The organism is Synechococcus sp. KORDI-49 (assembly GCF_000737575.1).
Lineage (GTDB): Bacteria > Cyanobacteriota > Cyanobacteriia > PCC-6307 > Cyanobiaceae > Parasynechococcus.
Genome location: NZ_CP006270.1, coordinates 1,551,800 through 2,003,603, shown reverse-complemented (window position 1 = coordinate 2,003,603; position 451,804 = coordinate 1,551,800). Strand labels below are relative to the sequence as shown.

Sequence of the window (451,804 nt, the reverse complement as noted above, 5' to 3'; positions counted from 1 at the left end):
GACAACGGCCGCAGCCGTAGCAACGCCCGGCCGCGATGCCCCCGGAGCTTGAGATCGCTTCCGCGGGGCAGACCCTCTGGCAGGGACGGCTGCAATCCTCCGGACAGCGCCGCGGATCGAACCAGGCCTTGCGGAAGTGGGCATCGGACCCATCGCTGAGGCTGACCATCAGCCAGGGACTGTTGGCCGACCGCCCCTGAAGCCAATCGAGACCCTGACGAGCCGCCCTGACCACCGCTGGATCAGCGGCGACATCAATGCAGTGCACCCCCGCGAGACCGTAGATCGCGCAGAGATCGGCGATGGCCGGCAGATCCTGATTGCTGGCTCCGCAGATGAGCTTGACCCAGCGGCCCTCGGCCAGGGCCCGCTCGGGACTCAGCTGCCGAGAAGCTCGCGCATCGGCTGCCATCGCAGACTCCTGGCTCCTCCCATCTCCACCACGATGCGCAGTCGCGGCTCGCGGCGGCAGAGATCACAGAGAGACAGCAGCTCCGAACGGGAGAGCACCTGGCCCTCCAGCAGCCAGAGAGCGACCTGTGCATCACCGTCAAGCAGATCACCCAGCTGAGGCACCACCTCCTGAACCTCGCCGACGGCGGCACCGCGGCCGACGCTGTGATGGCCGAGATGAGGAGGACGGATGCCGTGCTTCTGAGTCAGGAAAACCTCCGGATCCCCTAGACCCCGTGCCGAGGAGAGGCGGGTTCGGTAGCCGGCGCCGCGCAGACGACGGAGCAGGCGGGTTTCGGCACCACCCTCGAGAGGGGCGTGAACCGCAAGACATCCGCTGGCTTCGAGGTCACGGCGAAATCCCCGACCGGTGAGAAGCAGGGGCATGGCTGGTCGATGTCTGAGGGGGAGTCTGGCAGGAGGGGGAGAGTTCAGGGAAGGCAGAAGGGCAGTGATGTATGTTTTTTGTTTGTTCTGCATTTCTGTGCCCGTCCGCTAGCCGGGCCTCCAGGACGCGGAACGGATTCGGCGATAGCGCCGGATCTCCAGGCCAGTGCGGTCACCCACATTGCGTGAGGACCGCCGGGAAACTGCCCACCCGCTTTGGCGGATCGACAAGTCCCAGCCTCGCTGAAACCGATCGCTAGCTCCATTCGGATCCACGCATTCCCCGGAGTGCTGCGCGATCCGAACCACGACTGCGTCACGTTGATCAGCACGTCAAGCCCCGACCGGTTCGCCGGGCGGTGGCTGTTCCCGCTGGCGTTTTTTCCCTCCCATGTCCATCGGCATTCTCGGGAAGAAGCTGGGTATGTCCCAGTTCTTCGACGAGCAGGGCAGAGCGGTCCCCGTCACCTTGATCGAGGCCGGTCCCTGCCGCATCACACAACTCAAGAGCGATGACACCGACGGCTATGCCGCGGTGCAGATCGGCTTCGGCGAAACCCGCGAGAAGCTGATCAACAAGCCCTCCAAGGGTCATCTCAGCAAATCCGGCGACGACCTGCTTCGTCATCTGCGCGAATACCGCGTGGATGCCGTTGACGGCCTGGAGCTGGGTGGATCCATCACGGTCAGCGATTTCGAAGCTGGCCAGAAGGTGGATGTCAGCGGTGACACGATCGGTCGCGGTTTCTCCGGTTTTCAGAAGCGCCACGGTTTCAGCCGCGGCCCGATGACCCACGGTTCCAAGAACCATCGGGAACCGGGTTCCATCGGACCCGGAACCACGCCAGGACGCATCTATCCGGGCAAGAAGATGGCCGGTCGCTACGGCGGCAAGAAGATCACCACCCGCGGCCTCACCATCCTCAAGGTGGACAGCGACCGCAATCTGCTGGTGGTCAAGGGCTCCGTACCGGGCAAACCCGGCGCTCTGCTCAACATCCGACCCGCGGTGCGGGTGGGTGCCAAGCCCGCCAACGGAGGTAAGAAGTGATGGCTGATTGTGTCGTTCGCGACTGGCAGGGCAAGGAAGCCGGAAAGGCGACCCTGGACCTGAAGGTGGCCAAGGAGACCACCGCCGTCGATCTGATGCATCGGGCTGTGCTGCGACAGCAGGCCCATCTCCGCCAGGGCACCGCCAGCACCCTCACCCGCTCAGAGGTGCGTGGTGGTGGCCGTAAGCCTTACAAGCAGAAAGGAACAGGTCGGGCACGACAGGGCTCGATCCGCACCCCTCTGCGTCCTGGTGGCGGCATCATCTTCGGACCGAAGCCGCGCACCTACAACCTGGCGATGAACCGCAAGGAACGTCGCCTGGCCCTGCGGACCGCGCTGATGTCCCGCATCGAGGACATGACGGTGGTCAAGGACTTCGGAGCTTCTCTGGAGGCCCCCAAGACCAAAGAGATCATCGACGCCCTCTCCCGTCTCGGCATCGCAGCTGACGCCAAGGTGCTGATCGTGCTGACCACGCCGGCCGATGTGGTCCGACGCTCGGTGCGCAACCTCGAGAAGGTGAAGCTGATCGCCGCGGACCAGCTCAACGTCTTCGATCTGCTCCACGCCAACGCACTGGTGCTGGGTGAGGACGCTCTCGCAACCATCCAGGAGGTCTACGGCGATGACTGAGCGTTTCCAGGGCCGCCTGGCGGATGTCATCCGCCGGCCGCTGATCACCGAGAAGGCGACCCGTGCCCTCGAGTTCAACCAGTACACCTTCGAGGTGGACCACCGCGCCGCGAAGCCCGACATCAAGGCTGCCGTCGAGCAGCTCTTCGATGTGAAGGTCACCGGCATCAGCACCATGAACCCTCCCCGGCGGAGCCGTCGGATGGGTCGCTTCGCCGGGAAGCGTTCCCAGGTGAAGAAAGCCGTGGTGCGCCTGGCGGAGGGCAACTCGATCCAACTCTTCCCTGAGTCCTGAGGGGTCTGAAACGTCATGGCAATCCGTAACTTCCGCCCTTACACCCCCGGCACCCGCACCAGGGTGGTCACCGACTTCAGTGAGATCACCGGCCGCAAGCCGGAGCGGACCCTGGTGGTGTCCAAGCACCGTCGCAAGGGCCGCAACAACCGCGGTGTGATCACCTGCCGCCATCGCGGTGGCGGGCACAAGCGTCTCTACCGCGTTGTCGATTTCCGCCGCAACAAACACGGCGTGACCGCCAAGGTGGCTGCGATTCACTACGACCCGCACCGCAACGCCCGTCTGGCGCTGCTCTTCTACGCCGACGGCGAGAAGCGCTACATCCTTGCTCCAGCTGGAGTTCAGGTGGGCCAGACCGTGGTCTCCGGTCCTGATGTACCGATCGAGATCGGTAACGCCATGCCGCTTTCCGCGGTGCCGCTGGGCTCCAGCGTGCACTGTGTCGAGCTCTATGCCGGCCGCGGTGGTCAGATGGTCCGGACCGCAGGGGCCAGCGCTCAGGTGATGGCGAAGGAGGGCGATTACGTCGCCCTCAAGCTGCCCTCCACCGAGGTCCGCCTGATCCGCCGGGAGTGCTACGCCACGCTCGGCGAGGTGGGCAATTCCGAGGTCCGCAACACCAGCCTCGGCAAAGCCGGCCGACGTCGCTGGCTGGGGCGTCGCCCCCAGGTGCGAGGCAGTGTGATGAACCCCTGCGACCACCCTCACGGTGGTGGTGAGGGCCGGGCACCGATCGGCCGATCCGGCCCGGTGACCCCCTGGGGCAAACCCGCCCTCGGTCTCAAGACCCGCAAGCGGAACAAGCCCAGCAACCGATACGTGCTCCGGAAACGTCGCAAGACGTCCAAGCGGAGCCGTGGCGGACGCGATTCCTGATGCCAACCATCGTTTTGCCGCTTGCTTAAACCGCTATGGGACGTTCACTCAAAAAAGGCCCGTTCATCGCTGACAGCCTGCTTCGCAAGGTTGAAAAGCAGAACGACAACGACGACAAGTCCGTGATCAAAACCTGGTCACGGGCCTCCACGATCCTGCCGATGATGATCGGTCACACCATTGCCGTTCACAACGGCAAGACTCACGTGCCCGTCTTCATCACCGAGCAGATGGTGGGGCACAAGCTGGGGGAGTTCGCTCCCACCCGCACCTTCAAGGGCCACATCAAAGACAAAAAAGGAGGCCGCTGACGCCATGACCACGTCAACCCCCACGGCCCCCATCGCCCAGGCGCACGGCCGCTTCATCCGAGGCTCCGTGTCGAAGGTGCGCCGTGTACTCGATCAGATCCGGGGTCGCACCTATCGCGACGCCCTGATCATGCTCGAGTTCATGCCCTACCGCTCCACCGGACCCATCACCAAGGTGCTGAGGTCCGCTGTGGCGAATGCGGAGCACAACCTGGGTCTTGATCCGGCTTCGCTGGTGATCTCCAGCGCAAGTGCCGACATGGGCCCTTCCATGAAGCGCTACCGGCCCCGGGCCCAGGGTCGCGCCTACCAGATCAAGAAGCAGACCTGCCACATCAGCATCGCTGTGGCAGCTCAGACCGATTCCTGACCCCCGAGGACTCTGACCCAATGGGACACAAAATCAACCCAACCGGTCTGCGCCTGGGGATCACCCAGGAACACCGGTCCCGCTGGTACGCCCCCAGCAAGAGCTATCCGGCCCTCCTCCAGGAGGACGACCGGATTCGCAAGTTCATCCACAAGAAGTACGGCTCAGCCGGCATCAGTGATGTGCTGATCGCCCGCAAGGCCGACCAACTCGAGGTCGAGCTCAAAACCGCTCGCCCCGGCGTCCTCGTCGGTCGCCAGGGCAGCGGCATCGAGGACCTGCGCTCCGGCATCCAGAAGACGGTCGGGGATCAGAGCCGCCAGGTTCGGATCAACGTCGTCGAAGTGGAGCGCGTGGACGGCGATGCCTTCCTGCTGGCTGAGTACATCGCCCAGCAGCTGGAGAAGCGGGTCGCCTTCCGGCGCACCATCCGCATGGCTGTCCAGCGCGCTCAGCGCGCTGGCGTCCTCGGCCTGAAGATCCAGGTGTCCGGTCGCCTCAACGGCGCCGAGATCGCCCGGACCGAATGGACCCGCGAGGGTCGTGTCCCCCTGCACACGCTGCGGGCGGACATCGACTACGCCACCAAGGTTGCCAGCACCACCTACGGGGTGCTGGGAATCAAGGTGTGGGTGTTCAAAGGGGAAGTGCTGGGCGATGAAGCCCCGCAGATCCCGGTGGGTGCCACCCCCCGCCGCAGGGCCAGCCGTCGGCCCCAACAGTTCGAAGACCGCTCCAACGAGGGGTGAACAGGAGGCCTGAACCATGCTGAGTCCAAAACGCGTCAAATTCCGGAAAATGCAGCGAGGCCGCATGCGCGGCGTCGCTACCCGGGGCAACACCATCGCCTTCGGTGAATTCGCACTGCAGGCACAGGAATGCGGCTGGATCACCTCGCGCCAGATCGAGGCCAGCCGTCGCGCCATGACCCGCTACGTCAAGCGGGGCGGGAAGATCTGGATCCGGATCTTCCCGGACAAGTCGATCACGATGCGCGCTGCCGAGACCCGGATGGGTTCCGGTAAGGGCAACCCGGAATTCTGGGTGGCCGTGATCAAGCCAGGTCGGATCCTGTTCGAGATGGGTGGTGCCGAAATCACCCCCGAGATCGCACGGGCTGCCATGCGCCTGGCCCAGTACAAGCTGCCCGTGAAGACCAAGTTCATCTCTCTGGATGAACCGAAGGAGCAACCGGCTGCGGAAGCACCGGCTGCTGCTGAAGCCGTCACCGTGGAGTCCTGACCATGGCCCGTCCCAACGCCGCTGAGGTCCGCCAGCTGTCCGATGCGGACATCACTGAACAGATCGACGGTCTGCGCCGCGAACTGTTTCAGCTCCGCTTCCAGCAGGCCACCCGCCAGCTGGCCAACACGCACCGTTTCAAGGAGGTCCGCATCAAGCTGGCCCAGCTTCTGACGGTGCAATCGGAGCGTCAGCGCTCCGCCGCATCCTGATCCCCCCCTCTGTACCCATGGCAGTCAAGGAAAGGGTCGGCACCGTCGTCAGCGACAAGATGGAAAAAACGGTGGTGGTGGCGGTGGAAAGCCGCTTCCCACATCCCATCTATCAAAAGACGGTCAGCCGCACCACCCGTTACAAGGCGCACGACGAAGACAACACCTGTCGCGTCGGAGACCGCGTCCGCATCACCGAGACCCGTCCGATGAGCCGGCACAAGCGCTGGACCATCGCCGAGGTTCTCAGTCACAGCCCCAAGGCTGACAAGACGGACAAGGCTGCGACCCCTGAGGCCGAGGCCCCACCCGCTGAGGAGGTGACCCCGTGATCCAGCAGGAGACCTTCCTCACCGTCGCTGACAACAGCGGCGCCAAGCGCATCCAGTGCATCCGTGTGCTGGGAACCAACCGTCGCTACGCCCACGTCGGCGATGTCATCGTCGCCGCCGTCAAAGATGCGATGCCCAACATGGGTGTCAAGAAATCCGATGTGGTGAAGGCTGTGGTGGTGCGCACCAAGGCCACACTCCGCCGCGATACCGGCAATTCCATCCGGTTCGACGACAACGCTGCGGTGATCATCAACGATGACAAAAACCCGAAAGGCACCCGCGTCTTCGGACCGGTGGCCCGTGAACTGCGCGATCGCAGCTTCACCAAAATCGTGTCCCTCGCTCCGGAGGTGATCTGACCATGGCGACTGCAACCAGCAAGGCCAAGCCCACCGATCGCATCAAGATGCGCATCCGCAAAGGCGACACCGTTCAGGTGATCGCCGGCAAGGACAAGGGCAAAACCGGAGAGGTGCTGCGCACCCTGCCGAATGAGAACCGGGTGATCGTCGAAGGCATCAACCTGCGCACCCGACACGAGAAGCCCACCCAGGAGGGCGAGACCGGTCGCATCGTGACCGAGGAGGCATCTCTGCATGCCTCCAACGTGATGCTCTATTCCACCGACAAGAAGGTGGCCAGCCGCGTGGAGATCGTCGTCGAAAAGGACGGCAGCAAGAAACGACGGCTGAAGAAAACCGGTGAAGTCATCGACTGAACCCGACTTCTGACCACGACCAGAAGCACCCCACACCCCCCATGTCACTCAAAAAGCGCTACCGGGAGACCATTCAGCCCAAGCTGAAGAAGGATCTCTCCCTCACGAACATCCACGAAGTCCCCAAGGTGATCAAAGTCACCGTCAACCGGGGACTCGGCGAAGCCGCCCAGAACGCCAAGTCCCTTGAGGCCTCGGTGAATGAGCTGGCGCAGATCACCGGCCAGAAGGTCGTGGTCACACGGGCCAAGAAGGCCATCGCCGGCTTCAAGATCCGCCAGGGCATGCCGATCGGCTGTGCCGTCACCCTGCGTGGTGACCGGATGTATGCCTTTCTGGAGCGCCTGATCAACCTGGCTCTGCCCAGGATCCGTGACTTCCGGGGTGTGAGTCCCAAGAGCTTCGACGGCCGGGGGAACTACACCCTGGGCGTCCGTGAGCAGATCATCTTCCCTGAGATTTCCTTCGACAAGATCGATGCCATCAGGGGCATGGACATCACCATCGTGACCACTGCCCGTTCAGACGAAGAGGGCCGGGCCCTCCTCCGCGAGATGGGAATGCCGTTCCGCAGCAACTGAGCCCTCCCCGTCGACACCTATGGCCAACCACGACCCCATTTCCGACATGCTCACCCGCATTCGCAATGCGAGTGAGAAGCGTCACGAGACCACCAAGATCCCCGCTTCGCGGATGACCCGCAGCATCGCCAAGGTGCTGCAGCAGGAAGGCTTCATCTCCGAGATCAGCGAACAGGGTGAAGGGGTGCGCACCGAACTGGTGCTCGCCCTCAAGTACAGCGGTAAGCATCGTCTTCCCACGATCCGATCGATGCAGCGGGTGAGCAAGCCAGGCCTGCGCATCTACAAGAACACCCGCGGACTGCCCAAGGTCCTGGGCGGCCTCGGCGTCGCGATCATCTCCACCTCCAAAGGGGTGATGAGTGATCGCGATGCCCGACGCGAGGGCGTCGGTGGCGAAGTGCTCTGTTACGTCTACTGATCTGGAGCTGAACCATGTCACGCATCGGCAAAAACCCCGTTCCACTTCCCGACAAGGTGACCGTCTCCCTTGACGGTCTGACCGTGAAGGTCAAGGGCCCCAAAGGGGAACTGGAGCGCACGCTTCCAGAAGGCGTCAGCGTCAGCCAGGAGGAGAACACCATCGTGGTGACTCCCTCCACCACCAAGCGTTTCTCAAGGGAGCGCCACGGACTCTGCCGCACCCTCGTCGCCAACATGGTCGAAGGGGTCAGCAACGGTTATAGCAAGAGTCTGGAAATCGTCGGTGTGGGCTCCCGAGCCCAGGTCAAGGGCAAGACCCTTGTCGTCAGTGCCGGCTACAGCCACCCGGTCGAGATGGAGCCGCCCGACGGCATCACCTTCAAGGTTGAGAACAACACCAAGGTGATCGTCTCCGGCATCGACAAGGAGCTGGTAGGCAACGAAGCCGCCAAAGTCCGCGCCATTCGTCCCCCTGAGCCCTACAAGGGCAAGGGCATCAAATACGAGGGCGAGCGCATCCTGCGCAAAGCGGGCAAGTCCGGCAAGAAATAACCCTCTTCCTGACGTTCCTCCGCTTCCTTCCCCATGTCCACCACCTCCCGCAAACAGCAGACCCAGAAACGCCACAGGCGTCTGCGTCGTCATCTCAGTGGCACGGCCAATCGCCCTCGGCTGGCCGTGTTCCGCTCCAACAATCACATCTACGCCCAGGTCATCAACGACGAAGCGCAGAGCACCCTCTGCTCTGCGTCCACCGTTGACAAGGAGCTGCGTGCCGGCCTCAAGGCCAGTGGCGGCAGCTGTGACGCCTCTGTCGCCGTCGGCGAGCTCGTGGCCAAACGAGCCATCGCGCAGGGCATCCAGCAGGTGGTCTTCGACCGTGGCGGCAACCTGTACCACGGCCGGATCAAGGCCCTTGCCGACGCCGCCCGGGAAGCGGGCCTTCAGTTCTGATTCCTGCTCTACCCATGACCGATTCCTCCCCCCAATCCAATCCAAACGCCGTGCCCGGCGCAGCTGATGTTCCTGCAGCGGCTGAAGGCCAGCAGCAGGAACAGCGCCGTGGTGGCCGCGGTGAGCGTGGCGAACGCCGCGGTCGTCGCGGTGATCGCCGCAATCAGGAGCGCGACTCCGAATGGCAGGAGCGCGTGGTGCAGATCCGCCGTGTCTCCAAGACCGTGAAAGGCGGCAAGAAGATGAGCTTCCGGGCCATCGTCGTCGTCGGCAACGAGAAAGGCCAGGTCGGCGTCGGCGTCGGCAAGGCCGGTGATGTGATCGGCGCCGTCCGCAAGGGTGTCGCCGATGGCAAGAAGCATCTCGTGAAGGTGCCCCTCACCCGTCACAGTTCGATCCCGACCCTGTCCAACGGTCGCGACGGCGCCGCCAGTGTGCTGATCCGCCCCGCTGCCCCAGGTACCGGTGTGATCGCAGGCGGTTCGATCCGCACGGTGCTGGAACTTGCCGGCATCAAGAATGTCCTGGCCAAGCGCCTGGGCAGCAAGACCCCCCTCAACAACGCCCGGGCTGCCATGGTGGCCCTGTCGCTTCTCCGCACCCACAAGGAGACGGCCAAGGAACGGGGAATCTCCCTCGAGCAGATCTACTCCTGATTCGCGATGACTCTCCGACTCGACTCCCTCAAAGCCAACAAAGGCGCCCGACGCCGCAAACTGCGCAAGGGTCGCGGCATCGCCGCTGGTCAGGGCGCCAGCTGCGGTTTCGGCATGCGTGGCCAGAAATCCCGTTCCGGCCGTCCCACCCGCCCCGGCTTCGAGGGTGGTCAGATGCCTCTCTACCGCCGCGTCCCGAAGCTCAAGCACTTCCCGCTGGTGAACCCGAAGCAGTTCACCGTGCTGAATGTGTCGGCCCTCAACGACCTCAAGGACGGCAGCACCGTCAACCTTGATTCACTGGTCAAGGACGGGATCGTCACCAGCCCCAAGCATCCCCTGAAGCTGCTGGGTAACGGTGATCTCAAGGCCAAGAAGCTGACCGTGCAAGCCGCTGCCTTCACAGCCTCCGCCCGCACCAAGATCGAAGCCGCCGGCGGCACCTGCGAAACCCTCGCCTGATCTGGGGGATCCCCCCCTTCAGCCCTAGGGTCTGAGCCGTCCGACGGATCCTGATCCGCGGACGGCTTCGCTGCTTCAGCCCAACACACCTTTTCCGGACATGCTCGTCAGTCGGGGACGCAACCCCAACGCCGCCGAAGTGATCAGCCAGTTGGTCACCAACCCGGGGCTGCGCAACCGGGTGCTCACCACCCTCGGACTGCTGCTGCTCGTCAGGCTTGGGATCTACATCCCGATTCCGGGCATCGACCGGGACGCCTTCCGCAGTTTCATCGACCAGGGCGGCCAGCTGATCGGCTTCCTGGACATCTTCACGGGCGGGGGCATCTCGACTCTGGGCGTGTTCGCCCTCGGCATCCTGCCGTTCATCAACGCCTCGATCATCCTGCAACTGCTGACGGCAGCCTTGCCGCAGCTGGAAGACCTCCAGAAGAACGAAGGCGAGGCAGGACGACGCAAGATCGCCCAGATCACCCGCTACGTCGCTCTGGGCTGGGGCCTGATTCAAAGCGTGGTGTTCGCCATGATCCTCCGGCAGTACGCCCTGGAGGGACTGAGCGAGGTCGTCTTCGTCGTTCAGACAGCCCTGTGCCTTGTGACCGGCTCCATGGTGGTGATGTGGCTGAGCGAGGTGATCACCGAGCGCGGCATCGGTCAGGGAGCCTCACTGGTCATCTTCCTCAACATCGTGTCCACCCTGCCCACGGCTCTGGGGTCCACGATCGAGAAAGCCCAGACCGGCGACCGCGGCGATGTGCTCGGCATCATCGTGCTCGTGCTCGTTTTTCTGGCCACGATCGTGGGGATCATCTTCGTTCAGGAAGGAGCCCGGCGGATCCCCATCGTCAGCGCCAAGCGCCAGGTGGGTGGGGCCGGCGTTCTGCCCACCCGACAGAGTTATCTGCCCCTGAAGCTCAATGCCGGCGGCGTGATGCCGATAATTTTCGCTTCGGCGCTGATCTTCCTGCCCGTCACGGTCGCCAATCTCACCAGCAACGAATGGCTGATCCGTGCCGCCAGTGCCCTGAATCCAGGCGCTCCGAACCCCTGGCCCTATGCCCTGGCCTTCTTCGCGTTGATCCTGGGATTTTCCTATTTCTATGCCTCACTGACCGTGAACCCGGCCGACATCGCCTCGAATCTCAAGAAGGGTGGTGTCGCAATTCCAGGGGTGCGTCCCGGCAGTGCCACGGCCACCTATCTCTCCGGGGTTCAGAACCGGCTCACACTGCTGGGCGGTCTGTTCCTCGGTGCCGTGGCGATCATCCCCGCAGCCGTGGAACGCGCCACCAACGTGCAGACCTTCCAGGGCCTCGGTGCCACCTCACTGCTGATCCTGGTGGGCGTGGCGATCGACACGGCCAAGCAGGTGCAGACCTATGTGATCTCCCAGCGCTACGAGGGTCTGGTGCGCCAGTGATTCCTGCCGCTGCGCCAATCATTCCCGCCAACCACCAACGTCCACACCACGATCCACGATGAAAACCCGCCTCCTCTTTCTCGGTCCCCCCGGCGCCGGCAAGGGCACCCAGGCCGGCCGGCTCTGCGAGGCCCACGCCATGAAGCACCTCTCCACAGGCGACCTGCTGCGCGGAGAGGTGGCTGCCGGAACAGCCCTCGGCAAGGAAGCCGAAGCCGTCATGAATAGAGGCGAGCTGGTGAGTGATGGGCTTGTCCTGGCGATCGTGGAAAGTCAGATGAAGACGCTGCACGGCGGCGGCTGGCTGCTGGACGGTTTCCCCCGCACCGTTCCGCAGGCCGAAGCACTGGAACCGCTCCTGACTGATCTGCAGCAGCCGATCGAGGCCGTCGTGCTGCTGGAGCTTGACGACGCCGTGCTGATCGAGCGTCTGCTGGCCCGTGGCCGGGCCGACGACAATGAAGCGGTGATCCGCAACCGGCTGGAGGTTTACCGCGAGAAGACCGCTCCCCTGATCAGCTTCTACCGCGACAAGGGTCTACTGATTCAGGTCCCGGCTCAGGGGAGTGTCGAGGAGATCTCAGAGCGGATCGTTCAGGCCCTGAGTTGACCCGCATGGTAGGGTTGCCGTTTGGAAATTTGGAGAGCCACGCCTCATGAAGGTGCGCGCCTCAGTCAAGAAAATGTGCGACAAGTGCCGGGTGATCCGTCGCCACGGCCGCGTGATGGTGATCTGCACCAACCCGAAGCACAAGCAGCGTCAGGGCTGACCCTCCAGCTCCGTTCGCAGCAAGCACTGCTCGGCCAGGAGGCCAGCAGCGCAAGTCTCCACAGCCTCCGGATCGACGGAGGCTTTTGTCCCTCCCCCCCCCTCGATTGAAACTTCGTGGCACGGATCGCCGGCGTTGACATTCCCCGCGACAAGCGGATCGAAGTCGCCCTCACCTACATCTATGGAATCGGGCCCACCCGGGCACGGACCATCCTCAGCAAATCCGGAGTCAATCCGGACATCCGGGTCAAGGATCTCGAGGATGGCGATGTGCAGAAACTCAGGGGGGCCACCGAGGCCTACACGATCGAAGGCGATCTGCGCCGCCAGGAGGGCATGGCCCTGAAGCGCCTTCAGGACATCGGCTGCGTCCGCGGCCGTCGCCACCGCATGAGTCTGCCTGTGCGCGGCCAGCGCACCCGCACCAATGCGCGGACCCGCCGGGGCGCCCGCAAGACCGTGGCCGGCAAGAAGAAGTAATCCACCTCCCTCCCACATCGTTATCGGCCCATGGCCAAACCCGCCAAGAAATCCGGTCCCAAGAAGGCCAAGCGCAACGTCCCCAACGGCGTTGCCCACATCCAGAGCACCTTCAACAACACGATCGTCTCGATCACCGACACCGCCGGCGAGGTCATCTCGTGGTCATCGGCCGGGGCGAGCGGTTTCAAAGGTGCCCGCAAAGGCACACCCTTCGCTGCCCAGACCGCTGCCGAGGCTGCAGCCCGTCGGGCCCTCGAACAGGGAATGCGCCAGATCGAAGTTCTGGTGCGCGGCCCAGGATCCGGCCGTGAAACCGCGATCCGGGCCCTTCAGGTCGCCGGACTCGAGATCACGTTGATCCGGGATGTCACCCCTCTGCCCCACAACGGTTGCCGCCGGCCCAAGCGCCGCCGCGTCTGAACCGGCTTCGTTTCAGGTTCCCGTTCCCTACCCCGCCACAGACCGTGCTGCAGTACCAGATCGATCGCATCGAGCATCAGGTTGATGAGGACCGCGCCCAGACCGGCGTGTTTCTCATCGGCCCCCTCGAGCGCGGCCAGGCCACCACTCTTGGCAACGCCCTGCGCCGGGTGCTGATGGGAGGCCTGGAAGGCAGTGCGGTCACCGCCATCCGCATCGCAGGCGTCAATCACGAGTACGCCACCGTTCCGGGCGTTCGCGAGGACGTGCTCGACATCCTGCTGAACTGCAAGCAGCTGTCGATCAACAACCGATCGGGTGAGCTGGAGATCGGCCGTCTTGTGATCGCGGGCCCCGCCGATGTGAAAGCAGGCGATCTGCAGTTCTCCTCCCAGGTTCAGGTGGTGGATGTCAACCGTCCGATCGCGACGGTTGCCGATGGCCACAGCCTGGAGCTGGAGGTGCATGTGGAGCGAGGCGTCGGCTACCGCCCCGTCGACCGCCACAACGAGGACACCAGCGCCATTGATCTGCTCCAGATCGATGCCGTGTTCATGCCGGTGATCCGGGTGAACTTCAGCATTGATGAGACAGCCGTGGCCGAAGGCGGTTCCGCCCGCGAGCGTCTCAAGATCTCGATCGTCACCGATGGATCCATCACTCCCGACGACGCTCTGGCACAGGCAGCCAACCAGCTGATCGAGCTGTTCCAGCCCCTGGCCACGGTGACTCTGGTGGAGGAACCCGGTGTCGAACCGGAGCCCTCCGCAGAAGCCCAGATCCCTCTCGAAGAGCTGAACCTCTCCGTCCGGGCCTACAACTGCCTCAAGCGGGCCCAGGTCAATTCCGTTTCCGACCTGATGGGCTTCAGCTACGAGGATCTGCTGGAGATCAAGAACTTCGGTTCCAAGTCCGCCGATGAGGTGATCGAAGCGCTTGAGCGCATCGGCATCTCCATCCCCCAGAGCCGCACGACAGCCTGAAGCTGTCCGGCCTGATCGTTCCCACGACCTGACCACGCCTCCCCCAGAACCATGCGTCACCAATGCCGAGTTCCCCAGCTGGGACGCCCTGCTGACCAACGCAAGGCGATGCTGAGGGCCCTGACCACCCAGCTCATCCGAGAAGGTCGGGTCACCACCACCAAGGCCCGTGCCAAAGCGCTCCGCGATGAGGCGGAGCGCATGATCACCCTTGCCAAGGACGGCAGCCTTGCCTCCCGCCGGAGGGCCCTCGGCTTCATCTACGACAAGCAGCTCGTGCATGCGCTGTTTGAGAAGGCACCGGATCGCTACAGCGACCGTCGCGGCGGTTATACCCGCATCACCCGCACCGTGCGCCGCCGCGGCGACAACGCCGAGATGGCCATCATCGAGCTGGTCTGACGGAATCTTCGTCTGCAGTGACGGATCAGCCGATCCCCCACCGGATCGCTCTCAGCCTGCAGTACGACGGATCGGAATTCTGCGGCTGGCAGCGGCAACGGAACGGCCTCAGCGTCCAGGCCGTTCTGGAGAACGCGATCGAGCAGCTCGATCCGCACCGGCCCATTCACTGCTTCGCTGCGGGCCGCACCGATGCCGGAGTGCACGCCGCCGGCCAGGTGGTTCATTTCGACTGCATCGGACCCATTCCGGCACACAAATGGGCTCCTGCCCTCAACGGACGGCTGCCAGCCAGCATCCGGGTGCGGGAGTCGGTGGAGCGTCCTGCCGACTGGCACGCCTGCTACGACGCCATCTACCGGCGCTACCGGTACACGATTCACAACGGCCGTCGCCCCAATCTCTTCCTCAGCGCCTGGAGCTGGCACCGCTATCAGCTCCGCCTGGATGAGATCAGCATGCGGACAGCCCTCGAAGGCATGCTCGGGCGGCACGACTTCGGCGCCTTCATGAAAGCAGGCAGTCGCCGTGCCGATGCCATCACAACGGTGCAGGACGTTCTGGTGGAACGTCAGGGAGACATGGTCAGGGTGGAGATCCAGGCCAGTGGGTTCCTCTACGGCATGGTGCGGCTCCTGATGGCACAGCTGGTGGCCGTGGGAGAACATCGGCTGAGCCTCGAGCACTTCGAGCGTCGCTGGCGTGAACGCCGCCGCTGCGACGTGAAGGAAGCGGCACCGGGTCAGGGGCTCTGCCTGCTGCGGGCCGGCTATCAGGACGAGATCTTCAGCAGGGCTGGTTGGTATGATTCACAACCGTGGTTTTTTCTGGCGGACTGTGATCCCCCTCCGGATCCTCTTCCTCCGCCGAAGAACAGCGCTCCAGAATCTCTGACCACCCCATCGTCATGATTGGGGCTCCGTCGGAGCGTAAGCTCACTGTTTGAGCTTTTGTCGCGCCCGATTCCGGGCCGACTCTGCTGTCCAGCTCCGTTCCAGCAGCGGAGAACCTCCGAACCGGCATGCCGGCGTGATGAACAAGACCTCCCTTCCTCCGATTGATTCGATCGACCGCCAGTGGTACGTGGTGGACGCTGAGAATCAGACCCTCGGTCGCCTCGCCACCGAGGTTGCCGCCGTGCTTCGCGGCAAGAACAATCCCAGCTTCACGCCTCACCTGGACACCGGTGATTTCGTGATCGTTGTGAACGCCGAGAAAATTCAGGTGAGCGGCCGGAAGCCACAGCAAAAGCTGTACCGCCGCCACTCGGGACGTCCGGGCGGCATGAAGGTGGAAACCTTCCAGGCCCTGCAGGAACGCATCCCTGAGCGCATCGTCGAGAAAGCCATCAAAGGCATGCTTCCCCACAATGCTCTCGGCCGGCAGATGTTCCGCAAGCTGAAGGTCTACAAAGGCAGTGATCACCCGCACGCCGCCCAGCAGCCCCAGCCCCTCCAGCTCAACCCCTCCGCTTCCGCCAAATGAGCAGCAACACCGTCGTCTACTGGGGCACAGGCCGCCGCAAGACCTCTGTCGCCCGGGTGCGCCTGGTGCCCGGCAACGGCACGATCACCATCAACGGCCGTCCTGGTGACAATTACCTGAACTACAACCCCGCCTACATCTCCGCGGTGAAGGCCCCTCTTGAAACACTGGGGCTGGGCAGCGAGTACGACGTTCTGGTGAACGTCCGCGGCGGTGGTCTCACCGGCCAGGCCGGTGCCATCAAGCAGGGGGCCGCCCGTGCCCTTTGCGAACTCTCGGCCGACAACCGCAAGCCGCTGAAGACCGAAGGTCACCTGAGCCGCGACCCGCGCGCCAAGGAACGCCGCAAGTACGGTCTGAAGAAAGCCCGTAAGGCACCCCAGTTCTCCAAACGCTGATCACTCCAGCTCCTGCCAGCTCCCGACCCATGCCCAAGCCCGACATTCATCCCACCTGGTATCCCGATGCCAAGGTGATCTGCAACGGAGAGGTGGTGATGACCACCGGCTCCACCCAGCCGGAGATCCACGTTGATGTGTGGAGCGGCAATCACCCCTTCTTCACCGGCACCCAGAAGATTCTCGACACCGAAGGCCGGGTGGACCGTTTCATGCGCAAGTACGGCATGGGCAGCAAGAAGGCTGGGGGCGACAAGGCCCAGGCCGCCGAAGCCAAGGCGGAAGCCAGCACCTGAGGCTGAGCACGGGGCATGGACGCCTCGACCCTGATCACCAGGCTGGAAACAGCCACGGCCAGCTTTCAGAGCCTCGAGCGCCAGCTGGCCGACCCGGATGTCGCTGCTGATCCGAAGCGGCTCGAGACGATCGCGCGGGAGCGGTCCCGGCTCGAGCCACTCGTGCTCGATTTCGCGGCGTTGAAGCAGCTGGAGAAAGAGCAGGGCGATGCCCGTCAGCTGCTCAGGGACAGCCGTGGGGATGCGGCCATGGAGTCCCTGGCTCAGGAGGAGCTCGACGCCCTGGCCGAGCATCGCGGGACCCTGCTCGAGCGCCTGACACTGGCCCTGTTGCCCCGGGATCCTCGGGATGAGCGCAGCGTGATGCTGGAGATCCGCGCCGGCGCCGGTGGCGATGAAGCCTGTCTCTGGGCCGGGGATCTGGCCCGGATGTATGAGCGCTACGGCCAGAAGCTCGGCTGGGCCGTGCAGGCGGTGAGTTCAACAGAAGCCGATCTTGGGGGCTTCCGGGAGCTGATCCTCTCGGTGAAGGGGGACAGCGTTTACAGCCAGCTGAAATTTGAAGCCGGCGTTCATCGGGTGCAGCGGGTGCCCGCCACCGAATCCCAGGGCCGTGTGCACACCTCCACCGCCACGGTGGCGGTGATGCCGGAGGCAGATGCCGTCGAAGTGCAGCTCGACCCGAAGGATCTGGAGATCAGCACCGCCCGATCCGGTGGTGCCGGCGGACAGAACGTGAACAAGGTGGAGACCGCTGTGGACCTTCTGCACAAGCCCTCGGGCATTCGGGTCTTCTGCACCCAGGAACGCTCCCAGCTGCAGAACCGCGAACGCGCTCTGGACATCCTGCGCGCCAAATTGCTCGAACGGGAACTGGAGGCAGCGGCCGCGAAGGAGAGCAGCGACCGACGGGCCCAGGTGGGCAGCGGCGATCGAAGCGAGAAGATCCGCACGTACAACTACAAGGACAACCGCACCACCGATCACCGTCTGGGCCGTAATTTCTCCCTCGAGCCGGTGCTCGAAGGACAGCTGGAGGATCTGATCGGTGCCTGCATCGCCGAGGAGCAGCGTCAGAAGCTCGAAGCTCTCAGCGATCAGGACGACATCTGAGTGCCAGGACGCTCAAGCGCCGATCACGTACTTGGCCCACTCACTGTGATGTCCGGAGTGGATCTGCCGGCTGGCTTCGAAGCTGAGGCTGCTGAGCGGGCGCCGCGGAACCCGTGACAGGGGCATGTCCGCCTCCTTGGGCGTGCGGCTTCCCTTTCGAACATTGCAGCTGAGACAGGCGGTGGTGACGTTCTCCCAGGTGTCCCCGCCACCACGGCTGCGGGGCACAACATGGTCGATCGACAGCTGCTCGCCGCGGGCACCGCAGTACTGACAGGTATGACCGTCGCGGTGAAACACGTTCCGACGCGTCAACGGCAACTGTCGGAACGGCACTCGCACGTACTGACGGAGTCGGATCACGGTGGGCAGATGGGTGCCCTGACGGATCTGGCGGGTGACATCCTGCTCGAGGCTCTCGGCCTTGCCTTTGAGCATCATCACCATGGCCCGACGCCAGGTTGTGATGTTCAGCGGCTCGTAGGACGCGTTCAGAACGAGAACCTGGCCCATGCCAGCTCCCAGATTACTTGCCATGCTAACGATCCCACCAAGGCCCTTTCGGTAACCCTGAGCACGCAAACCATGCCGGAGCCGAGCCCCCGACAGCGCGCCTGGGTGGAGGTGTCACCCTCCGCCATCGAGGCCAATGCGAGGGCATTGCTCGCTCATCTGACCGGCGGGGCCTCGCTGATGGCGGTGGTGAAAGCGGACGGATACGGTCACGGGGCCGAAACCGTGGCGCGAGCTGCCCTGCGCGGCGGAGCGACAAGCCTCGGCGTCGCCACCCTGGAGGAGGGGATCACCCTGCGACGGGCGGGCATCGATGCCCCGGTGCTGCTGCTGGGCAATCTCATCGAGGCGGAAGATCTGCGCTGCTGCCTGCACTGGCAACTGATGCCGACACTGAGCAGCCTGCAGGAGGCGCGTCTCTGTGCAGCCTTGGCTGACGGCAGCGGCCGCCGCTTCCAGGTGCAGCTGAAACTGGACACGGGCATGACCCGTCTCGGCTGCGACTGGAGGGAGGGCCCCGCCATCGCCGAAGCCATCCAGAACCTGCCTGAGCTGGAGCTCTGCGGCCTCTACAGCCACCTGGCCTGCGCTGATGAGCGCGACGAGACCGTCACCTCCCTGCAGCAGAGCCGCTTTCAGAACGTTCTCGATCAGCTGCCGGATCACGGCCGCTTCCTCTGCCGCCACTTGGCCAATTCCGCCGGCACCATGCGGGATCCGGCCCTGCACCATGACCTTGTGCGGGTGGGTCTGGCCCTCTACGGCCATGCGCCCGCCGAGCATCTCGATCACCTGCTGCCCCTGCAGCCCGCCCTCAGCGTTCGGGCCCGCGTCACCCTGATCCGCCAGGTTCCTGCCGGCGTGGGTGTCAGCTACGGGCAACGGTTCGTGAGCGATCGCCCCTGCCGTCTGGCGGTGGTGAGCATCGGCTACGCCGACGGCGTGGTGCGATCCCTGAGCGGCAGGATCCACGCCCTGCACCGCGGCCGAGTGCTGCCGCAGGTGGGGGCGATCACGATGGACCAGCTGATGCTGGATGCCACATCGGTTCCGGATCTGGAACGCGGTTCCATCGTCACCCTGCTCGGTTGCGACGGACATGCCGAGATCAGTCCGCGCCACTGGAGTGAGCGCTGCGACTCGATTCCCTGGGAGATCCTCTGCGGCTTCAAGCAGCGGCTGCCGCGTCTGGAGGTGTGAAACCGAAGCAGGCGGTTGGCTTTGGGCAGCCTGTTGGTAGTCTGTTGTTGCCACTGGAGAGGTGGCTGAGTGGTTGAAAGCGGCTCCCTGCTAAGGAGTTACAGGAGGCAACTCCTGTCGAGGGTTCGAATCCCTCCCTCTCCGTTTCCGGCCCTGCGCCGACGATTCAGTTCTCCTCTGGAGAGCTGAATCCGTTCAGAGCCTTCGCCAGCTCAGGCAGCAGGCGCTCATCCCTGGCGCGATCGGGCCCGGTGCTGAACACCACCAGCATCGTCGGGGGCTGATCCGGAAGCTGCCACCAGGCTGCGTCATGGCGGGCCTGGCTCATCCAGCCGGCCTTGCTCCACAGCCGCGTGCCCAGGGGCAGGCCCTCGCCCAGGAAACCGTCCACCTGGTTCTCCGGGTCCGCGCGGCGCAGATCTGGGTCCAGAGAACGATCGAGCAGGTCTCGCAACCGCCGGCAGGCCGGCGGGGAGACCACTCCACCGGTCATGACCGCCTCCAGCATGCGGGCCGTGGCAGCGGTTGTCAGGGCATTGCGGTTGCTGTTGTCAGCACCGTAGAACTGCTTCTCACGGCCGTAGGGGCCATCTCCCCAGGTCTTCTGGCAGCAGTTCACCGGCTCGAGTTCGGGCCACGCGAGTTCGGCGAGCCAGTCATTCACCAGCCTGCGCTGACGCTGCCACTGCTGCCAGCGATCCCCTTGAAGTTCAGGACCGCTGGTCGTGCCGGTGAGAAGGTCCAGCACAAGACCGGTGGCGTCATTGCTGGAGTCGGCGATCATGTCGCGGAGGGCCCGTCGCAGCTCCTCGGCTTCGGGGATCAGATCCCGCTGCAGCCAGCGCTCCGCGGCGACCGCATAGAACAGTTTCACCACGCTGGCCGGATAGAGGGGCCGCTCCTCGCTCCAGCCAGCACCGACTCCGGCACCGGCCTGCGGTGAGTCGTCGTCGTACCGGATCCAGGTGATGGCCAGACTGTTCCGCAGCCCCGGCCGGCCATCCGCCGCCAGGTCGTCCAACACGCTCTCCAGCCTGGAGGTCATCGCGGTGTCGGGACGGTAGAACGCCATGGCAACGGCATCGGGCCATGGCGACCCTAAGCACCCTGCTGGCACCGGAGCTCGCGCTCACAGGAAGCTGCTGGAGGCTGCGGACCAACGCGAACGGCTACAAACGGGCCGTGGGCAAGGCCCTCGTGACCCAGGCCTCGAACGGGCGCAGCTTCCGGATCCTGGAGCGGCGTGGATCGCGTCTGTGGATTCAGTTGCTTGAGGACGGCTACCGCTGCTGGTTTGAACTGGAAGCCGTGCTTGGCCGAGCCGAACAGCGGAGCCCCTGGCGGCCGGCCCTGCTGCCGGAGGTTCAGATCGCCTCTCGACTACCAGCGGTGCTGGCCTGGACGGAACGGGCTGAACAGCAGGCCAACACGTATCTCTGGGGCGGCACAACGGAGCCGGATATGGACTGCTCCGGACTGATGCAGATGGCCTTTGCCAGCCAGGGCATCTGGATTCCGAGGGACGCTTACCAGCAGGAACGGCACTGCCAGCCGGTGGCGGTGGCGCCGGATGCGGTGGGCCTGCTGAGACCGGGAGATCTGATCTTCTTCGGATCCCCGCGGCGCTGCACCCATGTCGGCCTGCACCTCGGCGGTGGCCGCTATCGCCACAGCTCGGGACAGGACCATGGCCGCAACGGCATCGGCGTGGACAGCCTGTTCAGCGCCGACCGGCACCCGGTGGCCTGCCACTACCGCGCGCAACTGCGAGGGGCCGGGCGGGTCGTGCGCTGCCACGACGGCCGTCATCTGGCCTGAAGCGCGACCTCAGCGGTCCGGCTTGAACCGATCGGAGATCTGAGACAGGTACACCTCCGGGCCGCTCATGCCGTTCTGCCCGGGGATGGGCAGCTCCGGCAACTCGAGATTCGCCGGTCGCCCCTCCAGGGCAGCCTTCAGCGACTCGATCATCATGGCGTTGCCGGAATCCTTGATCGCCTCCAGGGCCTTCTGCAGACGCTGTTCACGGCTGTCTGAGCTGACAGCGCCCACCGCAGCCGGGGTCTGCCCGGAAGCGCGGACGGAATCCAGCTGGCGAACGAGGTTCTCCCAGAGCAGGGCCATGGTCGGATCAGAGGAGGTGATGCCTCCATAACCAAGCACGGGACAGCCTTCTGATCAGGCCCGATTAAGTTTCCCGCCATGAACACCGCGGCATCGATGGCCACCTCCATGGATCTTTCGGTGGTGGTGCCTCTGTACAACGAGGAGGAAAGCCTTCCGCATCTGGTGCAGCAGTTGCTGGACGCCCTGCGACCGAGCGGTGAACGCTTCGAGCTGGTGCTGGTGAACGATGGCTCCAGTGACGGCACAGCCACCGTGCTGCAACGCCTCAGCGCTGAGGTGCCGGAACTGGTCGCGGTGCTGCTGCGCAAGAACTACGGCCAGACCGCTGCCATGGCCGCCGGCTTCGATGCCGCTGTCGGCGAGGTGATCGTGAGCCTGGATGGAGACCTCCAGAACGATCCCGCCGACATCCCGATGCTGCTGGCAACGCTCAGGGAGGGCTACGACCTGGTGAGCGGCTGGCGTCATCAGCGCCAGGACGCCGCCATCCAGCGGAAACTACCCTCCCGGATCGCCAACCGCCTGATCGGGCGGGTCACCGGTGTTCGGCTGCACGACTACGGCTGCTCCCTCAAGGCCTACCGGAGGGAGGTGCTCGCCGACATGCGCCTCTACGGCGAACTGCACAGGTTTCTCCCCGCCCTGGCCTTCATCGAAGGCGCTCGGATCACGGAGGTGAAGGTGAACCACCGTTCCCGGCAGTTCGGCGCCAGCAAGTACGGGATCGATCGAACCTTCCGCGTGCTGATGGATCTGCTCACGGTGTGGTTCATGAAGCGGTTCCTCACCCGACCGATGTACGTGTTCGGCTTCGGGGGGCTGATGGCGATCGTCGGCAGCCTGATCGCCAGCACCTATCTGCTCGTTGTGAAGCTGATGGGGCAGGACATCGCCAACAGACCGCTGCTGACCCTGGCGGTGGTGCTCGGCCTGGCGGGGATCCAGCTGTTCTGCTTCGGGCTGCTGGGGGAGCTGCTGATCCGCACCTATCACGAAAGCCAGGGGCGGCCGATCTACCGCATCCGAGCGACGTTGCGGGGTGGCCGCGAAGCCTGAACCGCTCCGGGTTGCGACGCCCCCCGCAGCGGGGCAATGGCGGCGGCTGCCGCCGTCACCACCCGTGAATCGCTGTCGTGCAAGGCCCGGCGAAGCAGCGGCAGCACACTGCGATGCCCCCACAGCCCGGCGATGGTGACCGCCTCGAGGCGCTGTTCAGGGCCTTCCGTCATGGCCGCGCGCAGACAGATCAGCAGGAGCCGGCTCTCACGGGCATCCGTCGGCGGCTGCCAGAGCGGCGCATCCTGATCCGGAGCCTCCGAGGCATCGGCCTCCGGCTCGAGCACCAGAGACAGCTGGGCTCTGTTGAGACGAGCCACCTCTCCGGCGTCAGTGCTGCTCAGCATCGGTTTGACCGGCCGGCGCAGCAGCCACAGGGCACCGACAAGAACGACCGCCGACACGCTCGCGAGGAAGGTCTGCATCTGGATTGAACTTTTATGTCGCCGTCGAGGGCCTGAAGAGGCCGCCAGATCGGTGATCCCTACAGTAGCGGCGAAGCTTTTGGGCCTGACATGACTGGAGAGTTCGCTGCCGCCTGGCTGCCTGCGATTTTTGTGCCGATCACGGGAATCGTTTTCCCCGCCGTGTTCATTGTCCTCGTCGGTCGCGTCATCACCGCTGCCGAATGACCGCAGGCTGCGGATCTCCACCCACCATCAGCGCACCCACCCCATGACCGTCACCCCCGTCTCTGATCCCTGCGTCGGCAACCTGGCCACCCCGGTGAACAGCGGCTATTTCATCAAGGGCCTGATCAGCAACCTGCCCTTCTACCGCTCCGGCATCTCGCCCAACTTCCGCGGACTGGAAACCGGAGCCGCCTTCGGCTACCTGCTGTACGGCCCCTTCACCATCCTCGGCCCGCTGCGCAACACCGAGTATCAGCAGACCGCCGGCCTGCTGGCGACGATCGGTGCGGTGCACATCCTCACCCTGCTGTTCCTGCTCTACAACCAGCCCGGCAAACAGCCGAACATCCCCCCTGCAGACGCCACCGTCGAAAATCCCCCTTCCGATCTGTTCACCCGCACCGGCTGGGCTGATTTCACCAGCGGCTTCTGGCTGGGCGGCTGTGGCGGCGCCGTGTTCGCCTGGTATCTCTGCAGCACCGTGCACGTGCAGGATCTGTTCAAGATCGCTGCCGGCGTCTGGAGTGTGGGCTGATCAGCCCTAGCTCGTCTGAGCACGGTCTCCAGGACCGCTCCTGACCAATCGAAACGCTGACCCCCGGCTGTCCCTTCCCGGAACAGCCAGGGGTTTTTGACTGTCAGGATTCAGGCCAGTCCGAGTCGTCCCGGTGCGGTCGCTCTCCCAGCCGTTTCTGCGCCGACCGGTCTTCACGATTGTCTGCAGCCTGCTGATCCTGCTGGCGGGCCTGGTGGCCCTCACCGGACTCGGACTCGAGGATCTGCCGCAGTTGGCACCAACCCGGGTCAGCGTTGGAGCCACCTTTCCGGCCGCCTCGCCGGAGGTGGTGGAGCAAAGCGTCACCGCCGTGCTGGAACAACAGCTCAAAGGGTTGGAGGGGCTGGAGAGCATCAGCTCCAACAGCCGCCAGGGAGGCGCCAGCATCAGCCTGCGCTTCAGCGAAGGCGCTCCCGAGCTGAATGCCATCAAGGTGCAGAACGAGGTGAACCTCGCCACCCGCCGCCTGCCTCAGGCGGTGAGCCGTCAGGGCCTGAGGGTGCGCCGTTCCTCGGATGACCTGCTGATGATCCTCGGCTTCAGCCATCCACCCGAGCAGTACGTTCCCACCTTTCTGGCGGGCTGGCTGGATCAATCCCTGCGCGAGTCGCTGCTGACCACACCTGGGGTTGGTGATGTGCTGGTGTTCGGCAGCAGTGAGCTTTCCTTCCGCCTCTGGCTCGATCCGGATCGACTGGAACAGGCCAACCTCACCATCACCGACGTCAGCCGCGCCCTGGCCGAGCAGAACGTGCTGGCAGCCATCGGCAGCCTCGGCGCCTCACCGGCTCCGGATGGTCAGCTGATCAGCCTGCCTGTGGATGCGGAGGGACGGCTGCTCAGTCAGGAGGATTTCGAGAACCTGATCCTGCGCCGCCTCGACAACGGCGGCTTGCTGCGGCTCAAGGATGTGGGTCGCGTCGAGCTGGGACAACGCAGCTACGGCAACCAGGCGATGAATCTCGACGGGGAACGCTCCGTGGCCGTGGGCCTGTACCAGCGGGATGGCGCCAACGCCCTCGACGTGAGCCGGGCCGTCAAGGCCGAACTGAAGCGGCTGGAACCCAGCTTCCCTCCGGGCATCGAACTGTCGATGATCGTGGATGTGGCCGACAACGTCCAGGCCAATCTCGACCGCACCATCGCCACCCTGCGTGATGCCGTCGTGCTGGTGCTGGTGGTGCTGGTGCTGTTTCTGGGACGCTGGCGCCTGGCTCTGATCCCTGGTCTCGCTGTCCCGGTGGCCCTGGTGGGCAGCCTGGTGCTGGTGAAGCTGAGCGGGTCCAACCTCAACAGCCTGATCCTGTTCGGGATGGTGATGGCCACCGGCATCGTCGTCGATGACGCGATCGTGGTGAGCGAGGACATCGCCGGTCGGATCGAACGGGGGGATGAGCCCCGGGCCGCCGCAGAAGATGCCATGGCCGAACTGGCCGGAGCGGTTGTTGCCACCTCCCTGGTGCTGGCCGCCGTGTTCGTGCCGGTGCTGCTGATCCCCGGCTCCGTGGGGCGGCTGTATCAACCGATTGCCCTGGCGATCAGCGGCGCGATTCTGTTCTCCACCCTCAATGCCCTCTCGTTCACACCGATGGCCTGCGCCCGGGTGCTGGACTCAGGTGAGGGGCGGCTGCCGGGTCCGCTGCGTCAGCTGAGCAGACGGCTGCGTCAGGGCATGCGTGATCTGCAAGGGCGCTACTCGAACACACTGGAGCGCTGGCTGCGGCGCGCCCCGCTGGTGCTGGCACTGCTGCTGGCGGGACTGCTGCTCACCGGCGGCGGGCTGGCGGCGATGCCCACCGCCTTCATTCCCGACGAGGACCAGAGCCAGATCCGGGGTTACTTCAGCCTGCCGGAGGGGGCGAGCCTGGAGCGCACGGTGGCGGTGATGGACCGGATCCGCACCGTAGTGGCGGAAGAGCCTCTGGTGCGCACGGGCAACTTCTACGCCGGCCGATCCTTCGGCCAGAGCGGCGAGGACCGGGGCTCGTTCTATCTGCGGCTTCAGCCGCTGGAGGAGCGCTCCGGTCGCGATCAGAGCAGTGAGGCTGTGAAACGACGGCTGACCCGTGCCATCCGCAGCCAGGTCGGCGACGCCCGCGTGGTGGTCACAACCCCACCAACCGTGCGGGGCTTCAGCAGCGAATCCGGCCTGAAACTGGAACTGCTGGACCGCAGCGGTGGACAGCTCAGCCTGCAGGATTTCGAAGCCGTCGCTCAGCGCTTCATCAACACCGCCGAAGCCAGCAACCGCTTTGAACGGGTGAGCACCCGCTTTGACGCCAGCTCCCCCCGTTGGCGCCTCAGCCTCGATCGCGATCTACTGGCTGGGCTCGACCTTGATCTGAGCACCACACTGCGCGACATCGGCACGGCCATCGGGGGCCGCTACATCGACGACACCTACGACGGGGGCCGCATCCGCAGCATCTATGTGCAACTGGACGGAGAGAACCGAACAGGCCCCGAGGATCTCAGCGGCTTGATGGTGCGCAACCGCCGAGGGGAACTGGTCTCTCTGGACAACGTGGCCACCCTCACCCGGGCAGAGGGAGCCAATGGCATCCGCCACTACGGCCTGAACCGAGCCATCACGGTCACAGCCGTGCCGGCGCCTGGGGTGAGCAGCGGTCAGGCGATCCGGCAACTCCAGGCCGCCGGCGATGCGGTGGGGGGCAACAACATCGGACTGGCCTTCACTGGCCTGGCCCAGGAGGAGCAGAAGGCAGCCCGCTCGACCTGGGTGCTGTTCAGCCTGGGGGTGGCGGTGGTGTATCTGCTGCTGGCGGCTCTCTACGAGAGCTTTCTCGATCCGCTGATCATCCTGCTCACGGTGCCGATCGCCCTGATGGGAGCCTTGATCGGTCTGAAACTGCGGGGTCTGCCTCTGGACGTCTACGGCCAGATGGGTCTGCTGGTGCTGGTGAGCCTTGCCGCCAAGAACGGCATCCTGATCGTGGAGTTCGCCAACCAGCGACTGGCCTCGGGCATGGAGCTGCGGGAAGCGATCCTGGGGGCGGCCGTGAATCGGATGCGGCCGATTCTGCTCACGGCGGTCACCTCACTGGCTGGCTTTCTGCCTCTGCTGCTGGCTCAGGGCACGGGATCAGCCAGCCGCATCAGCATCGGCACCGTGGTGTTCAGCGGTCTGCTGGTGTCCTCCGCCCTCTCTCTGTTCGTGGTGCCGGCGGTCTACCTGATCCTGAAGCGATGGAACGGCCAAGGAGGATCCGTAGCATCGCCGCTGCCGGAGGCATAGCCCATGACCGATCCATCACGGCCCCGCCGGCTGATCATTCACGCCGGTACCCACAAGACCGCATCGACATACATCCAGGCTCGCCTTGATCTCAACCGTGATCGGTTGCTGTCGCAGGGGATCACCTACCGCTTTCCCAGCTCCGAGAGCACCACATTCAAATCGCTGACCAAGGCGATCAGCGACGGCGCCTGGTCGCTCTGGGACGCTTACCTGAGCAGCTGCAGCCACTCATCTGACGATGTGCTGATCAGTGCCGAACAGTTCTCTCCGCGGCTGTGCGACCCGAAGGTGATTGCCCGGCTGCGTCAGGTGGCGAGCAAACACGGCTACGTGCTGAACATCGTCATCTTCATCCGCTCGCAGCTCGACTACATCAACTCGCGCTACGCCTACTCCCTCAAGCGCTTCTATCACACCCAGACCTTCGAGACCTATCTCACGGAAGTGCTGGAGGGACGCCTGCCCTCCTGCGGCACCTTCAGCGGACCGCGGGCGAAACGCCAGGACGTGTTCGATTTCTGGAACTACTTCTCCGCTCTTCTGGAGGCACGCCGAGACGGCCTCGAGGTGACGTTCATTCCCTTCCGGCAGACGGATCGCGATCCGTTCGTGCAACTGCTTCAGGCCCTGCAGCTGGATCCAGGCCTGCCCTGGGCGATGAGCTCGGACGATTCCCGCAACCGCAGCCCGGGGACCCGCGGCACCTGGCTGGCCCGGGCTCTCGGACTGCGCCTGGCCGAACACGGCATCTCCCATCGGGTGATCAGGAATTCCTCCGCGATCATTCCGAGCGAAGAGCGGTTCCGCGGCTGGAAGGATCCCTCCTTCTGGGGCTACGACAGCGATCACAGCCGTCGTGTGACCCGCCATTTCAAAAGCAACAACAATCAGTTCGCGGAAGCGGCCTGGGGAAAGCCCTGGAAGCAGGTGTTCGTTCACGATGACAAGCTGCGCAAACGGCCCCAGAGCACCTTCAGCCCCTCCTCTCCTTCCGAGGCGGTTCGCATGAATCACATCGCTGACCACCTGCTGCTGAGGGTGGCCCGGCGGCTGGAACCCCGACCTTTGCACCTGCTGCGGGAACCCCTGGAACGACTCAGCTCTGCTTTGATATAGCACGATAAATACACTTTATCGTAAATAAATCGTGAACATATCGTGCCTCAGGAGCGTCTGAGGGTCAGGCAGCGGCTGCACTGCCAGGCACCATTCGCGTCGTAAACCCGCTCCATCCGTTCCAGGCGATCCGGTGCCGCAAGCCACCAGGCCTCGATCGCGAACCTCTCCCGGTGGTGGAGCGGATCCGGCACCCGGATCGCTCCACCATCCGGCAGCCAGCGCAGACCCTCCAGTTCCCTCTCCGTCAGATGCAGTCGGCATGGGCGGATCTCAGGCTCTGACAACCCAGCTGTGCTCAACAGTTCCGACTGCTGCCCCTGCCAGGAACCGAGCAGTGACTCCGCGGTCAGCAATGGCCGCTCATCAGCAGGGCTTCCGTCTCGATGCTCGCGGATGAGCACTGGATGCTCGAAGCGGCCGGTTCCATCCCAGAACAGCACCAGACGGTGCCGCCTGTCGCGGAACAGGAATCCGAACTCGGTATGGGCCCGGACCATCGGAGCAAGTTGCCATGAGCCGCGGCTGAAGCTTCCCGAGGGGAAGAAGACCAGCTGACGGTCAGGGCCATGAAAGCTCTGACGGATCGTCCGCACTGGCTCACCCTGATGGGGGTCGCTGTTCGGATCCGGATCATTGGGCCAGAAGAGCAGCGTCAGCTCCAGAGGCACACCTGCCGGAGCGGGTTCCAGCAACAGCAGCGACGGCTGCCGCTTGATCGGCTGCAGGTCGTCGGCAAGTGTGTCGAAGCTGCCACGCCAGTGTCCGCAGTTGAGCAGCAGTTGATCCCACTGACTGGTCAAGGAAACCGCAGAGAACTGCCGAGAGCCTATGCAGCGCTGTGATGCAGCGTGTCGCGTGGAGACTCCCCGAACAGTGCTCGGTAGTCACGCGAGAAATGATTGCGGCTGTAGAAGCCGAAGTAGGAGGCGACCGCATGAATCGTGCGGCAACCGAGCTGACGCTGGAGGTCGGGGTTGCTCAGCACGTGGTGCACCTGCTGAAGGCGAACGCGTTTCAACAGCAGCATCGGCCCGAAGCCGAACATCTCCCGGCAGCTCACCGTGAGAGTGGTCTTCGTGGTGAACAGCGCCCGGCAGACCTCCTGGAGCGTCATCGGGGTCTGTCTGTTTCTGAAGGAGAATTCAACGACCTCACGCACAAGATCGCTGCGGTGGGTCTGAGTGACGGGACGCAGACAACTGTCCGGCTCTGAAGCGAGAGCGTCGAACAGCTGAGCTTCCAGCAGGTCTGCCTGAAAGCATCCGTGAGCGTCGACGCCCTGCCATGCCGGCGGTTCCATCAGCTGCTTGAGCCCCTGATGGGACGCCTCACTCAGAACGGCTGTGTTGCTGCCATCAAGGTGATCCTGGAGGCGCCCGAAGGGATCGAGGGCAGCCATCTGCTCGATGCGCCGACGATCCAACAACACCGCACCGATCTGACTGCCCCCGGGCGATGTCCGCAGCAGGGTCTGATCAAGTCGGGTGTTGAATCCCCCCAGCGTCCTTGGAGACAGAGCTTCTCCGAAATGGCGATGCTCTGCGATGTTGTCCGTGTGCTCGATGGTGAAGGGGACCCAGTCCGGGTTTCGGGCTCCCTGAACGAGCAGAGCCTGATCCGCCTGGATCGAAACCAGGATCATGCCCTGCTGACGCTCGACCCGGATTCGCCCGTTCAGCGGTCCGGGAGAGATCTGAAGCCACTTGTAATCGCAACCCAGAAGTCTCCAGATCTCCGTGCACTGCTCTGCGCTGGTGAACTGCCTATCCAGGCAGAAATGCAGATCTTTTCCAGCGCTGACGGTCTGCATCGAGGATTCAAACGCACTGGAACAGTACTTATTTTTTGTCGCGCTTGTCCTCAAGATGACGATTGGAAGCCTCGCTCGTCAGTAAACAATGAAAAACCCTGTCCGGACAACGCCGGACAGGGCAAGAAACGAGGAACGACTCGTGATTCAGACCGTTGGACTGATATGGATCAACCGAACTTGCCTGATGTAGACGCGATCAGGAACGCCGCGTAGGTGAGGACATAGCCCACTGAGAAGTGAGCCAGGCCGACCACACGAGCCTGAACGATCGAGAGAGCCACAGGCTTGTCGCGCCAGCCCATCATGTTGGCGATGGGGCTGCGCTGGTGAGCCCAGACGATGGTTTCGATCAGTTCCTGCCAGTAACCCCGCCAGGAGATCAGGAACATGAAACCGGTGGCCCAGACCAGGTGACCGAACAGGAACATCCAGGCCCAGACGGCGAGGTTGTTACTGCCGAACGGGTTATAGCCGTTGATCAGCTGGGAGGAGTTGAGCCAGAGGTAGTCGCGGAACCAGCCCATCAGATAGGTGCTGGATTCGTTGAACTGAGCCACGTTGCCGGACCAGATGGCCAGGTGCTTCCAGTGCCAGTAGAAGGTGACCCAACCCACGGTGTTCAGCGCCCAGAAGACAGCCAGATAGAAGGCGTCCCAGGCCGAGATGTCGCAGGTACCGCCACGGCCGGGGCCGTCGCAGGGGAAGGAGTAACCGAAGTCCTTCTTGTCGGGCATCAGCTTGGAGCCGCGGGCGTCCAGCGCACCCTTCACAAGGATCAGGGTGGTGGTGTGCAGACCCAGAGCGATGGCGTGGTGCACGAGGAAGTCACCAGGGCCGATGGGCAGGAACACATCGGTGTTGCCATTGATCGCATCCAGCCAGTAGTGGTCACCCGGAATGTTCTGGGAGGCCAGGCTGGCGGAACTGGAGGCGTTGGACAGCAGCACGTCGAAGCCATAGATCGCCTTGCCGGAAGCGGCCTGGACGAACTGGGCGAAGACGGGCTCCACCAGGATCTGCTTCTCAGGCGTACCGAAGGCCACACAGACGTCGTTGTGGACGTACAGGCCCAGGGTGTGGAAACCGAGGAACAGGGAGACCCAGCTCAGGTGGCTGATGATCGCTTCCTTGTGCTCGAGCATCCGAGCCAGGACGTTGTCCTTGTTGGCTTCGGGGTCGTAGTCACGGATGAAGAAGATCGCACCGTGGGCGAAGGCACCGCACATCAGCGCGATGGCGATGTACTGGTGGTGGGTGTACAGGGCTGCCTGAGTCGTGTAGTCCTTCGCGATGAAGGCGTACGACGGCATCGAGTACATGTGCTGCGCCACCAGGCTGGTGATCACGCCGAGGGAGGCGAGAGCCAGACCGAGCTGGAAGTGCAGGCTGTTGTTGATGGTGTCGTAGAGACCTTTGTGGCCAGCACCGAGGTCACCAGGGGTGCCCTTGGGCGGGTTGTGGGTCTCGAGGATCTCCTTGATGGAGTGACCGATCCCGAAGTTGGTCCGGTACATGTGGCCGGCGATCACAAAGATGCAACCGATGGCCAGATGGTGGTGGGCGATGTCGGTGAGCCACAGAGCTTCGCTCTGGGGATGGAAACCGCCGAGGAAGGTCAGGATCGCCGTGCCTGCGCCATCGGCGCTGCCGAAGGCCTGGTTCAGAGAATCAGGGTTCTCGGCATACACACCCCAGTTGCCGGTGAAGAAGGGTCCAAGACCGGCGGGGTGAGGCAGAACGTTGAGGAAGTTGTCCCAACCGACGTGCTGTCCGCGGGCTTCGGGGATCGCCACGTGAACCAGGTGACCGGTCCAGGCGATGGAGCTGAAGCCGAACAGAACGGCGAGGTGGTGGTTCAGACGCGATTCAGCGTTCTTGAACCAGGCCAGGGAGGGACGGAACTTGGGCTGCAGATGCAGCCAACCGGCGAACAGGGCCCAGGCCGACAGGATCATCATGAAGATGGAACCCTGGTACAGCTCGGCGTTGCTGCGCATCCCGATCGTGTACCACCAGTGGTACAGACCGGAGAAGGCAATGTTCACCGGGGAGGACGCACCCGCCTGGGTGAAGGCGTCAATGGCGCCTTGACCGAAGTGGGGATCCCAGATTGCGTGAGCGATGGGGCGCACGTGCAGAGGGTCAGCGACCCACTGCTCGAAGTTGCCCTGCCAGGCGATGTGGAACAGGTTGCCCGAAACCCACAGGCCGATGATCGCGAGGTGACCGAAATGAGTCGAGAAGAGCTTCTGATAGAGGCGCTCCTCGGTCATTCCGTCATGGCTCTCGAAGTCGTGAGCCGTGGCGATCCCGTACCAGATACGACGGGTTGTCGGGTCCTGAGCCAGACCCTGGCTGAACGAAGGAAATTTCGTTGCCATTAGAGGGAAAGGTCAGTGAGGTCAGCCGACCACAAGAATGTGGGCGTGGAAGAAGGCCCACGTGGTCGCAATTCCGCCCAGGAGGTAGTGGGCGACACCCACGGCACGGCCCTGGATGATGGACAGCGCACGGGGCTGGATGGCGGGAGCCACCTTCAGCTTGTTGTGAGCCCAGACGATGGACTCGATCAGCTCCTGCCAGTAGCCGCGGCCGCTGAACAGGAACATCAGGCTGAAGGCCCAGATGAAGTGGGCGCCCAGGAACATGATTCCGTAGGCACTGGTGGCAGAGCCGTAGCTGTTGATCACCTGCACGGCCTGAGCCCACAGGTAGTCACGCAGCCAGCCATTGATGGTGATGGCGCTCTGGGCGAAGTTGCCGTTGGTGATGTGCTGGACGGAACCGTCTGCATTCACCGTTCCCCAGATGTCGCTCTGCATCTTCCAGCTGAAGTGGAAGATCACGATCGACAGGGAGTTGTACATCCAAAACAGGCCCAGGAACACGTGGTCCCAGGCGGACACCTGACAGGTACCACCGCGACCGGGGCCGTCGCAGGAGAAACGGAAGCCCAGGTTGGCCTTGTCTGGAATCAGGCGGGAGCTGCGGGCGTAGAGCACACCCTTCAGCAGGATCAGCACCGTCACGTGAATCGTGAAGGCGTGGATGTGGTGCACCATGAAGTCGGCAGTGCCGAGCGGCATGGGAGCCGCGGCGACCTTGCCGCCGACGGCCACAACAGAGCCGTTGAACACTTCGCTCACGCCGGCGAGGGCATTGGGCGCGGTGCTGCCGGCTGCTGCAGCGTGGGCGTTCTGAATCCACTGAGCGAAAATCGGCTGGATCGAGATCGCCGAATCACTGAACATGTCCTGGGGACGCCCCAGGGCACGCATGGTGTCGTTGTGGATGTAGAGGCCGAAGCTGTGAGCTCCGAGCCAGATGCACACCCAGTTCAGGTGGCTGATGATCGCGTCGCGCGCCTTGAGCACCCGGTCCAGAACGTTGTCGACGTGCTTGGCGGGGTCGTAGTCACGCACCATGGCGATGGCCGCGTGAGCGGCGCCACCGACGATCAGGAATCCACCGATCCACATGTGGTGGGTGAACAGACCGATCTGGGTCGGGTAGTCGACAGCCATGTACGCATAGGGAGGCATGGCGTACATGTGCTGAGCCACGATGATGCTCAGAGAACCAAGCATCGCCAGGTTCACACCCAGCTGGGCGTGCCAGGAGGTGGTCAGGAACTCATAGAGACCGTCGTGACCGTTGGGAGCGGGGAACAGCAGGGGATCTCCCTTCTGACCCTCGTGGATCTCCTTGATGGAATGACCGATGCCCCAGTTCGTCCGGTACATGTGACCGGCGACGATGAACAGGACGGCAATCGCCACATGGTGGTGGGCGATGTCGGTCATCCACAGACTGCCGGTGACAGGATTCAATCCACCTTTGAAGGTGAGGAAGTCGCTGTAGGCAGCCCAGTTACCGGAGAAGAAGGCTCCGATCCCTGCACCGATGCCGGGATAAAGCTGTGCCAGCAGGTCCTGATTGAAGAACTCGTGCGGCAGAGGGATGTCCGCCACGGTGGCGATGGTTTTGCCATCGAGCACCAGCGGTTGGCCGGCGTCGATGGCATCCATCAACTTGCTGACGGGAGCGGACACGTGAATGAGGTGACCAGCCCAGGACAGTGAACCGAGACCCAGCAGGCCTGCCAGGTGGTGGTTCAGCATCGACTCAACGTTCTGGAACCACTCCAGTTTCGGCGCTGCCTTGTGGTAGTGGAAAACACCAGCGTTGAGCATCAGGCCGGCCATCACCAGGGCACCGATGGCCAGAGCCATGAGTTGGGTTTCGCTGGTGATGCCCCATCCACGCCAGACGTGGAACAGGCCTGAGGTGATCTGGATGCCGTGGAAACCGGCACCAACATCACCGTTGAGGATTTCCTGGCCGAACACCGGCCACACCACCTGAGCGCTGGGCTTCACGTGGGTGGGGTCGGCAAGCCAGCCGGAGTAGTTGGAGAAACGGGCGCCATGGAAGAAGGCACCGCTTAACCAGATAAAGATGACGGCCAGATGGCCGAAGTGAGCGGAGAAGATCCGCCGAGAGACCTCTTGCAGGTCACTCGTGTGAGCGTCGAAGTCGTGAGCGTTGGCGTGAAGGTTCCAAACCCAGGAAGTGGTTTTGGGACCCTTCGCGAGAGCGCGGTCGAAATGTCCGGGCTTGCCGAACAGTTCAAAGGTTGCTGGATTGTCAACCTTCTCGACCTGGCTTTTCGCGTCACTCCCACGCTCTGGTGGGCTGATGGTCATCGAGTCGTTCCTCGAGGGACGGGTATCGAGGTGGAGGGCCACCCCTGCGACGGACCGGAATCCGTCGGGGCCCCGGGCACAGCTCCGCAGGGAAACCGTGACAGGGCGTCAGGCCGCTTGGGAGCCGAAACCCCTTTGCTGCACTGAAGCTGGGGCCCCAAAAAGGGGACCGCTGGCGGAAGCATAGGGGCTGATGACGACGTTTCCGGACAGTGAGTTACAAAGGTTCAATCCCGCCATGGACCAGTCAGGAACAGGGGTCTGCCAATCGCTCGCAATCATTGAAATCTGGAAGATTCAGACGCATTAACTACACAAAAAAGACCGATTACAGAACTTGGTTGACAAAAACTGGTGAAGACGCCATGAGGCTGTCCAGAATGGGTGAATCATCGTTACCGCCATGCCGAAGCCGGTCCTGAAGCCGTTGCTGGGGGTGCTGCTGTCCATGCTGCTGCTGGTGGCCGTGCCGGTTCAGGTGCAGGCTCGGGGGGGCTGGTTCAACCCTGGTGGCGGCGACGGCCAACCATCGGGGCTGAGTGGGCCTACCGGCGCGAGGCTGCAGGAAGTGGCCCCGCCGGGAGCTGTCGAGCAACTGCGCCGGCAGCTGGATCAACATCGACCGAAGCTGCGTCTTCGCAGCCCGGATGACAGCACGGTGACCCGGGCTGACCAGGTTGACCTGGTGCTGGAGATCGAAGACTGGCCGCTGCGCGATGCCGGCGATCTCGGACTCGGGCCGCATGTGGCCGTCCAGATCGATGGGCAGCCGCCCATGCGGATCAGCGAAGCCCCGGACGGCGAGGTGCGTCTGACTCTCGAGAGCCTGGCCCCCGGCAGCCATCGCTTGAGTGCATGGGCGGCCTACCCATGGGGTGAGGCGGTGACCTCACCGGGAGCGACGATCCAGAGCCGGCTGCATCTCTGGCAGCGGCTTGCCTCCACACAGCCGGATGCCGATGAACCGTGGCTGGTGCCGATCGGAGCTGCGACGGGGACCAGCGACCAACCAATTCTGGTGGACTGGCTGCTCTGGAACGCGCCGCTGCAGAACCTTCGGGATGGCGACCAACGCTGGCGCCTTCGTATCAGTCTCAACGGAGACAGCTTTCTCGTTGACCATCAGGAGGCTCTGTGGCTGAAAGGCAGCAACGGACGGGAAGGGGCGACGCTGCAGATGGAGCTGCTGGATGGCAGGGGCGAACCGATCAACCCTGTTTTCAACAATCGGTTGCTGAGACTTGCGCCCGCCACGGCCCCACGTCCGGCCTGGATGAAAGAGCATCTGAATGAGCGCGACCTTGCCCTGCTCAGCGGAGACCCCCTGCCTGTGAAGGAGGAACCGGAGCCCGAGCCCGAGCCGGAGCCGGAGCCGGAGCCCGAACCGGAGCCGGTCGCAGCACCGGAGCCTGTTGTGAGCGAGGAGCCTGATCCCGTTTCAGCTGAACAACCGCAGCCATCCGAGGAAGCCAGCGCCGTGCAACCCAGCACTCAGGAACCGATCACTGAGGAACCGATCACTGAGGAACCCATCGTCGAAGAGGGCATCGGTGAGAACGGCATGGTTGAAAGCGGTGAGCCGGCGCCCGGGGATGAAACCCTCACACCGAAGTCCAGCCTGGGAGGATCAGCCCGAGAGCTGCTCAACCCCGATGGCAGCCTGCGCCAGGCCTGAGCCGGTCCCATCGCCCCTGCTGAACTGACTGCCACGATCCCGTCCACGACATCCCGGCGACTGGCCATCGGCCTGTCCATTGCAGCGGAACCGATGCTGCAGCGCCTGATGCAGCGCCATCATGCCGATGAGACGCTGCAGGCCGGCAACGGCCTGCAGCCCGTTCTCCAGAAGCACTGGCATCACGACAGTGTTCTTTTGATGGTGGGCGCCGTGGGGGCGATCACCCGACTGATCTCTCCGTACCTACAGGGAAAAGAGAAGGATCCGGCTGTGCTGGTGCTCGATCCGAAGGGTCAGTGGGTGATCCCGCTGCTCGGGGGTCACAGCAGCGGTGCCGAGCAGCTGGCCAGGGAACTCGCCGCCGATCTCGGCGGACAGGCCGTTCTGACAGGAGCCTGTGCCAGCGACCGACGGCTGGCACTCGACAGCTTCGGCGAAGGCTGGGGATGGCGACGGGGCGGAAGTCCGGACGCCTGGCGAACCCTGATGCAGGCACATGCCCGCGGTCACGCTGTGCGTGTCCACCAGAGCCATGGTGCGACCGACTGGCAGCGGATCTCAGCGGGACAGGACCTGGTGGAAGGAAGCCCCGATTCAGCAGAGCTCAGCATCGGAGCGGAGCTGCAAGCCCCTTGCCGCTGGCATCCGGCCAGCCTCTGGCTGGGGGTGGGCTGCGAGCGCAACACCAGTCTGACCCTGGTGGAACGCGCCATCGATCAGGCCCTCGCGGAAGCCGGACTGGCCGTCGAGGCCGTCGCCGGTCTGGCCAGCGCTGATCGCAAGGCTGATGAAGCCGCCTTGTTGCAGGTGCGTGACAGCAGGGATTGGCCCTTTCGCACGTACAGCGCCGAAAGGCTGGATGCCATCGACGTGCCGACGCCTTCTGAGGTGGTGCGATCCGAGCTGGGCACAGCCTCCGTGGCGGAGGCCGCTGCCCTGCTCGCCGCTGGAGACGACGCCCGTCTGAGGCTGAAGAAACGGATCAGCAAGGCGCAAGCGAACGAGCATGGAGCGGTGACCGTGGCCATTGCGGAAGCAGCCGTGCCTTTCGCCCCGCAACGGGGGGAACTGCACCTGATCGGCAGCGGCCCTGGAGATCCCGCGTTGCTGAGCGGGGATGCCCGGAGGGCCCTGGCCCGCTGCTGCGTCTGGGTGGGCTACGGCCTCTACCTCGACCTGCTGGAACCGCTGCGACGCAGCGACCAGGTGCGCTGTGACGGTCAGCTCACCCGTGAGTGGGATCGCTGCGAGCAGGCTCTGGGCCTGGCGCGGCAGGGAGCGAAGGTGGCCCTCATCTCATCGGGTGACAGCGGTATTTACGGCATGGCCGGCCTGGCCCTTGAGCTCTGGCTGCAGCAACCCGCTGACGCCAGACCTTCCTTTGAGGTGCATCCCGGCATCTCGGCACTGCAGTTGGCTGCCGCCAAAGCAGGAGCTCCGTTGATGCACGACTTCTGCACCATCAGCCTCAGTGATCGACTGACGCCATGGCCGGTGATCGAGCAGAGGCTGCAGTCAGCTGCCGCCGGCGATTTTGTTGTGGCGCTGTACAACCCCCGTTCCAGGGATCGCAACTGGCAGCTGGAACGGGCCAGAACGCTTCTTCGCGAGCAACGCGCAGGCACGACCCCGGTGGTGCTGGCTCGTCAACTCGGCCGTGCGGAGGAGGTGGTGGAACTCACCAGCCTGGAGGCCCTTGAAATCGAGAGCGTGGACATGCTCACGTTGGTTCTGATCGGCAACAGCAGCAGCCGGGTCAGCGACGGCCGCATGGTGACACCGCGCGGCTATCCGGGAGCCAGTCTGAGCTGAATCAACCAGACCTCCGACACGTAGAAATCATCACAATCAGATGTAAAGACTGAAAAAGAGTCGCCGCTTATTGAGAGCAGCCTGAGAGGCGACGATCCCCATTAACAATGGCCGAATCCGGAGACAGAGTCCATCTGGAACGAATGCTCAATCTCACCGGAGTCAGAGATTGGTGCATGGACCGAATCTCCATTCATTCGCTGTCTGGCTCCCATGACGACGCCAGAGCCTTGACAGAGGAACACATGGAGATGCTCAGACAGATTGACTCGAGATCAACTCTGTGGATGCACATCGAGAAGACGACTTAATTGCACCCTCCTGGCCACAAGATTGCCAACGCACTCCCGCGTAAGCCGACATCGCAATCAACAGAATCACAGGAATGGCGCAGCGTGTTATGACCATTGACACAAAAGCCAAACCTTTGACTTAAATGGCACACCTCATAACTACATACCCTCAGATCGGCCGCACAATATATGAATCAATTGCAGGTATCAAATGTAAAGAGGCCAGCACTCAATGAGCACTCCAAGCCCTGCTGGGCCATCGGAGGCTCAATCACTGCATCTGCGGAACTCACAGCAACTCGTCCTGACACCTCCCCATGGGAATCGTTGGGTGTCGATCCAAGTCATCGACGGATTCATCCGCCTGAGTGCACACCATGGAGATCAAATCCCTGAGACAACTCTTGCCTTGATGTCGCCGATGGAGGGAGGCGGATTCCTGCATCCGAAGACTTGCAACCTCCAATTAGAAGCCTTGTCAGAGACAACATTGACCATTCAGTACGGGCAAGAGTTAATCAGTCAACAAGATGACTTCCTGACAGAATGGCTCATGGCACTGCACGTCGTACGTCATCCCGTCAAAGCAGAAGAACGACTCTTCAATCTCCTGAAGCTTCTGGTCTACAGACTCGGAAGGAGGACAAGAGAGGGCTGCACACTCAGTTTTTTACTGTCTCATTCAAGGCTTGCCGAAATCATTGGCACAACGCGTTCGACGGTAAGCCGCTCCATGGGAAAACTCAGGGAAAACGGATTCATCTCGATCGAAGAGTCGAAAGGATTACTCACCATCAAAGACTGAACTGACAACCCGATTCCAACCCAACAAGCACATCACTCGCGACCGCAACGGCATGATCCACCTTTCCACTTCGAACATTTTGATTTTTTACAACCCTTTTTCTTAAGGGATAAAAATACCGACAGGTTGCGAAGACCAGATTTCAAAGCCTCAGCTCCGTAGTCCTTTGTTTTTGAACTTTATCACCACGATGAGCCAGGCGTCCAAAGACTTCGGGCCATGTCAAGCCGTGAACTTTTAATGATGCTTGAACGTAGGATCAGGCAACATTCGAAGGCAATCCCCAAAGGCCAAATACTCATCAAATATCACGCCAGCAAGCGACATATGTTACACGCAAGCACTTCTTTTCTTGCATCCTCAAAGAGACCCTTTAAACAGAATTAGGCAGCCCATTCTGGGCATTTTCTGTGTGAGGAATTCCATGAAGCTTTTCCAGCAACTGCTGGTGGCTCCTGCTGCTCTGGGCCTTTTGGCTCCTGTGGCACATGCTACTGACTTGAACATCGCCGGCGTCTCGGACTATGCCGTCGAAGAGCAGGTCACCAGCGTCACCCAGTTTTCTGACGTCTACCCGACCGATTGGGCCTACCAGGCTCTGAGCAACCTGGTTGAGCAGTACGGCTGCGTCGCCGGCTACCCCAACGGCACCTTCCGTGGCAACCGTGCCATGACCCGCTACGAGGCTGCAGCGCTTCTGAACGCTTGCCTCGATCGCATCACTGAAATCACCGACGAGCTTCGTCGCCTGATCAAGGAGTTCGAGACCGAACTCGCCATCCTGCGCGGACGTGTCGACGGCCTTGAAGCCCGCGTCGGCGAACTGGAAGCCACCCAGTTCTCCACCACCACCAAGCTGCAAGGCAAGGCCAACTTTTTCGTCGGTGGCGTCACGTATGACGATCGCGATGAGTGCAACGACGAAGACACGACAGGTAAAAATGCCGGCGGCTGCAACAGCGATGCCTTCAATTTCTCTTACAGGCTCACTCTCAACCTGAATACGTCTTTCACTGGCAAAGACCGTCTGTACACCCGTTTACGCGCGGGCAACATGACAAACGTCTGGACAGAGACCGATTCCTATCTGGCTGACGCCAAAAGTGGTGACAACACCCTTAAGGTTGACAAACTCTGGTACTCCTTTCCAATTGGTTCTGAATTCAAGGCAACAGTGGGTGCCCTGGTTGAGAACTACTACATGATTGAGACTCCCACCCGATACAAGCCTGTTCTGAAGGCTTTCAAACTCGGTGGTTACGGAGCCGTTCTCGGTGCCAGCACAGGCCAGGGTTTTGGTCTCCAGTGGCGTCAAAATGTTGATCGGGGTGAGGCAGCTCTGAACATTGCCACCAACTACGTTGCTGACGGTGGTGACGGTGCAAAGAGTGATCCCAAAGAGGGCATGTTCGGTGAAAATACCGACGCCTACTGGCTGAGCCAAATTGGCTACGGCAACCGTAAGTGGCATGTTTCAGCGCTGTATGCCCTGAAGAATGCAGGTCAGCACTGCGCTGGAATCGATGATGACGGCGACTGCGACGACATCAAGACTGGTGCGAAGGCCGCCATGGGGTATTCCACTCCCCATGCGAAAAATCTTGGCCACCCAATGCATGCCATCGGTCTTCGTGGCTACTGGCAGCCTGAGGACTCTGGTTTCATCCCTACCATCAGTGCTGGTATCGACTTCGGCTTCGCTGAGGGTCAATACGATGGCAACGCTGAGGCCGTTAAAGGCTGGATGGTTGGCTTGAATTGGAATGACGCCTTCATGGATGGCAACAAGCTGGGGATCGGATTCGGATCCTATTCCAGCTATGCCACCGAAATCCAGGATGAAGGTTCAGGCAGTGAGCCTAGCTTCGCGATCGAAGGTTATTACGACTTCAAAGTCACCGATAACATTTCGATCAAACCAGCTGTGTTCTGGGTCGACAATGCATACGGCAAAGAGACTGCTGATGGATCCAATAAGTTTGGCGGTCTGGTTGAGACCACCTTTAAGTTCTAATTGACTCCATCAAACAAAATAGGGGGGAGAAAACATTCTGCCTCCCCCTATTTTGTTATCTCATAAAAAGCGGAGGCAACTCGTTGCCTCCGCTTTTTATTGATTCAAGTTTGAATCACCAACAATTCTCGCCTTCACCGATCGGTACACAGACATCCTCCTGCTCAGCTTGTTTCAACAAGGCAGCCGCGTCCGCATCCGGCTTGCTTTTTTCATCCACAGCCTGATCGGTGGACCACTCTTTTAAGCCACCTGCGGCTTGAGCATGCACTGCTTCGTGAACACCTGCAGAGACAAGAAGTGTTGTGGCTGCAAGGAACATTGAGACCGGAGAAACCTTAGCCATGAACTCGAAGAGCTTATCAATACCATTATCGAAAAGACAGGCGAAGTCAAGAACCGCATTGACTACATAGCCTTGTAACAAAAGCTACTTGATGCTTAGTTGGCCAACCTCCGAACTGCGTTGGCATAGGCTTGATAAATCAAATCAAGCTCGTCTGAACGACCATGACGAGCAAGCAATCCTCTTGCGCCACATTCAAGATTAAAAAGCAATGCACGATCTTCACTTGATTTCACATGACTCTCAATCCAACCCACACAAACAATGCGTCTTCCCCGATTGACGCCATCCACAGCATGCAGGCTGGAACTGGGATAAAGAATCACCTGTCCTGGAAGGAGGCGATGCTCACTCGAATCTTGTAAGCCTTGGATGCGAAGAGCCCCACCCTCATATTGGGAGGGGTCACTCAGGAAGAGCGTGAAGGAAAGATCGCGCCGGCCTTCCTTTGTGAAAGGATTATCTACATGCAAGCCATATCCATCACCTGGATCACAACGAGAAAACATCACACCATGAACCTTTTTAATCAAGGCATAAGTCTTGATCAATGGATTGGCACATAGCGCATCTTTAACACACTGAACCGCCTTCATTGCTGTCGGACAGACCGGGGAAAGCTGGCGATTGCGTTTTACCTCAGCGGCCTGACTGCCAGCCGTCAAACGGCCATCCAGCCAAAACTGCTCGTCATCCTCAAGAGACAATCGCAGCGAAGACGCTTCCTCAACACCAAAAAGCGAAGTGATGAGAGAATCCATGCCTGGGGAAGGAGAAAAGCAATCGTAAGACCAAAGCGTCACGCATCATTTGACACACCATGCATTGTCAAAATGCACAAACCTTGTGAGCGACCAGGCTAAGGTGAGAAATAATCATTGTTCTATGAAGAAAGCAGCAATAATATGCGGCCTTGGGCTCATTATTGGCCAACTGGTTTCAGCGTCACCAGCCGAAGCCAGAGAAGTTCGTATTTATTCAGGAAGGCATTACAATACGGATAGAAAAGCTTTCAAAGCCTTCAGCAAAGAAACAGGGATCAAAATTCGCTTGATTGAAGCAACTGGCATTTCATTGATTGAAAGATTGAAGCGCGAAGGTAAAAATTCCAAAGCTGATATAATTCTACTAGTAGATGCAGCGAGGATCAATAATGCAGCTCAGGCAGGCCTGTTAATTCCAATTCAATCTAAAAAACTGGATCAGTTTGTACCCAAAGAATATCGAGACCCCAAGGGTCGATGGTTTGGATTGACACGGCGTGTTCGAGCAATCATCGTCAATCCAGCGATTGTCAAAACAAGTTCGATCAAAACATATGCCGACCTTGCAAAGCCTGAGTTCAAGGGGAAGCTGTGCCTGAGAAAAAGAAAAAATGTCTACAATCAATCATTGGTCGCTGATCAAATAATCCTAAAAGGAACAGCCAACGCCTCGAATTGGATCAAAGGCATGGTTGCGAACATCAATCAACCCTTTTACAGCGGCGACTCGTCATTGATCAGGGCAGTCGGGCAAGGTAAATGTGGCATCGGAGTTGTTAATCATTATTATCTTGCAAGAATGCAAGCTGGTCAAAGTGGACACAAGGATCAGTCACTTGCGAGAGCAATCAAGCTCATCATGCCCAACCCAGCTCATGTGAATGTGAGCGCAGCCGGTCTTGCCACCTCCGCAAAAAACAAAACCGAAGCCATCCAACTCATTGAATATTTGGCTTCCCCAAAAGGAAGTGATGCCTTGGCTGGACCAACCTTCGAATATCCCTTGCGCGGCTTCGGAACCTCAGCAGAACTGAAAGCCTTTGGATCTGTCAACCCTGATAATGTGCCAATCAGTAAGCTAGGCAATACGCAAAAAAAAGCCATACAGCTCATGGCTGAGAACGGATGGCAGTAGAAATTCAAGCTTTATTTATTTAAAAACCCAAACACGTGAAGGGCAACTGAGAATGCCAATCATTAACATCTAAGCGGTGAAAATCGCACACCCTGTCGACTGAACAGCGCACGCAGACAGTTTTGTGTGCAAGATAAGTGTCGACTACATTGATGGGGAGTCATGGCGTTCTCAACAGCCGGTCCGGCCAAAACTCAATCTGTTGCAGTTGGACCTACGGGGAGGGCCATGGCCGAGTCCATGGATGCGGATCTTCTGAGTGGACTCCAGCAACACCTGAACATGGAAAGGCAGGCGCATACCGCCTACTTTGCAGCGTCAATCTGGTTCGCCGAAAGAGAATTACGCGGATTCTCTCGCTTTTTCCAAAAGGAATCAGCCAGCGAGCACTCACATGCGGGTCGCGTTGGCGACTATCTCATTGCCCGTGGACAAACAGTCGTGCTTCAGGCTCTTGAGGCACCGAATCAAACTTGGGAGGCTCCTGTGGATCTCATGGCCACATCATTCCTGATGGAATGTGACCTCACAGCTTCACTTCAACAGCTCTACGCGATGGCGGAGAGAGCCACTGACATCCGCACCACAGTTTTTCTTGATCCAATCATTGAGCAACAGCTGCAGTCTGAACACGAGTTTGCTCATCTTCTCGGGCGTGTTCGCTTCGCTGACAGCCAGGCTGCAGCGCTTTTAATTATTGACAATGAGTTATCTCAGGATCAGCATCAGCCCGCGTCTCTTCAATAAAGCGGAGACATCTGAGACTTGGATGAGTGGATCTTGATCCGCCCTAGGAGCTCGTTAAGTAGATTGAGTTGCCAGGAATCAGCGTGTCCATACCGAGCCAGAGCGCAACTGGCCGCATTCAGTTCTTGGCATCGTGCACGAAGAGAGCGGCATTCAGCGCAAAGCCGGCCTTGCAGGATGTGGTCATGGCAACGGGTCAGCGAGCGTTCGCATGCTGTCATTCGCCTCCATATCCATTCAGCCTCCTCACAAAGGCTCAAAAGAATGCTTTCCGACCGGTTCGTTGGGGCCATCAGAATGAGAGCGGTGCGCTTTCAATGAGTTCCGGTGAAAAGCTCATCGAAAGATTCCCACCACTGAAATCGACCAATTCAGACTGTCGCCACTTCGACATCAGGCGAGTTGTCGTCACCCTTGTTGCTCCGATCAATTCACCAAATCGGTCGTGGGTGAGGCGGAATGGCAGCTGGAAGGAATCACTGCACCTCAGACCAAGACGATTGACCAGCAAGGCCAGCAATGCATGTAGCCGTTGTTCGGCCTGACCGAGATGGCGGATGCGTAAGAGCTGCAACGTCCATTCGTTCACCGCATCAATTCCGATCTCGTTCTCACCAACGGCATCCCGGCGACAGCGCAGAGCCGTGAGGGCTTCGACGCAGGCTCCATCACTGCAAAGGCGATCCGTACGAAGCCGATCACCGGACTGCAGGAAGGCCAAGGTCATCCCCTCTGTTTCCTCGCAGGGGCAATAGACCCTGCAAACCCCTTCCATCACCTCAAGAACACTGGCCTGGCCTCGCGCTGTCGGATCGAGAAGCACGGTCTGCAGCCGCGGCATTGCCATCGGAGCTGCCGGGTCATCCGGCAGAAACCTGTACGCAGAAACCATCACAGCTAACGCGACTGAGAATTGATTGCAAGAGTACAGAGATCAAGTCGCGATTGCAAGTCATTCGCAATAAGGCTCGCGACAGGGCAACGTTCCCCCTCGACCTTGCTCAAGCGGAGGCCAGGACTGACAAGTCGGCCCAAAACTTCAGCGCACTGAAGGGGAGCTGCGGTGCAAAAAGCACCACGGCTTGACGCCGATGCACGCCGGATGGGTGCTGTGCGGCATCTGCAGGAGGGCAATACGAACAGCGACCCCGTTGATCACAGATCCAATTGCGAATTCGGTTGAGTAGGGTTGATGCTCACGTCGTCAGGACACCGCTTGCCTCATCTCCGCCGATGCCTGATGGTTCCGCTGACCCTCAGCCTGCTGGCACCGCTGGCGGCCGAAGCCAGCGAGCCACTGAACCGCCTCAACCGATGGATGGATCTGACCCCTGAGGACTGGGCCTATCGGGAGCTGGCGCAGCTGAACCAGCAGCACAGCTGCGTCTCCGGCCAAGCCGATGGCATGGCCCGGAGCCCAGCAGCCATGACACGCAACGAAGCAGCGGCTCTGCTGCAGGCTTGCTTGAACAAGGTGAGCGTGACGACGGATGCCATCAGGCGTCTGATCTGGGAATTCGAAGCGGAACTGGCCATCCTCAAGGGCCGCGCGGACGCCGTGGAGGCCCGTGTCGGGGAACTGGACGCGACGTCTTTCTCCACCACCACCAAGCTGAGCGGTCTGGCGACGTTCGTGCTGGGGGCCAACCGGTTCATGGGGTCCGCCGACGCCCTCGTGAATCAGAACAACCAACGCTTCGGAGCGACCAGCTTCAACAACGATCTGCAGCTCAGCCTGGAGACCAGCTTCACGGGGAAAGACCTGCTGACCACCGTTCTGCGTGCTGGAAACTTCGATGGCGACAGCAATGTGTTCGGTGGGGCGGGACCCAGCAGCCTCGCCACCCTGGAAACGGCGTTTCAGGAAGGCGCCACGCCGAACCTTCTGGCGATCGACAAGATCTTCTACGCCTTCCCCATCGGTGACGCCTTCACCATCACCGCCGGACCCCGGGTGGGGCAGGAAGACATGCTCGCTCTCTGGCCAAGCGTGTACCCCAGTGATGCCATCCTCGATGTGCTGACTCTCAATGGCGCTCCAGGGGCGTACAACAAAACACTGGGCGCCGGGGCAGGCATCAGCTGGAGCCCAGGAGACAACCTGAGCCTGTCGCTCAACTACGTGGCAGCGAACGGCAACAGCAGTTCCCCGCTCGCTGGCGGGATCGCCACAGCCCATGCCGACAGTGCCGCGACGCTGCAGGTCGGCTACGAGCAAGAGGCCTGGCGGCTGGCGGTGACCTACTCAGCCCTGATGGGCGGTGAGGAGCAGCTCGCACCGGGATTCACCCATGCCCTCGGCGTCGGTGGCTCCTGGCAGCCGGAGCAGAGTGGCTGGCTTCCCTCGATCAGCGGCGGCTGGGGCTACAACCGCCGTGACAGCGACAGTCAATCCTGGAGCCTCGGGCTGGAGTGGAGCGATGTGCTGATCGATGGACACAGCATCGGCATGGGGGTGGGACAACCGGTGATCGCCAGCACGATCGATGACGGCCTGGTGTGGGAATGGTGGACCTCCTGGCCGATCAGCGACTCCATCAGCGTCACTCCCGCGCTGTTTCTGCTGACGCGACCGCTGGGGGAGGCAACACCATCGCAGCGCACGGTTCAGCAACTCGGAGCCCTGGTGAAGACCAGTTTCCGGTTCTAAGAACGTCCCCGAGCCTGACCATCACCCCGAGCCAGAGCATCAGATCATTCGCGCGCGTGGAGTGAGACGACCAGGTTCGATCCGGCAGTTTTTTCAATCTTGATTGCTGGCAGTGGGCATCAGCTCGAGCAGGAAAAAGGAACGAATGACGACCACAATTTTCTGACAAAGCAGAAGAATTCAGCCTGTGCAGATGATCTGCACAGGCTGATCCAACGCTATTGGTAGTGACTGAAAACGCTTACGACAGCACATCTTGTGTTGATCGGGGATGACACCGCCATGTCCAACATTCATTCAATGAGCGTCAAAAAGACCGCCTTCGCAAACTGCCACAAACAGAAGCATGCTTTGTAGCACTTGCTGTTTAATGGGATTGCCTGGAGAGGTGTCCAGGTTCAGGGACTGCTCCCTTGGTGTGAAGGCCAGGGGAGTTTTTATTTTTGGCGGAAAATCTGCACTGGAATCACTTGCTCACGCATGTTGCTTTTACAGGTTCCGAGCAAAGCCATCGGATCAACAGTCGTTGGCTGGCATTGCATCGTTGATCAGGGCCTGGATCTGCCCAGCATGCGAATCCAGACGAAGAACAGGGCCCCGACAGGAACGATGATCACCAGCAGCTGGGCGATCACGAAACGCTGCACATCCGGAGCCATGTCAGTTCCGGCTGAGCGCTGCCACCGCACCGGCCGCCGCCAGAGCGATGATTCCGCCCATCCAGAGCCTGTTCTGGCGAGCCAGCAACCACTCAGCAGAGCTCGACCAATGCAATCGACCCGTCGCCACTAAAGCGGTCAGCCCCAGCAACAGAAGCGTCGGAATCAAAAGCGCCAGCAGAGCCTGCACCAGCATCTCCAGTCTTGTTCAGCAACTCAAAACGCCATCGGCGTTGAAAATCGGGATGACAGGATTCGAACCTGCGGCCCCTTCGTCCCGAACGAAGTGCGCTACCAAGCTGCGCTACATCCCGTTGGTTCCATCGTAGAAGACGACCCTCAGCCGGGCAGCAGATCCCTTGCCCCCATTAAGGTCAGAGATTGACCCTGATCAGCCGTGCTCAAGCCCGAGTGGTTGCGCGTCAAAGCCCCGCAGCGGGAAAGGATCGGCGCTGTCGCCGACCTGCTGCTCGACCTCAAGCTGAACACGGTCTGCCAGGAAGCCAGCTGCCCCAACATCGGTGAGTGCTTCGCTGGCGGCACCGCCACCTTTCTGATCATGGGGCCTGGCTGCACCCGAGCCTGCCCCTACTGCGACATCGATTTCGACAAGAGCGTCCGTGAGCTCGACCCCACAGAACCGGAACGGTTGGGGGAGGCGGTGGCCCGCCTTGGCCTCAAACACGTGGTGATCACCTCGGTGAACCGCGACGACCTGGCCGATGGCGGTGCCTCCCAGTTCGTGGCCTGCATCGAGCAGGTGAAGCAGCGCTCACCGCTCACCACGATCGAGCTGCTGATCCCCGATTTCTGCGGCAACTGGGACGCCCTGGCCACCGTGATGGCCGCCGCCCCCCATGTGCTGAACCACAACATCGAAACGGTGCCGCGCATGTACCGGCTGGCTCGCCCCCAGGGCATTTACGAGCGCTCACTGGAGCTGCTGCAACGGGTGCGCCAGGGCTGGCCAAGCGTATACAGCAAATCCGGCCTGATGGTGGGACTCGGTGAAACCGACGAGGAGGTGATCACGGTGCTGCGCGACCTGCGCGCCCACCGGGTGGACATCGTCACCATCGGCCAGTACCTCTCCCCCGGCCCCAAGCACCTGGCGGTGGACCGTTTCGTGACGCCCGAGCAGTTCGACCACTACCGCCACGTCGGCGAAGAGGAGCTGGGCTTCCTGCAGGTGGTGAGCACCCCCCTCACCCGCAGCAGCTATCACGCCGGTGAGGTGCAGCGGCTCATGGCCAGCCATCCCCGCTGACGGGAATCCACTGCTGCAACGTCCAGCTCACCAGGCCGGCCTGGATCATCGGGTCCTGCTGCACCCACGCCAGGGCTTCGGTGTAGGACGCCGCCTCAAAGATCAGCAGCCCGCCGCCACCGGGGCGGCGCTGTTCATCCACCAGAAAGCCGCTGCGGATCCGCCGGCCCTCTGCACCCTGCTGCTCCACCCAGGCCCGGTGGGCCTCCAGGTGCGGCCGCCGCTGGTCCAGGGACAGCTCGGCGGTCTGCGGCGTGAAGGTTTCGTGCTTGATGAACCAGGCCACAGGTCGCCGCGGCCGGATCAGGCCGCCACCGCCTGCTTCTGCGTCAGCCCCATCGCCGCCCGCTCGCTCGGTGGCACCAGCACTTTGAAACGGCCCTTCGCCGCGGCCCAGTCCGCCAGCAGCGCTGAGGCTGTGCTGCTGGCGGTGGCCGCCACATGCGCCTCCAGCAGGCCCTTGAGCATGGTCTCCTGCTCAGCCGTGGTGATGCTGCAGACCTCCACGATCTCAGGGTTCACCCGCGGCACCACCCGATCGCCCTCATCCAGCAGGAAGGTGACGCCGCCGGTCATGCCGGCCCCGACATTGCGGCCGGTGCTGCCCAGCACCACCACCACACCACCGGTCATGTACTCGCAGCAATGGTCGCCGGCACCTTCCACCACAGCGCGGGCACCGCTGTTGCGCACCCCGAAGCGCTCGCCGGCACGGCCGAGGGCGAACAGTTCACCGCCCGTGGCGCCATAGAGGCAGGTGTTGCCGAGGATCACCTGATCGCCGGGATCAGCGCAGCCATCGGACGGCACCAGGCTGATGCTGCCGCTGTTCATGCCCTTGCCCACGTAGTCGTTGGCTTCTCCTTCCAGGCGCACGTTCATGCCCTGCACCAGGAAGGCGCCGAAGCTCTGGCCGGCCGCACCGCGGAAGGTGAGATCCAACGCCCCCTTGAAGCCGCGGTTGCCGTGGCGCTGGGCGATCTCACCGGCCAGGCGGGCACCGACGCTGCGATCGGTGTTGATGATCGCGATCGTGCGGCTCAGGGAGCCGTGGCTCTCCAGCGCAGCCATCAGCTCGGCGTCGGCCAGCAGCTGATCCTCAAGAATCGGGCCATTGCCGTGGGCTTCGGCGCTGTGGCGCAGCCAGGCACGGTCTTCCGCCCCCTGGATCGGTGCCAGCAGGCTGGCAAGATCCACGCCCTTGGTTTTGGCCAGCTGCACCGCACGCGGCTGCAGCAGGTCGCTGCGGCCGATCAAGTCCTCGAGTTTGGCGACGCCGAGCAGGCTGAGCAGCTGACGAACCTCTTCTGCCACATACCAGAAGAAATTCACCACGTGCTCGGGCACGCCGGTGAAGCGCTTGCGCAGGGCTTCCTTCTGGGTGGCCACCCCCACAGGGCAGTTATTGGTGTGGCAGACGCGGGCCATGATGCAGCCCTCGGCGATCATCGCCACCGAACCGAAGCCGTATTCCTCCGCACCGAGCAGAGCGGCGATCACCACGTCCCAACCGGTCTTGAGGCCGCCATCGGCGCGCAGCAGCACCCGATCCCGCAGACCGTTCTCCAGCAGGCTGCGATGCACCTCGGTGAGCCCCAGTTCCCAGGGGCTGCCGGCGTGTTTGATCGAACTCAGCGGTGAGGCACCGGTGCCGCCGTCATGGCCGGAGATCTGAATCACATCGGCATTGGCCTTGGCCACACCTGCGGCGATGGTGCCGATGCCGATCTCGGCCACCAGCTTCACGCTCACCGGCGCCTTGGGATGCACCTGGTGCAGGTCATGGATCAGCTGCGCCAGATCCTCGATTGAATAGATGTCGTGATGCGGCGGCGGCGAGATCAGCGCCACGCCGGGTTTGCTGTTGCGCAGCCAGGCGATGTACTCATCCACCTTCGGGCCGGGCAGCTGTCCGCCCTCTCCGGGTTTGGCCCCCTGGGCCACCTTGATCTCCAGCTGTCTGCCGCTGCGCAGGTATTCGGCCGTGACGCCGAAGCGGCCGGAGGCCACCTGCTTGATCGCCGAGCAGGCGGTGTCGCCATTGCGCAGGCCGCCGATGCTCGGGAAGGCGGCTGAGCGCCCCTCGCCATCCACATCGTTGAGCACCTGGAAGCGGGCCGGATCCTCGCCACCTTCACCGCTGTTGCTCTTGCCACCGATGCGGTTCATCGCCACCGCCAGCACTTCGTGAGCCTCGCGCGACAGGGCCCCAAGACTCATGCCGCCGGTGCAGAAGCGGCTGCAGAGGCTTTCGGCACTTTCCACCTGGTCGAGGGGAAGCGGCGACGGCGCCAGCTTGAACTCCAGCAGATCCCGCAGAGCCGTGACCGGCCGGTTCTCCAGCAGGGTCTTGTAGGTGGAGAAATGGTCGTAACCCGGCCCGGTCTTCACCGCCGCATGCAGGGCCTTGGCCATGTCCGGACTGTTGAGGTGGTACTCACCGCCGGTGCGGTACTGCACGAAGCCCATGAACTCCAGCTTGCTGCGGTTCAGCTCCGGGAAGGCCTTGGCATGCAGCGACAGCGTCTCGTTGGCCAGTTCGGACAGGGTCATGCCAGCCACACGGCTGGTGGTACCGGTGAAGGCGGTGGCGATCACATCGGCGCCGAGGCCGATCGCCTCGAAGATCTGAGCGCCGTGATAACTGGCCAGCAACGAGATGCCGATCTTCGAAAGGATCTTGCGCAGGCCGTTCTCCAGCGACACCCGCACATTCGCCTGCACCTTGTCGGCATCCAGAGCCGGCAGCTTGCCCTGCTCGATCCGCTTCTGCGTTTTGGGATGAGCCAACCAGTGACGGGTGGTCTCCCAGGTGAGCCAGGGGCAGACAGCGCTGGCGCCGTAACCGATCAGGCAGGCCATGTGATGGGTGCTCCAGCACTGGGCGGTGTCCACCACCAGCGAGCAATGCAGCCGCAGCTTCTGACGCAGCAGATGGTGATGCACCGCACCCACCGCCAACAGCGCCGGCATCGCCACAACGGTGGCCGTCAGCGGAGCCGGAGCACCGGCACGGTCGACCCGGTCGGACAGCACCAGCACCTGAGCGCCGCCGCGCACTGCCTCCTCCGCTGCCTGGCAGAGCGCATCCAGGGCTGAGCTGAGGCCACCGGCACAGGCCTCAACAGCCACCTGAGTGGAGAGGGTCGTCACCGGCAGACCCTGCTGGCTGATCGCCGCCAGCTCGGCTTCATTCAGCACCGGAGTGTCCAGGTGAATCACCGCGGCGGCCTCCGCCTGGGGCTTCAGCGCCGGGCGACGTTCACCCAGATGCATCTCCAGGCTCATCACCAGCTTTTCCCGCAGGGGATCGATCGGTGGGTTGGTGACCTGGGCGAAGCGCTGTTTGAAGTAGTCGTACAGCAGGTGCGGCTTCTCGGAGAGCACCGCCAGTGGGATGTCATCCCCCATGCAGTACGTGGGCTCCTTGCCCAGACCGGCCATGTCCTCGATCACCAGATCGAAGTCTTCGGCGGTGAAACCCATGGCGGTCTGCAGCCGCAGCAGATCCAGCTCGCCGATCTGGCGCTCCTGCGTCCAGGGCTGGGCCGCAACGCTGCGACGGTGCTGCTGCAGCCAGTCCTCGTAAGGGAAGCGCCCGGCGGCGTCCTCCTTCACGGTCCAGTTGTCCAGCAGCTGCCCGGCCTCCAGATCCACCGCCACCATCTGGCCCGGACCGAGGCGCCCCTTCTGGACCACGGTCTTGCCGCTGAGATCCACAACGCCGGTTTCCGATCCCATGATCACGAACCCATCCGCGGTGGTGCACCAACGGGCCGGTCGCAGTCCATTGCGATCCAAGGTGGCGCCCACCCGCTTGCCGTCGGCGAACACCAGCAGGGCGGGGCCGTCCCAGGGCTCCTGGATGCCGGCATTGAATTCGTACATCGCCGTCACCTGCGGACGGCTGTCGAGATCGGGCTGGTTGCGGAAGGCCTCCGGCACCAGCGTGATCAGGCTGTCGGTGATCGAGCGGCCGCTGCGCACCATCAGCTCAAGCGTGGCGTCGAGATTGGCCGAGTCGCTGAAGCCCGGGTTGACCACCGGATTGAGGTCAGCCGCTGCATCTCCCCAGACCTCCGAAAGGCTGGCTTCTGAGGCCTTCGCCCAGTTGAGGTTGCCCAACAGGGTGTTGATCTCACCGTTGTGGCCCAGCAACCGCATCGGTTGAGCGAGGGGCCAGCGGGGCAGGGTGTTGGTGCTGAAGCGGCGGTGATACACCGCGAAGCTCACTTCAAAGCGGGGGTCCCGCAGATCGGCGTAGTACTGCGCCAGCACCTCGGAGCGCACCATGCCCTTGTACACAACGGTGCGGCTGCTCAAGGAGGCCACGTAGACATCCAGCGAGCCCTCGAAGCCCCAGGCCTCTCGGGCGCGGGCACCGATCCGGCGGCGCAGACGCAGCAGCAGCGCTTCAAAGGCATCGCCCTCGGCATCACCGGCCAGCAGCCATTGCTCGATCACGGGTGCGGTCTGCCGCGCCATCGGTCCCAGCACAGCGGGATCCACCGGCACCACCCGCCAACCGGCGGAGCTCAGCCCCAGAGCCGCAGCTTCGTCCTCGCAGAACTGATGCGCCAGGTCCCGCTTGCCGGGGTCCTGAGGCATGAACAGCATTCCAAGACCTTTCGCCGATGCCGCATCAGGCCAGACCGCCCTCAGATAGGTCCATGGGATTTCGCAGAGCACCCCAGCGCCATCGCCGGAATCCCCGTCACCACCACAGCCGCCACGGTGTTCCATGCAGCCGAGACCCCGCAGAGCCTGCTGCAGAACCCAGTGGCTGGTCTCACCCGACAGCTGCGCCAGGAATCCAACGCCGCAGGCATCCTTCTCTCCCGCGACCGACTCGGGCGCTGGACTGTCCCGATAGGGCCAGAACGCTGCGGGACAGGTGGATTCGGGCATGGGCGGAGATCGGACAAACGCTTGGGTCTGCAGCGATGTCCTCTGCAGAAACCATCTGTTCCAGTGATCCTAGGCAGGCGCCTTTCGCTTCCCACGCGCTTCCATGCTGCCCCTCGCCCAGCTGCCTGAACCTCTGCCGGAGGTGCGTTCTGCTGCCAGCCGCAGCGGCGACCGCATCGTGATCGCCGGCCAGCGCCTGACGGGAGGCTGGCAGTGGCAGGGGCAGCGCGATGACCTGCCCGAAGAACTCTGGCTGCCGCTGGATCTGCTGGAGGGTCAGCTGGGCTTCAGCCGTCTCGAGGACGGAAACCTGGAGTGGTACGGCGAGCAACGCCCTCTGGAGAGCATTCCGCAGCGGCCCCTCGGTGATGAAGTGGCGCTGGAGGTGGCGGACTGGCTGGCGGCGGTGGGGGTCCGGAGCAGCACCCGCGGCCGTCAGCTGCTGCTGGAGCTTCCGGCACCACTGCTGCAGCGCCTCAGACGTGGCAAGGGCAGCAACGCCGGCCGGGTGGTGTTCGACCTCGATGGACCGGTGTTCGTGCAACGGCTCGGCAGCGATCTGCTTCTGGATCTCCGCAGCAACCCTGGCCAGCAACGCCTGCTGCGGACCCTGGGGCTGCAACCGCGCCAGACCGCGAACGGACTGCGCCTGCAGGGCCAGGCAACCCGGCTGAGCACACTCACCCTGGCCGATCCCTGGCGCGTAGTGCTCGACGGCCTCGGGGGGCCGGCAGCCGAGGCCGTGAGGGCTCAGCAACAGACCCCCCTGCCCCTGAGCCATCCCGCTGTTGCGGGCCTGGTGCGCCGCGGGCTGGTGCTGGAGCGCCGCCAGGTGACCGTTGGGGTGAAGCCGCTGGAAGTGCTGCGCGCCGGAGGCGACCTGCCGAACCTCGGACTGAAGCTCAAACCCCTGACGATGGTGGGCAGCCAGCAGGGCCTGCGTTTCCTTCCTCAGCTGGCGCGCCCCGCCGGTGCGGTGATCGGGATCAACGGTGGGTTCTTCAACCGGATCCGCCAGCTCCCGCTCGGTGCCCTGCGGCGTGATGGTGTCTGGCTGTCCGGACCGATCCTCAATCGTGGCGTGATCGCCTGGGACCAGGACAGCGCGCTGCAGTTCGGACGGCTGCGGCTGGACCAGGACCTGGTGGTGAATGGAGGACGCCGCTGGGGTCTCGGCTATCTCAACAGCGGCTACGTGCAGAAGGGCCTCAGCCGCTACACCCGCGCCTGGGGACCGGTGTACCGGGCCCTCAGCGGAGAGGAGCAGGCGCTGCTGGTGCGCGACGGCATCGTCGAGACCGTTTATGCGTCCGCGGCACTGCGTCGGGGGGTTCCCCTGGCGGCACAGACGGATCTGGTGGTCGCCCGCGGTGGTGCTCCGCTGCCGGCTCAACCCGGGGACAGGGTCACGTTGCGGCTGCGGGCGAACAGCATGCTCGGGGAATCCAGCAACGTGCTCGGAGGCGGCCCCTTGCTGCTGCAGGAGGGCCGCGTGGTGCTCAACGGCCGCGGAGAAGGATTCAGTCCGGGGTTTCTCCGCCTGTCGGCGCCCCGCACCGTGGTCGGCAGCGGCGAGGGCGGCACGTGGCTGCTCACCCTGCGCGGGTCCACCGGCAGCGATCCGACCCTGCTGGAGACGACCCTGGCCATGCAGCAGCTGGGGCTGCGGGATGCCCTCAACCTGGATGGCGGCAGTTCGACCACCATGGACGTGGCCGGCCGCAGCCTGATGAACGGACGCGGCAGCTCGCCCCGGATCCACAACGGCCTGGGCCTGGTCCCCGGCTGAGGCCTGTCATTGTGGTGGCCGCATTTCCATCGCCGATGGCTGCCGCCAACCTGCGCCTGACCCCGACGGCAGCAGCGGAACTGGGGCGCCAGGCATCCGTGGCCGGCACTCCCGGCCAGATGCATCTGGATCTCACGCCCGGTGAGTGTGCCGAGCATGTGATCCGCATCCGTCCCGGCCATCTCGCCGGTGTGGCCATCGCCCGTGCCGATGGTGTCACCCTGCATGCTCCGCGCGAGCAGCTGAGCCTGCTGCAGGGCCTGATCCTCGACTACCGGGGCGACCTCAGCGGTGGAGGCTTTCTGATCCGCGGCGGCGACGCCATCCAACTCTGCGCCTGCGGCAGCGCATTCAGTCGTCAGGGATAGAAGGGGCCGGTCAACCGGTATCGTGTTGGATTGTCGAATCAGGTCGGAGCGTCCGACCGCTCGCCGACCCTCGATGCCAACCATCCAACAGCTGATCCGCACGGAGCGCCAGCGCCTCAAGGCCAAGACCAAGTCCCCGGCCCTGAAAGCCTGTCCCGAACGCCGGGGCGTGTGCACCCGGGTGTACACCTCCACGCCGAAGAAACCCAATTCGGCTCTGCGCAAGGTGGCCCGTGTACGGCTCACCTCCGGATTCGAGGTCACCGCTTACATCGGGGGCATCGGCCACAACCTTCAGGAGCACTCCGTTGTGCTGATCCGCGGCGGTCGTGTCAAGGATCTACCCGGTGTGAGATATCACATCATTCGCGGAACCCTGGACACCTCCGGCGTGAAAGACCGTCGTCAGTCACGCTCCAAGTACGGCGCCAAGACTCCGAAGGAGTGATCTCCGATCACCCCATCACCACCTCGTCACACCACACAAACGTCCTGAGCTTTCATGTCCCGCCGCAACGCCGCTGAAAAACGCCCGATCCTTCCGGACCCGCAGTTCAACAGCCGACTGGCCTCGATGATGGTGGCCCGGTTGATGCAGCACGGCAAGAAGTCCACGGCCCAGCGGATCCTCTCGGATGCTTTCGGCCTGATCAACGAGCGCACCGGTGGTGATCCCCTCGAACTGTTCGAGACCGCGGTCAAGAACGCCACGCCGCTGGTCGAGGTGCGGGCCCGCCGGGTGGGTGGTGCCACCTACCAAGTGCCGATGGAAGTCCGTCAGGAACGGGGCACCGCCATGGCCCTGCGCTGGCTGGTGAGCTTCTCCCGCTCCCGCAACGGCCGCAGCATGGCTCAGAAACTCGCCGGCGAACTGATGGACGCCGCCAACGAAGCCGGCAGCGCCGTTCGCAAGCGCGAAGAGACCCACAAGATGGCAGAAGCCAACAAGGCTTTCGCCCACTACCGCTACTGAGGCTGAGCAGCCAGCCCATCAACACACTTGTTCATGGGCTTCCCTGTAGAGTCACCCCGCCTTTTCACGCCTCACCCCCGGAGATTTTCCTGTGGCCCGCGCTTTTCCCCTGGAACGCGTCAGAAATATTGGTATTGCAGCACACATTGACGCTGGTAAGACCACCACGACTGAACGGATCCTGTTTTATTCAGGAGTGGTGCACAAAATCGGCGAAGTGCACGATGGCGCCGCCGTAACCGACTGGATGGCCCAGGAGCGTGAGCGTGGCATCACCATCACGGCAGCAGCCATCTCCACCAGTTGGCAGGACCACCGAATCAACATCATCGACACGCCTGGGCACGTCGACTTCACTATCGAGGTGGAGCGCTCCATGCGCGTTCTCGATGGTGTGATCGCTGTGTTCTGTGCGGTCGGCGGCGTTCAGCCCCAGTCCGAGACGGTCTGGAGGCAAGCGGATCGCTACTCCGTGCCCCGCATGGTGTTCGTCAACAAGATGGATCGCACCGGAGCGGACTTCCTGAAGGTTCACAGTCAGATCAAGGACCGCCTGAAAGCCAATGCTGCACCGATCCAACTGCCGATCGGTGCTGAAGGGGAGCTGAGCGGCATCATCGACCTGGTGGAGAACAAGGCCCACATCTATAAGGACGACCTGGGTCAGGACATCGAAGTCACCGATGTTCCCGACGACATGAAGGATCAGGTCGCCGAGTGGCGCAACATCCTCATGGAAACGGTTGCGGAAACCGATGAGACCCTGATCGAGAAGTTCCTGGAAACCGGCGAACTCAGCAATGAAGAACTGAAGAGTGGCATCCGTCAGGGCGTGCTGAAGCACGGTCTGGTGCCGGTGCTCTGCGGCTCCGCCTTCAAGAACAAGGGTGTTCAGCTGGTTCTCGACGCCGTGGTCGACTACCTGCCCGCGCCCATCGACGTTCCCCCCATCCAGGGTGTGCTGCCCGACGGCAGTGAGGCGGTGCGCCCCTCCGACGACAGCGCGCCCTTCAGTGCTCTGGCCTTCAAGGTCATGGCCGATCCCTACGGCAAGCTCACCTTCGTTCGGATGTATTCCGGCATCCTGTCCAAGGGCAGCTACGTGCTGAACTCCACGAAGGATTCCAAGGAACGCATCTCTCGCCTCGTGGTGCTGAAGGCCGACGACCGCGAGGAAGTTGACGAACTGCGCGCCGGTGACCTCGGCGCCGTGCTCGGCCTGAAGGCGACCACGACCGGCGACACCCTCTGTTCCGTCGAAGACCCGATCGTCCTCGAGACCCTGTTCGTCCCCGAACCGGTGATCTCCGTGGCCGTTGAGCCCAAGACCAAGGGCGACATGGAGAAGCTCTCCAAAGCCCTGGTTGCACTGGCTGAGGAAGACCCGACCTTCCGTGTCAACACGGATCAGGAAACCGGTCAGACCGTGATCGCCGGCATGGGTGAACTCCACCTGGAAATCCTGGTGGACCGCATGCTGCGCGAGTTCAAGGTGGAAGCCAACATCGGCGCTCCGCAGGTGTCCTACCGGGAGACCATCCGCGGTTCAGCCGGTGGCGAAGGCAAGTTCTCCCGCCAGACCGGTGGTAAGGGCCAATACGGCCATGTGGTGATCGAAATGGAGCCCGGAGAGCCGGAATCCGGTTTCGAATTCGTCAACAAGATTGTTGGTGGTGTTGTCCCCAAGGAATACATCAAGCCCTCTGAGATGGGCATGAAGGAGACCTGCGAATCCGGCGTTATCGCCGGTTACCCGCTGATCGACGTGAAAGTCACGATGGTCGACGGCTCCTATCACGACGTCGACTCCTCGGAGATGGCGTTCAAGATCGCCGGCTCCATGGCCTTCAAAGATGCCGTCAAGAAGTGCAATCCTGTACTTCTTGAACCGATGATGAAGGTCGAGGTCGAGGTTCCCGAGGATTTCCTCGGCTCGGTCATCGGCGACCTGTCCTCCCGTCGGGGTCAGGTTGAAGGTCAGGCGATTGACGATGGCACGTCAAAAGTCTCGGCCAAGGTGCCCCTGGCCGAGATGTTCGGCTACGCCACCGAACTCCGATCCATGACCCAGGGTCGGGGTATTTTCTCGATGGAATTCAGCCACTACGAGGATGTTCCTCGCAACGTGGCCGAGGCCATCATCTCCAAGAATCAGGGCAATTCCTGATCTCTAACCCCCCTTAATTCACCCCCTCGATTCTTCACAAAAAATGGCACGCGAGAAGTTTGAAAGGAACAAGCCTCACGTCAACATCGGCACCATTGGCCACGTTGACCACGGCAAAACAACCCTGACCGCTGCGATCACCAACGTGCTCGCCAAGAAAGGCCAGGCTCAGGTTCAGAATTACGCCGACATCGACGGTGCTCCCGAGGAGCGTGAGCGCGGTATCACCATCAACACCGCTCACGTCGAATACGAGACAGATAGCCGTCACTACGCCCACGTGGACTGCCCCGGTCACGCGGACTACGTGAAGAACATGATCACCGGTGCTGCCCAGATGGACGGCGCCATCCTGGTGTGCGCCGCCACCGACGGCCCCATGGCGCAGACCAAGGAGCACATCCTGCTGGCCAAGCAGGTGGGCGTTCCCGCTCTGGTGGTTGCACTGAACAAGTGCGACATGGTCGATGACGAAGAGATCATCGAGCTGGTCGAAATGGAGATCCGCGAGCTTCTCTCCAGCTACGACTTCCCCGGCGACGACATCCCTGTGGTTCAGGTCTCCGGCCTGAAGGCCATCGAGGGCGAGGCTGAGTGGGAAGCCAAGATCGAGGAACTGATGGAGGCTGTTGACTCCAACATTCCCGAGCCCGAGCGCGAGGTTGACAAGCCCTTCCTGATGGCTGTGGAGGATGTGTTCTCCATCACCGGTCGTGGAACCGTGGCGACCGGCCGTATCGAGCGCGGCATCGTCAAGGTCGGCGAAGAAGTCGAGATCGTCGGCATCCGCGATCCCCGCAAAACAACCGTCACCGGTGTGGAGATGTTCCGCAAGCTGCTCGACGAGGGCATGGCTGGCGACAACGTCGGCCTGCTGCTGCGCGGCATCCAGAAGGAAGACATCGAGCGCGGCATGGTGCTGGTGAAGCCTGGCTCCATCACCCCTCACACCAAGTTCGAAGGTCAGGTGTATGTGCTGAAGAAGGAAGAAGGTGGTCGCCACACTCCTTTCTTCGCTGGCTATCGCCCGCAGTTCTACATCCGGACAACGGACGTGACCGGCCAGATCACCGCGTTCACCGCGGAAGACGGCAGCAACGTGGAAATGGTGATGCCCGGTGACAACATCCAGATGACCGGTGAGCTGATCTGCCCCGTCGCCATGGAAACCGGCATGCGCTTCGCCATCCGTGAAGGCGGCCGCACCATCGGTGCTGGCGTGGTGTCCAAGATCATCGAGTGATCGTCATCAACCGATGACTGAGGCGGGGGATCCGCGGATCCCCCATCTTTTAAACTCCAGGAGTGCTAACGGCCATGGCTCCAGCACCTTCAGAACCTCGACAATTCACCCTCTCCTTCCCCTAGGGGACACCGTCTGCGCTTCCTATGTCCACTGCCATCGCTCAGCAGAAGATCCGCATCCGCCTGAAGGCGTTTGACCGCCGCATGCTGGATCTCTCCTGCGACAAAATCATTGAGACGGCCGACAACACCGCTGCGACAGCGATCGGCCCGATTCCTCTTCCCACGAAACGCAAGATCTACTGCGTGCTGCGTTCACCCCACGTGGACAAAGATTCCCGCGAGCACTTCGAGACCCGCACCCACCGTCGCATCATCGACATCTACAGCCCCTCCGCCAAGACGATCGATGCGCTGATGAAGCTTGATCTACCCAGTGGTGTGGACATCGAAGTGAAGCTCTGATCCCGACGGAGACAGACATCACTTCCTACGATTCACACACTGTTCTGGACGACGTTCGTGTCTGATTACGCCGTCAGGGAGCTGCCCCTGTTCCCCCTGCCGGACGTCGTTCTGTTCCCGCAGCAGCTGCTGCCGCTCCACATCTTCGAATCCCGGTACCGCATGCTGCTGCAGTCGGTGCTGGAGTCCGACAAGCGTTTCGGCGTGGTCCGCATCGATCCCGAAACCCGTGAGATGGCAGAGGTCGGCTGCTGCGCCGAAGTGCTCCAGCACCAGACCACCGACGACGGTCGCAGCTACATCGTCACGCTCGGCCAGCAGCGGTTCCGCGTTCTGAACATCACCCGCGAAACCCCGTTCCGCAGCGCAATGGTCACCTGGATGGAAGACGAGCAGGTGGAGGACCACAGCGGCCTCAACGATCTGAGCGACTCGGTCAACCACGCCCTCAACGACGTGATCACCCTCACCGGCAAGCTGCAGGGGCAGGAGGTGACCCTGCCCGACGATCTGCCCGATCTCCCCCGTGAGCTCTCCTTCTGGATCGGTGCCCATCTGGACCCCCATGCGGCCGGAGAACAGCAGGCCCTGCTGGAGCTCACCGACACCCACGAACGCCTCAAGCGTCAGTTTGAAATGCTCGATCACACCCGCCGGCAGCTGGCGGCACGGACCGTTCTGAAAGACACCCTGTCCGACAGCGACAGCGACACCGACAGCACAGACGCCTGATGCTGAGCCAATTTCTGCTGATTGCCGCCGCAGGTGGTGGTGCTGCCCTGCTGCTCTGGCTGCGCCGGGATCGCCGCTACGAATCATCAGACAGTGTCGCAGCGGCCTATGACGCCTGGACCGATGACCGACTGCTGGAACGGCTCTGGGGAGAGCATGTCCATCTGGGTCATTACGGAGATCCTCCGCAATCCAGCGATTTCCGCGCCGCCAAAGAAGCGTTCGTCCATGAGCTGGTGCGCTGGAGCGGCCTGGACCAACTCCCGCCGGGCTCCAAGCTGATCGATGTGGGCTGCGGCATCGGCGGCAGCGCCAGGATCCTGGCCCGTGATTACGGTTTTGACGTTCTTGGCATCAGCATCAGCCCTGCCCAGGTGCGACGGGCCACGGAGCTCACAGCCGAGGGGCTCAGCTGTCGCTTCGCTGTGATGGATGCTCTGGATCTGCAGTGTGCCGACCAGAGTTTCGATGCCGTCTGGAGTGTGGAGGCCGGTCCCCACATGCCGGACAAGCAGCGCTACGCCGATGAACTGCTCCGGGTGCTGCGTCCCGGTGGCACGCTCGCAGTGGCTGACTGGAATCGACGGGACCCCTCCGACGGCGCCATGAACCGCTCTGAACGCTGGGTGATGCGCCAGCTGCTTCACCAGTGGGCCCATCCTGAATTCGCCAGCATCAAGGGGTTCAGCGGCAACCTGGAAGCCAGCTGCCATCGACGCGGTGACGTCGTCACCGGGGACTGGACCGCCGCCACCCTCCCCTCCTGGATCGACTCCATCGCCGAAGGATTGCGCCGACCTGGAGCCGTGCTCGGTCTCGGCCCGGCAGCCGTGCTTCAGGGATTGCGTGAAACCCCCACCCTGCTGCTGATGCGATGGGCCTTCGCCACCGGACTCATGCAGTTCGGGGTGTTCCGTCTGCGTCGTTGATCTGCTCGCTGCTGGGATACGCCCCCAGATTCGCCAGGTGGTCGCAGAGCGGTGTCAGCTCGGCAACAAGGGCCTCCAGCACCACTTGGCTGTCGACGGGAAGCTCCACATCCACGAAGAACACGTATTCACCGAGTTCACGCTTGGACGGTCGGGACTCGATCCGGCTCATGTTCAGGTTCTGACGGGCCAGGCTGGCCAGCGCCTCCAGCAGAGCTCCGGGGGCATTGCGCCGCAGCGAGAAGGCCAGACTGGCCACATCACCGGAGCAGCGGCGCTCCCCCCGTTGCAGGAGCAGGAACCGGGTGCGATTGCCCGCGACGTCGTTGACCGGATGAGCCAGCTCCTTCAGGCCGTGCTCCTCTCCTGCCTTGCGGGAAGCGATCGCGGCCCGGAAACGACTGCCGCAGACCATGCGTGCAGCCTCTGCGGTTGAGGATGTCGGCAGGTGCAACGCCTGGGGCAGCTGGCGGGCCAGCCATCCGGAGCACTGCGCCAGCGCCTGCGGATGCGACAGCACTTCGGTGATGCTGTCCAGAGAACCGCTGCTGAGCAGCGAATGACGGATCGGCAGAACCAGCGCCCGTCGGATGCACAGGTCCCGGTGTGACCAGAGCGCATCGAGGGTGGCGGTGACCCCACCCTCCACCGAGTTCTCCACCGGCACCACCGCAGCATCGCAGCCGCCGGAGGCCAGCTGCTCCACCACCGCCCGCAGACCGACGCAGGGAACAAGCTCAGGCTGCGGCAGCTGTTCCAGGGCGATCAGCGACTGGGCTGCCTGCTCGCCGTAGGTCCCCGTCGGGCCAAGGAATGCGATGCGTGTCGGCATCGGGGCAAAAGGCTGGGACTCGATAGGATCATGCCGTGTCAGGTGATGTTCATGCCTCTGGCCTTCAAAGCCAGTCAGCAGCTTGATCTCCCTGTCAAGCGTCATGCCGAGCGGCTGCCGAATTACCTGCAGCAGGAGGAACGCCTGCTCGCGGCACTGCTGGATGCCCATCAGCTCACCAGGCTCAGCCCCGGTCGTTATCGCTACGTGGTCACGAGCCTTCAGGTGTTCCAGCTGCAGGTGAAACCGATCGTCTGCCTGCAGATCGAGGCTGATCCCTCCTGCCTGCAGATGCGCGCCGTTGACTGCGAACTGGAAGGGCTGGGTCTGGTGGATGACTTTCAGCTCAGCCTCGAAGCCATCCTCAAAGCGACACCCCGTGGCCTCTGCGGCGACGCCAGGCTGTCGGTGAGTGTCAGTCAGCCGCCGCTGCTCAGGCTGGTGCCCCGCCGTGCACTGGAGACGACCGGGGAATCGCTTCTCAAAGGCATCCTGGTGGGCATCAAGGCCCGGGTGGGCCAGCAGCTGATGGCTGATTTCCGCCGCTGGTGCCGGGAGACCGATGCGGGCAACTCAGCTCTTCAACAGGCGCGTCAGGAAACTGCGGCGATGCAGAGCGGTGGGCCCTGAGGCCAGCAGAGCCTCACGGTGCAGAGCCGTGCCGTACCCGACATGCTTCTCCAGGCCATACCCCCTGAAACGAACTGCCAACCGTCGGATCAAGGCATCCCTGGCTTCCTTGGCGATCACACTGGCGGCCGCGATCGCCGCTGATCGGCTGTCCCCTCGCACCACGGTGCGCTGAGGTCCGGTCCATAAGCGCAGAGGCAGGGTGCCATCCACCAGCACAAGCTCAGGGCGAGAGGGAAGCCGCTGCAGGGCCCGCAGCATGGCCAGCTCCGTGGCCCCACGGATGCCCATTCCATCGATCTCACGCGCCGAGGCCTGACCGAGAGCCCAGGCCAGGCTGCGCTCTTCAATCCTGGGAACAAGGGCGGCCCGGCGCCGCGGCGTGAGTTTCTTGCTGTCCGTCAGGCCAGCGGCCTGCAGGGTGTCAGCGGCCTCCCCATCGAGCACCACAGCGGCCGCAAAGACAGGGCCGAACAGACAGCCACGACCGACTTCATCGATGCCGGCGATCGCCGATCCCGAAGGAATCGGGTCATCGCCGGCATCGACCACTCAGCTGGATGCCGTCGCTGATGAGCGCCGCCGGCGGCGGCGGGGTTCCTCCAGCTCCTCCTCCGATTTCTCCTCTTCTGCAACCGCGATGGCAGCGATCTCCGGCTCAACGGAGGGCAACTCCGGCTCAGGCAGCACCTGCGGGGTGATCTCCAGGGGGGTGATCTCCACCATCAGCGGCGCCGTTTCCGGCTCGGCTTCAGACGAAACCCTGTCCGGGACGGACGACTCGTGTTCACTCACCGCCACCGGAGCCGACTGACCATTGCGGCCGGATCCGCGGCCTCCACGCCCGCGCCGTCGCCGGCGACCTGAGCTGGCGGCCAGCTGCTGACGCGCTTCCTCGAGCACCGCTTCAGGATCCTCTCCCGGGCTCACCACCCGCACCAGAACGTTGTCCGACTCCGGCGGAGACTCCAGCAGCAGAGCCGGATTGAGCCCCAGCCAGCCGTAAACCTCCTGCTGCTCCGCCGTCATCGGCACCGCCACCAGCTCGGGCTCGGGGCGACGGGTGGCCGCTGTGTTCTGCGTGTCCTCCTGGGAATCGTCAACACCGTTCTCATCGCTGACCACGGTCTCCGCGCCCGCAGCTGCGACCACTGGCGTCGTGTCCGGCCCACTGCGTCCACGGCCACCCCGGCGTCGACGGCCGTTGCCTCCCTCGGCTGGGGAAAGCACCTCAGCGCGGGCGGAGGCGGCGGACCGCACCAGACCGCTCGCGGTGGCCAGCGGCTGCAGCAGATCCTTGCCCGGCAGCACAGCGACATGACCGAGGCCGCCGCAGCTTGGGCAGGCACGACCGAAGAGTTCATAGATGTTCTGGCCCTGGCGCTTGCGGGTGAGCTCCACCAGTCCCAGTTCAGAGAGCTGAGCAATCTGCGGCCGAGCCGCGTCATCACGAACCGCCCCCGTGAAGTGCTCGAGCAGCTGCAGCTGATCGCGCCGCGAATCCATATCGATGAAATCGATGATGATCACGCCGCCGATGTTGCGCAGCTTCAGCTGACGGGCGATCTCAATGGCCGCCTCGCAGTTGGTCCACAGCACCGTTTCGCGGGCGTTCGCAGAACGGGTGAACGAGCCGGAGTTGACATCGATCACCGTCAGAGCCTCGGTGGGCTCGATGATCACGTATCCACCCGATGGCAAATCAACCCTTGGCTTCAGGGCATCCCGGATAGCGGCGTTGACTTTGTAGTGCTCCAGCAGCTCGTCTGGCTCGCTGTGAGCCTCCACCAGAACGGTGCTGCCATCAGCACCGAGAAATCCCGTCACCCTCTCGACCGCAGCGGGATCATCCACGACGACCCTGGCCAGATCCGGGCCCATGTGGTCCCGCAGGATCCGGTGGATGAAGTCCTCATCCCGGTTGAGCAGCACAGGAGGGCTGGCGGTCTCAGCGGCCTGCTGAATCGCCTCCCACTGGCGCAGCAAGGCCTCGAGATCGTCGATGAGCAGCTCGTCACTGATGCCCTCCGCCTCGGTCCTGATCAGGAGACCCGCTCCAGGCGGCTTGATCAGCACACCGAGTGCCCGCAGCCGGTTGCGCTCCGTCTCCGCGCTGATCCGCCTGGAGATGTTGACGCCCTGGCCGTGGGGTTGCAGCACCAGATACCGACCCGGCAGGGCAAGGTTGCCGGTGAGCCTGGGCCCCTTCGTTCCTGTCGGCTCCTTCATCACCTGAACGAGCACCTTCTGGCGCGGTTCCAGCAGTTCGGTGATGCCGGCAGCCCCCTTCTTCAGGCGCAGTGGCCCCAGATCGGTGACATGGATGAAGCCGTTTTTCTCACTCTCTCCGATGTTGACGAAAGCCGCATCAATTCCCGGGAGAACATTCTCAACAGTGCCGAGATAAACATCGCCTATCTGATAACGGCCTTGGGCAACAATCAGCTCATCGACGCGCTCATCGGACAGCACCGCTGCGATACGCAGCTGCTCCGCGATGACAATTTGCTGGGGCATAAACAAACGGAATAGGAGCCCTTGATGGACCTCGGAACCGATCAGTCGTCATCAGACGATCTGCATCGGGTGATGAAAGGAAAAACGCCGGATCGGCAGAAATAGTGCGGAGTCGGAACTCCTCTGTTTCCAGGCTCGCGGTTCCGGTCAGAGCATTCAGACCGCCGCTAGAGCATTGGGGTCTTGTGTCCTGAATGGATCAAAAAAGACCGGGAGCAACGAAATGCAGGGAATGCATTTGGTCGTCCTGGGAACAAACTAGCACTGCACCAGCTGCAGCTCATCCCGGCAGAGCGCTCGCAGCTCCAGCGCCACCCCCAGCTGCTCCGACAGCCAATGCTGGATCTGTGCCGGACGGAGACTGCGGCCCATCGGATCCACCTCCGCCTCGAGCCGCAGGCGAATGCGTTCACCGCCTGGCTCGCCGAGCGGCTTCAGACTCCTGAGTGCTGGCCGGCAGTCCCGCTGGCGCGGCCGGCCCTTCTTGTCGGTGTCATGCCAGATCAACTGCTCGGAAGCGATCAGAGCCGTGAGGGCCGATGACCAATCCGACGGGGCGTCGTGGTCATGAGGGAGGGCGGGCCTCAGGAGATCGAAACTCCACACCGCCGCCCGGATCTGCTGGGACAGGCTGGGACCACTGACCGGCACGTCGCTGACCTGCAGCAACCGGATCTCCTGGGGAATGAGAGGCTGCAAGGTCTGTTGGAAGGTCCCGGAGTCCAGAGGTTCGCTGAACTCCATATCCATCCATTCGCCATGGGCTTCCGCCCCGAGGGGAAGCGCCAGAGCCATCTGAAGGCGTGGCAGAGGATGAAAACCGCCGGTGAAGCTGATCGGAAGGCCGCTGCGGCGCAGGGCACGCTCCAGCATCCGCACCAGGTCCAGATGGCTGAGCAGGGCCATGGAACCGGTCTTGGCGAAACGGATACGGAGCCGGCAGACCCGTGCACTCGGTGGTGCCTTGGTGGGAACCTGCGTGGGCACCTGCGGTGGAGGAACGACCACGTTGTGGCCCAGATCCGGACCGCAGACGCCGCAGCTGCTGCAGCCCTCGAACGAGCAGTCGGGGACCACCGCCGCAGCCAGGGCTCGCTTGAGATCCTCCGCCAGCCATGCCTTGTCAATGCCGGTGTCGATGTGATCCCAGGGAAGCGGCTGCCGGCAGAAGCTGTCGAGGTCGTCCCGGTCCAGTGCCGCCACCGCGCTCCAGCCGCCCACTTCCATCTGGCGGTACCGGCCTTCCAGACCCGCCTCGGCGATCGCCCCGGTCCAGGCCGCGTAGGTGCGATCAAGCGATTCAAACCAGGCATCCATCCCGGCCCCAGCCCGCCAGGCAGCTTCAATCACAGGGGCCAGACGGCGATCGCTGCGGCCCACGAAGTCCTCCATGGCCGAGAGCCGCACGTCGGTGTAGTTCACCTTCAGCCCTCGCAGGCGCCGGAAGGCATCCCGCAACAGCTGCTGACGACGTTCGAACTCCGCCGTTGAGACGCTGTGCCACTGAAACGGGGTATGGGGCTTGGGCGTGAAGTTGCTGATGGTGATGTTGAGGTTCAGCCGACCCAGATCACGGCAGCGCTGCTGCAACATCACGCAGGTCTCGGCGATGCCGAGCACATCGGCGTCGGTCTCCCCCGGCAGACCGATCATGAAGTAGAGCTTCACCTTGCGGTAACCGTTCTCCATGGCGGTACGGATGCCGTTGAGCAGGTCGTCATCCGTCAGTCCCTTGTTGACGATGTCGCGCAGCCGCTGGGTGCCCGCTTCCGGGGCAAAGGTGAGGCCGGCCTGCCGCGTGCCTCCGAGGATGTGGGCGATGTCCTGATCAAAGCGATCCACCCGTTGGCTGGGCAGCTGCAGCGTCACGTTCTGATCCGCCAGACGGTTGCGCAGCTCCACGCCCACAGCCGGCAGGGCCAGGTAATCGCTGCAGCTCAGCGACAGCAGCGAGAAATCGCTGTAACCCGTCTGCTTCATTCCGGTCTCCACGGCCTCGATCACCGCCTCGGGCTCCACATCCCGGGCCGGTCGGGTGAGCATCCCGGGCTGGCAGAACCGGCAGCCGCGGGTGCAGCCGCGGCGGATCTCCACCGTGAGCCGGTCATGCACCGTCTCCACATGGGGCACCAGACCCATGGCGTAATGGGGCATCGGTGTGGCCACGCGGCGCAGAACGCGCGGTGGCAGTTCCGGATGCAGTGGTTCGAGGGTGACGCCATCGGCTCCGGGGGCATAGAGCGCCGGGACGTAGACCCCAGGCACCTGTGCCAGATCCCGCAGCAGCTCGGAACGTCGCGACCCAGCCGCCTTGGCCTGGGCCACCACCAGCCCGATCTCCGGCAGCAGCTCCTCACCATCACCGAGAGCGATGAAATCGAAGAAGGGGGCGTAGGGCTCCGGGTTACTGGTGGCCGTGGGACCGCCGGCAAAGATCAGTGGTGGCGCGGCCGGATCGCTGAGCGGCAGATCGCCGCGATCCTCCGCTCGGATCGGCAACCGGCAGAGATCCAGCATCTCGAGGATATTGGTGGCGCCGAGTTCGTAACTGAGGCTGAAACCGAGGATGTCGAAGGCCGGCAGTGGGCGTCGGCTCTCGACCGCGAACAACGCCTGCTGTCGCTCCCGCAGCCGACTCGCCAGATCCCCGGCAGGGAGATAGGCCCGATCACACAGCTGCCCGGGAACGGCATTGAGGATCGAATAGAGAATGATGTGACCGAGGTTGCTGGAGCCCACCTCGTAGATCTCGGGATACGTGAGAGCCCACCGGACGGAGGCGGACGACCAGTCCCGTGGTTCCACCCCCAGCTCGTGCCCCATGTACCGGGCCGGCTTGTTGATGCCGCTGTCCACCAGCGCATGGAAATCAACCGGGTGATCCAAGGCAGACACAACCACGGCGGATGTCCTCACTCCTGGATGCATCGTATGGAGCTGCTGGCAAGGCAAGATGCCCCGACAGAAGCTCCTCAGGTTCCGTGGTGCAGGTCAACGGCAATTACCTCAAGCTCAAGGCGGGCTACCTGTTTCCCGAGATCGGTCGTCGCGTGAAGGCCTTCAGTGCCGCCAATCCTGATGCCGCCCTGATCCGCCTCGGCATCGGCGATGTGACCGAGCCGTTGCCCCTGGCTTGTCGCGAAGCGATGAAGTCAGCCATCGATGCCATGGGAACCGCCGAAGGCTTCCACGGCTATGGCCCCGAACAGGGATACGGCTGGCTGCGGGAGGCGATTGCCAAGCACGATTTCCAGGCCCGCGGGTGCGAGATCAGTGCCGACGAGATCTTTGTCTCCGACGGCTCCAAATGCGACAGCAGCAACATCCTCGACATCCTGGGTGAGGGCAACCGCATCGCCGTGACCGATCCGGTCTACCCGGTGTATGTGGACACCAACGTGATGGCAGGTCGCACCGGTGATGCCGGGGATGAGGGCCGCTACGCCGGGCTCACCTACCTGCCGATCAGCGCCGATAACGGCTTCGCCGCTCAGATTCCCAGCGAACCGGTGGATCTGATCTATCTGTGCTTCCCCAACAATCCCACCGGAGCGGTGGCCACCCGGGAGCAGCTGAAGGCCTGGGTCGACTACGCCCGCAGCAACGGGGCCCTGATCCTGTTCGATGCGGCCTATGAGGCCTTCATCCAGGATCCGGCCCTGCCGCACTCCATCTTTGAGATCGAGGGTGCGCGCGACTGCGCCATCGAATTCCGCTCCTTCTCCAAGAACGCCGGCTTCACGGGAACCCGCTGTGCCTTCACCGTGGTGCCCAAAGGCCTGAAGGGCAAGGCCGCCAACGGTGAGGACGTGGAGCTCTGGGGCCTGTGGAACCGCCGACAGAGCACCAAGTTCAACGGCGTCAGCTACATCATCCAGCGAGGCGCCGAAGCCGTGTACTCCGACGCCGGTCAGGCAGAAGTGAAGGCGCTGGTGAGCTTCTACATGGAGAACGCAGCGATCATTCGGCATGAGCTCAGCAGCGCAGGGCTCACCATCTACGGCGGGGAGCATGCGCCCTACGTGTGGATCAAGACCCCGGAGGGCATGGACTCCTGGGGCTTCTTCGATCATCTGCTCAACAAGGCCAATGTGGTGGGCACCCCTGGCAGCGGCTTCGGAGCGGCGGGTGAGGGCTACTTCCGCCTGTCTGCCTTCAACAGCCGCGCCAACGTGGATGACGCCATGGCACGCATCAAGGCTCTTTGACAGCGCTGTGTTTCGGATTCCTTTAGGTTTGAATCAGCCGAGTTATCAGGCCATGGCGGTGGAGACCCCCAGCCGCAGCCCCGGCGGCGCTGCGGTGATGGAGAAAGCTCCCGAGCGGGTGCGCAAGCAATCCCCCCGCTACAAGGTGCTGCTTCACAACGATCCGGTGAACACCATGGAATACGTGGTCACCACCCTGCAGCAGGTGGTACCCCAGTTGAGCGAACAGGACGCCATGGCGGTGATGATGGAAGCCCACAACACAGGCGTCGGCCTTGTGATCGTCTGTGATCTGGAGCCGGCGGAGTTCTACTGCGAAACCCTCAAGGCCAAGGGACTCACCAGCACGATCGAACCGGAAAGCTGAGCCGCATCCCTCTGACGCTGCTGGATTCCCTGATTCAGCTCAAACCGAAAGGACTTCCCACCCTTCTGCTGATCCCCGTGCTCTACGGCCTGGGATGGATCGCCGTTCGGCCGTTGGAACCGTTCGGGCTCACGCCGGAACATCTGGCCCTGATCGGAACCCTGATCAGCTTCCTGCTGTTCGTGCTCCTGCTTCCCCGTTGGAGCCGTCTGCGCTGGGGCGCCCGCAATGGCTGGCGGGCTTTGGGCCTCAGCGGAGGTGGGCAGGGCGGACGACCGGCTCCGCCGGTCGCCTGGCTGCGCGGCACCGGTCTGGCCGGGGGCTTGCTGCTGCTGGTGGTGATCCCGGTGCTGGCGGGCAGCTGGGGACACTGGCTTGGGGAATGGTCGCTGGGGCGCTGTCTCAATGCCCTGCTGCTCGCGATCGGAGTGGGACTGGCGGAGGAGCTGATCTTCCGGGCCTGGCTCTGGGAGGAACTGAATCAGCTGCTTGGCTCGACCGGCGGTGTGCTGGCCCAGGCGGCATGCTTCAGCCTGGTACACACCCGCTTCAACCTCGGTGTCTGGCCGATGCTCGGACTGCTGAGCGGACTGTTTGTTCTCGGTCTGGTGCTGGCGGTGCAACGGCAGCTGGATGGGGGATCGCTGTGGGGATCCATCGGCCTGCACGGCGGACTTGTGGGGGGATGGTTCCTGCTGCAGAGCAGCCTGCTGCAGCTGTCACCGGATGCTCCTGCCTGGCTGGTCGGTCCTGGCGGCCTGAACCCGAATCCCCTCGGCGGTCTTGTGGCGGCAGCAAGCCTGACGGTGGTGCTGAACCGTCAGCTCACGGCTGTCGCCAAAGCAGCACGACCTGACACAGGAGCCCGCAGGGAGTCCTGAAGCGGTGCAACGCCGTAATCCCGTTCCAGCAGGCTCATCACGGTGCGGCCGAAATCGCCGGGATTGCGATCAAAGGCCTCCAGGCACACACGCCCGAAGGTGCTGCCCATCGGCTCCGGATTCCAGAGAAGCTTCCGAGCCGTCCAGGGCATCATGCTCATCGGGTTGTAGCCAGGCTTGATCAGACCCTGCTCGAAGCCGTACTGCTCCAGGTGGGTGTGGGGCTGCAGGCCGATGAAGAAGATGGCCGGCTCAACCCGGTCTGCCCCGAAGATCGCCTCAAGTTCACGGTGATACGCCACGGTCTGGCGGATGGTCTCGGGTCGTTCGTCGATCACGTTGAAGGAGTAATTCACCGAGACGTGATCCCGGAAACCGGCATCGGCCAGCATCCGGCAGCTCTCCAGAACGGTGCGCAGGTTGTAGCCCATGCGCATCTTGCGCACGAGCTCCTGAGAGCCCGAGGTGATGCCGATCTCGAAATAACTCATGCCGGTCTCCACCATCAGCTGTGCCAGCTCGGGATCCAGGTTGTCGGCACGGATGTAAGCGGCCCAGCGGATGCCTGTGAGCCCCTCGGCCTTGATCGCCCGCAGCAGTTCCTTGGCGTCCTCGATGTAGCGGCGTGCCGGGATGAACTGGGCATCGGTGAACCAGAAACCGCGAACACCCCTGTCGTAGAGCTGGCGCATTTCCTTCACCACCTCCTCCACGGGGTTGAGTCGCACCTGCTTTCCTTCCACAACGGTGTAAACGCAGTAACAGCAGTTGTGGGGGCATCCCCGCTTGGTCTGAACGCCGACGTAGAAATCACCGCCTTCGAGGTACCAGGTGAGCTGAGGCCAGATCGAGGCGATGTAGTCGTAATCGCAGGCCGTTTTCGGACGGCTCTCCGGCTGTTCATGGATCAGACCGGGGCGGGGTGGATCGCCCACCACAAAGCAGCGTTCCGCCTCAAGGGACTGACCCAGAAGCAGCTTTTCCAGAAGCGGCTCCCCTTCCCCAACGGACACGATCGTTCCTTTCGGCAGAGACCGTCCGAGCTGTTCGTAGAAGACGCTGACCGCACCTCCACCCAGAACCGCACGGGCTGACGGCTGATGGCGGCGGGCTCGCTTGAGACCCTGACTCACCAGGCTCTGGTTGCGGTGCAGTTCGCCGTAATGACTGGTCATCAGCCGCAGGCCACCGAGAGCACCGTGCAGACGCTTCAGCGGGTTGCGGGCATAGAAGACCTCAAATGAATTCTGCAGCGGATTGCCTCCGCGACCATCCAACAGGGCATAGATCTGAATGTCCCGCCAGGAGAACACCAGCAGCGATGGGCGGAACTGATCGATCGTCTGGAGCAGCACCCGCCGCACGTCCAGCACCGGAAGGGCAGCGAGATCGAGGATCCGCTGCGGCATCTCCGGGAAACACTTGTGGAGATGGTCCGCGAGGTAAATCGGCCCGATCGGGAAGATGGGATTGCAGGGCAGCCGCACAAGCAGCACCCGTTCCTGTTGTGGCGACAACGCTGATGCTGCAAGGCGTTCCGGGACGCTAACAAGCGCGTCCGCCGGCGGGGCTCAAGCTGACTTCACATCAACTTCATAAAGCCGGCGATACACACCGCAAACTTCCGTTACATTGGATGGAGGCAGGGCATCCCTGCCCTTCCTTAAACCGTCCCTTCGGGGGCACTTCTTTCCGTTCTCATGACCACCACCATCCAGCAGCGCTCCGGCGCTTCTAGTTGGCAGTCCTTCTGCGAGTGGGTCACCTCCACCAACAACCGTCTGTATGTCGGTTGGTTCGGTGTGCTGATGATCCCCACCCTGCTGGCTGCCACCATCTGTTTCGTCATCGCCTTCGTCGCCGCTCCCCCGGTCGACATCGATGGCATCCGCGAGCCTGTCGCTGGCTCCCTGATCTACGGCAACAACATCATCTCTGGTGCTGTTGTTCCCTCCTCCAACGCCATCGGCCTGCACTTCTATCCCATCTGGGAAGCTGCATCCCTCGATGAGTGGCTGTACAACGGCGGTCCTTTCCAGCTGGTTGTCTTCCACTTCCTGATCGGCATCTACGCCTACATGGGCCGCGAGTGGGAACTCTCCTACCGCCTGGGCATGCGCCCCTGGATCTGCATTGCCTACAGCGCACCTGTCGCTGCAGCCTCTGCTGTCTTCCTGGTCTACCCCTTCGGTCAGGGCTCCTTCTCTGACGCCATGCCCCTGGGCATCTCTGGCACCTTCAACTACATGCTGGTGTTCCAGGCTGAGCACAACATCCTGATGCACCCCTTCCACATGCTGGGCGTCGCAGGTGTGTTCGGTGGATCCCTGTTCTCCGCCATGCACGGCTCCCTGGTGACCTCCTCCCTGGTGCGTGAAACCACCGAGACCGAGTCCCAGAACTACGGCTACAAGTTCGGCCAAGAGGAAGAGACCTACAACATCGTGGCTGCCCACGGTTACTTCGGTCGCCTGATCTTCCAATACGCCTCCTTCAACAACAGCCGTAGCCTTCACTTCTTCCTGGCTGCCTGGCCTGTTGTCGGCATCTGGTTCACCGCCCTGGGCGTGTCAACCATGGCCTTCAACCTGAACGGCTTCAACTTCAACCAGTCCATCCTTGATGGTCAGGGCCGCGTCCTGAACACCTGGGCCGACGTGTTGAACCGTGCCGGCCTCGGCATGGAAGTGATGCACGAGCGCAACGCTCACAACTTCCCCCTCGACCTGGCTGCTGCTGAGTCCACTCCTGTGGCTCTGCAGGCACCTGCCATCGGTTGATCTGGAATCAACCTGTTCCTTCTGGAACAGACCAAACGATTCAGATCAACTGAATCGGAAAGCCCTCACCGCAAGGTGGGGGCTTTTTGTTGTGACAGCAACGGGTCCGCCTCGTGCGATTGTCTCTGCATCAAACAGGTTGGATGGACTATCGGACTGCCAGTCGCATCGCGGATCGCATGCGCCGGGGAATCTGGGAGAAAGACTGGAACTGTCTTCGCTACGTGGGCAACCGCTTCGAACGCGGCAGCTGCTACCGGGAAGCGTGGAAATCACTGGCTGCCTGCACGGAAGGGCAGACGGAGCTGACCCTGCCGATCTGGCAGGGGCCGCAGCACCCCTGCCGTCGACTGCTGATCCTGGAGCGCACACGAGATCTTGGAGACGAGCTGCGCATCATCCGGTTCGTCGCCCATGCCGCCCGCGACGTTCCCCAGGTCACCGCGCGCGTGGAGGCGCGGCTGATCCCTCTGCTGCAGAGAAGCTTCCCGAGCGTGGAGTTCGTGGACAGGAAGCAACCACTGGATCCAACGACCTTCAGCCACATGGCTGCTCAGGAGAGACTCGCCTACTGGTACGGCACCGATGACGAGGCGATCCGAACATCCTTTCTGCCGCTGGTCCCTCCGGACGCCGAAGAACCAGCACAGGGCATCGGCATTGCCTGGTACTCCAGAGCCATCGGCAAATCCCTCCCCTCCATCGACGACTGGGCCCACGTGCTCTCTGACTTGCCTGGCCGGATCCAGTCCCTGCAGTACCGCGAGCGGGACGCCATGTTTCATCAGCTCAGCGCCAAGGCGGGTCGTCCGATCAAAACGGCACGTCGGGTCAACCAGAAAAAACACCTGGATCAATTCGCCGCTCAGGTGGCTGGAGTCCGCGGTGTCCTGACCATCAGCAACACCACAGCCCACATGGCAGGCGCCCTCGGCATCCCCAGTGTGGTGGTGCTGGACAACGGCATCGTGACCACCTGGCCCTATGTCGCCACCACCACGCCCTTCTACCCCCACTGCCGATTGATCCGCCGGGAACAGGGGACCTGGCGGGAGGCGCTGCTGGCTGGCCGGGCACAGTTGCTCGCGATGATCGATTCAGAGATCCGATGAGGCTGCGGCGCTGGCTGGAGAGGCAGAACTGCCGCCGACGTCACGAGGCGTCACGACGGACGTTTCTTCAGGATGCGATGCATCTGCTGGAGTTCAACGGGATCGACGGTGATTACGTGGAATTCGGCTGCGACAGGGCACAGACCTTCCGACTGGCCCATCGCTTCAGCCGTGATCTAGAGACTCACCGCCACCTCTGGGCCATCGACAGCTTCAGCGGCATTCCGGCTCCACAGGGCTTTCGCGATCTGCACCCACGCTGGAGCGAAGGTGAACGCCAAACCAGCGAGGAACAGTTCAGGCGTCTCTGCCGCCGGGCCGGCATTCCTGCAGGCGCGCGCACGGTGGTGCGGGCGACGTGGGAACAGCTGCCCCATCTGGCACCGGAGAGGCTGCCGCACAACATCTCCTTCGCCTACATCAACTGCCCGCTGCACAGCAGCGTCAGCTCCGTTCTGCAGTGCCTTGCACCCCGCCTGAAACAGGGGATGCTGATTGCCTTTGAGAACCATTTCGCCTGGTCACGCTTTCATCGTTCAGGGGATCAGGCAGCGCTGGATCAGTTCTCGCAGATCAACGACGCATTCCAGTTCCACCCGTATCGGACCTTCGGTCTCACAGGAGCATCCTTTCTGGTTGCCGAACGCTTTGCATGACGCGCATGCCAAGCTTCAGCCCAATCTGAGCCATGCAGGTGCGGAAGACGCTGCTCCGCTGGGGCCCCTGGAATTACAGATTCTGGAGGGAGCTGACACGCTGGTGCTACGAGCAGGGGCTGAAGAACCCGCCGGTGGTGAACACGTCGGCTCACTTCCCCGCCAGCGGAGAACTGCAGAACGCGTACACCGACATCCGTCGTGAAACCCTGGAGGTGGCACTCTCCGGTCGCCTGCCGGCGAACCACGAAATCATGGAGCAGCAGCGGACGCTCTATGAATTCGACCGGAAGGTCTGGGGCATGCTGCCGCTGCGGGGTTACGGCTACGACTACCCCGCCAATCAGGCCCTGATCCCCACCCTGAGGAGTTTTCTGGCGCGCCATCGCGATGTTGTCTCCGCAGCGGTGAGCCTGTTCCCTCCCGGCAAGGTGCTCCGCCCCCACCGAGGACCGTTCAAGGGCGTATGGCGCTACCACCTGCCGCTCTATGTGCAGATACTCGCGGATGGGCGGACCTCCTGCGAACTGCTCATCGATGGAACGACATATCACCTCCATGAAGGTGAAGGTCTGCTGTGGGATGACACGTTCCTGCATTCGGCCGTGAACCGGTCGGATCAGCCACGGGTGGTGCTGCTGTTCGACGTGTTTCGCCACGACCAGCCGTTCTGGCTGGTCGGACTTGGATGGCTGTTCCTCTGGGGAGCCCAGCTCTGGCAGCACGTGCAGTGCATGCGCCAACGCGCGCTTCTGAAAAGTGACCCTGGTGAGGAAACCGCCGGTGCCGCCTGAGCTGAATGGCATCGGAAGACGACTGATCCAACGGTTCCGTCCGCCGAGGCCGGTCCAGCGGATCAGTTTCAACAATCTCTGCTGGCATGCGGAACAGGCCGCACTGGCGCGATCGGTCGGGGATCTGCGCAGCATGCGTGAAAGCGCCAACAAGATGGAGCGCTTCGGGTACTACAAGGAGGCCTGGCGCACGTTCCACCAGATCTCCGAACTGGAGAATCCAGGCTCCGGACAGCCGTGGCGGGGTCCGCGCCAGCGCGTCGAGGGATTGTTCGTGCAACGTCGGCTGAGGGATCTCGGCGATGAACTGCGCCAGGTGCACCTGGCTGCCCGGGCAGTTCAGGAGGTCCCGGTCGTGGTGGTTCTGACCGAAGAACGACTGGTTCCTCTGTTCGAGCGCAGTTTTCCTGCCGTGCGCTTCATCAGCGAGATCTCGGAGATCGACGCCGAGCTGCGCATGCCCGTCACCAGTTACGAGCAACTCGCCTACTTCTACGGTCGCGATGAGGAAAGCATCCGCAATGGCTTTCTGCCGCTCACGCCACCGCCATCGCTCCAGACCGAGCGCCGCGGCCTGGGCATCTCCTGGTATTCGAAGGCGATGTACAAGAACCTGCCGGATCTCGACGACTGGGCCGAGGTGCTGAGAACGGTGCAGGGACGGATTCAATCGCTGCAGTACCGCGAGCGGGCCGCCGGCCGCAGGATGCTCGCTGAACGGAGCGGCAGGCCGATCCGCACCTCACAACCTGTGAATCAGTTCCTGGACCTTGATGGCTATGCCGGTCAGATCGCCTCCGTGCGCCGGGTACTCACCATCAGCAACACCACAGCCCACCTGGCAGGAGCGCTGGGGATCCCCTGTGTCGTGGTGCTTGACGATGAAAGTGTCACCACCTGGCCGGATCATCAGGAGCGATCGCCCTTCTACCCCAACACACGCCTGATCCGGCGCCGGGGAAGGGACTGGCAGACGACCCTGCGGGAGGGATTGGAGCTGCTCCAGTCGATCGAGGTGAAACCCGGCACGATGCGGCCGCAGACCGAGCCGTGATGGAGAGAATCCGCTTCCTCGCTGCATCGCTGGCCCAGCGGCGACAGGACGATCGCGAGATCGCCGGGTTCTTCACGATCGCGTTCCGATTGCTCCACTTCAACAGGATCGAGGGAGACTTCGCCGAATTCGGCTGTGAACGGTTCCGCCAGGTGCCCCTGGCCTGGCGCGCCATCCGCTCCCAGCCGACGCAGCGCCAGATCTGGGCCATGGGCAGTTTCGAGCCCCTGCCGGCAGCCCGAACGGCCCAGGACCTGCACCCGCGCTGGCTGGCCGGGACCGCAACCATCTCGGAGGGGGGGTTCCGGCGACGCTGTCGTCTGGCTGGTCTCCCGACGCATGCCTGCCGCATCAGCCGCGTGGATCTCACCGCTCTCGATGCGACCGTCACCGAGCCATCGCGCATCGCGCTGGCCAGCATCAGCTGTCAGCAGTTCAGCGCCGTCCGAGCCGTGCTGCGCTGGCTGGAACCGAAGCTGTCCAACGGCATGATCCTGGCTTTCGAGCACTACTTCTGCTTCAGCCGCTTTGATCGTTCCGGGGCCCGGCATGGTCTGGAGGAGCTGCGGATGCTGAGGCCGGATCTGAATTTCATCCCTTACCGGACCTTCGCTCAGGCCGGTCAGTCCTTCGTGGTGGAAGACGCCTGAGGAGTCTTGCCCGTAGCCTTCGACGAACGGCATTGACCCATGGGAAGCAGCTTTGGCGATCTCTTCCGGATCAGCACCTTCGGGGAATCCCACGGTGGCGGCGTCGGCGTGATCGTGGAGGGCTGTCCGCCGAGGCTGAAGCTGGACGTGGCGATGATCCAGGCGGAACTGGACCGCCGTCGTCCCGGCCAGAGCCATATCACCACGCCACGCCGGGAAGCGGATCAGGTGGAAGTGCTGAGCGGCCTGATGGACGACACCACCCTCGGGACGCCGATCGCCATGGTCGTGCGCAACAAGGATCAGCGACCCGGCGATTACAAAGACATGGCGGTGGCATTCCGTCCATCCCATGCGGATGCCACCTACCAGGCGAAGTACGGCATCCAGGCGCGCAGCGGCGGCGGCCGCGCGTCCGCGCGCGAAACCATCGGCCGGGTGGCCGCGGGTGCGATCGCCAAACAGCTACTGCGCAAAGCGGCCGGCACGGAAGTGCTGGCCTGGGTGAAACGGATTCACACCATCGAGGCCGACATCGACCAGCAGAGCGTGTCGTTAGCGGACGTGGAAGCGAACATCGTGCGTTGTCCCGACCAGGCCACCGCCAAAGCCATGATCGAGCGCATCGAGGCGATCGGTCGGGAGGGCGACTCCTGCGGCGGTGTGATCGAATGCGTTGTGCGCCAGCCCGCCATGGGGCTTGGCATGCCCGTGTTCGACAAACTCGAGGCAGACCTGGCCAAGGCGGTGATGTCCTTGCCGGCAACGAAGGGCTTCGAGATCGGCTCGGGCTTCGGCGGCACCCTGCTGAAGGGCAGCGAGCACAACGATGCCTTTGTGCCGACTGAAGAGGGGCGGCTACAAACCGCCACCAACAACTCCGGCGGCATTCAGGGGGGCATCAGCAACGGTGAGCCGATCGTGCTGCGCGTTGCCTTCAAGCCAACGGCCACCATCCGCAAGGAACAGCAGACGGTGGATGCCGAAGGCAACGCCACGACGCTGGCCGGCAAGGGACGGCACGACCCATGCGTGTTGCCGCGGGCCGTGCCGATGGTGGAAGCGATGGTCTCCCTGGTTCTCGCTGATCACCTGCTGCGTCAGCAGGGGCAATGCAGCCTCTGGTGACGCCGGGGGCCGACCTCAGGCGGAGGTGACGGGAGCTTTGCCGTTGCTGCTGACAGCCTGAGACTCAGCGGCAGGCTGAGCGGAACTGCGGGTGCGGGTGCGACGGGACGGCTTCTGGGCAGCCGCTTTCTTCTTGATCGTCTTGCGCGGTCGGGACGCGGAGGAGCGGCTTCTGTGATTGAGAACCAGAGCCCATTCCTCATCCGTGAGAGTGGATGGCTTGCTTCCGTGGGCGTAGGCGAGCTTGGCGGCCTTCTCGATGTCCTTGATCAGGTTGGTCCAGGATGTGGCGAACCGCTTGTCGGACTGAGACTTTGCGCCGCTTTCCACCAGAGTCTCGACGACCCCGGAGGCAGAGACCTTCTTGCGACGACGGTTGAAGATCTCCTTCTGCAACTGAGCGATCAGGGCATCAGCCTTGTCGCTGAGCTTGATGGTGAGCTGCGACATAACGCAGAGAAACAGCTATCTCATCTGTAGCATCCTGGACGCATGTCAACCAGTGGGGTGGCATCTCCGCTCCATCGGCGAAGCCTGCAGCCAGCGCAGCAGATGCTCATCGACGCCATCCGGCCCGATGACCCGACGTCCAAGAGCGACGGCGTCATGGCCAGCCGACAACCATTGCTCAAGGTCGGAAACGGCCAGACCACCGGCGGCGATCACGGCCGGGCGCTCCCCGAGGGGAACCAGCAGCCGCGACCAGTAGCGGCATCCCAGGGTTGCCGCCGGAAAGAGCTTGACCAGCCGGCACCCGCAACGGATCGCCTGCATCACTTCCGTAGGGCTGAACACCCCCGGAACCAGAAGAATCCCCTGCCGACGCGCCTGATCCAGCAGGATTGGATCCCAGCAGGGTGACATAGCGTAACGGAGATCCAGATCCGCCAGCTCGGCAAGAGCCTCCCGCTGGACAACGGAGGCTGCGCCAACCAGCAGTTGCGGACAGGCTTCTCTCAGGCGTCTGATGAATGGGGACCAGAGAGGGTGGTCCCGCCAGGCCACCTCCACATGAACCAGCCCGCTGTCCTGAAGCAAACGAAGCTGATCGAGCAGTGAACCGGAGCCGGCCTGGCCGGCAAGATCCCGCTCATCCGGACGAACCACAACCAGCAGAGGCTGCTGTTGGAGGGAGGCAATCAAGGCATCCTGCCTTGATCGCCAAACGGATTCCGGTCGCTCAGACGTACTCGGCAACGCGGACGTCGCGGGTGATCAGAAGTTCCTGCAGCTCCTCGGCATCAACTGTTTCCTGCTCGACGAGCAGCTCAGCCAGCTCATCGAGAACTGGTCGGTTATCAACCAGCACCTTGGTGGCTCGCTTGTAGGCGACATCAACAAGATCCGACACCTCCTGATCGATGGTGGATGCCGTGTCCTCGGAGAAATCACGCTCAGCAGCGATATCGCGACCCAGGAACATGCCGCCCTGGGAGCGACCCAGGGCAACCGGCCCGAGTTTGTCGCTCATCCCGAATCTTGTGATCATCTGGCGAGCGGTGGATGCCACCTGCTGGAGGTCGTTCGATGCGCCCGTAGTGACTTCGTCTTCTCCGTAGACAATCTCCTCAGCGACACGGCCGCCGAGGGCGACAGCCATCTGGTTCTGCAGATAGGCGCGGGAGTAAAGACCAGACTCCATGCGTTCCTCACTGGGAGTGAAGAAGGTGAGGCCACCGGCATTGCCGCGGGGAATGATGGAAATCTTCTGAACCGGGTCGTAGTCGGGCATCAGGGCACCAACAATCGCGTGACCGGCTTCGTGATAAGCCACGAGCCACTTCTTGCGCTCGCTGATCACGGCATCCTTCTTCTCAGGACCAACCATGATGCGCTCGATCGCATCACTGATTTCATCGTTGCTCACTTCCGTGAGCTCACGGCGGGCTGCGAGAATCGCAGCCTCGTTCAGCAGGTTGGCGAGGTCAGCGCCGGTGTATCCGGGAGTGCGGCGGGCCACCTTGTCGAGGTCAACATCCTTGGCGAGGGTCTTGCCGCGGGCATGAACACCGAGGATCTGAAGACGGCCGGAGTAATCAGGACGGTCGACGGTCACCTGACGATCGAAGCGACCGGGACGCAGCAAGGCCGCATCAAGAACATCAGGACGGTTGGTGGCCGCGATGATAATGATTCCGGTATTGCCCTCAAAGCCATCCATCTCGGTGAGCAGCTGATTGAGTGTCTGCTCGCGCTCGTCATTTCCACCGCCGAGGCCAGCACCCCGCTGACGGCCGACCGCATCGATCTCGTCAATGAAGATGATGCAGGGGGCATTCTTCTTAGCCTGCTCGAACAGATCGCGAACGCGGCTCGCGCCGACGCCGACGAACATTTCGACGAACTCAGAACCCGAGATCGAAAAGAAAGGAACTCCGGCTTCACCAGCCACAGCCTTGGCCAGAAGCGTCTTGCCGGTGCCGGGAGGACCGACCAGCAGACACCCCTTGGGGATCTTGGCGCCAACGGCTGTGAACCGCTCGGGATTCTTGAGGAAGTCAACGACCTCCGTCAGTTCGAGCTTGGCGCCCTCGATGCCGGCCACATCGGTGAAGGTGACCTGCGTCGAAGGTTCCATCTGAACGCGGGCCTTGCTCTTGCCGAAATTCATGGCCGGGTTGCCACCACCACCGGATTGAGCCCGGCGGAACAGAAAGAACAATCCACCCAGCAGCAGCAGCGGGAAGATCAGGCTGCCGGCTGCCTGCTGCCAGGCACTCGGCTGGCTCGAGGGCTGGACAGCGATATCAACGTTGTGCTCGGTCAGCAGACCCAGCAGTTCCTTGTCAGGAGCCAGGTTCACCTCGGCTCTGCGGCCATCGTTCTCAACAACCTGCGCTGTGCCGCGATCGGGTGAAATCAGAACCCGACTGACCTGATTCTCCTGAACGGCCTCGACGAAATCGCTATAGCGCATGGTCCGCGCTTCCTGCTGGGTGTTGCCGCCACCGAGGAAGGCCGGGGCGATCACCACGATCGCCAAGACCAGCAGGGCCGTCAGACCGATGGTTCTCCAGCGCTTGTTCAAGGTTCGCCTGCTCAGTGAAGGAATGTTAACGGGTCTATGAGAGCTCAGGCCGACCGAAGCACCTCAACCACGCTCTTGAAGGCGAACCACTCAGGGATTTCCTCGCCGCCGCGCAGCATCTTGCGGAACTGGGTTCCGCTCAGCTTCTTCACATGCAGTCCCCGGGCCTCCGCGTGCTCAGCGGTGACGTATCCCTCTTCTTCGGTGTAGACGAGGTTCAGGGAGGGCACGGTCTCCATGGTGAGCTCTGGAGCGCACTCCTTGGCGAAGTTCTGGGCGTCGTAGGGGCCGTAGAAGTCGTCACCACTCAGGGAGGACTTACAGCCGGCCATGTCGCGGCCGATGATGAAGTGGGTGCAGCCGTAGTTGCGGCGGATGATCATGTGCTGCAGGGCCTCCCTCGGGCCGGCCATGTGCATGGCATAGGGCAGGTAGGCCCAGCGGATCCGGTCGTTGTTCACTTCGGCAGCCAGACGCTCGTAGGTCTGGAAGCGCACAGCACCGGGGATGTCGTCCTGCTGGGTGGGTCCGCAGGTGGGGTGCACCAGCACCACAGCGTTCTCGCTCACGTTCTGGGCATGCAGCGCCCGCGTGAACAGTTCGTAGTGCGCACGGTGGATCGGGTTGCGGCACTGGAAGGCCACCACGTCCTCACCATCGGGCAGGTCAGCCCGCACCTCGGCCGGGGTCTTGCACGGGAACACGCGCTGGGGAAGCTCCAGACCCTTGAGGCTGCCGCCCAGGTAGAAGCGCTTGCGCTCCATGCTGATCATGCGAACCGCAGGGTGCTCGATCGACGTGGTGCCGTAACAGCCCTTGGCCTCCACAACCTTGTTCGGCTCCCACTTGTCCTCCACATGGAGAACAGCAAGCTCCTGCCCTTTGTAGGTGAGCAGAACCTTGTCGCCGACCACCACGTCCTCGCGATCGGTGTCCATCACGATCGGCAGGCCGAACAGCTGACCTGCTGCCGTCCGGTGTCCGGCGACCACCGCGTCGTAATCCTCCTGATGCATGAAGCCGCGCAGGGGGGAGAACCCACCGACCGTGAGCAGCTCGACATCACAGGCATTGCGATCGGAGCATTCCAGGGTCTTGCCGGCCGATGCACGGATCGCAGCACGATCCGATTCCGGCACCATCAGATCCACCAACGAACCGCCGTAGGGAGCGATCACGCCGGATCGCTGGGCGGCTGCAGAAGCGCTGGCTGTCATGAGTGAGGGTCCGAATCGGCGAGATTCTCCCAGACGGCTGCGATGAACACAAAAAAAGGGCCCGAAGGCCCCTTCACAGTGAATGGACGGGTCGAAAGGCGATCAGGACTCTTCGAGACGGCCGTAAAGATCTCCGGTGATCTTGATGTCCACCACTTCACGGCCTCCCATATCGGAGTCCGAAGGCTGAATGGCACTGAAAACGCCGGCGAATTCGCCTGTCTCAGGATCAACCTTCGTGATCGAGAGGCTCATGGTGCCAACACCATCGATGTAGCGCTTGTTGTTGTCCTTCTCCAACTGCTCGTCATCACCTCCCAGGGCCACCAGACCCTGGGCGTACTGCACGCCTGTGGTGAGGGCCCGGCCCTTGGGATCGATGAAGTTGCTGGTGCGGTAGCTGGGGGTGCGGTAGTTGCCCTCGAAGTCCGTGCTGGTGGTCAGGGCCGCGCCGTCCGCGGTGGCCTTCAGGGACTTGCTGGAGAAGGTGAAGGGAAACTCCTCGCCGCCCGGCACCAGGACGGTGATCGGCTGGAAGTCGATGCCACCTTTCTCCTGGAATTCCAGTCCGGCTTCGGTCACGGTGAGATCGCCGAAGACCTCATCCAGGCTGGAGGTGTAGCGCGTGAGGATCTTGCCTTCAACGAACTCAGCCTGTTGGCGGATGTTCTTGGGCTCCTCCTTCGCATACACCTGAACGGGATGCATGCAGACATCGCGCAGTTCGTAGCTGCCACCCACGTTGAGTGGAATCGAACCACGGGCGGAATCACCGATCGTGGGGCAATCGTTGGCTTTGCCCGTGTTGTGGATGTCGTCGTAGGTGACGTTGGACGCGCCACGCTGGACAGCTTCACTGTCACCACTGCAGGCCGTGGTGAAGAAGGTGAGGCAGAGCGCCAGCACGACGGCCAGCAAAGGACGGATGCGCATGGGAGAAGCCGGTCGGCTGGAGAACGCTGAGGTTCGGCTGATCGACTGATCAGACCGAGATTGGCGGATCCTACAAGGCTGAAATCGACTGCCAGGCTGGCCTTTTGCAGCTCTCAACAACTTGTCGGACGCGCCTCGAGACGGGGCTTCAGTGCCAGCAGGCGATCCAGCAGGTCATGGGCGAGGGCGAGCTTCGAGCGAACCGGCAGGTGCTCAGCCGCTCCGCCTCCGAGCAACCAGCCACCGTTCCGTTCAACGGAGAATCCCTGGTCGGGCCTGTCGATCGGGTTGACGAACAGAAGATCGCACCCTTTGTTGATGCGCTTCTCCTCCCCACGACTGAGCAGCTCTTCATCAGATCCGGTGAGCGCCGCGAAGCCCAACAGCCTCTGCCCCGGTGGACGACGTAGCACCAGGCCACGCAGGAGATCCGGAACCTCCTGCCAACCCGCCTGCATCAGGCCGAGGAGCTCCTGTTTGGCGGGTTTCTCCGCGAGCCCACCATCGCGGCGACGCAGATCAGCGACCGCGGCCAGCATCGCCACCGCATCGGCAGCGGGCTGGTGGCGAACCAACTCCCGCTCAAGATCCTGGGACGAGGAAATCGGATGGGCGTTCAACCCCTCCAGCCAGGCAGCAGGAACCTGCAGCGGGCCATGGATGAGATCCACATCGGCGCCGCGCATCCGGGCTGCCTGAGCCAGCAGAACACCCATGCGACCGCTGCTGCGGTTGCTGAGCAGCCGGGCTGCATCAATGCGCTCCTCGGTGGCTCCAGCCGTCACGAGCAGACGCCGCCCCTGCCAGTCGCGACGCACGATCGCCCCCTGGCCTTCGCCGTTCAACAGTGAGGCGGCTGCGAGTTCGATCAGCTGCGGATCCGCCATGCGCCCGTCACCGATCCGATCGCAGGCCAGCAGACCGGCTGAGGGCTGCAGGGGCATCACATTCGGGAAGCCGTGCAACGTCTGCCAGTTCCCCTGAACCGCAGGATGCCTCCACATGGCCGTGTTCATCGCGGCAGCGGCCAGAACCGGGCACTCGCAGGCCAGCAGGAGGCTGGCCAGCAGGCCATCTGCGAGGCCCTGGGTCCAGCGAGCCAGCGTGGAGGCGCTGAGCGGTGCCACCAGCACCAGCTCCGCCCACTCCGCCAGCTCGATGTGCAGTGGCCTGCTGCAGCTCGGGCTCCACTCGTCTCCATCCTGATAACAGCGGTGACGACTGAGACTCGCCAAAGCAACCGGACTGACCAGTTCCGCAGCACTGGGCGTGACCAGACAGCGGACCTCGGCACCCGACTTCACCAGCGCGCTGACTAGCAGCGGAGTCTTGACGGCCGCGATGCTGCCGCTGGCGGCCACCAGCAGCCGACGACCCTGCAGCGGATCAGACGGCTGCTCAGTCCTCATCAAAAGGTTCCTGGTCAACCAGATGCACGTAGGGAGCCGTCAGATCAGGACGGTGGATGGCCAACGCCCGCAGCAGATGCCAATCGGACAGCCCATCGAACGGCGTGGAGTAGTCGTCCTCATCCAGACGTCGCGCAAGCTCCGCAACGGAGACCTCATCGAAGGAGGCAAGTCGTTCAGGCGTGATCGTTGCGCCGGCGGAAACGGACTGCATCGCTGCGATGGGAAGCTCATCGCCAAGTGTGGCCCAGAGTCCTGCGGCTAGCTTGACGTGGCGGGGAATTAGCTCAGTTGGTAGAGCGCTGCGATCGCACCGCAGAGGTCAGGGGTTCGAATCCCCTATTCTCCACTGCGGTTTTCCACACCTGCTGGAGAAGTCGGCGCCCCCTGGTGCTGACGGGGGTGTCGACACTCGTTCTGATCAGCGTTCTGGTGCGTCCTGTGGCACTGATCACCTATGCACTGTTGGCCTTTGCCGCGGGGATCAGTCAGGCGGATCAGAGCCGCCCTTGACACACAATGCGGTAAAAGGGAAGAGTGAAATTTCCTGTTGTCGATGTCGCAGTCGAAGCGTGAGCAGGTCGTCAGCCACCTGCGTTACATCCGTCAGGAGCTCCGTGAGATGCATCAGGGCGTCATGGAGGACGGTCTGCTTCCGGAAGCAGGCGAAGTCCGAGGGGTGATGGCCCAGATGGAGGCCCTTCTGGAGCTGCTCGAAGGCAAGTCATCCCGCAAGGCCAAGGCGGAGAGCAGCTGAGCCCTGACAGGCGGCTTGCCAAACCAATGCGGACAAGCTTTGCTGCGCCAGTCCCCATCACCCGGCTCGGGATCCTCCCGGGCTTTTTTATTGGAATCCCCTATCAGTAGCGGATGATGCCGGCACAAACCCTATCTGTGGTGTAGACAGAGTTCGGCAGGGTCCGCTGGTCGGGTGATGGGGATCACCGGAATCCATCCCTGCCTCTTTTCCAGCACTCCGAGACGATGATCTCCCGTCTCCAGTCCACTCGGCTCCAATCCAACCTCGGCCAGGCCAACCGTCGCCTGGAGCGTTGGGCGGGCAACCCCTGGCGGCGTCTGTCACTCCGGTTGATCGGCCTCCTGATCGGCTTCCTGTTGGGAACAGCCATCACCACGGTGTCCGGCGCGCTTGGTCAGATCGACCCGGTTGCGGCACTGCTGGTGGTGATCGGCACCGAATTCACCGTGCGTCTGCGACGACCGGCCCAGCCCGGAGAACGCTCTCCAGTGCTGTTCCAGATCCTGGACATGAGCCGGATCGGCCTGCTTTACGGCCTGTTCCTCGAGGCCTTCAAGCTGATCTGAACGAGGTGGTTCGCCGACACCGACAAAACAGGACACGCTTCATAGCCTTCGGATAAATCTGTTCGGAAGCCTCATGGCCGGCGATCATTTTTTCCTGGAGCTGGAGCCCCCAGAAGAACGCCTCCGTCATGCCCCCCATGTGGTGATCGTGGGCGGCGGCTTTGCCGGGGTGCACGCCTGCAAGGCTCTGGCCAAGGCCGATGTGCGCATCACCCTGATCGACAAGCGCAACTTCAACCTGTTCCAACCCCTGCTCTATCAGGTGTCCACCGGGCTCGTCTCCCGCGGTGACATCGCCACCCCACTGAGAGAACTGGTCGGCAAGCAGCGCAACGTTCAGGTGCTCCTCGGGGAGGTGACCAACGTCTACCCGGAAGGCAAGCAGATCGTCTTCAACGGCAAGGCCTACAGCTACGACCACCTTGTGCTGGCCACCGGTTCCGGCAGCACCTTCTTCGGTCACGACGAATGGCGCACCTTCGCGCCGCCGATGAAGATCCTCGAACACGCCGAGGAAATCCGTCGACGGCTTCTGATGGCCATGGAACAGGCGGAACAGACCCCGGATCCCGATGCGCGTCAGTTCCTGCAGACCGTGGTGATCGTCGGGGCCGGTCCCAGCGGCTGCGAAATGGCCGGTGCGGTCTCAGAGTTGATGAAGTGGGCTCTCAAGAACGCTTTCAAACAGCTCGATCCGAAGAAGACCCGGATCGTTCTGGTCGATCCCGGCGACCGGGTTCTGAGGGCCATGCCAGAGATGCTGTCGGAGGCAGCGCTGCGATCGCTCAAGAACGACGGCATCGAGTTCCTGCCCAAGGGCCGTGTGCAGACCATGCGCCCGGGCGAGCTGATCGTGGGCACCCCGAACGGTGATGTCCGCATCCAGGCCGCAACCGTGATCTGGACCGCGGGGGTGCGCGCATCCCACCTCGGCAAGAAACTCGCCGAAGCCACCGGCTGCGAAGTGGACCGGGGCGGACGGGTGATCGTTCAGCACGATTTCTCAATCCCGGACCATCCCGAGATCCGTGTCGCGGGTGACCTCAGCAGCTACAGCCACACCACCGACGGCAAGCCTCTGCCCGGCATGGCGTCTCCCGCCAAACAGGCCGGCACCTACATCGGCAGGGATATCGCCGCGATCGTCGCCGAAAGACCCAGACCGACCTTTCAGTACTTCGATTTCGGCAGCATGGCCGTGCTCGACCGAGCCAGTGCAGTCGCTGATCTTCGGGGCCTGCGCTTCGCCGACGGCATCGGCTGGATCCTCTGGGCGTTCGTGCACCTGGTGCTGATCCCCGAATGGGAGAACCGCATCTCCCTGTCGATCAAATGGATCTTCGCCCTGCTCACCCAGCAGCGCGCTTCCATCCTGCTCACCGGCATGCCCAGCCAGCACATGGCCCTCGATGCCGTGGACGCCCACTTCCCGATGCAGGCCGGTGAAGGGGTGTCGATCGCCGAGCCGGATGCCGCTCTCAAGGCGGCCATGGACTACTACTCCCACCAGATGACGGGGCATCCACAGACTCAGGAGCTGATGGACACCAGTGAAGGTTCTGATGCCGATTCGGCAGCGGCCATCAAGTAGAGGAGAGCCATGCGGATCGGCACGCCGTTCCGCACCTGTTCCTCAACCCGACACAGCGCCGGATCATCCAGCAGAGCGCCGGTCATCTCCACACCCCGGTTGACCGGCCCGGGATGCAGCACCGGCACGGTCTGTCCGCACTGGGACAACCTCTCGTGGCTGAGGCCGTAATCGCGGTGATAGCGCTCAAGGGTGGTGAGCAGCTGTTGGCCCATGCGCTCCTTCTGGAGGCGCAGCGTCATCACGGCATCCACCCCCTCGAGAGCCCGTTCCAGACGACGTTCCACCCGGATGCTGCCCCGCTGGGGAACAGGGTCCACGCTCTGACCCGGTGGCGGAGCCTTCACGAAATCCGCAAAGGCATCCGGCAACAGGCTGGCCGGGCCGCAGAGCACCACATCCGCGCCGCAGGCGGTGAGAGCCCAGAGGTTGGAGCGGGCCACCCTCGAATGGAGGATGTCTCCGACGATCAGGATTCGCTTGCCCTGCAGCGCTTCAGGCATGGGGTGCCTGGGATCGAAGTGGCGCGCCAGGGTGTAGAGGTCGAGCAGCCCCTGGCTTGGATGGCTGTGCAGACCATCACCACCGTTGAGCACAACGGTGCGTTCACCGGCCAGCTCGAGATCCCTGGCGAGCTGCCTCGGCACCCCGGTCGAGCGATGGCGCACCACAAGAACATCCGCCCCCATCGCCACATAGGTCCGCGCCGTGTCCAGCACGCTCTCTCCCTTGCTGAGGGAACTGCTGGAAGGCGAGAAGCTCTGCACATCCGCTGAAAGCCGCTTGGCGGCCAGCTCAAAGCTGCTGCGGGTCCGCGTGCTCGGTTCGAAGAACAAGGTGGCCACGAGGCGTCCCTGAAGGGCCGGCAGGCGACGCGCACCGGTGACCGGCAGCGATCGAAAGCGATGGGCCAGTTCCAGCACAGCCGCGTAGTCCTCCCGTGAGAACGCCGCCAGATCAAGGATGTGTCGATGGTGCCAACCGCTCATCGGCCGTACTCCTCATCGGGGAACCAGGCCAGGCCCCTCGCTGGTGTGCGATCTCCCTTGGCCCGGCGACTGACGCTTCGACTGGCCTGCAGATACCAGCGCAGCGGCAGCTGCTCGCCCTGAGAGATGCCGATGCGCGTTGTGGTCACAAGGGTCGGACTGGCGAGGGATGCCGGCCGCTGGGCCAGCCACACGTCATGTTGTCCGGTCACCGGCCGGCTGTCATGACCACGGTCGATGCCGAAGCGGCGGGCCAGCAGACCAGGCCCCGCGGCAACCCGTTCCGGCTCCCCGGGAACCGCCACGGCGCGGAGGAGCACCCCATTGGCCCAGTCCTGGCGGTCCGTGACCACATTCACGCAGTGATGAATGCCGTAGCTCACATACACATAGAAGCGTCCAGGCGCTCCGAACAGCGTTTCGTTCTGGGGTGAGCGTCGTCGATGGCCATGACAGGCGGGTTCGTCCTGCGAATACGCCTCCGTTTCGACAATCACCCCCCAGAGCAGCTCGCCATTGGGCAGACGTTTCACCAGACGGCAACCGATCAGCTCCGGCCCCACCTCTTGAGCAGGACGGGCAAAGAACGCAAGGGGAATCGCATGCATGCGGATGACAGGCCGACGACACAGAGTCAGGGTGGTGACGACCCCACCGGGACGCCGCCATGAGCAGCAGCCTCCAGGCCCGCCGTGACGGGGTGTTCCTGGTGCTGGCGGGGTTGTTCCTCGGAACGCTCGGCATGCTCAACATCCTGGGGCTGACGCGATTTCTGCAGTTCGGCAGCATCGGCAACTGGCCGATCGTTGTGGCCGTCGGCGCCCTGCCGTACCCGATCACCTTTCTCTGCACCGATCTGATCAGTGAGCTCTGGGGGGAGCAGAAAGCGAATCAGGTGGTGTGGGTGGGTCTGCTTCTCAATGGCTGGGTGCTGCTGATCCTGTGGCTGGGTGGACTGCTGCCGGCGATGCCGGGCACATCCGAGACGACCTTCCGCACCATCCAGGCCCTGAGCTTCGGATCCATCGGAGCCTCGATGGTGGCCTATCTCACCGCCCAGTTCGTGGATGTGCGGCTGTTTCACTTCTGGAAGCAACTCACAAACGGCCGAGCCCTCTGGTTGCGGAACAACGGCTCCACCCTGGTGAGCCAGCTGGTGGACACCAGCGCTGTGGTGTTGATCAGCCACTACGGAGCTCACGTGCTGCCGGTGCGTCCCGGAGAGCCTGTGTTGCCGCAGCTGGGCAGCTTCATCGCCAGCGGCTACCTGTTCAAACTGCTGGCTGCCTTGGCCGACACCCTGCCGTTCATCTGGTTGACGGGGTGGCTGCGGCGCTGGCTGGAGGTACCCGGCGACGGGCGTGAACTGACCGCGGACCAATGCTGAACGCTGCAGCGAAGCGCCGTTGCCGCCAAGCTGATGCCATTGCACCGATCGCCATGGACATCGCGCTTTCCGGCTTCAACCTGGGCACTGTGCTGTTGGGCAGTGTGGTTCTGTTCCCGCTCGCAACCCTGTTCTTCGGAACCCGTGGCGGCTACTACAACACCGACCAGTACGACGGCAACGGCACCGCCCACTGAGCATGACTGCAAGCCTGCCCGGCACCGCCCAGACCACCGAATCGATCCGTCTTGCCCTGCGCAGCTGGCCCGAGGTGGAGAGCTATCTGCAGACCTGCAAGGGGGTGATCATCCCGCTGGGGTCCACCGAACAACACGGCCCCACCGGTGCGATCGGCACCGATGCGCTCACGGCCGAAGCGATCGCCCTGGAGGTGGGCCGCCGCACGGGAGTGCTGGTGACACCGGCCCAGGCTTTCGGGATGGCTGAGCACCATCTCGGCTTCGCCGGAACGATGAGTCTCCAACCGGCCACGCTTCTCGCGGTGATGCAGGATCTGGTGCTCTCGCTGGCGCGGCACGGCTTCGAAAGGGTGTTCGTGATCAACGGCCATGGCGGCAACATCGCCACCACAAAGGCCGCTTTCGCTCAGGCCCACGGCACGGCCGCCAGCCGGGACCTGCCGGTGGCTCCGAAACTGCGCTGTCGTCTGTCCAACTGGTTCATGGCAGGACCGGTGATGCGACAGGCCCGCGAGCTCTACGGCAACAAGGAGGGACATCACGCCACCCCAAGCGAGATCGCCGTCACGCTCGCTGTGGAGCCCAGCCTGCAGAGCAAGCAGCGCGATCTCCCGGACCCGGCCCCCGCCGGACCGATCCACAGCCCGGAGGATTTCCGCCGCAGGCATCCGGACGGACGCATGGGGTCCCACCCCTTCCTGGCCACTCCAGACCATGGGGTCGCCCTGCTGGAGACAGCCGCTTCGGCATTGAGCGAGGATCTGCGCAGTTTCCTGAGCGAGGCATGAGCCGGATCTCCGCCGACGACGTGCGCAAGGTGGCCAAGCTGGCGCGCCTCGACCTTCCTGACGAGAAAGTCGCCACGTACACCACTCAGCTTGAATCAATCCTCGAGTACGTCAGTCAGCTCGAGAGCATCGACACCGAAGGCGTTCCCGAAACCACACGTGCGGTGGAGGTCACCAACGTGACGCGTGAAGACAGGGTCACACCAACTCCTGTGCGGGATGAGATTCTCAATCAGGCCCCCCAGCGCGAGGGAGATTTCTTCCGGGTTCCGAGAATTCTGGCTGAATGATCAGTGACCGAGCGGACGTCTCGGCTCCGTCTTGATCGCTATGGAGTCGACGAATTCCAACCATCGTCTCTGAATCGCACCTGTCGGCATGAATCTGGCAACCCGTCGCATTTTTCCGCGGCGAGACTTGTGACTGCGGACGCCGACAAGAATGTCGTAGAGAAAGTTGTAGCCATCGCGGCGGGTTTCGAAGATACCGAGACGCTGCGGTGACCCTTTGGAATCCAGAAGCGGTTTGGTGGCCTCGTAGGCGGGCTTGTATTCAAACCAGGGAATCGAAGGCCAGAGGTGATGAACGAGGTGATAGTTCTGGCCCATGATCAGCCAGTTCATCACGCGCCCTGGATAGATCCGGGCGTTGGTCCATCGGTTGCGGGAGGTGAATGGCCGGTGTGGAAGGTAGTCAAAGAAGAGTCCGAGGGTGACTCCGACCATGAGAGCCGGTGCGAACCAGCAGTTGAAGATGAACGGAAGGAAATCAAATCGTGCGGCAGCGATCACGATCACAGCGAAGACGCTGCGCTCGAATCCCCACTGCAGCAGTTCCCAGCGTTTCCAGAGACGACGCTGAAAGAAAAACCACTCGTGATAGAAAAATCTTGGAGCAATCAGCCAGAGGGGGCCGAAGGTGCTCACGATGTGATCCGGATCGTTCTTGGGATCATTGACGTGGGAATGGTGTTCCAGGTGGACCCTGGTGAACACCGGGAAGCTGAACCCGAGCAGAAGGGCCGAACCGTGGCCCATCGCCTGATTGACCCACCGGTTGGGATGCGCTGCGTTGTGGCAGGCGTCATGAATCACCGTCCCTTCGAGGTGCAGGGCGAGAAACCCTGTGCAGAGGAGAACGGGCAGAGGCAGTCCGCCGACGAACCATCCCCAGATGGTGAACATCGCCAGGAGATAACCACCCAGAAACAACGCCACGGTGGGATTCCACACGGATGGGGGATCAACGAACTCCCGCGGAACCGATCGATACCCCGACCGGACCTGACGGAACTGCTGTCGATGAGCCGGGCTCTGGTTCATCCGGAGATCTGGCACCAAAGCTGAAACGGTCCGCAACCAAGGTAGGGAAAGGAATGCCCACCGGGGGACTTGAACCCCCACGACCTGGGCCACTGGTACCTAAAACCAGCGCGTCTACCAATTCCGCCAGGTGGGCCTGACCCGACTCTAGAGAGCGATCCACAATGAAGGCATCGACCTGGCGTGACCGATGCTTGCGACCCTCAGTGGCGATGTCTGTCTGCTGTTCGGTCTTGCCCTGCTGCTGCTGCCACTCCTGGCGGTGGAACTGAGCCGACCCCGGGATGGGGTGTGGGGGGCTGTGATCCTGCTGCTGGGTCTGGTGCTGGTGACCAGCAGCGACCGGTTGCGCGGCGCCCCGATGCTGGCGGTGCTCTGCGGTGGCCTCCTGGTCAGCCGCCTCAGTGCGGAAGTGGGGCAAAGCCGCTGGCGGGCCCTGAGTGCTGAAGAGCAGGAGCGCCTGAGTTCCCCGGACCACTGGCTGGCAGGACTGCAACAACTGGGCGCCGCCTTCGGCAGCCTCGGCGAAGGGCTGGGAGGCCTGGCCAGGCAACTGAAACCCAGCGGCAAGTCCGGCGTGTCCGGGAAGCGATGGATCCGTGCCGATGGCGACCCGGCGACCCCTGAGCCGGATACCGAGCCCAGCTCAGCACCCGACGATGCCGAGGGCTGATAATCCCCACTGGAGCTGGAAATTCCCGTGAGCAAGGAGTCGCGCGACGCCGCCGAGGGACGTCCCTCCTACAAGGACACGCTCAACCTGCTGCAGACCGGGTTCGGCATGCGTGCCAATGCCATTCAGCGAGAACCGGAGCTGCAGGGGTTCTGGGCCGAACAGGGAATTGATCTGAGCCTCGGTCTGGAGAACAGCGGTGCGGTGTTCACCCTGCACGACGGACCTCCTTACGCCAATGGCGCCCTGCACATGGGCCATGCCTTGAACAAGGTGCTCAAGGACGTCATCAACAAGTATCAGGTTCTGCGCGGACGCCGGGTTCGCTTCGTGCCGGGCTGGGACTGCCACGGTCTGCCGATCGAGCTGAAGGTTCTGCAGTCGATGGATCAAGAGCAGCGCCAGGCCCTGACACCGATCAAGTTGCGCAAGAAAGCCGCGGCCTATGCCCGCAAGCAGGTCGAAGGCCAGATGAAGGGGTTCCAGCGCTGGGGAATCTGGGCCGACTGGGATCATCCCTACCTGACGCTGCAGAAGGAGTACGAGGCCGCCCAGATCCGGGTGTTCGGCGAGATGGTTCTCAAGGGCCACATCTACCGAGGGCTCAAGCCGGTGCACTGGAGTCCAAGTTCACGCACGGCCCTGGCCGAAGCCGAGCTGGAGTATCCCGACGGTCACACCAGCCCCAGCGTCTTCGTCGCTTTCCCGGCCGTGCAACTGCCGACTGCTCTGCGGGAGGCCATCAACGCCGAGGGCATCAGCCTGCCCGACGACGACACCAGCCTCGGGAACGCCCTTCAGGTCGCGATCTGGACCACCACCCCCTGGACCCTGCCGGCCAACCTGGCGGTCTCGGTGAACGAACGGCTCGATTACGCCCTCGCCGACGACGGCACCGGCCGGATGCTGCTGGTGGCTTCGGATCTGATCGAACCACTCACGGCCACCCTGGGACTGCCCCTCAGCCGCAAGCTGACGGTGAAGGGAGCCCTGCTGGCAGGACTGATGTATCGCCATCCCTTGCTGGACCGCACCAGTCCGGTGGTGATCGGGGGTGAGTACATCACCACGGAATCCGGAACGGGTCTGGTGCACACGGCTCCAGGCCATGGCGTCGACGACTTCCACACCGGCCAGAAGAACGGTCTCCCCGTGCTCTGTCCGGTGGATGAAGGCGGCACCCTCACCGCAGAGGCGGGCCCCTTTGCTGGGCTGAACGTTCTCAGGGACGCCAACCCGGCGATCATCGAAGCCCTGGATGCCGCTGGAGCGCTGCTGAAGCAGGAGGCCTACGGCCACCGCTATCCCTACGACTGGCGCACCAAGAAACCAACGATCTTCCGGGCCACGGAGCAGTGGTTCGCCTCAGTGGACGGCTTCCGCCAGCAGGCTCTGGACGCCATCGATGACGTGCAGTGGACCCCCGCATCGGGACGCAACCGCATCGAGGCGATGGTGAAGGAACGGGGCGACTGGTGCATCTCGCGCCAGCGCACCTGGGGCGTGCCGATCCCGGTCTTCTACCACCGCAGCAGCGGAGAGGTGCTGCTCAACGCCGACACCCTCTCTCACATCGAGAGCCTGATCGGCGAGCACGGCGCCGACGTCTGGTGGGAAAAAGACGAAGCCGATCTGCTGCCTCCGGCCTATGCCGACCAGGCCGACCAGTGGCGCAAAGGCACCGACACCATGGATGTCTGGTTCGATTCCGGCTCGAGCTGGGCCGCCGTCTCCAGCCAGAGAGACAACCTCAGCTATCCCGCCGACCTCTATCTCGAAGGCACCGACCAGCACCGCGGCTGGTTCCAGAGCTCCCTGCTCACCTCCGTGGCCGTCAACGGTCATGCCCCTTACAAGCGGGTGCTCACCCATGGCTTCGCTCTGGATGAAAAGGGGCGAAAGATGAGCAAATCGCTCGGCAATGTGGTCGACCCGATGGTGATCATCGAGGGCGGCAAGAACCAGAAACAGGAGCCTGCCTACGGCGCCGATGTGCTGCGGCTGTGGGTGAGCTCAGTCGACTACTCCGCCGATGTGCCCATCGGAGCCGGCATCCTGCGGCAGCTGGCCGACGTCTACCGCAAGGTGCGCAACACCAGCCGTTATCTGCTGGGCAACCTGCACGATTTCGATCCGGCAAGCGACGCCATCCCCGTGGCAGACCTGCCCCTGCTCGATCGCTGGATGCTGCAGCGCAGCGCCGAGGTGATGGATGAGATCACCGCAGCCTTCGAGAGCTTCGAATTCTTCCGGTTCTTCCAGCTGCTGCAGAACTTCTGCGTCACCGACCTCTCGAACTTCTACCTCGACATCGCCAAGGACAGGCTGTATGTCAGCGCCCCGGCCGACCGGCGCCGGCGCAGCTGTCAGACCGTGATGGCGTTGATCATCGAACGACTGGCCGGTCTGATCGCCCCGGTGCTCTGCCACATGGCGGAAGACATCTGGCAGAACCTGCCGTATCCGGTGGAGGAGAACTCGGTGTTTCTCCGGGGCTGGCCGGACGTTCCGCAGGAGTGGCGCGACCTGAGCGTGGTGGAGCCGGTCCAGCAGTTGAGGGAGCTGAGAACCGCAGTGAACAGGGTGCTGGAAGACTGCCGCAGCCGGCAGGAACTGGGCGCTTCCCTGGAAGCAGCCGTGCGCATCGAAGCCCGAAGCCCCGGACTCCAGTCGGCTCTCAGCTGGCTCGACAGGCAGGGAGATGTGCACGTGGATGGTCTGCGCGACTGGCTGCTGGTCTCCCAGCTGCAGCTGGGGGGTGAACCCTGGGCCGAGCTGCTGGCCAGTCAGGACGACCCGATCGCCCTGATCGAGGTGTCACGGGCGCGCGGCACCAAGTGTGAACGCTGCTGGCACTACGAAGGGGATGTCGGAAGGCATCCCGAGCATCCCCACCTCTGCGGCCGCTGCGTGGAGGTTCTGGAGCGGCGGACTCACCAGCTGGCCTGAGCCAGCAGATCCTCCGGAGATATCCCTCCGACGAGCAGCGTCTCGCTGGAGGGATTCAGGGGTCCTTGCAGCAGGTCCGCCCGATCAAGCCGTGTTCCTTCCGGCAACACGGAGGTGTCGGGGTCAAAGGCCGTGGGGTGGGTAGTGCTGCTGCTGAAGCCGCGAAAGATCAGCAGTTCAAGGGGCTCGTCCCCCACCGATCCCAGCAGACGCACGACACGGTCGGGGTGGTTTCGGCTGCGCTCCTCGATCGCACGAACCAGCATCTCAACCGTCATCGCTCAGAAGCCCCCCGCCACCCGCCCCTGGCGGGGCAGACGGACCAGCAGCCACTGCAGCAGACCGGCCAGGTACGCCACCAGCGCCACGTACCCGATGAAGGCAGCCACCGCCTCGGTCCACTGCCCCCCGAACACGAAGTCGAACACGGTCTCCACCACGCTGTGAACCCCCTTTGGAGCCTCTTGCCAGGCCAGACAATCAGCGCTTCCGCCCTGCTGCATGCACCCCAGTGCGGTCGTGGTCATCGCGACACTCACGATGGCAAATCCACTCAGGGCCCAGCGCCAGAGTCGCACCGTCAGAGGCAGAGGACGCCAGAGGGGAAGATCCTCCAGTTCTTCGTTGAGATCCACCCAGAACCAGACGGAGACGGCCATCAGCAGGGGAGCGATCACAGCCGTGAGGTATCCCAGGGGCCGCTGATCCGTCAGCAGCAGCATGCTGATCCCCATCAGGCTGGCCACTTTCCAGTACAGAGTCAGCAACCGCACAAGGGATGCTTCGCGCCGCAGAGCGGACCAGACCAGCAGCACCAGAGGCAACCCGAGCGCGAACGTGGCCGCAAGGCGGTAGGTGAGCCACACCAGCGTTCGATAGGACAGCTCGTTCACTGCGCGGAGTCGAAGTCGCGTCATTATCGATGGCCCTACCGACCATCAGGGTTGATAGGGTCCGGTCCATGGCGACGTTCTCACCCCTCGACTGGTTCCGGGCTGCCTCCGCCAAGCCCACCTGCCGAACAGCTCTGTCCAACAGAGCTTCGCTCGATGAGGCCGTTCAGGACGTCACTGACCAGCTCGGCCGTCGGGGTGATGCGGATCTGGCACTTGTCTTCGCGTCGGTCGGCTACGCCAGCGACCTGCCGCGACTTCTCCCGATGCTGCGCAGCCGTCTGAAGGCGCGTCTCTGGATTGGATGCGCCGGTGGGGGTGTGATCGGAACGACCGCGGGCGGAACCGCGTCGGAACTGGAACAGACCGCCGCTCTGAGCGTGACGCTGCTCGGCCTGCCAGGAGTCGAGCTGCAGGCCTCTGCACTGACGACCGACAATCTCCCTGATCTGGATGGTTCCGCCCAGTCGTGGCAGGAATGGACCGGAATCGAGCCAACGCGCTGCCGCAGCCAGATCGTGCTGATCGATCCCACCAGCACAAACATCAACGACCTGATCAGCGGACTGGATTACGCCTACCCCGCCGCCGGCAAGATCGGCGGCATCGCCTGCCCCCACAACGCTCCTCACGGATCACTGTTTCTCAACGATCAGGTGTTGACGGGAGCTGTGGTCTGTTCGATCGGTGGCGACTGGATGCTGGACACCGTGGTGGCCCAGGGATGCCGACCGATCGGGCCCGTGTTCGCGATCGAACAGGTTCAGCGCAACGTGCTGCTTGAACTCAGTCACGGTGAGCGGCGGGGAAGTCCGGTGGCCTGTCTTCAGGAGGTTCTGGCGGATCTCACCGATCAGGAGCGCGATCTCGTCCGTCACTCGCTGTTTCTGGGTATCGAGAGGCGTGATCTGCAGCTGATGGCCGATGGCACGCGCCGGGACGGAGGTGCCTTCCTGGTGCGCAACCTGATCGGTGTCGATCCCAGCAACGGAGCCGTGGCTGTGGCCGACAAGGTGAGACCGGGGCAAAACGTGCAGTTTCAGCTGCGGGAAGCGGAGGCCTCGAGACAGGATGCGCTGATGCTGCTGCGCGAGGCCGCCGGCCAGGATCGCGAGGGGACTCAGGCCCACTTCGGTCTGTTGATGGCCTGCCTGGGTCGAGGCAAGGGGTTGTTCGGGGAAGCCGATGGAGATGTGTCTCTGGCCAGAACGGTGATGCCCGGGCTGCCTGTGGCAGGTGCCTTCTGCAATGGAGAGATCGGCCCTGTGGCCGGAGCCACGCATCTGCATGGCTACACCGCCTGCTGGGGACTGCTGCGACAGATCCCCTCCCCGACTGACGACTGACCCTCTGAACCGTTGCGCCAGCACGTCAATCCCCTCAGCCGCTTTTTCCAGCTGCCGCTGCAGCTGCCTCCGCCGCAGGAGCTGTTCCGCAATCCGGACCTGCCGATCCATCTCGACATCGGCTGCGCGCGGGGTCGCTGCCTGCTGGGGTTAGCGGAGCTGAAGCCCGACTGGAATCATCTGGGTGTGGAGATCCGCCGCCCCCTTGTGGTCTCTGCCGATCGCGACGCGATGGCCAGCGAGCACGGCAACGTGCGCGTGCTGTTCTGCAATGCCAACATCAGCCTCGAGGCGTGGATGGCGGCGCTGCCGGACGATCGCCTCCAACGGGTATCCATCCAGTTTCCCGATCCCTGGTTCAAGCGACGCCACCGCAAGCGTCGTGTCCTGCAGCCCGCCTTGCTGCTCGCCATGGCGGCAGCCCTGCAACCCGGCCGAGAGCTGTTCCTGCAGAGCGACGTGCTGGCCGTGATCGAACCGATGGTGGCCCTGACAGAACTCTGCGGCTGTTTTGAGCGTCCGGAGCAGGACCAGCGCCCCTGGCGAAAGGACAACCCATTGCCGGTGCCTACGGAACGGGAGCGCTACGTGCTCGCGCAGGCGATGCCGGTGTATCGGGTGCTGTACCGACGCAACAAAGACCCCTTACCCGATCGCGATGTGCTGGAAAGCCGCTGGCAGGAGATTGATAATCCCGCGGAAGACGCCGGCATGGCCCCCTGAACGATGGCTGAACCGCTGTTGCTGCGCTGGCAGGGTCTGCTCCGTCCGGCAGACCTCGTTCTGCTGCGGCTGGAATGGCTGAGCGGCGGTGTGCTGGTGCTGCTGCTCACGGGCCTGCCCCTGTTCACGCGAGGGGGCCTGTCCATGGTGATCGCTGCCGTGGCGCTGCTCTGGCTGTTGTGGTCTCTCTGCAGCCCGCCGGAGGAGATCGGAGCCATCAGTGGCTGGCTGCTGCTGATTCTCGGGATCGCCGTTCTGACCACGGGGTTCTCACCCGTCCCCATGGCCGCGGCGAAGGGATTGCTGAAACTGCTCAGCTACCTGAGCGTCTATGCCCTGATCCGCAAACTGCTTGCATGCAATCCCTCCTGGTGGGATCGCCTGCTGGCGGGACTGCTCAGTGGTGGATTGCTGAGCAGTGTCTTGGCCTTGAGGCAGCTGTATGCCTCCACCGAGGAACTGGCCCGCTGGGCGGATCCGAACTCGATCAGCACTGGAACCATCCGGATCTACGGCCCACTCGGCAATCCGAACCTGCTGGCGGGGTATCTGCTGCCCCTGCTGCCCCTGGCAGCTGTCGCCCTGTTGCGCTGGAAGGGAATCGGCAGCCGACTGTTCGCCGGCACAACGCTGATTCTCGGGGTGGCCGCGACCGTCTGGACCTACAGCCGGGGCGGTTGGATCGGCATGCTCGCCGGGCTGGCGACGTTGATGCTTCTGCTGATCCTTCGCACCACACGCCACTGGCCACCCATCTGGCGCCGCCTCCTCCCCCTCGCCGTGCTGTTGCTGGCTGCAGCCCTGCTGACCGTGGCCGCCACCAAGCTCGAGCCGATCCGAACCAGGGTCGCCAGCCTTCTGGCCGGTCGCGGAGACAGCTCCAACAACTTCCGGATCAACGTCTGGCTGGCGGCGATCGACATGATCCAGGATCGACCCTGGCTGGGAATCGGTCCGGGGAATGCAGCCTTCAACAGCGTCTACCCGCTGTATCAGCAGCCGAAATTCAACGCCCTGAGCGCCTATTCGGTGCCGCTTGAGCTGCTGGTGGAGATGGGCCTGCCGGGATTGATCGCCGGACTCGGACTGCTCTGGAGCGCACTGCAACGCGGGCTCCGAGGTCTGACCCTGCCGCAACCGGCTGCCGGTGCCGCTCTGGCCAGCCTGGCCGCCATCACCGGACTGCTCACCCAGGGAATCACCGACACGATCTTCTTCCGTCCTGAGGTGCAGCTGATCGGATGGTTCTGCCTGGCCACCCTGGCCGCCCAACCGAGCGAAGCATGATGCTGTTTGCAGGATTCGACGCCGGACAGACCCGAACCCGCTGCCGGATCAGCCGCTGGACAGCTGACGGCTGGATGACCGTTTGCGAAGGCCAGGGTTCCGGCGTGTGTCACCTTGACGCCCCCGACGGTGCCGCCCGTTTCCGGGCGGCCGTGGGCAGCAGTCTCAAGGCCGCGCTTGGCCAGAGGGATGCGCTGGAGCTCGATGCCGCCGTGATCGGTGCCAGTGGGATCGAGCAGGGAACGGAGCTTCAGCACCGGGCCGGCGACCTAGTCGCACAGGAGCTGTTGATGCCACCAGACCATGTGCTGGCGACAGGTGATGAGCGCACGGCGTTGCACGGGGCCTTCCCGGACAGTCCGGGAATCGTGCTGATCAGTGGCACCGGCATGATCTGCATCGGACGCAATGCCAGGGGAGAGGAAGCTCGCAGCGGTGGCTGGGGTTGGCTGCTGGATGGTGCCGGGGCCGCCTTTGATCTCGGCCATCAGGGTCTGCAGCTCAGCCTTCGCATGGCGGACGGCCGTCTGCCGGACCACCCCTTGCGGCAGCGGCTCTGGAAAGCCATGCACTGCCACAGCAGTGCCCAGGTCAAAGCCATGGTGGTGAATCCGGATTTCGGGGCTGCCGGCTTTGCCGCTCTGGCTCCTCTGGTGGTGACAGCAGCCGAGGAAGGACTCGTGGAGGCATCCCACATCCTGCGACGCTCGGCTCATGCCCTCACCGAGTGCGTCATCACGGTTGGAGGCCGACTCGAGCTTGCCGCTCCCCAGCTCGCCGCCCGTGGGGGTGCAATCGAGCATCTGCAGGGCTATCGCCGGATGATCGAGGAAGTCCTGAGCCATCAACTTCCTCAGGCTCGATGGAGTGCTGCCTCCGGAGACGCCTGCGATGGAGCCCTGACCCTGGCCCGCGACCTCAGGCAGCGTTGAGATGCCGATCCGCGACGGCAGCCAGATGGGTCGTCCAGGATTCGACCATCCGCTGATCGGCAGCCTCCACCATCACCCTCAGCACCGGTTCCGTTCCACTGGCACGCACCAGCACTCGCCCCTCGTCTCCCATGGCCTCCTCCGCAGAGCGGACCGCATCACTCAAGGGAGGGCAACTGGCCCAGCCCTTGCGACGGCTGCGATCCGGAACCCGCACATTCACCAATTTCTGCGGGAAGGCCTGGAAGCTCCGATCCAGCCAGTCGCAAAGACTGATCCCCTGGGCGTGACAGAGCGTGGCCAACTGCAGGGCCGTCAGCACACCATCCCCGCAGAGCCCATGGGATGCCGAGAGGATATGGCCGGATTGCTCTCCGCCAAGGGCTGCACCACTGGCGACCATCGCAGCGTGCACGTGCTGATCACCCACGGGAGTGCGATCCAGCAGACCTCCGCGTTGCTGCCACGCCCGCTCGAAACCGAGGTTGGACATCACCGTCGCCACGAGACGCTGATCAGGGAGCGTCTGCTGCTGCTGAAGCACTGAGCCCCAGAGAAACAACACGTGATCACCGTCCACGACGCGGCCGCGGCCGTCCACCGCCAGCATCCGATCGGCATCTCCATCGAACGCAAAGCCCATCGCAGCACCCCGTTCGACCACTGCCTGCCGCAGAGGATCGAGTTGGGTTGATCCGCAGGCGACGTTGATGCGAGCTCCGTCGGGCTTGCCGTGCAGAACCGTCAGATCAGCTCCGAGGGCCTCGAACACGTCGGCCCCACAGGCCGTCGCAGAACCCCAGCAGAGATCAAGAACGATCGGCACACCATCGAGCCGTTTTGGACCCACCGAGGCCAGCAGAGCTTCGCTGTAGGAGCTGAGCAGATCGGAACGCTGATGCGCCGCACCGCAGCGGGACCCATCGGAGTCACCCACCTCTGCTTCACCGCGGAGACCGGCTTCGATGCGGGCCTGAAGATCACTCCCCAGCTTGGCGCCATCCGCACCGAAGGCCTTGATGCCGTTGTCCTCCGGGGGATTGTGACTGGCAGAAACCATCAGACCGCCGGCAGCGCCGACCTGACCGATCAGCAATGGCACGGCCGGCGTGGCACAGAGGCCCAGGCTCCACACCTCCCGACCAGCCGCTGTGAGACCGGCCGTCAGAGCCGAAGCCACCATCGAGCCACTGCTGCGCGAGTCCATCCCGATCAGCACAGGCCCTGGCTGGGACAGTGCTCGCCCGAACCAGTAGCCCACCTGCAGGCACAACGCCGGGGTGAGCACCGAGCCAGCCCGGCCTCGAATCCCATCCGTCCCGAACCCGGGAACCGAAGAACCCAGTGAGGGTCCAATGGGCGGGACAGCGGCTTGAGCCATGAGTCTCAATCGTGGCCTTCAGGCTACGGGCGTTGTTTCAGGGGACCGGTCGTCCGGGGACAGGTGCAGCTCCGCCCTCAACGCCAGCGATGCGGCCTCCAGATGAGCACGATCAACTCGATGCCCGCCCAGGCGAACATCAAGGCCAGCACCCATCCCGGCAGCATCTGAAGCGGCCAGAGCCAACGGAGGGCCCAGATCGTCGTGGCGATCAGCAGCACCAGCAGCGTGCGCCAGCGCTGTCGGCGTCCCGGTCGTGAGGAAGGCATCGCCAGTCGCAACCTGGGCCACACAATGGCATCAGATTCTGGGGTGATGTGGCGGCAGGGTCCCGGCTCGGAGCCGCACTGCTCATCGGGACGGCCGCGGCGAGTCTCCTGGCGGTGATGCTTGGTCAGCAGCAGCTGCGCCAGCACAGGCATCGGCTCGACCCAACGGCAACGGATGCGGAGCTGTGGCGCGTCTATCGACGATCGCTCGACCCGGAGCAACGCCGTGAGGCCGCTCTGCTGATGACAGGTCGCAGCGCTGGAGACCTCAACCGGCGCCGACGGCTGCTGCAGGGTCAAGGCTGGGGCACGGCCCCATTGGCAGCCGTGTCTCTGGCCCTGGCGGCGGAAACGGCAGAGCGACTGGGGGCTTCCCAGACGTCTTTGAAGCTGTGGCGGGATCAGATCAGACGCTTCCCGGAACAGGCCTCCTCAGCCTGGGGGCGAAGCCGTCTCGGGGAGGTCGAACCCCTCTTGCAGCAGGAGCTGCTGACAGTCCAACCGCGTCATCCCGCCGCGCTGGCAACGGCCCGGGCACTGGAAGCGGATCCGCTGCATGGCCACCGCGGTGCTCTGCATCTGGCCCGCTGGGGAGTGCAGTGGCCCGGCAGCGCAGCGCGGCTTCGCGCTGCCTGTGATGCCAACGGCACCGGTGCACCGGATCGGGAGCAACGTCAGCTGCTGGCCCGTGGTCTCGCGCAACTGGGAGACGGAACGGCAGGGCTCGCCTGCCTGCAGCAGCAGCCGCCGGCAGCGGGGACCGCTCTGGCCATCGGACGCGCGCTCTTGGCTGGAGGACGTGAACAGCGCTCGGAAGGGGAACAGCTGCTGCTGGATCTCACCCGGCGTTTTCCCATGGACTCCGCCAGTGATGAAGCCGCACGCCTGCTGAGCGAACCACTCCGGCCTGACCCCGACCTGCTGGATGCCCTGCCCGAAAGCCTGCAGAAGCGATCGGCTGCGGTTGCAGCCGCCCGTGTCCGGCTGGCTGCCGGCAGGGGGGGAGCCCAGGTGCTGACACGCTGGCCCGATGATCCGGCGAGCTGGCAGCTGCAATGGGATCTGGCACGAGAGGCCCTGCTCGAGGGCGCATGGAATGACGCCAGAAACTGGTTGACAGCTCTTCCGGACGGAGCGATGCCCGAGCCGCTGGAGGGACGTCGGCTGTTCTGGCATGGACTTGCTGAACAGCGGCTCGGCAATCCAGATGCCGCAAACGGCATCTGGCGCCGGCTCATCGATGGGCAGCGTTCCGGTTACTACCGGTGGCGGGCCAGGGTCCGTCTCGGGGAACAGACAGGCCTGGATCTTGGCGAGGGCTCCAACTCCACCTCGGTTTCGGATGTCTGGACTCCACTGAACAGTGCGGATCCCATGGTCAACAGGCTCTGGCGCCTCGGACTCGTCGATCAGGCCTGGGAGCAGTGGCGCAGCTCAACCGACACCGCCGAGCCGCTGTCCCGGCATGAGCAGCTGGTGGAGGGACGTCTGCGACTGGCGATCGGGAACACCTGGACTGGACTTGAGCGTCTGTGGCGCCTGAGCCTGCGGTGGCATTCCCCGAACTGCTCCCAACGACTGCTGCTGCAACGCCAGCAGCTGCCACGACCGTTCCAGAAGGACTTTCTGGCGGCTTCGGAGCAACACGATGTGGCTCACGATCTGCTGTTGGCCATCAGCAAGCAGGAATCACGCTTCTCCCCTGGAGTGAGCTCCGTCGCCGGGGCGCGGGGCGTGATGCAGCTGATGCCCGCCACGGCCGAGGAGCTCGCAGGCCGGAACCTGAGCGATGCCGACCTCGCCGATCCCAGCCTGAACATCCGCCTCGGCGCGCAGTACCTGCGTCAGCTGATGGAGCGATGGCAAGGCGATCCGATGCTGGTGGTCGCCAGCTACAACGCAGGTCCCGGCGCCGTCAGTGACTGGCAACCACAGACCCTGGCTGAAGACCCGGAGCTCTGGGTGGAACGGATTCCATACCCTGAGACCCGGTACTACACCAAAAAGGTTCTGGACAATCTGCTCGGGTACTTAGAGCGGGACCGCCGCTTCTGTGAGGAGCGTGCCGGCCGGATTGGGCAGGGCACAACCGAGCCCGATCCCCGAGAGCAGAACAGCCGTGAAGCCGATGATGGTGAGCAGGGGCGGCGGAACGATGCCGATCCTGATCAGATCCAGCCGCGCGAGCAGAACGGCTGAAGCCAGGATCATCACGTCGGTCAGACGGTGCAGCCGCATCACGTACAGCCCCAGCACGATCACCATCAGCAGCGTGACCACGAGGCTGATCACGCGGCTGGACGCCATCAGCATCGACACCTGACGCATCAGCAGATCAGGGATCGTGAAGACGACCACCACGGCGATGACCTGAATCAGCTGGATCAGCCAGAACACACTCACGCTGATCGACTGGTTCTGGGCGTAGATGCTCTGATTGACGGTCCAGTGGTTGCCCATCACCAGCGCCACAAGGAAGAGCCCCCCCAGCAGTGGAGCCCGGAAGGGCAGCGTGAACAGGCTCAGGATCGGCATGGCCAAACGCTAGCCACAGCCTTCGGAGAGCCCTGTCAGAGTGCACCTGAACGGAGTCCGTCATGTCTGCCAGCCCACCACCAGCCAGCCTGGGAGCGTTCCAGAAAGGCCTGCTGCTGGCGGTGGCCTTCGCGCTCGCGCTGGCCCTCCTTGTTCTGCGCGGTGGTCTCCAGAGCGAATCCCCGATGGAGCAGTTGGCACGGCGTTCTCTGGATCCTGATGTCGCGCTCAGCAATGGCCAGCCGACGCTGATCGAGTTCTATGCCGACTGGTGCCAGGCCTGCCGGGAGATGGCTCCGGCGATGCTGAGCCTGGAGCAATCCACGCGGGATCGCCTCGACGTGGTGCTGGTGAATGTCGACAATCCCCGTTGGCTCGATCTGGTGGACCGGTACGAGGTCAACGGCATCCCACAGCTGAACCTCTTCGCAGCGGACGGTCAGCCTCGTGGTCGTTCCATCGGCGTGCGGACACCCCAGGAACTCCAGGCGCTTGGTGACGCCCTGATCAACGACACCCCCGTTCCAGCACTTCAGGGAATCGGAAGCACGAGCACCCTTGAGGATCTGGCCAGCACCGACAGAACCGGACCCCGCAGCCACGGTTGACGGGCATGGCCGGGCCATCACCGTCATGATCACAGGACCGAGCTGCTGAACAGCACGCCATGGAGCGTTTCCGAGTCGATCTGATCGCCGCCACGCCGAATCCGCAGCAATGCATCTATGCCGCGATGCATCAGGACTACAGCGAGGGTTTTGTGGCCGCTAATCGGGACAGCTGGCCTGACGAACAACGGGCTGGCGAGATCTGCATCAAACGGCTGCTTGCCGGGGAACGGGGCCATTTCGGTCCGCTCGAACATGCTCAGATCGTTCTGAACGTGGGCTGGTTTCCGCATTCGGTGATGCAACAGGCCCGGACGCATCGGGTGGGCGTCAGTTTCGATGTGCAGTCGATGCGATACACCGGCGAGCGCATCTGCCGGGCTGCGGACGGCGAACTGCCCCTGGAGGAGGTCTTCTACCTGCGACCGGTCGGGGAGTACAGCGACCGACAGGGGAAGAAATACCTCTACAGCCAGGCGGAGCGTGAACTTGATCTCAACCACTGCCAGCAATCAGCCGAGCGTTACAGGGATCTGCTGCGTGCCGGATTTGCGGAGGAACATGCCCGCGGCATCCTTCCCTTCGACTACCGCCAGCATTTCATCGTGAGCTTCAGCCTGAGGGCTTTCCTTCACTTCATGGATCTGCGGGCGAAGCTTGATGCTCAGCTGGAGATCCGCAGACTCTGCGACTTGATGTGGCCGCATCTGGTGGACTGGGCTCCGCAGTTCGCCGAGTGGTACGAGAAGAGCCGGCTGCACAGAGCGCGCCTGGCTCCCTAGATGCGGGCCAGGGTGACACGCTCCGGCTGATGCTGATATTTACCCTGCCGATCGCTGTAGGTCGTGTCGCAGGGGTCCCCCTCAAAGAACAGCAGCTGACAGATGCCTTCATTGGCATAGATACGGCAGTCAGCACCGGAGCTGTTGCTGAACTCAAGCGTCAGATGCCCTTCCCAGCTCGCTTCAGCGGGGGTTGTGTTGACGATGATGCCCAGCCGCGCATAGGTGCTCTTGCCGAGACAGATCACCGTGATGTTGGCGGGCACCCGAAGCTTCTCCAGGGCGACACCGAGGCCGTAGGAATGCGCTGGAAGGATGAAGTAGCCACCGTCCTCGTCCTCATGCAGAGGCGTGGGCTCCAGATTGGCGGGATTGAACCGCTTGGGGTTCATCACCGTTCCGGGCACATGCCGGAAGATCATGAACTCCTGCGGGGAGAGGCGAAGGTCGTAGCCGTAGGAGGAACATCCGAAGCTCAGAACCGGTCGCAGACGTTGCTCCGGATCAAGATGGCGCACCAGACCTGCCTGGAAGGGCTCGAGCATCCCCTTCTGAGCCTGCTCGGTGATCCAGCGATCGTTCTTGAGCATCAGAAACCTCTGCGCAGTTCGGTGACCTGATCCGCCATGGCCATGACGCTGGAAGGAATCGCCGGCCCAGTGATGATCACATCCATGGAGCCTGGACGCTGCTGCAGGCTCGACAGAAGCTCATCTTCCTTCAGGTAGCCGAGCGCTGCCGCGAGACCGACTTCATCCAGCACCAGTTGATCAAGGTCGCCTTCAGCGAGATGGCGCCGGCAGGCCTGCCAGACGGCATCGACGGCATCGGAACCACCAGGCTGATCGGGCTCCGCAAGACACGCCGGAATATCCGGACGCAGCCAGGTGAGCCCGCCGCAGAGCAGCACACAGCCCTCCGGCCCCTGCTTCACCCCCCCCTTGAGGAACTGGGCGATCAGGACGCGGCTGCCGAGCCCTGCCGCCCGCATCGCCTGGCTGAGAACACTGGAAAAACTGCCCCGATAGGAGGCCGTATGCACCTGCAGCTGGCCCTCCGGAGCCACCAGATGCAGCGGCGCGGATGCGGGAAGCGGCGGAAGCGGACGCAGACCGGCCCTCTCCAGCGCATGGCGATCCCCGGTCAGGGCTCCAGAGGATCGATGGCTGGTGGTCAGGCTTGCGGTCATCGCGTCGGGTGTCACCAGGGATACACCCTGCAGACCTCGAATGTAGCGGCGCGATGCGACTCCACAAGGCCATTGACACTACGGATGGTGTGCTGTGAAATCAGGTTCATGGTGGATCCCTCCGAGACCCGAGCCGACGGGCGTCGTCCAGATGCCCTTCGGCCGTTTGAAGTGAGCTGGGATCCGATGGGGTTCGCTCTCAGTTCATTGATCGTGCGCACCGGACGCACGGCAGTTCTGTGCAGCGTCTGCCTCGAAGAGACGGTGCCGCGCTGGCGGAAGGGGAACGGACTGGGCTGGATCAGCGCTGAATACCGGCTCCTGCCCGGCTCCACACCTCAGAGGCAGTCGCGGGAATTGCTCAAGCTCTCCGGCCGCACCCAGGAGATTCAGCGATTGATCGGCCGCAGCCTGCGCGCCGCGGTGGACCTGGAAGCTCTCGGAGAACGCAGCCTGCTAATCGATTGTGATGTGATCCAGGCGGATGCCGGCACCCGAACCGCGTCGGTCACCGGGGCCTGGATGGCTCTGCAGCTGGCCTGTGACCGTCTGATCGCCCAGGGGATCCTGGAGCGCCAGCCGATCCGGAGCCAGGTGGCAGCGGTGTCCGTCGGACTCCTGGAGGGCAAGCCGCTGCTGGATCTGGATTACAGCGAAGACAGCCGAGCTGACGTTGATCTGAATGTGGTCGCCTCAGGCGACGGGAGTCTCCTGGAGATCCAGGGCACGGCCGAAGGAGCTCCGTTCAGCCGCGGGCAGCTGAACGTCCTGCTGGATCTGGCGCAGCCCGGGCTTGACGCCCTTCTGGCCGCCCAGAGCCATGCCCTGAGCAGCCGCAGCTGATTGCGTAATAACGGCTACACAGCTGAACAGGGTCGATCCTTAACTTTTAACCAGTCGAAACGGATTGTTGGGAACCAGCAGTGGGTTCAGCCGTTACGTCGCCGTTTCGGCCCATGCGCCCCAGGACCAGCCGGTCAGCTCATCCCGCTCGCTGCTTGATGTCATCAGAGATCTGGACGGCGCCAGCACGGAACTTGTCGAACGAAACAAGACCATCTTCTTTCCAGGTGATCCCGCCGAGAGGGTTTACCTGATCCGGCGCGGTGCCGTGCGGCTTTCCAGGGTCTATGAGTCGGGCGAAGAGATCACCGTCGCTCTGCTTCGTGAGAACAGCCTGTTCGGGGTGCTGTCGCTGCTCACAGGCCACCGTTCCGATCGCTTTTATCACGCTGTCGCCTTCACCCGGGTGGAGATGGTGACGGCACCGGCCGGCTCAGTCCGTGCCGCGATTGAGGCCGACACCGCAGTCGGGCTCAGGCTGCTTCAGGGTCTCTCCAGCAGGATTCTGCAGACCGAAACAATGATCGAGACCCTCACGCACCGGGACATGTCCTCCCGCCTGGTGAGTTTTCTGCTGGTGCTCTGTCGGGACTTCGGCGTGCCGGACCAACTGGGCATCACCATCGACCTCCGCCTCTCCCATCAGGCCATCGCCGAGGCGATCGGCTCCACGCGGGTCACGATCACCCGACTGCTGGGAGACTTGCGTCAATCCGGTCTCGTTCAGATTGACCGCAAGAAGATCACGGTTCTGGATCCGATTGCTCTGGCCAAGCGGTTCAGCTGAGAGTCAGCCCCACTGGGAGGTGACGCCGTGAGCGGATGGCTGCTGATCATCGCGCTGCTGGTGCTCGGCGGCGTGCTTTCAGCTCTGGGCGACAGGTTGGGCAGCCGTGTCGGCAAGGCACGCCTCAGCCTGTTCAACATGCGACCCCGACGGACGGCGGTGCTGATCACGGTGCTCACCGGCAGCCTGATCAGTGCGCTGTCCCTCGGTCTGATGCTGCTGGTCAGCCGTCAGTTGCGGGTTGGGCTGTTTGAGCTCGACGGACTGCAACAGAAACTTCAGGACAGCCGCCGCCAGCTGCAGCAGAACAGAGGTGCCCTGGAGTCAGCCGAGGAAGAACGTCGTCAGGCCATTGCCCAGACGCAACGCATCGATGCCGAGCTGTCGACGGCCAAGCAGCGGGCAGCGACACTTCGTGAGGAGTTGGAGCCTCTGCAGCAGCAGCGCGTCCGGCTGGAGGCCGAGCAGCAGCGCCTCAGCCGCGACATTCAGCAGCGGGACAGGGACATCAAGGCCCGGGACGCAGACATCCGCCGCACCGAGGAGGAACTCAAGCGGGTTCGGGCCAGCATCCAAGCCGGTGAGGCGGAACTCAAGGAGCTGGAGCGCAACCTGATCGCCCTGCGCCGCGGTTCCGTGGTTCTCAGCAGCGGAGAGGCTCTGGCCACAGCCACCATCCGACTGGAGAGTGCAGGACAGGCGAAGACGGTGATCGACCGTTTGCTGCAGGACGCGAATCTCACGGCCTACCAGCAGGTCCGACCCGGTGAGACCCCCGACCGACAGATCCTCCTGGTTCCCCGGAACGATGTGCAGCGTCTGCGGACGATCATCAGCAAGCCGGGCACATGGGTGGTTTCGATCCGCTCTGCCACCAACGTGCTGCGCGGAGAGACCATCGTCTATGCCTTTCCTGACGTCCGACCGAACCGGCGCATCAGTCGCAGCGGCGAAGTCCTGGCGTCGGCAACCCTCCCGGACCAGGATCGATCACCGGAGATGGTCCGCCGCCGCCTGAACCTTCTGCTCGCCTCTGCGTTCGCCGAGGTGCAGCGTCGTGGCTCCCTCGTGGAAGGACTCCAGTTCGACGGGACGGTCTTTGCTCAGCTCGGCCTGGCTCTGGTGGACCGCCCCGAAGGAGAGGGGGATCTGACCCTTGAGGTGATCGCCGAGAGCGACAGCGACAGTGGCGATCCGGTGCTGGTGGCGTTTCGGGTCAGCCCATGAGCCGACTGGCCGGTGTTGATCCCGGGAGAAGCAAATGCGGCCTCGTGCTCGTTGACACCGAATCCCTTCAGGTGCTCAGCGGGGCTGTCGTGATCTGCGAGCAGGTTCTGGACCGGTTGAGCGACTGGCAGGTCGCCGGAGGACTGGACGGGATCGTGCTGGGTGACGGCACCGGCAGTGCGGCATGGCTGCCGAAGCTGCGGTCCCTCGCTCCTGTTCAGCAGGTGAATGAATACGGCACCACCCTGCGGGCCCGCCGTCGCTACTGGGAGCTGTGGCCTCCCAGGGGGTGGCAACGGCTGATTCCCCGCGGCCTTCTGATCCCACCTGAGGAGCTTGATGCGATCGCCGCCCTTGTGATGGTGGAGGACAGCCTGGGAACACCATGCCGTTGGTCGGGTGCGAAACAGCGCCTCAGAAGCGGGCCCGAACGGTGAAGGTGTAATCACCGCCGGGTTCAAGTCGATAATCCGAGCGCACCAGGAATCGACGCAGAGCGTCCTGGATCAGAGCCCGCCCCAGGGAGGGCTCCACGGTCAGGTCACCGCAATCAAACGCCCAGCGGAACTGCCACTGAAAGCCCCCGGCCGCCACCTCCCCCTCAACGCACTGCTCGCTGAAGCACTGGCGCAACACCCGGAGGTGGGCCGTGGTGGCGGGGAGTGCTGTCATCCGCCGCTGGCAAGGCTCTGCGGCCGGTAGGCATTGATCCAGTTGCCGGCCCGTTCCATGCCCTGGCGCTGAATGCGTCCCAGACCATCAAGAACGGCATCCAGCACAGCATCCACACAAGGTTCCTCGACCTTGCTGAAAGCACCGAGCACATGCGACACGGTTCTGGCCCGTCGCTCATCGGGAGTGTCCGCAGGGGCACCGATTCCGATCCTCAGCCGAGGGAACTCCTGCCCGCCGAGATGCTGAATCGTGCTGCGCAGGCCGTTGTGACCGCCTGCACTGCCCTGAGCACGAAGTCGCAGGCGACCGAGAGGGAGGTCCATGTCATCCACCAGAACCAGCAGCTGATCCGCTGTCAGTCCGAACCAATCGAGCGCAGCTCTGATCGATCGACCGCTGTCGTTCATGTAGGTCTGAGGCATCAGCAGGCGCAAGCGCGCCTCGCCATGACCGACCTCGCTGGCCAGGCCGTGCAACTTGCTCTGCTGACGGAACTGAACACCCTCCCGGGAGGCCAACCGCTCCAGAACCATGAACCCGATGTTGTGGCGGGTCCCCGCATATTTCGGCCCTGGATTGCCCAGACCGACCACCAGCCTCAGATCTGCGGACATCGGCCGGATCAGACCTGGGGTGAATCGTTGTCCTGGGGCGAGTCTCCGGAGCCATCCTCGAGCTCGGGATCGGCCATGGCCTTGTTGATCTCCCGCTCGAACTCCTTGGAGGCGGACTGAAATCCTTTGAGCGTTTTCCCCAGCGTCTTGCCGAGTTCCGGAAGACGCTTGGGACCGAAGACAAGCAAGGCAACGGCGCCGATCACCGCCATCTCAGGGAGGCCGACGCCGAAGACATTCATGACAACCGATCAGCCGAGGCCGTTCCAGTTGACGTTGATGCCTTCCAGGATCAGGGACTTGTTGTACAGCTGAAGGATCACCAGCAGAAAGACGAGGAAGAGCACCATGAAGATCCCCATGACAGGGGTGGTTCCCCAGCCAGGCACGACCTTGCCGTACTCGGAGTTCAGAGGGCGGAGGAGGTCTCCCAGACGGGTGCGTTGAGCCATGGCGACGCTTGGTCTCGGGTGGTGAAAAGTGCCGATACTGTAGGGGCCGGCTCCGGCTTGGAGTCGATCCTGTCGAGAGATGTGATGGAAACGTCTTCCCCGGCCATGTCGGTGGCGATCGGTGTGCTGGCTGTGTTGCTGAGCCTCACCGGCTTTGGTGTCTATCAGGCGTTCGGTCCCCCATCCAAGGCGCTGGATGACCCGTTCGACGATCACGAGGATTGAACCAACCGCAGATCGGCAAGCTCCCCCGGCCGTAGCTCGATGACCTGAGCCGGTTCACCCCCCTGGCGGGACACGAGCCAGCCTTCCCTGGGTTCCCAACGGCAGCGCGATGGCCCTGGATTGAGACAGCGGAGGCCCAGGCCGTCATCCTCCGGCCGCAGCGCCACAGGAACAAGCTCCCCGGCGAGAGCTGGCAACCATCGCCGCGACGTCGGGTGTCCGGCGAGAGGACCACTCCAACCCGGCTCGCGGAAGGCGATCGCCGCCTGGGGCACGCAAGCGCTGCTCCATGAGCCGGTGACCGGCATCAGAGCCAGTCGCTGACGGTGCCAACCACGATCCGCCCCAGGGTCAGGCCAGGTCGGACCGCGCAGCAGGGAGACACCGATCCGTTCGGGCACCACATCCACCCCCTGGGGTCCATCCAGCAGGACGGCCAGTCCACCCCCAGGGGCGTTCACCTGGGTGGCAAGCCAGGAGATCAGCGGCACTTCCCATCGCGACTGCTCCCGCGACGTGCGTGCCATGGCCGGACGCTCCAGGACAGTGCCGGCGGAGTCCGCCGCATAGCGGACCGCTGCGGAGGCAAGGGGCAGCTCCAGACGAAGCAGTTCATGGCGCTGGCTCCAGTCGATGCTGCAGATCAGCTCGATCCAGGGGCAGTCGGCCTGCAGACGCATGTCCAGGCGCATGACACTCGATCCCAGCCGGTAACGCTGCACGACATGGACCACCAGGGGGCCGCGCTCCAGCAGCTGGCATGGCCCCAGCACCTCAACCGCCAGGGGATGGCGGCGGTACTCCGCTGCAAGATCCCAGGCGTCCCAGAACTCCCCGCGGTCCTGGAAGCGGGCCAGCTGCAGCGGACCTGCCAGCTGAGCCACCCCCTGACTGTCACGCAACTGGAGCAGCCCTCCCGGCCCGCAGTCCACCTCCAGCAATCCATTGCTGACCCTCCAGCGATCGCCATCCAGTCGCTGCAGCTTCACCGGAGCCCGGATTGGAGCGACCTCAACCGCTGATGCATCGCATCGGTTGAGAGCGACCGAACTGATCCCGCTCTGAAGGGGTAGCTGCACCCACACTCCGCCGCTGGGACACGCCTGTCGCGGCAGAACCATGTCAGCCGCCGACCACGCCCCGGCAGGCAGACGCAGCAGGGGCGACCAGCGCGCCAACGGCTGCAGACCGAACCAGAGCCAGGTCTCCCGACAGCGTGAAGGGCCGGCCGAGCCCCCGCATAGCTGCCGCAGCTGATGGTCACGCTGAGACACCGCCTTCCTCCGGGCTGAACGCCAGACCGCTTCGGCCTGGTCGAACACCTCCGGGATGGAGGTTCCTGGAAGGATGTCGTGAAACTGCTGAAACAACAGCGGTTTCCATTCCCCCATCTCACCTGCCGTCCCTGAACATCCCCCCAGGGCAGCGACGGCATCCACCTCACGCAGCAACCGCTCCAGCGTGCGGTTGTGTCGCTTCTGGTCCGGACGGCTCGTGGCACAGCCGCGGTGCAGCTCCAGATACAGCTCATCCCGCCAGACCGGAAGACGACCGGCGTGCGGCTCAAGGGAAGCCAGATGATCCCTCACCGTTCCAGCACTCCGTTTGGGCGCCTGGGGCATGGCGTCCCAGAGGCGCATCTGATCGAGCATCTCGTCGGTCGGTCCGCCGCCGTGATCTCCCACGCCCGGGATCCAAAGCGCCCGGTCCAACCCTGTCGCCAGCTGCCAATCCCGCTGTTCATTCAGCATGTCCAGCGGTTCACCCCGCCGGCCGATCGGCGGCAGCATCAGAGCGAACAGCTCAGCACCGCCACGGCTGCGCCAGCGGAATAGACGATGGGGGAAGGGCTGGTCAGCATTCCACGCCAGCTTGTGGGTGCAGAACCAACGCACGCCTGTGCGCTCCGCCACGGCTGGCAGACCGGCGGTGAACCCGAAGCTGTCCGGCAACCAGGCCAACTCATGGGTCCACTCCGGGAAGACGCGCCGGCTGTAGGCCTGCCCCAGGTGAAACTGCTGCCAGAGCGACGCACTGCTCACCAGCACGCAGTCCGTTTCAACCCAGGGACCGTTGATCGGTTCCCAGCGCCCGGCTCGGCTGGCGGCACGCACGCCGGCGAACAGCGCCGGCCGATGCCGCTCCAGCCATTCGTAGAGGGCCGGGGTCGAATGGGCGAAATGGAGCTCAGGCCAGCGCTGCAGCAGCTGCAGTGCGGACCGGAATGTTCGCTCCGCAGCCTGCCAGGTGTCGGCGACCGGCCAGAGCCAGGCCAGATCGAGGTGGGCGTGACCCAGCCAGTGCAGAGATCCCGGTGCCGGCTCAGCACGGGCCAGATGATTCTCCACTGCATCCAGGGCCTGCAGGGAAAGGGGATCCAGCTGTTGCCACTGCGCCGGCAGGTCTCCACCGGCCGCGAGATGCAGCTGCAATGCCTCAGGGAGCAAGACCCGATCTGGGTCCGACGCCTCGCAACACGGCTCGAGATTCAGACAGCTGCTGATCAGAGCGCCGTCATCGTGCAGAGGGCTGCTGAGCTCCAGAAGCAGCTGCAGCGGTTTCCCCTCACGACAGCGATCGGGAACGATCCAACGGCAAGCGGTGTCGAAGAGGTCTCCCTCATGCACGAGCTCCCCATCCACCCAGAGCCGCATCCGCTCAGCCCACCAGCTCAGGGCGAGACGTCCGCGACTCTCGGGAGACCGACTCCAGCTCTGCGGCCAGGACAGATTCTGCTCAAGACGGATCCAGCCACGTCCGCGCGGCCAGATCAAAAGTCCGCGCGCAGCCCAGTCAGGACGGTGCGCCCGGCCCCAGGCATCCCCGAGGTGGGGAGGGCGATCACCGGGGCCACTGCGCCGCCAGCAAGCCTGCAGATCGAGGCGTGAGCGACGTCGAAACGTTTCAATCCACTCCGATCGCCCGGCCCGCAGCGAGTCCGACCCCGAAGTGACCCTGTCTTGCCCCATAGGATGATGTCGCTCAAACAGACGCCGGTCGGTCTCCATGCTCGCCCTCAAGATCTCCGTTTACTCGGTCGTCTTCTTCTTCATCGGCATCTTCGTGTTCGGCTTCCTGGCGAGCGACCCGAGCCGCACGCCAAGCCGCAAAGACTTGGAAGACTGAATCCGGGAACCAATCAGGACCGCGCAAAACACTGGTCCGCTGGGTCAGGTTCTTTGATCGGCTCACTGTCAGGATCGCGAACCGCAGCTGGTCCGTCTTGGCGTCAAAGCGCCTGTCTTTCTGCCTCACTGGACTGCTGCTCGGCGGATCCATGGGATCGCTCCCTGTGCGCTCTGAGATCAGAGCTGCGGAGGAGATCCTTGAACCGCCGAAAACGCTGCAACTGACTGCAGATCGTCAGTTTCATGACAGTCGCCGCAACGTCAGCATCGCCGAGGGAAACGTCAGAGTCGTTCTGGGAAACGACGAGTTGCTGGCTGACCGGATCGAATTCGACGCCGGGTATCGGACTCTGTTCGCGCGGGGCTCCGTTCGCCTGAGACGCAAAGGGCAGTTTTTTCAGGCCTCGGCGTTCCGCTACAGCCTGATCCAGAACGAAGGCCAGCTCGATGATGTGTACGGCGTCATCGACCTGAGCGAATCCGACGGCGGATTCTTTCCGGCGTTGTCCTCTGAACAGCAAACTGAATCCACGGAGAGTCAGCCAAACGGTTCGGTGGTGCCGGAATCCCCGGCCATGGCCTGTCCTCCCCTGCTGCCTGCGGTACCGGACTGGCATCCCCAACCCTGGGCAGTGACCGCTTGGGGGGGGCAGATGATCGATTCCAATTTCGGGGACACGTTCCTGTTCAACGGTCGGATGCGACCGGAGTACCTGCTGGGTGTCGGTCTGCAGAAACGCATTCTCAGAGCCGGACCTCTGTCGCTGGAACTGGAGGCGGACCTGTTCAAACACATGGCCGGGCAGCAGCCTGGAGGCGAGTTCAATCAATCCACCCCATACGCGGATCTGCCGGCACAGAGCTTCGGGGAAGGGATCGTCGGCATCGGTGCCCGACTCTGGGTTCAGCCCTGGTTGAGCTTCGGCTTCATTGAAGGCCTCAGCTACAACACCGACTACAGCCTGTACGAGAAGACCTACCGGGAGAACTACACCCAACTGCTCAACTACCTCGGCTTCGAAGTGGAGGCGGCTGTCTCATCCGAGCTCTCCCTGGTGGGACGCATCCACCACCGATCCGGAGCCTTCGGGACCTACAGCGGCGTGGAGGAGGGAAGCAATGCTTATCTCCTTGGATTGCGATACCGCTGGGGAGAAGAGCAACCTGAGCTGCAGCCCGGTGAGATGCCCCCCCCCCTGGGGTGTGAGGATCCCGATCGCGACGACCGAGTCAGCCCCACAACCCTGTCTGAGCGTCTCGAATCGGTGGCCCTCGGCGATGGTGGCAGCACCCTGGAGCATGTGCCGCCGGCACAGCCCCGACCGATCAGCACGCTTTCCCCGGCGGAACAGCAGGCGTTACGCACCGAAGCGATCGCCTCCATCGACCAAAGGGTGGAGAAGGTGAGCTTCCGGGGGAATCTCGCCATCGAACGCCGCAGTGGTGTTCCGGTGAAACGGCTCAATTCCAGCGTCAAGGACGAAAACCGCTTCGGCGTGGTCAAGGTTCCGCAGCTGCAACGACTCGGAAGCACCCAGCTGATCAACGGCACCATCAGCCGCTGGCGGATCCAGGCCTCTCGGGTGCTGATCACCGCTGAAGGCTGGCAGGCGAGTCGGATGGGATTCAGCAATGACCCCTACACCCCCTCGCAGACCAGAATCGATGCTGAAGGGGTCATCGCAAGAGAACAACCCAATGGTGACCTTCTAATCTCCGCCCGACGCAACCGACTCATCGTCGAAGACAGGTTGCCGGTGCCTGTGAGTCGGCGGCAGGTGATCGCCAAGGAGGAGGAGGTGGAAAACCGCTGGGTGATCGAAGTCGACAACAAGGACAGGGATGGCCTGTTCGTCGGTCGCAATCTGAAACCGATCGAACTGGGATCGGACACCGAGGTCGCTCTGCAGCCTCAGTTCATGGTGCAGCGGGCCATCGATGGCAGCAGCAACGGAGAGTCGATCAACGCCGGAGATCTGTTCGGCCTCAGAGCCAGAGTAAGAGGCCGATACGGTCAGGACGAACTGGATGCTGAGGCTGATATCAGCAGCTTTCAGCCCGATCAGTTCCTCGATGGGAGCCGATTCTGGGGGACCTTCGGACGCCGTCTTGACCTTGGACGGCTCGGAACCGTCAAAGCCAATCTGTTCGGCGCCTACAGATACAGAACCTGGAACGGATCGCTCGGCGAAACCGACATCGATGCCGCGTACGGGCTCTACGGAGAGCAACGGGGGGAATGGGAGCAGGGTGAGAACCGCCACCGGTATCTGCTGCGGGCGGCACTTGGCGACTACTACGCAGAGCGATACGGCAGCGGCAGGATGCTGAGAACCGGCCGGGGCAGCGTGTTCGGTTCTCTGACCAGTGTGTTCCCGCTTCTGAAAGGTGAGACGGCGGCTCTGACCCCTGCGGCGGCTTACCGCTACTCGCCAGTGCCGGTCGTTCCGGGCCTCACGCTCAACACGAACCTGAACAGCTCTGTCGCTCTCTATGGCGATGGTCACCATCAGAAGACCCTGAGCTTCAGCGGTGGACCCACACTCACGCTTGGAACGTTCAGCCGACCGTTCCTTGATTTCACGCAACTGACGGTGATCGGAGGCGGCACCCTGCGCTACGGCGCCAGCCCCTTCGACTTCGACCGTGTCGTGGATTTCGGCACCCTCGGCTTCGGCCTCACCCAGCAGATCGTGGGACCTCTGCTGCTCAGCACCGGAATCAACATGAACGTCGATCCCGGCTCGCCTTACTACGGCGATGTGATCAACTCCAATATCGAGCTCCGCTGGCAGCGCCGCAGTTACGACGTTGGGGTGTACTTCAACCCCTACGAAGGCATCGGCGGTGTGCGCATTCGCCTGAATGACTTCGATTTCAACGGAACAGGAGTCCCGTTCGTTCCCTACAACCCGATCAACCCGGAAGACAAGCGCGACGCACTGCCGCTCTGATCAGTCTCCGCCGCCGTAGATCAGATGACTACCGGTGAGATCGGCGCCGGCATAACGGATGCCTTCGGAACGCACTCCAGGGGCATAGGCATTGATCACGACGGCGTCGCTCAGATCGGCCAGGCGCAGATCCACACCACTGAGTTCGGCATTGGTGAGGTTGGCCCTGCGCAGGTCAGCCCGGTTCAACCTGGCACCGCTGAGATCAGCCCCCTCCAGATTGGCGCCCACCAGAACAGCACCGCGCAGATCGGCATCCCGCAGATCAACACCGATCAGATGGGCACCGGAAAGATCACGGCCCCGCAGATCACACCCCCGGCAGGCACCTGTTTGGCGCAGTCGCTGCTCAGGAGTCCCGTACGGCGTGACGCTCAACGGCACCACCGGTGCAGCCTGCACGAACGGCGACAGCGGAAGCAGCAGAACCGCGGCGGTCAGAGTCCGCTGCAGGGCGGAGGAATGCATGGAATGACGACCTCTGTCTTCTTCATAGACCAAAGAGTCTGATTGCGCCGCCGGCGGTTGCTCCGATCAGGTGGCGAAACGATTCAGATAAGGCAGCCGTCCCATCAAGGCCTCCAGTTGTTCGCCGTGGTCCAGCAGCTGCGAGGTAGCGTCCCAGCGGCCGCTGCACAGCATGTCGCGCGGACCGGGATCGATGCTCACGGCACAGTCAGCGCTACCGCTCGCCATGCGCATCGTTGTCAGATTCAGTGACCAGACACCGCCGGGTTCGTTGAGCACCGCCTGTTGGAGGGAAGCGATCTCATCCGCCGAGGCCGTCGCACAGGGGATTCCAAGAGCCAGACAGTTGCCGTAGAAGATCTCAGCGAAACTGACGCCGACAACGGCTCTGATGCCCCAGCGCATCAGAGCCTGGGGCGCATGCTCGCGGCTGGAGCCACATCCGAAGTTGCCGTTGACCACCAGAATCGAGGCGCCCTGAAACTGCGGCTGATCGAAGGGATGCTGGCCGTTCAGTTCGCTTCGGTCATCAGCGAACACCTGATCCGCCAGGGCATCGAAGCTCACACATTTGAGAAAACGGGCGGGAATGATCCGATCCGTATCGATGTCTTCACCGGCAAGCACCATGGCGGTGCCTTCAATCATCTGGATCTGACCCGAAGGGAAAGGGCGCATCAGCTGGCGTGCGGCTTGAGGAGAGTGCGGACATCGGTCACCCGACCGTGGATGGCGGCAGCGGCGACCATGGCAGGACTCATCAGCAGGGTTCGTCCGCTTGCCGATCCCTGCCGACCTTTGAAGTTGCGGTTGCTGGAGCTGGCACTGATCTGGCGACCCTGCAGCCGATCGGGATTCATCGCCAGGCACATCGAGCAGCCCGGCTGCCGCCATTCGAATCCGGCGTCGATGAAGACGGCATCGAGGCCTTCCGCCTCCGCCGCCCGGGCCACCTGCTCGGAACCCGGCACCACAAAGGCGCGGATCCCGTCCGCAACCATCCGACCACGGGCAACCGCCGCCGCGGCCCGGAGATCACTGAGACGCCCGTTCGTGCAGCTGCCGATGAAGCAGACGTCCACCGGCAGTCCGGCAATGGCCGTGCCCGGCTTCAGATCCATGTAGCGGTAAGCCTCTTCCGCAATGGGGCGATCCCCCGCCGGCAGCTGCTCGGGGGCGGGAATGAGCTCCTGGATGCCGAGTCCCTGTCCTGGCGTGATCCCCCAGGTGACGGTTGGCGTGATGGAGGAGGCATCGAAAACCACCTCGTCATCCACCACGGCATCAGACCCACTGGCCAGCGAACGCCACCAGGTCACGGCCCGATCCCAGGCCTCTCCGGTCGGAGCATGGGACCGACCGCGCAGATAGTCGAACGTGACGTCATCAGGATTGACGTACCCACAGCGGGCACCACCCTCGATCGCCATGTTGCACAGGGTCATGCGCTCCTCCATGGAAAGAGCTGCCACCGCAGGCCCGGCGAATTCATAGGCAAAACCCACCCCACCTTTGACGCCGAGATGCCGGATCACATGCAGGATCAGATCCTTGGCGGACACCCCTTCCGTGAGTCGGCCCTCCACCTGAATCCGGCGCACCTTCAGCTTGTTCATGGCCAGGCTCTGACTGGCCAGCACGTCGCGCACCTGACTGGTTCCGATCCCGAAGGCGATCGCACCGAATGCTCCATGCGTGGAGGTGTGTGAATCCCCGCAGGCCACGGTCATGCCGGGCTGGGTGAGGCCGAGCTCAGGCGCGATCACATGGACGATCCCCTGCCGGCCACTGCCGATCCCGTTCAGTTCGATGCCGTACTCGGCGCAGTTCCGCTCCAGGGTGGTGAGCATCTCCTCCGCCAGGGGATCGGCGAACGGACGGGCCTGATCGGTGGTGGGAACGATGTGATCGACGGTGGCGACCGTTCGATCAGGGCAACGCACGGACAGGCCCTTGTCCCGCAAAGCAGCAAAAGCCTGGGGGCTGGTGACCTCATGGATCAGATGCAGACCCACGAACAGCTGGGTGGATCCTCCGGGAAGCTCCGCCACCCGGTGCAGATCCCACACCTTGTCGTAGAGGGTGCCGGAACTCAACAGCTCAGCCGCAGCAGCAGAAAACACTACCCCCGGACTATCCCCGGGAGAGCAGCCTCCGCCGGAGACCATCGAGCACCCGGATCACACTCAGTTGCTGCACCGCCAGACGACCGCGCCGATCTCCGAACCGCTCAGCCCAGGCCTGGCAGCCATCAGGGCCCGCCACAGCCAGATGCACCAGTCCCACAGGCTTGTCCGGCCCTCCACCACCCGGTCCGGCGATCCCGCTGATCGCCAGGGCCCAGTCACTGCCGAGGCGGTCCCGAGCTCCTTCCGCCATGGCCGTCACCACGGGATCGGAGACAGCGCCATGGCTCTGGATCAGATCCGGAGACACACCGAGCAACCGCTGTTTCATCGCGTTGCTGTAGGCGATGACGCCCCCGAGGAACACATCGGAACATCCGGGTACCGCCGTGATCGCCGCTCCGACGCCACCGCCTGTGCAGGACTCCGCAACCGCGAGCGTCTCCCCGCGCTCCCGCAGCTGTCTGAGCAGCACGGAAGCGAGACTCTCCTCCTCACGGCCGTAGCAGTGCTGACCGCAGCGAAGCAGAAGCTCCCGCTCCACCGGTTCGAGCAGAGCCTCGGCCTCTGCATGATCAGAGCCACAGGCCGTGAGGCGAAGTTTCACATCTCCAAGCGAGGCGTAAGGAGCCACCGTCGGATTGCTGCCGTTCAGCAGGTCGGCCACCTGCTCCGCAAGATTCGATTCGCCGATGCCGGAGAAGCGGAGCTGCCGGCTGACGAACACACCTTCAGCTCCGCCGTGACGCCGCAACCAAGGCTCGGCCGTGGCGCTCCACATCGCCCGCATCTCCGATGGCACACCCGGAAACGTGAGCACAGTGAAGCCAGGCCTTGGGGACCAGATCATTCCGGGTGCCGAACCGAGCGGATTGGGCAGGACCTCGGCTCCCCGAGGCAGGCAGGCCTGGGAGCGGTTGCTGGCCGCTACCGGCCGTCCACCGGTGGAGAGTTTTTCCTGGATCTCCCGCCAGAGTTCCGGCCGCTCCTCAAGGGCGGCGCCGAAGGCGGACGCCAGGGTGGCGGTGGTGAGGTCATCCGGTGTGGGACCGAGACCCCCGGTGGTGATCAGAACACTGCTGCGCTCAGCCGCCTCCCTTGCAGCAGCGGTGAGGCGCTCCACGTTGTCCCCGACAACGGTCTGGCGGTAGTGAGGCAAGCCGAGACCTGCCAGTTGCTCGGCGATCCAGCGGGCATTGCCGTTGAGGATGCTGCCCAGGAGCAGCTCGGTGCCGACGCACAGAATCTCGACGCCGCGCTCAGCCATGACGATCGCCGCATCGGGCGATGTCGGAGATCTCCTGGGGTGCGGAGGGGACCACATCACGCAGGGCCAGCTCCGTCTGGAGCTGGCGGCGACTGATCACCACCGTTCCCACCAGCAGGGCGGAAGCGATCGCCAGCCAGAGAAAACGCATCTCCGCATTGGCCACAACGAGAGCGAGAGCCGCGAGCCACTGGGTGAACACGTAGATCAGCAGAACGGTGCGTCGATGGCTGAAGCCGGCGCGAAGCAGGCGGTGATGCAGATGCCGACGATCGGGATGAAAGGGGGATCTCCCTTCACGAAGCCTGCCCATGATCACGGCGGACATGTCCGCCAGCGGCAGGGAAAGGATCAGCAATGGCAGCAGCAAACTCACGGTGGTGAGTCCCTTGGCCGGACCGACGATGCTGACCGCCGCCAGTGTGAATCCCAGGAAATAGGACCCCCCATCCCCCATGAAGATGCGGGCGGGATTGAAGTTGTGGCGCAGAAATCCCAGACAGCAGCCAGCGAGGGCGGCGGCAAGGAACCCAGCTGCCACCTGATGCAGGGAGAAGCTCACCGAAACCAGTCCGACCGCTGCGATCCCGGCGACTCCGGCAGCTAGACCGTCCAGTCCATCCAGCCAGTTGATCGCATTGGTGATCCCCACCAGCCAGATCACCGTCGCCAGAAGGCTGAGGCCATCGGAGAGCACGATCGCTGAGCCGGTGGAACTGAACCAGGGAAGGTCGATGGCTCCGATCCGGACACCCTCCGACCAGATGACGCAGGAGACAGCCACCTGTCCGGCAAGCCGCGGCCATGGAGACAGGGCGAACAGATCATCGGCCAGCCCGATCAGGAAGAAGCAGAGCGACCCGGCCAGCGTGCTCCAGATCAGTTGATCGCGGGCTGGAGCCAGGAGACCGAAACCGCCGAGCAACCAGACCGCGGCCAGAGCGAGTCCGAAGCCGAACACCATGGCGACCCCGCCCAGCCTCACCATCGGTGTGATGTGCTGCTTGCGCGGGTCGGGTTTGTCGGTGAACCCGAAGTGGAGACCCAGAGCGCGCACCAGGGGAACCAGCACGCTGGTGATGCCGGCTGCCAGCCCGAAGCTCATCAGTGCAACCGCAATCGGGCTCGCTGCGAGGTTCACGGAGACTCCTGGAAGGGGGCTGCCCTGAAGGTGGTCGTTGACCTTCCGATCCTAAGGAGGCTCTTCCCACTGATCCAGGGAACCCTGGACCAGTCAGGCAATCGCCGGCTCTCTTTGTTCCACATAGAGAGGGAACCGGCTGCAGAGCACCTCCACACGGCTGACACAGCGCTGCTGAATGGCGTCGTCTTCAGGATTGAGCAATCGATCAGCGATCACATCAGCCACTTCACGAAAGGCCTCCGCATCGAAACCTCTGGTCGTGAGAGCCGCTGTACCCAGACGCAGACCGCTGGTGACGAAGGGGGATTCCGGGTCGAACGGAACCGTGTTCTTGTTGGCGGTGATGTGCACATCACTCACCAGCAGATCGGCCACCTTGCCGGTCATGCCGATGCAGCGAAGGTCGAGCAGGACCACATGATTGTCCGTGCCGCCGCTCACCACATCGATGCCGCGCTCGATCAACCGTGCCGCCAGGGCAGCTGCATTGGCCACCACCTGCTGGATGTAGGCCCTGAAGGCCGGCTGCAACGCCTCTCCGAAAGCGACTGCCTTGGCGGCGATCACGTGTTCTAGGGGCCCACCCTGGCTGCCGGGGAAGACCGCCTTGTCGAACTTCTTGGCGAATTCAGCATCGCGACAGAGGATCAGTCCACCGCGGGGTCCCCGCAGGGTCTTGTGCGTGGTGGTTGTGACCACATCGCAATGAGGCACAGGGCTTGGATGCACTCCGGCAGCCACGAGACCGGCGATGTGAGCCATGTCCGCCAGCAGATAGGCCCCGACCTCATCAGCGATCGAACGGAACGCGGCGAAGTCGATCGTGCGCGGATAGGCGGAGTAACCGCAGACGATCAGCTTCGGCTTGTGCTCCCTGGCCAGCGCACGGATCGCGTCCATGTCCAGACGCTGAGTCTCTCGGTCGACGCCGTACTGAATGACCTTGAACCACTTGCCGCTGACGTTGACCGGAGACCCGTGGGTGAGGTGACCGCCGTGGGAGAGATCCAGGCCCATGATCGTGTCGCCGGGCTGGAGAAGAGCCAGGAAAACGGCGAAATTGGCCTGGGCTCCGCTATGGGGCTGAACATTCGCCCAGGCCGCCCCGAACAGCTGCTTGGCCCGCTCAATGGCCAGCTCCTCGATGGCATCGACGTGTTCACACCCCCCGTAGTAACGCTTGTTCGGCAGGCCCTCGGCGTACTTGTTGGTGAGCACCGAGCCCTGGGCCTCCATCACGGCACGGGAGGCGAAGTTCTCGCTGGCGATCAGCTCGAGGTGAGTTTCCTGTCGATTCTGTTCCCGGTCGATCAGTCCGGCGATCGCCGGATCGGCCTGGGCCAGATCCCTGTTGATCGAACGCTCGGATTGCTGACTCATGGAGCTGGGTTGTCGTGAACTGATCGTAAGGAAGGACTCTGAGTCCAGGGAACTGTGTTCGGCCAAAAAAAAACTGCCCCGGAAGGCAGTTCAACAGCGCGCCTGGAGAGATTCGAACTCCCGACCCTCTGATCCGTAGTCAGATGCTCTAATCCGCTGAGCTACAAGCGCTGGCGTGAATCCATGAGAGCCCATCGAGGGGGCCTCCGTCAACTGGAGCACAGTCGGGGCCAGGATCGCCTCTGAACTCCGACTCCGCCGCGATGCCGATCCGCTGGTACGGCCCCGCCGACCCTGACAATCCCACCTACCGCCATTTCGAGCGGGTGGTGAATCTCTGCCTGCATGCCGGTCTCTTCGCCGCTCTGAACAGCGGTCTCTGGTTCGTTCAGGAGATGCGCCATCCATGGGACTGGCTGCCGCTGTTTAGCGGCCTCTGGCTGACGGTTCTGATCGCCCATCTGCTGATCGTTGCCAGGCTGCGGCCGGATCCATCCACTGCCGATCCGGACGCATGAGGGCACCATGACCTCAGATCGTTCGAGATCCGATGTCGCTCTCAGCCGCCGATCTGCAAGATCTGCAGGCCACACTTGCTGATCGTCTGTACGTCCAGATCAGTGGATGGCATCTCCACCTGGGGGACGCCGAACTGGCCGGACCACTGGCGATCGAATGCAGCGCTCTGGTGGACCAGGGAGCAGCGGTGGCGGCTCGTCGAGCCGTGGAAGCCGTGAAAGTGCAGATCGCCGGTGGAGCCAGCCAGCTTCCGCTCGCCCGGTTGCTCCCTCCGGCACAACTTCGTGAACTTGAGGAGATTCTGGAGCCCTACTGCCGATAAGGTTGCAAACCTTGGAGCGTCCACGGCGTGCTGATCATTGAGGTGACCAATCCGCGCGAGGTGGTGCGCCAGCGGATCGGGCCCCTCGGGGAACGCCTGATCGGAACCGTTGTTGATGCAGAAGCCCAGGTGGAGAAGGCTCTGATCCAGGAGCTGGAAACCGCCTTCAGGGATTACGGCATCGAAGCCAGGATTGTCTCGGTCCAGGGTCCGCAGCTGGTGGGGCGTCAGCAGCTGGAGCTGCCGATTCAGGTCCGCGAGGATCGGGAGATCCGACTCAGCGAGCCCTGAACCGGCGGATCAGGCTCCGAACCAGTTCACGCACCTCCCGGACACCGAGAGTCGTTCCCACCAGCGCGAACAGTCCAAGTCCCAGCAGGCCTGGAACCATCACCTGCAGAAGCAGGCCCGACATCCCCACGGGCCAGCTCAGAGCGGCGGAGAGCCCCCAGGCCGGAAGTGCCGCCGCCAAGCCGGCCATCGACAGCTTCAGCGCGTCCAGACCCCAGCTCTGCAGCGGCAACCCCTGGAGACGCCGTTGCAACACCAGCAGCAGAGCCAAACAGGTGATTCCGTTGATGGCGACCGTCGCCAGCACCAGGCCTGGTGCCCCGAAATTCACGGGGGATTGGTCGCCCCACGGGGTCGGCCCTCCGACGAGCAGCCAGTCGAAGATCACGTTGAGACCGATGCCCGCCAGCGAAAAACGGAACGGCGTGGTGCCATCGCCGAGGGCATAGAACACCCGCACCAGAACATCCCGACCGAGATAGGCCGGCATTCCCAGGCCATAGGCCATCAGCAGCCCCGTGACCAGCTGAGCCGCGGAAGCATCGAAGGCTCCGCGCTCATAGACGAGCGCGACGATGGGAGCACCCAGGGCGATGAACAGACCACCCAGAGGAATCATCGAAGCGGTGGACAGCATCAGCCCCTGGCGGATCCGCTCGATCAACTGAGGGCGATCTTCAGGGGCGGTGAGACGCGCGAAGGTCGGCAACAGCGGCACCAGCAGAGCGTTTGAGATCAGGCCCAGCGGCGTCTGCACAAGAAGATTCGCGTAACCGAGACCCGCGGCCGCACCTGCGATCCCGGAGGCGAAGAACAGATCGGTGAACACATTGATCTGCAACATGCCCGATGAGAGGGTCGCCGGCCCCATCACCCTCCACACCTCGCGCACGCCGGGATGGCGCCAGTCCCAGACCAGCTGGAAGCGGGCGAGTCCCTGACGGATCAGAGCCGGCAGCTGGATCAGCCACTGCAGCAGCGCGCCGACCAGGGTTGCAGCCGCCAGCACCACACCCCCGGTCATGGCTGCGGCCGGCAGCGCGATGGCACTGCCCAGCTGCCACCAGAGCAGACCGACACCCAGGATCAGCGCCGCACTCGACATCAGGGGCGAGATCGCCGGGATCCAGAACTCATCCACTGCATTGAGCGACCCGAAACCCAGACCGATCAGGCCGGCCAGCAACGCCATCGGCGCCATCACCTGCAGCTGCACCGTCGCGATGGCATGCAGCTCCGGGCTCAACCCAGGCCCAACCAGGGTGATCAGCGGATCCGCCGCCAGCACGAGCAGAACGGTGACCAGCAGCAGCAGCGCACTGACGCTGGTGTTCAGAGCCGCAAGGATGTGGGCGCTTTCGTTGCGGGGGCGGCGACTGAGAACACTGACCATGGCGCTGTGAAACGGTCCGTTGATTCCCCCCAGCAGAATCAGCAGGAACCCCGGCAGCACATAGGCGTAGTTGTAGGCGTCGTAAGCCGCTCCAACCCCGAAGGCAGCGGCGATCACAAGCTGTCGAACCAGGCCGCCAACCTTGCTGAGCAGCGTGCCGAAGGTGACGACCAGTGCGATCCCCTTAAGTGAGCGCGCCATCCAGGCCCCAGCGATGGCTGCATTGTGCTGGGCCTGCAGGAGACCATGGGCATCACTCGGCTAGCGCCATGACCGGCCTTCCATCCCGCGGGGATGCCCTGCTCACTTTTGATGCCCTCGCAGAGGGCCAGCTGATCAGGCGTTACAAACGCTTTCTGGCCGATGTGGAACTCAGCGACGGGCAGGTGGTCACCGCCCACTGCGCCAACACGGGCCCGATGACCGGCGTGCTGATCCCAGGCCAACGGGTGCGGGTGCGGCATGCTCCCTCCCCGAAACGGAAGCTGGCCTGGACCTGGGAACAGGCGGAAGTGACCGGCGCCGATGGATCACCCTGCTGGGTCGGCATCAACACCGCCCTTCCCAACCGACTCATTCGAGCCACGATCGAGGCAGGTTGCCTTGCCGAAGAGCTCGGGACGATCGAGAGCATCCGAGCCGAAGTCGCCTATGGAAAAAATCGTCGCAGTCGCATCGACCTGCTGCTCACACCTGCGGCCGACAATCCGGATCAGCGGCCGATCTACGTCGAGGTGAAGAACACCACCTGGACCGATGGCACCCTGGCTCTCTTTCCGGACACGGTGACCGAACGGGGGCAGAAACACCTGGTGGAGCTGATGGACCTGCTGCCTGAAGCCCGCGCGGTGCTGGTGCCCTGTCTCAGTCGAGCCGATGTGACATCGTTCGCCCCGGGAGACGCGGCTGATCCTCGCTACGGCGACTTGTTCCGTCAGGCCCTTGACCGCGGGGTTGACGTCCTCCCCTGCTGTTTCCGTTTCGAATCGAACCAGATTCGGTGGGAAGGCTTGCGGCATCTCAAGCCAGTTTGAAATTTGGTATCAAGACAAACAATTAGGGGCCCGTCCCGTTGGCAGCGTGGGCACGTTCGCCTGGATACAACTCCAGGCGCGATCAGCAGCTCTGCACTTTCGTTCATGACAACTGCCTTCCAGGCGCCGCCAAAGCGGCGCCTCAAGACACTTCAGGAGGCCAGCCTTCTGGAGGGCCCGATGCTCCTCCTTCGCAGCATCCGAGGCTTCAGCTCCAACCGTTCACTGGTTTGGTTGGCCTGTGCGCCAATGGCCCTGATGGGCCTCGGCATCTTCACCTTCGCCGCCAAAGCCGAAGAACTGCCCGAACTCAACGCAGCCTTCCTGGCCAACAACCTCTGGCTTCTGGTCGCCACGATTCTGGTGATCTTCATGAATGCCGGCTTCGCCATGGTGGAAGCCGGCATGTGCCGCCAAAAGAACGCCGTCAATATCCTGTCCAAGAACCTGTTCGTGTTCGCCCTCGCGGTAACCGCTTACTGGTTCATCGGTTACTCCCTGATGTACGGGGACGGTGACAACGGCTGGCTCTACTTCGGAGGTCTGTTCTTCGACCCCACCGTTTCAGCCGAGACGATCACCGATGCCGGACTGGTTCCGACCGTTGATTTCCTGTTCCAGTCGGCCTTCGCCGGCACTGCCGCCACAATCGTTTCCGGCCTCGTGGCGGAGCGCATCAAATTCGGCGAGTTCGTGATCTTCGCCCTGGTCCTGACGGCCTTCATCTACCCGATTGCCGGTTCCTGGCAATGGAACGGCGGCTGGCTGAGCGAAATGGGCTTCATCGATTTCGCTGGATCCTCCATCGTTCACTCCGTCGGTGCCTGGGCCGGTCTCGTCGGCGCCATGCTTCTCGGACCCCGGATCGGCAAATATGTCGGCGGGAAGGTGCAGGCCATCCCCGGCCACAACATGTCCATCGCCACCCTCGGCGCCCTGATTCTCTGGATCGGCTGGTACGGCTTCAACCCCGGTTCCCAGCTCGCCATGGACCAGTGGGTTCCCTACGTGGCTGTGACCACCACCCTCGGCGCTGCCGGCGGTGCGATCGGTGCCACGGTGATTTCCACGATCACCTCCAAGAAGCCTGATCTCACCATGATCATCAACGGCATCCTGGCTGGCCTGGTGAGTGTGACGGCCGGTTGCGGCAACCTCACCCTGATGGGTTCCTGGGTCGCCGGTGCCGTTGGCGGCATCATTGTGGTCTTCTCGGTTGCCGCTCTCGACTCAGCGGGCATCGATGACCCGGTTGGAGCGTTCTCCGTCCACGGCGTCTGCGGCGTCTGGGGCACCCTGGTGATCGGCCTCTGGGGCTACGACATCCAAGGCGACGGCTCTGGGCTCGGCCTGCTTGTCGGTGGAGGGATCAATCAGCTTGGTATCCAGGCTGTTGGAACCGCCGCCTACGCCATCTGGACTCTGGTGACCTGCTTCATCGCCTGGAAAGTCATCGGCGGACTGTTCGGGGGCATTCGCGTCACCGAACAGGAAGAAACCGAGGGTCTGGACATCGGCGAACACGGCATGGAGGCCTACGCAGGCTTCTCCACCATCAACAACTGATTTTCCCTTCGGGATTCACTCCAAGCCCGGCCTTCAGCCGGGCTTTTTTTTTGCGTTCCAGACGCAGCAGGCCCCATAGAGTCGTTTCACACCAGCGCCCGCCATGGACACCCACGCCTTCAAGCGCTCACTGCACCACTCCGAGCGCTACAACCGGCGTGGCTTCGGTCGAGCCGAAGAGGTCGCCGAGAGTCTGGAACAGGCCTATCAGAGCGGCCTGATCGGAACGATCCGGGACAACGGCTACCGACTGACCCACGGGCGGCTCACCGTGCGTCTGGCCGAAGCCTTCGGTTTCTGCTGGGGCGTGGAGAGAGCCGTCGCCATGGCTTATGAGACGCGGCGTCACTACCCGAAGGAACGGTTGTGGATCACCAACGAGATCATCCACAACCCCTCCGTGAATGATCATCTGCGTGAGATGGATGTGCAGTTCATCCCCGTCGAGCAGGGAGTGAAGGATTTCTCCGGGGTGACCTCCGGTGACGTGGTGATCCTGCCGGCCTTCGGAGCGACGGTTCAGGAGATGCAACTGCTCAACGAGCGGGGCTGCCACATCGTCGACACCACGTGCCCCTGGGTCTCCAAGGTCTGGAACACGGTGGAAAAGCACAAGAAGCACACCTTCACCTCGGTTATTCACGGCAAGGTGAAGCACGAGGAAACCCTGGCCACGAGCTCTTTTGCCGGCACCTACCTCGTGGTGCTGGATCTGGAGGAAGCGCAGATTGTGTCCGACTACATCCTCGGCAAAGGCAATCGGAACGAGTTCATGGAGCGCTTCGCCAAGGCCTGCTCACCCGGTTTTGATCCAGACCAGGATCTCGACCGACTCGGCGTCGCCAACCAGACCACGATGCTGAAGAGCGAAACCGAAGAGATCGGACGACTGTTCGAGCGGACGATGCTCAGCAAATACGGTCCGACCCACCTGAACGACCACTTCCTGGCCTTCAACACCATCTGTGACGCCACCCAGGAGCGTCAGGACGCCATGTTCTCCCTGGTGGACGAACCCCTGGATCTGATGGTGGTGATCGGTGGCTTCAACTCGTCCAACACCACCCACCTGCAGGAAATCGCCGTCAGCAGGGGCATCCGCTCGTTCCACATCGACACACCCGATCGCCTCGACGCCGAGACCAACTCGATCGAACACAAACCCCTGTCGCTGGATCTGTGCCTGAACGGTGATTTCCTGCCGGCAGGCCCTGTCACCGTCGGCATCACCTCAGGAGCGTCGACACCCGATCGAGCCGTGGAAGAGGTGATCGAGAAACTGATGAAGCTCAGCGAGACCTGAGCTTCATAAACGCTTTACATTTAGCGTCGACCCATTTGCCGTCACCGGCATTTCGTTCTCAGTGCTGCTTTTGTCGCACTCCGACACAGACAATCTGCGTCAGTCGGCCGACCCCCAGGTCCGTTGCTACACCAGCAGCTTTTCCGACAGGATGGAGATGCTTGCTCCGACCGCCGTCGTGGCGGACTACCTGGACCGGCATGAGGTCTGGTTCGAGCGCTGCGCCGCACCGATCCAGGTGAAATCCCTCGACCAGCAGTCCTACGGACTGACTCTGGGACGCTTCGGCAATTTCGGCTTCGAGATCGAGCCCACCATCAGCCTCCGGCTGCTGCCCCAGGATCAGTTGATCTACCGGATCGAGACCACCGACCTGGCGTGGGGGGATCCGTCGCTCAGAAACCATTACGAAGTCGACTTCCAGGCGCGCATGGAGCTGAAACCCTGGGCGGAGGCCGAGGGCATGGATCCCGGTCTTGCCACCGCCGTGAGCTGGGATCTCGATCTCTCCGTCTGGATCCGGCTTCCGCAGGTCATCACCGTGCTTCCCGACGGACTGGTGCAATCGAGTGGCGATCATCTGCTGCGTCAGATCGTGCGGCAGGTCTCCCGTCGTCTGACCTGGAAAGTTCAGGAAGACTTTCACGCCCAGTACAGCCTGAAATGCCCGCCAAGACGGCGGGCAGCCTTCTGATCAGCGGTTGGACCAGATCTTGTTGACGATCTCCATTCCGCTGACGGCCTGCCAGAGAAACAGCGTCATCACGCCCATGTTCAATCCAACATGAGCCTTGCGGGCGATCAGGTTGCCTTGCTGCATCAGCGGCGAGAGCGACGCTGCGATCGCGATCATCCCCGTCATGGCCAGTCCGACAAGCAGATGGGGGCCTACGAACAGTTTTCCGTTGTTGAGGTAAGTCACCGCCATGCCGCCGAGGGTGCCCAGCGTCATCACCGCGAGGAGCAGGCTGCCCCAGCGGTAGTGCCGCTGGGCGAACTTGCGTGGAACCAGCTCCTTGCGCTGCTCGGGTGTGCCTGTTCTGGTCTTCTTGGCCTTGATACCCAGGTACAGCGCCCAGCCACCAGTTGCGAGCAGGGCCCATTCCGTGAGCGGATGCACGAAGTTCAGGCTGAAGGGAAGCGTGGCCAGCATCGAACGTCCTAGAGCAACAGAGCGAGGCTACGGGTCGACGGTCCCCGACCTGTGTCAGTGCAGAAAATGGCGGCGTCCCGTGAGCAGCATCGTCATCCCGAGCTCATCACAGGCCTGAATGGACTCCGCATCCCTGAGACTGCCGCCGGGATGAATCACGGCCGCGATGCCATGCTCCGCAGCGAGACGGACGGTGTCGTCAAACGGGAAGAATCCATCGCTGGCCAGTACTGAGCCGGCGGCCTTGTCCCCCGCGGCCTCCAGCGCGAGTCGGGCGGAACCCACCCGATTCATCTGACCGGCTCCGATCCCCAGGCTCTGGCCGTCCCTGGCCACGACGATGGCATTGGAGCGCACATGGCGCACGAGGCGCCATGCGAACTCCAGATCCCTTTTCTCCTGGATGGAGGGCGGTCGTTGCGTGGCCACGGTCCAGGTGTCCGGCTCACAGGGACGATCGTCCAGATCCTGAACCAACAGACCGCCAAGAATGCTGCGGACATGATCAGGGCCAGCAGCATCCACGGCCGCGGCAGACAGCTCCAGCAATCGAAGATTCGGTTTCGACGCCAGGATCTCCCGTGCGTCGGGACTGAAGCCAGGGGCCACGACACATTCCAGAAACAGACTGGTGAGCTCGCGCGCAGCCGCAGCCTCCACCAACCCGTTGATCGCGACGATCCCCCCGAACGCGCTGATGCGATCACCATCGAGGGCCCTTGTGAGTGCCAGCGGCACCGCGGCGGCCACCGCCACCCCACAGGGATTGGTGTGCTTCACAACCACGGCGGCGGGCTGCTGGGCCGGATGCTTGCCATCAGAGCCGTAACCGAACTCCCGAACCGTGGCCAGGGCCGCTTCCAGGTCCAGAAGGTTGTTGGTGCTCAGTTCCTTGCCCTGCAACTGGATGGCACCACCCCAGCCCTGCTTCGCATGGCTGTACCAGCAAGCCATCTGATGCGGATTTTCGCCGTAGCGAAGGGTCTGCCTCAAGGGAACAGCCTCGAGCCAGGGGCTCCCTTCATGGGACACCTGCCCTGACATCCAGCGGCTGATGGCGGTGTCGTAGGCGGCTGTGTGCTGAAAGGCTTCTAGAGCCAGCTGTCGGCGCAGATCCTGCGGCACACCGTGTCGACTTTCATCCATGGCAGCCAGCACCCGGTCGTACTGATCAGGGCTGGTGAGAACCGCCACATCGGCATGATTCTTGGCAGCAGCACGAACCATGGCCGGACCGCCGATGTCGATGTTCTCGATCGCCATCGCCCAGGTGACATCCGGCTTGGCGATCGTTTCCCGGAAGGGATAGAGATTCACCACCACCAGATCAATGGCAGGAATGTTCTGCTGCTGGAGATCGGCCTGATGGGCGGGATCATCCCGCCTGGCCAGGATGCCTCCGTGAACACGCGGATGCAGGGTCTTCACCCTCCCACCGAGAATCTCCGGTGCTCCGGTGTGCTCGGAAACCCGATTAACAGGCAGTCCTGCCTCCTCAATCACCTTGGCCGTGCCACCGCTGGACAGCAGCTCGTAGCCATGCCGGCGGTGCAGAGCTTCAGCAAGAGGCACCAGACCGGTCTTGTCGGAGACACTCAGCAGAGCGAAAGGAGCCATCAGGGCCAGGCTGCGCAGTCATGGGCCAACCTACGCAGCAGTGATCCGACGTCTCCATGCATCACCGCATCGTGCTGCTGCATGGCTGGGGAGCCGATGCCGATGATCTGCGTCCGGTTGGTGATGCTCTCGCAGACGAACATCCATCGCTGTTGGATGTGATCTGCCTCTCGGCACCGGAAGCCCGTCCCGAAGCATCAGGTCGTCAGTGGTACGACCTCTTCCCCCCGCGTTGGGACCGCGTGCCTGAGGCGGTGGCTCTCCTCCGCCGGCGTCTCCTCGATCTCGCCGACAGCGATCATCCCCTGGAGAAGACCGTCCTGATGGGATTTTCCCAGGGTGGTGCCATGAGCCTGGACAGCGGCTGCTCTCTGCCATTGGCAGGGGTGATCTCATGCAGTGGCTACCCGCATCCCGATTGGCAACCACCTCAACACCACCCTCCCGTTCTCCTGCTCCATGGCTCAGGGGATCCGGTGGTTCCCGTGACAGCCATGGAGTCGATCTGGGAACGGCTGCAGGGGGATCGCCGTCAGCGAGTCACATTCCAGGACGGTCACACGATTCCCCATGCCGCACTGCTGCCGATGCAGAACTTTCTCGGCAGCGTGCTCTGAAAACTCAGACGAAGGCGTACTCGTATTCCTCCATCTCCTCCCAGTCGTCCGCTGCCATGTCGAGACCTTCAAACAAGGTGTCTTCGCCGACGGAATCAACGATGGAGCGCAACGAAGGAAACAGGAAGTGGTTCTCTTCGGCGTACTGGGCGCTGAACAGCCCCTTTTCGCCCCAGAAGAAACGGTCGGTGGTGTGCTCGTTCCGGCGCACATTCAGGAGTGCGGGTGGAACAAGACCGGCCTCGGCGATGTAGCGGCGTGCCGCGGTCACCGGCTTGTACTCACCGGTTTCCAGATGATGGGTGGCCACATGCGCCAAAACCCGCTGTCCGGCGAGACGACGACGACTGATGCGCTTGCGCTTCTTGGACATGAACGGATTCCGGGGTGAGGGTTACTGGGGATGTGTGGACAAGACGGTTATGAACCGGAGACGCCTGAGCCTGTCCGGGCACTGCGCGTGATGGATCTCGACGCAGGAACGTCATGAGCCGCGTCATGCAACGGTGAAGGACTTGCCGTCACCATCGGAAGAACACCAACACCCCAGCAATGCCGGAGTCGGCACCCAGCAAAGAACGCTTCAGTCTCTGCTGTAGCTTTGGTCGCGATAGAAAAGCAACCTTTGCGAGTGTTGATGGACACACGCTCATGCTGAGCGGTGTCTCAGCCGATAAAAGGATCTTAAGACTTTTCCCAGATTTTTCAAGTCCCCTTAACCAACCGCCTGCGGTTCTGTCGTCATCCGCCCATCTGTACCCATGCAGCTGACGGATCGCTTTCTTGGTTTTGCCGATCAGCAGCTTGAGGGGATCTCAGGGGGTTCGGGGCTGCGCCGTCTCGGGCTGTATCTGAGTCAGCCCGCGGCGGATCAGAGCCCCTCCCTCGTCCTGATCCGCCAGTGGTCCATCGATGACCGGCAGCTGCCGCCCGCCGACAACGATCCTGAACTGCGCCTGCCTGCCCGCGGGCGTCGCTGGTACCCGCTGCAGGACGGTGATCTGATCCTCGGAGCACTGCGGGCTGATCTGGATCCCAGAGAGGATTGGACCTCGGATCTGGATGCCCGGCTTCGCCTCTGTGCCGGAGCGATCAGCCACGGCCTCTCCAGAGAACTGGAATGCCTTCAGCTGCGTGACCAGCTGACGCAGCAGAAGGATCAGCTCCGCACACTGATCCATCAGCTGCGGAATCCCCTGGCGGCGCTGCGCACCTATGCCCAGCTGCTGCTCCGCAGGCTTGAAGCGGACAGTCAGCACCGTTCCCTCGTGGAGGGGGTGTTGACGGAACAGAACCAACTCGGCCGTTACATCGATGCCCTTGCCGGCCTGGGAGGACCGACACTTCCGGCCACCGGTGATCCTTCCGCGCCACTCCTGCTGCCCCCCGGCCCAGCCGAATCCGACATCACCCTCAAGGAACGGCTGGTTCCGCTGATCGAACGGGCGAAAGCCATGGCCAATCTGCAGGGACGGCCCTGGTCTGGGCCTGAGCAATGGCCCGCGTGGTCCGAACAGACCACGGGCGGGGCTGCGGTGAGTGAGATCGTTGCCAACCTGCTGGAGAACGGATTCCGCTACAGCCCCCCGGGCTGTGCCATCGGCCTGGCCCTGATGGAGGACGGTCTCGCGGTCTGGGATGCCGGACCACCCATCGCGGAACATGAGCGCAGCCGAATCTTCGAGCGGGGCGTGCGCGGAGAGGCCGGACAGGAACGGCCAGGAACAGGCCTGGGCCTGTCCCTGGCCCGCCATCTGGCAGAGCGGAACGGCGGAAGCCTGCAGCTGTGCGTCAGGCCCGGCGACCAGCCTGTGGTCTCTCCAAGTTCTGATCTGCCGGCGCTTGGCAACCTGTTCAGGCTGACGTTGCCGCCGGTATCAGGGAGAGAACCAGAAGCGTGAAGCCCTCGGTCAGCACCAGCGAGGCCCCGTAAGAGTCACCCGTGTGACCGCCGAGCCGTCGTCCGAGTCGATCAGCACAGAGGACGGCGACGGGCAGACCCACCAGGGCCGACACAGGATCTGAGAGCCATGCCAGGAGAGGCAGCGCCAGCAGTGCCGGGACCGCATCCAGCCACGGGCGGCCATGCCGCCGATGGAAGGCCGCGGAACCCTCCGGCCGCAGATAGTCGAACCGCGCCATCGCCCAGAGCGGCGCCACCCGCGCCCAGAACCCCGTCAAAAGCAGCGCGATGGGAGCAAAGGATCCCAGTTGGATCAGCGCAGCCACCTCCAGAAGGAGCAGCATCACCAGCGCCAGAACACCGCTGGCACCGACACGACTGTCCTCCATCGCGATCAGACGACGCTCCACCCCTGCGGCCAGACCATCGGTGGTGTCCATCAACCCGTCGTGATGCAGCCCCCCGCTGAGCCAGATCCCAACAGCAAGCACCAGCGGAGCCAGCGCGATCGGCGACCAGCCCAGCTCTGTCAGCACCCACCAAAGAACCGCCTGCGAGCTGCCGATCAGAAGGCCGATCCAGGGTGCGAAGCGAGCGATGCGTCTGAACCGTGGCGGCGGCCATGGCCAGGCCGGCAGCACGGTGTAGAAAATCCAGGCTCCGGCGAGATCCGCGAGCCAACAGGGCGGGGTCCGCGCGATGGCCATGCCGGGTGGGTCAGCTCTCACCGTAGGTTCAGCGCAGGGGTGCCACGGACTTGTTCGGCTTCCAGATCACAGCGCATTGCCCGCGGACAGCTGCCCGCTGCGGCCGCTTCACAACGCCTCACGGGGTGGTTCAGACCCCTCGGTTCATGCCGGTGGGGACCCTGGCGACGGTGAAGGGCGTCAGCACCGGGCAGCTGCAGGAGACCGGCGCCCAGATGGTTCTCTCCAACACGTACCACCTGCATCTCCAGCCGGGGGAGGACATCATTGCCGAGGCGGGTGGTCTCCACCGCTTCATGGGCTGGAGCGGTCCAATGCTGACCGATTCAGGCGGCTTCCAGGTCTTCAGTCTCGGCGATCTGAACCGCATTGATGACCGTGGAGTGGTGTTCCGGAACCCGCGCGATGGACGGATCATCGACATGACACCCGAACGCGCCACATCGATCCAGATGGCGCTGGGTGCCGATGTAGCCATGGCCTTCGATCAGTGCCCTCCCTATCCGGCAACAGAAAATGATGTGGTGGATGCCTGCCGGCGCACCCACAGCTGGCTGGAACGCTGCGTCAACGCCCACACCCGTGAGGATCAGGCCCTGTTCGGCATCGTCCAGGGCGGTTGTTTCCCCCATCTGCGACGGGAGAGCGCCCGCGCGGTCTCGGCCTTCGAGCTGCCGGGCATCGCCGTCGGTGGGGTGAGTGTCGGAGAACCGGTGGAGGAGATGCACCGGATTGTGAGGGATGTCACCCCTCTCCTCCCCGTGGACCGCCCGCGCTACCTGATGGGAATCGGAACCCTGCGGGAGATGGCCTTGGCTGTGGCGCACGGCATCGACCTGTTCGACTGCGTGCTGCCCACCCGGCTGGGCCGTCATGGCACGGCCCTGGTGGGAGGCGAACGCTGGAATCTTCGCAACGCGCGCTTCCGCCATGACCACACTCCCCTCGATCCAAGCTGCCGCTGCATCGCCTGCACAGGCCACACGCGGGCCTATCTGCATCATCTGATCCGCAGCGACGAATTGCTCGGCCTGACCCTGTTGAGCATCCACAACATCACCCAGCTGATCCGCTTCACCAACGCCATGGCGGCAGCGATTCAGGACGGTTGTTTTTCAGAGGATTTCGCTCCCTGGGAGCCGGACTCCCCAGCTCACCACACGTGGTAGCGTCCAGCCCTCGCCCGAATCGACACCAGGGATGGCCGCTTACACCCTCGACCTGCTGGCACAGCTGCCCGAGGCCTACCAGGCCTTCTCTCCACTGATCGACATCCTGCCTCTGATTCCGGTCTTCTTCCTGCTGCTTGCCTTCGTCTGGCAAGCATCCGTCGGCTTCCGCTGAACACCCGGTTCAGGCCCGACCCTTCCGCAGCACATCCCAGACGAAGGCCGGCAGTGACAGCATGCGACGCCAGCGGCTCGGTTCCTGAAGCAGCCGGTAGAGCCACTCGATCTGCCATCTGCACATCCAGGCGGGAGCACGACGTTTGACGCCTGCCCAGACGTCAAAACTTCCCCCAACACCCATCCAGACACCACTAGCGCCCTGGCAGACCCGCTGGGACCAGGTTTCCTGGCGAGGCACGCCAAGGGCGATCAGCACAAGATCCGGCTTCAGGTCCCGCAGTTCAGCCTCCAGACCCGGCCAGGCCTCGGCAGGCTGGTAGCCGTCCACCGCCAAAGCCAGATTCAGGCCAGGAAGGCGCTGCGGCAGCTCCCGCCGCAGCACATCCATCACAGCAGGCGCTGATCCCACAAGGGCCACGCGCCATTGATGAGCCGCTGCGTAGCGAAGCAAGCTCCAGGCCAGCTCGATCCCGGCGCTCTTCACCACGTTCACCCCCTGCAGCGACAGGGCCCAGACCACTCCGGCACCGTCCGGAATCACAAGATTCGCCGTGGCGATGGCCTGGCCAAGCTCCGGGTTGGCCCGGGCCGCCATGGTCATCTCGGCATTGAGCGTCACGATGCGGCCGCCACCGGCGGCATGCAGTCCGACCGCTGCCGCACGCACATCGCGACAGGCATCAACGGGAACTCCGAGAACGCTGCAGCGGCGACGGTCGTCGGGGTTGGTGCTCACGGGATCGATCACCGAAGGGCGGCGTTGGAGAATTTAAGGATGGTGGTGGAGCGGCTCATGGTTGTGTCGGCAACGGAGACCGTCAGCGACCCAAGCCAGAGCGACCGGATCCTGGAGCGACTGGATCGATCGATCGAAAGGGTGGTGCTGCAGCGACAGGACCCGATCAGCGGACTGCTGCCTGCCAGCACCGCCCACACCGTCCACGGCGATTACGGCGATGCCTGGGTGCGGGACTGCGTCTATTCCATCCAGTGCGTGTGGGGGCTTGCCCTCGCCCACCGACGACGTCATGGCGCGCGCTGCAGTCGGGCCTGGGAGCTGGAACAGCGTGTGCTGGCCCTGATGCGGGGTCTGCTGCGATCGATGATGCGGCAGGCCGGAAAAGTGGAGCGGTTCAAGAGCAGCCTCGACCCCGGCGACGCCCTCCATGCCAAATACGACAGCCGCAGCGGTGAGCCCGTGGTGGCCGATCACGCCTGGGGTCATCTGCAACTGGATGCCACCTCGCTCTATCTGCTGCAGCTGGCCCAGCTCACCCGCGGCGGTCTCCCCGTCATCCAGAGCAGGGATGAAGCGGACTTCATTCAGAACCTGATTTACTACGTGGCGAGGGCCTACAGGACCCGCGACTACGGCATCTGGGAACGGGGCGACAAGGGAAACCATGGGCTGCCGGAACGCAACGCCAGTTCCATCGGAATGGCGAAAGCCGCCCTGGAGGGGCTCGAGGGGTTGGACCTCTTCGGCCACCACGGTGACGGCAGCCGTCAACTGCTGATTCCTCAGGGAGCCATCGTGCGGCTGAGACGGGCGCTCGAGAGCCTTCTCCCCCGGGAATCGGCCAGCAAGGAAGCCGACAGTGCCTGCCTCTCGGTGGTGGGCTACCCCGCATGGGCGGTAGAAGACCGCTCTCTGATCGAGCGAACGGTGCGACGGATCCGACGGGAACTCGGCGGCGCCTACGGCTACAAGCGGTTCCTTCGCGACGGGCACCAGACACCGGTGGAGGACGTTTCACGACTGCATTACGAGCCGGAGGAGTTGTCGGCCTTCGAGGGGATCGAATCGGAATGGCCGCTGTTCCTGGCCTTCGAACTGGTGACGGCCTGCTGTGAAGAACGGTGGGACGACGCCCGCCGCTGGCGAGCCCGACTCACCCCCTTGGCGGTGGAGCAGGACGGGGAGCAGCTGTTCCCGGAGTTGTACCGGGTACCCGACGACAAGGTGGACCAGGAACGCCAGGTCCCCGGCAGTCAGCCCCGCCAGGCGAACGCCAACCTGCCGCTGATCTGGACCCAGAGCCTGGTCTGGGTGGGAGACATGCTGCTCGCACGACTGATCACGCCGGAGGACCTGGATCCCTGCGAACGGCGTTCACCCACCACCCTTGGAGCCGAAGCGGTGCTGGTCGCCATGGCTGCCGAGACACCATCTGTGCTGGAGGCGCTGATGGCAGCAGGTCTGCCGGTGGACGGCGGCGGCGACGTGACGGTGCGGGCCTCCGCCGAGCTGAGTGACGATCTCTGTGTGCTGGGAAGCAACGCCAAGCTCGGGCTCAGTGGTCAGCCGGGACAGCGCATTGAAACCGAGGAAACTGCCCGGTTCTACCGCCGGCGGGGCATCGCCATGGCCCATACGGCTGCGGTGCTGGAGGACAGCAACAGCTATCTGGCCGATGACCCGTTGCAACTGGCGGACACCGTTGTGGATGAACTGCATCTGCTCCAGCGCCACTGGCGTGGGGAGGGGCTGCCTCTGCTTCTGATCCCGGTCGGAGCGGAGGCGCTGCAACGCCACCCGGAGGCCTTCCTGAAACTCGGTCATACCCTTCAGTCGGGTGAGATCGCCGGAATCCCGGTCCGGTTCGACCGGCTGAGCGAGCTGGCGCCTCACGGACAGTGGCAAGCGCTTCCGGAGCCCTCCGATACACCGACCAGGCAGCGGCGCGTCCGCGACCAGTCACCACCGCTGCTGCGCGACGCCACCGATCTCAGGGACCTGACGGCCGCCGAGGAGCAGGAACTGGATGAGACCTCGATCGAAGAACTGCAGATTCGGCTCTGGAACAGCGCTTCTCTGCACGAGCAGGCCGAAGTGCTCGAACTGCTGCAGCAGCGACAGGGCGGCGGTGGGATCCAGGGGACCAAGCAGGGGCAGCCCGTGGATATCGATGCACTGTTGGACGAGGTTTATCACCGGGGACTTCATTGCGGAGACTGGAGTGTCGTGCGTCGCTGCGCCGGCGCCATGGGGATGGTGCATCCCCAGCTGGAGGATGCCCTCACCGATCTGCTGGTCCGTCAGAAGCAGGTGGTCGTCGGTCGCAACTACACCGCCGACTCCCGATTGAGCACGCCGCAGGACAGCAGTGCGATCGCGGCTCTGATCGATCGCACCAGCGGCCGCGACGGTCGCGAACGGATGCTGGAACAGGAACTGCTGCTCGCCCTCGACAGCGTGGCCCGACGCGAGCCGGATCTCCTCAAGGGCAGCCTGACGCTCCAGCTCGGACAACTGCTGCTGCTGCTCACCTCGGAACTGGCCGCCGAGCAGCAGCTCAGTCAGGACGAGGCCTTCGAAGCACTCTGCAACGAGGCACCGCACGCGGTCCGCTGTCGTCTGCGTGCCGTCTTGACGGACGTGGATCACGCCCGCGCGGCACTGAAGCGGGGGGAACAGCTGCATGTGAGCGGCCGCGTGCAGTGGAAGGTGCCTGATCCGCTGGCGGAGCCTCCCAGCAGCGGGGACTGGTTGCAGCACCGCATCCGACTCGGGACGCTGCAACGGGTTCCCCGCGATTTCTACGCCGGCATCTGGTCCCTGCTGCAGCACTGCCGCGGCCTCGTGATCGGGGACAAGCTGGAGCGCCGCAACCGACTCAACAGCCGTCTGATCCTGGAAAAGACAGCTGGGGAACGCAACTTCGCCACCCAGGTGGAGCACCTGCTGAGCCGGATCACGGCTCCGGAGTACCGGCAGCTCTGCACCGAATGCCTGCTCTCCCTGATGGCCTTCGTGGAGGCCAACCCGGAGGTGCGATTCGATGACGATCTCGCCCTGGATGTGGTGATCGGCCATGCCGTGCGTGTCGGTTGGCAGCAGGGCCACCCTGAGCAGGACCCCAGCTCCTACGCACAGCACAAAGCCATGGCCTGGGGTCAGTTCTACGGCTCCTCCCCGGATGTGTGTCGCCGCTGGCAGATCGCAGCCCTGCGGGAACTGGCGGAACAGGAAGGGCTGGTGTGATCGGAGATCAGATCGGCTCAGTGAGCGGCACGCCCATGTCGGGATGCTCGACCGCCTGCTCGATCAGGTCCGCCAGTCGCAGCGCCCTGGACGCCTGCTGACCATCCACGGCCGGGGTCTCCCTGCCCCGGACGCACTGCAGGAAGTGTTCCAGTTCGGCGTAGAGCGGCTCGATCGACGTGGTGCTCACCTCCTCGATGAAGCCGTCATTTCGGTACAGGAGCTCGCCATGGTCCGCGGAATACCACTCATGGGCGCGGCGATGGATGTGAAGGGTGTGGTTGAGAAAATCCGTCTCCACGAGGCTCGAGCGGCAATGCGCACTGAGGCTGCGGATCTTGCGGTGACTCATCTTGCTGGCGGTGAGACTGGCCACGACGCCGTTGTCGAAACCGAGGGTGGCGTTGACGTAGTCGATCGGGCCTTCGGAGCTGCGACCTCCGGCCGCCGCGAGACGCACCACCGGCGCCTGGGCCAGCTCCAGCACGAGATCGATGTCATGAATCATCAGGTCCAGAACGACCGAGACGTCGTTGGCTCGATCGGCATGAGGACTGTGGCGGCGCCCTTCCAGGACCACCACCTCCTCATTTGCCACCACCTTCGTGAGTTCCCGGAACGCGGGGTTGAACCGCTCGATATGGCCAACCTGGAGCAACCGGCCGGCACGCGTGGCCGCCTCGATCAGCGCCGCAGCTTCATCCTGGCTGGCCGCGATCGGCTTCTCGATCAGAGCGTGAAGGCCGGCATCAAGGCAGGCCATGCCGACGGAATGATGCAGAAGGGTCGGAACCGCGATGCAGACCGCCTCCACCTCCGAAAGCATGGTCCGGTAATCCGCGAACCAACGACACCCGAACTGCTCGGTTGCCAGCTGTCCCCGCGCTGCATCCGGATCGGCCACACCCACCAGATCCGCATCCTTGAGCAGGCTCAGCACCCGGGCATGGTGCCAACCCATGTTGCCGATACCTATCACCCCGACCTTCACCGGAACCATGGGGTCGGGAGACATCAGCGAGCCCTGGACGCAGGGGGAGATTATCGGGGATTCACTTGTCATCCTGAGTCTGATCCGGCAGGACCAGACGGACCCGCTCGATCCGCGGCCCGGCCATGGCTGTGATTTCGAACTGAAGACCGTTGAAGCGCAGGGCTTCTCCGGGGGACGGGATGTGCTGCAGCCGCTCCAGCAGGAACCCCGCCAGCGTGTGATGGTCGTCTGCCTCGGGAAGCTCGAGGTTCAGCTGCCGGTTCAGCTCGAAAATCTCGAGATCCCCAGCCACCAGCCAGATCCCCGGTTGATCCTCAACCGGCTGCAACTCGGGCTCATGGGGATCGTGCTGCAGCTCGTCCCCCACGATCTCACCGGTGAGATCCGCGGCGGTCACCAGACCCTCGGTGCCACCGTGTTCATCCACCACAAGAATCAGAGGCTGCCCGCTGCGGATCATCGGCAGCAGTTCAGCGAGGGTGCTGGTCTCCGGCACGCGCACGGCTGGCTGCAGATAGGGCTCCAGGGGAGACTCGGCAACCAGTTCACCCCGGGAGATCGGTTCCGCCATCTGCCGTAGATCGAGAATTCCCCTGACGTCATCCAGCGACTGCCCGATCACCGGGAAACGGGCATGGCGCGTGTGGTGGACGGCTTCCATCATCTGAGCGAACCGCACGTCCACCGGCAGGGTCACCATCCCCGACCGCGGCACCATGACCTCACGGACCTGGGTATCGCGCAGCGCGAAGACCCCCTCGAGGATGTTGCGCTCGTCCGGGAAGAGACCCGTGACCCGGCCGGATTCGATCAGGGTTTCCAGCTCCCCGGCCGAGAGCACCGGCACCAGGGCATCCCACTGGGGCGCCAGTCCTGCCAACCGCAGCAGAAGTGCCGACAGCGATTCCAGGACATTGATCAGCGGGGACAGACAGCGCATCACCGTCTCCAGGACAGGAGCCAGCCGCAATGCCGCCGACTCGGGACGATTGAGCACCCAGGCCTTCGGCAAGAGACCGGCAACGAGCGTCGCGCTCAGAACGATTGTCAGAAACAGCCCCGTATCCAGCCAGACAGCGCCGGCAGTTCCGTCCGGCCAGAGCCGCATGCCGAGTCCACGACCAGCCCAGCCGAGCGCGACGATGGCGAGAGTCGCTCCCAACTGGGACACCATCAGAGCCCGTTTGAGGTGACGCTGCAGGCGCTGAACAGCTGCTGCGCCGCGCAGCCCTTCCTCCACCAGCACCTCAACGCGGCTGGGTCGCAACCGCAGCAGTGCGATTTCGGCAGCGGCAAAAAAAGCCGGCAGGACCATGAGCAGGACCAGCAGGAACAGCCGCATCAGAAGAAGTGGATGGGGGTCGCGAGGATCGAACTCGCCTTAGGCGAATTATGAGTTCGCTGCATTCACCAGATTGCTAGACCCCCGGGGTCCTGCCTGAGTGTTACCACAATGGAGCTGTCCCTGGGACGCTCCCGGACAGACCAGCATTGAATCCATTCGGCAGATCCATGGTCCTCCAGGGAATCGCAGGACTCTGCTGCTCCAGCAGAGCTGCCGTGGTGTTGTGAATCGCACTGCTGTCCCAAATGATCGTCTGATCGGGGAATCCCAGACCCATCCATCGGTTGCCATCCGTTCCACCCCGAGCGACACCGAACAGGTCAGTGATCTGATGCATCAGATCGACCCCCCTGGCATAGGGAGCGGTCCAGGTGAAGAAGCGTTGAGTGACCAGCTTTGAGGTGGACTGAACCGGCTCGCAGACCGTGACCTCCACCGGGGCCGTTCCCGGCTCGCCGACCTCCAGGGAGCTGCTGCAGAGGACAGGACCTGCCTGGACTGGAAGAGCAGCCACCTGCATCAGGAACAGCAGAAACGGAACCGACAGCAGCCGCTGCATCGCGGGACGTCATGCCTCTGAGCGCAAACTAAGGAACGTTGTTGCGTGCGGCTAGTCCCATGCCCAGTCCTCCGGCCCCTGCGGAAGACCCGACCAGGCTCCTTCTGAAGCGCCTTGCCATGGAGGCTTACCGACGGGGGACGTTCAAGCTGGCTTCAGGCCGCCAGAGCGAGCATTACGTCAACTGCAAGCCGGTGAGTCTCAGCGGTCGAGGCCTGGCTCTGATCAGCACAGCCATGCTGGCTCATGTGGAGGAGGACGCCGCCGCCGTCGCCGGTCTCACCCTTGGGGCTGACCCGCTCGTGAGCGGGGTGGCGATGGCGGCGGCCCTGTCCGACAGGCCTCTCGATGCTCTGATCGTGCGCAAACAGGCGAAAGGCCATGGAACTGCCGCCTGGCTGGAGGGTCCTCTGCCGGCGCCAGGATCGATCGTGACCGTTCTCGAAGACGTTGTGACCACAGGAGGTTCAGCCCTCAAAGCCGTGCAGCAGCTGCAGGACGCCGGCTTCCGCGTGCAGCGGGTCGTCACCATCGTGGATCGTGAGGAGGGAGGTGCAGCCGCAATGGAATCGGCCGGGCTGGAACTGATCAGCCTCTATCGACTTTCAGAGGTGGCCGGATGCGCCCTGGAGCTCGCGGCATGACCGCAACACTGCTCTGGCAGGACGACTTCCCGCTGCTGCGGCTGGAGGGGCCGGGAGCCCGTGACTTTCTCCAGGGTCAGACCAGTGCCGACCTCAAGGAGATTCCAGATGGTGTTCTGGTCCAGAGCTGCTGGCTGAGCGCCACAGGACGGCTGAGGGGGCTGCTGGAGATCCGGATGGATCCGACGGGCGCGGATGTTCTGGTGCTGGCTGGTGAGGCCGACGCCATCACCAATGGCTTCGATCAGGTGATCTTTCCGGCTGATCGCGTCCGCGTCAGCGCTGGCAGACGCCAACAGCGTCTTCAGACCCTTCCCGACGCTGACACCGTGGCCTGGCTGCTCCCGGGGCAGGGGCTTCCGAAGGACTGCTCGGACCTGCCACTGGCGGATGCTGATGCCCTCGAACAATGGCGACTCCTTCAGGGTTGGCCGTCGAGCCAAGAGCTGACAGGCGACACCAATCCCTTTGAACTTGGCCTGGCAAGGCGGATCAGCCTGTCAAAAGGTTGCTACCTCGGCCAGGAAACCATGGCCAAGCTGGCGTCGAGCGGTGGGGTGAAGCAGCAGCTGCGCTGCTGGAGCAGCACAGCTGCGATCAGTGCCGAAGCGAAACTCGGATGCAACGGTGACCGTGCTGGTGTCGTCACCTCCAGCCTGGAGGTGACGCCAGGTCAACGCTGGATCGGTCTTGCGCTGGTGCGCCGGCAATGGCTGCAGGAAGGGGAGCTTGAGGGACCGGAAGGTCAATGTCTGATCCTTCAGCGGCCTGGAGGGTTTCAGGACCCGCCGGTTTCTGCCGGTTCCTCCTGATCAGGAGCACCATCCCGCTTCAGCAACCATTCAGCGACAGCCCAGGTCGCCAGACAGTCATCGCGGTTGTACCGGAAGATCCGATCCAGGGCATGGGAATGTCCCCGGCGTCGTTCACCTTCCCCCTGCCACTGACGCCACCAGAGCAGCGCACGGGCCCCATCGGCGCCGGCCTGACCCCAGCGGAATCCCCGCCAGGCCGCAACGGATTTGAGTCCGTAGCTGTTCAGCGGCAAGCGCCAGTGGCTGCGCACCCTGGCGTGCACATCCACGAGCCGCTGCCGAAGGTCGGTGAGATCAGCATCCGCAAGTCCCTGGCGCTGGGCCATGCGTCGCAGGGCCAAAGACTCCGTTTCTCCGTAATGCAGCACGGGCCAGGAGGCGAATCGATCCAGCAAGCACGTCAACCGTCTCCAGCTGCGTTCCTCCGGATGGTCCTGAAGCATCAGGACAGGGTGGTATTTCGCGGCATGCGGCAGCCAGGCCCCGCTGGAATCCCTGGGCAGGCAAACGAAACCATGCAGGAAATCGTGACGGGCGTCGGGATCCGACTCGATGTCGTACAGCAGAACTCCGGGCGCTGTCTCAAGCTCCGGCACAGCCGGTGACCTCAGCAGACGTTCCACCCGGCCGTCCCGCTGGACCCGTGCCTGGGCCACCAATGTGCGCGCCACCACGCCGTGCTGATCGCCGAAGCGTTCCATCTGCGCCGCCAGCCGATCGGGTTCAGCCGCCGCCAGATCCTCGAGGCCGCGGATACCGATCTCCATCAGCATTTCGCGCCGACGGGCGCCGATGCCGCTCACCTCACTGAGATGCCCCTCGGAGGCGGCAACGGCGTTGCAACTGACTCGCCAGCTGCAGAGAGAACACTTGCGACGATCCGCCGCCAGCGCCGGAGGTTGGGAACGCTGCAGATCCTGGCCCAGCTTTCGCAGAGCCTCGCTGAGCTGGCGACGGAGACCTGAAGACAATCCGACCCGGTCCCGCTCCAGCCGCCGACCGGATCCCCCCAGCACCAGCAGGTCCTGGACAGGACTGTCCTGAACCTGCTCCAGAAGATGGCCCATCAGGGCCAGGGGCAGCTGATGTTCCCTGGTGAGACGACGACCCTGACGGGCAATGACCGGCTGGTAGGCGAAAGCCCCCCAGCGGCTCTGTCCCTTCACCCGTCGAAGCAGGGGTGGATGGGCCTCGAGCGGCTCCCCGGAAGGACCAGTGCCCTTCAAGCGCAGACCGACAACCGACTCGGCACCATCGCGACAGGACGCCTCTCCCCGTCCGGGAGGCTGCCGTAGAAGCGCCGCGAAACAACGCTGCTGATCATCGAGCTGAAGATTGCGATGCGCGGTCCACAACCGATCAGCCGCATCACCATGACGATCCAGCCACGCCTTGCGCCGACAGCGCAGCCAGCTGCGCAGCAAACGATCGGTGAGAGCGTTGTCGGCAGGCGGGGTGTCACCCATGAGGCGACCCTACGGCGCGCAACTGCTAGATCCTGTTCGCTGCCAGGTGTTCCATGTCCTCAGCCCCCCTGCCTCTGCACCCTGCTCCGATCCGATTCGGCACCGATGGCTGGCGTGGCGTTCTCGGGGTGGACATCACGGTGGAACGCCTGCTGCGTGTGGCGGCGGCAGCGGCTCAGGAACTCGCCCATCGCGCCCCGGCAGGCCTTGAGAGTCGCACCGTCGTGATCGGCTATGACCGGCGCTTTCTGGCACCTGAACTGGCCGAGGCGATCACAGCCGCCGTCCGCGGCAGCGAGCTGGAACCACTGCTCACCGAGACAGCTGTGCCCACACCCGCCTGCAGCTGGGCGGTCGTTGAGCGACGTGCCCTGGGCGCTCTGGTGATCACCGCCAGTCACAATCCCTCCGAATGGCTGGGGCTCAAGATCAAGGGGCCCTTCGGTGGTTCGGTGGAGGGTGACTTCACCGCCGCTGTGGAGAGACGACTGGCTGCCGCTGGGATCACAGCTCCGATTCAGGGAACGATCCACCGCTTCGACGGAAGGCGGGAGCATCTGGAGGGTCTGCGCCGCAAACTCGATCTGACGGCCCTGAGAGAGGGACTCAGGTCCATGAACCTGAAGGTGATCGTCGACCCGATGCATGGCTCGGCGGCGGGATGTGTCTCCGAGCTTCTGGACTGCTCCGGCGATGGTCTGGTGGAGGAGATCCGCAGTGAGCGCGACCCACTGTTCGGCGGTCATCCGCCGGAACCGCTGGCTCCTTACCTGAGCCAGCTGATCACTGCGGTGCAGGCTTCAACGGCAGCGGGGACGCCGGCGGTCGGACTCGTGTTCGACGGAGACGGAGATCGGATCGCCGCTGTGGATGAAACGGGCCGGTTCTGCAGCACCCAGCTGCTGATGCCGCTCCTGATTGATCATCTGGCTCGGGCCAGGCAACTGCCTGGAACCGTGGTGAAGACCGTGAGTGGCTCGGACCTGATGCGCCTGGTGGCCGAGGGGCTCGGGCGCGAGGTTCAGGAGCTGCCCGTGGGTTTCAAATACATCGCTGCGGAAATGCTGGCGGGTGAGGTCCTCATCGGCGGAGAGGAATCAGGCGGTGTCGGATTCGGAATGCACCTACCCGAGCGAGACGCCCTGTTCGCGGCGATGCTGGTGCTGGAAGCCCTGGTGGAGAGCGGGCAACCGCTTGGGGCACGTCTGAATGACCTGCAGCAGCGCCACGGCGGAGCCAGCCATTACGACCGGCTCGACCTGCGGCTGGCCGATATGGACGCCCGCCGGCGGCTGGAGACCCTGCTGGCGGATGCACCACCGGAGGAGGTCGCCGGCACCGCCGTGCAGAGCGTGATCAGCACGGACGGCATCAAGCTCCGACTGGGACCGAGCCACTGGCTCATGCTGCGCTTCTCGGGCACCGAGCCGTTGCTGCGTCTCTACTGCGAAGCCCCCGATGCCGAACGGGTCAACGCCGTGCTGAGCTGGGCCCGACGCTTCGCCGAAGCCGCATGAAACGTCTGATCATCGCCAGTGGAAACCAGGGCAAGATCCGCGAATTCCAGGGCCTGCTCGGCGCGCTTCCTCTGGACGTGCAACCCCAGCCCAGCGGTCTGGACATTGAGGAGACCGGCGCCAGTTTCGCCGCCAATGCCCGCATCAAGGCTCGGGCCGTGGCGGCCGCCTGTGGCGAATGGTCCCTGGCCGATGACTCGGGCCTGAGTGTCACGGCCCTGGACGGAGCCCCCGGTGTGCATTCGGCGCGCTATGCACCCACAGATCCCGAGCGGATCGCAAAACTGCTGGATGCTCTGGGTGAGGTTGAGGACCGTTCTGCCTGCTTTATCGCTGCCCTTTGCCTGGCCGCACCCGACGGGACGGTGCTGCTGGAGGTGGAGGGTCGCTGTGAGGGCTCGATCACCACTGAGCCCCGCGGCGACGGAGGCTTCGGCTACGACCCCGTCTTCGAGGTGTCGGGCACCGGCCTCACCTTCGCCGAGATGCCGCTCAGCGAAAAGAAGCATCACGGGCACCGGGGGCGGGCTTTCGCCCAGCTGGAACCAGGCCTCAGGGAGCTGCTTCAGGCCGCCTGAACACACCCAGGTGCTCTGTGTCACGGGGGGCTGAAAAACGAGTCCTGTACGGTGAACCCTGCCGCTGACGAGGTTCATGGCCATCGCCATGACCACGGGTTACAGCGCGCAGACCGAAGGCGCACTCCTCTGCATCGAAGCCGCCTCGGACTGGGCCTTGACTTGTGTTGACCAACTGGCTGTCTCTGACAGTCACGTGCTGATCGATTACGGAGCCGCCGACGGCGGCACTGCCGTCGGTCTCTGGAATCAAGTGCTGGATCGCCTGCATGGCAACCAGCCCGAGGCCCACCTGACCCTGATCGGCAACGATCTGCCGAGCAATGACAACGTCGCTCTGGCCGAGAACCTGGCCCTGCAGATCCCGCGCCCTGCGAAACCGACGGTGCTGGTGAGTGCCCGCAGCTTCTACGAACCCTCCGTGGGGCCGAACACGGTGAGCTTCGGCTTCTCCGCCACCGCGATGCACTGGCTGAGTGCATCACCTGGCCAGCTGGAGACGCATACCCATGTGCTCGCCTCAGGGGATGCAGAAGCACTGGAGCGCTTCACAACCCAGGCGATGAAGGACTGGACGTTCATCCTCGAACTGCGCAGCCGCGAACTGAAGGTCGGCGGGCGCCTGCTGACCGTGAACCTCTCCCGCGATGGGGAAGGCCGCTATCTGGGTCACAACGGTGGCGAAACCCGCAACGTGCATGACCAGCTGCATCAGATCTGGCGTGGCCTGGCTGATGAAGGCGTGATCTCCGAGGAGCAGTACCGCAGTGGAACGGTTCTGAATTTCTACAAGTCTCCAGAGGAGTTCATGGCTCCGCTGAAGGACACCACCTCAGCGCCCTATCGCAACGGCCTGCGGCTGGTGAACGAACGCACGGTGTATGTGAAGTGCCCGTACCGCCGCCGCTGGAACGAGAACGGAGACACCGCTGCTTTTGCAGCAGGACTGATGGCCACCATCCGCAGCTGGAGCCGGCACAGCTTCGCCAGCGTGGCAGGAGACAGCGTCGCTGATCAGGTTTACACGCAGCTGGAGCAACGCATCGCTGAAGCTCCGAGTGAGTGGAGCCTGGATTACGTCGAGCACCACCAGATCATGGAGAAGGTCGCCTGATGACAACCCAAACAAGACCCACACCGAGTGTCTCGGTGCTTGCCGAGCACGTCTCGGATCACCTCTCGGTGTTCGTGGTGGCGGAGGACACCGACGCCAAGCGACCTGCCAACGGTGGCCTTCGTCTTCTCAATTACCCCAGTGATGAAGCCTGCATCGCTGATGGCGAACGTCTTGCAGGGTTGATGACCCACAAGCACGATCTCTATGGCACCGGTTTCGCCGGCGGCAAGATCGTGGCCCGGGCCTCGGAGCCTGCAGCGGTCAAGGATGAACTGATCAACATCACCGCCGAGCTGCTGCAGTCGCTCGACGGAGCCATGATCACCGGCTGTGACCTCAACACCAGCCTTGAGGACATGGAGCGGCTGACCGAGCTCACACCGCACGTGCTGGCTGCGGTCGGCAGTCCGGTGGATGCCAGTGCTGCCACGGCTCACGGCACCCTGGGCGCCGTCGAAGCCGTGCTGGAGACGGACCTGAAAACTGCCAAGCCCGGGCGCGCCCTGGTGCACGGATGCGGCGCGGTGGGAGGCACCGTCGCCCGCGCCCTGGTGGACCACGGCTGGACGGTCTTCACCGTGGATCTCAGTCGTGAACGGGCTTCCATACCCGGCGCGACGCCGCTGCCGCAGGGATGCTCCTGGTGGGAGCTGAAGCTGGACCTGCTGCTGCCCTGCTCCATCTCCGGCCTGATCGATGCAGCCATGGCAGACGCCCTCCGCACGGAGGCCGTAGTTCCGGCTGCCAACGCCCCCTTCCAGAACCCGCAACTGGCCGATGAGCTGCGCCGCCGTGGCATCCGTGTGCTGCCGGATCCCCTGGTGAATGCGGGTGCCGTGATTGCCGATTCCATCGAGCGGTTCTCCCCGGAGGCCTGGAACAACGCCGGTGCGGAGGACGTGTATTCCTTCGTGCGCTGCGAGGTCCGGCAGCGGGCCGCCAACTACCTGAGTCGGCGCGATCAGGGGCTCTCGGTTGGGGCTGCTCTGGTGGACGTGGCTGAATCCAGCAGCGACCCCATCGGCCTCAGCTTCGGAGATGCCGCATGACCCAACCCTCCTCTCTGCCGTCCCAGGCCGCTGTCGTGATCATCGGCGGCGGAATGGCCGGGCTCAGCTGCGCCGCCTCCCTGGCCCGTCACGGCATCGGCGATGTGGTGCTGCTGGAGGCCAGGACCCTGGCCCATGCCAGGGCGAGCAGCTTCGGAGAAACCCGGATGTTCCGCGAGATGTACTCCGATCCGGTGCTCTGCAGGCTTGCTCAGGAGGCCAATCGCCTCTGGAGGGAGGAGGAAACCCATGCCGGAGAGCAACTGCGCGAAACGCACGGACTGCTCTTCTACGGCGAAAGCTGGGATGAGGAAACGATTGAGGGATCGATTCCCGGCGCCCGCCGCGTGATGGACGACCAGGGCATTCCCTATGAAGCCCTCCGTGCTGAAGAGATCAAGGCACGGTTTCCGCTGAACCCGAAACCGGACTTCACCGGACTGTTCGAGCCCACCGCCGGCGCGGTGCGCAGTGACAAGGTGATCGCCCACTGGACCCGCACCGCCCGCAACGCAGGTCAGCAGCTGATCGAACACTGCCCCGTGGCCGGCATCGATCCCGATGGCGCGGGCGTCACCCTCGAGAACGGCCATCACATCAGCGCAGGCCAGGTGGTGGTGACCAGCGGCATCTGGAGTCAGCTGCTTCTGGCTCCGCTGGGGCTGGCTCCGAAACTCGAGGTCTGGCCCATGCTCTGGGCCCATTACACCGTCGATCCGGCCCTGGCCGATCGCTATCCCCAGTGGTTCTGCTTCCAGCAGAAACGCGGGGACGACGGCGGTCTCTATTACGGCTTCCCCGTTCTCAGCCACACGGCTGATGGCCGCCCGCGGATCAAAGCCGGGATCGACTGGGCTCCCCAGGAGCTCCGCGTGGCCGAGCCCAATGCCATGGCCACGGAGCCGCCGCCAAGGCTTGTGGAACTGCTTGACACCTTTCTGTTCAACAACGTTGAAGGCGTGCAGGAGCGCGTGGAAACGGTGATGAGCCCCTACTCCATGACCAGTGATGTGAATTTCGTGCTGGATCGGCTCAGCCCGAATCTCAGCCTGTTCACGGGAGGCTCCGGTCAGGCCTTCAAGTTCGCCCCGTTGATCGGGGACTCCCTGGCACGACTGGCCAGTGGGAACCAACCCGCCGTTGATCTGTCCTGCTGGAGCCACCAGCGCACAGCTGTCCGTCTCTGAGCCCGTTTTCCATGTCTGATTCCGCCAAGACCCCACGCCACTGGATCCGGGAAAGCCCTCTCTGGGTCGGGGCCGGACCGCTGCTGATCTTTCTGCTGGTGGCTGCTGTCGATCTCACCCTGGCTGAAACCTTCACCAGCGAAGGCAAGGCCTTCGTGAGTTCCCTGCTGGGAGGTGTCTGGCTCTGGATGGTTGTGGTTCTGTTCCTGATCGCCATGGGCATGGCCATCAGCCCCCTCGGCAGCCTCAGGCTCGGAGGGCCCGAGGCAAAGCCCAGCCTGAAATTCTTTGACTGGTGTGCGGTGCTGATCTGCACCCTGCTGGCAGGGGGAGGAGTGTTCTGGTCCGCTGCCGAACCGCTCACCCATTTCCAGTCCCCGGCGCCCCATTTCCAAGGCATCGAAGGCAGCAGTGCGGCTGCGGTGGATCCGGCTCTTGCGGTCAGCTTTCTCCACTGGGGTTTTCTGGCCTGGGCTCTTGTCGCCACCACCGTGACGATCACCTTCTCGATCCTGGAGCGACGTGGTGAGCCACTCCGGCCGCGAACCCTGCTGGTGCCGTTGCTTCCCAAAGCCATGGTGGAGGGGCCGATCGGCGCACTTGCCGACGGACTCTCCGTGGTTGCTGCCATCGCAGGCACCGTCGGACCGCTGGGGTTCCTGTCGCTTCAGCTCAGCAATGCGGCGGGAAAACTGCCGTGGCTCAGTGACACGGCCGGCATGCAATCCCTGGTTGTTGTGCTGCTGACGGCGGTGTTCGCCACTTCAACGGTGAGTGGCATCCAGAAGGGCATCAAGTGGCTCTCTGAACTGAACGTATGGCTGACGCTGGCCATGGCGAGCGGACTGCTGCTGCTCGGCCCTGGCTGGTTTCTGATCCAGCACTTCGTGAGCGGATTTTCCACCTACCTGACGCATCTTCCCCAGATGGCTCTGAACCGGACCTCCGCCAACGAGGGCTGGGTCAATGGCTGGACCGTTTTCTATTGGGGCTGGTTTCTTGGATATGCACCCCTGATGGGCCTGTTCACTGCAGGAGTCAGCCGCGGACGAACCATCCGGGAGCTGGTGCTGGCCGTGGCGATCCTCTGTCCGTTGGTGACCAACATCTGGTTCACACTTCTCGGCGGCACCGGCATGGCCCTCGAGCTGGATAAAGCGGGGGCCATCAGCGGTCCCCTTGCCGCTGAGGGACACGCAGGAGCGCTGCTGGCGATCCTCCAGCAACTTCCCATCTCGGGAGTGTTCATCCTGGTGGGCCTGGTGCTGGTGGTGCTGTTCATGTGCACCAGTGCCGATTCGATGAGCTACGCCGCCGCGATGGTGGTGAGCGGTCGCCAGGAGCCCCCAGCCGCACTGCGCCTGTTCTGGGCTCTGATCATCGGCAGCCTGACGCTGGTGCTGCTGCGGATCGGATCGGGTGCCGATTCCATCGATGCCCTCCAGGCATTCATCGTGATTGCTGCCGTCCCGGTCACACCGCTCGTGCTCGGAACCCTGTGGAGCGCCCCCCGCCTGGCCTGGAAGGAGCTGTCGAGAATCAACACCCAATCTCTGTGATTAGGGATCAAAACAGGCAGTAATCCAGCTGCATGCGCACCGCGATCTCTGGATCCGGAGCTTCATCCGGCCTGAATGGCGCATCCTCTGAAACTGATTTCAGCATCGGCCGCGGAATGCCGCCGATGCTGGTTCTGTTGATGCGGATCAGCTTCACCCTGGCTGCACCGATGGCTTTGGCCGTTCTCTCAGCTTCTTGTTTGCCACGCCGCAGACCAGCCTGCATCAAGCTCTGCTTCAACGTCTCCGAATCGTCCTGATCAGGGATCGACTGCATCCCCACAAGGCGAACTCCGGGCAACCGTCCGACCGACTGAATCAGTGTGTTGTAGTTCCCCCTTTTCGTCTCACCGGACACGCGCACACGGCTGCTCTGACGGGATGTGGTGGGCGAAGAAACCGTGAGCGTCCCTGATACCAGGGGATTGAGCTGCAAGCGAAGCGTTGAGAGTCTCTGATTGAGCTGATCCATGGCCGCCTGCTCGCGATCTCCCTCACCATTGAGCAGGAGATGGAAACGGAAACGATCGATGGAGAGTGGGCCGGTCTCGTTGATCGACAGCTGCAGCACCGTGCCAGCGCAAGGAGGCTCCTGAGCCTGCACGGCAGCTGTTCTGGGGACAACAGCTGTTGCTGCCATGGCTGTACCCAGTGCAGCAAGCACGAGATTGATCGTTCGACGAACTGAACTGCGCAACTTGATCCAGCTGCTGCTTCCTTCGATATAGATCCGCTGCACACACTGAATGTGTCCAGTGGATGTGCAGAAGGGGCCTGGTTGTGTGCAGATCCGACTGAGCTGTCAGTGGGTCGGAGCCCAGCTGCCGTGCAGACCGTGGGGGACAGGCAGAGGCAGCTCCAGCAACGCCACCTCAGACAGATCGCGCGCATCAAGGATCACCAGATCCGATGCCTGGCGGGCTCCGTTCCAGACCAGGTCCAGCACCCAGCCGTCATCCTCCGCCTCAGCACCGGGGCGGCGCACCATCAGCGGCTCACTCACAAATCCGCGGGGTGCAGCACTCCACGTGTGGGTGGTGCCGGACTTCAAATCAAGCTTCTGAATCGCCTGAAGCGGATCGTTGCCGGTTTCCCGCTCCGCCACCGCCATCCAGGCGTACTGGGCACTCAGCCCCTGACGGTCTGGATTCACCATGGCGAACTCGCAGGTGCGCTCTGAGATCCGCTCGGTCTGCACGGTTTCACGGCTCAAATCAAGGCGGCAGCGGTGCAGGATCCCTTCAGGCACCGTGTCGAAATCCACCTCAGCGAAATCCTCATCAGGACCGATCGTGGGGAAGTCGTCGTACACGATGCTCTCCACGACCACGTGATCGCCGTCCTCAAAGGCGTTGAGGTGGTGGAAGACAAATCCATCGGGGGCCTCGAGGATGCGGGGCTTCTGGCCGGCGAAACGACCGGAATCCCGCGGGATCAGCCAGAAGCGCCCCTTGCCGCCCGGCTTGGACTGCAAACACTGGGCTGCTCCTTTCTCACCGGTGACGAAGGGCAGGGGGTTGAAAGCGATGGCGTTCTGCAGGAACACCGCCCAGTTGGCGGTGATGGCGAAATCATGCAGAAAAGCGAAGCCTGGAAAGCTGTCGGAGCGGTCGTGAAGCAGCGCACCGGCGTCCGGACCTTCGGTGGCGAACTCCATCAGCCGGATGGTGCTGCGGGGCCCTGTTTTGACCCCGAAGGTGACCATGCAGGGGCGGCCGTGGTGACCTGGATCAAACCGAGGATGGGCACTGAAGGCTTCACCCTTCTTGAGCACACCATCCAGACGCGAGAGTCCGCGGGTCTCCAGGCTCTCAGGATCAAGGGCATGGGGTTCAGCGGCCTCCCAGAGGGCCAGCAGCTGATCACCCAGGCGCACCACATTGGTGTTGGCGATGTTCTTCAACCGCAGGTCGAAGGCGTTGGCCAGCCGCCCGCCGGGCTTCTGGCTGCCGAACACACCGCGATACAGCACCTTGTCCGCCTTCTCCTCCGCCAGCCAGCCCTCCGTGCGCACGAAGCGGTTGGTCAGCTGCACGCGTCCGTTGTCGAAACGCATGGCGGCGATCATGCCGTCGCCATCGAAGGGGTGATGAACGCGATGTCCGTCACGCTCGAGGCGACCGGGACCATTGCGGTAAAACGTCCCGCGGAGTTCCACCGGCACCGTTCCACGAACGGGTGACAGCGCCACATCGGTGAGCTCCTGTTCCACATTGACGAAGGCACTGGCCCAGTCGCTGCGGTTGTAGGGGCGGGCAGGAGCGACGGTCACGGGCAGGCGATCGATACCACCCCATCCTCTCGTAACGGACTGTGAAGCGCGGCTTCGGTGATCAGTTGGCTCCCGCCTGCTCCAGCACGCCCTTGCTGCTGGGAATGGCACCGGCCCGACGTGGGTCGATTTCCGTGGCCATGCGCAACGCCCGGGCGAAGGCCTTGAAACAGGCTTCCACGATGTGGTGGGAATTCACGCCGTCCAACTGGCGGATGTGCAGGGTGAGGCCACTGTTGTTCACCACGGCGACGAAGAATTCCTTCACCAGCTCGGTGTCGTACGTGCCGATTTTCTGGGTGGGGATGCTGAGGCTGTAGCTCAGATGAGGGCGGCCTGAGCAGTCGAGAACCACCTGCACCAGGGCTTCATCCAAGGGCGCCACGAAGTGACCGAAGCGGTGAATGCCGCGACGGTCACCCAGGGCCTGAGCCAGGGCCTGGCCCACAGCGATGCCCACATCCTCATTGGTGTGGTGATCATCGATGTGGGTGTCCCCCACCGCCTTGATCTCCAGATTGATCAGTCCGTGGCTGCTGATCTGATGGAGCATGTGGTCGAGAAAAGGAACTCCGGTGCTGGCCTGGCACTGACCGGTGCCATCCAGATCCAGCCGCACCTTCACATCGGTCTCGCCGGTGACCCGATGGATCTCTCCCTGCCGTGCCATCACCGCTGCTCAGCTGCCCTCATGCTGCCTTACATACCGGTGACGCAATAGCCCGCATCGACGTAGATGGTCTGACCCGAGATGCCACTGGCCAGATCACTGAGCAGGAAAGCAGCGGTGCCGCCCACCTCCATCTGGGTGACCGTGCGGCGCAGGGGCGCCTTCTCCTCCACGTTGTGAATCATCTCGAGGATGCCGCCGATGGCGGAGCTGGCCAGCGTGCGGATCGGGCCGGCACTGATGGCGTTCACGCGCACCTGCTTCTCCGGACCCAGCTCCGCTGCCAGATATCGCACTGATGCCTCGAGGGCAGCCTTCGCCACACCCATCACGTTGTAGTTGGGGATGGCGCGCTCAGCCCCCAGGTAGGAGAGCGTGATCACCCCGGCTTTCTCGCTGAACAGCGGCTTGGCGTGGGCACAGAGTGGCGCCAGGGAGTAGGCACTGATGTCGAGCGAGCGGGCAAAGCCTTCGGCGGTGGTGGCGCTGTAATCGCCGATCAGTTCCTCCTTGCCGGCGAAGGCAAGACAGTGCACCAGACCATCCAGCACGCCCCATTTGTCCTTGATCTCCGCGAAGACACCGGCCATCTGCTCGGCGTCCTGCACATTGAGTGGCAGAAACAGGCTGGGCTCCAGCGGCGCTGTGAGCTCTCGCACCTTGGCTTCAAAGCGGCCCTTCTCATCCGGCAAATAGGTGATGCCCAGCTCAGCGCCGGCAGCCTTGAGTTGCTGAGCGATGCCCCACGCGATGGAGCGGTTGTTGGCGATGCCGGTGACAAGGATCTTCTTGCCGGTGAGATCAAGCAGCATCGGGACGGACCGGAACGGGTTCAGATCGCGCGATTCTCCCCCATCCCCCGCCAGGATCTCGGCTCGCTCGCTTCAGAAGGCCGGTGCCCAGCACCCCGTCACCTCCCAGCCCTGGCGATCTGCCCCGTCAGTTCGCCTCACGAGACGCGCTTGAGGCGCTGCTGATCGAGGAATTCCCCAGCGCAGAGGGACCGCTCAGCCCGATTCCTGGTGGCCGTCAGGCCGCAGAAGCCAGATTGGCGCGGGTGCAGCCGTCCCGCTACGCCAAAAGCCGCAACCATCTGAACGGCGCCGTCACCGGCCTCTCCCCATACATCCGCCATGGCGTGCTGACGCTGGCGGAGGTGAAGCAGGCGGTCTTCCATCGCATCCGGAAACGGGACGACGGCGGCAAGCTGATCAACGAGCTGGGCTGGCGCGACTTCTGGCAGCGGATGTGGCTCGATCTGGGCGACGGCATCCATGACGACCTGGAAGCGTTCAAGACAGGCCATGACGCCGCCAGCTACTCCCGGGAGCTTCCCGAAGACGTGCGCGAAGGCCGCACCGGACTGGCCTGCATGGATGGCTTCCGCGAGGAGCTCGTGACCACAGGATGGCTGCACAACCACGCGCGGATGTGGATGGCCGCCTGGCTGGTGCACTGGCGTCGGGTGCATTGGAAGGCCGGTGCCGACTGGTTCCTCGAGCACCTGCTGGATGGCGATCCCGCCAGCAACCACCTCAGTTGGCAATGGGTCGCCAGCAGCTTCAGCCACAAGCCCTACTTCTTCAACCGCGGAAACCTCGAGCGCTACAGCGATGGCCGCTACTGCGATGCATGCCCCAGCGCCGGCAACTGCCCATTCGAGGGCAGTTACGACCAGCTTGAGAGCCAGCTTTTTGCCCCGATGCCAGCCATTCGGGACGGCGGCAATGGCCCCACCCGGCGTGATGGTCGGGGTCGCAGCGGTGCCAGTGCCGCCCTGGCCCGCCCCAAGCGCTAGGTCCCGAACAACGTCATGACGATGCAACGACCGATTCTCTGGATTCACGAGGAGGCCCTGGGCCCTGCCAATCCCGCCCTGCGGGCGTGGCCGGACGCACCGGCTCTGTTCGTCTTCGACACCCATTGGATCGAAGCCAATCGGGTCAGCCGCAAGCGACTGGGTTTTCTCTACGAGGCGGCCCTGGAGCTACCCGTCACCCTGCGCAAGGGGGATGTGGCCTCTGAGGTGCTGGCCTTCGCAAGGCGACACGAGGCGGACGGCGTGGTGACCAGCTCCGCCGTGGATCCACGGTTGCAGCGGATCCTCCAGGCGATTGAAGCCGAGCTCCCCATCGCGGAACTGGCTCCCGATCCCTTTGTGGAGCTGCCCCGGCCACCACGACTCGGACGCTTCAGCCGCTACTGGCGCGAAGCGGAACCCGTCGTCTGGGCGGCCTACTGAAGCCCACGGGTGTCCCGCCGTTTCAGTTGGGGACGACATCCCCCAACAGTGCCTTCTGTCTCTGAAGCTCCTCGTAGGGGTCGGTGAGCAGATCCTCCTCCTCCAGTGCCGGCAACTGAACCGGGGTCACTTCCACCTCAGAGCGTGGGGGATCCAGCCACTGCCAACGGGCATCGGGAGCGCGCTGCTTGCAGAGGGCTTCCAGCTCCTGCTGCAGGGATGAAACGACGGCATCCCGCGTCATGGCCTCGAAGAATTCCTGGCGGGTCGCCAATCCTGAGCTGAAGGGTGCTGAACCACGACCGTTGAACAGCCGGGCCGGATCCGGAAGCCATCTGGGCCTGCAGATGGAGGGATCCCGGGTGTCGGTCTCCAGAAAGATGTGCAGGCCGAAACCATCCGGCTGATTCACGACAGCCAGACCGTCGTGAGGCTCGTTGCGCTGCAGCGCATAGATGGTCCATTCCTCCTGCTGATCCTTGGATCCGCAGGCCAGCAGAGACAGGCACAGTCCCAGGCTCCATGCCGTCTGACACCAGCTTCGTCCCGGCATGACCTCACCTGAATGCCAGTGGACGCCATCCTGATGGAGAGCACCTGTTCCTGCAGCGGAGCCATGGCCCTGACCCCCTCGACGATGCTGCCCCTGGGCACGGATCTGCCGGACTTCCAGCTGCCCACGACCAGCGGGGCGTCCCTCAATCGTTCAGCCCTGGATCAGAAGCCGGTGCTGATGATGGTGATCTGTGCCCACTGCCCCTTCGTCAAGCACATCGAACCGGAGTTGACCCGGCTGGACCGGGATTACCGGGATCGGATCCAGCTTCTGGCTGTGAGCAGCAACAGCTTGATCACTCACCCGCAGGACGGAGCCGACCAGCTCATGGAGCAGGCGGAACGTCACGGCTGGAGCTTCCCATACCTGATGGATCAGGACCAGACTCTGGCCCGCTCCCTGCGAGCCGCCTGCACACCGGAGTTCTATCTGTTTGCTGGCAGCCATGAGAGCAGCCCCCAGACGCTGCAGTACAGAGGCCAGCTCGACGGGAGCCGTCCCGGCAACGACCAGCCTCTCGATGGAAGCGACCTGCGGGCTGCTCTCAACGCAGTGCTCGCAGGCGAACCGGTGAACCCCGATCAGATTCCATCGGTAGGCTGCAATGTGAAATGGCATCCCGGCCTGGAGCCGGACTGGTTCGGCTGATCCAGGGCCTGAGAGGCGGCCTAAGGTGAGCGCCATGCACGTGCCTCCCTTCAGCCTCAGCCAGCAGATCACCGATCTCGGCACGGACCTCGAGAAGGCTGTTCTCGGTGTGCTGCGCAGCGGTCAGTACATCGGCGGGCCACAGGTCAGCACGTTTGAGCATGCTTTTGCCGACAACGTCGGCACGCGCCACGCCATCGGCTGCAACAGCGGAACCGATGCTTTGATCCTGGCCTTGCGGGCCATCGGGATCGGTCCTGGCGACGAGGTGATCACCTGCGCCTTCAGCTTCTTCGCCACGGCCGAAGCGATCAGTGCGGTCGGTGCGACACCGATCTTCGTGGATGTGGACCCGGAGACCTTCCTGATCGATCTGAATCAGATCGAGGCCGCCATCACCGGATCCACACGCGCGCTGATGCCGGTGCATCTGTTCGGTCGGCCGGTGGACATGACCCGTTTGATGGAGATCGCTTCCCGCCATGGCCTGCGGGTGATCGAAGATTGCGCCCAGGCCACCGGAGCGACCTGGCAGGACCAGGCGGTGGGCAGCTTCGGCGATGTGGGCTGCTTCAGCTTTTTCCCCACCAAAAATCTCGGCGGCGCAGGCGATGGAGGCGCCGTCACCACCGATGACGACACCCTCGCCCAGACCATGCGGGAACTGGCCGTGCATGGGATGCCCCGCCGCTACCTGCATACGGCCCTGGGATACAACAGCCGGCTGGACGCCATCCAGGCTGCTGTGCTCAACGTCAAGCTGCCCAAGCTCAGCGAGTGGATCGACCGCCGTCGGGAGATTGCCGCGCGCTACCGGGAGCTGCTGTCTGATCTGCCCGGTATCACGCTTCCGACAGACGAAGAGGGCCACAGCTGGAACCAGTTCGTTGTGCGTGTCAGCAGTTGCCCCACCGGTCAGCCGACCTGTCAGGCCCAGTGCAGCCCCTCAGCGATCAGCAGCAGTCACGGACTGCCGGAGAGCTGCTGCCGTGACTGGCTGAAGGAGCGGCTGCAGGACGAAGGCATCAACACGATCGTGTACTACCCCATCCCGATTCACCGCCAGCCCGCCTACAGCCATCTGGGTCTCGAGCCCGGATCGATGCCCGCGACCGAGAGAACCTGCTCCCAGGTGCTCAGCCTGCCGATCTTCCCGGAACTCAATGAACTGGAGCAGCAGCAGGTTGTGTCTGTTCTCGAGCAACTGATCAACCCCACCTGCGACGTGAATCAGCCGCGGATGGTGGCGTAAAGCGCCTTGAATTGCGCCTGCTGACGCTTGTGCTCCACAAGCGGCTCGGGATAACCGCGCCGTTCCAGCGCGCCGATCTCGCCGCTGATCAGATCCCTGCTGCTGACGTGACGCAGCTCCGGCAACCAACGACGGATGTAGTCGCCATCGGCATCGAACTTGCTGGCCTGAGTGGCCGGATTGAAGATGCGCAGCGGTTTGGGATCCATGCCACTGCTGGCGCTCCATTGCCAGCCGCCGTTGTTGGCAGCCAGATCGCCGTCCACCTCCAACTCCATGAAGGCGCGTTCGCCCCAGCGCCAGTCACAGATCAGATCCTTCACCAGGAATGACGCCACGATCATGCGGCAGCGGTTGTGCATCCAGCCGCTCTGGTTGAGCTGGCGCATCGCCGCGTCAATGATCGGCATCCCGGTTTGACCCTCCTTCCAGCGCTCGAACCAATCGGTGTTGTTCTCCCATGGAAAGCGCCGCCACTGCTCGCGGTAGGGACCATCCGCCAGCTCGGGGAAATGGAACAGCGCCTGCTGATAGAACTCTCGCCACCCCAGCTCCTGCTCCCACACCCCGATGGCATGCCGCTGTTCATCGCTGCGGGCCTGCTCACGGGCCTCCAGGGCGGCACACCAGGCCTGACGCGGGCTGAGGGTGCCCACACTCAACGCCGCACTCAGATATGACGTGCCCACAACGCCAGGGAAGTTGCGGTCGGGCTCGTAGCCGAACAGGGCCCCATCACAGAACGAACTGAGCTGCTGCAGAGCCGCTGATTCGCCGGGGCGGCAGGGGCAGATCTCACTGCCCTGAAACCCGTGGCTGCCCACCAGGACATCCAAGGGGGCGGTATCAGGAACCACCCCCTCCTCCAGATCGAGGAGATCGGAGGGAGCTTCAACACAGATGGGCGGCTTGGCCTGCACCTGGCCGCGCCAGTTGCGCAGAAACGGGCCATAAACGCGGTAGGGGTCTCCTGCACCGGTCTTCAGCAGCTCGGGGGCGATCAGCAGCTGATCCCAATCCACCACCACCATGCGGCCATCCGCCTGCAAGCGCTTGGCCACCTGCCGGTCCCGTTCCCGGGCATAGGGCTCCACATCGCGGTTCCACACCACCGACTCCGCCCCGATCTGTTCCGCCAGCTGCGGCAGCACCGCCACCGGATCCCCTTCGAGGATCAGCAAGCGGCTGCCGGCCTCCCGCCAGCGCTGCTGCAGTTCGATCAGGCTCTCGATCAGGAACCACAGCCGAGCCGGCGCCATCGGAGGCAGTTGCTCAGGCGGATCGATCACATTCGGATCGAGCACATACACACCGGTCAGCGCAGGGCTGATCTCCGCCGCCGCCGCAAGGCCGAGGTTGTCCGCCAGGCGCAGATCACGGCGATGCCAGAACAGAACGCGAGGCGTTGTCATCCCAGGCCCAGCAATTGTTTGGCTCGATACCAGGCGGTGACGCTCTTGCCATCCAGCCATTCATCGCCGGATCCCAGCCGGGCATCCAGATCCATCGGCGTCATCAGCACCACCTCCAGATCTTCATCGTCATCACCGGCTGGGGGATTCTCCAGAGGGGTGAGTTCCCGGGCAAGGAAGCAGTGGATCACCTCATCGGAGTAACCGGGGCAGGGCAGCATCGGACCCAGCGCATCCCAGCGGGCAGCGCTGTAGCCCGCCTCCTCCCCCAGCTCCCGCTGCATCGATTCCAGCGGATCCTCCCCTTCTTCCAGAGTTCCCGCAGGGAATTCCAGCAAGCGCGCCTGCACAGCGAAGCGGTACTGACGCAGCAGCACCACATGCCCATCCGGCGTGATCGGCACTGCCAGAGACGCGCCCGGGTGGCGGATCATCCCGAAGGTGGCTTCCACCCCCATCGGCAATCTGATCCGGTTGCGCTCGAAGCGGATCTTGCGGGCATCGACCGCTTCAACGGTGTCCAGCAGCTCGAAGGGCTCCGGGGCCGGCAGCGGCGCCATGGGATCAGGCCGATTGGCTCACCAGCATGGCGGGTGAGCGGCATCCATCGCCTGCAGCAGCGGCTCCATCACAAAAGCCCGCAGATGCAGCCGCGGATGGGGCAGCACCAACCGAGGATGCTCCAGGCGCAGTTCCCCCCAGAACAGCAAATCCAGATCCAGGGTGCGGGGGCCCCAGCGCTGCTCCTGCTCACGATCGCGGCCGAACTGCCGCTCCAGCTGGTGCAGGCGATCCAGCAGCAGCAGAGCTGCCGTTTCAGTCGGCTCAATCGCCATGCCGTCCACTAGCAGCACCGCATTGAAATAGTCCGGCTGCTCCACCGGCCCCACCGGGGCGGTCTCCAGCAACGCCGACCAGCGGCAGCGCGCGGGCTGCTCGGCCCAGTCCGTCAGTTCTGCCTCAAGCAGAGGCCGCACAGCCCTGAGGGTGTCGCGGGGCCAACCGACCGCACTCGGCTGGTTGGCTCCCAGGGCCACGGCCAGCGGGGCATCGTCCATTGAGGGCATCAGCGAGACTGGCGCGCACATGCGGGCTGAACGCATCCATGGTGGCAAGCGGTGTTGCGGTGACCGACGACCGGGCGACCCGAGCCTTCCCCCTGGCTGCGATCACAGGCCACGGCACCCTCAAGCTCGCCCTGCTGCTGGCGGCCGTTGATCCAGGCCTGGGCGGCGTGGTGATCGCCGGTGGGCGCGGCACCGGCAAATCCGTGCTCGCCAGAGGCCTCCACGCCCTGCTGCCCCCCATCGACATCCTCGACGTCGACAACGGCGTCGGCCGGAACCTGGATCCCCTCAATCCGGAGGAATGGGATGCGGCCACCCGCGAGACGATCAGCGGAGACGCGCCCTCCCGGGTGATCCCGGCACCCTTCGTGCAGATCCCCCTCGGCATTACCGAGGACCGGCTGGTGGGGGCGGTGGATGTGACCGCATCACTGGCCAGCGGCAGCGCCGTGTTCCAGCCGGGCCTGCTGGCGGATGCCCACCGCGGTGTGCTCTACGTCGATGAATTGAATCTGCTCGACGACGGCATCGTCAACCTGATGCTGGCGGCCGTGGGCAGCGGCGAGAACCGGGTGGAACGGGAGGGTCTGAGCCTCAGCCACCCCTGCCGGCCCCTGCTGATCGCCACCTACAACCCGGAGGAGGGCAACGTCCGCGATCACCTGCTGGATCGCTTTGCCATTGCCCTCTCCGCCAACCAGCTGGTGAGCACCGAACAGCGGGTGGAGATCACCAATGCGGTGATCAGCCATGGCCAGTGCAGCCGCTCATTCGCAGAGACCTGGCGTGAGGAGACCGACGCCCTGGCCACGCAGTTGCTGCTGGCCCGCCAGTGGCTGCCGGATGTGCAGATCAGCCGCGAGCAGATCGAGTACCTGGTCACCGAAGCGATCCGCGGCGGCGTGGAAGGTCATCGCTCCGAGCTCTATGCCGTGCGGGTGGCGAGGGCCCACGCCGCACTCTCCGGCCGGGACAGGGTGGAGGCCGACGATCTGCAGGTGGCCGTGGCTCTGGTGATTGCACCGCGGGCCTCCCAGATGCCACCCCCAGATCAGCAGATGGAGCCCCCTCCGCCACCCCAGGACCAGGGGGATCAGCAGAACGAACAGGACAGCCCACCGCCGCCACCGGAGGGATCCGGCGAGGAGGAGAACGATCCGCCGGAGGACACCAGCGAGGACGACAGCACCGACGACAACGAGGGGGACGGCGAGGAGGATCAGACGCCGCCGGCCGTACCCGAAGAGTTCATGCTCGATCCCGAAGCGATCGACGTGGACCCCGACCTGCTGCTGTTCAATGCCGCCAAGGCCAAGAGCGGCAACAGCGGCAGCCGCTCGGTGGTGCTCAGCGACAGCCGCGGCCGGTACGTGAAACCGATGCTGCCCCGCGGTCCCGTGCGCCGGATCGCCGTGGACGCCACGCTGCGGGCTGCCGCGCCGTACCAGAAAATCCGGCGGGAACGGGAACCGGGCCGCACCGTGATCGTGGAAGAGGGCGATCTGCGTGCCAAGTTGCTGCAGCGCAAGGCCGGTGCCCTGGTGGTGTTCCTGGTGGATGCCAGCGGCTCGATGGCCCTGAACCGGATGCAGAGCGCCAAGGGCGCCGTGATCCGCCTGCTCACCGAGGCCTATGAGAACCGCGACGAGGTGGCCCTGATTCCCTTCCGTGGTGACCAGGCTGAGGTGCTGCTGCCCCCCACACGGTCGATCACCGCCGCCCGCCGCCGGCTGGAATCGATGCCCTGCGGCGGCGGTTCACCCCTGGCCCATGGCCTCACCCAGGCCGCCCGTGTGGGCGCCAATGCCCTGGCAACGGGTGATCTCGGCCAGGTGGTGGTGGTCGCCATCACCGATGGTCGCGGCAACGTACCCCTGAGCACCTCCCTCGGACAGCCCGTTCTGGACGGTGACGAGAAACCTGACCTCAAGCAGGAGGTGCTGGATGTGGCGAGCCGTTACCGGATGCTCGGCATCAAGCTGCTGGTGATCGACACCGAGCGCAAGTTCATCGGCAGCGGCATGGGCAAGGACCTGGCCGAAGCCGCCGGGGGGCGATACGTGCAGCTGCCCAAAGCCAGTGATCAGGCGATCGCTGCCGTGGCACTGGATGCGATCAATGGGATCTGAGCTACCTGGAGGTCTCTGCCGGATAAAGCTCAGCGAACAGCTCACCGAGTCCGATGGTCACGCTGCGCAGGCCTTTCATGAACTCCTCATCTGAGGTGAGTTTCTCCACATCACCTCCGACGGAATCGATCTTGGCAGTGAGGTCAGCAGCATTGGCCGCCGTCTGCCGCAACTCGTTCAGGGTCTTGGGATTGTCCAGAGCAGCCACGATGTTGTTCACGTGAGCCGAAGCCTTGACGGCATTGCCGGTGGCCGCATTCAGGTTCTCGATCATCGGCTCGACCTTGGCGGCCTCGGCCCGCAGCTGCTTCACCAGCAGCTCGATCTCCGCAACCGCCTGATCGGCGTTGTTCAGGAACAGTGAGGCATCCTTCGACGTGGTTTCGAACTGCTGGGTGGACTGCGCCAGAGCAGGGATGAGATTGGCTTTCTGGGCCTCAGACAGCAGAGCCTGAATGGTCTCGGTCACGGTGCTGAGGCTGGGGGCTTCCTGCCCCTGGATCGTCGCTCCATTGCAGAGCTGCCTGCTGCCAACACAGTCAGCCGCACTGGCCCGCGGTGCCTCTTCCGGCAGTGGCTTGCCCTTGCTGACCAGGGCAATGAGAGCATCTCCCCCCAGCAGAGAGCCGGAAGCGACCGTGGCGGTGACCGGCTGAGCCAGTTTCAGATCCCCTTGGTTGATCTCCAGATCCGCAACGACCGCTTCTGGAGTCACACGGATCGTCTTCACGGAACCCACCAGAATGCCCCGGTAGGTGACCGGTGAACGCTCCGCCAGGCCACCGGCATCAGCGAAACGTGCTGTCACCATCCAGGTGCTGGCCCCGAGCCGTACCCCCCGCATCCACAGAGCTGTCGCACCGAACCCGACGATGCCCCCAAGCACGGTGAAGCCGACGATGGCATCGCGGATGCTGCGTCGCATGGCGGTCAGGACTCCATGGGCTGCATGGGTCCGCGAAGACTACCTGTCCTGAACTGCTCCACGTAGGGGTTGTCGGTGCTGCGGAACTCCTCCACGGAGCCCTGCCAGCGAAAACTGCCGCCGTACAACATCACAACCCGTTCCGCCGATCGCTCGATCGTGCTGCGCACGTGGCTGACCACCACCGAACAGCCTCTGGCCACCGTTGTGGTCTTCACGATCAGATCCTCGATGCGGGTGCAAGCCACCGGATCCAGTCCAGCGGTGGGCTCGTCATAGAGCAGCAACGGCATGGCCTGGTCTCCGCGTTCCGGATCATCGACGAGAGCCCGCGCGAAACTCACCCGTTTCTGCATGCCACCGCTCAGCTCGGATGGGTAGAGATGGGCCACGTCGTAGAGGCCCACCGCCTCGAGGCAGGATTCCACTCGCTGGCGGATCTCCCGGGCAGTCATGCGTCCCCGCTCCCGCAACAGAAAACCGACGTTCTGCTCCACGGTGAGCGAAGCCAGCAGGGCAGGGTTCTGAAACACCAGTCGCACATCCGGAGGTCGGGTCTGATCCAGCCGCAGATAGGTCTGCTGCTTTCCGAAGAGACACAGTTCGCCCTGCGTGGGCAGCTGAAGACCGGCCAACAGGCGCAGCACGGTCGACTTACCGGCGCCGGAAGGACCCACCACCGCCAGGCGCTCTCCAGGCTGCATCTGCAGATTCACCCGATCCAGCACTGGCCGCTGCCCCCACTGCATGGTGAGGTCGCGCATCTCAACGACGGGTTGGGCCCCGACCACAGGCATGAACGCACATGTGCTGCCATCTTTGCCCGACCGCCGAGTCTCCGTACAGTTCAGGGAATGCCGTGCTCGATCGCCCCTAAGCGCAAGTGACTACGCACAGCAAACGACGGGCCAGGGCGATACGGGCCCAGCGACGCAAGGATCTGGTGACCCGATCGCAGCGGGCGGTCCGCTGGCTCCAGCCGGGACTGGTGGTGAAGCGCTGGCTGCTCACCTCCGGACTCGGCCTGATGATGGCTCTGCTCGGAGCAGCCGTCTGGGCTGATCTCAAGCCGATCTACTGGATCATTGAGACCCTGAGCTGGATGTTGAGCACCATCACCACGGTGCTTCCGCGGGAGATCACGGGCCCGCTGGTGGTGATCGTCGGGATCGGGTTGGTGCTGTGGGGCCAGAGCCGCAGCTTCGGCTCCATCCAGCAGGCCCTGGCGCCTGACAAGGACACGGTTCTGGTGGATGCCCTGCGAGCCAAGAGCCGGCTGAACCGCGGCCCGAACATCGTCGCCATCGGAGGGGGCACCGGTCTCTCCACCCTGCTGAGCGGGCTCAAGCGCTACAGCAGTCACATCACCGCCATCGTCACCGTTGCTGATGACGGCGGCAGCAGCGGCGTGCTCCGTCGGGAACTCGGGGTGCTGCCCCCCGGAGACATCCGCAACTGTCTGGCGGCACTCTCCACCGAGGAGCCACTGCTGACAAGACTGTTCCAATACCGCTTCGCAGCTGGCAGCGGCCTCGAGGGCCACAGCTTCGGCAACCTGTTCCTCTCGGCTCTCACCGCCATCACCGGCAACCTGGAGACGGCCATCACGGCCTCCAGTCGCGTCCTGGCTGTTCAGGGCCAGGTGGTGCCTGCCACCAGTGCTGATGTGAGGCTCTGGGCGGAGTTGGAGAACGGAGAGCGGATCGAGGGGGAAAGCAACATCGGCAAGGCACCAAGCCCGATCGTTCGGCTCGGTTGTCTGCCGGAACGCCCGCCGGCTCTTCCCCGCGCTCTCGAAGCGATCGCCAACGCCGATCTGATCCTGCTGGGCCCCGGCAGCCTCTACACCTCGCTGCTTCCCAATCTGCTGGTTCCGGAGCTGATGTCGGCCATCCAGTCATCCCGCTCGCCAAGGCTCTACATCTGCAATCTGATGACCCAGCCCGGAGAAACCGACGGTTTGGATGTGGGTGGTCATCTCCGGGCGATCGAAGCCCAGCTGGCAAGCCTCGGCATCGACGACCGACTGTTCACGGCTGTGTTGGCTCAAGACAACGTGGAATCCTCTCCACTGGTCGAGCATTACCGAGCCCGCGGTGCGGAACCGGTCCGTTGCGATGCGGAGCGACTGCGGACGGAGGGCTATGACGTCACCCTGGCCCCCCTCCAGGGGGCACGACCGACCGCGACACTCAGGCACGACCCCCGCAATCTCGCGCTCGCGGTGATGCGTTTCTACCGCAGCCACCGCAAGGATCAGACCCCACGGGACCGTGATCAGTAGGCGTCCTGCATCTCGTAGAAATCGGGCTGGATGTAGTCCTTGCGCAGGGGCCAGCCTTTCCAGTCCTCAGGCATCAGCAAACGTTTGGGATGCGGATGCCCCTCGAACTGGATGCCGAACATGTCGAAGGTTTCCCGTTCCTGCCAATCAGCTCCTCGGAAGAGCCCATAGATCGAGGGCAGAGTCGGGGTTCCTTCACGCGAGAGGAACACTTTCAGGCGCACTTCCCGAAGCGTGGATTCCTCTCCGGCGGCCATGGCCTGCACCTGTTCCCGCATGGCCAACAGGTGATAGAAGCAGACAAGGTGTTGTCCAGGACCTTCGTCGTAGCCGCCGTGGCACTGGAGATAATCGAATCCGTGGCTCTTCAGAGCCGCCGCGATGATTGGGAGGACTGCCGCATCCACACCGATCTGCTCGATACCGGAATGATCCGGATCGAGATGGTCATGCTCGAAACCCTGCTGGGTCAACCAGGTGCTGACAGGTCCGGGTTGTGCTGCAGCCAGAGATGACGAGTCGTCTTTCGGCGGAGTCGTAGGGGTTTCACTCATGAGTCGACAGCGTCGGCAACGGGGGTGAGAACAGCAGCATCCGTGGCCAGCAGTAGGCCTTCAGGGGCAGCCGCGAGAGCGGCACGCTGGGAATCAGCACGCAGGTAGGACCCTGTGACCTGGGCTTCAACCCGCTTCATCCGGTGAGAAACCGTGAAATAGCGATGCGTCTGCTGATGCTTGCGACGTTCGGCCAGGGACTCATCACCGACCTTCTTGCGCAGCTTGATCACGGCGTCAAAAATCGCCTCCGGACGCGGGGGGCAACCCGGGAGGTACAGGTCGACTGGGATCAGCTTGTCGACACCCCGAACAGCGGTGGTGGAGTCAGCACTGAACATGCCGCCAGTGATCGTGCAGGCCCCCATGGCGATCACGTACTTGGGCTCCGGCATCTGTTCGTACAAGCGGACCAGAGCCGGGGCCATCTTCATGGTCACGGTGCCGGCCACGATCAGGAGATCAGCCTGGCGCGGTGAGCTGCGAGGCACCAGGCCGAAGCGATCGAAATCGAAACGGGAGCCGATCAGAGCAGCGAACTCGATGAAGCAGCAGGCAGTTCCATACAGGAGGGGCCAGAGGCTGCTGAGCCGTGCCCAGTTATGGAGATCATCCAGGCTGGTGAGAATGACGTTCTCGCTGAGATCGTTGGTGACGGCGGGAGCTCCGATCGGCCCGCAACTGGCTTCCCGGAGATCGCGGACAGCGGTGATCGAGGGGCTTTGGATGGACGGAGTGGTTTCAGACATCATTCAGCTCCATTCGAGTGCGCCTTTGCGCCAGGCGTAGGCCAGGGCCACCAACAGGATGGCGATGAAGATCAGCGCTTCGATGAACGCGAGCAGACCGAGTCGGTGAAAAGCAACGGCCCACGGATAAAGAAACACTGTCTCGACGTCGAAGATGACGAACACCAGTGCGAACATGTAATAGCGGATGTTGAACTGAATCCAGGCACCGCCGATCGGCTCCATGCCGGACTCGTACGTGAGTTGCCGTTCACCAGCCCGACTGCGCGGCGCCAGCAGTTTGTTGGTGATCAGGGCAAGTGCCGGAACCGCTGCAGAAATCAGCAGAAATCCGAGGAAGGCGTCATAGCCGGGCAGGGCGAACATGAACGTCCCCGTAGTCCGGTCCATTTTGGCATTCACTGCCAGCAGTTGACGCCGATAGAGTCACTCCGCATGACAGCACAGCGGTGAGCGACGATCCGGCGACTGACCAGCAACAGGCGATCGGACAGCCAGAGTCGATCGAACCTGCGGACGGTGCAGAAAAAGATCCCACCGAGACCGATCCCCGGACTCATCGCTTTGAGTGCCGGAGCTGCGGCTATGTGTACGACCCCGACGAAGGGGTCAAGAAAGTGGGCATCGAAGCAGGCACCGCCTTCGAGGACCTGGATCCGCTCAGCTTCCGTTGTCCGGTCTGCCGCAGCCGGATGCCGGCGTTCCGGGATATCGGCCCCCGCAGCAAGGCCAGTGGCTTCGAGGAGAACCTCAACTACGGCCTCGGTGTGAACCGACTGACCCCGGGGCAGAAGAATGTGCTGATCTTCGGCGGGCTGGCCCTGGCATTCGCCTTCTTCCTTTCGCTGTATTCCCTGCGCTGACCGGCATCACCATGAATCGCCTGCTCTCCTCCGCCGCCAATCTCCTTCTGGTGCTCGTGCTGGGCATCAGTCTCAGCGGCTGTGTCACGACCCGCCTGCCCGTTGCCACGTCCAGTCCCTGGCAGGCCCAGAACCTGGACACTGAATCGAACCCCCTCGATGTCGGCTTCACCGACCGCTCCCACGGTTTCCTGGTGGGCAGCAACCGGATGATCCAGGAAACGGACGACAACGGAGTCACCTGGAATGAGCGGAGCCTGGATCTGCCGGAGGAAGAGAACTTCCGCCTGATCAGCATCGATTTCAACGGCGACGAAGGTTGGATCGCGGGGCAGCCTGGCCTGTTGATGCACACGATCGACGGTGGCCAGAACTGGACCCGCCTGTTTCTGGACACGAAGCTCCCCGGGGAGCCCTACCTGATCACAGCGCTTGACAAGCACTCCGCCGAACTGGCCACCAACGTCGGGGCCGTCTACGAAACCCACGACAGCGGCGGCAGCTGGGAAGCGAAGGTCTCCGATGCGGCTGGATCCGTCCGTGATCTGCGTCGGCGCGAGGACGGCGGGTACGTCAGCGTCAGCAGCCTCGGCAACTTCTACGCCACCTGGGAACCGGGGGAGAGCGTCTGGCAGGTGCACCAGCGTGTCAGCAGCCAGAGACTGCAGAGCATTGGGTACCAGCCGGACGGGCAACTCTGGATGCTTGCCCGCGGCGCCCAGATCCGACTGAATGACGAGCCCGGCAATTTCGACAGTTGGAGCAAGCCGATCATCCCGATCACCAACGGCTACGGATACATGGACATGGGCTGGGATGCAGAGGGTGCCATCTGGGCCGGCGGCGGCAATGGAACCCTTCTGGTGAGCCGAGATGGGGGTGACAGCTGGGAAATCGATCCGGTTGGAGACCGGCAGCCCAGCAACTTCACCCGCATGGTTTTCGATGGCGATCGGGCCTTTGTGCTTGGCGAGCGGGGCAACCTGCTGCGCTGGGTGGGCAACGCTCTGTAACTGAGCCTGATCACCAGGCCCGCGATCCTTGGTCACCCCCTAGGATCTCCGGGCTGATACACCCCTAGCCATGGCTGCAGGCTCCACCGGGGAACGCCCGTTTTTCGAGATCATCACAAGCATCCGCTACTGGGTGATCCACGCCGTCACCCTGCCTTCGATTTTCCTTGCGGGATTCCTGTTCGTATCCACCGGTCTGGCGTACGACGCCTTTGGAACCCCCCGGCCGGACGCCTACTTCCAGGCGACCGAAAGCAAGGCCCCAGTCGTCAGCCAGCGCTATGAGGGCAAGTCGGAACTCGACGTCCGCCTGAAATAACCCCATGACACAGACACCCATCAACACCACGCCGCGCAACTATCCGATCTTCACGGTGCGTTGGCTGGCCCTCCATACCCTCGGCGTGCCCACCGTCTTCTTTCTCGGTGCCCTGGCCGCGATGCAGTTCATCCGCCGCTGATCCGATTCCATGGAACGCAATCCCAATCCCAACAACCTTCCGGTTGAACTCAACCGCACAAGCCTTTATCTCGGCCTGCTGCTGGTGTTCACCACCGGTGTGCTGTTCTCCAGCTACTTCTTCAACTGAGGTCTGACCCATGAGCAGCAAGAAGTCTCTGTATCCCGATGGCCGGATCCCTGATCGCCTTCCTGATGGCCGTCCGGCCGTGCCCTGGCGCTCCCGCTGGACCGAAGGTGTTCTCCCTCTCTGGCTTGTGGCAACGGCCGGCGGTATGGCCGTTCTGTTTGTGGTCGGTCTGTTCTTCTACGGCTCTTACACAGGGGTGGGTTCCGCCTGATCTCCAGAACCATTTCCGTGGTTCAACCGGTCCTCTGGACCGGTTTTTTCATGCCTGAATCTCAGACCTTGTAAAAATCGCGGTACCACCGGGCGAAACATTCCACTCCGGTTTCAATCGCCGTGCTGGGACGGAAGCCCACCCACTGTTCAAGAGCCTGAGTATCAGCGGCCGTGGCCACCACATCTCCCGGCTGCATCGGCTGAAAATCCTTGATCGCCTCCCGTCCCAGGGCCTCCTCCATCACCTCGATGAAGCGCAGCAGCTCCGTGGGCTGGCTGTTGCCGATGTTGAACACCCGGTGGGGCGCAGCCGCCGTCGCCGGGTCCGGCTGAAGCGGGTCAAAGTCGGGATTCGCGGAGGCCGGCTTGTGGCAGCAGCGCAGCACTCCCTCGACGATGTCGTCGATGTAAGTGAAGTCGCGCTGCATCCGACCGTGGTTGAACACCTTGATCGGCTCACCGGCCAGGATCGCCCGGGCAAACAACATCGGGGCCATGTCCGGTCGTCCCCACGGCCCATACACCGTGAAGAAACGCAGACCAGTCGCCGGCAGACCGTAGAGATGGCTGTAGGTGTGCGCCATCAGCTCATTGGCCTTCTTGCTGGCGGCGTAGAGGCTCACCGGATGGTTCACCGGCTGCCGCTCGTGAAAGGGCAGATTGCGGTTGCCGCCGTACACCGAACTGCTGGAGGCATACACCAGGTTCCCAACCGCGTGGTGCCGGCAGCCCTCCAGGATGTGGCCGAAACCCACCAGGTTGCTCTGGATGTAGGCCGCCGGGTTCTCCAGCGAATAACGGACCCCTGCCTGCGCCGCCAGATTCACCACCACCTGCGGCCGCTCCGCCGCGAACAGGGCCATCAGGGCCTCACCATCCTCCAGCGCCATCGGCTCAAACCGCCAGGCTCCGGCCGGTGCAATGACCTCGATCTGACGCAGACGGGCCTGTTTCAGGGCCGGGTCGTAGTAGCTGTTGAGGTTGTCGAGTCCGACCACCCGATCACCCTGGGCCAGCAGCCGCTGTGAGAGCGCAGCACCGATGAAGCCGGCAGCACCGGTGACCAGAACCGTGCGTGCCATCAGCCCTCGCCGTCCCCGACACGCCAGAAACTGAGACCCGCGGCGCGCACCTGATGCGGATCACTCACCGCGCGGGAATCGAACACCCAGGCCGGTCGGCGCATCCGAGCGGCCAGATCAGCCCAGTTGAGCTGGCGGTACTGACGCCACTCCGTGAGGATCAGCACCGCATCTGCACCGCTGACAGCCTCTTCCACGGAACCCGCCAGGGCCCAGCTGCCCGTCCCGCTGAGGGCGCCTGCCGCCGCTGCCGCCTCCTGCTTCAGATCCCGGGCGATCTGAACCGGGTCCACCTTGGGATCGTGAATCGCCAGCTGCGCTCCCTCCTCCAGCAGATCACCGCAGATGCGGATCGCCGGCGCCTCGCGGGTGTCGTTGGTGTCCGCCTTGAAGGCGAAACCGAGAATCGCCAACCGCTTGCCGGTCACCGTGCCGAACAGCTTCTGCACCACCAGCCGCGCGATCCGGTGCTGCTGCCAGGTGTTAAGAGCCACCACGCTCTCCCAGTAATCAGCCACCTCCGGCAGGCCGAAATGGCGGCAGAGATACACCAGGTTGAGGATGTCCTTCTGGAAGCAGCTGCCGCCGAACCCAGGGCCGGCGTTGAGGAACTTGGGCCCGATGCGACTGTCGGTGCCGATCGCCCGCGCCACTTCGCGCACATCAGCGCCACTGGCTTCACAGAAGGCCGCGATCGAATTGATCGAACTGATCCGCTGAGCCAGGAACGCATTGGCCGTGAGCTTGGAGAGTTCACTGCTCCACAGGTTGGTGCGCAGGATCTGGGCCTCCGGCACCCAGTGGCCGTACACCGACGCCAAGGCATCGATCGATGCCGCGTCTTCGCCTCCGATCAGCACCCGGTCCGGCGCCTCCAGATCCCGGATCGCCGTGCCTTCCGCCAGAAACTCGGGGTTGGAGAGCACCGAGAAGCTGCGCTGCTGATCGTCCTCCTGGGCGGCCTCAAGGATCGTCTTGATCGCCGCGGCCGTGCGCACCGGCAGCGTGCTCTTCTCCACCACGATCGTGTGTCCCGTCGCGGCCTGAGCGACGGTGCGGGCACAGGCTTCCACCCAGCGCAGGTCACTGGCCTGACCGGCTCCGAGCCCCTTGGTCTTGGTTGGGGTGTTCACCGAAATGAACACCATGTCCGCCGCCGCGACGGTGGCTTCCACCGCCGTTGAGAAGCTGAGGTTGCGGCCCCGGGCACGACCCACCACCGCATCCAGACCCGGCTCATAGACAGGAAGCTTGCTGAGATCGGCATCGTTCCAGGCATCGATGCGCGACTGGTTGATGTCCACCACCGTCACCTGGATCTCCGGGCAGCGGTCGGCGATCACAGCCATCGTCGGGCCGCCCACATAGCCCGCGCCGATGCAGCAGATGCGTTGAACCGTCACGCGCGCAGATCCACCTCAAGTTCGAGGACCTTACGGAAGGAGTCGATGGTCGGGCCCAGTCCCTGCTCCAGTGGCACAGTCGGCTGCCAACCCAGCTCCTGCCTTGCCAGATCGATCAGAGGGCGTCGCTGACGGGGGTCGTCCTGCGGCAACGGCTTTTCAATCAGCGGCAAATCAGGATCGATGCGATCCCGCACCAACTCCGCCAACTGACGAATGGTGAACTCCCCTGGATTTCCGAGATTCATCGGACCGGTGCCGTCACCGTTCATCAAGCGGATCAGCCCTTCAATCAGATCGCTGACATAACAGAACGAACGGGTCTGGGAACCATCGCCGAAGACGGTCAGGGGCTGACCTCTCAGCGCCTGCACGATGAAATTGCCAACCACCCGACCGTCATCGATCAACATGCGCGGGCCATAGGTGTTGAAGATGCGTGCCACCCGCACCTCCACGCCATTCATGCGCTGATAGTCGAAGCAGAGGGTCTCGGCGATGCGTTTGCCTTCGTCGTAACAGCTGCGGATCCCGATCGGATTGACGCAGCCCCGGTAACTCTCCGGCTGAGGATGCACCTCCGGGTCGCCGTACACCTCACTGGTGCTGGCCAGCAGCAGCCGAGCTCCCACCCGCCTGGCCAGGCCGAGCATGTTGTAGGTGCCCAGAAAACTGGTCTTGGCCGTTTTCACAGGATTCGTTTGGTAGTGAATCGGCGAAGCCGGACAGGCCAGATGCCAGATCCGATCCACCTCCAACTTGATGGGCTCCGTGACGTCGTGGCGGATGAGCTCGAAACGGGGATGGCGGATCCAGCGCTCGATGTTGCGCTTGCGGCCCGTGAAGTAGTTGTCGAGGCAGATCACCTCCTCACCCGCCTCCATCAACCGATCAATCAGATGGGAGCCCAGGAACCCGGCCCCGCCGGTAACGAGATGAATCCGCATCTCAGGGGGTGCGCAGCACGTCCACGATCGCGGCAATCTCCGCCACTGCCCAGCTGACCTCCTCCCCCTGTCCGAGCAACGGCTTCAGCCGCACCTCAGCACGGTCCGCCTCGTCATCGCCCAGCACCAGGGCCCAACGGGCACCGCAACGATCCGCCCGTTTGAACTGCTTGGCGAAGGCCGATCCCGACCCGTCCAGTTCGACGGTCAGGCCAGCAGCCCGCAGAGCGCGAGCCAGCGTCAGAGCCATGGTCTCCGCCTGGTCGCCGCGATTGACCACGTAGGCATCGGGTACGGACGAGCCCACCAACCGAGCCGCCGCCCCGTTCGGAGCCGCCATGGCGGCCGCCTCAAGCACCAGCAACAGCCTCTCCATGCCCAGAGCCCAGCCGACGGCTGGAGTGGCCGCTCCACCCAGTTGTGCGATCAGACCGTCATACCGACCGCCCCCACAGACGGTGGCCTGCGCCCCCAGCTGATCGCTGGTGATCTCAAAGGCGGTATGGCTGTAGTAATCCAGGCCCCGCACCAGCCGCGGATTGAGCCGATAGGGAATGCCCAGGGCGGTCAGCCCTTGCCGCACGGCTTCAAACCGCAAGCGGCTCTCGGGGCTGAGGGCATCAGCCAGGGTTGGTGCCTGCTCGAGCAGGGCCTGGGTGTCCTTGTTCTTGGAATCGAGAATTCGCAGCGGATTGCTGGTCAATCGCGCGCGGGAGTCCTCATCCAGCTGCTCCAGCCGCTGCTCGAGCCAATCCACCAGAGCCTTGCGATAGGCCTGACGATCGTCCGCCGAACCGAGGCTGTTGAGCTCCAGCTCCAACCCGCCGACGCCGAGGCTGGCCAGCAGATCCCAGGCCAACGCGATCACTTCCACATCACTGCGGGCACTCTCCGCCCCCAGCCACTCCACACCGATCTGGTGAAACTGACGCTGTCGTCCGGCCTGGGGCCGCTCGTAGCGGAACATCGGGCCGGCATACCAGAGCTTCTGGGCGCCCTGGCTCAACAGTCCGTGCTGCAGCGCCGCACGCACCACCGATGCGGTTCCCTCCGGCCGCAGCGTGCAGGACCGCTCACCGCGATCGGTGAAGCTGTACATCTCCTTGCCCACCACATCGGTGCCTTCGCCGATGCCGCGGCAGAACAGGTCGGTGGTTTCCAGCAGCGGCGTGCGGATCTCGCCGAATCCGGAACGGCGGAACTGCTCACGGGCAACGGCTTCCACCGCCTGCCAGCGCTCCAGAGCCTGCGGCAAGAGATCCACCATGCCTCTGAGGCTCTGCAGCTGCGACACGGCATCAGATCGGAACAGCGCCTCAGTTTGCCGTTTCAGCCGGCGATGCTGCCGCTGGCCACCAGATCCATCAGCGCCAGCTGCCGGGAGACACACACATCCCGGTCATACAGCTGTTCCACATGACGACGGGCGGCTTCTCCGAGAGCTCTGGCCCTCGGCCGGTTCTGCAGAAGTTCGGCCACGGCCTCCGCAAGATCCCCTGGAGAGAAGAAGTTCACGAGCAAACCACTGTGACCATCGCGAATCACCTCGCGAACCGGAGCCGTATCGGAGCCGACGACGGCACAACCGCAGGCCATCGCCTCCAGCAGGCTCCAGCTCATCACGAAGGGATAGGTGAGATACACATGACAGGCACTCAGCTGGAGCAGTGGGATAAATGAGCTGTAAGGGAGCGTGCCGGTAAAATGCACCCTCGACGGGTCGTATCGCCCCTCGATCTCCGCCAGGAAACGATCACGCCACTCGCCGTCCGGGCAGGCCGCTCCGTAGCTGACCCCGGTGGTCTCGCCGACAACGATGATCCGGGCATCCGGACAGCGCTTCTGAAGAGCAGGCAGAGCCCGGATGAAGGTATGACAGCCGCGGTAGGGCTCCAATCGTCGGTTCACGAAGGTGACGACGGGCTGGCCAGCCTCAAGCCGAGTGCCATCAGGCAGGGTCATGGGCGCAGGCGAAGGGTCCGGCACCGCGCGGGCCATGTCCACCCCGTCATGAATGACGCTGATCCGACTGCGCCAATGCTCCGGGAAGCTGCTCGCCTGAAAGTGTGTTGGCGAGATATTCCAGGTTGATTGCTCCAGCGTGACGTGCAGATAAGCATTTTTCATGATCAATTTTGCCTTCCTCTGCCAATCCCGTTCGGGCTCAAACTCGGAGTCAAAATTGGTGTCAAAACCATGCTCCTGATAAAAGAATTCCTGGTAACTGAGCATCGGAACCTCAGGCCATACGGTTCGCAGGAAAAGAGCTTCGCCCCAACCTGGGTGCACACAGATCAGGTCGGGAACAAATCCCTTTCCCTTCAAACGCCAAGCGGCCTCTGCAACGGCCTCAGCACGAATCACCTTCGATTCTGTTTCCACCACGAGCGGATGCGCGTCTTCAGCATTGCCGCGCTTCAGTGGATAACGAAAATAATGAACAGAATCGGGGACCTTACGACTGGTGTCCATCGACTGGATTCCGAGAGCGACAATCTGATGACCACCCTGTTGTGCCAGCCTCTGAACGATATGAATGTATTGACCAGGAAAGTTCTGATGAACAAAAAGAACTCTCATCTCATCCCATCAGAGGCGCTGAAGCGATTCCGCCTTGTCCTGGAATTCGCCGAGCAGCAGTTGCAGATAGGAAACCTTGCGCAGCTTGATGTTCGCCGTGAGGCTCATACCCACCTGCAGAGGCAGTGACGTGCCGCTCTTGAGTTTCAACTGCTGCTGCTGCAGTTCAACGGTGACTGGAAAGCTGAGTTGTTCACGCTGTTCCTGAGGGTCCGGAGGCAGAGCATCGGAACCGATCTTGGTGACCTTGCCATTCAGCACACCGAAATCGGTTGACGGATAGGAATCGATGCTGATGTCGGCATCCATGCAGATCGAGAGATCCTGCGGGCAACCCGGCTTGCCGTCCTGTCCCTGAGGAAGTTTGACGAAACCGATCTTGTTGCTCGGCACCTCAACTTTCGCCTCCAAGGAACCATAAGGAACGACTTTCATCACCGTCTGGGTGGACTGGGCTGTGAATCCGGTGGACGTGGGCTTGAGATCAAACACCACGCCATCCACCGGGGATTTGAGCTGCTGATACCGCAGGGTCACACGCGTTTCAGCAAGCTTCGCCTTCAGATCAGCCTCCTGGGACCGGGTCTGCTGGATCGCCTGCTGCAGTTGCGTGATGTTCTGATTCAGGATGGCTGATTGTCTGTCCCGATCGACGCGGGTCTGCATCAGGCGACCACGGGTCTCCTCAACGGTGTTTCTCTGCTGAAGCAGTTGCAGCTCCGGCGTGGCTCCCTGGCGGGCCAGTTCCTCCAGACGTCCGAGGATGTCCGAGGCCAGAACGAGATTTTTCTCGAGCATCGCCACCTCCTCTCGATTCATAGCGAGGTAATCGCGGAGCTCCTTGCGTTTCAGACTCAGTTCATCGTCCTTGAGTTGAAGGTTGTTCTGAAGCGCCTGCATCTGGGTCTGAAGAGATCGCTGCTGCTCTTCACTCGCTTCGGTGTCCAGTTTCATCAACACCTGCCCGGCTTTCACCTGCTCCCCCTCCTTCACCAGGATTTCGTCAGCAACGCCCCCGACAGGCATCTGAATGTCCTTCACCGAGCCGATCGGCTCCAACTTTCCTGTCGCGACGACGATCTCTTCGGTTCTCGCGAGAGCCAACCAGGCCACACCGAACACCGTGGTGCCGATCAGCGTCCATGTGACGGTGCGCATCCAGAAGCGCCCCTGCTGAAGCACGGACTCATCGAATCGCGTGATCGACACCGTTTCGCCGTTCACGTCCTGCACACCGTTGGTCGGCTGCGCCAGGCCGGTGGAATCATCGCGCTTAAAAGGGTTGAGTTTCATGGTCAGGCGTCCCCCTGCTGGCGGTATAGGGCGAAATAACGACCCCGGTGATTCATCAGTTCCTCATGGGTACCGAGTTCAACAACCGCGCCCTTATCCAGCATCACGATGATGTCCGCATTGCGGATGGTCGACAGGCGGTGGGTGATGAAGAACACGGTGCGGTCATTGAGATTCTCGAGAAGGTTGTCGCAGACCTTGCGTTCGGTTTCGTAGTCCAGTGCGCTGGTGGCTTCATCCATCACCAGCAGCTTCGGATTGCTCAGCAGCGTGCGGGCGATCGCCACGCGCTGTCTCTGTCCACCACTGAGAGATGCCCCGCGCTCACCGACGGAGGTGCTGTATCCGCTGGGTAGTTCCATGATGAAATCATGGGCATTGGCCAGACGCGCCGCACGCACGATCTCCTCACTGGAAGCCTCAGGATTGGTGAGAGCGATGTTCTCGCTCACGGTGCCGCTGAACAGCAGAGGATCCTGCGGAACGATGCCGATCTGGCGACGCAGGGAATACAGCTCGACCTTGTCGATGTCGTAACCATCGATGAGAATTCTGCCCTCCTCTGGGGAATAGAGACGAGGCAGAAGCTTCATCAGAGTGCTCTTGCCGCTGCCGCTCTGCCCGACGATGCCGACAAAGGTGCCGGGCTTGATCTCAAGGTTGACGTCCTTGAGAACTTCCGGCTGGCCGGGCCGGAATCGGAACGAGAGATTCTCGAAGCGCACCTGACCTTCCAGAGGCGGAAGCATCACTTTTGATTTATCCACCTCATCGGATTCCTCAGGAGTGTCGATGACATCGGCAAGGCGTTCAAAGCTCACCCGAAGCTCCTGGATCTGCTGCCAGATCGTGGACAGACGCAACAACGGCTGGGTCACGTAGCCGGAGATGATCCGGAAAGCGATCAGCTGACCGAGAGTCAGCTCTCCTTTCAGGACCATCGAGGCACCGACCCACAACACCATCAACTGGGAGATCTTCTGCAGCACCTGGCTGGTCTGGTTCAGAGCCGTGCCGGTGATCGTCTTCTCGAAGGTGCGCGCGATGTACTGGGAATAGAACTCCTGCCAACGCCAGCGGCTGACCATTTCAACGTTCTGGGCCTTGACCGTCTGAATGCCGGTGAGCACCTCGACCAGGTGGCTCTGAGTCTTGGCGTTCTCCTCGGCGGCGGCGCGGAACTGACGACGGAACAGCGGTGCTCCGAGAATCGTCATTCCGACCTGGATCGGCAGCACCGAGAGGGCGATCAGGGTGAGCAGCCAGCTGTAGACGATCATCACAAGGATGTAGATGACTGAAAACGCCGCATCGAGAATCGTCGTCAGGGCCTGACCTGTCAGGAAGTTCCTGATCTTCTCGAGCTCGGCGACCCGCGTGCCCAGTTCCCCGACGGGCCGCCGATCGAAGTAACCGAGGGGCAGACGCAGCAGGTGATCGATCACTTCCGCTCCCAGGCGCTGATCGATTCGGTTGGTGGTCTCGGCAAACAGGAAGGTCTTGAGGCTGCCGAGCACACCCTCCAGGATGGTCACCACCACAAGGGCGATACCGAGAACCTGCAGTGTGTCGAGACTTCGCTGCGTGATCACCTTGTCGATGATCACCTGAATCAACAGCGGGTTGGCCAGGGTGAAGAGCTGAACCACGAAGCTCGCAGCCAGCACCTGGGTGAGCACTCCGCGGTAGCGCTTCAGAGCGGGCCAGAACCAACCGGGGCCGAAGTTCTGCTCAGGCGTCGCATTGGAGCGCTCCATCAGCAGCAGCTCGATGCCCTCGGGAAAGCTCGTCTCCAGCTCCGAAGTCGTCAGGCTCACCATGCCGTGCTTCGGAGAGGCAAACTTCAGGCCGCGCTCGTTGCTGGCCACCACAAGGGCGAACCCCCCCTTCCAGGGAATCATCGACGGAACCTGAAGCCGGGTCCCCGCTGAAGCCGGAACCCGGGCGGCCATCACATGCAGACCGAGGCTGGCGGCCAGCTGTCCGCAGAGCTGAAGATTGGGGGTGAGGCCACGCCGCAGGTTGTCGCGCAGCACCTTCTCGATCGAATCGCGCCGGAACGGCAGCTTCATCAGCTGCGCCAGCATCTGGAAACAGGCCAAGGTCTCATCGATCGGACCGTCGGCGCGGATCAGTCGAAGGCTGTCGACCACATTCCGTTCCGGGCTGTAATGGCTCACGGGAGGCAGGGATCCCTCCTCCTCAGAGGCCGGAAGCAGCGTCAAGGTGGACGTCGATGCATCCTCCACCGCGCTGGCGGTGGTGGTGAGACTGGCGTCACCCCCGAGGGCATCCATCACCTCCTGAGGCAGAGCCACCAGGCGGGGGGCGAAACGATCGGTCGGAGGAAGATCCGAGTCGGCCTGAACGAGACGACCTGGGGAGGCTTCTCCCCAGGAGGAGGAGAGGAAAACCGTGGCGCCCTCATCCTGAGCGGCTCGGATCGCTTCAGCGGTCGGAGCGCAGTGGCGACAGGCCTTGTAGTGGGTCTGGAGCAACTGCAGCGTGGAAATCTCGGCATTGGCCGAGCCTGCGATCAGGGTTTCCAGAAGGAACTGCAGTTCCTGAGGCCACAGCTGGCCATCGCACCATCGGCGGAAACTCGACTCTGTCTTGTACAGATGCAGCCACGTCTCATCCGGGATCGCCGCAGCCACCACCTCCTGGGCAGCGACGACGTTCTCACAGGGGTGACCGCAGAGCAGACTTGCCGCTCCCAGGATGCTTCCCGGCCCGAACTTGCCCACCGTGGTCATGCGTCCCCGCTGCTCACCGACCAGGCGGGCCTGGCCCTGCAACAGCACCAGCACGCGGGCGGGAATCTCACCGTCCTCCACCAGCTGATGTCCGAGATCAAACTTGAGGCCACGCGTCTCCTGCTGAAGCCGGGCGGCACCCTCAGAGCTGAGATCCTTGAACGCCGGCAGCTGAAGCAGGGGGAAGGGGGGTGACTGGGTCATGACGTCTGCTCGCTGGCGTCCGAGCCATCTCCCTGAAGGCGACTCAAGCTAGACGCGGTCAGCTCGTTGATCCAGGCGTCAAACATCTCCTTGCACATGGCGTCGGAGACCTCGTCGGTGAAGGTCGAGGGCGAATAGCGCTCCAGCCTGACCACCAGCCACCAGTCCGAGACCTTGAACGGTTCCAGCAAGTCCCCTGGTTTCGCCACCCTCAGCTTCTCCACAAGAATCGGGTGGGCCTGGGTGAGCGGGACCGGTCCGACGATTCCGTTGGTGTTGCGTTCAGGCCCTTCGGCATGACGGCCCGCGAGATCAGCGAAGTTGGCTTCACCGGATTCGATCTGCAGATAAAGCTCCCTGGCAAGAAAACGGTTGCTGAGGCGGAGCAGGCTGTACACAACCTGGTCGAGCTCGTTCTTGCGTTCCAGGAATCGGGCCTCAGCCTTCGGTGCGAATTTCTCTCGGGCCATGGCACTGACGCGCAGGGTGCGCAGCAACTGGCCGCTGAGATCATCGTCACTCTTGCCGAGTTCCGTCAGGAGATCAGACCACTGCTCAAGGGAGGTGTATCCCCGGCGCTTCAGCAGGCCGAGCCTCGCTTCAGCCAGCTTCTCGTCCGAAACAACCGCTGCCGCTGTGGTCTCGTCGATCACCATCTTCTCGATGAGCGGACGCAAGAGGTTGTGGTGCTGGAGGAGCTGCTGCCCCTCTGGACTGATCACGCGGCTCAGGTCCTGAACCGTCGTTCCGGTTTCCACGTCAACTCCTGATCCCGTCGAAAGATAGAGGCGGATTCAGGACCTTTCAGCGCAATGGTCGGAGACCTTGCCCGATCGTTCGGTTTCCCGCGCAGAATCATCAAAACCCTTGGCTGATCCAGGCGGAATGGCGCGATTTCTGATCACGGGTGGGGCGGGATTCATCGGCAGTCACACCTGTCTTGTGCTGTTGAACGAGGGCCATTCCCTTCTGGTGCTGGACAACTTCAGCAACAGCAGCCCTGAACCGATGCAGCGCGTGCTTGAGCTGGCCGATCGCCACGACAACGAAGCGCTGACCCTGGTGGAGGGGGATGTGCGCTCCGCAGAGGATCTCGAGCGGGTGTTCGGTGCCGCCCCAGGCGCTGTGGATGGGGTAATTCATTTCGCCGGGCTCAAGGCGGTGGGGGAATCCGTGGCCGACCCTCTCCGTTACTGGGATGTGAACCTGAGCGGCAGCCGTTGCCTGGCGGAAGCGATGGAGCGGCACGGTTGCCGCACGCTCGTCTTCAGCAGCACCTCCACGGTGTACGGAGAACCGGAGGTGTTCCCGCTGCGCGAGGACACACCGACAGCGCCCGTGCATCCCTACGCGCAGACGAAGCTCGCCGTGGAAACGATGCTGCAGGCACTCTGCCGAGTGAGCCCCTGGCGCATTGCCAGCCTCCGTTACTTCAATCCGGTTGGTGCTCATCCCAGTGGGCACATCGGAGAAGATCCCCTGGGCGTCCCCAACAACCTGTTCCCGTTCATCACCCAGGTGGCCGCCGGACGACGGGAGTCTCTTCAGGTGTTCGGACAGGACTACCCGACACCGGACGGCACCGGGATCCGCGACTACCTCCACGTGATGGATCTGGCGGAGGCCCACAGCAGCACCCTCCGCCATCTGCTCGGACAGCCAGCCCCCACGCATCTCACCCTCAACATCGGAACAGGCCGCGGCCTTTCCGTGCTTGAGGTGGTCAACGGCTTTGAAGCAGCCACAGGCCTCACCATCCCGAGACGGATGGTGGAACGTCGCCCGGGCGATGTGCCCCGCCTCGAGGCCTGTCCTCGCAAGGCAGCACAGGTGCTGGGGTGGGAGGCCAGCCGGACGCTGGAGGACATGTGCCGCGACGGCTGGGCCTGGCAGCAGGCGAATCCGATGGGGTACAGAAGCGGCTCATGACGACCGCTGTCCCGGAGGATGCCCTGGTGCTGGCGGGCGGCGGCCACAGCCATGCCCTGGTGCTGCGCCGCTGGGCCATGCACCCGGAGCGGAGACCGAGGCGCCCCGTGATTCTGGTGAACCGGCACAGCACCGCGCTGTACTCGGGAATGGTGCCCGGGTTGATTGCCGGGATCTATCAGCGGCGGGACGCAGCGATCGATCTGAGGCGTCTCGCGGCTCGTGCCGGGGTCGCTCTGGTAATCGCGGAGATCACCGGCGTGGACAGCACCGGCAAGCGGCTTGAACTCTCGCAGCGACCGCCCCTGCGCTTCGGACTGCTCAGCCTCGATGTCGGTGCGGAGACCAGACCCTCAGGCGGAATGCCGATCAAACCGCTGGAGCCCGCTCTGGCTTTTCTCGAAGCGGAGGATCTGGAGAAGCCGGCCGGGGATGCAGCGCCGTTCTGCGTCGTCGGATCAGGGCTGGCGGCGGTTGAAGTGGTGTTGGCCCTGCGGCACCGCTGGCCGGAACGATCGCTGCGACTGCAGGCGTTTCCCAAGCGCCTGGAAGCGAGGGTGCTGCAGGTTCTGAAGCGTCATCGGATCGAGCTGCAGCCAGCTGATGCACCCTTGCCGGGACCGTCCCTCCACTGCACCGGAAGTCGTGCTCCCAGCTGGCTTCAGGCCACCGGTCTGCCGTTGGATCAGAACGGACGGCTGCTCACGGATCACCACCTGCAGGTGGAAGGGGAGACCCTGATCTTCGCGAGCGGAGACTGTGCTGTGATCCGATCCGATCCCCGGCCCGCATCAGGCGTCTGGGCTGTGCGGTCAGCAAGGCCCCTGGCGGCGAATCTCGAAGCCCGATGCCGGGGCGGAAGCACCCGACCCTGGCGACCGCAGCGTCAGGCCCTGCAGCTGCTCGGAATTCCAGGATCCGCTCCACAGGCCCTGGCCCTGAAAGGCCATTGGCGGCTGGGACCCTTTCGATGGCTCTGGTGGTGGAAGCAGCGGATCGATCGCCGGTTCATGGCGGGATTCCAGCAGCTGCAGACGATGGACTCCATCGATCCGGACGCGTCGATGGCCTGCCGAGGCTGTGCCGCCAAGCTGGCAGCCTCTCCCCTGACCGCAGCCCTTGCCGAGTCGGGGCTCCGCTCCGCTGCGCAGCAACCGGAGGATGCCGCTGAACTGCTGCCAGCGGGAACTGCAGGCTCAAGCTGGCTTCAGAGCGTCGATGGCTTTCCAGCTCTGCTCAGCGACCCGTGGCGAAACGCTCGATTGACCGCTCTGCATGCCTGTTCCGACCTCTGGGCTTCCGGAGCCATGGTGACCAGTGCCCAGGCGGTGATCACCGTTCCGGCCCTGTCGAGCCCGCTGCAATCCGAGCTGCTGCGCCAGACCCTGGCTGGCCTGCAATCGGCACTGGAACCTCAGGGAGCCGCGCTGATCGGCGGGCACACCCTGGAGGCCCGTCATCCGACCCCGGCACCGGCCTCGCTCGGGATGCAGGTGACCCTCTGCGTCAATGGTCAGGTCCGGCGGAAACACACCGGAACCGGCTGGAGCAAACGAGGCCTGCGGCATGGCGACCGACTGCTGCTCAGCCGTCCTCTCGGCACCGGCGTGCTGTTCGCTGCCGCGATGCAGGGGGCTGCCGACGCCGAGGATCTTGACCGTGCCGAGCGCATGATGGGCTCAAGCCAGCACCCCCTCCTGGAGGAACTGCTCCGCGAGGAAACGGAACAGGAGGAGCTGCATGCCTGCACCGACATCACCGGGTTCGGCCTGCTCGGACATCTCGGTGAAATGCTTGACGACGACTGTCGCCTGCAACTGGATGCCGTGAAGATCCCCAGCCTGAACGGCGCTCTGGAACTGCTGGAGGCCGGTCACTGCAGCAGCCTGGCCCCTGCGAACCGCAGTGCCTGGCGCTGGCTGGATGCACCAGCCGGGAAGGCTGGCCCAAGGATCCATCTGAACCTGGAGGGACTCCCGATCGGAGGTTCACGCCATCGGGCATTGCTGGAGCTGCTGGTGGATCCGCAGACCTGCGGGCCGCTGCTGATCGGCTGTTCAGAAACGCTGGCCATGCGGCTGGAATCCCTGCATTCCTGGCATCGGATCGGCTGTGTTCTGTAACTCAGGTCTCCCCGGCACTACAGAGGAGGACCCTGGCATTGGCGAGTTCGGCTGATCTGACCTCACAGCGATAGCCGGCCTGCCTCACACGCCGCTCGAGAGGGAGAAGCCGGCGGCGCATCACCGGCTCGGGCCCAGACGCAGCCAGCCAGATGACGGTGGGAGCAGGGAAGACGTTCAGACGGTCGTCAAGCTCGTCCTCATCTCCCCAGGGAACCTGGGAAACCCCTTCCATCCGATCGCTGAGGTTGAACAGTCGCGGGCGCGGTGAAAATCGCTCGGTCATCCCTGCTGTCAAGCGGCTGACGGCGCGGAAATTGCTCTGCTCGCGCACCCCGCCAGCCCGGATCTCGCGAAAGCTGTGGAACCACCAGCCCAGCAACAGCAGGGACACCATCACGGCCAGCAGCCGTCGACCGAGGCGGTTGAAGGACAGAGCCGCGGTCTCCACCGCCAGCCAGGTCACGACGGCGGGCACCAGGACCACGAAGTAACGGCTGAAGGCCAGTGGCTTGAGGAAAGACACCAGCACCACCGCCAGCACCATGAGTCCCGAGGGGATCAGGCCGCTCCGATCGAGCAGGCGCCAACGTGCCGACCGGTCCAGTTCCCCGCCATCCGTTTTCAGACCCCGACGACGCAGCAGCAGCACAACCGCCAGCATCACCAGCAGTCGCGGCAGAGGCCACCAACCCAGACCCCTGGCGAGGGTGTCTTCCAGCAACGCAAAGTCGGGAACACCGATCCAGCTGCCGGAGCGACTGCTGAACAGGTAGGTCGAGGCATAAACGATCCAGAGCGTTGTCGGAAGCAGTCCGATCAACGCCGCCCGAGCCAGCGGCCAGCGGCGCTGCCAACCGTCCCAGCCTGCCGCCGCAGCAAACAGGAAGGCTCCGTAGAAATGCGTCAGCGATGCCAGAGCGACACTCAACCCGTAGGTCCAGGCGGCACCACGGCCCTCCAGCCAGCGACGGCGACACCACCAGCTCAGCGCCACAAGGGCCACCAGCAGGGCGTAGCTCTTGCCCTCCACCGAAAACCGGATGGGGTAAGGACTGCAGATCATCAGCAGAGCCGCCACAGAGACCGCGGTTCGGGTGGCACCAAGGGAGGTCATGGCCGCGGACTGACGCACCACCAGCGCCGCTCCGGCCAGGTAAGCCAACCAGGACAGCAGCCGCAGAGTCAGCGGTGTCTGAGCCAGAACCTGTCCCCAGACCCAGAGCACGATGTAATAAAGGGGGGGGTGGGTGTCGTTGCGGAGCATCTCCAACAACCCCGTCAGGCTTGGTTGAAAACTCTTTCCGACGCTGTAGAGCTCATCGGACCACAGACCTGTGGCATCGATCAGCACCAGCGCCTTGATGGCGAAGAGTGAGCACACCAGCAGCGTGATCAGTCGTGGCATCAACGCCCCTCCTGATCAATCCGCTGCAGACGAAGCCGGCTGAGCTCGGCTCCGAGTCCGGGACCGGGGGACCAACCCGCATCGATCAGTTCCGCTGCCGTCAGTGGTGAGCGGACATGGCGCCAGCGCCCCCACCAGCGCAGCAGGAGCCTCCACTCCGCAGGGCGATGACAGACCGCCAGCACCACGGCCTCAGCGGACCAGCCGCTCCCTTCCAGCGCGCGGCACCACTGGGAGGGTGGTGCGCCTGGCGGAGGTGCGTGCTCCGGCAGCCAGGCCAGCAGATCCCGGCACTGTCCGAGCACCTTTGTTTGCTGTCCGGGAAGGTCGAGTCGCTTCGCCACTTCAAGCGGATCGGCTGCCCCCAGCAACAGCGCCGGCAGCAGCGGCACCCGAAGTCGGCAGGCCGCCATCAACCGCTGCCTCCATGGCAGATCATCCTGCAAGGCAGGGTCCACAAGGGCCATCGCACCCCAGCTCTGCAGAAGCGATAGGGCTTCCGCCCAGGGTTCCCGCTGGAGCAGACGATCCAGTTCCATGCGCAGCCTGGTGGAGAGCGCCGGGGGCGCCTTCTCCCTGGCATCCCCCGTCGACCAGCGCCAGGGCCAGCGCTCCATGGTTTGACGCAGCTGCTCAAGGGAGTCATCGGCCAGATGGAAATCCAGACGGGCGGCGTAGCGGGCGGCGCGGACAACCCGGGTGGGGTCATCGCTGATGCTGCCGGGATGCAGCAACTCCAGAGAACGCTTCTGCAGAGCCCGCTGACCCCCATGAGGGTCAATCAGTTCTCCGGAGATCAGATCGAACGCCATCGCATTGATGCTGAAATCGCGCCGCACCAGATCCGCCTGAAGGGTGCCGGGCTGAACGACGGGATTCTCCCCGGGGGCGGGATAGGACTCCCGGCGAGCCGTCGCCAGATCCAGGAGCACACCATCCAGACAGAGCTCGACGGTGCCGAAACTGCCGTGCTCCCGGCAGGCGGTGAGGCGCTCCGAGCCGCAGATTCGCTGCAGTGCAAGGGCGAGCTGGCGGGCATCCCCTTCCACCACGAGATCGAGATCCGGAACTCCGCGCCAGGCCACACCGTGGCGCCGATGCAGCAGTCCGTCGCGCACGACCCCTCCGACGAAGGCGAGATGAGCGCAGCCGAGCTCCCGGGAAGCAGCCCGGAGAGCATCCAGCAGAGCATTCGGCACACCCGGCAGGTCCATGGCGCGGCGTGCAGGACAATGCATCGATCATCCCGGATCCGGCACTTGTCCGCTCTGACCCGCTGCCTGCAGGAGGAAGCCACCGCCATCGCCTCAGCGGCGGAACGACTGAGCAGCGAGCAGGTGGAAGCGGCGCTGACCCTGTTGGAACGCTGTGCCGATCGCAAAGCCAAGCTCGTGATCACGGGCGTGGGCAAGAGCGGCATCGTGGCCCGCAAGATCGCCGCCACCTTTTCCTCGATCGGGCTGATGGCCCTGTTCCTCAACCCACTGGATGCCCTGCACGGGGATCTCGGAGTGGTGGCACCGGAGGACGTCTGTCTGCTGCTCTCCAACAGCGGCGAAACCGCTGAGCTGCTGGAGGTGCTGCCCCATCTGAAGCGACGCGGCACCGGCCGGATCGCCATCGTCGGACGGGCGGAATCCTCCCTCGCCCGCGGCAGCGATGTGGTTCTGGAAGCCGGCGTCGATCGGGAGGTCTGCCCCCTGAATCTGGCGCCCACCGCCAGCACGGCCGTGGCGATGGCGATCGGTGATGCGCTGGCGGCGGTCTGGATGGAACGACGCGGCATTTCACCGGCGGACTTCGCGCTGAATCACCCGGCCGGATCGCTGGGCAAACAACTCACTCTGACGGCGGCCGACCTGATGGTTCCGGCCTCGAAACTGCATGCCTTGAAGCCCGAGACGCCTCTGCCTGAGGTGATCGGTGGCCTCACCCGCGATGGCATCGGCTGCGGCTGGGTGGAGCGCTCGGATCAGAGCGGTGCCCTGGTGGGGATCATCACCGACGGTGATCTGCGCCGCGCACTGCAGGATCACAGCACAGAGGGCTGGAGCCGCCTGACGGCCGCTGATCTGATGACCGCGGATCCGATCACGGTGGAAGGGGACGTGCTGGTGGTTCATGCCCTGGAATGCATGGAGCGGAACCGCCGCAAACCGATCTCGGTTCTGCCTGTGGTGAATTCGGATCAGGAGATGCAGGGACTCCTGCGCCTTCACGATCTCGTGCAGGCGGGTCTGGCGTGAGCCCTTGGCGCTGGTGGTGGCTGCAACGCCGGCTGCGCGACGTGCAGCTGCTCGTGCTCGATGTGGATGGCGTCCTCACCGATGGAGGTCTCTGGTTCTCAGCCGACGGGCAGTTGATCAAACGCTTCGATGTGCGGGATGGTCTCGGCATCCGGCTTCTGCAGACAGCGGGATTGGAGATCGCCTTCCTCAGCGGTGGTCAGGGAGGGGCCACAGAGGTGCGTGCCCGTCAGCTGGGCATTCGCCACTGCCTGGTGGGGATCAAGGACAAACCGATGGCACTCAGTGCCCTGCAACGGCAGCTGGAGGTGAGCCAGGCTCAGACCGCCTTTCTCGGGGATGACCTCAACGATCTGGCGGTGCGTCCGGTGGTCGGGCTGCTGTTCGCCCCGGCCGATGCCTGCCGACCGGTGCGGCGCGGGGCTGATGCCGTGCTGCACCACCGTGGGGGGCACGGAGCCGTTCGCGAACTGGCGGAACGACTGCTCCAGGCCCGAGGTCGCTGGCAGATGCTCAGCCGCAAGGGCTGGCGGGATCGCAACGACTAGGCGGAAGCCGCCATCTGGCGGGCCTGCTCCAGTTGATCGGCGGTATCCACCGACAGGGAGGTGCCACTCACCTCGAAACTGGCGATCGTGTGCCCCGCCTCGATCAGGCGCAACTGTTCCAGACGTTCGAGATCCTCCAGTGGCGATGCGGGCAGCTGATCCCATGCCGCCAGCACATCCCCGCGGAAGCCGTACATCCCGACATGCCCCCAGTAGGTGGCATGTCGGTGCCAATCGGCAGGGTCCACATCGCGCACGTGCGGAATGGCCGAGCGGGAGAAATACAGCGCTCGGCCGTCATGGGCGAGCAGGGTCTTGACCACATTCGGGTTGTGAATCGTCTCCGGATGCAGCCGATACACCGGGGTCACAACGGCAGGCACGGGATTGAGACGACCGAACTCCGTAACCATCCCCTCGATCACCGCCGGATCGATGAAGGGCTGGTCGCCCTGCACGTTGATGATGGCCGTCTCATCCGCCACAGGGGCCTGATCCCCCCAGGCCAGGGCCATCAGCTGCTCGGCCACCGACGCGATCCGCTCGCTGCCGGAACTGCAGTGCTCCGAGGTCATCAAGGCAGGGAAGCCGAGTCCCTCCGCCAGATCACGCAGCTGATCGCTATCGGTGCACAGCACAACAGTTGCCACACCGGATGCCTCCCGACAGCGCTCCAGCACCCGCTGGATCATCGGCTTGCCGCCGATGTCCGCCATCACCTTGTTGGGCAGCCGGGATGACTGCAGACGGGCCGGAACGGCCACCAGGCTGCGTTGAATCGTCATTAGTCCCAGAGCTTCATGGCGTCATCGCGGGCGCTGAACCACTCCGCCGCCAGCGGCCCTCCCATCGTGCGCTGTTCGCGGAACCAGGGGCCCCCCAGAGTCCAGTGCAGCATCGGCGAGGCCTCCTGGGAATCGGGCGGAACCTGCACATCCACCAGGTGGTTCCAGCCTCCGGTGATTGCTCCGATCTCGTGGTCACCCTCCAGCCAGTGGAAGCGATGCAGTTCCAGACCGGTGGCGGAGTTGACGTAATCAACGGTGAGCTTGGTGCAGCGGTTGCAGTTCAGCAGCATCAGTGAACTCCAGTTCTTCTTGGGGTAGGCGCTCTGGACCTCACCGAGAAATTTCACGGTTTCCCCTGGAACATGCTCGTGCTGAACGCACATGGCGCCAAAGCTGTCATCCCGCTGATCCCAGAGCCCCTTGATGTCAGCCCGGCAGAGCATGTCGCAGTCCATGAACAGGGCCCAGCCCTGATACCCCATCAGATGGGGCACCAAGAAGCGGGTAAAGGAAAAGGCCGTGCTCTGCTTGGGATCCCGTTCTCTCCGGTACAGACCCTGGGCCTCCAGCTGCGGAGTCACCAGCGGCGTGATCGCCAGCGGCACACTGCTGTGCTGGTACAGGCTGTCGATCAGGACGTTGGTCGCCGCCCGTTCCCGCGGGTCGTAGCCGATGAACACAGGGATCGGCTGACTGGCGGAGGACACGGACCGTCGGAGGCTGGGCTGGAGGTTAATCGGTGCCTGAAACAGGTTCGATCGGAGCCAACCGCGGATCCAGGATCTTGGGTCCCATCCCAGCGAACTTCACGGCGATCGAGACCTTTTCACCACTGCCGAAGGTGTGGGTGACCTCACCGATTCCGAAGCTGGCATGGCTGACCCGGTCGCCCACACACCAGCTGCGGCCAGGGGCTGGACCGGCCTGACGGCGGCGCACCGCATTGGCTGGAGCGGAGGCCGGTGGATCCCGATCAACCCGGGTAAGCCGCTCCAACCGGCGTTCCCGCCGCAGCGCGGCACCTCCTGACTGGGGAATATCTCCCTGAATCAGCGCTTCCGGCAGCTCCGAGAGAAAAACCGACGGCACTGCGGCCTCCCGCATCCCACCCCAGAGCCGCCGTTCACTGGCGTGGGAAAGAAACAGCCGCTCCTTGGCCCGGGTGATGCCCACGTAACAGAGACGCCGCTCCTCTTCAAGAGAAGCGGGATCATCGAGCGATCGGTAACTGGGGAACAGCCCCTGTTCCAGCCCCACCAGGAAGACCACGGGAAATTCCAGGCCCTTGCTGCTGTGCAGGGTCATCAGGGTGACCCGATCCGCCGCGGTGTCCTTGCTGTCCGCATCACTGGAGAGAGCGGCGGTGGCCAGAAAACCCTCCAGGTCGCCCTCATCGTTCTCTTCCTGATACTGCAGCGCCGCATTCACCAGTTCCTGAAGGTTGCGGCGTCGTTCCTCCGCCTCATCGGTGGCTTCTGTGATCAATTCAGCGACGTACCCGCTCTTCTCCATCACCTGCTGAATCAGCTCGGACGGAGCAGCGTCCTGCACCCGCAGCCGCAGATCATTGAGCAGTTCGCAGAACTGCAGCAACCCCTTGGCTGAACGGCCACCCAGGGAGCGAACCGCTTCGGCATCGCTCACCACATCCCAAAGGGGAATCCCCAGCTGATTGGCAGCATCGGTGAGGCGTTGGATCGTGGTCTTGCCGATGCCGCGCTTCGGCACATTGATCACGCGCAGCAGGCTGACGGTGTCCGCCGGATTCACCAACAGTCGGAGATAGGCCAGAAGGTCCTTGATCTCTCGCCGGTCATAGAAACGCAGACCACCCACCACGATGTAAGGGATGCCCCAGCGCACCAGGGATTCCTCGATCGCACGCGACTGGGCATTGGTGCGATAAAGCACCGCCATGTCTCCCCAGCTGAGTTCGGGATTCGCAGCCTCCATCATCCGAATCCGGTGCACCACGGCCTCGGCTTCGGCGATCTCGTCGTCACAACGCGTGAGGGTGATCAATTCGCCCTCGCCCCGGGTGGGGCGCAACACCTTGTCGATGCGTTCGCTGTTATTAGAAATCAGGGCATTGGCCGCCTCCAGGATCGTGGCAGTGGAGCGGTAGTTCTCCTCCAGCTTCACCATCGTGTGCGTGGTGTCATCCGGAGCTTGATCGCCGAAATCGTCCTGGAAGCCCATCAGAATCGTGAAATCAGCAGCCCGGAAGCTGTAGATGCTCTGATCGGCATCTCCCACCACGAACACGGAGCGTCCGCTCCAGTCCTCCACGCTCTGCGGATCCCGCCCGTCGGTCACCAGCAGCTTGATCAGGTCGTACTGGGTGCGGTTGGTGTCCTGGTATTCATCCACCAGCACATGTCTGAAGCGGCGGTGCCAGTAGCTGCGCACCTGTTCGTTCTGCTGGAGCAGCTGCACCGGAAGCAACAGCAGATCATCAAAGTCAAGGGCGTTGTTGGCCGCCAGAGCCTTTCGATAACGCCGGTACACGTCCGCGGTGAGCTTGCCGCGCTGCCCTTCCGCATGGGCCTCCAGCTGATCGGGAAGCCAGCCCTGATTCTTGGCGTTACTGATGGCCCATCGGGTCTTCTTCGGCTCAAAACGCTTGGGATCCAGTTGCAGCTCCTGGGTGACGATCTCCTTCACCAGGCTCTGAGCATCAGCCTCGTCGTAGATCGAGAACTGACGGGTCCAGGTGAGCCCCTCACTGTCCTTGAACTTGTCGATGTCGAAGCGAAGCATCCGCGCGAAGAGCGCGTGAAAGGTGCCGATCCAGAGCTCCTTGGTGACCTCCCGGTAGATACGCGAGCGCAGCTGACGCTGCTCCACCGGCGGCAGCGTGCTCCATGGCTGACCGAACTGACTCTGAGCCAGCCGCTGAGCCAGCAACAGCTCCAACCGCTCCTTCATCTCCCGTGCCGCCTTGTTGGTGAAGGTGACCGCGAGAACCTGAGCTGGATCCACTCCGTGGGCACCGATCAGATGCGCGATGCGATGGGTCAGCGCACGGGTCTTGCCGCTTCCGGCTCCAGCCACAACCAGTAAGGGCCCTTCGTGGTGATCCACCGCCCGTCGCTGGGCGTCGTTGAGTCCTGCAAGAAAGCTCATTGGTACAACTCAAAAACGAAGACGGCCGAAGGACGAAGGCAGACATTGACTTGCTATCGCAACACCAAGAACACTCATGCATACAAAAGCCAGGGGAATCATAGGCTCGGAATATCTCGGGATGAAATGGCTCAAAAAAGCATAGAAAAGAAAGTATCCCGCCGGGATGATCGAGATGGCCAGCCAGATAAATTTCTTCTGGACGATCCCAAGAACAACAGCAACAAACATTGATGCATAAGCAAAGAAATTAAGACCTGTTCCCAGCCAGTATTTAACTTTCGCAAATGACCACAGACCACGCCAGGCCATCGGGACAGAGACGAGAATGTGTTGCAGAGGATTTTCACGAATTCGCTTCAAGGCAACAGCCTGCTTCTCGTCTCGCAGGAGGCCCATGGAGCCCGGCAAGGCGCGCTTGCCAATCTGATAAAACGAACGCACATCCTGATACCGATTTTCTTCAAGCGCAAGTCGATCACACGGAAGATTACGATTAAACCGGTCTAACGCATAGCCACACTCAAAATCATTTTCCGACAGTGACATTGAAGGCCCGAGAACATGATCACGAACAATGACAGGCGCGTAGGCATAAAATGAGTTTCTGTATTCCTCAGGAGTCATTGTATTAAACGAAGAGCGGATCAACAGCACGTCGCCGCCACCCTGAGCGATCACTGGCCGATTGAAATGCCGCGAATTTCTCACGACCCAAGGCAGCACCGCCAAAGCAAAGCCGAGCGAGATCAATGCAAAAGTTCGCAGGAAATATGGAGCCTTACAATGCAAATAAAAGGCCAAAACAGGAATTGCCACCAACGCAACATAGGCACCGCTTGCCTTGGTCAGCACCAGGAGCCCAAAGCCCAATCCAGAGGCCATGAGCCAACGCCCTTGCCCTTGCTGATGAGCGAGCACAAGCAACAGCGAGACCCACACGAGGCAGGCGGATGCGGGCAACTCCGTATTCAGATCATTGATTTCAAATTGAATAAAATAGCGATCTACAAAGAAAAACAAAACCAAAGATAAGCCGTCCGCAATGAATTCAGGCCGAATCAAACGGCGTAACAGGATCCACAAGCCCCCCAACAAGACAGCCACATAACTCACATTAACTCCTTTGGCAATGCGCAGAAAATCCTGATCCTGATGCGCTTGGGTGAAGTCCATCCCAGGCACAAACCAGGACGAAATCAAAAGATGAATTGCCAGCAGAACATTGGGGAATGGCTCTCTCCGGAAGCCATGCTCAGGAATGCCCTCAAAGACTCCTTCTCCATAAACCCCATGACCGACAAGGTTCAAGGCAGACTGAAGGTTCTGACCAGCATCGCTACCGATCTCATCACCATTGATGCCATGAGCACTGTGAAACAAAATCCACAGAAATCCGGCCAATGCCATCAAGGCGGAGATCCTGTTGAATGAAGTGAAGGCCATCCTGCGCAAAACAGGGCGAAGGGAAGAGACGACTTGCTTTGGCATTTGCACATCCATGCCTTCATCGCAACTATAGTGCTAAGGCTTTGGACAACGCAGAGTTGCAGCCTATAATTTGCCAAGAAAGATAACTTACGATGAAGAGCACTAGCATTGTTATCCCCTGCTTCAACGAATCGAGGGCGATCGAGTCAACAATACGAGATATTTTTAGCCATTTAAAGAAGCATGAAAACCAATGCACTGATGTCATTATCATCAATGACGGATCAAAGGATGGCTCAAAAGAGCTCTTGGATCAACTTGCTGCAGACCTTCAAAGCGAACCATTCCGCGTCGTCCACCACAGCCGCAATCTTGGCTATGGCGCTGCATTGAAAACTGGAATACGTCGCTCCAATGCAGACCTGATCTGTATCACCGATGCGGACGGAACTTATCCGAATCACAGGATCCCTGAACTAATCACCTCAGCCTTTCAACACGACATGGTGGTAGGTGCACGGACAGGGGAAGACGTTGACTATTCAACCATCAGAAGCATTCCAAAGCTGATTCTGGTGCCATGGGTCTCCTTCCTGTGCGGCAGCAATGTTCCAGACATGAATTCGGGTCTACGCGTGTTCCGCCGCGATCTTGCAATGAAATTCCTGAGCCTGCTACCTGATGGATTCAGCTTCACGACAACAATCACAATTTGCATGCTGCGAAACCGCCACGATGTACTCTTCGTGCCGATCAGCTACACCAAACGCATCGGCAAGAGCCATATCAAACCAATTCGAGACACCGCAAGATTCGTGCAGCTAATTGCACGAACAGGAATGTATTTTGCACCAATGAGACTGCTCACACCTGTGGCGGCATTCTTTGGCGTTCTTTTCGTGCTCAGCAGCGCTCACGACGTATTTATCCTGAACGACCTTACTGATAAAACAATTTTACTTGCCTTCATCACATTGAATGTGATGATGTTTGCTCTACTTGCCGACATGATCGACAAGCGAAGTGCCCATTAAGATCTGGTGATCCGCTGAGGAGCAGTAGGATTCCGCTGAGTAAGGGCAGGTCCATGGGAAAACCCTCCATTCAGCTTGGCGACATCACCTTCGCCAATGACCGCCCGTTTGTGCTACTTGGCGGCGTCAATGTATTGGAGGATCTGGACTTTTCCCTGCACTGCGCTGCCCATTACAAAGATGTTTGCAACCGCCTGAACATCCCGCTGGTGTTCAAGGCCTCTTATGACAAGGCGAATCGCTCATCCATTCATTCGTATCGCGGCCCAGGACTGGACGAGGGACTGAAGATTCTCAAGGCGGTGAAGGACACCCACGGCATTCCTGTGATCACCGATGTGCACACACCGGAACAAGCTCACTTAGCAGCAAATGTCGCTGACATCATTCAATTACCGGCCTTCCTGGCCCGCCAGACTGATCTGGTGCAGGCCATGGCCGAAACCGGTTCAATCATCAACATCAAAAAGCCGCAGTTTCTCAGCCCGGAACAGATGCGGAACATTGTTGAGAAGTTTCGGGAGTGCGGGAACAACCAGTTGCTGATCTGCGAACGCGGTACGAATTTCGGCTACGACAACCTCGTGGTGGACATGCTCGGATTCGGAGTGATGAAGCGCAGCTGCGATGACCTCCCTCTGATCTTCGATGTCACCCACGCCCTCCAGTGCCGTGATCCAGGTGGAGCCGCGTCGGGAGGTCGACGCTCCCAGGTCGTGGATCTTGCCAGAGCAGGCATGGCATTGGGCCTTGCAGGACTGTTTCTTGAGGCGCACCCTGATCCAGGCAAAGCCCGCTGCGATGGTCCGAGTGCCTTGCCACTGAACCTGCTCGAAGCATTTCTGGAGCAGGTGAAAGCCGTGGACGATGTGGTGAAATCCCTGCCCGACCTGCAGATCAATTGATCTGAGCACAATGTTTGGGTCAACGACCGTTCGCTGGCTTGGAGTTCTGTGGCTGGTGTTGATCGGCATTGGACTGTTTGCAATCCTCATCCTGATCCCTTCGGGCACATGGCTGCCTGAGGTGGCCAGTGAAAGCGGCAAACTCTTGCTGAAGCGCTACAACGCGATTTCACATCTTTTTTTCCTCCTGCTTCTCACTGCAACCTGCTTATTTCTGCTTCACAAGGCACAGTCTGAAACCGCCACACAATACCAAACAGAGAAGAATGCAGGAAGCATTAAAAGGATATTGCAATGGGTTAGAAGACACCCTCTCGCATCGGGTTTGTTTGCCTTCTATGCATCTCTGATGCTTCAGCAAGCAAGCTGGTTTTACAAGGAAATCATCAGCTGGTACAAAGATATTCACACTGATCACTTGCTGAACAACTTCGCATTGCGCTGGGAACTCGTCAAAGAAACAATGTTCCGCAATGATTTTCGCTTCTTTCCTCTATCGCACCAGGATCTACACATTCTGAGCTGGCTGACACCCTATGTAAGCATTTGGATGCTGGTGAACGCAGCCGAGCTTGTCACAATCTGCATTCTCAGCGCTAAAACAGCTGGTGAATTAAGCAACAGATCCAACAGGAAAGAGATTCTCCTGGTTTTCAGTATTCTATTTTTGTTTGACACCGCTACAGGGTTTACATTTTTCCAGTTTATTTATAGCGAAAGAATCGTTACTCTTCTGTTTGCAATCTACATCTACTTCTATAGTCACTACTGGAAATCCAAGCGGTCCCGAGATCAATATCTAACAATACTTCCGGCACTGGTCGGCATCTTTTTCAAAGATACAGGCTTCATTCTCTTCACCGTGCCACCAATGTTTGTGTTGCTTGCTGGGTGCAGCGGGGCTCTCGCGGGCAGGCCAAAGCTGTCTAGAAAAACACTGGAAGCCTGGATCAATGCATACAGGCTGGAGATATGTCTCATCAGTTTAATCTTTGTTCTGGCAATTTCGTTCCTGTTTCTAAGTTACATACCAAGCTTCTACCATGGCAATAATGCCTACGACTCCGCTCTTCGATTTTCTCGCTTCGAATCCGATTACAGATTTGGAATCCTGATGCTGACCATGGCGACACGAAGCATCTTGATCCATCTTCGAAAAGTACGATTTTCTCTGCTGGATGCTTTCAATATCGGCGCCTTAGCTTACGCCCTTGGATTGTTCGCCCTTGTGGGGTTTCGCTCCAGCAATTACATGGCACTGCCTGTTCAACTCATCGCGACACTGAACTTGACCATGCTATGGATCTGGGCAACAACACCACTGATTCACAAAGGCGACAATACAAAGCTGATTGGCATTGCAGGAGTCGTAGCAAGCAGTTGTCTGATTGGTATCGAGCATCTTGAAGGAAAAGGCTTTAATCACAGAATCAGCAAGATGAAAGTCGACCAGGAAAGCTGGGTACAAACCTATGATCGGTTGCGCACAATCACAACAAATGCTCGCCAGAATGGAGAAGAGATCAACATCATCTACTCCAAATCATGGTTCAGAAATCGCGGGCCTCTGGAGCGTTTGAATTTCGACCGTCTGATTTATTTTGACCTAGAGGATGATGTATACACTGTCATGGAAGGAGTCGGAAAAGGGTCTTTCTACTCCCCTGTCAAAGGGGACTTACTTGTGAATATTGACACTGGCAAACGCCTGGCAACACATCATATTGACATGACCGCCTACAGGGAAATTTATAATTACAATCCAAATGAGAACAATGGCAAAATCTTCAGGAGAATTCAATGAGAAAGTCAAACCAAACGCGAAAAGTCTTCCTGTTTGGCGTTGGCGCACAAAAGGCAGGCACCTCCTGGCTGCATGAGCAATTACATTGCCGTCAGGACGCAGATTTCGGCTTCTGCAAGGAGTATCACATTCTTGACGCAATAACATTGCCGCAATTTGAACATTTCAGACCCAGACATGCAGCTCCCTGGAAATGGAGAACCTGGCGCCGGCAACGTTTCCTGACGGACAGCTCTCGCTATTTCGACTACTTCAGCCGCTTACTGAAAAAGTCGTCCATTCAACTCACCGGTGACATCACCCCGTCGTACAGCTGCCTTTCGCCCGAAACGATGGCTTGGGTGCGTCAGGAATTTGACCAAAGAAACATCGCCACCCGGGTGGTCTTCCTGATGCGGGATCCAGTGGAGCGAATTCTGTCGCAACAACGGATGAAATTACGCAAACGCGGGGAACTTCAGCCGGACATCGAACGGAATCATTTGCTGCGCACCGCCCATAAACTCAGGCAGCAGTCCAGTCAGCGCAGCGATTATCTGCACACACTCAAGGCATTAAGCCAGGCATTTGCCCCCAAGGATCTATTCATTGAGCTCTACGAACGTCTGTTCACCGAACCCGTTTATGAGCAGCTCTGCCGTCATCTGATGGTTCCATACCAGCAACCGAACTGGAGCCATCGGGTGAACGAAAGTCGCTCCACCACTGATCTGCCGGACGACGTTCTTGCCAGCATCGGTGAAAGCCAGGCTGCGGTGTACCGCGGCGTTGCCGATCAACTGCCGGAGCTTGATCTGTGCCGGCACTGGCCAACGGCTAGCCGCTGGTGCCGCTAGGTGCCAACTACACACAGGACTGGAGAACGTCGTTGGAATACACCAGTTTCCGGTTCAGCCCAGCCACAGCCGGAATCAGCAGAGCCGTGCGAAGCAGCCAGTCGTTGGAGGCCATCCAGGCGGCGTCGTAACGGATCGCCCGCGAGCGAGCCGGATCAAACCGCATCCGATTGCCCGAAAGGATATGGCTTGTGCTGTTAGCTCCGGGCGACAGCATCTGATCGGAATAGGGCAGAGCCAACCAGTCGCACAACAGCTGCAGCGAACGCTCGGGTTGGAGCGCCAGTTCCTCATAGCCCAGACGAAACACAGGCCGGCCGCAGCGCTGCAGAGCCCGATCGAATTTGCGATTCACGTACCACCAACGCAACAAGGTGCGCAGCTCGGAGAACGGCTGCGCTGATGCGCGGGCTGGCTTCAACCGGGAGTGCAGCCAGGAGCGGACGTCACGCACCAGGTGAATCACCCGCACATCCAGTTGATCAGGCATCGCCTGGGGCAGCACCAGTTCATCCTGAAAGGAATCGACGATCACCCGGTGGGGCTCCCCAGTGGCGGACGGCATCGCGCTGGAGAACTGCATCAGCCGCTGCATCTTGTCCGGAAGTGACAGGTGGTCATGCGCCACCAGCCACTCCAAGGCCGGTCCCCAGATCGGGCAGTCCTTGGCAGTGGCCCCACAGGTGCAGAGTCGGTCCTGTCGTTGTGAACCACGCAGCATGGCGGGACCACGTTGTTCTTCACCAGGTTCCGGAGTCTTCAGAATCCGGGCAGCTTCCCCAAGACCCATCACCAGAGGGTGAGCACCAAGAGCAAGATCAAGGATCGTGGTACCGCTGTGGCCCAGGCCGCGGATCAGCAGCAGGGTTGGGGGACGACTCATGACAATGCCCGGGCCGCGGAACTCACCCGCAACAGCAGTTCGGTGACGTCCCGCAAATGATGCTCCACCGTGAAGTGCTGGAGGGCGCGCCTCTGGCCGGCCTCTCCAAGCTTTTGAGCCAGCATCGGTTCTGCGAGCAGGGTCAGCATCGCCTGGGCCATCGCGTCCACGTCTCCCTCCTCCACCAGCAGGCCCGTTCCCCCATCGAGAACCACATCAGGAATCCCGGCATGACGGGTGGCGATCACTGGCAGGCCGCTGAGCTGCGCTTCCATCACAGCCACGGGGCTTCCCTCACTGTCTCCATCCGGGGCCACGATCGAGTGCTGCACGAAGGCACGCACCTGACGCATCCGTTCCGCCACCTGCTCCTGAGAACAGACCCCGGCAAACACCACATTGTTCTGCAGCTGATGCTGAACAACAAACCGCCTCGCTTCTGCAAGCAGCGGGCCCTCTCCCACCATCCATAACTGCGGAAGCGGTGAGACATCGGTTCGCTGCAGACAGAGCTGAAAAGCCCGCAAGGTGAGCAGCGGACCCTTCTTGGCCACGAAGCGACCGACCGCCAGAAGCAGCGGAGGCGATTGACAAGGCTGACTGCCATGAAACAGCGCCGGATTGGCACCGGATGGGCTGATCTGAATCCGCTGCCGTTCAGCACCGAGCTCCTCCAGGCGAAGGGCCATCCGTTCCGATTTCACGATCACGCCACCGGCCAGACGCAGCAGCCGGCGGTAGCGCTCCTCCAACAGCCCGATGCGGTTCCGGGCCGACGCATCGGATCCACGGAAATGCACCACCAGCGGCACACCACTCCAGCGGCAGGCTTCCATCACGCGCACCGCTTCGAAGCCGAATTCCGCCAGCACCACATCCGGGGGATCAAGGCGAATCAACAGCCAGGCCACCCATGCAGCCGGCAATCCGGCGAGTCGCAGCAAACGTAGCCGCGTCAGCAGCTTGCTCAGCAGGATCGCGCTGCCGTACAGACACCGAAGGGGTTGAACGAGGGGGCGCTCGTCCCCGAACCAGGCCTGGATCCGAAACGGAAGTCCCGCCAGGTTGGCGCGGATGAAGGTTTCACTCGCCGCCTGGCGCGTTGGAGCGAACACCATCAGTGCACCCTGAAGAGCCGCCGGCATCACAGAGCTGGGAGGGCGAGCACGGAACGCCAGTGGGGCTCCACCACGCTCCAGTCCAGTGACCGGAGCTTCTCACGGGCGGCATCACCGAGCCGATCCCGCATCCCGCCATCGTCGATCAACTGCTGTAACGCCCTCGCGAACGCGAGGTGGTTTTCGGTGGGCACCACCAAGCCGTTCACGCCATCTCGCACCATCTCCAACGGCCCTGGCGATGCATCACTCACCACCGCGGGGAGTCCGGCCGCCATGGCTTCCAGCAGCGCATTCGGCATCCCCTCGAAACGGGAGGGCAAAGCAAAGATCGAGGCCCGCTGCATGAAGCGGAAAGGATCCGAGCGGAAACCTTCGAACACAACGGAATCACCGATCGCCAGATCCGCGGCCAGCCGGTGCAACCGTTCACGCTCCGGACCATCGCCCACAAGGGTCACGCGCCAACCCTCTCGGAGGGACGGGTCCAGCTCGGCAAAGGCTCTGAGCAGAAGATCCAGGCCTTTCTGCGGCACCAACCTGGCCACCGCAAGAATCTCCTGCTCAGCGCCATGGGCAGGCTCCGCATCCTCGTGAAGCACACCGGCGGGCAGGGGATTGGGCAGCAATTCCAGCCGCTGCCAATCCCCCATCTCCTGCAGAGCCTCCAGCACGCCCTCGGTGTTGGCCGTCACCACATCGGCTCGGCGGTAGTACACACAACGCAGCCAGCGCCAGAAACGATCCATCGATTGCCGTCGGGGATCATTGCGTTCCGACACCACCAGATGAATCGGCAGATCCCAAGCCGCGGCACAGCAAAGAATGTTGGTTTTGCTGAGCAGTGCCAACACCCGCCCCGGTTGCTGCTCAACCAGCAAGTCGCGCAGGCGTGCGTAACGAAGGCCGCCAACGCTTTCCATGCAGCAGGACAACAGCGCGTTGGCCAGTCCACCCCGGCCCGGTTGCAATCGATCATCAACCCAGGGCAAGGCGAGCTGGATGCCGCGCAGCAAAACGACAGTGACGAGCCGAACGATGAATCGCCGCACCTTGATCAGCTGGGCAACGGTGAAGCGCCGCCCGCGTGCCTGCCAGGAACGGTTCTCCACATCCCGCAGCCAGGGATGGAGGGATTTCGGATCTGGATCCATGTCCAGCATGGACACGTTGTCGGGCAGCCGGTGCTTGACCGGATGCTCCGGTCGCAGCGACAGCACCCGAACCTGGAACCCCTGTGCGGCGAAATGTTCTGCTGCGAGCAGGCCGACTTTCTGAGCGCCCCCTGCTCCGAGATGAGGCAGCACCACCCAGAGATCATCCATGGCTCAGTCCCTGAACGGCATCGAGAAACACAGCCCGAAGGTGTCGCTCGCTGAAGCGGTCACGAACGCACATCGCCTGCTCAGCAAACCGGGCGCGCTGCTCCTCACCCCGCAACAGGCTCTCCAACACCTCAATCCAGACGTCTGACGACGCATCAACCGGCAACAACCGCCCGTTCTTGTGATCCTCGATCAGATCGGCCGGACCGGTGGGGCAATCACTGGCAACGCAGGCGCAGCCTGCAGCCATGGCCTCCAGCAGCACATTGGGGAACCCCTCGAATCGCGATGGCAGGAGGAACAAGCTGGCTCTCGCGTACCAATCGGACATGTTGCCCACCGGGCCCGGCAGCAGCAGTCTGCTCTGCCGATCCGAGCCATCCCCAAGCAATTGCCGCAGCCAGGCCTGCTGATCAACGCCCTGATACGGGGTATCCCCCAACCCCAGCACCACCAGATGGAGCTCCGGGATGCGATCGGCCAACCCCCTGAAGACGGGCATCAACCGATCAAAACCCTTCTGATGAGCCTTGGTTCCCGCCGCCAACAGCACAGGGACCTCAGGCGGCAACAGGGCATCTGGGGACAGAGCCGGCTCATGGTTCGGAAGCGGCCAGACCACAGGATTGGGCATCAACTGCTGATGCTCAGCACCGCAATGGCGCCGCAACCAACAGCCGGTTGTGCGGGTTTGCACCAGATGCAGATCAGCCCAGGGATAGGCCAAGCGCCGCAACCATCGCCAGGGCAACGCCGGCGGGCGCGCCGGGGGGTAGTTGCGCTCTGACACCACACAACGAAGTCCCAGTCCACGACAGGCCAACAGCAGCTTCACAGCAGGCAGCACCGTCACCCCCACCGCCACATCAATCGACTCCTGGCGCAGCAGCGAGCGCAACGCCAGCAACCTTGCGGGAAAGGCCCACCAGCCAAGCCGTTCCAGAGCAGGCGAGAGACGAGGCTCCTGACGGCGGACCACACCCTCCGGCACCGGATAGGCATCCCGCTCCGGTCCATGGCGCGTGATCACCACCACCCGCCAACCGGCATCCCGGCACCAGACTGCCCAGCGCAGCAAGGTCCTCTCGGCTCCACCGAGCTTCAGGGAGTCGATGCTGAAGGCGATCGTTCCGGCCACCTGCTGGTTCACGCCGCGGCCTGTCCGCTGAGGGGAGTGAGAAAGCGCCAGGCCTTTTCAGCCCGATCCAGCCGCAGCACCGGGAAATACACCAGCAACACGGGCTCGACGAACAACGAGGCGGGTGGTTTCAGCGTCGCTTGGCCTCCGGGCCAGCGGCAACCTCGCAGACGCTCCAGCATCCAGTCGGCAAAAGAGCGATGGTCCTCCTGGGTTCGTTCCGCAATGGGGTCAAAGCGATCGGCATAACTCGCCGATCGCAAGCGCTCCACCTGCGCGACCACAGCATCCAGACGGCAGCTGTCTCCTGCATGCCAGGCCATCACCGCCGCAATCGCCAGACAACGCATGATGTTGCGGGTCATCCGAATCGCGGTGGTCCGATCAATTGCAAATGGGTCGTAGCGCCGGGCGCACTGCTCAAGCTGCAAGGCGGCTTGGTTGAGGGCGGGATGATCGTGCAACGCCATCAATCCGCGCAGCCTGGTGAGATGAGCCGAGATCAGCAGCTTGGCCCGGTTCACCCGATTCGGCCTCAGGCACTGATAAGTGTCGGAGTCATCGTCCAACGCAGCGATGATGTCATCCAGGGCGTTGCAGCAACGCCGCAGATGGGCTTGATCTTTCTGATCAATCGCCCTGTAGGTGCGCACCACCCGGCAGTAACCGGAAAAGTGGAGCGGCAGCACCGTGCTCGAAGCCAGAGCATCGAACATCGCCAGCTGATCCCCGCGATCACCAGGACGGGAACCGCGGCGGAACAGCAGTTGATGCAGCAGCTCAGCTTCACCGTCCAGCTGCCAGATCTGTTCAATCAGGTGGCGGCCCCTGTCGTGATCGCCTTGAGCCAAGGCTTGGCTGGCCCGAACGCTGAGCAAGGGAATGCTGAACGGCCACCTGCGGAGAAAAGCATCCAGCAGGGGGCTGCTGAGCCGTTGCCATCCCAATCGATCCATGGCCTGAACCGGCAGCAGACCCACCTGGGCAGCGACCCAATCAACCCGCAGCTGTCGCCGCACGCGGTGATACGGCATCGCCTGCGGCGGAGCCGGCTCCTGAGGCAAGAGGCCGTGTCGGCCGAGACAGTGCAGCATCGAGGCCGTGCGCCGCTCATAGGTGAACTGTTCCGCACGAGCCAAGCGTTGCTCCAAAGCCGGAACATCACCTTTCAGCACTGCGGCGATCGACTGTTGAAACGCCGTGGCATCTGGTGGACAGAGCGTGGCCACATCCCCCTGGTCCAAGAGCGACGGAATGGCCGTGGCCACCACAGGACAACCAGCGGCCAGGTATTCGAAGAATTTCATCGGATACATGTGGCGGGTGTAGTCGTTGAGCTGCAGCGGCAGCAGGGCGACATCGGCCAATGCCAGATACCCCGGCAGCTCGGAATAGGGCCTGGGGCCGAGCAGATGCACATGGGAATGGGAAGCCAGGGGCTCCACGTCGGTCGACGGATCCGTTTCACCGACTGGACCAATCAGCACATAGGTCCATTGCGGAGTCGAGGCGATCAGGGCCTCCAGCATCGCCAGATCGAGCTTGTAGGCATCGATGGCGCCGATGAAGATCAGGCAGGGCCCTTGGATCGCGGGGAGATCAGGGGGACGCAGCAGCTCTTGCGAACGGGCCCGTCCGAAATGCTGAGCATCGGCAACATTGCCGAACAGATGCGTCCCGGCATTGAGCGGTGCCAGCTCCTTCTGCAACTCAGGAGCTGTCGTGAACACAGCATTGACGGCACCGCACAGATCCTGTTCTGCGCGTTCAAGCGATTCAGAAGGCATGCCGGGCTGCGCCTGGATGCGATCGACGCAGTGATAGATCGTGGCCTGGAAACGCCCGAGCTTCAGATAAGAGCGCGTGTTCGGGTTGAAGGTCCACAACAGAGGAGTGCGCAGATCCAGACGCCAATCGGCCCAGAACAGCGCAAGACCGAAGCTCCAGCGGTTGAGTCGCCCCGCCATTCCAGTGGTCCGCCCTGGAAGCACCAGTGGCGACACCACCCAGATGCGCTGACGCACCTGCCGGAGAGGATTCAAGCTTCTCAGCAGTCGGCGCAGGATTCGCCTGGCATCAGCCCGACCAGCACGGGCACCGCGAACTCCAAGGGAGTCGATGTAGAGCACTCGATGACCGGCATCCGCCAGCGAAACGGCCAGGTGCTGTTTGTTCGTCCAGAGCGGATGATCCCAGTCCGCTGTGGACAGGAGGATGACATCAGCCATGGCCTTCAGGCGTCATCGAGCATCGCCATCTCACGGAAGCTGGTGGACGTCGCTTTCAACGTTTCGAAATCGCCGTAAGCCCGAATACCTCCGTCTGCGATTTCGTAGATCCGATCGCATTTCTTCACTGTGGACAGGCGATGGGCGATGACCACCATCGTGCAGCGCCGACCCACCAGCTCAAGCGCCTGCATCACGTCGTACTCGGTCTTGTTGTCCAGAGCGCTGGTGGCTTCATCGAGCACCAGCAACTTGGCATTGCGGTAAAACGCTCGGGCCAGAGACAACCGCTGACGCTGTCCACCGGAGAGCTTCATGCCGTTCTCCCCACACATGGTGAACAGCCCATAGGGCATGTCGGCAACAAAATCAGCAAACTGAGCAGCTTTCAAGGCGGCCCACACCTCGTCATCATCGATTTCGTCGGGACTTTCACAGAACGCCACATTTTCACGCACGCTGGCATCCAGCAGACGAATCTGCTGCGGCACAAAAGCACAATTGGACTGCCAGGCAGGCATTTCCTCATCTGACACCGGCAGACCATCGAGCAACAGTTCGCCCGACTCCGGTTTGTACAAACCCAGCAGCAGATGAGCCAGTGTTGTCTTGCCGCTTCCGGTCTTGCCGACCAGCGCAATGCGCGAACCCACAGGAATGGACAGATCCACATTGCGCAGCACCGGTTCACCCGAGAGCCCATAGGAAAAGGTGACGTCGCGCAGCTCGATCAGACGGCGAGGCATGACCCCCTCCGGAGATGGCACGGACGGATCAGCGAGCGAAAGGCGGGTTGGACGCATGCACAGCAGATCAAGGGCATCCTTCACTTCCGGCAGACCACCACGCAGTTTGTTGAGGCTGCGGAACATCGATTGCAGGGGACCTGAAATCCGGAGAAGCACAACCAGCACCGTTGCCAGTTCCGGCATGGCCGCACGCAACTGATCGCTGTCCCCACTCACCAGGGCCGGTGCAAGACCGACCAGGAACAGGATGGTGATGCCGGCTGGCTCGATCAGAAATTTGGGGACATTCGGCAGAAGATTGGCAAGCCGGTCATTGCGCTTGGCGATCGTTCCGTCGCGCATGAAACGGTCGACAAAAAACTGATGCGAGGAATACAACTGAATGTCACGCATCGATCGCAGCGACTCAGAGAAAGTGAGCCGAATCCGACGCGTATAACGCATTTTCTGGCGCAGGAACAGGCGCAGATAAGGCGTGATGATCAGGGAAGCAATCAGATAGGCAATCAACAGAAACACGAAGATTGTGAGTGCCTTGCCACCCAGGGCGATGGCAACACCAATCAACAAAGCCGAAACACTCAACACATTCCCGGAGATGGCGATCATCGGGGAAATCACCGTTGACGTGACTCTGGTGAGGATGCGATTGAATCGCTCCGAGAGAACAGCGGAGCGTTTCTGCGTGAAGAACTCGTAGTTCTGCATCAACAGATTGCCGTACACCTTATTGACCAGATCTGACCAGATATCTGCAGCAAGAAGCGCCTCCAGTAACGCCACCCCGAAGCGCACGGCAGAAGCGAACCAGAACGACGCAATCAGCAGCAGAACGATCCAACCCGCCTGATCCAGAAACCCACCTCCAAAGAAACGGATCCCAGGAATCTGATCCTCCAATTTCGCTCCAGCCAGGAGCCCGACCAGCCTGGCGAGCAGACCCACCAACAGGATGTCAATAACACCCTGGAATAACGATGCAGCGAGAACAATAAGAAGAGACTTCCGCCGTTCCGGTGACAACTCACGAAAAAGAGTGCTCAGTTCTTTCCAGGTCTGGCTCTGCAAAACGGGCATAGAACGAACTGATCTCTTCGCCGAAACGAATCTGCAGGAAATCTCTGACAACTTGATGAGTTAAGCCGTCAGCTCTGACGTTTCAGGACCGTTTCGGCCAGCCGGGTAACCGATCGACCACTCGCCTTGCGCGATGGAGCATCTGAGCCAAACGCAACCTCAACGTGGATGGGCTGCTGAGGGGTGCATCCAGCTGCCATTGGCCCTGGAGCTGATCGAGATCTGTCATCACCTGTCGCCAGCGCTCCAACAATCGCTGTTCACCACTGTTCTGAAGCAGAACCCCCAGCTCCGCCATCGGTGGGCGCCATCGCAGCGGTTCGGCGACGGCGGCCTGAATGCGTTGCAGATCATGGGCCAGGCTGCCGCAGCCGATCTGATGAGCTGATCGGCCCGGATCACAGTGGTCTGCAAGAGCGTGATTCAGGCTGGTGAACACGACACAGCCGCAGGCCATCGCCTCCAACGGCGGCAGGCCGAAGCCTTCCGTGACGCCCCGTCCCCGCCAGTACTCGGCGGAGTCGTAGAGGTACACCTTGGCGTTGTTGAACAAGCCCACCAGATCATCCACCCAGCCGCTCTGCACCTCCACCGAGAGCCCCCGTTGACGAAGAGCCGGCACCAGCCTCTGAAGAACGTAATCGCTGCTTTTTCGGGCCTGCACCAGCACATCGATGGGACGCTCCCGGCCACTGGCGTCGGCACGATCACCACGGTCGAGCCAGGCCTGCTCCAGGGCATTCGGAACCAGGAACAGTGGGTTCCGAGGCGCTCGGTCACCCCAGTACCCGAGGGTGTTCCGGCTCACGGCCAGAACGGCAATCCCAGGAGGCAGATCAAAGCCGTACCCACTGCTGTGGGCGTGGTAGGCCACCCGGTGACCTCTCAGGCAACGGATCAACCCTGGAACATCGAAACCCCAACTGACGATCCAGAGCACATGGTCTGAGGCGGATTCATCGCGGAGAAGGTCGTGCAGGAAGGGGACGTCCTCCCGACGCTCGCGGTACGTGACGATCTCCGTCTCACACAGTGAGGCCACCAGACGTGCCGTCTGCAGCTCAACGCTCAGTCCACCACAGCGGAAACGACCGCTGGTGCCGGGAACCAGAAAGCGAACAAGCCTGGTGGCCACGGCTGCTTCAGGCGGCTGCCGCCTCCGTGCTGCCGGTGCGCTGCCGACGGGTCAGGAAACCGAACAGCACCTTGCCGATCGCTGCAACCAGATTGCCCTCCAGCTCCTTGAACATGTTCATGTTCAGGTGGAAGGCGTGGTTGGCTTCCTCGACGATCCGATCCGCTGTGGACTGATCGATGGGCAGCTCGTCCATCGCGGCGCGGTAGGCGGTTTTGAACGCCTTCTCATCAGCGATGTCATCGAAGACGTAGAAACGCAGACCGTCATCACCATCCATGTTCATCGCCTTCTGGGCGATGTTCTTGAGGATCTGTCCACCGGAGAGATCACCCAGATAACGCGTGTAGTGGTGACCCACCAGCAGCTCAGGAGACTCCTTGGCGATGGCATGAATGCGATCGACGTAAACCGCTGCTGAAGGTGAAGCCTGAATCTGATCCCTCCAGTTGGCTCCGAAGTAATAGGTCAGGTCCTGCTCGAGGGCCTCACGGCGGTTGAGCTCCTTCATTCCGATCGGTGCCACCACAGGATGGTCTCCGAGCTTTCCGATTTCCTCCTCCATCGCTGTGTACACGAAATAGAGATCAGCCACGAGCTTGCGGTAGCTGGCCTTATCGACGACGCCTTTCAGAAAGCAACTCACGAAGCCGGTGTTCTCGGCCATGGTGTGCGACTTCTTCGTGCCTTCACGAAGCTGTGCAGCCAGTGCGACGGACATGATCAGCCTGTGGTTGAGCGATTCCTCGACCTTATTAGGAGATATCCAACCAGCGGCCGTCTGAGTTGCGAAGGGTTACGGGGCAGCCTCATCCGATGCGCCCGCTGAAAACAGAACGAACAGGTCCTGACAGATCTGGCGCAGGCATTGCACCTGATCCGGCTGGGGGAGATGGGACCCTGTGGGCTGCCAATCGCCGACGGTCGCCAGCCGCCAGCGCTCGCCGTCGTAGGTCATGCCGCGCATCAGCACACCCAGCAGGTGACCTGGCTGATCGGCTTCACGCCTGCTGAGACGAAGCTGCATCAGCAGGCTGCGGCATTGCAGCCGCGGGCTCCAGCCCGGGAAGTGAAAGGAGAGATCGATCGACTCGGGTTCGCTCCACTGACGTGTCTGGGCGTCATCCCTCCACGGACGCAGATTTTCCTTGGCGGCAGGAAAATGTCGCCGCACCAGCGTCACTGCGGAGGCGATGACCCGGGCCTGCTCCACGCTGCACACCGTTTCACCTGCGTTCACGACCGACGTCACACCTCGCCCAATCCTGCACGGATCCACCCTGGCCCGCCGTTACGGTGACAGCAATTCGCGTCGATCATGGAACGCCCTCTCCATCTCGGTCTGCTTGGGGCCATGCCGGAGGAAATCGGTTCTGATCTGGCTCATCTGAACAACCTGAGTCGCGAAACCTTCGGCGATCTGGTGATTCATCGCGGCGAATGGCAGGGGGATGGCGGCACGCCGGTGCTCTTGACGCTGGCCTGGAGCGGTTGGGGCAAGGTCTGCGCTGCTCGCACCGCCACCCGTGTGCTCGCCTCAGCTTCCCCGGAGGCGCCGATCGATCTGCTTCTGTTCACCGGGGTCGCCGGTGGTGCCGACCCAGCCCTGCAGCAATGGGATGTGGTGCTGGCCGATTCGGTTGTCCAGCACGATCTGGACGTGCGACCGATCCTGCCGAGATTCGTAGTGCCACCACTGAACCGGGCCGTGTTGGCACCCCAGGAGGCCTGGTTTCACTGGGCCCTCAACGCGCTTGAGCAGAGCCACTCCGCCGGTGCACTCCAGGGATTCGGCCGGCCCAAGCCGGGACTGATCGGAACCGGTGATCAGTTCATCGGGGATGCTGCTGTGATCGCAACCCTGCGCGACGCCCTGCCCGATCTGCAGGCCGTGGAAATGGAAGGTGCCGCGGTGGCGCAGGTGGCCGAACAGGAGAACGTTCCCTGGCTGGTTCTGCGTGTGATCTCGGATGGGGCGGATTCGGAGGCCGCACAGAGCTTCAATGACTTCGTTCAGGCCTACGACGCACGGGCCTGGACGTTGATTGAGACACTGCTCCGGCGACAGGCCTCAGCGCCCCGCCGATGAAATCCGCGGCGCTGCTCCGGCGCCTGGGGCGCTACGGAGCAGTGGGTGCTGTGGCGGCAGGTGTTCATCTCGTCGTGCTGATCAGCCTTGAGATGGTGATTCCCAGCTGGCTGGCCAACCCTCTCGCTTTTCTGGCCGCTTCTGTGGCGGGTTATCTCGGCCATGCTCTGGTGACCTTCCGGGAGGAGACCGGAGGTCGTCGCTTTGCCCGGCGCTGGCTGATCCTCCAATACGGCATCAATCTGAGCGTCTGCGCGCTGTTGCCACTGCTGCTGACGGACTGGGCCCATCCGGCATGGCGCACCCTGCTGCTGGTGTTCACCCCCACAGTGCTGAATGCCCTGATCTGGAGCCGGGCTGCTCGCTTCAGCCAGCGACAGCGTCACACCCCAGCCCTGCCTGACCTGATTCATGCAGACGACCTCGGTCTGGCCCCGGAGGTTGATGAAGCCATCCTGAGCCTTGCGACAAGCGGTCAGCTGCAAGGCGCCAGCCTGCTGGTGGACGGGGCATCGGCACAGGAGGCCGCCGCCGCCTGGCGGACGCTGCCCGACGCCGCGGGACTCTGCCTGCATCTCTGCCTGACGGAAGGCCCAGGCGTGGAAGGCTGTCCGGATCTACCGGCGAGCTTCGGCACGTTGCTGCTGGCCTCACTGCTGCCCGCGCGTCGCCAGCGATTCCTGCCGCAACTGGAGCGCGCCATCGAACACCAGGTCCACCGTTTCCGGACGCTCACCGAACAACGACGGATTCCGCTTGACGGCCATCAGCACATCCATCTGACGCCCATCGTTCTGGACTGCCTGCTGAGACAGTCCAAACAGCATCAGATCGACTGGATTCGCACAACACGGGAACCGCTGCCCACAGATCTGCCTCTGTCCTGCTGGTGGTCTGCGCTGCGCAGCGGAGGCCTGCTCAAGTGGCTGGTGCTGCAACTGCTCAGCGGCCTGGCCATTCCCCGGCTGAAGCGAGCCGGCATCAGCACCAACGGCGCATTCAGTGGTGTGCTGTTTACAGGACGCATGACGGGACGCCCTCTCGAGGCATGCCTCCAGGGACTGGCATGGAGTCCAACGCGCGAAGGAGACACACCCAATCTCCTGCTGAGCCATCCGGCAGTAGCCGGAAACGCTGCCGCCATGGAGCGCTACGGATTCCAGCTGTCCGCAGGCTTCTTCAGCAGCACGGACAGGCAGCGGGAGTGGCAGGCCCTCAGGACTCGTGCACCGCGCGGATGAAATAGTGCGGCCGCTTCTTCACATCGATGTAGATCCGGCCGATGTATTCGCCGAGCACACCGATGCCGATCAGCTGGATTCCACCGAGAAACAGAATGGCCACGATCAGTGAGGCATAGCCCGGCAGGTCCACCCCGAAGACAACGGTGCGCAGAACGATCAGCGCGGCGTAGAGGAAGCTGAGCAGAGAAATCAGCACACCGATCACCCCCCACACCTTGAGGGGCTTCACCGAGAAGGAAAAGATGCCATCAAGGGCGTAACGCCAGAGCCTGTAGGAGCTCCAGGAACTGCCCCCCCCCAGACGTGCCACGCGGCTGTAAGGGATCTCCACGCTGCGGTATCCCGTCCAGGGCATCAACCCCTTTGAGAAACGCGCGGCTTCACGCATCTGGGTCACCGCTTCCACCACCGGAGCACTCAGCAAACGGAAGTCACCGGCCCCCTCCTGCAGCTGAATCGAATCCACCAACCGATTGAACACCCGATAGAACCAGGAGGCTGTGGCCACTTTCACCAGAGACTCGGCGTCTTGGTCATCCCGCACAGCAGTGACCACCTCGGCCCCCTGCCTCCACGCTTCAACCATCACGGGAATCCTCTCCGGTGGATGCTGCAGGTCGGAATCGATCAAGACCACCGCACCGCAGCGTCCAGATGCATGGTCGAGGCCGGCCAGCATCGCCGCTTCCTTGCCGAAGTTGCGCGTCAGCTCCAGCAAGACCAGCGGAGCGCTGGGATGGGCCTCCTGCCACTGGCGGATCACAGTCACCGTGGCGTCTCCAGAGCCGTCATCGATCAGAACCAGTCGATCCACGACGTGGAGCTGAAGCACCTCCTCAATGAACCGACAGATGATGCTGTGCTCGTTGAAGCAAGCCGCTACGACCCAGAGCTGCTCGCGGACCATCCGAACCTGCTGGTGATGGCTGAACCGTAAGGCTGCACACTCAGTCATAGGCTCGCCTTGCTGACGCCCAATCGACCGCCATGGCCCAGTTCGAGAAGCTCACAGCCCCCAGCCAGGGCACGCCGATCCGCTTCGAGAACGGTCAGCCCGTGGTGGCCGACAACCCGATCATCCCCTTCATCCGCGGCGACGGCACCGGTGTTGACATCTGGCCCGCCACCCAGAAGGTGCTGGATGCCGCCGTGGCCAAGGCCTATGGCGGTGCGAAACGGATCGAATGGTTCAAGGTGTTCGCCGGCGACGAAGCCTGTGACCTCTACGGCACCTATCAGTATCTGCCGGAGGACACCCTCGAAGCGATCCGCAGCTACGGCGTGGCGATCAAGGGCCCCCTCACCACCCCGGTGGGTGGCGGCATCCGCTCCCTGAACGTTGCCCTGCGACAGATCTTTGATCTGTATTCCTGTGTCCGCCCCTGCCGCTATTACGAGGGCACCCCAAGTCCCCACAAGCGTCCGCAAGATCTGGACGTGATCGTTTACCGGGAGAACACCGAAGACATTTATATGGGTGTGGAATGGGAGGCCGATGACGCCGTCGGCCAGGAGCTGCGCAAGCATCTCAATGAAGTGGTGATTCCCGCCAACGGCAAGCTGGGCAAGCGCCAGATTCCGGAAGGCTCCGGCATCGGCATCAAACCGGTGAGCAAGCACGGCAGCCAGCGCCACATCCGCAAGGCGATCCAGCACGCTCTGCGCCTTGAGGGCAGCAAGCGCCACGTGACCCTGGTGCACAAGGGCAACATCATGAAATTCACGGAAGGCGCCTTCCGCGACTGGGGCTACGAGCTGGCCACCACCGAATTCCGCGACGTGTGCATCACCGAGCGGGAAAGCTGGATCCTCGGCAACCTCGAGAAGGATTCAGACCTGAGCGTGCAGGCCAACGCCCGCATGATCGAGCCGGGCTACGACAGCCTCACCCCAGAAAAGAAGGCCGACATCGATGCCGAAGTGCAGGCGGTGATCGACGCCATCGGCAGCAGCCACGGTGGTGGCAAGTGGAAAGAGATGGTGCTGGTCGATGACCGCATCGCCGACAGCATCTTCCAGCAGATCCAGACCCGGCCCCAGGAGTACTCGATCCTCGCCACCCTCAACCTGAACGGTGACTACATCTCCGATGCCGCGGCCGCCATGGTGGGTGGCCTGGGCATGGCCCCCGGCGCGAACATCGGTGAGAACGCTGCCATCTTCGAAGCCACCCACGGCACCGCTCCGAAACATGCCGGCCTGGATCGGATCAACCCGGGCTCGGTGATTCTCAGCGGCGTGATGATGCTGGAATTCCTTGGTTGGCAGGAGGCTGCCGAACTGGTGACCAAGGGCCTCAGTGCCGCCATTGCCGACAAGCAGGTCACCTATGACCTGGCCCGGCTGATGGAACCTCAGGTGGATCCGGTGAGCTGCAGCGGTTTCGCTGAGGCAATCATCACAAGGTTCTGACGGTCACTCATAGCGCTGCTCGGCGTGAAGACGATCCAGAAACCCTTTCTTCGCAAGCGTTTCAGTGATCAGCCGTTCAATCGTCGCCTCATCGTCGGCCATCTCGGTAAATCTGTTTTCACGGGGGAACTGAGCGAAGGAGAACCCTGGCTCACCCTCCAGACCGAAGAGTGAACACAGATCGCTGCTGGCGATCTGCTCGCGGAAACCAACAGCCTTCACCTCCGCGACAGCCTCCAGAGCACTTACAAACGACTGATGCATGGCAGCAGTCAGCGCCGATGTCCCAGGGTGAGCCTTTTCACATCGCGCCTGACGCGCCACGAAACGATCAGCTGAGAGGCAAGAATTCCCATGCTTCTTCCGCATTTCGCACATCCGAATGTAATTGGAACGCAGATAGGAGATCGGCTCCCTGAGCACCACAATCACCTGGGGCTTCTGGCCAGAAGCATCAAGAAAAGCACGACACAACTCATAAACAGGAAAGGTCGTTACAACGGACTTGGAGAAGTTACGTTTTTTGGCCCAAATGGAAAAATTGGTCTGTGCCAAACGCTCACTGGAGATCAACAGCCTTCGGCCATCACGCTGCGACTCTTCGATCATCTGACGGACAACACAGCTCAGGTATTGACGGAAGACAGACTGATCAGCACTGTCCTGCCTGCTGGCGGCAATAGCAACAGGAAAAAGGATTTTCCCCGCCAAATGATGACGCTCTGAAGAGCTTCGGAGTTGCAGGGGTTTCTGCAAGCAATGATCGACGAACTGCAGCCTGGAATCCCAACCGACCGGCAATGACGATATCGAAGATGTGAATGGCTTCTTGGCAAAGACGAGATGATTTCTCAGCTCAGGGAAGACATGACGCTGAAGAACTGTTGTCCCTGTACGTGAAACCCCGACATGAATCTTGACCCTGGAAGATGAAGACTCGGCCATCACATTGACTCTTGTCCTGATGACCTGATCCAAGGCCTGGGTGGGGCTGAGAGTAACCCAGAACAGAAAGTGCTCCGTCAGAATCGCAGCATGACTCAGTCCTCCAGGCCGGATCAGAGCGCCTCTGTCAACCTGCCGGGACTCCCCGCCGGTGCGGCCGACCCATGCGTCCACTGCGGGTTCTGCCTGCCCACCTGTGCCAGCTACCGGGTGCTGGCCAGTGAGATGGATTCCCCCCGTGGCCGCATTCATGCGCTGCGGGCGATCGAAGCCGGAGAGCTGGAGCTCGATGCCAGTGTTGCCAGTCATTTCGAGACGTGCCTCGGCTGCTTTGCCTGCGTCAGCGCCTGTCCGTCCGGCGTCCGCTACGACCAGCTGATCGAGCACACCCGTCCGAAGCTGATCAAGGCCGGCCATCGCAGCCCGTGGGAGGTGGCCTTCCGGCGACTGCTGCTGCAGGTGCTGCCGTACCCCAGCCGCCTGAGAGCCCTGCTGCAACCCCTGCGGATCTATGCGGGAACGCCGGTTCAAGCGCTTGCCCGCCGGACTGGACTCACCCGCCTGTTCGGTCCCCAGATCGAAGCCATGGAACGGCTGTTGCCCCCTCTGGCCGCCGACAGCTACAGCGACCATCTGCCGCAGCTGAATCCCGCCACTGGTGAACGGCGAGGACGGGTGGCGCTGCTGCTGGGCTGTGTGCAGCGCTGTTTTGATCCCGCCGTCAGCAGAGCCACCGTGGCGGTGCTTCAGGCCAATGGCTTCGAGGTGGTGCTACCTCCCGACCAGGGCTGCTGCGGAGCCGTCAGTCATCACCAGGGAGAACTGGAGCTGACCCGCCAGCTGGCCTCGGATCTGGTGCGCAGCTTCAACGCGATCGAAGGGGATGTCGATGCCGTGCTGGTGGCAGCCTCCGGCTGCGGCCACACGATGAAGGCCTATGAAGAGCTGCTGATGGGTGAGGCCCTCTTCCGTTCCCCCGTTCTGGATGTTCACGAATTCCTTGCGGCACGCGGTCTGAGCGAACCCTTCCGCCGACGCCTGCAACCCCTCGGGATCACGGTCGCCTTCCACGACGCCTGCCACATGATTCATGGCCAGGGGATCCAGGCTCAGCCGAGGGAGTTGCTGCACAACATTCCCGCCCTGCAACTCCGGGAAGCCACAGAAGCGGGCGTCTGCTGTGGCAGCGCCGGCATCTACAACCTGGTGCAACCCCAGGAGGCGGCGGAACTGGGGCGCATCAAGGCAGACGACCTCAGCAGCACCGGTGCGGATCTGGTGGCGAGCGCCAACATCGGCTGCACCCTGCAGCTGCGTCAGCATCTCGGCGCGCGGGCCAGCGTGCATCACCCCATGGAGCTGCTGGCGGCCTCAGCCGGCCTGCATCCGCTGCCAGGCCAGCAGCAGCGTGCCGGCATCACCGAGATTGCCCGGAAAGGTGAGGATCGGCAGCTGTTGCAACCGCCCCCCGCCTGAGGGGAGCACCAGTGACAGACCCGGCAGCAGCTGACCCTGCAGATGCAGGGATCGCAGCGCCAGCCCCTCACTGAGGAGAGTCTGCGTGGTTGTTCCCCCTTTGCTGATCAGGTAGCCGAGAGATGGCGCCATCGCCGATGCCAGTCGTGCCATCAGCCGGGCGAGTTCACGCGACAACCGCCGACCCTCCCGCTCACTGCCGCAGCGCAGTTCGCCACGACTGCTGAACAGCACCGGCGTGGCCCCTCTGACCAGCGCAAGCTGAAGCTGCTCCCGCCACACCTGTTCCAGATCCGCCAACAGCAGATCAGGGGTCGGACCCTCCAGCACCCTCGCAATGCGGGGCACGGGAAGCTCGATGGGCACGCAGGATTCTTCCGAGAGCAGCAACGCCAGCTGCTGATCGGCAAGGGGCACATGGGATCCGACCATCACCAGTCCCGGCAATCGGCAGCCTCGACCATCCCGGCGACGCAAGGCCGCCAGGCCTGGGCCATCCAGGGGCTGGCGGCCTGGATCCGCCAGGGCTTTCACCAGGCTGGCGGCAGAGCGAAACAGAAAACGTTTCTCCCGGCGCAGACTGCGCACCGCTGCCGCGAAGGCGGTCAGCTGGGGAAGACGCTCAGCATCCACCACCACCGCCGCATTTCCCACCAGCTGCCGCAACCGCTCGATCAGATTGGGCAACCCGCTGCCGCAGGCGGCATCCAAGTCCCGCCCGCTGATCCGCACCACATCGGCAGCGTGAATGGAACCATGGCTTCTCTCCTCCAGCCAGCCGGGCAGATCGCTGGTGCCGTATCCGAACAACCGGTCGCAGGCGAAGGGCGTGGTGTGAACGGGCACACCCCGAAGCAGGTGGACTCCGTTGACCGTGGTGCGCCCACCCTCCAGAAAAGCCGGCACGTGGAAGGTGGCATCAAAGGGTCCGAAGCACTCCGCGAGAACGGCAGGCTCCAGCACCCCATGGCCGCGGAGGGTGGAGTCACCTCGGCTCACCAGCAGCACATCGCTGCGTTGGAGGCCCTCGGCGCTGAGGGCAGCATCGAGATTGGCAGCGATCTCGCGGTTGCGTTCCCCTGCAGCCTCCTCGGTCTGCGCCCGGGTGTCCGCCAGCAGAAACAGCAGTGGGGACGGGTGACGCAGCCCCTCCCGCAGGTCCTCCACGTCCCAGTGCAGCAGCAGAGGGCAGCTGTGAACCGTCTGCGAGCCGGTTGGGTCGTCGTCGATCACAACAACCTTCATGGCACCATCGTGCCGTGCCTCCTTCCCCTGCCACCCGCAAGGAGCTGATCGCCCTGGTGCGCCAGTGGCACGATGCGGCCTCCCCCTGGATTCCTAGCGGTCTCGGCACACGCCTGGACTGGGGACCGCCCCTGGATGCCCGTCATCCGGTGCTGAGCTGCCGAGGACTGAACCGGGTGATCGACCACGCCGTGGACGATCTCACCATCACGGTGCAAGCCGGGTGCCCTCTGGCCGACCTGCAGGCTGTGCTGGCGGAGCGCGGCCAGTGGCTGCCTCTGGACCACCCGCGCGGAGAAGCTCAAGGCAGCATCGGCGGTCTGGTGGCCCGCGGGCTGGCAGGGGGCCTGAGGCAGCGTCATCTCGGCGTCCGCGATCAGATCATCGGCATCACGTTGCTGCGCAGCGACGGTGTGGAGGCCCGTGCCGGAGGGCGCGTGGTCAAGAACGTGGCGGGATACGACCTGATGAAACTGCTCTGCGGCAGCTGGGGCAGCCTGGCCCTGATCACCGAACTCACCCTGCGGGTGCAGCCGATCCGGCCAGCCCACGCCACTCTTCTTCTGCACGGCGACCTCAGCTCCCAGAACAGCTTCCGCGCCGAACTGCTGCGATCAACCCTCACCCCAGAACGCTGCGACTGGCAGAGCCGTGGCGATGGCCACTGGCAACTGCGGCTGCTGCTCAGCAGCGTGTCGGATCAGGCGGTGGAAGACCAGATGAAGCGCCTCGAGGCGATGGCCGGGAGCCATCGGCTGAAGGCGCAACGGCACTCCGGTGCCGATCCACTGGACAGTGGCCTGCCCTGCATGGATCCGACCTGGCTGGTGCGTGTCGCCCTTCCCTCCGCCGTCCTGCATCAGCTGCTCAGCGATGGGACCCTCCTCGCACTGAAGGGATGGCAGTGGGATCTGGCCGCCGGTGCCGGCTGCGGTGATGGCTGGTGCTCTGAACCAACGGCCCCCTACCGGGTCGACGCCCTGCGCCGGAGGGTGATCGACCTGGGGGGCCAGCTGACGGTGCTCAAACAGCCTGAGGCGGCCGGATTGCCCGCCTGGCTCGACACCCCGGCACGTCCGGTGATCGAAGCCGTGAAGCGCCAGTTCGATCCGCGCCAGCAACTCTGCCGCGGACGATTGCCAGGCGTCGATCAGGAGACGGCGTAACGGCAGCTGAGGGCACAGCTGGAGCCGGGCTGGATCTCAAGCTTGCGATCACCGGAGATCAGCGACTGGCGAGGGCCCGTCCAGGGCTCGACGCAGACCATGGCGCGAGGAGGCTCCGTCCAGATCACCGTCAGATCCATGGGCTCCTGATGCTGCAGCTGCAGCTGCTGGCCGTTGGTCCGATCAATCAGCGTCACCGGGCCGGCAGGACGGCAGAGGAAATCCACCCCGTCCGGCAGACGACCCAGCTGAGACGCGGTGTCTGTCTCCGCCATCTCCAGATGGTTGAGGCAGCGCTCATTCAGACCGGCCAGATCAGTCTGAGCCAGATCACTGATGTTGAAGTAGGGGTGCAGGCCGAAGCTGAAAGGCATGACGCTCTCGCTGCGGTTCTGGATCGTGGTGTGGATTTCCAGGGCCTGTGCCACCGGACGGATCTCCATCTCCACAACGAAGGAAAAGGGATAGGCCGCCAGGGTGTCCTCGGTGTCGCTGAGGGTGAGCCTCACACCGCTCTGATCCTCCAGCAGCTGAAGCTGCCAGGGAAGATTGCGCGCGAAACCATGCTGCTTGAGGGTGTGCGCAACGCCGCTCACCTCGAGCAGATCGCCGGGCAGGTTGCCGCAGATCGGGAACAGCACCGGGATGCCGCCACGGATGCTCTTGCCGGGGTCGGCATAACGCTCCTGATCGAAATAGAGCACCTCCCGTTCGCCGCAGCGCCACTCGGTCACGATGCCGCCCCGCTCGGGAACGATCCGCAGACGATCACCGCTCTCGGGATGGATGTATTCCCAGTGGGCATAGGGGCCCGTCTGCTGCGTCAGTGTCATCGGCATCCGCCAAGGCGGCTGAGGTGGCTGGAAACTAGCTCTGGCCAGCAACCATGCCGGTGCTCTGGCTCACCTCAGGTCTCCTGAGCCAGTCGAGCAGAGCGCCGTTGACCTGATCGGGCACCTCATCGTGAGGACAATGCCCCGCCTCCAGCACCACTTCCGTCGTGAACGGCGGAGCATGACGCTGGAACGTGGCACGACGTCCGGGAGCATTGATCCAGGGATCCCGGATGCCCCAGAGCAGCAGCAGGGGAGCTGTCAGTTCAGCGAAGAGCTCATCCAGAGGCTGACCGCGAGGAATATCGAAGACGGTCCGAAACACCCCGAAGGCTCCGGGATCCAGGGAAGGCCGGCGGATCGACTCCACAAGGGCCTCATCCACATTGGTGCGGTCCACGTACACCTGCCGCAGTGTGCGGCGGATCGTGGCGGGACGCCTGAGATTTTCGAACAGAAGACGCTGCAGCACGGGGCTGCTCAGCAGGGCACTGCCGATCGACTGGCGGGCGATCGCTCCCCAGCCCTTTGGGGGCTGTTGCTCATCGCTGAAAGGGCCGGCCGCATTGAGCAGCACCACCCCGGCGCACTCCCGTTTCAGGGCCGCTCCCGCCGCAAGGGCGGCGAACCCTCCGAGGGAATTCCCGGCGATCACCGTCGGCCGACCAATGCACTCACGCACATAGGCCACCAGCTGATCCCGCCAGAGGGCACCGCCGTAGGCCAGGCCCGCAGGCTTGGCGCTGCGGCCGAACCCGAGCAGGTCCAGAGCATGCACGTCGTGGCTGCGGGCGAGAACCGGAATGTTGTGACGCCAGTGGTCCGTTGAAGCGCCGAAGCCATGCACCAGCAACAGCGCCGGACTCTCAGGATCAGGTGCATCGGGGCGATCCACCACCGCATGCACGGGATGGCCGAGATGGCTCCAGGTGACTCTCTCCACAGCCGGCCGATCAGAGCGGCGATGCTAGGCAGCAGTTTTCAACAGCGAATGCAGGGGCTGGAGGCATACGGCGGACCATTGACGGATGCAGTTCTCTGGCGTGGAGCCCTGTTCTGGGCACTGGCCCTCTACGTACCGCTGAGCGGACCACTGGGTCGCTTCGAATCAAGCCTCTCGGACAGTGCGCTGTCGGACCAGTGGAAACAGATCGCGCTGGTGGTCAGCAGCCTGCTGCTGGCGATGGCCGTGGGGCTGGTGGCCCAGTTGCTGATGAGCTGGGTCCTCGGACCGGGATGGGCCTCCAGCCTGGCGCTGATCGGCATCGGCTGGAGTCTGCTGCTGGCCCTCTCCAGTTCCGGAGACGGGTCCGACTGACGCGGTCAGGGGATTCAGGGAACCGAGGGACCTGCCGTCGGATCGGCCACCAACTCTTGTGGCATCGAGTCCCCATCCTCCGGGGGCTTGCCCTTGAGCACAATCCGGAGAAGAACGGGAGCCAGGAAGGTGGTTCCGATCACCATCAGAAGGATCGCTGCCTCGAGGCCGGGCGTGAGCAGGTTGGCCGCCGTGCCCAGGCCGAGAAAGATCAGACCCACCTCTCCGCGGGGAAGCATGCCCAGGCCGACCACGAGGTTGTTCGTCTTCTCCTTACCGAAGACTGCCCAACCGGCGGCGACCTTGCCGACAATGGCCACCAGGAACATGAACGCTGCGATCACCAGCGCCGAACGGGAGGAAGGATCGGAGGGATTGATCACGGAGAGATCCATACCGGCACCCACCAGCACGAAGAAAACCGTGGCGAAGAGACTGACGATCGGCGTGACCGCCACCTGGATCTCATGCCGGTGTTTCGATGTGCTGGCGATCAATCCAGCCGCGAAGGCACCGAGAGCAGCCTCGAGACCGATGGCCGTCGCCACGAAGCAACTTGCACCCAGGAGCAGATAAGACCCCACGAGCTTGGATCCGGGAGCCTTGAGCTGATCGATCATCCAGTCGAAGGCGGGAGCAGCCCTCTGACTCAGCAGCAGTGCCACCGCCACGAACACCACGGCAGCCACCACAAGCTGCACGATCGGTCCGATCTCGAGGGATCCTCCTGCGGCCAGAGACACCACGATCGCCAGGATCACGATCCCGAGAATGTCGTCGAGCACCGCAGCACCGATCACGATCTGCCCCTCACGGGTTCGCAGATATCCCAGTTCGCTGAACACACTCGCGGTGATCCCGATGCTCGTGGCCGTCATGGAGGCTCCCGCGAAGATCGCCTGAATCGCATCAACGTGGAAGATGCTCATCAGGCCGATGGTGCCGAGTGCAAACGGCAGCACCACACCAACAACAGCGACGGAGAAGGCCTGAGCCCCCACGGCCATCAGTTCTTCCAGCTCGCTTTCGAGGCCGGCCAGGAACAGCAGGGAATACAGACCCAGATTCGAAACGGAACTGAGCGCCCCGAACGATTCGTTGTAGATCTCGGGGACCTCATCCGGTGGGATGTGGGCCAAGCCGCCCACCACATCACTGAATGCGGCACTGAGATGCACCTGGGTCTCCGGAGGCACCAGCAGATGCAGACCGGACGCGCCGATGATCACACCAGCCATCAGCTCACCCAGAATCGTGGGGAGCTCGAAACGGACCAGAAACTCCGAGAGGGTCCGCGCTGCGATGAAGATCAGAATGAACCGGAGCACGCCGATCAGCGTTTCGGCTACCTCCAGGTCATGGCTGCTGATCTCACTCAGCAGGGCAGGAAACAGCATTGTGCTGCGCAAGGCTCAAGCCGACCTTAGTGGCGGTGTCCGATGACGCTGGTGATTGCCAAGGTCCGGATCGTATGGATACATCCCTGATGTCGGGTCGCTTACGGGCAGCCCAGGACGTGACGGCTACTTTCCGGACAACCGCATGGTCCCAGCGCCCGATCGGCGCCTGAGGCCGTGGGTGCCTCCCAAAAGTGTTGCCTTCCTGACACTCCATGACGACCGCGCCTCATCAGCAGCAGGCCCTCGCCGCCGTGAACGCTCCCTCGGACGACGAGCTCCAGCTGCTTGACGCCTACTGGCGTACAGCCAACTACCTGGCTGTCGGGATGATCTACCTGCAGAGCAACCCTCTGCTGCGGGAGCCCCTGCGGCCTGAGCACATCAAGCCCCGCCTGCTGGGGCACTGGGGCTCCAGCCCGGGTCAGGCCTTCATCTGGACCCATGCCAACCGCCTGATCCGGAAATACGACCTGGACATGATCTACATGTCAGGCCCCGGTCACGGCGCCCCAGGCGCCCGCGGTCCGGTCTACATCGACGGCAGCTACAGCGAGCGCTATCCGGACAAGTCCTTCGACGAGGAAGGCCTGCAGAAGTTCTTCAAGATGTTCTCCTTCCCGGGGCACATCGGCAGCCACTGCACCGCGGAGATGCCCGGCTCCATCCACGAAGGAGGTGAGCTCGGCTATGTGCTGTCGCATGCCTGCGGTTCCATCCTCGACAACCCCGAACTGATCACGATCGCCTGCGTCGGCGACGGTGAGGCTGAAACCGGCCCGCTGGCCACCAGCTGGCACATCAACAAGTTCATCAACCCGATCCGGGACGGCGCCGTCCTGCCGATCCTCCATCTCAACGGATACAAGATCGCCAACCCGTCGATCCTCAGCCGCATCGACCATGAGGAGCTGGACAACCTGCTGAAGGGGTACGGCTGGACGCCGATTTTCGTCGAGGGCGCCGACCCGATGACGATGCATCGCGACATGGCGGTGGCCTTCGAACAGGCGGTGCTCGACATCCGCGCTCAGCAGGAGCAGGCCCGCACCAGCGGTGAAGCCTTCCGGCCCCGCTGGCCGATGATCGTGCTGCGTTCCCCCAAGGGTTGGACCGGTCCCCAGGACGTCGACGGCAAGAAGATCGAGAACTTCTGGCGCTCCCATCAGGTGCCCGTGGCCGACGTTCGGACCAACGAGGCACACCTGCGGCTGCTCGAGGACTGGATGAAGAGCTACCGCCCCTGGGAGCTGTTCGACGAGAACGGTGCCGTCAAGGAGCACATCCGCGCCCTCTCCCCCAACGGAGATCGCCGGATGGGCAGCAACCCCCACACCAACGGCGGTGTTCTGCGCCGGGACCTGCTGTTCCCGGCGATCGAGAAGTACGCCATCGATGTGGACTCGCCCGGCACCATCGAGGCGGAGAACACCTACCCGCTCGGCGAGGTGATCCGTGATCTCATTCGCGAGAACCCCGGCGCCTACAAGCTGTTCGGACCTGACGAAACCCACTCCAACCGTCTTCAGGCCGTCTACGAGGTCTCCAAGAAGGTGTGGATGGCCAATTTCCTCCCCGAGGACCTGAACGGCAGTGAACTGTCCCGGGACGGTTCGGTGATCGAGATGCTCTCCGAACACACCCTGGTCGGGATGATGGAGGGCTATCTGCTCACCGGGCGCAACGGCTTCTTCCACACCTACGAAGCCTTCGCCCATGTGATCTCCTCGATGTACAACCAGCACTGCAAATGGCTGGAGCACTGCGAAGAGATCCCCTGGCGCGCACCGATCGGTCCCTGGAACTGCCTGATCTCCTCCACCGTGTGGCGGCAGGACCACAACGGATTCACCCACCAGGACCCAGGGTTCATGGACCTGGCCGGAAACAAGAAGGGATCGATCACCCGGGTCTACCTACCTGCCGACTCCAACAGCCTTCTCGCCGTCGCCGAGCAGGCCCTCACCGAGACCGATGTCTCCAACATCATCGTCTCCGACAAGCAGAAACATCTTCAGTACCTGACCCTGGATCAGGCCCGTCGTCACGTGGCCAAAGGGGTCGGCATCTGGGATTGGGCCTGCAATGACGACTGCGGCACCGAGATGGATGAACCGGATGTGGTGCTGGCCTCGGCAGGGGACATCCCCACCAAGGAGTGCCTGGCAGCCATCGAGATCCTGCGCGAACAGATCCCGCAGCTGAAGATCCGCTACGTGAACGTGGTGAAGCTGTTCTCCCTGTCCCCCTCCTCGGAACATCCCCACGGCCTCAGCGATCGCGATTTCGAGGATCTGTTCACACCGGATCGCCCGGTGATCTTCAACTTCCACGGCTACCCGTGGCTGATTCACCGGCTCACGTATCGCAGACCGAACCATGCGAACTTCCACGTTCGCGGTTACAAGGAACAAGGAAACATCAACACCCCCCTGGAACTGGCCATCAGCAACCAGATCGATCGATTCAACCTGGTGATCGATGTGATCGATCGGGTGGACAGCCTCGGCTCCCGCGCCGCTCACATCAAAGAGCGGATGAAGGACGAGATCCACAAGCACCGCAACCATGCCTACACCCACGGCATGGATGCGCCCGAGATCAACAACTGGCGCTGGAAATTCGGCCACGGTGCCTGCAACGGCTGAGCCAAACCTCGCTTTTATCTCTCCTCGCCTGAGTTCCTCTCAAACACGCCTTTTCCCATGACCTCCTCCCAACCCCTCGATCTGCGTCTGCCGACCCCTGGCTGTTACAACGATCCCGAACGCGCCGGGCTTGATGCCAAAAGCGTGTTCGACGGCATGACCGAGCACCTGTTCTTCACGCTCGGCAAACTCGCGCCCACCGCCAGCCGCCATGACCTCTACATGGCTCTGAGCTATGCGGTGCGGGATCGCCTGATGATGCGTTACCTCGCCACCACCGAGGCGATGCGGGCCCACCCCCAGAAATCCGTGGCCTATCTCTCCGCGGAATTCCTGATCGGCCCCCAGCTGAACAACAACCTGCTCAACCTGGGAATCCAGAAGGAGGTCGAAGAGGCCCTGCGGAATTTCGGGATCGAGTCGCTGCAGCAGATCCTGGAGGTGGAGGAGGAGCCGGGGCTCGGCAACGGCGGCCTCGGCCGTCTGGCGGCCTGCTACATGGAATCCCTCGCCAGCCTGAAGATCCCCGCCACGGGATATGGCATCCGCTACGAATTCGGCATCTTCGACCAGCTGATCCGCGACGGCTGGCAGGTGGAGGTCACCGACAAGTGGCTGAAGGGCGGCTGGCCCTGGGAACTGCCCCAGCCCGATGAGGCCTGCTTCGTCGGCTTCGGTGGCCGCACCGAGAGCTACATCGACGACAAGGGCAGCTACCGCTCCCGCTGGATCCCCGCCGAACATGCCATCGGCATCCCCCACGACGTGCCCGTCCTGGGATATCGCGTCAACATCTGCGATCGTCTGCGCCTCTGGCGCGCCGACGCCACCGAAAGCTTCGACTTCTACGCCTTCAACATCGGCGATTACTACGGCGCCGTTGAGGAGAAGGTGGGGAGCGAAACCCTCTCCAAGGTGCTCTATCCCAACGACGGCACCGATGAAGGCCGGCGTCTGCGTCTGAAGCAGCAGCATTTCTTCGTGAGCTGCTCTCTCCAGGACATGCTGCGCAGCCTCGACAACCGAGGCCTGTCCGTGGAGGACTTCCCCAAGTACTGGACCGTTCAGCTCAACGACACCCACCCGGCCATCGCCGTGGCGGAGCTGATGCGCCTGCTGATCGACGACCGTCACATGGATTGGGAGAAGGCCTGGGACATCACCTCCCGTTCCGTCGCCTACACCAACCACACCCTGCTGCCGGAGGCCCTGGAGAAGTGGGACCTCAACCTGTTCAGCAGCCTGCTGCCCCGCCACCTGGAGCTGATCTACGAGATCAACCGCCGGTTCCTCCAGCAGCTGCGTCTGCGTTACCCCGGCAACGACGCCATCCAGCGCAAGCTGTCGATCATCGATGAAGACGGCAGCAAGGCGGTGCGCATGGCGCACCTGGCCACCATCGGTGCCCACCACGTGAACGGAGTGGCGGCGCTGCACTCCGATCTGGTGAAAACCGACCTGCTGCCGGAATTCGCCGAGCTCTGGCCCGAGAAATTCACCAACGTCACTAATGGCGTCACCCCCCGCCGCTGGGTGGCCCTGGCCAATCCCGAGCTGTCCACCCTGCTCAACGAGCACATCGGTGAGGACTGGATCTCCAACATGGAGAACCTGCGCAAGCTGGAGGAGCGTCAGAACGACCACGGCTTCCTCGAGCACTGGGGCGAAACCAAGCTGTCGGTGAAGCGCAAGCTGGCCGGCTACATCCACAAGAACACCGGTGTGCTGGTGGATCCCTCCACCCTGTTCGACGTGCAGGTGAAGCGCATTCACGAATACAAGCGCCAACACCTCAACGCCCTGCAGGTGATCACCCAGTACCTGCGGATCAAGAACGGTCAGGCCGACGGCATGGCCCCTCGCACGGTGATCTTCGGCGGCAAGGCGGCTCCCGGCTACTACATGGCCAAGCTGATCATCCGTTTCATCAATGGCATCGCTGACACGATCAACAGCGATCCCGACATGGACGGACGCCTGCGTGTGGTGTTCCTGCCGGATTACAACGTGAAACTGTCGGAGCGGGTGTATCCCGCCTCCGATCTTTCGGAGCAGATCTCCACCGCCGGCAAGGAAGCCTCCGGCACCGGCAACATGAAGTTCGCCATGAATGGTGCCCTCACCATCGGCACCCTCGACGGCGCCAATGTGGAGATCCGTGAGCTGGTGGGTGCCGAGAACTTCTTCCTGTTCGGCAAAACCGTCGAAGAGATCAAGGCTCTCAAGGAGCAGGGTTACCGTCCCGGCGACTTCATCGCCGCCGTCCCTGAGCTGCAGGAAGCCCTGCGCCTGATCGAGATGGGCCACTTCAGCAATGGCGATGGCGAACTGTTCCGGCCTCTGCTGGACAACCTCACCGGCAACGATCCCTTCTTCGTGATGGCGGACTTCGCCGACTATCTGCGCGCCCAGGAAGCGGTCAGCCTCGCCTGGACCGATCGGATGCACTGGAACCGCATGTCGCTGCTGAACACAGCACGAACCGGCTTCTTCTCCTCCGACCGTTCCATCGCTGAGTACTGCCAGAACATCTGGAACGTGGAGGCCCTGAACGTCGAAATCACCTGCGACGTGCGCTGATGGCCGACCTCTGCCTGGTCATCAATCTCGGCAGTTCCAGCCTCAAGGCGGCCCTGGTGGATTCCACCGGGACCGCCCCCTGGCACAGCAGCCGCAGCATTGCTGCGGATGAATCTCTCGACGAGGTGCTGGAGAGCTGGCTGGCACCGGAATTGGAAGCCCATCGCCAGGAGGTGAGCCTGATCGGTCATCGGGTGGTGCACGGAGGTGAGCGCTTCACAGCTCCGACCCGGATCACACCAGAGGTGGAAGCGACCCTCGAGGAACTGATTCCCCTAGCCCCACTGCACAATCCGCCAGCCCTGAAGGGCCTGGCCTGGAGTCGGCGCTGGGCGCCGCAGCTGCCTCAGTGGGCCTGCTTTGACACCGCCTTCCACAGCAGTCTGCCGGCGGCGGCCTACAGCTATGCCATTCCCCAGGACTTCCGCTGCCGTGGCTTCCGCCGCTTCGGGTTCCACGGCATCAACCATCAGCATGTGGCGGAAACCGCCGCAGAGCAGTGGCGCAGTCAGGGCAGGGACCCATCAAGGCTGCGGCTGATCAGTGCCCACCTCGGCGCCGGCGCCTCGCTGGCTGCCGTGAAAGGGGGGCGCTGCATCGACACCACGATGGGCTACACCCCGCTTGAGGGCCTGGTGATGGCCACCCGGTCGGGCAGCATCGATCCAGGCCTGCTGCTGGAGCTGATGCGAGAGGGTTACAGCGAGGACCAGATGGCCAGAATCCTGCAGAAGGAATCCGGACTGAAGGGGCTGTCGGGCCTCAGCGGCGACATGCGTGACATCCGTGAGGCCGCTGCCCACGGCCACAACGGAGCCATCCGGGCCCTCGAGGTGTTCCGTCACCGCTTGCTGCAGTTGCTCGGCTCAATGGCAGCGAGCCTCGGCGGAGTGGACGTGCTGGCCCTCACGGGAGGGATCGGCGAACACGACCGACAACTCCATGAGGAGCTGAGCGAGTCTCTTCAGTGGTGGGGAGCGTTCACCACCGTGGTGATTCCAGCGGATGAGGAGGGCATGATCGCCCGCCTCTGCCGACGCCACAGCGAAACGCCGGCGTCAGCTGCGGTCGGGTAGGTCGGGCGTCTGGTGAAGCAGGCGGTTCAGCCGCAGCCGATCCACATTCAGCGGATCGGGAGCCAGCTCACCCGCCAGTTCCCGGAATTTCTGCTCGATCTCTTCGGGAACGCGCACATCGAAGACCCGCTCCATCAGAGCCTCAATCGAGAACAGATGGGCATTGATGTTCTCCAGATCAGCCATCGCCTGCTGAAGCGCATCAGACGACTCCTCACCACCTCCAGCGACGGAGAGAGGCTGGGCTGACGCAGCCTCGGCCGCACGGGAGCCGTGCTGCTTCTGAAGGTCTTCGAGGACGCGACCGGACAGCGTTCGGAAGGATTGGAGGGCGGCCCAGCTGAGCTCTTGCTGCTGGCGCAGCGTCGGGAACTCACGGATCAGCCGGTCATGCTCCCGGTAGAACCTCTGACAGTCCGGGCATTGGCAGGGCTCTTCCGGCACCGCAGTCCCTCTTACACATTCCACATCATGGCATCCGTCAGGCCGCAAGGGGATCAGAACTGTCGTCGGCATCCTTCTCATCGTCCTCAAGGGTTCCAGGCAGGGGAATCTCGATGGACGACACCACCTGAATCACATCCCTGAGCCGCATGGAATCGGCGAACCAGCCCATGGCCTGTTCGGTGTCGCCGCGACGTTCTGCGTCGCTGGCCTGATCCTCATGGGCTTCAGCCAGAAGGGCAAGCCAGCACAGGCACCTGGCCTGGACCACTGAGAGATCGAGATCCGCCTGCTGGGAATCGGCGATCCGCTCACTTTCCTGCTGCACCAGCAGGCGAAGACGGAGATCGTGGAGCTGGGTCATGGCACCCACCTTGTTGGCCCAACCCTAGCGGTGGTGCGCGATCAAACCACCCCACCAGATGTAGCGGTGATTACAGCGAGACGAGGCTCGTGACGGGGCTGGCGGGACTCGAACCCACGACCTACGGTTTAGGAAACCGTCGCTCTATCCGGCTGAGCTACAGCCCCAGGGACCGATGGCCCTGGACCCTCAAATTATGCCCACGGGGCATGATGGAGAATGAAAGCAGGCGAGGTGGTTGCGATCGGATCCCACCGGATCCGGTTGAGGAAAGTCCGGGCTCCCCGATGGCCAGGCTTGCTGGGTAACGCCCAGTGCGGGTGACCGTGAGGAGAGTGCCACAGAAACACACCGCCGATGGCCCCGTGGGGACCTCCCCCAGGCACAGGCAAGGGTGCAAAGGTGCGGTAAGAGCGCACCAGCAGCATCGAGAGGTGCTGGCTCGGTAAACCCCGGCTGGGAGCAAGGCCAAGGAACGACGGCTGGCCATTGGCCCCGTTCCGTCTGAACGCGCCGCTCGAGGCCGGCGGAGACGTCGGTCCCAGATAGATAACCGCCCACCCTCCTTGGAGGTGTGAACAGAACCCGGCTTATGTCCTGCTTTCACCCAATCCGAACAAACCAAGAAGCACATCACTTAGCAACCAGGATCGTCTCTTCAACGACTTAGCTAAACTGAATTCAAGCTTCGACGGACAGCATTTCAGGAGACGACCGAGATGGCAGCGGACTCTGAGAAAGTTGCCGCGCTGTTAGACGCAAAAAATTATGCAGAGGCTGAAAAGCTTCTAAAAAGAGGCATTCGAGAGCTCCCTAACGACAGAGCTCTTCACAATCTCGCCTTCCGCTTATACAAAGCAACAAAGCGACCAAAAATCGCCCTGAAAACTGCACAACGCCTGATTGATCTTGAACCAGATCATTGGAAGGGATATGCACGTGCATCCAGATGCCTAGACGACCTGGGCTCAACACAAGCAGCGATTGCAATCCTGGAAAAAGGGCTTAAGCAACAGCCCAAAAACAGGCGCCTGACAAAAATTGCGTTCAGATTATGCAGCAAATTAAAACACAGGAAAGCCTTTCAATACCAGCTAAAACTAGCCTTTCTTTGCCCCAAAAAGATCAAATTACAAACTCAAACGATTCTCAATTTGATCCACATGGGAAAAACAAAAAAAGCCAAGAAATTACTCAAAAAAGCGATTTCATCTTCTCCTGCCTGCAATCAACTCATTGAGCTTGAGAAAAAAATGAACCACTATATGTCTACCAACCAGGAAAGATTCAGTCCTAAGCAAATGCCGCCTTCAATCTGCATCGCAGGCAACTGCCAAATTCAAGCAATTTCTGAATGGCTGGAAGAAAGCTTTCCATTTTCCCAAATCAAATGCCTTGAACCGTATCACTTGATTGAGCACCAATCGACCATTGACAATTGGCTTGAAGATGTAAAAAGCGCCGATATGATTTTCATGATACCAGTCAAAGAGGGGTTTAATGGATTTCGCTTTGGATCTGAAAAGGCATCTAAAGAGTGTCACCAAGAATCACTATTCATCAGCTATCCCTCTTTTCACTTTGAAGCATTTTACCCACTCTTTGGATACGTAAAAACAAAAGCAGGAGCAACGCTCAGAGGAAAAGACCTTCAACACTCAGACCACCTTTATGGCGATTACCATGACTTTCTTGCCATGCAACTAAGCCAGGAGACCGATGGCAGGATTGAAAAGTTTTTTCATGCCATTTATCTCACCGAAAAAGATCACTACAAGGGATCTACGGTGATTCACAATGTAGCCGTGAATTCATTTCTACAATTCTCAAAGAGGTATCCAAATTATGCCGATATTCTACAAGACAACCTCGAGGCAGGAACTGGCCATACATTCAACCATCCAGGCAACCAGTTTCTCCAAAAAATGTATTTAAAAATATGGACGAAGGCTTTAAAGTGCGATGCTGCATACTACATACCCTACACAAAAGATCCACTCAATCAACTACAACTTCCCATACCATCCTTCGTAACAAGGTCACTCACCTCAACGCATTTCCAACACCCATGGGAAGCCTCTGGGCAGATTGAGGCACGAACGTCATTACAAGACTACGTGCCTCAAATCAAGACAAGCATTAACTTATACAAAACCAATCCAAGCATCTTTGATCACAATGCAAGCCACCCCAAACTTACAATAGCCCGAAATTTCATCAACGAAATGCTTAAATAAGCAGCTTTATTGAAGGCTACGCCATGCGATCAAGCGAAAGATGATCGCTTGGCGGATCCGTCAGCACTCTCACTTTTTAGCCACGAAAAAGCTGAGTGGGCGCCCAACATAGCCATACAGTTCAGAGTGCACCAACAAAACATAGGCATCTTGAAAGCCGATATTTCGCAAGTGATCAAGTACATCCCAGCCAAAGTAACGAAAGCAGAGAACACCATCAGGCTTCATCGGATCCCCGTGATACTCCGGTGGCATGAGATGAACAATCTCACCGTCCTGAACGACAGCACGCACTGTATTTTGCTTTCTCCCGGAATCAAACGGTGCTGTCCAGATGAATGTTCCTCCGCCATCCAAGCAGCGAAAAACCTCCTGCATCGAACGGTGAGCGTCCACGACATGCTCAAGCACATCAAAACTCATAACGAGATCAAATGATTGGTCAGCAAAACTTAATCGTTCGAGATCTTCATGCCGAACACCCTCTGCATTGACCATTCCAGGAGAAAAGTTCTCACCAAGGTATTCACTACCAACACAGTCGGGGTATTGCCGTTGCACGGCACGAAACAGCGATGTGACCTGTTCAGTGAGATAAATACGAGAATCGGGATACAAATCAGCCACAAGATCCATCAGATGAATCGAGGCTCTCATCCTGTTATTCAACCCTGTTTTAGGGCACACAAATGATTCTCTGTCGTTCCTGATCCAGCGTCCTTCAACCTGTTGCCGGTTCACAATCATTTGAACCTTGCGACCAGCAGGATAGGAAAAAGCCTTGAAGCGCGTTTGATTCTGATCGTCAACCCATGCAAGAGCATCATTGACTCTTGCGAAATGAGCCTCCATCTGCGGTGCGTAACGATGGCAATAGTCATGAAATTCATCAAGACTTCTGAGTCGGTTCAACCGGATGGACATCGATCAATACTTTTTAAGCCAATTTAACTTGTTTGCATGCAGCTGCATCGCAACAAACTAAAATCGTCAAGCCAGCTGGTGCTGTCATGTCCTCACCGGAAGTGAACAAAGCTGACAAGCTGCTGAAATGGCTGAATCAACAGGCGCTGGATGTCATCAACACAGAACCTCTGCAGGAAGCTCTGACCCACACCTCTGCTGGTCGATCCAGCAATCACGAAGAACTGGAGTTTCTTGGAGATGCCGTGCTGCGGCTGGCGGCAACGCAATACTTACGTCAACACCAGGGGGAACTCAGTGTCGGCCAGAAGTCCGAGCTGCGGGCATGGCTGGTCAGCGATCGCTGGCTTGCGATCTTCGGTGATCAGATCGGTTTGCTGGAGCTGATCGACATGGGTGAGAAGGGGCGTCATGACACCACCGCCACCAACACGATCCTGGCGGAAATCACCGAAGCGATGATCGGCGCTGTGTTCACCAGCTCGGGGATCGATACCGTCCTCACCTGGCTCACTCCTCACTGGAACAGCTCAAGTGCGGAGATGCTGCGCCACCCGGAACGGTTCAACAGCAAATCGAGCCTTCAGGAATACAGCCAGGGTCTCGGGCACGGCCTCCCGGTCTATGCCACTGAGCAGATCAGCCAACACCATGGCGACCCGCAGCGGTTTCGGAGCATCGTCTCCGTGGCCGGGGAAACGAGCGCCGAAGGATTCGGAAAATCCCGTAAGGATGCTGAGCAGCAGGCCGCCAGGGAAGCACTGGCTCTGATCCGGCATCAGAGCTCAGCAGCAACATCAACGTCGAGCGATGTCCCGCAATGATCACAATGGCTCGCATCAACACGGTGTCCACGCCGTCCACAGGCCACGCAGGCTTCTGGGCGGACGGCCTGACGGCTTTGATGGTCCTTCAGGCCGGAGACCGTCAGAAGTCCGGTGGGGATCGCGATGATGCCGAATCCGAGCAGCATCACCACCGAAGCCAGCAGCCGCCCTAGAGATGTCTGGGGAACGTAGTCGCCGTAGCCGACGGTCGTCATGGTGACGATGGCCCAGTACACGCCATTGGCCACAGTCTTGAACTGGGTGTTTGGGTTGACACTTTCAATCACAAAAATGAAATAGCCCAGCACCACCTGCAGCATGACGACGAAAAACAGATACACCGCAATCGTGCGGGCATTGGTGCGCAAGGCTTGCCCCATTCCCCGTGCTTCATCGACAAAACGGAGCAACTTGAAAACACGCAGAATTCGGCCGAATTTGAACACCCAGAGCAGAATTTCACTGCGCACCTGCGGCACGAAGAAGAACAGAACTGCAGTGAAATCAACCAGCCCGTAGAAGCTGAAGAAATACCGTTTCGGCCGTTCACTCACATACAGATGCAAGAAGAAGTCGACCGAGAAAACAGCCAGGCAGATGTTCTGAATCGCATCGATCCAGGCCACATTGGTTTGCCGCAGGGCGGTGTTGCCGAAAGGATCCGGTTCCAGCATCAGAGCCAGAACACTCAACAGAATCGCCCCGAAAACAATGATGTTGTAGAGCTTTCCTGCCGGTGTGCCCGCTTCCAGAACGACCGTTCTCAGTCGGGAGCGCAAACGTCGCGGAACGGGCATATCGATCAGGCGGGCTTCAGATCCCTCAGCCGAAGCGTCACCAGCTTGTCCCAGTTACCACCCTCGAACAGCACTGCAGCTCGATCACCACTGATCCGCTGAACGAAGCCGGTGTAACCGTTGTAGATCGACGTCACATCCTCAACGGTGACCGTGGAGCCAGGGAGGATCGGGGCTGCAGCGCTCGCCATGGATCGGGCACGGTTTGGTCTGACGCCATTATCAGCAGAGCGATCGACCACTGCATGGATGACAGCGAGGACTGGCTCATGGTGGGACGGGTTGTCGGGGCCCAGGGACTGCAGGGAGACCTGAGGATCAATCCCAGCAGCGACTTCCCGGAACGCTTCACCCGCCCTGGCCCCCGCTGGCTCAAGGCAGCTGCAGGGGGCCATCGCCAGGAAGTCGCCCTGGTCCGCGGTCGCCAACTGCCGGGGAAGTCGTTGTTCGTGGTGCATTTCGAAGGAGTGGACGATCGCGCCGCCGCGGAGGCCCTGGTGGGGCGTGAGCTGCTGGTGCCTGCTGACGATCGGCCGGAGCTGGAGGAGGGGGAATTCCACCTGCTCGATCTGGTGGATCTGGACGCCCGCCTCGACCCGCAGGGGCCAGCGATCGGTCGGGTGACGGATCTGATCAGCGGAGGCAACGATCTGCTGGAAATCGAGCTCAAGGATGGACGCCGGGTGCTGGTGCCGTTCGTGGAGGCGATCGTGCCGCGCGTGGTTGCGGAGGAAGGTTGGCTGCTGCTGACGCCGCCGCCGGGGCTGCTGGAGCTTTGAACCCGTCCTGCCAGTCGACAAAGCACCTGCCATCAGGCGATCCTTGAGCCCTGGATGAGCGGATGTCTTGGCTGCCACCCCACTGATCCCCGTCATCCTCTGTGGCGGAACCGGGACCCGTCTCTGGCCGCTGTCGCGCGCCAGCTACCCGAAGCAGTACTGGGCTCTCAGCGGCGATGGTGAGTCGACCCTGCTGCAGCAGACCCAGCAACGACTGAATGGCCTCGACGGCCTCGGATCGCCGCTGCTGATCTGCAACGAAGACCACCGGTTCATCGTGGCCGAACAGATGCGGCAGATCGATGTGGAACCGAACGCGATCCTGCTGGAGCCGATGGGACGGAACACGGCCCCGGCGGTGACCGTGGCGGCCCTGCAGGCGACGGCGGATGGCGCGGATCCGTTGCTGCTGGTGCTGGCCGCGGATCACGTGATCCGCGATGCCAGCCACTTCCGTGCAGTGGTGGAAGCCGGCCGGCGACCGGCGGAGGAAGGACGACTGGTGACCTTCGGCATCGTGCCGACGGCACCGGAAACGGGTTATGGCTACATCGAAGCCGCCCAGCCCTTCTCCGGCGGCCCGCTTCAGGATGTGCCGATCGCCCGCTTCGTGGAGAAACCCGACCGAGCCACGGCGGAAACCTTTCTCAGCACGGGACGCTTCACCTGGAACAGCGGCATGTTCCTGTTCCGGGCCAGCGCGATGCTGGCGGAGCTGGAACGCCTGTCACCAGAGGTGGTGAGCTGCTGCCGGGCAGCCCTCGAGCAGGACACTGCGGATCTGGACTTTCTGCGGCTCGAGCGAGAAGCCTTCGCGAAGTGTCCGAACATCGCCATTGATGTGGCGGTGATGGAAAAAACCGAACTTGGGACGGTGCTTCCACTCGATGCCGGCTGGAGTGATGTGGGCAGCTGGAGTGCTCTGTGGGAAACCTCCGACCGGGACGGGAATGGCAACGTGCTGCAGGGCCGGGTGATCAGCGAAGGCAGCCGCAACTGCTACCTGCGCAGCGAGCACCGACTGGTGGTGGGTCTGGGCGTCGAGAACCTGGTGGTGGTGGAGACCGATGACGCTGTGCTGATCGCCGACCGCTCCAGGGCACAGGAGATCAAGAAGGTGGTGAAACAGCTGGAGGCCGATGGCAGCCCGGAAGGCAAGGCCCACCGCAAGATCTACCGCCCCTGGGGCCACTACACCTCCGTGGTGGAAAGCAGCCGCTGGCAGGTGAAGCGCATCTCGGTGAAACCGGGGGCCAGCCTGTCGCTGCAGATGCACCACCACCGCGCCGAACACTGGGTGGTAGTTCGCGGCACCGCCGTGGTGGAACGCGACGGCGAGCAGCAACTGCTCGGTGAGAACCAGAGCACCTACATCCCCCTGGGGTGCCGTCATCGCCTTTCCAACCCAGGCAAGATCCCTGTGGAGCTGATCGAGGTTCAGAGCGGCACCTATCTCGGGGAGGACGACATCGTTCGCTTCGAAGACCGCTACGGCCGCAGCGATCAGCGCATCCCGGTCCAGTCCTGAAACCAGCCGCGTTTCCAGAACCAGCTGATCTGAACCACCGACAGACCGAACATCACCGCCAGGCAGATCGGGTAGCCGTAGCGGGCATCCAGCTCCGGCATGTTCCAGGGGGATGACTCCGGATTGAAGTTCATGCCGTAGACCCCGGCGATGAAGGTGAGTGGCACGAAGATGCTCGAAATGATCGTGAGCACCTTCATCACCTGATTCATGCGGTTGCTGATGCTGGCCATGTAGCTGGTGGTCACACCGTCGCACTGATGCCGCAGCAGTTCGGTGGTTTCGAACAGCACATCCACGTGGGTGTTCACCTCCCGGAACCCGCGCAGAGCCTCACGATCCAGCAGGCGTTTCCCCTGACGGATCAGCACGATCAGCTGACTGCGCAACGGCCAGATGATGGTGCGGATGCGGCGCAGCGTGGCGCGGATGGCATAGGCCCTCTGCAGCACCCGCGGCGACGGTCGCCGGAGTGATGCTTCCTCAAGATCGTCCAGGTGGTCCGCCAGCGTTTCCAGAAGAGGCAGCACGTCATCGAGCACCTCATCCAGCAGAAAGAAGAAGATGTCGTCCAGATGACCGCGGGCCGGCGACTCCGGCAGCTGCTTCAGCCACTGCGTGAGTTCCGGGAAGGAGACCGGCCGGGGGACCTCCTCGACGGACAGCACAAGATTCGGCAGCAGCACCACCCCCACCTGTTCGCTGATGACCCGACCATTCGCGCCCATGTGGAGGCGATGGGTCACCACCTGAAGACACTCGCCAAGGGCATCGACTCGGGTGCGCTGCGGTGTCTCGAGCAGCACGGGATGCAGATCGTCGGGAATCTGCAGCATCCTGAGCACCTCCGCCAGCAGGAGCGGATCTCCGAGCCCCTTGATGCGAACCCAGAGGGGAACGCCCTTGTCCACCAGGGCACTCAGCTGATCAGGTGTGAGGTGCTGATGGGTGGAAACGGCCTCGGGATCGAAGCGCAGCGCCGAGAGCACGGTGGGGGCGATGCCGCCATGGACGAACAGGGGCCCAGGCAGATCCCCTGGACGCTCGCTGAGGCGCCTCGGGCGAACGGCATCACTGCTGCGCCGGACCTGGCGACCGTGGAGGCTTCGATTCAGCTCCACCGACATGCCGCCAGCCATCGGATCGCATCACTCCACCGTCACACTCTTAGCCAGATTGCGGGGTTGATCCACATCCAGTCCGCGATGGGCGGCGATGTGATAGCTCAGCAGCTGCATCGGAACCACCGTGAGCAGCGGGCTGATCCACTCGCTCACCTCCGGGACCGGAAGCAGCTCATCGAAGAGGTCCGTGTCCGGACCCTGCGGAGCCACGCCGATCAGCTGCGCGTCACGGGCCTTGGCCTCCTGAGCGTTGCTGAGCACCTTCTCGAAGACGGCACCCGGAACGGCGATGGAGACCACGGGGACATGGGCATCCAGCAGGGCGATCGGACCATGCTTCATCTCCCCGGCCGGGTAGCCCTCGGCATGGATGTAGCTGATCTCCTTGAGCTTCAACGCGCCTTCAAGGGCAATCGGGTAGTTGATGCCCCGGCCCAGAAAGATCACGTCCTGGGTTTCAGCAAACCGATGGGCGAGGGCTTCGGACTGGCGATCATGGAGCTCTACAAGCTCCTGCAGCTGCTGTGGCAGCTGGCGCAGCTCGTTGGCCATGGCCTTGATCTCATCCGGCGAACGGCTGCCGCGCTGGGCCGCAAAAGCCATCGCCAGGCCATAGAAGGCGAGCAGCTGTCCGAGGAAGGTCTTGGTGGCGGCGACACCCACCTCGATGCCGGCACCGATGTCGAGGATGTGGGGCACCTGACGGGAGAGGGAACTTTCCGGCCTGTTGGTCACACCCAGCTGTCGCGGTGCGAAAGCCGGGTCACCGTGAGCCGTCCGCCGTTCCGCCTCCATGGCAAGAGCCGCCAGGGTGTCGGCGGTCTCGCCGGACTGGGTCACACCGATCGTGAGGGTGTGCGGAGCCAGCGGAGGCGGTGCATAGCGGAATTCACTGGCGTAATGGACCGCCGTGGGAATCCCGGCGTACTGCTCCAGCAGATAAGCCCCCACGAGCGCGGCATGGCGACTGGTGCCGCAGGCGAGGATCTGAATACGCTCGAGGCCGGCATAGAAGGCATCGTCGAAGGGAAGCGCCACAGGCGTCTCCGGTGCCAGGCCTTGCGGCAGATGACGGGCCACCCAGAGCTCTGCCGTCTCCGGCTGCTCATGGATCTCCTTGAGCATGTAGTGGCGGAAGTGGCGCTTGTCGGCCACATGATCAGTGCCGGACAGAACCGAAGGCATGCGCTGCTGCCGCTGCCCCTCGGCGTCGTAGAGCTCCACCCCGAGAGGGGACAGCAAGGCCACCTCGCCGTCCTGCATCGGCAGGATCGTGCGGGTGAAACCGGCCAGGGCCGGCGTGTCGCTGGCACAGAGAAACTCCCCCTCCCCCAGACCGATCAGCAAGGGCGCGGCGCGCCTGGCCACCACGAGAGCTCCGGGAGCGTCCTGCCAGATCACCGCCAGGGCATAGGCCCCCTGCAGCTGAGGCAGAACCACCTGCACAGCCTGCAGCAGCAGGGGGCCTCCGGCCTGACCACCACCCGCCTGGAGCCGCTTCAGCTCGGCAGCCACCAAATGAGGAATGACTTCGGTGTCGGTCTCCGACTGGAAGACCACTCCGGTTGCCTGCAGCTCATCGCGCAGGCTGCGATGGTTTTCGATGATGCCGTTCTGCACCACCGCCACACCGCCATCGCAGCAACGGTGGGGATGGGCGTTGCGCTCTTCCGGCTTGCCATGGGTGGCCCAGCGGGTGTGGCCGATGCCGCACTGTCCTGGAGCCCCCTGCTCGTCGAAACGAGCCGTGAGATTGACGAGCTTTCCCTTGGCTCGCAGGCAGTGCAGCACGCCGCTGCCTGAATCCAGGGAACTGGAGTCGACCGTGGCGATGCCGGCGGAGTCATACCCCCTGTATTCGAGCTGGCGCAGGCCCTCCAGCAACAGTGGGGCCGCCTCACGGGAACCGACCAGCGCAACGATTCCGCACATACAAAAAAGCCCGGCTGTGGCCGGGCAGAGCTTATGGGGTTTTCAAAGGGAGGTTGGGACGATCAGTACGCCAGACCCATGCTGCGGGTGGTCTCATCGCCCAGGTAGACGCGGATGCTGAGGAAGTCGGTGGGGCAGGCGGTTTCACAGCGCTTGCAGCCGACGCAGTCCTCGGTGCGCGGCGAAGAGGCGATCTGACCGGCCTTGCACCCGTCCCAGGGCACCATCTCGAGCACATCGAGAGGGCAGGCACGCACGCACTGGGTGCAGCCGATGCAGGTGTCGTAGATCTTGACGGCGTGGGACATGCCCGGTGCTGATGGAAGGCTTGGCGCCAAACGTACCCGCCAAGACACCCTCCCAGAGCTGGGCCGTCACCGTTGTTAACGCCCGGCTCTGGCGCCCCAGAGGCGTGCCCGTAGGATGCAGCGTCCCGTTGCCACGGCCCATGTCCCAGGAAGCGATCCTCGAGAAAGTGCGTTCGATCGTTGCGGAGCAACTCAGCGTCGATGCTGGCGAAGTGAAGCCGGAATCCAACTTTCAGAACGACCTCGGCGCCGACTCGCTGGACACCGTGGAGCTCGTGATGGCCCTTGAAGAGGCCTTCGATATCGAAATCCCCGATGAAGCCGCCGAGGGCATCACCACCGTTGGTGACGCCGTCAAGTACATCGAAGACAAGCAGGCCTGAGGAGCGGCATGGTGGAGGGTCTCCATCGCGTCGTGGTCACCGGTCTCGGCGCGGTCACACCGATCGGCAACACGGTTGAGGAGTACTGGAGCGGCCTCACAGGAGGTCGCAACGGGGTCGCCCCCATCACGCTCTTCGACGCGTCAGCTCACGCCTGTCGCTTTGCGGCGGAGGTGAAGGCGTTCGACCCAACGGGGCTAATCGAACCAAAGGAAGCCAAGCGCTGGGATCGCTTCTGCAAATTCGGCGTGGTGGCGTCCAAGCAGGCCCTTGCTGATGCAGGCCTCGAAATCACCGACGCCAACGCTGACCGCATCGGCGTGATCATCGGCTCCGGCGTCGGCGGTCTGCTGACGATGGAGACGCAGGCCCACGTGCTGGAAGGCAAGGGACCGGGACGGGTGAGCCCGTTCACGGTGCCGATGATGATTCCCAACATGGCGACGGGCCTGGCGGCGATCGCCCTCGGCACGAAGGGACCCAGCTCAGCGGTGGCAACCGCCTGTGCTGCTGGTTCCAATGCCATCGGTGATGCCTTCCGGCTGCTGCAGCTGGGCAAGGCGGACGCCATGGTCTGCGGAGGAGCGGAGTCGGCGATCACCCCCCTCGGGGTTGCCGGGTTCGCCAGTGCCAAGGCGCTGTCCTTCCGCAACGACGACCCCGCCACCGCCAGTCGTCCCTTCGATGCCGAACGGGATGGCTTCGTGATCGGCGAGGGGGCCGGTGTTCTGGTGCTGGAGACCCTGGCCCACGCGGAAGCGCGCGGCGCCACGGTGCTAGCGGAAATCGTCGGCTACGGCATGACCTGCGACGCCCACCACATCACCTCTCCCAGCCCGGGTGGCGTGGGGGGTGCCGAAGCGATGCGTCTTGCCCTCATGGATGGCGGCATCGATCCCGCCGATGTGGATTACGTCAACGCTCACGGCACGAGCACCCCAGCGAACGACAAAAACGAAACCGCCGCGATCAAGAGCGCCCTCGGGGATCGGGCCCTGCAGATCCCTGTGAGCTCCACCAAATCAATGACCGGCCACCTGCTGGGTGGCTCCGGCGGCATCGAAGCGGTGGCCTGCGTTCTGGCCCTGCGCCAGGGGGTGGTTCCCCCCACGATCAACCACAGCAATCCAGATCCCGACTGTGATCTGGATGTCGTGCCCAACACCGCCCGGGATCAGACACTGGGCACGGTGCTGTCCAACTCCTTCGGTTTCGGCGGCCACAACGTCTGCCTGGCCATCCGACAGATGAGGTAACCGGCGACATCGACGTCATCGGTCAAACTCATACGCATTTCTTACGCACTCCCTCCTACTCACCATGGTCGCTGCTCCCGCTTCTCTCGACACGCTCTGCATCAACAGCATCCGCTTCCTGGCGGTTGATGCGGTCAACAAGTCCAAGAGCGGGCACCCCGGCCTGCCCATGGGTTGTGCCCCGATGGGATACACCCTGTGGGACAAGTTCCTCAAGCACAACCCCAAGAACCCCAAGTGGTTCAACCGCGACCGCTTCGTGCTGTCCGCCGGCCACGGCTGCATGCTGATCTACGCGCTGCTGCACCTCACCGGCTACGACTCGGTCACCATCGAGGACATCAAGCAGTTCCGTCAGTGGGGCTCGAAAACCCCGGGCCATCCCGAGACCTTCGAGACCCCCGGCGTTGAGGTGACCACCGGTCCCCTGGGAGCCGGCATCTCCAACGCTGTGGGTCTCGCGATCGCCGAATCCCATCTGGCCGCCAAGTTCAACAAGGCTGACGCCGAGATCGTGGATCACTACACGTACGTGGTGATGGGTGATGGCTGCAACCAGGAGGGCATCGCTTCGGAAGCCTGCTCCCTGGCCGGCCATCTGAAGCTGGGCAAGCTGATCGCCCTCTACGACGACAACCACATCACCATCGACGGCCGCACCGATGTGTCCTTCACCGAGGACGTGCTGAAGCGCTACGAGGCCTACGGCTGGCATGTGCAGCATGTGGCGGATGGCAACACCGATGTGGATGCCATCGCCAAGGCGATCGAGGCCGCCAAGGCTGTCACCGACAAGCCTTCGATCATCAAGGTGACCACCACCATCGGCTACGGCTCCCCCAACAAGGGCGACACCGCCGGTGTGCACGGCGCACCGCTGGGCGAGGAAGAGGCTGAGCTCACCCGCAAGCAGCTGGGCTGGAACTACGGCCCCTTCGAGGTGCCCCAGGAGGCCTACGACCAGTACCGCCAGGCCATCGACCGTGGCGCCAGCCTCGAAGCCGAGTGGAACCAGTCCCTGGCGGCGTACCGCACCAAGTACCCCAGCGAAGCCGCTGAATTCGAGCGGATGCTGCGCGGCGAACTGCCCGAGGGTTGGGACAAGGATCTGCCCACCGCCGGCCCCGAAGAGAAGGGACTGGCCACCCGCAAGCACTCCCAGATCTGCCTGGGTGCCCTGGGCCCCAACCTGCCCGAACTGATCGGCGGCTCCGCCGACCTCACCCACTCCAACTACACCGACATCAAGGGCGAAACCGGCTCCTACCAGCCGGAAACGCCTGAGAAGCGCTATCTGCACTTCGGGGTACGCGAGCACGCCATGGCGGCCATCCTCAACGGCATCGCCTATCACGACAGTGGCCTGATCCCTTACGGCGGCACCTTCCTGGTGTTCGCCGATTACATGCGCGGCTCCATGCGCCTGTCGGCCCTGAGTGAGCTGGGTGTGATCTACGTGCTCACCCACGACTCCATCGGCGTCGGTGAAGACGGCCCCACCCACCAGCCGATCGAGACCATTCCCTCCCTGCGCGCCATGCCCGGGATGCTGGTGTTTCGTCCGGGTGATGCGAACGAAACCAGCGGCGCCTACAAGCTGGCCATTGAAAACCGCAAGCGCCCCAGTGCACTGTGTCTGAGCCGCCAGGGCATGGCCAACCAGGCGAACTCCTCGATTGAGAAGGTCGCTCTGGGTGGCTACATCCTGGAAGACTGCGACGGCACCCCCGACCTGATCCTGATCGGCACCGGCACTGAGCTCGACCTCTGCGTGCAGGCCGCCAAGCAGCTCAGCGAAGCAGGCAGCAAGGTGCGCGTGGTGTCGATGCCCTGCGTGGAACTGTTCGACGAGCAGAGCGACGCCTACAAGGAAGAGGTGCTCCCCATCGCCGTGCGCAAGCGCATGGTGGTGGAGGCCGCTGAATCCTTCGGCTGGCATCGCTTCATCGGCCTCGATGGCGACAGCGTGACCATGAACCGCTTCGGCGCTTCAGCTCCCGGTGGAACCTGCCTCAAGGAGTTTGGGTTCACCGTGGAGAACGTAGTGGCCAAAGCCAAGGCGCTGCTGAGGTAAGTAAGTCCGTCAACCTCAGGCTAAACCGACTTAAAACCCGACATAAAATATGTCGGGTTTTCATTTAAATACCAATTCACTCTTCGATCTATCTCGAATAATTTTTGCAGGAGATCCATACACCAACACCGAAGACCTTATTGACGACAAAACATTAGACCCACTCCCGATGACAACATCGTGCTCTATTAAAGTACTATCTTTCACCAAGGAACCCAAACCTATAAACGAGCGCTTGCCAAGAAATACGTTTCCACCAATGACAGCTCCTGGAGCAAGCGAAGAAAAATCGCCCAACTGACAGTCATGCTCTACAACTGCCGAAGTATTCACTACGCAGCCAATTCCAATCTCGACGTTGGGACCAACATAAGCAAATGCCCCTACGTAAGAACCCAGACCAATACGCGCCGAAGGGCTCACAACAGCTGAAGAATGCACAACAGGATCCATAAGCGAGGCGCGAGCAAATCGAGACTTAAACCTACGAAAAATAATCTCTCTAAGGAAATTCTCGCCAATAGCAACATGATAAAGAAAACTATCTTCTTGACCTAAGTTTTCATAGTCAATTACGGGAACGCTTTGCAGGCAAAGGCCGGGGGTTATATATTTACTATCAAGGGTTACCTTCAGTTCATCCGCTCTGACACCCTTATACCCAGCAACAACATCAAATACACTATTGGCATGACCTCCCGCGCCAAAAATTACCAAACTGGCCACGACTAACAGCGAAAAGAAGTTATTGACTCTACAACCCTAGATATATCGCTTTCGGAAAGGTCAGGATAAATAGGAAGGCAAATAACTTCAGCCGCAGCCTTGGTGGCATTTGGCAGGGGATAACGCTCTTTGTCATGATAACCACTAAAATAAGGGAAATCATATACCAAAGGATAGAAGTACTTTCTAGGGTAAACCTCGAAAACTTCTTTCATGTGCTCAACCAAAGAATCACGCATCCCAAAAGCATCTAGGCCTACTCGAACAGGAAAATAAGCAGTATTGTGAAAAATGTTTTCAGGATAGCAAGGAAGAGATAACCAGTTAACTCCCGCAAGCAATTCACAATACACCTTTGCTATATTTCTACGCATCTTAATACATTTATCAACATAATTCAATTGACATAAGCCCAATGCCGCAGAAAATTCTGACATTTTTGCGTTGATCCCATTTGATGCCACAACTGACTCACTAACAAATCCAAAATTTTTTAATCTATCCAGTCTCTTCTTGACGGATAAATTTGGCGAGACGACTGCCCCCCCCTCAAAGGTATTGAATACCTTTGTTGCATGAAAAGACAAAGTTGAAAATTCACCAAAATTCAAAATTGATTCATTATCAATCTCAACACCGAATGCATGCGATGCATCGTAAACAACAGGAAGATTATAGTTTTCGCCTAAAGCCTCGAAAGCTTTAACGTCGCAAGGATTTCCGTAGCAATGTACTGGAAGTATCGCACATGTATTAGAGTTAATCCTTTTTTCTACATCAACAGGATCAAGATTGAATGTTATTGGATCAATATCGGCGAACACAGGAATTAAGTTATTCCAGCAAATTGAATTTGCAGTAGCAATGAATGTAAAAGGAGTCGTAATTACTTCCCCAACAAGCCTTAGAGACTTTAATGCGACCAAGAGCGCTAAGGTGCCATTAGAAAATAGTGAAATATTTTTTATTCCTAAATATCGAATCAAATCAGCCTCGAGAAGCTGATGATTTGGACCTGAATTTGTTAGAATTTTCCTGTCCCATATTTGCCTTAATAAAGGTGAGACTTCCTCAAACGGAGGGAGATATGGCTTGGTTACATAAATTGGATCCATTAGAGTAGCAAGAAATGTAAGTACAATTTAGCTTGCATCGGAGGAAAGCGTGAAAGAAGAATCCAGAAAATAGTTCAAGTAATCCTTCGCGAATATATGAGATGAATTCTTCAGACGTTGCAATACATTGAACTGGTTTGCAGCAATGAACTTAGCATATGCTGAAGATTGAATAATTTTTCTTGCTTCGATCACATGTCCATCTGCATCACGGGTGATACCCAATGCACTTTTAGTTGCATTCGTAGAATCAATATAGTTAAGCGCAGATGATTCTCTGTTCTCAGGAGTGTCCATAATTAGACAAGGCACATGAGCAAAAATGGCCTCAAACATTGTATTGCCAGACCCACGCGGAAAACTGTCTACATACAAATCCAAAACATAGCACCATGCTTTCGTATCAACCCATCCAAGATGCTTGATTCTGTCCCTAAAAAGAGATCGGCTTAAGTAATCTTGGATATTCAGAGGTATATCCTGAGAAGCAAATACAAATACAGCTTTATTAAATTCAGAAAGCAACTCTTCGATTACCCTCCAATAGCCTATGTTGTGAAGTTTTTCACTTCTGACAAAGCAGCCCATAACAAATGAAGAATCTGTTATACAAAACTTTTTCTTTGCACACAGGCAAAATTCATCATTCTTGGATTTTAGGCTTAAATGAGGAAATGCTCTTCCTCTGAACCAATCTATCGTATCAAAAGAAAATGCAACAGAAGACGAGCCAATACCTGCGTATTTTTGTATGGTAGGCATGATAATACTATGATATTTCATGGATAAGTATGCCTGAGAAGGACAGGTTTGCATGCCCATATATAGAGTAAGATTCTGAACACACGCTACCCAGCAAATGCTATCAAAATCCTGCATACAACAGTAGCTTCTATACTTTTTAAGCTTATCAAATGTGGATTTAATCTCGGAAAAAGAAACGACCTGAATGCCTGAATGCCTAGCAGAATTCTTGGTTGCATCCAACAAAAGCAAATGGACCTCTATTACAGAGGAAAAGTAATTTGAGCCATGCAATAAAGCATTTAAAAATTCTACATGAGCCAATTCATAAGGGCCTTTCAAAATAAAAAGAATTTTTTTTAAAGATTTATTGTTATTAAGTAGCTTGCTAGGCCGTGGCTCACTGGCTTCTGAGCCTGCGACCCAATGGTCATGGAACCTTGAGGACAAAACTTGCGCATATGAGTTTACATTCCAAAAGGCTGTTCTGAATCTTTCTGGATTTTCAACTCTTCTAACATAAGGAAGAAACAACTCATGATCCAGGCTTGAGAACCAATCAACAGTGTCCTTAAGAGATTGACTCAGGCTGTTGGTTTTTATTACCCTCTCAAGAGAAAGGCGTATGATAGTGTTAAACACATGATCATCCCAAAGCTGAGAGTGAAGGCCAAATTCATATTTATCTTTTAAAATTGCTATCCCCTTGCAAGGCGACTGAATCAAGGCACTAATAATATATTCAGACTCATGTTGAAGCTGAGAAGCTTTCCTAGAAGAAGGGTGCCACTTTAAAAATTCTGCACAGCCCATAAAAGTTTTGTCAATCTGATACTTTTAATTTACAGCAGCTTGATCAACTTTTAGAACTTGTTCTAATGCTTCAAGATCCTCATCCGTAATCTTCGTCTGCATCGGGCAGTGCTTCGGTCCGCACATTGAGCAGAACTCAGCCTGTTTGTAAATGTCGGCTGGAAGCGTTTCATCATGATATTCCTTGGCGCGCTCAGGATCCAGCGACAACTCGAACTGCTTGTTCCAATCGAAGTTGTAACGCGCTCGGCTCAGTTCATCATCTCGATCGCGAGCACCGGGACGGTGACGGGCGATATCAGCCGCGTGAGCAGCAATCTTGTAGGCAATCAAACCCTCACGCACGTCTTCCGCATTAGGCAGACCAAGGTGCTCCTTAGGGGTCACATAGCAGAGCATCGCTGTGCCATGCCAACCGGCCATGGCCGCACCGATGGCTGAGGTGATGTGGTCGTAACCGGGGGCGATATCAGTGACCAGAGGACCAAGCACATAGAAGGGTGCCTCATTGCACTCCTCCATCTGCTTCTTCACGTTGAACTCGATCTGGTCGAGGGGCACATGGCCAGGGCCCTCGACCATCACCTGCACATCGTGCTTCCAGGCCCGGCGTGTCAGTTCACCCAGAGTGTGAAGCTCAGCCAACTGCGCTGCATCGGAGGCATCGTGCTGACAACCAGGTCGGAGCGAATCGCCGAGCGAGAAGGTGCAGTCGTAGCGCTTGAAGATCTCACAGATGTCGTCAAAGCGCGTGTACAGCGGGTTTTGGCGGTGGTGATACAGCATCCACTGAGCCAGGATCCCGCCGCCACGACTCACGATGCCAGTAATGCGACCCTTCACCTTGGGCAGGTGCTCAATCAGCAAGCCCGCGTGGATGGTCTGGTAATCGACACCCTGCTGGCAATGCTTCTCAATGATGTGCAGGAAGTCGTCTTCATCGAGCTTTTCGATCGAGCCATGAACACTTTCCAGTGCCTGATACACAGGAACGGTTCCGATCGGAACCGGGGAAGCGTTGATGATCGCGGTGCGCACCTCATCTAGGTTCACGCCACCGGTGGAGAGATCCATCACCGTGTCGGCACCGTATTTCACCGCCAGCTTCAGCTTGTTCACTTCCTCGGCTGCGTCCGAGGCATTGGGTGAAGCGCCGATGTTGGCATTCACCTTGCACTTGCTGGCGATGCCGATCGCCATCGGCTCGAGGTTCGTGTGATTGATATTCGCGGGGATGATCATGCGGCCCCGGGCCACCTCTTCCATGATCAGCGATTCCGGCAGGTTCTCCCGCTTCGCCACATGGGCCATCTCTTCGGTGATCACCCCCTGGCGGGCGTAATGCATTTGCGAAACATTGGCCTGGCCCTGACGGGGAGACACCCAGGAAGCGCGCATGAGTCGATCGTGCGAGGGAAAACCTAGGGGTTGGCTCTGGCCGGTGCGATCACGCTGGGCACTTCCCTTCGCCGGCATGACCCGGTTCAGGTTCGGAGGGTGTGATCTCAGCCCGGGATCGTTCAGGAACGACCGGGCACCCCTAGTGGTTTTTAAAAGCTAGCAAGCGTTCGGTTAAGCGAGTGAGCGATGAGGCTCGGATACATGCGACCTGGGACAATCTTGCGATTCAGATTTTGCTGTTCCTTTCGAGATGCTGAGGCTGAACCCATCCACGCTCAGCACTGCCTTCGGTCGGCAACTGTTAGAGGGAGGAACCCATCTCAAACCAACGTTTGAGATGACCTTGCTGCCCTTGATCAGCCAGCGATTGCTGGACCCCACCCTGCAGCGGACCAATTCCGGCAGCATCGGCCTAGGCAGTGCCCTCAGCCTGTTTCTGGCCAGCCAGAAGCGCGCGCCGAAGCTGATCGCAGAGGTTGGCACCTACATCGGCAACAGTGCTGCTGCCATGGGCTGTGGCGCAGGACTCATCGGCCAGGCAGTGCAGCTGATCACCTGCGACATGCATCCCTGCACCCAACAGCCATTTGCAGGCCTTCAGCTGCCTGAAGGCAGCAAAGCGCAAGTGGTGCAAGGAAGCAGCACCCAGATGTTCGAGTTTCTCGCCTCCAAAGGAGCCAAGCTCGACATGCTCCATCTGGATGGTCGGCTGATGAAGGAGGACCTTCAGCTGCTGGGCAAGCTGCTAAAACCCGACACCTTGATCGCTCTCGACGATTGCGAAGGCGATGAGAAAGGGCACATGAACCTGGATCTGCTGCGCCGAGCGGGCTTAATCCAACAACACGCATTCGTTGAACCCTTTCCTCGTGAACTGTTCAGGCTCTGGGGCCTGGAAACAAGGTCTGTCACAGGCTTCCTGCTGCCGCAAAACTCGATCAACTTCACCCGGCAGTGACGCTCAAACCCGCTGCAACCCATTCAGCGCCGAAGCCACCACCCGGTGATCAACATCCTGCTGGAGGGGTTGAAGCAGGGTGCGGGCCTGATCACCCAAGGGCTGATCAGCACCATCCCGAACGACACGGCCGAGGATTTCAGCCCCGCTGACCCGCACGGTGCCATCGGCATCCCTGATCGCCATCGTTGCCAGTTCCAGCAGCCAGTTCAGATCGATCTCCGGTTGTTCAGCCAGCGCCGAAAGGATGCTGCAACGCACCAACCAGGCGTCATCCGCTTCAAAGGAGGAGCGCAGCAGAGGCCAGGACCGCTCCACGCCATAACTAGCCAGGGCATTGGCCGCTTCCGCCCGCACGTTCGAATCCTCGTCGTCCACCAACAGGCGGCTCAGCACCTGCCAGCCCTGCTCCGTGCGCTTGTAGCCGAGGCCACTGCAACTGAGGGAACGCACCAGGAACGGTTTCTGTTCGGTACCCAGCACCAGCAGCGGCACCGCCTCCTCATCGCTGCAGAACCGCAGCTGGGTCAGGGCCGGCATCGCCCGGACCGGATCACCACTGGAGATGGCATCCCTCAGGGCGGGAAGATCGGGGCGCTGGTCGTCGGGAGCGGACGTCATCGGAATCAGTCGGTTTCAGCCCGGCTGGTGCGCAGAGCTGACAGCAGCCTGGCGCGCCGACGACGGCGACCGGCGGCACTGCTGACGATCAGCCAGGAACCCACCAGCAGCGCCGGCAGGGCGTGGGATCGATCGGTCCCCTGCCGCTGCTGCATCGCCACCACCGCCACAGCGATCAGCAGCGGCGCCCCGAAGGACATCAGCACAGGCATCAGTTTCCTCACGGCGTCTGACGCTCCAGCATCCAGGCCTGCAACGTTGCCGTCAGCACCTCGATGCCAACCGGCAGAGAGGCCTCGTCCGGATCAAAGCGACAGTGATGCAGGGGTGCACAACCCTGCGGTCCGGCCACCCCGAGCCGAAGCATGGTGCCCGGCACATCCCGCAGCAGTTCGGCGAAATCCTCGGCCCCCAGGGAGGGTTGCTCCACGGCCACAACCCTTGAGCATCCCAGCCGTTCCACGGCGCAGCGCTCCATCAGAGCGGTGAGTTCCGGATCGTTGTGCACCGGAGGCGCAATGCACCGGTACCGCACATCCGCATCTCCCCCGGCGGCTCGGCAGATGCCCTGAACCGTCTCTTCGATCCAGCCCGGCAACCGCTCATGCAGTGCCAGATCCAGACAACGGACGGTTCCCAGCAGCCGCACGCGATCCGTGATCACATTGAACGCCCGGCCGCCCTCAATCCGTCCAAAACTGACTACCACCGGCTGCAGTGCATCCAATCGGCGAGCGATCGTCTGCTGCAGCTCCGTCACCACCCTGGCCGCGATCCAGATCGCATCCACCGCCTCATGGGGACGGGCGCCATGGCCCCCCTCCCCGTGCACCGTGATCTCCAGCTCCCCGGCAGCCGCCGTCAGGCAACCGCTGCGGATGCCGACCGATCCGGCCGGCAGGTTGGGCACGACATGCACACCGAACAGAGCATCCAGCCCCTCCACCGCTCCGGCATCGCGCATCCAGACCGCCCCCTGGGCGAGTTCTTCGGCAGGCTGAAACAGCAAACGAACCCGGGTGGCCAGCCCGTCGTCGGCCGCCAGCAGACGGGCCACCCCAAGACCGATGCAGGTGTGCAGATCGTGCCCGCAGGCATGCATCACCCCCTGATGCCGGGAGGCATGGGGCAGCCCGGTGCGTTCCTCCACCGGCAGAGCATCCATGTCAACGCGCAGACCAACGGTGGGGCCATGGTCCGGACCGAGTTCCGCGAGCACACCCGTGCGGCCGACCCCTTCACGCACACGCCAGCCGATGCGCCTCAGTTCACCAGCCACCAGAGCAGCGGTCTGGTGCTCTTCACCGCTCAGTTCCGGATGGGCATGCAGATGACGCCGCAGCTCGATCAACTCGGGAAGCGCCTCGGGCAGCAGATCGAGCACGGTCATCGGCTGTCAAGCGCCAGGAAAGCCATCAGATCCGCTGTGGGAACAGGGGGCCAGCGCCGGATCTGCAGCAGCCATTCGCCATCCCGGTAGCGGTTGTCAAGACCGGAGGCAGCGGCCCAGTGGCTCTCCGCTTCACCAGACGCTCCGCGCTGCCACAGCAGAGCACTGAGGGCAGCACGGGCATCGGCGAACAGCGGATAGCGCCGGATCAATTTGCGCAGCTCCGCCTCGGCCCAGACCTGGTCACCCTCCTGCCAGGCCGCCAGTGCCTCACTGGAACGGGCCATCGCGAATCCCGGTCTGGCCTCTGACGCACGCCCGTAAAGCGAACGTGCTTCAGCCCAGTCCCCTTCGGAGCCACGCACATTGCCCAGGTTGTAAAGGGCGGAGGCCTCCATGGGATCGCGATCCAGAATCCAGAGGTAATCCGCCGCCGCCGCAGACCAGTCCTGCAGGGCTTCCTCCGCGGTGCCCCGATTCAGATGGGGATCGGCTTCCTCAGGGGCCAGGGCGATGGCACGACTCTGATCGTCGATGGCACCGGTGGCATCACCGAGGGCCAGGCGCACATTGCCGCGGTTGCTGAGGGCGGCGGGATCCTCCGGCAGAACCTCAAGAACGCTGTTCCAAAGCGGCAGCGCCCGCACGAAATCCCCCTCACGGCTTGCGCTCAGAGCCTGCCCGTAGAGCAGCTCCCCCTCGAGAGCCACGGCCGGGAACGCACCGAACAGCAGCAGGCTCAGCACCGCCAGCGTCAGCACCGCCTTCATGCAGCCTCCACAGATCCCAGGTGCCGACGAGCGGCATCGGTGACCATGCGACCACGGGGGGTGCGCAGCAGCAGACCCTGCTGCAGGAGGTAGGGCTCGATCACGGCCTCCAGCGTCGCGGGATCCTCGCCGAGAGCCGCCGCGAGCGTCTCCAGACCGACGGGCCCGCCGTCGTGATGATCCAGCAGCAGGGAGAGAAGCCGGCGGTCGCTGGCATCCAGTCCGCGGTCATCCACCCGGTGCAGGCTGAGAGCCTGACGGACCAGCGGCTCATCCACGGCTTCGCCGGCACCCTGAACCGTGGCCACATCGCGGACCCGGCGCAGCAGGCGGTTGGCGATGCGCGGGGTACCGCGACAGCTGCCGGCGATGCGAGCACAGGCCTGTGGGGTGAGGTTCACCCCCAGCAGACCGGCCGTGCGCGCCACGATCGCTTCGAGATCCTCCTGGCCATAAAACTCCAGGCGCTGAATCAGGCCGAAGCGGTCCCGCAGCGGTGAACTGAGCGATCCGGCACGGGTGGTGGCCCCCACCAGGGTGAACGGAGGCAGATCAAGGGAGCGGGTGCGTGCCGTGCTTCCCTTGCCGACCGTGAGATCCAGACGACGGTCTTCCATCGCCGGATAGAGCAGCTCCTCCGCCACACGGGTCAGCCGGTGGATCTCATCGATGAACAGGAGCTCCCGCGGCTGCAGATTCACCAGCAGCCCGACGATGTCGCGGGGGCGTTCCAGTGCGGGAGCACTGGTGATCCGGCAGCTGACCCCGAGTTCCTCCGCCAGCACCAGCGCCATGGTGGTCTTGCCGAGGCCTGGCGGGCCGTACAGCAGAACATGATCCAGGGCTTCGCCGCGGCCCATGGCCGCCTGCACAGCAATCCCCAGCACCTGCTTGAGCTCAGGCTGGCCGATGTAATCGTTCAGGCGGCGAGGCCGCAGACCGTCGTCGGGTTTTGCCGCAGCCTCCTCCGGCAGCGGCTTGGCATCGAGCATGGCCTCGCGACGCGGTGCCCGCCCGCCGGCATTGGAGGAGACGATCGCCATGCAGGCAGGGTACCCAGCTCTGGATAGGGTCGGGAGAAGGAGGCGCAGGTATGGCGAAAGGCGGGACCAAGAAAGCCGCGGCGGCAGCGGCACGGGCAGCGGCCAACCGACTTCTGGCGGACAACCGTCAGGCGCGTCATCAATACGACATTCTGGAAACCCTGGAGACCGGCATCGAACTGGTCGGAACGGAAGTGAAATCGATCCGTGCCGGCAAAGCCAATCTGCGGGACGGCTTCTGCCTGATCCGCAACGGAGAGCTGCAGCTGCACAACGTGCACATCTCGCCCCACAGCCATGCGGGCAGTTATTTCAACCACGACCCATTGCGCACCAGACGGCTGCTGGCCCACCGGCGCGAGATCGACAAACTGCGCGGCCAGCTCGATCAAAAAGGACTGACCCTGGTGCCCCTCAACATCCATCTGAAGGGCTCCTGGATCAAGCTCACCATCGGTCTCGGGAAGGGCCGCAAGCTGCACGACAAGCGCGCCGCCGAGAAAGAGAAGCAGAGCAAGAAGGAGGTCCGGGCTGCGATCGCCCGGCTCTAATCCATCGGGTTGAAGTCGCTCTCCTGCATGGGAGCGCCAGGGGGCCTGGGAGCAGAGGAGGGTGCCTCCGGGGTTGGGCGATCGTCGGACTGCACGGAGGGTGGACGGCCAGGCTGCGGCTGGGGGTTCGGGGTCGCTGGCGTGCTGGGCGCTCCTGTGGCGGGATCCGGGAACGGATTGGGATCAATGGCCGGAAGAGGGGGCCGTTCGGCGCGATCGGCCCGGCAGGAGAGCGTCAGCAGACCCGCAGACACCCCTTCGTTGGTGACCAGCACCTGCACGGGTGAGCCGGCCGCCGCCGGCAGGGTGACCACCCTCAGGGGGCCGCGCTGCTTCTCCACCTGACCCTGCGCTCCAAAGATGGTCATCTGCATCAGCGGCGTGCCGTTGATGCCCAGCACCAGATCATGGCCAGCTGGAACAGTCACGGAGATCAGTCGGGCGCCGCCCGACGGCACCCGCAGCGAAAGATTGGTGGCCGTGCCTGGTTTGGCCGTGACGTTCTCGATCGTCACCTCCGAAAGGCTCTGAATCGCGGCGGCATACCAGAGCTGGCGATAAGGCTCTTCAGGCCTGCGGCCCTGGATATCGCCGGGCAGCAGGTCACGGGCTCCGGCACTGACCAGCTGCTCCACCACCGTGCCGTTCACACCCTGACTGACCAGGTCCTGCCGCTGCTTGCGCCAGTCCGTCTCCTTCAGCTGGCCAAGCCTGGAGCGCATCCCTGGCGGGAGCTGCTCGATGCGGGCGAGCCACTCCTCCGCCAGATCATTCCAGACGCGGCGCAGCGGGGCGTCCTCCAGGGAATCGGACGGCAGCCGTCCGCCCCGTTCCGGGAATCGAGCCAGCAGGCTGCTGTCCACCAGCTTGAGAAACCAGGTTCGGTCAACCTGCAAGGCCCGCAGACGACTGAGCAGCTTCTGCCGTTCATCCACCTCCGCCGGCGGCAGACTCATGCCCTGGGAACGGCCCACCACATCGCGACTGGTGGAGGGAGCCGTGTCCCGGGAGGCTCCCCGCGTCAACACGTACCAGCCGATGGCTGTGCCGGCGAGAGCGGAGAGAGCGAGGGCCAGCACCACTGGCCAGAGGCCTCCCTCGGCTCCCTGCTCCCGTGCTTCGGCTCGACTGCGGCGCATGGATGTGGGATCCGCGGCGGGAACAGGGTCAGCCGGGCTCCTGAGCGAGGGCAGATCCGGAGCCGGACGGCCCGCGGCCCGGGGAGCGAGCACCACGGTCCGATCGGCTCGGGCGATGGGGCCGGTGCTGTCCGGCATCGGCAACGGCTCGAGCGCGGCCAGAACCTGGGCAGCTTCGGCAAAGCGCCTGTCCGGGTCTTCGAGCAGCAAGCGCTCAAGCACGGCCCGAAATTCAGGCTCCAGCTCGAGCTGATCCGGCCATGACCAACCTCCTCCATCCGAGGCGATCAGGCTCTCAGGGGTGCGGCCGCTAAGCAGCACCAGCGCGGTGACCCCGAGGCCATGCAGATCCATCCAGGGCGCGCAGGGTTCCGAACGACCCTGGGCACGGGGGGCATAGCCCGGCGTTGCACCGGCCAGCGGAGCCTCTCCTCGGATCTGGACCAGACCGAAATCCAGCAGCACCGGCAGACCGTCACTGTGACGTCGCAGCAGGTTGCGGGGATTGACATCCCCATGCACCAGCCCGCGACCGTTGATCACCGCCAGCAGTGGCAGGGTCTGACGCAGCAGCAGCAGGACCTCCCCTGCACCGAACACCATCTGACGCTCGCTGCGCTGGCTCAGGATCAGGCTGTAGGCCTCGCCCTCCTGCCAGTCCCGCACCGTCCAGAGGCTGCCGTGGGACTCCAGCAGTTCACCGCAGCGCGGCAGCTGGGGATGCAGCAGAGACTGCAGCCGCGGCCAGATCTGCTGAAACCGCTGGCGGGATTCGGAACTCTGAACCTGGCGGATCACCAGGGGGGTGTCTCCGGCCAGGGTGTCCAGCGCACGCCACAGCCGACCCTGGATGGGATCGCCCTCGCTCAGGGGGTCTTCCAGGCGGTAACGCTGCGCCAGGACGGTACCGGCACCCAAGGCGCTGGATTCGCTCACAAGCCGACGCTGCTTCAGTGGGCTGGCTGATCGTACCGACGGTTCGGCCGTTGACATTGCCTCTTAGGGTCCGGGCCAGCGCATCCCTATCTCGTGCTGCTCGAGACCCTTCTGGAGGTGCGGCGTCGAAGCGAAGCCCTGATCTCACCGCTGGAACCGGAGGATCTGGTTCTTCAGGGCATGGAGGACGCCAGCCCTCCGAAATGGCATCTGGCCCACACCACCTGGTTTTTCGACACCTTCCTGCTGCAGCCGCATCTGCCGGGCCACACCGCCTGCGATCCACGCTGGAGCTATCAGTTCAATTCCTATTACGAGGCTGTCGGGGAACGGCATCCCCGGCCGCAACGGGGGCTGCTGAGCAGACCCACCATCAGGGAGGTGCTGGCCTGGCGCCGCCGGATCGATCTCGGACTGGAACAACTGCTCGACCGCTCCTGCCTGGAGCTGCATCCGGTGGCTGAACTGGGGCTGCATCACGAACAGCAGCATCAGGAGCTGCTGCTGATGGACCTGCTGGACGGATTCAGCCGTCAGCCGCTGGAACCGACCTACGCAGCGGACGCGGATCTGACCCTCCGGGTGAGCGACGCGGGTTGGCTGACCTGCGATGGGGGACTGATGGAGATCGGTCACAGCGGCACAGGCTTTCATTTCGACAACGAGGGGCCACGACACCGGGTGTGGCTGGAACCGTTCGAGCTGGCGACGCAGCTGGTGAGCAACGCCGACTACCGGGCGTTTATCGCCGACGGCGGGTATGAGAGACCGGAGCTGTGGATGAGTGAGGGCTGGGGGCTGCGGCAGCGACTGAACTGGCAGGCCCCGCGTTACTGGCGCGGCAGCGGGGAAGCGGCCGAATGGCAGGACGAATTCACCCTGGCCGGACGCCAACCGCTTGATCCCGCTGCACCGGTCCGCCATCTGAGCTGGTTTGAAGCCGATGCATTCGCCCGTTGGAGCGGGGCCCGTCTGCCGGTTGAAGCGGAATGGGAAGTGGCCGTGACGCAGCACGGCGAGCGAATCGCCGCTGCTCACGACACTCTCTGGCAGTGGACGGCAAGCCCTTACCGCCCTTACCCGGGCTTCACACCACCGGACGGCGCCATCGGGGAATACAACGGCAAATTCATGAGTTCCCAGTTCGTGCTGCGGGGCAGCTGCTGGCTGACGCCCCACGGCCATGCCCGCGACACCTACAGAAATTTCTTCCCTCCCGCCAGCCGCTGGATGGCGTCGGGAGTGCGCCTGGCCCGATGAGTGTCGAGCTGATCGATCTGCATCCTGCGCCGGCCGACCTGCATCGGCTGGTAGAGGCAGGCCTGGCCCAGCAGCCGAAACAGCTGCCGGCCTGGCTGCTCTACGACGCCGAGGGATCACGGCTGTTCGCCGAGATCTGCGAACAGCCGGAATACACCCTCACCCGCACGGAGATCACCCTGCTCGAACAACGGGCGCCAGAGATCGCCTCAGCCGTGGGTGAGGGCGTGGTGATGGAATTCGGGATCGGCAACGCCCGCAAGGTGGATCCATTGCTGACGGCGCTGCGCCCCCCTGCCTTCATCGCCCTGGACATCAGCCGGACGGCTCTGGAGGACTCCCTCAGCGCATTGGCGGAGGGGCATCGGGACACCCCGATGCTTGGAATCTGCTGCGATCACAGCACTCTGGACGCCCTGCCGCACCATCCCCGCTTGCAGGGAGAGCGACGCATCGGTTTTTTCCCAGGCAGCTCGCTGGGGAATTTCCAACCGCAGGATGCCGTCTCCGTTCTGGAACGCTTCCGGCGACTGCTGGCCGGTGGCCCGTTGCTGCTCGGGCTGGACCAACCCCGCGATCCCAGCCTGCTCGAAGCCGCCTACAACGATGCTGCCGGCATCTCAGCCGCCTTCGCCCGGAATCTGCTGCATCGGCTCAACCGGGAGCTGAACGGAAACGTCCGACCCGAGCAGTTTCACTACAGGGCCCGATGGCAGCCGCAGCATCAGCGCATCGAGATGGCACTGGTGAGCCGCTGCGAGCAGACCGTGCAGCTCGCGCAGCAGAGCTGGGCATTCGCCGAGGGTGAAGCCTTGATCACGGAACACAGCGTGAAATACAGCCCCGAGGCCGCCGCTGAACTGGCCTCCAGAGCGGGCTGGCGGATCCGGCAGCGCTGGCATGACCCGAACGACACGCTGTCGCTGCACTGGCTGGAACCGGCAGACTGATCCGTGACCTCGGCAGCGTTATGAAGCAGGACGAACGGCGTGAAGCGATCCGGTCCCAGCGCGAGCAGCTGATCAGCGAACTCGAAGCGCTCTACATGAGAGCCTTCGATCGCCTCGGGCAACTGGAAGGCGATGTCGGCGAAGTGAAGGCGGCTCAGCTCACGCAGATGATCCTGAACTCCAAGACGCGAGCCATCGAACCGTTGCTCAAGGAGATCGAGAAGCCCCTGATCACCACTCCCGCCGACCAGCCATGAGCACCTGGTTGGAGCAGCTGGAACGTGAGCTCGACAAACGTCTGTCGGAGTTTCTCCGCAACAACCCGGTCCAGGACCAGCTGTTTCAGGACCAGCACCAGCAGGATCGGGCCTCAGCCCTGAAGCGGCAGCGACTGCAAATGCAGCAGGACGCTAGGGAACAGCGCCGGCAGCTGCTGGCACTCGCCGACCAGGTGAGGGACTGGCGGGAGCGGATTCAGCGGGCTGACCAGGCCGGGGCGACGGATCTGGCGGATCGGGCCCGTCGGCACATGGATGAGCTGATGACCCAGGGACGCACCCTCTGGAGTGACCTCGAGAATCTCGGACGCCGCTTCGAGGAAGTGGACGGTCAGCTCAACGCGTTGAGTCGTCAGCCTGAGTCAGCGAACCGGAAGGATCTGGACCGCGACTGGGCTCTGTTCGAAGCGGAACAGGAGCTGCAGCGCATGCGCCGGGACGCAGGCTTCAGCGACTGACAGCTCAGGCCTTCGGTGCCGGAGGTTCAAGACTGACGCCCTCGGGGGGAGGGGTGGGATCAGGATCGGCGATCAGCATGTGCTGCAGAACGATCTCAGGGCGCTCACTGTCGCGCCAGCGGATCCGATAGGCCGGCATCTTCGTGCCACGGCTGGTGGTCTGCTCCACCGGCTCCATCACCCAACCCCGGCGGGAACGGCCCTGGGGGTTGCGCTTGACTACCGCATCGGCGTGTTTGAAGCGAAACCCTACGCGCTCACCACTCATGGGATCTGGACAATGCCACTGTCCTAATTATCCACTGTGGTGGGGCCATCCCCCTTCGCTTCGGGCCTGAGCAGCGGGAAGGCGATCACATCACGGATCGACGGGCTGTCGGTGAGCAGCATCACCAGCCGATCGATGCCGATGCCCAGGCCCCCTGTGGGAGGCATTCCCACCTCCAGAGCCTGGACGAAATCCTCATCCAGCCCCTGCGCCTCCAGATCACCGGCCGCCTTGCGGGCCTGCTGGGCTTCCAGCCGCTGACGCTGATCGACGGGATCGATCAACTCGCTGAAGGCGTTGGCGGTCTCGCGCCCGACGATGAACAGCTCAAAGCGCTCCACAAGGCCGGGTTTGCTGCGGTGCTTGCGGGCCAGCGGGGAGATCTCGATCGGGTAGTCGGTCACGAACGTGGGCTGGATCAGCGTTGTCTCCACCCGTTGTTCGAAGGCCTCGTTCAGCAGACGGCCGATGCTGTCTGCCTTCTCCGGCACCTCTAGCCCCGCCTCGGCCATGGCGGCAGCGGCCTGATCACGGCTGCTGAAGGCGGTGAAGTCCAGACCGGTGGCGTCCTGCACCAGCTCATGCATGGTGGCGCGCCGCCAGGGTGGCGTCAGATCCACGTCCGTGCCCTGATACGTGAGGCGGGTGCCTCCACACACCTGCTCGGTGACCGAGGCGAGCATCGACTCGGTGAGATCCATCATGGTGATGTAGTCGGCGTACGCCTGATACACCTCCACGGACGTGAACTCGGGGTTGTGACGGGTGCTCACCCCTTCGTTCCGGAAGATGCGGCCCAGCTCGTACACCCGCTCGAACCCACCCACCACCAGCCGTTTCAGGTGCAGCTCGGTGGCAATCCGGAGGAACAGCGGCAGATCCAGAGCGTTGTGATGGGTGATGAACGGGCGGGCATCCGCTCCCCCGGCCTCCGACTGCAGCACCGGCGTCTCGATCTCGAGGAACTGACGCTCGTCCAGCCAGCGGCGAATGCCACTCACCGTCAGCGCACGGCGTCGGAACGTCTCCCGGGACTGGGGGGACACCACGAGATCCAGATAGCGCTGGCGATAGCGCTTTTCCACATCCGCCAGGCCATGCCACTTGTCGGGCAGCGGTTGCAGCGCCTTGCTGAGCATGCGCCAGTCGCTCACCTTCACCGACAGTTCCCCGCGATCGGTGCGGCGCAGGATGCCGGTCACCCCCAGCCAGTCGCCGGCATCCACCAGCGAGGTGATCTGCTTGAACCAACCCTCCTGCTGGGCCTCAAGGCAGGCCTTCTCGAGAAACAGCTGAATGGTTCCGGTCTCATCGGCGAGGGTGAAGAAGGCGAGCTTTCCCATCACACGGCGGGTCATCACCCGTCCTGCAACGGACACGGTCACATCCCGCTCCTCACCCTTGGGCAGATCGGCGTGCTCCTGCTGAAGAGCCGCCATCCGATGGCTGGGTTCGAAGGTCAGGGCATAGGGTCCCTGATCGAGCTCCTGAAGGGCTTGCGCCTTCTCCAGGCGGGTGTCACGCAGATCAGACACGACGGCAGGGGCAGACGGGCGCCATCCTGCCCGCCCGCGTCGCTGGATGTCCCGCCTCAGGCGCTGGCGACGGCTCCCTGATCTCCGAGGCGCTGGGAGGCGTAACCGATTCCTCGAACCGTGAGGATCAGCTCAGGATTGCGGGGATCTGGTTCGAGTTTGCCCCGCAGTCGCGCCACATACACGTCCACCACCCGAAGATCCGCTGATCGCCTCGGCGGGTAGCCCCACAGCTGCTCAAGGATTTCAGCCCTGGGCACAATCCTGCCCGGCTCCCGGAACAGCAACTCGAGCAGGCTGAATTCCGTGTAGGTGAGATTCACACGCTCACCGCCCTGCGTCACCTGACGACGGTTGGTATCGACCACCAGCTCTCCGACCCGCAGAATGCCCTGGCCGGTCGGCAGTTCGCGGGTCTCAACGACGGCAGCACCACGACCGACCCGTCGCAGAATGGTGGCGATCCGTGCCTCCAGCTCCTTCGGACTGAAGGGTTTCGGGAGGTAATCGTCAGCGCCCAGATCGAGGCCGGCAACGCGTTCCGAAATCGCCTCAACAGCGGAAAGAAAAATGATCGGAACGCACGATTCAGCGCGCAGACGTCGACAGACAGCAAAGCCATCCAGCTTGGGGAGCATCACATCAAGCACCACCAGATCCGGTGCTTCACGGTGAAACAGCTCTAACGCCTGTTCTCCATCTTCAGCACAGACGACGCGGTACCCGGCGAGCTGAAGACGCATCACCAGCACGCGACGGACGGCTGCCTCGTCGTCGACCACAAGCAGTGTGGCCTTCGGTTGCGAGGGCTCTCCGCCCGCCATTGGCTACATCTGTTAACGACTTGCAACCCTACCGGCAAGGGTGTTGAAACCGACGCAAACAAGCTGTTACAGGAAAGGTTTACGGATTGCCTTAAGAATTGACGTCATGGCCAACGTGACCGCGAGTACCGGTCCCACTCATCAGCCGCCATGGCCAGCGCCACATCGCTCTCGATCTGGCCGAGCATCGCGCGTTGCAGCTGGGTGTAGACGATCTTCTGCAGCCGTTTGATGCCGGGCAGAGCGGGCACCAGAACCCTGGCCTGATCAAGGATCCGGGCGGAGAGAAGACGGGCGGTTCGAATCTGCGCCTGCTCCGCTGTATCGGGCTGCTCCTGGTCGAGGGCCGTGCGCACCTGCTCAAGAGCCTCCTGGGATGAGGGCAGGACCCTGGCCTCCCTGGCGAAACGGGCCTGATTGGCAGCATCGGTCAGAAACAGGGCCAGGGCCACGGCCTCGGCGGGATGCCGGCTCTGGCGCGGAACAGCCAGCGTCATCAAGGCGACATTGGCTGTGCCGTCCTCTCCGGTGAGGGGCGGATGGGGTTCGGTCACGGCCGCCACGCCGGGGGCGTTGGTCTGAATGCTGCGCAGAAATTCCGCCCCGGTGGCGGCGAGAGCCAGATCACCGCTCTGGAAAAGCTCGATCGCCCGTCGCTGGCCCTGACTGACCACCTCTCGCGGCAGCAGACCCTGCCGGTAGAGATCCGTCCAGAAGCGGAAGGCGCGCCGACCGGCCGGGCTGTTGAACGCAGCTCGCCTCTGCCCATCGAGCAAGACCACGCCCATCTGCACCAGCGACTCCAGCATCTCGGCGGAGTCATCAGGCACCACGGTGACGAACAATCCATAACGACCGGTCCGTTCCCGGATTCGGCGGGCGAACTCGGGCACCGCATCCCAGCGCCTGGGGGGAGACTCCAGCCCGGCCTCCTCCAGCAGGCGGCGGTTCACCAGGCTGAGCCTGACGGTGAGATACCAGGGGATGGCGATCTGACCGGCCTCCGGATCCCGGCAGGCCCGCCAGACCGACGGCAGATAACGCTCCGCTGCACCGGAGGGCAGCAGCGGCGTGAGATCGCTCAAGCCTCCCTTGCTGGCCAGATTGGCCGCGAACGGTGGGTTGAGATTCACCACATCCGGGGCAGTGCGTGCGTAGACCGCCGCCAGCAACTTGCGCTCCACAGACCCCCAGGGCAGGTCGGTCCAGCGCACGGGGAGCTGCGGTCGCCGCTGTCGCCAGACCGTCAGCAGATCAGCGAAGTAGGGGTTGAACTTGGGAGCCAGCTGGAGAGTCCAGAGATTGAGCTCATCGGCTCGCGAGCCGCCCCGACCGCAGGCGGCCAGGCCAAGGGCAGCGGCTCCGAGCAACAGCTCCCGTCGCGTCACCGGCCCGTTCATGACGTGCCTCTTTTGCGCCACAGCAACAACTGCATCGAAACCAGCATCGGTGCCAGCAGCGCCGTGACAAGGGTCTGACAGAGCAGGGTCTGCAAGCCCCAGCTGCGCATCCAGGGATCAAAGCTCCAGCCCTCCTGGATCAACAGCTGCAATAACTGACTCAGCCCCACCGTCACCGATCCGATCCAGGCCAGCAATCCGAGATTGAGCGTGCGCTGAATCGTGGGGGGGCGTCGACCCAGTCGTCCCCACCACCAGCCCAGCAGCAGCAGCGCGGGAATCTGACTCACTCCTCCCAGGCTGAGGCCATCCAGCACAAGGCCGAGAGCGATCCCCGCCACGGCGCCCGACACCGGTCCATCCACCAGCGCCCAGGGCAACAGCCAGAGCACGGCCCAGGCCGGAGGCACCCCATCGAGTCCGAGCCAGGGCGGGCTGGCAAGGCTCAGCACCGGCACCAGCAGAGCCGTGACGACGCAACCCGGTTGACGATGCAGACGGGCCATCGCTCAGTCGATCCGCACCTGAACCCAGTCGATCGCCTCCGGCGCCGCAATCAGCTGAACCACCGCCCTGGGAGCGGGAACCGCTCGCTCATCCACGGATTGGATCACGCCGACGGGAACATTCGGAGGCAACAGCGTGCTGGCGGGAGAGGTGCTCACCAGATCGCCGGCCCGCACGTCGAGATCCTTGTCGATGAAGCGCAGCTGGGGACGGTGGGTGCCAAGCCCCACCAACAGCCCATGCCGTCTGGAGCGGGGCAGCCAGACCCCCACCTCACTGCCTGGAGCTGTCAGCAGACGAACGCGGGCTGTGGTGGGGGTCACACTCTGAACCCGTCCCACCAGTCCGCCCGGCCCGAGAACGGCATCCGCAACGCTGATGCCGTTCAGGGATCCCTTGCCCAGCTCCAGCTGCTGCCACCAGCCGCGTGGCTGGCGGGAGATCACGGCAGCCGCCACGGTGCTGTCGGCCCCGCTGTTCCTCTGCAGCTCCAGAAGATCACGCAAGCGCTGATTGTCCTGCTCCAGCAGGGACAGACGGGCCTGATCCTCCAGAGAAGCGGCGGATGACACCCATTCGCGCTGAGCCGGACCTGGCCAGAACGGTCGACTGAGCAGGGCATAGGCATCGGCGAAACCCGCTCCCTTGCTCAGCCGCACCATCAGCAGTCCAAGCAGCAGAGCAAGCCATGGGGCGACCCGCCCGAGGGCACGCCAACGGCCGTTACCGGGCCAGAGGGACGCCCCCATCGGATCAGGCGCCAGCCGCGGATCGGACGAATTCCGGTGTGTCGACCACCCGTTGCAGACGCTTCCAGTCCTCGAGGACCTGACCGCAACCGTTGACCACACAGAGCAGCGGATCCTCCGCCACATGCACGAAGATCCCGGTTTCGTGGCTGATCAGGTCACTGATGCCACGCACGAGTGCTCCGCCCCCGGCCAGCATGATGCCGCGATCGACGATGTCAGCGGCCAGTTCCGGTGGCGTGCGCTCGAGAGTCCGCTTCACGGCCTCGACGATCACGTTCAGGGGCTCAGCGATCGCCTCACGCAGATCACCCGCCTTGAGGTTGATGGTGCGGGGAAGACCGGACAGCAGGTGCAGTCCGCGCACATCCATGGATTCCTGGTCGAAGGCGTCATCGGGGAAGGCGGAGCCGATGCGGATCTTGATGTCCTCGGCGGTGCGCTCACCCACCACCATGTTGTGCACCTTCTTCAGGTAAACGCCGATCGCATCACTGATCTCATCTCCGGCGACGCGGACGGATTCACTCAGCACCGTCCCGCCCAGGCTGAGAACGGCCACCTCGGTGGTGCCACCCCCGATGTCCACGATCATCGTGCCGACCGGTTCGGTGACGGGAAGTCCGGCACCGATGGCGGCGGCCACCGGTTCATCGATCAGATGCACCTCCCGGGCGCCGGCCATGCCGGCCTCACGCACGGCGCGCCGCTCAACCCCGGTGACGCCGCTGGGAATCCCCACCACAAGCCGCGGCGCCATGATGCCGCGCCCTTCATTGCCCTTGGTGATGAAGGTCTTGAGCATCTGCTCAGCCGCATCGAAATCCGCGATGACGCCATCCCGCAGCGGACGCACGGCTCGGATGTTGCCGGGGGTGCGGCCCAGCATCAGCTTGGCCTCATCGCCAACGGCCAGGGTGGCTCCACGCTCGAGATCGAGCGCGACGACGGAAGGTTCCTGGAGAACGATGCCGCGGCCGGAAACGTAGATCAGCGTGTTGGCCGTGCCCAGGTCGATGCCGATGTCACGGGACAGCTGAAAACGTCGGAAAAGCACGTCCACGGATCAAGTCGCCGAATCTTAAGGGCGTTCTGCGAGTCAGCCTGTGACGGACGCCGGCCACGGTGGAACTCCTTGAAAGCAGCCACCTGAACCGTGGCGCATCATTGTTCTCAAGACTTAGGAGACCTTTTTTATGGGCGTCAATTCCGTCACCCTCGTCGGTCGAGCCGGCCGCGACCCCGAAGTGCGTTACTTCGAATCCGGAAGCATGGTGGCCAACCTCACCCTTGCCGTGAACCGCCGCAGCCGCGACGACGAACCGGACTGGTTCAACCTCGAGATCTGGGGCAAACAGGCCCAGGTCGCCGCGGATTATGTGAAGAGAGGCTCCCAGCTGGGCATCATCGGCAGCTTCAAGCTCGACCGCTGGACGGACCGCAACAGCGGTGAGGAGCGCAGCAAGCCCGTGGTCCGCGTGGACCGACTGGAGCTGCTCGGCTCCAAGCGGGACAACCAGGAGGCTGCCGGCAACTTCGGCGGCAGCCAGGCCTCGGATGAAGAGATTCCCTTCTGATCCGCACCCCGGCGCTGCGGTCAGTCTCCGGACTTCCTGCGGCGCCAGACGCGCAACCCCAGCCAGATCCCACCGGCCAGCACGGCGATCACCAGCAACAGCTTCACCAGCTTGGAGACGGGATCGATCCAGACCTCAACATTGCTGTACCCCTCACCGAGCACCATGCCGGCGACGGTGAGCAGCAGGGTCCAGATCAGGCTGCCGGCGGTGGTCCAGATCAGAAACGGGGCCATCGGCATCATCTCGATTCCGGCGGGAACCGAGATCAGGGTGCGGATCCCTGGCACTAGACGGCCCCAGAACACCAACGCGGTGCCGTAACGCGTGAACCAGCGACGGGAGCGGGCCAGCTCCTCCGGGCTGATGCCGATCCAGCGACCATGGCGGGCCAGCCACTGCTCGATCCGCTCTTCATTGATCAGTCGACCGATGCCGTACCAGGGCAGCGCCCCCAGCACTGTTCCCAGCAGGCCGGCGATCACCACGGGGATCAGCTGCAGCTGGCCCTGCTGCACATAGAACCCACCCAACGGCATGATCAGCTCTGATGGGATCGGGGGAAAGAGATTCTCCAGAAACATCGCCGCGAAGATCGCGGTGTAGCCCAGCCACTGATTGGCTTCCACAGCCTGTCCGATCAGCTCCGGCAAGCGGGTGATGACATCAGAAAGCCCCATGGAGCCTGCGCGGGATCGCGCAAGTCTTCCATGGGGCAGAGGGGTTGAGGACCCTGCGGTCGATCAGTAGCGGTAGTGGTCGGGCTTGAACGGACCTTCCACGGGCACATTGATGTAATCGGCCTGGTCCTTGCTCAGCTCGGTGAGCTTGGCGCCGATGCGGTCGAGGTGCAGACGGGCCACCATCTCATCGAGGTGCTTGGGCAGCACATAGACCTCCTTGCCGTATTCGCTCCCTTTGGTGAACAGCTCGATCTGAGCCAGCACCTGGTTGGTGAACGAATTGCTCATCACGAAACTGGGGTGGCCGGTGGCGCAGCCCAGGTTCACCAGACGGCCTTCCGCCAGCAGGATGATCCGATTGCCGCTGGGCAGGGTGATGTGATCCACCTGCGGCTTGATGTTGTCCCACTCGTAGGACTTGAGGGAGGCGACATCGATCTCATTGTCGAAATGGCCGATGTTGCAGACGATCGCCTCGTCCTTCATCTTCAGCAGGTGCTCGTTGCGGATCACCTGGTAGTTGCCGGTGGCGGTCACGAAGATGTCCATCTCCTCGACCACGTCCTCGAGACGCACCACGCGGTAACCCTCCATGGCCGCCTGCAGGGCGCAGATGGGATCCACTTCGGCGATGCAGACGGTGGCACCGAGACCGCGCAGGGACTGGGCTGAGCCCTTGCCCACATCGCCGTAACCCATCACCAGCGCCTGTTTGCCGGCCACCATCACATCGGTGGCGCGCTTGATGCTGTCGACGAGCGACTCGCGGCAGCCGTAGAGATTGTCGAACTTGCTCTTGGTGACCGAGTCGTTGACGTTGATGGCAGGGAAGGGCAGCTCCCCGCTCTTCTGCATCTTGTAAAGACGGGCCACACCGGTGGTGGTTTCCTCGGTCACGCCCTGGATCTGCGCCTTGGTGCGGCTGTAGAAGCTGGGATCCTGAGCCAGCTTCTTCTTGATGGAAGCGAAGAGGTAGGTCTCCTCCTCATTGGCAGGGTTCTCCAGAACGGTGATGTCCTGCTCCGCCTTGCTGCCCAGCATCACCAGACCGGTGGCATCGCCGCCGTCATCCAGGATCATGTTGGGGGAACCACCATCGCCCCACTCGAGGATGCGATGGGTGTAATCCCAGTACTCCTCCAGGGTTTCACCCTTGACCGCGAACACCGGGATGTTCTGTGCCGCAATGGCGGCAGCCGCATGGTCCTGGGTGGAGAAGATGTTGCAGGAGGCCCAGCGCACCTCGGCACCCAGTTCGACAAGGGTTTCGATCAGACAGGCGGTCTGGATCGTCATGTGCAGAGAACCGGCGATGCGCGCCCCCTTCAGGGGCTTCTCAGTGCCGTATTTCTGACGCAGCGCCATTAGACCGGGCATCTCGGTCTCGGCAATGTCCAGCTCCTTGCGGCCGAACGCGGCCTGGGTGATATCTGCAACGACGCAGTCGGTGCCTAGCTTCAGCTCAGGCGCGGTTGTGGGCGCTGCCACCATGACGTAAGGCTCCCTGGGGAATTTGAATGTGAATCTCTGCGGAGACGCCGAGGCTTCGGGCTCGCCAGGCGCGGACTCTACACAGTGTCTCTGGGAACTTGAGACCCTTGAGACCACTCGAGCCCTCGGGCGGGGGCTGGCACAACGCCTGCCGAAGGGCGCCATTCTTCTCCTTGAGGGTCCTCTGGGCGCAGGCAAGACCTCTCTGGTGCAGGGCCTGGCCCTGGCCTGTGGCATCAACGAACCGATCACCAGCCCGACCTTCTCGCTGGCCCAGCACTACCCGGACGGCAATCCGCCCCTCGTGCACCTGGATCTCTACCGGCTGGACACCCCCGGATCAGCGGATGAGCTGTTCCTGCAGGAGGAGGAGGAAGCCCGGGCCATGGGAGCCCTGATGGCCGTGGAATGGCCGGAGCGACTCAGGCTGGTGCTCCCTGAGGCCTGGCAGCTGGATCTGGCCTACCAGGGAGAGGGGCGGCAGGCCCGACTCACGCCACCTCATGCCCCGGCGATGAAGGCCTCCACCTCCGGCGCACTGGGTTGAGGATCGATCCCTCCGGCTCCGCTGCAGACCAGAGCACCGCAACCGGCGGCGAAGCGCACCCGGTGTGCAGGGGGAAGATCCCAGCAATGCAACAGGCCCGCCGTGAAGGCATCTCCAGCACCGGTGGTGTCCACCACGTCCGACGGACGGAACGCCGCAAGGGAACCGGAGGCACCCTCCATCCACCAGGTCACCGGCTCGGCTCCATCGGTCACCACCACATCAGGGGCCTGGGGCAACAATCCACTGATCACCTGCGCTTGCGCTGAACCGAAGAACCAGATCGCCTCCTCGCGAGCGAGCTTGATCAGGGCCGCCTGCTCGAGCAACGGCCGGATGGCCGCCAGCGCGGAAGGCGGCGGCCCTGCGGACGGATCAGCATCGGCATTCCAGAAGGTGGGTCGCCAGTTCACATCAACAGCGATGGCCATGCCGCGGACGCGCGCCTGATCGACAGCGCCTCTCAAGGCAGCAGCGGCAGCCGGTGTCGCCAGGGGGATGGTGCCCACGAGGAGCCAGCGGGCGGATCCAGAGAGTGTTGGCGCTTGCAGCGCCTGATCAGCGAACCCCTGGCCCCGGTCACCGGCAAATCCCTGAAACTGTCGCTCACCTCCAACGGTGCGGCGCACCAGCACGATCCGCGACGGCCGCTCCGGATCCAGCTGAACGCCGGAGCTCTCGATGCCGCGCTGTTGAAACAGTCGGAAGAACTGATCGCCAATGGCATCTCTCCCCAGACGACCCACGAACGCCACCGGCGTGCCGAGCCGGGCCAGGGCGCAGGCGACATTGGCAGGAGCCCCACCGAGGCGATCGTCCACCGGCTGATCCAGCGCGGGGTCCCCTCCGGGAGGACCGAGCCGGTCCACCAGCGCTTCCCCTAGACAGAGCACCCGGGGATCAGCCACCAGCCGTCTCCGGATGCGCAAGCAGAGCATCGATGATGCGGCTGTTGGCGGCGGGGAAGGGATAGGTCCGGAGATCACCGGGCTTCACCCAACGCACCTGCTGACTGGCCAGGGGTTTCGGCTCTCCGGACAACCAGCGGCAGACATGCACCACGAAGCGCAGCCGCTTGTGGCTGTAAGCGTGATCAACGCTGATCAGTTCCTGACCCACCGTCACCTCGATCGTCAGCTCCTCCTGGAGCTCCCGGGTGATGCAGGCCTCGATCGTCTCTCCAGGCTCCTGCTTGCCACCGGGGAATTCCCAGAGACCACCCAGCAACCCCTCCTCCAACCGCTGGTCGATCAACACTTCACCGTCGGCGTTGAGCACCACGCCGACGCCGATCACCTGAAATGGAACCGGTTTGCGTTCCTCACTCACAGGCCAGCGGCTGGGCTCGCCGGCAGCGTAGGCAGCGCAGTGCCGTTGCCAGGGACACGCGTCACAAAGCGGTTGACGCGGGGTGCACAGGGTTGCCCCGAGATCCATCAAGGCCTGATTGAAATCTCGCGGGCGCTGCGGATCGAGAAGCGCATGGCTCCACTGCCAGAAGAGGGCCTGATCCCTGGCGGGAGGTCGGTCGTGGGCCCTGAGGCGAGCCAGAACGCGCCGCACGTTGCCGTCCAGAATCGGCACGGGTGCATTGAAGGCACTGGACAGGATGCTTCCGGCGGTGGTGCGTCCGATCCCCGGCAACGCCATCCATTCCTCGAGATCCTCGGGCCAGGAACGCCCTGAGATCTGCTGAGCCGCCTGATGCAGACGGCGGGCCCGGGAGTAATAGCCAAGGCCTTGCCACAACAGACGCACCTGCTCAAGCGATGCCGCCGCCAGAGCCTCCACGGTTGGAAACATGGCCATCCAGCGATGCCAGTAGGGGAGCACCACCGCCAGCGGGGTCTGCTGCAACATCACCTCGGCGATCCAGATCGGATAGGGATCCAGGGGCTGATCAGGAGCAGGTCGGTCCCCGCTGGAGGTTCGTTTCCAGGGAATGTCGTGGCGACCGTGGTCGCTCCACCAATTCAGCAGCAACGGTCTGAGCTCAGCCTCGTTTGAACGACATCCGTTGCTGCGTGTTGGCGTCATGGACATCAACCGATCGTCGCCAGCGTTCCTTTAAATGTTCAGCACAAGTCGTCTTCGCTGCGTGGTCCGCTCATTTCTTTTGCCAGCGCCTCCCAGGTCATTCCAGGCATGACGGTGCAGGAAGGTCTGTGGTGCTGGGGGGATCGCAACATCGGATGGACGCTGATGGGGAATCCCGAGGCACCCCTGGCCGTGCTGCTGATCCACGGTTTCGGCGCCAACACAGGGCACTGGCGTTTCAATCAACCGGCCCTGGCTGCGCTGGCTCCGACCTACGCCATCGACCTGCTCGGCTTCGGTCGCAGCGACCAACCGCGGGCGCGACTGAAGGACGAACCGGAGCAGCCAGGGTCCGTCCTCTACGGATTTGATCTCTGGGGACAGCAGGTGGCGGACTTCTGCCGGACGGTGATCGATCGGCCGGTGCTGCTGATGGGCAACTCGATCGGCGGGGTGGTGGCCCTGCGTGCAGCACAGCTGCTGGGCGACCGCTGCTGTGGCGTGGTGCTGATCGATTGCGCCCAGCGCTTGATGGACGACAAGCAGCTGGCGACACAGCCCGCCTGGATGGCCTGGATCCGGCCAATGCTGAAAACCATGGTGCGCCAGCGATGGCTGAGCACCACCCTGTTCCGCAATGCGGCCAGACCAGGGGTGATTCGCAGCGTGCTCAAACAGGCTTACCCCAGTGGTCAGCATGTGGATGATGCCTTGGTGGAGCTGCTGTTTGAGCCCACTCGCCGGAATGGTGCCGCCGAAGCGTTCCGAGGCTTCATCAACCTGTTCGACGACCACCTCGCACCACAGCTGATGCAGCACCTGGCGGTGCCGGTGGATCTGATCTGGGGCGAGCAGGACCCCTGGGAACCGTTACCGGAGGCTCAGCGCTGGGCTGAACAGATCTCCTGTGTGCAATCCATCAGCGTGATCGGTGGCGCCGGCCACTGTCCCCATGACGAAGCACCGGATCAGGTCAATCCGGTGCTGCTCAGACTTGTGGAAACAACCAACCGGCCTCAGCAGGCCACGTAGGCCTCCACCTGGTCACTGATGCGACGCAGACCGGCCAGTCCGTCGCGCTCAAGATTGCGGACCCGATCACGGCTCATGCCGAGGATGCGACCGATGCCCGTGAGGCTCATCGGATCTTCGCCATCCATGCCGTAACGCATGCGGAGCACCTGCTCCTGCAGATGGGGCAGCTGACGCAGCAGATCGCGCAGATCTCCCTTGAGGCAGTCCTCTTCCACCTGATCACTGGGGAGGTCTCCATCACCCGCCAGCAGTTCCAGCAGCTCGGTGTCATCGCCATCGCCCACCTTCATCTCGAGGCTCACCGGCTGACGGGCCCGGCACATCAGATCCTTGACGTCGTCTTCCGGCAGCTCGACGAACTCCGCCAGCTCGGTGACCGTGGGCGTGCGACCGAGATCCTGACTCAGCTCTCGCTGCCCTTTCTTGAGCTTGTTGAGCATCTCGGTGATGTGGATCGGCAACCGGATGGTGCGGCTTTTCTCAGCGATCGCTCGGGTGATGCCCTGACGGATCCACCAGTAGGCATACGTGGAGAACTTGTATCCGCGGGTCGGGTCGAACTTCTCGACGCCGCGCACCAGACCGATGGTTCCCTCCTGGATCAGATCCAGAAGTTCCATGTTCCGCTTGGTGTATTTCTTGGCGACGCTCACGACCAATCGCAGGTTGGCCGCCACCATCCGCTCCTTGGCGCGCCGGCCGTGCTGAAGCTTGCGCTTCAGCTGCATGGCGGACATCCCGGAAGCTTTGGCGAGAGCGTCCTGAGAGGGCCTGCCGCCGTCGCGGCTCTCGATCTCCTGTTCCAAAGTCTCCAGATCCATCAGCTCCTGAACCTGTCGTCCAAGGGTGATCTCCTGCTCATGGGTGAGGAGGGGAACACGACCGATGTCACGCAGGTAGGAACGGACCAGATCGACGTCAACGCTGACGCTGCGGGCCGCCGAAGCGGGCTTTGTTGCAGCGGCGGTAGCCGGTGTCATGGCGCTTCATTGAGTTATGTAAAGCGTACTCCTAAGAAACGTAAACGAACTTTCAGAAAGCAGAAGCCAAGGCGATTTGGGTAGAAATACCTGTCGCCTGGAGCAGCTCCGGCAGGTTCATCAGCAGCCACTCCGCCGTCTTGAGATAGATGAGCGTGCCGGCCACGTCCGTGCAGGTGGTGATGAACGGCGTCGACATCAAGGCCGGATCCAGACCCATGCGGTCGAACAGCAGCGGAAAGGCTGCGCCGGCGGTGGCCGCCAGCGTGGTGATCGCCAGCAGGCTGATGCCCACCGACAGGCCCACTAGGGCGCTTTCTCCACGCCACCAGGCAAAGGGCACCACCAGGATCATCATCAGGACCCCCAGCAGAGCTCCGGCCAGCGCTTCCCGCACCACGGCCTTCATCGGTCCCAGCGCCGTGATGCTCTGGGTGCTCAGGCCCCGGATCACCACGGTGGAGCTCTGAGCACCGACGTTGCCGCCGGTGCCCCCCAGCAAGGGAATGAAGGCGGCGAGCAGCACCACCTTCTGCAGCACGTCCTCATTGGCAGCGATCACTTCGGACGTGAAGAAACTGGCCACCACCAGCACCGCCAGCCACACCACCCGACGACGGGCGACGGTGAACAGATTGCTGCTGAAGTAATCGTCTTCATCGCCGGCCTGCACGGCGCCGGCGGCGTACAGATCACGGGTGGCCTCCTGCTCGATCACATCGATGACGTCATCCACCGTGACGATGCCCACGAGCCGCTGCTCGAGATCCACCACCGGCACGGCAAGGAAGTCGTACCGCTGGATCGTGCGCGCCACCATCTCCTGATCGGTGTCGGTGCTCACGCTGAGCACGTCTGCCGTCATCACATCCCGGATCTGGTCATCGGGATCAGCGGTGACCAGATCCCGCAACGACAGGATGCCGGTGAGACGCCGCTCGGTATCCGTGATGTAGAGCGAATAAATGGTCTCGGTCTCACGGGCCCGGCGCCGGACGATGTCGAGCGCCTCGAGGGCTGTCTGGTTCTCCTTCAGAGCGATGTATTCGGTCGTCATCAGACGACCGGCTGTCTCCGCCTGATAGCCCAGCAGCTCGGCCGTGACCTTGCGTTCCTCCGGACTGAGCTGATCGAGCAGCTGACGCACCACCTTCGCCGGCAGCTCCTCGAACAACCGCGCCCGGTCATCCGGAGACATCTCCTCCATCACCTCCTGCATCTCACCGGAGCGCAGCAGGTTCAGCAGGTTCTGCTGGGTGGCTGTATCCAGGTACTCGTAGACACTGATCGCCTCGTCCTTGCTGAGCAGACGGAAGGCAATGGCCTGCAGGTTCTGCGGCAGGTTGCCGATCGCCTCCGCCACATCCACCGGCTGGACCGGCTCCAGCAGCAGCTTCACAGCGTCGTAGTTGCCGACGCTGAGCATGGCCTCAAGCTGACGGGTCACCACCTCCGCCAGGAGGTGGTGCTCCACGGTCACGCCTCCGGCGGACGCTGCAGCTACCTCGCTCATGGACGACCGGCAAGGGCCCCAAGTGTATGGGCAGTTCCATTGGGTAACGTCGCGGCGAGCAGGGCTTTCAGACGATGACGATCAGCATCAGCAACGTGTCCGTCCTCAGCGCGGATGGCAGCGAGAAATCGCTCGGCGACTACGCCGGACGCGTGCTGCTGATCGTGAACGTGGCCAGCCGCTGCGGCTTCACCCGCCAGTACTCCGGTCTGCAGCAGCTGCAGGACCGCTTCGGCGACCAGGGCCTGTCCGTGCTCGGCTTCCCCTGCAATGACTTCGGGGGTCAGGAGCCCGGCAGCCTGCCGGAGATCCAGAGCTTCTGCTCCACCACCTACGGCGCCAGCTTCGAACTCTTCGGGAAGGTGCATGCCATGGGCAGCACCACCGAGCCGTTCACCACCCTCAACCGGATGGAGCCTGCCGGTGATGTGGGCTGGAACTTCGAGAAATTCCTTGTGGGGAAGGACGGCACCGTGATCGAACGGTTCAAGAGCGGCGTGGAACCGGAGCAGCTCAGCGAGGCGATTCAGGCGGCTCTGGCGGCCTGATCGCCCCCTCGAGAAAACGTGCGACGACCGCCTCTCTCCATGGGGTCTCCAGCAGAGCTGCCCAGAACTGCAAGGCCTCCGGCGAACGATTGCTCCAGCCCTTGATGTCCAGGATGCAATCACCCCCGGTCCGCAGCAGAGCCAACCACTGCTGGGACGAGGGGTGATGCTCCAGCCGATCCGAGGCAATCAACGGAAAGGGCATGGGGCGGCAGGAGTGCGCGAAAAATCGATTGAACAGCGACTGCTCCAGCAAGCCACAGGCAGGAAGGCTGGCTCGAAGACTTGAGGCTTCCAGGAGCAGATCACGCCGACCCTCCTGAAACGCGTTGTTGGAGCGAATCATCTCCAGATCCATCAGGGTGCACCCCATGCGGAAGTAGCGGTTCCAGGGAGTCCCCAACCAGACGTGATAGTCCTCGGCATGGGGTCGGCCTCGAAGAACAGCTGCCAAGACGCATCCCTCGAGAGACATCTCCCAGACGCGAGCAAGATCCAGCCGCACCAGCAGATCGCAATCGAGAAGAAGACAGCGATCCAGCTGCGGGAGGTACTCGGCGATCCAAGCCCGCCAGATGATCGCTGGCGAGTAATCGCCATCGAGCTGACAGGCGAGATCGGCTGCCTCCGGAAGAGAGGCCGCCTCCACGAATGTGATCTCATCACCACCACGCAGGCTGGCGATCAGGCGCTGACGGGTCATCGCTCCAACGCTCTGATCCGTCACGACATGAAGCCTCAGAACGGCATGCGTGCGCTGACGGATGGACACATAGGCCGCAGCCAAGGCCATGGCGTAGTGATCGAGGTGATTCCGTTGATGGAGGGTGAACACGAGCTCGACCCTGCTCATCTCCTCCACATCCGACCCAGCATCAGTCCGAGCGCTGCAGCTCCCAGGCCCAGCCCCAGGGTGAGAACGATCAGGCCGACCGCTGACCCCCACTCCCCGCGACTGAGATCACGCATCGCCGCCAGCATCCAGCTGCTGAAGGTGGTGAGCGACCCGCAGAAGCCGATGCCCAGGAGCAGCTGACGCCGTGGTGCCGCCGGCAGACCGGCCAGCAGGCCAAGAATCGCGGCGCCCAGGGTGTTCACCAGAACATTGCGATCCTGCAGCTGAACAGCCCATTGCCAGCGCAGCAGGGCCCCCGGCACGGCACCCAGGGCCACCAGCAGGAGCTCCTCCAGTTCAATCCTCAGGGGGGGTCTTGATTCAGGCATGCATCCCCAGTCCGTATCCGGCTGCGGAAGCCAGCAAACCTGCCAGCACCGAGGCTGCCGCCAGAGCAGCAGCGGCCAGGGCATGGCCGGCCCGCAGCTCATTCAGCAGTTCCACCACGAAGGTGGAGAACGTGCTGAGGCTGCCGAAGAAGCCCACCCCGATCAGCAGCACGATCCCGGTGCGGGCGGAGCAGGTTTCCTCCAATGCCAGCACCAGACCGAGGGCGAAGCAGGCGAGCACGTTCACGGTGAAGGTGCCCCAGTGCTTCTTCGGAACCATCGGCTCGAAATGGTTCACCATCTTCAGGCGCAGCCAGGCTCCTGGAACAGCACCGATCGCCACCAGCAGAGCTTCAGGCACGGAGCCAGCCTCGTGGACAGTCGCCGCTGAGCACCTGCACCTGAAGCCAGTCCTGTCCGTCGTCCCCCGGCCAGCGGCGCAGCAGCCGACAGGGGGTTCCGATGGCGAGAGTGCTCAGGCTCGGTGCCACCGCCAGCGGACTGAGCCGCAGCGGGCAGTCGGAACCGATGTGCAGCGGACCGCTGCCGGAGCGACGACGGACCTGAGGCTGACGGAACTCACCGCCACCAGCCGGCAGGGCTGCCGGCACCATCAACGCCACCCCCAGCAGCCAGCTCCAACGCAACACACCTCCCATCGGAACAGTCCCCATCAGATGTCCAGAGCCGCCATATCGAGTTCAGCGCTGTGGGTTTCGATGAATTCCCGACGGGGCGCCACTTTGTCGCCCATCAGAATCGTGAAGATGCGATCCGCTTCCAGTGCATCTTCAATTTCGATGCGCTTCATCATCCGCGTGCTGGGATCCATGGTGGTTTCCCATAACTGCTTGGGCATCATTTCTCCAAGGCCCTTGAACCGCTGAATGGTGTAGTTGGCTTTTTCGCCAAATCCTTTCAGGGTTTTCTGCAGATCCGATTCGTTATAACAATAGGTGTGATTCTTGCCCCGCTCCACTTTGTAGAGCGGCGGACAGGCGATGTAGATATAACCCCCTTCAACCAACGCTTTTTGGTAGCGATAGAAGAAAGTGAGAATCAACGTGCGGATGTGAGCGCCATCAACATCCGCATCAGTCATGATCACAATGCGGTGATAGCGGAGATTCTTTTCATCGAAGTCTTCTCCCTTGATGCCAAGCCCGAGCGCCGTGATCAACGCCTGAATCTCGGTGTTCTTGTAGATCTTGGCGTCGTCGGTCTTCTCGATGTTGAGGATCTTTCCGCGCAGCGGAAGGATGGCCTGGAAGCGTCGGTCACGCCCCTGTTTCGCTGACCCGCCAGCGGAATCTCCCTCCACGATGTAGATCTCAGATTCGCCCGGATCACGGGAACTGCAGTCGGCCAGCTTGCCGGGAAGCGTGGAACTCTCCAGCACACTCTTGCGGCGCACCAGCTCCCTGGCCCGCCGAGCCGCTTCGGCAGCATTGAAGGCCTGGATCGCTTTCTCCAGGATCAGGCCGATCACGGAGGGGTTGAATTCGAGGAACTGACTGAGCGACTCACCGACCAGATTGTCGACGATGCCACGCACCTCGGTGTTGCCCAGCTTCGTCTTGGTCTGACCCTCAAATTCCGGCTCCGGCACCTTCACCGAGAGCACGGCGGTGAGCCCCTCACGGATGTTCTCTCCGGCGAGGTTGGAATCGGCTTCCTTGCGCTTTCCGAGCTTCTTGGCGAAGGCGTTGAGGGTGCGGGTGAGCACCGTCTTCAGGCCTTCGATATGCGTGCCACCATCCACGGTGCGGATGTTGTTGGCGAAGCCGAGAATGCTGTCGGAATAGGCATCGGCGCACCACTGCAACGCGGCCTCCACCTGAACGCCATCCTTCTCGGAATTCACATAGATGATCTCAGGATGAAGGGCTTCCTTCTCCTTGTTCATGTAGGAGACGTATTCCTTGATGCCACCCTCGTAGAAATAAATTTCCTCGTGGGCAGATCCATCGGCTTCGCGGGCTGATTCACGCTCATCACGGAACACGATGCGGACACCGCCATTGAGATAGGCGAGCTCCCGCAACCGTGCCGAGAGGGTGGCGTAATCAAAGATGATCCCGACCGTGAAGATCTCCTGATCGGGCTTGAAACACACGCTGGTGCCGGTGCGGTCCTGTTCCCCGTCGGGGAGCGGTTCCGACGCAAGGCTGCCGATGGGCGCACCCCGCTCGAAGCGCTGACGGTGCACCTGGCCCTGACGCCGCACCGTGACCTCCACCCATTCACTGAGGGCGTTGACGACGGAGACACCGACACCGTGCAGACCGCCTGACACCTTGTAACCACCGGAGCCGAACTTGCCCCCGGCATGCAGAACGGTGAGCACCGTCTCCAGGGCGCTCTTGCCGGTGCGGGGATGCACATCCGTGGGGATGCCGCGGCCGTTGTCACTGATCGAAGCGGAGCCGTCCTCCCCCAGAACCACCACGATCTGATCGCAGTGACCTGCCAGAGCCTCATCCACCGAGTTATCCACCACCTCGTAGACCAAGTGATGGAGACCCCTCGGCCCTGTGGAGCCGATGTACATGCCGGGGCGTTTCCGGACGGGCTCCAGCCCTTCCAGCACCTGAATCTGCTCAGCGCCGTAAGCGTTCTGGACCTTGGAAGCGTCGCTCATGCCGCAGCTCTTGAGCCAGGAGACAGGGTTCTAAAAGGCTGTAACAGCCTGAAACCTCGACCTGGCAGGCTCAATCTACCACCGGCCGTCCATAGAGGCTTCCAGAGGCCTCTCACGCGCCGTTTCATCCAGGGGTGCACCCCCCGGCCCGCTGCTGATGCCCTCAGACCCGCTGGTGATCGTGCTGCTCGGGCCCACCGCCAGCGGCAAGACGGCCCTCTCCCTGGGGATCGCCGAGCGGCTCGGACTGCCGGTGATCAACGTGGATTCCCGCCAGCTGTATCGGGAGATGAATCTGGGCACCGCGAAGCCCACCGCCGCCCAACAGGCGCGGGTTCCGCACCATCTGCTCGACCTGCGCCCGCCGGACCAGCCGATCACCCTCCAGGAGTTCCAGGCGGAAGCCAACCCCTGCATCGACGCGGTCCTGAAACGGGAAGGGATGGCGCTGCTGGTGGGCGGCAGCGGCCTGTACCTGAAAGCCCTCACCAGTGGCCTGCGACCGCCTGCCGTGCCGCCGCAACCGCAGCTGCGCCGGCAGCTCGACGCGCTCGGCCAGACCATCTGCCACCCGCTGCTGCAAGCCGCGGATCCCGCCGCCGCCGCCCGGATCGCCCCTGCGGATGCCGTGCGCACCCAGCGTGCGCTGGAGGTGCTCTACGCCTCCGGACAACCGATGAGCCGTCAGGCCACGGCGGAGCCGCCGCCGTGGCGGGTGCTCGAGCTGGGGCTCGATCCGGTGGACCTGCGGGGGCGCATTCAGCAGCGGACCGAACAGCTGTACAGCGACGGGCTGGTGGAGGAAACCCAACGCCTGGCAGAGCGTTACGGCGACAACCTGCCGCTGCTGCAGACCATCGGCTACGGCGAGGCGTTGAAGGTGTTGGCAGGGGCGATGCAGACGGCGGAAGCGATCCGGATCACCAGCCAGCGCACCCGTCAGTTCGCCAAGCGGCAGCGCACCTGGTTCCGGCGGCAGCACAACCCCCACTGGCTGGAGAGCAACGATTCCGAAGCGGAGGCGATGACGCTGATCGAGCGACACCTAAGGTGAAGGATGCAGGCCACCGTGAGTCACCCGCTGTCTGCTCCTGTCCCCTTCTCCTCCTGAATGCCCCCACGTCCCCGTTTTGATCGTCGTGCTCCTGTGCGGGAGCTGCCCAACATCAACGACCGGATCAATTACCCCCAGCTGCGGGTGGTCGACTCAGACGGCAGTCAGCTCGGCGTGATCAGCAGGGAGGAAGCGCTGGATGTGGCCCGGGACCGGGAGCTGGATCTGGTGCTGGTGAGCGAGAAGGCTGACCCGCCGGTCTGCCGGATCATGGATTACGGCAAGTTCAAGTTCGAGCAGGAAAAGAAAGCCAAAGAGGCCAAGAAAAAGTCGCACCAGACCGAAGTCAAGGAGGTCAAGATGCGCTACAAGATCGACCAGCACGACTACGACGTGCGGATCGGTCAGGCCCAGCGCTTTCTCAAAGCCGGCGACAAGGTGAAGTGCACGGTGATCTTCCGAGGCCGGGAGATTCAGCACACGGCCCTGGCGGAGACGCTGCTGCGGCGGATGGCCAAGGACCTCGAGGAGAAGGCCGAGATCCAGCAGGCACCCAAGCGGGAGGGCCGCAACATGATCATGTTCCTCACTCCGCGCAAGACCCCTCTCCTGAAGAAGGATGAGAAGGAGGCGGCTCCCAGCAAGGCCGTCCGCACCATCCCTTCACCGCCGCGTCCCACCGCCGCCAAGCTGGCCGGCCGCCAGGCCTAGGCAAGGGAACGCTCCAGCAGCTGCCATCCGAAACGGGCCGCCTCTGGGTTGTAACTGCTGCGCGCGTCGCACATGAAGCCATGGTCCGCCCCCTCCAGCTCCACGTAGCGAAGGCGATTTCCGTTCGGGTCGCTCTCCCGCAGCGCGGCCTGAATCGCCGCCCGATCCTCAGCAGGGATCAGAGGATCCGCCGTGCCGCACAGACAGGTGAGCTGCCCCTGGATGCTGGGCAGCAGTGCGAGGGAGGGCGGTCCACCGCCGGGCCGCATGCGGCTGACGCCGGCACCGTAGAAATTAAAGCTGTGCTTCACCGCCGGCAGGGTGGCCGCCAGCAGAGCGGCGTGGCCCCCGAAGCAGAACCCCACCACACTGACTTCGGCTCCAGGACAGATCCGGGCCAGCCAGGTGATGGCCGCTGAAAGATCACTGAGAATCTGATCGGTGGTGGTGGCGTCCTTGTGACGCCGTCCTTGAGCCAGATCGGACGTTTCATAGGCGAGATCCAGCTCGGGGGCTGTGCGGGCGAACAACGGCACCGCCAGAGCCGGCACTCCTGCGGCGGCGAGACGATCAGCGACACCACGCACCCAGGCATTCACACCGAACACCTCAGGAAGCACGATAGCTACACGTTTTTGTGTAGTTATCGCATCAATATCGTGCTGACCAGCAACGGGGGTCGCCCACCAGCATTGCAGCGGCACCGGACCGTCCACCACCTGAACCCAGTCGCTGTATCGGGAGTTGGAGATTGTCACAGGTCCGCAGGACACACACCCAATTGTCACCGCGGGTTCCGGTCCTTATGGTGGCCGCATTCCGACCTGGCCCACCGGCGTGCGATTCCACATCCAGCAGGAAAGCGACATTCCGGCATCAACCCAGCTGTACAACCAGATCTGCTTTGCCATCGCGGCCCGGCATTACCCCCCCGGCCACCGGCTGCCCAGCACGCGCCAGCTGGCGATGCAGACCGGCCTGCACCGCAACACGATCAGCAAGGTGTACCGGCAGCTGGAAACCGACGGTGTGGTGGAAGCGATGGCCGGATCCGGCATCTATGTGCGCGATCAGCAGAAACCACGGGAGATCCGCACCCCTCCCCACATCCGCAACCGCGGCGTCACCGACCTCGATCGCGAGGTGCGCAAATGCGTGGACGGTCTGCTCAACGCCGGCTGCACCCTGCAGCAGACACGCGAGATGCTCACCCGTGAAATCGACTGGCGGCTGCGCTGCGGCGCCCGGGTGCTGGTCAGCACACCCAGAGAAGACATCGGCGCGTCGATGCTGATCTCCGAGGAACTCGAGCCCTGCCTCGATGTGCCCGTCGAAGTGGTGCCGATGGAAGAGCTGGAAAGCGTGCTGGAGAGTTCCAGCAACGGCACGGTGGTGACCAGCCGCTATTTCCTGCAGCCGGTGGAGGACCTGGCCAAGAAGCACGGGGTGCGTGCCGTCGCCGTGGACCTCAACGACTTCCGCCAGGAACTGGCGATGCTGAAGGAACTCCGCCCCGGCAGCTGCGTGGGCCTGGTGAGCATCAGCCCCGGCATTCTGCGGGCCGCGGAGGTGATCCTCCATTCGATGCGCGGCAACGAACTGCTGCTGATGACCGCCACCCCGGATGTGGGCAGCCGCCTGCTGGCGCTGCTGCGGGCCTCCAGCCACGTGCTGTGCGATCGCCCCAGCCTGCCGCTTGTGGAGCAGAGTTTGCGCCAGAACCGCTCGCAGCTGATGCGCATGCCCCAGGTGCACTGCGCCGAGAGCTACCTCAGCACCGATACGATCGAACTGCTCCGAAAGGAGATCGGCCTGCAGACCCCAGCAGCCGCCAGCTGACACCCCCGCGATGTTCGATCACATCCGCGCCGATCTCGCGATCATCCGCGAGCGTGATCCGGCTGCCCGCGGCTGGCTGGAGATCCTGTCCTGCTATCCGGGCCTGCATGCGCTGACGCTGCACCGTTTCAGCCATTCGCTGTGGCGCTGCCGGCTGCCGCTGAAACTGCTGGCCCGCTGCATCAGTCAGCTGGGTCGCGCCCTCACCGGCATCGAGATTCACCCCGGCGCCCGCATCGGCCGCGGCGTGTTCATCGACCACGGCATGGGTGTGGTGATCGGTGAAACCGCTGAGGTCGGCAACCGCTGTTTGCTGTATCAGGGCATCACCCTGGGCGGCACAGGCAAGGAGCACGGCAAGCGCCACCCCACCCTGGGCGAGAACGTGGTGGTCGGTGCCGGCGCCAAGGTGCTCGGCGCGATCACGATCGGTGCCAACACCCGCATCGGAGCCGGGTCGGTGGTGGTGCGCGATGTGGAATCGGACTGCACCGTGGTGGGCATCCCGGGCCGGGTGATCCACCAGAGCGGGGTGCGGATCAATCCCCTGGCCCACTCCGCTCTGCCCGATGCCGAGGCGAATGTGATCCGCAATCTGATGGAGCGGATCGATGAGCTGGAGAGCACCGTGCTCAACCTGCAGCGCTGTCTGCAGGAGGTGGCGGCCGGGCGTCAGGTGCGGGAGGTCTGCCGCGGCGAGGCCCAGAGCCTCAAGGACCGGGAAATTCTTGAATTCCTGGGGGAGAACACCGGCTGAACCTGATCAGCCCCACTCCCAGAAATGCTTGATCTGAGGATGACTCAGCTCATAGCGATGGTCGTCGGGGTCGCGCAGGCTGTGGATGCGATCCGCTCTGGCCAGTCGCCCATCGAAGTAGGCGTCGATGGCCTCGGCCTGAATGTTCACGCGGTTCCCATGCCAACCCCGGGCCAGATCCTCCTCACTGAACACCCGCGGCAGATATTTGGCCCGAGCGGATGCACGGCTGAGAACGATGAAATGTCTGAGCACCAGATCAACAGGAAACAAACGCCGCTCCACGCCCCTGAGCTGATGACCACCGGCCGCCAGATTGCTGAGGCCTGAATCCCGGCGCCAGATCCGCATCAGCCGCGGATAGGTGGGTTGAAAGAAGTAGTAGTCGAGGTGGTCGCCACAGAATTCCGGTGCCCCGAAGCGCTCACGGCCTGGCGGGGGGAGAAACACCAGCTCATGGAAGTTGATGCAGTTGCAGTTCTGTTCTGCCGCTGCCGCCACGGCATCGATCACCCGCTCAAACATCGGAGCCGCCACGGGCAGCTCATCCGCATCGAAATGAGACACCCAGTCGTGACGACTGGTCTCGACAATCGCCTGCTTGGCCCGCAGCTGATCGCTGAGGCTGAAACTGCCGGTCCAGGGAAGCGTTTCAATCCGAATCAAACCCTGCCCCAGGAAATCCTCGGCGATCGATCGGGTGGCATCGGTGGAGCCATGGTCCAGCAGCACCACCTCGAAGCCCTCGGCGATCAACCCCGCCAGGCAGCGACGGATCTGCACTGCCTCATCACGGGCACAGACGATGGCCAGCAGGGAGGGAGATGGCATCAATCAGATCAGCGCAGGGTGACCGTCCGCCTCCCAGCGGCGGAACGACGCTGCGTAATCCGGGGCCGGTTCCACCCCATCCGGTATGGGAAGACCGAGCTGCCGGTAGATGCCGTCCTTGCCACAGCGGTAGCAGACGCTGGTGATGTCGAGATGCCGACGCGGCAGACCCGAACGACGGACGTGATCCAGCATCACCCGATCCCCGATCAGGTGGGCATAGGACGGCATCAGAACCCAGTGCTGCAAAAGGGGGAACGCCGGACGGGCGAAGGTCATGCAGTTGGTGTCAATGAAGCGGTCAGGGTCGGTGTTGGGACAGTCAGCGAAGTAGGTGCCGTCAGGAGCATGCAGACGACGGGAGGTGGACAGGAAGGCCGCCCCGCTGCTGCGGACCGCCTCCAGAACGGTGGCGCAGTGATCCGGCTGCAACCAGTTATCGGCATCGAGAAAGGTGATCAGCTCACATCCAAGTCCGATGGCGTGGATCGCTCCGATCAGCCGGGGTGTGGATCCGATGTCGCGGTGGGAGCAGGGAAGACGCAGGTGATCAGCCGTCCACGTGTCCAGCTCCGGCTGGGGGTGACCATCAGCCACCAGCACATGCAGGCAGGGGGTGGTCTGAGCCTGCACGCTGGCGTGGCACTGCTCGAGCAGCGACGTGCGTTCCTGGTAATACGGCGTGATCACCGCAATCGGTGGAATCCTGCTCATGCTGTTCGCCGGGCCAGTCCCGGCAGCGCCGCCTCCTCGACCAGATACAGGCGGTCGTCAGCGCGGGGCACCAGCGGATGACAGTCGTGCAGCTCGAGGCCCCGGCTTTCCGCAGCCAAGCCCACAAACACATCTTCCAGCTGCACGGCCGGACGGTTGAAGAAAGCCTTCATCGACAGGTACATGTACTGGCAGGCCTCCAGCGACTGAGGACCGAGCACGTAGCCGAAGCCCCCATCGGCGTAGCTGGCAGGGAACGGACATTGATAGCCCATGCCATCCAAGTGCGGCTCTGAGCACTTGCCCACATGCCAACCCTGTTCCTGCTGGTAGTGACGTGCCCGCAACAGGCGACCGGAGTACTGCACGTTCTGCTGCTGAAGCAGCTCGAGATAACGCTGGAACACAGCCGCATCCACGAGTCGATGGTCGTCGTCGAGCTTCACCACCATCCGCGGCTTGGCCACCAGAGCCAGAACGGTGTAGGCGTAGAACACCTTGTCTGCGAGTCGCTCGTAGACATCCGGCACCGGCAGCCTCAGCCATCCGTCCTGCAGACAGAAACCGAGACGTTTCGGGGGCCTTCGGCGACCATTGCCGGTGAGGCTGAGATGCACCACGGCATCCCCGAGGGGAGAGAAGGAACGGATCGACTGCTGCGCCAGGTTGCGGCGGGGTCGGCAGGTGAGATGCAGCATGACGATGCGATCCCGGCACAACGCTTCCAGCTCACGGCAGCCTGCCGGAGCCACCTGATGCAGCAATTCGGTGAGATAGCGCTGCAAGGCGCGGTTGCGTGGGCAGAGGGAATAGGCATCCCGAAGCTGCGGAAGGCGTCGAGCCAGTCGCTCCGGCTCCGGGTTCGCCTTCAGAAGATCTTTCAGGACCTTGAGATGGGTCCGCGGGCCCTGAAGGATGTGCTCCAGGTTGCTCTCATAGAGGCTCTCCCGACCCGGAGGAACCATGGGCATGAGGGCCCGTTTCTCCGCCTCGAGGCGACGGACCATCCGCCGGGTTCGCTTCAGCAGAGTGGAAGCCTCCACGACGCCCGCTGGCCTCAGGCGGACTGCGCCTGAGGTGGGGCCGGCTGGAACATGAACATCGAATAGATCACATTGCGGCGCATGTTGGTCATCATCTCGAGGAACATGTCGTAACCCTCGTTCTTGTATTCGATCAGCGGATCCTTCTGGCCGTAGCCCCGCAGGCCGACGGACTCACGCAGGGCATCCATCGCCTGCAGATGTTCCCGCCAGAGGGTGTCGATCTGCTGGAGGATGAAGAACCGCTCGGCCTCCCGCATCAGGCCGGGACGCTGCTGCTCGATCTGACCTTCCTTGAGGTCGTAGGCATTGCGCAGCTGCTCCTGAAGGAACGCTTTGAGTTCCTCCATGCCCAGGCCCTGGATCTGATCCGGGGTGAGATCCTCCAGCAGGTTGATGAATTCCTTCACCTTGCTCACCAGCTGATCGAGATCCCATTCCTCCGGCGGCAGATCCGGATTCACATAGGCCTCCACGATCTCGTTCATCGTGCGCTCGCCGTAGCCGATCACCTGTTTCTTCAGGGCGCGGCCATCCAGCACACGCCGGCGTTCGGAATACACAGCGCGGCGCTGGTTGTTCATCACCTCGTCGTATTCGAACACCTGCTTGCGGATGTCGTAGTAGTACGTCTCCACCTTCTTCTGAGCCCCCTCCAGAGAGCGGGTGAGCATGCCGGACTCGATCGGCATGTCCTCCTCCACCCGGAAAGCGTTCATCAGGCCGGCGACCCGGTCGCCGCCGAAGATGCGCAGCAGGTTGTCGCCAAGGGAGAGGAAGAAGCGGGTGGAGCCCGGATCTCCCTGGCGGCCGGCACGGCCACGCAGCTGGTTGTCGACGCGGCGGGATTCGTGCCGTTCCGTGCCGATCACGTGCAGACCTCCCGCCTCACGCACCCGCTCCTCCTCCTGCTTCACCACCGCGTCGTATTCCGCCCGCACCCGGGCGATCGACTCCCGCAGGGACTGGATCTGAGGGTCGTCGGTGGGAGCCTTCTCGGCGGCTGTGGCGATGCGCTCCTCCAGCTCGATCACCGTGAGGGCGCGATCCCCCCAGGCCGCCACCAGATCACGGGCCAGCTGACCCAGCAGCTGATCGGTGTCATCGGTGAGGGTGCAGGGGAACAGGCTCTCGCTGCTGCGCGCCGGCGCTTGGGGGGCCTCCGAGAAACCGGCCGCTGCGCTGCGCTGCAGCGGCACCGGGGGCTTGTGGCCATCCTCGGGGCGCACCAGGCGGGGCAGCAACACCTCCCGCAGCTTGAGGCGGGCCATGTAATCGCTGTTGCCGCCCAGGATGATGTCGGTGCCGCGGCCAGCCATGTTCGTGGCGATGGTGACGGCGCCGGCACGGCCGGCCTGGGCCACGATCTCCGACTCGCGCTCCACGTTCTCAGGCTTGGCGTTGAGCAGGTTGTGGGGAATCTGCTGCTCCGCCAGCAGGGAGCTGAGCAGCTCACTCTTCTCCACGGAGGTGGTGCCCACCAGCACCGGCCGGCCTTTGCGGTGAATCTCCGCGGTTTCGTTGGCGACGGCGCGCCACTTGGCCGGTTCTGTCTTGTAGACCTGATCCGCCCAGTCCTGACGGGCCCGGACCCGGTTGGTGGGCACGATCGTGGTTTCGAGTTTGTAGGTCTTCTCGAACTCCACCTCTTCGGTCTTGGCCGTGCCGGTCATGCCGGCCAGACGGGGATAGAGCAGGAAGAAGTTCTGGTAGGTGATCGAGGCCAGGGTCTGGGTCTCGGGCTGGATCGGCAGAGCTTCCTTGGCTTCGATCGCCTGGTGCTGGCCATCGCTCCAGCGGCGACCCGGCATGACGCGACCGGTGAACTCATCGACGATCACGGCCTCGCCATCGCGGACGATGTAGTTCACATCCTTGACGAACAGCTCCTTGGCCTTGAGGGCATTGGTGATGTAGTGGGCCCAGGGGTCCTGGGGATTGAACAGGTCCTGCACCCCCAGCATCTGTTCCGCCTTGGCATAACCCTCATCGGTGAGGGTGCAGCTGCGCTGCTTCTCATCCACCTCGTAATCCCCCTCGGGATCGATGCCGTCCTTGCCCATCTCGGCCGACCGCTCCAGGGATTCGGCCACCTGAGCGGCCTGCTGGTACTTCTCCTGAGGGCGCTCCACCTGACCGGAAATGATCAGCGGCGTGCGGGCTTCGTCGATCAGGATCGAATCCACCTCATCGATCACGCAGTACTGGAACTGGCGCTGCACCACCTCGCTGATGTCGGCCGCCATATTGTCCCGTAGGTAGTCGAACCCCAGCTCGGAATTGGTGGCGTAGGTGATGTCGCAGGCGTAATTGCGGCGGCGCTCCTCCGGTCGCATGTCCTGCTGAATCAGCCCCACCGACAGGCCCAGAAAGCGGTGCACCTGGCCCATCCACTCGGCGTCGCGGCGAGCCAGGTAGTCGTTCACCGTCACCACATGCACGCCGCGGCCGGTGAGGGCATTGAGGTAGCTGGGCAGTGTGGCCACCAGCGTCTTGCCCTCGCCGGTCTTCATCTCGGCGATCTGGCCTTCGTGCAGCACCATGCCGCCGATCAGCTGCACATCGAAATGGCGCATGCTCAGCACGCGCTTGCCGGCCTCACGGACGATCGCGAAGGCTTCCGGCAGGATCTCATCCAGCACCGGCCGCTGGTTCTCGAGCGTGCCGGCATTGTCCAGCCGCTCGCGGAATTCGGCCGTGCGGCGGCGAAGATCGTCGTCGCTGAGAGGCGCGATGTCCTCTTCGAGGACACTGATATCGGTGACGATCGGCTGGTAGCGCTTCAGCTTGCGGGCATTGGGGTCACCCAGCAGGAGCTTGAGCATGGTGTCGGCAGCTACCGGAACGGTTGGGGAAGCCTACCGAGGATCCCCGTGGCACTCGAACAGCCTGAGACGATGACCCGATGATCATCCGGCACGATCTCGAGACCGTTCTCCTGCACGTGCCCAAGTGCGCCGGAAAATTGCTGCGCATGGTGTTCCTGCGGGGAGTGCCTCCGGACGCGTTCACGGCACTGTGGGACTACGGCTGGTGCCCGCGGCTGCGCCGCTATGTGGACCATGCCCACCTGCCGATGCAGGACCTGCGGATGTTCGAGGAATTCGACTACCTGGAGCGCTACCGGGTGGTGGCCTGCGTGCGCGATCCGTACCGGCGTCTGCCCTCCGCGGTGAACGAGTACTACCGGCAGAAGTCGAAACGGCTGGAGCGGCGCGTGCTCGCCGGCGGCATCACTGCGGAGATGAAGCGCCGCTACTACAAGCAGCTGCCGTCACGGCACGCCCAGCTCGATCCCCGCTTCATCCATTCCCTGCCGATCCATCACTTCACCCACTTCGGCGATGAACCGAAAGCAGACCGGCTGCTGCGCTGCGAAACCCTGCGCAGCGATGTGCTGGCGCTGGCGGTTGAACTGGGCTGGCCTCAGATGTTCATCGACGATGCCGCCGCCAGGTTGAAGGATGAGGAGCCGGCGGCCTCGGAAGCCCTGAGCCCTGAGGAACTGGCCCTCGCCAACCGGCTGTACGCCGTGGACTTCGCCACCTTCGGCTACGCCCGGCAGCCCTGCACGGATGAAGGGAGCACCAGCGCCATCCGCAAAGCCGGCCGCATCGATGTGCTGAGGGACGCCCCCGAGGTGCGCTGGCACTGGGGCCCGACGGCCCATCGTTGCGATCAGGCCCTGCAACCGGTGCGCCGCTGATGGCCGCAGCACCGCAGCGGCTGCCGGATTTCCTGGTGCTGGGCACCCAGAAGGGAGGCACCACCAGCCTTCAGCAGCTGCTGGGGCATCACCCGGAGGTGTTCCTGGCCGCCGGCAAGGAGGTGCACTACTTCAGCCTCCACCACGACCAACCGCTGAGCTGGTATGCCGCCCACTACGCGACTGCCGCGGCGGATCAGCGCTGCGGGGACATCACTCCCTTCTATCTGTTCCACCCGGAGATCCCCGGCCGCATCCGGGCGCTGCTGCCGCAGGTGAAGCTGATCGCCCTGCTGCGGGATCCCGTGGAACGGGCCCTGTCCCAGGTGTTCCACGCCCGGCGCCTCGGATTCGAACCGCTAGAGCCCGCGGAAGCGCTGGCCGCGGAACCGGCCCGACTGGCCAGCGGTGATCCCTTCAGCCTGCAGAAGCACAGCTATGTGGCCCGCAGCCGTTATCTCGAACAGCTGCAGCGCTACGAAGCCCTGTTTCCGGCGGACCAGCTGCTGGTGCTGCGCAGCGAGGACCTGTTCCAGGACACCGCCAGGGTCTGGGGGCGGATTCTGCGGTTTCTTGGGGTTGCGGCCATGCCGCTGCCGATGACGCTGCCGCGGGCGAATGCCGGCCGGGGCGAAGCCGATGCGGTGCCTGAAGCGATCCGAGACGACCTCAGGACCGCCTTGCGGCCCACCGCCACAGGCGTGAGAGCGCGCTACGGGTTCGGCTGGGACTGGGCCTAGCCGTCGGCTCGCCGATGGGGCGGCCCCGCACCCGCAGCAGCAACGGCACGGTGAGGGTGGCGGAGTGACTGATGCCGTGTTCCCACAGCCCGTCCTCTCCCCAGCAGTCGCCGTGATCGGCGCAGAGCAGCACGGTGCCGGGCATGAACCGGTTGAGCAACGCCGACAGCTGGCCATCGACCCATTCCAGACAGGCCCGCTGGCGCTTCGCACTCTCCGCGGCGCTGCAGTCCGCTCCACCGAAGGGCCGGCAGGGACTGGGAAACCGCGGCCAGGGTGCCCCCTCATGCCAGTAGGGCACATGGGTTTCACCAACGTTGAGGAAGAGGAACACCGGCTGATCGGCAGGCACGGTCGCCAGCTCCTGCTCGATCCAGGCCAGCTGGCTCTGCAGGCTCCAGGTGTTGCCGGCGAAGTGAAAGCGTTCAAAGGGCGCTCCAAGCACCGCCCCGGTCTCGGAGCCGGGATCGAACCAGTCCACGGCGCCGCTGCCGATGGTGCGGTACCCCTGGCGGCGGAAACCCTCCACCAGATTCGCCCCCTCGAGCTGAAAACCGTCCGTGTCCCGACCGGCCGCACCGGCGTAGGCCATCCGGAACAACTTGCCGGCCTTGGGATTCAGCCACGGCTCACCGCTGCCGCTCACCCCTGGGGTAAACCCCATCCAGAAGGCGGCGTGGCTGCCGTAGGTGAAATAACTGGGGGCCTGGGCGCGATGCAGGGGTCCGACGGCACTGAGATGCGGTAGCGCTCCGCAGCCATGGGCCGCCGCAAAGGTGTCGAAGCGGCAGGAATCGAGGCTGATCAGCAGCACATCGGTGGCAGCCATCACCCGGAACCGCAGCTGCCGAAGCGTATGACCAGGCTTCTGCACAATGCGAAGAGCAGCCGGCCCGACGGCAGGATGACCCAACTCAAGGGTGTGTTCATCAACCTGGATGACCAGCGGGAACGGCGCTCCCGGCTGGAACAGCATCTTGGGCAGCTGGGGCTGGAGGGGCGCTACCAGCGGTTCTCCGCCGTTCGCGGTGATCCGGATCGGGCCCGTGAACGGGGCCTCAATCCCGGTGAGTTCGGACTCTGGCAGTCATGGCTCGACCTGCTGCAGAGCGCATCGGCCAGCGAGGGCTTCGATTACCTCCACATCGTCGAAGACGACGTGGAACTGAGCCGTGAATTCGTGGTGTTCAGCGAGGGGCTGAACCCCGATGGCGGGGCCTTCGACCTGCTGGTCACGGACATGTACGTGAACCCCTCCATCCATCGGGCCCTGGCGATGCAACACGACCAGCAGCGTCGCCAGCGAGTCATCGATGTGCGCAGCGACCTCTACACCGGTTGCCTGGCCTCGGTGCTGATCCATCGCCAGCGGATCGGCCCTTTGCTGGAGCAGCTGAATCAACCGTTCGAAGCCGGCTGCCGCCTGCTGCCGCTGGACAACGCCCTGCGCCAGCTGCAGCAGCAGGGCAAACTGCGCATCGCTCGCACTCTGCCCTTTCTCACGGGAGTGCAGCCGGACAGCATCACCCGCAGCTCCATCCAGCCCCGGCAGCAGCAGGATGCGGAGGTGCTGCTCACCCAGAGGATCTGCAGCAACCTGCGCCGCCAGCTCAGCGTGCTCTGCCACAACAAACTCACCGCGGAACTGGCCGACCTGCTGGAGCAGCTGGCCAAGACCCGGGGCCCCGACCAGGGCTGGTCCACCCGGATCGGCATCAGTCAGACGCTGATGGATCTGGCCGACCAGCAGGATCTGCTGCGCTTCGCGAGCGACCCGCGCCTGTTGCATCAACCGGACAACCCTCAGCAGGCCGGCTGAATCACCCGAGGATCTCCTCCTCCTGCAGGCAGAGGTAGCGGATCGCCAGTCGCCCGGCCCAGGAGTAGGCGATGTGCAGCTCGCCTGGCAGCCCCTCCACGATGGAGGGATAGGCCAGGGCACCGTTCAGCGGCCAGTTGGCATCACCACAGAAGCCATCGCCATGGTCGATGCTGCGGATCCAGGGCCAGCTGTCGCCATCGTCGTCACTCAGCGCGATCGCCAGGGGCCAGCGGCTGCGGGGCCAAGCCGCCTCACCCCAGGGGCCGCTCACGGGCTCCGGATGCAGCGCGAAACGGTTGAAGATCATCGCCAGCCGGCCACTGCTGAGCCGCAGCGCCTGGATCGAACTGTTGTTGTTGGGCAGCTCAGTGGGCGCTGGCGCGCTCCAACTGGCTCCCTGATCACGGCTGTGGGAGCGGTAAATGCGATCAGCACGGCGGCTGCGGAAGAACTGCAGCAGCGTTGTGCCGTCGGCGGCGGCCACGATCGAGCCATGCACGCGGCCGATGCAGGAGGGCACCGCCACCGCAGCCGACGCCGGACGGCCGCTGGCGTTGAGCGGCAGCACAAGGCTGTGGTCATGCCCGAAGGCTCCACCCTGCTCGAGGCTGCGATAGATGGGCAGCAAGGCACGGCCGTCCGCCAGGTGGTGGGGAGGATGGCGGCAGAAAGCCGGCTCCGGCAGCAGGTCATCGCAGGGCTGCCAGGCACCCGCCGCCCAGCTGGCGGGCTCGGATGCAGCGATGGCCGCCACGGCCAGCTGCTGCTGTCGCAGCCGGGCGGTCCACTGCATGGTGAAGGGAGAGCCTGCTGGCTCGGAAGCGGCGGGATCGCGCACATCCTGAGCGGTGTGAATCAGCTGCAGCTGATCACCGGCCAGGAACAGCAGCGGGTTCTGTTCGGAGCGGGCTGGATCACAGGAGATGGTCTGCGGAACCGTCCAGCTGCCGCAGCCGGCCTCCAGCAGGCTGAGCTGGATCGCCATGCCTGCGGTGCCCTCGCCGCCGCCGGCCATCCACACGCAGGCCAGCAGATCCGGCCGGATCCAGCAGAGCTGGGGAGCGTGGTTCTGATCACCGCAGGGCTCCAGCAGCGACCAGATGCCCTCCTGCAACGGTGTTTTCAGCAGACGTCCCCAGCTCAGCTGTCCACAGAGATCAAGAGCCTGGGCGGCAGGCGTCAGCATCCCAGCTGAGCTTCCCAGCGGGCCATGGCCGATGCCACGCTGGCCTGCATCGCAGCTGCTGAATAGCGCTGCCGCACGGTATCGGACGCCTGTTGCAAGGCCTCCGCCACCTCCTCTCCTTGCTTGGAGAGAGATCGATGGAAGGCCGCCACGGCATCCACAAAACCAAGCCAGTCGCCGTAGGCCACCTCCACGCCGATGCTGTGATCCGCCGCCAGCTGGAACAGCTCGCGGCCACCGAGGCCGGAATAGCCCGCCACTGCACAGGCGCTGGCCAGCGCCTCCGCCACCGGCAAGCCGAACCCCTCGGGATGGCCGAAGCTGAGAAACACCAGGCTTTCCCCCAGAACAGCCGCCACCTGCTGCTGCGGCAGGTTCTGAATCACGGCCAGCTTCCATCCCCCGTCCCGCCACCAGGGCTGCGCACGGAGCAGCTGCATCACCACCTCAGCATCTGCACCGTTCTTTCGGGACATCAGGGCCACCTGCCGATGCTTGCGGGCAGCGGGCTGAAACAGCTCCGCCTCAATGCCGTTAACCAACCGACTCACCCTGGCCTCCCCCAAACCGAAGCCACGGGTGAACAGCTGCTGGTTCTGCTCTGAAACGCAGAGCACATGCAGCAGCTCCGGGTGGCGATAGAGCGCCAGCACCTCCTGCGGCGGCGGAAAACGACGGCCGCTCCCCAAACCGAAGCTGTAGGCGCCGTTCTGGTTGAAGAGGATCTTGGGCAGGCCAGGGGCGTAACTCAGCAGATCCGGAAGAAACGTCTCCGGAAGGATGAGCACATCCCGCGTCGGATCGAGATCGGTGCGAGAGCGGAACGCCGCCACGCTGGTGGTGGTCACCTCACTGCGGAACCAGCCGGGATGGAAGTCCTGCTGCTGCTGGATCAGCGTGGCCTCGCGACCACAGGCTCCGAGAGCCTCTGCAAGCCGGTGGATCTGTTTCACCCCACCGATGGGACGGCTGACATCCGGATGAACCGCCAGCCAGTAACGGACGCTGCGGGCGCTGGTGGTCATCACGGCTGTGGCCACTGGGGCAGGAAGGCGTAAGGGCTGCCGGCCAGGGACTGACGTCGTTGGGCCAGGTTGGTGCGCAGGTTGGCCAGGTGAGGGTGGCTTGGATCGAGCCCCGCGGCCTGATCGAGGTAATGGGAGGCCAGGGTGAGGTCCCCGCGCAGGCTGGTGAGGCTGACCAGATTGATCAGCTGATTGATCCCCGCTCCCCCGATGCTCACGGCCTGAAGCAGGCAGATTTCGGCTTCCTGAAACCGACGCAAACCGATGTACGCATCCGCTGCTGTGGCGTACAGCTTGGCGTTGGCACCCACCCCCGTCAGGGCCTGGCTGCAGAGCTTGAGAGCAAAGCTGTGGTTTCCTTCTTCCACGGCCTTCTCGGCAAGCTGCATCTGCTCGGAGGCCATTTCCCGCTGCTGAGGATCGGGAAGGTCCGAGGCAAGAGCGCGACCCGCGGACGACCCCACTCCTCCAGCGAGTTTCACCTCCTCCTCCGCGAAGGCCAGCATCAATGGATCTGCAGGAGACCAGGTCGGCCGAGCAGCCGCTTCCGCTGATGCGGGTCCCGCCGGCGTTGCGCTGGCAGGTTGCTGCCTGAACTGCAGCCTGTTGAGGTTGGCCCTCGCATCCTGATAGTCCGGTTCTTCTGCCAGCACCTGTTCCAGCAGCCGCCGTGCTTCCTGATCACGGCCCAGATCAATCAGCACATTGGCGTAGTTGTTGCGCACGGCCATCGAGCCCGGATCCAACTGCAGAGCACGAGCCAACAGCTGCTCAGCTCGCTGCAGCAAACCAAGGCGGCGACAGGTCGCCCCGTAGAGCGAGAGATAGTCACGGTCCTGGCCGAGGGTGGCTTCAAGGGCTTCCAGCAAGGAAGCGGCCTGGCCGAACTCCCCCAGCTGAAACAGCGACGCTGCCAGCACATTCGCCGCCAGGGGCTGGGTCTGGGGTTGCACCTCCAGCTGACGAGCCTGCGCCACCACCTCGTGGTGACGACCTGCCTGAAACAGGGGCAGCAACTGCTGTTCTGCAGCGGGCATCGAACTGGATCAATCAGTCGCTACCCAAGCACAGGCTCAGGCCAGGGCTGATGCTCTGGTGTGCACTGGCCCTGTCGGCAAAGGGCAGCCCTGTTCCAACCAGTGGCGCGCCTGATCGAGTGCCGGTTCCCATCCCTGCTGCTCCTGTTCACGCGCGATTCCCACCGAGGGGTACCAGTAACTGCGGTCGACCGCTGGATCGGTGAACCAGCGCCAGTCGTGGTGACGGCTGAGAAGACAGAGCGTGGGGAGATTCAGGCCTGCCGCACCATGGATGGTGGTGTTGGCGACACTGAGCACGGCATCACAAGCCGCCACCTGGCCCAGCCACAGATCCATGTCCTTCAGGGGGTTCACCCGGGGGTCGTAGATCACATCAAGACCTTCCGCTTGCCAGGCCTGAACGATCGGCTCCGCCTTGCCGTACTGCAGGCTGACGAAGCGGACACCGGGCAGATCCCGCATCAGGGGGTGAAACTGCTGCGGCTTCAGGGACTTCTGCTTGATCCGCACCCCCGTGCCGCCCCCCTGCCAGCTGAGTCCGATCAGTCGCTGGACCGGCGTTCTTTGGTTCAGGTACTCCGAACGGAACTGATCTGTCGCCTCAGGCGGAGCCTTGAGCAAAGGCAGATGCCGGCCGTATCGCATCACATCCGTGAAGCGGTACTGGCAGATCGATCCCACAGGTGACTGAAGGTCGTACTCCTCTGGATTCAGCTCAGCGCTGGCAGCCTGTTCATAACTCCAGACCTGAACCCGGCCGGCCGCGATCCACTCGTCGAAGCTGCGGCGGTAGATCGGCAGCAGGCGGTCACTGACCACCAGTCCGAGTGCTGCCGCTTCATCCAACAAGCCCGGCAGCAGGGTGATGAACATCATCGCGTCGCCGATGGCCTGTTCCTCGAGCAGGAGAAGACGGCGGCCGCTCAGGGATTCACCGCGCCAGAGGGGGAGCTGATCAGCGCTGAAGGGTTTGCGCAAGGCGCGCTGCCACCGCTGAGGGCCGTCCGCCGGCGTGCGCAGACCGTGTTCAAACAACTGCCAACCGCGCTGGAGCTGCTGCTGCTGCAACAGGGTGCAACCCTGATTCCAGCTGTGGATGTCGATCAGTTTCTGGGCCTGGCTGAGTTCATCCACCTCGGCACTGCTGAAGTTCCGAAGCGTGTCCATGCCCTGCCCGAACAGGCGCTCCGCCTGATCAAGGCGTGCCTCACCCAAGTAATGGGTGGCCAGGCTGAGCTGCACTTCGGCGCGTGCCAGCGGTTGGCAGTCCTCCAGCTGGGCTTCGAGGCGCTGGCGCAGGCGATCCGATCGCTGGCCATCAGCAGCCGCGTCGCTCTGTTGGTGTCCGTCCTGCAGCAGCAGGCATTGCAGCAACAGGCCGGCATCCGGCCCCGCCCAGTGCAGGGCCTCCTGAGACAGAGCCAGAGCCCACTGGGTCATTCCCAGCTGACGCAGATGGCTGATGGTGTTGATGAAGGGCTCGGCTGGAATCCGTTCCGCTGATTGGTGCCGCAGCAGACGCAAGGCCCGCAGATGACAGGCCAGAGAAATGGCAGGGTTGCTGTCACGAAGCAGATTGGCGCGGTTGGTGAGGATGCCGATCTGATCGGGATGCAAGGCCAGCCCGCGGACATACATCGCATCGGCTTCGCTGAGTCTGTTGCGTTTGCGCAGCAGAGCTCCATAGTTCTGGAACAGGATCGGGTCCTGGCTGCCCTGATCCAGAGCGCGTTGGTAATGCTGTTCCGCCGTCTCGAGATCGCCATCACCATGGGCTTTCAGCGCACGGGGCAATCCCATGGGTTATCTCAAAAGCACTGTCAGTTCAGCATGGTTGACCAACGGAGCAGCTGAACGTCATGCGCTTTCTGTTCCTGCATCCCAACTTCCCGGGCCAGTTCAAGTACCTCGCCGCCGCCTTCGCAGAATCGGGCCATGAGGTGAGGTTTCTCTGCCAGACCCACTACGGCCGTAGCCTTCCTGGCGTGGAGCGGCTCTGCCTGAAGGGTGGCGGCGGCCACGAGGCGCTGGAACAACTGCAGCTGGATCAACACCAACGCAGCCAGAAAGTGGCCGAGCAGTACCGCGGCGGCCTAGAGCAGCTCAAGGCGGCGGGTTGGATACCGGATGTGGTGATCAGTCACAGCGGCTGGGGGTGCGGCTTGACGGTGAAAACCATCTGGCCCGACTGCCGTCACATCGCCTATCTGGAGTGGTGGTTTGACCCGGGCAGTGCTCTTCTGCATCACGATGCCTCTAATCAGGAACTGGGGCTGACACCCGCCTCCGGTTCCAACCTGTGGCTGCGCAATCAGGCGCTGGCGCTGGAACTGGTCGCCGCTGATCACATCGTTTCCCCCACCCCCTGGCAGCGGGCTCAGTTGCCGCCCTCACTGCAACATCGCTGCCAGGTGATCTTCGATGGGGTGGATCTGTCGGTGTTTCAACCGGAGCCAGCCCATCGCTCGCCCACCCCACTGCTGACCTACGGCACCAGGGGAATGGAACCGATGCGCTGCTTCCCGCAGTTCATCCGTGAGCTTCCAGGGTTGCTGGCCGACCAACCGCAGTGGCGGATCGAAATCGCCGGCACCGATGAGATGAACTATGGCGGCGCCAAACCTCCCGAGGGAAGCTGGGGGAACTGGGCCAGGGCATTTCTCGAACGTCAGGGCGTCAGTGGCTCTGTGAGCTGGCTGGGTTACCTGCCCCTGGAACGCTACGTGAGATGGCTGCAAAGCAGCTGGTGCCACGTCTATCTCACGCAGCCGTTCGTGGTGAGCTGGAGCCTGATGGAGGCCCTCGCCTGCGGCTGCCCGTTGCTCGCCAGCGACGTCGCCCCGGTGCGTGATTTCTGCGGCGAGGGCAGTGCCGAATTGGTGGATCATCGCCGTCCGGGATTTCTCAGGACGAGCGCAGCGCGGCTTTTGAGCCCGATCAACCGAACCCCCAAACTCTCAGCCGATATTCAGAAGCAACTGGATCGCAGGTCCAGCCTGGCCTTCTGGGCGGCTGTGGCTGGTGCGGATCTGACCACTTCTGATTGACTCGTTCATCTCTTTTTCTTACCCTCCGGCCGGAGCTTTTTAGTTATCTCTTCCTCCTCCATGGCGAACTTTTTGATCACTACCCCCGGTCAGGTCACCAGGGGGACGACTGAGAACGACACAGTCGTCTACGAAAAAGGTGGCATCAGCGCTTCAACGCTGATCGGTAACGACGGCAACGACACGATCACTCTCGGCAGCGGCGGGACCTACCAGTCCACCGATTTCATGATGAATCGGGGCAATGACGTTCTGAGCGTTGACTTCAGCGGCAGCACCGTCAAGAGCAGCAACTTCTTCGGTGGCGGCGCTGATCACGACGAAGTGATCCTCAGCAACGCAGCAGGCGTCAACGTTTTTGTGGCCAAGGGTGGATCCGGCAAGGACACCATTCAGCTGCACGCCATTGCCGGTGATCAGATCAGCGTCGGCGGCAACGCTGGCCACGACGCCATCACCATCTCCGGTGGCACATGGGGTGGCAGCAGCTACATCGGCGGCGGCAAGGGCCTCGACACAATCACCGTTGTAGGCGGCGCAGATCTGGGTGAAGTCGACATCTTCGGTGGTGACAAAGCTGACGTCATCAGCCTGAGCGACTCGCTGGGCGCCAAGAGCACCGTCAACGGTGACAATGGCTACGACGTGATCAGCGCTGATAGCATCAAGACCGGCAGCTACATCAACGGCAACGCTGGCTTCGACACCATCACCATCAACGGAATGCCTGGCACAGGCTCCACGATCGGTGGCGGCAAAGGTGCTGACAAGATTTTCGTCTCTGGCCTGGGTGAGAATGTCATCGCAGGTGGCAAGGGCTTCGACAACATCACCGTTTCCGGTGTTGGCGGCGGCACGATCATCGGTGGTAACGCTGCTGACACGATCAAGCTTGCTGCAGCAGGTAGCACGCTGAAGTTCAACACAGCAACCGAATCCAACTACTTCAACACTGACGACGTCACTGTTGGTGGTAACACAACCCTGCTGGTAAATTCTGCAGTGTCGGTTGTAGCCAACTTCAAGCTTGAAGTTACTTCAGGCACTAGTGTAACAACCGGCATTGAAGTTACTGATGGCAAAATCAGTGCCATCAACAAAGTTCTCAGCGGAGGCGCATTTACTGCAACCGTTGAAACTATTGACAAACTTGAACAAGTCACTGGCAAAGGTAAGGCTGTTGCTTTCGATTTCGCAAACGACTCCTACGTCTTCATTCAAGGCGGATCTGCTGGCTTGGATGATGACTTGATCGTCAAGTTCAACAGTGGTTCCAATGTCGCTTCCCTTGCTGCGGCAACAACAACTGGCGGTATTAACGTCATCATTTGATTCATTAGTCTGAAGCTTGCATCATTGATCGAGCTTCATTTTCTCCCCCACCTGTAAAAGGTGGGGGTTTTTTAATATCAGCCAATTCTTTAAGACGAGCCCCCATGCCATGAACAGAGATAATGCTCAAATTCACCCAACGGCTTCAACAACCGAGAACCGAGGGGTTTCCATCAACAGCACTGGGCAGTTTCGCCCATTTTTCTATCCATAATGAGTGAAGCTTTTATTTTTTGACTTGGCTTCGATTTTCCCTCCATCTTTTCAGACAGAGGGTTTAACGCCAGCTAATAACTCGAGATGGCCCGATTCCATGAGCAGAGATATTGCTAAAGCCCGCTAAAGAGATGCAATTGCAGGGGGGGGCTTGAATCACAGCAATGGAAAGCCCTGCCTTTTTCTGATAATCACAAAAGGCTCCAGCCAGTCATACCCTCCTGAACAAAAATCACTAATTCAATAGTGCGTCTACTCCCCTTGCTGCTGATACAACGCCGCATAGCGCCCATTCAATTGCATCAAGTCGCCATGGGAGCCTTGTTCCACTAGGCGAGACTGGTGCATCACCAGAATCTGGTCGCTGTTCTTGATCGAACTGAGACGATGGGTGATGAAAAACACCGTGCGACCCGCCGCCCACTCCTGCAGATTCAGGCATAGCTGGCGCTCAGTATTGTAATCAAGCGCACTGGTGGCTTCATCCATCACCAGCAATTGCGGGTTCGCCAGAATTGTGCGAGCAATGGCAATCCGCTGGCGCTGTCCGCCGGACAGGTTGCTGCCCCGTTCTGCCAATGACGTCGCATAACCCTGGCCCAAGGCCATGATGAACTCGTGGGCGCAGGCGATCTTTGCAGCGGCAATGATCGCATCGGTGCTGGCCTGGGGATCATTCAAAGCAATATTTTCAGCGATCGTTCCTTCAAACAACAGTGAATCCTGAGGCACGATGCCGATCTGACGACGCAGGCTGGAAAGATTCACCTTGGCGATGTCGTAATCATCGATGTAGATCCCTCCCTTATCCGGGTCATACAGCCGCGGCAGCAGTTTCATCAACGTGCTCTTGCCGCTGCCGCTCTGGCCCACCACACCCACAAAACTTCCCGGCACGATCCTGACGGAAACATCTTCCACCTGATAGGGGCCACTGCGCCCGAAGCGAAAACTCACCTTCTCGAAACGCACCTCACCGGCAATCGCCGGCATCGCGATCTGATCGAGATCATCCGCCCGCGCCAGTTCCGGATTTTGATCAAGGATGTCGCTGAGGCGTTCCATCGCCAGCTGAACCCCCTGGAAGCCCTGGTACAGACCAGCCAACTGCAACAAGGGACCGGTGACGTTGCCGCTGATGATGCGGAAGGCAATCAACATGCCCAGGGTGAGATCGCCCTGGAGCACCAGCCACATGCCCACCCAGAGCACCATCAGGCCGCTGAGTTGATTGAGGAAATTACCCACTTCCCCGGCGGTGGCACCAAGCGCCACGCTGCGGAATCCCTCATCCACGAAGTGGCGATAACGGTCTTGCCATTTCCAGCGGGCCGTGAGCTCGAAATGCTGAGCTTTCACCGTTTGAATGCCGCCCAGCACCTCAATCAGGTGGCTCTGGGTGCGGGCCTGGGCAATCGCCCGTTTGCGGATCAGGTTCTTGTAGATCGGTGCCACACCGAACACAATCAGCAGATACAGCGGCAAGGTGCTCAACGCCACGGCCGTGAGCAGCGGCGAATAAAGCAGCATCACCACCAGGTAAAGCGCCGCAAAAATGATGTTCAACACACTCACCAGCGCCGTGCCGGTGAGAAAGCTGCGGATCGTGTTCAGTTCCCCTAAGCGCTGACTCAGTTCTCCCACCGGACGTTTCTCGAAATACGTCAGCGGCAGCGCCAGCAAGCGATCGATCACCGCCGACCCCAGCGTGAGATCCATCCGATCGGTGGTGTCCACAAAGATGTAGGTGCGCAGAGCCGTGAGCACCCCCTGGAACAGGGCCATCAGGATCATCACCGTGCCCAGCACATTGAGGCTGCTGAGGTTGCCCTGACTGAGCACTTTGTCGATCAGCTGCTGGATCATCAGCGGCACACCCAGCCCGAACAACTGGGCCAGCAGCGAGGCCACAAACACCAGAATCAGAGCATTGCGGTACTTCCCGAGCATCGGCGTGAACCAGCTCCAGCCGAAACGGCTGGTGGGGGTGCTGGCCACCCGTCGCGGCAACACGAAGCGGAAGCGATCCCCCAGCTGCTGCTGCACCTCCGCGATCGGCCGCCGCAGCAATCCCTTGTGGGGGTGTCCGAGCAGGACGGCGTCCTTACGCAATCCGTAGAACACCACGGGGATGCCCTCCAGCAACAGCAGCGCCGGCATCTCCACACCCACCAGATGGCGAGCCTCGGTCTCCGCCAGCTGGCTGTTCAAGCCCAGCAGTTCACACAGGCCGGCAAGCAGCTCCAACGAAAGCGCCTTGTCGCGCCGGAACTGGTCTTCCAGCACCTTCTGAAGCGCATCGCGCCGGAACGGCACCCGCTGCTGCAGCGCCACCATTTCGCACACCGCCAAGGCTTCCGCCAGCTGCCCGCGACCGCGCACGATCGGCACCCGGTCCGCATCCTCAAGGGCATCATCCTCAAGAATCCCCAGTTGCTGCAGGCTCGCCGGTGCGCTCTCCTCCTCCACCGCCACCGCACTGCTGGCCAGGGTCACCAACTGCTCGGAGGCAGGCAGCAGACCCTGCTCCGGCAGGCCGACGCAGCGATAGGCCAGTTGGAATCCAGGGCGATCCGGCAGCACCGTGCCCTCCGAAACCACCGCCCCCACCGGCCAGCCCGGCACCCCCTCGCTGCTCAGATGCCAGATCAGATCAGCGGCGGATCCGGCCTGCGGTGGGGAAAAGGGCACCCCGGGCGACAGGCTGCAGGCCTGGGCCTGCTCGAGGCGCTCGTCCAGATCCTCCTGCCAGCCCTCCGGCCGCCGGGGCAACAGGGCAACAGACGCCAACGCGATGCGATGGCTTTCCTGCAAAGACCCCATCGAGGCAAAGAACCCGGCGAAGGCGGCCGACTGCTTCACCGCCTGAATGAAACCCTCCGCTGGCAAGGCGAGCACCACCACCTCGCTGCTGGCGCTCACCCATTCACAGGCCGCCCCCCGCAGCAATGAACTCCAGCCCAGCAGCTGCCCTTTTCCCTGTTTCTCCAAGGTGATCGGACGCCGATCGGTGGGGTCTTCCACCAGCAAGCGCACCTCCCCCTTCACCAGCAGCAACACCTGCTGGGGCAGCTGATCCGGCCGCAACAGGCGTTCACCGGCGACCAGCTTGAGAAGACTGGCGCCAGCAAACCAATCGGCCCGTTGCTTGGGATCCAGATCCGAAAAGGGCGACTGCCGTGCCACCTGCTGGAGCAGCTGATCCAGCGGGCTGGTGGAGGCGACGCTCAACGGTTCAGGAGGCGAGACGATCGATGGAGATTAAGTGAGCCTGCACAACGGGAAGCATCTGCTTGAGCCACTGCTGCAGCTCCTGCTGCAGCAGCTGCGTGCGGGTGGCTGCATCGAAACAGGCGGCGCGGAACTCCACCAACTGCACCAGGGCCACCTGGTCTCCCAATCGCAACGGCATCGTGAGCTCCCCAGGCGTCAGCTTCTCGAGCAGCGGCCCCAACCCCGCCGGCATCCGCCCGAGCGGCTGCAGCTTCAGCAAGCCGCCCTGCAGCCGCTCCGGCCCCTCCCCATGCTCAGCCGCCACATGCTCAAAGCTGGCCTCTCCAGCCCGCACCTGGTGATACAGCTCCATGGCCAGCGGTTTGCTGCTGAGACGCAGCAGCCGGCAGCTGGCCTGATCCAGCTGTTGCTTGCGCTCGAGGAACAACGTTTCCAGACGCCGGCCCCACTGCCATTCAACCCAACGCTGGCAACCCGGTGCCACGGCAAGCTTCAGTCGTAGCTGGGCATCGCTGAGACCGCGCTCCGCCGGATCGATCTTCTCCCGCCAGGCCGCTTCGAGCGCATCCAGCTCCTGCTCGCAATCCACCCAGGCCCCAGGCTCGGCCATCAGTTCCAGAGCGGTTTCCTTGCGCAGCCAGTAGTCGAGGGTTGGCGATAACTGACCACTCAGCGCCAGAAAGGGGGCGGACCCTCCGAGATCATCCTGAAGCCGTTGCAGACGCTCCGGCAGCAACCACTGATCCGGACGCGGATCCAGCAGGGATGGGGTGGAATCAGCCATGGGTGAGAGGATCGCACCTCATCGGCAGACGACAAGGGGTCAACAGGTCATGGCAGAGCTGATCAGCGACCACCAGCGCCAGCTGAACCAGACCCTGCATGCTCAGGACGAGAAATACGGCAACCGGGCCGATGCCAGCGGCTTCGCCACCCATCTGCCCACCGCTCTGGTGCGCATGCATGAGCTCGGGGTCTGCGATTCGGTGCTCGACTACGGCACTGGCAAAGGAATGCTGGTCGAACGGCTGCGCCGGGAGTTGCCGCCATCCATCAGCGTGAAGGGGTATGACCCCGCGGTGGAGCAGTACGCCCAGCTGCCGGCCACACCGGTGGATGTGCTGACGTGCCTGGATGTGCTGGAACACATCGAGATGGACAGCATCGATGCCGTGCTGCGGGAGATTCACGGCCTCACCCGCCGTTTCTGCTATCTGGTGATCGATCTGCAGCCCGCGGTGAAAACGCTGGCGGATGGCCGCAATGCCCACATCCTGCTGGCACCACCGGAGTGGTGGACCACGCGCCTGGCCCAGCTGTTCCCGTGCCTGGCCACCTTCCCGATCCTGCACAAAGCGGGGCCGGCCCAGAAGCTGGTGGTGGGCGCCGCCCACTCCCCGCAGGTGCTGCCGTTGATGTACGGCTTCCTCAACAAACTGAAGATCTACAACCTGCAATCACTCGGGGGAGTGCTGGAGGGGTTGGTTGAGCGCGGTTGAGAGCTACTGCTGGCGGATGCTGCGGACGCTGTCGGTCTGATCCACCAGCAGATCGCTGATCAGACTGATCACCCGCTTCTCCCGCAGCTTCAGGTTACTGGTGATCGCCATGCCCGCCTGCAAGGGGATCGTCGTCTCCTTGCTCTCCAGGAAGGACCGGTTGAGCCGCAGCTTCACCGGGAAGCGGTAGAAGCCGAGTTTGTCGTCCGGCGGCAGGGCATCAGCGGCGATCTGGCTCACTTCCCCATCCAGTTCGCCGTAGCGGCTGAAGGGGAAGGCATCCACACGCACCTTGGCTTTCTGGCCCGTCTTCACAAAGCCGATGTCCTTGTTCGGCACAAACACCTCGGCATACAGACCCTGCTGCGGAACGATCGAAAGGATGCGCTCCCCAGGGGCAATCACCCCCTCAGCCCGGGCCTTGGGATCGAACACCACGCCGGCTGCCGGGGCAAACACCGTCTGGTACTGCAGTTGCAGCTCCGCCTGGCGAAGGCTGTTGCGCATCTGATCGATACTTTTGCGGCTCTCAAGCTTCATCTGATCGGCCTCGAGGCTGATCTGGCCCTTCTGCTCGTTCACTTCCGTGAGCTGACGCCGCAGCTCGTAGAGCTGGTCCATCTGCTCCAGCAGCGTCAGACGCTGATAGCCACCCTGTTCGGCCAGCTTGGAGAGCTCATCGGTGATCGTGATCTTGGTGTCCAGTTTCTTCTGAAGCACCGCTTCACGCCCGTCGAGCATGGTCAGCTGACCCGCCAGCGTGTTCAACCGGCTGGTGAGCTCCTGCTCTTCCAGAGCGATCAGGCGGGTGAGGGTGGCTTTCTGATCCGCGGCCTGACGGGTGTCGAAACGCAGCAGCAACTGCCCCTTGCTGACCAGGTCTCCGTCTTTGAACAGCACCTCAGCAACCCGGCCACCGGCGGGTGTCTTCACCTCGACGGTGCCGCCGATCGATTTCAGCTGCCCCTGCACCGACACGACTTCATCGATGCGGAAGACGACGCTGCCGATCACCACCACCGTGCCCAGACCCACCATCAGGGCCGCAAAACCCTGGGCCCAGACCGGAGTCTGACGCAGCACCAACGAGCGGTTGCGGGCCAGCCAGCGGTTGGCCGCGTCCCCGGCCTGCTGCTTCAGGGTGAGATCCGCCGGCTGGGTGGTGGCCAGCTCGCTGGAGCCGGAGCCGTTGCGGGATTTATCAGCCAGAGCCAGGGAAAGGATGCGCGCCAGCGACCTTAGGACGCCCATTCCGGCGCGCTGGAAAGATGGACGGATGACACGCTTCCGCCTGGTCCGTCATGCCCCCGGTGCCCCCGGCCTGCGCTGGCTGGGCCTGGGTCCGGGCCTGCGGCCGAGCCGGGGGCTGCTGAAACTGCAGCGCCTGTTCAATAAGCACGCCTTCTGGGCCCGTCAGCGCTCCAGCGGCGATCTGCGCCGGATGCTGGCCGGCAGTCCGGTGGTGGTGAGCCTCTGGCGCGGCAAGCGGCTGGTGGGCTTCGGGCGGGCCGCCAGCGACGGGCGCTACCGCGCCGTGCTCTGGGACATCGTGGTGGCCGGAGATCTTCAGGGCCGCGGCCTCGGGCGCCGCGTGGTGGAAGCGCTGCTGGAAGCACCAGACCTGCAGGAGGTGGAGCGCATCTACCTGATGACCACCAACAGCGCCGGTTTCTACCAGCAGCTGGGGTTCAGCAATGCCGAGCCTCAGCAGCTGCTGATCCGGCGGCGTCAAACAAGCGGATGAAGAGATTCGAACTCTCGACCCTCTCCTTGGCAAGGAGATGCTCTACCACTGAGCTACATCCGCAGGTCGCCTGTGCGGGGTGTGTTCCCTGCGACCAGAAGATCATGCACCACGGCGGGGCCGCTGGTCAATCAGCCGCAGACAGCGACGCCATCAGGGATCCCATCTCCAGCGCCTGCAGGCCGTAGGACCAGCCCAGGTTGCTCTTGATGCCCGCCCGCTCCAGGGCCTGCTGCATCGTGTCGGTGGTGAGCACCCCGAAGATCACCGGCACCCCGGTGTCGCGCGCCACAGCGGCGATGCCCTTGCTCGATTCCGCCACCACCACATCGAAGTGGGGGGTATCGCCGCGAATCACCGCTCCGAGGGTGATCAGCACCTGGTAACGGCCGCTGCGGGCCAGCTGCTGAGAGACAACAGGCAGCTCGAAGGATCCGGGCACCCAGGCCACATCCAGCTGGGAGCTCGTCGCCGACGTATCCACGCCATGACGGGCCAGGCAATCCAGGCAGCCACTCAGCAGCTTGCCAGTGACCAGATCATTGAAACGGGCCACCACGACGGCGATGCGCAGTCCCGACGCATCGGTGAAACGTCCCTCGAAGGTGGCCATACGGTCCTCAGACGACGAAGAAGCTCACTCCCCAGTTGAGCAGAACGAGGGCCACCCACACGGCACTGCCCAGAAGGATCAGCCGATTGGAACGGCCGCTGTCCTCACTGGAGGCATACAGCACCGGCACCGCAACGATTAGAGCGAAGGACGCCACCACGAGGGCAAACACGGTGAGGGTGTTGAGGTACTGCATGGGTGAACCGGTCGTGGGGCGATTCTCACATGACGGACCCGCGGCCTGAGAGCGGTTTCGGCAGTCTTCACAAGCCGACGCCCCTACGATCGGGCCTGCGTCCGAGCAACCGTGCCGAGATCCGCTGATCCCCAGCCGGAACTGGCCCTGCAGGGCAGCCTGTTCGGCGAACCGGAACCGGCTCAGGCCGCAGCGGAGCCAGCCTCTGACGCCGCCGGCGACCTCAGCGACGCGGCCCTCGGGGCCGATGCCGCCGCCAGACCCCGCAGCCGCCGGCAGCCGGAGCCGAGCGCCCCCAGCCCGGACACCGCTGGCACGCCGGACGAGAACGAAGAAGACGACGACGACCTGCCCGCCTGGGCCCACCACAGCCAGGTGGATCCGCAGCAGCTGACGCCGATGCTGCGCCATTACGTGGAGCTGAAGGCGGCCCACCCCGAGCGGGTGCTGCTTTATCGCCTCGGGGACTTCTTCGAGTGCTTCTTCGAGGATGCGATCCAGCTCTCCCGCCTGCTGGAACTCACGCTCACCGGCAAGGAGGGGGGCAAAGCCATCGGCCGTGTGCCGATGGCGGGCATTCCTCATCACGCCGCCGAGCGCTACTGCGCCGAACTGATTCGCCGCGGCTGCTGCGTGGCCCTCTGCGATCAGCTGGAGACCACCCCGGCCAAGGGAGCCCTGCTGAAACGGGACATCACCCGGGTGCTCACCCCCGGCACCGTGCTGGAGGAGGGGCTGCTCAGTGCCCGCCGCAACAACTGGCTGGCGGCCGTGGTGGTGGAGCCGGCCACCCGGCAGACGCCGTTCCGATGGGGGCTGGTGAGCGCCGATGTGAGCACCGGCGAGGTGCAGCTGATGCAGCGCCACGGCAGCGACAGCCTGCATCAGGAACTGAGCCGGCTGGAGGCCTCCGAACTGCTCTGGAGCGAACCCGGCGAGCGACCGGCCTGGTGCCCCGATCGGCTGCAGCTCACCCCGATGCCCAGCACGCCCTTCAGCCGGCCGGAAGCCGAGCAGGCACTGCTGCAGCACTACCAGCTGGCCACCATCGACGGTCTGGGCCTGCAGGAGCTTCCCCTGGCGCTGCGGGCCACCGGCGGCCTGCTGGCCTATCTGCGCGACACCCAGCCCCTCGAGGAAGCCAGCCGGGTGCCGCTGGAGCGGCCTCACATCGTGCACAGCGGCGACGCCCTGGTGCTGGATGCTCAGACCCGCCGCAACCTGGAACTCACGGCCACCCAGCGGGACGGCCAGTTCCAGGGCTCCCTGCTCTGGGCGGTGGACCGCAGCCTCACCGCCATGGGAGGCCGCAGCCTGCGGCGCTGGATCGAGGCACCCCTGATGCAGCGGGCTGCCATCGAAGCCCGCCAGCAACTGATCGGCCGGCTGGTGGAGCAACGCCGTCAGCGGCAGGCGATCCGCCGGTTGCTGCGACCGATGGGCGATCTCGAACGGCTGGCGGGACGCGCCGGCGCAGGCCATGCCGGTGCCCGTGATCTGGTGGCGATCGCCGATGGCCTCGAACGCCTGCCGCGGCTGGCGACGTTGCTGGAGAGCGATGCCGCTCCGCTGCCCGACGGCATCGCGCTGCTGCAGGCCCTGGATCCGGCGCTCTCGGCATTGGCCAGCAGCATCCGGGAACAACTGCTCGAGACACCTCCTCTCTCCCTCAACGATGGAGGCCTGATCCACGACGGAGTCGACCCGCTGCTGGACGGCTTGCGCAATCAGCTCGACGACCAGGACGCCTGGCTGGCGCAGCAGGAGCAGCAGGAACGCCGCCTCAGCGGCAACAACAACCTCAGGCTCCAATACCACCGCACCTTCGGCTACTTCCTGGCGGTGAGCAAAGCCAAGGCCACCGCCGTGCCGGACCACTGGATCCGCCGCCAGACCCTGGCCAACGAGGAACGCTTCATCACGCCAGACCTGAAGGAGCGGGAGGGGCGCATCTTCCAGCTGAGGGCCCGCGCCTGCCAACGCGAATACGACCTGTTCTGTCAGCTGCGGCTGCAGGTGGGGGCGGAAGCGGAAGCCATCCGTCGCGCCGCCCGGGCCGTGGCGGCCCTCGACGCCCTCTGCGGCCTGGCGGAGGTGGCCGCCACCAGCGGTTACTGCTGCCCGCAGATCAGCGACGACCGGGTGCTGAAACTGGAGGAATCGCGCCATCCCGTGGTGGAGCAGCTGCTGGTGGAGCGAGCCTTCACCCCCAACGACGTGACCCTCGGGGATGGCCAGGACCTGGTGGTGCTCACCGGCCCCAATGCCAGCGGCAAAAGCTGCTATCTGCGGCAGCTCGGGCTGATCCAGCTGCTGGCCCAGGTGGGCAGCTGGGTGCCGGCGCGGTCGGCGCGCATCGGCCTGGCGGATCGCATCTTCACCCGCGTCGGCGCCGTGGATGATCTGGCGGCCGGCCAGTCCACCTTCATGGTGGAGATGGCGGAGACCGCCAACATCCTTCACCACGCCACAGACCGCTCCCTGGTGCTGCTCGATGAGATCGGCCGCGGCACCGCCACCTTTGATGGTCTCTCGATCGCCTGGGCCGTGAGCGAGCACCTGGCGGGCGATCTGCAGGCCCGCACCGTGTTCGCCACCCACTATCACGAGCTCAACGCCCTCTCACGGGAACGGAGCAACGTGGTGAATTTCCAGGTGCTGGTGGAGGAGACCGGCGATGACCTGGTGTTCCTGCACAAAGTGAGTGCCGGTGGCGCCAGCCGCAGCTACGGCATCGAGGCAGCCCGACTCGCCGGTGTGCCCCCCAGCGTGGTGCTGCGGGCCCGGCAGGTTCTCGATCGTCTCGATCAGGACAACCTGCCTGTGGCCGCCTGACGCTTCAGACCTTGCCCGCCATCTTCTGACGCAGCTGCTTGATGCGGTCGCGCAGGTTGGCGGCGTCCTCGAAGTCCAGCTTCTTGGCCGCCTCCTTCATCTTCCCTTCCAGCTGTTCAATCAGCTCCGGCAGCGCCTCCAGGGCCATGCCGGCATCGGGGTCCTCCTCCAGGGCCTTGGCGGCCTTGCCGGCCACCTGCACCAGATCGGCATCGGGGCCGTCCTGCTTCAGCTTGCGGCTCAATTCCAGGAAACTGAGAATCGAATTGCTGGCCTTCTTGCCGGCGGCGGTGGGCACCACACCGTGCTTCTCGTTGTAGGCCTGCTGAATCGCCCGGCGGCGCTCGGTCTCCGAAATCGCCTTGGCCATGGAATCGGTGAGGTTGTCGGCGTAGAGCAGGGCCACACCCTCCACATGGCGTGCCGCCCGGCCGATGGTCTGGATCAGCGAACGCTCCGCCCGCAGGAAGCCCTCCTTGTCCGCATCGAGGATCGCCACCAGGCTCACCTCCGGCAGGTCCAGCCCCTCCCGCAGCAGGTTCACGCCCACCAGCACGTCGTATTCACCCAAGCGCAGGTCCTGAATGATCTCGATCCGCTCGATCGAGTGGATCTCCGAATGCAGGTAGCGCACGCGCACCTCGTTCTCCGCCAGGTAGTCGGTGAGGTCCTCCGCCATGCGCTTGGTGAGGGTCGTCACCAGCACCCGCTGCTGCTTCGCGGCCCGGTCGCGGATCTCTCCCAGCAGGTCATCCACCTGACCGGTGGTGGGCCGCACCTCCACGATCGGATCGAGCACGCCGGTGGGGCGGATCACCTGCTGGGCCACCTGTTCACCGCTCACCTCCAGCTCCCAGTTGCCCGGGGTGGCACTCACAAACACGGTCTGACTGGCCTTCTCCCAGAACTCCTCCCCCTTCAGCGGCCGGTTGTCGGCAGCGCTGGGGAGGCGGAAGCCGTGCTCGATCAGCACCTTCTTGCGGGCCTGATCGCCGTTGTACATCGCCTGCAGCTGCGAACAGGTGACGTGGCTCTCGTCCACGATCAGCAGCCAGTCCTTGGGGAAGTAATCGATCAGGCACTCCGGCGGAGAACCCTCCTCCCGGCCGGCCAGATGACGGGCGTAGTTCTCCACGCCGTTGCAGTAACCCACCTGCCCCAGCATCTCCAGGTCGTACTTGGTGCGCTGCTCCAGGCGCTGGGCCTCCAGCAGCTTGCCCTCGGCATTGAGCACCTCCAGCCGCTCCCGCAGTTCGCTGCGGATGGCGCCGATCGCCGACTCGAGACGATCCTTGGGCGTCACGAAGTGCTTGGCGGGGTAGATGTTCACCGCATCGATGCTCTGGAGGATCTCACCGGTGGTGGGGTCCACGTAGCGGATCGCCTCCACCTCGTCGCCGAACAGCTCGATGCGCACCAGCCGGTCTTCGTAGGCCGGGCCGATCTCCAACACGTCCCCCTTGATCCGGAAACGCCCCCGGGCGATCTCCACATCGTTACGGCTGTACTGGTTGTCCACCAGCTCGCGCAGCTGACGGCGCACATTGAGCGTTTCCCCCACCTCGAACTTCACCGCGGCCTTGAGGTATTCACTGGGGATGCCCAGGCCGTAGATGCAGCTGATCGAGGCCACCACGATCACGTCGCGGCGTTCGAACAGGGATCGGGTCGCCGAGTGACGCAGCATGTCGATCTCCTCGTTGATCGACGCGGTCTTGGCGATGTAGGTGTCGCTGACCGGAACGTAGGCCTCCGGCTGGTAGTAGTCGTAGTACGAGATGAAGTATTCGACGGCGTTCTCGGGGAAGAACTCCCGCAGCTCATTGCACAGCTGCGCGGCCAGCGTCTTGTTGTGAGCGAGCACCAGCGCCGGTCGTCCGGTCTTGGCGATCACATTCGCCATCGTGAAGGTCTTGCCCGTGCCGGTGGCTCCCAGCAGGGTCTGATAACGCTCGCCGCCGTTGACGCCTTTCACCAGCTGCTGGATCGCCGTCGGCTGATCCCCCTTGGGGGAGTAAGGCGCCGTGAGATCGAAGGCAGGCATGGACGCCGGCGTGGCGGTCGCTCAGCTTATGGGCAATGCCGCACGAGTGAAGTCCACATCCGCCAGGCCGAGGGCGTTGATCACGATGGCGCTGATCACGCCGTAGGCCACGGCTCCGAGCACGGCGCTGGAGAGGCCGTTCTTCAGGCTGAAGCCGTTGATCATCCGCGCCGCCATGGCAAACAACACCACGGTGATCAGCCAGTTGAACAACCAGGTGATCGGTGCAATCAGGCCCCCCAGACTGGCCACAGCCCAGGGCAGAGCGAGGATCAGCTTCAGGGGCAGGATCAGCAGCGTGCCGAGCAGGCCGATCACCACGGCCGACGAGAGCGCCGTGCCGAAGCTCGCCATCTCAACACCGAGAGGGAGAGCCCCCACAAGCAGCAACACCAAAGCCCTGACGGGCCACTGCAGCAACCAACCGATCATTTTCGAACCGTGGGGGAGGACTCGACGCTCAACGTAGAAATCAAGCCCTCCGCTGTCAGCAACCGGGGCGACTCAGACACGGCTGGGGACGGCCTGCAGCAACGCTGCCCGCAGACCGCGAACCACGGCCACCATCGCCAGCTCATCGCTGAGGCGGTTCACCGCAGAACCGACACCGACGCCTGCGGCACCAGCGGCAATCGCCATCGGCAGGGTGACCGCCGAAAGTCCCGACGCACAGAGCACGGGCACATCCACGGCCCGGCTGATGCTGTGCGCCGCCGCCAGGGTGGGAGCCGCCTTCTCGATCAGGCCGAGGCTGCCGGCACTGAAGGGCCTGGCACTGGTGCCGCCCTCGGTCTGGATCAGGTCGGCTCCGGCCGCCACCAGATCCACAGCCAGCTGCTCCTGCTGGTCCAGCGGCAGCACATGGGGCACGGTCACGCTGAGCACCACCTGCGGCAGCAGCTCCCGGGTGCGACGGGTGAGGGCCAGCACCTCCTCAGCGCCGAACACGCGGCCCTCGGGATAGAAGGCATCGAAATTGCCGATCTCCACCATCACCGCACCGGCTGCGACCGCCGCTGGAAACTGCTCGGGCTCCACCGAAGACACGCAGACCGGCACACCACCCGACTCACGGATCGCCAGCGACACCAGTTCCGGATCGCAGGCCACGTCGATCAGATCAGCCCCGCCATGGCCGGCCGCACGAGCCACACGCGCGACGCTGGCCGCATCGAAGTTCATCAGGCCGGCGATCACCTTGAGCGCCGAACGCTGCTCGAGGCTGCGCTGCAGAGCGACGGGCAGCTGCTGGAGACGGGACATGGAGACTGGACAGCGATCCGTTGATTCTCACACCGTGGAGGAACCCTGTCCGCCACCGTGAGCTAAGACCGTGAGCTGGACTCCCTGGCACGATCGACTGCATCGCCGCTTGCTGCAGCAGCCGGCCTTGCTGCCCAGCGGAAGCCGACTGCTGCTGGCGATCTCCGGCGGCCAGGATTCGATGGCGCTCTGTGCCCTGCTGACGGAGCTGGTGCCGTTGCACCGGTGGGACCTGACGCTCTGGCATGGCGACCACGGCTGGCATCCGGACTCCGGGCGGATCGCAACGGAACTCAGCGACTGGGCCCGCAGCCATCAGCTGGCGATCCGGATCGAACGGGCGGAGCCCACCGCAGTCGCCAGCGAAGCCGCTGCCCGGAGCTGGCGTTACACCTGCCTGATGGAGCAGGCCAGCGCCGAACAACGCGATGTGGTCACCGGCCACACGGCCACCGACCGGGCCGAAACCCTGCTGCTGCAGATGGCCCGCGGAACGGACCTGGCCGGCCTCGGCAGCCTGCGGCCGCTGCGGCCCCTCTCGGCCGCCGCACCCGAGGGGCCCTGGCTGCGGCGGCCGCTGCTGAGCTTCAGCCGCCATGACACCGGCACCATCTGCCGCGACCTGACGCTGCCGCTGTGGCTCGACCCCAGCAATGCAGACCCCGCCTACGCCCGCAACAGGGTCCGCCTGGAGCTCCTGCCGGTGCTGGAGGCCCTGCATCCCGGGGCGGAGCGGCGGATGGCGGATCTGGCGGAGCGACTGTCCCAGGTGCAGGACACCCGCCAGGAACTGGCGGAGCTGGCGCTGCAGCACCTGCAACGCCCCGATGGTCTGGACCGCCGCGGCCTCGGTCGTCTGAGCGGTTCCAGCCGACGACAGCTGCTGGCCCTCTGGCTGGACCAGCAAGGGGTGACGGGCTGCGATGCCGAACTGCTGGAGGAGCTGAGCCGGCGACTCGCGCTCGGTGCCGCCGGCGGCGGCTGTGATCTGCCCGGGGGCTGGCGCCTCAGCTGGCAGGGGAATGATCTGACGCTGCTGCCGCCCGCAGCAGCGCGTTGACGGCCGCCCCCACCAGACCCGCTCCGCCGCGGCTGCTGTCGAGCCGGATCTGGGGCAGATCACTGCAGGCCAGATGACGCTTGCTGTCCTCAACGCCAACGAAGCCCACCGGCATGCCGATCACCAGACTCGGGGCTGGCTGGCCAGCCGCCACCTGATCCAGCAGCAGCTCCAGGGCCGTCGGCGCACTGCCGATCAGCACCAGCGGTGCTGGGGCGACGGCACTCAGCTCCCTCCAGGCGAGGGCCATGCCGGCCGCCGTGCGGGTCGAACCCGCGGGCGCCTGGTCAGGCGCCCAGTCCAGAACACAGTGCACCGGCGTGCCCAGAGTGCGGCCGGCCATCGGTGCCACCGCCGCGGCCGCCATCGCTGTGTCGGTGAGGATCGCCGCGCCACGCCGCAGCGCCTCCACCCCCCGCTCGCAGGCGCCTGGGCTGAACCGCAGCAGAGGGGCCAGCCCTGGATCGCCGCTGCTATGCACCAGACGTTCCAGCACCTGCTGCTGCAGTGGATCAAGTCCGGTGTTGCCCAGCAGAGCACGGATGCGCCGGATGCTTTCGGTGAAGATCGGGTGGTCCTGGGCCATCAACGCCATCATCAGCGCATGCCCATTCATTTGATCTGGGGAGATGACGCCGCGGCACGGGACCGGGCCATCGATGCGCTGATCAAAACGCTGGTGGACCCCGCCTGGAGCAGCATCAACCTCAGCCGCCTCGACGGTGCCGAAGCCGGGCAGGCGGCTCAGGCCCTGGAGGAGGCCCGCACGCCGCCGTTCGCCAGTGGCAGCCGCGTGGTGCTGCTGCAGCGCAGTCCGTTCTGCAACGCCTGCCCCACGGAGCTGGCGGATCGCTTCGAGGCCTCCCTGGAGCTGCTGGCCGACGACGCCCATCTGGTGTTGGTGAACCCCGCCAAACCGGATGGCCGCCTGCGCACCACCAAGGCGCTGCAGAAGCGGATCAAGCAGGGACTGGACCATGAGCAACGCTTTCAACTGCCGGCGGTCTGGGACGGCGCCGGTCAGCGCCAGCTGGTGGAACGCACCGCCGATGCCCTTGGACTGCAACTGGACCGCGATGCCATCGACCCTCTTGTGGAGGCGATCGGCAACGACAGCGCCCGCCTGGAATCGGAACTGCGCAAGCTGTCGCTGCGGGCCACCACCATCAACGCAGCGCTCGTGGAGGAGCTGGTGGGCGGTCTGGCCACCAACGCTCTGCAGGTGGGGGATGCGCTGCTGGAGGGGAATGCGGGCGAGGCGATCGCCCGTTGGGATGCCCTGATCGATGCCGGTGAACCGGCCCTGCGCATCGTCGCCACCCTCACCGGGCAGATCCGTGGCTGGCTTTGGGTGAGCCTGCTGGAGCAGCAGGGAGAGCGGGATGTGGCGGTGATCGCCAAGGCCGCCGGCATCGGCAACCCGAAGCGCATCTATGTGATGCGCAAACAGCTGCAGGGGCGGCCTGCCAAGCGGTTTCTCTCCCTGCTGGGACGGCTGCTGGAGGTGGAGGCACGACTGAAGCGAGGATCGCCACCGGAGGATGCCTTCCGCGACGGCCTGCTGGGGTGAGAAACTCCAGCGTTACTGGGATCCCGCGCATGGCCCTGTTGGTGCAGAAGTTCGGCGGCACCTCCGTCGGCAGCGTCGAGCGCATCCAGGCCGTGGCTCAGCGCATCGCCCGCTGCCGGGAGGAAGGCCACGACGTGGTCGTGGTGGTCTCCGCCATGGGGCACACCACCGACGAACTCACCGGGCTGGCGGCAGCGATCAACGCCGACCCGCCGCGACGGGAGATGGACATGCTGCTGGCCAGCGGCGAGCAGGTGTCGATCGCACTGCTGGCGATGGCTCTGAACGCTCTTGGGGTGAGCGCTGTGTCGATGACCGGCCCGCAGGTCGGCATCGTCACCGAATCCACCCACGGCCGTGCGCGCATCCTCGAGATCCGCACCGACCGGGTGCAGGGTCGGCTGGCGGACGGCTCCGTCGTGGTGGTGGCCGGGTTTCAAGGCACCAGCAGCGGCAGCGGCGGAATCGCGGAGATCACCACCCTGGGCCGCGGCGGATCGGACACCTCGGCCGTTGCTCTTGCCGCGGCGCTTGGCGCCGACGCCTGCGAGATCTACACCGATGTGCCGGGTGTGCTGACCACGGATCCCCGCAAGGTGACCGATGCCCAGCTGATGACCGAGATCAGCTGTGACGAGATGCTGGAACTCGCCAGCCTGGGAGCGTCTGTGCTGCATCCCCGGGCGGTGGAGATCGCACGCAACTACGGGGTTCCCCTGGTAGTGCGCTCCAGCTGGAGCGACGCTCCAGGCACACGGCTCACCAGCCGCAGTCGCCGCCCGATCGGCCGGGACGGCCTCGAGCTCGGCAGTCCCGTGGACGGCGTGGAACAGCTGGATCAGCAGGCGGTGCTGGGGCTTTCAAGAATTCCCGATCAACCCGGCATCGCCGCCCGTCTGTTCGAGACGCTGTCCGGGGCGGACATCAACGTTGATCTGATCATCCAGTCGACCCATGAGGGCAGCAGCAACGACATCACCTTCACCGTGGCGGAAGCGGATCTGGAGCGGGCCAAGGACGTCTGTGCCGGACTGCTTCAGAGCCTCGGGGGCGATCTCTCGGCCGAAGGAGGCATGACCAAGCTGAGCATCAGCGGCGCGGGGATGATGGGGCGCCCCGGCATCGCCGCCGGACTGTTCACCTGTCTGTCGCAGCAAGGCATCAACCTGCGGCTGATCGCCACCAGCGAAGTGAAGGTGAGCTGCGTGATTGACGCCGCGAACGGACGCAAGGCACTGCAGGCCGTGCGCGAGGCCTTCGAAGTGCAGGATGCACAGGTTCAGCTGAATCCATCCGTCTGCGACAGGGGCGAACCGGAGGTACGAGGGGTCGCCCTCGACCGGGATCAGGCGCAGCTGAGTGTGCGGCACGTGCCGGACCGTCCGGGGACGGCGGCAGCCCTCTGTTCAGCCCTGGCCGAAGCCGGCATCAGTCTTGATGCGATCGTCCAGTCCGAGCGGCAGCACGGTGATGGGTCGCGGGACATCAGCTTCATCCTGCGCAAGGAGGACCGGGACCGAGCTGATGTCGCCCTGGCCCCCCTGCTGGCGCAGTGGCCCGGAGCCGCCTTGGAGGAAGGGCCCGCGATTGCCCGGGTGAGCGCCGTCGGGGCCGGCATGCCGGCCACCGCCGGAACCGCGGGCCGCATGTTCCGGGCCCTGGCGGAAGCCGACATCAACATCGCCCTGATCGCCACCAGCGAGATCCGCACCAGCTGCCTCGTGGCGGACGCCGCCGGCGTGGCTGCTCTGAAGGCGGTCCACGCCGGATTCGAGCTGGGCGGCGGGGAGCATCATCAGGCGCAGGGAACCGCCTCACCCCTGGACAGCGACTGATGGACGGCGATTTCCAGCAGCGATACCAGGCAGCCGAACAGGCGTACGGGGAAGGGCGGTATGCCGATGCCGACACGCTGGCCACGACTCTGCTCCAGCAGCTGGAAGCCACCCCGGACACGCCCGAAAACCGCGCAGCGAAACTGGGCTGGCGGGCCATCGTCGGCCTGTTGCTGGGCCACATCACGCTGTACGGACAGCAGCAGCCCGACCCGGCAGCGGGCTTCTATCAGCTGGTTCTGGACAGTGATCCCCAGGAGACGCTGGCGGAACTCGCCCGTCAGGGGCTGAACCGTTGTCAGGCACAGCTGCCCGGCGAAGCGCAGCAGCCGGACCTGCTGCAGGATCCGTTCGTCAATTCCGGCTCGGCAGCAGCACCGTCCGCACAGCAACAACAAGCCCGGCCCACCGCCATGCCTTGGCTGGATGCACCGATGCCTGTGGAGCCGGAGCCTGAACCAAGTCCGACGCCAACACCAAGCCAGGAACCTCTCCAAGCCCAGGAACCCTTCCAAACCCAGGAAAGTCCCGCAGAGGCTGAGCAGGTGCTGAGCAGCGCCCTGCTGAGAGTTCGGCTGGACGCCATGCAGGAGGCAGACCCTGAGCAGAGAGCCGATGACAGTGCATCAGCCTCTCTGCTCCAGCGGCTACGACGACAGCTGAGGCGTTCAGACCGCCGCTGAACGACGGCGACGGGTGCGGCCGGCAGGAATCTCCGGTTCCGGCTCCACCTTGGGCTCCACCTTCTCGGCAACTGCCGCCTTGGCCGCGGTGGGAGCCACCTTGACGGGCGCTGGCGCAGGATCACGACGGCCATTGCTGGCACTGGCGGGGCGCCCTGCGCGACCACGGGGAGCGGGACGGTCGTCCTTCTCCTCCATCGCCTTCGACTTGTAGGCAGGCGTCCCGGAAGGAGCCGGCTGCACCAGGCAGAGAATCAGCGGCTCCACCTGCAGCTCACGGCGCATGCGCCGACCGAGGCCCACTTCCACTTCCCGCTGCACACCCATCCAGTCCACTTCCGGTGCCTTGCCGCCGGTGTTGCGGCAGAGCTGCTTCCACTTGTTCTCGAGCACCCAGGTGATCTCGCGCTCGGTCCACATCGACATCTTGCGGGCATCGGCGGTCGTGACCACACCGCGCAGGTTGACCCGAGGCGGCGCCACCATCTGACCGTCGGTGCTGATGGCCGCGAGGATCGTGATGATGCCGTCCTCCGCCAGCTGCTGACGCTCCTTCAGCACCCTGGCGTCGACGATGCCGTTGCGGGATTGATCGAGCAGCTCGATGCCGGCCTTCACCGGATCCCCCTTGCGGATCGAATCCGGAGTGAGCTCAACCACATCACCGTTGTCGATGATCAGCGTGTTGTTCTCTGGCACACCCATGGAGTGACCGGTCTTGGCGTGCTGAACAAGCATGCGGTGCTCGCCGTGCACAGGCACGAAGAACTTCGGTTTGGTCAGGGCCAGCATCAGCTTCTGGTCCTCCTGGAAGCCGTGACCGGACACATGGATGCCTTCGCCCTTGCCGTAAACGACCTTGGCCCCGAGCATCATCAGGCGGTCGATCGTGTTGACCACGGAAATCGTGTTTCCAGGGATCGGGCTGGCGGAGAAGATGATCGTGTCGCTGGGCTTCACCTTCACCTGGGGATGCTCCCCACGGGAGATGCGGCTCAGAGCAGCCAGCGGCTCACCCTGACTGCCGGTCATCAGCAGCAGCGTCTCGCGATCGGGCACATCATTGATCTGCTTGATCGGCACGAACAGATCATCCGGAGCACGCATGTAGCCGAGCTCGCGGGCCTTGGCGATCACGTTGAGCATGGAACGCCCGAGCAGGCCAACCTTGCGGCCGTTCTTGAGAGCCAGTTCGAGGATCATCGAGACCCGGTGGATCGAACTGGCGAAGGTGGTGATGATCACTCGCCCCTCGGCACTGGCCATGTGGCGATCGAGGTTGGGGAACACCGAACGCTCCGGCGGGCAGAAACCCGGCACCTCTGCGTTGGTTGAATCGCTGAACAGGCAGAGGACACCCTGTTCACCGTGGTGCGCCAGGCGGGCGATGTCGAAGAATTCGCCATCCACCGGTGTGTGATCGAACTTGAAGTCGCCGGTGAAGATGATCGTGCCCACCGGAGTGGTGATGGCCAGCGAATAGCTGTCGGCCATCGAGTGGGTGTTGCGGATGAATTCCACCGAAAAGTGCTGACCCACCTTCACCACTTCCCGCGGGGTGACGGTCTGCAGCGTGGTGCGGTCGGTGACGCCCGCCTCTTCCATCTTTCCGGTGAGCATCGACAGGGCCAGGCGCGGCCCGTAGATCACCGGAATGTTGAAGTGCTTGAGGTGATGGGAGATGCCACCGATGTGGTCCTCATGCCCATGGGTGACGATCATGCCGCGGATCCGCTTCTGGTTCTCGCGCAGGAAGCTGGTGTCAGGCAGCACCACATTCACGCCATGCATGCCGTCGCTGGGGAAAGCGAGGCCGGCATCCACCAGCATCAGGTCATCGCCGTACTCGAACACACAGGTGTTCTTGCCGATCTCGTGCAGGCCGCCGAGGGGGATCACCCGCAGGCAGGGCTCCTGGCCTTTCGCGGATCTGGAACTGTTGGTCATGGAAAAAAGGGAACGAAAGAGAACTTGTGTGCGTAAGCCTTTGAACCGGACCTAGGTCTGGCGTAGGGCGGACAGGATCTGGGACAGGGCATCTCGCATGGCGTCAGGCAGAGGGTTGAGGGGAAGACGGGGATCGCCGACGGGGAAGCCGCTGAGCTGGAGAGCTGCTTTCACCGGGATCGGATTGGTTGTGGCAAACAGGGCCTTGAAGAGGGGCTGCAACTGTTCGTGGTGGCCGAGCGCTATCGCTCCCTGACCACTGAGGTGAGCTTCGATCATGGCGCGGATGCGACGCCCTGCGATGTGGCTTGCCACGCTCACCACACCGACGGCGCCCACGGCGAGCATCGGCAGGGTGAGGCCATCGTCGCCGCTGTAGATCGCCAGGCGCGGACCACAGGCCAGACGCAGCTGCGTGACCTCCTCCGTGGTGCCGCTGGCCGCCTTGAAACTGGTGATGTTGGGGCAGTCCATCAACCGAGCCGCCGTGGCGGGTTGAAGGCTGCAACCGGTCCGACCGGGGATGTTGTAAAGCATCAGGGGCAGATCCGGTGCTGCAGCCGAAACAGCCCGGAAATGAGCCTCCAATCCATCCTGAGGCGGCTTGTTGTAGTAGGGCGCCACCACGAGAGCACCGTCCGCTCCGGCCTCGGCAGCCTCGCGGGTGGCCGTCACCGCTTCGGCGGTGCTGTTGCTGCCGGTGCCCGCCAGCACCTTCACTCCAGGACCCACCGCCTGCCGCACGGCTTCCAGCAGTTGCCGCTGTTCCTGCCAGCTGAGGGTGGGTGACTCACCGGTGGTGCCGCACACCACAAGGCCATCGGACCCCTCATCCACGAGATGACGGGCAAGACGGCCGGCCAGCGCCAAATCAACGGCTCCAGCCCCATCGAAGGGGGTGACCATCGCCGTGACCAGACGGCCGAAGGGAGTGGGGGATCGTTCAGCAGAGGGACTCATGACCGCACCAGCAGCTCAGCGATCTGAATGGCATTCAGCGCAGCACCCTTGCGGATCTGATCACCGCAGAGCCAGAGCTCCAGAGCGTTGGGGTCACTGATGTCCTGGCGGATGCGACCGATGGCGACGGGATCGCGCCCGGTCACGTCCGTCGGCATCGGGAAGCGGTTGCAGCCGTGATCCTCGATCAGCTCCACACCGGGCGCCTTCTCCAGCAGGGAACGAGCGGTTTCCACCGGGAACGGTTGCTCGAACTCAATGTTCACCGCTTCGGAATGGGCCCGGAGCACGGGCACCCGCACACAGGTGGCCGAGAAGCGCAGATCCGGCAGACCCATGATCTTCCGGGTTTCATTCACCATTTTCATCTCCTCCTCGCAGTAACTGTTCTCCTGCAGAGGTGAGTTGTGGAGGAACAGATTGAAGGCCAGGGAATGAGGGAGCACCTCACTGGTGGGTGTTCCTCCATCCAGAACGGTCTGCGAAAGGGTTTTGAGTTCCTCCATCGCCCGGGCTCCTGCACCACTGGCGGATTGATAGGTGCTGACGAGCACCCTTCGCATCGGCTGATGCGCCGCCAGAGGCGCCAGGGCAAGCGTGAGCAGAATCGTGGTGCAGTTGGGGTTGGCGATCACGCCCTGATGCAGGAACGCCGCATCGGGATTCACTTCCGGAACCACCAGGGGGGACCCCCTCCTCCATGCGGAAGGCGCTGGAGTTGTCCACCATCACCGCGCCGGCCGCCGTGATCGCGTTACGCCATTGACGGGAAATCGATCCACCGGCGGAGGCCAGCACCAGATCGATGCCCTCGAAACTGGAGGCATCGACTTCCTGCACGGTGAGGGAGCGGCCGTTCCAGGTCTGGGTCTGACCGGCGGAGCGGGCTGAAGCCAGAAGTCTCAACTCGGCGACAGGAAATCCACGCTCCTCGAGAAGAATCAGAAGCTCCTGCCCGACAGCGCCGCTAGCGCCGAGAACAGCAACGTTCAGGGGTCGATCTGGAAGGGATGGAGGCAAGCGTGCGGTCTGGTCTGAACAGAAAGCGGGCCGAAGAAGTGCCGGATGGCGCGCCGCATTGCAGGGGGCTGGCGCGTCCGGTTCAGCGATGGTCCCACCCTACTGGGGAGTGGCGTGGCCAACCATTTCTTAAAGTGATGGGCTGCCCTGTGATCCAACCGACCCGCCATGAGCGCAGCAGCCCTGAAGGTGAGCACCGAATCCAAACCGGGCAGTCGACTGTCGGTGAAGGTCACGGTGCCGGGGGAGCGCAGCAAGGCCAGCTACGAGGAGGCGATCAGCAGCCTCAGTCGCAACATCAACCTGCCGGGCTTTCGCAAGGGCAAGGTTCCCCGCACGGTCGTGATGCAGCAGCTTGGAGCGGTTCGCATCAAGGCCACAGCACTGGAAAGCCTTGTGGACACGGTCTGGCGCGAGGCGATCAAGCAGGAAGCTCTGGAACCGCTCAGCCAGCCGGATTTGAGTGGCGGCTTCGAGGGTCTGCTGGCGACGTTCGAACCCGGTTCGGAGTTGATCATCACCCTGGAAGCGGATGTGGCCCCAACACCGAAGCTGAAAACCACCCGAGGGCTGACAGCGGAATTCGAACCGGTGGCCTACGAGGCCTCGAAGATCGACGACATGCTCGAGGACTCGCGCAAACAGCTGGCCACCGTGGTGCCTGTGGAGGACCGGTCCGCCGCCAAGGGCGATATCGCCGTGCTGGGCTTCAAGGGCACCTACAGCGACGACGGCAGTGACATCGAGGGGGGCAGTGCCGACTCGATGGATGTGGACCTGGAGCACGGCCGCATGATCCCCGGCTTCATCGAAGGGGTGATCGGCATGAGCATCGGCGAGATGAAAACCGTTGACTGCCAGTTCCCGGAGGACTACCCCAAGGACGACGCCCGCGGCCGCAAAGCGTCCTTCGAGATCGAGCTGAAGGATCTCAAAACCCGCGAACTGCCGGCGCTCGACGACGCTTTCGCCCAACAGGCCAGCGAACAAGACACCCTGGCCGATCTGCGCAAAGACCTCGAACAGCGATTGAAGGATGACGCCGAGCGTCGTCAGACCAGCAACCGCCGCGATGCCCTGGTCGGGGCCCTGGTGGAGCAGCTGGAGGTGGAGCTTCCGGAAGCACTGATCCAGCAGGAGAGCCGCAATCTCCTGGAGCAGACCGCTGCTCAGTTCGCACAGCAGGGCATGGATGTGAAATCACTGTTCACACCCGAGCTTGTGCGCAATCTGATGCAGAGGTCCAGACCGGAGGCCGAGGAGCGTCTGCGCCGCAGCTTCGCCCTCACCGCACTGGCCGAAGCGGAAGGCATCAAAGTTGATGAGCCGGCTGTGGAAGCCAAGCTCGAGGAGGTGAAAAAGGAACTCTCGGCTGACGCCAAGATCGATCCGCAACGTCTGCGTCAGGCCGTGATGGATGACCTGATCCAGGAGCAGCTGATGAGCTGGCTGGAGGAGAACAGCACCCTCACCGAACGGGCAGCCACGACGCCATCGGAGGCCTCCGACGCCAAGCCTGCTGGCAAGAAAAAGGCTGCCAGCAAGAAGACATCCGACGAGTCCGGGTCCAAGGCGGACTCCGACGCGTGAGCACCGCCCATAGATTGATCCCACTCAGACAGGCAACGAGCGCGTGATCGACGCCCGCAGTCACCACCCCATCCAGAACCGCTGGCGGGCCGAAATGCCCATCTCGGCACCCGGTCCTCTACCGACCGTGGTTGAGCAGTCCGGCCGTGGCGACAGGGCCTTCGACATCTACTCCCGATTGCTGCGCGAGCGGATCATCTTCCTGGGCACCGGGGTTGATGACGCCGTGGCCGATGCCCTCGTGGCCCAGATGCTGTTTCTGGAAGCCGAGGATCCAGAAAAGGACATCCAGATCTACATCAACTCGCCGGGAGGCTCCGTGACGGCGGGACTGGCGATCTACGACACGATGCAGCAGGTGGCTCCTGACGTGATGACCATCTGCTATGGGCTGGCGGCCAGCATGGGCGCCTTCCTGCTCAGCGGCGGCTGCAAGGGCAAACGCCTCGCCCTGCCGAACGCCCGGATCATGATTCACCAGCCTCTGGGGGGAGCCCAGGGACAGGCCGTCGATATCGAGATCCAGGCCAAGGAGATCCTGTTCCTCAAGGAGACCCTCAACGGACTGATGGCGGAGCACACCGGTCAGCCCCTCGACAAAATCTCCGAAGACACCGACCGGGACTACTTCCTTTCACCCTCAGACGCGGTTGAATACGGCCTGATCGACCGTGTGGTGGACAGTTCCAGGGACGGAGGAATCGTTACGGAGGGCTGACAGCGCCTCGCCGACTCACGATCCTTGGTGTTCAGGGAGACCCTCCTCCGGTCGTGCTCTGACCACCCCTCGTTGAAGTGAACGGCGTTCGATGGCCAAGTTCGATGCCCACCTGAAATGTTCCTTCTGCGGGAAGTCGCAGGACCAGGTTCGCAAGTTGATCGCCGGCCCTGGCGTCTACATCTGCGACGAATGCATCGACCTGTGCAATGAGATCCTCGACGAGGAGCTGGTGGACAGCCAGGGCAATGCGCGTCAGAGCGCTGAGCAGCACAGGAAGTCCGCTCCCGCCACGCGCAAGAGCGGCAAGCCGGCTCCGACCCTGGCCTCGATCCCGAGACCGCAGGAGATCAAAACCTTCCTGGATCAGCAGGTGGTGGGTCAGAACTCCGCCAAGAAAGTGCTCTCCGTGGCGGTTTACAACCACTACAAACGCCTGGCCTGGCAGGGTGACGGCAACGGTGAGACCGAGCAGACCGCCACGCGACTGCACAAATCCAACATCCTGCTGATCGGCCCCACCGGCTGCGGCAAGACCCTGCTGGCCCAGACCCTGGCGGAACTGCTGGACGTGCCCTTTGCCGTGGCGGATGCCACCACTCTCACGGAGGCCGGCTACGTCGGTGAAGACGTGGAGAACATCCTGCTGCGGCTGCTGCAGAAGGCCGACATGGATGTGGATCAGGCCCAGCGCGGCATCATCTACATCGACGAGATCGACAAGATCGCCCGCAAGAGCGAAAACCCTTCGATCACCCGTGACGTCTCCGGAGAAGGGGTGCAGCAGGCTCTGCTCAAGATGCTGGAAGGCACCGTGGCGAACGTGCCTCCCCAGGGAGGCCGCAAGCACCCTTATCAGGACTGCATCCAGATCGACACCAGCCAGATCCTGTTCATCTGCGGCGGTGCCTTCGTCGGCCTTGACGATGTGGTGCAGAAGCGGATGGGCCGCAACGCCATCGGCTTCATGCCCAGCGACAGCCGCGGCCGCAGCCGCACCAACCGGGACCTGCAGGCGGCCCAGGTGCTGCGCCATCTCGAACCGGATGATCTGGTGAAGTACGGACTGATCCCGGAATTCATCGGCCGGATGCCTGTGAGTGCCGTGCTGGAGCCCCTCGACGAAAGCGCACTCGAATCGATCCTCACCGAGCCCCGCGATGCGCTGGTGAAGCAATTCAGCACGCTGCTGAGCATGGACAACGTCCAGTTGGACTTCGAGCCCGCCGCGATCGAAGCCATCGCCCAGGAAGCCCATCGCCGCAAGACCGGCGCCCGGGCTCTGCGCGGCATCGTCGAAGAGCTGATGCTCGATCTGATGTACGACCTGCCCTCCCAGACGTCGGTCTCCTCGTTCACCGTGACCCGAGCCATGGTCGAAGAGCACAGCGGGGGCAAGGTGCTGCCGCTGCCGGGCGCGGACCAGCAGAAGACCGCCTGACGCCTTGGCCACCGCAGACCACCTGCAGGTTCCGCGGCAGCACGGACTGTTCAACCATCACGGCATCGACCTGGGAGACGGCACCGTGGCCCATTACCTCGAGGGCCGCGAAATCCTTCGCAGCCCCGTCGAGGAGTTCTGCCAGGGTCAGCCCATTGCGGTGATCGAACACGAGCACGCCTCCCCATCGGGAGTGACCCTGAGACGGGCGATGGGCCGGATCGGGGAACAGAACTACAACCTGTTGTTCAACAACTGCGAACACTTCGCCACCTGGTGCAAAACCGGTCGGCACCGCAGCGGCCAGGTGGAATCGGTTCTGGAACGGGCCCGCCACTGGAGCCAGCTGATGCCGGCGGCCCTGATGAGCGGACTTGAGCTCCTGGTCCAACGCGGACTGCTGGATGACAACGCCCGCCGGATGGCCCGTCAGGGGGTGGCCAAGCTTGAGAAGCTGCGGGTGAAGCTTCTCACCAGCCTGGAGACCCTGCTGCAGCAAGCCGGTGACGGCAGCAACCGCCAGCTGTTGCTCTCCGGCCAGAGCCTCGCCGATGAACTGTCCGCGGTGGAGGATCTCAAGGAACGGATTGATGCCCTGCTGGATCAGCCTCCGGCCCTGCCTGAGGCCGGCTCACCTGAGTACCCTCGCAGCAACGCCGGCGGCGCATGAGTCCGGGCTATCAGCCGCTCCACCACAAATATCGTCCCCAGCGCTTCGATCAGCTGGTGGGTCAGGAGGCGATTGCCGCCACCCTCGGCCATGCCCTCACCAGCAACCGGATCGCACCGGCGTATCTGTTCAGCGGCCCGAGGGGGACAGGCAAGACCTCGAGCGCCAGAATCCTGGCTCGCTCGCTGAATTGCCTCAACAGCGACGGGCCGACACCGGAGCCCTGCGGGCACTGCGAGCTGTGCACAACGATCGCCGCCGGAACCGCCCTGGATGTGATCGAGATCGATGCCGCTTCCAACACCGGCGTCGACAACATCCGGGAGCTGATCGAACGCTCGCGCTTCGCGCCGGTGCAGGCCCGCTGGAAGGTGTACGTGGTGGACGAGTGCCACATGCTCTCCACCGCCGCCTTCAACGCCCTGCTCAAGACCCTCGAGGAGCCTCCGCCACAGGTGGTGTTCGTCCTGGCGACAACAGACCCGCAGCGGGTGCTGCCGACCATCCTGAGCCGCTGCCAGCGCTTTGATTTCCGGCGGATCCCACTCGATGCCCTTGAGACACATCTGAGCTGGATTGCCCAGCAGGAAGCGATCGACATCCGGCCGGATGCCCTGCATGTGGTGGCACAGCGAGCCCAGGGAGGTCTGCGCGATGCCGAGAGCCTGCTGGATCAGCTCAGCCTGCTGCCGCCCCCGATCGAAGCCACAGCGGTATGGGATCTGCTGGGAGCAGTCCCTGAACAGGAGCTGCTTGAGCTGGTGAAGGCGATGACCGCCGCCGCACCGGTGGAACTGCTGGAGGCGACCCGCAATCTGCTGGACAGGGGCCGTGATCCTGGAGCAGTGCTCCAGGGCCTGGCCGGGATCCTGAGAGACCTGGTGCTGACGGCTGCCGCACCGGATCGACCGGAACTCACCGGGGTATCGCCCCAGTTCCGCGATCAGCTGCCCGATCTGGCCAGGGCCCTCGGTCGCCCGCGACTGCTGCAGTGGCAAAACCAGCTGCGTGGGGCGGAACAGCAGCTGCGTCAGAGCGTCCAACCGCGCCTCTGGCTGGAGGTGCTGCTGCTGGGGCTTCTGGCAGAGCCGGCATCGTCGAAGGACCCCGTTGTCGCTGCGCCAGCCACCAGGCCCGTGGCAGCCGCGATCAGTCCACCTCCTCCGACCTCTCCACCGGCAGCGAGTCCTGAACTGCCCTCCGTGAGCCCACCGGCACCGCCGGAACCTGCTCCCGTCGGCGCCAACCTGCCCGAGCTCTGGCAGCAGATCCTCGGCAGCCTGGAGTTGCCATCAACCCGCATGCTGCTTTCGCAGCAGGCTCAGCTGGTGCGCCTGGATGCCAACCGTGCCGTGGTGCAGGTGGCCGGCAACTGGATGGGGATGGTGCAGAGCCGAGCCAGCCTGCTGGAAAAGGCCGTGGCTGCGGCTCTGGGCGGCAACCGCCAACTGGTGCTGGAAGCCGGGGGCAGCACGATGACGGCCCCTGTTGTCGCCGCTCCGCCTGCTCCAGTGGTGACGCAGCCGACCGGTCCGGCTCCAACACCCGCTCCACCGTCACGACCAGCCCCCGAACCAACGGTCTCCGTCAAGCCAGCAGCTCCTCCGCAACCCACATCCAGCCCGGCCGGTCCGACCACCACGGCGCAAACCCCACCGGAGCTTCCGTCCGGACTCGATCGCAACGCCCGACAACTGGCTGATTTCTTCAACGGACAGGTGCTCGACATCGAACAGCCCGTCGACAACCCTCAGGCCTGAACGGGCTCCTGCTCTCCATGACTGGTCTTCGCCCAGACCAGACGCTTCGGGAGAACAGCCATCTTGAGAGCCACCCAGGGGATCACGACGAACCAGTGGGCGAGATAGAAGATGGCCAGAAGAAGCTGCAATGGACCAGCCGATGGAATCGGTGGACCTTCACTGCTGATGCGACAGCCGCGCCAGTAAGCCAGCCCCGATACGCTGAAGGCCACAAAGGTCAACGGCCAGTAGCTCGGCGCCGTGCGCGTCACCAGGCTGGTGCTCAGATCGGCGAAGGACACGACGGGTAGGCCGTACTGCAGCAGGAAGAAACAGGCGAGATCCCAGCGCTGGCTAAGGCTGAGCTGGCCTGAGGTGAGCGTGGGCCAGTAATCGAAGAAGCGCTGCAGTCCACCTTCCGCCCAGCGCTGACGTTGCTTCCAGAGAGCCGCCAGACCCGGCACCGCCTCCTCCTGCACCGGCGGATCCCAGAGAATCCCCACCAGAGCTCCGTGGGTAAGCAATCGGAAGCTGAGATCCAGATCATCAGTGACCGTGTCCTCGTTGAATCCCCCGGCCGCCTCCAGCACCGAGCGGCGGATCAGCTGACCGTTGCCGCGAAGCTCCGCCACGCCGCCGCCTGAGAGCCGACCCTGCTGAATGACAGCGTCCAGTGCCATTTCCATCGCCTGGGCCCGGGTCAGCCAGTTGCGATCGGCATCGATCACGGCCTTGCGCAGCTGAACAGCGGACCAGCCACCGTCGAGGGCATAGGGGATCAAATGCTCCAGCAGATCCTCCTGAAGCTGCGCATCCGCATCCAGCACCAGCAACCACTCCCCACGAAGCTGCTGCAGTGCCGTGTTGAGAGCCCCGGACTTCCCACCGCCCGCATCCCGGGGCCGGTGGATCACCCGCAGCGAAGCATGGGTGGCGGCGAGGTCGTCGAGCAGCTGCGGCGTGCGATCCAGACTTCCGTCATCGATCACCCAGGTGGACAGTCGTCCGGATGGGTACCGCAGGGCCGTCAGACGCTCCACCAGGCGGGTCACGACACTTTCCTCGTCGCGGGCGGCCACCACCACATCAAGGGTGGGCAGATCGCCTGGGGTGCCGGCCGGAAGCCGGCGGGAGGGTTCGCCCTGCAGCACAGTGCGCAGGCCATATCCACCCAGCATCAGCGCCAGGCTGATCGCCGGCCAGAGAGACCGGGCCGGATCGAGCCAGTGGGGTGCTGCGCCGGCGCAGCCGCAGGCGAACAGGAACGCTGCCGACTTCACCCTGCGGTGATCTCCAGAGGCAGCGATCGGAGCCATGCACCATTTCAGGTGGGCAGGACTCTAAGGGGACTGAGTCTGGGGCGACAGCGGTCCATAAAGCGTCCCCGGGTAGTAGTGGCTGAGGATCCGTTCCGTCGACCAGCCGCGCCAGGCCAGATCGATCGCACCGGCCTGGGAGAGTCCGGCTCCATGGCCGAAGCCACCGCCACGGACCAACCAGCTGGCTTCGCCCTGGGGCTGAAGCACGAACAGGGTGCTGGGAAGAGTGCGGAAGGTCCGCCGGATCCGGTCGAGCCGCAGCACCACTGGACTGGCCGATCCAGAACCCTTGATCTGCAGCGCCAGAACCCGTCCGCTGGCCCCCCGTTGAAGCACGGAAAGACGGATCGGAGCACTCAGAGCAGCTCCGGCTGAACCGAGGGCACTCCGGATCCCTGCCGTCGTGAGCGTTCGCGTCCATCGGAAGCGGGGATGGTTCCTGCCATAGGCGCCGGCTCCATCCGCCAGAAGGGCATCCACCCCCTCAGTCGCGATGAGCGGCAGAGGATGGCGCTTCAACCAGCCGGCATCTCCATCGGCCTCCGCACGGAGATACGGCTGGGGCTCCATCGCCCAGGCCTCGGTGCCGCTGGCCATCACACCGCCGTTGCTGGCGTGGTACACCGCGCTGATCGGGCTTCCGTTCCAGCTCAGCAGTCGACCACGGGTGGCAGCAATCGCCTGAAGCACCGCAGAGCCCGCCTGACGCGGGTCGCTGTACACCTGGCACTGGGTGTCGCTGCAGAGGTGGTAGCCATCGATCCGGAAGCGATGACTATTGGCCAGAGCCCAGGTGCGGGCAAGCACCGTCTGAGCCTGCAGAGCCGATGGCGGCGAGCCAGCCCCGATCTCATGGGGAACCACGCCTTCCAGGTAGCGCTCCAGAGGCACCTGCTCGATCAGTGTCCAGCTGCCGTAGGCATCCCGCTGCAGGCGGAATGGCCCCCCGTAGCGCCCGCCCTTCCACTTCAGACCCTGAGGGGCGTTGATCCGGATCGGACCCTGGAGTGTGAAGCCTCCTTCAGCCGTCTGAAGCACAGGCACCACCACCGAGTCGATGCTGCCGTGCCAGTCACGCACCGCCAGGCCGTCCGGCAGCGGCGCTCCCTTCGGAGCCCAGACCTCCCAGTCGTCAGGATGAGCCACAACAGCTGCGACCCCGATCTCCCGCCAGCGTTTGGCCACCCGTTCCGCGGACTCGAAGCTGGCGAATGGACCGGCCACGCGACGCGAGAGCGTCAGCGGTGTCTCCCGCGGCACACGCCGCCAGGTGATCGTCAGGACCGAACCGCTCCAGTCACGGCCACTGGCATCGCTCAGCGACAGCGGACTGCCGGCTCCATGCAGCGTCAGCGGGCCGCTCTGATCAGGCCGACCGAGATGGGCCTGCAGAGAAACCCACAGCCGATCCTCCGGACCGTTGACCGGCGGTGGCGGCGGCACAGACGGATGGGTCACGGCCATGGGCACCTGAGAAGGAGACACCGGTCCCTCCGCCTGGATCTCCCTGGCCCGGCAGCCCGTCGACGACCAGACCAGCACAGCCACCGACAGCAGCCGGATCAACACGCTCATCGTGCGAGAGCCCTCATCATCGGTTCAACAGAGGAAGGTGCACGTGGCGTCGTATCCTTATTGTTTGTGCCCGAACGAGCAGACATGCCCAAGCTGAAGACCCGCAAAGCTGCCGCCAAGCGGTTCAAGGCGACCGGCAGCGGCAAGTTCATCCGCCGGCGCGCCTTCCGCAATCACCTGCTGGATCACAAGACTCCCAAGCAGAAGCGCCACCTGGCCACCAAGGCCGTGGTTCACGAAACGGACGAACTGCGCGTGATCCGGATGCTCCCGTACGCCTGAATTGCTTCGTTCCGTTCTGACCTGATTACACCCTTCCAACGTCATGGCCCGCGTCAAGAGAGGCAACGTCGCCCGTAAGCGCCGCAACAAGATCCTGCGGCTGGCCCGTGGCTTCCGCGGTGGCAACGGCACCCTGTTCCGCACCGCAAATCAGCGGGTGATGAAAGCCCTCTGCAATGCCTACAGGGATCGCCGTCGCCGCAAACGCGACTTCCGTCGCCTCTGGATCGCCCGTATCAATGCCGCTGCCCGCATCAACGGTGTGAGCTACAGCCGCCTGATGGGTGGTCTCAAGAAGGCGGATGTGCGCCTCAACCGCAAGATGCTGGCTCAGCTGGCGGTGGTTGACCCCGGAAGCTTCACGAACGTGGTCACCGCTGCCAAAAGCTGATCCCACGCGATGAACCTGCTGCCCCAGACCTACCTGCTGGGCCTGGTCGGCCTGCTGTCCATTGTGGCGGTGGTTGTGGGTCGTCAGTTGCTGCGCGTGCGACGCGATGAAGCCCGCCTGATCGAATTGGAACAGGCGGGCGCAGCGGGATCCCGCCAGGCATCCGACCTGTATGAACTGGGATCGGTTCAGCTCCGCAAACGGCTCTATCCCCAGGCCGCCGCGTCGTTGAAGCAGGCTTTGAAGCGTGCCAACGGTGAGCCGGATGAAGCCAGGGCTCTGATCGAGAATGCCTTGGGCTTCTCACTGGCCGCCCAGAAGGATTACGAGGGAGCTGTGCGCCACTACAAGTTGGCTCTCAAGGCGAAACCGGACTATCCGGTTGCCATCAACAATCTCGCTTTCGCCCAGGACAAACTGCTCAAAAGCGAGGAAGCAGCCGATCTCTACAGACAGACTCTGGTTCTCGATCCCGGAAACACCACGGCCCGGAAACGTCTCAAACAGCTGGAGCGACGTCTGGGCTGATCAGTCGATCACCAGAGAGGCTGCACCGGAACACTCTGTTCACAGCTGCTGTCGAGAGCGAGACGGCCTCCGACACCAGTGGAGGGGTTCGCCATGTTCACCAGACGCGGAGCCTGCCAGGCCGTTGGACTGAAGCCCTGCAGTCCGAGAAAGATGCCACCGGGCTCCAGACCGGGAATCAGGGCATTGCCGAGAGGAATGAGATCCAGCTGATCCGACTTGGCATGCAGGTTGCCCTGGACAGGCGCCGTGGTTGTGCCGAGATCCATGGTGCCCCGCAGATCCACCATCTGACCCATGGGGGTGAGCGACGTCAGGTTCAGGGTGACGTCGACGGTCGGGTTGCCGTCGAACGGCTTGTAGGTGCCGCACCAGCGGCGGGGGAGCGTTCCAGCGAGATCACTCGCTCGGGCAACAGGATCAAAACTTTCGACACTCCCCTCGTCCACCTTCAGAGGGACCGCCAGCTGGATCGGATCCAAGGGGAGCTGGGGATTCATCCGGAAGGGCACCTGACTGCCGATCGAAAGATCCATGGCAAGCAGGAAAGGCATCAACCGCGCATCATGATGAGCGCAAGGTAGGGCGTTTTGCTCATCTTCGACGGCAGAGCGATGCCGTTCCCTCAACCTCACCACGCGTCATGGTTCCGACGTCCTGTGCCAACGACCAGCTGGTCATCGGCGGTCGCCCGTTCCGAAGCCGTCTGTTCACCGGAACGGGCAAATATCCCGACCTGACCACGATGCAGCAGAGCATCGAGCACTCCGGCTGCGAGATGGTGACGGTGGCCGTGCGTCGTGTTCAGGCCGTTGCCGCAGGCCATGCCGGCCTGATGGACGCCATCGACTGGACGCGCATCTGGATGCTGCCCAACACCGCCGGCTGCCGCGATGCCGACGAAGCGGTGCGGGTGGCACGGCTGGGCCGTGAACTGGCGAAGCTGGCCGGCCAGGAGGACAACAACTTCGTGAAGCTGGAGGTGATCCCCGACAGCCGTCATCTGCTCCCGGACCCGATCGGAACCCTCGAGGCAGCGGAACGCCTTGTGCAGGAGGGTTTCGCCGTGCTCCCCTACATCAATGCCGATCCGCTTCTGGCGAAACGCCTGGAGGATGCCGGCTGCGTCACGGTGATGCCCCTGGGCTCACCGATCGGTTCAGGACAGGGACTCAACAATGCGGCGAACATCGCCCTGATCATCGAGAACGCCAGCGTTCCCGTGGTGGTGGATGCAGGCATCGGGGTTCCCAGTGAAGCGGCCCAGGCGCTTGAGATGGGGGCTGACGCCGTGCTGGTGAACAGCGCCATCGCTCTGGCCGGGGATCCAGCGGCCATGGCGGAAGCCATGGGTCTGGCTGTCGCCGCCGGTCGCTCCGCCTTCCGGGCCGGCCGCCTGCCGAAACGCGATCAGGCGGCCGCCAGCTCTCCCACCACGGGACTGGTGCAGGAGCAAAGCACCGGCAGGTAACGACAGATGAAGACCAGTGAATCTGGCGATACATTCCAAGCCGCTAAGCAATTGGACTCATAAGGTCCAGGCACTCGCAGTTCCACCATGCAGGTCACGACGGAAGACGGCGGCCGCCTGAACGCTTTCGCCAAGGAGCCCCGCATGGAGGTGATGGATGCGGAGACCAGCCGCAGCCGCGGGCGAGGCTCCATGCTCATGACCCTCGGAGGCACTGTGCTCGTGCTGGCCCTCGTGGCGATGACCGTCGCGATCAGCTGAAAATCCCTGTAGTAACTTGCCTCAACTGAGCGTTCCGCTCGTTCCTGCAGGAGTCTGAGTTGAAAGTTCTCGTCCTCGGCGGTGACGGCTTCTGCGGCTGGCCCTGTGCGGTGAACCTGGCCGATCAGGGCCACGAGGTGTTGATCGTGGACAACCTCAGCCGCCGCAAGATCGACATCGATCTGGAGGTGGAATCACTCACCCCGATCACCACCATCGGCGAGCGGCTGAAGGCCTGGGAGGAGATCGGCGGCAAGCCCATGCGCTTCGTGCACATGGACATCGCCCACGAGTACCAACGCGTGCTCGATCTGCTGCTGGAAGAGAAGCCGGATGCCGTTGTTCATTTCGCTGAGCAGCGGGCAGCGCCCTACTCGATGAAGAGCAGCGCCACCAAGCGCTACACCGTCGACAACAACGTCAACGGCACCCACAACCTGCTCGCCGCCATCGTGGAGAGCGGCCAGGACATCCATGTGGTGCACCTCGGCACCATGGGTGTGTACGGCTACGGCTCCCACCGCGGCGCCACGATTCCCGAGGGCTACCTCAAGGTGGAGGTGCCCCAACCGGACGGCAGCCGCTTCGAGGAGGAGATCCTCCATCCGGCCAGCCCGGGCAGCGTCTACCACATGACCAAGACGCTCGATCAGCTGCTGTTCCTCTACTACAACAAGAACGACAAGGTCCGCATCACCGACCTGCACCAGGGCATCGTCTGGGGCACCAACACCGATGCCACCGACCGCGACCCGCGCCTGACCAACCGCTTCGATTACGACGGTGACTACGGCACCGTTCTCAATCGCTTCCTAATGCAGGCTGCGATCGGCTACCCACTCACGGTGCACGGCACCGGCGGCCAGACCCGCGCCTTCATCCACATCCGCGATTCGGTGCGCTGCGTGCAGCTGGCCCTTGAGAATCCTCCGGAACCGGGCGAACGGGTCAAGATCTTCAATCAGATGACCGAAAGTCATCAGGTGGGAGAACTGGCCAAGAAGGTGGCTGCTCTCACCGGCGCGCAGGTGAACAACCTGCCCAACCCTCGCAACGAAGCGGTGGAGAATGATCTGATCGTTGACAACCGCTGCTTCATCGAGCTGGGTCTCAACCCGACCACCCTCGATGACGGTCTGCTGAAGGAAGTGGTGGAGATCGCCACGCGCTACGCCGACCGCTGCGACCGCGACCGCATCCTCTGCACCTCCGCCTGGACCAAGACCCAGGCGCAGGCCATCGGCACCGCCTCCTGACATCAGACTTCACCCTTGAAAGTCGCCTTCTTCACTGAAACCTTCCTTCCCAAGGTCGACGGCATCGTCACCCGTCTGACCAAGACGGTCCGGCATCTCGTGGAGGCCGGGGATGAGGTGGTGGTGTTCTGCCCTGAAGGCTGCCCGGAGGAGTACATGGGAGCCCGGGTGATCGGCGTGCCGGCCATGCCGCTGCCCCTTTACCCGGAACTGAAACTCGCCTTGCCGCGACCGGCGGTCTCCGAAGCGATCGACAGCTTCCAGCCGGATCTGATTCACGTGGTGAACCCGGCCGTGCTCGGTCTAGGGGGCATCTGGCTGGCGAAGACCAAAGGGATTCCCCTGGTGGCGAGCTATCACACCCACCTGCCCAAATACCTCGAGCATTACGGGATGGGCATGCTCGAACCCCTGCTTTGGGAGCTGCTCAAGGCTGCCCATAACCAGGCACTGCTCAACCTCTGCACCTCCACGGCGATGGTGCAGGAACTGAGTGACAAGGGCATTCAGCACACCTCGCTCTGGCAGAGAGGAGTGGACACGGAGCTGTTCCGGCCCGAACTGCGCAGCCCGGAGCTCCGGCAGCGGCTGTTGGGCACCCACGACGACCGGGGCGCCCTGCTTCTCTACGTCGGTCGACTGTCGGCAGAAAAACAGATCGAACGGATTCGACCGGTGCTGGAAGCACTGCCGTATGCCCGCTTCGCCCTCGTCGGTGACGGGCCGCACCGCCAGCAGCTGGAGAAGCACTTCGAGGGAACCGCGACCACCTTTGTGGGCTATCTGGCCGGCGAGGAACTGGCCGGTGCCTACGCCAGCGGTGATGCCTTCCTGTTCCCCTCGAGCACGGAAACCCTCGGGCTGGTGCTTCTGGAAGCCATGGCTGCCGGTTGCCCCGTGGTGGGCGCCAACCGCGGCGGCATCCCCGACATCATCACCGACGGTGTGAACGGCTGCCTCTACGAACCGGGTGGGGAGGATGGCGGTGCCGCCAGCCTGATCGAAGCCACCAAGCGACTTCTGGGGAACGACGTCGAACGACAGGCCCTGCGCAAAGCGGCGCGCAACGAAGCCGAGCGCTGGGGATGGGCGGGGGCCACCGAACAACTGCGGGGCTACTACCGCCAGGTGCTGGATCAGCCTCAGCTCACCGCCGCCTGAACGGATGCCTTGGGCGCGTCAGCGCTGACGCGTCTTCTCCCAGGCAGCCAGAACCGTCTTGGCCATCGGCAGGGCATGGACAGACCCCCCTCCCGGTGTGTTCTGGGCGAAAGCCACCACAACGATCTCACCCTCCGGATACGGGGCGTAGGTGCCGAACCAGGCATGGTCGGCACCACCGGTGCTGTCTTCTGCGGTTCCTGTTTTGCCCGCAGCAGGAGGAATGCCCGGCCCGTTGAGGCCAAAGCCTGTGCCTGCGGACACCACCTTTCGGAGACCCTCGCGGATGGTCTTCAGCGTGGAGGGCTTGATCGCCACCTTGCGTCGGTGCTCGGCATCCAGCCAGTTCGTCTGGCCCTTGGCCAGGTGCGGCGTCACCAGCCAGCCACCGTTCGCGAACACCGCGTAAGCGCGGGCCAGCTGCAGAGGCGTGATCTGTACAACCGACTGACCGATGGAAGCACTGGCCATGTCCTCCGGAATCCACGGCACTGAACCGGGTGCAGCCCAGCCACGTCCCTTCGCCGCCCAGCGTTCATCACCGACCAATCCGACGCTCTCCTCCCAGCCGATCTCGATCCCTGTCTTCTGCTGAAAACCCAGCTGATCGGCCGCCTGTTTCAGCGCCAGGGAGCCCACGCCGACACCCACCTGGTAGAAAAACGTGTTGCTGGAGAAACGCAGCGCGTCCGCATAGCCGATGGTGCCGAAACCGACCCCGTTGTGATCGGGAAAACAATGGCCGCCGTACGTGATGCAGGCCGTGGTGTGCAATTTGGTGTCCGGAGGGAACTTGCCGGATTCCATCCCTGCCATCGCCGTGACCGGCTTCCAGGTGCTCCCGGGGTCGTAGGGGTTCATCGCCCGGGACAGCAACGGCTTCTTCGGATTGGAGAAGAGCGCGTCGTACTCCTTCTGCGTGGTGATCAGCTTCGAGAAGAAGTTGGGATCAAACCCAGGCTTGCTGGCCAGGGCGAGGATCGAACCGTCTTCAGGATCCAGAGCGACCACAGCACCCCCCGGCTTGTCCGCCAGGGACAGCTCCGCAGCCCGCTGCAGATCAAGGTCGAGCGTGAGGGTGAGATCTTTCCCGGCCACCGAAGGCCGATCGCCAAGGTTCCGCTGCACCTCACCCATGGCATTCACCTCCAGCATCTGGCCGCCCCACTTGCCGCGCAGATGCGTCTCGTACGCCGCTTCGACACCCGTACGGCCGATGCGATCGCGGATCTTGTAGCCCTTCTCTGCCAGCGCTTCGTATTCCTGTTCCGTGATCGGCTGGGTGTAACCCAACGCATGGGACGCCAGGGTTCCATGCGGGTAGTGGCGCAGGATCTCCACATCCACCTGGGCACCCTGGAGCGTGCTCGCCTGTTCACGGAAACGCAGCACCTGTTCCGGCTTGAGATTCAGGGCGAGGGTGGTGCGGTAGCCATCCCGATCGACGCCACGGTCGCGGCGTTGATCCAGCACATCGGGCTTGAGATTCAACAGCGCAGCAAGCCTGTCGCGTAAGCCGGGCCAGGCCGAATCGGACACGAGGCGGGGCTCGACGTACAGGGTGTAACTGAGTTTGCTGGTGGCGAGCACCCGTCCCTTGCGATCCAGAAGGCGACCGCGGATCGGCGATCGCGGAACCAGTCGGATGCGGTTTTCATCCGCCAGTTCACGAAAACGGGCGCCCTCCAGCAGCTGCATCCAGACCAGGCGCGCGACCATGGCACTGCAGAACAACAGCACCACCACCAGAAGCACAAGCGGCTGCTGACGCAGACCGGTCTGACGCTGCTGGCTGGTCACGGCCATGACCTACACCTGCCCTTTCGGAGGCAGCAGAGCTCTCAGTGTCTCCAGACGACCCGCAATCCGCTCGAGCATGGCGTTCAGCTCCTGCTCATCCATCTCGGCAGTGTCCGGGTCCTGCACCGACACCGTGACCGGCATCACAGGATTGCCGAGTCCTGGACTCACCTGATCCAGCTGATCGCGGAGGGAACGGGCAGCCGGTTCACCCTCCTGGCGAAGCTCACCGAGAGGATCGGCAGCCCCTGCGGTGAACAGCTCGGCGACCCTGGCCGGACCGCCTTCCCGCGCCCGTTCAACCATCGCCAGACCGACCGGCAGGACCTCCTGCATCAGGGTCAGGCGCAGCTGGTCGAGGGGATTGGAGGCTGCGGGTTCGTCGGCCATGGGGCCTGGGTTCAGCGAATCCCAGTCTGTCCTGACGGCAGCGAAAGTGTCGGGCAGACGGACTGGCGCATGCCCATCGACCAGCCGGCGAAACCGCAGAGCACCATCAGCATCACCATCGGCACCAGCGCCTTCTGAGTGGTGTCGAGAACGATCCACTCCCGCCAGGCCCGCCAGAAGCGCGTGCGCTCGAAGCGCCGATGCTCCCTGGTCTCCTCACGGCTGCGACGACGCAGTGCCTTGTCCACCCAGCGCTCGAAAGCCCGTTTCTTGGTGATAGTCATCTTCCGCTCCACCTCCAGCAACTGACCGGAGCCCAGCTCGGGGTGGAAGGTGCTGATCAGCTCCAGGCTTTTCAGGAACATCTCCACCGCTCCATCGCGCACAGCGATCTGCTGATCATCCAGCTGGCTCCAGTCCACTTCCGGATAGAAGCGGCATCGGTTGGCGGTGATCTGATCCTCCGTCAGCTGACCGGGCTCCCGCAGCCAACGGTCGGTGTTGCTGTCGAACCGACGCCAGTACAGGAAAGGATTGAGATAGATCGTGCGCCCACCCAGCTGAATGCTGTCCTGCTGCAGACGCCGCTGCAGCTGAAGATCCTGCTGTTGTGTCGCCGTCACGGATTCAAAGCCGGTGGCCCAAGGTATCGATCCCGGTCGGCCCCCACCAGCCCTCAGACGCTCATTCCCACTCAATCGTGCCGGGCGGTTTGCTGGTGATGTCCAGAACAACCCGATTCACTCCCTTCACCTCATTCACAATGCGGTTGGAGATGGTCTCCATCAGGTCGTACGGCAATCTCGACCAGTCGGCGGTCATGCCGTCCTCACTGGACACGCAGCGCAGCACCACCGGCCACGCATAGGTGCGCTTATCGCCCATCACACCGACGGATCGCACCGGCAGCAGCACCGCAAAGGCCTGCCAGATGTCGTGATACAGCCCCGCCTCTCGGATCTCCTCCCGCACGATCAGATCCGCATCACGCAGGCAGTTGAGCTTCTCGTCGGTGACCTCACCGAGGATGCGGATGGCCAGCCCCGGTCCAGGGAACGGATGCCGCCGGACGATCTCCTCCGGCAATCCCAGAGCTCGGCCGACTTTGCGCACCTCGTCCTTGAACAGCTTGCGCAGCGGTTCCACAAGCTTGAACTGCAGATCCTTGGGCAGACCACCCACGTTGTGGTGGCTCTTGATCTTCACGGCCACCCGTTCACCGGTCTTGGGATCAACGTTCGTGCCGGCGCTCTCGATCACATCCGGATAGAGCGTCCCCTGAGCGAGGTAATCAAAGGGCCCGAGCCGTCTGCTCTCCTCCTCGAACACCCGAATGAATTCGGTGCCGATGATCTTGCGTTTCTCCTCAGGATCGGTGATTCCTTTCAGCTTGCCGATGAAACGCTGACGGGCGTTGATGTATTCAACGTGAATATTGAACTTGCGGTCGAAGAAATCCATCAGGAATTCGGGTTCCCCTTTCCGCATGAAACCCTGGTCAATGAACATGCAGGTGAGCTGATCACCGATCGCCTTCTTCAGAAGAAAGGCGAGGGTGGAGGAGTCAACACCGCCGGAAAGAGCCAGAAGCACACGCTTCTCCCCCACCTGACTTCTGACCAGACGAACCGCTTCATCAATAAATGTCGTAGTGGTCCAGTCGGGATCGCAATTGCAGATGTGATAAACGAAGTTGCGGATCAGAGCCATGCCGCAGGTGGAGTGAACCACCTCCGGATGGAACTGCACGCCGTAGAGCCTGCGCTGAAGATGAGCAACAGCGGCTTCCGGGGTGTTAACGGTGTGCGCCAGACGCACAAAGCCCTCCGGGAGGGCTTTCACCGAATCACCATGACTCATCCACATCGTTGAGCCACTGTCGACATTGGTCAGCAGATCCGTCGGGTCGTCCACCTCGAGCGGCGCCTTGCCGTACTCGGCCTTGCCGGTGGCGGCTTCCACCACACCCCCCAGCTGCTGCACCATCAGCTGCATGCCGTAGCAGACGCCAAGCACTGGGATGCCCAGCTCCCAGATCGAGGGATCGCAGAGAGGGGCGCCTTCGGCATAGACCGAACTGGGTCCGCCACTGAGGATGATCCCCTTCGGCGCGATCCGGCGCAGCTCCTCCGCCGTTGTGCTGTACCCCAGCACCACCGAGAACACTTCGGTCTCCCGCACTCTGCGGGCGATCAGTTCGGAGTATTGGGAGCCGAAATCAAGGATGACGATGGCCGGCTGACGCTGACCGTCGGACGAAGGCTGGGACATCGATCCTGAGTGGTGCCGCTCACAAAGGAGCGTCAATCCCTCAGCGTAAAGAAGCGGTCCTCCGCCACGGGCCCACGCCAGCGCAGACTCCTGCCGCGATCAAACAGAGCGGCACCGATGCGCATGGACCAATCGCCGTAGCGAGCGATGTAGGCCCGACTGCGCTGCTCCACCGTCGCCGCCAGGTGACGACCGAGCCTCTCTCTCGCCTCGGGCTCCAGCCCCTGCAGGGCCTCCTCGACGGAATGCGCGTGCCGCAGCCGCTGAAGCTGCTGCGGCGACAGATCCTGATCCAGTCCCAGCGCCGTGAGCACCTCGAGACGGCCATCCGCCAGGTGGTGGTGGGTGTGGAAAATCCCGCCCGCCAACTTGACGAGCTTGCCGTGGTAGCCCAGCAGCAGCAGATCCTGAACGCCGGCCTCTGCTGCGGCCACCAACACCGGTCCGATCCAGTTGCCCACCTTCAGCAGAGGCTGCCAACCCGCGCGTCGGGCCAGATCGAGGCCGTTCTCACCGATCACCAGCACCAGTTGGCCGGCGAAGGACGCATCCGTTGCGAGAACCCGCAGTTCCGCAAGCACCATCTGCAACTGATCGGGATCCGCACTGCGCTGCACTTCTGCCTGGGTGCCGATCAGGGCCAGGCCATCCACAACCCCGAAGGCGGCATTGCTGGTGCGCTCCGCCAGCTCCCGCCCCCGTGGAAGCACCACCTCAACCCGCAGGCCACGATGCGACGGCACCAACGGTTCGAGGTTCACCGACAGCAGAGTTCTGGCAAAGGCGGAGAGACAGGGTTCTCCGTCGCTCTGCATGCGCCCCACCCCCTCTCCGGCCACCAGAACGATCGGGACCGCATCACGCTCGCACCATTCCACAAAGACCCAGATCTCCAGACCTCGTGTCAGATCCAACCCCTCTCCCGGTTCACAGCGGCTGATCGCCAGGGCGGAATCGCCCCCTGCCAGTGGAGCTGCCGAAAGCACGGGAACTGCCACAGGGGCATCCCGATCGGGAAGCTGCAACGGCTGCTGACCCTGAAACGGGCGATGCAGCAGAGCACACACAGCGGCACGGGCCGCGGCTGTCACCCACACCGGCAGAGTCAGTCCGGAAGCGGAGACGTTGATGGGCAGGGGAGCGGCTGTTTTCTAGAGTCGCTGATTGGCATCCTCCAGAGCCGTGCAGGACAAGCTCACCCTGATGATTCCGGGCCCGACACCGGTTCCCGAAACGGTGCTGAAGGCCATTGGCCGCCATCCCATCGGCCATCGCAGCGGCGACTTCCAGGAGATTGTGCGACGCACCACTGATCAGCTGCAGTGGCTGCATCAGACCAGCGGGGATGTGCTGGTGATCACCGGAAGCGGCACCGCCGCCATGGAGGCCGGAATGATCAACACCCTGAGCCGTGGTGACCGGGTCCTCTGCGGAGACAACGGCAAGTTCGGTGAACGCTGGGTGAAGGTGGCACGCGCCTACGGCCTGGACGTGGAGGTGATCAAGGCGGAGTGGGGCCAGCCACTGGACACCGAGGCGTTCCGCAGCGCCCTGGAAGCTGACACGGCCAAGCAGATCCGTGCCGTGATCCTCACCCATTCGGAAACCTCCACCGGGGTGATCAACGATCTTCAGACCATCTGCGGCCACGTGAAAGCCCACGGAACCGCCCTGACCATCGCTGACTGCGTCACCAGCCTCGGCGCAACGGATGTGCCCATGGATGCCTGGGGCATTGATGTCGTCGCCTCCGGCTCCCAGAAGGGCTACATGCTGCCTCCGGGACTGAGCTTCGTTGCCATGAGTGATCGGGCATGGGAGGCCTACGACCGCTCCGATCTGCCGAAGTTCTATCTGGATCTTGGACCGTATCGAAAGACAGCAGCGAAGAACAGCAACCCATTCACGCCAGCAGTGAATCTCTATTTCGGCCTGGAAGCCGCTCTGGAGATGATGCAGTCGGAGGGGCTCGAGGCGATCTTCACCCGTCATTCACGTCACCGCGCCGCCGCCCAGGCCGGCATGAAGGCGATCGGCATGCCTCTGTTCGCTGCCGAAGGCCATGGCAGTCCGGCGATCACAGCCGTGGCACCGCAAGGCATCGATGCGGAGTTGCTGCGCAAGACAGTCAAGGAGCGTTTCGATATTCTTCTGGCAGGCGGACAGGATCACCTCAAAGGCAAGGTTTTCCGCATCGGCCATCTCGGTTTCGTCTGTGATCGGGATGTACTCACTGCCGTCTCAGCCATCGAAGCAACGCTGCAATCTCTCGGACTGCATCAGGGCAAGATGGGTTCAGGCGTGGCTGCGGCCGCAGAGGCTCTGAACTGAGCAAAACCAATGAGCGAGAGCGATCTCGCTCTATTGCGGGTGTAATTCAGTGGTAGAATGTCAGCTTCCCAAGCTGAACGTCGCCGGTTCGAATCCGGTCACCCGCTTGTTGAAGATCTGGATCAGGCTCTTGGTTTGATCAGCTGCATGACCTGTGGACCTGCGCATCCGGCGCGGCGCTCACGATCCAGACCTTTGAGAATCAGAGAACTTGCTTCGGCGATCTGTCCTGATTCAGCAACAGAGCGCGCTTGTTCGAAATAACCTTTCGCCGCCAATGTGTGAGCTTGCCGTTGCTCAGCCGCGAGAGCTGATGCCTTGGGAAGTGTGAGCGTCAAATTCCAGATAATTCCCTTGGTTAATATCTTACCGCGGTGGATCAATTTCTCCAGTCCTGCGGAGAAGTATCAAGAACTTTGATTGCTGATTCAGTTCAGGTGCCGGGCTCTTCTGCGTTTCCGCCGAGATCTGTGATCTGATCACGCAGAAAACTGCAACGCTCACTGTCACCGCGAGCTTCGGCGACAGCCAGAGCGAATTCGAGCTTCTCGAGCTGATGGCCACCTTCAACGAAGCCCGATCGCGTCATGACCGTCAGACCGTGGAGGGTTCGGGATGAATTGGGTGAGGTGCAAGCACCTGAGGCAGGGATGGTGGAGGCCATAGTTGCCTTTCTTTTCATTTTGGCATCAAGCGCCACCCTTATGCGGCGATGTCCTGACCGTGGTGCGACGCATCGAGGGACGAACCATCCTCACGCCAGCCCTCTGCCGCCGTCTCCGTGCTGAGCAGGTCGCGGGTCTCACGGAGCATCCGTTCAATCCCATCGAGCATCTGTCGCTCCTCCTCGGGAACCGTCTGACCGTCCTGACGTTGCTGACGCAGCTGAAGCTCCATGGCCTCGACGCGCTGCTCGAGGGTCAGCAGCCTCTGGGAGAGGGTGGTGATGGTCTGGGCCAGATCCTCGGCAGTGCGCGTGATCCGAAAGGACACCGATGAGCTCATCCGGTCAGGTCTCGACTGGCCCGATGACAGCACATGGGTTGCTCAGCCTCAAGTTCAGACTGACGAAGCCTGATGATGCGAACGATGCACCCAGTCGCCACGCTGTTGATCTACCTGGCTGCCGGCACCGCAGTCGGGCTGCTGGCTCTGCTCAGCCGCATTCCGGCCGCTCCGCTGGCCGGTGCCCTTCTGGGAGCAGGCCTGTTGAGCATGAGCGGTCGACTGGACAGCGCGGACTGGCCCAGCGGCACCAGGACCGTGCTGGAGATCGGCATCGGCACGGTGATCGGCACAGGGCTGACGCGCGCTTCCTTCGAACAACTGCAGGCACTCTGGCGGCCTGCCCTGCTGATCACCGTCACCCTGGTGCTCACCGGCATCGTGATCGGGCTGTGGAGCAGCAGGCTGCTCGGCATTGATCCCGTCGTCGCCCTGCTGGGCGCTGCCCCGGGGGGCATCAGCGGCATGAGTCTGGTCGGTGCGGAATTCGGCGTTGGTGCGGCGGTGGCAGCCCTGCACGCGGTTCGACTGATCACGGTGCTGCTGGTGTTGCCTGTGGTGGTGCGACTGCTGACTCCGATGACCCTTGGAAACTCCTGAGACGCCTGGACACCGCAGCCCGGATCGATACCGTTGGCCCAGTTTCCGCAGCATCGGTTCATGCGAGGTTTCGCTCCCTTTCCGGCCCTGGTCAGCCTCGGCCTGATCGGTGTCTGCGCTGCCACCGTGGCCGATGCTGCGGAACGCAAGCAGGACAAGGGCGCCAAGATCTACTGCTACATGCGCTCCAGCGGCAATGACCACGCCGTGAGCTGGAATGCGGCCTACGCCGTGATCAAGCGCCAAGGAAAAGGACCCTTCAAGACATCGCCGCAGCACGCCTCTGTGATGATCACCGAGTCGGTGGTCAACGACCCCGGCAATTTCCCCGACTGTGGCCAGTTCCTCGGCGATCTGTTCGGAGGCAGCTCGCAGACCTCCATCTCCAGTGGCCGACCTTCCCCTGCACCAACCAGCAACACTCCCAGCGGTTCCGAGACATTCGACGAGAACCGATACAGCTACTGAGAAACGGGGAATCCTGCTGATTCCGATCGCCGCATGCCTCCTGATCAGCTTCGGCTGCCGGGCACCGGAGCCCCCGGACACAAGGTCGTCAGCTCAGAACAACGCTGCAGCACCAGGCTGTCTTGAGGCCTTCAGGGCAGATCAGCTGGAAGCCGTCCTTGATCGCTGTGATGCTGCCGTGAATGAGACACCGGAGGACCCCGCTGCACGAAGCGACCGCGCCCTTGTGCTCAACCTGCTCGGCAGGACGGCACAGGCCTGTGAGAACGTCGCGCAAGCGATCCAGTTGCAGCAACGACAGGGTGACGCCGTTGAGCCGATGCTCCGTCATGAGCTGAGTGTGCGTCAGGCAGCCTGCAGGCAGGAACGCACCATGGCAGGCAGGGACTGACGCTCGAGGGCGATGCGACGTGGTCCAAGCAAGACATCGATCCGCTCGGCCTTGCTGGCCACCAGACCATCCACCAGCTGGTCAGCAGGACCGAGCTGCAGCCAGTGGCAGGTCAGCCCATCCCCCATACCGAGCCGATGGCAACGATCCTCCGCCTGCTCCAGATCTCCTGGAGTCCAGGGACGTTCCAGAAGCACCACATGTCTCGCCCGATGCAGGGTGAATCCAAGCCCGCCCGTGCCGTAGGTGGCGAGCAGCAGATCGCAGTCCTGCTGCTGAAAGCGATCCACAGCGCGCTGACGATCCTGTGGACGCTGACGTCCGGTGAGCAGCTCTCCGCCGACCCGCTGATGCAGCAGCACCAGCGGATCAACGAAGCCACTGAAGACCACCACGGCTTGCCCGTCTGAGCGCAACCGTGACAACAGAGCCTCCAGGGCGGGGAGCTTGAACTCCGAGGCGATCCGACGAAGGGAGGTCAGCACCGCCAGAGGCTCGGCATCGGAACGCACCTGACCGAGCCTGACCCGGTGTCGATAGTCCTCCACAACGAGATCGACCCGGTGATCGAAGCCGAGCGCCTCCCGCTCCGTGAGCTCGACAGGATGCAGTGCACGCCGCTTGGGGGGAAGATCCAGCACCTGGGCCTTGCGGCGATGAAGGATCAGCGGACGGGTGAGACGCCTCAACCCCTCGAGCTCACTGGCACCATCCGCCTGCCAGCGCTGACGTCCCCGCTGTTCACGCCAATGGCCCTGGCAGAAGCGTTCCTCATAGCTGCGTCGGTCGCGGGCAATCGGGTGATCGATCGCAGCAAGGAGTGGATAAAGCTGAGCAGGACGCCCGTTCTTCATCGGGGTCCCGGTGATCATCCAGATCGCCCGCAATCGGGGATGGCGTGCCAGACGCAGCAGGGCAGCCGTGCGTTTCGCCCGGATCGACTGAGCGAAATGGGCCTCATCCACCAGCAGCACGGTGCCGGCAGGCGGCAGATCCCCGGGCAGCCTGGCCCAGCTGGCCAACGCAATGGAGAGACCGACGGCATCCGCCTCCTGACGCCAGTGGCGATGAAGCCCGACGGGCGCAATCACCAGAACTCTCACCTCCATGCAGCGGACCATGGCGCGGGCCGCCAACAGAGCCGTCAGCGTCTTTCCCAGACCCATCTCATCGGCCAGCAATGCACCCCGTCGCGCCAACAGCCAGCGCACACCGCTGCGCTGATGCCGCAGAGGCTGACGACCATCGGGCAGAACCTGCTGAAGATCGGCCGCCGCCACCAGATCCCTGTGGGACGGCATCGGCGGCAGAGGGTGACGGCTCCAGCTCAGCCATTGCTCCAGATCCGGAGCGATGTGAAACCGCTTGCCGAGTTGCGTCTGCAGGGCATCCGCCGCAGCCAGTGGGAATTCCCAGCCCGCGGCGGGGCCATGCCAATGCCCCCTGGGACGGATCCGTTTCAGCTGCGCCTGTGTGACCGCATCGAATGGACTGACGACACGGATCAGACCTGCGGGAGACAGACCTAGATAACAGTGAGCAGGTGACGATGGCGTCGTGAACGCCCCCCACAAACATTCACTTTAATGGTGTGCAGCTTGAGAGCAAGAGCAGAGATGAAGTTTTCCTCTGGAGCTGGAGAAACCTTTGTTTTTGCAGCGCTCGACACATTGACGGAGCATGCATTCGAGGCAAGATTCGTTCAGCCGATTGACTCGGATGCATAGCAGAGATGCCGTTTTTCTTGACGAACTCTGCCCGAAATTACGCGTCCGACGTTGGAGACAATCTCTCCATACTCACACCGGTCAAAGTTGTATTTATTGCGGCAAACCTTCCGAATCCATTGATCATGTCCTTCCTCGCAGCAGAGGTGGACTGAGCGTTACCGAAAACTGTGTCCCGGCATGTCTGTCCTGCAACGGTCACAAGTCTGATTCGGATGTCTTCGAGTGGTACCGGCGACAGCGCTTCTACGACCCCCGAAGGGCCATGGCGATCCGCGCCTGGATGGATGGTGATCTGCGTCTGGCTCTGAGGTTGCTGCAGTGGGCTCAGCCGAATCAGGCCCCATCCGCCGACCGGACAGGTGACAAGAACCTGACCTTCCAGACCATCTGAACCCTCACCAGACCCGACAGACCGGCGCCGGATGATGCCGCTGACAGATCGAAGCGTCGGCAACTGGATCCTCCGGAGCCAGCAGCCCAGCCACCAGGCAGAGAAGCAGAGGCAGAATGATGGAGAGAGGGACAGCGGCGGCCTCGCCGGTCGACACCGGACCGCATGACCGCAGACAGGACGAACTCATGACCACAACGAAGCACTGATACAGGTGTACTGATGCTCAATGAGCTTGTCAACCGCAGCCGGGCTCTGCCTGCCAGCGCGAAAGTCCTGATTCTTGGCGGGGGATACAGCGGCCGGATGCTCGCGGCACTGCTGCGGCGGCTGGGGAACACGGTGCTCTGCACACGACGCGATCAGTCAAGGCCCGATGCCGACCTGCTGTTCGACAGCGACCGCGACCTGCTGCCGCAACCTGATGCCCTACAGGGCATCACCCATCTGCTCAGCACCATTCCGCCGTCACCGGAAGGACAGGATCCCGCCCTGCACTGCCTGCGATCCCAGCTGGAATCAATGCCGTTGCAGTGGGTGGGGTATCTCAGCACCACGGGGGTCTACGGCGATACTCAGGGGAACTGGGTGCGTGAAACAGACCCGGCACGACCCGGGCAAGCCCGCAGCCGTCGACGTCTGAACTGCGAAGAGGCCTGGCGGGATTCCGGGCTGCCGATCCAGATCCTGCGTCTGCCGGGCATCTACGGCCCGGGGCGATCCGTCCTCAACACAGTGCAGGAGGGTCGGGCCCGTCGGATCGACAAAACCGGGCAGGTTTTCTGCAGGGTGCATGTCGAGGACATCGCCGGTGCCTGTCTGCACCTGATGCATCGCTCACAGGAGGGCGTGCATCCCGCCATCGTCAATGTCGTCGACGATGAACCGGCCGCCAGTACCGAACTGCTGGACCATGCCTGTGCACTGCTCGGCAGAAACGCGCCGGAGACGGAGACCTTCGAGCAGGCCAGTCTGCAGATGAGTGCCATGGCACGCTCCTTCTGGAGCGAGAACCGAAGGGTGAGCAATCATCTGCTGCGGGATGGTCTCGGTTATGACCTGCTTCATCCCGACTACCGCGTCGGATTGCAGGACTGTCTGAAGCAGGACGTCAGTCCTTCGTCGCCGGCGTAGCAGGGTCACCGATGATCAGGCGGTTGAAATCGATGGGTTCCTCCTCGGTGTCAGCGGCAGGCAACCCCATGTCTCCCAGCATCTTGTTCCAGTTCACCGTCAGCCACTGATTTCGAAACCCCGTGGCCAGCCCCACGAGCAGCAGACCCAACAGGAACAACCGCAGCACAGCGATGGAGACATCCGACCACGACGCTACCCAACGCCTTGTGATCGCTCTGGGGGATCCTGCGGGCATCGGGATGGAAGTGACGCTGAAGGCGCTTGCCTCTCCAGAGCTGCCGCAAGCGATGAAACCGATGCTGGTGGGCTGTCGCCGAACCCTGCTGGAGACCCACGACCGGTTGAGAAGGCTCGGCTGCACCGCTTTGGCCGATCCGGAGCATCTGACGATCGACGATCGACCACTGATCGCTCCCATCCAGCCGGGGCAAGGTGATGCACGCAGCGGCGAAGCGAGTTTCCACTGGCTCACCGTCGCCGTGGACCATCTGGTGAGCCGCGGCGCGCGCGCCCTGGTCACCGCACCGATCGCCAAACATCTCTGGCATGCAGCAGGACACATCTATCCCGGTCAGACCGAACGCCTGGCTGAACTGGCGGGTTGCCCGCACGCATCCATGCTGTTCACGGCACGTTCTCCCCTGAACGGCTGGCGGCTGAACACCCTGCTGGCCACCACCCACATCCCGTTGCAGCAGGTACCCGACGTTCTGAACGAAGAGGTGCTGGTCGACAAACTCGATGCTCTGCTGGCGTTCTGCCAGCGTTTTCATCCCAGACCTCACCTGGCAGTCGCCGGTCTCAATCCCCACGCCGGCGAGGAAGGTCAACTGGGAGCAGAGGAGAACGACTGGATCAGACCCGCCCTGGACCGCTGGCGGCTGGCGCACCCGGACGTGCGCCTTGATGGTCCGTTGCCGCCGGACACCTGCTGGCTGGCCGCCGGACGAGCCTGGCAAGCACTGGATGAAGACGCGGCACCGCATGGATACCTTGCCCTCTATCACGATCAGGGGCTGATCCCGGTGAAGCTGCTCGCCTTCGATGCGGCTGTCAACACCACCCTGGGCCTGCCTTTCCTGCGCACGTCGCCGGACCACGGCACCGGTTTCGATATCGCCGGACGAGGAATCGCCCGACCTCAGAGCATGATTTCCGCTCTGCAGGCGGCCTGGGAGCTGACGACGCCCTAGGCGGGTCGCACCCGCATCAGCACCTGTCCGAATTCAACGGGCGTGCCGTTGTCAACAAGGATTTCGACCACATCTCCACTCACCTCGGCCTCCAGTTCGTTCATCAGCTTCATGGCCTCGAGAATGCAGATGGTCTGGCCGACGTTGATGCGGTTTCCGACTTCAATGAACGGAGACTCTCCGGGGGCAGGAGCCCGATAGAACGTGCCCACCATCGGTGCAGTGATGTCCACCAGATCACTGCGCGTGGCAGCCGCGGCCGGAGGAGGGGACGCGGGAGCGGTCTCGCTCACGATTGGGGCAGCAGCGGCGACGGGAGTCGGAGCCACCGTGGTCATCACGGTCTGGGTGGGGAGATTGCGCCGGATCTCCAGCCGGAAATCGTCGCTCTCAAGACGGAATTCCTGAATGTCGCTCTCACCGAGCGCCTCAAGAAGCCGATGCAGTTGGTCGTGATCGAGCTGCATGATGATCAGTTGTCGCGGCCGAGGTAGCTGTCGTTGCGGGTGTCGACCTTGATCCTCTCGCCGACGGAAAGGAAAAGGGGAACCATCACCTGAGCTCCTGTCTCGAGGATGGCCGGCTTGGTGCCGCCGGTGGCTGTATCACCCTTCACTCCCGGATCGGTTTCGGTGATCTCAAGCACAACGGAATTGGGCAGCTCCACCTCCAGGGGACTGCCGTTCCAGGAGACGACGTTCACCTCCATGCCCTCCTTGAGGTACTTGCGACTCTCTCCGATCTGTTCGGCTGACAACCGGGTCTCTTCATAGGACGCCATATCCATGAACACGAAATCCTCCCCTTCCATGTAGGTGTGCTGCAGAGAGGACTTCTCCAGGATCGCCTGGGGAACCATCTCGCCCGCGCGGAAGGTCTTCTCCACGACGCTGCCGCTCTTCACCGCCTTGAGCTTGGAGCGGACAAAGGCGGAACCCTTGCCGGGCTTGACGTGCAGGAACTCCACCACGCGCCAGACCGCACCATCGAGTTCGATCGTGGTGCCGGTGCGAAAGTCGTTGCTGGAGATCATTCCGGCTGGACGGTTCAGGGGATCATACGGCTGTGCCAAAGTCCCGTCAGCACTGGGGTTCCCCTTGGCCCATCAGCGTTTTAAAGCCCTCCTGATCACCCTGATCACCACCGGACTGTTCCTTGTGGTGACCCCCGCCTGGGCGGGACTGCCGCAGGGGAATGCCGTGAAGGACCCGGCCGCGATCCTCAGGGACGCCCTGCCCTTCGATCAGCAGGACATCCGCACCCTGCAGCATCGTCTCGAGCTCACCAGCGATGACCTGCGGGCCAAGCGCTGGAGTGCTCTCGGCAAGGCCGTGAGCCGCAGTCAGGCGCTCCTGAACACACGTCGGAGCACCATCCTCAATGCGGTCCCGGAAGACCGGCGCAGCAGAGCCGAGGATCTGCTCGCACAGGTGGACACCGGTCTGGAGGATCTGCAGCAGACCGTTCAAGCCGCTGACAAACCGGAATTCATCGCCAATCGACGCAAGACCTTGCGCCATATCGGTGATGTGGAAGCTCTGCTGGTGGAGGACGGCTTCGAGCGCGCGATCCCTGCCGAATTCGATGCCCTGCCGCGTCTGCAGGGGCGCGCAACCCTCACCATCAGCACCACGCAGGGGGATCTCACCACCGTCGTGGATGGCTACAACGCCCCCCTGACGGCAGGTGCCTTCGTTGATCTGGCGTTGAAGGGGTTCTACGACGACCTGCCCTTCATCCGCGCCGAGGACTTCTACGTGATCCAGAGCGGAGATCCCGAGGGACCGGAGATCGGCTATGTCGATCCCGCCACGGGGCAAGAACGCCAGGTGCCCCTGGAGATTCGCGTGCCCGAGGAACCGGAGACCCTTTACAACGAAACCTTTGAAGACGTCGGCCTGTACAAGGCGACGCCGACTCTGCCCTTCGCCACGCTCGGCACCCTGGGCTGGGCCCATTCGGCCCAGGCCATCGACGACGGATCGTCCCAGTTCTTCATGTTCCTGTACGAAGCGGAGCTGACTCCGGCAGGGCTCAACCTGGTGGATGGTCGCAACGCCGCCTTCGGCTACGTCGTTGAGGGATTTGATGTGCTCGAAGAGCTCACCACCGATGACCGGATCCGATCGATCAAGGTGATCGATGGTGCCGACGGCCTCCGATCTCACGCATGATCGAAACCCTGGCTGACCTGGGTGAAGCGGAGCTGCTGCGGCGGCTGGCGGGCTTCGCACCGGTCGGCCAGCTGGATGACGACACCGCGTGCCTGGGAGCGGACCCGCGTCCGTTGCTGGTCAACACCGATGTGCTGGTGGATGGCATCCATTTCAGTGACGGCACCACCGCCCCCATGGATGCAGGCTGGCGGACCGTGGCGGCCAACCTGTCGGATCTGGCGGCAAGCGGTGCCGATCATGTCGACGGCATCACGGTCGCCCTGGTGGCTCCGGGAACAACACCGTGGAGCTGGGTGAATGGGTTGTACGAAGGAATCGCGGCCGCACTCGAACAGCATGGTGGGGTTCTGCTGGGAGGTGATTGCTCGACCGGCAGCCAACGACTGATTTCGATCACAGCCCTTGGCCGTCTCGGTCCGCTGCGACTGCACCGCAACGCGGCGCGACCAGGGGATGTGCTGGTGACGAGCGGGCCTCACGGCCTCAGCAGGCTTGGCCTGGCGCTGCTGCAGAACGATCGTCACCTGCCCGACGGCGACCTGCCCGAAACGCTCAAGGCCGCGGCCGTTGCTCAGCATCGCCGTCCGATTCCCCGCTTTGATGCCCTCAAGGCCCTGGTGAACTGCAAACCGGCGCAGCTTCCCTGGCTTGCCGGTGGCACAGACAGCAGCGACGGTCTGCTCGCAGCCGTACAGGCACTGTGCAGCAGCAGTGGTTGTGGTGCGGAGCTGGATCATGCCCGACTGCCGCGCCACGGGCAGTGGCCGCAGGGAGAACCCTGGGACCGCTGGTGCATGACGGGCGGCGAGGATTTCGAACTGGTGCTCAGCCTTCCTGAGGACTGGGCGGAAGCCTGGCTCAGTGCACTCCCCGGGAGTCAGCGATTCGGACGGATCACCGCCAATCCAGACAGCCTGATCTGGAGCGGAGATCACGCTGCCGTTGAACTGTCCGGGTCCGGCTTCGATCACTACCGATCGGCATGAAAAAACCCTCCCCGAGGGGAGGGAATGGCCTCAGACCGGAGCGCTGAGAATCACTTCCAGTTGCGGGCCACGACCTCGGCCAGATCAACCACACGCTGGCTGTAGCCCCACTCGTTGTCGTACCAGGCCAGGATCTTCACAGCCTTGTCGCCCATGGCATAGGTGAGATCGGCATCAAAAATGGTGGACTCGTTGGTGCCGGCGTAGTCGGTCGAAACCAACGGCAGATCGCTGTACTTGATGATTCCCTTCATGCCGTTCTCAGAGGCTGCCTTCATCACAGCCTTGACCTCATCGACGCTGGTGGCACGGGAAGGACCGAAGGTCAGATCAACCGCGGAGACGTTCGGCGTGGGGACGCGCATGGCGAAACCGGTGAGCTTGCCCTTCACCTCGGGGTACACGAGAGCAACGGCCTTGGCGGCGCCGGTGGTGGTGGGAACCATGTTCAGGGCCGCAGCACGGGCACGACGCAGATCGCGATGGCTGTTGTCCAGGATCCGCTGGTCACCGGTGTAACTGTGGATCGTGGTCATCAGACCCCAGTCGAGACCGAAGGTCTGATCGAGAACCTTGACGATCGGTGCAAGGCAGTTGGTGGTGCAGCTGGCGTTGGAAAGAATCTTCCAATCTTCGTGGCGGTATTCGTGATCGTTCACGCCCACGACGAAGGTGCCGACTCCAGGGCCTTTACCGGGAGCGGTGAGGATCACCTTGCTGGCACCTGCCTCGAGGTGCAGGCTTGCTTTTTCGTCGGTGTTGAAGACACCGGTGGACTCGAGAACCAGATCGACACCCCAGTCTTTCCAAGGGCAGTTGAGGGGATTGCGATCGGCGAAAAACTTGATCTCCTTGCCATTGACGATCATGGTTTCGTCAGTGGTCTCGATCTGGACGCTGGGGTCGAGCTTGCCCAGAATCGAGTCGTAGGTCAGCAGGTGAGCGCTGGTCTTCGGGTCGGATGTGGAGTTCATGCCCACGATCTCGATTCCGGTATCAGCGCCGCGGCTGAGCCAACCCCGCATCACATTGCGACCGATCCGGCCGAATCCATTGATCGCAACGCGCAGGGTCATGTCAGAAGCGGGATTGCCGCAGAAGGGTTTTGGCCGCAGATCATACAGAAATAAGAACAAAAACCTTGTTCTGGCCCCAGCCGGATTGGTCAAAGCAACGGTCGATCTGTCCCAAAACAATCAGGACGACGCTGAAGGACTGCCTTATCTTTCAAGCCTCTGACTGCGTTCCTTGGCTCTCCTGCTCGACAGTCGCCAGCCCGTGCACTTCATCGGGGTCGGTGGCATCGGCATGTCAGCCCTGGCCAGGATCCTTGCGGATCGCGGGCAACCGGTGAGTGGATCCGACCCGCGGGACAACCCAACGGTGCAGAACCTGCGCGGACTCGGGGTGCGCATCTTCTCCGAGCAGACAGCCGCATCCATCAACGCCCTTCTCGCGTCATCCGATCAGGCACCGATCGTGGTGATCAGCACCGCGATCCCCGATACCAATCCGGAACTGATGCGGGCCCGTGAAAAAGGTCTGGACATCTGGCATCGCTCCGATCTGCTCGCCGCCTTGATCTCCCGGCAGCCGTCGATTGCGGTGGCCGGCAGCCATGGCAAAACCACCACCAGCTCACTGATCACCACCCTGCTGCATCAGGCCGGTGAAGACCCCACTGCCGTGATCGGCGGGATCGTCCCCTGCCTGGGCAGCAACGGCCATGCCGGTCAGGGTCGACTGCTGGTCGCGGAAGCGGATGAATCCGATGGCTCACTGGTGAAGTTCCAGGCAAGCCTTGGCTTGATCACCAATCTCGAGCTCGATCACACCGACCACTACGGCGGTTTGGACGACCTGATCACGACTCTGCAGCGCTTTGGAAATGGCTGCGGCCGCCTGCTGGCCAACCACGACGATCCGATCCTCCGGGAACACTTCCGCGCCGATGCCTGGTGGTCGGTCCGCAACAGCGACGACGTCGACTTCGCCGCCCTGCCTCTGCAGCTGGATGGAGACCGCTGTCGTGCCCGTTTCTTCGAGAACGGCAACGCCGTCGGTGAGTTCACCCTGCCGATGCCGGGCCTGCACAACCTGAGCAACGCCACGGCTGCCCTGGCCGCCTGCCGAATGGAAGGTCTGAGCCTGGACCGACTGATGGGAGGCCTGGCTGTGCTGCAGACCCCAGGGCGTCGCTTCGATCTGCGCGGCACCTGGCAGGGGCGCCACATCGTTGATGACTACGCCCATCACCCCAGCGAAGTGAGGGCAACTCTCGAGATGGCTCGGTTGATGGTGGACAGCGGCCGCAGCCCTCTGCCCAGCCCGCCGCGCCGGTTGCTGGCCGTGTTCCAACCCCACCGGTACAGCCGTACACAGGAGTTCCTCGGTGAATTCGCCCTCGCCCTGCAGAACTGTGACGCGCTGATGCTGGCCCCGGTCTATGCCGCAGGTGAGACACCGATCGCAGGGGTCTGCAGCCGCACCCTGGCGGACCGTGTGCGGGCCCTGAGACCTGAGCTTCCCGTCCACGTGGCCGACAACATCGATGAGCTGGTCTCCCTCGTGCGGGACGCCAGCCGCCCTGAGGACCTGGTCCTGGCCATGGGAGCCGGTGATGTGAACGGCCTGTGGTCACGACTGTCCAGGACACCGGTGGCCGCCTGATCGGAATGCCTGGTCTCCCTTCCCGCAAGCAGGTTCCTCTCGCCGAGTTCACCACCTGGCGTGTAGGCGGACCGGCGGAGTGGCTGGCGGAACCCACCACCATCGAGGAGACGACCGCATGGCTGGACTGGGCGCATCAGAACGATCTGCCCTGCCGTGTGATCGGCGCCGGCTCCAATCTGCTGATCAACGATGAGGGCCTGAGCGGCCTCACCCTCTGCCTTCGCCGCATGCAGGGTGTGACGTTGGACGCGCGCAGTGGCCTGGTCCAGGCCCTCGCAGGGGAACCGATCCCGTCCCTGGCCCGCCGGGTCGCCCAGGCCGGTCTCCAGGGGCTGGCATGGGCCGTCGGCATCCCCGGCACGGTCGGCGGTGCCGCCGTGATGAATGCGGGTGCTCAGGGTGGATGCACAGCTGAATCGCTGGAATCGGTTCAGGTGATCCCGATGGCCGGTGGTGAAAGCTTCGAGCTCACACGCGACCAGCTCGCCTTCGATTACCGCCACAGCCGCCTGCAGAACGAACCCCTGCTGGTGCTTTCGGCCCGCTTCCGGCTGGAGCCCGGGCACGACCCTCAGGAACTGAGGCGCATCACCTCAGACAACCTCAGCAAGCGCACCAGCACTCAGCCCTACACCCAACCCAGCTGCGGCAGCGTGTTTCGCAATCCTGAACCCCTCAAAGCCGGTCGGCTGATCGAGGACCTGGGCCTCAAGGGAACGCGGATCGGTGGCGCTGAGGTGTCCACCGTGCACGCCAATTTCATCGTCAACACCGGTGCCGCCACAGCCATGGACATCGACCGGTTGATCAGTTTCGTGCAGGCACGGGTGCACGAACGCCACGCACTGTCTCTGCATCCGGAAGTGAAACGCCTCGGTTTCGCAACAGCGGCTTAATCTGCCGACTCCCTCAGCACCACGATGGCAGGGTTCGGACTACCCAATTTCGGTCAGCTGACCGAAGCCTTCCGCAAGGCCCAGCAGATCCAGCAGGACGCCCAGAAGCTGCAGGAGGAACTGGACGGAATGGAAATCGAGGGCAGCAGTGCCGATGGCCGCGCCAGCATCTGGCTTTCCGGCAATCAGCAGCCGCTGCGGGTGCGCCTCGATCCGGCGCTTCTCCAGGAGGGTCAGGACGCCTGCGAAGCCGCCACCCTGGAAGCCCTGCAGGCGGCCTACGACGCCTCAACCGCCACGATGAAGCAGCGGATGGAGGACCTCACAGGAGGACTCAACCTCAACCTGCCCGGGATGAGCGGCTGAGCTTCGAGAGTTCCTCCAGCCCTGTTGTGTAGAGGTCATAACGTTCCCAATCCCTCCGGATGCCACAGCCGGGCTCAGCCCGATGCAGGCAGTCGCGGAAGCGACAGGGCCAGGGATCCAGCTGGTGACGCAACTCAGGAAACAGCAGGGCGAACTCCCTCGGTTCATCCGGCAGATCCGGTCGATTGAACCCTGGGGTGTCCGCAACGCGACATCCCTCAGCCAGAGGAAACAGCTCCACGTGCCGAGTGGTGTGACGACCCCGCTGCAGTCGTCCGGACACAGCTCCGACCCGCAACGCCAGATGCGGCATCAGTCGATTCAGCAAGCTGCTCTTGCCAACACCGGAAGGACCGCACACGACCGTCAGCGGCGAGGCTGAGAGTCTCTGCCGCACCCGGTCGAGCCCCTCATCAGTCCTGGAAGAAACCGCAATCGGCGCGTAACCCCAGCCCTGCAGACGAACCTGAAGAGCCTCCAGATGATCCCGGCTCACCAGATCGGCCTTGGTCAGAAGCAGTTCAACAGCGAGGCCGGTGCGTTCGGCGGTGAGCAGAAACCGACTGGCCTGATCCGGATCGAAACCGGGCTGTTCGACAGCGAGGGCCACCACCACGGTGGAGGCATTGGCCACCGGGGGTCGGCTCAGCAGGCTGCTTCTGGCATCCACCCGAGCCACAACGGCGCGGCCCTGAACGCTGTCGATCGCCTCGACAACCACCCGATCGCCGACATGCACCACTTCACCCCGATGGCTCAGACGGGTGCGTCGTGTGCAGAGCAGCCGCGGCGGAACTCCTTCTGGAGCCGAGTCCAGCTCCACCTCCAGATAATTCGCCTGCAACGCCACAACGATTCCGGTGGCATCGCTCACAGCTGATCAACCCCCGCAGACGACACGCAAAACGATCCAGCTGGAGGAGTCATCGGTGATCTCCACCCGGTGACCCGCTTCTCGCAATCCGGGGATCACCATCTCTTCAGGTTCGCCGCGATCCAGCTGGACATTGAGGAGATCACCAGGCTGCAAGGCTTCGAGAGCCAGTCGACAGCGGATGAAGTTCACCGGACAGGGCGTGCCCCTGAGATCCAGAGAACCGCTGCTCATCCCTTCTGACCGAACAGTCGGGCAAACAGCCCGCTGTTGTGGTGGTGATGCTGCTTGCCGCGGGCCGAATGATGACCGGCCAACTGCTCCAGCAGCCCTCGTTCGGCGTCCGAGAGGCGACTCGGAAGCTGAACGGTGACCGTGATGCGTTCATCGCCTCGGGCGACCGGATTCCCCAGCTTGGGGATCCCCTTGTTGGACAGGGTCAGAACCGATCCGGGTTGGGTTCCAGCCGGGATCTCCAGCTCGGTGGGACCGTCAACGGTCTCCACTTCGATCGTGTCACCGAGGATCGCCTGCAGATAGCTGACGTTCACCTCGGTGTGAATGTTGAGACCATCCCGCTTGAGACGGGGGTGGGGCCTCACGGTGAGAAACACGTAGAGATCCCCGGAAGGGCCGCCACGGGGGCCGGCATTGCCCTCGCCCGAGACCCTCAGACGGGTTCCGGTGTCGACACCGGCAGGGATGTTGATCCGCAGTTTCTTGCGGACCTGATGCACTCCCTGGCCACCGCAGGCTGAGCAGGGATCGGCAATCACCTGTCCGGTGCCTCCGCAGGTCGGACATTCCGCCACCTGGGTGAAACTCCCGAACGGCGTGCGGGTGGCGCGACGCACCTGACCGGCCCCTCCGCAGGTGCCACAGGTGGTGGGTCCGCTCCCCGGCTTGGCCCCGCTGCCACTGCAGGTGTCACAGGTTTCCAGATGAGGGATCTTGATCTCCTGTTCCTGACCGAAGACCGCCTGCTCGAAATCGATGGTGAGGTCGTAGCGCAGATCATCGCCCTGCTGAGGACCACGTCGTCGCTGACGCCCCCCGGCCTGTGCACCTCCGAAACCGCTGAAGAACGTCTCGAACAGATCGGCGAAACCGCCCATGTCACCCATGTCGGGCGCTCCGGCGGCACCACCGAGTCCTGCTTCTCCGAACTGGTCGTACCGGGCCCGGCTCTGCGGATCGCTGAGCACTTCATAGGCCCTGCCGATCTCCTTGAAGCGATCCTCCGCACCCGCTTCCTTGTTGATGTCGGGGTGGTACTGACGGGCCATGCGGCGATAGGCCCGCTTCAGGGTGTCGGCATCCGCATCCCGTGCAACACCGAGAAGCTCATAGAAATCGGCCATCAAGAGTCCTCCGACTGGGACTGTTCCGGCTGGGGCTGTTCCGAATGGCTGTCGGCAGCTGGAGCATCACCGGAAGGACCCGGTCCCATCGACACCTTGACCATGGCGTGGCGCAAGACGCGACCGTTGAGGTGATAGCCGCGCTGCAGCTCCTCGATCACCACATCCTCGGGGTGCTCCGTGTTCTCTTCACGAAGAACAGCTTCATGGAGCGTGGGATCGAACTCCTGACCCACCACCTCCATCCGGGCGACCCCCTGCTGCTTCAGGACTTCGACCAGCTGCTTGTAGAGACCCTGATAGCTGCGATGGAGGGCCTGAGCCTCTTCACCCTCAGGGTTGAGCTGCTGACGGGCGCGCTCGAAGTTGTCGACAACAGGAAGGATCTCGCTCAGCGTCGAGCAGACCAGCTGCTGACGGAGATCATCCTGATCCCGGCTCTGACGCTTGCGGAAATTATCGAAATCAGCTGCGATTCGCATGTACTGACTCTGCAGGGCGTCGTGTTCGGCACGCAGGGTCTGCAACTCCTTCTCCAGCTGCTGCAGGCGCTCGGCAGGATCGACATCCGTTCCGGTGGAACCGGACTCAACCGGCGATTCCTGAACGTCTGGGGACGCGACAGGCTCCATCGACTCGGCGTTCTGGTCCTGCGCTGGGGTGGAGGCGTCGCCGCTCATGCTGACCGGTCAGGAATTGCTGCCTAGACATGTTGAAGGGCGACGCAGACATCCCACAAGTTGCGGAAGCCCGCACCTTCCACTTCACCTCCCGCCCGTGACCCTGGCCCGGCCGATTCCAGATGCCGAAGAACCGGCTCAGCAACGGCTGGAACTGGAACTGTTGCTGCAGCAGACCGTCCCCGGGCCGGAGCAGCTCAGCTGCTCGCGGCAGCTTCTCGAGGACGGAAGCACGGGTCTGGACGCGGATCAATGGCGCGCACTTCGGGCTCTGCCGATTGCGATCGACGACGACCATCTCGACATCGCCGTCCCCAGCCACTGGGATGAACAGGATCGAAGCGAGTTTCTGGCGCAGCATCCCGGCAACGGTCGGCAGATCCGCCTGCATCGCTCGCTGGAAAGCGATCTGAAGGCCGCACTCCAGAAGACGGAGACCCGCGAATCCATCGAGCCGGTCCCGACGCCCTCCCCCTCGGTGGACCGGGCCGTCGAAGAGACGGCTGCCACCTATCTGGAGGAATTCACCGTCGATGGGGTGCTCGAGGAGGACCCTGAAGAGCAGGCCGAGCAGAGCAGCGGCACGATCGACCTGGAGGCGAGTCTGCGGGATGCCGACGCCTCACCGGTGGTGAGTCTCGTGGACAGAATCCTGCTGCAGGCGATGTCCGTCGGCGCCAGTGACATCCACGTCGAACCCCAGCAGAAAGGTCTGCGGCTGCGTTACCGACAGGATGGTGTGCTTCAGCAATACATCGAGCCGCTGCCGGGGCGGCTGATCCCTGCCGTCACCTCCCGCTTCAAGATCCTGGCGGACCTGGACATCGCCGAACGACGCCAGGCTCAGGACGGACGCATCCGCCGCAGGTATCGAGACCGGGTGATCGACTTCCGGGTCAGCACCCTGCCAAGCCGTTATGGCGAGAAGGTGGTGCTGCGTCTTCTGGACAGCGATTCAACGCAGCTCGGACTGGATCAGCTGATCTCCGATCCGATCACCCTCGACCTCGTGCGTGAACTGGGATCCAAACCGTTCGGAATGATCCTGGTGACCGGCCCCACCGGATCAGGCAAATCGACAACGCTCTACTCGCTGCTGGCGGAGCGAAACGACCCCGGCATCAACATCTCCACCGTTGAGGATCCGATCGAATACACGCTGCCTGGGATCACTCAGAGCCAGGTGAACCGGGATAAGGGATTCGACTTCGCGACAGCCCTGAGAGCCTTCATGCGACAGGACCCGGATGTGCTGCTGGTGGGGGAAACCCGCGATCTGGAAACCGCGAAGACTGCCATCGAAGCCGCTCTCACGGGCCATCTGGTGCTCAGCACGCTTCATGCCAACGATGCCCCGAGCACGATCGCGCGGCTGGACGAGATGGGTGTGGAGCCCTTCATGGTCTCTGCTGCCCTGATCGGGATCGTGTCCCAGCGTCTGATGCGCCGGGTGTGCACCGCTTGCCGGGAGCCCTACCGACCCAGCCAGATGGAGCTTGGACGCTTCGGTCTGATGGCAAGCGACGAAGCGAAGGTTACCTTCTTCCGGGCCCACCATCACACGCCGGGGACCTCCGTCTGTCCCCGCTGCAAGGGCAGTGGTTACAAGGGCCGGGTCGGTGTCTATGAAGTGCTGCGCATGAATGAGGACATTGCAACGGCAGTCTCCAAGGGGGCGACCACCGACGTGATCAGGCAGCTGGCCCTGGAATCCGGAATGAAGACGCTGCTCAGGTACAGCCTGGAGCTGGTGCGACAGGGCCACACCACCCTCGAGGAGGTAGGCCGCATGATCCTCACGGATTCAGGTCTGGAATCCGAGCGGAGAGCCCGGGCCCTCAGCACAATGACGTGCAGCGGTTGTGGCGCCGGCCTTCAGGAGAGCTGGCTCGAATGTCCCTACTGCCTGACGGAACGCCAGTGAGGAGATGGGTATGAATCTGATGATCGAAGACCTGATGGTGCAGCTGGTCGAAGCAGGCGGCAGCGATCTGCACATCGCCACCGGACAGCCTCCCTACGGACGTTTCAGCGGCGAACTGCGCCCGATGCTGGAGGAACCCCTGGAAGAGGAGGACTGCAACAGGCTGATCTTCTCGATGCTGAACAACAGCCAGCGCAAGACCCTCGAACAGACCTGGGAACTGGACTGCGCCTACGGACTCAGAGGCGTCGCCCGTTTCCGGGTGAACGTGTACCGGCAGAAGGGCAGTTATGCGGCCTGCCTGAGGGCCCTGGGAAGCAAGATCCCCAGCATCGAGGTTCTGAACCTGCCTCCGGTCGTGATCGAGACCAGCAAGCGTCCGCGGGGCCTGGTGCTGGTCACGGGACCCACAGGTTCCGGCAAGACCACCACCCTGGCTGCACTGCTGGATCACATCAATCACACCCGCAGCGAACACATCCTCACCATCGAGGATCCGATCGAATTCGTCTACCAGAGCGATAAGAGCCTGGTGCACCAACGCCAACTCAACGAAGACACCAGGAGCTTCGCCAATGCCCTGCGTGCGGCATTGCGGGAAGACCCAGATGTGATCCTCGTCGGCGAAATGCGAGACCTGGAAACAATCCAACTGGCCATCAGCGCTGCTGAAACCGGTCATCTTGTGTTCGGCACGCTGCACACCAGTTCGGCTGCCCAGACAGTGGATCGCATGGTGGATGTGTTCCCGCCAGGCCAACAGACCCAGATCCGTGTGCAGCTCTCGGGAAGTCTCGTGGCCGTGTTCTCCCAGACCCTCTGCCGCCGTCAGAATCCGGCTCCCGGTCAGTTCGGTCGGGTGATGGCACAGGAAATCATGATCAACACCCCGGCGACAGCCAACCTGATCCGGGAAGGGAAGACTGCTCAGCTCTATTCCCAGATCCAAACCGGTGGGGAACTGGGCATGCAGACGCTTGAAAAAGCGCTGGCGAACCTGGTGGCAGCAGGTGAAATCAGCATGGCTGAGGCCACTGCCAAAGCCAGCAAGCCGGCGGAGCTGGAACGTCTGGTCGGTGATCCCTGACCGGCCCCGTACCTGACCGATGGCCAGCTTTGTTGCCACCTACACCGGGTCAACCGGACAGCCACGCACCCTGACCGTCAGGGCCGCTGATCTGAGCGAAGCGCGGAAACAGCTTCGGCGACGGGGCATCCGCGCCACCGACGTGAAGCCGAGTGGCAATGACACACGTGGAAGCGAGAAGAAAGACGCTGGTGGAGGGATGTCTTTCGATCTCGGCCGTGCCTTTGAAAAGGCACCCGGGGTGAAGGAGAAAGCCGTGTTCGCCAGCAAGCTGGCGGCCCTTGTGGATGCCGGGGTGCCGATCGTGCGCAGCCTCGATCTGATGGCAACACAGCAGAAGCTGCCGATGTTCAAGCGAGCTCTGGTCAGGGTGAGCCTTGATGTGAATGAAGGCGTTGCTCTTGGAACCGCAATCAGAAAATGGCCGAAGGTTTTTGATCAACTGAGTGTCGCCATGGTGGAAGCCGGCGAAGCCGGCGGTGTGCTCGATGAGTCGCTCAAACGTCTTGCCAAACTTCTCGAGGACAACGCCAAACTTCAGAACCAGATCAAGGGTGCTCTCGGATATCCCGTCGCCGTTCTTGTGATTGCAATTCTGGTGTTTCTGGGCATGACAATCTTTCTGATTCCGACATTCGCTGGAATCTTCGAGGATCTCGGAGCCGAACTCCCAGCGTTCACCCAGCTGCTGGTGGACCTGAGCAAACTGCTGAGATCCGTGATGGCTCTCTACATCGTCGGCGCACTGCTGATTGCGGTTTGGATGTTCGCCCGTTATTACCAGACGCACAACGGACGCCGTCAGGTGGATCGGCTGATGCTGAAAGTTCCTCTCTTCGGAGAGCTGATCATGATGACGGCAACAGCGCAGTTCTGCCGGATCTTCAGCTCACTCACACGAGCAGGCGTGCCGATTCTGATGTCTCTTGAGATCTCCAGCCAGACGGCAGGAAATTCCATCATCTCCGATGCAATCCTCGAATCGAGAGCTCTTGTCCAGGAGGGAGTTCTGTTGAGCACAGCGCTGATCCGTCAGAAGGTTTTGCCGGATATGGCACTGAACATGTTGTCGATTGGGGAAGAAACCGGTGAAATGGATAAAATGTTGAGCAAAGTTGCTGATTTCTATGAGGACGAAGTCAGCGCAATGGTGAAAGCGCTGACCTCAATGTTGGAACCAGCCATGATTGTCGTTGTGGGTGGAATCGTCGGCTCAATTCTTCTGGCGATGTACCTGCCGATGTTCACCGTGTTTGATCAGATTCAGTGAGGGCTTTCGAAATCGCCTGACCTGCCAACCAACCGCCACTCCAGCAGGCCTGAAAGTTGAAGCCGCCGGTCACCCCGTCCACGTCCAATAGTTCACCAGCCAGATAAAGACCGGGACAGCGTCGGCTCTCCATCGTGGCCAGGTTGACATCCCCCAAAGCGACACCGCCAGCGGTGACGAACTCCTCCCCGAACGGCCCACGCCCCTTGATCGACAAACGCTGCGCGCAGAGCAGCTCCACCAGTTGACGCTCCGCCTTCAACGGCAGATCGGCCCAACGGCGATCCGCCTCCACCCCAGCCATGGCCAGGAAAGCCTGCCAAAGCCGCCGTGGCAGATGCTCGAAGGGCTTGGCTGCTGAAAGAGTTCGCCTGGCCTGGTCCTGCCGCCATTGCTGGAGCCGTTGCTCCACCCCTTGACGACCCAACCCAGCACTCCAATCCAGCTTCAGCTCACCCCGATAACCGCTCTGATGCAGGGCCCTGGCCGCAAAGGCCGAGAGGCGCAACGTGGCCGGCCCGCTCAGACCGCGATGGGTGATCAGCACCCGCCCGGTCTGGCGAAACCGCTGGCTGCCCAGCTTCAGATCCAGGCCCACATCGTCGATGGCGATGCCGCTGCAGGCAGTCAGTTCCGGCGCCTGCAGCGCAAGGCTGAACAGCGATGGCACCGGCGGCACCACCTGGTGCCCGAGGGCTTCCACCAGTTTTCGGCCACTGGGATGCCCTCCCGTGGCCAGCATCAAGCTGCGCGCATGCAAAGGCTCCAGGCCGCGGCCCTCGAGCACAAAGCCCCTTTCAGGGTGAACGCGCACCCGCTGGACCATCGCCTTCGTGCGCACTTGTACACCCGACGCCCTCGCCGCCTTCTGCAGGCACTGGATCACCGCCTCGGAACGGTTCTGCAGCGGAAACATCCGTCCATCGGGTTCCTCCACCAGGGTGAGCCCGTGCTCGTCAAACCAGGCAATCGCATCCCCGCAGGCGAAGTGGCTGAAGGGACCCCGCAACGGTCGACTGCCCCGGGGGTAATGGGTGGTCAGTTCGCGGGGGTCCCAGCAGGCATGGGTCACATTGCAGCGACCGCCACCGCTGATGCGCACCTTCTGGAGCGGCTCAGGGGTGCCCTCCAGCACCAGCACCTGCTGAACCCCCTGCTCTGCAGCCGTGATCGCTGCCATGTATCCGGCGGGTCCACCGCCAACGACGATCAGATCAAGCGGGCTGGAAGCGGAGGGCGACGCCGTTGTTGCAGTAGCGCTTGCCGGTGGGACGGGGTCCGTCATTGAACACATGGCCCTGATGACCACCACAGCGACTGCAGTGATACTCCGTGCGGGGGAGGATTAATTTGAAATCTAATTTCGTGGCGACGGCACCCTGCAGCGGTTGCCAGAAACTGGGCCACCCGGTGCCGCTGTCGAACTTCGCCTCAGAGGAAAAAAGGGGGAGATCACAACCGGCGCAGTGATAGGTCCCCGTCCTCTTCTCGTTGTTCAGGGGACTGGTGAAGGGCCGTTCGGTTCCCTCGTCGCGAAGCACGTTGTAAGCCGCGGGAGACAACCGCTGACGCCAGGTTTCCTCTGACAGATCCCACTGGGGATCATCAGCCTTGGACGCCGCCAACACCTGCCGAGGTGTCCAGAGGGAGCCCACCAGTCCTGCGGACACCGCAACCAGAAGCGATCGTCTCGAGACAGCGAAGCTGCTGAAGGACATCATCACCGGATGAACAGAGCCGGTTCTAACCGGAGTGGGCCTTCACCGGCAGGCAGCATGGATCCATGAACACCGTCGCCACAGCGGACATCACAGGTGCCTTCCGATTCAGCGTCGCACCGATGCTCGACTGCACCGATCGCCACTTCCGGGTGCTGATGCGGCAGATCACCCGGAGGGGACTGCTCTATTCGGAAATGGTGGTGGCCCAGGCGTTGCATCACACCGATCGACGGGACAGGTTGCTGGACTTCGACCCGGTGGAACACCCGATTGCCCTTCAGGTGGGCGGGGACGACCCGACCCTGCTCGCGGAGGCTGCCCGTCTCGCCAGCGCCTGGGGGTACGACGAGATCAATCTGAACGTGGGATGTCCCAGCCAGAAGGTTCAGGCTGGCAATTTCGGTGCCTGCCTGATGGCGGAACCCGATCTGGTGGCCCGCTGCGTCGAGGCGATGCGAAACGCAACCGATCTGCCTGTCACGGTGAAACATCGCATCGGCATCGATGATCTCGACAGCGATGCTCTGCTGACCGCTTTTGTGGATCGTGTGGCGGCAGCGGGTGCCAGCCGCTTTGCCGTTCATGCGCGAAAAGCCTGGCTGGAGGGACTGGATCCCAAACAGAACAGGACGATTCCACCCTTGCAGCATGAACGCGTGGTGGCGCTCAAGCGACGTCGCCCGGAGCTGGTGATTGAACTGAACGGCGGCCTGGAATCACCTGACGATTGTCTGGAGGCCCTTGAGATCTGCGATGGGGCGATGGTGGGACGCGCTGCCTATTCCCATCCCCTGCGCTGGACCAGCGTGGATGCGGTGATCTTCGATGAACGTCCCCGAACGATCCTGGCGTCGGATGTGGTGACAGGACTGATTCCCCACGCAGAGGCCCATCTGCAACGGGGCGGACGACTGTGGGATCTCTGCCGTCATTTGGTGCAGCTCGTGGAAGGGGTACGAGGTGCGCGGCACTGGCGCCGGGATCTCGGCAACCGGGCCCAACGACCTGGAGCCGATCTGCGGATCCTGGAGGAGGCCGGCCGCCAATTGCGAGACGCCGGCCTTTGAAGTCGAATCAGCCTTCGGCGCCGCCGTAACCGGAGTAGTCGTCACCGCCACCGCCGCCACCGGAGGAACCACGACGACGACGGCTGCGGCCATCGTCATAGTTGCCACCTTCACCGGCAGTGTCACGGGAACCGGCGCCGTAACTGCGATCTTCCCAGCCGCGGGCACCGGATCGACGGTCAGCACCGGCATCACCGCCGCCTTCACGACCGCCGCCGCCCCGGTAGCCGCCGCCACCGCCGCCGCCGTAGCCGCCGCCACCACCGCCGCCGTAGCCGCCACCACCGCCGCCGTAGCCGCCACCACCACCGCCGCCGTAGCCGCCACCACCACCGCCGCCGTAGCCGCCGCCACCACCGCCGCCGTAGCCGCCGCCACCACCGCCGCGCCGAGGTGCACTACCGCGGGGTTCTGCCTTGTTGATCCGTAACGGCCGACCCATCAGCTCGGCGCCCTGAAGGCCCTCGATCGCGGCTTCCTCTGTTGCTTCATCCGCCATTTCCACAAAGGCGAATCCGCGTTTACGGCCGGTGTCCCGCTCAAGCGGAAGGGCGCAATTCACAACTTCACCGAACTGGGCAAACAGTTCGACCACATCTTCCTGCTCAGCGCGGAAGGGGAGATTGCCAACGAAAATGCTCACGTTTGAAGTGGACCGGGTACGAAAAAGTGGACCAAAAGGACCTGAATCATCGCCATGGGTCCTTGACTTCTTAGAGAAGCGCGTACCTCTGGCATATCAAGCGTAGACCCGGCCATGCAGACGGGTCATCCCGCTGTTTGAGATTCATGCAAACGCTGAGACCAGATCTCAAGCTGTTCATCCACCCTGTCAAATGCTGTACCCCCCTCACTGCGCCGGGCCGCGACGACCGCCTGCGGCTCAAGGGCGGCATAGAGATCGGCCTCAAAGGCTGGATGCAGGTCCTGCCAGGCCGTGAGGCTGAGGTCTCGCAGCAGACAGCCATCCTCGAGACAACGCCGGACCACGGCACCCACCAGTTGATAAGCCTCTCGGAAAGGAACGCCGCGGGCAACGAGATAGTCAGCAACATCGGTGGCATTGGAGAAATCCTCTCCCACCGCTTGATGAAGCCGTTCGGGGCGGAACACGAGACCCTCCTCGAACAGGATCGCCATTGCCTCGACGCAGTCGCGCGTGGTCCGAAACGCATCGAACAAGGCCTCCTTGTCCTCCTGAAAATCCTTGTTGTAAGCCAGGGGAAGACCCTTGATCATCGTCAGCAGACCCTGCAGATGCCCGAACACCCGGCCGGTTTTACCCCGAACCAGTTCCGGAACGTCAGGGTTCTTCTTCTGCGGCATCAGGCTGCTGCCCGTGGCGCAGCGATCACTCAGGCGCACGAATCCGAATTCCTCGGAAGCCCAGGCGATCACCTCCTCCGCCAGGCGGCTGAGATGAGCCATCACCAACGACGCTGCCGCACAGAACTCCACGCAGAAGTCGCGATCGCTCACGGCATCGAGACTGTTGGCGTAGATCGCATCGAAACCCAGTTGTGCCGCCGTCCGACGGCGGTCGATCGGCACAGGCGTACCGGCAAGGGCAGCAGCCCCGAGGGGGGAGATGTTGACCCGACCTCGCACATCCTGCAGACGGTCCCGGTCACGCTGCAGCATCTCGATGTAAGCCAGCAGATGGTGAGCCAGGCAGAGAGGCTGAGCCCGCTGCAGATGGGTGTAGCCCGGGATCAGAGTGCGTCGGTGCTGATCCGCCTGGGACCAGAGAGCCCGCTGCAGGCGAACCAGATCGGTGTCAAGACCGTCCAGGCGACGGCGTAGCCACAACCTCAGATCAGTGCCCACCTGATCATTGCGACTGCGCCCCGTGTGCAGCTTCTTGCCCACCGGCCCCAGCAGAGCGATCAAGCGCCGCTCCACAGCGAAGTGAACATCCTCATCGGCGAGACCGGGCTGAAACGTTCCCTCAGCCGCTTCGCGGCGGACCGTCTCAAGACCCTCCACCAGCTGATCGCCCTCCTCCGCGCTGATCACCCCGCAACCGGCGAGCATCCGGGCGTGAGCGATGGAGCCATCCAGATCCTCCTGGAGCAGGGTGAGATCGAATCCGATCGAAGCATTGAATGCCTCGATGAAGGGGTGGAGCCCCTGCTCGAAACGATCACTCCAGGTTCCCGCTGCACCTCCGGTCACTCCAGCTGCCATTGGGCCAATCCACAGTGTCTTCAGCTTGTCAGGCGGATGTCAGCCCTCAGAGCTGCGGTTGGGAGCGGACACTCGGGAGAGACACAGCCTCCGGCACCTTGAGCACCACCATTGAGGCATCGTCCTCCAGCTGCCGGTCAGCCCCGACGAAACGATCGAGACGCTCGAACAACGTGTTGAGAATTCCCTGAGACCCCTCACCACTGCGACAGGCGCTTTCGAGAGCACGGATCAGCCTCGCCTCATCGAAGCGGTCGCCGGTGATTCCCGGGGCCTCAGTCACGCCGTCGGTGTAATACAGAAGTACGTCTCCGGGCTCGAGACGCACCTCCCCGAGCCCGTAGTCCGCCTCGGGCTGCAGCCCGATCAGCAGACCGGCCGCGTCGAGACGACTGATGCTGCGCCTGTCCGCGCGCCAGAGGAGCGGGGGATTGTGCGCCGCGTTGGCATAGCGGAGCTGACGGGTCCGGGGATCGAAATCCGAATAGAAGAGCGTCACGAACCGGTGCGACTGCGCCAGATCCTCCTGAGCGAGCTGATTGAGATCGTGAAGAATGCGATGGGGAGGCAGTCCGCTCAGCACCTCAGCCCGCAGCATGCCGCGCAGCATCGTCATCAGCAGTCCGGCAGGGACGCCCTTTCCCATCACATCTCCCATTACCAGAGCCCAGCGACCCCGCTCACGACGACGTCCGATCAGCTCAGGACGCGTCGGGATGAAGTCGTAGTAGTCCCCTCCAACCTGAAAAGCCGGACGGCAACGTGCCGCCAGCTCCACCCCCTCGATGACGGGACATCGATCCGGGAGAAGCTGGGCCTGAATCTCGGCTCCGATGCTCAGCTGCCGATCGACCCGCTCGTGGCGACGGGCTTCCTGAAGCATCTGGTCATTCTCGATGGCGACGCCTGCGAGATCGGCCACAAGTTGTGCATGACGGCGATGGACATCGGTCCAGACCAGATCACCATCCTGATCGAACACGTACAGACGTCCCCTGGGGCGACCTCTGGCAACAACGGATGTGGCGAACATGCCGGCCTTGGGCAACTGCCGCTGAACGAGGCGATCCATGGCGAGAAGCTGACTGTCTTCCGTTCCGAACCCGGCAGCCTGCCCAGGGGTGAATCCCGACAACCGGCGCAGCAACTCCTGACATGGCTCCAGAGGCACAGCCTGAAGCTGATCTCGCCAGAGCCGACCATCCGCCTGGAACGGCACGAGGACCGCCCCTTCCACATTCACCAGACGAGCGGCCACCACCGGAACCAGCTCAAGAAAGCGATTCAGATTGGTGAAACTGCGGAGAGCGAAAGCCAGGGAAACCAGAAGATCCTGATTGCGCTTCTGCTCGCGGCTGAGGCTGTCGAACAATTGCCGCAGCGATGCCATCGCCTGCGGTGTGGGGTTGACTCCTCGAACCGCAGGAGTCGGATGCCGACGGGGCGGCTTGCTGCTCACGGCTCAGCCCCCCAAGAGGCTGCAAGGTAGCAATGCCTCAGCGACCAGCCAGCAAAGCTTCCACGAATTCAAAGCTGTTGAAGGGCCTCAGATCCCGGATCCCTTCGCCGGCTCCAATGAAACGGATCGGCAGGTCTGCTTCTGAAGACACGGCCAACGCCACTCCACCGCGGGCCGTGCCATCCAGTTTGGTGATCACGACACCAGTGAGCCCGGCCGCATCGGCGAAGGCCATGGCCTGCCGCAACCCGTTCTGACCCTGGCTTGCGTCCAGCACAAGCAACGACTCCACCTTCGCCTCCGGCGCCAGACGATCGATGATCCTCCGCACCTTGGACAGTTCCTCCATGAGGTTGTGTTTCGTCTGCAGACGACCGGCGGTGTCCACGAGCAGGAGATCACTGCCGCGGGACCGGGCGGCACCGATGGCATCGAAGACAACAGCAGCGGGATCCGCGTTGCTGCTGGGGTTGGAGACGACAGGAACATCACTCCTCTGTCCCCAGACCTCCACCTGCTGAACGGCAGCGGCTCGAAAGGTGTCAGCAGCTGCAATCAGAGCGGTGTAACCACTGCGAACGGCAAGATTCGCGAGTTTGCCGAGGGTGGTGGTCTTACCGACGCCGTTCACACCGACCATCAGCCAGATGTTCAGGGTTCCCCGTTCCGGAGCCAGCAGGTCCACGCCGCTCGACCGGATCGGTGCATCAAGAAGGCCACGGAGCTGTTCCTTGAGGAAGCGGATCCCCTCGCTGGGGTCGACCACGTCCTGATTCATGCGTTGTCGGAGGGCCTCCAGCACCTGATCCGTCGCTGTGACCCCGGCGTCAGCTCGCAGCAGAAGTGTCTCCAGATCATCGAGCACCTCGGGAGTGAGAGGGTCATCCCCCAGGTTCTCGAGCAGCCCTGTGACAAATCCCTGGCGCGTCTTCTCCAGACCTTGACGCAACCGACTGAGCCAGTCGATCTCTTCGAGGGAGACCTGATCAGCGCGTCGTCCCTGCGCCGCGAGCACTTCCGCTGACCAGGTGAATGCATCGTCAAAGTCGCCGAGGCTTGGCTCCGCGGAGTCATCCGGAGAGGCTGTCGGCGCGGGCGTCGGCGAAGCTGTCGGCTCGATTTCAGCCGCACGGGCATCCTGATCCTGCTGACGCTGAAGGCGCTGAGCCGCGGCCTGCTCCAGCAGGGAGGGGCCTGATGTCGGAACCGGCGCAGAGGTTGGAACAGGACTTGGTGTTGGCGTCGGACTCGGCGTCGGGACCGGAACCGGCGCGGACTGCTCGGCGCTCTGTTGCTGTTTGAGACGCGCGTAAGCCTCACGTGCCCAGACGAGAGCGTCGTCTTCCTTGACCTGCGGCACGTCCGGCGGCTGCTCCATCGGCGTCTGCTCCGAAACCGGCTCCGCTGTTGGTTCCGGACCGACCGGCAACGGGGTGGGCTCCGGGGTCGCTTCGGGCTCTGGAGTCGGGGCCGCTTCAGTCCGACGTTGGAACCAATCGAACACCATCAGGCTGATGCGGTGGATGCAGCGTTCTGGAACCGCCTCAGAACACCATTGATCATGCGTCGGCCCTGCTCATCGCTGTAACGGTTGGCCAGTTCCACAGCCTCGCTGATCGCCACAGCTGCAGGAGTGCTGAGATCCGTCAGATCAACCACCGCAAGTCGGAGGATGTCGCGGTCGATGCGGGGCAGGCGGTTGAGCCTCCAACCCTCCATCACCTGATCCAGTCGGGTGTCGATCGCAGAACGCCGCTCCATCACCAAGCGAACCCTAGAAAGAGCGTCCTGGCGGATCTGCTCCTGATCGGCCAGAAGCAACAGGCGAGGAAGGTCAAGACAGGCGGAGAGACCGTTCAGCACCTGCTCTGCTGCGCTGATGGATGAACGCAGATGCGATGTCACCGTGGCGGTGGGCACCGACACATCCTGGTTGAGCTCACTGTCCAGCAGGCTCTGCTGTGCACGTTCGAGATCGGCCGCACTGCCGTCCAACGTCTCGCGCCAGAGGATCATGAGGCTGTCGAGAGCCTTCTGAAGCAGGCCATCCATCGCCGGCTGTTCCGCCAGAGCTGCATCGGTCTCCGACGTCTGCCCCAACACCAGCAACGCCAGTTCGCGGGCGAGGGATCTTGAGTGCATGGAATCAGGCGGTGGGTGAAACGGAGGAACGAAGCTGGGCGATCAGGCTGGAAAAACTGCGGTTTGCCTGGGTTTCGCGCTCATCGGGATTGACGATGCCAGCCGAAATGATCGTGCGGAAGGCCTCCTCCACAGAAATATCAAGCTCACGCACCGAACCTTCAGGCACAAGGGTGTACCAGCCGGTGGTCGGATTCGGCGCCGTTGGAATGAAGACGCTCAGCAGCGGCTGTTCGAGGTCCGATTGCAGAGACGGACCGACCTGACCGGTGACGAAGCCGACGCTGAACAGTCCTTCACGGGGGTATTCGACAAGGACAACGCGACGGAATCGGGTTGAGTTGTCGCGCAGAACGGTCTCGAGCAGTTGCTTGAGTGTTTTGTAGACCGACCCGGCAAGAGGGATTCTGGTGAGCGTGCCCTCGCCGAACTCGAGCAGCCATCGGCCGACGATGTTCCTGGCCATCAGTCCGATGAGCAGGATCCCCATCAGGGGGACGGTGAGTCCCAGCGCCAGGTTGATCAGATCCTGGAGCAGAGGGTTGAGGGTGATGAACGGGTTGAACTGCTTCGGGATCGATGTCAGGAAGGCCAGCACGAAGCGGCTGACGATCGTCGAGAGCCAGATGGTCGTGGCAAGAGGGATGACCACCAGAAGTCCGGCGATCAGATCGTTCTTCAGATCCTGCTGAAGCCTGGCGGTCAGCGGCTGATCAGGTCTGGGGTTGGACTGGACCAAGGAGCTTCTGAGCCCAGAGTCATTTATGCGTCCAACCTAACCAGCGCTCAGAGCACAGCGGCCAGGGCAAGCAGCGTGAATGAGATCGCCAGTACGACGGCACTGGCCGTGCCACCGATGGCACGCTGGCGACCCGAACGGCTCTGCTGACTCTCCAGCTTCTCGATCTGGTCATCCATCTGTGCGATCTGTGTGTCGATCATCGTTTCGGCCGCACGCTTCTTGTCCTCCGCCGATGCGTCGGACGCCAGCTGACCGGCCTGAGCGAGCTGTTCACCGAGCTGTTCCACCTCCTTGGGGTTCTCGCGGAAGCTGCGGGCATCCTTGACGGCCTGCCGTCCCTGCTCAAGACGTTCGGCAGCCGGACCATCGGCAGCGTCAGCTCCCAGGGAGAAAGGAACAGCCACGATCATCGCCAGGGCCAGAAGCGAGGAGATCGCACAGACCACGAGACGCAGCGGTGTGAGTCGACGTTCTGGAACGTCGACACGCGAACCGATCAGAGCGATCAGCAACCCCATCAGTCCCAGCGGAGACAAAGCCACCAACGGTCCGACGATCTGCGGTTTGGTTGTCTCGTCCGACCAGTCCACACCGACCAGAAGAGCCACCATCTGCAGAACGAGGATGACGACCATGGTGAGGCCGAGCCAGCGGAGCAGAGGCGTCAGCCGGCCGTTGGAGGGGCCTCCCATCTCGAACTCAGTCACGGGACGATGCAAAAGCGTCCAACTTTAGGGTTGATGTCCGTCGTGAACAGCGATCCTCAGATTGGCCTCAGCGTTGCCCTGAAGCAGCGGGCGCGAGAGGAGGGCTTCGAGCCTGTCGGCATCGCCCGTCTCCCAGGGAGTCCGAGACTGCAGATGCGGACAGCGGCTCTGGAGCGGTGGCTCGAATGCGGTGATCATGCGGACATGGGCTGGATGGCCTCACCGCGCCGCCGCGATCCGAACGTGCTCCTGCCCGGATTGGCCAGTCTTTTGGCCGTTGGACTGAACTATCACGTCGAGACAGTGCCGAAACCAGGACGACTGCGCGTTGCGCGGTATGCCTGGGGACGGGACTACCACCGGGTGGTGGATCAGCGGCTCAGACGCGTGGGCCGCTGGCTGTCAGAGCAGCGTCCGGATTGCCGATGGCGCGTGTGCGTCGATTCGGCCCCACTCCTGGACAAGGCCTGGGCTGAGGAGGCTGGTCTGGGCTGGATCGGAAAGCACAGCAACGTAATCAGCGCCCAGGAGGGGTCCTGGATGGTTCTGGGACATCTTCTGACCACCGAAGAGCTGACACCGGATGAACCCGCCCGCTCCCTCTGCGGACGCTGCACCGCTTGTCTGGACGCCTGCCCGACGGACGCGATTCGCGAACCCTTCGTTGTCGACTCAGGGCTTTGTCTGGCGTATCACACCATTGAAAACAGGTCCGCTCGTCTTCCTGAATCGATCAGCGAAGCGCTTGGCCCCTGGGTCGCCGGCTGCGACATCTGCCAGGAGGTGTGCCCCTGGAACCACCGATCACTCCCAAGCACCAGAGATCCTGAACTGCAGCCGAAACCCTGGCTGATGGATCTGACCCGGGACCAGGTGTTGAGCTGGGATGACGATCACTGGGACGAGCAGCTGAGAGGGTCGGCTCTGCGGCGGATCAAACCGTGGATGTGGAGGAGAAATGCGGCAGCTGCACGCATGAGTGAGCCCCCTACGATTTAAGGAACGACTCCACTCCATGGGATCCAGCCGAACGCCCATCAGCAGAGGTCTGCAAGCAGCGCTCGTCCTGGCAGGAACTCTGACTCTGGCTCTGCCGGCAAGGGCCATGGTTCCCTACGTCTACCTCCCGACATCCGAGGAACTGACGGGATCTGCCATGGGGATCGGGCGCACGGCCGCTCAGCTTCTGCAGTTCGATCAACCCCGTGAGGCCGCGAAACTTGCCGCGCTGGCGGTTCGCCTCAATCCGCAGGACGAAAGGCTCTGGTCCGTGCTGGCTGAAGCCCAGCTGCGCAACGAACAACTCGATCAGGCCAGTTTCTCACTGGCTCGCGCCAAGGATCTCAATCCAGAGAAGGCGGGTCTCTGGTTTGCGGAAGCCGCGATCGCCCTGCGGGCTGAACGTCCGGAAGAGGCGATCCCACTGATTGACAGGGGCCTTGCACTCGACCCCGACAACCACGCGGCCTACTTCGATCTCGGGAATGCCCGGATCATGCAAGACGAACTGCCGATGGCGCTGAAGTCATTTGAGAAAGCCACCGCGCTCAAGAAGGATTTCTGGGAAGCCCTGAACAATCAGGCTCTGGTGCTTTACGAGATGGGCAACCGGGATGAAGCGATCCGCCGCTGGCGTCGGGTGCTGAAGATTGAAGTCAACGCGGAACCGATGCTGGCTCTCGCTGCCGCTCTGTATCAACAGGGAAAGAGCACCAGCAGCGAAATCCTGACCTTGGCGCAGGACGCCCTGGCCAGCGATCCGAATTACGTTCTCGCACCGCATCAGGAGGAACAGCTGTGGGGCTATCGGATCCGTCAGGCAACAGCCAAATTGCTGGCTGAACCGGAATTGGCCGCCAGTGTGGAGCGGGCACAAGCCAACGCCACATGGAAGAAACGCCGCTGATCATCTGTAGGCTGAGCGCCTTCCGCCCAGGATTCAGCGGACGAGATGGCTGAGGAGCGCGTTCAACCGATCGCCCTGCATCAGGAGATGCAGCGCTCCTACCTCGAATACGCCATGAGCGTGATCGTGGGCCGGGCTCTCCCTGATGCCCGCGACGGCCTGAAGCCGGTGCAGCGGCGCATCCTCTATGCGATGCAGGAGCTCGGCCTCACTCCGGACCGGCCCTACCGGAAATGTGCCCGTGTCGTCGGAGACGTGCTCGGCAAGTACCACCCCCATGGCGACCAGGCCGTCTACGACGCCCTCGTTCGTCTGGTGCAGACCTTTGCGAGCCGCCATCCACTGCTGGATGGTCATGGGAACTTCGGATCGGTGGACGACGACCCAGCGGCCGCCATGCGGTACACCGAAACACGCCTGGCACCGATCGCTCACCAGGCCCTGCTCGAGGAGATCGGCGATGACACCGTCGACTTCGCTCCCAATTTCGACGGTTCCCAGCAGGAGCCCACCGTGCTGCCGGCGCAGCTCCCCTTCCTGCTGCTGAACGGCTGCTCCGGAATCGCGGTGGGGATGGCCACCAGCATTCCGCCCCACAACCTGGGGGAGGTCGTGGATGGTCTGATTGCCCTGATCCGCCAACCCGATTTCAGCGACGACAAACTGCTGCAACTGATTCCAGGCCCTGATTTCCCCACCGGTGGTGAGGTGCTGCTCAGCGCGGGGCTACGGGACACCTATCTGCACGGCCGAGGCAGCATCCCGATGCGGGGAATCGCCCATATCGAGGAGGTGCATCCAGGCAAGGGACGCCACAAACGCAATGCCGTGGTGGTGACCGAACTTCCCTATCAGCTCAGCAAGGCGGGCTGGATCGAGAAGCTGGCGGAATCGGTGAATGACGGAAAGATCGGTGGGATCGCGGACATCCGTGATGAAAGCGACCGCGAGGGAATGCGGGTGGTCGTGGAACTGCGCCGGGATGCCGACCCTCAGAACGTGTTGAGCGATCTGCAACGTCGCACCGCTCTCCAGAGCAACTTCGGAGCCATCCTTCTGGCGCTTGTGGATGGTCAGCCCCAGCAGCTTTCCCTGAGACAACTGCTCCAGACCTTCCTGGATTACAGGGAGCTGACGCTGATCCGAAGAACCAGCCATGCCCTGAGAAAAACCGAAGACCGCCTGGAGGTGGTTGAAGGACTGATCACAGCGCTGAACAGTCTTCAGGCTGTGATCACCATGATTCAGGAAGCAGCGGATGCCGCCTCGGCCAGAGCGAGTCTGATGGTGCGCCTCGATCTGAACGAACGTCAGGCGGACGCGGTGCTGGCCATGCCGTTACGACGTCTCACAGGTCTGGAGCAGGACAGCCTGCGCAAGGAGCTCGACGATCTGCGGAGCGAACGGGATCGTCTGAAGCTGCTGTTGGAGAACCGCGATCAGTTGCTCGACACCATGGTCGCGGAACTGAAAACACTGAAAAAGCGCTTCGCCACCCCTCGCCGAACCCGTCTTGTGGAGGGAGGTGATGCCCTGATGGCGGAACGAGCCGCCAGTCAGCGCCCGAACACCGAACTGCTGCGGCAACAGGCTCTGGCGGCCTTGCCTGGAGATGCGCGGTTGCTGATCCAGGCCGATGGTCAGGTGAAGGTTGTTTCGCCTCAGGTGCTGGGCCGCATGCACCTCAGCGAGCCCTGTCCTCTCGGGGATGAACCCTCACCGGCCAGGCTGATCCTGCCGATCGAACCTCCTCCACGCCTGCTGGGGATCAGCAGCAGTGGACGGGTCGCATCGCTGCGGTGGGAATTCGCCGGACAGCAACCCGGTTCCCTGGAGCGGTTTCTGCCCACAGGACTGGAAGGTGACCCACTGGTGTCCATCGCTGAACTGCCCGACGGCGATGGATCCGATCTCAGTCTTGGTCTGCTCAGCAGCGACGGGCGTTTCAAGCGCCTGCCGATGAGTGAAGTGCTGGATCTCTCCGGACGCGCCACCAGCGTGGTGAAGCTGAAGGAAGGCGTCGAGCTGGCATCCGCACTGATCTGCCGGGAACACAGCGATCTTGTGCTGGTGTCGGATCTGGGAAGGATTCTGCGACTTCCGGTGAATGAAACAACACTGCCGTTGATGGGTCGTCTGGCCCAAGGTCCGATGACGATGCGCCTGCTGCCGGGAGAACAGCTCGTCGGAGCTCTCTGCATCAACGTGGCGGAACAGGACCCGACTCTGTTCATGGTCAGCGGCAAGGGACGCATGACCCGCCTCGACATCACTCCGCTGCGCCGTTGTCAGCGTGGAGACCTCGGCTGCATGGGAGTGAACCTTGGATCGGATGACGACAGGATCAGGGGCATCAGCAACGGTGACGCCCTGATCGGACTCATCTCGGACCGGAGCCGTCATGGTCGACTGGAGACCGGTGAAACCACCCTCAGCTCGCTTGGAGGTGACTTCACCGATCAAATCGATCTACGCAGCGGCGAAGCCCTCAGCTCGGTCGTCCCTCTGACGCGCCGCTGATCAGCGACCGGCGATTCCAGCGGGCTCCAGCATCAGTTTGCTGTTGAGAAGCTGTTCATCCATCGGAATTGGATAATCGCCATCGAAACAGGCTGTGCAGAAATTGCCTGATTCAGCCTGAGCCGCCTCCACCATTCCTTCCTTGCTGAGATAAGCGAGTGAATCGACCTTGAGGTGTTCCTGAATCTCCTCGAGAGTGAGCCTGGCAGCGATCAGCTGATCCTGCGTGTCGGTGTCGATGCCGTAGAAGCAAGGATGGGTCACGGGCGGGGAACTGATGCGCATGTGCACCTCCGTGGCACCGGCGTCCCTCAGGGCAGTCACCAGTTTGCGACTGGTGGTGCCTCGAACGATGGAGTCATCGATGACGACCACCCGCTTGCCGGACAGCACATCCGGCAATGGATTGAGCTTGACCCGGATGCCGGCCTCCCGCATCGCCTGGGTCGGCTGAATGAAGGTGCGACCGACATAACGGTTCTTGATCAGCCCATCCCCGTAGGGAATGCCGCTCTCCTGTGAGAACCCGATGGCTGCGGGAATACCCGAATCCGGAACACCGATCACCAGATCGGCATCAACGCAGGATTCGCGCGCCAGAGTGCGGCCGATGCGCTGGCGATAGCTGTAAAGCGATTCTCCGAAGAACTGGCTGTCCGGACGAGCGAAATAGATCATTTCGAACACGCAGAGCCGATTCGGCTCAACACTCCAGCTCTGGCGTTCCGGAACGATGTCTCCAGCACGAAAGCGCACCAGTTCGCCGGGTTGAACATCATCGACGTAGCGGGCTCCGATGATCTCAAGCCCACAGGTCTCACTGCTCACCACCCAGTGCCCGGACTCAGGCTCGCCGAGATGACCGAAGACAAGCGGACGAATGCCGTACCCGTCGCGGATGGCGAACAGCCCCTGCGAGGTGCCGATCACCAGGCTGAAAGCTCCCTGGCAGAGCTTGAGCGCTGAACGGATGGCTTCGGGCCAGTCGAGACCGCGATCAACCGCCTGCTGAACGGCGAATGCGATCAGTTCCGAATCGGTGGTGGATGTGAACTCGGCCTGTCCGTCATCGACCGCCTGCCGAAGCTCCGCCGCATTGACCAGGTTGCCGTTGTGGGCAAGGGCGAACGCCCCCAGGCGGGTCATCAGCACCACCGGCTGCGCATTGCAGACCCGACTGCTGCCGGTGGTCGAATAACGGTTATGACCGATCGCCAGATCCCCTGGCATCCGGGCAAGCACCTCCTGGTCAAACACCTGGCTGACCAGGCCCATGTCTTTATGCAGACGGACCTTGTCCTGATTGAACACGGCAATGCCAGCCGACTCCTGGCCTCGATGCTGAAGCGCATAGAGGCCGAAGTAGGCCAGGTTGGCCACAGGCTGCTCCACCGCGAGAACGGCAAAGACTCCGCAGGCCTCCTCCATCCGATCGGGACGCTCCCCCACGAGCTGCTGCACAGGGCGCCTCGACTTCAGAAATCCTTCACAATTCTGCCCCACGCCCTGCCGCCCCCAAACGACGAGGCAACGCATCCTCATGGATTCGGCGCAGGCTCTCGACCGAATGATCCAGGACATCCCGATCCGCGAGACGCCAGTGCAGGCGAGCATCCTGCTGAACAAAACCCAGAGGGGTGACCGGACAGGCCGGCGACGAGAGAACCAGACGCTCCCAGGCCTCGAGAGAGGCCTGTTTGACGGACACCACTACACGCGCACCGCCTTCACCGAACAGCAGCCGCTGCACTGAACCGCTGAACGGCGAGAGATCCAGGGCAACACCAAGCCCCGAAGCGATGCAGCACTCCGCCACCGCCACGGCCAGACCACCATCACTGCTGTCATGCGCTGACGCGATCAGACCCTGACGGATCGCCTGTCGCAACAGAGTCTGAACAGACCGCTCCAACGCGAGATCAACCCGTGGCGGACGTCCGGCCAGGGTGCCGTTGACGAGCTGCTGATAACTGCTGCCAGCCAGGCCGACCCGTTCATCCTCACGCTCCTCCGGTGGAACCCCCAGAAGAACAACGGAGTCCCCGACTTCACACCAACCGAGACCCACCACCCGACGGATGTCCTCAACCAGCCCGACCATGCCCACCACAGGCGTGGGATGGATCGGCCGTGCCGACCCGTCATCCCCCCGGGTTTCGTTGTAGAGGGAGACATTCCCCCCCGTAACGGGCGTTTCCAATGCCCGGCAGGCCTCTGAGATCCCGCGGCAGGCCATGGCCAACTGCCAGTAGCCAACAGGTGTTTCAGGAGATGGGAAATTCAGGTTGTCGGTGACCGCCAGCGGTTCGGCACCGACACAACTGAGATTGCGCGCCGCTTCGGCGACGGCGGCCATCGCACCCCGCTCAGGATCAAGCGCGACCCAGCGGTTGGGGCAATCGACGGTGGCCGCGACGCCTCGCTGAACAGCCTGAAGGGATCGCTCTCCCTGCTGAGGCCGCAGACGCACCACCGCGGCATCCGCCGCACCGGACGACACCACGGTGTTGGCGAGCACCTGCTGGTCGTACTGGCGATAGACCCAGCGCTTGCTGGCGATCGTGGGGTCATCGAGGAGAGCCAGCAGAACGGAGCCCGGATCGTTCAGCTCTGGAAGATCCCGTTCCTGCCACTGCCAGAGCAGCTGCAGATCCGCAGGAGCCTCCTCCAGCAGATCGTGCTGTTCAACCGGTGTGTCATCCGCCAGGGCAGCTGCAGGCACCTCCGCAGCCACACCGCCCTGATGCAGAACCCGCACCAGTGGCTCATCCAGCACCCGTCCGACCACGGCAGCCTGAAGGCCCCAGCGATGAAAACGCTGCATCAGCCGTTCCTCGCAACCGCTCTTGACCACGAACAACATCCGCTCCTGCGATTCCGACAACAGGAACTCGTACGGCGTCATGCCGCTCTCCCGGGCCGGCACACGATCAAGGTCCAGTTCCACACCAAGACCACCCTTGGCAGCCATTTCGGAGCAACTGCAGGTGAGGCCGGCCGCTCCCATGTCCTGAGCAGCCACCACATCTCCGCTGGCGAAGGCCTCCAGACAGGCCTCGATCAGACCTTTCTCCAGGAAAGGATCCCCCACCTGCACCGCCGGACGGTCGTCCAGGGAATCCGCACTGAGTTCCGCACTGGCGAAGCTGGCCCCCCCCATGCCATCACGACCGGTGGTGCTGCCGACGTAGACGACGGGGTTCCCGATGCCGGCCGCACCGGACTTCACGATCTCACCGGTCTCCATCAGACCGAGCGCCATCGCATTGACCAGGGGATTGCCGGCATAGGAGGGATCAAAGGCAACCTCGCCGCCGACGGTGGGAACGCCGACACAATTGCCGTAATGAGCGATCCCGGCGACGACACCCTCCATCAGGCCGACATTGGCGGGATCCTCCAGAGGTCCGAACCGCAGCGCATTAAGCAAGGCAATGGGTCGGGCTCCCATCGTGAAAATGTCCCGCAGGATGCCGCCGACACCGGTGGCCGCCCCCTGGAAGGGTTCAACAGCCGAGGGATGGTTGTGACTTTCGATCTTGAAGGCAAGGCGATGCCCGTCGCCGAGATCCACCACACCAGCGTTCTCACCTGGCCCGACGAGAATGCGCGGTCCATCGGTGGGAAACCCGCGGAGCAGGGATCTGGAATTGCGATAGCAACAGTGCTCCGACCACATCACGCCGAACATGCCCAGTTCGGCTCGGTTCGGAGCTCGCCCCAGACGTTTGCAGATCTCCTCCCAGTCTCTGGGCTTCAGTCCCTCGGCCCGCACCGCTTCAGCAATGTCGTATCCAGGGGCATCGGGAGCAGCGACCACCAGTCTGAGAGCACCTTGCACCAGTGTTGCCGACCATGCGTCAGCCGCTCAGACCCAGGGATCCTCATCCCGGTCCTTGCGACGCGACGGCTGAGGTTGATTCCAGAGTTCATCCTCCCAATCCTCGAGAGGATCGGCGTCGTCCAGGCGGGACCTGGATGGTGCTGATGCCGGTGAACCCTCGTCCTGCCAGGGAGGCTCATCAAGCCAACCCTCAAGCCTGTCGCCGGCCCGATCTCCCATCTGACGCAGTTGATCACGCCATCGCTGCGTGCGTTGCAGCAGGTCCTGGCGAAGACTGGCCCGATGCAGAGGCAGATCCTCCAATGTGGTGAGCCCTGTGGAAACCACACCGGGACGCTGATCAAGAATGCGATCCGGAGTCAGCCGCCAGCGGGAGCTGCCAGGCAGGCGTGGATCACTGCGGGCAACGAGGTACTCGCGGATCGCTCCGGTTGCCGTTGAGAAACTGAGATCCACCAGAGTGCCCAGCCGATCACCATGACGGTTGATCAGATCCGCATCGATCAGCGTCGGAAGCCGATCAAGGGTGGCCTGATCACTGACGGAAGGATCCCCCCGCACGAACACCTGCTGATCTGTGAATCCACAGCATTGATCAAGCCTCCAGACATCACGGCTGAGCCGTAACGCCGATGGCCGGCTGACCCAGCCGAGCAGACGATGCACCGGTGGATGCATCCACACCATCACACCGGGGCCGTGATCAAGCCCACGATCACAGCGGACGGTGTGATTCAGAAGATCGCTGAGCAGAAGCTGGTCGGGAAGACTCAAGTCAGGAACGGATCTGAACGGGCATCACCAGATAGGTGAAGCTCTCAGTTTCACCTTCCGGCTTGAGCACCGCAGGAGTTGTCGGTGCATTGCAGTGAAGAACCACCTGATCAGTGCCGAGAGCCTTGAGACCATCCAGCAGATAGCGAACGTTGAAGGCGATCTGCATGGCATCACCGGTCAACGTGGCTGGAAGCGACTCGGATCCCCTGCCCACATCCTGAGCATCAGCACTGAGCTGGACCACTCCATCATCAGGTTGGGTACTGAATTTGACGACATTGTTGTGCTGATCCGCCAGAACAGCGATCCGCTCCAGGGCGGCGATCAGAGCACGGCGATCAAGACTGATGGTCCGCGTGAATCCATCCGGAATCAGCTGCCGGTAATTGGGATATGTGCCTTCCAGCGTGCGGCTGGTGACCATCTGATCAGCAGCCAGGAACACCACCTGCCCGCGATCGCAGAACAGACTCACCGGCTCCTCTGATCGCCAGCCTGCCATCAGTCGCTCCACCTCCCGCAGAGAGCGGGCGGGAAGAGTGACGGCGAAACCTTCCGACTCGGGGTCATCAGAGGGAGCAGCATCATGAAGGGCATCGTCCACCTCCAGAACGGCGAGCCGATGCCCATCGGTTGCCGCCGCCTCGAGGGACTTTTGGGTGAATCGGAGATGGACTCCTGTCAGCAGCTGCTTGGCTTCATCGGCACTGCTTGCGAACAGGGTGCCTTTGAGGGCCTGAACCAGACCGGATGCCTGCAGTTTCAGCGGCTGTCCGCTTTCGACCATCGGCAGATCGGGATAGTCGTCTGCCGGCATTCCCCGCATCTGATACGAGCCACTCAGGCTGGTGAGTTCCACCTGTTCCCCGGCGTCATCCGTGGCCAGGGTGATCGGACTGTCGCTTGAGAGGCGGGAGACGATCTCTCCCAGAAGCCGGGCCGGAAGGGTGATCGCGCCGCTGCTGTCGATGCTCGCTGCCAGAGAGGTCTGAATGCCGAGGTTGAGATCAAAACCTGTGAGGCTGAGGCGATTGCTGCCGGCATCGGCTGTCAGCAGCACATTGGCCAGCACCGGATGCGTCGGTCGCGTGGCGACCGCACGGCTGACCAGCTGAAGAGCGGCATTCAGCTCGGACTGGGAACAGACCACTTTCATCGTGCTGCAGGCCTGAACGTGTCGTGGAGGTGCCCCACCGTTTCACAGCGTTGAGGGAAGTGCAATGCCGTGATTCCATCCGCGTCCTCTTCGGCTGTTCTATTCAAAAAAGAAGAAGAACAAATGAAAAACAGCCGTCGTAGGGGCTGTGGGAATGGGGAAATCTCGGATTGATCGCAGTCTTCGTCTGGGGTTTTGGAGCTCAATGGCTGGTGAGAACAATTCGACGCCTGTGGGATGAACAGCGGTTTTCCACTTGTTCACAGGCCGTGAAAAAACCTCCGTTGAGCGGACGCTCCAACAGAGGTTCTCTTTCCCCAGGTTCTGAAGAGTGTTTTCGGCGGTTGTCCTCAGGCGCTTTGGCGATTGTCTACCGCTTCAGAACCCCATCACGTCGGCAACCGTGGCCAGATCAGGATCCAGATCCGTGTGGAAGGCAGCGTCGTTGTTGTTGATCGCGCAGTCGGGATCCTTGAGGCCGTTGCCGGTCAGAACGCAGACGACATTGGCTCCTGTCGGGACTTCATCGCGTCGTTTCAGCAGACCTGCCACTGAAGCGGCGCTCGCCGGTTCGCAGAAGATTCCTTCCTCTCCACCCAGCAGCTTGTAGGCATCAATGATTTCCGCATCGGTGACGTCCAGAAAGGCCCCGTTGCTCGCCTGACGGGCTGCGATGGCCTTGTCGCGGTTCACGGGATTTCCGATCCGGATCGCCGTGGCGAGTGTTTCGGGCTCTTTCACGGTTGTCCCATGCACAAGAGGGGCTGATCCACTGGCCTGAAAACCCATCATTCTCGGCAGCTTCCGGCTGTGGCCTGCCTGCTGGTATTCCTGAAATCCCATCCAGTACGCGGTGATGTTCCCTGCATTACCCATCGGGATGCACAACCAGTCGGGTGCTTCCCCGAGGGCATCGACGATCTCGAAAGCAGCGGTCTTCTGACCCTGCAGCCGGTAGGGATTGACGGAATTCACCAGGGTCACGGGGTACTTCTCCGCCGCTTCCCGAACGATGTCGAGGGCTCTGTCGAAGTTGCCGCGGATCGCCAGTACTTCTGCTCCGTACACAAGAGCCTGGGCCAGCTTTCCCTGGGCGACGTAGCCGTCAGGAATCAAGACGAATGCGCGCATGCCTCCCCGACGGGCATAGGCCGCTGCGGCCGCCGATGTATTTCCGGTGCTGGCGCAGATCACGGCTTCACAGCCGGCTTCCTTGGCCTTGCTGATGGCCATGGTCATGCCGCGGTCTTTGAAGGAGCCGGTTGGATTCAGGCCGTCGTACTTGACATGGACGGTCACACCCCTGCCGATGCGTTCGGCAACGGACGGCACCGGAATCAGCGGTGTGGCGCCCTCCCGCAGTGTGATCACCGGTGTCGACCTGCTGACCGGCAACCAGGCCCGGTAAGCCTCGATCAGCCCAGGCCAGTCCTGCATCACCGGCGTATCGGCGAATCGTCGACGGAGGTTCTGAACGAAGGTCACCGGATCGCTGATTACCTGAGCCGGAATCTAAGTGTCAGGGCTCAGAGACCTCAGGGTTTTCCATCCTTCAGACCGTCCAGCGGTGAGTCTGAGAAGAACTGCACGAGGCCAGCGATGGACTGTGCTTTCTCAATGACTGCAAACAGTGCCGGAAGATTCACAGCCATCACCTCGTTGGGATACGACTTCAGGAAATTGACAGCTGTCAGGCCGCCGTCTTCCTGCAATCCATTGATCACACCGGCACGGATGGCAGGGACGCTGACATCAGGAGACGGCGAATAGATCGGATAAATGATCTTGCCGACACGACGGACGATGGCATCTCCGATCCGGGTGTTGATCAGCCGGCTGGTCAAGACAAGTGGAAGCTCCAGTTTCTGATTGAGTAATTTCGCGACGTCCTCGGGTTTCTGTCCGGAGATCGTCAGCAGATCGTCCAGCAGACCGATGGCTTCACCGGTTTCGGCAAGATGCTCGACTTCCTTCACGGGAATCGAGCGTCGGAATCCTCCGGAAACAAGAGCAATGTCCACTGCGGCCATCGCCTTTGGCGTTGGACAACCGATTGCGAGACCGGTTGCTGCGACAAACCCGAACACGGATCGACGGCATCTCCGGAGGCTGACCATCACTGCTTTGTTTTGACGAAACCTAAGCGGGAACTCCAGCGGCGACTCGCACGAGGCGGACAACTCCCCGTTCGGCCAGACCCTGCGCCACCTGTAGGCCCATCCGGCGTGCGTCGGGCTCATTGATGATTCTGGGAAGGCGTTTCATCAGCAGATCAGGGCTGAACCCCGGTAGAGATTGCAGAACGCCGATCAGTTGACGGATCGGTTCGAGCTGGAGCAACGGATCGTTCTGGATCGACCTGTTGGCCGACATTCCAGGAGGCTGCAGACGTTTTGGCAGCCGTTGGCCCAGGCGCTGCATCGTGAGCCACCCGAAGTCGTCAAGACGTTGCACCGTGGCATCCACCAGCTGCTCTCGCAGCAGACCACCCTTCGACGAGAACAGGAAGTCGAGAAGTTGGTCGAGGAGTGTGTCCAGGTCGAGGTCGGTCTGACTGGCAGCACTGGAGACCAGGTTTTCGAGGCGTGTCCAGCGGAAGATCTCTCCATCGAAGAGCATTTCCTTGAGGCTCTGTCGCAGCTGAGGATCCGGATCTTCCATCAACCTGCGAGCGAAGTAGGGATAGGCGGCGCCGAGGATCTTGAAGTCGGGGTCCACGCTCAGAGCGATCCCTTCAAGAGTGACGAGTGAACGGATGATCAGCGCGTAATAGGGGGGAACTCGGAAGGGGAATTTGTACATCACACCGGACATATCGTCTGTCACGCTTTTAAAATCCATTCTGTTGACACCCATCTCTATTGCTTGACTGAAAACCGATTCAAAGGCGGGTACAATTGGCTCGAGATTGACATCTTCAGCAAGAAATCCAAGGGTAACAAAATCTTTCGAAAGTTTGTTGAAATTCCTATTAACAAGATGCACCACTGCTTGGATCAAGCCTGTTCTTGATTCACGACTGACTTCACTCATCATCCCGAAGTCCAGATAACAGAGTCGTCCGTCTTCGAGCGCCAGAAGGTTTCCAGGATGGGGATCAGCATGGAAGAAACCATGCTCCAGCAGTTGCTGAAGACTGCAGTTCACCCCAACTTCGACCATGTCGTCAGGGTTGACACCCATGTCGCGAACGGCTTCGAGGTTGGTGAGCTTGACTCCGTCGATCCATTCCATGGTCAGCACGCGACGGCTGGTTGCCTCCTGATGAATCCGGGGAACGGCGATGCGAGGGTTGTGGCTGTGAAGTTCACGGAACTGTTCAGCATTCGCTGCTTCGTTGAGGTAATCCATTTCCTCAAACACCCGCTTGCCGAGCTCATCAATCAAGGCGACCAGATCACTCCGGATCAGTCCGATGTTGCTGTTCAACCAGGAGGCGATGTTTCGGACGATGTAGAGATCGAGTGTGATCTGCTCGCGCAAGCCGGGGCGCTGAACTTTCACAGCGACCCGTTCTCCGTTGTTCAGAACGCCTCTGTGGACCTGTCCGAGGGATGCGGCCGAGATCGGTTCCCGTTCCAGTTCCAGGAACAGTTCATCGATCGGAGCCTGTAGGTCCTCCTCGATGCAGGCCATGGCCAGATCACTGTCGAAGCCGGGCAGTTGGTCCTGCAGTTGAGCGAGCTCCTCCAGCAGAACGGGTGGAACGATGTCCGGTCGGGTGGACAGGGCTTGTCCTGCCTTGATGAATGCCGGTCCCAGATCCACAAGCAGGGCTGCGCACTCCCGGGCGCGGGAACGGGCCTGCCGAGGGTCCTGCAAGCGTCGGAACAACCAGTCCCAGCCCACTCCGATCAGAAAAAGACCGATCGGCACCAGGGTCTGCCACAGGCGTCGGATCAGCCGTTGTGGATGGCCTGCATAGATCCGTGTGATGGCCGCAGGGTCGTACTCCAGCAGTCCAGCGGCTTCGATGAAGTCACCGAGCTCCTGCGCCATGGTTCCGGTCTGAAGGGACTCCCTTCTAAACGAACCGTGTCGCCGCTACGGTCAGCACGACCACAGGAGCTGACTGTGCTCACCGGTCTTCAGCTGCGGAACATCGCTCTGATCGACAGCCTCGAGCTTGTCTTTCAAGCCGGTTTCACTGTGCTCACAGGTGAAACGGGTGCCGGTAAATCGATTCTTCTCGATGCTCTCGATGCCGTTCTTGGTGGTGCTCAGGGCGCAGCAGGTCTGCGATTGCTGCGTCCAGGCTGTGATCTTTCCCGTATCGAAGCCAGTTTTGAAATCACCGAGCCGGTGGGTCGCTGGCTGAGCCGCGAAGGACTCGCTGACGATGGACAGGACGAACTGATCGTCAGCAGGGAATGGCGACGACAGCAGCCCGAGCGGGTCACCAGTCGATCACGCCTGAATGGCGTCGCGGTCAACCGGCAGCAGTTGCAGGATCTGCGGCCCTTGCTCATCGATCTCACCGTTCAGGGTCAGACACAGCAGCTGTCCCGGTCCGGTCAGCAGCGTCGTTGGCTTGATCGTCTCGGTGGGGCTGGTCTCGCCGAATGCTTTCAGGAGGTTCGTACGGCTTGGCAGCTCTGGCGTGAGGCTGCGGCTTCCCTGCTGGCCCTTGAAGACAAGCAGGAGGGCCTGGAACGGGATCGGGCCGAGCAGGAACAGCTGCTGGATCAGCTCGAGCAGGCCTGCCTGGAGGATCCGGATGAGTGGGACCGGCTGCAGCGCGAGCAGGATCGGCTGGTTCACGGGGTTCATCTTCAGCAGGGCCTGGCTGAGGTGTTCGGCCGTCTACGCGATGGAGCGGATCAGGCTCCGTCTCTCCAGGATCACTTCGCAGCGGTGAATCAGGAGCTGCAGGCCATGAGCCAGATGGATGCCTCGCTGATTCCCCTGCACGATCGGGCTCTCGATCTCCAGACAGGGGTCGAGGATCTTTTGCGGTCTCTGGATCAGTACGGGGTGGCTCTTGAGAGTGATCCTGAGCAGCTCGATTGCATTCAGGAGCGGCTCGAACAGCTCAAGCGGCTGCAGCGGCGTCATGGGCTGGATCTGGCTGGCCTGATCACCCGTCGGGATGAGCTGCGGGAGCAGCTCATGGAGGGGGGGGTGTCTGCCGATCTGGAGCGATGGCGTCAGAGGGAACAGCGGTGTCGATTGGCTCTTGATCAAGCCAATGCCTTGCTGCGTGCGGCGAGGCTGGAGGCTGCCGAGTCTCTGCAGAACTCGCTTCTTGATCTGCTGCCGCCCATGGGACTGGCGAATGTGCGCTTCGAAGTGGAACTCCTACCCATCGATCCCACGGAACACGGGTCGGATGCCGTGCGCTTTCTGTTCTCCGCCAATCCCGGACAGCCCCTCGCACCGCTGATAGAGGTGGCATCCGGAGGGGAGATGTCGCGGTTTCTGCTGGCACTGAAGACAGCTCTCGCCGCGGTGGATGGGTCCAGCACGTTGTTGTTTGATGAGATCGATTCCGGCGTGAGTGGCCGGGTCAGCGGTGCGATGGCGGAGCTGCTCCGTTCCCTGGCGCGGCATCGGCAGGTGTTCTGTGTGACCCATCAGCCCCTGGTTGCGGCAGGGGCTGATCACCATTTCCGCGTCAGCAAGGACGTGCAGGACGGCATCACCCGTTCACGGGTGTCCCACCTGCGGGACACTCAGCAGCGACAACTGGAACTCGCTGAGTTGGCCGGTGGTGATCAGGCCCGTGCCTATGCAGCCAGCCTGCTGGACCAGAAATCTGCCTGAAGTTTCGAATTCTTCTTAAGATTTCGTGCTTACCACCGGGGCGTCATGGGGCGATCTGCTGCCAACAACGCGAATCGCCCTGCTGCTGTGGACCTCGCCCGTACGGATCAGGACGATGAGATCCGGGTACGGGGGGCCAGACAGCACAACCTCAAAAACGTCGACGTCACGATCCCCCGCAACAAACTGGTGGTCTTCACCGGTGTAAGCGGCAGCGGCAAGAGTTCCCTGGCGTTCGACACGATCTTTGCGGAGGGTCAGCGCCGCTACGTCGAGAGTCTTTCCGCCTATGCCAGGCAGTTTCTCGGCCAGGTGGACAAGCCCGATGTCGACGCCATCGAGGGTCTGTCACCGGCCATCTCGATCGATCAGAAATCGACAAGTCACAACCCCCGTTCGACCGTCGGCACCGTCACCGAGATTCAGGACTATCTGCGGCTTCTGTTCGGGCGTGCCGGTGAACCCCACTGTCCCAAGTGCGGGCGTTCGATCCGGCCTCAGAGCATCGACGAGATGGTCGATCACATCCTGCTGCTGCCTGAGGGAACCCGATATCAATTGTTGGCACCGGTGGTCCGGGGCAAGAAGGGAACCCACACCAAGCTGATCAGCGGTCTGGCAGCGGAGGGGTTCGCACGGGTCCGGATCGATGGCGAGGTGCGTGAGCTGTCAGACAACATCGAGCTCGACAAGAACCACAGCCACAACATCGAGGTGGTGGTGGATCGTCTGGTGGCCAGGGAGGGTGTGCAGGAGAGGCTCACCGATTCCCTGCGCACTGCTCTGAAACGTGGTGATGGTCTCGCTCTTGTGGAAGTGGTTCCCAAGGCAGGAGAGGAGGTTCCGGAGGGCGTCGATCGCGAGCGTCTCTATTCCGAGAATTTCGCCTGTCCGGTGCACGGAGCGGTGATCGAGGAACTCTCACCTCGACTCTTCTCGTTCAACAGTCCTTACGGCGCCTGTGAGGCTTGTCATGGCATCGGCCACCTCCGCAAGTTCACGGTGGAACGGGTCATCCCCGATCCCAGCCAGCCGGTCTACGCGGCGGTTGCTCCCTGGGCTGAAAAGGACAACACCTATTACTTCTCGCTGCTCTATTCCGTCGGTGAAGCCTTCGGATTCGAGATCAAAACCCCTTGGAACGAGCTCACCGATGAGCAGAGGGATGTGCTGCTGAATGGCAGTCGTGAACCGATCCTGATCCAGGCCGACAGTCGTTACCGCAAGGGCAAGGGCGCGTACACGCGTCCGTTTGAGGGAATTCTTCCGATCCTGGAACGCCAGTTGCGCGATGCCAGCGGTGAGGCTCAGCGCCAGAAGCTGGAGAAGTTCCTGGCGCTGGTGCCATGTGAGGCCTGTCATGGGCAGCGGCTGAGGCCGGAAGCCCTGGCGGTGAAGGTGGGTCCCTTCCGGATTCCAGAGCTCACGGCCGTCAGCGTCGCTGAAACCCTGGAGAGGATCGAGCAGTTGATGGGCGTCGGGATCCATGAAGGTTCCGAGCCGCTGCTGACGCCGCGTCAGATCCAGATCGGCGATCTGGTGCTGCGGGAGATCCGTCTGCGGTTGCGCTTCCTTCTGGATGTGGGGCTTGATTACCTCAGCCTCGACCGTCCGGCGATGACGCTGTCAGGGGGAGAGGCTCAGCGCATCCGTCTCGCCACCCAGATCGGTGCGGGGCTCACCGGAGTGCTCTACGTCCTGGATGAGCCCAGCATCGGCCTGCATCAACGGGACAACGATCGGCTTCTGGACACGCTCAGGCGCCTTCGCGATCTCGGCAACACTCTGGTGGTCGTCGAGCACGACGAAGACACCATCCGGGCAGCGGATCATGTCGTGGACATCGGGCCCGGTGCCGGAGTGCATGGCGGCCACATCGTGGCGGAAGGCTCCCTGGAGAACCTTCTGTCCAGTGAAGAGTCCCTGACAGGTGCCTATCTCAGCGGACGCTGTTCCATTCCCACGCCTGCTGAACGCCGCACAGGTGGCAACCGTCGTCTGCAGCTGATCGACTGCAATCGCAACAACCTGCGCAATCTCACCGTTGAATTTCCGCTCGGTCGACTCGTGGCGGTGACCGGCGTCAGCGGAAGCGGCAAGAGCACCTTGGTGAACGAGCTGCTTCACCCAGCTCTGGAAAACGGCCTCGGACTGAAGGTGCCGTTCCCCAGCGGTCTGGGTGAGCTGCGTGGAATCAAGTCGATCGACAAGGTGATTGTCATCGATCAATCCCCGATCGGCCGTACGCCCCGTTCCAATCCGGCCACTTACACCGGTGCTTTCGATCCGATCCGCCAGGTCTTTGCCGCCACCGTTGAGGCCAAGGCGCGCGGTTATCAGGTCGGTCAGTTCAGCTTCAACGTCAAGGGCGGACGTTGTGAAGCCTGCCGCGGACAGGGCGTGAACGTGATCGAGATGAATTTCCTCCCCGATGTCTACGTGCAGTGCGATGTGTGCAAGGGAGCTCGGTTCAACCGTGAAACCCTGCAGGTGAAATACAAGGGCTACACCATTGCTGATGTCCTGCAGATGACGGTTGAGCAGGCTGCGGAGGTGTTCGAGGCGATTCCTCAGGCAGCGGACCGACTGCGGACGCTGGTGGACGTCGGCCTCGGTTACGTGAAGCTCGGACAGCCGGCCCCGACACTGTCCGGCGGTGAGGCGCAGCGAGTGAAGCTCGCCACCGAACTGTCCCGCAGGGCCACGGGTAAGACGCTCTATCTGATTGATGAGCCGACAACAGGCCTCAGCTTCTACGACGTCCACAAGTTGATGGAGGTGATGCAGCGTCTTGTCGACAAGGGCAATTCGATCATCTGCATCGAGCACAATCTCGATGTGATCCGTTGCAGCGACTGGATCATCGACCTTGGCCCCGAGGGTGGTGACCGTGGCGGGGAATTGCTGGTGACCGGCACACCGGAAGAGGTGGCCCAGCATCCGACCAGTCACACGGGGCGTTATCTGCGTCGTGTTCTCGATCAGCATCCAGCAGAGATTCCTTCTCTCGCCGCCTGATGTTCAGGTTCCGATGCCCGCGATCGCGTCTGGTGTCCCTGATGGCGGGACTTGCCCTGACGGGTGTCGGAACTCCTGCGTCCGCCCTCGAGCGGTTGGTTCTGCGGATGCCGTTCCTGGAAACCAGCATCACGATCAATCTGGGGGAAGCCGAGACGGTCGATCAACTGTTGCGGTCCAGTCCGGATCTTGAGGATCTGAGGGCTGCGAGCGGCGACAGGCTGTCCAACCTGCTGGAGGGGATTTTTCTTGCACCGCTTCCCCCTGAGACGCGTTCGTTTCTGGAGGGATCAACCGGTCAGCCACTGCTTGAGCAGGTCCTCCAGTCCGCCGTTGCTCTGGTGCAGCTCGAAGGGGTCGAGGCAGACACCTCCGGACGGATGCTCACCGATGCGCTGATCCGGGCGGAACGCAATGGGGAGGCGACTGTGCTCGGGCTGCTGCGTGAAATGCCAGGGGAAACGGCCACCATCGACATCTCGAGGGTCGCTTTCATCGCCTCCCGACTGATCCGTAACACGGAACAGGGTCGCAGTCTGGTGAAGGCCGCACCGGTCGAGCCGTTCAATTCTTCGTTGCAGGCCCGGCTGAGGGGCGCCTGGTCCCGTCGGGAGATACAGGTGTCGGTGCCCCATCGGCAGGAACCGCTGCGAACGCTGGTTCTGGAGCCGCAGCGGAATTCGAATGGACGCCTGGCTGTGATCTCCCACGGACTCTGGGATGATCCCGAATCGTTTGAAGGCTGGGGGGAGGTGCTTGCTTCGGCCGGTTACACCGTGCTTCTTCCCGATCATCCAGGCAGTGATTTCGAGCAGCAGAAGGCGATGCTGTCTGGGGACCGCCCCCCCCCGGATCCGGAGGAGTTGACCAGACGTCCCCGCGATGTCTCCGCTCTGATCGATGCCGTGGCTTCAGGTCGCATCCTGCGCAATCAGTCGCTCAACACCGACGCGGTGGCTGCGATCGGACATTCCTGGGGCGGCACCACGGTTCTTCAGCTTGCCGGTGCCGATCCAACCGATCGAAAGATGCTTTCCCGCTGCAGTGATCTGGAGGATCCAGAGGGGAACATGAGCTGGGTGCTGCAGTGCAGCTGGTTGTCCACCATCCGAGAGGCGGGAGCAGCCGATCCGCGTGTGCGTGCTGTGGTGTCCGTCAGTCCCCCGTTGCGTCTGCTGTTCGATCCCGCCAGTTCCAGGAGCCTCAGCGGAAAGGTGCTTCTGATCAGCGGCACCGCTGACTGGGTCGTTCCATCCGGTCCGGAGGCGATCTCGCCGATGCGAGAGACGAAGGCAGCACGCCATGGACATCGTCTGGTGCTGTACGAACGGGCCAATCACTTCACGCCCCGCAGTTTCAGGGGTGATCCGCAACCGGCGGCGATCGGTGCCCTTCTGCTCGCCTGGCTCAACGAGCAGCTCGATGTGTCCGGTTCCGTCACATTCTCCGGTGGTGGTTGGGGTGATCCGGAGCAGCGTCTGGTTGATGTCAGTGACCGTCTCTGAGATTGCTGTCTGTTTACAAATTCGTCGCATCCAGGGATGTCTCGAAAGGGGCGACATCTCTGTCCAGGTCAACCATCTGTGGGTCTGACCCGGCAGCAGTACTTGTTTTCTAATCTTTTTTTCATCTTCTCAGGCTCTTTGTTTCTCTAAACAAAAAAGAAGCCCTTCCAGGCTTTTGCTGTCTGTTGATGCCACGAATGGGTCTGCGTCTGTTGCATCTGCACCTGCATGGCCTGTTCCGTTCCCATGAGCTGGAGCTTGGGCGTGATGCCGACACAGGCGGGCAGACCCTGTACGTCCTCGAGCTTGTCAAGCATCTGGCGCGGCAAACGGATGTCGATCAGGTCGATGTGGTCACCCGGCTGATCAAGGACCCCCAGGTTTCGAGTGACTATGCCGTTCCTGAGGAACCCATTGCTTCCGGGGCCCGCATTCTGCGTTTCCGTTTCGGTCCAGATCGATACCTGCGAAAGGAACGGCTCTGGCCGCATCTGATGCAGCTGGTTGATCGGCTTGTCGATCATCTGCGTCAGCCCGGTCAGATGGTCGACTGGATTCACGCTCATTACGCCGATGCCGGCCTTGTGGGTTCCCTGGTCAGCGAGCGGTTGGGCATCCCCCTCGTTTTCACAGGTCATTCCCTCGGTCGCGAAAAGCAGCGGAGACTTCTGGCTGCCGGGGGCGACCTGCTGCAGATGGAACGTTCCTATTCCATGAGTGCCCGCATCGACGCTGAGGAGCGGGCACTCGCACAGGCAGATCTGATCATCACTAGCACCCGCCAGGAAGCGGAGAAGCAGTACTCCCGGTACAGCAGTTTCCAGCTGCAGCGTGCCCATGTGGTTCCACCGGGTGTGGATTCGAGTCGTTTTCATCCCTCCGCCACGTTCTCGGAAAAGGCCGAGCTGAATCAGCTGCTGCATCCCTTCCTGCGGGATCCCTCCAAACCTCCTCTGCTGGCCATTTCACGGGCGGTCCGTCGCAAGAACATCCCCGCTCTTGTTGATGCGTTCGGTCAGTCAGCCGCTCTGCGTCAGCAGTTCAATCTTGTGCTGGTGCTCGGATGCCGGGATGACCCTCGCCAGTTGGCCGAACAGCAACGCGAGGTGTTCCAGCAGGTGTTCGAGCTGGTGGATCATCACAATCTCTACGGCACGATCGCCTACCCGAAACAGCATCGGCGTGACCACATTCCTGCGATGTACCGCTGGGCGGCCCGCCGTCAGGGCCTGTTCGTCAACCCGGCTCTCACGGAACCCTTCGGACTCACGTTGCTCGAGGCCGCTGCCTGTGGGTTGCCCATGGTGGCGACGGATGATGGGGGACCCCAGGACATTCAGGCCCGTTGCGGCAACGGGCTTCTGGTGGATGTGACCGAGCCCGGGGGTCTCCGAAGGGGATTGGAGCAGGCGGCCAGAGCCGGTGATCTCTGGAGACGCTGGAGCGACAACGGTGTGGAGGCAGTCAATCGGCACTTCAGCTGGGGCGCCCATGTCCGTCACTATCTGGCTCTGATGGACGCCACAGCCGACCGGGTTCCAAGGGTCCGGCGAGCTCCACGAAGGAGTCGGACAACGCCTGCGCGACCTCTGATCAGCTGTTGACTCCCGGTAGCACCTTCACGCAGCCTGCGGCTCGATCAGCCTTGCTGCGAGCCTCGGCGAGATGTTCCCCGCGTGCCAGCGCCACCCCCATCCGGCGTCCGGCCCGTGCATCCGGTTTGCCGAACAGCAACACCTGGGTGTCGTCCTCCCGGAGTGCTTCGTTGATGCCGTCGTAACTCACGGATTCCAACGGTTGATCGGCAAGGATCACGCGGCTGGCCGCGGCATCCGCCGTTCTCAGGGCAGGGATCGGCAGATTCAGCACAGCGCGCAGATGCAGCTCGAATTCACTCATGTTCTGGCTGATCAGAGTCACCAGTCCGGTGTCGTGGGGTCGAGGTGACAGTTCGGAGAAGATCACTTCATCGCCGCACAGAAAGAATTCGACGCCGAACAGCCCCACTCCACCGAGGTTGTCGGTCACGGTGCGGGCCATGGCCTGGGCCTGCTGCAGCTGTCGGTCATTCAGTTCAGCCGGTTGCCAGCTGCACTGATAGTCCCCGTTCTTCTGTTCATGGCCGATCGGTGCACAGAAGAGCGTGTCTCCGTTCTGCTGACGCACGGTCAGCAGGGTGATCTCCAGATCAAACTGCAGGAACTCCTCGACGATCACCCGGGTCGAGGTGCCCCGGGCACCGCTGAGGGCCGCGTTCCACGCCTCCTGCAGCCCATCGGCGCTGCTCACCACGCTCTGACCTTTCCCGGAGGAGCTCATCACGGGCTTCACGACCACGGGCCAGCCCAGTGGCTCCGAGACCTGCACCAGCTCTTCGGCGCTGGACGCGTAGGCGAATCGCGCTGTCCGCAAAGCCAGTTCTCCAGCGGCGAGATCACGGATTCTGTCCCGGTTCATCGTCACAGCGGTGGCTCTGGCCGTGGGGATCACCGTGGTGCCCTCCTGTTCCAGCTCAGCCAGGGCCGCCACGGCCAGGGCTTCGATCTCCGGGATCACCACATCCGGTCGATGTCTGCGGACCACCTTCAGCAGATTGTCCGCATCCGTCATCGTCAGCACTTCGGCCACATCCGACACCTGCATCGCCGGAGCATCGGCATAGCGGTCGCAGGCGATCACCCGACAACCGAGTCGCTGGGCCGCGATCGCAACCTCCTTCCCAAGCTCTCCGCTTCCAAGCAGCAGAACGGTGCGAGGGAATCGGCTCATGAGCTGCTGTTTCTGCGGATCTCACCAATCAACCAGACCGCGATGAACCCCAGGGAGGAGATCCCGAAATAAATCAGCACCCACTTCAGGACACGGTCAGGATCAGCAGCGGCCTGGCTGAGCAGTTCCGCGGTTGTGCTGAGCAGGCTCTCCATCAGGTCTCGAGATCAGGAATCAGGGTGAGCTGGCGGACCGGCGGCTCTTCACTCACGAATCCCCAGGCATCAAACACAGAGGCATCGGAATGGGTGATGCGCTGTTCCGAGCCATGACGTTCCAGCTGAAAACCGTCCGCTGCCATGCGTCGCATCAGGCTGGCGGATTCCTCAAAGCGCGCTGCCATCGCTTCGAGGCTTGGGCAGTCGGTGGTCAGTCCTGTTTCCCGCCAGGTGAAATAACGCATCAGGGTTCAGCCGATGGGGCGCAACAGCAGGCCCAGCAGCACCAGTCCCGCTGTCATCAGCCAGAAGCATGGCACCACCGTGCGTTCGCTGGTGCCACCCAGTTCGAAGTGGTGGTGCAGTGGTGCCATCCGGAAGATGCGACGCCCCTGGCCATCGGGTCCCTTGGTGGCTTTGAACACCCAGACCTGCACGATCACGGACACGGACTCGGCGAGAAAGACTCCTCCCATCACCAGCAGCGGCCAGAGACTGTCGGTGAGCAGGGCAACGGCGCTGAGAGCGGCTCCCATGGCAAGGGAACCGGTGTCACCCATGAAAGCTCGGGCCGGGTTGCGGTTGTGCATCAGAAAACCGAGCCAGGCCCCGGCCATCGCCATGCAGAAACCCGCCATGGCGGGATCTCCGCTGTGACCTCGGAGCATCAACTGGATGGCCAGACCGGCGAACACCAGGGCACCACAGCCACTGGCCAGTCCATCGAGGCCATCGGTCAGGTTGGTCGCGTTGCTCTCAGCCAGGAACACGAACAGCCCCAGGGGCCAGATCAGCAGTCCCAGCGGAAGTGTCACGCCAAGGGGCAGGGAGATCGTGCTGTCGATCCAGCCGTGCCATGCAGCGACGCTGAGGAAGGCGACCGCCGCCACCATCTGCAGAAACAGTTTTCCACGTGGCGTCAGACCGGTGTTGGTGCGTCGTGTGAGGCTGCGCCAGTCGTCGAATCCGCCGATCACCATGTAGGCGAGTGTCACGGCAGCTACGGCCAGCAGCTGTTGGGAAGCCTCTCCTTCCGGACTGATCAGGCCGCCGATGATCACTCCCACGGGCACGACCAGCAAGCCGCCCATCGTGGGTGTGCCGGATTTGCTGAGGTGGGCCTTTGGGCCCTCCTCCCGGATCACCTGCCCCATCTTCAGTGCCCGCAGCCGTGGAATGCCCGCAGCTGCCACCAGTGCGGCAGTGGTCATGCTGATCAGCAGCGGCAGGCTCAGCTGAGCGTTCGCGATCCACTTGTCGGTGGCGACGCTGGCGGCCAGAACAACCCCGATCAGAAGGGACGCACTGAGCGATCCGTTCTCCCACCAGCGATGGGAACGGTTCTCCTGGCTGGCGGACACGGCTCGATCTGAGCAGGCGCAGGGACCTTAAACGAACGATCGGGAGTCGACCACTCCGGTCTTCAGAGCCCCCGGCTCAGTCCTCCCACTGCTCCTCGTTCTGTTCGTCGGCGTTGTTGTAATCCTCCTTCTCACCCATCAGGGCGGAGAGCTCCTCCTCCTCCACGGTGCTCACTTCAGGAGAGCTCGATTCCTCATCAGCCACCAGACGACCACTGGCTTCGAGCCAGGTGAGCAGATCCGGCTCTTCTCGCAGCGGCAGCACCGGTGCCGGATCCCTGCGCCCGTAGCGGGTCAGGGAAGGGTTGATGCTGTCGAGAGCACTCATCAGTGAAGGACACAGTCCAATCAGTCAACATACGTCATGACCCTGCTGATCACCGTGAACAAACCTCTGGTGATGACCATCTGCTGGGGCGCCGCGGCCGCTTTGAGCTATGCCCTGCGCCGTTGGGGTGAATCCCATCCAGAGCCTCTCCAGGCGCCATCCGGAGTGGTTCTGGCGGTTGTGTTCGCACCGGCTCTGGTTCTGGGGATGTGGCTGCTGATCGACGGGAGGGGAGAATCAGTCGATTGTGATCAGGAGACCCATTGATGGGCCGCGCGAACAAGGTGGTGCTCGCCTACTCAGGCGGTGTCGATACCAGTGTCTGCATTCCATATCTGAAGCGGGAATGGGGTGTCGAGGAGGTGATCACCTTTGCCGCTGATCTCGGACAGGGCGATGAACTGGAGCCGATCCGCCTCAAGGCTCTCGATGCCGGCGCCAGTCAGTCCTTCGTCGGTGATCTGATCCAGCCGTTCATCGAGGAATTCGCGTTTCCTGCCATCCGGGCCAATGCTCTCTACGAAGGGCGTTATCCGTTGTCCACAGCGCTGGCAAGGCCTTTGATCGCCCGACGCCTCGTTGAGGTTGCCAGGGAAGTCGGTGCCGATGCCGTCGCTCATGGATGCACGGGCAAGGGCAACGACCAGGTGCGATTTGATGTGGCCATCGCTGCTCTGGCACCGGATCTGAAGGTCCTGACTCCGGCCAGGGAGTGGGGCATGAGTCGGGAGGAGACGATCGCCTACGGCGAGCGCTGCGGCATTCCCTCACCAGTGAGCAAGAAATCGCCCTATTCCATCGATCTGAACCTGCTGGGCCGCAGCATCGAGGCTGGTCCTCTGGAAGATCCGATGGTCGCCCCTCCGGAAGAGGTGTTCGCGATGACGGTATCCGTCGCTGATGCTCCGGATGTGGCCGAGGAGATCGAGATCCGTTTTGAAGCCGGCGATCCCGTGGCGATCAATGGAACGAGCCTCGATCCAGTGGCCATGATCCGCGAAGCCAATCGCCTGGCAGGCCGCCACGGCATCGGTCGACTGGACATGATCGAGAACCGGGTGGTCGGGATCAAATCCAGGGAGATCTATGAAACTCCGGGCTTGCTGCTGCTGATCCAGGCTCATCAGGAGCTGGAGAGCCTGACGCTGGCGGCGGATGTGCTGCGCAGCAAGCGACAGCTGGAAAGTCAGTGGGCTGATCTCGTTTACCAGGGTCTCTGGTTCGGTCCGCTGAAGGATGCTCTCGATGGGTTCATGGATCGCACGCAGACCCACGTCAATGGTGTGGTGCGGCTGCGGCTGCTCAAGGGCACGGCCACGGTGATCGGCCGTGGCTCAACGGAGTCCAGCCTCTATGTGCCGGAGATGGCCTCCTACGGCAGTGAGGATCGTTTTGATCATCGAGCTGCGGAGGGGTTCATCTACGTCTGGGGACTGCCAACCCGTCTCTGGGCGGCCTCGCAGCGCAGATCAAGCTGATTTCCGTCGTTGCAGCAGGGCAGGAATTCGCAGCATTGGGAAGCGAAGAATGTTGGGGCTCTCCGCCTGTACCAGGGGGGGCTGACCAGCCCTCAGCTCCGAACCCTCACTGGCCAGCAATCGATAGCGCTCCAGCAGTGGCTCCAGCCGCTGCTGGAATTTGCGTTCGAACAGATCAGGTAAATCCTCCAGAAGCGCTTCGTAGGTGCGCACCTGTTCCTCAAGTTCAGAGACTCGACGCTGAAGTGTGTTCACATCGCGCTCGTTGACGTCCGAGACCGAGGCGATCCATCGCGGCTCGGGAGCCTGATGCTGGTCATCTGAAGAGTCCATGGGCGGACGCTATCGCTCGCCCATGGACCGCACAACCGCTCAGCCGGCTGTTCCCGCAGGTGCTTCCGATGCCTGCTGTTGTTCCTGCGGCTGAGCAGGCGCTTCGCTGCCCGGCATGACACGCGGTGCCGGCAACGGGCCTTCCTGCTTCACGGTGAGATAGCGGATCACATCCTCACTGAGGCGCATCGCCTTCTCGAGCACAGCCACCTGCTGACCGTCACCGTTGTGGCTCAGTTGCACATAGATCCCTTCTTTGTGCTTGTTGATCGGGTAGGCCAGACGGCGCTTGCCGCGCATCTGATTGTCCAGCACTTCCGCTCCCGTCTCCACGAGCATGTCGCGGTATTTGGTGAGGTGGCTCTCCACTTCCTCCTCCGGAATGTCCGGGCGGAGGATGTACATGGTCTCGTAATAGGGATCGTGCGTCATGGGCTGTTCCGACTGGGACGGACGGCTCACTTCGGTGAGCGACGGATCCAACACCTTATCCCCCGGGGTGTCCTTCTCAGTACAACTGCATGCGGACAGCCTGGCTGATGCCCGGCAGGTCCGGCTCGCGGCCGCGCAGGCACTCCGCCAGGGCGAACAGCAGGATCGCCAACGTGGCGATCACCACGGTGCTGGACAGCGTCCGCATCAACAGTCCGCTTCCGCCGAGGGGTTGGAGCAGGATCGTGAAGGCGAAGCCCAGCACGACGAGAATGATGTCGGTGAGCAGCGCCTGGAGCGTGTTGAAACGTACGAAGTAGGGAACGTTCGGGTTGCGAACAACCGCCAGAAACAGCACGAAGAACAGCAGCAGGCCCCCGAGTCCGAAGGGAACGCTCTGTTCGAGCAGTGCCAGGGGCAGAACGGGAAGCGTGAACCACTGCATCCATGGGTACTGCTGGAACAGCGGGCCTCCAAAAGGAATGGCGTCGCTCCAGGGCAGCAGATAAACCAAAGGGGCCACCACCCGCTGCCAGACAGGAATCTCCACACCACCAAGAGAACTGAATTGACGCTAGGTCTTCAGCGCGGTTTCAGCTGCCGAGCGCATGGCATCCACCGGCACATCGTCATGGCCGCTCCAGAGCCTCAGGGAAGCGGCCCCCTGCTGCACCAGCATCTCCAGGCCATCGATGCAGTGCAGCTGGCGCTTTCGGCCCCATTGCAGCCAGGCGGTGGGGCGCGGGGTGTAGATCAGGTCATAGAGCGTTGCTTCGGTTTTGATTCCGCTCCAGAGGCTCTCTCCCAGTGGCATGGCGCCGGCTTCGCCGTGCTGAGCCATGCCGACAGGGGTTGTGTTGACGATCAGGTCGCTGGCTGCGACCACGTCCGCGATGGATGGGTCCGAATCGAGCAGAGGGTCCAGGGGTGCTTCCTCCAGGTTCAGATCCTCCACAAACGGTTGAAGGGTCGTGGTTTGCCGCCCGATCACGCTGATCGCAGCCAGATGGAGAGTCTGCAGGCCTGCCACCACCGCCCTGGCCGACCCACCGCAGCCGACCACCACCGCCCGGCGTCCCGTCCAGTCGATGTGGGTTTCAAGGGGGGCGAGGAAACCGTTCACATCGGTGTTGCTGCCTGTCCAGCTGCTTCCGCTGTCAGGAATCAGGGTGTTCACGGCCCCTAGACGGCATGCCAGTGGGCTCAGCTTCCGGCACAGGCCGGCAACGGACTGCTTGTGGGGAATGGTGACGTTGAGGCCGCGGCAGCCCACGGCGTGGAGTCCGTCGAGCACATCCCGGAGATGGTGTTGTTCACAGGGCAGAGCGAGATAGCGCCAGTTCAGCCCGAGCTCAGCCAGGGCCGCGTTGTGCATCGCTGGTGAGAGGGAATGCCGCACCGGGTTGCCGAGCAGTCCCACCAGGGCTGTGCCGCCGTTGATCATCGTGCTGCGGGATCGCCCATCCAGCCTGCCTGTTCGGGAACCACACCTCGCCTGTCCAGGGCTCTGCTGAAGAAGATGACGTGGTTCAGAACCGCATTTTCAGGAGGTGACCACCGATGGGCAAGGTTGTCGGCATTGACCTTGGCACTACGAACAGCTGCGTGTCTGTGATGGAGGGTGGCAAGCCCACCGTCATCGCCAACGCCGAGGGCTTCCGCACAACGCCCTCCGTGGTCGCTTACACCAAGAACCAGGATCAGCTTGTCGGTCAGATCGCCAAACGTCAGGCGGTGATGAACCCAGACAACACCTTTTATTCCGTCAAGCGATTCATCGGCCGACGCGTCGATGAGGTCAATGAGGAATCCAAGGAAGTGAGCTACGGCGTCGAGAAGGCCGGCTCCAATGTGAAGGTGAAGTGCCCAATTCTCGACAAGCAGTTTGCCCCTGAGGAGGTGAGTGCCCAGGTGCTGCGCAAGCTGGCGGAGGACGCCGGCAAGTATCTCGGGGAAACGGTCACCCAGGCGGTGATCACCGTTCCCGCTTACTTCAACGACTCCCAGCGCCAGGCCACCAAGGATGCCGGCAAGATCGCCGGCCTCGAGGTGCTGCGGATCATCAACGAGCCCACTGCTGCCGCTCTGGCCTACGGACTCGACAAGAAGAGCAACGAGCGGATCCTGGTGTTCGACCTTGGCGGCGGCACCTTCGATGTGTCTGTGCTCGAAGTTGGTGACGGTGTCTTTGAGGTGTTGTCCACCTCCGGAGACACGCATCTGGGCGGTGATGACTTCGACAAGGTGATTGTTGATCATCTGGCCGAGACCTTCAAATCCAACGAAGGCATCGACCTCCGTCAGGACAAACAGGCTCTGCAGCGCCTCACCGAGGCAGCTGAAAAAGCCAAGATCGAGCTGTCCAACGCCACCCAGAGCGAGATCAACCTGCCGTTCATCACGGCCACCCCGGAAGGCCCGAAGCACCTGGATCTCACCCTCACCCGGGCCAAGTTCGAGGAGCTCGCCTCAAACCTGATCGACCGCTGCCGCATTCCTGTGGAGCAGGCGCTCAAGGACGCCAAGCTGTCCTCCAGCGAGCTCGACGAGATCGTGATGGTGGGTGGTTCCACCCGCATTCCGGCTGTTCTTGAACTGGTGAAGCGCACCACCAGCAAGGATCCCAACCAGACGGTGAACCCCGATGAGGTGGTGGCCGTCGGCGCCGCCATTCAGGGAGGTGTGCTCGCCGGTGAGGTGAAAGACATCCTGCTGCTGGATGTCACGCCTCTGTCTCTGGGTGTGGAAACCCTCGGTGGTGTGATGACCAAGATGATCACCCGCAACACCACGGTTCCCACCAAGAAGACCGAGACCTATTCCACAGCGGTCGATGGTCAGACCAACGTGGAAATTCACGTGCTCCAGGGTGAGCGCGAGATGGCGTCTGACAACAAGTCGCTCGGAACCTTCCGCCTCGACGGCATCCCTCCGGCTCCCCGTGGTGTCCCTCAGATCGAGGTCACCTTCGACATCGACGCCAACGGCATCCTCAGCGTCACCGCCAAGGACAAGGGCAGCGGCAAGGAGCAATCCATCTCGATCACCGGCGCCTCGACCCTCTCGGATTCCGAGGTGGACAAGATGGTGAAGGACGCCGAGGCCAACGCCAGCGCTGACAAGGAGAAGCGCGAAAAGATCGACCTCAAGAACCAGGCCGAGACCCTCGTCTATCAGGCCGAGAAGCAGCTCAGTGAGCTTGGTGACAAGGTCGATGCCGACGCCAAGACCAAGGTGGAGGAGAAGCGCACCAAGCTTCAGGACGCTGTCAATGCCGAGGATTACGACGCGATGAAGACCCTGCTGGAGGAACTGCAGCAGGAGCTCTACACCGTTGGAGCCTCCGTCTATCAGCAGGCTGGTGCTGAAGCGGGCGCATCTCCCGATGGTGAGGCTGACCCAGGCAATGGTGCCGCCGGCAGCACCGGTGCCAGTGATGATGTGATCGACGCTGAATTCACGGAATCCAAGTGATCGGCTGAGCCGTGACCATTGAAAAGGGGGCCGATCGGCCCCCTTTTTTGTTGCCCGCAATCGCTTGACGGTTGTGATCACTCAGTGATTTTCTCGACCGCAGCCAGGGACTTCTCCACCACACCCTTGGGCAGGGTGACGTAGCCGAGATCAGGGGCCTGTGCCTGAGCTTTCTCGGACAGCATGAACTCGAAGGCCTTCTTCAGAGCGGCGGTCTTGCCGCCGTTGCCCGTTTCGTACGCCAGCACCCAGGTGAAGGTAACGATCGGGTAACCCTGAGGTGGATTCGGGTTGCCACCGATGAGCTCCGGGCCGATGTCGATGGAGTCGAGAGCGGCGCTTTCCGTTTCATTGGTGGGCTTCACCTGCTCACCGGAGGCATTGGTGACGGCGGCGGCCTGAAGCTTGCCCTTCACATAGGCGGCTTCCACATAACCCACTCCACCCTTGATCTGATTCAGCTGGGCGGCAACGCCTTCATTGCCTTTCGAGCCGACGCCCGTGGGCCATTTGACGGCCTTCGCAGCACCGATCTTGGTCTTCCACTCCTCGTTGATGGCGGAGAGATGCTTGGTGAAGTTGTACGTGGTGCCGGAACCGTCGGAGCGACGGACCACGGTGATCGCCTGATCAGCGCAGCCCAGCTCGTTGAAGTTCTTGACCTTGCCGAGGAAGATTCCGGCCAGCTGGTCCTGGCTCAGTTTCAGATCGCATCCGTCGAGGTTGTAAGCGACTGCGATGGCTCCGGCCGTCATCGGGATCTGCAGCACACCACGGCTCACCTTGGCGATCTCATCCTTTTTCATCGGCTTGTCGGATGCACCGAAATCCACGGTTCCGGCCGTGAACTGCCGCACTCCGGCGCCGGAGCCAACCGACTGGTAGTTGACCGCCACGCCCTCGGGCTGGAGCTCCTGGAACCAGCGCTGATAAATGGCCGCGGGGAACGAGGCACCGGCGCCATTGAGCTTGCCTGTGACCTGGTCACCCCCTCCTCCACCGGTGCCGCCGCCACAGCCGGCGAGCGTCACGGTGGCGGTGATGCCGGCAGTGGCCGCAAGACTTTTGAAGATGTTGGAACGACGCATGAATCCGATGTGGGTACAGAGGTTGAACCTTCCGGAAGCTATGCAGGCGAGTCCAAGGCTGATTTAAGACCTGGTAATCATTGATACCGAATCTTCCAGGTGCTGTTCGACCCATTCCGCGGTGGCAGGTGTCAGCAGAACACCGTTTCTGTAGTGGCCGGTCGCCAGCAGCAGCCCTGGTTCCAGCCGTTCCAGCAAGGGTGCCGGTCGCTCCACCGGTCTGGCCCGCAGTCCGCTCCAGTGTTCCAGCACCTTGGCGTTTCGCAGCCACTCGGGTGCTGAGTCTTCGAGATGGCGCATCAGTTGCAGCGGTTCCGGCTCTGATCGCTCGCCGGGTTCCACGGTGGCGCCGAGCAGCACATGACCGTGTCCATCGGGAATCAGGTTGTATCCCCGATGCACCAGGACGGCTGGCCAGCTCATCCAGTCCGTCGGCCCGGATGTGATCTCCAGTCTCAGAGCCTGTCCGAGCACCGGCTGCATCGGGCGTGGATGGCCCAGTGGCTCCAGGAGAGCAGGACTGTTCAGCGCCGCGCAGATCACGACGGTGTCCTGATGCAGGCAACTCCCGTCATGGCAGCCCAGCCGCCAGCCACCTCCTTGTCCGGGCTTGGCGCGACGGATCGTCTCCACAGCAGCGGCCACCCCAGTCACCGGCAGATCGGCGAGGGCCTTTCGCAGAGCTTTCAGCAGCACCAGCGGGTTGATGCGTCCATCCCGTTCCGAGAGCAGTCCCCCATGGGTGACGCCTGGCCAGACGGCCTGCAGCTGGTGCCGCTCAAGCAGGGAGAGTCCGCAGGCTGACCTGGTGTCGGCAAGCTTCCGCATGCGGCCGAGCGTTTCATCACCGTCTGCGAGCTGCAGCAGCGGTGTCTCCAGGATCAGTTCCGGTTCCTGCCGCTGCAGTGCGCAGACCCACGAGGGCCAGAGCGCCATGCTTCTTTGCCGGAGCCGCCAACCGCGACCACTCGAACGCCGGAACACGTTTCCCATGAGAACGCCCAGCGATGCACGGGTTCCCGTCAGATGGTTCCCGTCACCGCTGGTGCGTTCGAGCGGTTCTTCAAGGCCTGGATCGATCAGTGTGATCCGGTGGCCTTGTCGTGCCAGGTGCCAGGCCACGCCGGCGCCGACAACGCCGGCACCGACAACGGCAATCGTTCGGTTCAGCTGAAGGCCTCGGCCGGGATCACATCGGAGTAGGCGTCGAAGCTGGCTGCCAGGGCGCTGTAAGAGCGCTGAAGGCGGGATCCATCCTGCAGACGTGCCGCTTCATCAAGATCAGCCAGGGCTTCCTTCAGCTTGCGGGCGATCTTGTCTGCATCCTTGCGCTCAGACCGATCCAGACGCTGATTGATGTAGAGCATTTCGCGGCCCACCTCCTGCATCGGTCCATGCAGAAGGTTGCGGGTGAAGACCCAGTCCTCGGCGCTCACCAACCGGGCCAGATCCGGAAGACGCGACTTGGTGGCTTCGAACGCAGCGGCCTGACGGCGGATCACCGCCAGATCGTCAGGTTTGATGCCGGCGGCGTTGACAGAAGCCGGGGCCAACAGACCCAGGCTCAACGTGACGCAGAGGCAGATGACGGCCAGGCGTCGCAGGGCCTTCAGCATGGTCAGGAAAAAACCTTTGAGACTTTAACCAGCGGTTTCAGCGCGGGAGAATTTGCTTTTCAGTCTGTAGTCGTGAGCGAGCCTACGGTCATCCTTCAGCTGATCTGTCCGGATCGTCCAGGGCTGGTCAGCGAGCTGGCCGGGTGGGTGGCCGCTAACGGAGGAAACATCCGTCATGCCGACCATCACACGGATGCCGGTGCAGGTTTGTTCCTCAGCCGGATCGAGTGGATGCTCAACGGTTTCGGCATTTCCCGTCAGGCACTGCCGGAGTCTGCGGCTGCTCTGGCGGAACGACTGCATGGACAGGCTCAGCTGCATTTCTCGGATGAGCTGCCTCGGGTGGCGATCTTCGCGAGCCGGCAAAGCCATTGTGTTCAGGATCTGCTCTGGAGGGTGCAGAGCGGTGAATTGCCCATGCGGGTCCCCCTGGTGATCGCCAATCATCCCGACCTCGAGGCGTTGTGCACCGGTTTCGGTGTTCATTTCGAGTGGGTGCCTGTCACCCGGGAGACAAAGCCGGAGGCGGAACAGCGCATGCTGCAGCTGCTCCAGGATCACGCCATCGACCTGGCCGTGCTGGCGAAGTACATGCAGGTGCTGAGCGGTGACTTTCTCAGCCGCTTTTCCGAGGTGATCAACATTCACCACTCCTTCCTGCCGGCTTTCAAGGGAGCGCAGCCGTATCACCGTGCCTGGGAGCGCGGTGTGAAGCTGATCGGTGCCACGGCCCATTACGTCACCGAAGACCTTGATGCTGGCCCGATCATTGAACAGACCATTGCCCATGTGAGTCACCGCGACGAAGTGGACGATCTGATCCGCAAGGGTCGTGATACCGAGCGACTGGCTCTCGCCCGTGCCTTGCGACTGCACCTGTGCCGCCAGGTGATGGTCTATCGGGGGCGCACGGCCGTTTTTGCGTGAAAGAGCGTTTTCTCGGAAAGGACCTCACCGGTTTCGCAGGTCGCTGCTTTCTTCTCGGACTGTTTCTGCTGCCCTCCAGCGCTCTGCTGGCGGCACTGTTCCTGTTCGTGGCTTGCCTGAGCGGCAGTCGTGGTCGCGATCAGCCGATCTGGCGGGATCCCTGGATCCTGCCGTTGCTGCTGGCCGGCATGCTGATGCTGATCGGCTGCCTGGTTTCGCAGACCGGGGCTCTTGCCTGGGCTGGCCTGGGCAACTGGCTTCCATTCATCTGGGGCTTCTGGGCATTTCAGCCTTATGTGCGCTCCGCCGACCAGCGTCGCCTGGCTGCGCGTGTGCTTCTGGCCGGAACCGTTCCCGTGCTGATCACGGGTTTCGGTCAGATGTTGCTGGGCTGGTCCGGCCCGTGGCAGCTTCTCGGTGGTGGGATCGTCTGGTTTGTGGCTCCCGGAGGCCATCCCGAAGGCCGGCTCTCCGGTCTGTTTGATTACGCCAATGTCGCGGGCGCCTGGCTCGCTGTGATCTGGCCGCTCTCACTGGCGGCTGTGCTGCGTCGTCGGGATCCACTCTGGTGTCGTGCCATCGCGATGCTTCTGGCATCAGCCCTGGTGGCTGCCGTGGTGCTCACCCGTTCCCGTAATGCCATGGGGGCGTTGCCGTTGGCGCTTCCCTGGGTCCTGGGTCCGATGCAGTGGTGGTGGCTGTTGCCTCTGCTGCTTCTGGCCGCGATGCCTCTGGCGTTGGCGGTGCTTCCGGGTGTTCCCGACGCTCTTCAGCAGTGGGCAAAGGGTCTGCTGCCCTCCGGCCTGAGACAGCGCCTGGTGGAGGGGCAGTCCACGGACAGCCTCACCCGTGTGGCCCAGTGGCGTTACGGGGTTGAGCTCATCGCTCAGCGGCCGTGGCTGGGCTGGGGTGCGGCGGCCTTCAGCGTTCTGTATCCGATCCATGCCCAAAGGAAATGGCACGGGCATTCCCACAACCTCCCCCTGGAGCTGGCGGTCAGCCACGGTCTCCCGGTGGCGGTGCTGCTGGTGGGCACCGTTCTGGCGCTGATCGTGGTGGCGCTGAAACGGGGCATGCTTCGCCGGGGTCCGATGGAACGGGGCTGGTGGACCGCCGTGCTGGTTCTGGTGGCGATGCACGCCACGGATCTGCCCTTCTTCGACAGCCGGCTCAACATCCTCGGCTGGGTGCTGCTGTCAGGCCTGCACGGCTTCATCCGGGAGCACGGTGATCTGGAGGCAGCGCCAGATCGTGATGCTCCCGCAGACGCTCCGGGGTGATCGCACTCCGGAGATGCGTCCAGGGCAAGGTTCGTGAGGCGTCCCAGTTCTCCTCGATCACATCCCGCCAGGGGGGTGGTGGCGGTGAAGCGTGGCCCGGCATGGGCTCCAGTTCGCCATTGAGAGCGGCGCGGTAGGCCTTTTTCCAGCCACCCATGCTTTCCCTGGCTTCGCCAACCGCGGCGATCACCGGGGCAAGACGCCGGTCGCTGCGCGACAGCAGGGCCTGGATCACGCTCCAGCCGTAACTTTCCGGTCGCAACTCCACTCCCTTCGGCTTCAACCGTTTCGCCAGTCGTTTCAGTCGTTTGTCCGCTTCCGGTCTGACGCCCTGCCACTGGAACGGCGTCTGGGCCTTGGGCACGAAGGTGCTGACACCGAGGGTGAAGCGCAGCCCTGCCGTGTTCTTCTTCAGGGTCAGCAGCAGGTCGGCCGTGGCGTCCACGTCATCGTCCGTCTCCGTCGGCAGTCCGACCATTCCATACAGCTTGAGTCCACGGAGCCCTCCTTGTTTGGCGTGACTGGCGGCCGCATGGATCTCTTCGGTGCTCAGTTTCTTGTTCACCACCTGCCGCATGCGTTCGCTGCCGCTTTCGATGGCGATGGTGAGGGAGCGACTGCCCCGCTTCGTCAGAATCCGTGCCAGCTCCGGAGTCACCGTGGCGGCCCGCACGGAACTGACGCTGACGCGGGTGTCATCGAACCGGTCCCGGTCCAGCCAGGTCAGCAGATCATCGAACTGCGGGTGCTGCGTCACCGAGGCTCCCAGCAGCCCAAGCCGCCGGGTCGCCGCCAGGCCTTTCTCGACCGCCGGGATGAGTCCGTCATCGAGTGATGCGCTGCGGAACGGCAGGGTGAGGTAGCTGGCCAGACAGAAGCGGCAGAGTTCCGGACAACTGCGCACCACCTCCACCATGTGGATGTCCGGCCAGGCGGCTTCCGGTGTGATCACCGTGGAATGGCTCAGGGTGTTGCCTCGCCAGGTCTGCTTCTCGATCACCGATGGCAGATCCGGATCGATGGGCTCCACGCTCAGCAGCGTTCCATCCGGGTGGTACCGCGGGGCATACAAGCTCGGGACGTAGACCCCCGGAACTCCGGCCAGCCGTCGCAGTCGTTCGGCTCTGGGAGCCTGCCGGCAGCTCTGCAGGGCATCGATGAAGGCGGGCAACAGCAGTTCGCCATCTCCCAGAAGCACGGCATCGAAGAACGGTGCAAGGGGTTCGGGGTTGGCGGTCAGCACCGGCCCCCCGCCGAACACGATCGGGTCGGCGTCGCTTCGATCGACAGCCCAGATCGGAATGCGCTGGTTCCGCAGCAGCTCCGGCAGAACGGGTCCATCCAGTTCCCAGCTGAGGGACAGACCGAACAGATCGATGTGTCGATGCAACGGATCCGACTGGTCCGTGAACAGCCGGCGTACGTCCACATCCGCACGCTGGGCGAGGGTTGCCCAGACGATCTGGTAGCCGAGGCTTGTGATGCCCACCGAATAGGTGCTCGGGAAGGCCAGCACCGCCTTGAGGGCATCGCTGTCCGGGACTGCCCGCTCAAACAGCAGCGTTTCCTGGTTCAGCGTTCGTCTCCAGAGTTGGATGCCGGTCTCGGTGGCGCGGTGAACGGCCGTCGTTGCCGATCCAGGCGGGTCTGCATCCGGTTCTCCGCATCCAGTTCCATGCCCATCTGACGCTCATAGATCGAGCGGTGGTCAAAGAGCCTGGCCACGAGAAAGCTCATCAGGCAGGCCACCATGATCGGCCTGAGGATGAGCAGATCCTTGGTGAGGGCGAAGGCCAGAAACATCGCCGAGATCGGTGTGCGGGAACAGCCCGCCACGAAAGCCCCCATCCCGGCGAACACGTACGTGGTGGGGACATGACCCGTCAGGGCTTCCACGCCGCCACCGCAGGCGAGTCCGATCGCACCACCCAGGGTCAGCATCGGCATGAACAATCCCCCCGGGGCTCCCGAGGCCGCGGCCAGGCCTGTGCTGAAGAACAGCACAACGAAACTGGTGAGCGCCAGCCTCACGTCCGCGGTTCCCTCCCCGATCAGATGGTGCAGTTCCGCAGGGTTGTGGAACGTCTGTGGGAGAGCGGCATAGACCCCGCCCAGCAACAGACCGCTGAGGGACATGCGCAGGATCAGACGACTGCCGAACCAGTTGTTGCCATGGCGCTGCAGGGTCAGCACGTAGCGGCAGTAGAGCTCTGCAAGCAGTCCGATCACAGCACCGAGAGCGATCAGATACAGAAAATCGATCGGCAGAAATTTCAGGAGGGGAGAGAATTCGCGCTCCACCTGAAATCCGACCGTTCCATCCAGTCCTCCAGAGCCTGGACTGAGACCGAGGTACCCCAGAACGTCAGCCCAGGTGTCGGCGGAGAAGGTGGTGATGATCACCAGCAGCAGCACCACCGGCCTGGCCGAGTGAAGCAGTTCCTCGATGGCGTAGATGAAGCCGCCGATGGGTGCGCTGAACACTGCTGCGATCCCGGCCCCACCGCCGGCGGCGACGATGACGCGCCGGAAGGCGACCGGAGCCTTCAACCAACGCGACATCTGCCAGGCCACGGAACCACCCATCTGCACGGCAGGTCCCTCAGGACCGAGTGGGAAGCCGCTGCCGATGGCGATGATGCCGGCGATCAGTTTCACAAGGCCCACCCTCAGGCCCATGGGCACTGACTTGTGGCGAAGAAACCCCATGATGTGAGTGATGCCGGCGCCACCGGCGGCTGGAGCGAAATTGGTCACCAGCCAGCCGGAAACCATGCCGCCGACACCCCCCAGCGCTGGCAGGACCACCCAGGCGGGCAGTTCGTTCAGCAGTTCCAGGCGCCAGTCCCGGAGCAGGTTGATGCCTCCTTTGAACAGCAGTCCTGTGATCGCAGCGCCGAGGCCCGTGAGCGAGAGGGCCAGCACCACCACCAGCCAGCGCCGCTCGAGCAGTGTGCGAATGCTGCGGCTGGAGCCCAGGTGGTGACGTCGCTGTTTCGGTTCGCTCGGGGAAGGCACGTGTTGGGGGTTGTTCAGGCGTTTGCAAGCACTGCTGCTTCCGCATCCGAGCTGACCACCCGTCCCTGATCTGCGAATCCGTCGATCTGGTCGAAGTTCAGGTAGCGGTAGAGCTCACCGGAGAGGGGGTCGATCTTTTCGGCCGCGATCGTGCGGTATTCCTCAGCTGTGGGGATGCGTCCCAGCAGGGCGCATACCGCCGCCAGCTCAGCGCTTCCCAGATACACCTGGGCACCCTTGCCGAGACGGTTGTTGAAGTTGCGGGTGCTGGTGGAGAAGACGGTGGTGTTGTCCTCCACCCGTGCCTGATTGCCCATGCACAGGGAGCATCCGGGCATCTCCATGCGTGAGCCCGCTGCCTCGAAGGTGGCGTAGTAGCCCTCGGCCTTGAGGGTCTCCTCATCCATGCGGGTCGGGGGGCAGACCCAGAGACGGGCCTTGTTGCTGCCGGCGCCTTCCAGCACTTTGGCCGCAGCACGGTAGTGGCCGATGTTGGTCATGCAGGAGCCGATGAACACCTCCTGCACCGGATCACCGGCCACCTCACTGAGCAGCTTCACGTTGTCCGGATCGTTGGGACAGGCCAGCACCGGTTCGGTCAGTTCATCCAGGTTGATGTCCAGCACTTCGGCGTACTCCGCATCGGAATCGGCACTCAGCAGCTGGGGGTTGGCCAGCCAGGCTTCCATCTCCTTGATCCGGCGGGCCAGGGTGCGGGCATCGCTGTAACCGCGGGCGATCATGTTCTTGAGCAACGCCACGTTGCTGCGCAGGTATTCGCTGACCGTCTGCTCGGAGAGCTTGATCGTGCAGCCGGCGCAGGAGCGCTCGGCACTGGCGTCGGTGAGTTCGAACGCCTGCTCGAGCTTGAGGTCGGGGAGACCTTCGATCTCCATGATCCGGCCATTGAACAGGTTCTTTTTGTTGGCCTTCTCCACGGTGAGCAGCCCGCGTTGAATGGCCACCCATGGGATCGCATTCACCACATCCCGCAGGGTGACGCCAGGCTGCAGCGAGCCGCTGAACCGCACCAGCACCGACTCGGGCATGTCCAGAGGCATGGCACCGATGGCCGCGGCGAAGGCCACCAGGCCGGAACCGGCTGGGAAGGAGATGCCCAGGGGGAAGCGGGTGTGGCTGTCGCCACCGGTGCCCACCGTGTCGGGCAGCAGCATCCGGTTGAGCCAGCTGTGGATGATTCCGTCGCCGGGGCGAAGGGCGACGCCGCCGCGCTGAGCGAAGAAGTCGGGCAGATCCTTCTGCGTCTGCAGGTCCACCGGCTTGGGATAGGCGGCGGTATGGCAGAAGCTCTGCATCACCAGGTCGGAGGAGAATCCCAGACAGGCCAGCTCCTTCATCTCGTCCCGGGTCATCGGCCCGGTGGTGTCCTGGGAGCCGACGGTGGTCATCAGTGGTTCGCAGCTGGTACCGGGACGCACGCCGGTGAGACCGCAGGCTTTGCCCACCATCTTCTGGGCCAGGGTGAAGCCCTTTCCGGTGTCCGCTGGTGCACTGGGACGGATGAACAGATCGGAGGGTGCCAGGCCGAGCTTGGCGCGCACTTTGTCGGTGAGGGCGCGGCCGATCATCAGGGGAATGCGGCCGCCTGCACGAACCTCATCGCTGATGGTGCTGGGCTTCAGTTCGAACCGGCTGACCACCGCGCCGTCTTTTTCGATCGTGCCGGCATGGGGACGGATGGTGATCACATCACCGGTGTTCAGGCTTGTGACGTCACATTCGATCGGCAGAGCCCCGGAGTCTTCAGCGGTGTTGAAGAAGATCGGTGCGATCTTGCTTCCGAGGATCACCCCACCCGCCCGTTTGTTGGGCACATGCGGGATGTCATCGCCGGTGTGCCACAGCACGGAGTTGATGGCGCTCTTGCGGGAGCTGCCGGTGCCCACCACATCGCCCACGTAGGCCACGGGGTGACCGTTCTCTTTGAGAGAGGCGATGGTCTTCAGGCCATCGGGGTCCCGAGTCTCCAGCATCGCCAGAGCGTGAAGGGGGATATCAGGGCGTGTGGTGGCGTGGGTGGCCGGGGAGAGGTCGTCGGTGTTGGTTTCTCCCTCCACCTTGAACACCGTCACGGTGATCGTTTCGGCAAGTTCCGGCCTTGAGGTGAACCATTCGGCCGCCGCCCAGCTGTCAACCACCTGCTTGGCGAAGCGGTTGCTGGCTGCCAGTTCCATCACCTCGTTGAAGGCGTCGTACACCAGCAGGGTTCGGCTGAGGCCTTCAGCGGCGCAGCCGGCCAGCTGCTCATCGCTGTGCTGGAGCAGCTCGATCAGGGCCGACACGTTGTAGCCCCCCACCATCGTTCCAAGCAGGCGCGTGGCCTCCAGCGGCGAGACCAGGGGACTGGTGGCCTCCCCCTGGGCCACGGCGCTGAGCCAGGTGGCTTTCACATAGGCCGCCTCGTCCACCCCGGGGGGGATGCGATCCACGAGCAGCTCTCGCAGGGTCGTCTCTTCCCCAGCCGGAGGGTCCTGCAACAGCTCGGTGAGCGCACTGGTCTGTTCAGCCGTCATGGGGAGCGGCGGAACACCCTGGGCTTCGCGTTCAGCGGCAAGCGCGCGGTAGGTGCTCAGCATGCGAAGGGACGAGACGATGCGGAAGTCCATTCTTCATGGAGACGGGTCTGTCCTTCGGTTCAGAGGTGCGTAGCCTTGGACCGGTTTGAAGCTGCTCGATGGCCGCCACCTCCGATCTGCATGTGGTGGAGACGCGTCCGCTGGTGGCACCGGCTCTTCTTCACGCAGAACTGTCGATCGACGCCAGCGCAACCGAGACCGTTGCATCCGCTCGACAACGCATTCAGGCGATTCTGCGGGGGGAGGATCAGCGGCTTCTGGTCATCGTCGGGCCCTGTTCGGTCCATGACGTGGAAGCGGCCCGCGAGTACGCCCGCCGTCTGGCGCCTCTGCGTCAGACCCATGCTGCAGAGCTGGAAGTGGTCATGCGGGTCTACTTCGAGAAGCCGAGAACAACCGTGGGCTGGAAGGGCTTGATCAACGACCCCCACCTCGACGGCTCCTATGACATCAACAGCGGATTGCGTCGGGCCCGCGGGCTGCTGTTGGATCTGGCGCGGGAGGGGATGCCCGCCGCCACCGAACTTCTCGATCCGGTGGTGCCGCAGTACATCGCTGACCTGATCAGCTGGACGGCGATCGGGGCCCGCACCACGGAAAGTCAGACGCACCGTGAAATGGCATCCGGCCTGTCCATGCCGATCGGCTACAAGAACAGCACCGATGGCAGTGCCACCATCGCCATCAATGCGATGCGGGCGGCATCGAAGCCCCATCATTTTCTCGGCATCAACCGGGATGGTCACGCTTCGATCGTGAGCACCACCGGGAATCCAGATGGTCACCTGGTGCTGCGCGGCGGCAACCGCGGCACCAACTATCACCTCGAAGCCGTTCAGGATGCGGCAGCCGAACTGGCGGGTGCCGGACTCTCAGATCGCCTCATGGTGGATTGCAGCCATGGCAACTCCAACAAGGATTTCCGGCGCCAGGGCGAGGTGCTGCAATCGGTTGCCGATCAGGTTCGTGAAGGCTCCTCCAATCTGATGGGCGTCATGATCGAGAGTCATCTGGTTGAGGGAAATCAGAAGCTCTCCGGTGATCTGTCAGAGCTCACTTACGGCCAGAGCATCACGGATGCCTGCATCAGCATCGAGACCACCCAGCAGTTGCTTGGTTGTCTTGCAGAGGCTGTGGCGACTCGCCGCTCAACGGTGATGGTCTGATCGATCTCATCGGATCAGCTGTTGCCAGAGCAGTGCAACGCCGATCGGCACCGAAAGGTTGTCGATCCCCGCGAAGCTGAACTGTTCCAGAACAACGGCACTGCCGCTGATGAGCAGCAGAGTCGGAACTGAAATCGCAGCCTGGGTGCTGAGAGCGAGAACGATCAGGCACAGGCCTGAAGCGAGTGCCATGGTCACTGTGCCTGCAAGGGACTTCGTCTGGCCGAACAACGTCCAGCGAGGGCTGTTCAGTCGACGACCGATCAGGCCGGCACATCCATCGCCGATGCCCATCACAAGAATTCCGGCGGTGACGGCGTCTGCTCGTTCAGGCCAGAGCAGAGCCACCAGAAGTGTGATCGAAAGTCCATAGGCGCTGGTTCCAAAACTTCGTCGACCAATGTCTTCGATGCTCTTGAGCAGTCGCCAACGATGGTTGATCAGAGTGAGCGTTGTCACGACAATTCCACAACTCACAATCAGGATTTTTGATAGTTCAAAAGTCCATGCCATCGGAATGATGGCGGCTGTTCCGATGTGGACAATCTTGCGACTCAGCTCACCATCATTGTCGCCGAGTCGCCTGACCAGGTCAGCGATGCAGAGCAGCGATACGATCCAGCTGCCAATGATCAGCAACTTGAGGATGATGCTTAGTTCTGCAGGGTTCAAGGTTGCTGCGGGTCTGAGTTGGTGCTGGTAGAGGTTGCTTTCTTTTTGGTCTTTCCGACATAAGGAAGATCGTCTCGAGAAATCTGATAATTCAGTTTACGAATGGCATCAATGAATTCTGACTTACTGTCAGCATTGGTGATGTCGAGCCGGATGAGGTTGTTGCGGTCGCTGAAGTATTGGTTCACATCTTTTTCATGCTGGGACCAGCAATCAAGATAGTGCTGCTCCAGCTGTTGATCGCTTATTGAGTTGACATTGAGAAGCTTCTTGAGTGCCTTTTTGTATCGGCGTGTATAGGAGCCAAGTGCCTTGTTTCTGTGGGTAAATTGAGATTTAATCCAATCATCAACCTTGCGGTAATTGTAAATAAAATACGAGCCAGGGTAGTGATAATCCAGCTGGGGAAAAAGGCGGTATCCAAAAAACAATTCACCATCAGAGCTGACATATTCCATATCGCTGAAGACTTGTATATCTTCCAGGCCATGCAGAAGTGGTCTGAACAGGCGAAGGTTGGTGAGCATTGTTCGAGCAATTTTTCCCTTCCGGCAATGCATTGTTGGATACCCGTCCCAGCGGAATAACCGATCAATGCTGCGTGTCGCGATTTTATGATGTCCGATGACAAAAATTTTAGGCGGCTTTTCAGGTAACATGATCAAGCTTTTTGTTATATGTATTTTACCACAATCAATGTCTCTTTGTTTGTGTTAACATAAAAACAATGCTTTTGGTGGCGATGCTCTCTCTCAAGTTGGTTGCCATTGCCAAAGACGAAGCCCCCTATCTCGCGGAATGGATTTTTCACCATCTTTATCTTGGTGTTGATGAAATTGAGATCTATATGAATGGCATTACAGACAATAGTTATCGCATTATTCGCCGAATTTCTGCATCTTCGGATCGCGTTAAATTTGTCCAGGCTGATGAATTGCTGCGGTTATCAATGAAGGCAAAGAAATCTTTTCAAGTAGCCATGTACGATCACGCAATCAAGAATGAAAAGGCATCTCGCAAATTCTCGCACCTTCTGTTTCTGGATATCGACGAGTATCTGATGCCAGCTGAGTTTGGGACGGGTATTCGCAGTTTATTGCGCCAAAATCAAAGAGCAGATGTTGTTTCTTTTCTATGGCATTCGGATCTTCCTTCTTTGCAGCGCCCTTCATTTTCACCTGTTTTGAGCAGATCACTGTGGATGAAGAAAATGTGCCAGATGAAATCGATGTGTCGACTTAATGGTGCTGTTAAGGGCTCTAAAATTCATACTTTTAATGTTTATCAGAAAAAATCACACCAGGCTGATTTCCGATTGAGTGATGGTAGTTCTCCAAAGCTCAACGCTACGCGCAAACGAGTTTCCAGTTCAGATCTTGAGAGGTTGTCGGGTAAATTTGAACCATGGTTTGTTTACCATAGAGTGTTCAGAAGCCATGATGAATATTGCGCTTCTCTCGTGAAAGGGCGCTTGCATCGAAATAATCGTCAGCCCATCAAAGATAATCGTTACGGATATTGCATTGAGGTTGATGGAGAAGATCTGGGACGTTTCCATGGAGATCCGATAGAATACCGAATCAATTGGTGGCATCAAATCTATTATCAGTGGTCGTATTCTTGGTTTGTCAGACGCCTTGGCTTGAAAAAGCTGATCAGTGAAGGTCAGTCATTCACAATGCGTCGCTATCGAATACTTGAAAAGTTGATCGATAGACAACCTGAATTGCAACACCGTTATCGCACACAACTGAGATCCACTCGTTTTGAATTGAGCTGATGGTTGTCAGGCTGCTTGCTGGTGGTTGGTCATGGTTCTCAGTTTGAGAATCGCTTTGGCTTCCAGCTGACGCACTCTTTCCCGGGAAACATTGATCTGTCGACCGATCTCCGCAAGGGTGAGTGGCTCTTCACCACCGAGGCCGAACCTCAGGCGCAGGATCTTCTGTTCGCGCTCATTGAGCTGGGATAGCCAACCGCCCAGATGTTCCTTTTGAATGCTCCGATCCATTCCTTCCATCGGCTCATCACCGTTCGGATCTGCGATCAGTTCGCCAAGGGTGCTGCGATCCTCTTCCCCGCGGGCATGGGCATCGAGAGAGGCGCACGGAGCACTCTGGGAAATGAGATCCTCGAGCTCCCGAGGTTCGATTCCCATGGCGTGAGCCAGCTCCAGACGGTTCGGTTGACGACCGAAGCGATGCGACAGCTCACGGGAGATGCGCCGCATTTTGGAAAGCTTCTCGCTGATGTGAATCGGCAGACGAATGGTGCGGGCACTGTTGTCGATGGCCCGGGTCATTCCCTGACGGATCCACCAGTAGGCGTAGGTGGAAAATTTGTAACCCATGGCCGGATCGAACTTGTCGACCGCGCGCTCCAGGCCGATGGCTCCCTCCTGAACCAGGTCCAGAAGCTCCAGGCCCTGATTCTGGTATTTCTTGGCGACGCTCACGACGAGCCTGAGATTGGCAGCCATCATGCGGTCTCGGGCACGTTTGCCCATTCGGATGCGATGGCGCTGTCGAGCTGTCAGTTCGTCTTCAGCAAGCTCTTGAAGCTGCTTCATGTCCTGGACATGGTGAGCAAGCTCAATTTCCTCGGCTGCAGTCAGCAATGGGATACGCCCGATGCTGCTGAGATAAAAACCGATGGAATCAGTGGCCAGACGACCACCCTGACGCGTAGATGATCGCCGTCCTGCGGACGGCAATGCAGGTTCCTTCCGTTTCGACTTTTCAGTCGTATCGGAAGATTCCAGAGGGATCCCCATCACCCTGGTCTCCTGAAATAGATTTGCGCTGAATTTAGCACTCATACTGCCGATCAACTCCTTCGAATCCGAAGATTTTCAGCAGTCGCCCATCAATCCCCCCTTTTTGTTGATCGGGTTGCAATTTTCCTCAGGTGATGAGGGATGTCTCGTGCAATCCAGTAACACCAGGCACAGTAACTTTGCGCTTCTTCATGTCATCCGATCAAGACAGCTCGATGCCCCGGCTCCACTGCTCGATCAGCTGCAACTGGGAATTACGCTCGTCCTCTCCTTGGTTCGGTCGTCGTTGCACAAAGCTTCCGTCGCTCTGCATGTCCCAGGCCCCTCGGTTGTCTCTCAGATACAGCTCCAGCAGCCGTTCCAGCTTCAGGCGCAGTTCAGGTTCTTCCACCGGTGTCACCGCTTCGACGCGGCGGTCGAGGTTCCGCGACATCCAGTCGGCACTGCCGATGTAGGCCTCCGGCGCGCCACCGTTGGCAAACCAGAAGATGCGTGAGTGCTCGAGAAATTGACCGATGATGCTCACAACGCTGATTGTTTCACTCATTCCTTCGCGACCCGGGTACAAGCTGCACATCCCCCGAATGATCAGTTCGATCGTCACCCCTGCTTGAGAGGCTTCATACAGCAGATTGATGATTTCGGAGTCCACCAAGGAGTTCATCTTGGCTTTGATATGCCCTTGCCGGCCCTCCCGGGAATGTTCGATCTCACGGCGGATCAGCGACTCCATCCCCTTCCTCAGGGTGACCGGTGCCACCAGCAGGCGACGGAAGCTCTGTTGTTTTGAGAATCCTGTCAGGTAGTTGAACAGCTCCACAAGGTCCTGACCGAGCTCGGTTCTGGTTGAGAGAAGACCCAGGTCTGTGTAGAGCTTTGACGTCTTTGAATTGTAATTACCTGTTCCGATATGGACGTAACTACGTAGCTTGTCTTGCTCCTTACGAACAACGAGAACAATCTTTGTATGAGTTTTGAGGCCAAGCACTCCGTAGATGACATGGACTCCGGAACGTTCCAGATGGCGTGCCCACTGGATGTTGTTGTCTTCGTCGAAGCGGGCTTTCAGTTCCACGAGGGCCATCACCTGTTTGCCGTTCTCAGCGGCGCGGATCAGAGCCGCGATGATCGGTGAATCCTTTGAGGTGCGATACAGCGTCATCTTGATCCCCATCACCTGGGGATCGTCGGCTGCCTGGTTGATGAATTCTTCGACGGTGGTGGAGAAGAGTTCGTATGGGTGGTGGAGAAGGATGTCCTGCTGACGCATCACCGCGAAGATGTTCTCGAATTCCTCCGGCTTGATGGCACCCTCCTCGATCAGGTGCTGCTGTGATCTGGCGAGCATTGCCGGGGTCAATCCGGTGTGTGATTTGTTCTTCAGTTGAGGCAGCGGCAGGCTCGTCAGTCCGAACAGATCATCCAGTCCCAGGGGGCCATCGATTCTGTAAAGGTCCTCTTCCTCGACGGCGAGACCGGTGATCAGCATCTCCACCACGTCTTCCGGCATCTCGTTGGGAACCTCAAGCCGCACCACCTCTCCTCCCATGCGGCGTTTGCGCAGCCCCTGCTCCAGAGCCAGCATCAGATCGTCGGCTTCAAGGTCACGCAGTTCGAGGTCGGCATCGCGGGTGACCCGGAAGAAGTAATGCCCTTCAACGGTCATCCCGGGAAACAGCAGCTCCAGGTTGAAGGCGATCACCTGTTCAAGGGGAATCGCCGTGTGAATCGGTGCCGGTTCGGCATCGCTTAGTTCCGATGGGATCGCGACGAATCGGGGCAGATTCTTCTGGGGCACCTTGACCCGCGCGAACTGACGTTCTCCGGTTTCAGGATCGTGGATGATCGCTGCGACGTTCAGGCTGAGGTTGCTGACGAACGGGAAGGGGTGGGCCGGATCCACTCCCAGGGGCGTCAGCAAGGGGAACACCGAGGTATGGAAGGTGTCGTCAACCCAGCTCTTCTGGGCATCGTTCAGCTGGACGTAATCCAGTAGGTGCACCTTGTGTTTGAGCAGCTCGCTCTTCAGATGCAGCCGGTAGTGATCCTGCTGTTGCTGCAGCAGGGGGATCAGGTGTTCGCGGATCGTGAGTAGCTGCTCCAGCGGCGTTTTGCCGTCTTCACTGGGGCTGGTGATGCCTGCCTCCACCTGGGATTTCAGGGAGGCCACCCTCACCATGAAAAATTCGTCGAGATTGTTGCTGAAGATGGCGCTGAACTTGGCCTGATCCAGCAGTGGTGTGCGTTCATCCAGTGCCTGAGCCAGCACACGCTGGTTGAAGGCGATCCAGCTCAGTTCCCGGTTGATGTAGGCATTCTTGGGGAGGACAGCTGCACTCATGGTGGGGTTGTTGGTCGCAACGCGCCGTCCCGCGAAACGTAGCAATCATGAGCTGCTGACACTGTTCTCCTGACGCATCGGCAGAGGACTTCCTGCGACCAGAGCGATCACGATCAGCAGCAGCAGGCCGGCGCCTGCGAAGGGACTGGCAGGGCCGATCAGGTCGTAGCTCAGACCTGCCAGAGGCGGTCCGAGAAAACTGCCGAGGCTCTGCAAGGCCTGGAGACTTCCGAGAGCGGCACCCTGCCCCTCCTCCCCCAGCCGTCTGGACACAAGGCTGCGCAGGCTCGGTGTCACCAGGCCAGTTCCGAAGGCCAGGATGCCGACAGCAAGAAAAATCGTTCCGGGCTGATCCGCCGAACCCAGAGCCGGAATCATCAGACAACCGGCGATCACCAGTCCCAGGCCGAGCAGGGTCAATCGCCATTCTCCAAACCGCTTCACCAGAGGGCCGATCAGGCCTCCCTGTACAACCGTTGCGACGACGCCGACCACCAGAAATGCTGTGGTGGCCAGTTCAGGCCCCCAGTTGAAGCGCTGCTTGAAATACAGAACAAGGATCGCTGTGAAGCCGTTGAAGGCCAGAAAGAACAGGAAGAAGCTGGTGCACAGCCGGCCGACGCTGACCTGGCTCATCACGGTGCCGATCCGCGCGAAGGGGTTCAGGGCACGCCGGTCGGGAAGGGTCCGCCGCGCTTCCAGCGGATGGGTTTCCGGCAGCAGGCTCAGCACCACAGCCAGATTCAGCAGGGCGAAGCCCGTCGCCACCCAGACCGGCAGCGAGACGTTGATGCCTGCCAGGCGACCCCCGAGGAACGGTCCGGCGATGAACCCGAGGCCGAAGGCCACACCGATCAGTCCGAAGGCACGGGCCCGTCGCTCCGGAGGACTGATATCCGCCAGCACGGCGCCTGCTGTGGCTGCGGTTCCCCCGCTGATGCCATCGATGATTCGTGCAGCGAACAGCAGCAGCAGTGGAATGGATGCCCCCTCAGACCAGGGCAGGCTGATCGTGAGTGCGAACAGTCCCAGGCCGACCACCGAACCGGCGACGCAGATGGCGATCACCGGGCGGCGCCCATGGCGGTCGCTGAGTGCACCGATCAGCGGTGTGACGAGAAACTGAGCCAGGGCATAACTGCCGGCCAACAGTCCGAGGGTGCGGCCGTCCGGCGCAAAACGAGCCAGCAGGAACGGCAACAACGGAAACACGATGCTTTCGCTGAGTCGATCGTTCAGCAGCGTCAGAAAGGCGCTCAGCAGGGTGGGAATGCGGAGACGCTGCAAGGGGGCTGTGAGTCGAGGAGACTCACATTCCCACAGGCCAACGGCATGGCCCTGCGACCGATCCACTCCGGCGACCACCAGCTGCTGCGGGAGATCTACGCGGATGCGATCGAAACCCAGGCAGCGCTGCTTTATACCCCTGAGCAGGTGAGGGCCTGGGCTGCTCTGGCCTGGTTGCCGGGCGTCCTGGATCGGACGCTGAGGGAGGGGCACGGCTGGATCAGCGGGACGGATGCCGCGTTCGCCATCCGCGATCCCAGAGATCGCTTGTCGTTGTTGTATTGCCGCGGTCGGGAGGCCCGTCGGGGCCATGGCAGTGCCCTGCTGGCGCAGATTGAGGACGATGCCAGATCGGATGGCCTGGAACGGCTTCGAACGGAGGCGAGCCAGCTGAGCCGACCTCTGTTGGAGCGGCGAGGTTGGCTGGTCCTGGCCTCCGAATCGATCACGATCGGCGGGGTGCCCTTCGAGCGCTACCGGATGGAAAGGTTGCTCCGCCAGCCCTGCAGTTGATCCAGACAGTCCATGGCGTTGCCGTCCTGCAGCGAGGCCTCGGCGCGCGACACCCCTGCATCCAGCGTTTCACTGATCCCTGAGAACCACAGGTAGGCACCGGCATTCCAGCGCACGGCATCCCGGAGGGGGCCGCTGTTTCCAAGGGCGTCCAGGGCCTGGGTCTTCCAGGTGGTTTCGTCGGACCATTCGACATCGGCGTCGTGGCAGCCGTGATCGCGGGGGTGGAGGATCAGGCGTTCCGCCGCACCGTTTCTGACCCGAGCGGTGATGCAGGCCCGGCCGATCGGAAGATCCGTTCCGCCTTCCAGTCCTTTCACCGTGAGCAGATCGGTTTCTCCGGCGAGTTTCAGGGCTTCCCAGGCTCGGCTTTCCGTGGGGGGATGCACGAAGCCGCTCACCAGAAGATGCTCACCCTCATGAGGGGTCCACAGCAGTTCAAGGCTGGCGACGGGGGGGCGTTTTCCCAGCTCCTCTCTGTAACTGATGAGGCTTTCGGCGATCGGGAAGTGATCCGGCTGATGGATCAGTGCAAAACCGTTGCGGTCGAATCCGTCCTGCACAGCTGTGAGGGGTAGACCACCGAGCTCGAGATCGAGGGCTCGGAACAGGTCGATCGCCGTGACGCCGTACTTGATCGGCATGCGGTTGCCGCCCTGCAGAACAACCGGTTGGCCGCAGGCCAGCAGCACCAGCGCTGTGAGCGGGTAGATCGGTGCGGTTCTCGTCCGACCGTCGAACGGCATGCCGAAGCACAGCGGAGACCTCTGATCGGCCTTGCTTCTCACCACCGGGCCATGGATCCGGTAGGTGTCGAGCATGCCGGTCAGTTCCTGAGGCTCTGGCCGTCGGATGCGGTGGGCGATCAGAAAAGCACCGATCTGTGCCGGTGTCGCCTCACCCTCCAGCATGAGGTTGAGAGCGTCAGCGGCCTCCTCACGGCTCATGCCCTTGCTGGTGTGCTCGCCGCTGCCGACCTTGCGCAGGTGTTGCTTGAACCGCTCGCGACCGCTCAACACTGTGCTGGTCACCCGCGGGCAAGTCTCTGACGGCAGTGTTCAGGAGCGCCTGGGCCTTTGGAGGTAGTGGTTGTTACCAATCGATTCAACCCGTGGGTAAGACACTCAATCCATCAAAACTGCCATGGCGTGGATGGCTGGGGTTGTGACGGCCATCCGCGTAGTAGAGGCGTTCCAGAACGAGATTGGTCGCCGGTTGTGTTTGGAGGTGTTGGCTGAGAAACAGAGAGGAGATGGATCGGAACAGTTCACTCATCGCCCTACAAGCATCACTCGACCATTTCACCAGTTTTCAAGGGCTCACGGATGTGACGGATGTTTCGGAATCGAACTCTGTTTTTGGTAGTTATTGCTGCATTTTGGGATCAATGATGACGCAACAGTCAAGCCGCTGCTGAGACATTCCACCTTGGAATGCTGCATTGAAGCAGTGCACTGTTGTTTCTCTTAAGCATGACTGTTTCCGCCATGTCTACTCCGTCGCTGGCCGCGCCCACGCAGGCCACGGTGACGGCCACTCTGATGGCTGCCAAGAAAGCCAAGGGTCTCAGCTTCGCTGATCTCGAGGCGGCCATGGGTCTCGATGAGGTTTGGGTGGCCTCTCTGTTTTATGGACAAGCGACTGCATCGAAAGAAGAGGCTGAGAAGCTGGCAGAACTGCTCTCTCTCGACCCGGCAATGACTGCTGCGATCCAGGAGTTCCCCACCAAGGGAAGTCTCGAACCGGTGATTCCGACTGACCCGCTGATTTATCGCTTTTATGAAATCATGCAGGTTTATGGAATGCCTTTGAAAGATGTGATTCAGGAAAAGTTCGGTGATGGCATCATGAGTGCTATTGATTTCACCTTGGATGTGGAAAAAGTCGAAGATCCCAAGGGTGATCGCGTGGAGATCACCATGTGCGGGAAGTTCCTGCCTTATAAGAAGTGGTGATCAACGGTTGATTGAGGGGGTTTATCGACCAGGGCTCAGCATCGCTGAGCCCTTTTTTATTGCCGGAATTGCTGCTTCAGCTCGCGACTTGCGAGTTCACGACGTTCATCATCTTCAAGGGTCTGGCTTAACTCCATCAAGTGGTGCCGACTCGCCGGAGTGGCGATGCAACCAAGAGCGCGGAAGGCTGCATCTGCTCCAGTGATGGATCCGTATTGGCAGATTTCTGCCAGGCGGGCGCTGATCGATTCACCATCACGGCGCTGAAGAACGCGGATGGCCGCCACCACCACGGGATCTCGAAAATCCCTGATCGCACCGTCGCAGAACGTCAACAGTTCGCTGTCGCTGAGACGGTGTGCCCGAAAGCTCAACAGTTGCAAACCGGCAAGGCGTTGCTGCTGGCCGGGATGGTTCAGGCAACGGCTGATCACCGAGCCTGGAATCTCAGATCCCCAGCATCCCAGTGCCTGAACGACAACCAAGTTGTCATCGTCGTCATCCGATGCGTTGTCCAGCATGGTGAGCAGCCAATCCCGTGCTTGGGTCTGGTGGCAAAGACCAGCTGCCATCACCAGCTCTTTCTGAGCCCCGTGGCTCTGCAGAAGCTGCTCGATCTCCGGCCAGCCACGTTCCGCCAGCATTCCAAGTTTTTCGCAGAGGGCCCAGCGCAGCTCAGCAGAAAGGCTGGGGGAGTACACCCCCCCCAGCCAGTCAGGCTCCAGAGGAGCCCGTCGTGATTGCGCGAGTCGCTCCCAAAGAGCGGCTTCGTCCAAGCTCATCAGTTGATTCAGCGAGCTCCCAGCTCAGCAGCCAGTTCGCGTTCGAGTTTGTCATCGTGCTCTGTGGGAAGCACGTTCTCCATGGTGGTGCGGTGCGTGCTGTAGAAGAGCATGCCGATGAACACCATGCCGCCAACGATGTTTCCGATGGTGACCGGAAGGAAATTCCAGAAGATCACCTTGGTGAATGGCACTCCCGATCCAAGAATCGGACCTGCGGTATGAAGGAACTGGTTCACAACGATGTGCTCCATGCCCATCGATTGGAACGCTGTGATCGGAAGCCAGCAGGCCAGGATTTTGCCGGGGACGCTCTTGCTCACCAGGGCCATGGTGACGCCGAGGCAGACCAGCCAGTTGGCCACGACCCCCCTGAGAAAGGCAAGGAAGAAGCCCATGCTGCCGAGAGCCTCGTATTTCTTTTCGACGTTGATCTGGTTGAGAGCAATGATTTTCTGAGCCACGGCGTCCCAGATCGGTGGTCCGACGTTGTCTGCCGCGCCGTCCATGGTGCCGCTGGTCAGGCTGATGGCCATGATCAGTGCCACAACAGCGGTGCCGATCCAGTTGCCGATCCACACCCAGATCCAGTTGCGGAACGTGGCGGGCCAGGAACTTTTCCCTGCCCATGTCGCCATGGGAAGTAGGGCGAAGTTGCCGGTGACCAGTTCCATTCCGAACAGAACAATGCTGGCGAACCCGAAGGGGAACAACAGAGAGCCGACGAAAGGAAGCTTGGTGAGGATGCCGACTGTGAGAGCAAGGATCACAGCCAGTCCAAGAATGGCTCCGGAGTAGAAGCCACGGATCAGCAGGTTCTTGATGCTGACCGTTGATTTCTTGCCGCCGGCGGCGATCATGCCGTCAACGAGCTCATTGGGAAGGACGTAGTCCATCGAATCAGTGTGGAAGGTGATTGAAAGGTTTGGATTCAGCCGCTGATGTGATTCATCAGGCGGGAGAACGGATCAGAGCTGCCGCCCTGACGATTGATGGAGGCTCCGTCCCGACCGCTGGCGCTCAGCCAGTTGACGAAACGAGAGAAAAAATCGCTGCGGTTAGCCATGGAAGAGGGGAGAGTGGTCGAGAGGTTGAGCCGTGGCTTCAAAAGGAAGCGCCACGGCGTTGAGGCATCGATCAGTTCCGTGGCGTGGCACCGAACTGTTCGATCAGCACCTCCTTCAGGACGGCTTTGACCTCATCGGCTGGAATTGCTTTTCGGTGGATTTCTCCGATGGCAGGGTTCGGACCCTGAGAGCCACCGAGCGTCAGGGTGTAGCCCTCTCCCATCTCTCCGTCGCTGTTCTTGGCCTTGGTGCCGGTGAGACCGATGGCACCCATGTAGGCCTGGCCGCAGGTGTTCGGGCATCCCGTCCAGTGGATCTTCAGCTCTTCGGGAAGATCCAGTTCCTGGTCAAGTTCCTGAGCGGCTGCAAGTGCCTGGTCCTTGGTGTTCGTGAGGGCGAATCCGCAGTAGGTGCTGCCGGTGCAGGACACCGTTCCGGCGGCGATCGTGCCGGGCTGAAGCGGGAACCGCTGCAGCAGAGGATCGGCCTTGAAGGCGTCGATTCTGTCGGTGGAAAGTCCCACGAAGATCACGTTCTGGTCTTCGGTGAGACGCACTTCACCACTGCCGTAATCAAGGCTTGCTGTGGCCAGATCCTGCAGATCCCGTGCTTTCAGGCGCCCGACCGGAACATGCACGCCTGCGAAGGACAGGCCGTCCTGTTTCTGAGGATGAATGCCGTAATGGGACCGTGGTGTGGTGTCGAAAACGGAACCAGGGTCGGGCGTGAGGGGTCCGAAGCGTTCCTCGACCATGACGCGGAACGCTTCCAGACCGATCTGATCCAGATAGAGACGGAAGCGTCCTTTCGGACGTTTGTCGCGTTCACCGTTGTCGCGCCAGATTTTGATCACGGCATCCGTCATGGCGCAGATCTGATCCGGCTTCACCCAGGCATTCAGTGGAATGGCATAGGCATTCATCTGAGAGGACAGCACTCCGCCGATCCAGACTCCGAATCCCATGACGCCATCCTTTTCCACAGGGTGAAAAACAATGTCGTTGTGAAGAAGAAAATTATCTTTGGCACCGGCAACAGCTGTATTCCACTTGCGCGGAAGGTTGGAGAATTCGGGGTTTCCCTCGCAGTTGTTGGTGAGAAAATTCTGCAACTCCGACGTGTATGGCCTGGTATCGACGATTTCGTTGGGGTCGATGCCGGCGATGGGGTTTCCGGTGACGTTTCTGGGATTGTCGAAGCCGGATTGAATGGTGCTCAGGCCTGCTTCCTTGAGTCGTTTGAGAATTTCAGGAAGGTCCCCCAGCAGCACACCTCGAAGCTGGAGATTCTGTCGGGTGGTGATGTCGCAACTGCCCTGCTCTCCGTAGCGTTCAACGATGGAGGCGACGATCCGCAGTTGATGCGCCGATAAAACTCCATTCGGAACCCGCAGGCGCAACATGAACTTGCCCGGTGTCTTCGGACGCCAGAACATGCCGAACCACTTCAGGCGTAATTGCAAATCTGTTTCATCAACCTGCTCCCAACCGAGCTCGGCAAATTTTTCAATCTCGCTGCCGACAAGCAAACCGTCTTTGGCAGCCTTGTTCTGCTCGATTTTGTTGAGCTTCTTGCCATCCAGATACGGCCTGGAAGGAGAGCTGATGGTCATGAGCTTTATAAGGATAGGGCGAACTGATCGCTCAGATAGAAAGCGCTGATCAGCTGAAATGGCCCGAAGACCTGCAGCACTTCAGAAAGAAGGGAGTGCTGGGACTGTGGAATTAACGCCTGTAATCCAGACTTGGTCCGTATCGAATCGAACAGTTTTTGCGGAGAGCATCGAAACTGCCTTGCCTGTTCGATTTGTTGTTTTCGCTACATCCTGTGACTCCCGTCGAGCCGTAAAAGGCTTTCTTCCTGTGAGTCAGTATTGGCGTCCGACTTCGCCAACCATCCGCACAGCGCCAGCTCGGAGCATTTGCCAGACACGCTTCATCGCGGCGAAATCTCTGTCAAGTTCGCTGCGTCTGAAGGCGTCTCGGTTCCTGGGGCTGTACCTGGAGTCACCCCGTTCCAGCCGTTCCCGATAGGAACGGCTCTCCAATGCAGCACGATTGACGTTGCGTCGAGGCGCCATGGACCCGGCAGAGTTCAGAACACCCTGATGACATCAGTCGGCATGGCCATCAATCCGTGGCCGTTGCTACGGAACAAGTCTTCGACCCGTTCCTCGCGCGTGCTGCGCCTGGTGGTGCATGGCCGCAGCGGCGGTGAAGTGCCTGTCTGCCTGACCACGCTGGTCGCGGTGCTTCAGCAGCGACGATCCTCTCCCGTTCAGTTGGAAGTGCTGACGGCTGAAGCTCCTGAACCCTGTCCGACCGCGAGCACCTGGCTGGTTCCTCTTCTGCTCTGGCCCGGTGCCCATGCCCGCATCGATGCTCCTGCCATCCGTCAGCGTCTGAGGGCTGAAGGGAAGGAGGTCACCATGCTTCCGTTCCTCGGTGCCTGGCACCACTGGTGGGATGCAGTCGCGGCTGCGCTGGCTGGACTTGACTCCAAGCGGCCTGTTCTTGTTCACCACCCTTTGCGTTCTGGAGTTGCCGATCGTTTCCTGGCCGGGTTGACGGACCGGCTCGGGTTGCCGTTGCTGCCGTTTGACCGCCTGGAGGATCATCGAAAGACCGATCCCGAGGCTCAGCCTCTGCCTCTGACACTGGCTCCGAATCGGATGACGGAAGCCCTGCGCGAGGCTGGTGGGCTACCCCCCCTCCTCGAGCATTCCCTGACTCGTCAGGCCCTGATCGAACTGTTAGCTGCTCTGCCGTGACGACCGCTGAACATCCAGGAACCGTTTATCTGGTCGGAGCTGGCCCCGGTGATCCGGAGCTGCTCACCGTCAAGGCTCAGCGTCTTCTGAGCCGTTGTGATGCGCTGGTCTATGACTCGCTGGTGCCGGAGGAGGTGCTTGATCTCGTGCCGGAGAGCTGCGAGCGCCGTTTCGTCGGTAAACGGCGTGGCCACCATTCGGTTCCGCAGCCCAGCACCAACGCCGTGCTGCTGGAAATGGCCCAGAGGCACGCTGTTGTGGTCCGGCTCAAGGGAGGCGACCCCTTTCTGTTCGGTCGGGGTGGGGAAGAGGCCGCTTACCTCGCCGACCGCGGCATTCCTGTGCAGGTGGTTCCAGGGGTCACGGCCGGCATCGCTGCTCCGGCCTATGCCGGAATTCCCGTGACCCATCGTCGGGCAGGTTCCTCCGTCACCTTTGTCACCGGCCATGAGGAGATCGATAAGCGTCGTCCGTCGGTGAACTGGCGTGCACTGGCAACAGCCAGTGATGGATTGGTGATCTACATGGGTCTTCACAACCTGCCGCGCATCGCAGAGGAGCTGATGCTCGGTGGTCTGCCGGCGGAGACCCCGGTGGCTGTGATCCAGCAGGGAACTGTCTCCGGCCAGCGGTGTCTGAGGGCACCTCTGGCGCAGGTCGCAGCCGAGACCCGCTCCCAGCAGTTCAAATCCCCGTCGATCGTTGTGATCGGCGAGATGATTGATCACCAGGTGGAGGCCTGCATGCCAGTGCCTGCAGCGGTCACCATGCCGATTCCGTTCTGAGGCGCTGGGCCTTCATTCCCGCAGACGGGTTCGCAGCTGAGCCAGGTTGCAGGGGCGGGTTTGCGGATCCAGCTGAGCGCGGATCAAGCGGTCCCAGGCTGTTGTGACCGCATCCAGAGATCCCGGCAGCACGAAGACGAACGTGCCGTTGGCGACGCCGGCCAGACATCGGCTTTGCAATGTGCTCGTGCCGATGCTCTGGAAGGACAGCACCCGGAACAGTTCGCCGAAGCCGTCGATTGTTTTGTCCAGCAGGGGGGCGACGGCCTCCGGTGTGCCATCTTGGCCGGTCAGCCCGGTACCGCCGCTGCTGATCACCACGTCGACATCGGCATCGGCGATCCAGCGGCTCAGTTCTGCTCGGATCCGATAGCGGTCATCGGGGCAGAGAGCTCGCTCTTTGAGCCGATGGCCGGCGGCTTCCAGGCTGTTCTGCAGGTGATCACCGCTGGCGTCATCGGCGAGGGAACGCGTGTCGGAGATGGTGAGCAGGGCGATGGAAAGGCCCAAGGCACAGCGGTGCAGAGCCCGGACGCTAGAACCGCATCAGATGAGAAGGCCAGGGTGCTGCGGGTGTTGCTGTTCGCCTCACTGCGGGAACGGGCCGGTTGGGAGGAGCGGACGCTGCCGTTGCCCTCGGAGTCGCCGACGGCGCGGCAGGTTTGGGAGGGTCTGCACCTGGGTCCGCTTCTGGGGATCAGCATTGCCGTGAATCAGCAGCTGGTGGATGCCGATCAGCGGCTCAAAGCCGGGGATGAACTGGCCTTTCTGCCCCCGTTCACGGGGGGGTGAACCATGGCCACCGTTCAGGTTGAGATCCGCATGGCCGCCTTCGATCCCTGGGAGGAGCTGTCTGTCTGGGGTGGGCATGCTGCGGCCAGTGCGGTGTTCATCGGTCGGGTCCGGGCGACGGCCATGGATGGTCGCGTTCTGCAGGCTCTCGAACTTGAGCATTACCCCGGCCTGTGTGAGCGGTTGCTTGAGGCGATGGCGGAGCGGTTACGGCAGACCCACGCAGCAGACCGGGTGTTGGTGCTGCATCGGGTGGGCCGCTTGTCGCCGGGTGAGCCGATCGTGTTGGTCGCGGTGGAGGCGGATCATCGCGGTCCAGCTCAGCACTGCGCTGCGGATCTGTTGGAGGAGCTCAAGCACCGGGCTCCGTTCTGGAAGCGGGAATGGTGCGGTGATCAGGGGGTCTGGCTGAACAGCAACACATCGCTGTGGGCTTCAGATTCCAGAGCCAGGGGACTGTCGCCAGAGCCATGACTGATCAATGGACGCTGAACCGGCTCAATTTCGCGGGCGATTGGCAGGGACGGGGCGCCTGGTTTGGTCGCGATGCAGCGGGACGCTTGGATCTCGCCTCGCCGAATCGTGTGATCGACCCAACGCGCTACCGCATCTCATTCCCAGACGACGACAACGGACGATGGGACGGGTCAGGTTTGATGTTCGCCAAGGGTGGCCACGCCAGTTATGCCATTAGCCGGGCGTCGTACAACGCCGGCGGGGGGTGCTGGCAGTTTCAGGGGGCCGGTGGGCAATCCAGCCTGTCGCTGGACCCGCAGCGGCCTCGCTTTGGTCATGAGATCAATCTGTTCAGCGGCCGTTCCCGCTCGATGCTGGTGCTGCTCTGGCAGTGGACGGATAGCCATTGGTGTCTGCACACGGTTGGTGCGGTTGCTTTCCGGTGCCGCCAGTCCATGGAGATGGAACAGGTGCGACCCGTTCCTGATTCGGCGGCGGCGCTGCTGGAACCGCTGAGGGGTTGGCGGGGGACTGCGGAACAACTCAGGCCTCAGCAGGGAACCGACGGTCGTGTGCGTTTGCTCGGTTCAACGACGTTTGCGCCAGAGCAACTGCTGCGCTCCTCCTGCTCTGCCGTCATGCCGGATGGTCTGGTCTTCTCCGTCCCTGAGGAGCTTCCGGGAGGCGCTTTTCAGCTCGAGATCGGAGGCCTGCTCAGTGCTGAGTTGTTCCAGCAGATCAGCATTCAGGTGGATGCCGATGGTCGGCTGATCACCTGGGAACGACGTCGTTTTCAGAACAGCCTGGGTCGCAGCAGCTGAGCCCAGAGGCGTGTGCCGGATTCCAGGTGATCTGCATCAGCAGGAATCTCCAGCAGCAGATCCGCCTGTTGGAGTGACCCGATGCGGGAGGACGCCTGAGACCCATTCACCCTTGCCAGAAGGGTTCCATCGTCTTGGGTCTCGAGTCGGGCTCTTGCCAGCTCAGGTCGGCCCGGTCGACGTGCCAGCGGATCGGCCAGTTCAACCTGCAGACGAGGAAACAGTTCCGGTTCGCTTTGTCCCTCCAGTTTCTGGAGCGCTGGCCACAGCAGTTGCAGAGCGGTGATCGCGGCTGCCACAGGGTTTCCGGGCAGTCCGAACAAGGGAACGCCGTCTCCCAGGCAGCCGAAGGCGAAGGGGCGACCTGGCCGCAGGAACAGTTTCCAGAAGTGCACCTCGCCGAGTTCGGCGGCAAGTTGGCGGATCCAATCGCTGTCGCCGGCAGAGACACCTCCCGTGCTGACGACGGCATCGCAGGTGATCGCAAGGTCGCCGAGGGCCTGTCGCAGAGCATCGGGTTGATCCGGCACCACGCGGCGGTGGTGAACGGTCTGGCCGAGCGACTGAAGCATCGTCTCCAGCAGCGTGCCGTTGCTTTCCCAGATGGCGCCGTTCGGTCGGACACGCCCAGGTGACACCAGTTCATCTCCACTGATCAGCAGGCCGATCCGTGGCTGCTGCCACACCTTCAGCTCAGCGACTCCGCAGCCTGCGAGGCGCCCCAGATCCGCCGGTCCCAGGCGCTGCCCTGGGGTCAGCAGGATGTCCCCTTGAGCGCATTCTTCATCGACACCACGGATCCAGGGCCTGTCCGAGGCGTCCTGGTTCAGGGCGATGCTGGATCCGCACACGGTGACCAGTTCCTGTGGCAGGACCCAGTCGGCGCCATCGGGCAACGCAGCGCCGGTGAGAATCCGGATCGCCTCCCCGGTTTCGAGGCTGCCGTCGAACGGTTGGCCAGCGGCGGAGAGACCCTTCAAGATCCAGCGTTCTCCGGGTTGGGGCTGGCTGGATTGCCCCAGGGCGTAGCCGTCCATGATCGAGGCTCGAAAGCCCGGTACCGACTCCCGAGCGAGCAGTGTCTCAGCGCTGATGCGACCGCGAGCCTCGGCCAGCTTCAGCGATTCGCTGCGGTTCAGCGGTCGGATCGCATCCAGCACGCGTTGACGGGCCTCAGCGAGACCCAGACCTTCGCGGCCGTACGGCTCAGCGGCTCCAGGCACCGTTGCGCCCCCCATCCTTGTGCTGCAACCGGACGGCTTCGATCGTCATGCCTGGATCCACGGACTTGAGCATGTCGTACAACGTCAGCAGACCCACGGAGACGGCGGTCATCGCTTCCATCTCGACGCCGGTCTGACCGATCGTGCGGCAGCGGCAGCTGAGGGTCAGCCCAGGCAGCGCTTCGTCGGCTTCGATGGTCACCTCCATGCCGCTCAGGGGCAGGGGATGGCACAGAGGGATGAGTTCCCAGGTGCGTTTCGCGGCCTGAATGGCAGCCACCCTGGCCACGGCGAGCAGATCTCCCTTGGGGGTCTCGCCGCGGCGGACCATCTCCAGTGTGGAGGCCATCATCCGGATCGCACCGCTGGCATGCGCTTCGCGGCGGGTGGCGGCCCGGTCGCCCACCTCCACCATGCGCACCTCGCCCTGTTCGTTGAGGTGGCTGAGATCGTCGGCCATCAGATCAGGATCACCGCACCGCTGGTGAGGTCGAAACAACTGACCACCAGTCTCATGCGGCCGTCAGCTTCCGCCTGACTCAGCAGATCACTCTGTTTCAGAAGCTTTGCCGCGGTTCCCCTCGCATTGCGTCTGATCGCCTCATCGAGGGTCGTGCTGTCCGAAATCTGCTCCCGGATCGGGTTCAGCAGTCGTTCCAGTGATGGCGACAGATCATCACCGCCCATGGCAGAGGTCACCGCACCGCAGCCGCTGTGGCCCATCACCATCACGAGGGGGGTGTTGAGGACACTGACGCTGTATTCAACTGAGGCGATCGCTTCCGTGAAGGCGGTGTTGCCTGCATTGCGGATCACGAACAGTTCCCCGGGCGTGGTGTCGAAGATCCAGCTGGGGGAGACCCTCGAATCGGCGCAGGTCAACACCGTTGCCCAAGGCTGTTGACCATCGATCAGATCACCAGGGGGATTGAAGCAGCGGTTGCCGTGGAGCAGAACGCTGAGGTCTGTTGAGGGGTTGGCCGCAGCGTCCCGCCAGGCCCGGCTGAAGCGCCGGTTGCCCTCCATCAGCGCCTGCAGTGGATCCTCCGGTGAGCAGAACCTCGATTCAGCTGCTTCTGCCACCTGCACACCTGCAAGCACAGCCACACTGAGGCCCCCACAGGCGTTCAGCAGCTCTCGGCGTTGCATCGGCATGCCGGCACCCTATGCAGGCCGGCATGCCGGGGGTGTCAATCAGCGTTCGCCGAGAGTGGACCAGAGCGTGGCTTCGGAGCCGACCACCGGTTTGATGGTGACCGTCGGTGCTTCCGGGATCGCTGCCACGCTGCCTGCCACGGCATCCCGTTCACCGAGGGGGGACCAGAGGGTGGCGGGGCTGGCGATCACAGGCTCAACAGCTGCTGCACCACCCTGGATGAGGCTGGTTTGGCTGCGGACCAGTTGAACGGCCAGGGAACCGACGATGAAGGCTCCGAGGAAACCGGCGGCCACCGTGATCGGGCTGCGGCCTGTGGAGACAAAACTGTTGGTCAAGGCTGAAACCTCACGGATGTGAGTTTCAGTATGGAAACAATTGGTGTTCCCCGCTACTGAATGGAGAGAAGTTGGTAGCGGATTTAACGGTTCTTACAATTTCAAAGGTGGCTGATTCATTCCGCGCTCTGCTTTCGGCGGTCACCCAACCGTGTGACATGCCGAGCAGCATTCCAAGGGAGATGGCGAAGCGCACAGATGCAATGTTGTTACAACCTGAACATCTCTGATCGCTTGCATCTTCGTTGTCATCATTGACACCGTTCAGCGCTTGATTGATGGCCCGCAGCAGCATGTCCGCCAGCCATTGTTTTGCCTTCGAACAGGACTTCATCGGCACTTGGCGCTGCATTCCTCTCTGCGTGCGCCGCAAGCTGGATCTGGTCGGTGTGAAGCTGAAGCTCAGCCATTGGCTCGCTCTTTCGCAGCGTCAGCGCCAGGCCCTTGTGGATTGGTCAGACGCCGCCGATGCTCTCGATCAGATGCGCCAGCACCTGCGAACCATTTCGCGGGAGATGGCCGATGGCGTCGTCAGAGATCTTCCGCCGGCTGTCGATGAGCCCTGGCAGCAGGGAACCGCGCTGCCGGATGAGATTCACAGCGCTGCTGAGGCAAGGGGCGTGGACCTGACGCCACAGCAGTGGGCAGCGATCAGTGAGCTGGATCGCTTTGCCCTGTGCAAGCTGGTGCGGCCCGGGCATGACCACCACAATCTCGAGGCTGCTCTCAGCGAAGTGCTGGGGTGAGCAGACGGCGCAACCCGTCCAGCCGTCCTTTCTCCTGCTCCATCGGTTTCACCACGGAGACGGCCGGGGCAACGATCACCGCGCAGGCCTTCAATTCCGGCTGCTTCGACACAGGACAGGCCTGGTCGTGCATCAGGGTGTTGGCTTCACAGGCCTTCTCCTGGGTGAAGCCCCAGTGCATCGGCAGGAAAACGGTGCCGCGTCGGATGCGATCAGTCACGTGAACCGTCGCGGTGAGATGGCCGCGGCGTGAGCTGATCGCTCCAAGCTCCCCGTGACGCAACTTGAGCTCCTGCGCGTCCTCCGGATGGATCTCCAGCAGCGGCTCCGGGTGCATGGACTGCAGCCGTTCCACCTTGCCGGTGCGGGTCATCGTGTGCCACTGCCCCAGATAGCGCCCCACTGTGAGCACCAGCGGGTAGGTGTCGCAGGGCGGTTCCGCCAGACCGAGCGGTTGCTCGGTGCAGAAGCGAGCGCGTCCGCTGGGGGTGGCGAAATGCTGGTCGCAGTACAGCCGTTTCGCTTCAGTGCCAGGCCTGCAGCCTCTGGGAAAGGGCCACTGCTGAGGTCCCTCCTTGTTGAGCAGGGCATGGCTGAGGCCACTCACATCACAGAGTCGGCCTGCGGTGAGCGTTGTGAATTCCGCATACACCTCAGCCGCTGATTCGAAGCCGAACTGCTCGGCGTAGCCCAGCCGGCGACCCACCTCGGCAAACACGTCCCAGTCCGGACGGCTCTCACCGAAGGGTCGTCGGAAGGCCGGGCAGTAGGTCACCCGCCGTTCGGAATTGGTCATGGCACCGGCCTTTTCGCTCCACTGGGCAGCGGGCAGCAGCAGGTGGGCGTAATGGGAGGTCTCTGAATCGGCATAGGCCTCACTCACCACCACCAGGGGGCAGTTCCCCATGGCGGCCTTCACACGGTCCAGGTCCGGCATGCTCACCAGTGGATTTGTGGCGGCGACCCACCAGAGATCCAGTTCGCCCCGTTCCATCGCCTCCACCTGCTGCCAGGCTGCCAGCCCTGGTTTGGCGGAAATACGGCCAGCCGGCAGGTTCCAGGCCTTCTCCACGTCGGAGCGGTGGTCAGTGTTGGTCACCAGCCGATATCCGGGCAGTAGGTGAGACAGTCCGCCGGCTTCGCGACCACCCATGGCATTCGGCTGGCCTGTGAGCGAGAACGGACCAGCTCCCGGCTTGCCGATCTGGCCGGTGAGCAGGTGCAGGTTGATCAGGCCGCCTACCACTGCGGTGCCTTCCCGCCGCTGGTTCACCCCCATCGACCAGAGGCTGAGCACCGTTTCGCGCCGGTGAAACAGAGCGGCCACCTCCCGCAGACGTTTCTCGGGGATGTGGCAGAAGCGGGCCACCCGCCTCGGAGTCCAGCGGGCAGCCACGTCGAAAAAGGCGTCGTAGTTGTCGGTGTGGTCGTCGATGAACGTGGCGTCCTGTCCGTTCTCGCGCAGCACGAGGTGGGCGATCCCGTGCAGCAGCGCCAGGTCACTGCCCGGTGCGATCGGCAGGTGAATGTCGGCGGCTTTGGCGGTGTCGGTGCGGCGTGGGTCCACCACCACGATTTTCACGCTGCCGGGATTGCGTTTTCTGCGTTTCAGCAGTCGCTGGAACAGCACCGGGTGGCATTCGGCCGTGTTGGTGCCGATCAGGAAGGCCACGCTGCAGTGATCCAGATCCTCGTAGCAGCACGGAGGGCCGTCCGATCCCAGGCTGCGGGTGTAGCCGGCCACAGCCGAACTCATGCAGAGCCTTGAGTTCGCGTCGAAATTGTTGGTGCCCAGCGCACCCTTCAACAGCTTCTGGGCGAGGTAGTAGTCCTCGGTGTGGAACTGCCCTGAGCCATACATGGCGATGGCATCGGCGTTGCCGCGCCTCGACACGCTGCTGCGGATCTGGTCGGTGATCCGACCGAGAGCATCGTCCCAGCTGATCGGGGCGAAGTCGTCCTCGAGGCTGCTGCGGAACAGGGGCTGACGCAGCCGACCTCTGGCCAGGGTCTCTCCGACCGTTGCCCCCTTGATGCAGACCTGTCCCAGGCTGGAGGGATGCTGCCGGTCGCCACGGGCGGTCCACATCGGGTTGCCTTCGGCGTCCCGCTTCACCGCCTGGCCCTTCACAGCCGGTGGAAGGAGTTCGAGGCCACAGCCCACACCGCAGTACGGGCACTGACTGCGGACGCTGCGGGGACCGTCGCTCATCTGGACAAGGGATCAAGAACGAAACCCGGGGCCGAAGCCCCGGGCTGATGGGCAGTGATCAATCGCTGCCGATGGAGGTGGCTCAGGCCACTTCGCCTTCGTGAAGTTCCGCGAAGGAACCCTTGGGCTCTTTGAGGAAGAAGAAGCAGAAGAAGGCCACGATCAGTCCAGCCACGCCCAGGATCTGGAAGAAGGCGCTGTTGGAAGCCGCGATCACCTCGGGGGTGGGTTCGCCGCCACCGCCCATCCACATCGGCAGCAGGCTGAAAATGGTGAGGTAGGTCACAGCACCGACGTTTCCGTAGGCGCCCACCAGACCAGCCACCTGACCGGTGACGCGGCGCTTGACCAAGGGCACCAGCGCGAAGGTGGCGCCTTCACCGGACTGCACGAAGAAGGAGGCGAGCATGGTGATCACCACGGCCACAAAGATGCCGGTGGAACCGGAGAAGGTGCCCGGCTTGATCATGCTCATTACCAGATAGCCGATGCCCAGGCCGGCGGTGAGGAAGCCCATGGTGTTCTTGCGGCTGCCGACGCTGTCAGAGATCAGACCACCGGCGGGGCGGGCCACCAGGTTCACAAAAGCGAAGCAGGAGGCCAGGATGCCGGCGGTGGCCTTCGGCAGATCGAAGGTGGTTTCGAAGAAGGTGGGCAGCATCGACACCACGGCCAGTTCGGACCCGAAGTTCACGATGTAGGTGAGCTCGAGAATCGCCACCTGGCGGAATTCATAGCGGTCTTCCTTGGGATAGACCTTGGTGCCGAGGATCAGCTCGCGGTTGGTGCGGATGATTCCCCAGGTCTGGAATGCGAACCAGACGGCCACGGCACCCAGGGCCAGGGGATAGGTGGCCGGCGTGAGGAAGCCCACTTTCTGCAGGCGCCAGCAGAGCACGCAAAGGATGGCGGCGAAGGGCACATTCATGCCCAGCAGGCCCCAGAAATCGCGCATCGAGGTCACTTCCAGACCAGCGGTCCGTTCCGGACGCTGGTACGTCTTGCCCGGGGGGGTGTCGGTGACGTTGAAGAAGTAGAAGACGCCGTACAGCGCCGAGATGATGCCGGTGAGCGCGATCGCACCGCGCCAGTTGAGAACAGCACCGGTGGGCAGTTCAAAGCCGCCGGAGAAGGAGAGGAAGCCGGCGAGGGCGACCATGGTGAGGGCCGAGAAGGCGGAGCCGAAGTTGCCCCAGCCGCCATAGACGCCCTCAGCCAGGCCGATTTCCTTGGGCGGGAACCATTCGGCCACCATGCGGATGCCGATCACGAAGCCGGCGCCGACGATGGAGAGCAGCAGACGCGCCACCACCAGCTGGTTGAAGTCCTGGGCGGACGCAAAAAGCAGGCAGGGAATCACCGAAAAAACCAGGATGCTGGAGTAGGTGATCCGAGGACCGAATTTGTCCAGCAGCATGCCGATCAGCACGCGAGCCGGAATGGTGAGGGCCACGTTGCAGATGGCCACGGTGCGGATCTGACCAACGGTCAATCCGAGATCCGCTTTCACGGTGGTGGCCAGAGGGGCCAGGTTGAACCAGACCACGAAGGTCAGGAAGAAGGCGATCCAGGTGAGGTGGAGGGTGCGGTACCTGCCCTGGAACGACCAAAGGTCGCCAAGCATTGAAAGGAGAAATGTTGAAACCGCGGGCTTCAAAACGAAAGGGTGCCCGTGGGTGGCGAAACGGTCGAAAAATATCCGTTAAGTGGCGCATTCAACCAATGTGCGATGAATCTGTTGGTTTAATTGGTTACCAACTGGCTGGTTTCTGTACTCTGCCGCACATTGAATCGACTGATGATATTGATCAGGATATTTTCTGTGGATCGATCTGGTAGTAAGCACTACTGCAAGACCACGGCGTCCTAGATCTTCCATAACTTCATTCGCTGGCGTGAATCCACTCCTGCAGGTGTGTCTGCTCAGTGGTGGCGACAGCCGACGCATGGGACGCGATAAGGCGTTGTTGCCTCATCCCGATGGTGGTGTCTGGCTCACGGCGATTGTGGATCAGTTGCTGCCCCTTGAACTCCCGGTCCAGGTCGTCAGTCGTCATCAGACCCATGCCGATCAACTGGCGCATCGTTCCGACGTGCGTGTTCTGCTGGAACCGCCGCCCTGGAGCGGGCCGCTGAATGCCCTGGCCAGGGTGTTGCCGTCGACACCGGGGCAGGCGGTGCTGGTTCTTCCTGTGGATATGCCGCGACTCAGAACGGACACCTTCAGGCAGTTGATCATGGCCTGGCAATGCAGGCCGGATCGGATCGCCGTTGCGCATGACGGCGAGCGTCTGCAGCCACTTCTGGCGGTGATCCCATCGGGGGCACCGTTTCAAACGGCCCTCATCGAGCAACTCACCGCCGGCCAGTGGCGTTGGCTGGACTGGTTGGACCGGCTGCCGCTGCAGACGGTGCGATTGCCGCGCGATGTGCTGCTCAATGCGAACCGACCCGAGGATCTGGCAGCGTTGACCCCATGACCAGTGAGCCATCGGTTGCTGATCAGCGTTCTCGGACGCTGGGTGTGTTGCGGTTGTCGTTAACAGCCCGCTGCAATCTGAGCTGCCCGTACTGCTGCCCCGATGCGGAGGATCCTCCAGGCCTGCTGAGTCTGGAGCAGCAGTTGCGTCTGATTCGGGTTGCCTGTCGTCTCGGCGTGCACACCCTGCGGCTCACCGGGGGTGAACCCCTGCTGAGTGACCGCTTGCTCCCTCTGCTTCAGCAGATTCACAACGGACGGGAGACGCTCGGTGATCCTCTCAACCGGTTGCGCGAGGTCGCTCTCACCAGCAACGGCGTGCTGCTGACGTCCGATCGGGCGACGGCACTTCGTGCGTCCGGTCTGGATCGGATCACCGTCAGTCTCGATGCTGTCGATCCAGAGGTGGCAGCGCGCATGGCCGGCCTCCGTGGCGGTGTTCCGGCCGGTGAACGCCTCCTGCAGCAGGTGTTTGCCGGGCTGCAGGCTGCCACGTCAGCCGGTTTTGATCCTGCTGCCGGTGGCCTGAAGCTCAATGCCGTGATTCAGCGGACTGTGAATGACGATCAGTTGATTCCCCTGGCGGATCTGGCGCGGCGGTGGGGGCTTGAGCTGCGTCTGATCGAATTCATGGATGTCGGCAATCGCAACGGCTGGCGTCCGCAGCAGGTTCTCCCGGCCGCTGAAATGGTGAAGCGCATCGGTGCGCGGTGGCCGCTCCAGCCGCTCGGTCGCCCTGTGAGCGGTACAGCGCGGAGTTGGCGTTACGCCGACGGTGGAGGCTGCCTCGGTGTGATCGCCTCCATCAGTGAGCCCTTCTGTTCGGATTGCAACCGTTTGCGCGTCACGGCCGATGGCCGTGCCTTCACCTGTCTGTTCGCAGCGGAGGGCACGGATCTGACCCCGGTACTGGACGTGGAGTCAGAGCTCGAGCGGACCATGGCCGCTCTCTGGCATCGGCGAAGCGATCGCTACAGCGAGGAGCGTCATGGCAACGCTGATTCAAACCAACATGCGGAGATGGCCTATCTGGGGGGGTGAACCGTTGCTGTCGCGACCATTTCCCAAGGCTTCTCCCGGTACAACACATGCAGTGTTCGGGTTTTCATCGACCCGGTTTGATGTTTGAACTGCTGGCCTACGAACGCTTCCGCGACACACCATCGGTTCGCTTCTTCGATGTCACCGTGGGAACATCGAATGCCCGTGACCTGGTGATTCACACCGGGCCGGCGACCAGCCCACCCAACGATCCGGCCAGTGGCGCCTGGCAGTTCTATCTTCATCCTCACCAGGAGGACAATCTGCTTGCCGCCAGTGGCGGTCGCACGTTCTATCTCGTGAATCTGGCCTGGGAGAAGCCGTTCCACATCGTGAGATTGGAGAGTGGCGGCGACATCCTGCGCATTCCTCCGGGCACCTTCCATCGTTCGGTGTCAGATCCCGATGGTTCGGTCGTCCTGAACCAGGCCGTGCGCGAGCAGGGAGTCTCCCTCGTGAATGAATTCCGCGTTTACAACAGTGCTCGCATTCCGGCCTTGATGGATGCCACGACCATCACAGCGCCGAAACCATGCCTTCATGGAGTGGAACCAGAGCTTCAGGCGGCCTGAATCAGGCTGGGTGCGTGGTTCTGGTCGGATTCTGATTCCACCATCGCTTCGATCAACCAGCTCAGCTCGCTGACCGTTCCTGGTGGGCCACTGAAGGTGCCGCAGACGGCTGCGGTGAGATCGGGTTTCGAGGAACTGGCCAGAACGATGTAGCGCTCGGTGATTTCGCCGCCCGCACTGGGATCGAAGCCACGCCAGCCGGCCCCCGGCAGATACACCTCGGTCCAGGCATGCAGGTCGTAACTCTGCGGTGCCGGGTCGGCGAGGTGATAACCACTCGCAAAGCGAGCCGGCAGTCCAATACTGCGGCAGCACTCCGTCATCAGCATCGCCAGATCCCGGCAGGATCCGATCCGTTCGCGCAAGGTCCGGCCTGCTGGCCAGGCCGGACCCGCGTGGCGCTGGGTGTACTTCACCCGATCCTGAATCATCTCCATCAATTGATGGAGGAACGGCAGCACCTGTTGATTGCTGCCCATCAGCGCATCCTGTGCCAGCTCCACAGCGGAAGGATCGTGCTGGCCATTGGGTAGCCAGCCTTCGAGTGCTCCGAGCAGATCCTGGTTGAGTTGTCGCCGGGGGTAAGGGAGGGGCGGTTCAAGACCGTTGAAGCAGTCCAGCAGCGGTGCAGCCGGGTGTGTCACCACCAGGCTGCTGGCCTGAATGTGCAAGGCGTCGGTGGGTCCGAAGAAGCGGACGCGTTGGATGGCATCCCCGCTGGCAGCCAGGAGGTCATGGCTGTGGCTCGGTTCAGGCGTGATCCGAAGGCTGTGCTCGATCAGATGTTGATGGCCCTGGGCGCGAGGACGCAGGCAGAGCCTGTGTTCGCCGAGCTGAACCGGGGCCTCGTAGCGGTAGGTGAGGCTATGGGTCAGCTGAGCGCGCATGAGGGGTCAGAGGGGGTGGAGGCGAGGTCGCCGGTGATGAAATATCGGTTGTGAATCAAGGCATGCAGCTGGTTCAGGTCGGTTTGCAATTGATCGATGGCTTCATGCAGTCCGCGCTCGATCAGAACATCAATGCGGATGTAACTCCATTTGGCGAGCACCTGACCCCGCAGACATTCGAGGTCATCCGGAGGCCCTGCCTGGGGGGCCCGTTGAATCTGCGACAGGGTTTCATTGATCGCCTGAAGGCAGAAACGCACG

The 451,804-nt window shown here is 62.7% G+C and carries 452 protein-coding genes, 9 tRNA genes, 1 other RNA gene, 4 pseudogenes and 1 riboswitch (2 of these 467 cut by a window edge); of the genes and pseudogenes, 226 read left to right on the top strand and 240 right to left on the bottom strand.

The genetic code is table 11. From position 1 onward, the window contains the following. Together KR49_RS10150 and KR49_RS10145 are read right to left on the bottom strand one after the other, a co-directional pair. Positions 1-412, bottom strand: the beginning of a protein-coding gene (locus tag KR49_RS10150) for an LdpA C-terminal domain-containing domain (protein WP_043694929.1). Its footprint begins 635 nt before the window's first position; the window shows 412 of its 1,047 coding nt (coding positions 1-412); it begins with the start codon at positions 410-412; its stop codon lies beyond the left edge, outside the window. Continuing rightward, on the bottom strand, positions 379-840 hold the full coding sequence (locus tag KR49_RS10145; RefSeq protein ID WP_043694925.1) for an NAD(P)H-quinone oxidoreductase subunit N: 462 nt from the start codon (positions 838-840) through the stop codon (positions 379-381). The genes KR49_RS10150 and KR49_RS10145 overlap by 34 nt, the downstream gene beginning before the upstream one ends. Before the next feature lie 391 nt (positions 841-1,231). Here KR49_RS10145 and rplC point away from each other — a divergent pair, with 391 nt between their 5' ends. The 30 genes from rplC to prfA all read left to right on the top strand — a co-directional run bounded on the left by rplC (position 1,232) and on the right by prfA (position 17,736). Beyond that, positions 1,232-1,891: a 50S ribosomal protein L3 gene (rplC, locus tag KR49_RS10140; protein WP_043694922.1), complete on the top strand. Its 660-nt coding sequence runs from the start codon at positions 1,232-1,234 to the stop codon at positions 1,889-1,891. Then, positions 1,891-2,526 (top strand): 50S ribosomal protein L4, encoded by a 636-nt coding sequence (gene rplD / locus KR49_RS10135; RefSeq protein WP_043694919.1) that lies wholly within the window; start codon positions 1,891-1,893, stop codon positions 2,524-2,526. The genes rplC and rplD overlap by 1 nt, the downstream gene beginning before the upstream one ends. Further along, positions 2,519-2,821 carry a 50S ribosomal protein L23 gene (locus tag KR49_RS10130; protein ID WP_043694916.1) on the top strand — a complete coding sequence of 101 codons (303 nt, stop codon included), beginning with the start codon at positions 2,519-2,521 and terminating at the stop codon, positions 2,819-2,821. Before rplD ends, KR49_RS10130 begins: the two co-directional genes overlap by 8 nt. A gap of 15 nt (positions 2,822-2,836) precedes the next feature. Further along, a complete protein-coding gene (gene rplB, locus KR49_RS10125; RefSeq protein ID WP_043694914.1) occupies positions 2,837-3,700 on the top strand; it encodes a 50S ribosomal protein L2 in 864 nt (287 codons plus the stop codon). Positions 3,701-3,735: 35 nt separating this feature from the next. After that, positions 3,736-4,011, top strand: a complete 276-nt coding sequence (gene rpsS / locus KR49_RS10120) for a 30S ribosomal protein S19 (RefSeq protein ID WP_043694913.1) — start codon at positions 3,736-3,738, stop codon at positions 4,009-4,011. Between the two features lie 4 nt (positions 4,012-4,015). Continuing rightward, positions 4,016-4,381, top strand: coding sequence for a 50S ribosomal protein L22 (gene rplV / locus KR49_RS10115; protein WP_043694911.1), 366 nt, complete (start codon positions 4,016-4,018; stop codon positions 4,379-4,381). Positions 4,382-4,401: 20 nt separating this feature from the next. Then, the gene (gene rpsC, locus KR49_RS10110; RefSeq protein WP_043694909.1) at positions 4,402-5,130 is read left to right on the top strand and encodes a 30S ribosomal protein S3; all 729 of its coding nucleotides are present in this window, start codon (positions 4,402-4,404) and stop codon (positions 5,128-5,130) included. A gap of 16 nt (positions 5,131-5,146) precedes the next feature. Beyond that, the gene (rplP, locus tag KR49_RS10105; RefSeq protein ID WP_043694907.1) at positions 5,147-5,623 is read left to right on the top strand and encodes a 50S ribosomal protein L16; all 477 of its coding nucleotides are present in this window, start codon (positions 5,147-5,149) and stop codon (positions 5,621-5,623) included. A 2-nt stretch (positions 5,624-5,625) separates the two neighbouring features. Beyond that, positions 5,626-5,835, top strand: coding sequence for a 50S ribosomal protein L29 (rpmC, locus tag KR49_RS10100; protein ID WP_043694903.1), 210 nt, complete (start codon positions 5,626-5,628; stop codon positions 5,833-5,835). A 17-nt stretch (positions 5,836-5,852) separates the two neighbouring features. Beyond that, on the top strand, positions 5,853-6,167 hold the full coding sequence (gene rpsQ, locus KR49_RS10095) for a 30S ribosomal protein S17 (RefSeq protein ID WP_043694900.1): 315 nt from the start codon (positions 5,853-5,855) through the stop codon (positions 6,165-6,167). Then, positions 6,164-6,529 carry a 50S ribosomal protein L14 gene (rplN, locus tag KR49_RS10090; RefSeq protein ID WP_043694897.1) on the top strand — a complete coding sequence of 122 codons (366 nt, stop codon included), beginning with the start codon at positions 6,164-6,166 and terminating at the stop codon, positions 6,527-6,529. The genes rpsQ and rplN overlap by 4 nt, the downstream gene beginning before the upstream one ends. 2 nt (positions 6,530-6,531) lie before the next feature. Beyond that, complete coding sequence (rplX, locus tag KR49_RS10085) at positions 6,532-6,888, top strand: 50S ribosomal protein L24 (RefSeq protein WP_043694894.1); 357 nt, start codon at positions 6,532-6,534, stop codon at positions 6,886-6,888. A gap of 41 nt (positions 6,889-6,929) precedes the next feature. Further along, the gene (rplE, locus tag KR49_RS10080) at positions 6,930-7,469 is read left to right on the top strand and encodes a 50S ribosomal protein L5 (protein ID WP_043694891.1); all 540 of its coding nucleotides are present in this window, start codon (positions 6,930-6,932) and stop codon (positions 7,467-7,469) included. A gap of 19 nt (positions 7,470-7,488) precedes the next feature. Then, positions 7,489-7,890, top strand: coding sequence for a 30S ribosomal protein S8 (rpsH, locus tag KR49_RS10075; protein ID WP_006850769.1), 402 nt, complete (start codon positions 7,489-7,491; stop codon positions 7,888-7,890). A 14-nt stretch (positions 7,891-7,904) separates the two neighbouring features. Next, the gene (rplF, locus tag KR49_RS13610; RefSeq protein WP_043694887.1) at positions 7,905-8,444 is read left to right on the top strand and encodes a 50S ribosomal protein L6; all 540 of its coding nucleotides are present in this window, start codon (positions 7,905-7,907) and stop codon (positions 8,442-8,444) included. A 33-nt stretch (positions 8,445-8,477) separates the two neighbouring features. Next, the gene (gene rplR, locus KR49_RS13605; protein ID WP_043694884.1) at positions 8,478-8,846 is read left to right on the top strand and encodes a 50S ribosomal protein L18; all 369 of its coding nucleotides are present in this window, start codon (positions 8,478-8,480) and stop codon (positions 8,844-8,846) included. 14 nt (positions 8,847-8,860) lie between these two features. Next, positions 8,861-9,502: a 30S ribosomal protein S5 gene (gene rpsE, locus KR49_RS10060; RefSeq protein WP_043694882.1), complete on the top strand. Its 642-nt coding sequence runs from the start codon at positions 8,861-8,863 to the stop codon at positions 9,500-9,502. Positions 9,503-9,508: 6 nt separating this feature from the next. Further along, complete coding sequence (gene rplO, locus KR49_RS10055; RefSeq protein WP_043694879.1) at positions 9,509-9,964, top strand: 50S ribosomal protein L15; 456 nt, start codon at positions 9,509-9,511, stop codon at positions 9,962-9,964. A gap of 100 nt (positions 9,965-10,064) precedes the next feature. Next, positions 10,065-11,384, top strand: coding sequence for a preprotein translocase subunit SecY (gene secY, locus KR49_RS10050; protein WP_043694876.1), 1,320 nt, complete (start codon positions 10,065-10,067; stop codon positions 11,382-11,384). Between the two features lie 58 nt (positions 11,385-11,442). After that, on the top strand, positions 11,443-11,994 hold the full coding sequence (locus tag KR49_RS10045; RefSeq protein WP_043694873.1) for an adenylate kinase: 552 nt from the start codon (positions 11,443-11,445) through the stop codon (positions 11,992-11,994). Positions 11,995-12,040: 46 nt separating this feature from the next. Further along, the gene (rpmJ, locus tag KR49_RS10040) at positions 12,041-12,154 is read left to right on the top strand and encodes a 50S ribosomal protein L36 (RefSeq protein ID WP_006173336.1); all 114 of its coding nucleotides are present in this window, start codon (positions 12,041-12,043) and stop codon (positions 12,152-12,154) included. A 116-nt stretch (positions 12,155-12,270) separates the two neighbouring features. Further along, complete coding sequence (gene rpsM, locus KR49_RS10035) at positions 12,271-12,636, top strand: 30S ribosomal protein S13 (protein ID WP_043694869.1); 366 nt, start codon at positions 12,271-12,273, stop codon at positions 12,634-12,636. A gap of 30 nt (positions 12,637-12,666) precedes the next feature. Continuing rightward, entirely contained in the window at positions 12,667-13,059 is a 393-nt protein-coding gene (gene rpsK, locus KR49_RS10030; protein WP_043694866.1) for a 30S ribosomal protein S11, read from the top strand. Positions 13,060-13,103: 44 nt separating this feature from the next. Continuing rightward, positions 13,104-14,042: a DNA-directed RNA polymerase subunit alpha gene (locus KR49_RS10025; RefSeq protein ID WP_043697305.1), complete on the top strand. Its 939-nt coding sequence runs from the start codon at positions 13,104-13,106 to the stop codon at positions 14,040-14,042. Positions 14,043-14,093: 51 nt separating this feature from the next. Further along, the gene (gene rplQ / locus KR49_RS10020; protein WP_043694860.1) at positions 14,094-14,444 is read left to right on the top strand and encodes a 50S ribosomal protein L17; all 351 of its coding nucleotides are present in this window, start codon (positions 14,094-14,096) and stop codon (positions 14,442-14,444) included. Next, positions 14,441-15,355, top strand: coding sequence for a tRNA pseudouridine(38-40) synthase TruA (truA, locus tag KR49_RS10015; RefSeq protein ID WP_052378233.1), 915 nt, complete (start codon positions 14,441-14,443; stop codon positions 15,353-15,355). The genes rplQ and truA overlap by 4 nt, the downstream gene beginning before the upstream one ends. 121 nt (positions 15,356-15,476) lie before the next feature. After that, complete coding sequence (gene rplM, locus KR49_RS10010) at positions 15,477-15,929, top strand: 50S ribosomal protein L13 (RefSeq protein ID WP_043697302.1); 453 nt, start codon at positions 15,477-15,479, stop codon at positions 15,927-15,929. Continuing rightward, complete coding sequence (gene rpsI / locus KR49_RS10005; RefSeq protein ID WP_043694854.1) at positions 15,926-16,327, top strand: 30S ribosomal protein S9; 402 nt, start codon at positions 15,926-15,928, stop codon at positions 16,325-16,327. The genes rplM and rpsI overlap by 4 nt, the downstream gene beginning before the upstream one ends. 29 nt (positions 16,328-16,356) lie before the next feature. Next, positions 16,357-16,623: a 50S ribosomal protein L31 gene (rpmE, locus tag KR49_RS10000; protein WP_043694849.1), complete on the top strand. Its 267-nt coding sequence runs from the start codon at positions 16,357-16,359 to the stop codon at positions 16,621-16,623. 15 nt (positions 16,624-16,638) lie between these two features. Beyond that, entirely contained in the window at positions 16,639-17,736 is a 1,098-nt protein-coding gene (gene prfA, locus KR49_RS09995; RefSeq protein WP_043694847.1) for a peptide chain release factor 1, read from the top strand. A gap of 12 nt (positions 17,737-17,748) precedes the next feature. Here prfA and KR49_RS09990 read toward each other — a convergent pair whose 3' ends face one another. Next, a complete protein-coding gene (locus tag KR49_RS09990; RefSeq protein WP_043694844.1) occupies positions 17,749-18,249 on the bottom strand; it encodes an HNH endonuclease in 501 nt (166 codons plus the stop codon). Positions 18,250-18,321: 72 nt separating this feature from the next. Between KR49_RS09990 and alr the strand changes: the two genes are divergently transcribed. Beyond that, complete coding sequence (alr, locus tag KR49_RS09985; protein ID WP_043694841.1) at positions 18,322-19,449, top strand: alanine racemase; 1,128 nt, start codon at positions 18,322-18,324, stop codon at positions 19,447-19,449. Between the two features lie 55 nt (positions 19,450-19,504). Beyond that, positions 19,505-19,593 (top strand) — tRNA-Ser (locus tag KR49_RS09980). A 22-nt stretch (positions 19,594-19,615) separates the two neighbouring features. Here KR49_RS09980 and KR49_RS09975 read toward each other — a convergent pair. Then, positions 19,616-20,521 carry a serine hydrolase gene (locus KR49_RS09975; protein ID WP_043694838.1) on the bottom strand — a complete coding sequence of 302 codons (906 nt, stop codon included), beginning with the start codon at positions 20,519-20,521 and terminating at the stop codon, positions 19,616-19,618. A gap of 17 nt (positions 20,522-20,538) precedes the next feature. Here KR49_RS09975 and KR49_RS09970 point away from each other — a divergent pair, with 17 nt between their 5' ends. Further along, positions 20,539-21,267 (top strand): C40 family peptidase, encoded by a 729-nt coding sequence (locus KR49_RS09970; RefSeq protein WP_043694835.1) that lies wholly within the window; start codon positions 20,539-20,541, stop codon positions 21,265-21,267. Positions 21,268-21,276: 9 nt separating this feature from the next. Here the strand turns inward: KR49_RS09970 and KR49_RS09965 are convergent, their stop codons facing one another. Beyond that, on the bottom strand, positions 21,277-21,573 hold the full coding sequence (locus KR49_RS09965; protein ID WP_043697299.1) for a hypothetical protein: 297 nt from the start codon (positions 21,571-21,573) through the stop codon (positions 21,277-21,279). 96 nt (positions 21,574-21,669) lie between these two features. On the opposite strand from KR49_RS09965, the gene KR49_RS09960 reads away from it, so the two are divergent. Beyond that, entirely contained in the window at positions 21,670-22,632 is a 963-nt protein-coding gene (locus tag KR49_RS09960; protein WP_043697295.1) for a glycosyltransferase family 2 protein, read from the top strand. On the opposite strand, the gene KR49_RS09955 is transcribed toward KR49_RS09960, so the two are convergent. Further along, positions 22,590-23,057: a HEAT repeat domain-containing protein gene (locus tag KR49_RS09955; RefSeq protein ID WP_043694832.1), complete on the bottom strand. Its 468-nt coding sequence runs from the start codon at positions 23,055-23,057 to the stop codon at positions 22,590-22,592. The two genes, KR49_RS09960 and KR49_RS09955, sit on opposite strands and share 43 nt — an antisense overlap. 90 nt (positions 23,058-23,147) lie before the next feature. On the opposite strand from KR49_RS09955, the gene KR49_RS09950 reads away from it, so the two are divergent. From KR49_RS09950 to KR49_RS09935, 4 genes are all read left to right on the top strand, one after another. Beyond that, positions 23,148-23,264 (top strand): photosystem I reaction center subunit VIII, encoded by a 117-nt coding sequence (locus KR49_RS09950; RefSeq protein ID WP_043694829.1) that lies wholly within the window; start codon positions 23,148-23,150, stop codon positions 23,262-23,264. A 43-nt stretch (positions 23,265-23,307) separates the two neighbouring features. Beyond that, entirely contained in the window at positions 23,308-23,799 is a 492-nt protein-coding gene (locus KR49_RS09945; protein ID WP_043694826.1) for a photosystem I reaction center protein subunit XI, read from the top strand. 133 nt (positions 23,800-23,932) lie between these two features. Continuing rightward, positions 23,933-27,076 (top strand): efflux RND transporter permease subunit, encoded by a 3,144-nt coding sequence (locus KR49_RS09940; protein ID WP_043694823.1) that lies wholly within the window; start codon positions 23,933-23,935, stop codon positions 27,074-27,076. Positions 27,077-27,079: 3 nt separating this feature from the next. Then, on the top strand, positions 27,080-28,195 hold the full coding sequence (locus KR49_RS09935; protein WP_043694820.1) for a hypothetical protein: 1,116 nt from the start codon (positions 27,080-27,082) through the stop codon (positions 28,193-28,195). 47 nt (positions 28,196-28,242) lie between these two features. Here the strand turns inward: KR49_RS09935 and KR49_RS09930 are convergent, their stop codons facing one another. The 4 genes from KR49_RS09930 to psaA form a co-directional block, all read right to left on the bottom strand. Continuing rightward, positions 28,243-28,998: a DUF3598 family protein gene (locus tag KR49_RS09930; RefSeq protein ID WP_052378232.1), complete on the bottom strand. Its 756-nt coding sequence runs from the start codon at positions 28,996-28,998 to the stop codon at positions 28,243-28,245. Between the two features lie 26 nt (positions 28,999-29,024). Next, entirely contained in the window at positions 29,025-30,008 is a 984-nt protein-coding gene (locus KR49_RS09925) for an AraC family transcriptional regulator (RefSeq protein WP_043694817.1), read from the bottom strand. A 170-nt stretch (positions 30,009-30,178) separates the two neighbouring features. Then, entirely contained in the window at positions 30,179-32,392 is a 2,214-nt protein-coding gene (gene psaB / locus KR49_RS09920; protein WP_043694814.1) for a photosystem I core protein PsaB, read from the bottom strand. 21 nt (positions 32,393-32,413) lie between these two features. Beyond that, complete coding sequence (gene psaA / locus KR49_RS09915; protein ID WP_043694811.1) at positions 32,414-34,717, bottom strand: photosystem I core protein PsaA; 2,304 nt, start codon at positions 34,715-34,717, stop codon at positions 32,414-32,416. 403 nt (positions 34,718-35,120) lie between these two features. Between psaA and KR49_RS13955 the strand changes: the two genes are divergently transcribed. The 4 genes from KR49_RS13955 to KR49_RS09890 all read left to right on the top strand — a co-directional run bounded on the left by KR49_RS13955 (position 35,121) and on the right by KR49_RS09890 (position 41,319). After that, positions 35,121-36,392 carry a hypothetical protein gene (locus KR49_RS13955; protein ID WP_043694808.1) on the top strand — a complete coding sequence of 424 codons (1,272 nt, stop codon included), beginning with the start codon at positions 35,121-35,123 and terminating at the stop codon, positions 36,390-36,392. A gap of 93 nt (positions 36,393-36,485) precedes the next feature. Further along, positions 36,486-38,207, top strand: coding sequence for a precorrin-3B C(17)-methyltransferase (gene cobJ / locus KR49_RS09905; protein WP_043694805.1), 1,722 nt, complete (start codon positions 36,486-36,488; stop codon positions 38,205-38,207). Between the two features lie 624 nt (positions 38,208-38,831). Continuing rightward, positions 38,832-39,305, top strand: coding sequence for a helix-turn-helix domain-containing protein (locus KR49_RS09895; RefSeq protein WP_253912747.1), 474 nt, complete (start codon positions 38,832-38,834; stop codon positions 39,303-39,305). Between the two features lie 424 nt (positions 39,306-39,729). Further along, entirely contained in the window at positions 39,730-41,319 is a 1,590-nt protein-coding gene (locus KR49_RS09890) for an iron uptake porin (protein WP_043694799.1), read from the top strand. 115 nt (positions 41,320-41,434) lie between these two features. Here KR49_RS09890 and KR49_RS09885 read toward each other — a convergent pair whose 3' ends face one another. Further along, the gene (locus tag KR49_RS09885) at positions 41,435-41,746 is read right to left on the bottom strand and encodes a hypothetical protein (RefSeq protein ID WP_371257628.1); all 312 of its coding nucleotides are present in this window, start codon (positions 41,744-41,746) and stop codon (positions 41,435-41,437) included. 14 nt (positions 41,747-41,760) lie between these two features. Continuing rightward, a complete protein-coding gene (locus KR49_RS13375) occupies positions 41,761-42,426 on the bottom strand; it encodes a Fe2+-dependent dioxygenase (RefSeq protein WP_043694797.1) in 666 nt (221 codons plus the stop codon). A gap of 124 nt (positions 42,427-42,550) precedes the next feature. On the opposite strand from KR49_RS13375, the gene KR49_RS09875 reads away from it, so the two are divergent. Both KR49_RS09875 and KR49_RS09870 read left to right on the top strand, forming a co-directional pair. Beyond that, complete coding sequence (locus KR49_RS09875; RefSeq protein WP_043694794.1) at positions 42,551-43,564, top strand: extracellular solute-binding protein; 1,014 nt, start codon at positions 42,551-42,553, stop codon at positions 43,562-43,564. 162 nt (positions 43,565-43,726) lie between these two features. Further along, positions 43,727-44,311, top strand: coding sequence for a ferritin (locus KR49_RS09870; RefSeq protein WP_043694791.1), 585 nt, complete (start codon positions 43,727-43,729; stop codon positions 44,309-44,311). A gap of 292 nt (positions 44,312-44,603) precedes the next feature. Here KR49_RS09870 and KR49_RS09865 read toward each other — a convergent pair whose 3' ends face one another. Continuing rightward, on the bottom strand, positions 44,604-45,152 hold the full coding sequence (locus KR49_RS09865) for a helix-turn-helix domain-containing protein (RefSeq protein ID WP_043694788.1): 549 nt from the start codon (positions 45,150-45,152) through the stop codon (positions 44,604-44,606). 399 nt (positions 45,153-45,551) lie between these two features. On the opposite strand from KR49_RS09865, the gene KR49_RS09860 reads away from it, so the two are divergent. Continuing rightward, positions 45,552-46,961, top strand: a complete 1,410-nt coding sequence (locus KR49_RS09860; RefSeq protein ID WP_043694785.1) for an iron uptake porin — start codon at positions 45,552-45,554, stop codon at positions 46,959-46,961. A gap of 660 nt (positions 46,962-47,621) precedes the next feature. Here the strand turns inward: KR49_RS09860 and KR49_RS09855 are convergent. Continuing rightward, on the bottom strand, positions 47,622-47,816 hold the full coding sequence (locus KR49_RS09855) for a hypothetical protein (protein ID WP_253912745.1): 195 nt from the start codon (positions 47,814-47,816) through the stop codon (positions 47,622-47,624). A 44-nt stretch (positions 47,817-47,860) separates the two neighbouring features. Next, a tRNA-Pro gene (locus KR49_RS09850) sits at positions 47,861-47,934 on the bottom strand. 83 nt (positions 47,935-48,017) lie between these two features. Between KR49_RS09850 and lipA the strand changes: the two genes are divergently transcribed. After that, positions 48,018-48,887, top strand: a complete 870-nt coding sequence (gene lipA, locus KR49_RS09845) for a lipoyl synthase (protein WP_043694782.1) — start codon at positions 48,018-48,020, stop codon at positions 48,885-48,887. On the opposite strand, the gene KR49_RS09840 is transcribed toward lipA, so the two are convergent. Further along, a complete protein-coding gene (locus KR49_RS09840; RefSeq protein WP_043694779.1) occupies positions 48,865-49,173 on the bottom strand; it encodes a YciI family protein in 309 nt (102 codons plus the stop codon). The two genes, lipA and KR49_RS09840, sit on opposite strands and share 23 nt — an antisense overlap. Positions 49,174-49,190: 17 nt before the next feature. Beyond that, a complete protein-coding gene (gene gltB / locus KR49_RS09835; protein ID WP_043694776.1) occupies positions 49,191-53,795 on the bottom strand; it encodes a glutamate synthase large subunit in 4,605 nt (1,534 codons plus the stop codon). Between the two features lie 103 nt (positions 53,796-53,898). Here gltB and KR49_RS09830 point away from each other — a divergent pair, with 103 nt between their 5' ends. The 9 genes from KR49_RS09830 to KR49_RS09790 all read left to right on the top strand — a co-directional run bounded on the left by KR49_RS09830 (position 53,899) and on the right by KR49_RS09790 (position 62,463). After that, positions 53,899-55,584 carry a phosphodiester glycosidase family protein gene (locus tag KR49_RS09830; RefSeq protein WP_043694771.1) on the top strand — a complete coding sequence of 562 codons (1,686 nt, stop codon included), beginning with the start codon at positions 53,899-53,901 and terminating at the stop codon, positions 55,582-55,584. Positions 55,585-55,619: 35 nt separating this feature from the next. Continuing rightward, positions 55,620-55,952, top strand: coding sequence for an AIR synthase (locus KR49_RS09825; RefSeq protein WP_043694769.1), 333 nt, complete (start codon positions 55,620-55,622; stop codon positions 55,950-55,952). A gap of 73 nt (positions 55,953-56,025) precedes the next feature. Next, the gene (gene rpsL, locus KR49_RS09820) at positions 56,026-56,400 is read left to right on the top strand and encodes a 30S ribosomal protein S12 (protein ID WP_043694764.1); all 375 of its coding nucleotides are present in this window, start codon (positions 56,026-56,028) and stop codon (positions 56,398-56,400) included. A gap of 54 nt (positions 56,401-56,454) precedes the next feature. Then, positions 56,455-56,925, top strand: a complete 471-nt coding sequence (gene rpsG, locus KR49_RS09815; protein WP_043694760.1) for a 30S ribosomal protein S7 — start codon at positions 56,455-56,457, stop codon at positions 56,923-56,925. Positions 56,926-57,016: 91 nt separating this feature from the next. Continuing rightward, positions 57,017-59,092 carry an elongation factor G gene (gene fusA, locus KR49_RS09810; RefSeq protein WP_043694757.1) on the top strand — a complete coding sequence of 692 codons (2,076 nt, stop codon included), beginning with the start codon at positions 57,017-57,019 and terminating at the stop codon, positions 59,090-59,092. Positions 59,093-59,135: 43 nt separating this feature from the next. Then, positions 59,136-60,335: an elongation factor Tu gene (gene tuf / locus KR49_RS09805; protein ID WP_043694753.1), complete on the top strand. Its 1,200-nt coding sequence runs from the start codon at positions 59,136-59,138 to the stop codon at positions 60,333-60,335. A 146-nt stretch (positions 60,336-60,481) separates the two neighbouring features. Then, positions 60,482-60,802 (top strand): 30S ribosomal protein S10, encoded by a 321-nt coding sequence (rpsJ, locus tag KR49_RS09800; protein ID WP_006042265.1) that lies wholly within the window; start codon positions 60,482-60,484, stop codon positions 60,800-60,802. Positions 60,803-60,859: 57 nt separating this feature from the next. Beyond that, entirely contained in the window at positions 60,860-61,534 is a 675-nt protein-coding gene (locus tag KR49_RS09795) for an LON peptidase substrate-binding domain-containing protein (RefSeq protein ID WP_043694748.1), read from the top strand. After that, on the top strand, positions 61,534-62,463 hold the full coding sequence (locus KR49_RS09790; protein WP_043694745.1) for a methyltransferase domain-containing protein: 930 nt from the start codon (positions 61,534-61,536) through the stop codon (positions 62,461-62,463). The genes KR49_RS09795 and KR49_RS09790 overlap by 1 nt, the downstream gene beginning before the upstream one ends. Here KR49_RS09790 and pheA read toward each other — a convergent pair. After that, positions 62,429-63,295: a prephenate dehydratase gene (gene pheA, locus KR49_RS09785; protein ID WP_043694742.1), complete on the bottom strand. Its 867-nt coding sequence runs from the start codon at positions 63,293-63,295 to the stop codon at positions 62,429-62,431. The two genes, KR49_RS09790 and pheA, sit on opposite strands and share 35 nt — an antisense overlap. A gap of 51 nt (positions 63,296-63,346) precedes the next feature. Between pheA and KR49_RS09780 the strand changes: the two genes are divergently transcribed. Further along, positions 63,347-63,925 (top strand): DUF1997 domain-containing protein, encoded by a 579-nt coding sequence (locus KR49_RS09780; protein WP_156957178.1) that lies wholly within the window; start codon positions 63,347-63,349, stop codon positions 63,923-63,925. Here the strand turns inward: KR49_RS09780 and KR49_RS09775 are convergent. The 3 genes from KR49_RS09775 to KR49_RS09765 form a co-directional block, all read right to left on the bottom strand. Beyond that, complete coding sequence (locus KR49_RS09775) at positions 63,869-64,477, bottom strand: ribonuclease HII (protein ID WP_043694739.1); 609 nt, start codon at positions 64,475-64,477, stop codon at positions 63,869-63,871. The two genes, KR49_RS09780 and KR49_RS09775, sit on opposite strands and share 57 nt — an antisense overlap. After that, entirely contained in the window at positions 64,478-66,442 is a 1,965-nt protein-coding gene (locus tag KR49_RS09770; RefSeq protein WP_043694736.1) for an Rne/Rng family ribonuclease, read from the bottom strand. It abuts the gene before it with no gap. A gap of 258 nt (positions 66,443-66,700) precedes the next feature. Further along, the gene (locus KR49_RS09765) at positions 66,701-69,370 is read right to left on the bottom strand and encodes a TIGR03960 family B12-binding radical SAM protein (protein ID WP_052378227.1); all 2,670 of its coding nucleotides are present in this window, start codon (positions 69,368-69,370) and stop codon (positions 66,701-66,703) included. Between the two features lie 53 nt (positions 69,371-69,423). Here KR49_RS09765 and KR49_RS09760 point away from each other — a divergent pair, with 53 nt between their 5' ends. From KR49_RS09760 to KR49_RS09750, 3 genes are all read left to right on the top strand, one after another. Further along, positions 69,424-70,650 carry an LL-diaminopimelate aminotransferase gene (locus KR49_RS09760; protein ID WP_043697280.1) on the top strand — a complete coding sequence of 409 codons (1,227 nt, stop codon included), beginning with the start codon at positions 69,424-69,426 and terminating at the stop codon, positions 70,648-70,650. A gap of 52 nt (positions 70,651-70,702) precedes the next feature. After that, the gene (clpS, locus tag KR49_RS09755) at positions 70,703-71,017 is read left to right on the top strand and encodes an ATP-dependent Clp protease adapter ClpS (protein WP_043694731.1); all 315 of its coding nucleotides are present in this window, start codon (positions 70,703-70,705) and stop codon (positions 71,015-71,017) included. Positions 71,018-71,094: 77 nt separating this feature from the next. Then, complete coding sequence (locus KR49_RS09750; protein WP_253912744.1) at positions 71,095-71,898, top strand: CPBP family intramembrane glutamic endopeptidase; 804 nt, start codon at positions 71,095-71,097, stop codon at positions 71,896-71,898. On the opposite strand, the gene KR49_RS09745 is transcribed toward KR49_RS09750, so the two are convergent. Further along, positions 71,838-73,415: a photosystem II high light acclimation radical SAM protein gene (locus KR49_RS09745; protein WP_043694725.1), complete on the bottom strand. Its 1,578-nt coding sequence runs from the start codon at positions 73,413-73,415 to the stop codon at positions 71,838-71,840. The genes KR49_RS09750 and KR49_RS09745 overlap by 61 nt on opposite strands. 183 nt (positions 73,416-73,598) lie before the next feature. Between KR49_RS09745 and psbA the strand changes: the two genes are divergently transcribed. The 7 genes from psbA to aroC all read left to right on the top strand — a co-directional run bounded on the left by psbA (position 73,599) and on the right by aroC (position 80,072). Beyond that, a complete protein-coding gene (gene psbA, locus KR49_RS09740) occupies positions 73,599-74,678 on the top strand; it encodes a photosystem II q(b) protein (RefSeq protein ID WP_043694721.1) in 1,080 nt (359 codons plus the stop codon). A gap of 143 nt (positions 74,679-74,821) precedes the next feature. Continuing rightward, the gene (locus KR49_RS09735) at positions 74,822-75,790 is read left to right on the top strand and encodes a hypothetical protein (RefSeq protein ID WP_043694717.1); all 969 of its coding nucleotides are present in this window, start codon (positions 74,822-74,824) and stop codon (positions 75,788-75,790) included. After that, positions 75,787-76,446, top strand: coding sequence for a TylF/MycF/NovP-related O-methyltransferase (locus KR49_RS09730; protein WP_043694714.1), 660 nt, complete (start codon positions 75,787-75,789; stop codon positions 76,444-76,446). Before KR49_RS09735 ends, KR49_RS09730 begins: the two co-directional genes overlap by 4 nt. Before the next feature lie 32 nt (positions 76,447-76,478). Next, positions 76,479-77,240: an aspartyl/asparaginyl beta-hydroxylase domain-containing protein gene (locus KR49_RS09725; protein WP_052378225.1), complete on the top strand. Its 762-nt coding sequence runs from the start codon at positions 76,479-76,481 to the stop codon at positions 77,238-77,240. Further along, positions 77,206-78,294, top strand: coding sequence for a hypothetical protein (locus KR49_RS09720; RefSeq protein ID WP_043694711.1), 1,089 nt, complete (start codon positions 77,206-77,208; stop codon positions 78,292-78,294). The genes KR49_RS09725 and KR49_RS09720 overlap by 35 nt, the downstream gene beginning before the upstream one ends. After that, a complete protein-coding gene (locus KR49_RS09715) occupies positions 78,294-78,944 on the top strand; it encodes a hypothetical protein (RefSeq protein WP_043694708.1) in 651 nt (216 codons plus the stop codon). The genes KR49_RS09720 and KR49_RS09715 overlap by 1 nt, the downstream gene beginning before the upstream one ends. Positions 78,945-78,983: 39 nt before the next feature. Continuing rightward, complete coding sequence (gene aroC / locus KR49_RS09710; RefSeq protein WP_043694705.1) at positions 78,984-80,072, top strand: chorismate synthase; 1,089 nt, start codon at positions 78,984-78,986, stop codon at positions 80,070-80,072. Between the two features lie 15 nt (positions 80,073-80,087). On the opposite strand, the gene KR49_RS09705 is transcribed toward aroC, so the two are convergent. From KR49_RS09705 to KR49_RS09675, 7 genes are all read right to left on the bottom strand, one after another. Continuing rightward, a complete protein-coding gene (locus KR49_RS09705) occupies positions 80,088-80,522 on the bottom strand; it encodes a hypothetical protein (RefSeq protein WP_043694702.1) in 435 nt (144 codons plus the stop codon). Between the two features lie 45 nt (positions 80,523-80,567). Beyond that, entirely contained in the window at positions 80,568-81,215 is a 648-nt protein-coding gene (locus tag KR49_RS09700) for a bifunctional 4-hydroxy-2-oxoglutarate aldolase/2-dehydro-3-deoxy-phosphogluconate aldolase (protein ID WP_156957176.1), read from the bottom strand. Positions 81,216-81,252: 37 nt separating this feature from the next. After that, positions 81,253-83,100 (bottom strand): ATP-dependent zinc metalloprotease FtsH, encoded by a 1,848-nt coding sequence (gene ftsH / locus KR49_RS09695; protein ID WP_043694696.1) that lies wholly within the window; start codon positions 83,098-83,100, stop codon positions 81,253-81,255. A gap of 44 nt (positions 83,101-83,144) precedes the next feature. After that, on the bottom strand, positions 83,145-84,317 hold the full coding sequence (gene sat / locus KR49_RS09690) for a sulfate adenylyltransferase (RefSeq protein WP_043694693.1): 1,173 nt from the start codon (positions 84,315-84,317) through the stop codon (positions 83,145-83,147). 102 nt (positions 84,318-84,419) lie between these two features. Beyond that, a complete protein-coding gene (locus KR49_RS09685) occupies positions 84,420-85,250 on the bottom strand; it encodes a photosystem II manganese-stabilizing polypeptide (protein ID WP_043694690.1) in 831 nt (276 codons plus the stop codon). Positions 85,251-85,363: 113 nt separating this feature from the next. Further along, positions 85,364-86,659 carry a bifunctional phosphopantothenoylcysteine decarboxylase/phosphopantothenate--cysteine ligase CoaBC gene (gene coaBC / locus KR49_RS09680; protein WP_043694687.1) on the bottom strand — a complete coding sequence of 432 codons (1,296 nt, stop codon included), beginning with the start codon at positions 86,657-86,659 and terminating at the stop codon, positions 85,364-85,366. After that, a complete protein-coding gene (locus tag KR49_RS09675; protein ID WP_043694684.1) occupies positions 86,649-86,873 on the bottom strand; it encodes a DUF2555 domain-containing protein in 225 nt (74 codons plus the stop codon). The genes coaBC and KR49_RS09675 overlap by 11 nt, the downstream gene beginning before the upstream one ends. Before the next feature lie 62 nt (positions 86,874-86,935). Between KR49_RS09675 and KR49_RS09670 the strand changes: the two genes are divergently transcribed. From KR49_RS09670 to KR49_RS09655, 4 genes are all read left to right on the top strand, one after another. Continuing rightward, positions 86,936-87,008: transfer RNA gene (locus KR49_RS09670), tRNA-Ala, on the top strand. 207 nt (positions 87,009-87,215) lie between these two features. Beyond that, positions 87,216-87,416, top strand: a complete 201-nt coding sequence (locus KR49_RS09665) for a hypothetical protein (protein WP_028953540.1) — start codon at positions 87,216-87,218, stop codon at positions 87,414-87,416. A 227-nt stretch (positions 87,417-87,643) separates the two neighbouring features. Next, the gene (locus KR49_RS09660; RefSeq protein WP_043694679.1) at positions 87,644-87,985 is read left to right on the top strand and encodes a DUF565 domain-containing protein; all 342 of its coding nucleotides are present in this window, start codon (positions 87,644-87,646) and stop codon (positions 87,983-87,985) included. A 73-nt stretch (positions 87,986-88,058) separates the two neighbouring features. Beyond that, positions 88,059-89,576, top strand: a complete 1,518-nt coding sequence (locus KR49_RS09655) for an NAD(P)/FAD-dependent oxidoreductase (RefSeq protein WP_043694675.1) — start codon at positions 88,059-88,061, stop codon at positions 89,574-89,576. Here the strand turns inward: KR49_RS09655 and KR49_RS09650 are convergent. Both KR49_RS09650 and KR49_RS09645 read right to left on the bottom strand, forming a co-directional pair. Then, complete coding sequence (locus KR49_RS09650; RefSeq protein WP_043694672.1) at positions 89,516-90,565, bottom strand: aspartate carbamoyltransferase catalytic subunit; 1,050 nt, start codon at positions 90,563-90,565, stop codon at positions 89,516-89,518. The two genes, KR49_RS09655 and KR49_RS09650, sit on opposite strands and share 61 nt — an antisense overlap. Next, positions 90,562-91,173 (bottom strand): DNA-3-methyladenine glycosylase, encoded by a 612-nt coding sequence (locus KR49_RS09645; protein ID WP_043694669.1) that lies wholly within the window; start codon positions 91,171-91,173, stop codon positions 90,562-90,564. The genes KR49_RS09650 and KR49_RS09645 overlap by 4 nt, the downstream gene beginning before the upstream one ends. Positions 91,174-91,232: 59 nt before the next feature. On the opposite strand from KR49_RS09645, the gene KR49_RS09640 reads away from it, so the two are divergent. From KR49_RS09640 to gatC, 4 genes are read left to right on the top strand one after another with little or no spacing between them, the layout of a single operon-like run. Then, entirely contained in the window at positions 91,233-91,952 is a 720-nt protein-coding gene (locus tag KR49_RS09640; RefSeq protein WP_084188023.1) for a queuosine precursor transporter, read from the top strand. After that, on the top strand, positions 91,946-92,149 hold the full coding sequence (locus KR49_RS09635; RefSeq protein ID WP_043694665.1) for a hypothetical protein: 204 nt from the start codon (positions 91,946-91,948) through the stop codon (positions 92,147-92,149). The genes KR49_RS09640 and KR49_RS09635 overlap by 7 nt, the downstream gene beginning before the upstream one ends. A 2-nt stretch (positions 92,150-92,151) precedes the next feature. Next, positions 92,152-92,940, top strand: coding sequence for a creatininase family protein (locus tag KR49_RS09630; RefSeq protein ID WP_043694661.1), 789 nt, complete (start codon positions 92,152-92,154; stop codon positions 92,938-92,940). Next, positions 92,937-93,230, top strand: a complete 294-nt coding sequence (gatC, locus tag KR49_RS09625; protein ID WP_043694658.1) for an Asp-tRNA(Asn)/Glu-tRNA(Gln) amidotransferase subunit GatC — start codon at positions 92,937-92,939, stop codon at positions 93,228-93,230. Before KR49_RS09630 ends, gatC begins: the two co-directional genes overlap by 4 nt. Here gatC and crtR read toward each other — a convergent pair whose 3' ends face one another. Both crtR and KR49_RS09615 read right to left on the bottom strand, forming a co-directional pair. Next, the gene (gene crtR, locus KR49_RS09620) at positions 93,231-94,262 is read right to left on the bottom strand and encodes a beta-carotene hydroxylase (protein WP_043694653.1); all 1,032 of its coding nucleotides are present in this window, start codon (positions 94,260-94,262) and stop codon (positions 93,231-93,233) included. Positions 94,263-94,316: 54 nt separating this feature from the next. Then, positions 94,317-94,398, bottom strand: a tRNA-Leu gene (locus KR49_RS09615). A gap of 54 nt (positions 94,399-94,452) precedes the next feature. On the opposite strand from KR49_RS09615, the gene KR49_RS09610 reads away from it, so the two are divergent. Both KR49_RS09610 and ileS read left to right on the top strand, forming a co-directional pair. Continuing rightward, on the top strand, positions 94,453-94,935 hold the full coding sequence (locus KR49_RS09610; RefSeq protein WP_043694650.1) for a Ycf66 family protein: 483 nt from the start codon (positions 94,453-94,455) through the stop codon (positions 94,933-94,935). A 27-nt stretch (positions 94,936-94,962) separates the two neighbouring features. After that, complete coding sequence (gene ileS / locus KR49_RS09605; protein ID WP_043694646.1) at positions 94,963-97,884, top strand: isoleucine--tRNA ligase; 2,922 nt, start codon at positions 94,963-94,965, stop codon at positions 97,882-97,884. Here the strand turns inward: ileS and KR49_RS09600 are convergent. Both KR49_RS09600 and KR49_RS09595 read right to left on the bottom strand, forming a co-directional pair. Then, positions 97,869-98,162, bottom strand: a complete 294-nt coding sequence (locus tag KR49_RS09600) for a hypothetical protein (protein WP_043694644.1) — start codon at positions 98,160-98,162, stop codon at positions 97,869-97,871. The genes ileS and KR49_RS09600 overlap by 16 nt on opposite strands. A gap of 3 nt (positions 98,163-98,165) precedes the next feature. Beyond that, complete coding sequence (locus KR49_RS09595; RefSeq protein ID WP_043694641.1) at positions 98,166-98,777, bottom strand: DUF3177 family protein; 612 nt, start codon at positions 98,775-98,777, stop codon at positions 98,166-98,168. A gap of 68 nt (positions 98,778-98,845) precedes the next feature. On the opposite strand from KR49_RS09595, the gene KR49_RS09590 reads away from it, so the two are divergent. Genes KR49_RS09590 through KR49_RS09575 form a run of 4 tightly spaced genes read left to right on the top strand, consistent with a single transcriptional unit; the run spans position 98,846 to position 103,065 of the window. Further along, entirely contained in the window at positions 98,846-100,123 is a 1,278-nt protein-coding gene (locus KR49_RS09590; protein WP_043694638.1) for an FIST N-terminal domain-containing protein, read from the top strand. A 12-nt stretch (positions 100,124-100,135) separates the two neighbouring features. Further along, positions 100,136-100,846: a tRNA (guanosine(46)-N7)-methyltransferase TrmB gene (gene trmB, locus KR49_RS09585; RefSeq protein ID WP_043694635.1), complete on the top strand. Its 711-nt coding sequence runs from the start codon at positions 100,136-100,138 to the stop codon at positions 100,844-100,846. A gap of 3 nt (positions 100,847-100,849) precedes the next feature. Then, positions 100,850-102,133: an IctB family putative bicarbonate transporter gene (locus tag KR49_RS09580; RefSeq protein WP_043694632.1), complete on the top strand. Its 1,284-nt coding sequence runs from the start codon at positions 100,850-100,852 to the stop codon at positions 102,131-102,133. Next, positions 102,133-103,065, top strand: coding sequence for a BadF/BadG/BcrA/BcrD ATPase family protein (locus KR49_RS09575; RefSeq protein WP_084188139.1), 933 nt, complete (start codon positions 102,133-102,135; stop codon positions 103,063-103,065). Before KR49_RS09580 ends, KR49_RS09575 begins: the two co-directional genes overlap by 1 nt. Here KR49_RS09575 and glmM read toward each other — a convergent pair. After that, entirely contained in the window at positions 103,052-104,446 is a 1,395-nt protein-coding gene (gene glmM / locus KR49_RS09570) for a phosphoglucosamine mutase (RefSeq protein WP_043694628.1), read from the bottom strand. The genes KR49_RS09575 and glmM overlap by 14 nt on opposite strands. Before the next feature lie 77 nt (positions 104,447-104,523). Next, positions 104,524-104,715, bottom strand: a complete 192-nt coding sequence (locus KR49_RS09565; protein ID WP_043694625.1) for a hypothetical protein — start codon at positions 104,713-104,715, stop codon at positions 104,524-104,526. Positions 104,716-104,832: 117 nt separating this feature from the next. Here KR49_RS09565 and KR49_RS09560 point away from each other — a divergent pair. Beyond that, a pseudogene (locus tag KR49_RS09560) lies at positions 104,833-106,608 on the top strand (transglycosylase SLT domain-containing protein); the annotation flags it as partial. 138 nt (positions 106,609-106,746) lie between these two features. Here the strand turns inward: KR49_RS09560 and KR49_RS14425 are convergent. Next, positions 106,747-107,250, bottom strand: coding sequence for a hypothetical protein (locus KR49_RS14425; protein WP_043694622.1), 504 nt, complete (start codon positions 107,248-107,250; stop codon positions 106,747-106,749). A gap of 62 nt (positions 107,251-107,312) precedes the next feature. Here KR49_RS14425 and KR49_RS09550 point away from each other — a divergent pair, with 62 nt between their 5' ends. Next, entirely contained in the window at positions 107,313-107,858 is a 546-nt protein-coding gene (locus KR49_RS09550) for a thioredoxin domain-containing protein (RefSeq protein ID WP_043694618.1), read from the top strand. A 59-nt stretch (positions 107,859-107,917) separates the two neighbouring features. Continuing rightward, a complete protein-coding gene (thyX, locus tag KR49_RS09545; RefSeq protein ID WP_043694615.1) occupies positions 107,918-108,640 on the top strand; it encodes an FAD-dependent thymidylate synthase in 723 nt (240 codons plus the stop codon). On the opposite strand, the gene dcd is transcribed toward thyX, so the two are convergent. Together dcd and KR49_RS09535 are read right to left on the bottom strand one after the other, a co-directional pair. Beyond that, positions 108,637-109,230: a dCTP deaminase gene (gene dcd / locus KR49_RS09540; RefSeq protein WP_043694612.1), complete on the bottom strand. Its 594-nt coding sequence runs from the start codon at positions 109,228-109,230 to the stop codon at positions 108,637-108,639. The genes thyX and dcd overlap by 4 nt on opposite strands. Then, the gene (locus KR49_RS09535; RefSeq protein ID WP_043694608.1) at positions 109,230-109,829 is read right to left on the bottom strand and encodes a cob(I)yrinic acid a,c-diamide adenosyltransferase; all 600 of its coding nucleotides are present in this window, start codon (positions 109,827-109,829) and stop codon (positions 109,230-109,232) included. Before KR49_RS09535 ends, dcd begins: the two co-directional genes overlap by 1 nt. A gap of 108 nt (positions 109,830-109,937) precedes the next feature. Between KR49_RS09535 and rph the strand changes: the two genes are divergently transcribed. From rph to KR49_RS09515, 4 genes are all read left to right on the top strand, one after another. Beyond that, on the top strand, positions 109,938-110,672 hold the full coding sequence (rph, locus tag KR49_RS09530; RefSeq protein WP_043694605.1) for a ribonuclease PH: 735 nt from the start codon (positions 109,938-109,940) through the stop codon (positions 110,670-110,672). A gap of 67 nt (positions 110,673-110,739) precedes the next feature. Beyond that, the gene (ntcA, locus tag KR49_RS09525) at positions 110,740-111,459 is read left to right on the top strand and encodes a global nitrogen regulator NtcA (RefSeq protein WP_043694602.1); all 720 of its coding nucleotides are present in this window, start codon (positions 110,740-110,742) and stop codon (positions 111,457-111,459) included. A 27-nt stretch (positions 111,460-111,486) separates the two neighbouring features. Continuing rightward, positions 111,487-112,686 (top strand): DUF3084 domain-containing protein, encoded by a 1,200-nt coding sequence (locus KR49_RS09520; protein ID WP_043694599.1) that lies wholly within the window; start codon positions 111,487-111,489, stop codon positions 112,684-112,686. Continuing rightward, positions 112,683-113,123, top strand: a complete 441-nt coding sequence (locus KR49_RS09515; protein WP_043694596.1) for a resolvase — start codon at positions 112,683-112,685, stop codon at positions 113,121-113,123. The genes KR49_RS09520 and KR49_RS09515 overlap by 4 nt, the downstream gene beginning before the upstream one ends. Here KR49_RS09515 and KR49_RS09510 read toward each other — a convergent pair. The 4 genes from KR49_RS09510 to psbH are packed head-to-tail and all read right to left on the bottom strand — an operon-like array spanning position 113,101 to position 114,427. Beyond that, positions 113,101-113,358, bottom strand: coding sequence for a DUF3146 family protein (locus tag KR49_RS09510; RefSeq protein WP_043694593.1), 258 nt, complete (start codon positions 113,356-113,358; stop codon positions 113,101-113,103). The two genes, KR49_RS09515 and KR49_RS09510, sit on opposite strands and share 23 nt — an antisense overlap. After that, entirely contained in the window at positions 113,355-113,975 is a 621-nt protein-coding gene (pth, locus tag KR49_RS09505) for an aminoacyl-tRNA hydrolase (RefSeq protein WP_084188021.1), read from the bottom strand. The genes KR49_RS09510 and pth overlap by 4 nt, the downstream gene beginning before the upstream one ends. Positions 113,976-113,983: 8 nt before the next feature. Next, complete coding sequence (locus KR49_RS09500) at positions 113,984-114,217, bottom strand: TatA/E family twin arginine-targeting protein translocase (RefSeq protein WP_043694585.1); 234 nt, start codon at positions 114,215-114,217, stop codon at positions 113,984-113,986. Between the two features lie 9 nt (positions 114,218-114,226). After that, on the bottom strand, positions 114,227-114,427 hold the full coding sequence (gene psbH / locus KR49_RS09495) for a photosystem II reaction center phosphoprotein PsbH (RefSeq protein WP_006849996.1): 201 nt from the start codon (positions 114,425-114,427) through the stop codon (positions 114,227-114,229). Positions 114,428-114,511: 84 nt separating this feature from the next. Between psbH and psbN the strand changes: the two genes are divergently transcribed. Further along, on the top strand, positions 114,512-114,652 hold the full coding sequence (gene psbN / locus KR49_RS09490) for a photosystem II reaction center protein PsbN (protein WP_043697267.1): 141 nt from the start codon (positions 114,512-114,514) through the stop codon (positions 114,650-114,652). Here psbN and KR49_RS09485 read toward each other — a convergent pair. Continuing rightward, positions 114,640-117,621, bottom strand: coding sequence for a glycoside hydrolase family 38 C-terminal domain-containing protein (locus tag KR49_RS09485; RefSeq protein ID WP_052378223.1), 2,982 nt, complete (start codon positions 117,619-117,621; stop codon positions 114,640-114,642). The genes psbN and KR49_RS09485 overlap by 13 nt on opposite strands. Before the next feature lie 37 nt (positions 117,622-117,658). Between KR49_RS09485 and KR49_RS09480 the strand changes: the two genes are divergently transcribed. Then, positions 117,659-117,778, top strand: coding sequence for a photosystem II reaction center protein I (locus KR49_RS09480; protein WP_006172424.1), 120 nt, complete (start codon positions 117,659-117,661; stop codon positions 117,776-117,778). A gap of 151 nt (positions 117,779-117,929) precedes the next feature. Then, on the top strand, positions 117,930-120,734 hold the full coding sequence (locus tag KR49_RS09475) for a DUF3769 domain-containing protein (protein ID WP_052378327.1): 2,805 nt from the start codon (positions 117,930-117,932) through the stop codon (positions 120,732-120,734). On the opposite strand, the gene KR49_RS09470 is transcribed toward KR49_RS09475, so the two are convergent. From KR49_RS09470 to KR49_RS09440, 7 genes are all read right to left on the bottom strand, one after another. Further along, positions 120,735-121,202, bottom strand: coding sequence for a pentapeptide repeat-containing protein (locus tag KR49_RS09470; protein ID WP_043694580.1), 468 nt, complete (start codon positions 121,200-121,202; stop codon positions 120,735-120,737). It lies immediately after the preceding gene. A gap of 66 nt (positions 121,203-121,268) precedes the next feature. Continuing rightward, entirely contained in the window at positions 121,269-121,880 is a 612-nt protein-coding gene (locus tag KR49_RS09465) for a 3-isopropylmalate dehydratase small subunit (protein WP_043694577.1), read from the bottom strand. Next, positions 121,880-123,298, bottom strand: coding sequence for a 3-isopropylmalate dehydratase large subunit (gene leuC / locus KR49_RS09460; RefSeq protein ID WP_043697258.1), 1,419 nt, complete (start codon positions 123,296-123,298; stop codon positions 121,880-121,882). Before leuC ends, KR49_RS09465 begins: the two co-directional genes overlap by 1 nt. A 37-nt stretch (positions 123,299-123,335) precedes the next feature. Continuing rightward, positions 123,336-124,595 carry a competence/damage-inducible protein A gene (locus KR49_RS09455; RefSeq protein ID WP_043694575.1) on the bottom strand — a complete coding sequence of 420 codons (1,260 nt, stop codon included), beginning with the start codon at positions 124,593-124,595 and terminating at the stop codon, positions 123,336-123,338. Continuing rightward, entirely contained in the window at positions 124,588-125,736 is a 1,149-nt protein-coding gene (locus KR49_RS09450) for an MraY family glycosyltransferase (RefSeq protein WP_043694573.1), read from the bottom strand. Before KR49_RS09450 ends, KR49_RS09455 begins: the two co-directional genes overlap by 8 nt. A gap of 93 nt (positions 125,737-125,829) precedes the next feature. Next, on the bottom strand, positions 125,830-127,119 hold the full coding sequence (gene glyA / locus KR49_RS09445) for a serine hydroxymethyltransferase (protein ID WP_043694571.1): 1,290 nt from the start codon (positions 127,117-127,119) through the stop codon (positions 125,830-125,832). 97 nt (positions 127,120-127,216) lie between these two features. Then, positions 127,217-127,290 (bottom strand) — tRNA-Arg (locus KR49_RS09440). A gap of 92 nt (positions 127,291-127,382) precedes the next feature. Here KR49_RS09440 and KR49_RS09435 point away from each other — a divergent pair. The 3 genes from KR49_RS09435 to KR49_RS09425 are packed head-to-tail and all read left to right on the top strand — an operon-like array spanning position 127,383 to position 128,251. After that, positions 127,383-127,637 carry a hypothetical protein gene (locus KR49_RS09435; protein WP_043694568.1) on the top strand — a complete coding sequence of 85 codons (255 nt, stop codon included), beginning with the start codon at positions 127,383-127,385 and terminating at the stop codon, positions 127,635-127,637. A 32-nt stretch (positions 127,638-127,669) separates the two neighbouring features. Then, a complete protein-coding gene (locus tag KR49_RS09430) occupies positions 127,670-127,960 on the top strand; it encodes a DUF3181 family protein (protein ID WP_043694564.1) in 291 nt (96 codons plus the stop codon). A 27-nt stretch (positions 127,961-127,987) separates the two neighbouring features. Continuing rightward, positions 127,988-128,251 carry a hypothetical protein gene (locus KR49_RS09425; RefSeq protein WP_043694561.1) on the top strand — a complete coding sequence of 88 codons (264 nt, stop codon included), beginning with the start codon at positions 127,988-127,990 and terminating at the stop codon, positions 128,249-128,251. Here the strand turns inward: KR49_RS09425 and murJ are convergent. Further along, positions 128,238-129,845 carry a murein biosynthesis integral membrane protein MurJ gene (gene murJ, locus KR49_RS09420; protein WP_043694558.1) on the bottom strand — a complete coding sequence of 536 codons (1,608 nt, stop codon included), beginning with the start codon at positions 129,843-129,845 and terminating at the stop codon, positions 128,238-128,240. The genes KR49_RS09425 and murJ overlap by 14 nt on opposite strands. 68 nt (positions 129,846-129,913) lie before the next feature. On the opposite strand from murJ, the gene sfsA reads away from it, so the two are divergent. From sfsA to KR49_RS09400, 4 genes are all read left to right on the top strand, one after another. Beyond that, a complete protein-coding gene (gene sfsA, locus KR49_RS09415) occupies positions 129,914-130,678 on the top strand; it encodes a DNA/RNA nuclease SfsA (RefSeq protein WP_043694555.1) in 765 nt (254 codons plus the stop codon). Positions 130,679-130,783: 105 nt separating this feature from the next. Further along, positions 130,784-132,244 carry an ammonium transporter gene (locus tag KR49_RS09410; protein ID WP_043694552.1) on the top strand — a complete coding sequence of 487 codons (1,461 nt, stop codon included), beginning with the start codon at positions 130,784-130,786 and terminating at the stop codon, positions 132,242-132,244. 103 nt (positions 132,245-132,347) lie between these two features. After that, complete coding sequence (locus KR49_RS09405; protein WP_043694549.1) at positions 132,348-133,547, top strand: 4-hydroxy-3-methylbut-2-enyl diphosphate reductase; 1,200 nt, start codon at positions 132,348-132,350, stop codon at positions 133,545-133,547. Positions 133,548-133,608: 61 nt separating this feature from the next. After that, positions 133,609-134,241: a DUF1997 domain-containing protein gene (locus KR49_RS09400; RefSeq protein WP_043694546.1), complete on the top strand. Its 633-nt coding sequence runs from the start codon at positions 133,609-133,611 to the stop codon at positions 134,239-134,241. Here KR49_RS09400 and KR49_RS09395 read toward each other — a convergent pair whose 3' ends face one another. Together KR49_RS09395 and purH are read right to left on the bottom strand one after the other, a co-directional pair. After that, complete coding sequence (locus KR49_RS09395) at positions 134,242-134,700, bottom strand: DUF4079 domain-containing protein (protein WP_043694541.1); 459 nt, start codon at positions 134,698-134,700, stop codon at positions 134,242-134,244. Between the two features lie 54 nt (positions 134,701-134,754). Next, positions 134,755-136,317: a bifunctional phosphoribosylaminoimidazolecarboxamide formyltransferase/IMP cyclohydrolase gene (gene purH / locus KR49_RS09390; protein ID WP_043694539.1), complete on the bottom strand. Its 1,563-nt coding sequence runs from the start codon at positions 136,315-136,317 to the stop codon at positions 134,755-134,757. A gap of 56 nt (positions 136,318-136,373) precedes the next feature. On the opposite strand from purH, the gene KR49_RS09385 reads away from it, so the two are divergent. After that, positions 136,374-136,934 carry an alpha/beta hydrolase gene (locus KR49_RS09385; protein WP_043694535.1) on the top strand — a complete coding sequence of 187 codons (561 nt, stop codon included), beginning with the start codon at positions 136,374-136,376 and terminating at the stop codon, positions 136,932-136,934. 4 nt (positions 136,935-136,938) lie between these two features. On the opposite strand, the gene KR49_RS09380 is transcribed toward KR49_RS09385, so the two are convergent. Beyond that, entirely contained in the window at positions 136,939-137,307 is a 369-nt protein-coding gene (locus KR49_RS09380; protein ID WP_043694532.1) for a DUF3155 domain-containing protein, read from the bottom strand. 388 nt (positions 137,308-137,695) lie between these two features. Here KR49_RS09380 and KR49_RS09375 point away from each other — a divergent pair, with 388 nt between their 5' ends. Continuing rightward, positions 137,696-138,835 carry a sensor histidine kinase KdpD gene (locus tag KR49_RS09375; RefSeq protein ID WP_043694529.1) on the top strand — a complete coding sequence of 380 codons (1,140 nt, stop codon included), beginning with the start codon at positions 137,696-137,698 and terminating at the stop codon, positions 138,833-138,835. Here the strand turns inward: KR49_RS09375 and KR49_RS09370 are convergent. Then, positions 138,789-139,544 carry an adenosylcobinamide-GDP ribazoletransferase gene (locus tag KR49_RS09370; RefSeq protein ID WP_043694526.1) on the bottom strand — a complete coding sequence of 252 codons (756 nt, stop codon included), beginning with the start codon at positions 139,542-139,544 and terminating at the stop codon, positions 138,789-138,791. The genes KR49_RS09375 and KR49_RS09370 overlap by 47 nt on opposite strands. 50 nt (positions 139,545-139,594) lie before the next feature. Here KR49_RS09370 and tgt point away from each other — a divergent pair, with 50 nt between their 5' ends. Both tgt and KR49_RS09360 read left to right on the top strand, forming a co-directional pair. After that, positions 139,595-140,713 carry a tRNA guanosine(34) transglycosylase Tgt gene (tgt, locus tag KR49_RS09365; RefSeq protein WP_043694521.1) on the top strand — a complete coding sequence of 373 codons (1,119 nt, stop codon included), beginning with the start codon at positions 139,595-139,597 and terminating at the stop codon, positions 140,711-140,713. Positions 140,714-140,744: 31 nt separating this feature from the next. Next, the gene (locus tag KR49_RS09360; protein ID WP_043694518.1) at positions 140,745-140,888 is read left to right on the top strand and encodes a photosystem II reaction center protein K; all 144 of its coding nucleotides are present in this window, start codon (positions 140,745-140,747) and stop codon (positions 140,886-140,888) included. Between the two features lie 9 nt (positions 140,889-140,897). On the opposite strand, the gene KR49_RS09355 is transcribed toward KR49_RS09360, so the two are convergent. After that, complete coding sequence (locus KR49_RS09355) at positions 140,898-141,638, bottom strand: WecB/TagA/CpsF family glycosyltransferase (RefSeq protein ID WP_043697255.1); 741 nt, start codon at positions 141,636-141,638, stop codon at positions 140,898-140,900. A gap of 48 nt (positions 141,639-141,686) precedes the next feature. On the opposite strand from KR49_RS09355, the gene KR49_RS09350 reads away from it, so the two are divergent. After that, positions 141,687-144,878, top strand: a complete 3,192-nt coding sequence (locus KR49_RS09350) for a glycoside hydrolase family 15 protein (protein WP_043697252.1) — start codon at positions 141,687-141,689, stop codon at positions 144,876-144,878. 7 nt (positions 144,879-144,885) lie between these two features. Here KR49_RS09350 and KR49_RS09345 read toward each other — a convergent pair whose 3' ends face one another. The 4 genes from KR49_RS09345 to KR49_RS09335 all read right to left on the bottom strand — a co-directional run bounded on the left by KR49_RS09345 (position 144,886) and on the right by KR49_RS09335 (position 147,776). Beyond that, positions 144,886-145,893, bottom strand: coding sequence for a Gfo/Idh/MocA family protein (locus tag KR49_RS09345; RefSeq protein ID WP_043694516.1), 1,008 nt, complete (start codon positions 145,891-145,893; stop codon positions 144,886-144,888). Between the two features lie 37 nt (positions 145,894-145,930). Further along, on the bottom strand, positions 145,931-147,214 hold the full coding sequence (locus KR49_RS09340) for a hemolysin family protein (RefSeq protein ID WP_043694514.1): 1,284 nt from the start codon (positions 147,212-147,214) through the stop codon (positions 145,931-145,933). A gap of 13 nt (positions 147,215-147,227) precedes the next feature. Beyond that, positions 147,228-147,300: transfer RNA gene (locus KR49_RS13945), tRNA-Ile, on the bottom strand. Between the two features lie 17 nt (positions 147,301-147,317). Then, positions 147,318-147,776, bottom strand: a complete 459-nt coding sequence (locus KR49_RS09335; RefSeq protein ID WP_052378222.1) for a hypothetical protein — start codon at positions 147,774-147,776, stop codon at positions 147,318-147,320. A gap of 59 nt (positions 147,777-147,835) precedes the next feature. Between KR49_RS09335 and pyrE the strand changes: the two genes are divergently transcribed. Continuing rightward, positions 147,836-148,420, top strand: coding sequence for an orotate phosphoribosyltransferase (gene pyrE / locus KR49_RS09330; RefSeq protein WP_043694512.1), 585 nt, complete (start codon positions 147,836-147,838; stop codon positions 148,418-148,420). Further along, positions 148,417-149,232 carry a folate-binding protein YgfZ gene (locus tag KR49_RS09325; protein WP_043697245.1) on the top strand — a complete coding sequence of 272 codons (816 nt, stop codon included), beginning with the start codon at positions 148,417-148,419 and terminating at the stop codon, positions 149,230-149,232. Before pyrE ends, KR49_RS09325 begins: the two co-directional genes overlap by 4 nt. On the opposite strand, the gene KR49_RS09320 is transcribed toward KR49_RS09325, so the two are convergent. Continuing rightward, positions 149,199-150,701, bottom strand: coding sequence for a TM0106 family RecB-like putative nuclease (locus KR49_RS09320; RefSeq protein WP_043694509.1), 1,503 nt, complete (start codon positions 150,699-150,701; stop codon positions 149,199-149,201). The two genes, KR49_RS09325 and KR49_RS09320, sit on opposite strands and share 34 nt — an antisense overlap. A 53-nt stretch (positions 150,702-150,754) precedes the next feature. Here KR49_RS09320 and KR49_RS09315 point away from each other — a divergent pair, with 53 nt between their 5' ends. The 6 genes from KR49_RS09315 (at position 150,755) to KR49_RS09290 (ending at position 157,708) form a co-directional block, all read left to right on the top strand. Then, positions 150,755-152,218: a phosphoglucomutase/phosphomannomutase family protein gene (locus KR49_RS09315; protein ID WP_043694506.1), complete on the top strand. Its 1,464-nt coding sequence runs from the start codon at positions 150,755-150,757 to the stop codon at positions 152,216-152,218. Then, positions 152,215-152,796 (top strand): RdgB/HAM1 family non-canonical purine NTP pyrophosphatase, encoded by a 582-nt coding sequence (rdgB, locus tag KR49_RS09310; RefSeq protein WP_043694503.1) that lies wholly within the window; start codon positions 152,215-152,217, stop codon positions 152,794-152,796. Before KR49_RS09315 ends, rdgB begins: the two co-directional genes overlap by 4 nt. A gap of 76 nt (positions 152,797-152,872) precedes the next feature. Further along, entirely contained in the window at positions 152,873-153,910 is a 1,038-nt protein-coding gene (locus KR49_RS09305; RefSeq protein ID WP_043694499.1) for an SAM-dependent methyltransferase, read from the top strand. Further along, complete coding sequence (locus KR49_RS09300; protein ID WP_043694496.1) at positions 153,910-154,962, top strand: Glu/Leu/Phe/Val dehydrogenase dimerization domain-containing protein; 1,053 nt, start codon at positions 153,910-153,912, stop codon at positions 154,960-154,962. The genes KR49_RS09305 and KR49_RS09300 overlap by 1 nt, the downstream gene beginning before the upstream one ends. Further along, entirely contained in the window at positions 154,959-156,149 is a 1,191-nt protein-coding gene (locus tag KR49_RS09295; protein WP_043694493.1) for an FAD-dependent oxidoreductase, read from the top strand. Before KR49_RS09300 ends, KR49_RS09295 begins: the two co-directional genes overlap by 4 nt. 11 nt (positions 156,150-156,160) lie before the next feature. Then, complete coding sequence (locus tag KR49_RS09290; protein WP_043694490.1) at positions 156,161-157,708, top strand: BCCT family transporter; 1,548 nt, start codon at positions 156,161-156,163, stop codon at positions 157,706-157,708. Between the two features lie 7 nt (positions 157,709-157,715). Here KR49_RS09290 and KR49_RS09285 read toward each other — a convergent pair whose 3' ends face one another. From KR49_RS09285 to fabI, 4 genes are all read right to left on the bottom strand, one after another. After that, positions 157,716-158,447: an SIMPL domain-containing protein gene (locus KR49_RS09285; protein WP_052378221.1), complete on the bottom strand. Its 732-nt coding sequence runs from the start codon at positions 158,445-158,447 to the stop codon at positions 157,716-157,718. A gap of 63 nt (positions 158,448-158,510) precedes the next feature. Further along, positions 158,511-159,980: a carotenoid oxygenase family protein gene (locus tag KR49_RS09280; RefSeq protein ID WP_043694487.1), complete on the bottom strand. Its 1,470-nt coding sequence runs from the start codon at positions 159,978-159,980 to the stop codon at positions 158,511-158,513. Between the two features lie 61 nt (positions 159,981-160,041). Then, on the bottom strand, positions 160,042-160,650 hold the full coding sequence (hisB, locus tag KR49_RS09275) for an imidazoleglycerol-phosphate dehydratase HisB (protein WP_043694484.1): 609 nt from the start codon (positions 160,648-160,650) through the stop codon (positions 160,042-160,044). Positions 160,651-160,679: 29 nt separating this feature from the next. Continuing rightward, positions 160,680-161,462 carry an enoyl-ACP reductase FabI gene (fabI, locus tag KR49_RS09270; protein ID WP_043694482.1) on the bottom strand — a complete coding sequence of 261 codons (783 nt, stop codon included), beginning with the start codon at positions 161,460-161,462 and terminating at the stop codon, positions 160,680-160,682. Positions 161,463-161,545: 83 nt separating this feature from the next. Here fabI and KR49_RS09265 point away from each other — a divergent pair, with 83 nt between their 5' ends. Both KR49_RS09265 and KR49_RS09260 read left to right on the top strand, forming a co-directional pair. Then, positions 161,546-162,448, top strand: a complete 903-nt coding sequence (locus KR49_RS09265; RefSeq protein WP_043694479.1) for an FAD-binding domain-containing protein — start codon at positions 161,546-161,548, stop codon at positions 162,446-162,448. A 15-nt stretch (positions 162,449-162,463) separates the two neighbouring features. Continuing rightward, a complete protein-coding gene (locus tag KR49_RS09260; RefSeq protein WP_043694477.1) occupies positions 162,464-162,892 on the top strand; it encodes a DNA polymerase in 429 nt (142 codons plus the stop codon). 22 nt (positions 162,893-162,914) lie between these two features. Here KR49_RS09260 and KR49_RS09255 read toward each other — a convergent pair whose 3' ends face one another. Then, a complete protein-coding gene (locus tag KR49_RS09255) occupies positions 162,915-163,445 on the bottom strand; it encodes a hypothetical protein (RefSeq protein WP_043694475.1) in 531 nt (176 codons plus the stop codon). Positions 163,446-163,457: 12 nt separating this feature from the next. Here KR49_RS09255 and KR49_RS09250 point away from each other — a divergent pair, with 12 nt between their 5' ends. Continuing rightward, positions 163,458-164,096, top strand: a complete 639-nt coding sequence (locus KR49_RS09250; RefSeq protein WP_043694473.1) for a thioredoxin family protein — start codon at positions 163,458-163,460, stop codon at positions 164,094-164,096. A gap of 34 nt (positions 164,097-164,130) precedes the next feature. Next, a complete protein-coding gene (locus tag KR49_RS09245) occupies positions 164,131-165,348 on the top strand; it encodes a DegT/DnrJ/EryC1/StrS aminotransferase family protein (protein WP_043694471.1) in 1,218 nt (405 codons plus the stop codon). On the opposite strand, the gene KR49_RS09240 is transcribed toward KR49_RS09245, so the two are convergent. The 3 genes from KR49_RS09240 to folK are packed head-to-tail and all read right to left on the bottom strand — an operon-like array spanning position 165,327 to position 167,827. Further along, positions 165,327-166,760, bottom strand: coding sequence for an FAD-binding domain-containing protein (locus KR49_RS09240; protein ID WP_043694469.1), 1,434 nt, complete (start codon positions 166,758-166,760; stop codon positions 165,327-165,329). The two genes, KR49_RS09245 and KR49_RS09240, sit on opposite strands and share 22 nt — an antisense overlap. Continuing rightward, a complete protein-coding gene (locus KR49_RS09235) occupies positions 166,757-167,320 on the bottom strand; it encodes an NUDIX hydrolase (RefSeq protein WP_043694467.1) in 564 nt (187 codons plus the stop codon). The genes KR49_RS09240 and KR49_RS09235 overlap by 4 nt, the downstream gene beginning before the upstream one ends. An 18-nt stretch (positions 167,321-167,338) precedes the next feature. Continuing rightward, entirely contained in the window at positions 167,339-167,827 is a 489-nt protein-coding gene (gene folK / locus KR49_RS09230) for a 2-amino-4-hydroxy-6-hydroxymethyldihydropteridine diphosphokinase (protein ID WP_043694465.1), read from the bottom strand. A 38-nt stretch (positions 167,828-167,865) separates the two neighbouring features. Between folK and bchD the strand changes: the two genes are divergently transcribed. Beyond that, positions 167,866-169,956 (top strand): magnesium chelatase ATPase subunit D, encoded by a 2,091-nt coding sequence (bchD, locus tag KR49_RS09225; protein ID WP_043694463.1) that lies wholly within the window; start codon positions 167,866-167,868, stop codon positions 169,954-169,956. A gap of 1 nt (position 169,957) precedes the next feature. Here bchD and KR49_RS09220 read toward each other — a convergent pair whose 3' ends face one another. Together KR49_RS09220 and KR49_RS09215 are read right to left on the bottom strand one after the other, a co-directional pair. Continuing rightward, positions 169,958-170,881 (bottom strand): MlaD family protein, encoded by a 924-nt coding sequence (locus KR49_RS09220; protein WP_043694462.1) that lies wholly within the window; start codon positions 170,879-170,881, stop codon positions 169,958-169,960. Positions 170,882-170,886: 5 nt separating this feature from the next. Next, positions 170,887-171,645 (bottom strand): ABC transporter ATP-binding protein, encoded by a 759-nt coding sequence (locus tag KR49_RS09215; protein ID WP_253912743.1) that lies wholly within the window; start codon positions 171,643-171,645, stop codon positions 170,887-170,889. 119 nt (positions 171,646-171,764) lie between these two features. On the opposite strand from KR49_RS09215, the gene yvcK reads away from it, so the two are divergent. After that, positions 171,765-173,165 carry a gluconeogenesis factor YvcK family protein gene (yvcK, locus tag KR49_RS09210; protein WP_156957172.1) on the top strand — a complete coding sequence of 467 codons (1,401 nt, stop codon included), beginning with the start codon at positions 171,765-171,767 and terminating at the stop codon, positions 173,163-173,165. On the opposite strand, the gene KR49_RS09205 is transcribed toward yvcK, so the two are convergent. From KR49_RS09205 to KR49_RS09195, 3 genes are read right to left on the bottom strand one after another with little or no spacing between them, the layout of a single operon-like run. Further along, the gene (locus KR49_RS09205; RefSeq protein WP_043694458.1) at positions 173,159-173,719 is read right to left on the bottom strand and encodes an NAD(P)H-quinone oxidoreductase subunit J; all 561 of its coding nucleotides are present in this window, start codon (positions 173,717-173,719) and stop codon (positions 173,159-173,161) included. The genes yvcK and KR49_RS09205 overlap by 7 nt on opposite strands. Continuing rightward, complete coding sequence (locus tag KR49_RS09200) at positions 173,716-174,468, bottom strand: NADH dehydrogenase subunit K (RefSeq protein WP_043697234.1); 753 nt, start codon at positions 174,466-174,468, stop codon at positions 173,716-173,718. Before KR49_RS09200 ends, KR49_RS09205 begins: the two co-directional genes overlap by 4 nt. Before the next feature lie 3 nt (positions 174,469-174,471). Continuing rightward, on the bottom strand, positions 174,472-174,834 hold the full coding sequence (locus KR49_RS09195; protein ID WP_043694457.1) for an NAD(P)H-quinone oxidoreductase subunit 3: 363 nt from the start codon (positions 174,832-174,834) through the stop codon (positions 174,472-174,474). Between the two features lie 119 nt (positions 174,835-174,953). On the opposite strand from KR49_RS09195, the gene KR49_RS09190 reads away from it, so the two are divergent. From KR49_RS09190 to KR49_RS09165, 6 genes are all read left to right on the top strand, one after another. Further along, positions 174,954-175,331: a rubredoxin gene (locus tag KR49_RS09190; RefSeq protein ID WP_253912868.1), complete on the top strand. Its 378-nt coding sequence runs from the start codon at positions 174,954-174,956 to the stop codon at positions 175,329-175,331. A gap of 11 nt (positions 175,332-175,342) precedes the next feature. Then, positions 175,343-176,344, top strand: a complete 1,002-nt coding sequence (locus KR49_RS09185; RefSeq protein ID WP_043694449.1) for a photosynthesis system II assembly factor Ycf48 — start codon at positions 175,343-175,345, stop codon at positions 176,342-176,344. 70 nt (positions 176,345-176,414) lie between these two features. Next, on the top strand, positions 176,415-176,663 hold the full coding sequence (gene psbE / locus KR49_RS09180) for a cytochrome b559 subunit alpha (RefSeq protein ID WP_043694445.1): 249 nt from the start codon (positions 176,415-176,417) through the stop codon (positions 176,661-176,663). A 4-nt stretch (positions 176,664-176,667) separates the two neighbouring features. Then, positions 176,668-176,805 (top strand): cytochrome b559 subunit beta, encoded by a 138-nt coding sequence (gene psbF, locus KR49_RS09175; RefSeq protein ID WP_043694437.1) that lies wholly within the window; start codon positions 176,668-176,670, stop codon positions 176,803-176,805. 9 nt (positions 176,806-176,814) lie between these two features. Then, entirely contained in the window at positions 176,815-176,934 is a 120-nt protein-coding gene (locus KR49_RS09170) for a photosystem II reaction center protein L (RefSeq protein ID WP_043694434.1), read from the top strand. 10 nt (positions 176,935-176,944) lie between these two features. Beyond that, positions 176,945-177,145, top strand: a complete 201-nt coding sequence (locus KR49_RS09165; protein WP_043694431.1) for a photosystem II reaction center protein J — start codon at positions 176,945-176,947, stop codon at positions 177,143-177,145. 61 nt (positions 177,146-177,206) lie between these two features. On the opposite strand, the gene KR49_RS09160 is transcribed toward KR49_RS09165, so the two are convergent. From KR49_RS09160 to KR49_RS09125, 9 genes and pseudogenes are all read right to left on the bottom strand, one after another. Next, positions 177,207-178,229 (bottom strand): NAD-dependent epimerase, encoded by a 1,023-nt coding sequence (locus KR49_RS09160; protein ID WP_043694427.1) that lies wholly within the window; start codon positions 178,227-178,229, stop codon positions 177,207-177,209. After that, positions 178,229-179,632: a nucleotide sugar dehydrogenase gene (locus KR49_RS09155; protein WP_043694424.1), complete on the bottom strand. Its 1,404-nt coding sequence runs from the start codon at positions 179,630-179,632 to the stop codon at positions 178,229-178,231. Before KR49_RS09155 ends, KR49_RS09160 begins: the two co-directional genes overlap by 1 nt. Then, on the bottom strand, positions 179,629-180,579 hold the full coding sequence (locus KR49_RS09150; protein WP_043694423.1) for a UDP-glucuronic acid decarboxylase family protein: 951 nt from the start codon (positions 180,577-180,579) through the stop codon (positions 179,629-179,631). The genes KR49_RS09155 and KR49_RS09150 overlap by 4 nt, the downstream gene beginning before the upstream one ends. Position 180,580: 1 nt before the next feature. Then, complete coding sequence (gene hisS / locus KR49_RS09145; protein ID WP_043694420.1) at positions 180,581-181,873, bottom strand: histidine--tRNA ligase; 1,293 nt, start codon at positions 181,871-181,873, stop codon at positions 180,581-180,583. Between the two features lie 35 nt (positions 181,874-181,908). Continuing rightward, positions 181,909-182,541, bottom strand: coding sequence for a glycosyltransferase (locus tag KR49_RS14575; RefSeq protein WP_371257670.1), 633 nt, complete (start codon positions 182,539-182,541; stop codon positions 181,909-181,911). Between the two features lie 42 nt (positions 182,542-182,583). Next, positions 182,584-183,159, bottom strand: a pseudogene (locus KR49_RS14570) (glycosyl transferase family 1); the annotation flags it as partial. A gap of 9 nt (positions 183,160-183,168) precedes the next feature. Next, complete coding sequence (locus KR49_RS09135; RefSeq protein WP_043694409.1) at positions 183,169-184,452, bottom strand: HlyD family secretion protein; 1,284 nt, start codon at positions 184,450-184,452, stop codon at positions 183,169-183,171. 2 nt (positions 184,453-184,454) lie between these two features. Continuing rightward, positions 184,455-187,412, bottom strand: coding sequence for a peptidase domain-containing ABC transporter (locus KR49_RS09130; RefSeq protein ID WP_043694401.1), 2,958 nt, complete (start codon positions 187,410-187,412; stop codon positions 184,455-184,457). Then, a complete protein-coding gene (locus tag KR49_RS09125; RefSeq protein WP_043694398.1) occupies positions 187,409-188,170 on the bottom strand; it encodes a peptidylprolyl isomerase in 762 nt (253 codons plus the stop codon). The genes KR49_RS09130 and KR49_RS09125 overlap by 4 nt, the downstream gene beginning before the upstream one ends. Before the next feature lie 127 nt (positions 188,171-188,297). Here KR49_RS09125 and galE point away from each other — a divergent pair, with 127 nt between their 5' ends. Together galE and selD are read left to right on the top strand one after the other, a co-directional pair. Next, a complete protein-coding gene (gene galE, locus KR49_RS09120) occupies positions 188,298-189,341 on the top strand; it encodes a UDP-glucose 4-epimerase GalE (RefSeq protein ID WP_043694396.1) in 1,044 nt (347 codons plus the stop codon). After that, positions 189,338-191,464, top strand: a complete 2,127-nt coding sequence (selD, locus tag KR49_RS09115) for a selenide, water dikinase SelD (RefSeq protein WP_043694395.1) — start codon at positions 189,338-189,340, stop codon at positions 191,462-191,464. The genes galE and selD overlap by 4 nt, the downstream gene beginning before the upstream one ends. A gap of 1 nt (position 191,465) precedes the next feature. On the opposite strand, the gene KR49_RS09110 is transcribed toward selD, so the two are convergent. Together KR49_RS09110 and KR49_RS09105 are read right to left on the bottom strand one after the other, a co-directional pair. Further along, positions 191,466-192,872 (bottom strand): hypothetical protein, encoded by a 1,407-nt coding sequence (locus KR49_RS09110; RefSeq protein ID WP_043694392.1) that lies wholly within the window; start codon positions 192,870-192,872, stop codon positions 191,466-191,468. Continuing rightward, entirely contained in the window at positions 192,872-194,086 is a 1,215-nt protein-coding gene (locus tag KR49_RS09105) for a CCA tRNA nucleotidyltransferase (RefSeq protein WP_043694390.1), read from the bottom strand. The genes KR49_RS09110 and KR49_RS09105 overlap by 1 nt, the downstream gene beginning before the upstream one ends. An 18-nt stretch (positions 194,087-194,104) precedes the next feature. Between KR49_RS09105 and KR49_RS09100 the strand changes: the two genes are divergently transcribed. Next, positions 194,105-195,118, top strand: coding sequence for an SIS domain-containing protein (locus KR49_RS09100; protein ID WP_173402143.1), 1,014 nt, complete (start codon positions 194,105-194,107; stop codon positions 195,116-195,118). Next, complete coding sequence (locus tag KR49_RS09095; RefSeq protein ID WP_043694384.1) at positions 195,115-195,666, top strand: HAD family hydrolase; 552 nt, start codon at positions 195,115-195,117, stop codon at positions 195,664-195,666. Before KR49_RS09100 ends, KR49_RS09095 begins: the two co-directional genes overlap by 4 nt. Here KR49_RS09095 and kdsB read toward each other — a convergent pair. From kdsB to KR49_RS09075, 4 genes are read right to left on the bottom strand one after another with little or no spacing between them, the layout of a single operon-like run. Then, the gene (gene kdsB / locus KR49_RS09090; RefSeq protein ID WP_043694382.1) at positions 195,663-196,451 is read right to left on the bottom strand and encodes a 3-deoxy-manno-octulosonate cytidylyltransferase; all 789 of its coding nucleotides are present in this window, start codon (positions 196,449-196,451) and stop codon (positions 195,663-195,665) included. The genes KR49_RS09095 and kdsB overlap by 4 nt on opposite strands. Further along, on the bottom strand, positions 196,451-197,161 hold the full coding sequence (locus tag KR49_RS09085) for a hypothetical protein (protein ID WP_043694379.1): 711 nt from the start codon (positions 197,159-197,161) through the stop codon (positions 196,451-196,453). Before KR49_RS09085 ends, kdsB begins: the two co-directional genes overlap by 1 nt. A 25-nt stretch (positions 197,162-197,186) precedes the next feature. Beyond that, entirely contained in the window at positions 197,187-199,580 is a 2,394-nt protein-coding gene (locus KR49_RS09080; protein WP_043694377.1) for a UvrD-helicase domain-containing protein, read from the bottom strand. 9 nt (positions 199,581-199,589) lie between these two features. Next, on the bottom strand, positions 199,590-201,083 hold the full coding sequence (locus KR49_RS09075; RefSeq protein WP_043694376.1) for a glycosyltransferase family 39 protein: 1,494 nt from the start codon (positions 201,081-201,083) through the stop codon (positions 199,590-199,592). Positions 201,084-201,163: 80 nt separating this feature from the next. Between KR49_RS09075 and KR49_RS09070 the strand changes: the two genes are divergently transcribed. From KR49_RS09070 to KR49_RS09055, 4 genes are read left to right on the top strand one after another with little or no spacing between them, the layout of a single operon-like run. Further along, entirely contained in the window at positions 201,164-202,045 is an 882-nt protein-coding gene (locus tag KR49_RS09070; RefSeq protein WP_043694374.1) for a glycosyltransferase family 2 protein, read from the top strand. 53 nt (positions 202,046-202,098) lie between these two features. Beyond that, complete coding sequence (kdsA, locus tag KR49_RS09065) at positions 202,099-202,950, top strand: 3-deoxy-8-phosphooctulonate synthase (RefSeq protein WP_043694371.1); 852 nt, start codon at positions 202,099-202,101, stop codon at positions 202,948-202,950. A gap of 10 nt (positions 202,951-202,960) precedes the next feature. Continuing rightward, entirely contained in the window at positions 202,961-204,754 is a 1,794-nt protein-coding gene (locus KR49_RS09060) for a hypothetical protein (RefSeq protein WP_043694368.1), read from the top strand. Then, the gene (locus KR49_RS09055) at positions 204,751-205,590 is read left to right on the top strand and encodes a sulfotransferase family protein (RefSeq protein ID WP_043694365.1); all 840 of its coding nucleotides are present in this window, start codon (positions 204,751-204,753) and stop codon (positions 205,588-205,590) included. The genes KR49_RS09060 and KR49_RS09055 overlap by 4 nt, the downstream gene beginning before the upstream one ends. 7 nt (positions 205,591-205,597) lie before the next feature. Here the strand turns inward: KR49_RS09055 and KR49_RS09050 are convergent, their stop codons facing one another. The 9 genes from KR49_RS09050 to KR49_RS09010 form a co-directional block, all read right to left on the bottom strand. Continuing rightward, the gene (locus KR49_RS09050; protein WP_043694362.1) at positions 205,598-206,473 is read right to left on the bottom strand and encodes a sulfotransferase; all 876 of its coding nucleotides are present in this window, start codon (positions 206,471-206,473) and stop codon (positions 205,598-205,600) included. Further along, on the bottom strand, positions 206,470-207,618 hold the full coding sequence (locus KR49_RS09045; protein ID WP_043697231.1) for a glycosyltransferase: 1,149 nt from the start codon (positions 207,616-207,618) through the stop codon (positions 206,470-206,472). The genes KR49_RS09050 and KR49_RS09045 overlap by 4 nt, the downstream gene beginning before the upstream one ends. Further along, a complete protein-coding gene (locus KR49_RS09040) occupies positions 207,618-208,916 on the bottom strand; it encodes a glycosyltransferase (protein ID WP_043694359.1) in 1,299 nt (432 codons plus the stop codon). Before KR49_RS09040 ends, KR49_RS09045 begins: the two co-directional genes overlap by 1 nt. Next, entirely contained in the window at positions 208,909-210,066 is a 1,158-nt protein-coding gene (locus KR49_RS09035) for a glycosyltransferase (RefSeq protein ID WP_253912742.1), read from the bottom strand. The genes KR49_RS09040 and KR49_RS09035 overlap by 8 nt, the downstream gene beginning before the upstream one ends. After that, entirely contained in the window at positions 210,063-212,282 is a 2,220-nt protein-coding gene (locus KR49_RS09030; RefSeq protein WP_043694354.1) for a glycosyltransferase, read from the bottom strand. Before KR49_RS09030 ends, KR49_RS09035 begins: the two co-directional genes overlap by 4 nt. A gap of 5 nt (positions 212,283-212,287) precedes the next feature. Then, positions 212,288-214,108 (bottom strand): ABC transporter ATP-binding protein, encoded by a 1,821-nt coding sequence (locus KR49_RS09025; protein ID WP_043694351.1) that lies wholly within the window; start codon positions 214,106-214,108, stop codon positions 212,288-212,290. An 82-nt stretch (positions 214,109-214,190) separates the two neighbouring features. Beyond that, positions 214,191-215,243, bottom strand: coding sequence for a glycosyltransferase (locus KR49_RS09020; RefSeq protein WP_043694348.1), 1,053 nt, complete (start codon positions 215,241-215,243; stop codon positions 214,191-214,193). A 7-nt stretch (positions 215,244-215,250) separates the two neighbouring features. After that, complete coding sequence (locus KR49_RS09015; RefSeq protein ID WP_043694344.1) at positions 215,251-215,964, bottom strand: heme oxygenase (biliverdin-producing); 714 nt, start codon at positions 215,962-215,964, stop codon at positions 215,251-215,253. Between the two features lie 75 nt (positions 215,965-216,039). After that, positions 216,040-216,483: a hypothetical protein gene (locus KR49_RS09010; RefSeq protein ID WP_043697225.1), complete on the bottom strand. Its 444-nt coding sequence runs from the start codon at positions 216,481-216,483 to the stop codon at positions 216,040-216,042. A gap of 78 nt (positions 216,484-216,561) precedes the next feature. Between KR49_RS09010 and KR49_RS09005 the strand changes: the two genes are divergently transcribed. Both KR49_RS09005 and KR49_RS09000 read left to right on the top strand, forming a co-directional pair. After that, on the top strand, positions 216,562-217,332 hold the full coding sequence (locus KR49_RS09005; RefSeq protein WP_043694341.1) for a 5'-methylthioadenosine/adenosylhomocysteine nucleosidase: 771 nt from the start codon (positions 216,562-216,564) through the stop codon (positions 217,330-217,332). Then, positions 217,329-218,573 (top strand): ChbG/HpnK family deacetylase, encoded by a 1,245-nt coding sequence (locus tag KR49_RS09000; protein WP_043694339.1) that lies wholly within the window; start codon positions 217,329-217,331, stop codon positions 218,571-218,573. Before KR49_RS09005 ends, KR49_RS09000 begins: the two co-directional genes overlap by 4 nt. Here KR49_RS09000 and KR49_RS08995 read toward each other — a convergent pair. Then, positions 218,548-219,483, bottom strand: coding sequence for a glycosyltransferase family 2 protein (locus tag KR49_RS08995; RefSeq protein ID WP_043694338.1), 936 nt, complete (start codon positions 219,481-219,483; stop codon positions 218,548-218,550). The two genes, KR49_RS09000 and KR49_RS08995, sit on opposite strands and share 26 nt — an antisense overlap. A gap of 80 nt (positions 219,484-219,563) precedes the next feature. Between KR49_RS08995 and KR49_RS08990 the strand changes: the two genes are divergently transcribed. Continuing rightward, on the top strand, positions 219,564-220,988 hold the full coding sequence (locus KR49_RS08990; protein WP_043694335.1) for an NADP-dependent isocitrate dehydrogenase: 1,425 nt from the start codon (positions 219,564-219,566) through the stop codon (positions 220,986-220,988). Between the two features lie 3 nt (positions 220,989-220,991). On the opposite strand, the gene KR49_RS08985 is transcribed toward KR49_RS08990, so the two are convergent. Next, entirely contained in the window at positions 220,992-221,933 is a 942-nt protein-coding gene (locus KR49_RS08985) for a hypothetical protein (protein WP_156957170.1), read from the bottom strand. A 90-nt stretch (positions 221,934-222,023) separates the two neighbouring features. On the opposite strand from KR49_RS08985, the gene KR49_RS08980 reads away from it, so the two are divergent. Further along, on the top strand, positions 222,024-223,409 hold the full coding sequence (locus KR49_RS08980) for a (Fe-S)-binding protein (RefSeq protein ID WP_043697222.1): 1,386 nt from the start codon (positions 222,024-222,026) through the stop codon (positions 223,407-223,409). Here KR49_RS08980 and KR49_RS08975 read toward each other — a convergent pair. Continuing rightward, the gene (locus KR49_RS08975) at positions 223,305-224,654 is read right to left on the bottom strand and encodes a four-carbon acid sugar kinase family protein (protein ID WP_043694329.1); all 1,350 of its coding nucleotides are present in this window, start codon (positions 224,652-224,654) and stop codon (positions 223,305-223,307) included. The two genes, KR49_RS08980 and KR49_RS08975, sit on opposite strands and share 105 nt — an antisense overlap. Before the next feature lie 14 nt (positions 224,655-224,668). Here KR49_RS08975 and KR49_RS08970 point away from each other — a divergent pair, with 14 nt between their 5' ends. Further along, the gene (locus tag KR49_RS08970; RefSeq protein ID WP_043694327.1) at positions 224,669-225,820 is read left to right on the top strand and encodes an FAD-binding oxidoreductase; all 1,152 of its coding nucleotides are present in this window, start codon (positions 224,669-224,671) and stop codon (positions 225,818-225,820) included. Here the strand turns inward: KR49_RS08970 and KR49_RS08965 are convergent. Together KR49_RS08965 and KR49_RS08960 are read right to left on the bottom strand one after the other, a co-directional pair. Further along, a complete protein-coding gene (locus KR49_RS08965; protein WP_043694324.1) occupies positions 225,805-226,659 on the bottom strand; it encodes a galactose mutarotase in 855 nt (284 codons plus the stop codon). The two genes, KR49_RS08970 and KR49_RS08965, sit on opposite strands and share 16 nt — an antisense overlap. Positions 226,660-226,687: 28 nt before the next feature. Beyond that, positions 226,688-227,596, bottom strand: a complete 909-nt coding sequence (locus KR49_RS08960; protein WP_043694321.1) for an alpha/beta fold hydrolase — start codon at positions 227,594-227,596, stop codon at positions 226,688-226,690. A 48-nt stretch (positions 227,597-227,644) separates the two neighbouring features. Between KR49_RS08960 and KR49_RS08955 the strand changes: the two genes are divergently transcribed. After that, positions 227,645-227,971 (top strand): hypothetical protein, encoded by a 327-nt coding sequence (locus KR49_RS08955; protein ID WP_043694318.1) that lies wholly within the window; start codon positions 227,645-227,647, stop codon positions 227,969-227,971. Positions 227,972-227,985: 14 nt separating this feature from the next. On the opposite strand, the gene KR49_RS08950 is transcribed toward KR49_RS08955, so the two are convergent. Then, entirely contained in the window at positions 227,986-229,368 is a 1,383-nt protein-coding gene (locus KR49_RS08950) for a cation:proton antiporter (protein ID WP_043694316.1), read from the bottom strand. A gap of 215 nt (positions 229,369-229,583) precedes the next feature. Here KR49_RS08950 and KR49_RS08945 point away from each other — a divergent pair, with 215 nt between their 5' ends. Genes KR49_RS08945 through KR49_RS08935 form a run of 3 tightly spaced genes read left to right on the top strand, consistent with a single transcriptional unit; the run spans position 229,584 to position 235,672 of the window. Continuing rightward, on the top strand, positions 229,584-232,016 hold the full coding sequence (locus KR49_RS08945; protein ID WP_052378220.1) for a phosphoketolase: 2,433 nt from the start codon (positions 229,584-229,586) through the stop codon (positions 232,014-232,016). A gap of 57 nt (positions 232,017-232,073) precedes the next feature. Continuing rightward, a complete protein-coding gene (locus KR49_RS08940; RefSeq protein ID WP_043694313.1) occupies positions 232,074-234,596 on the top strand; it encodes a glycogen/starch/alpha-glucan phosphorylase in 2,523 nt (840 codons plus the stop codon). After that, positions 234,596-235,672 (top strand): acetate/propionate family kinase, encoded by a 1,077-nt coding sequence (locus KR49_RS08935; RefSeq protein ID WP_043694310.1) that lies wholly within the window; start codon positions 234,596-234,598, stop codon positions 235,670-235,672. Before KR49_RS08940 ends, KR49_RS08935 begins: the two co-directional genes overlap by 1 nt. Here the strand turns inward: KR49_RS08935 and KR49_RS08930 are convergent. From KR49_RS08930 to KR49_RS08920, 3 genes are all read right to left on the bottom strand, one after another. Continuing rightward, positions 235,655-236,116, bottom strand: coding sequence for a hypothetical protein (locus tag KR49_RS08930; protein WP_043694307.1), 462 nt, complete (start codon positions 236,114-236,116; stop codon positions 235,655-235,657). The two genes, KR49_RS08935 and KR49_RS08930, sit on opposite strands and share 18 nt — an antisense overlap. 37 nt (positions 236,117-236,153) lie before the next feature. Beyond that, positions 236,154-236,480 carry a hypothetical protein gene (locus KR49_RS08925; protein ID WP_043697216.1) on the bottom strand — a complete coding sequence of 109 codons (327 nt, stop codon included), beginning with the start codon at positions 236,478-236,480 and terminating at the stop codon, positions 236,154-236,156. 93 nt (positions 236,481-236,573) lie between these two features. After that, a tRNA-Arg gene (locus tag KR49_RS08920) sits at positions 236,574-236,647 on the bottom strand. Between the two features lie 54 nt (positions 236,648-236,701). Between KR49_RS08920 and rnpB the strand changes: the two genes are divergently transcribed. Next, an RNA gene (rnpB, locus tag KR49_RS13090) (RNase P RNA component class A) lies at positions 236,702-237,089 on the top strand. Between the two features lie 110 nt (positions 237,090-237,199). Further along, entirely contained in the window at positions 237,200-238,717 is a 1,518-nt protein-coding gene (locus KR49_RS08915; RefSeq protein WP_043694305.1) for a WcbI family polysaccharide biosynthesis putative acetyltransferase, read from the top strand. A 69-nt stretch (positions 238,718-238,786) separates the two neighbouring features. On the opposite strand, the gene KR49_RS13370 is transcribed toward KR49_RS08915, so the two are convergent. Next, entirely contained in the window at positions 238,787-239,641 is an 855-nt protein-coding gene (locus KR49_RS13370) for a class I SAM-dependent methyltransferase (protein ID WP_084188015.1), read from the bottom strand. Positions 239,642-239,727: 86 nt separating this feature from the next. Here KR49_RS13370 and rnc point away from each other — a divergent pair, with 86 nt between their 5' ends. Beyond that, positions 239,728-240,465 carry a ribonuclease III gene (gene rnc, locus KR49_RS08905; protein ID WP_043694299.1) on the top strand — a complete coding sequence of 246 codons (738 nt, stop codon included), beginning with the start codon at positions 239,728-239,730 and terminating at the stop codon, positions 240,463-240,465. On the opposite strand, the gene KR49_RS08900 is transcribed toward rnc, so the two are convergent. Both KR49_RS08900 and KR49_RS08895 read right to left on the bottom strand, forming a co-directional pair. After that, positions 240,420-241,265 carry an ion transporter gene (locus KR49_RS08900; protein WP_043694297.1) on the bottom strand — a complete coding sequence of 282 codons (846 nt, stop codon included), beginning with the start codon at positions 241,263-241,265 and terminating at the stop codon, positions 240,420-240,422. The two genes, rnc and KR49_RS08900, sit on opposite strands and share 46 nt — an antisense overlap. Before the next feature lie 5 nt (positions 241,266-241,270). After that, entirely contained in the window at positions 241,271-241,456 is a 186-nt protein-coding gene (locus KR49_RS08895; RefSeq protein WP_043694295.1) for an NAD(P)H dehydrogenase subunit NdhS, read from the bottom strand. A 54-nt stretch (positions 241,457-241,510) separates the two neighbouring features. Here KR49_RS08895 and rimM point away from each other — a divergent pair, with 54 nt between their 5' ends. Both rimM and KR49_RS08885 read left to right on the top strand, forming a co-directional pair. After that, positions 241,511-242,044 carry a ribosome maturation factor RimM gene (gene rimM, locus KR49_RS08890; RefSeq protein WP_043694293.1) on the top strand — a complete coding sequence of 178 codons (534 nt, stop codon included), beginning with the start codon at positions 241,511-241,513 and terminating at the stop codon, positions 242,042-242,044. Between the two features lie 67 nt (positions 242,045-242,111). Continuing rightward, positions 242,112-243,572, top strand: a complete 1,461-nt coding sequence (locus KR49_RS08885; RefSeq protein WP_043694290.1) for a mannose-1-phosphate guanylyltransferase/mannose-6-phosphate isomerase — start codon at positions 242,112-242,114, stop codon at positions 243,570-243,572. On the opposite strand, the gene KR49_RS08880 is transcribed toward KR49_RS08885, so the two are convergent. The 3 genes from KR49_RS08880 to psaC all read right to left on the bottom strand — a co-directional run bounded on the left by KR49_RS08880 (position 243,548) and on the right by psaC (position 246,936). Continuing rightward, complete coding sequence (locus tag KR49_RS08880) at positions 243,548-244,699, bottom strand: magnesium and cobalt transport protein CorA (RefSeq protein ID WP_253912741.1); 1,152 nt, start codon at positions 244,697-244,699, stop codon at positions 243,548-243,550. The genes KR49_RS08885 and KR49_RS08880 overlap by 25 nt on opposite strands. 21 nt (positions 244,700-244,720) lie before the next feature. Beyond that, positions 244,721-246,628 carry a glutamine--fructose-6-phosphate transaminase (isomerizing) gene (gene glmS, locus KR49_RS08875; RefSeq protein WP_043694283.1) on the bottom strand — a complete coding sequence of 636 codons (1,908 nt, stop codon included), beginning with the start codon at positions 246,626-246,628 and terminating at the stop codon, positions 244,721-244,723. Positions 246,629-246,690: 62 nt separating this feature from the next. Next, positions 246,691-246,936, bottom strand: coding sequence for a photosystem I iron-sulfur center protein PsaC (psaC, locus tag KR49_RS08870; protein WP_006850103.1), 246 nt, complete (start codon positions 246,934-246,936; stop codon positions 246,691-246,693). Between the two features lie 140 nt (positions 246,937-247,076). Between psaC and acpP the strand changes: the two genes are divergently transcribed. The 3 genes from acpP (at position 247,077) to tkt (ending at position 250,649) form a co-directional block, all read left to right on the top strand. After that, a complete protein-coding gene (acpP, locus tag KR49_RS08865; RefSeq protein WP_007099572.1) occupies positions 247,077-247,319 on the top strand; it encodes an acyl carrier protein in 243 nt (80 codons plus the stop codon). A gap of 8 nt (positions 247,320-247,327) precedes the next feature. Beyond that, on the top strand, positions 247,328-248,575 hold the full coding sequence (gene fabF, locus KR49_RS08860; RefSeq protein ID WP_043694276.1) for a beta-ketoacyl-ACP synthase II: 1,248 nt from the start codon (positions 247,328-247,330) through the stop codon (positions 248,573-248,575). A 64-nt stretch (positions 248,576-248,639) separates the two neighbouring features. Further along, positions 248,640-250,649 (top strand): transketolase, encoded by a 2,010-nt coding sequence (tkt, locus tag KR49_RS08855; RefSeq protein WP_043694272.1) that lies wholly within the window; start codon positions 248,640-248,642, stop codon positions 250,647-250,649. A 60-nt stretch (positions 250,650-250,709) separates the two neighbouring features. On the opposite strand, the gene KR49_RS13365 is transcribed toward tkt, so the two are convergent. The 4 genes from KR49_RS13365 to thiC form a co-directional block, all read right to left on the bottom strand. After that, the gene (locus tag KR49_RS13365) at positions 250,710-251,375 is read right to left on the bottom strand and encodes a NeuD/PglB/VioB family sugar acetyltransferase (protein WP_071839728.1); all 666 of its coding nucleotides are present in this window, start codon (positions 251,373-251,375) and stop codon (positions 250,710-250,712) included. A 2-nt stretch (positions 251,376-251,377) separates the two neighbouring features. Next, complete coding sequence (locus KR49_RS13360; protein WP_071839725.1) at positions 251,378-252,490, bottom strand: DegT/DnrJ/EryC1/StrS aminotransferase family protein; 1,113 nt, start codon at positions 252,488-252,490, stop codon at positions 251,378-251,380. A gap of 27 nt (positions 252,491-252,517) precedes the next feature. Continuing rightward, positions 252,518-253,960, bottom strand: coding sequence for a hypothetical protein (locus KR49_RS13935; protein ID WP_162176160.1), 1,443 nt, complete (start codon positions 253,958-253,960; stop codon positions 252,518-252,520). A 111-nt stretch (positions 253,961-254,071) separates the two neighbouring features. Further along, positions 254,072-255,445 (bottom strand): phosphomethylpyrimidine synthase ThiC, encoded by a 1,374-nt coding sequence (thiC, locus tag KR49_RS08850; RefSeq protein ID WP_043697212.1) that lies wholly within the window; start codon positions 255,443-255,445, stop codon positions 254,072-254,074. Positions 255,446-255,491: 46 nt separating this feature from the next. Next, a riboswitch (TPP riboswitch) is annotated at positions 255,492-255,599 on the bottom strand. Positions 255,600-255,785: 186 nt separating this feature from the next. Between thiC and KR49_RS08845 the strand changes: the two genes are divergently transcribed. Next, on the top strand, positions 255,786-256,406 hold the full coding sequence (locus tag KR49_RS08845) for a class I SAM-dependent methyltransferase (RefSeq protein ID WP_043694269.1): 621 nt from the start codon (positions 255,786-255,788) through the stop codon (positions 256,404-256,406). A 3-nt stretch (positions 256,407-256,409) separates the two neighbouring features. On the opposite strand, the gene KR49_RS08840 is transcribed toward KR49_RS08845, so the two are convergent. Genes KR49_RS08840 through ruvB form a run of 5 tightly spaced genes read right to left on the bottom strand, consistent with a single transcriptional unit; the run spans position 256,410 to position 260,230 of the window. Further along, a complete protein-coding gene (locus tag KR49_RS08840; protein WP_043694267.1) occupies positions 256,410-257,027 on the bottom strand; it encodes a HEAT repeat domain-containing protein in 618 nt (205 codons plus the stop codon). A gap of 5 nt (positions 257,028-257,032) precedes the next feature. Next, positions 257,033-257,239: a DUF3188 domain-containing protein gene (locus tag KR49_RS08835; protein WP_043694265.1), complete on the bottom strand. Its 207-nt coding sequence runs from the start codon at positions 257,237-257,239 to the stop codon at positions 257,033-257,035. Between the two features lie 8 nt (positions 257,240-257,247). Beyond that, positions 257,248-258,417 (bottom strand): amidohydrolase, encoded by a 1,170-nt coding sequence (locus tag KR49_RS08830; protein WP_043694263.1) that lies wholly within the window; start codon positions 258,415-258,417, stop codon positions 257,248-257,250. Beyond that, positions 258,414-259,187, bottom strand: coding sequence for a tetratricopeptide repeat protein (locus KR49_RS08825; protein ID WP_043694260.1), 774 nt, complete (start codon positions 259,185-259,187; stop codon positions 258,414-258,416). The genes KR49_RS08830 and KR49_RS08825 overlap by 4 nt, the downstream gene beginning before the upstream one ends. Further along, on the bottom strand, positions 259,184-260,230 hold the full coding sequence (ruvB, locus tag KR49_RS08820; protein WP_043694257.1) for a Holliday junction branch migration DNA helicase RuvB: 1,047 nt from the start codon (positions 260,228-260,230) through the stop codon (positions 259,184-259,186). Before ruvB ends, KR49_RS08825 begins: the two co-directional genes overlap by 4 nt. Before the next feature lie 50 nt (positions 260,231-260,280). Here ruvB and smpB point away from each other — a divergent pair, with 50 nt between their 5' ends. Beyond that, complete coding sequence (gene smpB, locus KR49_RS08815; protein WP_043694254.1) at positions 260,281-260,781, top strand: SsrA-binding protein SmpB; 501 nt, start codon at positions 260,281-260,283, stop codon at positions 260,779-260,781. Here smpB and KR49_RS08810 read toward each other — a convergent pair. Continuing rightward, complete coding sequence (locus KR49_RS08810; protein WP_084188011.1) at positions 260,778-262,913, bottom strand: serine/threonine protein kinase; 2,136 nt, start codon at positions 262,911-262,913, stop codon at positions 260,778-260,780. The two genes, smpB and KR49_RS08810, sit on opposite strands and share 4 nt — an antisense overlap. Positions 262,914-262,949: 36 nt before the next feature. Between KR49_RS08810 and egtB the strand changes: the two genes are divergently transcribed. The 4 genes from egtB to KR49_RS08790 are packed head-to-tail and all read left to right on the top strand — an operon-like array spanning position 262,950 to position 265,802. Next, positions 262,950-264,116 (top strand): ergothioneine biosynthesis protein EgtB, encoded by a 1,167-nt coding sequence (gene egtB / locus KR49_RS08805; protein ID WP_043694251.1) that lies wholly within the window; start codon positions 262,950-262,952, stop codon positions 264,114-264,116. Next, positions 264,113-265,066 (top strand): L-histidine N(alpha)-methyltransferase, encoded by a 954-nt coding sequence (gene egtD, locus KR49_RS08800; RefSeq protein WP_043694248.1) that lies wholly within the window; start codon positions 264,113-264,115, stop codon positions 265,064-265,066. The genes egtB and egtD overlap by 4 nt, the downstream gene beginning before the upstream one ends. Before the next feature lie 20 nt (positions 265,067-265,086). Further along, positions 265,087-265,323, top strand: coding sequence for a hercynine metabolism small protein (locus tag KR49_RS08795; RefSeq protein WP_043694245.1), 237 nt, complete (start codon positions 265,087-265,089; stop codon positions 265,321-265,323). Next, on the top strand, positions 265,320-265,802 hold the full coding sequence (locus tag KR49_RS08790; RefSeq protein ID WP_043694242.1) for a hercynine metabolism protein: 483 nt from the start codon (positions 265,320-265,322) through the stop codon (positions 265,800-265,802). The genes KR49_RS08795 and KR49_RS08790 overlap by 4 nt, the downstream gene beginning before the upstream one ends. A 4-nt stretch (positions 265,803-265,806) precedes the next feature. Here KR49_RS08790 and KR49_RS08785 read toward each other — a convergent pair whose 3' ends face one another. The 7 genes from KR49_RS08785 to KR49_RS08755 all read right to left on the bottom strand — a co-directional run bounded on the left by KR49_RS08785 (position 265,807) and on the right by KR49_RS08755 (position 272,142). Beyond that, entirely contained in the window at positions 265,807-266,070 is a 264-nt protein-coding gene (locus KR49_RS08785) for a hypothetical protein (protein ID WP_006851112.1), read from the bottom strand. 23 nt (positions 266,071-266,093) lie between these two features. Then, entirely contained in the window at positions 266,094-267,605 is a 1,512-nt protein-coding gene (gene lysS / locus KR49_RS08780; RefSeq protein ID WP_043694236.1) for a lysine--tRNA ligase, read from the bottom strand. 56 nt (positions 267,606-267,661) lie between these two features. Then, positions 267,662-268,429, bottom strand: coding sequence for a response regulator transcription factor RpaB (gene rpaB / locus KR49_RS08775; RefSeq protein WP_043694229.1), 768 nt, complete (start codon positions 268,427-268,429; stop codon positions 267,662-267,664). Positions 268,430-268,533: 104 nt separating this feature from the next. Beyond that, positions 268,534-269,829, bottom strand: coding sequence for a sugar ABC transporter substrate-binding protein (locus KR49_RS08770; RefSeq protein ID WP_043694225.1), 1,296 nt, complete (start codon positions 269,827-269,829; stop codon positions 268,534-268,536). Continuing rightward, entirely contained in the window at positions 269,826-270,335 is a 510-nt protein-coding gene (locus KR49_RS08765; RefSeq protein WP_043694223.1) for a hypothetical protein, read from the bottom strand. Before KR49_RS08765 ends, KR49_RS08770 begins: the two co-directional genes overlap by 4 nt. 3 nt (positions 270,336-270,338) lie before the next feature. Next, positions 270,339-271,085, bottom strand: coding sequence for a rod shape-determining protein MreC (gene mreC / locus KR49_RS08760; RefSeq protein WP_043694220.1), 747 nt, complete (start codon positions 271,083-271,085; stop codon positions 270,339-270,341). A 4-nt stretch (positions 271,086-271,089) separates the two neighbouring features. Beyond that, the gene (locus tag KR49_RS08755) at positions 271,090-272,142 is read right to left on the bottom strand and encodes a rod shape-determining protein (RefSeq protein ID WP_043697206.1); all 1,053 of its coding nucleotides are present in this window, start codon (positions 272,140-272,142) and stop codon (positions 271,090-271,092) included. 139 nt (positions 272,143-272,281) lie between these two features. Between KR49_RS08755 and KR49_RS08750 the strand changes: the two genes are divergently transcribed. After that, a complete protein-coding gene (locus KR49_RS08750; protein WP_043694217.1) occupies positions 272,282-272,662 on the top strand; it encodes a single-stranded DNA-binding protein in 381 nt (126 codons plus the stop codon). A gap of 20 nt (positions 272,663-272,682) precedes the next feature. Here KR49_RS08750 and KR49_RS08745 read toward each other — a convergent pair whose 3' ends face one another. Together KR49_RS08745 and ahcY are read right to left on the bottom strand one after the other, a co-directional pair. Then, positions 272,683-273,342, bottom strand: a complete 660-nt coding sequence (locus KR49_RS08745) for a DedA family protein (protein ID WP_043694214.1) — start codon at positions 273,340-273,342, stop codon at positions 272,683-272,685. A 63-nt stretch (positions 273,343-273,405) separates the two neighbouring features. After that, positions 273,406-274,836: an adenosylhomocysteinase gene (gene ahcY / locus KR49_RS08740; RefSeq protein ID WP_043694211.1), complete on the bottom strand. Its 1,431-nt coding sequence runs from the start codon at positions 274,834-274,836 to the stop codon at positions 273,406-273,408. 22 nt (positions 274,837-274,858) lie between these two features. On the opposite strand from ahcY, the gene tsaE reads away from it, so the two are divergent. Then, positions 274,859-275,383: a tRNA (adenosine(37)-N6)-threonylcarbamoyltransferase complex ATPase subunit type 1 TsaE gene (gene tsaE, locus KR49_RS08735; protein ID WP_371257625.1), complete on the top strand. Its 525-nt coding sequence runs from the start codon at positions 274,859-274,861 to the stop codon at positions 275,381-275,383. Here tsaE and KR49_RS08730 read toward each other — a convergent pair. Both KR49_RS08730 and mutY read right to left on the bottom strand, forming a co-directional pair. Next, positions 275,338-276,291, bottom strand: a complete 954-nt coding sequence (locus KR49_RS08730) for a carbohydrate kinase (protein ID WP_043697200.1) — start codon at positions 276,289-276,291, stop codon at positions 275,338-275,340. The genes tsaE and KR49_RS08730 overlap by 46 nt on opposite strands. Further along, positions 276,284-277,420 (bottom strand): A/G-specific adenine glycosylase, encoded by a 1,137-nt coding sequence (gene mutY / locus KR49_RS08725; RefSeq protein WP_052378324.1) that lies wholly within the window; start codon positions 277,418-277,420, stop codon positions 276,284-276,286. Before mutY ends, KR49_RS08730 begins: the two co-directional genes overlap by 8 nt. Before the next feature lie 108 nt (positions 277,421-277,528). Between mutY and KR49_RS08720 the strand changes: the two genes are divergently transcribed. Then, positions 277,529-278,452 carry an alpha/beta fold hydrolase gene (locus KR49_RS08720; protein ID WP_043694205.1) on the top strand — a complete coding sequence of 308 codons (924 nt, stop codon included), beginning with the start codon at positions 277,529-277,531 and terminating at the stop codon, positions 278,450-278,452. Here KR49_RS08720 and KR49_RS08715 read toward each other — a convergent pair. After that, positions 278,437-279,435 (bottom strand): RpoD/SigA family RNA polymerase sigma factor, encoded by a 999-nt coding sequence (locus tag KR49_RS08715; protein WP_043694202.1) that lies wholly within the window; start codon positions 279,433-279,435, stop codon positions 278,437-278,439. The two genes, KR49_RS08720 and KR49_RS08715, sit on opposite strands and share 16 nt — an antisense overlap. Before the next feature lie 52 nt (positions 279,436-279,487). Further along, positions 279,488-280,948, bottom strand: a complete 1,461-nt coding sequence (gene mgtE / locus KR49_RS08710) for a magnesium transporter (RefSeq protein ID WP_043694199.1) — start codon at positions 280,946-280,948, stop codon at positions 279,488-279,490. A 74-nt stretch (positions 280,949-281,022) separates the two neighbouring features. On the opposite strand from mgtE, the gene KR49_RS08705 reads away from it, so the two are divergent. Further along, positions 281,023-281,496: a glutathione peroxidase gene (locus KR49_RS08705; RefSeq protein ID WP_043694198.1), complete on the top strand. Its 474-nt coding sequence runs from the start codon at positions 281,023-281,025 to the stop codon at positions 281,494-281,496. Here the strand turns inward: KR49_RS08705 and KR49_RS08700 are convergent. The 5 genes from KR49_RS08700 to gyrB are packed head-to-tail and all read right to left on the bottom strand — an operon-like array spanning position 281,462 to position 285,361. Beyond that, positions 281,462-282,349, bottom strand: coding sequence for a glycosyltransferase (locus KR49_RS08700; protein WP_043694196.1), 888 nt, complete (start codon positions 282,347-282,349; stop codon positions 281,462-281,464). The two genes, KR49_RS08705 and KR49_RS08700, sit on opposite strands and share 35 nt — an antisense overlap. Beyond that, positions 282,346-282,720 (bottom strand): CrcB family protein, encoded by a 375-nt coding sequence (locus tag KR49_RS08695; protein ID WP_043694194.1) that lies wholly within the window; start codon positions 282,718-282,720, stop codon positions 282,346-282,348. Before KR49_RS08695 ends, KR49_RS08700 begins: the two co-directional genes overlap by 4 nt. Next, the gene (locus KR49_RS08690) at positions 282,713-283,081 is read right to left on the bottom strand and encodes a CrcB family protein (RefSeq protein ID WP_043694192.1); all 369 of its coding nucleotides are present in this window, start codon (positions 283,079-283,081) and stop codon (positions 282,713-282,715) included. Before KR49_RS08690 ends, KR49_RS08695 begins: the two co-directional genes overlap by 8 nt. Next, a complete protein-coding gene (locus KR49_RS08685; protein WP_043697195.1) occupies positions 283,074-283,379 on the bottom strand; it encodes a hypothetical protein in 306 nt (101 codons plus the stop codon). Before KR49_RS08685 ends, KR49_RS08690 begins: the two co-directional genes overlap by 8 nt. A 14-nt stretch (positions 283,380-283,393) precedes the next feature. Next, on the bottom strand, positions 283,394-285,361 hold the full coding sequence (gyrB, locus tag KR49_RS08680; protein WP_043694188.1) for a DNA topoisomerase (ATP-hydrolyzing) subunit B: 1,968 nt from the start codon (positions 285,359-285,361) through the stop codon (positions 283,394-283,396). A 157-nt stretch (positions 285,362-285,518) separates the two neighbouring features. Between gyrB and miaA the strand changes: the two genes are divergently transcribed. Continuing rightward, the gene (gene miaA, locus KR49_RS08675) at positions 285,519-286,415 is read left to right on the top strand and encodes a tRNA (adenosine(37)-N6)-dimethylallyltransferase MiaA (RefSeq protein ID WP_043694185.1); all 897 of its coding nucleotides are present in this window, start codon (positions 285,519-285,521) and stop codon (positions 286,413-286,415) included. A 57-nt stretch (positions 286,416-286,472) separates the two neighbouring features. After that, complete coding sequence (gene infC / locus KR49_RS08670) at positions 286,473-287,126, top strand: translation initiation factor IF-3 (protein WP_043694181.1); 654 nt, start codon at positions 286,473-286,475, stop codon at positions 287,124-287,126. On the opposite strand, the gene KR49_RS08665 is transcribed toward infC, so the two are convergent. After that, positions 287,123-287,884 carry a dienelactone hydrolase family protein gene (locus KR49_RS08665; RefSeq protein WP_043697192.1) on the bottom strand — a complete coding sequence of 254 codons (762 nt, stop codon included), beginning with the start codon at positions 287,882-287,884 and terminating at the stop codon, positions 287,123-287,125. The genes infC and KR49_RS08665 overlap by 4 nt on opposite strands. 79 nt (positions 287,885-287,963) lie before the next feature. Between KR49_RS08665 and KR49_RS08660 the strand changes: the two genes are divergently transcribed. Both KR49_RS08660 and cysE read left to right on the top strand, forming a co-directional pair. After that, on the top strand, positions 287,964-288,965 hold the full coding sequence (locus KR49_RS08660) for a GntR family transcriptional regulator (RefSeq protein WP_043694179.1): 1,002 nt from the start codon (positions 287,964-287,966) through the stop codon (positions 288,963-288,965). A 10-nt stretch (positions 288,966-288,975) separates the two neighbouring features. After that, on the top strand, positions 288,976-289,722 hold the full coding sequence (gene cysE / locus KR49_RS08655) for a serine O-acetyltransferase (protein WP_043694176.1): 747 nt from the start codon (positions 288,976-288,978) through the stop codon (positions 289,720-289,722). A 6-nt stretch (positions 289,723-289,728) separates the two neighbouring features. Here the strand turns inward: cysE and KR49_RS08650 are convergent, their stop codons facing one another. The 4 genes from KR49_RS08650 to secA are packed head-to-tail and all read right to left on the bottom strand — an operon-like array spanning position 289,729 to position 295,135. Continuing rightward, a complete protein-coding gene (locus KR49_RS08650; RefSeq protein WP_043694173.1) occupies positions 289,729-290,553 on the bottom strand; it encodes a glycosyltransferase in 825 nt (274 codons plus the stop codon). 3 nt (positions 290,554-290,556) lie between these two features. Then, entirely contained in the window at positions 290,557-291,267 is a 711-nt protein-coding gene (locus KR49_RS08645; RefSeq protein ID WP_052378219.1) for a glycosyltransferase family 2 protein, read from the bottom strand. Next, complete coding sequence (locus KR49_RS08640; protein ID WP_043694170.1) at positions 291,264-292,310, bottom strand: hypothetical protein; 1,047 nt, start codon at positions 292,308-292,310, stop codon at positions 291,264-291,266. The genes KR49_RS08645 and KR49_RS08640 overlap by 4 nt, the downstream gene beginning before the upstream one ends. Positions 292,311-292,324: 14 nt before the next feature. Then, positions 292,325-295,135, bottom strand: a complete 2,811-nt coding sequence (secA, locus tag KR49_RS08635; RefSeq protein ID WP_043694166.1) for a preprotein translocase subunit SecA — start codon at positions 295,133-295,135, stop codon at positions 292,325-292,327. Positions 295,136-295,215: 80 nt separating this feature from the next. On the opposite strand from secA, the gene KR49_RS08630 reads away from it, so the two are divergent. Both KR49_RS08630 and KR49_RS08625 read left to right on the top strand, forming a co-directional pair. Next, positions 295,216-296,016 carry a sulfotransferase family 2 domain-containing protein gene (locus tag KR49_RS08630; RefSeq protein WP_043694163.1) on the top strand — a complete coding sequence of 267 codons (801 nt, stop codon included), beginning with the start codon at positions 295,216-295,218 and terminating at the stop codon, positions 296,014-296,016. Beyond that, complete coding sequence (locus tag KR49_RS08625; protein ID WP_052378218.1) at positions 296,016-296,756, top strand: sulfotransferase domain-containing protein; 741 nt, start codon at positions 296,016-296,018, stop codon at positions 296,754-296,756. The genes KR49_RS08630 and KR49_RS08625 overlap by 1 nt, the downstream gene beginning before the upstream one ends. Here KR49_RS08625 and KR49_RS08620 read toward each other — a convergent pair. Continuing rightward, positions 296,686-297,585, bottom strand: a complete 900-nt coding sequence (locus KR49_RS08620) for a sulfatase-like hydrolase/transferase (RefSeq protein WP_043694159.1) — start codon at positions 297,583-297,585, stop codon at positions 296,686-296,688. The two genes, KR49_RS08625 and KR49_RS08620, sit on opposite strands and share 71 nt — an antisense overlap. A gap of 75 nt (positions 297,586-297,660) precedes the next feature. On the opposite strand from KR49_RS08620, the gene KR49_RS08615 reads away from it, so the two are divergent. Further along, a complete protein-coding gene (locus KR49_RS08615; protein WP_156957167.1) occupies positions 297,661-298,575 on the top strand; it encodes a hypothetical protein in 915 nt (304 codons plus the stop codon). Between the two features lies 1 nt (position 298,576). On the opposite strand, the gene KR49_RS08610 is transcribed toward KR49_RS08615, so the two are convergent. The 4 genes from KR49_RS08610 to KR49_RS08595 are packed head-to-tail and all read right to left on the bottom strand — an operon-like array spanning position 298,577 to position 303,629. Continuing rightward, complete coding sequence (locus tag KR49_RS08610) at positions 298,577-299,764, bottom strand: exo-alpha-sialidase (protein WP_043694153.1); 1,188 nt, start codon at positions 299,762-299,764, stop codon at positions 298,577-298,579. Next, positions 299,758-300,789: a hypothetical protein gene (locus KR49_RS08605; protein ID WP_156957166.1), complete on the bottom strand. Its 1,032-nt coding sequence runs from the start codon at positions 300,787-300,789 to the stop codon at positions 299,758-299,760. The genes KR49_RS08610 and KR49_RS08605 overlap by 7 nt, the downstream gene beginning before the upstream one ends. Next, the gene (locus KR49_RS08600; RefSeq protein WP_043694148.1) at positions 300,789-301,826 is read right to left on the bottom strand and encodes a tetratricopeptide repeat protein; all 1,038 of its coding nucleotides are present in this window, start codon (positions 301,824-301,826) and stop codon (positions 300,789-300,791) included. The genes KR49_RS08605 and KR49_RS08600 overlap by 1 nt, the downstream gene beginning before the upstream one ends. A 36-nt stretch (positions 301,827-301,862) precedes the next feature. Beyond that, entirely contained in the window at positions 301,863-303,629 is a 1,767-nt protein-coding gene (locus tag KR49_RS08595) for a hypothetical protein (protein WP_043694145.1), read from the bottom strand. Between the two features lie 59 nt (positions 303,630-303,688). Here KR49_RS08595 and KR49_RS08590 point away from each other — a divergent pair, with 59 nt between their 5' ends. Together KR49_RS08590 and KR49_RS08585 are read left to right on the top strand one after the other, a co-directional pair. Beyond that, positions 303,689-304,876 (top strand): glycosyltransferase, encoded by a 1,188-nt coding sequence (locus KR49_RS08590; RefSeq protein ID WP_043694142.1) that lies wholly within the window; start codon positions 303,689-303,691, stop codon positions 304,874-304,876. A gap of 60 nt (positions 304,877-304,936) precedes the next feature. Next, positions 304,937-306,208 (top strand): hypothetical protein, encoded by a 1,272-nt coding sequence (locus KR49_RS08585; RefSeq protein WP_043694140.1) that lies wholly within the window; start codon positions 304,937-304,939, stop codon positions 306,206-306,208. Positions 306,209-306,676: 468 nt separating this feature from the next. Here the strand turns inward: KR49_RS08585 and KR49_RS08580 are convergent, their stop codons facing one another. Together KR49_RS08580 and KR49_RS08575 are read right to left on the bottom strand one after the other, a co-directional pair. Then, entirely contained in the window at positions 306,677-309,655 is a 2,979-nt protein-coding gene (locus KR49_RS08580; RefSeq protein WP_043694137.1) for a peptidase domain-containing ABC transporter, read from the bottom strand. Between the two features lie 4 nt (positions 309,656-309,659). Further along, positions 309,660-310,442, bottom strand: coding sequence for a peptidylprolyl isomerase (locus KR49_RS08575; protein ID WP_043694134.1), 783 nt, complete (start codon positions 310,440-310,442; stop codon positions 309,660-309,662). A 49-nt stretch (positions 310,443-310,491) separates the two neighbouring features. Between KR49_RS08575 and KR49_RS08570 the strand changes: the two genes are divergently transcribed. Beyond that, positions 310,492-311,157, top strand: coding sequence for a methyltransferase domain-containing protein (locus KR49_RS08570; protein ID WP_043694131.1), 666 nt, complete (start codon positions 310,492-310,494; stop codon positions 311,155-311,157). Positions 311,158-311,160: 3 nt separating this feature from the next. Here KR49_RS08570 and KR49_RS08565 read toward each other — a convergent pair whose 3' ends face one another. Next, positions 311,161-312,408, bottom strand: coding sequence for an HlyD family efflux transporter periplasmic adaptor subunit (locus tag KR49_RS08565; RefSeq protein WP_043694128.1), 1,248 nt, complete (start codon positions 312,406-312,408; stop codon positions 311,161-311,163). A gap of 25 nt (positions 312,409-312,433) precedes the next feature. Between KR49_RS08565 and KR49_RS13030 the strand changes: the two genes are divergently transcribed. Beyond that, positions 312,434-312,901, top strand: a complete 468-nt coding sequence (locus KR49_RS13030) for a GNAT family N-acetyltransferase (protein ID WP_052378322.1) — start codon at positions 312,434-312,436, stop codon at positions 312,899-312,901. On the opposite strand, the gene KR49_RS08555 is transcribed toward KR49_RS13030, so the two are convergent. The 3 genes from KR49_RS08555 to psbZ form a co-directional block, all read right to left on the bottom strand. Beyond that, positions 312,893-312,964: transfer RNA gene (locus KR49_RS08555), tRNA-Gly, on the bottom strand. The genes KR49_RS13030 and KR49_RS08555 overlap by 9 nt on opposite strands. Positions 312,965-313,028: 64 nt before the next feature. Continuing rightward, positions 313,029-313,514 carry a 6,7-dimethyl-8-ribityllumazine synthase gene (gene ribH, locus KR49_RS08550; RefSeq protein WP_043694121.1) on the bottom strand — a complete coding sequence of 162 codons (486 nt, stop codon included), beginning with the start codon at positions 313,512-313,514 and terminating at the stop codon, positions 313,029-313,031. Between the two features lie 7 nt (positions 313,515-313,521). After that, on the bottom strand, positions 313,522-313,710 hold the full coding sequence (gene psbZ, locus KR49_RS08545) for a photosystem II reaction center protein PsbZ (protein WP_043694118.1): 189 nt from the start codon (positions 313,708-313,710) through the stop codon (positions 313,522-313,524). 111 nt (positions 313,711-313,821) lie between these two features. Here psbZ and mutS point away from each other — a divergent pair, with 111 nt between their 5' ends. Continuing rightward, on the top strand, positions 313,822-316,545 hold the full coding sequence (gene mutS, locus KR49_RS08540; protein ID WP_043694115.1) for a DNA mismatch repair protein MutS: 2,724 nt from the start codon (positions 313,822-313,824) through the stop codon (positions 316,543-316,545). A gap of 4 nt (positions 316,546-316,549) precedes the next feature. Here mutS and uvrB read toward each other — a convergent pair whose 3' ends face one another. The 3 genes from uvrB to KR49_RS08525 form a co-directional block, all read right to left on the bottom strand. After that, complete coding sequence (gene uvrB / locus KR49_RS08535) at positions 316,550-318,589, bottom strand: excinuclease ABC subunit UvrB (protein ID WP_043694113.1); 2,040 nt, start codon at positions 318,587-318,589, stop codon at positions 316,550-316,552. Positions 318,590-318,610: 21 nt separating this feature from the next. Then, positions 318,611-319,021 (bottom strand): phage holin family protein, encoded by a 411-nt coding sequence (locus KR49_RS08530; RefSeq protein ID WP_043694110.1) that lies wholly within the window; start codon positions 319,019-319,021, stop codon positions 318,611-318,613. Between the two features lie 72 nt (positions 319,022-319,093). After that, a complete protein-coding gene (locus KR49_RS08525) occupies positions 319,094-319,852 on the bottom strand; it encodes a DUF561 domain-containing protein (protein WP_043694107.1) in 759 nt (252 codons plus the stop codon). Between the two features lie 70 nt (positions 319,853-319,922). Here KR49_RS08525 and tilS point away from each other — a divergent pair, with 70 nt between their 5' ends. Then, the gene (gene tilS, locus KR49_RS08520) at positions 319,923-320,912 is read left to right on the top strand and encodes a tRNA lysidine(34) synthetase TilS (protein WP_043694104.1); all 990 of its coding nucleotides are present in this window, start codon (positions 319,923-319,925) and stop codon (positions 320,910-320,912) included. On the opposite strand, the gene KR49_RS08515 is transcribed toward tilS, so the two are convergent. After that, the gene (locus KR49_RS08515; RefSeq protein ID WP_043697183.1) at positions 320,860-321,507 is read right to left on the bottom strand and encodes a precorrin-8X methylmutase; all 648 of its coding nucleotides are present in this window, start codon (positions 321,505-321,507) and stop codon (positions 320,860-320,862) included. The genes tilS and KR49_RS08515 overlap by 53 nt on opposite strands. 9 nt (positions 321,508-321,516) lie before the next feature. Between KR49_RS08515 and holA the strand changes: the two genes are divergently transcribed. From holA to KR49_RS13025, 3 genes are read left to right on the top strand one after another with little or no spacing between them, the layout of a single operon-like run. Beyond that, positions 321,517-322,482: a DNA polymerase III subunit delta gene (holA, locus tag KR49_RS08510; RefSeq protein ID WP_043694102.1), complete on the top strand. Its 966-nt coding sequence runs from the start codon at positions 321,517-321,519 to the stop codon at positions 322,480-322,482. Between the two features lie 29 nt (positions 322,483-322,511). Then, complete coding sequence (locus tag KR49_RS08505; RefSeq protein ID WP_043694098.1) at positions 322,512-324,317, top strand: aspartate kinase; 1,806 nt, start codon at positions 322,512-322,514, stop codon at positions 324,315-324,317. After that, entirely contained in the window at positions 324,317-325,000 is a 684-nt protein-coding gene (locus KR49_RS13025; protein ID WP_052378217.1) for a hypothetical protein, read from the top strand. The genes KR49_RS08505 and KR49_RS13025 overlap by 1 nt, the downstream gene beginning before the upstream one ends. On the opposite strand, the gene KR49_RS08495 is transcribed toward KR49_RS13025, so the two are convergent. From KR49_RS08495 to KR49_RS08485, 3 genes and pseudogenes are all read right to left on the bottom strand, one after another. Continuing rightward, the gene (locus KR49_RS08495) at positions 324,986-326,947 is read right to left on the bottom strand and encodes a ribonuclease J (RefSeq protein ID WP_043694095.1); all 1,962 of its coding nucleotides are present in this window, start codon (positions 326,945-326,947) and stop codon (positions 324,986-324,988) included. The genes KR49_RS13025 and KR49_RS08495 overlap by 15 nt on opposite strands. A 51-nt stretch (positions 326,948-326,998) precedes the next feature. Continuing rightward, positions 326,999-327,907, bottom strand: coding sequence for a 4-hydroxy-tetrahydrodipicolinate synthase (gene dapA, locus KR49_RS08490; RefSeq protein WP_043694092.1), 909 nt, complete (start codon positions 327,905-327,907; stop codon positions 326,999-327,001). Beyond that, positions 327,904-328,927, bottom strand: a pseudogene (locus KR49_RS08485) (aspartate-semialdehyde dehydrogenase). The gene dapA and the pseudogene KR49_RS08485 overlap by 4 nt, the downstream one beginning before the upstream one ends. Positions 328,928-329,095: 168 nt before the next feature. On the opposite strand from KR49_RS08485, the gene tig reads away from it, so the two are divergent. From tig to KR49_RS08460, 5 genes are all read left to right on the top strand, one after another. Beyond that, positions 329,096-330,517, top strand: a complete 1,422-nt coding sequence (tig, locus tag KR49_RS08480; protein ID WP_043694088.1) for a trigger factor — start codon at positions 329,096-329,098, stop codon at positions 330,515-330,517. Positions 330,518-330,560: 43 nt separating this feature from the next. Beyond that, complete coding sequence (clpP, locus tag KR49_RS08475) at positions 330,561-331,235, top strand: ATP-dependent Clp endopeptidase proteolytic subunit ClpP (protein ID WP_043694085.1); 675 nt, start codon at positions 330,561-330,563, stop codon at positions 331,233-331,235. A gap of 91 nt (positions 331,236-331,326) precedes the next feature. Beyond that, positions 331,327-332,676, top strand: a complete 1,350-nt coding sequence (gene clpX, locus KR49_RS08470; RefSeq protein ID WP_043694082.1) for an ATP-dependent protease ATP-binding subunit ClpX — start codon at positions 331,327-331,329, stop codon at positions 332,674-332,676. Between the two features lie 4 nt (positions 332,677-332,680). After that, positions 332,681-333,346 carry a lecithin retinol acyltransferase family protein gene (locus KR49_RS08465; RefSeq protein WP_043694079.1) on the top strand — a complete coding sequence of 222 codons (666 nt, stop codon included), beginning with the start codon at positions 332,681-332,683 and terminating at the stop codon, positions 333,344-333,346. Continuing rightward, a complete protein-coding gene (locus KR49_RS08460) occupies positions 333,343-335,106 on the top strand; it encodes a DNA polymerase III subunit gamma/tau (protein ID WP_043694076.1) in 1,764 nt (587 codons plus the stop codon). The genes KR49_RS08465 and KR49_RS08460 overlap by 4 nt, the downstream gene beginning before the upstream one ends. Here the strand turns inward: KR49_RS08460 and KR49_RS08455 are convergent. Both KR49_RS08455 and KR49_RS08450 read right to left on the bottom strand, forming a co-directional pair. Continuing rightward, positions 335,097-336,404 (bottom strand): glycosyltransferase family 2 protein, encoded by a 1,308-nt coding sequence (locus KR49_RS08455; protein ID WP_043694073.1) that lies wholly within the window; start codon positions 336,402-336,404, stop codon positions 335,097-335,099. The genes KR49_RS08460 and KR49_RS08455 overlap by 10 nt on opposite strands. 24 nt (positions 336,405-336,428) lie before the next feature. Beyond that, positions 336,429-337,982, bottom strand: a complete 1,554-nt coding sequence (locus tag KR49_RS08450; RefSeq protein ID WP_173402141.1) for a SpoIID/LytB domain-containing protein — start codon at positions 337,980-337,982, stop codon at positions 336,429-336,431. Between the two features lie 84 nt (positions 337,983-338,066). On the opposite strand from KR49_RS08450, the gene rpmI reads away from it, so the two are divergent. The 3 genes from rpmI to KR49_RS08435 are packed head-to-tail and all read left to right on the top strand — an operon-like array spanning position 338,067 to position 339,183. After that, positions 338,067-338,264 carry a 50S ribosomal protein L35 gene (gene rpmI / locus KR49_RS08445; RefSeq protein ID WP_043697172.1) on the top strand — a complete coding sequence of 66 codons (198 nt, stop codon included), beginning with the start codon at positions 338,067-338,069 and terminating at the stop codon, positions 338,262-338,264. A gap of 43 nt (positions 338,265-338,307) precedes the next feature. After that, positions 338,308-338,655, top strand: coding sequence for a 50S ribosomal protein L20 (gene rplT / locus KR49_RS08440; protein WP_043694070.1), 348 nt, complete (start codon positions 338,308-338,310; stop codon positions 338,653-338,655). Positions 338,656-338,664: 9 nt separating this feature from the next. Beyond that, the gene (locus KR49_RS08435) at positions 338,665-339,183 is read left to right on the top strand and encodes a tetratricopeptide repeat protein (RefSeq protein ID WP_043694059.1); all 519 of its coding nucleotides are present in this window, start codon (positions 338,665-338,667) and stop codon (positions 339,181-339,183) included. Between the two features lie 8 nt (positions 339,184-339,191). Here KR49_RS08435 and KR49_RS08430 read toward each other — a convergent pair whose 3' ends face one another. Further along, complete coding sequence (locus KR49_RS08430; protein ID WP_043694057.1) at positions 339,192-339,737, bottom strand: hypothetical protein; 546 nt, start codon at positions 339,735-339,737, stop codon at positions 339,192-339,194. An 89-nt stretch (positions 339,738-339,826) separates the two neighbouring features. Here KR49_RS08430 and KR49_RS08425 point away from each other — a divergent pair, with 89 nt between their 5' ends. From KR49_RS08425 to KR49_RS08410, 4 genes are all read left to right on the top strand, one after another. Beyond that, complete coding sequence (locus KR49_RS08425; protein WP_043694055.1) at positions 339,827-340,654, top strand: thiazole synthase; 828 nt, start codon at positions 339,827-339,829, stop codon at positions 340,652-340,654. An 87-nt stretch (positions 340,655-340,741) separates the two neighbouring features. Next, positions 340,742-340,915, top strand: coding sequence for a photosystem II assembly protein Psb34 (gene psb34, locus KR49_RS08420; protein WP_043694053.1), 174 nt, complete (start codon positions 340,742-340,744; stop codon positions 340,913-340,915). Between the two features lie 59 nt (positions 340,916-340,974). After that, entirely contained in the window at positions 340,975-342,171 is a 1,197-nt protein-coding gene (locus KR49_RS08415) for an NAD-dependent epimerase/dehydratase family protein (protein WP_043694051.1), read from the top strand. A 15-nt stretch (positions 342,172-342,186) separates the two neighbouring features. Beyond that, positions 342,187-343,332 carry a glycosyltransferase family 1 protein gene (locus KR49_RS08410; RefSeq protein ID WP_043694049.1) on the top strand — a complete coding sequence of 382 codons (1,146 nt, stop codon included), beginning with the start codon at positions 342,187-342,189 and terminating at the stop codon, positions 343,330-343,332. Between the two features lie 18 nt (positions 343,333-343,350). Here the strand turns inward: KR49_RS08410 and mrdA are convergent, their stop codons facing one another. From mrdA to cbiD, 5 genes are all read right to left on the bottom strand, one after another. Further along, positions 343,351-345,138, bottom strand: coding sequence for a penicillin-binding protein 2 (gene mrdA / locus KR49_RS08405; RefSeq protein WP_043694048.1), 1,788 nt, complete (start codon positions 345,136-345,138; stop codon positions 343,351-343,353). 3 nt (positions 345,139-345,141) lie between these two features. Continuing rightward, positions 345,142-345,522: a hypothetical protein gene (locus tag KR49_RS08400; RefSeq protein WP_043694046.1), complete on the bottom strand. Its 381-nt coding sequence runs from the start codon at positions 345,520-345,522 to the stop codon at positions 345,142-345,144. Between the two features lie 11 nt (positions 345,523-345,533). After that, positions 345,534-346,145 carry a hypothetical protein gene (locus tag KR49_RS08395; RefSeq protein WP_043694044.1) on the bottom strand — a complete coding sequence of 204 codons (612 nt, stop codon included), beginning with the start codon at positions 346,143-346,145 and terminating at the stop codon, positions 345,534-345,536. A 61-nt stretch (positions 346,146-346,206) separates the two neighbouring features. Beyond that, complete coding sequence (gene guaA, locus KR49_RS08390; protein WP_043694042.1) at positions 346,207-347,793, bottom strand: glutamine-hydrolyzing GMP synthase; 1,587 nt, start codon at positions 347,791-347,793, stop codon at positions 346,207-346,209. A 32-nt stretch (positions 347,794-347,825) separates the two neighbouring features. Beyond that, positions 347,826-348,929 (bottom strand): cobalt-precorrin-5B (C(1))-methyltransferase CbiD, encoded by a 1,104-nt coding sequence (gene cbiD, locus KR49_RS08385; RefSeq protein WP_043694040.1) that lies wholly within the window; start codon positions 348,927-348,929, stop codon positions 347,826-347,828. 46 nt (positions 348,930-348,975) lie between these two features. Between cbiD and KR49_RS08380 the strand changes: the two genes are divergently transcribed. Together KR49_RS08380 and KR49_RS08375 are read left to right on the top strand one after the other, a co-directional pair. Beyond that, positions 348,976-350,124, top strand: coding sequence for an alanine--glyoxylate aminotransferase family protein (locus KR49_RS08380; protein ID WP_043697169.1), 1,149 nt, complete (start codon positions 348,976-348,978; stop codon positions 350,122-350,124). 35 nt (positions 350,125-350,159) lie between these two features. Further along, positions 350,160-350,231: transfer RNA gene (locus KR49_RS08375), tRNA-Gly, on the top strand. Positions 350,232-350,246: 15 nt separating this feature from the next. Here the strand turns inward: KR49_RS08375 and KR49_RS13355 are convergent. Genes KR49_RS13355 through KR49_RS08360 form a run of 3 tightly spaced genes read right to left on the bottom strand, consistent with a single transcriptional unit; the run spans position 350,247 to position 351,129 of the window. Then, positions 350,247-350,507, bottom strand: coding sequence for a hypothetical protein (locus KR49_RS13355; protein ID WP_173402098.1), 261 nt, complete (start codon positions 350,505-350,507; stop codon positions 350,247-350,249). Positions 350,508-350,557: 50 nt separating this feature from the next. Continuing rightward, a complete protein-coding gene (locus KR49_RS14305; protein ID WP_043694035.1) occupies positions 350,558-350,788 on the bottom strand; it encodes a hypothetical protein in 231 nt (76 codons plus the stop codon). A gap of 38 nt (positions 350,789-350,826) precedes the next feature. Beyond that, positions 350,827-351,129: a hypothetical protein gene (locus tag KR49_RS08360; RefSeq protein WP_043694031.1), complete on the bottom strand. Its 303-nt coding sequence runs from the start codon at positions 351,127-351,129 to the stop codon at positions 350,827-350,829. Positions 351,130-351,213: 84 nt separating this feature from the next. On the opposite strand from KR49_RS08360, the gene KR49_RS08355 reads away from it, so the two are divergent. Both KR49_RS08355 and KR49_RS08350 read left to right on the top strand, forming a co-directional pair. Continuing rightward, positions 351,214-351,729, top strand: coding sequence for an AbrB family transcriptional regulator (locus tag KR49_RS08355; RefSeq protein ID WP_043694027.1), 516 nt, complete (start codon positions 351,214-351,216; stop codon positions 351,727-351,729). Between the two features lie 60 nt (positions 351,730-351,789). Then, positions 351,790-352,197, top strand: a complete 408-nt coding sequence (locus tag KR49_RS08350) for a DUF6554 family protein (protein ID WP_043697166.1) — start codon at positions 351,790-351,792, stop codon at positions 352,195-352,197. An 88-nt stretch (positions 352,198-352,285) separates the two neighbouring features. Here KR49_RS08350 and KR49_RS13930 read toward each other — a convergent pair whose 3' ends face one another. Then, positions 352,286-352,528: a hypothetical protein gene (locus KR49_RS13930; protein ID WP_043694024.1), complete on the bottom strand. Its 243-nt coding sequence runs from the start codon at positions 352,526-352,528 to the stop codon at positions 352,286-352,288. Between the two features lie 14 nt (positions 352,529-352,542). Then, positions 352,543-354,093, bottom strand: coding sequence for a DEAD/DEAH box helicase (locus KR49_RS08340; protein WP_173402166.1), 1,551 nt, complete (start codon positions 354,091-354,093; stop codon positions 352,543-352,545). A gap of 214 nt (positions 354,094-354,307) precedes the next feature. Between KR49_RS08340 and KR49_RS08335 the strand changes: the two genes are divergently transcribed. Next, the gene (locus KR49_RS08335) at positions 354,308-354,709 is read left to right on the top strand and encodes an HNH endonuclease (protein WP_043694021.1); all 402 of its coding nucleotides are present in this window, start codon (positions 354,308-354,310) and stop codon (positions 354,707-354,709) included. 4 nt (positions 354,710-354,713) lie between these two features. Here the strand turns inward: KR49_RS08335 and KR49_RS14100 are convergent, their stop codons facing one another. Next, complete coding sequence (locus KR49_RS14100) at positions 354,714-354,899, bottom strand: hypothetical protein (protein WP_052378216.1); 186 nt, start codon at positions 354,897-354,899, stop codon at positions 354,714-354,716. A gap of 32 nt (positions 354,900-354,931) precedes the next feature. On the opposite strand from KR49_RS14100, the gene KR49_RS08325 reads away from it, so the two are divergent. Beyond that, a complete protein-coding gene (locus KR49_RS08325) occupies positions 354,932-355,843 on the top strand; it encodes an SDR family oxidoreductase (protein WP_043694018.1) in 912 nt (303 codons plus the stop codon). Here the strand turns inward: KR49_RS08325 and KR49_RS08320 are convergent. Further along, the gene (locus tag KR49_RS08320; protein ID WP_043694014.1) at positions 355,821-356,012 is read right to left on the bottom strand and encodes a hypothetical protein; all 192 of its coding nucleotides are present in this window, start codon (positions 356,010-356,012) and stop codon (positions 355,821-355,823) included. The genes KR49_RS08325 and KR49_RS08320 overlap by 23 nt on opposite strands. Positions 356,013-356,016: 4 nt before the next feature. Between KR49_RS08320 and pdxA the strand changes: the two genes are divergently transcribed. Then, positions 356,017-357,039, top strand: coding sequence for a 4-hydroxythreonine-4-phosphate dehydrogenase PdxA (gene pdxA, locus KR49_RS08315; RefSeq protein WP_043694011.1), 1,023 nt, complete (start codon positions 356,017-356,019; stop codon positions 357,037-357,039). Here the strand turns inward: pdxA and accB are convergent. Both accB and efp read right to left on the bottom strand, forming a co-directional pair. Continuing rightward, positions 357,036-357,506 carry an acetyl-CoA carboxylase biotin carboxyl carrier protein gene (gene accB / locus KR49_RS08310; protein ID WP_043694008.1) on the bottom strand — a complete coding sequence of 157 codons (471 nt, stop codon included), beginning with the start codon at positions 357,504-357,506 and terminating at the stop codon, positions 357,036-357,038. The two genes, pdxA and accB, sit on opposite strands and share 4 nt — an antisense overlap. 5 nt (positions 357,507-357,511) lie before the next feature. Then, positions 357,512-358,072: an elongation factor P gene (gene efp, locus KR49_RS08305; protein ID WP_043694006.1), complete on the bottom strand. Its 561-nt coding sequence runs from the start codon at positions 358,070-358,072 to the stop codon at positions 357,512-357,514. A gap of 64 nt (positions 358,073-358,136) precedes the next feature. Between efp and KR49_RS08300 the strand changes: the two genes are divergently transcribed. Then, a complete protein-coding gene (locus KR49_RS08300) occupies positions 358,137-359,213 on the top strand; it encodes a peptidylprolyl isomerase (protein WP_043694003.1) in 1,077 nt (358 codons plus the stop codon). Next, positions 359,210-360,202, top strand: a complete 993-nt coding sequence (thiL, locus tag KR49_RS08295) for a thiamine-phosphate kinase (protein ID WP_043694000.1) — start codon at positions 359,210-359,212, stop codon at positions 360,200-360,202. Before KR49_RS08300 ends, thiL begins: the two co-directional genes overlap by 4 nt. Positions 360,203-360,252: 50 nt before the next feature. Here the strand turns inward: thiL and gap are convergent, their stop codons facing one another. Next, complete coding sequence (gene gap / locus KR49_RS08290) at positions 360,253-361,278, bottom strand: type I glyceraldehyde-3-phosphate dehydrogenase (RefSeq protein ID WP_043693996.1); 1,026 nt, start codon at positions 361,276-361,278, stop codon at positions 360,253-360,255. Positions 361,279-361,450: 172 nt separating this feature from the next. On the opposite strand from gap, the gene murC reads away from it, so the two are divergent. Genes murC through KR49_RS08275 form a run of 3 tightly spaced genes read left to right on the top strand, consistent with a single transcriptional unit; the run spans position 361,451 to position 364,137 of the window. Beyond that, positions 361,451-362,872, top strand: a complete 1,422-nt coding sequence (murC, locus tag KR49_RS08285; protein ID WP_043693993.1) for a UDP-N-acetylmuramate--L-alanine ligase — start codon at positions 361,451-361,453, stop codon at positions 362,870-362,872. Positions 362,873-362,877: 5 nt separating this feature from the next. Then, positions 362,878-363,771, top strand: a complete 894-nt coding sequence (gene murB, locus KR49_RS08280; RefSeq protein WP_043697160.1) for a UDP-N-acetylmuramate dehydrogenase — start codon at positions 362,878-362,880, stop codon at positions 363,769-363,771. Positions 363,772-363,795: 24 nt separating this feature from the next. Then, entirely contained in the window at positions 363,796-364,137 is a 342-nt protein-coding gene (locus tag KR49_RS08275; RefSeq protein WP_043693990.1) for a YbaB/EbfC family nucleoid-associated protein, read from the top strand. Here KR49_RS08275 and rsgA read toward each other — a convergent pair. From rsgA to grpE, 4 genes are read right to left on the bottom strand one after another with little or no spacing between them, the layout of a single operon-like run. Continuing rightward, positions 364,112-365,011, bottom strand: coding sequence for a ribosome small subunit-dependent GTPase A (gene rsgA / locus KR49_RS08270; protein ID WP_043693987.1), 900 nt, complete (start codon positions 365,009-365,011; stop codon positions 364,112-364,114). The two genes, KR49_RS08275 and rsgA, sit on opposite strands and share 26 nt — an antisense overlap. Before the next feature lie 6 nt (positions 365,012-365,017). Beyond that, entirely contained in the window at positions 365,018-365,245 is a 228-nt protein-coding gene (locus KR49_RS08265) for a sulfurtransferase TusA family protein (protein WP_043693985.1), read from the bottom strand. Further along, the gene (dnaJ, locus tag KR49_RS08260; protein WP_043693980.1) at positions 365,242-366,372 is read right to left on the bottom strand and encodes a molecular chaperone DnaJ; all 1,131 of its coding nucleotides are present in this window, start codon (positions 366,370-366,372) and stop codon (positions 365,242-365,244) included. The genes KR49_RS08265 and dnaJ overlap by 4 nt, the downstream gene beginning before the upstream one ends. Further along, positions 366,372-367,052, bottom strand: coding sequence for a nucleotide exchange factor GrpE (gene grpE / locus KR49_RS08255; protein ID WP_043693977.1), 681 nt, complete (start codon positions 367,050-367,052; stop codon positions 366,372-366,374). Before grpE ends, dnaJ begins: the two co-directional genes overlap by 1 nt. A 97-nt stretch (positions 367,053-367,149) precedes the next feature. Here grpE and KR49_RS08250 point away from each other — a divergent pair, with 97 nt between their 5' ends. The 3 genes from KR49_RS08250 to KR49_RS08240 are packed head-to-tail and all read left to right on the top strand — an operon-like array spanning position 367,150 to position 371,333. Next, the gene (locus KR49_RS08250; RefSeq protein ID WP_371257623.1) at positions 367,150-368,976 is read left to right on the top strand and encodes a GspE/PulE family protein; all 1,827 of its coding nucleotides are present in this window, start codon (positions 367,150-367,152) and stop codon (positions 368,974-368,976) included. A gap of 10 nt (positions 368,977-368,986) precedes the next feature. After that, a complete protein-coding gene (locus KR49_RS08245; protein ID WP_043693972.1) occupies positions 368,987-370,063 on the top strand; it encodes a type IV pilus twitching motility protein PilT in 1,077 nt (358 codons plus the stop codon). A 19-nt stretch (positions 370,064-370,082) separates the two neighbouring features. Beyond that, positions 370,083-371,333, top strand: a complete 1,251-nt coding sequence (locus KR49_RS08240; protein ID WP_043693969.1) for a type II secretion system F family protein — start codon at positions 370,083-370,085, stop codon at positions 371,331-371,333. On the opposite strand, the gene KR49_RS08235 is transcribed toward KR49_RS08240, so the two are convergent. After that, complete coding sequence (locus KR49_RS08235) at positions 371,308-372,513, bottom strand: NAD(P)/FAD-dependent oxidoreductase (RefSeq protein ID WP_253912739.1); 1,206 nt, start codon at positions 372,511-372,513, stop codon at positions 371,308-371,310. The genes KR49_RS08240 and KR49_RS08235 overlap by 26 nt on opposite strands. Positions 372,514-372,547: 34 nt before the next feature. Continuing rightward, positions 372,548-373,051, bottom strand: coding sequence for a peptide-methionine (R)-S-oxide reductase MsrB (gene msrB, locus KR49_RS08230; RefSeq protein ID WP_043697154.1), 504 nt, complete (start codon positions 373,049-373,051; stop codon positions 372,548-372,550). A 65-nt stretch (positions 373,052-373,116) separates the two neighbouring features. Between msrB and dusA the strand changes: the two genes are divergently transcribed. Beyond that, on the top strand, positions 373,117-374,121 hold the full coding sequence (dusA, locus tag KR49_RS08225; protein ID WP_043693966.1) for a tRNA dihydrouridine(20/20a) synthase DusA: 1,005 nt from the start codon (positions 373,117-373,119) through the stop codon (positions 374,119-374,121). A 7-nt stretch (positions 374,122-374,128) separates the two neighbouring features. On the opposite strand, the gene KR49_RS08220 is transcribed toward dusA, so the two are convergent. The 7 genes from KR49_RS08220 to KR49_RS08190 all read right to left on the bottom strand — a co-directional run bounded on the left by KR49_RS08220 (position 374,129) and on the right by KR49_RS08190 (position 381,358). Beyond that, the gene (locus tag KR49_RS08220; RefSeq protein WP_043693963.1) at positions 374,129-374,764 is read right to left on the bottom strand and encodes an RNA-binding protein; all 636 of its coding nucleotides are present in this window, start codon (positions 374,762-374,764) and stop codon (positions 374,129-374,131) included. Between the two features lie 125 nt (positions 374,765-374,889). After that, positions 374,890-376,308 carry an argininosuccinate lyase gene (gene argH, locus KR49_RS08215; RefSeq protein ID WP_043693961.1) on the bottom strand — a complete coding sequence of 473 codons (1,419 nt, stop codon included), beginning with the start codon at positions 376,306-376,308 and terminating at the stop codon, positions 374,890-374,892. Between the two features lie 46 nt (positions 376,309-376,354). Next, positions 376,355-377,767, bottom strand: a complete 1,413-nt coding sequence (locus KR49_RS08210; RefSeq protein WP_043693957.1) for a PP2C family protein-serine/threonine phosphatase — start codon at positions 377,765-377,767, stop codon at positions 376,355-376,357. A gap of 37 nt (positions 377,768-377,804) precedes the next feature. Next, a complete protein-coding gene (ftsY, locus tag KR49_RS08205) occupies positions 377,805-379,274 on the bottom strand; it encodes a signal recognition particle-docking protein FtsY (protein ID WP_043693955.1) in 1,470 nt (489 codons plus the stop codon). Then, on the bottom strand, positions 379,274-379,909 hold the full coding sequence (gene nusB / locus KR49_RS08200) for a transcription antitermination factor NusB (RefSeq protein ID WP_043693953.1): 636 nt from the start codon (positions 379,907-379,909) through the stop codon (positions 379,274-379,276). The genes ftsY and nusB overlap by 1 nt, the downstream gene beginning before the upstream one ends. 4 nt (positions 379,910-379,913) lie before the next feature. Beyond that, positions 379,914-380,648 (bottom strand): DUF502 domain-containing protein, encoded by a 735-nt coding sequence (locus KR49_RS08195; protein WP_043693950.1) that lies wholly within the window; start codon positions 380,646-380,648, stop codon positions 379,914-379,916. A gap of 47 nt (positions 380,649-380,695) precedes the next feature. Continuing rightward, positions 380,696-381,358: an HpsJ family protein gene (locus KR49_RS08190; protein ID WP_253912738.1), complete on the bottom strand. Its 663-nt coding sequence runs from the start codon at positions 381,356-381,358 to the stop codon at positions 380,696-380,698. 33 nt (positions 381,359-381,391) lie between these two features. Between KR49_RS08190 and queG the strand changes: the two genes are divergently transcribed. The 3 genes from queG to KR49_RS08175 are packed head-to-tail and all read left to right on the top strand — an operon-like array spanning position 381,392 to position 385,784. Continuing rightward, a complete protein-coding gene (queG, locus tag KR49_RS08185; protein ID WP_043693946.1) occupies positions 381,392-382,357 on the top strand; it encodes a tRNA epoxyqueuosine(34) reductase QueG in 966 nt (321 codons plus the stop codon). A gap of 16 nt (positions 382,358-382,373) precedes the next feature. Next, the gene (locus KR49_RS08180) at positions 382,374-383,264 is read left to right on the top strand and encodes a tetratricopeptide repeat protein (RefSeq protein ID WP_043693943.1); all 891 of its coding nucleotides are present in this window, start codon (positions 382,374-382,376) and stop codon (positions 383,262-383,264) included. Between the two features lie 45 nt (positions 383,265-383,309). Continuing rightward, positions 383,310-385,784 carry a DNA topoisomerase (ATP-hydrolyzing) subunit A gene (locus KR49_RS08175; protein ID WP_043693940.1) on the top strand — a complete coding sequence of 825 codons (2,475 nt, stop codon included), beginning with the start codon at positions 383,310-383,312 and terminating at the stop codon, positions 385,782-385,784. On the opposite strand, the gene purF is transcribed toward KR49_RS08175, so the two are convergent. From purF to KR49_RS08140, 7 genes are all read right to left on the bottom strand, one after another. Continuing rightward, positions 385,785-387,320, bottom strand: a complete 1,536-nt coding sequence (gene purF / locus KR49_RS08170) for an amidophosphoribosyltransferase (protein ID WP_052378214.1) — start codon at positions 387,318-387,320, stop codon at positions 385,785-385,787. Further along, a complete protein-coding gene (purL, locus tag KR49_RS08165; RefSeq protein ID WP_043697148.1) occupies positions 387,271-389,604 on the bottom strand; it encodes a phosphoribosylformylglycinamidine synthase subunit PurL in 2,334 nt (777 codons plus the stop codon). Before purL ends, purF begins: the two co-directional genes overlap by 50 nt. A gap of 48 nt (positions 389,605-389,652) precedes the next feature. Beyond that, complete coding sequence (locus KR49_RS08160) at positions 389,653-390,402, bottom strand: hypothetical protein (protein WP_043693935.1); 750 nt, start codon at positions 390,400-390,402, stop codon at positions 389,653-389,655. Between the two features lies 1 nt (position 390,403). Next, positions 390,404-391,561, bottom strand: a complete 1,158-nt coding sequence (dnaN, locus tag KR49_RS08155) for a DNA polymerase III subunit beta (RefSeq protein ID WP_043693932.1) — start codon at positions 391,559-391,561, stop codon at positions 390,404-390,406. Between the two features lie 378 nt (positions 391,562-391,939). Then, positions 391,940-392,998 (bottom strand): threonine synthase, encoded by a 1,059-nt coding sequence (gene thrC, locus KR49_RS08150; RefSeq protein WP_052378320.1) that lies wholly within the window; start codon positions 392,996-392,998, stop codon positions 391,940-391,942. A 98-nt stretch (positions 392,999-393,096) separates the two neighbouring features. Continuing rightward, a complete protein-coding gene (locus KR49_RS08145; RefSeq protein WP_253912737.1) occupies positions 393,097-393,591 on the bottom strand; it encodes an alpha/beta hydrolase in 495 nt (164 codons plus the stop codon). Between the two features lie 109 nt (positions 393,592-393,700). Continuing rightward, on the bottom strand, positions 393,701-395,560 hold the full coding sequence (locus KR49_RS08140) for an AarF/ABC1/UbiB kinase family protein (protein ID WP_043693924.1): 1,860 nt from the start codon (positions 395,558-395,560) through the stop codon (positions 393,701-393,703). 75 nt (positions 395,561-395,635) lie between these two features. Between KR49_RS08140 and recN the strand changes: the two genes are divergently transcribed. From recN to KR49_RS08120, 4 genes and pseudogenes are all read left to right on the top strand, one after another. Further along, the gene (gene recN, locus KR49_RS08135; protein ID WP_043693921.1) at positions 395,636-397,324 is read left to right on the top strand and encodes a DNA repair protein RecN; all 1,689 of its coding nucleotides are present in this window, start codon (positions 395,636-395,638) and stop codon (positions 397,322-397,324) included. Positions 397,325-397,369: 45 nt separating this feature from the next. Further along, entirely contained in the window at positions 397,370-400,342 is a 2,973-nt protein-coding gene (uvrA, locus tag KR49_RS08130; RefSeq protein ID WP_043693918.1) for an excinuclease ABC subunit UvrA, read from the top strand. 41 nt (positions 400,343-400,383) lie between these two features. Continuing rightward, on the top strand, positions 400,384-401,847 hold the full coding sequence (locus KR49_RS08125) for an alpha/beta fold hydrolase (protein WP_253912736.1): 1,464 nt from the start codon (positions 400,384-400,386) through the stop codon (positions 401,845-401,847). 197 nt (positions 401,848-402,044) lie between these two features. Next, positions 402,045-403,436 (top strand): annotated as a pseudogene (locus KR49_RS08120) (glycosyltransferase); the annotation flags it as partial. Between the two features lie 4 nt (positions 403,437-403,440). Here KR49_RS08120 and purT read toward each other — a convergent pair. The 5 genes from purT to KR49_RS08100 all read right to left on the bottom strand — a co-directional run bounded on the left by purT (position 403,441) and on the right by KR49_RS08100 (position 406,463). Next, positions 403,441-404,616 carry a formate-dependent phosphoribosylglycinamide formyltransferase gene (gene purT, locus KR49_RS08115; RefSeq protein WP_043693912.1) on the bottom strand — a complete coding sequence of 392 codons (1,176 nt, stop codon included), beginning with the start codon at positions 404,614-404,616 and terminating at the stop codon, positions 403,441-403,443. Beyond that, positions 404,613-404,771 carry a hypothetical protein gene (locus tag KR49_RS14300; protein ID WP_173402140.1) on the bottom strand — a complete coding sequence of 53 codons (159 nt, stop codon included), beginning with the start codon at positions 404,769-404,771 and terminating at the stop codon, positions 404,613-404,615. The genes purT and KR49_RS14300 overlap by 4 nt, the downstream gene beginning before the upstream one ends. Next, entirely contained in the window at positions 404,771-405,019 is a 249-nt protein-coding gene (locus tag KR49_RS08110; RefSeq protein WP_043693910.1) for a hypothetical protein, read from the bottom strand. The genes KR49_RS14300 and KR49_RS08110 overlap by 1 nt, the downstream gene beginning before the upstream one ends. A 6-nt stretch (positions 405,020-405,025) precedes the next feature. After that, positions 405,026-406,135 carry a phospho-N-acetylmuramoyl-pentapeptide-transferase gene (gene mraY / locus KR49_RS08105; RefSeq protein WP_043693907.1) on the bottom strand — a complete coding sequence of 370 codons (1,110 nt, stop codon included), beginning with the start codon at positions 406,133-406,135 and terminating at the stop codon, positions 405,026-405,028. Positions 406,136-406,211: 76 nt separating this feature from the next. After that, positions 406,212-406,463: a DUF3134 domain-containing protein gene (locus tag KR49_RS08100; RefSeq protein WP_043693904.1), complete on the bottom strand. Its 252-nt coding sequence runs from the start codon at positions 406,461-406,463 to the stop codon at positions 406,212-406,214. 36 nt (positions 406,464-406,499) lie between these two features. On the opposite strand from KR49_RS08100, the gene KR49_RS08095 reads away from it, so the two are divergent. Beyond that, a complete protein-coding gene (locus KR49_RS08095; protein WP_253912735.1) occupies positions 406,500-406,730 on the top strand; it encodes a hypothetical protein in 231 nt (76 codons plus the stop codon). Then, a complete protein-coding gene (locus KR49_RS08090) occupies positions 406,730-407,941 on the top strand; it encodes an argininosuccinate synthase (protein WP_043693901.1) in 1,212 nt (403 codons plus the stop codon). The genes KR49_RS08095 and KR49_RS08090 overlap by 1 nt, the downstream gene beginning before the upstream one ends. On the opposite strand, the gene KR49_RS08085 is transcribed toward KR49_RS08090, so the two are convergent. From KR49_RS08085 to KR49_RS08070, 4 genes are all read right to left on the bottom strand, one after another. Then, on the bottom strand, positions 407,933-408,274 hold the full coding sequence (locus KR49_RS08085; protein WP_043693898.1) for a hypothetical protein: 342 nt from the start codon (positions 408,272-408,274) through the stop codon (positions 407,933-407,935). The two genes, KR49_RS08090 and KR49_RS08085, sit on opposite strands and share 9 nt — an antisense overlap. Before the next feature lie 39 nt (positions 408,275-408,313). Beyond that, the gene (gene rpsF / locus KR49_RS08080; protein WP_043697139.1) at positions 408,314-408,706 is read right to left on the bottom strand and encodes a 30S ribosomal protein S6; all 393 of its coding nucleotides are present in this window, start codon (positions 408,704-408,706) and stop codon (positions 408,314-408,316) included. Positions 408,707-408,782: 76 nt separating this feature from the next. Next, positions 408,783-409,256 (bottom strand): Tic20 family protein, encoded by a 474-nt coding sequence (locus tag KR49_RS08075; RefSeq protein WP_043693895.1) that lies wholly within the window; start codon positions 409,254-409,256, stop codon positions 408,783-408,785. A 24-nt stretch (positions 409,257-409,280) separates the two neighbouring features. Then, on the bottom strand, positions 409,281-410,150 hold the full coding sequence (locus tag KR49_RS08070) for a shikimate dehydrogenase (RefSeq protein ID WP_043693892.1): 870 nt from the start codon (positions 410,148-410,150) through the stop codon (positions 409,281-409,283). A gap of 116 nt (positions 410,151-410,266) precedes the next feature. Between KR49_RS08070 and dnaK the strand changes: the two genes are divergently transcribed. Beyond that, positions 410,267-412,180, top strand: a complete 1,914-nt coding sequence (dnaK, locus tag KR49_RS08065) for a molecular chaperone DnaK (protein ID WP_043693889.1) — start codon at positions 410,267-410,269, stop codon at positions 412,178-412,180. Between the two features lie 77 nt (positions 412,181-412,257). Here the strand turns inward: dnaK and pstS are convergent, their stop codons facing one another. The 3 genes from pstS to psbQ all read right to left on the bottom strand — a co-directional run bounded on the left by pstS (position 412,258) and on the right by psbQ (position 414,884). Beyond that, a complete protein-coding gene (gene pstS, locus KR49_RS08060) occupies positions 412,258-413,268 on the bottom strand; it encodes a phosphate ABC transporter substrate-binding protein PstS (RefSeq protein WP_043693887.1) in 1,011 nt (336 codons plus the stop codon). 63 nt (positions 413,269-413,331) lie between these two features. Further along, on the bottom strand, positions 413,332-414,390 hold the full coding sequence (locus KR49_RS08055) for an NAD(P)/FAD-dependent oxidoreductase (protein WP_371257622.1): 1,059 nt from the start codon (positions 414,388-414,390) through the stop codon (positions 413,332-413,334). A gap of 44 nt (positions 414,391-414,434) precedes the next feature. Further along, the gene (gene psbQ, locus KR49_RS08050; protein WP_043693881.1) at positions 414,435-414,884 is read right to left on the bottom strand and encodes a photosystem II protein PsbQ; all 450 of its coding nucleotides are present in this window, start codon (positions 414,882-414,884) and stop codon (positions 414,435-414,437) included. A 72-nt stretch (positions 414,885-414,956) separates the two neighbouring features. On the opposite strand from psbQ, the gene purU reads away from it, so the two are divergent. After that, the gene (purU, locus tag KR49_RS08045) at positions 414,957-415,811 is read left to right on the top strand and encodes a formyltetrahydrofolate deformylase (RefSeq protein ID WP_043693877.1); all 855 of its coding nucleotides are present in this window, start codon (positions 414,957-414,959) and stop codon (positions 415,809-415,811) included. Beyond that, positions 415,808-417,091 (top strand): O-antigen ligase, encoded by a 1,284-nt coding sequence (locus KR49_RS08040; RefSeq protein WP_052378213.1) that lies wholly within the window; start codon positions 415,808-415,810, stop codon positions 417,089-417,091. Before purU ends, KR49_RS08040 begins: the two co-directional genes overlap by 4 nt. Here the strand turns inward: KR49_RS08040 and KR49_RS08035 are convergent. From KR49_RS08035 to acnB, 3 genes are read right to left on the bottom strand one after another with little or no spacing between them, the layout of a single operon-like run. Then, on the bottom strand, positions 417,024-418,607 hold the full coding sequence (locus tag KR49_RS08035; RefSeq protein WP_043693874.1) for a radical SAM protein: 1,584 nt from the start codon (positions 418,605-418,607) through the stop codon (positions 417,024-417,026). The genes KR49_RS08040 and KR49_RS08035 overlap by 68 nt on opposite strands. Positions 418,608-418,663: 56 nt before the next feature. Further along, positions 418,664-420,109: a ClC family H(+)/Cl(-) exchange transporter gene (locus tag KR49_RS08030; protein WP_043693872.1), complete on the bottom strand. Its 1,446-nt coding sequence runs from the start codon at positions 420,107-420,109 to the stop codon at positions 418,664-418,666. 14 nt (positions 420,110-420,123) lie between these two features. Then, positions 420,124-422,706: a bifunctional aconitate hydratase 2/2-methylisocitrate dehydratase gene (acnB, locus tag KR49_RS08025; RefSeq protein WP_043697134.1), complete on the bottom strand. Its 2,583-nt coding sequence runs from the start codon at positions 422,704-422,706 to the stop codon at positions 420,124-420,126. Positions 422,707-422,804: 98 nt separating this feature from the next. Between acnB and KR49_RS08020 the strand changes: the two genes are divergently transcribed. Beyond that, the gene (locus KR49_RS08020) at positions 422,805-423,872 is read left to right on the top strand and encodes a 3-deoxy-7-phosphoheptulonate synthase (protein WP_043693869.1); all 1,068 of its coding nucleotides are present in this window, start codon (positions 422,805-422,807) and stop codon (positions 423,870-423,872) included. A 6-nt stretch (positions 423,873-423,878) separates the two neighbouring features. Here the strand turns inward: KR49_RS08020 and KR49_RS08015 are convergent, their stop codons facing one another. Next, positions 423,879-424,331: a diacylglycerol/polyprenol kinase family protein gene (locus KR49_RS08015; RefSeq protein ID WP_253912734.1), complete on the bottom strand. Its 453-nt coding sequence runs from the start codon at positions 424,329-424,331 to the stop codon at positions 423,879-423,881. Between the two features lie 209 nt (positions 424,332-424,540). After that, positions 424,541-425,203 (bottom strand): hypothetical protein, encoded by a 663-nt coding sequence (locus tag KR49_RS08010; protein ID WP_156957165.1) that lies wholly within the window; start codon positions 425,201-425,203, stop codon positions 424,541-424,543. An 83-nt stretch (positions 425,204-425,286) separates the two neighbouring features. Here KR49_RS08010 and KR49_RS13345 point away from each other — a divergent pair, with 83 nt between their 5' ends. Then, on the top strand, positions 425,287-426,324 hold the full coding sequence (locus KR49_RS13345) for a glycosyltransferase family 2 protein (protein ID WP_253912866.1): 1,038 nt from the start codon (positions 425,287-425,289) through the stop codon (positions 426,322-426,324). Between the two features lie 6 nt (positions 426,325-426,330). Here the strand turns inward: KR49_RS13345 and KR49_RS08000 are convergent, their stop codons facing one another. The 3 genes from KR49_RS08000 to KR49_RS07990 all read right to left on the bottom strand — a co-directional run bounded on the left by KR49_RS08000 (position 426,331) and on the right by KR49_RS07990 (position 430,948). Beyond that, positions 426,331-427,317: an RpoD/SigA family RNA polymerase sigma factor gene (locus KR49_RS08000; RefSeq protein ID WP_043693859.1), complete on the bottom strand. Its 987-nt coding sequence runs from the start codon at positions 427,315-427,317 to the stop codon at positions 426,331-426,333. Between the two features lie 205 nt (positions 427,318-427,522). After that, the gene (gene ppk1 / locus KR49_RS07995; RefSeq protein ID WP_043697128.1) at positions 427,523-429,661 is read right to left on the bottom strand and encodes a polyphosphate kinase 1; all 2,139 of its coding nucleotides are present in this window, start codon (positions 429,659-429,661) and stop codon (positions 427,523-427,525) included. A 45-nt stretch (positions 429,662-429,706) separates the two neighbouring features. Further along, the gene (locus KR49_RS07990) at positions 429,707-430,948 is read right to left on the bottom strand and encodes a tetracycline resistance MFS efflux pump (RefSeq protein ID WP_043693856.1); all 1,242 of its coding nucleotides are present in this window, start codon (positions 430,946-430,948) and stop codon (positions 429,707-429,709) included. 45 nt (positions 430,949-430,993) lie between these two features. On the opposite strand from KR49_RS07990, the gene KR49_RS07985 reads away from it, so the two are divergent. Next, complete coding sequence (locus KR49_RS07985; RefSeq protein ID WP_043693853.1) at positions 430,994-431,461, top strand: GNAT family N-acetyltransferase; 468 nt, start codon at positions 430,994-430,996, stop codon at positions 431,459-431,461. Here the strand turns inward: KR49_RS07985 and KR49_RS07980 are convergent. Together KR49_RS07980 and KR49_RS07975 are read right to left on the bottom strand one after the other, a co-directional pair. Then, positions 431,422-432,492 carry an anthranilate phosphoribosyltransferase family protein gene (locus KR49_RS07980; RefSeq protein WP_043693850.1) on the bottom strand — a complete coding sequence of 357 codons (1,071 nt, stop codon included), beginning with the start codon at positions 432,490-432,492 and terminating at the stop codon, positions 431,422-431,424. The genes KR49_RS07985 and KR49_RS07980 overlap by 40 nt on opposite strands. A gap of 73 nt (positions 432,493-432,565) precedes the next feature. After that, positions 432,566-432,736 carry a hypothetical protein gene (locus KR49_RS07975; RefSeq protein ID WP_043693846.1) on the bottom strand — a complete coding sequence of 57 codons (171 nt, stop codon included), beginning with the start codon at positions 432,734-432,736 and terminating at the stop codon, positions 432,566-432,568. A gap of 227 nt (positions 432,737-432,963) precedes the next feature. Between KR49_RS07975 and cynS the strand changes: the two genes are divergently transcribed. Next, positions 432,964-433,416, top strand: a complete 453-nt coding sequence (gene cynS / locus KR49_RS07970; RefSeq protein WP_371257669.1) for a cyanase — start codon at positions 432,964-432,966, stop codon at positions 433,414-433,416. Between the two features lie 56 nt (positions 433,417-433,472). Here cynS and KR49_RS07965 read toward each other — a convergent pair whose 3' ends face one another. The 4 genes from KR49_RS07965 to KR49_RS07950 form a co-directional block, all read right to left on the bottom strand. After that, positions 433,473-434,198, bottom strand: a complete 726-nt coding sequence (locus tag KR49_RS07965) for a phage capsid protein (protein WP_043693843.1) — start codon at positions 434,196-434,198, stop codon at positions 433,473-433,475. A gap of 8 nt (positions 434,199-434,206) precedes the next feature. After that, positions 434,207-435,094, bottom strand: a complete 888-nt coding sequence (locus KR49_RS07960; RefSeq protein WP_043693841.1) for a formate/nitrite transporter family protein — start codon at positions 435,092-435,094, stop codon at positions 434,207-434,209. A gap of 35 nt (positions 435,095-435,129) precedes the next feature. Further along, complete coding sequence (locus KR49_RS07955; RefSeq protein WP_043693838.1) at positions 435,130-435,264, bottom strand: hypothetical protein; 135 nt, start codon at positions 435,262-435,264, stop codon at positions 435,130-435,132. Between the two features lie 71 nt (positions 435,265-435,335). After that, a complete protein-coding gene (locus KR49_RS07950; RefSeq protein WP_043693834.1) occupies positions 435,336-436,877 on the bottom strand; it encodes a ferredoxin--nitrite reductase in 1,542 nt (513 codons plus the stop codon). Positions 436,878-437,387: 510 nt separating this feature from the next. On the opposite strand from KR49_RS07950, the gene KR49_RS07945 reads away from it, so the two are divergent. Together KR49_RS07945 and cobA are read left to right on the top strand one after the other, a co-directional pair. Continuing rightward, on the top strand, positions 437,388-438,035 hold the full coding sequence (locus tag KR49_RS07945; RefSeq protein WP_253912733.1) for a DNA mismatch repair protein MutS: 648 nt from the start codon (positions 437,388-437,390) through the stop codon (positions 438,033-438,035). After that, positions 438,032-438,820: a uroporphyrinogen-III C-methyltransferase gene (gene cobA, locus KR49_RS07940; protein ID WP_043693828.1), complete on the top strand. Its 789-nt coding sequence runs from the start codon at positions 438,032-438,034 to the stop codon at positions 438,818-438,820. Before KR49_RS07945 ends, cobA begins: the two co-directional genes overlap by 4 nt. Before the next feature lie 12 nt (positions 438,821-438,832). On the opposite strand, the gene moaB is transcribed toward cobA, so the two are convergent. After that, a complete protein-coding gene (moaB, locus tag KR49_RS07935; protein ID WP_043693825.1) occupies positions 438,833-439,330 on the bottom strand; it encodes a molybdenum cofactor biosynthesis protein B in 498 nt (165 codons plus the stop codon). A 9-nt stretch (positions 439,331-439,339) separates the two neighbouring features. On the opposite strand from moaB, the gene KR49_RS13580 reads away from it, so the two are divergent. The 3 genes from KR49_RS13580 to KR49_RS07920 are packed head-to-tail and all read left to right on the top strand — an operon-like array spanning position 439,340 to position 440,889. Further along, positions 439,340-439,612 carry a MoaD/ThiS family protein gene (locus tag KR49_RS13580; RefSeq protein WP_253912732.1) on the top strand — a complete coding sequence of 91 codons (273 nt, stop codon included), beginning with the start codon at positions 439,340-439,342 and terminating at the stop codon, positions 439,610-439,612. A 3-nt stretch (positions 439,613-439,615) separates the two neighbouring features. Continuing rightward, entirely contained in the window at positions 439,616-440,086 is a 471-nt protein-coding gene (locus tag KR49_RS07925; protein WP_052378212.1) for a molybdenum cofactor biosynthesis protein MoaE, read from the top strand. Continuing rightward, complete coding sequence (locus KR49_RS07920; protein ID WP_043693818.1) at positions 440,083-440,889, top strand: hypothetical protein; 807 nt, start codon at positions 440,083-440,085, stop codon at positions 440,887-440,889. Before KR49_RS07925 ends, KR49_RS07920 begins: the two co-directional genes overlap by 4 nt. On the opposite strand, the gene glp is transcribed toward KR49_RS07920, so the two are convergent. Genes glp through KR49_RS13925 form a run of 5 tightly spaced genes read right to left on the bottom strand, consistent with a single transcriptional unit; the run spans position 440,862 to position 443,901 of the window. After that, positions 440,862-442,112 (bottom strand): gephyrin-like molybdotransferase Glp, encoded by a 1,251-nt coding sequence (gene glp, locus KR49_RS07915; RefSeq protein ID WP_043697119.1) that lies wholly within the window; start codon positions 442,110-442,112, stop codon positions 440,862-440,864. The genes KR49_RS07920 and glp overlap by 28 nt on opposite strands. Further along, positions 442,096-442,572 carry a cyclic pyranopterin monophosphate synthase MoaC gene (gene moaC / locus KR49_RS07910; RefSeq protein ID WP_043693816.1) on the bottom strand — a complete coding sequence of 159 codons (477 nt, stop codon included), beginning with the start codon at positions 442,570-442,572 and terminating at the stop codon, positions 442,096-442,098. The genes glp and moaC overlap by 17 nt, the downstream gene beginning before the upstream one ends. Next, the gene (locus KR49_RS07905) at positions 442,572-443,267 is read right to left on the bottom strand and encodes a carbonic anhydrase (RefSeq protein ID WP_043693813.1); all 696 of its coding nucleotides are present in this window, start codon (positions 443,265-443,267) and stop codon (positions 442,572-442,574) included. Before KR49_RS07905 ends, moaC begins: the two co-directional genes overlap by 1 nt. Before the next feature lie 39 nt (positions 443,268-443,306). After that, the gene (locus KR49_RS07900) at positions 443,307-443,606 is read right to left on the bottom strand and encodes a hypothetical protein (RefSeq protein WP_043693810.1); all 300 of its coding nucleotides are present in this window, start codon (positions 443,604-443,606) and stop codon (positions 443,307-443,309) included. Positions 443,607-443,631: 25 nt separating this feature from the next. Further along, positions 443,632-443,901: a hypothetical protein gene (locus tag KR49_RS13925; protein WP_156957164.1), complete on the bottom strand. Its 270-nt coding sequence runs from the start codon at positions 443,899-443,901 to the stop codon at positions 443,632-443,634. On the opposite strand from KR49_RS13925, the gene KR49_RS07895 reads away from it, so the two are divergent. Continuing rightward, positions 443,885-444,352: a nitrate reductase associated protein gene (locus tag KR49_RS07895; RefSeq protein WP_043693807.1), complete on the top strand. Its 468-nt coding sequence runs from the start codon at positions 443,885-443,887 to the stop codon at positions 444,350-444,352. The genes KR49_RS13925 and KR49_RS07895 overlap by 17 nt on opposite strands. Here the strand turns inward: KR49_RS07895 and KR49_RS07890 are convergent. After that, positions 444,333-446,564 (bottom strand): molybdopterin oxidoreductase family protein, encoded by a 2,232-nt coding sequence (locus KR49_RS07890; protein ID WP_043693804.1) that lies wholly within the window; start codon positions 446,562-446,564, stop codon positions 444,333-444,335. The two genes, KR49_RS07895 and KR49_RS07890, sit on opposite strands and share 20 nt — an antisense overlap. A gap of 82 nt (positions 446,565-446,646) precedes the next feature. After that, positions 446,647-448,188, bottom strand: a complete 1,542-nt coding sequence (locus tag KR49_RS07885) for a NarK family nitrate/nitrite MFS transporter (protein ID WP_043693802.1) — start codon at positions 448,186-448,188, stop codon at positions 446,647-446,649. Between the two features lie 271 nt (positions 448,189-448,459). Between KR49_RS07885 and KR49_RS07880 the strand changes: the two genes are divergently transcribed. From KR49_RS07880 to KR49_RS07870, 3 genes are all read left to right on the top strand, one after another. Further along, complete coding sequence (locus KR49_RS07880) at positions 448,460-449,044, top strand: molybdenum cofactor guanylyltransferase (RefSeq protein WP_253912731.1); 585 nt, start codon at positions 448,460-448,462, stop codon at positions 449,042-449,044. Continuing rightward, positions 449,041-450,084, top strand: coding sequence for a GTP 3',8-cyclase MoaA (locus tag KR49_RS07875; protein ID WP_043693799.1), 1,044 nt, complete (start codon positions 449,041-449,043; stop codon positions 450,082-450,084). Before KR49_RS07880 ends, KR49_RS07875 begins: the two co-directional genes overlap by 4 nt. 80 nt (positions 450,085-450,164) lie before the next feature. Beyond that, the gene (locus KR49_RS07870) at positions 450,165-450,656 is read left to right on the top strand and encodes a hypothetical protein (protein ID WP_043693796.1); all 492 of its coding nucleotides are present in this window, start codon (positions 450,165-450,167) and stop codon (positions 450,654-450,656) included. On the opposite strand, the gene KR49_RS07865 is transcribed toward KR49_RS07870, so the two are convergent. Together KR49_RS07865 and KR49_RS07860 are read right to left on the bottom strand one after the other, a co-directional pair. After that, complete coding sequence (locus KR49_RS07865) at positions 450,644-451,543, bottom strand: transglutaminase family protein (RefSeq protein WP_043693793.1); 900 nt, start codon at positions 451,541-451,543, stop codon at positions 450,644-450,646. The two genes, KR49_RS07870 and KR49_RS07865, sit on opposite strands and share 13 nt — an antisense overlap. Continuing rightward, positions 451,528-451,804 carry the end of an alpha-E domain-containing protein gene (locus KR49_RS07860; RefSeq protein WP_043693790.1) on the bottom strand. 707 nt of this gene lie beyond the right edge of the window, so 277 of the gene's 984 nt are visible here — the last part of the coding sequence; its start codon lies beyond the right edge, outside the window — the gene reads right to left on this strand; the stop codon is at positions 451,528-451,530. The genes KR49_RS07865 and KR49_RS07860 overlap by 16 nt, the downstream gene beginning before the upstream one ends.

Bases quoted from the DNA above. Each gene is read 5' to 3' on its own strand.
- KR49_RS10145 (WP_043694925.1), bottom strand. From the start codon at position 840: ATGCCCCTGCTTCTCACCGGTCGGGGATTTCGCCGTGACCTCGAAGCC.
- rplC (WP_043694922.1), top strand. From the start codon at position 1,232: ATGTCCATCGGCATTCTCGGGAAGAAGCTGGGTATGTCCCAGTTCTTC.
- rplD (WP_043694919.1), top strand. From the start codon at position 1,891: ATGGCTGATTGTGTCGTTCGCGACTGGCAGGGCAAGGAAGCCGGAAAG.
- KR49_RS10130 (WP_043694916.1), top strand. From the start codon at position 2,519: ATGACTGAGCGTTTCCAGGGCCGCCTGGCGGATGTCATCCGCCGGCCG.
- rplB (WP_043694914.1), top strand. From the start codon at position 2,837: ATGGCAATCCGTAACTTCCGCCCTTACACCCCCGGCACCCGCACCAGG.
- rpsS (WP_043694913.1), top strand. From the start codon at position 3,736: ATGGGACGTTCACTCAAAAAAGGCCCGTTCATCGCTGACAGCCTGCTT.
- rplV (WP_043694911.1), top strand. From the start codon at position 4,016: ATGACCACGTCAACCCCCACGGCCCCCATCGCCCAGGCGCACGGCCGC.
- rpsC (WP_043694909.1), top strand. From the start codon at position 4,402: ATGGGACACAAAATCAACCCAACCGGTCTGCGCCTGGGGATCACCCAG.
- rplP (WP_043694907.1), top strand. From the start codon at position 5,147: ATGCTGAGTCCAAAACGCGTCAAATTCCGGAAAATGCAGCGAGGCCGC.
- rpmC (WP_043694903.1), top strand. From the start codon at position 5,626: ATGGCCCGTCCCAACGCCGCTGAGGTCCGCCAGCTGTCCGATGCGGAC.
- rpsQ (WP_043694900.1), top strand. From the start codon at position 5,853: ATGGCAGTCAAGGAAAGGGTCGGCACCGTCGTCAGCGACAAGATGGAA.
- rplX (WP_043694894.1), top strand. From the start codon at position 6,532: ATGGCGACTGCAACCAGCAAGGCCAAGCCCACCGATCGCATCAAGATG.
- rplE (WP_043694891.1), top strand. From the start codon at position 6,930: ATGTCACTCAAAAAGCGCTACCGGGAGACCATTCAGCCCAAGCTGAAG.
- rpsH (WP_006850769.1), top strand. From the start codon at position 7,489: ATGGCCAACCACGACCCCATTTCCGACATGCTCACCCGCATTCGCAAT.
- rplF (WP_043694887.1), top strand. From the start codon at position 7,905: ATGTCACGCATCGGCAAAAACCCCGTTCCACTTCCCGACAAGGTGACC.
- rplR (WP_043694884.1), top strand. From the start codon at position 8,478: ATGTCCACCACCTCCCGCAAACAGCAGACCCAGAAACGCCACAGGCGT.
- rpsE (WP_043694882.1), top strand. From the start codon at position 8,861: ATGACCGATTCCTCCCCCCAATCCAATCCAAACGCCGTGCCCGGCGCA.
- rplO (WP_043694879.1), top strand. From the start codon at position 9,509: ATGACTCTCCGACTCGACTCCCTCAAAGCCAACAAAGGCGCCCGACGC.
- secY (WP_043694876.1), top strand. From the start codon at position 10,065: ATGCTCGTCAGTCGGGGACGCAACCCCAACGCCGCCGAAGTGATCAGC.
- KR49_RS10045 (WP_043694873.1), top strand. From the start codon at position 11,443: ATGAAAACCCGCCTCCTCTTTCTCGGTCCCCCCGGCGCCGGCAAGGGC.
- rpmJ (WP_006173336.1), top strand. From the start codon at position 12,041: ATGAAGGTGCGCGCCTCAGTCAAGAAAATGTGCGACAAGTGCCGGGTG.
- rpsK (WP_043694866.1), top strand. From the start codon at position 12,667: ATGGCCAAACCCGCCAAGAAATCCGGTCCCAAGAAGGCCAAGCGCAAC.
- rplQ (WP_043694860.1), top strand. From the start codon at position 14,094: ATGCGTCACCAATGCCGAGTTCCCCAGCTGGGACGCCCTGCTGACCAA.
- rplM (WP_043697302.1), top strand. From the start codon at position 15,477: ATGAACAAGACCTCCCTTCCTCCGATTGATTCGATCGACCGCCAGTGG.
- rpsI (WP_043694854.1), top strand. From the start codon at position 15,926: ATGAGCAGCAACACCGTCGTCTACTGGGGCACAGGCCGCCGCAAGACC.
- rpmE (WP_043694849.1), top strand. From the start codon at position 16,357: ATGCCCAAGCCCGACATTCATCCCACCTGGTATCCCGATGCCAAGGTG.
- prfA (WP_043694847.1), top strand. From the start codon at position 16,639: ATGGACGCCTCGACCCTGATCACCAGGCTGGAAACAGCCACGGCCAGC.
- KR49_RS09990 (WP_043694844.1), bottom strand. From the start codon at position 18,249: ATGGGCCAGGTTCTCGTTCTGAACGCGTCCTACGAGCCGCTGAACATC.
- alr (WP_043694841.1), top strand. From the start codon at position 18,322: ATGCCGGAGCCGAGCCCCCGACAGCGCGCCTGGGTGGAGGTGTCACCC.
- KR49_RS09975 (WP_043694838.1), bottom strand. From the start codon at position 20,521: ATGGCGTTCTACCGTCCCGACACCGCGATGACCTCCAGGCTGGAGAGC.
- KR49_RS09970 (WP_043694835.1), top strand. From the start codon at position 20,539: ATGGCGACCCTAAGCACCCTGCTGGCACCGGAGCTCGCGCTCACAGGA.
- KR49_RS09965 (WP_043697299.1), bottom strand. From the start codon at position 21,573: ATGGCCCTGCTCTGGGAGAACCTCGTTCGCCAGCTGGATTCCGTCCGC.
- KR49_RS09960 (WP_043697295.1), top strand. From the start codon at position 21,670: ATGGCCACCTCCATGGATCTTTCGGTGGTGGTGCCTCTGTACAACGAG.
- KR49_RS09955 (WP_043694832.1), bottom strand. From the start codon at position 23,057: ATGCAGACCTTCCTCGCGAGCGTGTCGGCGGTCGTTCTTGTCGGTGCC.
- KR49_RS09950 (WP_043694829.1), top strand. From the start codon at position 23,148: ATGACTGGAGAGTTCGCTGCCGCCTGGCTGCCTGCGATTTTTGTGCCG.
- KR49_RS09945 (WP_043694826.1), top strand. From the start codon at position 23,308: ATGACCGTCACCCCCGTCTCTGATCCCTGCGTCGGCAACCTGGCCACC.
- KR49_RS09935 (WP_043694820.1), top strand. From the start codon at position 27,080: ATGACCGATCCATCACGGCCCCGCCGGCTGATCATTCACGCCGGTACC.
- KR49_RS09925 (WP_043694817.1), bottom strand. From the start codon at position 30,008: ATGCAGACCGTCAGCGCTGGAAAAGATCTGCATTTCTGCCTGGATAGG.
- psaB (WP_043694814.1), bottom strand. From the start codon at position 32,392: ATGGCAACGAAATTTCCTTCGTTCAGCCAGGGTCTGGCTCAGGACCCG.
- psaA (WP_043694811.1), bottom strand. From the start codon at position 34,717: ATGACCATCAGCCCACCAGAGCGTGGGAGTGACGCGAAAAGCCAGGTC.
- KR49_RS13955 (WP_043694808.1), top strand. From the start codon at position 35,121: ATGCCGAAGCCGGTCCTGAAGCCGTTGCTGGGGGTGCTGCTGTCCATG.
- cobJ (WP_043694805.1), top strand. From the start codon at position 36,486: ATGCTGCAGCGCCTGATGCAGCGCCATCATGCCGATGAGACGCTGCAG.
- KR49_RS09890 (WP_043694799.1), top strand. From the start codon at position 39,730: ATGAAGCTTTTCCAGCAACTGCTGGTGGCTCCTGCTGCTCTGGGCCTT.
- KR49_RS13375 (WP_043694797.1), bottom strand. From the start codon at position 42,426: ATGGATTCTCTCATCACTTCGCTTTTTGGTGTTGAGGAAGCGTCTTCG.
- KR49_RS09875 (WP_043694794.1), top strand. From the start codon at position 42,551: ATGAAGAAAGCAGCAATAATATGCGGCCTTGGGCTCATTATTGGCCAA.
- KR49_RS09870 (WP_043694791.1), top strand. From the start codon at position 43,727: ATGGCGTTCTCAACAGCCGGTCCGGCCAAAACTCAATCTGTTGCAGTT.
- KR49_RS09865 (WP_043694788.1), bottom strand. From the start codon at position 45,152: ATGCCGCGGCTGCAGACCGTGCTTCTCGATCCGACAGCGCGAGGCCAG.
- KR49_RS09860 (WP_043694785.1), top strand. From the start codon at position 45,552: ATGGTTCCGCTGACCCTCAGCCTGCTGGCACCGCTGGCGGCCGAAGCC.
- KR49_RS09855 (WP_253912745.1), bottom strand. From the start codon at position 47,816: ATGCTGGTGCAGGCTCTGCTGGCGCTTTTGATTCCGACGCTTCTGTTG.
- gltB (WP_043694776.1), bottom strand. From the start codon at position 53,795: ATGCCCGAATCCACCTGTCCCGCAGCGTTCTGGCCCTATCGGGACAGT.
- KR49_RS09830 (WP_043694771.1), top strand. From the start codon at position 53,899: ATGCTGCCCCTCGCCCAGCTGCCTGAACCTCTGCCGGAGGTGCGTTCT.
- KR49_RS09825 (WP_043694769.1), top strand. From the start codon at position 55,620: ATGGCTGCCGCCAACCTGCGCCTGACCCCGACGGCAGCAGCGGAACTG.
- rpsL (WP_043694764.1), top strand. From the start codon at position 56,026: ATGCCAACCATCCAACAGCTGATCCGCACGGAGCGCCAGCGCCTCAAG.
- rpsG (WP_043694760.1), top strand. From the start codon at position 56,455: ATGTCCCGCCGCAACGCCGCTGAAAAACGCCCGATCCTTCCGGACCCG.
- tuf (WP_043694753.1), top strand. From the start codon at position 59,136: ATGGCACGCGAGAAGTTTGAAAGGAACAAGCCTCACGTCAACATCGGC.
- rpsJ (WP_006042265.1), top strand. From the start codon at position 60,482: ATGTCCACTGCCATCGCTCAGCAGAAGATCCGCATCCGCCTGAAGGCG.
- KR49_RS09790 (WP_043694745.1), top strand. From the start codon at position 61,534: ATGCTGAGCCAATTTCTGCTGATTGCCGCCGCAGGTGGTGGTGCTGCC.
- pheA (WP_043694742.1), bottom strand. From the start codon at position 63,295: ATGCCGACACGCATCGCATTCCTTGGCCCGACGGGGACCTACGGCGAG.
- KR49_RS09780 (WP_156957178.1), top strand. From the start codon at position 63,347: ATGCCTCTGGCCTTCAAAGCCAGTCAGCAGCTTGATCTCCCTGTCAAG.
- KR49_RS09770 (WP_043694736.1), bottom strand. From the start codon at position 66,442: ATGCCCCAGCAAATTGTCATCGCGGAGCAGCTGCGTATCGCAGCGGTG.
- KR49_RS09765 (WP_052378227.1), bottom strand. From the start codon at position 69,370: ATGCATCCAGGAGTGAGGACATCCGCCGTGGTTGTGTCTGCCTTGGAT.
- clpS (WP_043694731.1), top strand. From the start codon at position 70,703: ATGGCGGTGGAGACCCCCAGCCGCAGCCCCGGCGGCGCTGCGGTGATG.
- psbA (WP_043694721.1), top strand. From the start codon at position 73,599: ATGACCACCACCATCCAGCAGCGCTCCGGCGCTTCTAGTTGGCAGTCC.
- KR49_RS09735 (WP_043694717.1), top strand. From the start codon at position 74,822: ATGGACTATCGGACTGCCAGTCGCATCGCGGATCGCATGCGCCGGGGA.
- KR49_RS09730 (WP_043694714.1), top strand. From the start codon at position 75,787: ATGAGGCTGCGGCGCTGGCTGGAGAGGCAGAACTGCCGCCGACGTCAC.
- KR49_RS09725 (WP_052378225.1), top strand. From the start codon at position 76,479: ATGCAGGTGCGGAAGACGCTGCTCCGCTGGGGCCCCTGGAATTACAGA.
- KR49_RS09715 (WP_043694708.1), top strand. From the start codon at position 78,294: ATGGAGAGAATCCGCTTCCTCGCTGCATCGCTGGCCCAGCGGCGACAG.
- aroC (WP_043694705.1), top strand. From the start codon at position 78,984: ATGGGAAGCAGCTTTGGCGATCTCTTCCGGATCAGCACCTTCGGGGAA.
- KR49_RS09705 (WP_043694702.1), bottom strand. From the start codon at position 80,522: ATGTCGCAGCTCACCATCAAGCTCAGCGACAAGGCTGATGCCCTGATC.
- sat (WP_043694693.1), bottom strand. From the start codon at position 84,317: ATGACAGCCAGCGCTTCTGCAGCCGCCCAGCGATCCGGCGTGATCGCT.
- KR49_RS09685 (WP_043694690.1), bottom strand. From the start codon at position 85,250: ATGCGCATCCGTCCTTTGCTGGCCGTCGTGCTGGCGCTCTGCCTCACC.
- coaBC (WP_043694687.1), bottom strand. From the start codon at position 86,659: ATGAGGACTGAGCAGCCGTCTGATCCGCTGCAGGGTCGTCGGCTGCTG.
- KR49_RS09675 (WP_043694684.1), bottom strand. From the start codon at position 86,873: ATGCAGTCCGTTTCCGCCGGCGCAACGATCACGCCTGAACGACTTGCC.
- KR49_RS09665 (WP_028953540.1), top strand. From the start codon at position 87,216: ATGTCGCAGTCGAAGCGTGAGCAGGTCGTCAGCCACCTGCGTTACATC.
- KR49_RS09660 (WP_043694679.1), top strand. From the start codon at position 87,644: ATGATCTCCCGTCTCCAGTCCACTCGGCTCCAATCCAACCTCGGCCAG.
- KR49_RS09655 (WP_043694675.1), top strand. From the start codon at position 88,059: ATGGCCGGCGATCATTTTTTCCTGGAGCTGGAGCCCCCAGAAGAACGC.
- KR49_RS09650 (WP_043694672.1), bottom strand. From the start codon at position 90,565: ATGAGCGGTTGGCACCATCGACACATCCTTGATCTGGCGGCGTTCTCA.
- KR49_RS09645 (WP_043694669.1), bottom strand. From the start codon at position 91,173: ATGCATGCGATTCCCCTTGCGTTCTTTGCCCGTCCTGCTCAAGAGGTG.
- KR49_RS09640 (WP_084188023.1), top strand. From the start codon at position 91,233: ATGAGCAGCAGCCTCCAGGCCCGCCGTGACGGGGTGTTCCTGGTGCTG.
- KR49_RS09635 (WP_043694665.1), top strand. From the start codon at position 91,946: ATGCTGAACGCTGCAGCGAAGCGCCGTTGCCGCCAAGCTGATGCCATT.
- KR49_RS09630 (WP_043694661.1), top strand. From the start codon at position 92,152: ATGACTGCAAGCCTGCCCGGCACCGCCCAGACCACCGAATCGATCCGT.
- gatC (WP_043694658.1), top strand. From the start codon at position 92,937: ATGAGCCGGATCTCCGCCGACGACGTGCGCAAGGTGGCCAAGCTGGCG.
- crtR (WP_043694653.1), bottom strand. From the start codon at position 94,262: ATGAACCAGAGCCCGGCTCATCGACAGCAGTTCCGTCAGGTCCGGTCG.
- KR49_RS09610 (WP_043694650.1), top strand. From the start codon at position 94,453: ATGCTTGCGACCCTCAGTGGCGATGTCTGTCTGCTGTTCGGTCTTGCC.
- KR49_RS09600 (WP_043694644.1), bottom strand. From the start codon at position 98,162: ATGACGGTTGAGATGCTGGTTCGTGCGATCGAGGAGCGCAGCCGAAAC.
- KR49_RS09590 (WP_043694638.1), top strand. From the start codon at position 98,846: ATGGCGACGTTCTCACCCCTCGACTGGTTCCGGGCTGCCTCCGCCAAG.
- KR49_RS09580 (WP_043694632.1), top strand. From the start codon at position 100,850: ATGGCTGAACCGCTGTTGCTGCGCTGGCAGGGTCTGCTCCGTCCGGCA.
- KR49_RS09575 (WP_084188139.1), top strand. From the start codon at position 102,133: ATGCTGTTTGCAGGATTCGACGCCGGACAGACCCGAACCCGCTGCCGG.
- glmM (WP_043694628.1), bottom strand. From the start codon at position 104,446: ATGGCTCAAGCCGCTGTCCCGCCCATTGGACCCTCACTGGGTTCTTCG.
- KR49_RS09565 (WP_043694625.1), bottom strand. From the start codon at position 104,715: ATGCCTTCCTCACGACCGGGACGCCGACAGCGCTGGCGCACGCTGCTG.
- KR49_RS14425 (WP_043694622.1), bottom strand. From the start codon at position 107,250: ATGCCGATCCTGAGCCTGTTCACGCTGCCCTTCCGGGCTCCACTGCTG.
- KR49_RS09550 (WP_043694618.1), top strand. From the start codon at position 107,313: ATGTCTGCCAGCCCACCACCAGCCAGCCTGGGAGCGTTCCAGAAAGGC.
- thyX (WP_043694615.1), top strand. From the start codon at position 107,918: ATGGAGCGTTTCCGAGTCGATCTGATCGCCGCCACGCCGAATCCGCAG.
- dcd (WP_043694612.1), bottom strand. From the start codon at position 109,230: ATGCTCAAGAACGATCGCTGGATCACCGAGCAGGCTCAGAAGGGGATG.
- KR49_RS09535 (WP_043694608.1), bottom strand. From the start codon at position 109,829: ATGACCGCAAGCCTGACCACCAGCCATCGATCCTCTGGAGCCCTGACC.
- rph (WP_043694605.1), top strand. From the start codon at position 109,938: ATGGTGGATCCCTCCGAGACCCGAGCCGACGGGCGTCGTCCAGATGCC.
- KR49_RS09515 (WP_043694596.1), top strand. From the start codon at position 112,683: ATGAGCCGACTGGCCGGTGTTGATCCCGGGAGAAGCAAATGCGGCCTC.
- KR49_RS09510 (WP_043694593.1), bottom strand. From the start codon at position 113,358: ATGACAGCACTCCCCGCCACCACGGCCCACCTCCGGGTGTTGCGCCAG.
- pth (WP_084188021.1), bottom strand. From the start codon at position 113,975: ATGTCCGCAGATCTGAGGCTGGTGGTCGGTCTGGGCAATCCAGGGCCG.
- KR49_RS09500 (WP_043694585.1), bottom strand. From the start codon at position 114,217: ATGAATGTCTTCGGCGTCGGCCTCCCTGAGATGGCGGTGATCGGCGCC.
- psbH (WP_006849996.1), bottom strand. From the start codon at position 114,427: ATGGCTCAACGCACCCGTCTGGGAGACCTCCTCCGCCCTCTGAACTCC.
- psbN (WP_043697267.1), top strand. From the start codon at position 114,512: ATGGAAACGTCTTCCCCGGCCATGTCGGTGGCGATCGGTGTGCTGGCT.
- KR49_RS09485 (WP_052378223.1), bottom strand. From the start codon at position 117,621: ATGGGGCAAGACAGGGTCACTTCGGGGTCGGACTCGCTGCGGGCCGGG.
- KR49_RS09480 (WP_006172424.1), top strand. From the start codon at position 117,659: ATGCTCGCCCTCAAGATCTCCGTTTACTCGGTCGTCTTCTTCTTCATC.
- KR49_RS09475 (WP_052378327.1), top strand. From the start codon at position 117,930: ATGGGATCGCTCCCTGTGCGCTCTGAGATCAGAGCTGCGGAGGAGATC.
- KR49_RS09470 (WP_043694580.1), bottom strand. From the start codon at position 121,202: ATGCATTCCTCCGCCCTGCAGCGGACTCTGACCGCCGCGGTTCTGCTG.
- KR49_RS09465 (WP_043694577.1), bottom strand. From the start codon at position 121,880: ATGCGCCCTTTCCCTTCGGGTCAGATCCAGATGATTGAAGGCACCGCC.
- KR49_RS09455 (WP_043694575.1), bottom strand. From the start codon at position 124,595: ATGGCTGAGCGCGGCGTCGAGATTCTGTGCGTCGGCACCGAGCTGCTC.
- glyA (WP_043694571.1), bottom strand. From the start codon at position 127,119: ATGAGTCAGCAATCCGAGCGTTCGATCAACAGGGATCTGGCCCAGGCC.
- KR49_RS09435 (WP_043694568.1), top strand. From the start codon at position 127,383: ATGCCGATCCGCTGGTACGGCCCCGCCGACCCTGACAATCCCACCTAC.
- KR49_RS09430 (WP_043694564.1), top strand. From the start codon at position 127,670: ATGTCGCTCTCAGCCGCCGATCTGCAAGATCTGCAGGCCACACTTGCT.
- murJ (WP_043694558.1), bottom strand. From the start codon at position 129,845: ATGGCGCGCTCACTTAAGGGGATCGCACTGGTCGTCACCTTCGGCACG.
- sfsA (WP_043694555.1), top strand. From the start codon at position 129,914: ATGACCGGCCTTCCATCCCGCGGGGATGCCCTGCTCACTTTTGATGCC.
- KR49_RS09410 (WP_043694552.1), top strand. From the start codon at position 130,784: ATGACAACTGCCTTCCAGGCGCCGCCAAAGCGGCGCCTCAAGACACTT.
- KR49_RS09405 (WP_043694549.1), top strand. From the start codon at position 132,348: ATGGACACCCACGCCTTCAAGCGCTCACTGCACCACTCCGAGCGCTAC.
- KR49_RS09395 (WP_043694541.1), bottom strand. From the start codon at position 134,700: ATGCTGGCCACGCTTCCCTTCAGCCTGAACTTCGTGCATCCGCTCACG.
- purH (WP_043694539.1), bottom strand. From the start codon at position 136,317: ATGGCTCCTTTCGCTCTGCTGAGTGTCTCCGACAAGACCGGTCTGGTG.
- KR49_RS09385 (WP_043694535.1), top strand. From the start codon at position 136,374: ATGCATCACCGCATCGTGCTGCTGCATGGCTGGGGAGCCGATGCCGAT.
- KR49_RS09380 (WP_043694532.1), bottom strand. From the start codon at position 137,307: ATGTCCAAGAAGCGCAAGCGCATCAGTCGTCGTCGTCTCGCCGGACAG.
- KR49_RS09375 (WP_043694529.1), top strand. From the start codon at position 137,696: ATGCAGCTGACGGATCGCTTTCTTGGTTTTGCCGATCAGCAGCTTGAG.
- KR49_RS09370 (WP_043694526.1), bottom strand. From the start codon at position 139,544: ATGGCCATCGCGCGGACCCCGCCCTGTTGGCTCGCGGATCTCGCCGGA.
- KR49_RS09360 (WP_043694518.1), top strand. From the start codon at position 140,745: ATGGCCGCTTACACCCTCGACCTGCTGGCACAGCTGCCCGAGGCCTAC.
- KR49_RS09350 (WP_043697252.1), top strand. From the start codon at position 141,687: ATGGTTGTGTCGGCAACGGAGACCGTCAGCGACCCAAGCCAGAGCGAC.
- KR49_RS09345 (WP_043694516.1), bottom strand. From the start codon at position 145,893: ATGTCTCCCGACCCCATGGTTCCGGTGAAGGTCGGGGTGATAGGTATC.
- KR49_RS09340 (WP_043694514.1), bottom strand. From the start codon at position 147,214: ATGCGGCTGTTCCTGCTGGTCCTGCTCATGGTCCTGCCGGCTTTTTTT.
- KR49_RS09335 (WP_052378222.1), bottom strand. From the start codon at position 147,776: ATGCAGCGGCTGCTGTCGGTTCCGTTTCTGCTGTTCCTGATGCAGGTG.
- pyrE (WP_043694512.1), top strand. From the start codon at position 147,836: ATGCCCAGTCCTCCGGCCCCTGCGGAAGACCCGACCAGGCTCCTTCTG.
- KR49_RS09325 (WP_043697245.1), top strand. From the start codon at position 148,417: ATGACCGCAACACTGCTCTGGCAGGACGACTTCCCGCTGCTGCGGCTG.
- KR49_RS09320 (WP_043694509.1), bottom strand. From the start codon at position 150,701: ATGGGTGACACCCCGCCTGCCGACAACGCTCTCACCGATCGTTTGCTG.
- KR49_RS09315 (WP_043694506.1), top strand. From the start codon at position 150,755: ATGTCCTCAGCCCCCCTGCCTCTGCACCCTGCTCCGATCCGATTCGGC.
- rdgB (WP_043694503.1), top strand. From the start codon at position 152,215: ATGAAACGTCTGATCATCGCCAGTGGAAACCAGGGCAAGATCCGCGAA.
- KR49_RS09305 (WP_043694499.1), top strand. From the start codon at position 152,873: ATGGCCATCGCCATGACCACGGGTTACAGCGCGCAGACCGAAGGCGCA.
- KR49_RS09300 (WP_043694496.1), top strand. From the start codon at position 153,910: ATGACAACCCAAACAAGACCCACACCGAGTGTCTCGGTGCTTGCCGAG.
- KR49_RS09295 (WP_043694493.1), top strand. From the start codon at position 154,959: ATGACCCAACCCTCCTCTCTGCCGTCCCAGGCCGCTGTCGTGATCATC.
- KR49_RS09290 (WP_043694490.1), top strand. From the start codon at position 156,161: ATGTCTGATTCCGCCAAGACCCCACGCCACTGGATCCGGGAAAGCCCT.
- hisB (WP_043694484.1), bottom strand. From the start codon at position 160,650: ATGGCACGGCAGGGAGAGATCCATCGGGTCACCGGCGAGACCGATGTG.
- fabI (WP_043694482.1), bottom strand. From the start codon at position 161,462: ATGCTGCTTGATCTCACCGGCAAGAAGATCCTTGTCACCGGCATCGCC.
- KR49_RS09260 (WP_043694477.1), top strand. From the start codon at position 162,464: ATGACGATGCAACGACCGATTCTCTGGATTCACGAGGAGGCCCTGGGC.
- KR49_RS09255 (WP_043694475.1), bottom strand. From the start codon at position 163,445: ATGCCGGGACGAAGCTGGTGTCAGACGGCATGGAGCCTGGGACTGTGC.
- KR49_RS09250 (WP_043694473.1), top strand. From the start codon at position 163,458: ATGCCAGTGGACGCCATCCTGATGGAGAGCACCTGTTCCTGCAGCGGA.
- KR49_RS09245 (WP_043694471.1), top strand. From the start codon at position 164,131: ATGCACGTGCCTCCCTTCAGCCTCAGCCAGCAGATCACCGATCTCGGC.
- KR49_RS09240 (WP_043694469.1), bottom strand. From the start codon at position 166,760: ATGACAACGCCTCGCGTTCTGTTCTGGCATCGCCGTGATCTGCGCCTG.
- KR49_RS09235 (WP_043694467.1), bottom strand. From the start codon at position 167,320: ATGGCGCCGCTGCCGGCCCCGGAGCCCTTCGAGCTGCTGGACACCGTT.
- folK (WP_043694465.1), bottom strand. From the start codon at position 167,827: ATGCCCTCAATGGACGATGCCCCGCTGGCCGTGGCCCTGGGAGCCAAC.
- bchD (WP_043694463.1), top strand. From the start codon at position 167,866: ATGGTGGCAAGCGGTGTTGCGGTGACCGACGACCGGGCGACCCGAGCC.
- KR49_RS09220 (WP_043694462.1), bottom strand. From the start codon at position 170,881: ATGCGACGCAGCATCCGCGATGCCATCGTCGGCTTCACCGTGCTTGGG.
- KR49_RS09215 (WP_253912743.1), bottom strand. From the start codon at position 171,645: ATGCGCGACCTCACCATGCAGTGGGGGCAGCGGCCAGTGCTGGATCGG.
- KR49_RS09205 (WP_043694458.1), bottom strand. From the start codon at position 173,719: ATGAGTGAAACCCCTACGACTCCGCCGAAAGACGACTCGTCATCTCTG.
- KR49_RS09200 (WP_043697234.1), bottom strand. From the start codon at position 174,468: ATGTCTGAAACCACTCCGTCCATCCAAAGCCCCTCGATCACCGCTGTC.
- KR49_RS09195 (WP_043694457.1), bottom strand. From the start codon at position 174,834: ATGTTCGCCCTGCCCGGCTATGACGCCTTCCTCGGATTTCTGCTGATT.
- KR49_RS09185 (WP_043694449.1), top strand. From the start codon at position 175,343: ATGAATCGCCTGCTCTCCTCCGCCGCCAATCTCCTTCTGGTGCTCGTG.
- psbE (WP_043694445.1), top strand. From the start codon at position 176,415: ATGGCTGCAGGCTCCACCGGGGAACGCCCGTTTTTCGAGATCATCACA.
- psbF (WP_043694437.1), top strand. From the start codon at position 176,668: ATGACACAGACACCCATCAACACCACGCCGCGCAACTATCCGATCTTC.
- KR49_RS09170 (WP_043694434.1), top strand. From the start codon at position 176,815: ATGGAACGCAATCCCAATCCCAACAACCTTCCGGTTGAACTCAACCGC.
- KR49_RS09165 (WP_043694431.1), top strand. From the start codon at position 176,945: ATGAGCAGCAAGAAGTCTCTGTATCCCGATGGCCGGATCCCTGATCGC.
- KR49_RS09160 (WP_043694427.1), bottom strand. From the start codon at position 178,229: ATGGCACGCACGGTTCTGGTCACCGGTGCTGCCGGCTTCATCGGTGCT.
- KR49_RS09150 (WP_043694423.1), bottom strand. From the start codon at position 180,579: ATGCGGATTCATCTCGTTACCGGCGGGGCCGGGTTCCTGGGCTCCCAT.
- KR49_RS14575 (WP_371257670.1), bottom strand. From the start codon at position 182,541: ATGACCCTGCCTGATGGCACTCGGCTTGAGGCTGGCCAGCCCGTCGTC.
- KR49_RS09135 (WP_043694409.1), bottom strand. From the start codon at position 184,452: ATGAAACTCAACCCTTTTAAGCGCGATGATTCCACCGGCCTGGCGCAG.
- KR49_RS09130 (WP_043694401.1), bottom strand. From the start codon at position 187,412: ATGACCCAGTCACCCCCCTTCCCCCTGCTTCAGCTGCCGGCGTTCAAG.
- galE (WP_043694396.1), top strand. From the start codon at position 188,298: ATGGCGCGATTTCTGATCACGGGTGGGGCGGGATTCATCGGCAGTCAC.
- selD (WP_043694395.1), top strand. From the start codon at position 189,338: ATGACGACCGCTGTCCCGGAGGATGCCCTGGTGCTGGCGGGCGGCGGC.
- KR49_RS09110 (WP_043694392.1), bottom strand. From the start codon at position 192,872: ATGCCACGACTGATCACGCTGCTGGTGTGCTCACTCTTCGCCATCAAG.
- KR49_RS09105 (WP_043694390.1), bottom strand. From the start codon at position 194,086: ATGGACCTGCCGGGTGTGCCGAATGCTCTGCTGGATGCTCTCCGGGCT.
- KR49_RS09100 (WP_173402143.1), top strand. From the start codon at position 194,105: ATGCATCGATCATCCCGGATCCGGCACTTGTCCGCTCTGACCCGCTGC.
- kdsB (WP_043694382.1), bottom strand. From the start codon at position 196,451: ATGACGATTCAACGCAGCCTGGTGGCCGTTCCGGCCCGTCTGCAGTCA.
- KR49_RS09080 (WP_043694377.1), bottom strand. From the start codon at position 199,580: ATGAGCTTTCTTGCAGGACTCAACGACGCCCAGCGACGGGCGGTGGAT.
- KR49_RS09075 (WP_043694376.1), bottom strand. From the start codon at position 201,083: ATGGATGTGCAAATGCCAAAGCAAGTCGTCTCTTCCCTTCGCCCTGTT.
- KR49_RS09070 (WP_043694374.1), top strand. From the start codon at position 201,164: ATGAAGAGCACTAGCATTGTTATCCCCTGCTTCAACGAATCGAGGGCG.
- kdsA (WP_043694371.1), top strand. From the start codon at position 202,099: ATGGGAAAACCCTCCATTCAGCTTGGCGACATCACCTTCGCCAATGAC.
- KR49_RS09060 (WP_043694368.1), top strand. From the start codon at position 202,961: ATGTTTGGGTCAACGACCGTTCGCTGGCTTGGAGTTCTGTGGCTGGTG.
- KR49_RS09055 (WP_043694365.1), top strand. From the start codon at position 204,751: ATGAGAAAGTCAAACCAAACGCGAAAAGTCTTCCTGTTTGGCGTTGGC.
- KR49_RS09050 (WP_043694362.1), bottom strand. From the start codon at position 206,473: ATGAGTCGTCCCCCAACCCTGCTGCTGATCCGCGGCCTGGGCCACAGC.
- KR49_RS09045 (WP_043697231.1), bottom strand. From the start codon at position 207,618: ATGCCGGCGGCTCTTCAGGGTGCACTGATGGTGTTCGCTCCAACGCGC.
- KR49_RS09040 (WP_043694359.1), bottom strand. From the start codon at position 208,916: ATGGATGATCTCTGGGTGGTGCTGCCTCATCTCGGAGCAGGGGGCGCT.
- KR49_RS09030 (WP_043694354.1), bottom strand. From the start codon at position 212,282: ATGGCTGATGTCATCCTCCTGTCCACAGCGGACTGGGATCATCCGCTC.
- KR49_RS09025 (WP_043694351.1), bottom strand. From the start codon at position 214,108: ATGCCCGTTTTGCAGAGCCAGACCTGGAAAGAACTGAGCACTCTTTTT.
- KR49_RS09015 (WP_043694344.1), bottom strand. From the start codon at position 215,964: ATGTCCGTCGCACTGGCTGCACAGCTTCGTGAAGGCACGAAGAAGTCG.
- KR49_RS09005 (WP_043694341.1), top strand. From the start codon at position 216,562: ATGGAACGCCCTCTCCATCTCGGTCTGCTTGGGGCCATGCCGGAGGAA.
- KR49_RS09000 (WP_043694339.1), top strand. From the start codon at position 217,329: ATGAAATCCGCGGCGCTGCTCCGGCGCCTGGGGCGCTACGGAGCAGTG.
- KR49_RS08995 (WP_043694338.1), bottom strand. From the start codon at position 219,483: ATGGTCCGCGAGCAGCTCTGGGTCGTAGCGGCTTGCTTCAACGAGCAC.
- KR49_RS08990 (WP_043694335.1), top strand. From the start codon at position 219,564: ATGGCCCAGTTCGAGAAGCTCACAGCCCCCAGCCAGGGCACGCCGATC.
- KR49_RS08985 (WP_156957170.1), bottom strand. From the start codon at position 221,933: ATGGCCGAGTCTTCATCTTCCAGGGTCAAGATTCATGTCGGGGTTTCA.
- KR49_RS08980 (WP_043697222.1), top strand. From the start codon at position 222,024: ATGACTCAGTCCTCCAGGCCGGATCAGAGCGCCTCTGTCAACCTGCCG.
- KR49_RS08975 (WP_043694329.1), bottom strand. From the start codon at position 224,654: ATGAAGGTTGTTGTGATCGACGACGACCCAACCGGCTCGCAGACGGTT.
- KR49_RS08965 (WP_043694324.1), bottom strand. From the start codon at position 226,659: ATGCCGATGACACTGACGCAGCAGACGGGCCCCTATGCCCACTGGGAA.
- KR49_RS08955 (WP_043694318.1), top strand. From the start codon at position 227,645: ATGCAGGGGCTGGAGGCATACGGCGGACCATTGACGGATGCAGTTCTC.
- KR49_RS08950 (WP_043694316.1), bottom strand. From the start codon at position 229,368: ATGCTGTTTCCTGCCCTGCTGAGTGAGATCAGCAGCCATGACCTGGAG.
- KR49_RS08945 (WP_052378220.1), top strand. From the start codon at position 229,584: ATGACGACCGCGCCTCATCAGCAGCAGGCCCTCGCCGCCGTGAACGCT.
- KR49_RS08940 (WP_043694313.1), top strand. From the start codon at position 232,074: ATGACCTCCTCCCAACCCCTCGATCTGCGTCTGCCGACCCCTGGCTGT.
- KR49_RS08935 (WP_043694310.1), top strand. From the start codon at position 234,596: ATGGCCGACCTCTGCCTGGTCATCAATCTCGGCAGTTCCAGCCTCAAG.
- KR49_RS08925 (WP_043697216.1), bottom strand. From the start codon at position 236,480: ATGACCCAGCTCCACGATCTCCGTCTTCGCCTGCTGGTGCAGCAGGAA.
- KR49_RS08915 (WP_043694305.1), top strand. From the start codon at position 237,200: ATGGCAGCGGACTCTGAGAAAGTTGCCGCGCTGTTAGACGCAAAAAAT.
- KR49_RS13370 (WP_084188015.1), bottom strand. From the start codon at position 239,641: ATGTCCATCCGGTTGAACCGACTCAGAAGTCTTGATGAATTTCATGAC.
- rnc (WP_043694299.1), top strand. From the start codon at position 239,728: ATGTCCTCACCGGAAGTGAACAAAGCTGACAAGCTGCTGAAATGGCTG.
- KR49_RS08900 (WP_043694297.1), bottom strand. From the start codon at position 241,265: ATGCCCGTTCCGCGACGTTTGCGCTCCCGACTGAGAACGGTCGTTCTG.
- KR49_RS08895 (WP_043694295.1), bottom strand. From the start codon at position 241,456: ATGGCGAGCGCTGCAGCCCCGATCCTCCCTGGCTCCACGGTCACCGTT.
- rimM (WP_043694293.1), top strand. From the start codon at position 241,511: ATGGATGACAGCGAGGACTGGCTCATGGTGGGACGGGTTGTCGGGGCC.
- KR49_RS08880 (WP_253912741.1), bottom strand. From the start codon at position 244,699: ATGTCGGTGGAGCTGAATCGAAGCCTCCACGGTCGCCAGGTCCGGCGC.
- glmS (WP_043694283.1), bottom strand. From the start codon at position 246,628: ATGTGCGGAATCGTTGCGCTGGTCGGTTCCCGTGAGGCGGCCCCACTG.
- psaC (WP_006850103.1), bottom strand. From the start codon at position 246,936: ATGTCCCACGCCGTCAAGATCTACGACACCTGCATCGGCTGCACCCAG.
- acpP (WP_007099572.1), top strand. From the start codon at position 247,077: ATGTCCCAGGAAGCGATCCTCGAGAAAGTGCGTTCGATCGTTGCGGAG.
- fabF (WP_043694276.1), top strand. From the start codon at position 247,328: ATGGTGGAGGGTCTCCATCGCGTCGTGGTCACCGGTCTCGGCGCGGTC.
- tkt (WP_043694272.1), top strand. From the start codon at position 248,640: ATGGTCGCTGCTCCCGCTTCTCTCGACACGCTCTGCATCAACAGCATC.
- KR49_RS13360 (WP_071839725.1), bottom strand. From the start codon at position 252,490: ATGGATCCAATTTATGTAACCAAGCCATATCTCCCTCCGTTTGAGGAA.
- thiC (WP_043697212.1), bottom strand. From the start codon at position 255,445: ATGCGCGCTTCCTGGGTGTCTCCCCGTCAGGGCCAGGCCAATGTTTCG.
- KR49_RS08845 (WP_043694269.1), top strand. From the start codon at position 255,786: ATGACCTTGCTGCCCTTGATCAGCCAGCGATTGCTGGACCCCACCCTG.
- KR49_RS08840 (WP_043694267.1), bottom strand. From the start codon at position 257,027: ATGACGTCCGCTCCCGACGACCAGCGCCCCGATCTTCCCGCCCTGAGG.
- KR49_RS08835 (WP_043694265.1), bottom strand. From the start codon at position 257,239: ATGCCTGTGCTGATGTCCTTCGGGGCGCCGCTGCTGATCGCTGTGGCG.
- KR49_RS08830 (WP_043694263.1), bottom strand. From the start codon at position 258,417: ATGACCGTGCTCGATCTGCTGCCCGAGGCGCTTCCCGAGTTGATCGAG.
- KR49_RS08825 (WP_043694260.1), bottom strand. From the start codon at position 259,187: ATGAAGGCGGTGCTGACGCTGGCGGTGCTGAGCCTGCTGCTGTTCGGT.
- ruvB (WP_043694257.1), bottom strand. From the start codon at position 260,230: ATGGCGATCGTCTCCTCCAATGCCGGCGGGCGGGCACCGCGTCGCGAG.
- smpB (WP_043694254.1), top strand. From the start codon at position 260,281: ATGGCGAAAGGCGGGACCAAGAAAGCCGCGGCGGCAGCGGCACGGGCA.
- KR49_RS08810 (WP_084188011.1), bottom strand. From the start codon at position 262,913: ATGTCAACGGCCGAACCGTCGGTACGATCAGCCAGCCCACTGAAGCAG.
- egtD (WP_043694248.1), top strand. From the start codon at position 264,113: ATGAGTGTCGAGCTGATCGATCTGCATCCTGCGCCGGCCGACCTGCAT.
- KR49_RS08795 (WP_043694245.1), top strand. From the start codon at position 265,087: ATGAAGCAGGACGAACGGCGTGAAGCGATCCGGTCCCAGCGCGAGCAG.
- KR49_RS08790 (WP_043694242.1), top strand. From the start codon at position 265,320: ATGAGCACCTGGTTGGAGCAGCTGGAACGTGAGCTCGACAAACGTCTG.
- KR49_RS08785 (WP_006851112.1), bottom strand. From the start codon at position 266,070: ATGAGTGGTGAGCGCGTAGGGTTTCGCTTCAAACACGCCGATGCGGTA.
- rpaB (WP_043694229.1), bottom strand. From the start codon at position 268,429: ATGGCGGGCGGAGAGCCCTCGCAACCGAAGGCCACACTGCTTGTGGTC.
- KR49_RS08770 (WP_043694225.1), bottom strand. From the start codon at position 269,829: ATGAACGGGCCGGTGACGCGACGGGAGCTGTTGCTCGGAGCCGCTGCC.
- KR49_RS08765 (WP_043694223.1), bottom strand. From the start codon at position 270,335: ATGGCCCGTCTGCATCGTCAACCGGGTTGCGTCGTCACGGCTCTGCTG.
- mreC (WP_043694220.1), bottom strand. From the start codon at position 271,085: ATGGGGGCGTCCCTCTGGCCCGGTAACGGCCGTTGGCGTGCCCTCGGG.
- KR49_RS08750 (WP_043694217.1), top strand. From the start codon at position 272,282: ATGGGCGTCAATTCCGTCACCCTCGTCGGTCGAGCCGGCCGCGACCCC.
- KR49_RS08745 (WP_043694214.1), bottom strand. From the start codon at position 273,342: ATGGGGCTTTCTGATGTCATCACCCGCTTGCCGGAGCTGATCGGACAG.
- ahcY (WP_043694211.1), bottom strand. From the start codon at position 274,836: ATGGTGGCAGCGCCCACAACCGCGCCTGAGCTGAAGCTAGGCACCGAC.
- mutY (WP_052378324.1), bottom strand. From the start codon at position 277,420: ATGACGCCAACACGCAGCAACGGATGTCGTTCAAACGAGGCTGAGCTC.
- KR49_RS08720 (WP_043694205.1), top strand. From the start codon at position 277,529: ATGACGGTGCAGGAAGGTCTGTGGTGCTGGGGGGATCGCAACATCGGA.
- KR49_RS08715 (WP_043694202.1), bottom strand. From the start codon at position 279,435: ATGACACCGGCTACCGCCGCTGCAACAAAGCCCGCTTCGGCGGCCCGC.
- mgtE (WP_043694199.1), bottom strand. From the start codon at position 280,948: ATGAGCGAGGTAGCTGCAGCGTCCGCCGGAGGCGTGACCGTGGAGCAC.
- KR49_RS08705 (WP_043694198.1), top strand. From the start codon at position 281,023: ATGACGATCAGCATCAGCAACGTGTCCGTCCTCAGCGCGGATGGCAGC.
- KR49_RS08700 (WP_043694196.1), bottom strand. From the start codon at position 282,349: ATGAGCAGGGTCGAGCTCGTGTTCACCCTCCATCAACGGAATCACCTC.
- KR49_RS08695 (WP_043694194.1), bottom strand. From the start codon at position 282,720: ATGCCTGAATCAAGACCCCCCCTGAGGATTGAACTGGAGGAGCTCCTG.
- KR49_RS08685 (WP_043697195.1), bottom strand. From the start codon at position 283,379: ATGGGAGGTGTGTTGCGTTGGAGCTGGCTGCTGGGGGTGGCGTTGATG.
- gyrB (WP_043694188.1), bottom strand. From the start codon at position 285,361: ATGAGCGACGCTTCCAAGGTCCAGAACGCTTACGGCGCTGAGCAGATT.
- miaA (WP_043694185.1), top strand. From the start codon at position 285,519: ATGCCCTCAGACCCGCTGGTGATCGTGCTGCTCGGGCCCACCGCCAGC.
- infC (WP_043694181.1), top strand. From the start codon at position 286,473: ATGCCCCCACGTCCCCGTTTTGATCGTCGTGCTCCTGTGCGGGAGCTG.
- cysE (WP_043694176.1), top strand. From the start codon at position 288,976: ATGTTCGATCACATCCGCGCCGATCTCGCGATCATCCGCGAGCGTGAT.
- KR49_RS08650 (WP_043694173.1), bottom strand. From the start codon at position 290,553: ATGCCATCTCCCTCCCTGCTGGCCATCGTCTGTGCCCGTGATGAGGCA.
- KR49_RS08645 (WP_052378219.1), bottom strand. From the start codon at position 291,267: ATGAGCAGGATTCCACCGATTGCGGTGATCACGCCGTATTACCAGGAA.
- secA (WP_043694166.1), bottom strand. From the start codon at position 295,135: ATGCTCAAGCTCCTGCTGGGTGACCCCAATGCCCGCAAGCTGAAGCGC.
- KR49_RS08630 (WP_043694163.1), top strand. From the start codon at position 295,216: ATGATCATCCGGCACGATCTCGAGACCGTTCTCCTGCACGTGCCCAAG.
- KR49_RS08625 (WP_052378218.1), top strand. From the start codon at position 296,016: ATGGCCGCAGCACCGCAGCGGCTGCCGGATTTCCTGGTGCTGGGCACC.
- KR49_RS08620 (WP_043694159.1), bottom strand. From the start codon at position 297,585: ATGGCTGCCACCGATGTGCTGCTGATCAGCCTCGATTCCTGCCGCTTC.
- KR49_RS08615 (WP_156957167.1), top strand. From the start codon at position 297,661: ATGACCCAACTCAAGGGTGTGTTCATCAACCTGGATGACCAGCGGGAA.
- KR49_RS08610 (WP_043694153.1), bottom strand. From the start codon at position 299,764: ATGCTGACGCCTGCCGCCCAGGCTCTTGATCTCTGTGGACAGCTGAGC.
- KR49_RS08605 (WP_156957166.1), bottom strand. From the start codon at position 300,789: ATGACCACCAGCGCCCGCAGCGTCCGTTACTGGCTGGCGGTTCATCCG.
- KR49_RS08600 (WP_043694148.1), bottom strand. From the start codon at position 301,826: ATGCCCGCTGCAGAACAGCAGTTGCTGCCCCTGTTTCAGGCAGGTCGT.
- KR49_RS08595 (WP_043694145.1), bottom strand. From the start codon at position 303,629: ATGGGATTGCCCCGTGCGCTGAAAGCCCATGGTGATGGCGATCTCGAG.
- KR49_RS08590 (WP_043694142.1), top strand. From the start codon at position 303,689: ATGCGCTTTCTGTTCCTGCATCCCAACTTCCCGGGCCAGTTCAAGTAC.
- KR49_RS08585 (WP_043694140.1), top strand. From the start codon at position 304,937: ATGGCGAACTTTTTGATCACTACCCCCGGTCAGGTCACCAGGGGGACG.
- KR49_RS08575 (WP_043694134.1), bottom strand. From the start codon at position 310,442: ATGGCTGATTCCACCCCATCCCTGCTGGATCCGCGTCCGGATCAGTGG.
- KR49_RS08570 (WP_043694131.1), top strand. From the start codon at position 310,492: ATGGCAGAGCTGATCAGCGACCACCAGCGCCAGCTGAACCAGACCCTG.
- KR49_RS08565 (WP_043694128.1), bottom strand. From the start codon at position 312,408: ATGGGCGTCCTAAGGTCGCTGGCGCGCATCCTTTCCCTGGCTCTGGCT.
- KR49_RS13030 (WP_052378322.1), top strand. From the start codon at position 312,434: ATGACACGCTTCCGCCTGGTCCGTCATGCCCCCGGTGCCCCCGGCCTG.
- ribH (WP_043694121.1), bottom strand. From the start codon at position 313,514: ATGGCCACCTTCGAGGGACGTTTCACCGATGCGTCGGGACTGCGCATC.
- psbZ (WP_043694118.1), bottom strand. From the start codon at position 313,710: ATGCAGTACCTCAACACCCTCACCGTGTTTGCCCTCGTGGTGGCGTCC.
- uvrB (WP_043694113.1), bottom strand. From the start codon at position 318,589: ATGCCTGCCTTCGATCTCACGGCGCCTTACTCCCCCAAGGGGGATCAG.
- KR49_RS08530 (WP_043694110.1), bottom strand. From the start codon at position 319,021: ATGATCGGTTGGTTGCTGCAGTGGCCCGTCAGGGCTTTGGTGTTGCTG.
- KR49_RS08525 (WP_043694107.1), bottom strand. From the start codon at position 319,852: ATGTCCCGTCTCCAGCAGCTGCCCGTCGCTCTGCAGCGCAGCCTCGAG.
- KR49_RS08515 (WP_043697183.1), bottom strand. From the start codon at position 321,507: ATGGCGTTGATGGCCCAGGACCACCCGATCTTCACCGAAAGCATCCGG.
- holA (WP_043694102.1), top strand. From the start codon at position 321,517: ATGCCCATTCATTTGATCTGGGGAGATGACGCCGCGGCACGGGACCGG.
- KR49_RS08505 (WP_043694098.1), top strand. From the start codon at position 322,512: ATGGCCCTGTTGGTGCAGAAGTTCGGCGGCACCTCCGTCGGCAGCGTC.
- KR49_RS13025 (WP_052378217.1), top strand. From the start codon at position 324,317: ATGGACGGCGATTTCCAGCAGCGATACCAGGCAGCCGAACAGGCGTAC.
- KR49_RS08495 (WP_043694095.1), bottom strand. From the start codon at position 326,947: ATGACCAACAGTTCCAGATCCGCGAAAGGCCAGGAGCCCTGCCTGCGG.
- dapA (WP_043694092.1), bottom strand. From the start codon at position 327,907: ATGAGTCCCTCTGCTGAACGATCCCCCACTCCCTTCGGCCGTCTGGTC.
- tig (WP_043694088.1), top strand. From the start codon at position 329,096: ATGAGCGCAGCAGCCCTGAAGGTGAGCACCGAATCCAAACCGGGCAGT.
- clpX (WP_043694082.1), top strand. From the start codon at position 331,327: ATGGCCAAGTTCGATGCCCACCTGAAATGTTCCTTCTGCGGGAAGTCG.
- KR49_RS08460 (WP_043694076.1), top strand. From the start codon at position 333,343: ATGAGTCCGGGCTATCAGCCGCTCCACCACAAATATCGTCCCCAGCGC.
- KR49_RS08455 (WP_043694073.1), bottom strand. From the start codon at position 336,404: ATGGCTCCGATCGCTGCCTCTGGAGATCACCGCAGGGTGAAGTCGGCA.
- KR49_RS08450 (WP_173402141.1), bottom strand. From the start codon at position 337,982: ATGAGCGTGTTGATCCGGCTGCTGTCGGTGGCTGTGCTGGTCTGGTCG.
- rpmI (WP_043697172.1), top strand. From the start codon at position 338,067: ATGCCCAAGCTGAAGACCCGCAAAGCTGCCGCCAAGCGGTTCAAGGCG.
- rplT (WP_043694070.1), top strand. From the start codon at position 338,308: ATGGCCCGCGTCAAGAGAGGCAACGTCGCCCGTAAGCGCCGCAACAAG.
- KR49_RS08435 (WP_043694059.1), top strand. From the start codon at position 338,665: ATGAACCTGCTGCCCCAGACCTACCTGCTGGGCCTGGTCGGCCTGCTG.
- KR49_RS08430 (WP_043694057.1), bottom strand. From the start codon at position 339,737: ATGCCTTTCCTGCTTGCCATGGATCTTTCGATCGGCAGTCAGGTGCCC.
- KR49_RS08425 (WP_043694055.1), top strand. From the start codon at position 339,827: ATGGTTCCGACGTCCTGTGCCAACGACCAGCTGGTCATCGGCGGTCGC.
- psb34 (WP_043694053.1), top strand. From the start codon at position 340,742: ATGCAGGTCACGACGGAAGACGGCGGCCGCCTGAACGCTTTCGCCAAG.
- mrdA (WP_043694048.1), bottom strand. From the start codon at position 345,138: ATGGCCGTGACCAGCCAGCAGCGTCAGACCGGTCTGCGTCAGCAGCCG.
- KR49_RS08400 (WP_043694046.1), bottom strand. From the start codon at position 345,522: ATGGCCGACGAACCCGCAGCCTCCAATCCCCTCGACCAGCTGCGCCTG.
- guaA (WP_043694042.1), bottom strand. From the start codon at position 347,793: ATGTCCCAGCCTTCGTCCGACGGTCAGCGTCAGCCGGCCATCGTCATC.
- KR49_RS14305 (WP_043694035.1), bottom strand. From the start codon at position 350,788: ATGGCCTCCACCATCCCTGCCTCAGGTGCTTGCACCTCACCCAATTCA.
- KR49_RS08360 (WP_043694031.1), bottom strand. From the start codon at position 351,129: ATGAGCTCATCGGTGTCCTTTCGGATCACGCGCACTGCCGAGGATCTG.
- KR49_RS08355 (WP_043694027.1), top strand. From the start codon at position 351,214: ATGCACCCAGTCGCCACGCTGTTGATCTACCTGGCTGCCGGCACCGCA.
- KR49_RS08350 (WP_043697166.1), top strand. From the start codon at position 351,790: ATGCGAGGTTTCGCTCCCTTTCCGGCCCTGGTCAGCCTCGGCCTGATC.
- KR49_RS13930 (WP_043694024.1), bottom strand. From the start codon at position 352,528: ATGACGGAGCATCGGCTCAACGGCGTCACCCTGTCGTTGCTGCAACTG.
- KR49_RS08335 (WP_043694021.1), top strand. From the start codon at position 354,308: ATGCATAGCAGAGATGCCGTTTTTCTTGACGAACTCTGCCCGAAATTA.
- KR49_RS14100 (WP_052378216.1), bottom strand. From the start codon at position 354,899: ATGAGTTCGTCCTGTCTGCGGTCATGCGGTCCGGTGTCGACCGGCGAG.
- KR49_RS08325 (WP_043694018.1), top strand. From the start codon at position 354,932: ATGCTCAATGAGCTTGTCAACCGCAGCCGGGCTCTGCCTGCCAGCGCG.
- pdxA (WP_043694011.1), top strand. From the start codon at position 356,017: ATGGAGACATCCGACCACGACGCTACCCAACGCCTTGTGATCGCTCTG.
- accB (WP_043694008.1), bottom strand. From the start codon at position 357,506: ATGCAGCTCGATCACGACCAACTGCATCGGCTTCTTGAGGCGCTCGGT.
- efp (WP_043694006.1), bottom strand. From the start codon at position 358,072: ATGATCTCCAGCAACGACTTTCGCACCGGCACCACGATCGAACTCGAT.
- thiL (WP_043694000.1), top strand. From the start codon at position 359,210: ATGATCGAAACCCTGGCTGACCTGGGTGAAGCGGAGCTGCTGCGGCGG.
- gap (WP_043693996.1), bottom strand. From the start codon at position 361,278: ATGACCCTGCGCGTTGCGATCAATGGATTCGGCCGGATCGGTCGCAAT.
- murB (WP_043697160.1), top strand. From the start codon at position 362,878: ATGCCTGGTCTCCCTTCCCGCAAGCAGGTTCCTCTCGCCGAGTTCACC.
- KR49_RS08275 (WP_043693990.1), top strand. From the start codon at position 363,796: ATGGCAGGGTTCGGACTACCCAATTTCGGTCAGCTGACCGAAGCCTTC.
- KR49_RS08265 (WP_043693985.1), bottom strand. From the start codon at position 365,245: ATGAGCAGCGGTTCTCTGGATCTCAGGGGCACGCCCTGTCCGGTGAAC.
- dnaJ (WP_043693980.1), bottom strand. From the start codon at position 366,372: ATGGCCGATTTCTATGAGCTTCTCGGTGTTGCACGGGATGCGGATGCC.
- grpE (WP_043693977.1), bottom strand. From the start codon at position 367,052: ATGAGCGGCGACGCCTCCACCCCAGCGCAGGACCAGAACGCCGAGTCG.
- KR49_RS08245 (WP_043693972.1), top strand. From the start codon at position 368,987: ATGAATCTGATGATCGAAGACCTGATGGTGCAGCTGGTCGAAGCAGGC.
- KR49_RS08240 (WP_043693969.1), top strand. From the start codon at position 370,083: ATGGCCAGCTTTGTTGCCACCTACACCGGGTCAACCGGACAGCCACGC.
- KR49_RS08235 (WP_253912739.1), bottom strand. From the start codon at position 372,513: ATGGCAGCGATCACGGCTGCAGAGCAGGGGGTTCAGCAGGTGCTGGTG.
- msrB (WP_043697154.1), bottom strand. From the start codon at position 373,051: ATGTCCTTCAGCAGCTTCGCTGTCTCGAGACGATCGCTTCTGGTTGCG.
- dusA (WP_043693966.1), top strand. From the start codon at position 373,117: ATGAACACCGTCGCCACAGCGGACATCACAGGTGCCTTCCGATTCAGC.
- argH (WP_043693961.1), bottom strand. From the start codon at position 376,308: ATGGCAGCTGGAGTGACCGGAGGTGCAGCGGGAACCTGGAGTGATCGT.
- ftsY (WP_043693955.1), bottom strand. From the start codon at position 379,274: ATGGTGTTCGATTGGTTCCAACGTCGGACTGAAGCGGCCCCGACTCCA.
- nusB (WP_043693953.1), bottom strand. From the start codon at position 379,909: ATGCACTCAAGATCCCTCGCCCGCGAACTGGCGTTGCTGGTGTTGGGG.
- queG (WP_043693946.1), top strand. From the start codon at position 381,392: ATGTCCGTCGTGAACAGCGATCCTCAGATTGGCCTCAGCGTTGCCCTG.
- KR49_RS08180 (WP_043693943.1), top strand. From the start codon at position 382,374: ATGGGATCCAGCCGAACGCCCATCAGCAGAGGTCTGCAAGCAGCGCTC.
- KR49_RS08175 (WP_043693940.1), top strand. From the start codon at position 383,310: ATGGCTGAGGAGCGCGTTCAACCGATCGCCCTGCATCAGGAGATGCAG.
- purF (WP_052378214.1), bottom strand. From the start codon at position 387,320: ATGCGTTGCCTCGTCGTTTGGGGGCGGCAGGGCGTGGGGCAGAATTGT.
- dnaN (WP_043693932.1), bottom strand. From the start codon at position 391,561: ATGAAAGTGGTCTGTTCCCAGTCCGAGCTGAATGCCGCTCTTCAGCTG.
- thrC (WP_052378320.1), bottom strand. From the start codon at position 392,998: ATGCAGGACTGGCCTGGGCTGATCGAGGCTTACCGGGCCTGGTTGCCG.
- KR49_RS08145 (WP_253912737.1), bottom strand. From the start codon at position 393,591: ATGGCCGCAGTGGACATTGCTCTTGTTTCCGGAGGATTCCGACGCTCG.
- KR49_RS08140 (WP_043693924.1), bottom strand. From the start codon at position 395,560: ATGGCGCAGGAGCTCGGTGACTTCATCGAAGCCGCTGGACTGCTGGAG.
- uvrA (WP_043693918.1), top strand. From the start codon at position 397,370: ATGGGGCGATCTGCTGCCAACAACGCGAATCGCCCTGCTGCTGTGGAC.
- KR49_RS08125 (WP_253912736.1), top strand. From the start codon at position 400,384: ATGGCGGGACTTGCCCTGACGGGTGTCGGAACTCCTGCGTCCGCCCTC.
- purT (WP_043693912.1), bottom strand. From the start codon at position 404,616: ATGAGCCGATTCCCTCGCACCGTTCTGCTGCTTGGAAGCGGAGAGCTT.
- KR49_RS14300 (WP_173402140.1), bottom strand. From the start codon at position 404,771: ATGGAGAGCCTGCTCAGCACAACCGCGGAACTGCTCAGCCAGGCCGCT.
- KR49_RS08110 (WP_043693910.1), bottom strand. From the start codon at position 405,019: ATGCGTTATTTCACCTGGCGGGAAACAGGACTGACCACCGACTGCCCA.
- KR49_RS08100 (WP_043693904.1), bottom strand. From the start codon at position 406,463: ATGAGTGCTCTCGACAGCATCAACCCTTCCCTGACCCGCTACGGGCGC.
- KR49_RS08095 (WP_253912735.1), top strand. From the start codon at position 406,500: ATGACCCTGCTGATCACCGTGAACAAACCTCTGGTGATGACCATCTGC.
- KR49_RS08090 (WP_043693901.1), top strand. From the start codon at position 406,730: ATGGGCCGCGCGAACAAGGTGGTGCTCGCCTACTCAGGCGGTGTCGAT.
- KR49_RS08085 (WP_043693898.1), bottom strand. From the start codon at position 408,274: ATGGACTCTTCAGATGACCAGCATCAGGCTCCCGAGCCGCGATGGATC.
- rpsF (WP_043697139.1), bottom strand. From the start codon at position 408,706: ATGACGCACGATCCCTATTACGAGACCATGTACATCCTCCGCCCGGAC.
- KR49_RS08070 (WP_043693892.1), bottom strand. From the start codon at position 410,150: ATGATCAACGGCGGCACAGCCCTGGTGGGACTGCTCGGCAACCCGGTG.
- dnaK (WP_043693889.1), top strand. From the start codon at position 410,267: ATGGGCAAGGTTGTCGGCATTGACCTTGGCACTACGAACAGCTGCGTG.
- pstS (WP_043693887.1), bottom strand. From the start codon at position 413,268: ATGCGTCGTTCCAACATCTTCAAAAGTCTTGCGGCCACTGCCGGCATC.
- psbQ (WP_043693881.1), bottom strand. From the start codon at position 414,884: ATGCTGAAGGCCCTGCGACGCCTGGCCGTCATCTGCCTCTGCGTCACG.
- acnB (WP_043697134.1), bottom strand. From the start codon at position 422,706: ATGCTGAGCACCTACCGCGCGCTTGCCGCTGAACGCGAAGCCCAGGGT.
- KR49_RS08020 (WP_043693869.1), top strand. From the start codon at position 422,805: ATGGCCGCCACCTCCGATCTGCATGTGGTGGAGACGCGTCCGCTGGTG.
- KR49_RS08010 (WP_156957165.1), bottom strand. From the start codon at position 425,203: ATGTTACCTGAAAAGCCGCCTAAAATTTTTGTCATCGGACATCATAAA.
- KR49_RS13345 (WP_253912866.1), top strand. From the start codon at position 425,287: ATGCTCTCTCTCAAGTTGGTTGCCATTGCCAAAGACGAAGCCCCCTAT.
- KR49_RS08000 (WP_043693859.1), bottom strand. From the start codon at position 427,317: ATGGGGATCCCTCTGGAATCTTCCGATACGACTGAAAAGTCGAAACGG.
- ppk1 (WP_043697128.1), bottom strand. From the start codon at position 429,661: ATGAGTGCAGCTGTCCTCCCCAAGAATGCCTACATCAACCGGGAACTG.
- KR49_RS07985 (WP_043693853.1), top strand. From the start codon at position 430,994: ATGGCCCTGCGACCGATCCACTCCGGCGACCACCAGCTGCTGCGGGAG.
- KR49_RS07975 (WP_043693846.1), bottom strand. From the start codon at position 432,736: ATGAGTGAACTGTTCCGATCCATCTCCTCTCTGTTTCTCAGCCAACAC.
- KR49_RS07965 (WP_043693843.1), bottom strand. From the start codon at position 434,198: ATGAGCTTGGACGAAGCCGCTCTTTGGGAGCGACTCGCGCAATCACGA.
- KR49_RS07960 (WP_043693841.1), bottom strand. From the start codon at position 435,094: ATGGACTACGTCCTTCCCAATGAGCTCGTTGACGGCATGATCGCCGCC.
- KR49_RS07955 (WP_043693838.1), bottom strand. From the start codon at position 435,264: ATGGCTAACCGCAGCGATTTTTTCTCTCGTTTCGTCAACTGGCTGAGC.
- KR49_RS07950 (WP_043693834.1), bottom strand. From the start codon at position 436,877: ATGACCATCAGCTCTCCTTCCAGGCCGTATCTGGATGGCAAGAAGCTC.
- KR49_RS07945 (WP_253912733.1), top strand. From the start codon at position 437,388: ATGGCCATCAATCCGTGGCCGTTGCTACGGAACAAGTCTTCGACCCGT.
- KR49_RS07925 (WP_052378212.1), top strand. From the start codon at position 439,616: ATGGCCACCGTTCAGGTTGAGATCCGCATGGCCGCCTTCGATCCCTGG.
- KR49_RS07920 (WP_043693818.1), top strand. From the start codon at position 440,083: ATGACTGATCAATGGACGCTGAACCGGCTCAATTTCGCGGGCGATTGG.
- moaC (WP_043693816.1), bottom strand. From the start codon at position 442,572: ATGGCCGACGATCTCAGCCACCTCAACGAACAGGGCGAGGTGCGCATG.
- KR49_RS07905 (WP_043693813.1), bottom strand. From the start codon at position 443,267: ATGCCGATGCAACGCCGAGAGCTGCTGAACGCCTGTGGGGGCCTCAGT.
- KR49_RS07895 (WP_043693807.1), top strand. From the start codon at position 443,885: ATGGCCCGCAGCAGCATGTCCGCCAGCCATTGTTTTGCCTTCGAACAG.
- KR49_RS13925 (WP_156957164.1), bottom strand. From the start codon at position 443,901: ATGCTGCTGCGGGCCATCAATCAAGCGCTGAACGGTGTCAATGATGAC.
- KR49_RS07890 (WP_043693804.1), bottom strand. From the start codon at position 446,564: ATGAGCGACGGTCCCCGCAGCGTCCGCAGTCAGTGCCCGTACTGCGGT.
- KR49_RS07885 (WP_043693802.1), bottom strand. From the start codon at position 448,188: ATGCTTGGCGACCTTTGGTCGTTCCAGGGCAGGTACCGCACCCTCCAC.
- KR49_RS07875 (WP_043693799.1), top strand. From the start codon at position 449,041: ATGACCAGTGAGCCATCGGTTGCTGATCAGCGTTCTCGGACGCTGGGT.
- KR49_RS07870 (WP_043693796.1), top strand. From the start codon at position 450,165: ATGTTTGAACTGCTGGCCTACGAACGCTTCCGCGACACACCATCGGTT.
- KR49_RS07865 (WP_043693793.1), bottom strand. From the start codon at position 451,543: ATGCGCGCTCAGCTGACCCATAGCCTCACCTACCGCTACGAGGCCCCG.